424 protein-coding genes, 2 tRNA genes and 5 pseudogenes (2 of these 431 cut by a window edge) are annotated in these 461,373 nt (G+C 36.6%); 278 read left to right on the top strand and 153 right to left on the bottom strand.

Going from position 1 to position 461,373, the window contains the following annotated elements; translation table 11 throughout:
• The 7 genes from AC3FI7_RS08300 to AC3FI7_RS08270 form a co-directional block, all read left to right on the top strand.
• Nucleotides 1-875, top strand: the 3' portion of a protein-coding gene (locus AC3FI7_RS08300) for an aromatic alcohol reductase (RefSeq protein ID WP_491461816.1). Its footprint begins 58 nt before the window's first position; the window shows 875 of its 933 coding nt (coding positions 59-933); its start codon lies off the left edge, out of view; it ends in the stop codon at nucleotides 873-875.
• Nucleotides 876-1,123: 248 nt separating this feature from the next.
• Entirely contained in the window at nucleotides 1,124-2,020 is an 897-nt protein-coding gene (locus tag AC3FI7_RS08295) for a helix-turn-helix domain-containing protein (protein WP_142724371.1), read from the top strand.
• A gap of 103 nt (nucleotides 2,021-2,123) precedes the next feature.
• Nucleotides 2,124-2,927, top strand: a complete 804-nt coding sequence (locus AC3FI7_RS08290) for an enoyl-CoA hydratase/isomerase family protein (RefSeq protein WP_491461815.1) — start codon at nucleotides 2,124-2,126, stop codon at nucleotides 2,925-2,927.
• A 4-nt stretch (nucleotides 2,928-2,931) separates the two neighbouring features.
• The gene (locus AC3FI7_RS08285) at nucleotides 2,932-3,180 is read left to right on the top strand and encodes an NAD(P)H-dependent oxidoreductase (RefSeq protein WP_491461814.1); all 249 of its coding nucleotides are present in this window, start codon (nucleotides 2,932-2,934) and stop codon (nucleotides 3,178-3,180) included.
• On the top strand, nucleotides 3,152-3,499 hold the full coding sequence (locus AC3FI7_RS08280; protein ID WP_491461813.1) for an NAD(P)H-dependent oxidoreductase: 348 nt from the start codon (nucleotides 3,152-3,154) through the stop codon (nucleotides 3,497-3,499). The genes AC3FI7_RS08285 and AC3FI7_RS08280 overlap by 29 nt, the downstream gene beginning before the upstream one ends.
• Nucleotides 3,500-3,740: 241 nt before the next feature.
• The gene (locus AC3FI7_RS08275; RefSeq protein WP_491461812.1) at nucleotides 3,741-4,184 is read left to right on the top strand and encodes a nuclear transport factor 2 family protein; all 444 of its coding nucleotides are present in this window, start codon (nucleotides 3,741-3,743) and stop codon (nucleotides 4,182-4,184) included.
• Between the two features lie 129 nt (nucleotides 4,185-4,313).
• Nucleotides 4,314-5,219: a helix-turn-helix domain-containing protein gene (locus tag AC3FI7_RS08270; protein ID WP_491461811.1), complete on the top strand. Its 906-nt coding sequence runs from the start codon at nucleotides 4,314-4,316 to the stop codon at nucleotides 5,217-5,219.
• Between the two features lie 111 nt (nucleotides 5,220-5,330).
• Here the strand turns inward: AC3FI7_RS08270 and AC3FI7_RS08265 are convergent, their stop codons facing one another.
• Both AC3FI7_RS08265 and AC3FI7_RS08260 read right to left on the bottom strand, forming a co-directional pair.
• Complete coding sequence (locus tag AC3FI7_RS08265) at nucleotides 5,331-6,188, bottom strand: SDR family oxidoreductase (RefSeq protein ID WP_491461810.1); 858 nt, start codon at nucleotides 6,186-6,188, stop codon at nucleotides 5,331-5,333.
• Between the two features lie 115 nt (nucleotides 6,189-6,303).
• Entirely contained in the window at nucleotides 6,304-6,882 is a 579-nt protein-coding gene (locus AC3FI7_RS08260; protein WP_491461809.1) for a Crp/Fnr family transcriptional regulator, read from the bottom strand.
• Nucleotides 6,883-7,037: 155 nt separating this feature from the next.
• Between AC3FI7_RS08260 and AC3FI7_RS08255 the strand changes: the two genes are divergently transcribed.
• The 4 genes from AC3FI7_RS08255 (at nucleotide 7,038) to AC3FI7_RS08240 (ending at nucleotide 11,301) form a co-directional block, all read left to right on the top strand.
• Nucleotides 7,038-7,862: an SDR family NAD(P)-dependent oxidoreductase gene (locus tag AC3FI7_RS08255; RefSeq protein ID WP_343658942.1), complete on the top strand. Its 825-nt coding sequence runs from the start codon at nucleotides 7,038-7,040 to the stop codon at nucleotides 7,860-7,862.
• A gap of 243 nt (nucleotides 7,863-8,105) precedes the next feature.
• Nucleotides 8,106-8,996: a helix-turn-helix domain-containing protein gene (locus AC3FI7_RS08250; protein WP_491461808.1), complete on the top strand. Its 891-nt coding sequence runs from the start codon at nucleotides 8,106-8,108 to the stop codon at nucleotides 8,994-8,996.
• 216 nt (nucleotides 8,997-9,212) lie between these two features.
• The gene (locus AC3FI7_RS08245; RefSeq protein ID WP_343658941.1) at nucleotides 9,213-10,148 is read left to right on the top strand and encodes an NADP-dependent oxidoreductase; all 936 of its coding nucleotides are present in this window, start codon (nucleotides 9,213-9,215) and stop codon (nucleotides 10,146-10,148) included.
• Nucleotides 10,149-10,170: 22 nt separating this feature from the next.
• Nucleotides 10,171-11,301: an L-dopachrome tautomerase-related protein gene (locus AC3FI7_RS08240; RefSeq protein WP_491461807.1), complete on the top strand. Its 1,131-nt coding sequence runs from the start codon at nucleotides 10,171-10,173 to the stop codon at nucleotides 11,299-11,301.
• Between the two features lie 224 nt (nucleotides 11,302-11,525).
• Here AC3FI7_RS08240 and AC3FI7_RS08235 read toward each other — a convergent pair whose 3' ends face one another.
• Nucleotides 11,526-11,843: a nuclear transport factor 2 family protein gene (locus AC3FI7_RS08235; RefSeq protein ID WP_491461806.1), complete on the bottom strand. Its 318-nt coding sequence runs from the start codon at nucleotides 11,841-11,843 to the stop codon at nucleotides 11,526-11,528.
• A 22-nt stretch (nucleotides 11,844-11,865) separates the two neighbouring features.
• Nucleotides 11,866-12,729 (bottom strand): SDR family oxidoreductase, encoded by an 864-nt coding sequence (locus tag AC3FI7_RS08230; protein WP_491461805.1) that lies wholly within the window; start codon nucleotides 12,727-12,729, stop codon nucleotides 11,866-11,868.
• Nucleotides 12,730-12,783: 54 nt separating this feature from the next.
• Between AC3FI7_RS08230 and AC3FI7_RS08225 the strand changes: the two genes are divergently transcribed.
• Nucleotides 12,784-13,149, top strand: a complete 366-nt coding sequence (locus AC3FI7_RS08225) for a winged helix-turn-helix transcriptional regulator (RefSeq protein ID WP_142724382.1) — start codon at nucleotides 12,784-12,786, stop codon at nucleotides 13,147-13,149.
• Between the two features lie 290 nt (nucleotides 13,150-13,439).
• Here AC3FI7_RS08225 and AC3FI7_RS08220 read toward each other — a convergent pair whose 3' ends face one another.
• A complete protein-coding gene (locus AC3FI7_RS08220) occupies nucleotides 13,440-14,951 on the bottom strand; it encodes a serine hydrolase (protein ID WP_142724383.1) in 1,512 nt (503 codons plus the stop codon).
• A 234-nt stretch (nucleotides 14,952-15,185) separates the two neighbouring features.
• On the opposite strand from AC3FI7_RS08220, the gene AC3FI7_RS08215 reads away from it, so the two are divergent.
• The 5 genes from AC3FI7_RS08215 to AC3FI7_RS08195 all read left to right on the top strand — a co-directional run bounded on the left by AC3FI7_RS08215 (nucleotide 15,186) and on the right by AC3FI7_RS08195 (nucleotide 18,490).
• Nucleotides 15,186-15,860 (top strand): hypothetical protein, encoded by a 675-nt coding sequence (locus AC3FI7_RS08215; protein WP_491461804.1) that lies wholly within the window; start codon nucleotides 15,186-15,188, stop codon nucleotides 15,858-15,860.
• 87 nt (nucleotides 15,861-15,947) lie between these two features.
• Complete coding sequence (locus AC3FI7_RS08210; protein ID WP_491461803.1) at nucleotides 15,948-16,583, top strand: hypothetical protein; 636 nt, start codon at nucleotides 15,948-15,950, stop codon at nucleotides 16,581-16,583.
• A gap of 110 nt (nucleotides 16,584-16,693) precedes the next feature.
• Complete coding sequence (locus AC3FI7_RS08205) at nucleotides 16,694-17,365, top strand: hypothetical protein (protein WP_491461802.1); 672 nt, start codon at nucleotides 16,694-16,696, stop codon at nucleotides 17,363-17,365.
• Between the two features lie 122 nt (nucleotides 17,366-17,487).
• Nucleotides 17,488-17,970 carry a hypothetical protein gene (locus tag AC3FI7_RS08200; protein WP_491461801.1) on the top strand — a complete coding sequence of 161 codons (483 nt, stop codon included), beginning with the start codon at nucleotides 17,488-17,490 and terminating at the stop codon, nucleotides 17,968-17,970.
• Nucleotides 17,945-18,490, top strand: a complete 546-nt coding sequence (locus AC3FI7_RS08195; RefSeq protein ID WP_491461800.1) for a helix-turn-helix domain-containing protein — start codon at nucleotides 17,945-17,947, stop codon at nucleotides 18,488-18,490. Before AC3FI7_RS08200 ends, AC3FI7_RS08195 begins: the two co-directional genes overlap by 26 nt.
• 196 nt (nucleotides 18,491-18,686) lie before the next feature.
• Here the strand turns inward: AC3FI7_RS08195 and AC3FI7_RS08190 are convergent, their stop codons facing one another.
• The 5 genes from AC3FI7_RS08190 to AC3FI7_RS08170 form a co-directional block, all read right to left on the bottom strand.
• Complete coding sequence (locus AC3FI7_RS08190) at nucleotides 18,687-18,890, bottom strand: hypothetical protein (protein ID WP_491461799.1); 204 nt, start codon at nucleotides 18,888-18,890, stop codon at nucleotides 18,687-18,689.
• Between the two features lie 151 nt (nucleotides 18,891-19,041).
• A complete protein-coding gene (locus AC3FI7_RS08185; RefSeq protein ID WP_310406084.1) occupies nucleotides 19,042-19,188 on the bottom strand; it encodes a hypothetical protein in 147 nt (48 codons plus the stop codon).
• 202 nt (nucleotides 19,189-19,390) lie between these two features.
• Entirely contained in the window at nucleotides 19,391-20,491 is a 1,101-nt protein-coding gene (locus AC3FI7_RS08180) for a ParA family protein (RefSeq protein WP_491461798.1), read from the bottom strand.
• A gap of 335 nt (nucleotides 20,492-20,826) precedes the next feature.
• A complete protein-coding gene (locus AC3FI7_RS08175) occupies nucleotides 20,827-21,189 on the bottom strand; it encodes a hypothetical protein (protein ID WP_491461797.1) in 363 nt (120 codons plus the stop codon).
• A gap of 156 nt (nucleotides 21,190-21,345) precedes the next feature.
• A complete protein-coding gene (locus AC3FI7_RS08170) occupies nucleotides 21,346-21,579 on the bottom strand; it encodes a helix-turn-helix domain-containing protein (protein ID WP_232719662.1) in 234 nt (77 codons plus the stop codon).
• A gap of 90 nt (nucleotides 21,580-21,669) precedes the next feature.
• Between AC3FI7_RS08170 and AC3FI7_RS08165 the strand changes: the two genes are divergently transcribed.
• The 4 genes from AC3FI7_RS08165 to AC3FI7_RS08150 all read left to right on the top strand — a co-directional run bounded on the left by AC3FI7_RS08165 (nucleotide 21,670) and on the right by AC3FI7_RS08150 (nucleotide 27,441).
• A complete protein-coding gene (locus AC3FI7_RS08165) occupies nucleotides 21,670-22,215 on the top strand; it encodes a hypothetical protein (protein ID WP_491461796.1) in 546 nt (181 codons plus the stop codon).
• A 375-nt stretch (nucleotides 22,216-22,590) separates the two neighbouring features.
• Entirely contained in the window at nucleotides 22,591-25,095 is a 2,505-nt protein-coding gene (locus AC3FI7_RS08160; protein ID WP_491461795.1) for a PIG-L family deacetylase, read from the top strand.
• A gap of 100 nt (nucleotides 25,096-25,195) precedes the next feature.
• A complete protein-coding gene (locus tag AC3FI7_RS08155) occupies nucleotides 25,196-26,887 on the top strand; it encodes a sodium:solute symporter family protein (protein ID WP_491461794.1) in 1,692 nt (563 codons plus the stop codon).
• 35 nt (nucleotides 26,888-26,922) lie between these two features.
• Nucleotides 26,923-27,441 (top strand): DUF2911 domain-containing protein, encoded by a 519-nt coding sequence (locus tag AC3FI7_RS08150; RefSeq protein WP_142724394.1) that lies wholly within the window; start codon nucleotides 26,923-26,925, stop codon nucleotides 27,439-27,441.
• A 52-nt stretch (nucleotides 27,442-27,493) separates the two neighbouring features.
• Here the strand turns inward: AC3FI7_RS08150 and AC3FI7_RS08145 are convergent, their stop codons facing one another.
• From AC3FI7_RS08145 to AC3FI7_RS08130, 4 genes are all read right to left on the bottom strand, one after another.
• Nucleotides 27,494-28,933 (bottom strand): serine hydrolase domain-containing protein, encoded by a 1,440-nt coding sequence (locus AC3FI7_RS08145; RefSeq protein WP_491461793.1) that lies wholly within the window; start codon nucleotides 28,931-28,933, stop codon nucleotides 27,494-27,496.
• Between the two features lie 204 nt (nucleotides 28,934-29,137).
• The gene (locus tag AC3FI7_RS08140; protein WP_142724396.1) at nucleotides 29,138-30,274 is read right to left on the bottom strand and encodes a helix-turn-helix domain-containing protein; all 1,137 of its coding nucleotides are present in this window, start codon (nucleotides 30,272-30,274) and stop codon (nucleotides 29,138-29,140) included.
• Nucleotides 30,275-30,564: 290 nt separating this feature from the next.
• On the bottom strand, nucleotides 30,565-31,185 hold the full coding sequence (locus tag AC3FI7_RS08135) for a response regulator transcription factor (RefSeq protein WP_142724397.1): 621 nt from the start codon (nucleotides 31,183-31,185) through the stop codon (nucleotides 30,565-30,567).
• A gap of 4 nt (nucleotides 31,186-31,189) precedes the next feature.
• Complete coding sequence (locus AC3FI7_RS08130; RefSeq protein WP_491461792.1) at nucleotides 31,190-33,178, bottom strand: sensor histidine kinase; 1,989 nt, start codon at nucleotides 33,176-33,178, stop codon at nucleotides 31,190-31,192.
• Between the two features lie 132 nt (nucleotides 33,179-33,310).
• On the opposite strand from AC3FI7_RS08130, the gene AC3FI7_RS08125 reads away from it, so the two are divergent.
• The 3 genes from AC3FI7_RS08125 to AC3FI7_RS08115 all read left to right on the top strand — a co-directional run bounded on the left by AC3FI7_RS08125 (nucleotide 33,311) and on the right by AC3FI7_RS08115 (nucleotide 37,115).
• The gene (locus tag AC3FI7_RS08125; protein ID WP_491461791.1) at nucleotides 33,311-34,345 is read left to right on the top strand and encodes a LamG-like jellyroll fold domain-containing protein; all 1,035 of its coding nucleotides are present in this window, start codon (nucleotides 33,311-33,313) and stop codon (nucleotides 34,343-34,345) included.
• 467 nt (nucleotides 34,346-34,812) lie between these two features.
• Nucleotides 34,813-36,285 carry a S41 family peptidase gene (locus AC3FI7_RS08120; protein WP_491461790.1) on the top strand — a complete coding sequence of 491 codons (1,473 nt, stop codon included), beginning with the start codon at nucleotides 34,813-34,815 and terminating at the stop codon, nucleotides 36,283-36,285.
• Between the two features lie 164 nt (nucleotides 36,286-36,449).
• Nucleotides 36,450-37,115 (top strand): DUF6624 domain-containing protein, encoded by a 666-nt coding sequence (locus AC3FI7_RS08115; protein WP_343658922.1) that lies wholly within the window; start codon nucleotides 36,450-36,452, stop codon nucleotides 37,113-37,115.
• A gap of 50 nt (nucleotides 37,116-37,165) precedes the next feature.
• Here the strand turns inward: AC3FI7_RS08115 and AC3FI7_RS08110 are convergent, their stop codons facing one another.
• The 3 genes from AC3FI7_RS08110 to dapB form a co-directional block, all read right to left on the bottom strand.
• Nucleotides 37,166-38,362, bottom strand: a complete 1,197-nt coding sequence (locus AC3FI7_RS08110; RefSeq protein ID WP_343658921.1) for a retropepsin-like aspartic protease — start codon at nucleotides 38,360-38,362, stop codon at nucleotides 37,166-37,168.
• Nucleotides 38,363-38,461: 99 nt separating this feature from the next.
• Complete coding sequence (locus tag AC3FI7_RS08105) at nucleotides 38,462-39,004, bottom strand: helix-turn-helix domain-containing protein (protein WP_142724403.1); 543 nt, start codon at nucleotides 39,002-39,004, stop codon at nucleotides 38,462-38,464.
• A gap of 374 nt (nucleotides 39,005-39,378) precedes the next feature.
• A complete protein-coding gene (gene dapB / locus AC3FI7_RS08100; protein WP_291896186.1) occupies nucleotides 39,379-40,182 on the bottom strand; it encodes a 4-hydroxy-tetrahydrodipicolinate reductase in 804 nt (267 codons plus the stop codon).
• A gap of 246 nt (nucleotides 40,183-40,428) precedes the next feature.
• Here dapB and AC3FI7_RS08095 point away from each other — a divergent pair, with 246 nt between their 5' ends.
• Nucleotides 40,429-41,220: an AraC family transcriptional regulator gene (locus AC3FI7_RS08095; protein ID WP_343658920.1), complete on the top strand. Its 792-nt coding sequence runs from the start codon at nucleotides 40,429-40,431 to the stop codon at nucleotides 41,218-41,220.
• A 65-nt stretch (nucleotides 41,221-41,285) separates the two neighbouring features.
• Here AC3FI7_RS08095 and AC3FI7_RS08090 read toward each other — a convergent pair whose 3' ends face one another.
• From AC3FI7_RS08090 to AC3FI7_RS08075, 4 genes are all read right to left on the bottom strand, one after another.
• On the bottom strand, nucleotides 41,286-41,798 hold the full coding sequence (locus AC3FI7_RS08090; RefSeq protein ID WP_343658919.1) for a GNAT family N-acetyltransferase: 513 nt from the start codon (nucleotides 41,796-41,798) through the stop codon (nucleotides 41,286-41,288).
• A gap of 146 nt (nucleotides 41,799-41,944) precedes the next feature.
• The gene (locus tag AC3FI7_RS08085) at nucleotides 41,945-42,748 is read right to left on the bottom strand and encodes a helix-turn-helix domain-containing protein (RefSeq protein WP_142724407.1); all 804 of its coding nucleotides are present in this window, start codon (nucleotides 42,746-42,748) and stop codon (nucleotides 41,945-41,947) included.
• Nucleotides 42,749-42,857: 109 nt separating this feature from the next.
• A complete protein-coding gene (locus tag AC3FI7_RS08080) occupies nucleotides 42,858-43,586 on the bottom strand; it encodes an SDR family NAD(P)-dependent oxidoreductase (protein WP_343658918.1) in 729 nt (242 codons plus the stop codon).
• Nucleotides 43,587-43,640: 54 nt separating this feature from the next.
• Nucleotides 43,641-44,633, bottom strand: coding sequence for an SDR family NAD(P)-dependent oxidoreductase (locus AC3FI7_RS08075; protein WP_142724409.1), 993 nt, complete (start codon nucleotides 44,631-44,633; stop codon nucleotides 43,641-43,643).
• A gap of 198 nt (nucleotides 44,634-44,831) precedes the next feature.
• On the opposite strand from AC3FI7_RS08075, the gene AC3FI7_RS08070 reads away from it, so the two are divergent.
• From AC3FI7_RS08070 to AC3FI7_RS08060, 3 genes are all read left to right on the top strand, one after another.
• Nucleotides 44,832-45,668: an SDR family NAD(P)-dependent oxidoreductase gene (locus AC3FI7_RS08070; RefSeq protein WP_343658917.1), complete on the top strand. Its 837-nt coding sequence runs from the start codon at nucleotides 44,832-44,834 to the stop codon at nucleotides 45,666-45,668.
• Between the two features lie 96 nt (nucleotides 45,669-45,764).
• Complete coding sequence (locus AC3FI7_RS08065; protein ID WP_491461789.1) at nucleotides 45,765-46,715, top strand: helix-turn-helix domain-containing protein; 951 nt, start codon at nucleotides 45,765-45,767, stop codon at nucleotides 46,713-46,715.
• Between the two features lie 363 nt (nucleotides 46,716-47,078).
• The gene (locus AC3FI7_RS08060) at nucleotides 47,079-47,162 is read left to right on the top strand and encodes a hypothetical protein (protein ID WP_491462089.1); all 84 of its coding nucleotides are present in this window, start codon (nucleotides 47,079-47,081) and stop codon (nucleotides 47,160-47,162) included.
• A gap of 644 nt (nucleotides 47,163-47,806) precedes the next feature.
• On the opposite strand, the gene AC3FI7_RS08055 is transcribed toward AC3FI7_RS08060, so the two are convergent.
• The 19 genes from AC3FI7_RS08055 to AC3FI7_RS07965 form a co-directional block, all read right to left on the bottom strand.
• Nucleotides 47,807-48,886 (bottom strand): alpha/beta hydrolase, encoded by a 1,080-nt coding sequence (locus tag AC3FI7_RS08055; RefSeq protein ID WP_142724413.1) that lies wholly within the window; start codon nucleotides 48,884-48,886, stop codon nucleotides 47,807-47,809.
• On the bottom strand, nucleotides 48,883-49,269 hold the full coding sequence (locus AC3FI7_RS08050) for a DUF4890 domain-containing protein (RefSeq protein WP_491461788.1): 387 nt from the start codon (nucleotides 49,267-49,269) through the stop codon (nucleotides 48,883-48,885). The genes AC3FI7_RS08055 and AC3FI7_RS08050 overlap by 4 nt, the downstream gene beginning before the upstream one ends.
• 99 nt (nucleotides 49,270-49,368) lie before the next feature.
• Nucleotides 49,369-50,148 carry a LytR/AlgR family response regulator transcription factor gene (locus tag AC3FI7_RS08045; protein WP_491461787.1) on the bottom strand — a complete coding sequence of 260 codons (780 nt, stop codon included), beginning with the start codon at nucleotides 50,146-50,148 and terminating at the stop codon, nucleotides 49,369-49,371.
• Nucleotides 50,145-51,164, bottom strand: a complete 1,020-nt coding sequence (locus tag AC3FI7_RS08040) for a sensor histidine kinase (protein WP_491461786.1) — start codon at nucleotides 51,162-51,164, stop codon at nucleotides 50,145-50,147. The genes AC3FI7_RS08045 and AC3FI7_RS08040 overlap by 4 nt, the downstream gene beginning before the upstream one ends.
• An 816-nt stretch (nucleotides 51,165-51,980) precedes the next feature.
• A complete protein-coding gene (locus AC3FI7_RS08035) occupies nucleotides 51,981-54,575 on the bottom strand; it encodes a pYEATS domain-containing protein (RefSeq protein ID WP_491461785.1) in 2,595 nt (864 codons plus the stop codon).
• A gap of 6 nt (nucleotides 54,576-54,581) precedes the next feature.
• Complete coding sequence (locus tag AC3FI7_RS08030; protein ID WP_491461784.1) at nucleotides 54,582-56,741, bottom strand: hypothetical protein; 2,160 nt, start codon at nucleotides 56,739-56,741, stop codon at nucleotides 54,582-54,584.
• Nucleotides 56,742-56,745: 4 nt separating this feature from the next.
• Nucleotides 56,746-57,969, bottom strand: coding sequence for a hypothetical protein (locus AC3FI7_RS08025; RefSeq protein WP_491461783.1), 1,224 nt, complete (start codon nucleotides 57,967-57,969; stop codon nucleotides 56,746-56,748).
• Nucleotides 57,970-57,982: 13 nt separating this feature from the next.
• Complete coding sequence (locus AC3FI7_RS08020) at nucleotides 57,983-59,158, bottom strand: AAA family ATPase (RefSeq protein ID WP_491461782.1); 1,176 nt, start codon at nucleotides 59,156-59,158, stop codon at nucleotides 57,983-57,985.
• 5 nt (nucleotides 59,159-59,163) lie between these two features.
• Complete coding sequence (locus tag AC3FI7_RS08015) at nucleotides 59,164-61,050, bottom strand: caspase family protein (RefSeq protein ID WP_491461781.1); 1,887 nt, start codon at nucleotides 61,048-61,050, stop codon at nucleotides 59,164-59,166.
• A gap of 12 nt (nucleotides 61,051-61,062) precedes the next feature.
• Nucleotides 61,063-63,672: a S8 family serine peptidase gene (locus AC3FI7_RS08010; RefSeq protein ID WP_491461780.1), complete on the bottom strand. Its 2,610-nt coding sequence runs from the start codon at nucleotides 63,670-63,672 to the stop codon at nucleotides 61,063-61,065.
• Nucleotides 63,673-63,697: 25 nt separating this feature from the next.
• Nucleotides 63,698-67,189 (bottom strand): caspase family protein, encoded by a 3,492-nt coding sequence (locus AC3FI7_RS08005; protein WP_491461779.1) that lies wholly within the window; start codon nucleotides 67,187-67,189, stop codon nucleotides 63,698-63,700.
• 709 nt (nucleotides 67,190-67,898) lie between these two features.
• Nucleotides 67,899-68,546 carry a MarR family winged helix-turn-helix transcriptional regulator gene (locus AC3FI7_RS08000; protein ID WP_491461778.1) on the bottom strand — a complete coding sequence of 216 codons (648 nt, stop codon included), beginning with the start codon at nucleotides 68,544-68,546 and terminating at the stop codon, nucleotides 67,899-67,901.
• Nucleotides 68,547-68,586: 40 nt separating this feature from the next.
• Nucleotides 68,587-69,285 carry an SDR family NAD(P)-dependent oxidoreductase gene (locus AC3FI7_RS07995; protein WP_491461777.1) on the bottom strand — a complete coding sequence of 233 codons (699 nt, stop codon included), beginning with the start codon at nucleotides 69,283-69,285 and terminating at the stop codon, nucleotides 68,587-68,589.
• A gap of 12 nt (nucleotides 69,286-69,297) precedes the next feature.
• Entirely contained in the window at nucleotides 69,298-69,579 is a 282-nt protein-coding gene (locus AC3FI7_RS07990) for a TIGR03643 family protein (RefSeq protein ID WP_116036135.1), read from the bottom strand.
• Nucleotides 69,579-71,057: a cryptochrome/photolyase family protein gene (locus AC3FI7_RS07985; RefSeq protein WP_491461776.1), complete on the bottom strand. Its 1,479-nt coding sequence runs from the start codon at nucleotides 71,055-71,057 to the stop codon at nucleotides 69,579-69,581. Before AC3FI7_RS07985 ends, AC3FI7_RS07990 begins: the two co-directional genes overlap by 1 nt.
• The gene (locus AC3FI7_RS07980) at nucleotides 71,045-72,346 is read right to left on the bottom strand and encodes a DASH family cryptochrome (protein ID WP_491461775.1); all 1,302 of its coding nucleotides are present in this window, start codon (nucleotides 72,344-72,346) and stop codon (nucleotides 71,045-71,047) included. Before AC3FI7_RS07980 ends, AC3FI7_RS07985 begins: the two co-directional genes overlap by 13 nt.
• A complete protein-coding gene (locus AC3FI7_RS07975; RefSeq protein ID WP_491461774.1) occupies nucleotides 72,310-72,453 on the bottom strand; it encodes a DUF2256 domain-containing protein in 144 nt (47 codons plus the stop codon). The genes AC3FI7_RS07980 and AC3FI7_RS07975 overlap by 37 nt, the downstream gene beginning before the upstream one ends.
• Nucleotides 72,454-73,776 carry an ABC1 kinase family protein gene (locus AC3FI7_RS07970; protein ID WP_491461773.1) on the bottom strand — a complete coding sequence of 441 codons (1,323 nt, stop codon included), beginning with the start codon at nucleotides 73,774-73,776 and terminating at the stop codon, nucleotides 72,454-72,456.
• A 3-nt stretch (nucleotides 73,777-73,779) separates the two neighbouring features.
• On the bottom strand, nucleotides 73,780-74,436 hold the full coding sequence (locus tag AC3FI7_RS07965; RefSeq protein WP_491461772.1) for a TetR/AcrR family transcriptional regulator: 657 nt from the start codon (nucleotides 74,434-74,436) through the stop codon (nucleotides 73,780-73,782).
• A 97-nt stretch (nucleotides 74,437-74,533) separates the two neighbouring features.
• On the opposite strand from AC3FI7_RS07965, the gene ribA reads away from it, so the two are divergent.
• Nucleotides 74,534-75,124, top strand: a complete 591-nt coding sequence (gene ribA, locus AC3FI7_RS07960; RefSeq protein WP_491461771.1) for a GTP cyclohydrolase II — start codon at nucleotides 74,534-74,536, stop codon at nucleotides 75,122-75,124.
• 37 nt (nucleotides 75,125-75,161) lie between these two features.
• Nucleotides 75,162-76,595, top strand: coding sequence for an SDR family oxidoreductase (locus tag AC3FI7_RS07955; RefSeq protein WP_286486895.1), 1,434 nt, complete (start codon nucleotides 75,162-75,164; stop codon nucleotides 76,593-76,595).
• A gap of 469 nt (nucleotides 76,596-77,064) precedes the next feature.
• On the opposite strand, the gene AC3FI7_RS07950 is transcribed toward AC3FI7_RS07955, so the two are convergent.
• Entirely contained in the window at nucleotides 77,065-77,655 is a 591-nt protein-coding gene (locus AC3FI7_RS07950) for a serine hydrolase domain-containing protein (protein WP_491461770.1), read from the bottom strand.
• Between the two features lies 1 nt (nucleotide 77,656).
• Nucleotides 77,657-78,232, bottom strand: coding sequence for a histidine kinase (locus tag AC3FI7_RS07945; RefSeq protein WP_491461769.1), 576 nt, complete (start codon nucleotides 78,230-78,232; stop codon nucleotides 77,657-77,659).
• 1,064 nt (nucleotides 78,233-79,296) lie between these two features.
• Here AC3FI7_RS07945 and AC3FI7_RS07940 point away from each other — a divergent pair.
• The 19 genes from AC3FI7_RS07940 (at nucleotide 79,297) to AC3FI7_RS07850 (ending at nucleotide 102,522) form a co-directional block, all read left to right on the top strand.
• A complete protein-coding gene (locus AC3FI7_RS07940; RefSeq protein WP_142724434.1) occupies nucleotides 79,297-79,830 on the top strand; it encodes a hypothetical protein in 534 nt (177 codons plus the stop codon).
• A 312-nt stretch (nucleotides 79,831-80,142) separates the two neighbouring features.
• Complete coding sequence (locus AC3FI7_RS07935) at nucleotides 80,143-80,616, top strand: hypothetical protein (RefSeq protein ID WP_142724435.1); 474 nt, start codon at nucleotides 80,143-80,145, stop codon at nucleotides 80,614-80,616.
• Between the two features lie 30 nt (nucleotides 80,617-80,646).
• Nucleotides 80,647-80,850, top strand: coding sequence for a hypothetical protein (locus tag AC3FI7_RS07930; RefSeq protein WP_142724436.1), 204 nt, complete (start codon nucleotides 80,647-80,649; stop codon nucleotides 80,848-80,850).
• A 149-nt stretch (nucleotides 80,851-80,999) separates the two neighbouring features.
• Nucleotides 81,000-81,713: a hypothetical protein gene (locus AC3FI7_RS07925; protein ID WP_142724437.1), complete on the top strand. Its 714-nt coding sequence runs from the start codon at nucleotides 81,000-81,002 to the stop codon at nucleotides 81,711-81,713.
• A gap of 54 nt (nucleotides 81,714-81,767) precedes the next feature.
• Nucleotides 81,768-82,790, top strand: coding sequence for a hypothetical protein (locus AC3FI7_RS07920; protein WP_343658890.1), 1,023 nt, complete (start codon nucleotides 81,768-81,770; stop codon nucleotides 82,788-82,790).
• A 3-nt stretch (nucleotides 82,791-82,793) separates the two neighbouring features.
• Complete coding sequence (locus tag AC3FI7_RS07915; RefSeq protein ID WP_142724439.1) at nucleotides 82,794-83,372, top strand: hypothetical protein; 579 nt, start codon at nucleotides 82,794-82,796, stop codon at nucleotides 83,370-83,372.
• 21 nt (nucleotides 83,373-83,393) lie between these two features.
• Nucleotides 83,394-83,681: a hypothetical protein gene (locus AC3FI7_RS07910; RefSeq protein ID WP_142724440.1), complete on the top strand. Its 288-nt coding sequence runs from the start codon at nucleotides 83,394-83,396 to the stop codon at nucleotides 83,679-83,681.
• 371 nt (nucleotides 83,682-84,052) lie between these two features.
• Nucleotides 84,053-84,709, top strand: coding sequence for a hypothetical protein (locus tag AC3FI7_RS07905; RefSeq protein WP_142724441.1), 657 nt, complete (start codon nucleotides 84,053-84,055; stop codon nucleotides 84,707-84,709).
• Between the two features lie 487 nt (nucleotides 84,710-85,196).
• Nucleotides 85,197-85,685 carry a hypothetical protein gene (locus tag AC3FI7_RS07900; protein ID WP_491461768.1) on the top strand — a complete coding sequence of 163 codons (489 nt, stop codon included), beginning with the start codon at nucleotides 85,197-85,199 and terminating at the stop codon, nucleotides 85,683-85,685.
• Nucleotides 85,686-85,988: 303 nt separating this feature from the next.
• On the top strand, nucleotides 85,989-86,684 hold the full coding sequence (locus AC3FI7_RS07895; RefSeq protein WP_142724443.1) for a VIT1/CCC1 transporter family protein: 696 nt from the start codon (nucleotides 85,989-85,991) through the stop codon (nucleotides 86,682-86,684).
• A gap of 125 nt (nucleotides 86,685-86,809) precedes the next feature.
• The gene (locus AC3FI7_RS07890; protein ID WP_123277807.1) at nucleotides 86,810-87,055 is read left to right on the top strand and encodes a hypothetical protein; all 246 of its coding nucleotides are present in this window, start codon (nucleotides 86,810-86,812) and stop codon (nucleotides 87,053-87,055) included.
• Nucleotides 87,056-87,489: 434 nt separating this feature from the next.
• Nucleotides 87,490-90,255, top strand: coding sequence for a substrate-binding domain-containing protein (locus AC3FI7_RS07885; protein ID WP_491461767.1), 2,766 nt, complete (start codon nucleotides 87,490-87,492; stop codon nucleotides 90,253-90,255).
• 528 nt (nucleotides 90,256-90,783) lie between these two features.
• Nucleotides 90,784-92,097, top strand: a complete 1,314-nt coding sequence (locus tag AC3FI7_RS07880) for a sugar porter family MFS transporter (RefSeq protein WP_142724445.1) — start codon at nucleotides 90,784-90,786, stop codon at nucleotides 92,095-92,097.
• A gap of 33 nt (nucleotides 92,098-92,130) precedes the next feature.
• Nucleotides 92,131-93,684 (top strand): glycoside hydrolase family 32 protein, encoded by a 1,554-nt coding sequence (locus AC3FI7_RS07875; protein WP_491461766.1) that lies wholly within the window; start codon nucleotides 92,131-92,133, stop codon nucleotides 93,682-93,684.
• A 56-nt stretch (nucleotides 93,685-93,740) separates the two neighbouring features.
• Nucleotides 93,741-96,842: a SusC/RagA family TonB-linked outer membrane protein gene (locus tag AC3FI7_RS07870; protein ID WP_343658887.1), complete on the top strand. Its 3,102-nt coding sequence runs from the start codon at nucleotides 93,741-93,743 to the stop codon at nucleotides 96,840-96,842.
• A gap of 107 nt (nucleotides 96,843-96,949) precedes the next feature.
• Nucleotides 96,950-98,647: a RagB/SusD family nutrient uptake outer membrane protein gene (locus AC3FI7_RS07865; protein ID WP_142724448.1), complete on the top strand. Its 1,698-nt coding sequence runs from the start codon at nucleotides 96,950-96,952 to the stop codon at nucleotides 98,645-98,647.
• A gap of 12 nt (nucleotides 98,648-98,659) precedes the next feature.
• The gene (locus AC3FI7_RS07860; protein ID WP_343658886.1) at nucleotides 98,660-100,054 is read left to right on the top strand and encodes a DUF4960 domain-containing protein; all 1,395 of its coding nucleotides are present in this window, start codon (nucleotides 98,660-98,662) and stop codon (nucleotides 100,052-100,054) included.
• 11 nt (nucleotides 100,055-100,065) lie between these two features.
• Nucleotides 100,066-101,607, top strand: a complete 1,542-nt coding sequence (locus AC3FI7_RS07855; RefSeq protein ID WP_343658885.1) for a glycoside hydrolase domain-containing protein — start codon at nucleotides 100,066-100,068, stop codon at nucleotides 101,605-101,607.
• Between the two features lie 3 nt (nucleotides 101,608-101,610).
• The gene (locus AC3FI7_RS07850) at nucleotides 101,611-102,522 is read left to right on the top strand and encodes a carbohydrate kinase family protein (RefSeq protein ID WP_142724451.1); all 912 of its coding nucleotides are present in this window, start codon (nucleotides 101,611-101,613) and stop codon (nucleotides 102,520-102,522) included.
• A gap of 505 nt (nucleotides 102,523-103,027) precedes the next feature.
• Here the strand turns inward: AC3FI7_RS07850 and AC3FI7_RS07845 are convergent.
• A complete protein-coding gene (locus tag AC3FI7_RS07845) occupies nucleotides 103,028-103,915 on the bottom strand; it encodes a T9SS type A sorting domain-containing protein (RefSeq protein WP_491461765.1) in 888 nt (295 codons plus the stop codon).
• 577 nt (nucleotides 103,916-104,492) lie between these two features.
• On the opposite strand from AC3FI7_RS07845, the gene AC3FI7_RS07840 reads away from it, so the two are divergent.
• The 3 genes from AC3FI7_RS07840 (at nucleotide 104,493) to AC3FI7_RS07830 (ending at nucleotide 106,278) form a co-directional block, all read left to right on the top strand.
• Nucleotides 104,493-104,807 (top strand): phosphatidylglycerol lysyltransferase domain-containing protein, encoded by a 315-nt coding sequence (locus tag AC3FI7_RS07840; protein ID WP_491461764.1) that lies wholly within the window; start codon nucleotides 104,493-104,495, stop codon nucleotides 104,805-104,807.
• A 479-nt stretch (nucleotides 104,808-105,286) separates the two neighbouring features.
• Nucleotides 105,287-105,625: a phosphatase PAP2 family protein gene (locus tag AC3FI7_RS07835; RefSeq protein WP_142724501.1), complete on the top strand. Its 339-nt coding sequence runs from the start codon at nucleotides 105,287-105,289 to the stop codon at nucleotides 105,623-105,625.
• 128 nt (nucleotides 105,626-105,753) lie between these two features.
• Complete coding sequence (locus tag AC3FI7_RS07830; protein WP_142724454.1) at nucleotides 105,754-106,278, top strand: GNAT family N-acetyltransferase; 525 nt, start codon at nucleotides 105,754-105,756, stop codon at nucleotides 106,276-106,278.
• Here the strand turns inward: AC3FI7_RS07830 and AC3FI7_RS07825 are convergent.
• The gene (locus tag AC3FI7_RS07825; RefSeq protein ID WP_142724455.1) at nucleotides 106,275-107,003 is read right to left on the bottom strand and encodes a LytR/AlgR family response regulator transcription factor; all 729 of its coding nucleotides are present in this window, start codon (nucleotides 107,001-107,003) and stop codon (nucleotides 106,275-106,277) included. The two genes, AC3FI7_RS07830 and AC3FI7_RS07825, sit on opposite strands and share 4 nt — an antisense overlap.
• A complete protein-coding gene (locus AC3FI7_RS07820) occupies nucleotides 107,000-108,106 on the bottom strand; it encodes a sensor histidine kinase (protein ID WP_142724456.1) in 1,107 nt (368 codons plus the stop codon). The genes AC3FI7_RS07825 and AC3FI7_RS07820 overlap by 4 nt, the downstream gene beginning before the upstream one ends.
• A 132-nt stretch (nucleotides 108,107-108,238) precedes the next feature.
• Between AC3FI7_RS07820 and AC3FI7_RS07815 the strand changes: the two genes are divergently transcribed.
• The 8 genes from AC3FI7_RS07815 (at nucleotide 108,239) to AC3FI7_RS07780 (ending at nucleotide 120,675) form a co-directional block, all read left to right on the top strand.
• Nucleotides 108,239-110,677, top strand: coding sequence for a TonB-dependent receptor (locus AC3FI7_RS07815; protein ID WP_142724457.1), 2,439 nt, complete (start codon nucleotides 108,239-108,241; stop codon nucleotides 110,675-110,677).
• Nucleotides 110,678-110,706: 29 nt separating this feature from the next.
• On the top strand, nucleotides 110,707-110,973 hold the full coding sequence (locus tag AC3FI7_RS07810) for a hypothetical protein (protein WP_142724458.1): 267 nt from the start codon (nucleotides 110,707-110,709) through the stop codon (nucleotides 110,971-110,973).
• A 54-nt stretch (nucleotides 110,974-111,027) separates the two neighbouring features.
• Nucleotides 111,028-112,113 carry an efflux RND transporter periplasmic adaptor subunit gene (locus AC3FI7_RS07805; protein WP_343658882.1) on the top strand — a complete coding sequence of 362 codons (1,086 nt, stop codon included), beginning with the start codon at nucleotides 111,028-111,030 and terminating at the stop codon, nucleotides 112,111-112,113.
• Nucleotides 112,114-112,126: 13 nt separating this feature from the next.
• Nucleotides 112,127-115,294, top strand: a complete 3,168-nt coding sequence (locus tag AC3FI7_RS07800; RefSeq protein WP_343658881.1) for an efflux RND transporter permease subunit — start codon at nucleotides 112,127-112,129, stop codon at nucleotides 115,292-115,294.
• 115 nt (nucleotides 115,295-115,409) lie between these two features.
• Nucleotides 115,410-116,849, top strand: coding sequence for an efflux transporter outer membrane subunit (locus AC3FI7_RS07795; protein WP_343659013.1), 1,440 nt, complete (start codon nucleotides 115,410-115,412; stop codon nucleotides 116,847-116,849).
• A 688-nt stretch (nucleotides 116,850-117,537) separates the two neighbouring features.
• Entirely contained in the window at nucleotides 117,538-118,488 is a 951-nt protein-coding gene (locus AC3FI7_RS07790; protein WP_491461763.1) for an ABC transporter ATP-binding protein, read from the top strand.
• On the top strand, nucleotides 118,460-119,320 hold the full coding sequence (locus AC3FI7_RS07785; RefSeq protein ID WP_491461762.1) for an ABC transporter ATP-binding protein: 861 nt from the start codon (nucleotides 118,460-118,462) through the stop codon (nucleotides 119,318-119,320). Before AC3FI7_RS07790 ends, AC3FI7_RS07785 begins: the two co-directional genes overlap by 29 nt.
• Before the next feature lie 383 nt (nucleotides 119,321-119,703).
• The gene (locus tag AC3FI7_RS07780; RefSeq protein WP_343658879.1) at nucleotides 119,704-120,675 is read left to right on the top strand and encodes a S41 family peptidase; all 972 of its coding nucleotides are present in this window, start codon (nucleotides 119,704-119,706) and stop codon (nucleotides 120,673-120,675) included.
• Nucleotides 120,676-121,059: 384 nt separating this feature from the next.
• On the opposite strand, the gene AC3FI7_RS07775 is transcribed toward AC3FI7_RS07780, so the two are convergent.
• From AC3FI7_RS07775 to AC3FI7_RS07765, 3 genes are all read right to left on the bottom strand, one after another.
• The gene (locus AC3FI7_RS07775; RefSeq protein WP_343658878.1) at nucleotides 121,060-122,172 is read right to left on the bottom strand and encodes an alpha/beta hydrolase-fold protein; all 1,113 of its coding nucleotides are present in this window, start codon (nucleotides 122,170-122,172) and stop codon (nucleotides 121,060-121,062) included.
• Nucleotides 122,111-122,737, bottom strand: a complete 627-nt coding sequence (locus tag AC3FI7_RS07770) for a hypothetical protein (RefSeq protein WP_343658877.1) — start codon at nucleotides 122,735-122,737, stop codon at nucleotides 122,111-122,113. Before AC3FI7_RS07770 ends, AC3FI7_RS07775 begins: the two co-directional genes overlap by 62 nt.
• A gap of 73 nt (nucleotides 122,738-122,810) precedes the next feature.
• Nucleotides 122,811-123,620: a helix-turn-helix domain-containing protein gene (locus AC3FI7_RS07765; RefSeq protein WP_142724464.1), complete on the bottom strand. Its 810-nt coding sequence runs from the start codon at nucleotides 123,618-123,620 to the stop codon at nucleotides 122,811-122,813.
• A 368-nt stretch (nucleotides 123,621-123,988) separates the two neighbouring features.
• Between AC3FI7_RS07765 and AC3FI7_RS07760 the strand changes: the two genes are divergently transcribed.
• The gene (locus AC3FI7_RS07760; protein ID WP_142724465.1) at nucleotides 123,989-124,237 is read left to right on the top strand and encodes a hypothetical protein; all 249 of its coding nucleotides are present in this window, start codon (nucleotides 123,989-123,991) and stop codon (nucleotides 124,235-124,237) included.
• 438 nt (nucleotides 124,238-124,675) lie between these two features.
• Here AC3FI7_RS07760 and AC3FI7_RS07755 read toward each other — a convergent pair whose 3' ends face one another.
• A complete protein-coding gene (locus tag AC3FI7_RS07755; RefSeq protein WP_142724466.1) occupies nucleotides 124,676-125,914 on the bottom strand; it encodes a phage integrase SAM-like domain-containing protein in 1,239 nt (412 codons plus the stop codon).
• Between the two features lie 495 nt (nucleotides 125,915-126,409).
• Here AC3FI7_RS07755 and AC3FI7_RS07750 point away from each other — a divergent pair, with 495 nt between their 5' ends.
• From AC3FI7_RS07750 to AC3FI7_RS07730, 5 genes and pseudogenes are all read left to right on the top strand, one after another.
• Nucleotides 126,410-126,844 carry a transposase gene (locus AC3FI7_RS07750; protein ID WP_308463714.1) on the top strand — a complete coding sequence of 145 codons (435 nt, stop codon included), beginning with the start codon at nucleotides 126,410-126,412 and terminating at the stop codon, nucleotides 126,842-126,844.
• 17 nt (nucleotides 126,845-126,861) lie between these two features.
• Nucleotides 126,862-127,179 carry a helix-turn-helix domain-containing protein gene (locus tag AC3FI7_RS07745; protein ID WP_142724467.1) on the top strand — a complete coding sequence of 106 codons (318 nt, stop codon included), beginning with the start codon at nucleotides 126,862-126,864 and terminating at the stop codon, nucleotides 127,177-127,179.
• A gap of 50 nt (nucleotides 127,180-127,229) precedes the next feature.
• Nucleotides 127,230-127,676, top strand: coding sequence for a hypothetical protein (locus tag AC3FI7_RS07740; protein ID WP_142724468.1), 447 nt, complete (start codon nucleotides 127,230-127,232; stop codon nucleotides 127,674-127,676).
• A 181-nt stretch (nucleotides 127,677-127,857) separates the two neighbouring features.
• Entirely contained in the window at nucleotides 127,858-128,460 is a 603-nt protein-coding gene (locus AC3FI7_RS07735) for a Crp/Fnr family transcriptional regulator (RefSeq protein ID WP_343658876.1), read from the top strand.
• Nucleotides 128,435-129,604, top strand: a pseudogene (locus AC3FI7_RS07730) (IS256 family transposase). Before AC3FI7_RS07735 ends, AC3FI7_RS07730 begins: the two are co-directional and overlap by 26 nt.
• Nucleotides 129,605-129,699: 95 nt before the next feature.
• Here AC3FI7_RS07730 and AC3FI7_RS07725 read toward each other — a convergent pair.
• The 4 genes from AC3FI7_RS07725 to AC3FI7_RS07710 form a co-directional block, all read right to left on the bottom strand.
• Nucleotides 129,700-130,269: a hypothetical protein gene (locus AC3FI7_RS07725; RefSeq protein WP_142724475.1), complete on the bottom strand. Its 570-nt coding sequence runs from the start codon at nucleotides 130,267-130,269 to the stop codon at nucleotides 129,700-129,702.
• A gap of 52 nt (nucleotides 130,270-130,321) precedes the next feature.
• A complete protein-coding gene (locus AC3FI7_RS07720) occupies nucleotides 130,322-130,654 on the bottom strand; it encodes a DUF4870 domain-containing protein (protein WP_142724476.1) in 333 nt (110 codons plus the stop codon).
• 114 nt (nucleotides 130,655-130,768) lie between these two features.
• Complete coding sequence (locus AC3FI7_RS07715) at nucleotides 130,769-131,512, bottom strand: LytR/AlgR family response regulator transcription factor (protein WP_142724477.1); 744 nt, start codon at nucleotides 131,510-131,512, stop codon at nucleotides 130,769-130,771.
• 3 nt (nucleotides 131,513-131,515) lie between these two features.
• Nucleotides 131,516-133,519 (bottom strand): sensor histidine kinase, encoded by a 2,004-nt coding sequence (locus tag AC3FI7_RS07710; protein WP_491461761.1) that lies wholly within the window; start codon nucleotides 133,517-133,519, stop codon nucleotides 131,516-131,518.
• A gap of 248 nt (nucleotides 133,520-133,767) precedes the next feature.
• Between AC3FI7_RS07710 and AC3FI7_RS07705 the strand changes: the two genes are divergently transcribed.
• The 5 genes from AC3FI7_RS07705 to AC3FI7_RS07685 all read left to right on the top strand — a co-directional run bounded on the left by AC3FI7_RS07705 (nucleotide 133,768) and on the right by AC3FI7_RS07685 (nucleotide 137,550).
• Complete coding sequence (locus AC3FI7_RS07705) at nucleotides 133,768-134,247, top strand: hypothetical protein (protein WP_142724479.1); 480 nt, start codon at nucleotides 133,768-133,770, stop codon at nucleotides 134,245-134,247.
• Between the two features lie 2 nt (nucleotides 134,248-134,249).
• Nucleotides 134,250-134,708, top strand: a complete 459-nt coding sequence (locus AC3FI7_RS07700; protein ID WP_142724480.1) for a hypothetical protein — start codon at nucleotides 134,250-134,252, stop codon at nucleotides 134,706-134,708.
• On the top strand, nucleotides 134,695-135,204 hold the full coding sequence (locus AC3FI7_RS07695; RefSeq protein WP_142724481.1) for a hypothetical protein: 510 nt from the start codon (nucleotides 134,695-134,697) through the stop codon (nucleotides 135,202-135,204). Before AC3FI7_RS07700 ends, AC3FI7_RS07695 begins: the two co-directional genes overlap by 14 nt.
• Nucleotides 135,205-135,320: 116 nt before the next feature.
• The gene (locus AC3FI7_RS07690; RefSeq protein ID WP_142724482.1) at nucleotides 135,321-137,006 is read left to right on the top strand and encodes a tetratricopeptide repeat protein; all 1,686 of its coding nucleotides are present in this window, start codon (nucleotides 135,321-135,323) and stop codon (nucleotides 137,004-137,006) included.
• 34 nt (nucleotides 137,007-137,040) lie between these two features.
• On the top strand, nucleotides 137,041-137,550 hold the full coding sequence (locus AC3FI7_RS07685; protein ID WP_142724483.1) for a GNAT family N-acetyltransferase: 510 nt from the start codon (nucleotides 137,041-137,043) through the stop codon (nucleotides 137,548-137,550).
• A gap of 195 nt (nucleotides 137,551-137,745) precedes the next feature.
• On the opposite strand, the gene AC3FI7_RS07680 is transcribed toward AC3FI7_RS07685, so the two are convergent.
• The 4 genes from AC3FI7_RS07680 to AC3FI7_RS07665 form a co-directional block, all read right to left on the bottom strand.
• Nucleotides 137,746-138,243: a hypothetical protein gene (locus tag AC3FI7_RS07680; RefSeq protein ID WP_142724484.1), complete on the bottom strand. Its 498-nt coding sequence runs from the start codon at nucleotides 138,241-138,243 to the stop codon at nucleotides 137,746-137,748.
• 671 nt (nucleotides 138,244-138,914) lie between these two features.
• Nucleotides 138,915-139,793 (bottom strand): hypothetical protein, encoded by an 879-nt coding sequence (locus tag AC3FI7_RS07675; protein WP_491461760.1) that lies wholly within the window; start codon nucleotides 139,791-139,793, stop codon nucleotides 138,915-138,917.
• Nucleotides 139,790-141,646 (bottom strand): caspase family protein, encoded by a 1,857-nt coding sequence (locus AC3FI7_RS07670; RefSeq protein WP_491461759.1) that lies wholly within the window; start codon nucleotides 141,644-141,646, stop codon nucleotides 139,790-139,792. The genes AC3FI7_RS07675 and AC3FI7_RS07670 overlap by 4 nt, the downstream gene beginning before the upstream one ends.
• 670 nt (nucleotides 141,647-142,316) lie before the next feature.
• Entirely contained in the window at nucleotides 142,317-144,077 is a 1,761-nt protein-coding gene (locus AC3FI7_RS07665) for a helix-turn-helix domain-containing protein (protein WP_343658873.1), read from the bottom strand.
• Nucleotides 144,078-144,354: 277 nt separating this feature from the next.
• Between AC3FI7_RS07665 and AC3FI7_RS07660 the strand changes: the two genes are divergently transcribed.
• The 6 genes from AC3FI7_RS07660 to AC3FI7_RS07635 all read left to right on the top strand — a co-directional run bounded on the left by AC3FI7_RS07660 (nucleotide 144,355) and on the right by AC3FI7_RS07635 (nucleotide 153,937).
• Complete coding sequence (locus AC3FI7_RS07660; protein WP_142724488.1) at nucleotides 144,355-144,597, top strand: hypothetical protein; 243 nt, start codon at nucleotides 144,355-144,357, stop codon at nucleotides 144,595-144,597.
• 79 nt (nucleotides 144,598-144,676) lie between these two features.
• Entirely contained in the window at nucleotides 144,677-147,049 is a 2,373-nt protein-coding gene (locus AC3FI7_RS07655) for a TonB-dependent receptor domain-containing protein (protein WP_142724489.1), read from the top strand.
• Nucleotides 147,050-147,180: 131 nt separating this feature from the next.
• A complete protein-coding gene (locus AC3FI7_RS07650; RefSeq protein WP_142724490.1) occupies nucleotides 147,181-147,342 on the top strand; it encodes a class I lanthipeptide in 162 nt (53 codons plus the stop codon).
• Nucleotides 147,343-147,435: 93 nt separating this feature from the next.
• Nucleotides 147,436-150,525, top strand: a complete 3,090-nt coding sequence (locus tag AC3FI7_RS07645) for a lantibiotic dehydratase (RefSeq protein WP_142724491.1) — start codon at nucleotides 147,436-147,438, stop codon at nucleotides 150,523-150,525.
• A complete protein-coding gene (locus AC3FI7_RS07640) occupies nucleotides 150,503-151,735 on the top strand; it encodes a lanthionine synthetase LanC family protein (protein WP_172617066.1) in 1,233 nt (410 codons plus the stop codon). Before AC3FI7_RS07645 ends, AC3FI7_RS07640 begins: the two co-directional genes overlap by 23 nt.
• A 3-nt stretch (nucleotides 151,736-151,738) precedes the next feature.
• The gene (locus tag AC3FI7_RS07635) at nucleotides 151,739-153,937 is read left to right on the top strand and encodes a peptidase domain-containing ABC transporter (protein ID WP_142724493.1); all 2,199 of its coding nucleotides are present in this window, start codon (nucleotides 151,739-151,741) and stop codon (nucleotides 153,935-153,937) included.
• Nucleotides 153,938-154,845: 908 nt separating this feature from the next.
• On the opposite strand, the gene AC3FI7_RS07630 is transcribed toward AC3FI7_RS07635, so the two are convergent.
• From AC3FI7_RS07630 to AC3FI7_RS07620, 3 genes are read right to left on the bottom strand one after another with little or no spacing between them, the layout of a single operon-like run.
• Nucleotides 154,846-155,343, bottom strand: coding sequence for a hypothetical protein (locus tag AC3FI7_RS07630; protein ID WP_343658871.1), 498 nt, complete (start codon nucleotides 155,341-155,343; stop codon nucleotides 154,846-154,848).
• 29 nt (nucleotides 155,344-155,372) lie between these two features.
• Nucleotides 155,373-156,671: an amidohydrolase family protein gene (locus tag AC3FI7_RS07625; RefSeq protein WP_343658870.1), complete on the bottom strand. Its 1,299-nt coding sequence runs from the start codon at nucleotides 156,669-156,671 to the stop codon at nucleotides 155,373-155,375.
• An 11-nt stretch (nucleotides 156,672-156,682) separates the two neighbouring features.
• On the bottom strand, nucleotides 156,683-157,516 hold the full coding sequence (locus AC3FI7_RS07620) for a M14 family metallopeptidase (protein ID WP_343658869.1): 834 nt from the start codon (nucleotides 157,514-157,516) through the stop codon (nucleotides 156,683-156,685).
• A 1,010-nt stretch (nucleotides 157,517-158,526) separates the two neighbouring features.
• On the opposite strand from AC3FI7_RS07620, the gene AC3FI7_RS07615 reads away from it, so the two are divergent.
• Entirely contained in the window at nucleotides 158,527-159,147 is a 621-nt protein-coding gene (locus AC3FI7_RS07615; protein WP_491461758.1) for a hypothetical protein, read from the top strand.
• Between the two features lie 188 nt (nucleotides 159,148-159,335).
• Here AC3FI7_RS07615 and AC3FI7_RS07610 read toward each other — a convergent pair whose 3' ends face one another.
• The 3 genes from AC3FI7_RS07610 to AC3FI7_RS07600 are packed head-to-tail and all read right to left on the bottom strand — an operon-like array spanning nucleotide 159,336 to nucleotide 162,479.
• Entirely contained in the window at nucleotides 159,336-159,533 is a 198-nt protein-coding gene (locus AC3FI7_RS07610) for a YgjP-like metallopeptidase domain-containing protein (protein WP_343658867.1), read from the bottom strand.
• Between the two features lie 16 nt (nucleotides 159,534-159,549).
• Nucleotides 159,550-160,059 carry a M48 family metallopeptidase gene (locus AC3FI7_RS07605; RefSeq protein WP_491461757.1) on the bottom strand — a complete coding sequence of 170 codons (510 nt, stop codon included), beginning with the start codon at nucleotides 160,057-160,059 and terminating at the stop codon, nucleotides 159,550-159,552.
• A complete protein-coding gene (locus AC3FI7_RS07600) occupies nucleotides 160,059-162,479 on the bottom strand; it encodes a type I restriction endonuclease subunit R (protein WP_491462088.1) in 2,421 nt (806 codons plus the stop codon). The genes AC3FI7_RS07605 and AC3FI7_RS07600 overlap by 1 nt, the downstream gene beginning before the upstream one ends.
• 133 nt (nucleotides 162,480-162,612) lie before the next feature.
• Here AC3FI7_RS07600 and AC3FI7_RS07595 point away from each other — a divergent pair, with 133 nt between their 5' ends.
• The 3 genes from AC3FI7_RS07595 to AC3FI7_RS07585 all read left to right on the top strand — a co-directional run bounded on the left by AC3FI7_RS07595 (nucleotide 162,613) and on the right by AC3FI7_RS07585 (nucleotide 165,045).
• Nucleotides 162,613-163,041, top strand: coding sequence for a DUF6602 domain-containing protein (locus AC3FI7_RS07595; protein ID WP_343658865.1), 429 nt, complete (start codon nucleotides 162,613-162,615; stop codon nucleotides 163,039-163,041).
• A 425-nt stretch (nucleotides 163,042-163,466) separates the two neighbouring features.
• Entirely contained in the window at nucleotides 163,467-163,832 is a 366-nt protein-coding gene (locus AC3FI7_RS07590) for a lamin tail domain-containing protein (protein ID WP_343658864.1), read from the top strand.
• 610 nt (nucleotides 163,833-164,442) lie between these two features.
• Nucleotides 164,443-165,045 carry a Fic/DOC family protein gene (locus tag AC3FI7_RS07585; protein WP_343658863.1) on the top strand — a complete coding sequence of 201 codons (603 nt, stop codon included), beginning with the start codon at nucleotides 164,443-164,445 and terminating at the stop codon, nucleotides 165,043-165,045.
• 607 nt (nucleotides 165,046-165,652) lie between these two features.
• Here AC3FI7_RS07585 and AC3FI7_RS07580 read toward each other — a convergent pair.
• Complete coding sequence (locus AC3FI7_RS07580) at nucleotides 165,653-166,837, bottom strand: chloride channel protein (RefSeq protein ID WP_308463720.1); 1,185 nt, start codon at nucleotides 166,835-166,837, stop codon at nucleotides 165,653-165,655.
• Between the two features lie 480 nt (nucleotides 166,838-167,317).
• Between AC3FI7_RS07580 and AC3FI7_RS07575 the strand changes: the two genes are divergently transcribed.
• The 5 genes from AC3FI7_RS07575 (at nucleotide 167,318) to AC3FI7_RS07555 (ending at nucleotide 171,403) form a co-directional block, all read left to right on the top strand.
• Nucleotides 167,318-168,193, top strand: a complete 876-nt coding sequence (locus tag AC3FI7_RS07575) for an AraC family transcriptional regulator (RefSeq protein WP_142725952.1) — start codon at nucleotides 167,318-167,320, stop codon at nucleotides 168,191-168,193.
• 112 nt (nucleotides 168,194-168,305) lie between these two features.
• Nucleotides 168,306-168,731, top strand: coding sequence for a YybH family protein (locus AC3FI7_RS07570; RefSeq protein ID WP_056015210.1), 426 nt, complete (start codon nucleotides 168,306-168,308; stop codon nucleotides 168,729-168,731).
• Nucleotides 168,732-168,760: 29 nt separating this feature from the next.
• Nucleotides 168,761-169,513, top strand: coding sequence for an SDR family oxidoreductase (locus AC3FI7_RS07565; protein WP_142725953.1), 753 nt, complete (start codon nucleotides 168,761-168,763; stop codon nucleotides 169,511-169,513).
• 279 nt (nucleotides 169,514-169,792) lie between these two features.
• Nucleotides 169,793-170,140: a Rossmann-fold NAD(P)-binding domain-containing protein gene (locus tag AC3FI7_RS07560; RefSeq protein ID WP_142725954.1), complete on the top strand. Its 348-nt coding sequence runs from the start codon at nucleotides 169,793-169,795 to the stop codon at nucleotides 170,138-170,140.
• Between the two features lie 156 nt (nucleotides 170,141-170,296).
• Nucleotides 170,297-171,403, top strand: coding sequence for a metallophosphoesterase (locus AC3FI7_RS07555; RefSeq protein WP_172617129.1), 1,107 nt, complete (start codon nucleotides 170,297-170,299; stop codon nucleotides 171,401-171,403).
• A 331-nt stretch (nucleotides 171,404-171,734) separates the two neighbouring features.
• Here the strand turns inward: AC3FI7_RS07555 and AC3FI7_RS07550 are convergent, their stop codons facing one another.
• The 10 genes from AC3FI7_RS07550 to AC3FI7_RS07505 all read right to left on the bottom strand — a co-directional run bounded on the left by AC3FI7_RS07550 (nucleotide 171,735) and on the right by AC3FI7_RS07505 (nucleotide 183,122).
• Entirely contained in the window at nucleotides 171,735-172,049 is a 315-nt protein-coding gene (locus AC3FI7_RS07550) for a helix-turn-helix domain-containing protein (RefSeq protein ID WP_142725956.1), read from the bottom strand.
• Nucleotides 172,050-172,122: 73 nt separating this feature from the next.
• Nucleotides 172,123-172,362, bottom strand: coding sequence for a hypothetical protein (locus AC3FI7_RS07545; RefSeq protein ID WP_142725957.1), 240 nt, complete (start codon nucleotides 172,360-172,362; stop codon nucleotides 172,123-172,125).
• Complete coding sequence (locus AC3FI7_RS07540; RefSeq protein ID WP_142725958.1) at nucleotides 172,332-172,766, bottom strand: transposase; 435 nt, start codon at nucleotides 172,764-172,766, stop codon at nucleotides 172,332-172,334. Before AC3FI7_RS07540 ends, AC3FI7_RS07545 begins: the two co-directional genes overlap by 31 nt.
• Nucleotides 172,767-172,778: 12 nt before the next feature.
• A complete protein-coding gene (locus AC3FI7_RS07535; protein ID WP_491461756.1) occupies nucleotides 172,779-174,590 on the bottom strand; it encodes a phage tail-like protein in 1,812 nt (603 codons plus the stop codon).
• A 52-nt stretch (nucleotides 174,591-174,642) separates the two neighbouring features.
• Complete coding sequence (locus AC3FI7_RS07530) at nucleotides 174,643-175,338, bottom strand: hypothetical protein (protein WP_343658859.1); 696 nt, start codon at nucleotides 175,336-175,338, stop codon at nucleotides 174,643-174,645.
• A 169-nt stretch (nucleotides 175,339-175,507) separates the two neighbouring features.
• Nucleotides 175,508-176,821 (bottom strand): phage tail-like protein, encoded by a 1,314-nt coding sequence (locus AC3FI7_RS07525; protein ID WP_491461755.1) that lies wholly within the window; start codon nucleotides 176,819-176,821, stop codon nucleotides 175,508-175,510.
• Nucleotides 176,822-177,199: 378 nt separating this feature from the next.
• A complete protein-coding gene (locus tag AC3FI7_RS07520; RefSeq protein WP_343658857.1) occupies nucleotides 177,200-178,690 on the bottom strand; it encodes a carboxylesterase/lipase family protein in 1,491 nt (496 codons plus the stop codon).
• A gap of 166 nt (nucleotides 178,691-178,856) precedes the next feature.
• Complete coding sequence (locus AC3FI7_RS07515) at nucleotides 178,857-180,320, bottom strand: hypothetical protein (RefSeq protein ID WP_343658856.1); 1,464 nt, start codon at nucleotides 180,318-180,320, stop codon at nucleotides 178,857-178,859.
• A gap of 440 nt (nucleotides 180,321-180,760) precedes the next feature.
• A complete protein-coding gene (locus AC3FI7_RS07510) occupies nucleotides 180,761-181,648 on the bottom strand; it encodes a hypothetical protein (protein ID WP_343658855.1) in 888 nt (295 codons plus the stop codon).
• A 133-nt stretch (nucleotides 181,649-181,781) separates the two neighbouring features.
• Entirely contained in the window at nucleotides 181,782-183,122 is a 1,341-nt protein-coding gene (locus tag AC3FI7_RS07505) for a helix-turn-helix transcriptional regulator (RefSeq protein WP_343658854.1), read from the bottom strand.
• Nucleotides 183,123-183,616: 494 nt separating this feature from the next.
• Between AC3FI7_RS07505 and AC3FI7_RS07500 the strand changes: the two genes are divergently transcribed.
• The gene (locus tag AC3FI7_RS07500) at nucleotides 183,617-184,594 is read left to right on the top strand and encodes an alpha/beta hydrolase family protein (protein ID WP_343658853.1); all 978 of its coding nucleotides are present in this window, start codon (nucleotides 183,617-183,619) and stop codon (nucleotides 184,592-184,594) included.
• Between the two features lie 225 nt (nucleotides 184,595-184,819).
• Complete coding sequence (locus AC3FI7_RS07495; protein WP_193544707.1) at nucleotides 184,820-185,584, top strand: TspO-related membrane protein; 765 nt, start codon at nucleotides 184,820-184,822, stop codon at nucleotides 185,582-185,584.
• A 301-nt stretch (nucleotides 185,585-185,885) separates the two neighbouring features.
• Here the strand turns inward: AC3FI7_RS07495 and AC3FI7_RS07490 are convergent, their stop codons facing one another.
• The 6 genes and pseudogenes from AC3FI7_RS07490 to AC3FI7_RS07465 form a co-directional block, all read right to left on the bottom strand.
• Nucleotides 185,886-186,470: a DoxX family protein gene (locus tag AC3FI7_RS07490; RefSeq protein WP_142725968.1), complete on the bottom strand. Its 585-nt coding sequence runs from the start codon at nucleotides 186,468-186,470 to the stop codon at nucleotides 185,886-185,888.
• Nucleotides 186,471-186,581: 111 nt separating this feature from the next.
• Nucleotides 186,582-187,028, bottom strand: a complete 447-nt coding sequence (locus AC3FI7_RS07485) for a GNAT family N-acetyltransferase (RefSeq protein WP_343658852.1) — start codon at nucleotides 187,026-187,028, stop codon at nucleotides 186,582-186,584.
• Nucleotides 187,029-187,463: 435 nt separating this feature from the next.
• Nucleotides 187,464-187,691, bottom strand: a complete 228-nt coding sequence (locus AC3FI7_RS07480; RefSeq protein WP_491461754.1) for a hypothetical protein — start codon at nucleotides 187,689-187,691, stop codon at nucleotides 187,464-187,466.
• 18 nt (nucleotides 187,692-187,709) lie between these two features.
• Nucleotides 187,710-187,805, bottom strand: a pseudogene (locus AC3FI7_RS07475) (hypothetical protein); the annotation flags it as partial.
• A 33-nt stretch (nucleotides 187,806-187,838) separates the two neighbouring features.
• Nucleotides 187,839-188,459, bottom strand: a complete 621-nt coding sequence (locus AC3FI7_RS07470) for a protein kinase family protein (protein ID WP_491461753.1) — start codon at nucleotides 188,457-188,459, stop codon at nucleotides 187,839-187,841.
• A gap of 68 nt (nucleotides 188,460-188,527) precedes the next feature.
• Nucleotides 188,528-189,538: a S41 family peptidase gene (locus AC3FI7_RS07465; protein ID WP_343658850.1), complete on the bottom strand. Its 1,011-nt coding sequence runs from the start codon at nucleotides 189,536-189,538 to the stop codon at nucleotides 188,528-188,530.
• A 491-nt stretch (nucleotides 189,539-190,029) separates the two neighbouring features.
• On the opposite strand from AC3FI7_RS07465, the gene AC3FI7_RS07460 reads away from it, so the two are divergent.
• From AC3FI7_RS07460 to AC3FI7_RS07445, 4 genes are all read left to right on the top strand, one after another.
• Nucleotides 190,030-190,842, top strand: a complete 813-nt coding sequence (locus AC3FI7_RS07460; protein WP_343658849.1) for a helix-turn-helix domain-containing protein — start codon at nucleotides 190,030-190,032, stop codon at nucleotides 190,840-190,842.
• A gap of 109 nt (nucleotides 190,843-190,951) precedes the next feature.
• On the top strand, nucleotides 190,952-192,118 hold the full coding sequence (locus AC3FI7_RS07455) for a serine hydrolase domain-containing protein (protein WP_491461752.1): 1,167 nt from the start codon (nucleotides 190,952-190,954) through the stop codon (nucleotides 192,116-192,118).
• Nucleotides 192,119-192,516: 398 nt separating this feature from the next.
• Nucleotides 192,517-193,272: a DUF6597 domain-containing transcriptional factor gene (locus AC3FI7_RS07450; protein WP_343658847.1), complete on the top strand. Its 756-nt coding sequence runs from the start codon at nucleotides 192,517-192,519 to the stop codon at nucleotides 193,270-193,272.
• Between the two features lie 46 nt (nucleotides 193,273-193,318).
• On the top strand, nucleotides 193,319-193,705 hold the full coding sequence (locus tag AC3FI7_RS07445) for a VOC family protein (protein ID WP_343658846.1): 387 nt from the start codon (nucleotides 193,319-193,321) through the stop codon (nucleotides 193,703-193,705).
• 251 nt (nucleotides 193,706-193,956) lie between these two features.
• On the opposite strand, the gene AC3FI7_RS07440 is transcribed toward AC3FI7_RS07445, so the two are convergent.
• A complete protein-coding gene (locus AC3FI7_RS07440) occupies nucleotides 193,957-194,877 on the bottom strand; it encodes a helix-turn-helix domain-containing protein (protein WP_286486932.1) in 921 nt (306 codons plus the stop codon).
• Nucleotides 194,878-194,930: 53 nt separating this feature from the next.
• Nucleotides 194,931-195,704: an SDR family NAD(P)-dependent oxidoreductase gene (locus tag AC3FI7_RS07435; protein ID WP_491461751.1), complete on the bottom strand. Its 774-nt coding sequence runs from the start codon at nucleotides 195,702-195,704 to the stop codon at nucleotides 194,931-194,933.
• 203 nt (nucleotides 195,705-195,907) lie between these two features.
• On the opposite strand from AC3FI7_RS07435, the gene AC3FI7_RS07430 reads away from it, so the two are divergent.
• On the top strand, nucleotides 195,908-197,164 hold the full coding sequence (locus AC3FI7_RS07430) for an exodeoxyribonuclease VII large subunit (RefSeq protein WP_491461750.1): 1,257 nt from the start codon (nucleotides 195,908-195,910) through the stop codon (nucleotides 197,162-197,164).
• Nucleotides 197,165-197,178: 14 nt separating this feature from the next.
• Here the strand turns inward: AC3FI7_RS07430 and AC3FI7_RS07425 are convergent, their stop codons facing one another.
• Nucleotides 197,179-197,520, bottom strand: a complete 342-nt coding sequence (locus AC3FI7_RS07425) for a DUF2511 domain-containing protein (RefSeq protein ID WP_491461749.1) — start codon at nucleotides 197,518-197,520, stop codon at nucleotides 197,179-197,181.
• Between the two features lie 241 nt (nucleotides 197,521-197,761).
• Here AC3FI7_RS07425 and AC3FI7_RS07420 point away from each other — a divergent pair, with 241 nt between their 5' ends.
• The 3 genes from AC3FI7_RS07420 to AC3FI7_RS07410 are packed head-to-tail and all read left to right on the top strand — an operon-like array spanning nucleotide 197,762 to nucleotide 200,421.
• Entirely contained in the window at nucleotides 197,762-198,739 is a 978-nt protein-coding gene (locus AC3FI7_RS07420) for an aldo/keto reductase (RefSeq protein WP_491461748.1), read from the top strand.
• An 11-nt stretch (nucleotides 198,740-198,750) separates the two neighbouring features.
• A complete protein-coding gene (locus AC3FI7_RS07415) occupies nucleotides 198,751-199,488 on the top strand; it encodes an SDR family oxidoreductase (RefSeq protein ID WP_491461747.1) in 738 nt (245 codons plus the stop codon).
• A 12-nt stretch (nucleotides 199,489-199,500) separates the two neighbouring features.
• On the top strand, nucleotides 199,501-200,421 hold the full coding sequence (locus AC3FI7_RS07410; RefSeq protein WP_491461746.1) for a helix-turn-helix domain-containing protein: 921 nt from the start codon (nucleotides 199,501-199,503) through the stop codon (nucleotides 200,419-200,421).
• Nucleotides 200,422-200,541: 120 nt separating this feature from the next.
• Here AC3FI7_RS07410 and AC3FI7_RS07405 read toward each other — a convergent pair whose 3' ends face one another.
• From AC3FI7_RS07405 to AC3FI7_RS07395, 3 genes are all read right to left on the bottom strand, one after another.
• Nucleotides 200,542-201,399: a restriction endonuclease gene (locus tag AC3FI7_RS07405; protein WP_491461745.1), complete on the bottom strand. Its 858-nt coding sequence runs from the start codon at nucleotides 201,397-201,399 to the stop codon at nucleotides 200,542-200,544.
• 28 nt (nucleotides 201,400-201,427) lie between these two features.
• Complete coding sequence (locus tag AC3FI7_RS07400) at nucleotides 201,428-201,790, bottom strand: hypothetical protein (protein ID WP_491461744.1); 363 nt, start codon at nucleotides 201,788-201,790, stop codon at nucleotides 201,428-201,430.
• 142 nt (nucleotides 201,791-201,932) lie between these two features.
• Nucleotides 201,933-202,358 carry a hypothetical protein gene (locus AC3FI7_RS07395; RefSeq protein WP_491461743.1) on the bottom strand — a complete coding sequence of 142 codons (426 nt, stop codon included), beginning with the start codon at nucleotides 202,356-202,358 and terminating at the stop codon, nucleotides 201,933-201,935.
• Between the two features lie 231 nt (nucleotides 202,359-202,589).
• On the opposite strand from AC3FI7_RS07395, the gene AC3FI7_RS07390 reads away from it, so the two are divergent.
• Complete coding sequence (locus AC3FI7_RS07390) at nucleotides 202,590-203,396, top strand: hypothetical protein (RefSeq protein ID WP_491461742.1); 807 nt, start codon at nucleotides 202,590-202,592, stop codon at nucleotides 203,394-203,396.
• A 10-nt stretch (nucleotides 203,397-203,406) separates the two neighbouring features.
• Here the strand turns inward: AC3FI7_RS07390 and AC3FI7_RS07385 are convergent, their stop codons facing one another.
• The 4 genes from AC3FI7_RS07385 to AC3FI7_RS07370 all read right to left on the bottom strand — a co-directional run bounded on the left by AC3FI7_RS07385 (nucleotide 203,407) and on the right by AC3FI7_RS07370 (nucleotide 207,727).
• A complete protein-coding gene (locus AC3FI7_RS07385) occupies nucleotides 203,407-205,005 on the bottom strand; it encodes a hypothetical protein (protein WP_491461741.1) in 1,599 nt (532 codons plus the stop codon).
• A 217-nt stretch (nucleotides 205,006-205,222) separates the two neighbouring features.
• Nucleotides 205,223-206,284 (bottom strand): PIN domain-containing protein, encoded by a 1,062-nt coding sequence (locus tag AC3FI7_RS07380; RefSeq protein WP_491461740.1) that lies wholly within the window; start codon nucleotides 206,282-206,284, stop codon nucleotides 205,223-205,225.
• Between the two features lie 104 nt (nucleotides 206,285-206,388).
• Nucleotides 206,389-207,096, bottom strand: coding sequence for a PIN domain-containing protein (locus tag AC3FI7_RS07375; RefSeq protein WP_491461739.1), 708 nt, complete (start codon nucleotides 207,094-207,096; stop codon nucleotides 206,389-206,391).
• Complete coding sequence (locus tag AC3FI7_RS07370; RefSeq protein WP_491461738.1) at nucleotides 207,080-207,727, bottom strand: hypothetical protein; 648 nt, start codon at nucleotides 207,725-207,727, stop codon at nucleotides 207,080-207,082. The genes AC3FI7_RS07375 and AC3FI7_RS07370 overlap by 17 nt, the downstream gene beginning before the upstream one ends.
• Before the next feature lie 834 nt (nucleotides 207,728-208,561).
• Between AC3FI7_RS07370 and AC3FI7_RS07365 the strand changes: the two genes are divergently transcribed.
• From AC3FI7_RS07365 to AC3FI7_RS07310, 12 genes are all read left to right on the top strand, one after another.
• Nucleotides 208,562-208,927 carry a JAB domain-containing protein gene (locus AC3FI7_RS07365; RefSeq protein ID WP_491461737.1) on the top strand — a complete coding sequence of 122 codons (366 nt, stop codon included), beginning with the start codon at nucleotides 208,562-208,564 and terminating at the stop codon, nucleotides 208,925-208,927.
• A gap of 520 nt (nucleotides 208,928-209,447) precedes the next feature.
• Nucleotides 209,448-210,707, top strand: coding sequence for a DUF3945 domain-containing protein (locus tag AC3FI7_RS07360; protein ID WP_491461736.1), 1,260 nt, complete (start codon nucleotides 209,448-209,450; stop codon nucleotides 210,705-210,707).
• 621 nt (nucleotides 210,708-211,328) lie between these two features.
• Entirely contained in the window at nucleotides 211,329-211,754 is a 426-nt protein-coding gene (locus AC3FI7_RS07355) for a hypothetical protein (RefSeq protein WP_491461735.1), read from the top strand.
• Nucleotides 211,751-212,155 carry a hypothetical protein gene (locus AC3FI7_RS07350; protein WP_491461734.1) on the top strand — a complete coding sequence of 135 codons (405 nt, stop codon included), beginning with the start codon at nucleotides 211,751-211,753 and terminating at the stop codon, nucleotides 212,153-212,155. The genes AC3FI7_RS07355 and AC3FI7_RS07350 overlap by 4 nt, the downstream gene beginning before the upstream one ends.
• A 22-nt stretch (nucleotides 212,156-212,177) precedes the next feature.
• Entirely contained in the window at nucleotides 212,178-212,897 is a 720-nt protein-coding gene (locus AC3FI7_RS07345) for a TIR domain-containing protein (protein ID WP_491461733.1), read from the top strand.
• On the top strand, nucleotides 212,894-213,523 hold the full coding sequence (locus AC3FI7_RS07340) for a ribonuclease H1 domain-containing protein (RefSeq protein WP_491461732.1): 630 nt from the start codon (nucleotides 212,894-212,896) through the stop codon (nucleotides 213,521-213,523). Before AC3FI7_RS07345 ends, AC3FI7_RS07340 begins: the two co-directional genes overlap by 4 nt.
• Nucleotides 213,524-213,669: 146 nt before the next feature.
• Nucleotides 213,670-215,649 (top strand): AAA family ATPase, encoded by a 1,980-nt coding sequence (locus AC3FI7_RS07335; protein ID WP_491461731.1) that lies wholly within the window; start codon nucleotides 213,670-213,672, stop codon nucleotides 215,647-215,649.
• Nucleotides 215,646-216,224, top strand: coding sequence for a hypothetical protein (locus AC3FI7_RS07330; RefSeq protein WP_491461730.1), 579 nt, complete (start codon nucleotides 215,646-215,648; stop codon nucleotides 216,222-216,224). Before AC3FI7_RS07335 ends, AC3FI7_RS07330 begins: the two co-directional genes overlap by 4 nt.
• A gap of 3 nt (nucleotides 216,225-216,227) precedes the next feature.
• Nucleotides 216,228-217,307 (top strand): hypothetical protein, encoded by a 1,080-nt coding sequence (locus AC3FI7_RS07325; RefSeq protein ID WP_491461729.1) that lies wholly within the window; start codon nucleotides 216,228-216,230, stop codon nucleotides 217,305-217,307.
• 5 nt (nucleotides 217,308-217,312) lie between these two features.
• Complete coding sequence (locus AC3FI7_RS07320) at nucleotides 217,313-218,581, top strand: DNA methyltransferase (RefSeq protein WP_491461728.1); 1,269 nt, start codon at nucleotides 217,313-217,315, stop codon at nucleotides 218,579-218,581.
• A 111-nt stretch (nucleotides 218,582-218,692) separates the two neighbouring features.
• Nucleotides 218,693-219,220, top strand: coding sequence for a helix-turn-helix domain-containing protein (locus AC3FI7_RS07315; protein WP_491461727.1), 528 nt, complete (start codon nucleotides 218,693-218,695; stop codon nucleotides 219,218-219,220).
• A gap of 113 nt (nucleotides 219,221-219,333) precedes the next feature.
• A complete protein-coding gene (locus tag AC3FI7_RS07310; RefSeq protein WP_491461726.1) occupies nucleotides 219,334-220,050 on the top strand; it encodes an IS3 family transposase in 717 nt (238 codons plus the stop codon).
• 396 nt (nucleotides 220,051-220,446) lie between these two features.
• On the opposite strand, the gene AC3FI7_RS07305 is transcribed toward AC3FI7_RS07310, so the two are convergent.
• From AC3FI7_RS07305 to AC3FI7_RS07290, 4 genes are all read right to left on the bottom strand, one after another.
• A complete protein-coding gene (locus AC3FI7_RS07305) occupies nucleotides 220,447-220,977 on the bottom strand; it encodes a hypothetical protein (protein WP_491461725.1) in 531 nt (176 codons plus the stop codon).
• Nucleotides 220,978-221,191: 214 nt separating this feature from the next.
• Complete coding sequence (locus AC3FI7_RS07300) at nucleotides 221,192-221,557, bottom strand: HIT family protein (RefSeq protein WP_491461724.1); 366 nt, start codon at nucleotides 221,555-221,557, stop codon at nucleotides 221,192-221,194.
• Entirely contained in the window at nucleotides 221,557-222,585 is a 1,029-nt protein-coding gene (locus AC3FI7_RS07295) for an HNH endonuclease family protein (RefSeq protein ID WP_491461723.1), read from the bottom strand. Before AC3FI7_RS07295 ends, AC3FI7_RS07300 begins: the two co-directional genes overlap by 1 nt.
• Nucleotides 222,586-222,637: 52 nt before the next feature.
• The gene (locus tag AC3FI7_RS07290) at nucleotides 222,638-222,934 is read right to left on the bottom strand and encodes a helix-turn-helix transcriptional regulator (protein WP_307305634.1); all 297 of its coding nucleotides are present in this window, start codon (nucleotides 222,932-222,934) and stop codon (nucleotides 222,638-222,640) included.
• A gap of 511 nt (nucleotides 222,935-223,445) precedes the next feature.
• Between AC3FI7_RS07290 and AC3FI7_RS07285 the strand changes: the two genes are divergently transcribed.
• The 4 genes from AC3FI7_RS07285 (at nucleotide 223,446) to AC3FI7_RS07270 (ending at nucleotide 231,055) form a co-directional block, all read left to right on the top strand.
• Nucleotides 223,446-224,021: a hypothetical protein gene (locus AC3FI7_RS07285; RefSeq protein WP_491461722.1), complete on the top strand. Its 576-nt coding sequence runs from the start codon at nucleotides 223,446-223,448 to the stop codon at nucleotides 224,019-224,021.
• 105 nt (nucleotides 224,022-224,126) lie between these two features.
• Complete coding sequence (locus tag AC3FI7_RS07280) at nucleotides 224,127-227,111, top strand: SusC/RagA family TonB-linked outer membrane protein (RefSeq protein ID WP_491461721.1); 2,985 nt, start codon at nucleotides 224,127-224,129, stop codon at nucleotides 227,109-227,111.
• A 42-nt stretch (nucleotides 227,112-227,153) separates the two neighbouring features.
• Complete coding sequence (locus AC3FI7_RS07275) at nucleotides 227,154-228,539, top strand: RagB/SusD family nutrient uptake outer membrane protein (protein WP_491461720.1); 1,386 nt, start codon at nucleotides 227,154-227,156, stop codon at nucleotides 228,537-228,539.
• Nucleotides 228,540-228,550: 11 nt separating this feature from the next.
• Nucleotides 228,551-231,055, top strand: a complete 2,505-nt coding sequence (locus AC3FI7_RS07270) for an alpha/beta hydrolase family protein (protein WP_491461719.1) — start codon at nucleotides 228,551-228,553, stop codon at nucleotides 231,053-231,055.
• A 20-nt stretch (nucleotides 231,056-231,075) separates the two neighbouring features.
• Here the strand turns inward: AC3FI7_RS07270 and AC3FI7_RS07265 are convergent, their stop codons facing one another.
• The 3 genes from AC3FI7_RS07265 to AC3FI7_RS07255 are packed head-to-tail and all read right to left on the bottom strand — an operon-like array spanning nucleotide 231,076 to nucleotide 233,101.
• Nucleotides 231,076-231,354 carry a DUF6520 family protein gene (locus tag AC3FI7_RS07265; RefSeq protein WP_286486981.1) on the bottom strand — a complete coding sequence of 93 codons (279 nt, stop codon included), beginning with the start codon at nucleotides 231,352-231,354 and terminating at the stop codon, nucleotides 231,076-231,078.
• Between the two features lie 35 nt (nucleotides 231,355-231,389).
• Nucleotides 231,390-232,895: a MauE/DoxX family redox-associated membrane protein gene (locus AC3FI7_RS07260; protein WP_343658821.1), complete on the bottom strand. Its 1,506-nt coding sequence runs from the start codon at nucleotides 232,893-232,895 to the stop codon at nucleotides 231,390-231,392.
• Between the two features lie 11 nt (nucleotides 232,896-232,906).
• Nucleotides 232,907-233,101, bottom strand: a complete 195-nt coding sequence (locus AC3FI7_RS07255; RefSeq protein WP_491461718.1) for a hypothetical protein — start codon at nucleotides 233,099-233,101, stop codon at nucleotides 232,907-232,909.
• A 485-nt stretch (nucleotides 233,102-233,586) separates the two neighbouring features.
• On the opposite strand from AC3FI7_RS07255, the gene AC3FI7_RS07250 reads away from it, so the two are divergent.
• From AC3FI7_RS07250 to AC3FI7_RS07220, 7 genes are all read left to right on the top strand, one after another.
• Nucleotides 233,587-235,296 carry a helix-turn-helix domain-containing protein gene (locus AC3FI7_RS07250; RefSeq protein ID WP_491461717.1) on the top strand — a complete coding sequence of 570 codons (1,710 nt, stop codon included), beginning with the start codon at nucleotides 233,587-233,589 and terminating at the stop codon, nucleotides 235,294-235,296.
• 46 nt (nucleotides 235,297-235,342) lie between these two features.
• Nucleotides 235,343-236,188, top strand: a complete 846-nt coding sequence (locus AC3FI7_RS07245; protein ID WP_142726002.1) for an RteC domain-containing protein — start codon at nucleotides 235,343-235,345, stop codon at nucleotides 236,186-236,188.
• Between the two features lie 281 nt (nucleotides 236,189-236,469).
• Entirely contained in the window at nucleotides 236,470-236,727 is a 258-nt protein-coding gene (locus tag AC3FI7_RS07240; RefSeq protein ID WP_142726003.1) for a DUF3853 family protein, read from the top strand.
• A gap of 3 nt (nucleotides 236,728-236,730) precedes the next feature.
• Nucleotides 236,731-237,420, top strand: coding sequence for a hypothetical protein (locus AC3FI7_RS07235; protein WP_491461716.1), 690 nt, complete (start codon nucleotides 236,731-236,733; stop codon nucleotides 237,418-237,420).
• 38 nt (nucleotides 237,421-237,458) lie between these two features.
• Entirely contained in the window at nucleotides 237,459-238,556 is a 1,098-nt protein-coding gene (locus AC3FI7_RS07230; RefSeq protein WP_343658816.1) for a hypothetical protein, read from the top strand.
• Between the two features lie 444 nt (nucleotides 238,557-239,000).
• Nucleotides 239,001-239,852 carry a DUF8464 domain-containing protein gene (locus AC3FI7_RS07225; protein ID WP_343658815.1) on the top strand — a complete coding sequence of 284 codons (852 nt, stop codon included), beginning with the start codon at nucleotides 239,001-239,003 and terminating at the stop codon, nucleotides 239,850-239,852.
• A gap of 87 nt (nucleotides 239,853-239,939) precedes the next feature.
• Nucleotides 239,940-240,086: a hypothetical protein gene (locus tag AC3FI7_RS07220; RefSeq protein WP_172617132.1), complete on the top strand. Its 147-nt coding sequence runs from the start codon at nucleotides 239,940-239,942 to the stop codon at nucleotides 240,084-240,086.
• 61 nt (nucleotides 240,087-240,147) lie between these two features.
• Here the strand turns inward: AC3FI7_RS07220 and AC3FI7_RS07215 are convergent, their stop codons facing one another.
• Nucleotides 240,148-240,324, bottom strand: coding sequence for a histone H1 (locus AC3FI7_RS07215; RefSeq protein ID WP_142726007.1), 177 nt, complete (start codon nucleotides 240,322-240,324; stop codon nucleotides 240,148-240,150).
• 162 nt (nucleotides 240,325-240,486) lie between these two features.
• Here AC3FI7_RS07215 and AC3FI7_RS07210 point away from each other — a divergent pair, with 162 nt between their 5' ends.
• On the top strand, nucleotides 240,487-241,656 hold the full coding sequence (locus AC3FI7_RS07210; RefSeq protein ID WP_343658814.1) for an NUMOD4 domain-containing protein: 1,170 nt from the start codon (nucleotides 240,487-240,489) through the stop codon (nucleotides 241,654-241,656).
• A 592-nt stretch (nucleotides 241,657-242,248) separates the two neighbouring features.
• On the opposite strand, the gene AC3FI7_RS07205 is transcribed toward AC3FI7_RS07210, so the two are convergent.
• Both AC3FI7_RS07205 and AC3FI7_RS07200 read right to left on the bottom strand, forming a co-directional pair.
• Nucleotides 242,249-243,661, bottom strand: coding sequence for a S41 family peptidase (locus tag AC3FI7_RS07205; protein ID WP_172617133.1), 1,413 nt, complete (start codon nucleotides 243,659-243,661; stop codon nucleotides 242,249-242,251).
• A gap of 412 nt (nucleotides 243,662-244,073) precedes the next feature.
• Entirely contained in the window at nucleotides 244,074-244,409 is a 336-nt protein-coding gene (locus AC3FI7_RS07200; RefSeq protein WP_142726010.1) for a hypothetical protein, read from the bottom strand.
• Between the two features lie 413 nt (nucleotides 244,410-244,822).
• Between AC3FI7_RS07200 and AC3FI7_RS07195 the strand changes: the two genes are divergently transcribed.
• Nucleotides 244,823-245,182, top strand: a complete 360-nt coding sequence (locus AC3FI7_RS07195) for a DUF6876 family protein (protein WP_343658812.1) — start codon at nucleotides 244,823-244,825, stop codon at nucleotides 245,180-245,182.
• A gap of 59 nt (nucleotides 245,183-245,241) precedes the next feature.
• The gene (locus AC3FI7_RS07190) at nucleotides 245,242-245,586 is read left to right on the top strand and encodes a hypothetical protein (RefSeq protein WP_343658811.1); all 345 of its coding nucleotides are present in this window, start codon (nucleotides 245,242-245,244) and stop codon (nucleotides 245,584-245,586) included.
• A 459-nt stretch (nucleotides 245,587-246,045) separates the two neighbouring features.
• Here AC3FI7_RS07190 and AC3FI7_RS07185 read toward each other — a convergent pair whose 3' ends face one another.
• The 3 genes from AC3FI7_RS07185 to dinB all read right to left on the bottom strand — a co-directional run bounded on the left by AC3FI7_RS07185 (nucleotide 246,046) and on the right by dinB (nucleotide 251,790).
• A complete protein-coding gene (locus AC3FI7_RS07185) occupies nucleotides 246,046-247,320 on the bottom strand; it encodes a DUF6624 domain-containing protein (protein ID WP_343658810.1) in 1,275 nt (424 codons plus the stop codon).
• A 258-nt stretch (nucleotides 247,321-247,578) separates the two neighbouring features.
• A complete protein-coding gene (locus AC3FI7_RS07180) occupies nucleotides 247,579-250,632 on the bottom strand; it encodes a DNA polymerase III subunit alpha (RefSeq protein ID WP_343658809.1) in 3,054 nt (1,017 codons plus the stop codon).
• Between the two features lie 12 nt (nucleotides 250,633-250,644).
• Nucleotides 250,645-251,790, bottom strand: coding sequence for a DNA polymerase IV (gene dinB, locus AC3FI7_RS07175; protein WP_343659010.1), 1,146 nt, complete (start codon nucleotides 251,788-251,790; stop codon nucleotides 250,645-250,647).
• A gap of 62 nt (nucleotides 251,791-251,852) precedes the next feature.
• Here dinB and AC3FI7_RS07170 point away from each other — a divergent pair, with 62 nt between their 5' ends.
• From AC3FI7_RS07170 to AC3FI7_RS07155, 4 genes are all read left to right on the top strand, one after another.
• Nucleotides 251,853-252,644, top strand: a complete 792-nt coding sequence (locus tag AC3FI7_RS07170; RefSeq protein WP_343658808.1) for an XRE family transcriptional regulator — start codon at nucleotides 251,853-251,855, stop codon at nucleotides 252,642-252,644.
• 23 nt (nucleotides 252,645-252,667) lie between these two features.
• Entirely contained in the window at nucleotides 252,668-253,282 is a 615-nt protein-coding gene (locus tag AC3FI7_RS07165; protein WP_343658807.1) for an alpha-ketoglutarate-dependent dioxygenase AlkB family protein, read from the top strand.
• Nucleotides 253,283-253,703: 421 nt separating this feature from the next.
• A complete protein-coding gene (locus AC3FI7_RS07160) occupies nucleotides 253,704-253,907 on the top strand; it encodes a hypothetical protein (RefSeq protein ID WP_343658806.1) in 204 nt (67 codons plus the stop codon).
• A gap of 124 nt (nucleotides 253,908-254,031) precedes the next feature.
• Nucleotides 254,032-254,739, top strand: a complete 708-nt coding sequence (locus tag AC3FI7_RS07155) for a GLPGLI family protein (RefSeq protein WP_343658805.1) — start codon at nucleotides 254,032-254,034, stop codon at nucleotides 254,737-254,739.
• Between the two features lie 398 nt (nucleotides 254,740-255,137).
• Here AC3FI7_RS07155 and AC3FI7_RS07150 read toward each other — a convergent pair whose 3' ends face one another.
• On the bottom strand, nucleotides 255,138-256,295 hold the full coding sequence (locus tag AC3FI7_RS07150; protein WP_491461715.1) for a serine hydrolase domain-containing protein: 1,158 nt from the start codon (nucleotides 256,293-256,295) through the stop codon (nucleotides 255,138-255,140).
• 876 nt (nucleotides 256,296-257,171) lie between these two features.
• Here AC3FI7_RS07150 and AC3FI7_RS07145 point away from each other — a divergent pair.
• The 28 genes from AC3FI7_RS07145 to AC3FI7_RS07010 all read left to right on the top strand — a co-directional run bounded on the left by AC3FI7_RS07145 (nucleotide 257,172) and on the right by AC3FI7_RS07010 (nucleotide 282,735).
• Nucleotides 257,172-258,263, top strand: a complete 1,092-nt coding sequence (locus AC3FI7_RS07145; RefSeq protein WP_343658803.1) for a phage tail-like protein — start codon at nucleotides 257,172-257,174, stop codon at nucleotides 258,261-258,263.
• A complete protein-coding gene (locus tag AC3FI7_RS07140) occupies nucleotides 258,260-258,625 on the top strand; it encodes a hypothetical protein (protein WP_343658802.1) in 366 nt (121 codons plus the stop codon). Before AC3FI7_RS07145 ends, AC3FI7_RS07140 begins: the two co-directional genes overlap by 4 nt.
• A complete protein-coding gene (locus tag AC3FI7_RS07135) occupies nucleotides 258,622-260,076 on the top strand; it encodes a relaxase/mobilization nuclease domain-containing protein (protein ID WP_491461714.1) in 1,455 nt (484 codons plus the stop codon). Before AC3FI7_RS07140 ends, AC3FI7_RS07135 begins: the two co-directional genes overlap by 4 nt.
• Nucleotides 260,077-260,090: 14 nt before the next feature.
• Complete coding sequence (locus AC3FI7_RS07130) at nucleotides 260,091-260,741, top strand: ParA family protein (protein ID WP_343658800.1); 651 nt, start codon at nucleotides 260,091-260,093, stop codon at nucleotides 260,739-260,741.
• Nucleotides 260,742-260,761: 20 nt separating this feature from the next.
• A complete protein-coding gene (locus AC3FI7_RS07125; protein WP_343658799.1) occupies nucleotides 260,762-261,343 on the top strand; it encodes a hypothetical protein in 582 nt (193 codons plus the stop codon).
• 115 nt (nucleotides 261,344-261,458) lie between these two features.
• A complete protein-coding gene (locus AC3FI7_RS07120; RefSeq protein ID WP_343658798.1) occupies nucleotides 261,459-261,779 on the top strand; it encodes a DUF4134 domain-containing protein in 321 nt (106 codons plus the stop codon).
• Between the two features lies 1 nt (nucleotide 261,780).
• On the top strand, nucleotides 261,781-262,095 hold the full coding sequence (locus tag AC3FI7_RS07115; RefSeq protein ID WP_343658797.1) for a DUF4133 domain-containing protein: 315 nt from the start codon (nucleotides 261,781-261,783) through the stop codon (nucleotides 262,093-262,095).
• Complete coding sequence (locus AC3FI7_RS07110) at nucleotides 262,067-265,144, top strand: TraG family conjugative transposon ATPase (RefSeq protein ID WP_343658796.1); 3,078 nt, start codon at nucleotides 262,067-262,069, stop codon at nucleotides 265,142-265,144. Before AC3FI7_RS07115 ends, AC3FI7_RS07110 begins: the two co-directional genes overlap by 29 nt.
• Complete coding sequence (locus AC3FI7_RS07105; RefSeq protein WP_343658795.1) at nucleotides 265,131-265,784, top strand: hypothetical protein; 654 nt, start codon at nucleotides 265,131-265,133, stop codon at nucleotides 265,782-265,784. The genes AC3FI7_RS07110 and AC3FI7_RS07105 overlap by 14 nt, the downstream gene beginning before the upstream one ends.
• Before the next feature lie 10 nt (nucleotides 265,785-265,794).
• Entirely contained in the window at nucleotides 265,795-266,481 is a 687-nt protein-coding gene (locus AC3FI7_RS07100) for a hypothetical protein (RefSeq protein WP_343658794.1), read from the top strand.
• Nucleotides 266,482-266,483: 2 nt separating this feature from the next.
• A complete protein-coding gene (locus tag AC3FI7_RS07095) occupies nucleotides 266,484-267,149 on the top strand; it encodes a hypothetical protein (RefSeq protein WP_343658793.1) in 666 nt (221 codons plus the stop codon).
• Between the two features lie 5 nt (nucleotides 267,150-267,154).
• Nucleotides 267,155-267,985 (top strand): hypothetical protein, encoded by an 831-nt coding sequence (locus AC3FI7_RS07090; RefSeq protein ID WP_343658792.1) that lies wholly within the window; start codon nucleotides 267,155-267,157, stop codon nucleotides 267,983-267,985.
• A gap of 2 nt (nucleotides 267,986-267,987) precedes the next feature.
• Nucleotides 267,988-269,232 (top strand): TraJ family protein, encoded by a 1,245-nt coding sequence (locus AC3FI7_RS07085; RefSeq protein ID WP_343658791.1) that lies wholly within the window; start codon nucleotides 267,988-267,990, stop codon nucleotides 269,230-269,232.
• 3 nt (nucleotides 269,233-269,235) lie between these two features.
• On the top strand, nucleotides 269,236-269,850 hold the full coding sequence (traK, locus tag AC3FI7_RS07080) for a conjugative transposon protein TraK (protein ID WP_343658790.1): 615 nt from the start codon (nucleotides 269,236-269,238) through the stop codon (nucleotides 269,848-269,850).
• 2 nt (nucleotides 269,851-269,852) lie between these two features.
• On the top strand, nucleotides 269,853-270,206 hold the full coding sequence (locus AC3FI7_RS07075; RefSeq protein ID WP_343658789.1) for a hypothetical protein: 354 nt from the start codon (nucleotides 269,853-269,855) through the stop codon (nucleotides 270,204-270,206).
• A gap of 33 nt (nucleotides 270,207-270,239) precedes the next feature.
• On the top strand, nucleotides 270,240-271,442 hold the full coding sequence (gene traM / locus AC3FI7_RS07070; RefSeq protein ID WP_343658788.1) for a conjugative transposon protein TraM: 1,203 nt from the start codon (nucleotides 270,240-270,242) through the stop codon (nucleotides 271,440-271,442).
• Nucleotides 271,443-271,446: 4 nt separating this feature from the next.
• Nucleotides 271,447-272,313, top strand: a complete 867-nt coding sequence (gene traN, locus AC3FI7_RS07065; protein WP_491462087.1) for a conjugative transposon protein TraN — start codon at nucleotides 271,447-271,449, stop codon at nucleotides 272,311-272,313.
• A gap of 43 nt (nucleotides 272,314-272,356) precedes the next feature.
• Nucleotides 272,357-274,351 (top strand): type IV secretion system DNA-binding domain-containing protein, encoded by a 1,995-nt coding sequence (locus tag AC3FI7_RS07060; RefSeq protein WP_343658786.1) that lies wholly within the window; start codon nucleotides 272,357-272,359, stop codon nucleotides 274,349-274,351.
• Complete coding sequence (locus AC3FI7_RS07055; RefSeq protein WP_343658785.1) at nucleotides 274,348-275,190, top strand: M23 family metallopeptidase; 843 nt, start codon at nucleotides 274,348-274,350, stop codon at nucleotides 275,188-275,190. Before AC3FI7_RS07060 ends, AC3FI7_RS07055 begins: the two co-directional genes overlap by 4 nt.
• Before the next feature lie 11 nt (nucleotides 275,191-275,201).
• Nucleotides 275,202-275,903, top strand: a complete 702-nt coding sequence (locus AC3FI7_RS07050; RefSeq protein ID WP_343658784.1) for a hypothetical protein — start codon at nucleotides 275,202-275,204, stop codon at nucleotides 275,901-275,903.
• A gap of 20 nt (nucleotides 275,904-275,923) precedes the next feature.
• Nucleotides 275,924-276,457 (top strand): tRNA (adenine-N(6)-)-methyltransferase, encoded by a 534-nt coding sequence (locus tag AC3FI7_RS07045; protein ID WP_343658783.1) that lies wholly within the window; start codon nucleotides 275,924-275,926, stop codon nucleotides 276,455-276,457.
• Nucleotides 276,457-276,660 carry a hypothetical protein gene (locus tag AC3FI7_RS07040; RefSeq protein WP_343658782.1) on the top strand — a complete coding sequence of 68 codons (204 nt, stop codon included), beginning with the start codon at nucleotides 276,457-276,459 and terminating at the stop codon, nucleotides 276,658-276,660. The genes AC3FI7_RS07045 and AC3FI7_RS07040 overlap by 1 nt, the downstream gene beginning before the upstream one ends.
• Nucleotides 276,657-277,973, top strand: a complete 1,317-nt coding sequence (locus tag AC3FI7_RS07035) for a hypothetical protein (RefSeq protein WP_343658781.1) — start codon at nucleotides 276,657-276,659, stop codon at nucleotides 277,971-277,973. The genes AC3FI7_RS07040 and AC3FI7_RS07035 overlap by 4 nt, the downstream gene beginning before the upstream one ends.
• Nucleotides 277,974-278,038: 65 nt before the next feature.
• Nucleotides 278,039-278,722 carry a hypothetical protein gene (locus AC3FI7_RS07030; protein ID WP_343658780.1) on the top strand — a complete coding sequence of 228 codons (684 nt, stop codon included), beginning with the start codon at nucleotides 278,039-278,041 and terminating at the stop codon, nucleotides 278,720-278,722.
• A 233-nt stretch (nucleotides 278,723-278,955) separates the two neighbouring features.
• On the top strand, nucleotides 278,956-279,261 hold the full coding sequence (locus AC3FI7_RS07025; RefSeq protein WP_142726042.1) for a helix-turn-helix domain-containing protein: 306 nt from the start codon (nucleotides 278,956-278,958) through the stop codon (nucleotides 279,259-279,261).
• Nucleotides 279,258-280,490 (top strand): type II toxin-antitoxin system HipA family toxin, encoded by a 1,233-nt coding sequence (locus tag AC3FI7_RS07020; protein WP_491461713.1) that lies wholly within the window; start codon nucleotides 279,258-279,260, stop codon nucleotides 280,488-280,490. The genes AC3FI7_RS07025 and AC3FI7_RS07020 overlap by 4 nt, the downstream gene beginning before the upstream one ends.
• Nucleotides 280,491-280,857: 367 nt before the next feature.
• Nucleotides 280,858-281,079: a hypothetical protein gene (locus AC3FI7_RS07015; RefSeq protein WP_074234278.1), complete on the top strand. Its 222-nt coding sequence runs from the start codon at nucleotides 280,858-280,860 to the stop codon at nucleotides 281,077-281,079.
• An 81-nt stretch (nucleotides 281,080-281,160) separates the two neighbouring features.
• On the top strand, nucleotides 281,161-282,735 hold the full coding sequence (locus AC3FI7_RS07010; protein ID WP_343658778.1) for a recombinase family protein: 1,575 nt from the start codon (nucleotides 281,161-281,163) through the stop codon (nucleotides 282,733-282,735).
• On the opposite strand, the gene AC3FI7_RS07005 is transcribed toward AC3FI7_RS07010, so the two are convergent.
• Nucleotides 282,701-282,774 (bottom strand) — tRNA-Arg (locus AC3FI7_RS07005). The two genes, AC3FI7_RS07010 and AC3FI7_RS07005, sit on opposite strands and share 35 nt — an antisense overlap.
• Before the next feature lie 59 nt (nucleotides 282,775-282,833).
• Here AC3FI7_RS07005 and AC3FI7_RS07000 point away from each other — a divergent pair.
• Genes AC3FI7_RS07000 through AC3FI7_RS06990 form a run of 3 tightly spaced genes read left to right on the top strand, consistent with a single transcriptional unit; the run spans nucleotide 282,834 to nucleotide 286,612 of the window.
• Nucleotides 282,834-283,880 (top strand): ABC transporter substrate-binding protein, encoded by a 1,047-nt coding sequence (locus AC3FI7_RS07000; RefSeq protein ID WP_491461712.1) that lies wholly within the window; start codon nucleotides 282,834-282,836, stop codon nucleotides 283,878-283,880.
• 43 nt (nucleotides 283,881-283,923) lie between these two features.
• The gene (gene mtgA / locus AC3FI7_RS06995; protein ID WP_142726046.1) at nucleotides 283,924-284,568 is read left to right on the top strand and encodes a monofunctional biosynthetic peptidoglycan transglycosylase; all 645 of its coding nucleotides are present in this window, start codon (nucleotides 283,924-283,926) and stop codon (nucleotides 284,566-284,568) included.
• Nucleotides 284,569-284,581: 13 nt separating this feature from the next.
• Nucleotides 284,582-286,612 carry a recombinase gene (locus AC3FI7_RS06990; protein ID WP_142726047.1) on the top strand — a complete coding sequence of 677 codons (2,031 nt, stop codon included), beginning with the start codon at nucleotides 284,582-284,584 and terminating at the stop codon, nucleotides 286,610-286,612.
• 88 nt (nucleotides 286,613-286,700) lie between these two features.
• Here AC3FI7_RS06990 and AC3FI7_RS06985 read toward each other — a convergent pair whose 3' ends face one another.
• The 3 genes from AC3FI7_RS06985 to AC3FI7_RS06975 form a co-directional block, all read right to left on the bottom strand.
• On the bottom strand, nucleotides 286,701-286,994 hold the full coding sequence (locus AC3FI7_RS06985) for a DciA family protein (RefSeq protein ID WP_491461711.1): 294 nt from the start codon (nucleotides 286,992-286,994) through the stop codon (nucleotides 286,701-286,703).
• Between the two features lie 234 nt (nucleotides 286,995-287,228).
• Nucleotides 287,229-288,308, bottom strand: a complete 1,080-nt coding sequence (gene recF, locus AC3FI7_RS06980) for a DNA replication/repair protein RecF (RefSeq protein WP_142726049.1) — start codon at nucleotides 288,306-288,308, stop codon at nucleotides 287,229-287,231.
• Nucleotides 288,309-288,311: 3 nt separating this feature from the next.
• Entirely contained in the window at nucleotides 288,312-289,067 is a 756-nt protein-coding gene (locus AC3FI7_RS06975) for a UbiA prenyltransferase family protein (protein WP_343658776.1), read from the bottom strand.
• Nucleotides 289,068-289,085: 18 nt separating this feature from the next.
• Here AC3FI7_RS06975 and AC3FI7_RS06970 point away from each other — a divergent pair, with 18 nt between their 5' ends.
• The 9 genes from AC3FI7_RS06970 (at nucleotide 289,086) to AC3FI7_RS06930 (ending at nucleotide 301,980) form a co-directional block, all read left to right on the top strand.
• The gene (locus AC3FI7_RS06970; RefSeq protein WP_491461710.1) at nucleotides 289,086-295,001 is read left to right on the top strand and encodes an alpha-2-macroglobulin family protein; all 5,916 of its coding nucleotides are present in this window, start codon (nucleotides 289,086-289,088) and stop codon (nucleotides 294,999-295,001) included.
• Nucleotides 295,002-295,151: 150 nt separating this feature from the next.
• Nucleotides 295,152-295,640, top strand: coding sequence for a serine protease inhibitor ecotin (gene eco, locus AC3FI7_RS06965; RefSeq protein WP_142726052.1), 489 nt, complete (start codon nucleotides 295,152-295,154; stop codon nucleotides 295,638-295,640).
• 583 nt (nucleotides 295,641-296,223) lie between these two features.
• A complete protein-coding gene (locus tag AC3FI7_RS06960) occupies nucleotides 296,224-297,642 on the top strand; it encodes a TolC family protein (RefSeq protein WP_491461709.1) in 1,419 nt (472 codons plus the stop codon).
• Between the two features lie 11 nt (nucleotides 297,643-297,653).
• Nucleotides 297,654-298,610: an HlyD family secretion protein gene (locus tag AC3FI7_RS06955; RefSeq protein ID WP_343659009.1), complete on the top strand. Its 957-nt coding sequence runs from the start codon at nucleotides 297,654-297,656 to the stop codon at nucleotides 298,608-298,610.
• Nucleotides 298,611-298,676: 66 nt separating this feature from the next.
• Nucleotides 298,677-299,885 carry an ABC transporter permease gene (locus tag AC3FI7_RS06950; protein WP_491461708.1) on the top strand — a complete coding sequence of 403 codons (1,209 nt, stop codon included), beginning with the start codon at nucleotides 298,677-298,679 and terminating at the stop codon, nucleotides 299,883-299,885.
• A 164-nt stretch (nucleotides 299,886-300,049) separates the two neighbouring features.
• On the top strand, nucleotides 300,050-300,505 hold the full coding sequence (locus AC3FI7_RS06945; RefSeq protein ID WP_142726055.1) for a DUF1569 domain-containing protein: 456 nt from the start codon (nucleotides 300,050-300,052) through the stop codon (nucleotides 300,503-300,505).
• 10 nt (nucleotides 300,506-300,515) lie between these two features.
• A complete protein-coding gene (locus AC3FI7_RS06940; RefSeq protein ID WP_142726056.1) occupies nucleotides 300,516-300,986 on the top strand; it encodes a hypothetical protein in 471 nt (156 codons plus the stop codon).
• A gap of 100 nt (nucleotides 300,987-301,086) precedes the next feature.
• A complete protein-coding gene (locus AC3FI7_RS06935; RefSeq protein ID WP_142726057.1) occupies nucleotides 301,087-301,458 on the top strand; it encodes a VOC family protein in 372 nt (123 codons plus the stop codon).
• 72 nt (nucleotides 301,459-301,530) lie between these two features.
• Nucleotides 301,531-301,980 carry a VOC family protein gene (locus AC3FI7_RS06930; RefSeq protein ID WP_142726058.1) on the top strand — a complete coding sequence of 150 codons (450 nt, stop codon included), beginning with the start codon at nucleotides 301,531-301,533 and terminating at the stop codon, nucleotides 301,978-301,980.
• A gap of 85 nt (nucleotides 301,981-302,065) precedes the next feature.
• Here AC3FI7_RS06930 and AC3FI7_RS06925 read toward each other — a convergent pair whose 3' ends face one another.
• Nucleotides 302,066-302,911: a T9SS type A sorting domain-containing protein gene (locus tag AC3FI7_RS06925; protein WP_343658772.1), complete on the bottom strand. Its 846-nt coding sequence runs from the start codon at nucleotides 302,909-302,911 to the stop codon at nucleotides 302,066-302,068.
• Nucleotides 302,912-303,227: 316 nt separating this feature from the next.
• Between AC3FI7_RS06925 and AC3FI7_RS06920 the strand changes: the two genes are divergently transcribed.
• From AC3FI7_RS06920 to AC3FI7_RS06850, 15 genes are all read left to right on the top strand, one after another.
• Complete coding sequence (locus tag AC3FI7_RS06920; RefSeq protein ID WP_142726060.1) at nucleotides 303,228-303,554, top strand: hypothetical protein; 327 nt, start codon at nucleotides 303,228-303,230, stop codon at nucleotides 303,552-303,554.
• 18 nt (nucleotides 303,555-303,572) lie between these two features.
• Nucleotides 303,573-304,205, top strand: a complete 633-nt coding sequence (locus AC3FI7_RS06915) for a hypothetical protein (RefSeq protein ID WP_142726061.1) — start codon at nucleotides 303,573-303,575, stop codon at nucleotides 304,203-304,205.
• Between the two features lie 21 nt (nucleotides 304,206-304,226).
• Nucleotides 304,227-305,003, top strand: coding sequence for a sensor histidine kinase (locus AC3FI7_RS06910; RefSeq protein WP_142726062.1), 777 nt, complete (start codon nucleotides 304,227-304,229; stop codon nucleotides 305,001-305,003).
• Nucleotides 305,004-305,014: 11 nt separating this feature from the next.
• Nucleotides 305,015-305,704 (top strand): response regulator transcription factor, encoded by a 690-nt coding sequence (locus AC3FI7_RS06905; protein ID WP_142726063.1) that lies wholly within the window; start codon nucleotides 305,015-305,017, stop codon nucleotides 305,702-305,704.
• A gap of 118 nt (nucleotides 305,705-305,822) precedes the next feature.
• Nucleotides 305,823-306,215 (top strand): DUF1398 domain-containing protein, encoded by a 393-nt coding sequence (locus AC3FI7_RS06900; RefSeq protein WP_343658771.1) that lies wholly within the window; start codon nucleotides 305,823-305,825, stop codon nucleotides 306,213-306,215.
• Nucleotides 306,216-306,334: 119 nt separating this feature from the next.
• Nucleotides 306,335-307,012, top strand: coding sequence for a DUF2490 domain-containing protein (locus AC3FI7_RS06895; protein ID WP_142726065.1), 678 nt, complete (start codon nucleotides 306,335-306,337; stop codon nucleotides 307,010-307,012).
• Between the two features lie 79 nt (nucleotides 307,013-307,091).
• Nucleotides 307,092-308,096 (top strand): bestrophin family protein, encoded by a 1,005-nt coding sequence (locus AC3FI7_RS06890; RefSeq protein WP_142726066.1) that lies wholly within the window; start codon nucleotides 307,092-307,094, stop codon nucleotides 308,094-308,096.
• Between the two features lie 133 nt (nucleotides 308,097-308,229).
• Nucleotides 308,230-309,843 (top strand): Na+/H+ antiporter, encoded by a 1,614-nt coding sequence (locus AC3FI7_RS06885; RefSeq protein ID WP_142726067.1) that lies wholly within the window; start codon nucleotides 308,230-308,232, stop codon nucleotides 309,841-309,843.
• A gap of 220 nt (nucleotides 309,844-310,063) precedes the next feature.
• Nucleotides 310,064-310,495 carry an SRPBCC family protein gene (locus AC3FI7_RS06880; RefSeq protein ID WP_491461707.1) on the top strand — a complete coding sequence of 144 codons (432 nt, stop codon included), beginning with the start codon at nucleotides 310,064-310,066 and terminating at the stop codon, nucleotides 310,493-310,495.
• On the top strand, nucleotides 310,492-310,998 hold the full coding sequence (locus AC3FI7_RS06875) for a GNAT family N-acetyltransferase (RefSeq protein ID WP_491461706.1): 507 nt from the start codon (nucleotides 310,492-310,494) through the stop codon (nucleotides 310,996-310,998). Before AC3FI7_RS06880 ends, AC3FI7_RS06875 begins: the two co-directional genes overlap by 4 nt.
• A complete protein-coding gene (locus AC3FI7_RS06870; protein ID WP_343658769.1) occupies nucleotides 310,995-311,378 on the top strand; it encodes a VOC family protein in 384 nt (127 codons plus the stop codon). The genes AC3FI7_RS06875 and AC3FI7_RS06870 overlap by 4 nt, the downstream gene beginning before the upstream one ends.
• A 35-nt stretch (nucleotides 311,379-311,413) precedes the next feature.
• On the top strand, nucleotides 311,414-312,436 hold the full coding sequence (locus AC3FI7_RS06865) for a glutaminyl-peptide cyclotransferase (protein WP_343658768.1): 1,023 nt from the start codon (nucleotides 311,414-311,416) through the stop codon (nucleotides 312,434-312,436).
• A gap of 89 nt (nucleotides 312,437-312,525) precedes the next feature.
• A complete protein-coding gene (locus tag AC3FI7_RS06860; protein WP_491461705.1) occupies nucleotides 312,526-313,485 on the top strand; it encodes a hypothetical protein in 960 nt (319 codons plus the stop codon).
• 28 nt (nucleotides 313,486-313,513) lie between these two features.
• Entirely contained in the window at nucleotides 313,514-314,128 is a 615-nt protein-coding gene (locus AC3FI7_RS06855; protein ID WP_002977952.1) for a deoxynucleoside kinase, read from the top strand.
• Nucleotides 314,129-314,216: 88 nt separating this feature from the next.
• Nucleotides 314,217-314,567 carry an ArsC/Spx/MgsR family protein gene (locus tag AC3FI7_RS06850; protein ID WP_142726074.1) on the top strand — a complete coding sequence of 117 codons (351 nt, stop codon included), beginning with the start codon at nucleotides 314,217-314,219 and terminating at the stop codon, nucleotides 314,565-314,567.
• A gap of 35 nt (nucleotides 314,568-314,602) precedes the next feature.
• Here the strand turns inward: AC3FI7_RS06850 and AC3FI7_RS06845 are convergent, their stop codons facing one another.
• From AC3FI7_RS06845 to AC3FI7_RS06835, 3 genes are all read right to left on the bottom strand, one after another.
• Nucleotides 314,603-315,076: a hypothetical protein gene (locus tag AC3FI7_RS06845; RefSeq protein WP_343658766.1), complete on the bottom strand. Its 474-nt coding sequence runs from the start codon at nucleotides 315,074-315,076 to the stop codon at nucleotides 314,603-314,605.
• Between the two features lie 65 nt (nucleotides 315,077-315,141).
• Nucleotides 315,142-315,447 (bottom strand): DUF493 family protein, encoded by a 306-nt coding sequence (locus AC3FI7_RS06840; RefSeq protein WP_142726332.1) that lies wholly within the window; start codon nucleotides 315,445-315,447, stop codon nucleotides 315,142-315,144.
• A 40-nt stretch (nucleotides 315,448-315,487) separates the two neighbouring features.
• Nucleotides 315,488-316,159, bottom strand: coding sequence for a DUF4197 family protein (locus AC3FI7_RS06835; protein WP_142726331.1), 672 nt, complete (start codon nucleotides 316,157-316,159; stop codon nucleotides 315,488-315,490).
• Nucleotides 316,160-316,519: 360 nt separating this feature from the next.
• On the opposite strand from AC3FI7_RS06835, the gene AC3FI7_RS06830 reads away from it, so the two are divergent.
• The 17 genes and pseudogenes from AC3FI7_RS06830 to AC3FI7_RS06750 all read left to right on the top strand — a co-directional run bounded on the left by AC3FI7_RS06830 (nucleotide 316,520) and on the right by AC3FI7_RS06750 (nucleotide 338,450).
• Nucleotides 316,520-319,336, top strand: a complete 2,817-nt coding sequence (locus AC3FI7_RS06830) for a SusC/RagA family TonB-linked outer membrane protein (protein WP_491461704.1) — start codon at nucleotides 316,520-316,522, stop codon at nucleotides 319,334-319,336.
• Nucleotides 319,337-319,346: 10 nt separating this feature from the next.
• Entirely contained in the window at nucleotides 319,347-320,765 is a 1,419-nt protein-coding gene (locus tag AC3FI7_RS06825) for a RagB/SusD family nutrient uptake outer membrane protein (RefSeq protein ID WP_491461703.1), read from the top strand.
• Nucleotides 320,766-320,840: 75 nt separating this feature from the next.
• Nucleotides 320,841-322,232 carry a glucoamylase family protein gene (locus AC3FI7_RS06820; protein ID WP_491461702.1) on the top strand — a complete coding sequence of 464 codons (1,392 nt, stop codon included), beginning with the start codon at nucleotides 320,841-320,843 and terminating at the stop codon, nucleotides 322,230-322,232.
• Nucleotides 322,233-322,330: 98 nt separating this feature from the next.
• Nucleotides 322,331-323,038 carry a carboxylesterase family protein gene (locus AC3FI7_RS06815; protein WP_142726327.1) on the top strand — a complete coding sequence of 236 codons (708 nt, stop codon included), beginning with the start codon at nucleotides 322,331-322,333 and terminating at the stop codon, nucleotides 323,036-323,038.
• Nucleotides 323,039-323,116: 78 nt separating this feature from the next.
• Entirely contained in the window at nucleotides 323,117-325,444 is a 2,328-nt protein-coding gene (gene bglX, locus AC3FI7_RS06810; protein ID WP_491461701.1) for a beta-glucosidase BglX, read from the top strand.
• Nucleotides 325,445-325,532: 88 nt separating this feature from the next.
• On the top strand, nucleotides 325,533-325,931 hold the full coding sequence (locus tag AC3FI7_RS06805; RefSeq protein WP_343658760.1) for a hypothetical protein: 399 nt from the start codon (nucleotides 325,533-325,535) through the stop codon (nucleotides 325,929-325,931).
• A gap of 120 nt (nucleotides 325,932-326,051) precedes the next feature.
• Nucleotides 326,052-326,462: a hypothetical protein gene (locus tag AC3FI7_RS06800; protein WP_491461700.1), complete on the top strand. Its 411-nt coding sequence runs from the start codon at nucleotides 326,052-326,054 to the stop codon at nucleotides 326,460-326,462.
• 97 nt (nucleotides 326,463-326,559) lie between these two features.
• Nucleotides 326,560-327,030, top strand: a pseudogene (locus AC3FI7_RS06795) (RHS repeat-associated core domain-containing protein); the annotation flags it as partial.
• A 634-nt stretch (nucleotides 327,031-327,664) separates the two neighbouring features.
• On the top strand, nucleotides 327,665-328,156 hold the full coding sequence (locus tag AC3FI7_RS06790) for a DUF7336 domain-containing protein (protein ID WP_491461699.1): 492 nt from the start codon (nucleotides 327,665-327,667) through the stop codon (nucleotides 328,154-328,156).
• Nucleotides 328,157-328,394: 238 nt separating this feature from the next.
• Nucleotides 328,395-328,538 (top strand): bacteriocin-like protein, encoded by a 144-nt coding sequence (locus AC3FI7_RS06785; protein ID WP_172617142.1) that lies wholly within the window; start codon nucleotides 328,395-328,397, stop codon nucleotides 328,536-328,538.
• Nucleotides 328,539-329,456: 918 nt separating this feature from the next.
• Entirely contained in the window at nucleotides 329,457-330,884 is a 1,428-nt protein-coding gene (gene purB, locus AC3FI7_RS06780; protein ID WP_062671834.1) for an adenylosuccinate lyase, read from the top strand.
• A 47-nt stretch (nucleotides 330,885-330,931) separates the two neighbouring features.
• Nucleotides 330,932-331,906: a WG repeat-containing protein gene (locus AC3FI7_RS06775; protein WP_491461698.1), complete on the top strand. Its 975-nt coding sequence runs from the start codon at nucleotides 330,932-330,934 to the stop codon at nucleotides 331,904-331,906.
• A 183-nt stretch (nucleotides 331,907-332,089) separates the two neighbouring features.
• Nucleotides 332,090-335,785, top strand: coding sequence for a phosphoribosylformylglycinamidine synthase (locus tag AC3FI7_RS06770; RefSeq protein WP_491461697.1), 3,696 nt, complete (start codon nucleotides 332,090-332,092; stop codon nucleotides 335,783-335,785).
• The gene (locus AC3FI7_RS06765) at nucleotides 335,766-336,179 is read left to right on the top strand and encodes a barstar family protein (protein ID WP_491461696.1); all 414 of its coding nucleotides are present in this window, start codon (nucleotides 335,766-335,768) and stop codon (nucleotides 336,177-336,179) included. Before AC3FI7_RS06770 ends, AC3FI7_RS06765 begins: the two co-directional genes overlap by 20 nt.
• 440 nt (nucleotides 336,180-336,619) lie before the next feature.
• Nucleotides 336,620-337,249, top strand: a complete 630-nt coding sequence (locus AC3FI7_RS06760) for an SGNH/GDSL hydrolase family protein (RefSeq protein ID WP_142726318.1) — start codon at nucleotides 336,620-336,622, stop codon at nucleotides 337,247-337,249.
• On the top strand, nucleotides 337,249-337,581 hold the full coding sequence (locus tag AC3FI7_RS06755) for a gamma-glutamylcyclotransferase family protein (protein WP_142726317.1): 333 nt from the start codon (nucleotides 337,249-337,251) through the stop codon (nucleotides 337,579-337,581). The genes AC3FI7_RS06760 and AC3FI7_RS06755 overlap by 1 nt, the downstream gene beginning before the upstream one ends.
• A 410-nt stretch (nucleotides 337,582-337,991) precedes the next feature.
• Nucleotides 337,992-338,450, top strand: coding sequence for a GyrI-like domain-containing protein (locus AC3FI7_RS06750; protein ID WP_343658752.1), 459 nt, complete (start codon nucleotides 337,992-337,994; stop codon nucleotides 338,448-338,450).
• A gap of 153 nt (nucleotides 338,451-338,603) precedes the next feature.
• Here the strand turns inward: AC3FI7_RS06750 and AC3FI7_RS06745 are convergent, their stop codons facing one another.
• Nucleotides 338,604-338,960, bottom strand: coding sequence for a diacylglycerol kinase family protein (locus tag AC3FI7_RS06745; protein WP_142726316.1), 357 nt, complete (start codon nucleotides 338,958-338,960; stop codon nucleotides 338,604-338,606).
• A 183-nt stretch (nucleotides 338,961-339,143) separates the two neighbouring features.
• Between AC3FI7_RS06745 and dnaN the strand changes: the two genes are divergently transcribed.
• The 4 genes from dnaN (at nucleotide 339,144) to AC3FI7_RS06725 (ending at nucleotide 344,902) form a co-directional block, all read left to right on the top strand.
• Nucleotides 339,144-340,274: a DNA polymerase III subunit beta gene (dnaN, locus tag AC3FI7_RS06740; RefSeq protein WP_034699704.1), complete on the top strand. Its 1,131-nt coding sequence runs from the start codon at nucleotides 339,144-339,146 to the stop codon at nucleotides 340,272-340,274.
• A 187-nt stretch (nucleotides 340,275-340,461) separates the two neighbouring features.
• On the top strand, nucleotides 340,462-341,292 hold the full coding sequence (locus tag AC3FI7_RS06735; protein ID WP_343658750.1) for a M23 family metallopeptidase: 831 nt from the start codon (nucleotides 340,462-340,464) through the stop codon (nucleotides 341,290-341,292).
• Nucleotides 341,293-341,572: 280 nt separating this feature from the next.
• Nucleotides 341,573-343,975, top strand: coding sequence for a phenylalanine--tRNA ligase subunit beta (gene pheT / locus AC3FI7_RS06730; RefSeq protein ID WP_142726314.1), 2,403 nt, complete (start codon nucleotides 341,573-341,575; stop codon nucleotides 343,973-343,975).
• A gap of 516 nt (nucleotides 343,976-344,491) precedes the next feature.
• A complete protein-coding gene (locus AC3FI7_RS06725) occupies nucleotides 344,492-344,902 on the top strand; it encodes an META domain-containing protein (RefSeq protein WP_142726313.1) in 411 nt (136 codons plus the stop codon).
• 48 nt (nucleotides 344,903-344,950) lie between these two features.
• Here the strand turns inward: AC3FI7_RS06725 and AC3FI7_RS06720 are convergent, their stop codons facing one another.
• The 6 genes from AC3FI7_RS06720 to AC3FI7_RS06695 form a co-directional block, all read right to left on the bottom strand.
• Nucleotides 344,951-345,190, bottom strand: coding sequence for a DUF8828 family protein (locus AC3FI7_RS06720; protein WP_002977986.1), 240 nt, complete (start codon nucleotides 345,188-345,190; stop codon nucleotides 344,951-344,953).
• Nucleotides 345,191-345,241: 51 nt separating this feature from the next.
• Nucleotides 345,242-346,132, bottom strand: coding sequence for a 3-hydroxybutyryl-CoA dehydrogenase (locus AC3FI7_RS06715; RefSeq protein WP_291898652.1), 891 nt, complete (start codon nucleotides 346,130-346,132; stop codon nucleotides 345,242-345,244).
• 10 nt (nucleotides 346,133-346,142) lie between these two features.
• Nucleotides 346,143-346,553: a hypothetical protein gene (locus AC3FI7_RS06710; protein ID WP_491461695.1), complete on the bottom strand. Its 411-nt coding sequence runs from the start codon at nucleotides 346,551-346,553 to the stop codon at nucleotides 346,143-346,145.
• A gap of 31 nt (nucleotides 346,554-346,584) precedes the next feature.
• Nucleotides 346,585-347,463 (bottom strand): CGA/CIA family class A beta-lactamase, encoded by an 879-nt coding sequence (bla-A, locus tag AC3FI7_RS06705; RefSeq protein ID WP_491461694.1) that lies wholly within the window; start codon nucleotides 347,461-347,463, stop codon nucleotides 346,585-346,587.
• Nucleotides 347,464-347,528: 65 nt separating this feature from the next.
• Nucleotides 347,529-349,259, bottom strand: a complete 1,731-nt coding sequence (locus AC3FI7_RS06700) for a cellulase family glycosylhydrolase (protein ID WP_491461693.1) — start codon at nucleotides 349,257-349,259, stop codon at nucleotides 347,529-347,531.
• 438 nt (nucleotides 349,260-349,697) lie between these two features.
• Nucleotides 349,698-350,660, bottom strand: a complete 963-nt coding sequence (locus AC3FI7_RS06695) for a Gfo/Idh/MocA family protein (protein WP_142726308.1) — start codon at nucleotides 350,658-350,660, stop codon at nucleotides 349,698-349,700.
• A gap of 134 nt (nucleotides 350,661-350,794) precedes the next feature.
• Here AC3FI7_RS06695 and AC3FI7_RS06690 point away from each other — a divergent pair, with 134 nt between their 5' ends.
• The 5 genes from AC3FI7_RS06690 (at nucleotide 350,795) to AC3FI7_RS06670 (ending at nucleotide 354,068) form a co-directional block, all read left to right on the top strand.
• Entirely contained in the window at nucleotides 350,795-351,442 is a 648-nt protein-coding gene (locus tag AC3FI7_RS06690; RefSeq protein ID WP_142726307.1) for a hypothetical protein, read from the top strand.
• A gap of 101 nt (nucleotides 351,443-351,543) precedes the next feature.
• Complete coding sequence (locus AC3FI7_RS06685) at nucleotides 351,544-352,194, top strand: protein-L-isoaspartate(D-aspartate) O-methyltransferase (protein ID WP_142726306.1); 651 nt, start codon at nucleotides 351,544-351,546, stop codon at nucleotides 352,192-352,194.
• A gap of 206 nt (nucleotides 352,195-352,400) precedes the next feature.
• Entirely contained in the window at nucleotides 352,401-352,664 is a 264-nt protein-coding gene (locus AC3FI7_RS06680; protein ID WP_142726305.1) for a prevent-host-death protein, read from the top strand.
• A gap of 74 nt (nucleotides 352,665-352,738) precedes the next feature.
• Nucleotides 352,739-353,725: a 2-hydroxyacid dehydrogenase gene (locus AC3FI7_RS06675; RefSeq protein WP_343658745.1), complete on the top strand. Its 987-nt coding sequence runs from the start codon at nucleotides 352,739-352,741 to the stop codon at nucleotides 353,723-353,725.
• 49 nt (nucleotides 353,726-353,774) lie between these two features.
• Complete coding sequence (locus AC3FI7_RS06670) at nucleotides 353,775-354,068, top strand: hypothetical protein (protein ID WP_343658744.1); 294 nt, start codon at nucleotides 353,775-353,777, stop codon at nucleotides 354,066-354,068.
• Nucleotides 354,069-354,182: 114 nt separating this feature from the next.
• Here the strand turns inward: AC3FI7_RS06670 and AC3FI7_RS06665 are convergent, their stop codons facing one another.
• Together AC3FI7_RS06665 and AC3FI7_RS06660 are read right to left on the bottom strand one after the other, a co-directional pair.
• Nucleotides 354,183-354,431 (bottom strand): endonuclease domain-containing protein, encoded by a 249-nt coding sequence (locus AC3FI7_RS06665; protein ID WP_491462086.1) that lies wholly within the window; start codon nucleotides 354,429-354,431, stop codon nucleotides 354,183-354,185.
• Nucleotides 354,432-354,482: 51 nt separating this feature from the next.
• Nucleotides 354,483-354,620, bottom strand: a complete 138-nt coding sequence (locus AC3FI7_RS06660) for a hypothetical protein (protein WP_491461692.1) — start codon at nucleotides 354,618-354,620, stop codon at nucleotides 354,483-354,485.
• Nucleotides 354,621-354,885: 265 nt separating this feature from the next.
• On the opposite strand from AC3FI7_RS06660, the gene hutU reads away from it, so the two are divergent.
• The 8 genes from hutU to AC3FI7_RS06620 all read left to right on the top strand — a co-directional run bounded on the left by hutU (nucleotide 354,886) and on the right by AC3FI7_RS06620 (nucleotide 361,937).
• The gene (gene hutU / locus AC3FI7_RS06655) at nucleotides 354,886-356,871 is read left to right on the top strand and encodes a urocanate hydratase (RefSeq protein WP_142726301.1); all 1,986 of its coding nucleotides are present in this window, start codon (nucleotides 354,886-354,888) and stop codon (nucleotides 356,869-356,871) included.
• A gap of 16 nt (nucleotides 356,872-356,887) precedes the next feature.
• Nucleotides 356,888-357,430, top strand: a complete 543-nt coding sequence (locus tag AC3FI7_RS06650) for a Crp/Fnr family transcriptional regulator (RefSeq protein WP_343658742.1) — start codon at nucleotides 356,888-356,890, stop codon at nucleotides 357,428-357,430.
• A 248-nt stretch (nucleotides 357,431-357,678) separates the two neighbouring features.
• A complete protein-coding gene (locus tag AC3FI7_RS06645) occupies nucleotides 357,679-358,446 on the top strand; it encodes an MBL fold metallo-hydrolase (RefSeq protein WP_491461691.1) in 768 nt (255 codons plus the stop codon).
• 226 nt (nucleotides 358,447-358,672) lie between these two features.
• Nucleotides 358,673-359,584: a tetratricopeptide repeat protein gene (locus AC3FI7_RS06640; protein ID WP_491461690.1), complete on the top strand. Its 912-nt coding sequence runs from the start codon at nucleotides 358,673-358,675 to the stop codon at nucleotides 359,582-359,584.
• Nucleotides 359,585-359,596: 12 nt separating this feature from the next.
• On the top strand, nucleotides 359,597-360,067 hold the full coding sequence (locus AC3FI7_RS06635) for a DUF3997 domain-containing protein (RefSeq protein WP_491461689.1): 471 nt from the start codon (nucleotides 359,597-359,599) through the stop codon (nucleotides 360,065-360,067).
• 61 nt (nucleotides 360,068-360,128) lie between these two features.
• A complete protein-coding gene (locus AC3FI7_RS06630; protein ID WP_343658738.1) occupies nucleotides 360,129-360,833 on the top strand; it encodes a TonB-dependent receptor plug domain-containing protein in 705 nt (234 codons plus the stop codon).
• 76 nt (nucleotides 360,834-360,909) lie between these two features.
• Complete coding sequence (locus AC3FI7_RS06625) at nucleotides 360,910-361,476, top strand: hypothetical protein (RefSeq protein WP_343658737.1); 567 nt, start codon at nucleotides 360,910-360,912, stop codon at nucleotides 361,474-361,476.
• Between the two features lie 41 nt (nucleotides 361,477-361,517).
• Nucleotides 361,518-361,937, top strand: coding sequence for a hypothetical protein (locus AC3FI7_RS06620; protein WP_343658736.1), 420 nt, complete (start codon nucleotides 361,518-361,520; stop codon nucleotides 361,935-361,937).
• A gap of 231 nt (nucleotides 361,938-362,168) precedes the next feature.
• Here AC3FI7_RS06620 and tpx (AC3FI7_RS06615) read toward each other — a convergent pair whose 3' ends face one another.
• A complete protein-coding gene (tpx, locus tag AC3FI7_RS06615) occupies nucleotides 362,169-362,738 on the bottom strand; it encodes a thiol peroxidase (RefSeq protein ID WP_343658735.1) in 570 nt (189 codons plus the stop codon).
• Nucleotides 362,739-362,912: 174 nt separating this feature from the next.
• Here tpx (AC3FI7_RS06615) and AC3FI7_RS06610 point away from each other — a divergent pair, with 174 nt between their 5' ends.
• From AC3FI7_RS06610 to AC3FI7_RS06585, 6 genes are all read left to right on the top strand, one after another.
• The gene (locus tag AC3FI7_RS06610; RefSeq protein ID WP_343658734.1) at nucleotides 362,913-364,541 is read left to right on the top strand and encodes an NADP-dependent glyceraldehyde-3-phosphate dehydrogenase; all 1,629 of its coding nucleotides are present in this window, start codon (nucleotides 362,913-362,915) and stop codon (nucleotides 364,539-364,541) included.
• 154 nt (nucleotides 364,542-364,695) lie between these two features.
• Nucleotides 364,696-365,205 carry an RNA polymerase sigma factor gene (locus AC3FI7_RS06605; RefSeq protein WP_291896400.1) on the top strand — a complete coding sequence of 170 codons (510 nt, stop codon included), beginning with the start codon at nucleotides 364,696-364,698 and terminating at the stop codon, nucleotides 365,203-365,205.
• An 11-nt stretch (nucleotides 365,206-365,216) separates the two neighbouring features.
• A complete protein-coding gene (locus AC3FI7_RS06600; protein ID WP_491461688.1) occupies nucleotides 365,217-366,032 on the top strand; it encodes a hypothetical protein in 816 nt (271 codons plus the stop codon).
• Nucleotides 366,033-366,090: 58 nt separating this feature from the next.
• Nucleotides 366,091-366,450, top strand: coding sequence for a DUF7716 domain-containing protein (locus tag AC3FI7_RS06595; protein WP_343658732.1), 360 nt, complete (start codon nucleotides 366,091-366,093; stop codon nucleotides 366,448-366,450).
• A 130-nt stretch (nucleotides 366,451-366,580) separates the two neighbouring features.
• The gene (locus AC3FI7_RS06590) at nucleotides 366,581-367,090 is read left to right on the top strand and encodes an RNA polymerase sigma factor (protein WP_142726294.1); all 510 of its coding nucleotides are present in this window, start codon (nucleotides 366,581-366,583) and stop codon (nucleotides 367,088-367,090) included.
• A gap of 13 nt (nucleotides 367,091-367,103) precedes the next feature.
• Complete coding sequence (locus AC3FI7_RS06585) at nucleotides 367,104-367,694, top strand: hypothetical protein (RefSeq protein ID WP_491461687.1); 591 nt, start codon at nucleotides 367,104-367,106, stop codon at nucleotides 367,692-367,694.
• A 38-nt stretch (nucleotides 367,695-367,732) separates the two neighbouring features.
• On the opposite strand, the gene AC3FI7_RS06580 is transcribed toward AC3FI7_RS06585, so the two are convergent.
• Complete coding sequence (locus tag AC3FI7_RS06580; protein WP_491461686.1) at nucleotides 367,733-369,271, bottom strand: S41 family peptidase; 1,539 nt, start codon at nucleotides 369,269-369,271, stop codon at nucleotides 367,733-367,735.
• A gap of 173 nt (nucleotides 369,272-369,444) precedes the next feature.
• Between AC3FI7_RS06580 and AC3FI7_RS06575 the strand changes: the two genes are divergently transcribed.
• Complete coding sequence (locus AC3FI7_RS06575; RefSeq protein WP_343658730.1) at nucleotides 369,445-370,542, top strand: MBL fold metallo-hydrolase; 1,098 nt, start codon at nucleotides 369,445-369,447, stop codon at nucleotides 370,540-370,542.
• On the opposite strand, the gene AC3FI7_RS06570 is transcribed toward AC3FI7_RS06575, so the two are convergent.
• A complete protein-coding gene (locus tag AC3FI7_RS06570; RefSeq protein WP_089692521.1) occupies nucleotides 370,543-370,830 on the bottom strand; it encodes a GNAT family N-acetyltransferase in 288 nt (95 codons plus the stop codon).
• A 485-nt stretch (nucleotides 370,831-371,315) separates the two neighbouring features.
• Here AC3FI7_RS06570 and AC3FI7_RS06565 point away from each other — a divergent pair, with 485 nt between their 5' ends.
• The 4 genes from AC3FI7_RS06565 (at nucleotide 371,316) to AC3FI7_RS06550 (ending at nucleotide 374,952) form a co-directional block, all read left to right on the top strand.
• Nucleotides 371,316-371,774 carry a hypothetical protein gene (locus AC3FI7_RS06565; protein WP_142726290.1) on the top strand — a complete coding sequence of 153 codons (459 nt, stop codon included), beginning with the start codon at nucleotides 371,316-371,318 and terminating at the stop codon, nucleotides 371,772-371,774.
• 106 nt (nucleotides 371,775-371,880) lie between these two features.
• The gene (locus AC3FI7_RS06560) at nucleotides 371,881-372,786 is read left to right on the top strand and encodes a helix-turn-helix domain-containing protein (protein ID WP_142726289.1); all 906 of its coding nucleotides are present in this window, start codon (nucleotides 371,881-371,883) and stop codon (nucleotides 372,784-372,786) included.
• Nucleotides 372,787-372,872: 86 nt separating this feature from the next.
• Complete coding sequence (locus tag AC3FI7_RS06555) at nucleotides 372,873-373,874, top strand: aldo/keto reductase (protein ID WP_142726288.1); 1,002 nt, start codon at nucleotides 372,873-372,875, stop codon at nucleotides 373,872-373,874.
• Between the two features lie 85 nt (nucleotides 373,875-373,959).
• Entirely contained in the window at nucleotides 373,960-374,952 is a 993-nt protein-coding gene (locus AC3FI7_RS06550) for an MBL fold metallo-hydrolase (protein WP_491461685.1), read from the top strand.
• Between the two features lie 340 nt (nucleotides 374,953-375,292).
• On the opposite strand, the gene AC3FI7_RS06545 is transcribed toward AC3FI7_RS06550, so the two are convergent.
• From AC3FI7_RS06545 to AC3FI7_RS06515, 7 genes are all read right to left on the bottom strand, one after another.
• Nucleotides 375,293-375,685 carry a DoxX family protein gene (locus AC3FI7_RS06545; protein WP_343658728.1) on the bottom strand — a complete coding sequence of 131 codons (393 nt, stop codon included), beginning with the start codon at nucleotides 375,683-375,685 and terminating at the stop codon, nucleotides 375,293-375,295.
• A 32-nt stretch (nucleotides 375,686-375,717) separates the two neighbouring features.
• Nucleotides 375,718-376,494 (bottom strand): DUF1223 domain-containing protein, encoded by a 777-nt coding sequence (locus AC3FI7_RS06540; RefSeq protein ID WP_343658727.1) that lies wholly within the window; start codon nucleotides 376,492-376,494, stop codon nucleotides 375,718-375,720.
• Between the two features lie 326 nt (nucleotides 376,495-376,820).
• On the bottom strand, nucleotides 376,821-377,582 hold the full coding sequence (locus AC3FI7_RS06535) for a LytR/AlgR family response regulator transcription factor (protein WP_142726284.1): 762 nt from the start codon (nucleotides 377,580-377,582) through the stop codon (nucleotides 376,821-376,823).
• Complete coding sequence (locus tag AC3FI7_RS06530; RefSeq protein ID WP_491461684.1) at nucleotides 377,563-378,576, bottom strand: sensor histidine kinase; 1,014 nt, start codon at nucleotides 378,574-378,576, stop codon at nucleotides 377,563-377,565. The genes AC3FI7_RS06535 and AC3FI7_RS06530 overlap by 20 nt, the downstream gene beginning before the upstream one ends.
• 78 nt (nucleotides 378,577-378,654) lie before the next feature.
• The gene (locus tag AC3FI7_RS06525) at nucleotides 378,655-379,098 is read right to left on the bottom strand and encodes a hypothetical protein (protein ID WP_491461683.1); all 444 of its coding nucleotides are present in this window, start codon (nucleotides 379,096-379,098) and stop codon (nucleotides 378,655-378,657) included.
• On the bottom strand, nucleotides 379,095-380,078 hold the full coding sequence (locus AC3FI7_RS06520; protein ID WP_491461682.1) for a heme-binding domain-containing protein: 984 nt from the start codon (nucleotides 380,076-380,078) through the stop codon (nucleotides 379,095-379,097). Before AC3FI7_RS06520 ends, AC3FI7_RS06525 begins: the two co-directional genes overlap by 4 nt.
• 172 nt (nucleotides 380,079-380,250) lie before the next feature.
• Nucleotides 380,251-380,997 (bottom strand): SDR family oxidoreductase, encoded by a 747-nt coding sequence (locus AC3FI7_RS06515; protein WP_491461681.1) that lies wholly within the window; start codon nucleotides 380,995-380,997, stop codon nucleotides 380,251-380,253.
• Between the two features lie 101 nt (nucleotides 380,998-381,098).
• Between AC3FI7_RS06515 and AC3FI7_RS06510 the strand changes: the two genes are divergently transcribed.
• Nucleotides 381,099-381,434 (top strand): winged helix-turn-helix transcriptional regulator, encoded by a 336-nt coding sequence (locus AC3FI7_RS06510; protein ID WP_142726279.1) that lies wholly within the window; start codon nucleotides 381,099-381,101, stop codon nucleotides 381,432-381,434.
• Between the two features lie 227 nt (nucleotides 381,435-381,661).
• Here AC3FI7_RS06510 and AC3FI7_RS06505 read toward each other — a convergent pair whose 3' ends face one another.
• The 3 genes from AC3FI7_RS06505 to AC3FI7_RS06495 form a co-directional block, all read right to left on the bottom strand.
• On the bottom strand, nucleotides 381,662-383,881 hold the full coding sequence (locus AC3FI7_RS06505) for an NADP-dependent isocitrate dehydrogenase (RefSeq protein ID WP_491461680.1): 2,220 nt from the start codon (nucleotides 383,879-383,881) through the stop codon (nucleotides 381,662-381,664).
• 104 nt (nucleotides 383,882-383,985) lie between these two features.
• Nucleotides 383,986-385,104: a DUF8740 domain-containing protein gene (locus tag AC3FI7_RS06500; RefSeq protein WP_491461679.1), complete on the bottom strand. Its 1,119-nt coding sequence runs from the start codon at nucleotides 385,102-385,104 to the stop codon at nucleotides 383,986-383,988.
• Between the two features lie 13 nt (nucleotides 385,105-385,117).
• Nucleotides 385,118-385,570 (bottom strand): T9SS type A sorting domain-containing protein, encoded by a 453-nt coding sequence (locus tag AC3FI7_RS06495; protein ID WP_343658719.1) that lies wholly within the window; start codon nucleotides 385,568-385,570, stop codon nucleotides 385,118-385,120.
• A 162-nt stretch (nucleotides 385,571-385,732) separates the two neighbouring features.
• On the opposite strand from AC3FI7_RS06495, the gene tpx (AC3FI7_RS06490) reads away from it, so the two are divergent.
• The 31 genes and pseudogenes from tpx (AC3FI7_RS06490) to AC3FI7_RS06340 all read left to right on the top strand — a co-directional run.
• Entirely contained in the window at nucleotides 385,733-386,233 is a 501-nt protein-coding gene (gene tpx, locus AC3FI7_RS06490; RefSeq protein ID WP_142726277.1) for a thiol peroxidase, read from the top strand.
• Between the two features lie 81 nt (nucleotides 386,234-386,314).
• Nucleotides 386,315-386,890: a Crp/Fnr family transcriptional regulator gene (locus tag AC3FI7_RS06485; protein ID WP_291896445.1), complete on the top strand. Its 576-nt coding sequence runs from the start codon at nucleotides 386,315-386,317 to the stop codon at nucleotides 386,888-386,890.
• Nucleotides 386,891-386,957: 67 nt separating this feature from the next.
• Nucleotides 386,958-387,647 (top strand): alpha/beta hydrolase, encoded by a 690-nt coding sequence (locus AC3FI7_RS06480; protein ID WP_142726275.1) that lies wholly within the window; start codon nucleotides 386,958-386,960, stop codon nucleotides 387,645-387,647.
• A gap of 84 nt (nucleotides 387,648-387,731) precedes the next feature.
• Nucleotides 387,732-388,079, top strand: a complete 348-nt coding sequence (locus AC3FI7_RS06475) for a VOC family protein (RefSeq protein ID WP_343658718.1) — start codon at nucleotides 387,732-387,734, stop codon at nucleotides 388,077-388,079.
• A gap of 9 nt (nucleotides 388,080-388,088) precedes the next feature.
• Nucleotides 388,089-388,493, top strand: a complete 405-nt coding sequence (locus tag AC3FI7_RS06470; protein WP_491461678.1) for a glyoxalase superfamily protein — start codon at nucleotides 388,089-388,091, stop codon at nucleotides 388,491-388,493.
• A gap of 77 nt (nucleotides 388,494-388,570) precedes the next feature.
• Entirely contained in the window at nucleotides 388,571-389,782 is a 1,212-nt protein-coding gene (locus tag AC3FI7_RS06465; protein ID WP_491461677.1) for a DUF763 domain-containing protein, read from the top strand.
• Between the two features lie 274 nt (nucleotides 389,783-390,056).
• A complete protein-coding gene (locus AC3FI7_RS06460) occupies nucleotides 390,057-390,647 on the top strand; it encodes a Crp/Fnr family transcriptional regulator (protein WP_142726271.1) in 591 nt (196 codons plus the stop codon).
• Nucleotides 390,648-390,724: 77 nt separating this feature from the next.
• Nucleotides 390,725-391,132, top strand: a complete 408-nt coding sequence (locus AC3FI7_RS06455; protein WP_491461676.1) for a VOC family protein — start codon at nucleotides 390,725-390,727, stop codon at nucleotides 391,130-391,132.
• 96 nt (nucleotides 391,133-391,228) lie between these two features.
• On the top strand, nucleotides 391,229-391,639 hold the full coding sequence (locus tag AC3FI7_RS06450) for a VOC family protein (protein WP_142726269.1): 411 nt from the start codon (nucleotides 391,229-391,231) through the stop codon (nucleotides 391,637-391,639).
• A 32-nt stretch (nucleotides 391,640-391,671) separates the two neighbouring features.
• Complete coding sequence (locus AC3FI7_RS06445) at nucleotides 391,672-392,133, top strand: hypothetical protein (RefSeq protein ID WP_491461675.1); 462 nt, start codon at nucleotides 391,672-391,674, stop codon at nucleotides 392,131-392,133.
• A 174-nt stretch (nucleotides 392,134-392,307) separates the two neighbouring features.
• On the top strand, nucleotides 392,308-392,832 hold the full coding sequence (locus AC3FI7_RS06440; RefSeq protein WP_343658715.1) for a DinB family protein: 525 nt from the start codon (nucleotides 392,308-392,310) through the stop codon (nucleotides 392,830-392,832).
• 2 nt (nucleotides 392,833-392,834) lie between these two features.
• Complete coding sequence (locus tag AC3FI7_RS06435; RefSeq protein WP_491461674.1) at nucleotides 392,835-393,611, top strand: alpha/beta fold hydrolase; 777 nt, start codon at nucleotides 392,835-392,837, stop codon at nucleotides 393,609-393,611.
• A gap of 117 nt (nucleotides 393,612-393,728) precedes the next feature.
• Nucleotides 393,729-394,160 (top strand): VOC family protein, encoded by a 432-nt coding sequence (locus AC3FI7_RS06430; protein WP_291896465.1) that lies wholly within the window; start codon nucleotides 393,729-393,731, stop codon nucleotides 394,158-394,160.
• A gap of 77 nt (nucleotides 394,161-394,237) precedes the next feature.
• Nucleotides 394,238-394,651, top strand: a complete 414-nt coding sequence (locus AC3FI7_RS06425) for an SRPBCC family protein (protein ID WP_491461673.1) — start codon at nucleotides 394,238-394,240, stop codon at nucleotides 394,649-394,651.
• A 35-nt stretch (nucleotides 394,652-394,686) separates the two neighbouring features.
• Entirely contained in the window at nucleotides 394,687-394,926 is a 240-nt protein-coding gene (locus AC3FI7_RS06420; protein WP_491461672.1) for a DNA-directed RNA polymerase subunit alpha C-terminal domain-containing protein, read from the top strand.
• Nucleotides 394,927-395,223: 297 nt separating this feature from the next.
• Nucleotides 395,224-396,090 (top strand): VOC family protein, encoded by an 867-nt coding sequence (locus AC3FI7_RS06415; protein WP_142726263.1) that lies wholly within the window; start codon nucleotides 395,224-395,226, stop codon nucleotides 396,088-396,090.
• A gap of 47 nt (nucleotides 396,091-396,137) precedes the next feature.
• A complete protein-coding gene (locus AC3FI7_RS06410; RefSeq protein ID WP_491461671.1) occupies nucleotides 396,138-396,971 on the top strand; it encodes an SDR family oxidoreductase in 834 nt (277 codons plus the stop codon).
• 176 nt (nucleotides 396,972-397,147) lie between these two features.
• Complete coding sequence (locus AC3FI7_RS06405; RefSeq protein ID WP_343658710.1) at nucleotides 397,148-397,576, top strand: SRPBCC domain-containing protein; 429 nt, start codon at nucleotides 397,148-397,150, stop codon at nucleotides 397,574-397,576.
• Nucleotides 397,577-397,612: 36 nt separating this feature from the next.
• A complete protein-coding gene (locus AC3FI7_RS06400; RefSeq protein WP_343658709.1) occupies nucleotides 397,613-398,071 on the top strand; it encodes an SRPBCC family protein in 459 nt (152 codons plus the stop codon).
• A gap of 86 nt (nucleotides 398,072-398,157) precedes the next feature.
• Nucleotides 398,158-398,616, top strand: a complete 459-nt coding sequence (locus tag AC3FI7_RS06395; protein ID WP_343658708.1) for a DoxX family protein — start codon at nucleotides 398,158-398,160, stop codon at nucleotides 398,614-398,616.
• Between the two features lie 170 nt (nucleotides 398,617-398,786).
• Complete coding sequence (locus AC3FI7_RS06390) at nucleotides 398,787-400,793, top strand: S9 family peptidase (protein WP_491461670.1); 2,007 nt, start codon at nucleotides 398,787-398,789, stop codon at nucleotides 400,791-400,793.
• A gap of 491 nt (nucleotides 400,794-401,284) precedes the next feature.
• Entirely contained in the window at nucleotides 401,285-401,839 is a 555-nt protein-coding gene (locus tag AC3FI7_RS06385; RefSeq protein WP_232529173.1) for an RNA polymerase sigma factor, read from the top strand.
• Between the two features lie 11 nt (nucleotides 401,840-401,850).
• Entirely contained in the window at nucleotides 401,851-402,183 is a 333-nt protein-coding gene (locus AC3FI7_RS06380; RefSeq protein ID WP_002978047.1) for a hypothetical protein, read from the top strand.
• Nucleotides 402,184-402,274: 91 nt separating this feature from the next.
• Nucleotides 402,275-402,532, top strand: a complete 258-nt coding sequence (locus AC3FI7_RS06375) for a hypothetical protein (protein ID WP_278352223.1) — start codon at nucleotides 402,275-402,277, stop codon at nucleotides 402,530-402,532.
• A gap of 143 nt (nucleotides 402,533-402,675) precedes the next feature.
• Nucleotides 402,676-403,317 carry an alpha/beta hydrolase gene (locus AC3FI7_RS06370; protein ID WP_343658704.1) on the top strand — a complete coding sequence of 214 codons (642 nt, stop codon included), beginning with the start codon at nucleotides 402,676-402,678 and terminating at the stop codon, nucleotides 403,315-403,317.
• Nucleotides 403,318-403,694: 377 nt separating this feature from the next.
• Nucleotides 403,695-404,342: a J domain-containing protein gene (locus AC3FI7_RS06365; protein ID WP_343658703.1), complete on the top strand. Its 648-nt coding sequence runs from the start codon at nucleotides 403,695-403,697 to the stop codon at nucleotides 404,340-404,342.
• Between the two features lie 626 nt (nucleotides 404,343-404,968).
• On the top strand, nucleotides 404,969-407,827 hold the full coding sequence (gcvP, locus tag AC3FI7_RS06360; protein WP_142726253.1) for an aminomethyl-transferring glycine dehydrogenase: 2,859 nt from the start codon (nucleotides 404,969-404,971) through the stop codon (nucleotides 407,825-407,827).
• A 79-nt stretch (nucleotides 407,828-407,906) separates the two neighbouring features.
• A pseudogene (locus tag AC3FI7_RS06355) lies at nucleotides 407,907-408,023 on the top strand (hypothetical protein); the annotation flags it as partial.
• A gap of 63 nt (nucleotides 408,024-408,086) precedes the next feature.
• Nucleotides 408,087-408,434: a helix-turn-helix domain-containing protein gene (locus tag AC3FI7_RS06350; protein WP_142726515.1), complete on the top strand. Its 348-nt coding sequence runs from the start codon at nucleotides 408,087-408,089 to the stop codon at nucleotides 408,432-408,434.
• A 41-nt stretch (nucleotides 408,435-408,475) separates the two neighbouring features.
• A complete protein-coding gene (locus AC3FI7_RS06345) occupies nucleotides 408,476-408,763 on the top strand; it encodes an IS3 family transposase (RefSeq protein ID WP_491461669.1) in 288 nt (95 codons plus the stop codon).
• Nucleotides 408,693-409,265: pseudogene (locus tag AC3FI7_RS06340) on the top strand (IS3 family transposase); the annotation flags it as partial. The gene AC3FI7_RS06345 and the pseudogene AC3FI7_RS06340, both read left to right, overlap by 71 nt.
• A 92-nt stretch (nucleotides 409,266-409,357) precedes the next feature.
• On the opposite strand, the gene AC3FI7_RS06335 reads toward AC3FI7_RS06340, so the two are convergent.
• The 3 genes from AC3FI7_RS06335 to AC3FI7_RS06325 all read right to left on the bottom strand — a co-directional run bounded on the left by AC3FI7_RS06335 (nucleotide 409,358) and on the right by AC3FI7_RS06325 (nucleotide 412,258).
• Entirely contained in the window at nucleotides 409,358-410,224 is an 867-nt protein-coding gene (locus tag AC3FI7_RS06335; RefSeq protein ID WP_491461668.1) for a hypothetical protein, read from the bottom strand.
• Between the two features lie 571 nt (nucleotides 410,225-410,795).
• A complete protein-coding gene (locus AC3FI7_RS06330; RefSeq protein WP_142722696.1) occupies nucleotides 410,796-411,542 on the bottom strand; it encodes a YggS family pyridoxal phosphate-dependent enzyme in 747 nt (248 codons plus the stop codon).
• On the bottom strand, nucleotides 411,539-412,258 hold the full coding sequence (locus AC3FI7_RS06325; protein ID WP_142722697.1) for an AAA family ATPase: 720 nt from the start codon (nucleotides 412,256-412,258) through the stop codon (nucleotides 411,539-411,541). Before AC3FI7_RS06325 ends, AC3FI7_RS06330 begins: the two co-directional genes overlap by 4 nt.
• Before the next feature lie 1,171 nt (nucleotides 412,259-413,429).
• Here AC3FI7_RS06325 and AC3FI7_RS06320 point away from each other — a divergent pair.
• Entirely contained in the window at nucleotides 413,430-413,765 is a 336-nt protein-coding gene (locus tag AC3FI7_RS06320) for a DMT family transporter (RefSeq protein WP_142722698.1), read from the top strand.
• On the opposite strand, the gene AC3FI7_RS06315 is transcribed toward AC3FI7_RS06320, so the two are convergent.
• The 3 genes from AC3FI7_RS06315 to AC3FI7_RS06305 form a co-directional block, all read right to left on the bottom strand.
• On the bottom strand, nucleotides 413,762-414,418 hold the full coding sequence (locus AC3FI7_RS06315; RefSeq protein ID WP_491461667.1) for a glycosyltransferase family 32 protein: 657 nt from the start codon (nucleotides 414,416-414,418) through the stop codon (nucleotides 413,762-413,764). The genes AC3FI7_RS06320 and AC3FI7_RS06315 overlap by 4 nt on opposite strands.
• Nucleotides 414,419-414,688: 270 nt before the next feature.
• Nucleotides 414,689-415,663 carry a hypothetical protein gene (locus AC3FI7_RS06310; RefSeq protein WP_491461666.1) on the bottom strand — a complete coding sequence of 325 codons (975 nt, stop codon included), beginning with the start codon at nucleotides 415,661-415,663 and terminating at the stop codon, nucleotides 414,689-414,691.
• Between the two features lie 6 nt (nucleotides 415,664-415,669).
• Nucleotides 415,670-416,098 carry a hypothetical protein gene (locus tag AC3FI7_RS06305; RefSeq protein WP_491461665.1) on the bottom strand — a complete coding sequence of 143 codons (429 nt, stop codon included), beginning with the start codon at nucleotides 416,096-416,098 and terminating at the stop codon, nucleotides 415,670-415,672.
• 192 nt (nucleotides 416,099-416,290) lie between these two features.
• Between AC3FI7_RS06305 and AC3FI7_RS06300 the strand changes: the two genes are divergently transcribed.
• Nucleotides 416,291-417,367, top strand: a complete 1,077-nt coding sequence (locus AC3FI7_RS06300; protein WP_343658699.1) for a sensor histidine kinase — start codon at nucleotides 416,291-416,293, stop codon at nucleotides 417,365-417,367.
• Nucleotides 417,367-418,089, top strand: a complete 723-nt coding sequence (locus AC3FI7_RS06295) for a LytR/AlgR family response regulator transcription factor (protein ID WP_142722703.1) — start codon at nucleotides 417,367-417,369, stop codon at nucleotides 418,087-418,089. Before AC3FI7_RS06300 ends, AC3FI7_RS06295 begins: the two co-directional genes overlap by 1 nt.
• A gap of 164 nt (nucleotides 418,090-418,253) precedes the next feature.
• Here AC3FI7_RS06295 and AC3FI7_RS06290 read toward each other — a convergent pair whose 3' ends face one another.
• On the bottom strand, nucleotides 418,254-418,988 hold the full coding sequence (locus tag AC3FI7_RS06290; RefSeq protein WP_491461664.1) for a DNA-formamidopyrimidine glycosylase family protein: 735 nt from the start codon (nucleotides 418,986-418,988) through the stop codon (nucleotides 418,254-418,256).
• Nucleotides 418,989-419,073: 85 nt separating this feature from the next.
• Complete coding sequence (locus AC3FI7_RS06285) at nucleotides 419,074-419,703, bottom strand: class I SAM-dependent methyltransferase (RefSeq protein WP_291896509.1); 630 nt, start codon at nucleotides 419,701-419,703, stop codon at nucleotides 419,074-419,076.
• A 202-nt stretch (nucleotides 419,704-419,905) separates the two neighbouring features.
• Here AC3FI7_RS06285 and AC3FI7_RS06280 point away from each other — a divergent pair, with 202 nt between their 5' ends.
• Complete coding sequence (locus AC3FI7_RS06280) at nucleotides 419,906-421,261, top strand: deoxyguanosinetriphosphate triphosphohydrolase (RefSeq protein WP_142723063.1); 1,356 nt, start codon at nucleotides 419,906-419,908, stop codon at nucleotides 421,259-421,261.
• Nucleotides 421,262-421,272: 11 nt separating this feature from the next.
• On the opposite strand, the gene AC3FI7_RS06275 is transcribed toward AC3FI7_RS06280, so the two are convergent.
• The 6 genes from AC3FI7_RS06275 to AC3FI7_RS06250 all read right to left on the bottom strand — a co-directional run bounded on the left by AC3FI7_RS06275 (nucleotide 421,273) and on the right by AC3FI7_RS06250 (nucleotide 425,023).
• A complete protein-coding gene (locus AC3FI7_RS06275) occupies nucleotides 421,273-422,361 on the bottom strand; it encodes an NAD(P)H-dependent flavin oxidoreductase (RefSeq protein WP_491461663.1) in 1,089 nt (362 codons plus the stop codon).
• 12 nt (nucleotides 422,362-422,373) lie between these two features.
• Nucleotides 422,374-422,826: a nuclear transport factor 2 family protein gene (locus tag AC3FI7_RS06270; RefSeq protein WP_491461662.1), complete on the bottom strand. Its 453-nt coding sequence runs from the start codon at nucleotides 422,824-422,826 to the stop codon at nucleotides 422,374-422,376.
• Nucleotides 422,823-423,557: an SDR family NAD(P)-dependent oxidoreductase gene (locus tag AC3FI7_RS06265; protein ID WP_343658694.1), complete on the bottom strand. Its 735-nt coding sequence runs from the start codon at nucleotides 423,555-423,557 to the stop codon at nucleotides 422,823-422,825. Before AC3FI7_RS06265 ends, AC3FI7_RS06270 begins: the two co-directional genes overlap by 4 nt.
• A gap of 7 nt (nucleotides 423,558-423,564) precedes the next feature.
• The gene (locus AC3FI7_RS06260) at nucleotides 423,565-423,783 is read right to left on the bottom strand and encodes a tautomerase family protein (RefSeq protein WP_047377560.1); all 219 of its coding nucleotides are present in this window, start codon (nucleotides 423,781-423,783) and stop codon (nucleotides 423,565-423,567) included.
• A 26-nt stretch (nucleotides 423,784-423,809) separates the two neighbouring features.
• The gene (locus AC3FI7_RS06255) at nucleotides 423,810-424,343 is read right to left on the bottom strand and encodes a YceI family protein (protein WP_343658693.1); all 534 of its coding nucleotides are present in this window, start codon (nucleotides 424,341-424,343) and stop codon (nucleotides 423,810-423,812) included.
• Nucleotides 424,344-424,450: 107 nt separating this feature from the next.
• Nucleotides 424,451-425,023 (bottom strand): Crp/Fnr family transcriptional regulator, encoded by a 573-nt coding sequence (locus tag AC3FI7_RS06250; protein WP_343658692.1) that lies wholly within the window; start codon nucleotides 425,021-425,023, stop codon nucleotides 424,451-424,453.
• 194 nt (nucleotides 425,024-425,217) lie between these two features.
• On the opposite strand from AC3FI7_RS06250, the gene AC3FI7_RS06245 reads away from it, so the two are divergent.
• Nucleotides 425,218-426,156 (top strand): SPFH domain-containing protein, encoded by a 939-nt coding sequence (locus AC3FI7_RS06245; protein WP_142722710.1) that lies wholly within the window; start codon nucleotides 425,218-425,220, stop codon nucleotides 426,154-426,156.
• A 121-nt stretch (nucleotides 426,157-426,277) separates the two neighbouring features.
• Here the strand turns inward: AC3FI7_RS06245 and AC3FI7_RS06240 are convergent, their stop codons facing one another.
• Nucleotides 426,278-426,892, bottom strand: a complete 615-nt coding sequence (locus AC3FI7_RS06240; protein ID WP_228451169.1) for a DUF4377 domain-containing protein — start codon at nucleotides 426,890-426,892, stop codon at nucleotides 426,278-426,280.
• A gap of 147 nt (nucleotides 426,893-427,039) precedes the next feature.
• On the opposite strand from AC3FI7_RS06240, the gene AC3FI7_RS06235 reads away from it, so the two are divergent.
• The 3 genes from AC3FI7_RS06235 to AC3FI7_RS06225 all read left to right on the top strand — a co-directional run bounded on the left by AC3FI7_RS06235 (nucleotide 427,040) and on the right by AC3FI7_RS06225 (nucleotide 430,127).
• Nucleotides 427,040-429,061 carry a hypothetical protein gene (locus AC3FI7_RS06235; RefSeq protein WP_142722711.1) on the top strand — a complete coding sequence of 674 codons (2,022 nt, stop codon included), beginning with the start codon at nucleotides 427,040-427,042 and terminating at the stop codon, nucleotides 429,059-429,061.
• A gap of 136 nt (nucleotides 429,062-429,197) precedes the next feature.
• Entirely contained in the window at nucleotides 429,198-429,656 is a 459-nt protein-coding gene (locus tag AC3FI7_RS06230) for a lipocalin-like domain-containing protein (RefSeq protein ID WP_142722712.1), read from the top strand.
• Between the two features lie 21 nt (nucleotides 429,657-429,677).
• Complete coding sequence (locus tag AC3FI7_RS06225; protein ID WP_491461661.1) at nucleotides 429,678-430,127, top strand: hypothetical protein; 450 nt, start codon at nucleotides 429,678-429,680, stop codon at nucleotides 430,125-430,127.
• Between the two features lie 222 nt (nucleotides 430,128-430,349).
• Here AC3FI7_RS06225 and AC3FI7_RS06220 read toward each other — a convergent pair whose 3' ends face one another.
• The 4 genes from AC3FI7_RS06220 to AC3FI7_RS06205 all read right to left on the bottom strand — a co-directional run bounded on the left by AC3FI7_RS06220 (nucleotide 430,350) and on the right by AC3FI7_RS06205 (nucleotide 437,315).
• On the bottom strand, nucleotides 430,350-430,691 hold the full coding sequence (locus tag AC3FI7_RS06220; protein ID WP_142722714.1) for an Mpo1-like protein: 342 nt from the start codon (nucleotides 430,689-430,691) through the stop codon (nucleotides 430,350-430,352).
• A gap of 150 nt (nucleotides 430,692-430,841) precedes the next feature.
• A complete protein-coding gene (locus tag AC3FI7_RS06215; RefSeq protein WP_142722715.1) occupies nucleotides 430,842-432,524 on the bottom strand; it encodes an APC family permease in 1,683 nt (560 codons plus the stop codon).
• Between the two features lie 105 nt (nucleotides 432,525-432,629).
• Nucleotides 432,630-434,894, bottom strand: coding sequence for a CocE/NonD family hydrolase (locus AC3FI7_RS06210; protein ID WP_142722716.1), 2,265 nt, complete (start codon nucleotides 434,892-434,894; stop codon nucleotides 432,630-432,632).
• A gap of 183 nt (nucleotides 434,895-435,077) precedes the next feature.
• The gene (locus tag AC3FI7_RS06205) at nucleotides 435,078-437,315 is read right to left on the bottom strand and encodes a CocE/NonD family hydrolase (protein ID WP_491461660.1); all 2,238 of its coding nucleotides are present in this window, start codon (nucleotides 437,313-437,315) and stop codon (nucleotides 435,078-435,080) included.
• A 257-nt stretch (nucleotides 437,316-437,572) separates the two neighbouring features.
• Here AC3FI7_RS06205 and AC3FI7_RS06200 point away from each other — a divergent pair, with 257 nt between their 5' ends.
• The 11 genes from AC3FI7_RS06200 to AC3FI7_RS06150 form a co-directional block, all read left to right on the top strand.
• Nucleotides 437,573-440,536 (top strand): tetratricopeptide repeat protein, encoded by a 2,964-nt coding sequence (locus AC3FI7_RS06200; RefSeq protein ID WP_491461659.1) that lies wholly within the window; start codon nucleotides 437,573-437,575, stop codon nucleotides 440,534-440,536.
• A 3-nt stretch (nucleotides 440,537-440,539) separates the two neighbouring features.
• The gene (locus AC3FI7_RS06195; RefSeq protein ID WP_142722719.1) at nucleotides 440,540-441,031 is read left to right on the top strand and encodes a hypothetical protein; all 492 of its coding nucleotides are present in this window, start codon (nucleotides 440,540-440,542) and stop codon (nucleotides 441,029-441,031) included.
• Nucleotides 441,032-441,066: 35 nt separating this feature from the next.
• Nucleotides 441,067-442,830 (top strand): TonB-dependent receptor, encoded by a 1,764-nt coding sequence (locus AC3FI7_RS06190; RefSeq protein ID WP_142722720.1) that lies wholly within the window; start codon nucleotides 441,067-441,069, stop codon nucleotides 442,828-442,830.
• A gap of 58 nt (nucleotides 442,831-442,888) precedes the next feature.
• Nucleotides 442,889-442,960 (top strand) — tRNA-Arg (locus tag AC3FI7_RS06185).
• Between the two features lie 163 nt (nucleotides 442,961-443,123).
• Nucleotides 443,124-443,900, top strand: coding sequence for a CPBP family intramembrane glutamic endopeptidase (locus AC3FI7_RS06180; RefSeq protein ID WP_491461658.1), 777 nt, complete (start codon nucleotides 443,124-443,126; stop codon nucleotides 443,898-443,900).
• Between the two features lie 239 nt (nucleotides 443,901-444,139).
• Nucleotides 444,140-445,021, top strand: coding sequence for an alpha/beta hydrolase family protein (locus tag AC3FI7_RS06175; RefSeq protein ID WP_172616991.1), 882 nt, complete (start codon nucleotides 444,140-444,142; stop codon nucleotides 445,019-445,021).
• A gap of 665 nt (nucleotides 445,022-445,686) precedes the next feature.
• The gene (locus tag AC3FI7_RS06170) at nucleotides 445,687-448,203 is read left to right on the top strand and encodes an RCC1 domain-containing protein (RefSeq protein ID WP_491461657.1); all 2,517 of its coding nucleotides are present in this window, start codon (nucleotides 445,687-445,689) and stop codon (nucleotides 448,201-448,203) included.
• Between the two features lie 267 nt (nucleotides 448,204-448,470).
• Entirely contained in the window at nucleotides 448,471-448,707 is a 237-nt protein-coding gene (locus AC3FI7_RS06165; RefSeq protein ID WP_491461656.1) for a hypothetical protein, read from the top strand.
• A gap of 398 nt (nucleotides 448,708-449,105) precedes the next feature.
• Nucleotides 449,106-455,960 (top strand): V-type ATP synthase subunit I domain-containing protein, encoded by a 6,855-nt coding sequence (locus AC3FI7_RS06160; protein ID WP_491461655.1) that lies wholly within the window; start codon nucleotides 449,106-449,108, stop codon nucleotides 455,958-455,960.
• Between the two features lie 5 nt (nucleotides 455,961-455,965).
• A complete protein-coding gene (locus AC3FI7_RS06155; RefSeq protein ID WP_491461654.1) occupies nucleotides 455,966-460,825 on the top strand; it encodes a hypothetical protein in 4,860 nt (1,619 codons plus the stop codon).
• A 4-nt stretch (nucleotides 460,826-460,829) separates the two neighbouring features.
• A protein-coding gene (locus tag AC3FI7_RS06150; RefSeq protein WP_491461653.1) for a hypothetical protein crosses the window boundary here: on the top strand, nucleotides 460,830-461,373 show its 5' portion. It continues 35 nt past the right edge of the window; 544 of the gene's 579 nt are visible here — the first part of the coding sequence; its start codon is at nucleotides 460,830-460,832; the stop codon falls past the right edge of the window.

Below are 461,373 nucleotides of genomic sequence, written 5' to 3'. Positions count from 1 at the left end.
GTCAATTAGCCAAAAAAGCTAAAAAGTATAGCAATACAAAAGTTACAGTGCTGCTGAGAGAAGCAACGATTAATACTGAAGATATCAATAAGAAAAAGAATATTACAGAACTTAAAGAATTGGGGGTAGAATTACTTCCCGGGGATCTGTCTGCTCCGTCTTCTGAACTGGTGTCAATTTTTAAAAATTATGACGCTATTGTTTCCTGTACAGGATATGGAAATGGTGCGGGAGGTTTTCAGCTAAAGCTGGCCAGTGCTGTGCTGGATGCTGGGGTCAAAAGATATTTTCCATGGCAGTTTGGAGTTGATTTTGAAGTAATAGGACGAGGCAGTGCACAGGATCTTTTTGATGAACAGCTTGATGTCCGGGAGCTTCTCAGATCACAAAATGCCACAAAATGGGTTATTATTTCCACAGGGATGTTTACCAGCTATCTTTTTGAACCTTTCTTTGGTGTTTTGGATTTAGAAAAAAAATCAATCAATGCTATTGGCGGATGGGACACTGCAGTTACAGTAACCACACCGGAGGATATTGGTAAGCTGACAGCTGAGATATTTTTTGCAGAACCTTTAATAGAGGATAAAGTCGTATATATCGGTGGAGACACAATTACTTATGGACAATTAGCTGATATCGCAGAGTCATTGTCAGGACAAAAATATAATCGTACGCTTTCTGATATGACAGAGATACAGAATGATCTTAAAAATGATCCTTCCAATTTTGTTAAAAAGTACCGTTCAATATTCGGAGCAGGAAAAGGTGTTTCCTGGCCATTAGAGACAACCTATAATTTTAAAAATGGTATTGAGACCATTTCTGCTGAGCAGTGGGCAAAAGACAATATTGACTGGGAGTCTTTTAATTAATAGCAATCCATTTTTTAAGATCGAATTGTAGAATAAATAGCTTTTAATAAATTAGATTTTATAGTATAAAAAAGAGACCGTTATTGGATAGCTGTCTCTTTAAGTTACCAGAGCATATATTTAAACACTTTTGTAGATATTTGATAGTTTGAGCCAGATTAAAACCGGATTCTAAAACTCATCCTTCACAGATTATATCTTTAAAACTTTATATTCAGATTATAAAACAATTTTGCAACTTTGCTTATATGAAAACCTTTAGCGATTTAGTGAACTATAATAAATATCTGAATCTGTCCGCACCACTGCATCCGTTGATGGACAGCAGAGTTTGTAAGCAGGCCATTCCAAATTTTCCGCAGACAAGCGGCGAGATTCAGGTTAACCTGTTTAAAATTTCACTGAAGAAAAATTTCACCGGAGATATTCTTTACGGCAAGAATAAATATTATACAGAGAATGGGTTGATGCTTTTCAGTGAGCCGGGACAGGTTGTTTCCTGGGATAGTCTGACTTTCTGGGACGGTTATGCATTTGTATTTCATCCTGATCTGATCAGGCAGAATCCGATAGCAGGTAAAATCAATCAGTATAAATATTTCAGTTATGAGATCAATGATGCGTTATTGATGACGGCGCAGGAAGAGGAGACGATTACCTGGCTTTTTACAAAAATTCATATGGAGTTGGTTGAAAATAAAGCCGGAGCAAACATCAATATTATTCTTTCTCTGTTAAATACTGTTCTTTCCTACGCAGATGTTTTTTATGAAAGACAATTTAAAGATAAAGCCACAAAAGCCATTTCAGTTGCTTCAAAATTAAAAAGCTTACTGCAGAAACATTATAAAGATCTTTCAAAACCCGTTTCAAATTTTCCCACAGTTTCCTCTGTTGCTGAAGAGCTCAATATGTCTTCCAATTATCTTACAGATCTTATCCGTGCAGAAACCGGAAAAAGTACGATCAGTTTCATTCAGGATTTTTTGATTGAACAGGCCGAAATTTTATTGCTGCAAACAGACATGAATATCAGTGATGTGGCTTATCAGCTGGGTTTTACCAACGTTCCTTATTTTTCAAGATTTTTTAAAAAAGCTAAAGGCATTTCTCCAACAGAAATAAGAAATCAGAGAAAAGTATAAGATATTCCCTGATTTGTGTTAAAAATCCCGGGTCTGTCCAATTAATTTTGAACAGACAGATAAGCTATGTCTTAAAAATTTAATATCATTTAAAATTATTACTATGATTTTTACAACACAAAAAATAAGTGAAAGCTACTGGAAAGTGGTCATCAATCATCCTCCCGTAAATGTTTTTGATCCTGAGTTTTCTGTTCAGCTGAGAACGACAATGGAAGAGCTGGAAGCCAATGAAAATCTGAAGGTTGTGGTTTTTGAAAGTGGCAACCCGGATTTCTACGTTGCCCATGCAGAATTGGTTAATATATTTGAATTTCCGAAAGGCACCGGAGAAACAGGACTTTCAATTTCATGGCCGGATGTTGCCAAACGTCTGGAACAGGCTCCTTTTGTAAGTATTGCATCTGTCAGAGGAAGAGCAAGAGGATTGGGAAGCGAGTTTATCCAGGCTTTTGATATGCGTTTTGCCAGTAAGGAAAAAGCTGTTTTTGCACAGCCTGAAATTGGAATTGGTTCTTTTCCTGGCGGTGGCGGACTGGAACGCCTGCATTTGTTGACCGGAAAAGCAAGAGCTCTGGAAATTATTTTGAGCGGTGATGATTATGATGCTGAAACGGCAGCGAGCTATGGCTGGATCAACAGAGCTTTTCCTGATAATGAGCTTGACGCTTTTGTAGAAAATCTTGCCAACAGAATTGCTTCATTTGACAAAAAAATCATTACAGCTATAAAATCTATTATGAATGAAAGAGCTATTATTCCTAAAAATGAGCATATTATGGAAACCCAGACCCGATTTTTTGCATCATTGACAGAACCGGAAGCAAGAACGAGAATCAAAAAGCTGCTGGATCAGGGGTTGCAGAAATATGGCGATGTAGAACTTAACCTGGGCAAATATTTATAGCTGAATGAAAGCATTAATAATCAACGGGCATATCAAATGGCCGCAAATTGCAGAAGGAAATCTGAACAAAACAATTTTTGAAAAAAGTAAAGAGGTGTTCAGCGAAAAAGAATATGAAATTCTGGAAACCGTTATTGATAATGGCTATGAAATTTCTCAGGAAATCGAAAAGTGGGTGAATGCCGATGTCATCCTGTTTCATTTTCCGATCAACTGGTTTTGGAATGCCTGCAAAGACAAAAGACTATATTGATAAGGTTTTGATGAGCGGTTATGGCAAAATCTATATGGGAGATGGCAGAAATAATGGCGGAAACTATGGAACCGGCGGGCTGCTGAAATCTAAAGGGATTATTGTCAATACCTGGAATGCACCACAGGAAACATTTGGAAATTCCGGGCAACTGTTAGAAAATTTTTCCATGGAAGAATTTACGAAACCATTTACAGCGACACTTCAGTTTGTGGGGGTTCAGCCGTTACCGACATTTGCCTTCTATGATGTTTTCAAAAATCCAGAGATTGAACAGGAATTAGTTTCTTTTGAAGAACACCTCAGACAGCATATATGAAATGAATTGTATTGCTGAAAAAACAGATGAAAAATACCTGGTTTGTTAATGAAAGCAGATTTTTTAATAAATTAAATCCCCTAATCGACAGATTAAAAATCAAAAAAATAAATAATGATTGATTTGTTAAAATAATGCTTTGATTTTTTAAAACTGCGGACTGCAACTGCAGACTAATTTTGTCATAGAAAATTGACCTGAAAGTCAGGATCAATTGATGTAATAACAAAATTAAACCACAATGAAAAGTAAAGAACAAATCAAGGCCACAGCACAAAATGCATTTAAAAATCACCTGGAATTTTTATCTACAGGTCAAATTGAGAAATGGGTAAACCTATTTGAAAAAGATGGTGAGCTGGAGTTTCCGTATGGCCCGAAAGATTTTCCTCAAAAAGTAAAAGGGAGAAAAGAATTATTTGAATATATGAAAAACTTCCCTAAACACTTTAAAGTAGAGTTTCAAAATCTTCACTTCCATGCGACGGAAGATCCTACGCTTGTGATCGCAGAATTTACGAGCAAAGGGCATGCAATCTCCACAGGCAAACCTTATCATCAAAAATATATTTCAGTAGTGACCACCGACACGGAAGGGAATATTTTGAAATATGTGGATTTCTGGAATCCTATGGTGGCCCTGGAAGCCATCAATGCTCCTTTAAGTGAATTCGTCCAAAATTAAACCCGCAATTATAAAATAGTCCGGATAAGTCCTATTCGGACTATTTATTTTTCTTAAAATACCTGTATGCAAAAAATCATTAGTTTTGTTAGTGCAAACCTTATACTGAAGCGGTTGATGCTTTTAAAAATGACAAAGCCGGAGACATTAGAAGAATATTATGCAAAATATAAATTCATTAAAACCCCTGACTTAAGTAAGGAAGAGGGACATTTCAATGTTTTCAGAATTGAGGAACTTTCTCCAGAATATGCCAATACAATAACATACGGACGCAAAGATTATTTTAAGATTTGTGTCGTTACCGGAAAGAGTAAAATTCATTATGCTGATAAAAGTTTTGAGATTCTCGAAAACGGGCTTTTGTTTGCAAATCCTCTAATCCCATATAACTGGGAGCCATTAGAAACAAAACAATCGGGGTTCAGCTGTATTTTTACGGAATCTTATTTTAATGAATTTGGATCTTTAAAAAAATATCCGGTCTTTCAGGCAGGCGGTTATCCCGTTTTTGAATTGAATGAAATAGAAAAAGATACTCTGATAAAAATTTTCACTGATATTATGAGTGAAAAAAAATCAAATTTTGAGTTTAAGGATGATGTTATCCGAAACCACATCTTACAGTTGATACATTTTGCTTTGAAAATACGGCCTTCCTCTCAGCTTATTATAGAAAAGAATACTGCTGCAAACAGAATTACAGCATTATTCATGGAACTTCTGGAAAATCAGTTTCCAATTCGTAATACACTCAATGGGTTACATTTACGTACAGCGTCAGAATTTGCCATGCAGATGGCTTTACATGTTAATCATCTCAACAAATCGGTGAAGGAAGTTACACAAAAAACAACATCTGACATCATATCAGAACGTATACTTCGGGAGGCTAAGATAATGCTCAAGCACAGTTCATGGGCGATCTCTGATATTGCATACAGTTTGGGTTTTGAAGGACCCTCTCACTTCAGTACCTTTTTTAAAAAAAGGCTGCAGATTTCACCAAGCCAATTCAGGGGAACAAAAGAATAAGACAAAGCATTTTTATAACGCAGTATTCAAAAGGCATACTAGAAAATCATCAAAATAAAAAGGTCGGAACAAAAACATTCCAACCTTTCTGCTCTATCATTAATGTGTTAATTATTCATTGTATTTTGCAAGCCATTTTGCTTTCAATGCCGCTCTTGCATTGATGAATTCGAGATCTGTTCCCTGTGCTACAGCATCAAGTGGAAAACGTAAAGGACGGGAGCCTTCTTTCATTCTAATCAATTCCAATATTCCGTCTGCTATGGTTTGCGGATTCATGTTAAACACTTTCATTTTGCCAAATAATGCAGCCCCAATCGCATTAAATTGCTCAGTGGCTACCGGATCATAAAGCGCTGAAATTTCCGGTTGATCTGCATTGACACCAGCTTTTTCACCCGAATTCATTTCTGTTGGATAAACTCCCGGCTGTATGGAAACATTGTCGATATTAAATTGTTTTAACTCATCCTGCAGTCCTTCAGTAATACTTTCCACCCCAAATTTAGATGCAAAATAGGGAATCATAAAAGGAGAGGTATGAGCACTTGCTCCGGAAGTAATATTGATAATTAATCCACTCTTATTTTTTCTCATAGAAGGTAATACTGCCTGGTAAGTCCTGATAACGCCATAGAAATTGACTTCAAACATCTGGCGGATTCTGTTCAGGCTATATGCTTCCAGCAATCCGAAACCTGAAACGGCAGCATTGTTGACCAGCACATCGATTTTACCATATTTTTGAAGTACTTTTCCGAAAGCATCAGCTACGGAATGATCGTCAGTTACATCCATTTCAACGACCTCAATATTGGGGAGGGCTCCGAGTTCTTTGGCTGCAGCTTCATTTTTTCCTGAAGTGCCCCGCATTCCGGCAATCACTGTATAGCCTTCATTCGCAAGTGTTGTTGCTGTCAATTTTCCAAAACCTGTACTTGTTCCTGTAATAAAAACGGTCTTATTCATTTTGTCTTATTTTTAACTGTTGTTTTAACAAGACAAAGATGCTGCTGTAAAGAGGCTTTTTCCATTGATAAAAGCTTGAAAAAAAAGCAAACAAATGTCAATGAAATGGAATATTCTATTTCTTAATCCTATTTCTACGCAGTCTGGTAAGGGTTTCCGGTGTGATTCCAATGAAAGAAGCAATCATATGCTGTGGAATACGGTTGACAATATGAGGATACTTTTCGAGAAAATTCTGATATTTTTCTTCTGCTGTAAAGCTGATATTTGCTAAAATCCTGTTCTGGGAAACAATAAAGCTTTTCTGAATAATCTGATTCATCAGCTGATTGAGCTGAGGAATGTCTGCACAGATTTTTTCAAAATCTGACTTTTCTATTATAATCAATTCTGTAGGTTCAATTGCATCGATATTAAGACGGGAAGGTGTCCCATTAATCAGGCTTTCGCGGTCACCAGTCCAATAATTTTCGGGGGCAAAGCTTATGATATGTTCCGTTCCGTTTTCAGCGATGGAAAAAGTTTTTACCAGGCCTCTGCAGATAAAAGCATTATAATGCCAGACCTCACCTTCCTGTAAAAGAAATTGTTTTTTGCGAAGTTTTTTAGATGTGCAGACAGATTCTATCAATTGTATTTCCTGTTCAGAAAGTGCTATTTTATCGGTAAGGTACTTTAGGAAAATATCGAACATTTACTCTTGATTATAGAACAAATTTAATTATTATAATCAAAACAATATGTTTTTTATTTTAAAACGTATTTCTGTACTATTTTTCAGCTGAAACGGACTATTTATTCCCCATGCCTGATGATAACTTTGCTTCATTAAATAACAAAAAAAATTAAATGAGTAAAATAGTTTTTATTACAGGAGCATCAAAAGGATTCGGAAAATTATGGGCTGAAGCACTTTTGAAAAGAGGAGATAAGGTAGCGGCTACAGCCAGAAATATTTCGGCTTTGCAGGATTTGAAAGACCAGTATGGAGACCACATCCTTCCTTTAAAACTGGATGTCAACAACCGTTCAGAAGTCTTTGAGGTAACAGATCAGGTTGAAAAACATTTTGGAAGAATTGATGTTTTGATTAATAACGCAGGTTTTGGCTTATTCGGAACAGCAGAGGAAACAACAGAACAGCAGGCGAGGGAACAGATGGAAACTAACTTCTTTGGTTCGTTGTGGGTTGTACAGGCGGTTTTGCCAGTCATGAGAAAACAGAAAAGCGGGCATATTATTCAGATTTCAAGCTTTTTGGGATTGACGACTTTACCCCTTTTAGGATTATACAATGCCTCAAAATTTGCAGTTGAAGGGTTGATTGAAACCATCGGTTCTGAAACAGCTCATTTGGGAATCAAAACCACTTTAATTGAACCTAACGGGTTTGCAACAGACTGGGCAGGTGCTTCAGCAGTCCAGACCTCTTCGGATATTGCTGATTACAATCCGGTACGTGAAGCTTTTGCTGAAAGCGGAGATAATCCTGAAATCTGGGGAAAACCGGAAGCTACAGTCGAGCCTGTCTTAGATCTTATTGACAATCAGAATCCTCCGGAAAGATTATTGTTCGGTAAGATTGCTTACCATGCCATCCATGAAGTGTATAAGAAAAGACTGGAAGATATTGAGAAGTGGAAAGAGGTGAGTATTGCCGCACACGGGTATTAATTAAAAACGGTATAAACCACTGTAAAAGCAGCAATCCTCTGAGGGCCATGATATCAGGTTGGAACAGAAAGCAGGTTTCCGTTAATGAAAAATGAACCTGCCATACAGCCTGTCATTTTAAATGATGTGGTACATGGCCCTTATTATCAGTCAGACTCTTACTGCAGGATATATCAGTTTTTTTTTGACATAAAATAATCCTGCTTCCGGCAAATTATTTTTAACTTAGATAAAATTAAACCAATGCAACATTATAAAACCCTTACGGAACTACATTTAGGCAATCACTGGGAGGCTCCGGAACATCCGCTTTTCAGTATGATTGGCTGTCTGTCTGAATGTAAATTAGGGAACAGGGAGTTTACAGCAGACTGTTATGTGATTGCTTTCAAAAAAATAAAGTCAGGTATTTTCATGTACGGAAGAACACCATATGATCATGATAACGGTTGTCTTTTTTTTGCCAGGCCGAGACAGATTATCGAGATGAAAAATCTTGAATTTGAAGAGAAAGGATATATGCTCATGATTCATGAAGATTATCTGAACGGGCATGAGCTTTTCAAGGAAATAGAAAAATATAGTTTTTTTGACTATGAAGTGACGGAAGCTCTCCATCTTTCTCCAAAAGAAGAACAGATTATTTTAGAGCTCTATTCGAAAATTCAGGGAGAATATTTTAATAATCCTGACGAATACAGCCGTGATATTATTTTGAGCCATATCTCTTCTATCCTGAAATATGCGCAGCGGTATTACAAGAGGCAGTTTACAGACAGAACGCAGGTGAGCGGAAAGACTGCTTCCAAATTTAATGATGCCTTGAGAAAATATATACAGAATGGTCTGCTTGAAACAAACGGACTGCCTAATGTAGCATTTCTAGCGGAAAAGCTTTTTGTTTCGCCAAGATATCTGAGTGATTTATTAAAGCAGGAAACCGGAAAGACAGCAATGGAACTTATCCATATTTTTATGATTTCTGAAGCGAAAAACCTGTTGAGGCTGGGAGAAAAAGGAGTTGCAGAAATTGCCTACGAACTGGGTTTTGAAAATGCTTCTTATTTCACAAGATTATTCAAGAAGCAAACGGGAATGAAACCTTTGGAATTCAGAAAGTCCCAGATCAATTAAAACCCTTTTGGGCTGAGGCTGTTTTACTTTTGAAACAGTCTTTTTCATTTCTGTAAATCTGTGTTGTTATTAGCGGGAAATGTACTATTTATTAAGATAGAATGGGGGTACTTTTGACTTGTTAAAATCATTAAAATCAAATCTGGGAAAATCAATGCAAAAGCTCAGAGAAATTATATTCAACACATTAAATAACATCCAACCAACAACAATATTATGAAAGCAATTGTATTAAAAGAAGCAGGAGGCGTAGAAAATCTGGAATATGCAGAATTGGCAAAGCCGGCGATTGGCGAAGGCGAGGTGCTGATACAAGTAAAAGCCATCAGCATCAATCCGGTTGATGTAAAAAGCCGTGCAGGAAAAGGAATGTACGGAAGAATCAAAACAGAGAACCCATTGATCCTGGGTTGGGATATTTCCGGAATTGTAGAAGAAACCCAAAGCCCGGATTTCAAAGTGGGAGATGAGGTCTTTGGGATGGTCAATTTCCCGGGACACGGAAAAGCCTATGCAGAATATGTTGCTGCTCCGGCTGCTCAATTGGCGTTAAAACCTGAGAATATTTCGTTTGAAGAGGCTGCTGCTGCAACGTTGGTAGCTCTTACCGCTTATCAGGCTTTGGTTCATCATGCCCATATTCAGCGGGGTCAAAATGTTTTGGTTCATGCAGCTTCCGGAGGTGTGGGACATATTGCAGTGCAGCTTGCCAAACATTTGGGCGCAAACGTTACGGGAACTTCTTCTGCGAAAAATAAAGATTTCGTGCTGGGCTTAGGGGCAGATTCACATATCGATTACCATGGTTTCGATTGGAAATCAGCAGGAAGAACCTTTGATTTTGTATTGGATACGATTGGCGGGAACAATATCGATCATTCTTTGGAAGTGATCAAAGAAGGCGGTTCGATGATCAGTATCCCCACCGGATTGAATGAAGAGGTCACTTCTAAAGCAGAATCCAAAGGAGTAAAGGGGTATTTTATTCTCGTACAATCCAGCGGAGAAGATATGAAGCAGATTGCTTCTTTATTGGAAAGTGGTGCCATTAAAGCGCATGTTTCCAAAATATTTCCTTTCGATAAAATGAGAGAGGCACATCTGGAACAGGAAACCGGAAGAACAGTAGGGAAAATCGTAATTAGTCTGTAATCAACATGATAAAAAAATAAAAATGAATTTTAAAAATATAACATTCTGGGCAGCTGCATTGATTTCCTTGGTAGCCTGTAATAAATCTCCCAACAGGGCAGATGCAAAAAATGACATTGAAACTTCAGCAGAGAAAAATGCACCTTTAGAAGAGGTTTTCTCAGACAGCACTTACCAGTTGACCGGTGTTGCTGTTGCAAAAGACAATAGGGTTTTTGTGAATTATCCGTATTGGCTGGACACTCATTCTTACTCAGTTGTTGAGGTGAAAAACGGTAAGCCTGTTCCTTATCCTGACGAAGAATGGAACAGTTTCCAAAAGGGTGAGGACGGACAAAATAAATTCGTAACCGTACAATCGGTAGTGGCTGATGACAAAGGTTTTCTTTGGGTGGTAGATGCAGCCGGAATTGGCCTTGGAAAGGTTTATCAGAACAGCAGTAAAGTGGTGAAAATCAATTTGGAAACGAATAAAATTGAAAGAATCTACAGATTTCCGGGCAGTGTAGTAGGGGAAGATGTTTATATTAATGATATCCGTATCGATAATCAAAATGGTTTTGCTTATTTAACCAATTCAAATACCGGAGGAATTGTTGTTTTAAATATCAAAAACGGGGAATCAAGATTGGTTTTAGCCAATTCTCCTTCTGTGCAATCAGATCCGAATTATCATTTTACTCCGTTGGGAACGGAACTCAGGAAAGACGACGGTTCTTTGTTGAAAGTGAATTCAGATGGAATTGCCCTGACTCCTGACAATCAGTATTTATATTACAAACCGCTTACTGATAACCGTCTGTACAGAATTAAAACTGAGCTGTTGAGGAATTTTGGAACAACTGAAGAAGTACTTAACAAAAGTGTGGAAGATTTAGGGAAATTCATCACAACGGACGGAATGATTTTCGACAAAAAAGGAAACCTTTATTTGGGAGATCTGGAGAAGAATTCAATTGTGAAAATAACACCGGATCTGAAAATGCATACGATTGTAAAAGATGACGAAAAGCTGATATGGCCTGACAGCTATAGTATTTCTGACGATGGATATTTATATATTTCCAATTCACAGATTCAGCTAATGCCCTGGTTTCATAAAGGAAAAGAAGAATTTAAAAAGCCTTTTAAGGTTTTTAGAATCAAAATTTAAAACCATACGGGAAGGAGGAAAAACCGGATAGAGGTATTTATACTCATTAGTATTAAAAAATGGCATCGCTTAAGACAAGTGATGCCATTTTTTGTGACCAGTATGAACGTATTTTCAAATACTTTTATTCATGATTGGGTTCGGGTGAGCCAATTAAGAAAGAATGGCAATCTGCTTGCCTCTGCATGCTGTTAAAGTATTCAATTTATATGATGATTACACGGTTAATCTGTTACTTTCAGAGATTGAATATATCCTTCAGACAACTGAAAATGATATTTCAAAACAATAGGGGTGCCCGGAAATGTCCCTGCAACTTCTGCAGATAGGATGTTTTCATTTTCGTTGTAATCTATTGGCTTCATAGTGGCTCTGTACTCTTTGTTGGCTTTATCAATCCATTTTTCAATTTCCGGTTTTCCGTGGTGGGTTTGGCCTTCATCAAATACCTCTGCATTTTCAGCAAAACAGTTGGCATAGGCTGCACTGTTGAATTCGTTTTGGGCTTTCACTAATTCTGAGATGATGTTGGGTAAATTCATTCTGTTTTAATTTTTAAGATGATTAAATGGTAGGCACTGTCCCGCCATCGATTATAAATTCAGTTCCTGTTAAATAATGAGCTCTCGGTGAAACAAGAAAACCTACTAATTCAGCTACTTCTTCCGGTTCGGCAGGTCTGCCGTAAGGTATTCCGCCCAATGCATTCAGAACACTTTGCTGGGCTTCCTCAACAGAGGTTTTCGAATTCCGGGCCATTGTTTCCAGCCATACTTTGACATTTTCTGTCCTGATCCATCCCGGCGAAACAGTCAGAACACGAACACCTTTTGGTGCCACTTCATTTGATAAACTTTTACTGTAATTGATCAATCCTGCTTTTGCCGCAGCATACGGCAAAGTAGATTCGTACAGAGGCAGTTTACCCTGGATTGAAGCAATATGAATAATGACTCCGCTTTTGCGCTCTGTCATTTGGGGTAAAAATCCTCTGTCCAGTCGGACGGGAGCCAGCAGATTAGCCTGTAGGGTTGACTCCCAGTCTTCATCAGTTAATACGCTAAAACCACCGGCAGGTGTAGATGAAGAACCCAGGTTGTTCACAAGAATGTCCAGCCTCCCATAAGTTGACAGCACTTCGCTGATGACTTTTTGAGTTCCTTCTGCTGTACTCAAATCGGAAGGAATGAAATACAGGTTGCTGTTTTCTTGTTCAGGTGAATTTCTTGCAGTGATAATAACCGTTGCGCCAGCTTGTAACAATCTTTCTGCTATAGCTCTGCCGGTTCCTTTTGTACCTCCTGTTACCAGGGCAATTTTACCCTGAAGTTCATTGTTGTAATTGAATAGATTTTCCATTGTAGAATTCTTTGGTACAAATTTCGGAAGTATCACTTTTTCAGGCAATAACGGAAAATGGAATCGCATAGGGATAATTTTTTCCCCTCTTGTGCAATTGGGTACATTGGGCTAAATTTGTGTATGCATGAGAGAAAAATACCTTTGAATTTAAACTGTGGCCTTGACCTTATTGGCGAAGTCCTTTACGGCAAATGGAAAATCCGTCTGCTGTGGTTTATCAATGAAGGTCATCTGCGTCCCAGCGAATTACAGCGTAAAATTCCGGATGCTTCAAGGCGTGTCTTAAATATCCAGTTGAAAGAACTTGAAGAGCACGAACTTGTTACAAAGAAAATCTATGCTGAGGTTCCGCCCAAAGTTGAATATTACCTTACAGATTTTGGTAAAACCTTAATTCCTGTCATTTCTGCATTAGGATCCTGGGGTGACAGAAATGAAGACAGGCTGAGAAGAGTAATTGTAAAGAGAATGGGAAAGAATGACTGAGAAAGCTCTAAAACTGTATTCAATTCTAAATTGATACCTATCTGATTCGGTATTCAAAAAGAATAAAAAAGCGCCACTTAAGTGACGCCATTTGATTTTTTAACTAGGATATTGGCCTCAAACATTTTTACAGAGCAATCAGAATCAGGTAAGCTTCACCGCAATTTTATTGGAACCCTTCACTGCCAAATTCCTTTGCTTCCATGCATTTTCTTTGCGTTTAATGATTCTGTAGTATGGATTGCAGCAAAAAGTTTAAACAGCACCAGGATTAATAATAAAAATCTGGTTTAATTTTTAGCAGACAGCATTTGATTGATTTTCAAAATCATTTCTTTTGCGTTATTATTGGAGGGATCAAGTTTCAGCGATTTCTCATAATCGCTTTTTGACAGGCTGTACTCTTTTTTATTAAAATAAGCCTCACCGCGACTGTCGTAAACATTTCCTGAATTTGGAAACTCATCAACATTTAAGTTGAAAATTTTAATTGCCGAGTCTGTTTTATGATCTCTCAGAAGCTCATAGCCAAGGTCATTCAGCTCGTTTTCATTAGAGAAATTGTAATCATCAGGCTTAGTCTTTTTAAGATTTTTATATAAAGCAATTCCTTTGTCAATATTTTTTAAGCATTCTTTTCTGATTGTCAGTCTGATAGATTCTTTTTGAGGCTCTATCGGATAATCCTTCCAATGGTTCAAACTGGCAATGCTTAAAAGAATTTCATCGATTAATTTAAAATTATTACCGTTAGTCATCACAGCCAGGCCGTTTCCGTCTTCAACACTTCCGATATAGTAGCAGACAAAGCCTTCATTTCCACCGCTGTGGCCGAAGTATTTTGTGCCTTTGAAATCATTCAGAAATACACCGTAATTATTCTCAACTCTCTTTACAGACATTTCTTTGGACAGGATTTTATTTGATTTTCCTGCTAGTGACAGTTGGGTTTCAATGATGTATTTGGCCAGGTCATTGGGATTGGTCCATAAACCGGCGGCTGCTTTTTCAGGATAGATATGATATTTACCTTCTACTTCTTTTCCGTCATTATAGGCGGTTGCCAGTAATTCTTTTTTATCCTGAGATGGAGGCTGGCTGTAGGAACTTTCGTTCATTCCTAAGGGTACTAATACATTTTTCCCCATAAAATCTTCGTACTTTTCCCCTGTGGTATTTTCAAGGATCAGCTGGGTGATTGTGGTTCCGCCACCTGAATACTGGAATTTAAGATCAGGTTCAAACACAGAGCGAACCGCAGGAGAATTGGCAGGCTTCTGCCCATTGAGAATCTGTATGACCGTTGGCAGATCTTTCCCTTTCTGATAACCTCCGAAACCATGAACAGACAGTCCCGCTTTATGGCTTAAAAGATTCGCAATGGAGATTTTTTTCCCTTTAGAAACAGAATCGTATGGAAATTTCCAGGTTTTCAGATAATTATTTATATCATGATCCAAATCTAATTTTCCCTGTTCAACCAGTTTCAGAATGCCGAGACTGTTGATAGATTTGCTGACAGATGCCGCCTGGAAGAGCGTTTGAGTCGTGGCAGGCCTGTTTTCACCAACATCCGCAAAACCGTATGCTTTCGACCATTCTACTTTATAATCTTTAATGACTGCGATACTTACTGCATTCATATTGTAGAAAGCCATTCTTTCCTTTAAAGTCCATTTTTTATTTTTCGATGTATCCCAGCTAAGAAGATTGTTTTCAAATGATTTTATTTTATCCTTAACACTTTGTGCAAAAATATTGAGGGATAAAGACAGCAATAGTAATAGATTAAGTTTTTTCATACTAATGATAGTTTGGTTATTGTATATGTAAAGATAAGACCATCTAACATTGTTTTTTATTACCTCAAAGAATAAATATTTATTCGTTACTGTCTTTTTCCTATTGGACTGGAGAAGGCTCAATGGTTTGTTAATTGTTTGATTAAAAATAAATTATATATAAGACCAATATAATTTTATATATTAGAGGTGACTTCATTTCGGGATCGCAATAAACTTTAGCCAACATTAAGCATGGAAAAAATCATCCTTATTTTAATCTGTTTACTTTTTCTGACAAGCTGTAAAAAGGAAAAGGCCATAGAGTTACAGGACTTCAATTTTAATAATAAGGCGTCTGCCTATTTTTCAGATAAGGATAAGTACAAAACGTATGACAACTATTACCAGATAAAATCTGAGGTGATAGGTGTTGATACTATTTCTGACGGAGCGTTTATAGGAAGTGAAAAGCCCGTACGGATTGAATACAGGCAGGAAATTTTTTCTTATGAAGATGTGCTGGCAAGGTTTGACGATTTTGATTTTAATGCCGTCAATTTTGCCACCACTCCTGATGGTAAGATGATGGTTTTTAATGCGGTTGCGGGAAAGATCTCTTTAGAAGAAACTAAAAAGTTTGTAGAGTTATTGGATGAGAAATATGGAAAGTCAAAAGTGAGCAGAGAAACCTTTATTAAGTCATATGATATCTATACCTGGCGTTTAGGAGACCGGATCATTAAATATTGTATAGTGGGTGACGATGGCAGCCATACAATGAAGATTGAAGCTGGGCAGACCCATGCGAGTCGGAATGGCGGGGAAAAGAAATCTCAGATAAAAGCTTTCCTTTATATTATAAAAAATGAGTACGCCAGCCAGGTCATAGGTAAGATGCACTCCGGTGACCTGTTATATTGCAATTGATCCTGGATAAGTTGAGTGAGGGCAGAAAATGTTAGTACTCAATAACCGTCTATCAGCTATAATATCATTAATGAAAAAACTAAAATAATGAGTGAAACTGTGAAAAGCATATATTTTATATTCATTTTACTTTCGGTCCCCCTGAACTTACTGGCCCAAAACAGTAATCCTAAAGAGCATTATACGTACCAGGTCAGAGAAGAACATGGAGATTTAAATAATGACGGCAAAATGGATAGAATAACGGTGAAAATGGATACAGTGGACAAAACAAGACCGTTAAGATTAGATATTTTTCTGTCCCAGCCGAATGGGAAATTAGCTCTGGCTGTATCTTCAACCAAGATCATAGAACCCCAATATCCGGTTGAAAACCAGGGGAAATTTAATGGATATCAAATTCCGGATTTCTCTATTGAAAAGGGGATCTTAAAAATGAGGAGTGAAATTGAAGGCGGGAATATTACCTACGACTTCAAATATAATAACGGCAATTTTGAATTAATCTATGTCGATAAACTCACTAATAATGCAACAAAAGGCTATATTGATGAAAAAACAGTATTTACAGAAACCAAATTTGATCTGGTTACCGGGATCAGAACTGAAACGGATGAAATATCCGGCTCAGCCAAAGCACTGAGCGTAAGAAAAAAAAGAGTTTTAATAAGGCCCCTGCCCAAAATACAGGATTTTAAATTTTCTGATAAAAAATTATATTAAGAAGAACTATATTAGTATATCAATACATGTTTTACTCATGATTAGAAAAATGGCTTGTGTTTGTATTTTTTACTCCAAAGCATGCCTATCCATATAATATAAAAAAGCCAATGCCGACACACCTAATGCCTCCGGACGGAGGCCTGTTATATAAAGAAACAGATATGACTCAGCTGTTCCCTGAGCCTTTAAATGCAATCACTGCCGCATTTTTTTTAGCCATAGCCATTTTCTGGACCCTTAAGATGAAGGGGCATTTTAAAGAATATCCTTTTTTAACCTACTGCCTGGTTTTATTGTATATTGGTGCCATAGGGGGAACTGTTTACCATTCTTTCAGACAGTGGCCGGTATTTATCATGATGGATTGGCTGCCCATTATGGTGTTATGTCTGTCTGCCGGATTTTATTTTATAACTCAGAGTACCCGATGGTATTATGCTGCTGTAATGGTTCTGGGATATGCCGTTCTGATGTTTGCTTTGAGAAACTGGATCCTGGCAGATAACCCTTCTCTTTTTATCAACGTCAATTATGCCATCATGGCGTCATTTGTAGTTTTCTCGGTACTCAGGTATCTGATGTATACCCAATGGAAAGCCGGACAATGGGTAGGCTTTGCTGTACTGTCATTTGTTTTTGCACTGACCTTCCGTATCGCTGATAAATGGGAATGGTTCAGTTTCGGAACCCATTTTTTATGGCATACGTTTGGGGCGGTAGCGACGTTTTGTATGTTTAATTATATTTATCTTACGCAGAATGTAATTAGAAAAACATAGATGGTTATTTCTCTTCGCAAAGTTTCACGGCTTTGAGTTGTTAATTAAGCTATCTGAAAAAGAAGTAATTAGAAATAAAGTTTACATTATGTGTAAACTTTTTTTTGTATATTTGTTAAGCAATGTACGTATTAAATAAAATCACGGGTAAGAAAGAAGCAGCAACAATAACTAAAATTGATGCTGCTGAAATTTCGAAAATTAATAAAACCAGGCGATTTGATTTTAATTGGAACAAAGAAAAAGACTTTCATGTCTATAAATTGACAGCAGAAGAGAAAGAAGAACCCATAGGATTGTTATCAATAGAAGAGCGGCCACAGGATTATGCTTTGGAAATCAGACTTCTGGCGGCTTCCAAAGAAAATGTTGGTCAATCGCAGGACTATAGCCGGATTGCAGGCTGTCTTATTGCATTTGCATGCAGAGAAGCATTTAAAAAAGGATTTGGAGGGTATGTATGCTTAAAGCCAAAAACAAAGCTTGCTAAACATTATATGCAGCAGTATGGATTACAGTCAACCAAAATATATTTGATCACTGAAGGTGAAAATTCATTACAATTAATTCAGGAATATTATGAAGACAAACAGGAAGGAAATTAAGGAAACAGATTTTTCAAAATTTACAGGTGAAGAGCTTGCGGATGCTTTTGTCTTTCCTGCAGATCAAATTTTGGATGAGAAAGAGAAAAAAGAGGAGAAGGACTTCTGGGCAGCTCGTCGGAAACAATTTGACAATCGCACTCATCGTCAAAAAATGTATTCAAAATTGTTGCAGCTAAAGTTTCAATTGGAAGACTATATAGATAGCAGTCAATATCTGGAAGCTTTTAGTTTTGGATTTTTTTTAAATGAGTACGTTAGAAGACAAAACAAAAAAGATAAGGACTTTGCTGTTGAGGTGGATGTGAAGCCAGCTGTACTTAGCCAATATATTAATAATCATCGAAAGCCGACAGATGAGTTTATCATCAGGCTTGAATTACATTCCAACGGGCTGATTCCCGCAATACATTGGTTTAAGCTTATCCAAAAAAATAAAGAGCATGAAATCATTACCAATCAGAAATTAAGAGACGAAGAAAGTAAGCATGTTAAAAATAGACTTGGATTTGCTTATTAGCTTTTATTTACTTTAAAGTGAATAGCCTGGAAACTTCAGTCAAGACTTACCTAAAAATCCCAACGAAAGCTGGGATTTTTTTGTTTTGATTTCTGAAACGGAAAGTCTCTTGATTTTAAGCTGATGAAATAAGGTTATTTCTTTGAACTTGCTCCGAAGTCAGGAGACTTCGGAGAGCGGGTTTCTGCGGAGCAAGTTATTCTCTTTTGTTGTTTTTTCTAAACCAATACTTTATTTTTTTTAAAAATATCAGATGAATATTTTCTAACCTGTATTTATGTTCATCTAATTCCTTTGATAGTTCAAATAATTTTTCAATATACTCATTTTTGCTAATGATCTTTTCCTCATAAAGTTTTTTATGTTCTAGCTTAGCTTTTTCAATTTCTTTAAGCGTCATAAATGTGTACGGTGATTTTTGACTTTTTGTTGCTTGATTTCAATAATTTTATGATAGCTATCATAAGGTTATTACTAAAGTTACTATTCTTCGTAATCAAAAAATCTCAGCAGTGCTGAGACTTTTAAAGACATTTGTAACAATCCAAAGATTATTTCGAATCTCCAGGTTTGTGTTTGTGAGGCTTTAGATCCGGATGTTTTGGTTTTGTTTCCGGTGTTACCCTTCTTCTTTTGTCTGGTGTTCCATCAGACTTGTCAGGTTTTGGGCCTGGTTTAATTGCTTTAATTGTTTCCATTTTTTAATTTATTTAACGTCTTAAATTTAAAGTAAGTTAAATCTTTTGCATTACGGAAAACCGTATTATTTAAAACTTGATGGTTTTGCTGTGCAAATTTTTCTGATTTTGAGCTAGTAAATAATATCATTTCCTAACATTTGTCTTCAAAGTCAAAAGACTTTGGAGAGCAGTAAACTGTCATAAAAGACAGTTTTGTTTATTATATCATTTTGATTACAGCTTCAGCAAGATTAGTATAAACCATATTTGCTTCCTCTATATTATTCTTAATTCCATATTCTTTTCCATTTTTTTTCCATTTCCATCTAGCCCCTGTCCAATTTCCATCCATTTTAGTTAACTCAAAAATAGGCTTGGCGGTTGCTTGTGAAACAGGTATTAATCCACTGAAATTTTGAATTCCTGATAAATGGTATGCATCACCATAAGTTACTGATTCTTGAAATAGAGATTCATCAACAATCATATCTTTTTCCCGTAATTCTGGAACAAGCTTCGTATTTAAAATGTGATTTATTCTGTCAAGCCAATCTTGATAAACTTTAGACATTTGTTTTGGTGCAGTTACATCTTCTGTATCTGAAGCATTCCTACCAACAGTATAAATTCTATAATTTTGTGTAATAAAACCTAACATTTTAGGGTTTTCAACAGGTAAATCGTCTTCGTTTTTACCTTTGAATTTTTCAATATCGTTCGCCCATTTCGGGAGAACATTACTTAGAGAGTCAATTGCTTGGTAACAATAAAAATCAGGAGAAACAGGAATAATAAAGTAGTCTGAACTCATGAAAATGCAATGGTTTGTTGATGAGACACTTGGACTCATATCTACAATTACAATGTCAATATCATTTTCTTCTGCAATTTTTCTAACAAAACTATTAAAAGCACCTACAAATTTTCGTAAAATTGGAATTGTACCACTACTAGTTAATGCAGTTGCAATCTGTATATCTAATTCTGAAAATCTAATATTACCTGCTAAAATAAACAAATTTTGATTGCTTGTTGGTGTTATTGCATGCGGGTTCTCTTTTGCTTCGATATTTACATCTGAAAACTCAAAAATAGGAGCAAGACTATTAAAAATATCTGTATTGTTTTTATCTTCATAAAATTTTAATAAGGAATTATAATCATCTAATCCTAAAGTTAATCCTGTAAGATTACATTGTGGATCTGCATCGATCATTAAAACTTTCTTTCCTTGTGATGCTAGTTTCCAACCTAAATGAAAAACGGTAGTAGTTTTACTTACTCCACCTTTGTGATTAAATAGAGAAATAATTTTTGCCATATATAATTTTTAGTTTAAATATTTTTGTATATTCTAAATTCAGGTTATATTAATTAAAATGCTATTAACAAAAAGGTATTTGCTGTCAAGATTTATTTCTATGCAAGAGTATTATTCTTTACTTTTTAGCTGCTGCCCGATATACAAACACTTTTTTAATCTAAATTATGGGTTTCCATAAATAACAAAAATAAAAAGTATCTGAAAGTCATGAATCAGTATTTTTACGGAATTTTTAAAAATATTAAAAGAAAAACACATTCAAAATTTCGTCACAAAAAAGTCCCAACTTTCATCAGGGATTTTCAATTTTATTTTGTTGAACATAATTCACATTATCTTCTTCTCGAGGCACTTCTGGTATGTGGTCTTACATAAGTTCCATCTTTTCTTGTGTAGCCTTTTACATGCACTGTTCCTCCACTACTTGTACCGGGAGTGTAATTGTAGGAAGGAGTGGATGTATTGTAGCTTCCAGCTGATTTATAATTGCTATAAGAAGTATAACTTGGATTATAAGCCAAACCGTAATAATTTCCCCATTTTATTTTTTTGTAATTCTTTTTATTTGCTTTACTTGATATATAGACTTGAGTGTCTTTGGGTATTGCGGTTATAAGATTTTCATTACTGCTGGTTGCATATACATTGGTATCTTCAGTTAGTAATACCGTATAGTAATTTGTACAAGAGACCATTGATAATAGAATTATCAAGAAGAAAGCAATTTTTTTCATGGATTTATTATTTAGTGATTAAAATTTTTTGCTGTTTTATAGATACAAACTTATCCTATTATTTCTGTTAAATATTACGGTTTTCCATAAAACAAAAAATCCCAACTTTCGTCAGGATTATTCATTTATAAGTTTAAAGAAATCAGATAAACTAATTTTTCTTGCTTCACATATTTTAAAAAGTGTTTCAACAGGTATTCTGTAATTTTCTTCACTTTTAATTTTTCTAACGGTGCTTTCTTCTACACCATGATTTTTGGCAAAAGAGTTTTGTGACTTGCCTTCTTGAAGCCAAGGTATTAACCATTTCTTTGTAATGTATGAACAAATTTTTTCGTTTATATCTGTCATAGAACAAATGAAATAATTAAATAATAAAAAATTACGGTCGATCGACCGTAATTAAATTTCTTTTCTTACATTTATAAAAAAATACAAACAATGAAAAAAAGCAAAACAAACTTTGATCCCCGGTTTCGGGCAGGTAAGAAGTGCTCCGGCTTGCAGCTGATAGAAACTTTCTTTCAGTTCAATGAGCTGGATGTTTCCAAAGAAAGGCTCAGCAACATTATGAATTATGCAGTAAAGAGAAATAGCTGGATCCATGAAGACCCTGCGGTAATCTTTCATTTTCATCAGTCCATGAGGTCGTTGATCCGGGCAGGGTATCTTATGATGCTGAAGGACAGAAAATGGACGGTCGATACACAATCGGAAAAGATTTCCCCTTGGGTTCTTGGTCTGCTTTCGGAGAAAGAATACCGGAATCCTCTGCTGGTTTTCAAAAAAGCATTCAGTGCCTACACCCTCAAAGAATTTGATTATTTTATGTCCGGAATCGTCTATTTCTCAATGGGCGTCTATGAAAATCTGCCGGAAAGAAATATCGTAATGCCTTACATCCACACGGTGAAAATGCTGGATGCGGCACACCTTATTCTTCAGAGAAAGAAGGAAAAAAAGAGGGCTGACACTATTTCAGAATAGGAGACAAGTGCAAAATATAGGAAATAACATATTATTTGTAGTATTTAAACCATTAAGAGAAATGAAGAGGATAAGATAAGTTAAGATTCATCTTTCATGAATGAAGAAGACCGCTTTATGAATAGCTTTAGCTATATTCTTAACGGTTCTTAACAGCTTAAAAAATCTTAATGGTTCAATATATCAATCACCTTTGAAACTGTTGACTTGATTTTAAGAGAGCAAAAGAAAAGAATCAACTTCGTTGATCTGCTGAAGTGTTGAATTGTGATTTAATGAAAAATTTAAACTATTTTTTGTGAAATTCATAGTCTGATTCTTTTAATTTTGAAAGAAAGATGATTTACTTATATTTGTTCCGCAAAGTAAAATTAAATGTTTAAAAAAGTAAGCACTGTATTTATCCTTGGATTTTATACGGTTTTTTGTTCTGCCCAGCAGGTCCGGCCTTTAAAATCATCTGAAATTTACCGCGACCTCAAAACCCTTAAACATCTTCCTAAAGTCCTATACCTTGCGGCACATCCTGATGATGAAAATACAGGATTGCTCTCCTGGTTAATCAACGATCAAAATGTAGAAACGGGCTATCTGTCTTTAACCAGAGGAGATGGCGGACAGAATTTATTGGGTACAGAGCAAGGCGCTGCATTGGGTTTAATCAGAACGCATGAGCTTTTAGAGGCAAGAAAATTAGACGGTGCCCAACAGTTCTTTACCCGTGCAATTGATTTCGGATTTTCCAAAAATACAACAGATACTTTTAAACAATGGAATGCAGACAGCATCACAGCGGATGTAGTCTGGGTGATCCGTCAATTCCGTCCGGATGTTATCATCTGTCGTTTTCCTCCTACTGCGGCGGCAGGCCACGGGCAGCATGCGGCTTCAGCGGTGGTGGCAGAAAAAGCTTTTAAGCTGGCAGGCGATAAAAACGCTTTCCCGGATCAGTTGAAATATGTGAATGTATGGCAGCCAAAACGTGTATTGTGGAATACCTTCCGTTTTGGCGGAGTCAATACAACCGCTGAAAATCAACTGAAAGTTACCGTTGGGCAATATGATGCGCAACTGGGAATGGGCTATGGTGAACTGGCGGGATTAAGCAGAAGCTTACATAAAAGCCAGGGTGCAGGAACACAGTCTGTAGCCGGCATCAGAACTGAATATTTTTCACACGTGATTGGCGAACCTGCAAAAAATACCCTTTTTGACGGAGTCACTAAAACCTGGACTTCACAGGGAAACGCTGATATTGACCAGGCATTGGATCAAATCATTTCGGCTTTCAGTTTTAATGAACCAGCCCAGAGCTTACCTGCGTTGCTTGCTTTGCGGAAAAAGGTCATGGCGCTCAATGATTCAGATCTGAAAAAAGATAAAATGAAATCTCTTGATCGTATTATTTTAAGCTGTGCCGGTTTTATGGGTGAGGTGGTTACCCCTCAGGCTGAAGCGGTTGCCGGAGATCATTATAATTTCAGGTTAAACCTGATTTCAAGAGCTGCAGATCCTGTTGTTTTAGAAAATGTACAATGGTTAAGCCAGTCGGAAAGCTTCAACAGAAAACTGTCAAAAGATTCTTTAATTACCATTCAGCATGACATTCAGATTCCTGCAGATGCAGCACTCACAGAACCTTACTGGCTGGCAAAACCTCCAGTGAACGCAGCCACTTTCTCTGTTCCGGATGATACTTTAGTGGGTTTGCCTGAGGCAGAATCGCCACTGAATGTGTTGCTTGGTTTAAAAATAGGTTCGGAAAAATTTCACGTTAAGCTTCCTTTATCTTTCAAAAAATTAGATCCGGTGCGTGGTGATGTAGTTGAAGCCCTGCGTATTGTTCCTGCATTGGAGCTGAAATTTATACAGCCGCTGTATGTGGTTAAAGAAAATGAAGATTTACATTTGAGCTTAAATCTTAAGATTAACTCCGGCAGACAGTTCAATAAAGGTGTTCTGAACCTGATGTATAACGGAGAACGGTTAGGTGGTGCTGATATAAGTTCACTTAATGGAAACGATACTACAATCGATTATGTTATTCCAAAAACAAAGCTTGCCACAATCAATTCATCCCGGATATTATTGGATGCCAATTTTGTGGCAGATGGAGTCACTTATCATAAAAAACAAATATTAATTCAGTACCCGCATTTACCTTCTTTACAGTATTTTGCGCCTGCTACGGTTACCGTAATGAAAGGTGATATTCAGGCGAAGGTCAGAAAAGTGGGCTATATAGAAGGAGCGGGCGATTTTATTCCTGATTTCCTGCGTATTGCGGGTATCCAGGTAGATGTTCTGAAAGACGAAGATTTTTATGGCAACTTAAATGAATCTGGCGGAAACGGCAATCAAAACAAGCTGTCGCAATATGATGCCATCGTACTGGGTGTGCGTGCCAATAATACGGAGAAAAAGCTGGGCCGCTGGATGCCTTTTTTATGGTCTTATGTTAAAACCGGAGGTAATCTGGTGATGCAGTATAACACCAGCCAGGATACAACCGTTGACCAATTGGGAATATACAATTTCAGTATTGCCAATAAGCGGGTTACCGAAGAAAATGCTGAGGTTACGTTTTTGAATCCCAATCATAAATTACTGAACTTTCCTAACAAAATTACTGCGGATGATTTTAAAGGCTGGGTACAGGAGCGTGGTGCCTATTTCCCGGCTCAATGGGACGCAGCGTATGAACCGCTTTTTGAAATGCATGATACCGGTGAAGAGCCGCTGCAAGGATCCACTTTATATGCCCGATATGGGAAAGGTAATTTTATTTATACACCGTTGGCTTTTTTCAGACAGCTGCCTGCCGGAAATGTTGGGGCGGCACGTTTATTTTTTAACTTTTTATCTGCACAGAAAAACTGATGAACAAGAAACTTAAAAACTGGAATACCTGGTACCTGCTATTGGCTGTTGCATTAGTCGTTCAGATCGCATTTTATTATTGGTTTACTAAATTCTGGGCATGAGTAGTATAGATTGGACCGTTCTTATTGTTACACTTGTTGCAGTGGTGGTTTACGGTGTATTCATCGGCCGTGGCCAGAAGAGCAACGAATCCTACCTGAAAGCAGATAATAAAATGCCCTGGTACATTGTGCTTATCGGGATTATGGCTACCCAGGCCAGTGCCATTACATTTCTTTCAGCACCAGGCCAGGCTTATACAGACGGCATGCGTTTCGTTCAGTATTACTTTGGTCTGCCCTTGGCGATGATTGTGATCTGTATTACTTTCATCCCGATTTTTCAGCGCTTAAATGTTTACACTGCCTATGAATATTTGGAGAACCGTTTTGATAAAAAAACGAGGGTACTCACTTCACTGCTTTTTCTTTTTTCCAGAGGTTTATCAACGGGAATCAGCATTTATGCCCCGAGCATCATCTTATCAAGCGTTTTAAACTGGAATATTTATTTGACCAATGTTTTAACAGGCGGCATTCTGTTGATCTACACCTATATTGGCGGAGCAAAAGCGATCGCTCATACCCAAAAATTACAGTTTCTCATTATCCTCGGAACAATGGCTTTTGCAGGGTATCTTCTGATTCAGGACATGCCGGATGGAATTGGCTTTAATGATGCGCTGTATCTGGCGGGAAAATCCGGAAAGCTCAATGTCATTACCACAGAATTCGACTGGAAAGATAAATACAATATCTGGAGCGGGCTGATTGGTGGTTTTTTTCTGGCACTTTCTTACTTCGGTACGGACCAGAGCCAGGTTGGAAGATATATTACAGCGAAAGACAATACCAATGCAAAAATGGGATTGCTGCTGAACGGACTGGTTAAGATTCCGATGCAGTTTGCGATTCTCCTGATCGGTGCTTTGCTTTTCGCTTTCTTTTCTCTGAAACCGGCTCCGATTTATTTTAATGAACGCTCTTATCAGCATTTAAAGGAAACAAAACCTGAACAGGCCGCGGTTTTTGAAAAAGAACATCAGGATTTACAGATACAATTCAATGCAGAATCGAAAGAAATTCTAAAACTGAAAGAAACCCATTCTCCCCAACTCAAAAAAACTATTGAGGAATTTAAAAACACGCAGGCTCAGGTAAAAGCCCTTCACGGAAGGGTAGAGGAAGCGATCAATCAATCAAACGATAATGCAGAGAAAACGGATACCAATTACATTTTCCTGTATTTTGTAAAAAATACCCTGCCTGCAGGGATGATCGGTTTACTGTTCGCTGTCATTTTCCTGGCCAGCTGGGGTTCCATTTCAGCAGCGCTGAATTCCCTTGCCGCCTGCTCGTTAAAAGATGTTCATTTACTCTTCAGAAAAGATATTCCTGATGAGAAAACCGAATTGAAGTATAGCCGCCTGCATACGTTAGCCTGGGGTATTTTCTCAATCGGTGTTGCTATGTTTGCCACGCAGATGGGTTCCCTCATTGAAGCGGTAAATGTATTGGGTTCTCTTTTCTACGGTCCGATATTGGGAATTTTTCTGGTCGCATTTTATTATAAAAAAATCGATGGTGCAAATGTATTTATAGCTGCCATTTTATCGGAAATTACGGTTATTGCGGTTTATCAGTTCGATATCGTTTCTTTCCTTTGGCTTAATGTAATCGGGGCAGCAGCAGTCATTATATTTTCTGCGATCGGTTTACTGTTTTATAAGCAGAAAACAGTAAATTCGTAAACGGACAATCACAAAAACAAACAAATAAAAATAGTATGAAAACAATGATTAAATCTGCTACCATGGTTTTGGCTGCAATGACGATTTCAGTAAACGCCTTTGCACAGGACACTAAAAAACCTGCCAGCCCTCCGGCTACGGCGACCGGAAAAATTAAAGATGCCACCATTACAATAGCCTATAGCAGCCCATCTGTTAAAGGACGTAAAATCTGGGGTGGTTTAGAATCTTATGATAAAGTCTGGCGTGCAGGTGCCAATGAAGCAACTACTTTCGAAACGGATAAAAATATTACCGTTCAGGGTAAACCGCTTCCTGCAGGTAAATACAGTTTTTTCCTGATCCCTAAAGAAAATGGAACCTGGACTGCCATTTTTAACAAAGAGCCCAAACAATGGGGTGCTTATAAATACGAACAGGCTAAAGATGCTTTACGTGTGGATGTAAAAACAAAAGCGTTACCGGCAACACAGGAAAATTTAGTGTATAAAATAAACAGTAATGGGTTTACAATGGATTGGGATAAAATCTCGGTTCCTGTAGAGATCAAATAAACTGAAATCCCGGTAATCCGGGATTTTTTGTTTAAAATCTGATTTGAAAATTTTACTTCCTTATTTCTTTCCCGATTTTATCTATCATTTTTTCAGCATTCCCGTTAGTGCCGCCAAGATGGATTGCTTTTTTATAACTATCCAGCGCTAATTCATATTGTTTACCTGTAAAGTAAGCTTCTCCTAAACTGTCAAAAATATTTGCGTCTTTAGGAAATTCATTTGCCGCCAATTTAAATAGGGTTATAGATTCATTGATTTTTCCGAGTTTTAATAATTCATATCCCAATTTATTAAGCTCACCCGGATTCTCGAAACTATATTCATTTTTAGAATTTTCTTTGAGTGAATAATAAGTCCCTATAGCTTTATTTACGTCATTGAGAGCTTCTTTTCTTATCGCCTGATAAATGGATTTTTTAGGAATTTCATACTGTTTTCCCAACATTAAACTGTGAATAATATGTCCTAAATCCCAGACTTTATTTAGATTATTAGACAATAGAATGATCGTCATATTATTTTTAAAATCGTTTAAAAAGATAGATTCAAATTTATACGAAACGCCATTGTGTCTTTGCAGTCCTTCTTTTTCAAAGTACCTGCCAAGAGATCCTCCTTCGTCTTTTGCATATGGATTATTCAACAGGGTCTGAAAGGATTTTTTGGATATTAACCGATTGGAATTCATCGCTTCGATCCATTTATACAGATCATTGATATCCACCCAAAGCCAACCGCTTATAAATTGCATTTCAGGGCATTTAACATTGTCAAAATCATAACAGGATGTTCGGTTTTTATATCCCGATTTTGGATCAAACACTGAATTGGTCATCTTCAACGGCTCAATTATATTTTTAGAAACAAACTCCTCAAATGACATTCCGGTAACCTTTTCAATGATTCTTCTTTGCAAAAAGACGTTACTGTTATCATACTTGTAACTGGTTCCTGGTTCAAAAAGTAGACTGTCATTGCTTCTCAGGATATTCCATGCTTCTTCATCATTCTTAGGTGCCATTGGGTCAATTTGAGGAATACCGCTTGCATAATTAATAAGATGTCTTACCGTAACTTTTTCAGACCACTTAGGCAACCCTAAATTAAATTTTGATACTTTGTCATCAAGATCAAGAAGACCCCGTTCGACTAAAATCATTATGGCAACCGCATTAAATTCCTTTGCAATAGAACCCGTGTTAAATATTGATTTGTCGTTTAAAGCAGTCTGTTTTGTTTCATCACTAAAACCAAATGATTTTTGATAGATGATCTTATGATGTTGAGAAATAAGGATATTCCCATTGAATAAACTTCTCTCGTAGGACTTTACCATTACCGAATCGATTTGGCTTATTAATTTTTTATTTGTTTTATCAACTTTGAAATCTGTCTTTGTTTGCTTAGTGAATTGGGCGTTTTTTGTTTTTTTCTGAGAAAAGACCTGTGTTGAAAAAATGCAAAAAAAGATTACAATTATATTTTTCATGAGAAATTTTTGAATTTTATTTAGACGTTCTTTTGATAGAATTGAGTCTTATCATAGTCTTAGTCTGCGTTCCGGAGTTACAGAAAACGTATTGACAACGATTCAATTTATTTTTAATTATTTTGCTGCAAAAATGCATCAGAACGGTTTAATATACGACCGATTAAAAAAAGTCGAACTCATTTTTTAAAAGTAATTCGATTTTTATAAAGCTTGTTTTCTAAAATCAGTTGGTGTTTTTCCAGTATATTTTTTGAAAGAGGTATTAAACGAAGATTTTGAATTAAAACCCACTTGATATAAAATTTCCAAAACAGTCAGTTCTTTTTGAGAAGGATCTTTAAGGATCTGCATTGCTTTTTCAATTCTATATTCATTGACAAAGTCGAAAAAATGTTTATCCATATACAGGTTGATCAGAGTAGATAAATCCTTGACAGGCATTTTTACCTGCTCTGACAAATCCTGAATCGTTAATGAAGAATCCAAAAATGGTTCCTTTTCCGCCATAAAATCTTTTAAGAGTTCGATTTGCGCATTTTTTTCGTCAATTATTAATGGGCTGGTTTTTTGTTTTGGAACGACCTCTGTAATTGGTTTTAGCCCGGAATTTACTCCTCGGAAAAATTCGGGATTGTTTAACGCAACAAAGAGATACCAACAGGTACAGAATAGAAATGCAAATCCATCAAGCGTTACGATCCAGGCTCGAAGCTCTCCCGGACCATAGATGAAAGTAACCAGCCATCTTATAAGAACTATAAAATGTATAACATAATACAGAAGTGTTATTTTGTACAGTGCGTTAAGTACAGAAACATTAGGATTTGTATAATTCTCGAGATAGACTGTTTTGGATTTTCTGATCACCAGAAATGACGCAATAAAATATACCTGAAAAAGAAATTCGAAAAGAAAGTAGAAAAATTGTGTTACAGGCATTTTATAGATTCCTTTTATAAAATGTATTTTAGAGGCTGTGTCTACAAAATAAATCCCTCCCATTAAATACAAATTGTAAGCAACAAACGGAATCACGTGCAATAGATGTTTCGGTTTTAGTCTAAAATTGGCATAACAAACGGACAGCACATAGAGATAAAACGATGCCGGAACCAAATAGACAATGCTCCAGCGAAACGCCTCAAGGTTGATATGATTTACTGGAAAATCTCTTGTCAGAAATTTGATTGCATCTACGGCATTGGTAAAAAGAAAAAATGCAAGCAGCCAATTTGAAAGTCTGTACTTCGTTTTTACAGTAATCAAAAACAGGGCAAACAAAAATACCAGGAAAATACCAATAGCGGAAACGAGATGCAGAAAGTAGAACTTGTCCATTGTTTTTTAATAGAAATACAAATTTAATTCTTGTCAAATTAAAATATCTGATGTTTTACCGTAATTTTTTCAATCATGGCATTTTGTTCTTAAATCAAAATAATTCTTATAAGTTATTATAAATGAATTTTTTATAGAAAATAATGAAGCAGTAGTCTCAGTTGGCGCCTTTTAACAATTTGTGCCGGAGAGGAGCGTATCTTCCAACACTTTATGTAATCAGAGAAACTGGATGTTCATCAGAATCTGCTCTATTTTGACCGTGCTTATAATAGGGCGAAAGGTATCTTTCATTTTTTGTAATTCTGTATTGCCCAAATCAGCAATGCATTTTTTTCTTTTGGGATACCCAATTTTTCTATAATTCTGGTACGGTGTCCTTCTACTGTTTTTTCGGACAGGAAAAGAAGCTCTGCAATTTGCTTGCTGGTTTTCTGAGCAGCTATTAATTCTATTATTTTTCTTTCAGAAAATGTTAATAGATTTAGTTTGCCTATGTCATCCGTTTGTTCTATTGTGTAATTTTGAAGTAAGGCTCCGGAATAATATTTCTTTCCCAAAGCAATTTCTTTCATACATTTTTCTAAATCAGGAGCCGCTTTTTCTTTTAGAATATAGCCATCTACTTCAAATTCTTTTGCTTTGTTCAGAACTCCAATTTCATTGTGCATCGTAAGGATGATAACTTTAGTATGCCATTTATTTTCCATTACTTTTTTGGCCACTTCCAATCCGTCCAAACCTGGCATATTTAAATCTAAAACAGCTACATCCGGCAAATAAACCTGAATGTAATTAAGGGCTGCAGTTCCGTTAGAGCAGGCACTAACTACGTTATAGCCCAAATTGGTAAGGTAGGAAACCGTTCCATTCAGGGTTAAAGGATGATCGTCTGCAACTAGAATTTTCATAGTATTATTTTTTTATTTGCACCTCTATTTTTGTGCCTTTATCAGTTGACGTGATATAAGCTTGTCCACCAATCGCTTTGCTCCTCTCTATAATATTGTGTAAACCAAAAGCATCCTTTTTTTCCATAGTTTCCTTTACATTAAACCCTTTTCCATTATCAAAAATTTCTAAGATAACGGTGTCTTTATTTTCCGTTAAAACTACTTTTGCTGCGATAGCATCTGCGTATTTTATAATATTTGAAACAGCTTCCTGCACAATTCTATAGATCTGTAATTCTTTTTCAGTTGTGAGGCTGTCCTGATAATCAATTTCGGATGAAATCATAAAACGATGTGTATTCTGGATGCGTTCCATGAATTGTTCTAAGCTGGCTTTGAGTCCTATTTTCTCAAAAAGGACGGGATGTAAATTTCTGCTGATGGCTCTGATATCATTAATAATGCTATCCACTTTTTCGTTTAACTGAAGCTGGCTTGCCTCAAAAGAATGCTTAAGGGACAAGAGTTCATGGCTCACACTATCATGGAGATCAGATGCAATTCTTTTGCGTTCTTCCTCGGTTTTATCCAGAAGGTTTTTGGTAAATTGCAGTGACCGTTCTTTTTCTAAAGACAATTTCTTTTGCTTTTGTTTTAAATAATAAATAACAATAACTAATAATAAGGCAATAAAAACGAGTATTAAAGCCACAATAACAGCATTTTTATTGGTAATGGTTTCCTGTTGGAGGTTAATTTCCTGCTCTTTTTCTTTAGTTTCATATTTTGCTGCGAGTTCTAAATTGATCAGTTTACTTTTTGCGCTTGATAAGCTGTCCTTTGTGCGGTAAACTTCATTATTATAAAAAACAACTTTGTCCAGATCTCTGCTTTGAATTGCTTTTTCTAATAAAACATTGTAAAACAGGTTGGCTCTTTCGTAGTTTTTATGTTCCAGCAAATTGGGCAGTGAATTTTCTATATATTCTGTGTTACATGTTTTTACATCTCTAGTGATTTGATATAAAGCTAATGTCGCCTGGTAATCCTTTTGCCAATTTTGAGAGGTGTTTTTTTCTGCAACAGGCTTTATTCTGTCTAAAACTATTTTGGCATCGTTTAATTTATTTTCTTCAATTAAAGCTTCTATTTCGTAATCAGAAATACAGAGCAGAAGTACATCATTATCATATTGGCTGGCTATATACTCTTTGTAAGTTTCGTGAATGTATTTATTTTTAGACTGTTGCTTATTAAAAAAACCATAAACAGAACATTTGTTATATTTTCCCATAAAATAATCATAGGTGTTTTTGATTTCTTTAGATCCCTTTATCACTTCATCTGCACTTGCGAGTGCCTTTTGAAAAGAACCGTTTGCTTTGTAAATATTGACATAATTCGACTCTACGGAAACTATGCTTTCCTTATCTCTAATTCTTATGGAGTAGTTTCTTGATTTTTCATTCGCTTCTATGCTGTTTTTTAAATCCCCTAAAACAAAATAAGTATATGATAAATCATAATAAGCACGGGCTATTTTGTAACAACTTCTGTAGTCATCCGGCTCTAAAGCTGTAATTTTTAAAAAGTAATCCTTAGCCTTGTTCAGATGGTCTCTGTCAAATTCTAAATTGCCATAATAACTATCAATGTAAATTGTTTTTAGTGGCGGTAAATCCTTCCTATATCTTTCATCAAATTCTTTTACAGCTTTGGTAAGACGAGGGTCAAAATCATAAAAATAAACAAATTTTGTAGTCACTAAATCCAGAATTCCGGAAGCATCTGAATAATTGCCTTTAGCAATTTTACTTTGATAGTAATTCAGAAAAGTTTTCAGGTAATATTCTTTATCAGCATGATAGTTTTCATTTTTTCTTAACCAAACTTTTGTAGGCTCTTCTTTTGCCGGAGTTACTTTTTCAAAATAAAAATTTTCTTTTTTTTCCCTACATGATAGTGTAAAAAAAGTAATGAATAAGAATATTATTTTCTTAATCGTAGCCATACATGTATTTTTCTGCAAATGTATCAATTTCTAATATTGAAAATTATGCAATCCTTAATTCAAGGGTTTACCCCTGTATGAATCTCCGGAAGAATACGACAATTTTGTGATTTAATTAATAAAATTATTATTATGAAACGTAAATTACTTTTAATGCCATTCAAGCTGAGTTTTCAAAAAATTGGGGTTGCCTGTTTTCTTTTAATGTTCCAAATCGGGTTCTCCCAGCAAGGAGCGGCGCTGGATTTTGATGGTACAAATGATTATGTAAGCTGTGGAAACATATTGCCTTTATCTTACACCAAAGAAGCGTGGATTTATGTGAAAAGTTTAAACAGCCAAAATAATATCATCTCTGGTGGTGACTCAGACGGGCTGCATGCTTTCTGGATACCCAATAGTTCCGGTAAACTTTCTGCAGGGCATAACGGAGATTGGTTCGCTCTTGAGGATACCGTTCCATTGTCTGTTAATACCTGGCATCACGTTGCAGTAACTTATGATGCTGCAACTACCACATTGAAATTATACAAAGATGGAGCATTAATAGATACCAGTAACGATGTTGGTCCGGTAGATGGAGGAAACATGGTTAGGTTAGGTGCTTTTAATAATGCCGCAAATAGTTTTACAGGAACTATGGATGAAGTGAGAATCTGGAATAGGGCTTTGTCTCCCAGTGAAATAACAAGCACCATGAACTGTGAGCTGCCAGGTCCGGTAGCAGGATTAGTTGCATATTATAAATTTAATCAGGGCATCGCTAATGCGAATAATGCTTCCGTAACAACTTTGCAGGATAGCAGCGGAAATAATTACAATGGAACTCTTAATGGTTTTTCTTTAAACGGAAATTCCTCTAACTGGGTTGATAATAGTGTTATAAATACCGGAACTGTTTGTACTACTTATTTAAATGTATCTTCAGTAGAAAAAACAACAAATTTTAAATTCTTTCCTAACCCTGCTACAAACAAGTTATTCCTAACATCCCAACAACCCATTTTAGATGTTGAAGTAATTGACTTTCTAGGACAAACTGTTATAAGGCAAAAAGTAAGCAGTGTTGAAGCTGAAATTAATTTGTCATCCCTTACTCCAGCCTCTTATCTGATTAGGGTAAAAACTGAGAAAGGGCTGGAAACAATAAAAGTCATTAAAAAGTAAAGACAGCAGAAATTCACTTTTTTGAAGGAATTTAAAATAGAAAGATCCCTTACGTCATTCTATTTCCTGGCAATCCGGTCTTATATTGTTGTGGGTATAGCTTTCCCTGGGTTATACTCACATCTTTCTTATTTAATATTTAAGCCTCAACTGATTGGTCTTACTTCATTTCGTTGAAACCAATATCCGGTGAAAACAAAAGGATCAGAGCAACCTCCTGATTCTTAATCCGAAAGAACGTTATCGCAATCTCATCAGCCAGCTTCCCGAAATTTTTCAGCGCACGCCACTTAAAAAAGTTTTAAGGGAAAGTAAAACTTACCCATCGTCAAGTTGATTTAGCTTTCTTATAATTAATTTTGGATGATCTGATTCAAAAATAAAGTTGTTGAAAAGATACCTGATTAATCCAATCAACATCAATTCAAAAAATAAGAAGTTAATACAATTAAATTACGAAATCAACAATGATAAGTCTATCGAAGCAAGGAAGTTATTTTATCAAACCGGCATTAATAATTATACTATCGATAAGTTCAACACTAAATTTCTTTGGGCAGACAAAGGATCTTAAATCTGCTCAGAAATATCCTGCAGATAGTTTACGTTTATGGACCTCAGGATTAATGGATGAAATTAGCAAAAAGCACCCTGGATTCTACAGATATACAGACAGGGAAAAATTTGGATTTTTGATTGATTCCACTAAGCAGAGCATTCAGGATTCCTTAACCCAGCTACAATATTACAGGAAGCTGAAACCATTATTTGCTAAAATCGGATGCCTACATACCGGAATTGAGCTTCCGGAAGAATATAAAGCTTATCTTAATACTTCTAATACTTTGTTACCGTTAGAACTTTTCGTGGATGTCAAAAATCAGAAAGTATTGGTTTCAAAAAATTACTCGGAAAATAAAGGGGTTATGCAGGGGGCAGAGTTGGTTTCAATTAATGGAACTCCTGTTCCGGTAGTATTAAAAAAACTGCTTAGTGCGGTTCCTTCAGACGGATATAACCAAACGGAAAAAATACTTTTGCTGAATTACAGATTTCCATTTTGGTATCAGGAAATAATAGATGCTCCTAAAGTTTTTAAAGTTGTTGTGAGATCAGAAGGTACTGATCAGACCTTTGAGCTAAGCGGTGTTTCCAAAGATGTGTTTCCTCCTTTGGAGCAGCTTGAAAAGAACTATCATGGGGCACTTGAGTTCGAAATAAAAAATAAGATGGCTATTTTAAAAGTTCATTCCTTTGCTGATACCGCAATAAAGCAAAGCGGGCAGAATTTTAAGAAATTTATCAGGGAAGTATTTGAGACATTACAACAACAGAATATCAGGGATCTTATCATTGATGTACGAAACAATACAGGAGGAACGGATGATAATGCAGCTTTACTGGCGTCTTTCTTTTTTGACAAGACCTTCAGGTATTGGGATAAGATTGAAGTTACAGAAGGTGTAGCTAAAGAGATCAAAGGCGTCAACAAGATCTTCTACAAAAAACCAGAAGAAAATAACGGGTTGTATCTCTGGAAAAAATCATGGATCACCAAAGAATTCGATTACTACGAGCCGCAGAAACCTGCCAAAATGAATTTTAAGGGAAACAGCTATCTGTTAACCAATGGTCTGTGTCTTTCATCCTGTGCTGATTTTACAGCCGTGATGTCATATAACAAAAAAGCTGTAGTGATCGGGCAGGAGACGGGTGGCGGTTATCAAGGCAATACAAGCGGAATGCTGAGCAGAGCTAAAATTCCAACAGGATTGGTTATCACTATACCTCTGCAGAAATACACCAATGCGGTTGATCTGAATAAAAACTTCGGCCGCGGTACAATACCGGATCATGAAATAGCAGCTACATTCGAAAATTGGATCAATAAGCAGGATGTTGAACTGGATGATACAATTCAATTGATAAATAAAAAGTGACAGCGTTTGGATGTAGCAAAACCTATGCGATCAAACCGATCATATAAAAATCAGGAATGTGAAAACTGGAATTAATTTGAGCGTTATGGCGGAACTTATTGCTAATGTGTAGAAATTATAAAAATGTACCCAACTACCGGAGAACTCTAAAAAATAAATGATATATGAAAAAATATTTGATAATCATATTTTTAAGCTTTATAGCATTAGGCTGCAGATCCAGCCAAATTTCTGATGCTGACAAAAAAACTATTCTGGATGAATTGAATTACATCTATACCATTGACCAAAAATATGCAGGCCTTCCTTTTCCGGAATTGAAAGAAAAATATGGAGAGAAAAAAGTCTGGGATGTATTCCTGAAAATGAGAGACAGTGTTGGACTTGAAAACCAAAACAGAATAAAAAGACTCTATGAAAAATATGGCTATCTGGGGTATGATAAAATCGGTGAAAAAGAAACCCAGTTTTGGATTTCAATCCAGCATGCGGATAATGATGTTCCGTTTCAGCAAGAAATGCTGAAAGTGCTGAAAAAAGAAATTAGGAAAAAGAATGCCGACAGAAGTCATTATGCCATGCTGGAGGACAGAATAGCAGTTAATCAAAAGAAAAAGCAACGGTTTGGCTCACAGGTAACCTATAACAAAATTGGGCAGGCTATTCCCAAATACGGACTTGTAGACAGTGCCCGGGTCGACAAATGGAGAGCCCGCTATCATTTACCTTCTTTCAAAAAATATTATAATGATATGACTGTTATGCATTTCGAAATGAATAAGGACCGACTTAGCAAAGCAGGTATACATGAACCTGTATTATATAAATAAAGCGGGTTTTCAAATCGACAAATGTTTATGGTGATCATGATACCTGGTTTCTATTTATTTGACATTTGTTTCAGATAGCTGTCATAGTTGAAATAAGGTTCATGGGTAAGGGAATTTGGTTTCAGATACAGTGTTCCTTTTTTGTTGTCTAAGATCACATTAAAGTGCTTTAAAATCTGATTACCAAATAAACTTGCTTTGGCATTTGGTACAGCAGGATTGGAAGCATTGGTTACAATGTCTTTAAATTGTACCCCGGCAATAAAAGCATCCAGCCGAATTATTTTCCGTCCGTTGACTACCGTGAGCGGATTCAATTCTTCCCAATTGTTTTTTGACCCCGTAAAATCATTTCCAATCAACATAGAACCGTCTCTTCCGGTATCAAAAAGGAACCATGAGCTGTACTTTTTGTTGTTGTGTACAATTTCAGCATTGAACATCGGTCGGTTTTGAACATAATACACAGGCATTTTTTTATAATCTCCGGCTTTATTGGGCAGGTTTTCATAAATAGTGAGTTCCTTCTTATCATAATCAATCCCGATTATCTTATCCCGGAAAAATCCATTTCCGATAATGAGGTCTTCAGAATCATCCATATTTCCAACCTCAGTCAGTTCAATATTATTCCACTGCAAACCGGATATCGTCACTTGATTATTCAGACTTGTTCTCTCTTTGTTTAGCCCATGTGTATTGCTTACCATTTTGTGTGAAGAGAATTCTAAACCTATTTTTTCTGAAGATTTTCTGTTGACAACGCTGGTTCCTGCGCCCATATCAAGCTGTAAAAGCACATCTTTATGGTTGACTTGTCCATTTAAGTAAATCCTGGAATTGAGTAATGTGAAAGGTACACGAATTGGATAGCTGTTTTTTGTTTCAAGATGAGCAGCATCAGGAGGAAGAACAGATGCAATCTGGATATGACAACTGTCTTTACTGTTAAGTAAAACCACAAAATCATATTTTTTTTGAGGTTGGGTATTGATGATCAATTCGTCCTGATCAGTTGTGAACTTTATAACACTTTTTTGGGAAGGAATATTGACGTAATAAATATCAGGATTAACTCCAGCCTCCAAATGCCAATCCATTTTAACGTTATCTCCATCACTGATTAAGGCTTTTTCTGAAGCAGATTTGATCGTTCTGATTTTTTGCTGTGCATAACTGATTTGCATTCCTACAATAAACATCACTAAAATTTTAAAGAACCGGTATTTAATATCTGATCTTTTCATGACATACATTTTTGAGCAAAGAAATGCAGTAAATCTCTAGAATAAGAAAATAATACATGTCAATGTCACGTCAATACCCCGCCAGTTACCTGCCTTAGATTATAAGATGTTGATATTCGGTGAAATACGGTTAGAGTCTCCTTTTGCTAAAATGATCGCATTTCGGATGATTATAACCCCATTTATACCGATCCAAAGAATAGGAATGAGCATTTTTGCATTACTTTTCACCCCGAACCAATCGTTCAGAATTAAAATAAAAATGAACAGTATGATACCGATCAATATCCAAATGATCTGTATCGAGAGGAGTTGTTTATTGACCTGATTCAGTTGTTTTTTCCAAAGAATAAGAACAATCGGAACAAGGATATTTAACGGCGGAAAACAAATAAAAGGTAATACAGAAAGATTCACGATTTTATTCCACTGCATATTTTGTTTTTCATCTTTAGGAATTTCGTTCTTTTCAAAGTAAGCTTCGTCCACCTGCAAAGCTTTGGCAAGAGCCTTTAGCGTAAAGGCTCTTGGTACCTGCCCGGATTCTATCCGCTGAATGGTTCTCACAGAAATACCTGAAATTTTTGCCAGTTCCTCCTGTGTAAGACAAAGTTTTTCCCGCTGTTCTGTTAATTTTGACATGTTTTACCCTTTAGTTATGCTAAGGTAATTATTTTAAACTCGATGATTTTGAAAAAAAAGAAAATACTTGAGCATTATAAGATTTATCCAGACCAATGGTAAATTCTAACGGGTGAAATTTTCTTTTTGTATATCCACAGACATTTTCTTTATAAATCTCTGCCGTACGAATACTTTCGTGTGGCATTTATTATCCGACAGGATAAAAAATCCAATATTTAGAAACTGTTCATACCCTTCGATTAAAAGGAAAAAAGACGCCGACTAAAGAGAGTTGGCGCCTTTTGGCTATTTGTGATCTCAACGAATGTATATTAGGAAATAGGTCCAAGTGAAATTTTATTCCCCGGGAAATTTTCTTTTTGTTTTTCCTGTTAAAATTCCATTATTGAGTCTAATCCTCTTCGTAAACCTTTGAAAGTATCAATGTTTTTGATGGCAAGTAATACTCCTTTTACATAAGGCTCCGCACTTTCTCCGGAATCATGTCTCAGTATTAATTTTTCTCCCTTGAGTCCAAAGATGGTTTCGACAGCGAGAGTGTGGCCAGGCAGACGAACAGCATGAACCTGTATGCCGTTTATTGTTGCGCCTCTTGTTTCTTTATTTCCTATGGTATCATCTATTGCTACGGATAGTTTAGGCTTTTGAACTTTAGAAAGACGATAAGCCAGTTCTGCCACTGTTCCGCTTGGGGCATCAATTTTTTTAGCATCCGCATAGTCAATGATCTCATAGTGGGGGATATATTTTGCTGCCATTTCAGCAAACTTTTGCAATAAAACAACAGTTAATGCAAAGTTCCCTGCAGCAAGAACAGAAGTATCATTTTCATTGGCAATACGTTCGATTTCTTCATAATCTTTATCAGTTAATCCTGAAGTTCCAATGATGACTTTTTTGCCTTTTTGTAAAGCAGTGTGGATATTATGCTTTGCTATCTCCGGCTTGGTAAAATCTACAAGAATATCAAATTCTACATTTTCTATTGCATCTTCTATAGATTTAAACAATGGAATATTATTGTCCGATTTTAATGACAGAATCTCTGACAGATTTTTCCCATCTTGAGATAAAGAAAGTCCGCCAGTTAATATTATTTCGTTATTATTTAAAATTGATCTGCTAATTTCAGAACCCGCCCATCCGGTGGCTCCTGCAACAAAAACTTTTTTCATAATGTTATTTTTTTATGTTATTCTATCTCAAAGATAGCTTGAATTTCGACAGTTGAGTTGCCTGGTATTGAATATGCACCCAGGCTGCTCTGTATGTTTTTTTTACTGAACAGAATAATAAGTGTTTAATAATGATATTGTTAGGGTTGTGTAAAAATAAACATGTTTTCATTTTAATTATGATAATACAAATGTACAATCGATGTTTTTATTAAATTTGCCAAAATTATTATATAAAACGCCAGGATGAAATGTGGATTATTAGAAAAAAGACAAGGGGAATTTGATGATGAAATTGGAATTGCTGCTTATGTCTGGTATGAGAAAGACTGGACACATGATGACTATGATCATGTTCACCAAAGATATCAGCTGACTTATGTGGAAGAGGGATATCAGTATTTTCACATTGAGAATAAAATTTATCTTGTTCCACAAAATCATCTAATTTGGATTCCTTCAGGTAAAAGACATCTTACTCAGTCGGAAGCTGGCACAGTTAACCTTATGGTTATCTTATTCAAAGAAGTTTTTGACAATGACTTTTATAATGAAGTACATGTCTTTTCTGCACCGTCTGTTTTGAAAGAAATGCTTCAATATGCTTCAAAATGGAATAAACTATTGGATGAAAATGAAGAGCAGAGATATTTCTTAAAAGCTTTATTGAGTAGTCTTCCTCATTTCTGTACAGAGAAAAAAGGTTTACAAATCCCGATTCCAGTTGATTCAAGGCTCCTCCCTGTATGTAATTATATTAATAAGAATTATATGGAACAGCTAAGCATAGATACCTTAGCTGATATATCCTTAATGTCTATAAGAAGCCTTCAGCGTATATTCAAACGGGAAACAGGCATTACTGTCCAAAAATATATACAGCTGATCCGTATTTTAAAAAGTATTGAGCTAATCAATACAGGACAATATACTTTAAGTCAGATAGCTTTAATGATTGGTTATAAAAGTCTATCAGCCTTTACCACTTCCTACTTTGGGATTATGAAAGAAAAAGCAAGAATCAGTGGTAAATTTTAAAATTCTGATCTTAATACTAATTGTAAAAAATATAGACTTTTGTAGTTAATAAATTCTTTAAAATTTCATAGATCCAGTACATAATATAATACATCCTCCGTTGTACCATCAAGCCAGCTCATGCTCTCCTCATGTGTCAAAATAAAGCCCATGCGCTGGTTTGCTGCTTTTGAAGCAAGATTGCTTTTACGGTGGCTAACAGACAATCTTCTTAATCCTAACTGGCAGGCACTCTGCATTCTTATCTGGTACAGGAGTGAAGAAAGTCCCTGGCCTCTAAATTCTTTCTTAATATATGATTGTCCCAAATATGCTTCTTCAGGGTTCAATAGAAGCATACTTGTCATGCCTATCGGCTGATTATTTTTAAATAGGCCGTAAACCAGTCTGGGATTTTTAATTCGTTGTTCCCATTCAATATCTGTGAGCTCAGCTTCGGGCGGATTGCTGACTCTGAACATTGCAGGTTCAGTCTTAATAGCCTCTAATCGCATAGCTTTATATAGCTGTGCTTCATTTTCTTTAAGCTGCCGGATTTTAAAATCACCTTTTTCCAGTTGAAGCTGCTTATCTTCCATATCTATATTTAAAAGTAAAAACAATTTGTAAAATTATTTAAAAAATATTTGTTTTCATTGGCTGAATATTGCAAATCATTAACCTGGCAACAATGTAAAATGTAGCTATAGAAATTGACTGACAGAAGATTTTTAACTATAAAAATTTAAGAAACTAAAGAGCTCGGGGCAATACCGAATTGCTTTTTGAAAGCAAATGAAAAATGGGAGAGGTTTTCAAATCCTACCTCATAGCAAACTTCCAATGGCCTTTTTTTCTTTTCAGTGATCTGGTAATAAGCAAGCTCCAAACGTTTATGTGTTAACCACCGTTGTGGCGTCATGGTGAAAGCCTTTTTGAAATCCCGCTTAAATGTTGTAAGGCTTCTGCCCGTGAGGTAACCAAACTTTTCCAGCGGAAGATTGAACATAAAATTCTTTTCCATATAGTCTACAAGATTGATTTTTCCGGGCTCTTCAAAATTGGCAAGCACATGATCGATTTCTTGGTTCAGGGTTCTGAGAATACTGATGGCTTCGGTAATTTTAATGGAAGCAATATCCACAGGGATGTCCTTCATGTCAAAATAGGGAATAAGCGATGCCAGGCAACTTTCCAGCAGAGGGTGATTATTGAAACAAAAAATCTTCGGTGAATTTTTGGGTTGAGGATTTATGTTCTTGTCTGCATAAAAATTCTTTAATGTTTCTAATGATAAATGCATGACCACTGTTTTGTGGGGTTCACCGTCTTTAGGATAATTGATAATAGTAGCTAACTGATTTCTGGGAATTAGAAAAATATCCCCTTTTCCAAATATATAGGAAGCATCAGCCTGTACAATCTTGGTTTCTCCTGAAAGAAACCAGACCAGCATATGCTCATCAAACATAATGTCCGATTTGAAAAACTTGTCTTCGTAGCTTGAAAGTTTTATATCTTCGGTAATGTATCGGGCTTGGTATTCCATGATTTTTGTTTTTTTAAGAAGGAAATCAATAAGGTAAAGATAAGAAATAACATTATTTACTTTGTTTAAAAGTTCATGGTAAGAGAAGCAAAATGGCTATCTTGCCTCTCTAAATAGATTGTCCGCCATCCACCAGAAAGTTGGCTCCGGTCAGAAAACCTGCATTTTCACTTGTTAAATAATGGATCATATCAGCGACTTCTTCTACTTTTCCCATTCTTCCCATTGGAATGCTTTGTATCAGATGACTTTCCAATTCTTCATTCAAACCGATTTTATCCATGATTTCTGTCGCTATGGGGCCTGGACTTACAGCATTAATGCGTATTTTTCTCGAAGCCAGTTCAAGGGCCGCTATTTTTACAACTGCATTGATCGCAGCTTTACTGGCTGCATATATAGAAGCGCTTTGTGGCGAAATGGTTGCAGAAGTAGAAGAAAGCATAATGACAGAAGCGCCATCATTAAGTAACGGAATAAAGCGACTCAATGTAAAAAAAGCTCCTTTGAAATTCACATTCATGATTTCGTCAAATAAACTTTCTGTTGTCTGCTCAATGGTGGAAAATTTTGTAATACCAGCGTTGATAAGCAAGATATCAACTTTTCCAAATTGTTGCTTTATTTGACTGACTAGATTTTCTATATCATTTAATTTCGACTGGTCAGCAGTCATTGGTGTTGCATTCAATTCATCAGCAGCTTTCTCAATAGCTTCTTTCCGTCTTCCGGTGATGATAATGTGGGCGCCGTTTTCTTTTAGCTTTTTGGCTGTGGCATAGCCAATACCGCTGTTACCACCGGTAATAACGGCTATTTTACCATTTAGATTTTTCATTTTTTTGTTTTTTAGGACTGAGTTACATAAAAACATTCAGAGAATTATCAGTATTTATGGATTGAAGCGGATGCCTGTCATCTCTTCAGTCAGTTTCCATAGTTTCTTGGCATTGTTTTCATCCAGTGAATAAGGATTTACTCCTTTCTGCTCGGTAATATCTGATGAGAGTACTGCGATGTCCCCATCCTCACAATAGACTCCACCAATATGCTCAAGTAAAGGGCTGGCAGCACACCAAACTGTTGTAGCAGCTCCTTGTGGGATGGTTTTTAAGGATGCCGCTACTTCAGGTAATATATTGCCATCTGCATCCACGAAACCCATTTTTTGAAATAGTTCCAGTGGAGCTTCCCTGCCTAATTCTGTTCCGCCAATAGAACCGGGGTGAACCGCATAGCTTCTGATATGGGAAGATTGTCCCCGTACATCCAGTTCCATCGAAAAAAGATTGACGGCTGTCTTGGATTGTCCATACCCCTGTAAAGTTTCATATTCTCTATGCAGGAAATTAGGGTCATCAAAATTAAAAGACGCAAAATGATGACCGTGGGAAGAAACATTGATAACCCGTGCTCCATTGGCTTTTTTAAGTGCTGGCCATAATCCGGAGGTAAGCTGAAATGCAGCTAAATAATTGGTCGCCAGCTGGGATTCTATACCCCGTACATCTCTGCGAAGCGGTACCCACATAATGCCTGCATTGTTGATCAATAAATGCAAAGGTCTTCCTGACGAGATAAAGTTTTCTGCGAAGGCATCAATAGAGGTGGGTGACATTAAATCCATTGTGGCAATTTCCACATTGGCAATTCCTTCCAGATTTTTCTTTGCCTTTTCAATATCGCGTGCGGGTACGATTACTGTAGCTCCGGCTGAGGCGAGAACTTTTGTGGTTTCCAGCCCGATTCCTGTATTACCGCCTGTGACAATAGCCACTTTCCCGGTGAGATTGATGTTTTGAATGACATCATTGGCTGTTGAAAATGCATTGAAGCCTGAACCGATTGGCTGTTGTTGAGCTCCCTGATAATTATTCTTTTCCATTTTGAATACGTTTAATTGTTATTACTGAGACAAAATTAGAGAAGCTTAACCTGTTCTGTTTTGTTCAAAAGGCCTAATTAACTTTGTTCAAAAGGGCAGGTGATTTTTTCTTTGTTTTGGTTAGGATAATCCTCATTCTGGCAACGTAAGTGTATCTGATTAGGAGCAACTTTGCATTCATAGTAATACAATTAAAAAATGGAAAATAGACAGAAAGAAAAAGTTTGGTTCATTACGGGATCTTCAAGAGGATTTGGAAAAATATGGACAGAAGCCGCTTTGAAACGCGGAGACAAGGTGGCTGCTACAGCACGTAATATCAATAGCATTGCAGCCTTAAAAGAAACGTATGGCGATCAGGTCCTGATTCTTGAAGTCGATGTAACCAATGCCTCACAGGTGCAAAACGCTATTAGCAAGGCTAACGAATATTTTGGAAGATTAGATATTGTATTTAATAATGCCGGATATTCTTTGGTGGGAACCGTAGAAGAGAGCAGCACCGATGAGGTAAAAGCCATGTACGAGACCAATATTATAGGGCCTATCCATGTGATTCAGGCAGCATTACCTATACTTCGGGCCCAAGGTTACGGCCATGTTTTGGGGACATCCAGCGCTGTTGGCATTTACAGTAATCCTCTAATCGGATATTATTGTTCTTCAAAATTTGCGTTTGAAGCCATTTATGATAGTTTATCTAAAGAAGTTGCAGGATTTGGCATCAAAGTAACGCTGATTGAACCGGGGGCTTATAATACTGAATTTGGCAGTGCCGAATCGTTAAAAATAGCCAGCAAAAGGCTAGCGGATTATGATGATTTGAAAAGCAGCCTGATGGAAAATTTACAAAAACTGGAACGAGGAAATCCTATTGCTACTCCCGAGGCCATATTTGCTGTAGTTGATGCAGAAAATCCGCCGTTGAGATTACTTCTGGGTAAAAACGATTGGCCACATATCCAACAAATCTATGCTGAACGCCTTCAGGAATGGGAAATCTGGAAAACTGTTTCAGAAGCAGCCCAAGGTTAATCCATCTATGATGTTTTTTGATATGCTTTTATTCGCTTTTCTTTTTAGTGAGGAAAAGCGAATATTGCTTAACTTGTAATCTAGAATTTTTATCACATGGCTTCAAAAAAATCGAATCATCCCGTAAAAAGATTCAATACGCTGGCTGACGTAATGGAGGCCTCTGGTTTTCCACCCCCAAAGCACCCTTTAATTGTTTTGTTAAACGGTGTAGACAAACCACTGAAAGGTCGTGCCCCTAATAAATCACACGTACTGAATTATTATAAAATAGCCTTTAAACCGGATGCCGGAGGAGAGTTAATGTATGGGCAGACTAAATTTGATTTTAAAGAGGGAGGTTTGTTTTTTGTAGCTCCACAGCAAATTCTTTCTTCAATAGAAGAGAACGATAAAGAGAAAACTGCGGAACAGAAAATACTTAGTCCGCAGATCACACTACTTGTAGATCCTGATTTTTTACTACAATACCCATTGGCACAAAAGATCCATCAGTATCATTTTTTCTCTTATGCTACCAATGAAGCGCTGCACCTTTCGGCTAAAGAAAAAGAAACCATTCTTTCGTTATTCAGAGATATAGAAGAAGAGCTTGAAAATCGTATAGACGACATGAGCCATAATGTGATCATATCTCAAATCGAACTATTGCTGAACTATGCACAACGTTTTTATAACAGGCAGTTTCTTACCAGAAAACAAAACTATCCCAGTCTTACCGATCGTATCGATCAATTATTGGAGGACTATTTTAATAGCGATAAGGTGCTGAATTCCGGAGTTCCAACTGTTAATTATTTAGCTGATCAGCTACATATGTCAGCAAGCTATTTAAGCGATCTGTTAAGAAATCTTACAGGGCAAAACACTCAACAGATTATTCATGATAAAATGATTTACCTTGCTAAAAATAAGTTATCTACTACAGCTCTCAGTATTTCCGAAATTGCGTTTGAATTAGGTTTTGAACAGCCCCAATCCTTCAGCAGATTATTTAAATTAAAAACAAATCAAAGTCCACAGCAATATAGAGGTCAATTCAATTAATTGTTACAGTTACTTAAACGCTAACAGTCTAACAGCTATTGTCTTACGTGTATATGGTTGTTGCATTATATTTATCTAACTTTAATGCTTACGCTCAATTTAGGATAGGAAGGTGTTAAAGTCATTATTATAAAGCTGTATATTTGATTTAAACCGATAAAGAGTTTAAGATCCTAGCAATGCACAGCGGTCTACTTAAATTCAATGGATAATAAGCATAATTTGTTAAAAGTGCATATAGAGAACATCGTAGCAATTACAGAAGAGGAATTTGCATTTATAGGAGAGCTTTATTTGTAAAGAATATAAAAGTTCAATTGTATTTTTAAGGAAGGTGAAAACGTAAAATATATATACTTTGTATTGTCCGGTCTTCTGAAGCTCTATTATACAGATGATAATAGTAAGGAACATATTGTTTCATCAAATAGTCGTCTCCTTAAATGACCTAAAGAGTGCATCTTCAAACACTTTTATAGATGATTTAGTTCGATTGCGCAAAATTAAACAGGAATTATACAGCTCATTTTTATCGGTATTTTTTTAATTAAAATTCTTACAATTTAATTTTTGAGCTTTCTAAACTTAAATCTAAAATTGGAAGAGGTATCTGCATATCATTGATAAAATTTACTATTCAATAAAAGGGTTAAAAAGCTAGGTTTTGTAATTCCAGATTATCTTGCTATAAAGTCTTTTAATATTTTGAATGAATATGTATGGCATTATCATTTTTTTCCTTCACGGCAGTCATAAACGGTAGCATTAGAGGGCTGTCCATCATTGGTTATAACCAAACTGAGCTCCTGTCTGAGAATAGATACAATGCCTGAGGAGGCATCATCAGCATCTCCTGTTGTCAACCCGGGACCTAAAAGGCCAAAGAATTTTTGATCTTTTTTGTTGGGTTTTCAACCTGATTTTTGACAGATATTGTTAATTGTTTTTGAACACAATATACTATTAATTGATTATTTTGTACCTCCTGAAATAAGTAGTTTTTGATAATTAAAAAAGACCTTCCACATAGCGGGAAAGCCTTTTAATTATTATTTTAAATGTGTTTTTTTCAAAGAAAGCTGTTTTTCATACTAGTTACAGTAAGAAATTCTAGGGTTCGTACTGCTTCCACATGGAAACTGATATTTGATTTGCAGATATTTAGGAGTAGGATTATCTGTAACTTCCAGCGGAGCCATCGACTGTCCGCTATAGGAAGGCATGGTAACTTGTGCAGCAGAACCATTACCTAAAGCCACATTTTTGGCACTCGTATTACCGTTGAAGCTGTAATCCATCATGGCATCTAAAAGACGATATACACCATAATAATCCAATGCATCAAATACTTTTCGGGAGCTTGGCATTGCGTGATCTGTTACATAATTGTATCCGTTAACAGTAGATGATTTAATATAAATGAAATCTTTTTCAGCATTAGAAATATTAATGTTTTTAAAGATATCAATTGCCATTCTGTGATCGTTGACATCATCTTCGTCATAGACCTGGGTGATCATTTTGGTGTTAGAAGGAAAACTCTGCAATTGCTGTTGGGTAGTCAATGTACTGTTCCAGTTAAAAGAATACCACGGAGCCATGGTGAAAAGAAAGCGTCCGTTTTGTCCCCAACCTTTTTCCGTAAATGCTTTATAGGCAAGATCAATACTTGCTCCACCCCCGAAAGAATGCCCCATAAATCCTACTTTCTGAGTATCAATAATATTGGGATAATCTGTTGCAGCTTTTATGAAGCCTTCCCATAGGGTTTGGTAACGGTGATCAACACTGATATCAACAGTACGGTAAGGTACAAATACCACAACATAACCCTTTTTTGCGATAAAGTTATAGAGTTCTATATTATAATCCTTGTCTTCACCACCAAACGGATGTGAAAAGAATATCGTAGGTCTGGGAGACGTAATTCCTTTAGGATAGAAAATAGAAACCTGTGTTCCTGCATATTGTGGATTATTAAAATCAATTTCAGCCACTTCATAATTGCCATCTGCACCATATCCTGATATCGGTTTCTGAATAGGTCCCTGAAAACTGCTGCCAAGCTTTGGCTGAATAGGAGCCGCTTCGTCAGTGTCATTAGTGTTCTGAGAACATGCTGAGGTGGTAATAAACAAAATCATTACCCATGGATAAAATAGTTTTTTCATTTTCTTTTTTCTTTTAAAGTTTGAATCATCTGATCTTTAATTTCCTGATACTTCTGATATTGTGCTGCATCCAGAATTTGGCTCAGTGCATTAGATTTTTCTTTCTGTAGAGCTTTCAGTTTTTTGAATTTAGAGAGTTTATTTTCGCTACTCTGAATAATAGGTTCATTCTTTTGGGCATACTGAAGGTTAAGCGCAGAAACTTTCTGGATTTGTGACGTATTCAAAGACAGTTTAGTTGTTATCCATTCCGTCTGCATCTTGGCACGCTGTTCCGGAGTAGTGTCCTTTAATTTTTTTGCCTGTGCCGATACATTTGTAAATGTCATCCATAGAAATGCCATTACAACAAGCGGCCATTGTTTTTTTTGTTTTAAACGCATCTTGGAGAATTTTAATTTTTAATGAAACAAATGTAGCAATACCCGATATTTACTTTAATATAAAAAAAGGTGAACCTGCTAAATCCAGGGGTGAAATTATCACTGATCCAGCCACTTTCTAAAATCCATGGCTTTTGCTTTGCTTACGATTATCTGTTCCTGAGGTAACGGATGTACTTTCACAAGCAGTCTTCCGTTAAAAAAATATTCTACTGCGTCTACAGCAGTTTTATTGATAATGAATTGGCGGTTTGCCCTGAAAAAAAGGGAAGGATTAAGCTCACGTTCCAGTTGTTCCAGTGTAAATTCCACAACATATTGCCTGCCATCAGCAAGATATGCATACACTATTTCGTTAGCTGTGTAAAACCAATTGATTTTAGCTGCTTCCACGGGAATAAGTCTTCCGCAATAATGGATCAGGAATGATTTTTTATATTGTTTTGTGGCATACTGAAGCTCGTGCAGCAAAGACTTTGTTTTAGACAGTTCGTTGTTTACATCGGAAGCAATAAGAGTATTATATTTAAGTAAAGTCCGCAGTATTTCTTCCCTGTCAAAAGGTTTTAAAACATAATCAACACCATTGTTCCGAAAAGCCTCGATAGCATAATCATTATAGGCGGTTACAAAAATAACAGGTTTTAATATTTTCGTTTTGCTGAAGATTTCAAATGATAATCCATCTGAAAGGCGTATATCTGAAAATATCACATCATAAATATTATCGTTTGTTTCGAACCAGTCTATTGCTTCAGCGACGCTTTGTAATGTTATAATAATCTCAATCCCAGGATCGATTTCCTGTAGGATATATTCCAGATTTCTTGCAGTAGCAGCTTCATCTTCAATAATTACGATATGTAAATTCTGTGTCATAATAAAGGAAGTTTTACTGTGAAATATTGCTCCGTTTGAAGGATTTCTATTTCCTTATGAAACTGTAATTTATATCTTTCATTAAGATTGACAAGACCAAGTCCGGTTCCTTCTGTTTCACTAATAGTAGGTTGAAGATTATTTCGGATGATAAGCCATTTATCTTCGTCATAAATTTCTACGATTAAAGGAGATGAAACTGTAGCTTTGTTATGTTTAACAGCATTTTCCACCAGAGGTTGCAGTGATAAATGAAGTAGTTCTTTACTCAAAATGTTTTTGCTGAGATTGATTTGAATCTGACAGGTGTTTTCCAACCGCATTTTTATGAGTTGGATATAAGAATTCAAGTAATCAAGCTCTTTCTCAAGAGTTACCAAATCATTTCCTGAACGGAGCAGAGTATATCTGAATATTTTGGAAAGATGTTGAATATAGTTTTGGGCTAAAGGCGGATTTTCTCTTACAATGGCAGAAAGACTGCTCAGCGTATTGAACAGAAAATGTGGGTTTAATTGTTCCTGAAGCAGCTGCAGTTGTGCTGTAAGATAAGCAGAATTGAGCTGCTCGTTAATAAGATCTTTATTTCTGCTTTCGCGCATCAGAAGAATAAGACGGATCATTACGGCAGTCATGATACTGCTGAGCAAAAACCGGGCAAAATATCCCCTTATTCTGCCTCCAGGAAACTGGAGAACTCCAAACCACACAGAATGGATCAGGCTTCCCAATATAATAGCTGTTACAACCACTGCAATATTGAATATGTAAATTTTCCAATATTCTTTGTTTTCTCTAAACCCACTAAAAAATTTACCATCAGAAAGATTAAGATAAAATAAGACGAGACAGAACATCAAATTGTAGATAAACTGAAAACCATACTCCCAAATATTGAACTGCCAGTAACGGGCAATAATCCCATCACTATTAAGTGCCATCAGTTTTGCTGAATTGACGACCAGTGTAATCAGCAAGGCACTATACAGGTATATTTTTCTCTCGCTCTTAATCATTTTTACAAAGAAAGTAAAATATTGAAAGTAATAATGCAATAAACAGGTGAAACTGTAAAATCGGGTGGCGAAAGAATACATTCTGAAGACCATATCGTAAAAATTCGTGGGTAATCCAGTTAAAACAATTACAACAGGAACTTTTTGTTCTGAGATATCAGCTTCAATGGCTTTTGAAATTTTTACGGAGCAGGAATCAGAATCAGTCCGAAGAACGGTTTATTTGTGGGCTAAAGGCTGAATATGCTGGAAATCAGATACGGACATTACACGAAATCCGTGGGAATGAAGCCTGCTATTATTTCACTGAATTTGAGATTTAAATAGAATCATTTTTCTTAACAGAACTTTCAAGATTAAAACTCTATTAAGAACTGTTATTAAAAAAATGGCGTCAACTGTCTTTAGTTGGCGCCTTTTGGCTTTTTGGTGACCAAGACGATCGTATCTTCAAACACTTTTATAGATGATTTAGTTCGTTTAAACCAAATTAAGCAAGAATTACAAGTTTCATTTTTATTAAAAAAATATTAAAAATATTGTTGCAATTTATTTTAAATTCCTTTATTTTTTGAGAAACTGTAAATAAAAGAGAAGACTTAATTGTATGAATAAACAAATCTCACAAAACGATTAAAATAAAATTTTTGAATTAAAAGGACTAAAATATATTTTTGTTTTTTTATTACTTATAAGCATATCAATTCATTATAATTTAATCAGCTAGTGAGACACTTCTAAAAAATAGTAATGATAAACAGTTATATTTTATGATTTGCATAATTTTCTTTGTTCATCTCATACCTTCAAGTCTTTCTAAAGTTTATAATAAAAAGATTCAGGAAAACCTTGTTGTCTATTGAGATCTAGCTCTAGTTTTGTTCCATCTTCAATATAAATCCCTACCGTAAATGCTTCATAGCTTTTAAAGCTGCATCGGGAAGTTCCGTTTAATGTTTTTGCAAACATGGTTTGCTTTTCTTCAAAACTGTCATGCAGGAGGAAAGCGACTTCTTTTTCAGAGTTTTCCTGAGTGTTTTGTACGGTTAATATAATTCTATGAGAATCGTTCTCTGTTTTTACTTCCGCCGAAAGCTGCCAGTTATTACTGGCTGAACTTCCTCCCCATCTGTCTTTTTGAAGGTCATCCGGGTATTTTATTTCACTATGCAGGAGATTTTTTACTATTTTTTTAAAGGTTTTTGTGGGCTGATAGGCATAAAACTTTCTGGGCAGTCCGGGGATTTCGCTTAAATCCAGTTCCAGTTCAGTGCCGTCATATAAAATGGCAGCGGCTGTAAAATCTTCGTAAGCTGTAATGTTTACTGTTGCTTTACCGTCTTTAAATTTGAGAAAGCGTAAAGAATCAGCAAAAGTGTCATGCAACAGAATCGCTACTCTGTTGTTGTCCGGAATTTTTTTCGTAGTATGGGTAACCTGTAAAATCACTTCATATAGGCCAATAAGAGATAATGTTTTCTCTTTTACCTCTGCTGAAAGAACGAAACCGTTATTCATAGGCTGCCCGCCCCAGCGTTTTTTTTGAAGATCATTGGGAACAAGTATTTCACGGCTTTTTATGGTCTGAAGCACAGTTTCTTTAAATGTTCTGTAATCGTACAGAATTCTGATTGGGATCTTTTTTACGGTCCAGTCTGTTCTTGGTAGTGAGAAGGTCTGCTTGGATGTTCTTTCATCAAAACTCAGGGATCTTGATGTTTCTGTTCTGAATCTGAGCTGTTCCTGTTCTAATGGATTGAGCGCAATAGGTTCTTTGGAAATAAAAACAAGAAGGAAATCCTGTAATTCATTGATCTTATTATTAGTATATTCTTCCTGAATGAATGTCCAGACAATGCCGGGTCCGGGAATATTTACGGCTACTTTTCCAGAGGCCGTAAGCAAGCCGTTATTGCCCGCGTTGAAGTTTTGAATACCATAAGATCCGCTCATGTATAGAAAGCTTACATAATATTGTTTATCAAGATCATTATTTTTCATTTCCAGATGACATCTGAAAGTCGGGACTTTTTCATTTCTGTATTTTAACACTATATTTTTCGGGTCAATATGGATTTGTCCGAATATTTCATCTATATTTTCCTGAGTAATATCTTGTCCCTCAATGCTTTCAAATACAATCTCATAATCGTCCGATGGTATTTTATTCTGAGGATTATCCAGGTCAATCACCGCGTTCCATTGAGCAATATATTCTATTTCCTTGATAAATTCATAAATATCCGGCTGATGAAAGAACATGGAATACTCCTGTTCTTCGGCTTCGTTGGTTCGCCGTGTCAAAAAGTATCTATTCTCCCTGTTTTTAATCAAAAATGCAGCATCCTTGGGATCTTCAACTAAATCAATGAAGTATAAACCAAAATTTTGGGTTGTTCTTATAAAACTATCTTTCATTTCACCTTTGAGATCTTCACCAAAACCTATTTTTATTTTAGAAAGGGCCATCTGTAAAAACTCTGCATTGAAAATGTTTTCTTTATCTTCTTCATAGAATCCATCAACAACACTGTAGGTATCTCTCACTTCATTTAACCTGTAAATTCTCTCATCTTCCAGCTTGATTAAAGTATTCATAAACTCTAATGACGGCGTGATCCCATCCTGAAGTCCAGCTCCTATAACCCAGGATCCGATGTTGTCATTATAATAAACCTGCTCTGCTTTTTTGTAGGGAACAAGTCCTGAAAACAACCATGTTTTAATGGCCTCTTTCTGATGGCCATACATTTCAGGAAAAAACTTTCTGTTATCATGATAATACCTGAGGTGTAGTCTTGTAATGAGATCTGAATACCTGATATTGCCTCCAGTCTGCTTAATGGTTTCCAAAAGCAGGTTGAAAAAGTAGTTGTGAGAACCGTTATTACTGTAGCTCTGCAAAACAACCAGCTTTTGAGCATATGAAAACTGAAGAGGCTGAATATCATTTTCTACAGGCTGAATCCTGTGAACATCAATAATAATAAAGAAGTGTCCTTCTGAGGTGGTAATATACTTCTCAAAGACCTGTTGGTATTCCTTCTGTACATTTCCCAGATAAGGAATTGTATTTCCTTTTTTATCCTGCCTGGCTTCACCGCTGAAAAAAATAACACAGCAGTCTTCCGAATTCAGATGGGGGAGTTCTTCAGGTGTCGTTGTATCATTTAGCGAATGTGAAATAACCGTGAAACCGGAAAGGTGATTTTTAAGAGGTCCGGTCATCATATTTTGAAATGCTGAGATATTTCCGGGCGCCAGATTACTGAGGGGGCTGTACCCGTATATACAGTGAAGCTTAGGTTTAATATCTTCACGCTGCTGGTACCAGCTTTCCGGTATGTCATTATGATCATCGCTCCATGATGCCCTGAACATCATGAAATCTGAATATATGTTCTGTTCCATAAAAAATTACTGTTTTATTAAGTTTTTTATTTGGAAGAAATATTTATCCTGGGTTATGCTCTTCATCATATCAATTCCGAAATCAGCACCTACGTTATCCATGACCATTGCATTGCTGCCTATTGCTGCTTTTACGCCTATTTGTGTCAATTGCCGGGCAAGATTTTTACTGTTGCAGGTATTTAATATGACCATTTCCAGCCGGTTCTGAAACTCCAGCCAGTGCTGCCATACCATAAGATCTATTACTTTTCCGTTGATATTGGGAGCTCCCCGCGTATCAAATCCTGAATAGTAAACCCATTGTACGCGGTTTCTGTTATCCGGATGCAGTATGAAGGCTTCAATTTCTTTTAACTCTCTGTTTTTGAAAAAACGGACTTCATTGTACAAGCCAATTTCACTGTTAAGCAAATAACTTCTGATAGACCTAGCTTCCCTGTCTAGATTGGTTAACATCTTTTCCGGATCTGAAAAAATAAATATAAACAGAGGTTTCTGATGTTGGATATTCTTTTTATGTAAGTCTTGTAAAACCGGCAGAACTTCGTAGACATTTGGATTTATTTTGAATTCTGCGGCTATTTTCTTTAGTGCATAATCCGTTTCCCGATCCTGCCATTGGGATTCCCTCATGTTAGTTTTACCGGAAAGCCTCAACAGATGCTGTGCCTTCACCACTTCATCGGATGCTTTTCCTAAAGGGGAAAAATAGGTTTCCCGGTTACTCATCATGATAATTTGCTTGTTTTGAATCCAGTTGGGAAGGTTGCTGTTTTCGTTGGTGAAAACTGTTTTTACAAACACACTTCTGATGGATTCCTTGTGATTGTCGTTGATCAGCTTTTTGATAAGCTCTGCACAATTTGTAGTATTCGGTTCGGAAACAGTCAGATTATCCTGCTCAAAAGCAAACAGAGCGTATCCTGTTTTGGTAGTATCTGTCCAAAACGGAGTGGCTGTAAGAGCTCCGTCCAGTATTAATGTAAATGACAGAGGGTTCATTTCAGACGCAATGACACTGATATTAGAGTCACTTATCCATGTTTCTTTATAGATTTGGAAATAGCAGTGGTTCTCATTCATTCGGGTATTTTTTGCATGAATATATAGTAACAAATGATCTTTTTCTGTGATCTTATATTTCGCATTTAAAGAGTTTTCCTCTTTTGATGAAATGGGTTTTGTTACCTCAATGATATATTGACTCCATTCTTCTGATGCTTCTAATATCTTTCTTATTTGGGTAATATCAGTATCACTATCTGCTATTATTAGGGCGATTTTTCTTGATGGAAGTGCACTTTCAAATTTTGAAACCAGAGTTGTCTGTTTTTTTTCAACAGTGATGGCTATAGAATTTTCTTTTCTTTCTGCACTTTTTGAAAGCAGAGAATCAGGAATATTGTTATTGGCGATAATATTTCCCAGTGTATGTACATTCTGCAATAGTGAATGCTTCCATAAGCTGAGTTCTTCATTTTTAAACAGAGAACCGAATATGGCTTTATTTTTATCATGATGATTTACATAATCTTCTTTTTGTTTGGCCTGCTCAATGGCTTCCAGCAGGTTTACAATTTCGTTATTTTTTTCATTCTCATTTTTATCTTTATTCTCGTGTAATTCCTTAAGCTGTTTCAGATAGCTATTAACCACACTTTTAGGGTCGTAATACATTTGAGCCTCCGATTTCTGTATTTCCAGATACCTGCTGCCTTCTCTGGTAATAATATCATTGGGATTATTATGATATTGCTCTACAAATCTGGCGATATCAGCTATGCTGAAGGGTTTTCGTAAAGTCCATAGTTTATCATCACTGTTCATCCATTTTAAAAAACGGAGTCTTGTATCAGAATCCATCTGGTATACTTCGTAGCTTATCTGGGTGCAGAAAGGGGCGAGTAAAATATCAGAGATCGCCATTCTGTGGATAAATTTTTTCTCTTCATTCCAGGTATATTCTCCAAAGTTCTGCCACAGCTTGGAAAGCAGGTCCGGGGTAAGGTAAGCGGGAACCGAGGCATAGGCAGCCAGCATCATATGGCCAAAAAAATAGTCACTGTAGTACTCTTCTGTAAATTTGGAGTAAAACCATTCCAGCTGAATACGTTCAATAGTACTCAGATCATCTATCGGGAAATTGTCAGGTAAAACTGCCATTTTATTAGGTTTTGTTTTGGTACTTTAATAAGGTCCTTGTGATCGTCTGAAACGGATTCATTCCTGCATCAAATATTGAAGCCATTTTAAGCACTTCTTTTTTCAGGTTTTGTGCTGTTTCTTCGTGCCATCTGTTTTCCGGGACAGGGTTGAGCCAGAGTATATGGGCACAGTTTTCATTCAGCTGTTTAAGGAAGGGCTGTAGCTGCTGCCATCTTATTTTGTGCCTTTCGGGAGCTCCGTATCCTCTTGCAAAACCAACATCGCTGATGACCACTGCAATACTGAAGTTGTAATTGGTCTTTGAAAGCGCCTGTGCGATTTTAACCGGTGATGTCAGTTGAAATTCTTTAAATACATAATCTGTAGGTGCGTTCTGGAAGTAATAAACCGGTGCGTTTTTATGACCTCCGGAAGTTCGGGCACTTTTTACCAGTCTGCGGCTAAGCTCATGAAACGGCATCATAGAGCCGTTACAATCTACAAAGAAAATAATGGCATCTTCGCGGTTGCGTAATCCGTGCAGGTATTCCGGCTCGGTGAAGATGTTTTCTCTCGCGATTTTTTTAACGGTAGAGTAGATGTCTATTTCATTGGTCAGTTTTCCTTTTTCGTGTCTTCTCAGGTACTGCCACCCTTTGATCATCTCACGCCGGTTGATGGGTAAATATTCATCCTGAAAATTATACAGAGGGATACCGGTGGTATCCTGCGGGGATTCTTCATCTTTAATCAGACTGTCAAAGCTGATGCTTGGGGTAAAGTAATAGTTTTCTTTTTCTTCAATGATCTTTTCTTCATTTTTACTTTCCTGTTGTACAGCGGGGTCTTTCTTTTCTTCTTTTTTTATGTCTTCGGATTCGTTAGATGGAGGGCTGTCTTCAGAGGAGGGCTGTTGCAGCTCTGCTGGTAAATTACTCTTTTCTTCAGGCTTTTTTTCAGTTTCCTGTTCTATTGTTTTGAAAAACGTTTCCCATTTGCTCTTTTCCTCGAGCCAGGCCGTTCTGAAGAGCTGAGTAAATCGGTCTTCGTCTTTTATATCCTGTAAATACAATATTTTACAGGCTGAGAGTAAAGAATCACCCTCATTATCATAACAGATATGTGGATCTAGCAGAAGCTCTAAAAAGTGCTTATATTTATCAATCCAGCGTTCGTAGCTTAACTGCTGTTCAATCTGATGGAAAAACTGCCAGAAAGGTAACTGTCCATCTAGAAATACGTTCATAATTCAGTTGGTTTTAAGGTTTCTGACTGTTTTTATCTTTCTGATTTTGTACGGCTGCATAGGATTTGAGGATCGTCTGAAAATAAAAAGGAAGAGCTCCTAATGATTTACCTTTATCGATATCAATTATAGCTTCTGTATTTTTTTCATCATTTCCGGGTTCGAAAAAATGTTTCAGATAGTCGTGAATATGTTCGGCAGGGGCGCCTTTTCCATTCCGTCTGTCATAATCAAAGGCGGTAAGCCAGTCTAATAGTTCGCTGGTGCTTACGCGTTTGTTGTCCGCAGGATCATCTTCTCTTTCTTTTTTCAGTATTTTGAATTTTTCAATGGTAAGTTCAACAAAACTTTTATCTGATCTTTGTGATCTTACCAGGTCCGGTAAATGAGCTTCTATGATTCTTTTCATCTGTTCATCATCTGGAAATTTAATGTATAAAAACAGACAGCGTCTCAAAAAAGCTTCCGGTAATTCACGTTCATCATTACTTGTGATAAATATAACGGGAGGATATTCTGCTTCTATAATTTCTCCTGTTTCAGATTCGGGAATCTGGAACCGCCGTTCGTCCAGTTCCATTAAAAGGTCGTTAGGAAAATCGATGTCTGCTTTATCTATTTCGTCAATCAGAAGGATGCTTGGATTTTCTTCAGTAGAGGTAAGAAATGCCATTCCCATAGGCCCGAATTTTCGATAATCTACGGCTTTTTTATCCTTTAATTCGCTGAACTGCTGGGATAATTGAGCATCGCGGAGCCTTTCAATATGATCAAAGCTGTAGATTCCATCAATGGCTTTTGAGGTAGATTTGATGATCCATTCAAAATAATGCTGTTTATAATCATCCCCATACCATTCATAGGCGACTGCTCTGGATAATTGGGTTTTACCGCTGCCAGGCTCTCCTTTTATCAGTATAGGACGTTTGAGGATCTGGGCAAGCCTTACAATTTCTTTGATTTCTGCTGAAGGAATATAAGGAGCAATAGGTCTTCCTTCCATTGTATTTTTATTTTTTTTAAATTTCAGGGATATCAGCTTTCCTTCATTGTATACTTCTTCAAATTTACCATCAGGAAAATGAGGAGTGATTATTGAAGGCTGCAATTTATTATCAATCAGCTGTTCAAAACGGCTGATGCTTCCTTTTACTTTAGGATTCGGGTGTGGATATGGTTTGATTTTCATTTTGTTTAGAGTTTGTTAAAGAATAGTGTAGAATAGATTTCGTTATATTTTTTTTGGTTGTTTTTATAAATCTTAGAAACAAGCCTGTCAATAAACTTGATGATGTCCAGTTTATCATTTGAGCCGCAGATATCATCATAATTGGCATTGAAGTAGTGGGAAAGTAGTTCACTTTTCAACCGTTCATTTGTAGCTTTATACCAGGCTCTAACACCTGGTTTGTCTATTTTGCCTACATGGTCGAATTTAATAAAGCTGGTTTCTTTTTCAGATAAATAATAAAGATGCTTCATATGATCTTTGTCAAAATAATGTTCATCTCCTTCAGATATGGAACTGTCATAATTTGAAATAATATTAAAAAATAGAGGAGTAGATTGATTATCTTCTCTTTGGATCTCAATCTGTTTTATAAGTTCCTGTAAAAAAGAAGAAATAATATGAAATTGATCCGATTTACAATTAGTAACGATAAAAGCAATGATTAAAGGGTTATATGATTGTGATGAATTTTCAAAATCTGCTAATTTGATTCTGGCACATATATTTCTGGTTATATTATCATACCAGGACTCTGCTGTTTGATCCGATGAAGATGTCCAAGCCATATATTTATCAATAGTGAAAATTAAATCTGCATCATTTCTGACGTTCTGCATATCAATTTTAAAACTTATGGTGTGACATTTTTTTAGATTAGAATCAAAATCAGGACTTGTTATTGTATAAAACTGTTTTGAAAAAACATACCAGCGGATGGACTCTGTTTTTAAACATTTTGATACAGAACTTATAAAAAAATATTTCTGATTGCAATTGTCAATATTTAAAGCATCAAAATATTCTCTTTCACTTTTAAAGTTTAGATTATTGACAATACTTTCGGCGAGTACGGCCGTTGGAATCTGCTCCTGCTCGGCAAGAGAAAAACAAAACTTAGGAATAGAATTTTCCTTGGTTGCGGCTAAGCCATGAATTACTTCACGTGTATAATCTTTACCGATAATTTTATTGAAATCAGATTTGATTCTTGTTTCGATTAAACTTGCAGGGAAAAATGTGTCAGCTGTATTGTATTTCAGAAATTTGCATAATGCTAGAGAGAATGGGCTTCCCAGTTCTCCGTTTGCAGCATTTACTGCTTGGTCCAGAGTAACTTGATCATAGGAACATGGAACGATGATTTCCCTTGCTGCTACCTCTTCGCTTTCTCTAATATCTACATTACCAATCATAGCTTTTCCTGCATAACACGCATCCACAATGGCTAGCACACTTCTGAAATTATGGCGGATTGTAGTAATTCCACCTGCTGTAACTTCAAAATCGAGCAATTGATTTAAGAGTATGGTAGAATCTATGATACCGTTTTCATAATCATAAGGGATTAGTCTCATATTGGCCCCTCCCATCCCATGACCGGAAAAATAGATTAACAGTTGGTCCTTGACTGTCATTTTTTGTATTATATCACTGATGTTTTGATTTATATTCCGTTTTGTTGCTTTTTTATTTGGAAGACTTATAATATTTTCTTTCTCATATCCGTATCTTTCCTGTAATATTTTTTCAAGGTTCTCAGCGTCCCGGACAGGATTGTTCAATGGTTTGCATCCTGTTGTATTTTCATCATAATCATCTATTGCGATCAGCAAAAGATAATTCACCCCATTGAATTTATTTCTCGGGGTATCGGTTTTCTGCGTATTAAAAGGAGGTCCTGCTGCCTTAGTTTCATGTGTGGAACTGTCTTGTGACGGCGTATCGTCACATGTTAAAGCATCACTTTTCTGCTGAGAAATGGTATCATCGGTCAGTTCTTCAGATTTAGAGAGGGTATCAAAGGTCTTTTCTGTTTCCTCTGTTACATTACGTCTGTTGTTTCCAGGCATGACTATCGTTTTTTATTGAACAAATGCCTCTTTCAGATAAGGCGATGCAAAAGGAGATTCCAGTACTTTTTTCTGAAAATCATCATTGTTGATAAGTTTTTCAGCTTCGGAGGTACTGCTCATATCTAAATGAGAAAAATCTTCAAAAAAAGCAGGATCGGTCTGCATCAGGTGCATCAGTTCCAGTGCGAGTTGCTCCTCTTCAGGTTTTAGGGTATTGGTATCGCGGAATAGTTTTCTGTTTTTAAAGAAAGATCCCAGGATCTGGGTAATACCGCCGAAAGAAGATTCTGCTTCCGGAGATTTACTGAGCAGGCTTTCGTCCGGCACTCCTATACTGAGTGCATCCATTGCTCTTAAGATCCCGTTACCATAATATTTCTGCCAGTCTTTAAAGGCGCTTGCTTTTGCTGCGGATGTGTAAAGTGCATACCTCACTGCCTCAATTTTTTTCCATTGCTGTCCCGGTTGATAATAACCTTTTGCCTCCAGTTCATCCCGATGGTAAGCAATCCATAAAGCTGCTGCTGCCGCGATCTGAGGTGTTGCACTTGAGGTTCCGCCGCCGCTTCTTACAAATTTATCTCCATGCTCTGCCCATGGGGTATTGGGGGTATATGCAGCGAGGGCTCTTGTCATTGACGAAGGAGGTCCCCAGCTTCCCTGCATATATTTTGTAAAATCACCTTTTGCTGTATTCAGAAAATCCTTGTCATAAGGTTGCTGGTTATACATTGCTCCTGTGGCGGCAATAACCCTGTGAAAAGCGGCGGGGTACAGAACGCATTTAGGAAGTAAGGTTTTGAAAAATCCTGTGTACCAGCAGTTACTTGCCGCAGAAACAATAACAAGTCCTGCCTCATAAGCTTTGTTCACGGCTTTTGCCATACGCGGGCTTGGTTTTCCGGCCATACTCATGGTTACCACTTCACATCCCTGTTCCAGAGCATAATCTATGGCATCACAGAAATTTTCAGTATTTAAAATAACCACAGAGTCACTGATACGCATCGGAATAACGTCAGCCATGGGAACTCCGCCTATATATCCTTCAAACTCATTGAACGTAGAAGAGAGCGGAACATTGTTTCCTGCCAATAAACAGAGGGTACCCAAACCATGACCGTCATTACCTGAGTCTATTTTATCATGAGCCTGATTTTCTGTTTCACCTTTACCGGTAACAAAATTTTTCTCTTTGTCTGTCCGAAGCTTTTCAGGAAGCCCTATGTGACCGGGTAAATACCCTGTATCAAGGTGCCCGACTGTAACGTAAGAACCTGTTTTTGCCATTACTTTTTGTGCAGCAGCAGAGAGCTGGGAATGCTGGTCATCCAAATGCCAGCCTATTTTTACCTTAGGATTGTCAAGTGCAGGCGGCCATTCAGGAATGTATTCATCATTACCGTTGCTGGCCCGGGTTATTTTTTGATCATCAGCAGGACTAAAGCTTAAAATAGGTTCCACCGTTGCAGTGTATCCTGACTGTTTCAAACGGAGTTTAAGGGCATGCGCTGCCGTCCAGCCTTGTTCATAATGAATATGTAAAGCTTCCAAGGTAAACCGTGTTCCTTTTTGTTTGATGATTTTGATCTGATCTCCTTCCTCAATCTGTGGGACCTCTCCCTGGAATTCAACCAGTAATAAAGCATTTTTATCAACGTTACCTGTTGTGATATCATTGTTTGCAACGATATCTTTTACTGAAGTTTGAGTAGGATTGAGGTATCCTGATAGGGTATCCGCGTTTTCAATATTGATTGTAAAGGGAAAACCTTTATCAAAACTTTCAATGACGGAACCATATTCAAAACAATTCGGATGTGGGAACGTATAGTATTTTTTTATTTTTGCTATGATTTCTCTGGCGTTACCGGAAAATCCATCTTGTAAAAAAAGTTTATTCAGCGTACCGGTAAACAGCCCGTATTTTTCTCCATCATAGGTTGACTGGTCGTCCTGGCATGCTGCGAGCAGCTTTACTGAAGCTTTTACCTCACTTCGTTTGGATTTGTATTTAAACCTTTCCTGAATGGGAACGTAGATGCTCGCATAATCCCGGGTCAGAATATCTTTTTCCACTTCTGCCGGAAGTTTCCTGTTGGCAAATCCTCTGGAGGTTTGCGACTGTTCTATTCCGTCAATTAAAACTTCGGTAAGGTTAATTTTGCCCGGAGTTTCCATCGTTTCTATATCTTTTGTGACGGTACCGCTGTGGCAGCTGTCTGAAACGATTAGAATACGGGTTCCTTCTTTGAATGCTTTAAATGCTTCATACAGTTCATCATCTATTAACTGCCTGTCGTATAAACACCAGGTCTGATCCATTGGTTCCGTATCCAGTTCCGAAGGTTTTTCGTTAGGAAGCGTACCTCCGTGGCCGCTATAGGTGATCAGGATAATATCACCCGGCTGCATGGTCTGTGCCCGCTGCTCAATTTCAGATAAAATTTTTCCTGACTGGGCTTCCTGATCTGTTAATAGCAGAGTTTCATAATCAAGTCCTTTTGCATATTCCTGCCACCATTCAGCATCGTTTACGGCCGCTTTAAGGGAAGGTAAGTTATTGTAAACATCAGGATTTGTGGTATTGATACCAATGTGTATACTGTAGCCTTTCATGATGTAGAGTTTTTAAGGTTAGTTTTTAGTTTTTACAGATGAGGTCTATAATAGCATCTCTTGTCTGCTTTTCGCTGAAATAAGAGATATGGTCTCCCGGGAAAATGACCATGTTATTATTAAATTCTTTGATCTTTTTCATACTTTCCAGTGTGACCGCCATATCATTGGGATGGCCATTAAATAATACTTTTGTAAGGCCCGGGTATAGCGCTCCTGTTTTTAATAGTTGGGGAAGTTTTTTTAAAAAAGGATCATCGGTAGCATAATCATTATCCACAAGCTCAGTATTGCTGCCCACTATATAAAAAGGAAGATTTGAGGGAAATGTTTTATTGCTGAGGTCATTCAGAAATTGACTTGCTATGGTCATGTCTTTAAGCGTATTGCCAGGATTATAAAAGTTTTTAATTAAAAAGCTCAGTCCGGTAATAGCCCATTTTACAGGTCCGGTTACATTAAGTGCATGAGTCAGTAGTAATTGCAGACTCTGTACAATCTGTCCCGATGCCTTTCCCCATTCCGAGCCGCCGTTTGGGGTGCCGGCCATAATAAATTTTGAGACCATATCTGCTCCTCCGTTTTCACAGATAAACTGGCGGGTAACCAATCCTCCCATGCTGTGGGCAACAACGGTGAGCTTAGGCATTGACTGATCGGGAAGACCAATTGTATTCAACTGAATGGCCAGTTTTTTTGCAATTTCGGGAATCGTATTTTCAAGGTTCTCATAATCGAAGCTCAGCATCATTTTCAGGTCGTTTCCTACTCTTGCATCAGCTTTTAATGATTCAATCATGGATCTGGTATCTCCGAATATACCATGAATAATAAGCGGTAAAGTAACTTCTGGGGATAATGGTCGTAGTTTTTCTTTTATAATATTTGCATTGGAGGTAGAATTCCATTCATTTTCAAAATAATGTAATGTGAGGGTTTCTGTAGATATCCGGAATAGTTTTTTGAAATACAATTTTATAGAACTGAAAATACTTCTGCTGGTAATGGCTTTACTTACCAACGAGCCTGAAGTTGCTTTTGGCAGCTGTTCAATAATGATTTCCTCTTCATTGTTCATATAACCCACGGGGTAGAATAATCCGTTTTCTTCATCAAAGCCGTAAGGAATAATAGTGGAATCATATTCATCTATTGATCTTGATTGTACGGAAGGGGTTAATTTTATTTTCAAAGGATTTCCTTCCTCAAGCTGAGGAAAGGTATCTTTACCGGAAGCACTGATTTCAAGGGCTACAATAGAGTTGTTATCAGACCCCAGGCCGGATTCAAAAGGGGTACTGTCGGTAAGAGCTTCTCCCCAGATTGAAGATCCATAAAGGTCTTTAATGCTGCGGGATGTCTGAATATCGGATCCGGATACTGCCGTCACAAATCCTTCAAAATTACCGGGAGCTGATATTTCAAAAGCATCAAAAACGGCAGGCGTTCCTGCTTTCAATAGTTTACTTTTATTAGGACCAATGATTCTTATTGGGAAATTAAATACCGCCCAATCAGCTTCCGGGGGCTTTTGAGCGAAGGGTGATCCTGCTCCTTTAAAGAGTTCTGTTCCGGTTGTGGCACTTTTATAGTTAAGATTTTGCAACTGAAGGCTGGGCTGGTCAAAATGATCCAGATTAATATCAGGATGGGAGGATACCACAATTTTCAGATAGTCTGTAATTTCATTAATGCCGTAGGAAGCATAATCAGGGTCAATAAACAAACCGGTTAGGTCATACTCATTACCATGATCATACTGTACCAGTCGGATGACTCCGTCTTTTGTCAGATGATTAATAGCCTGTCTTGTTTTTTTAGTATCAATACCGAAAAGGCTGTCTAAATAGATACTGTGAATATAGCACTCCTTGAGAGCCGATTTGGGATGAATACGGATACTGAAACGAAATGCCGGGGCATGATTATTTCTGTATGAGAATTCAATTGGATTTTCAGGAGGAACATCAGAAGCTGTACCTGTTATGTTTTTTGCATTTTGCCGGGTAATGTTTTGTCCTTCAATTTTTTCTACGGTAAATATGAAATCGCTTGCTTTGAAGCGGGTTGCTCTGTTTTCAAGCTTTTTCACAAAATACCATTTGGCAACCGAATCGGTATTATTCCAGAGAATATCTGCTGAAGATTCTGCTTTGAATATCGGGATGTCTTGCTGTATTTCAGACAGATAATAATAAAAAATCCCGCCTTTTTCATATATGTTTACAAGATAATCGATGTCCTCTGATGAGTCAGTTATCAGTTCAACATATAATAGGTTCTGGCTGGCTGCATTTTTCAGGGAATCCAGTATTGGAGTATTATTTCGTACCTTTTGTGAAACTCCGATGCGTTTTTTCTTTAAAGCCAGACTGATAATCTGTGCTTTGTAAAGTTGGGTTGGATCCAGTTGACCAAGGTTACTTCCCTGAAGAAGGCTTGTTTTCATGTCGGCTTGGCTGACTTCCGCTTCCACATCAGTTCCTTCTATTTTTATAATGGTTTTCTGATTGTTATTAGGCCCAGTAATCCCGTTTAGAAGCCCGGCCATAAGTTCCCATTGTTTTTTCCCATGATCGAAATGTACTTCAAAACTGAGACGGTAAGGAATTATACCGCCTCCAAGAAACGGTTGGTTCAGATCTTCGGGGTTTGTAGCATCGGCAACGGGGTTCTGGGCTGCGTTGACAACAGATACTGCGGCTGCTACACTTTTCATCAGGTTAGAATAACTTAATGTGGTTCCTTCATTTTGCAGCATCTCTACCAGTTTTCTGGAAAATAATCCACCCTGCGGATTATCTCTTGACTGTTCATGATCCCGGCAGGCAGATAATTGTACATATCGGGTCGGTTTATAGCTAACCTTGCTGTTTTTTAAACTGAAAAAATCTGTATTGTAGCCTATACAATCCTCAAATTTTAATATATAAGTAGATTGAGAAGCCTGTCTGTTCTGAACCCTCATCACATCGAATGCTGCTTCAATCGCTCGTGTATTATCAGCACTGTGGCAGCAATCCATGATGACAAGACAATGTACCTCCGGTTTATCTTTCAGTGCATTAGACAGTAAATAAGCCAGCTCTATATCTAAAATATCGCGTGCGCCGGAAGTACGGCTGTCCACACAAACAAGAGTTTCGTTCTGAGGATTTCCTTTATAATCTTTAAACTCGGGAGGGGAGGCTATCGTAGAGCCATGCCCGCTGAAATAAAAAAGGCAGATATCTTTTTCGCCAGCTTGGGCGAGATGGTTAAAACCAATGCCTGTAATATTTTCAAAGTTTGGTTCACTATATTGAATATCGTGTTCATGCTCCGCAATAGAATGATCATTTTCGTTCGGGGCGAGTAAATACAACGGCATATAATTCAGATCATCATGCTGAGAGGCACATATTTTACGCAGGGTATCATCAATATTTAAAATATCCTGTATACATCCGTTCAGTTTATTAACCGCCCTGTAATTATTAATACCAATAAGTGTGGCATAGAGATTTCGTTTTGACATACTGCTATAAATGTTTGGAGATGATGCCAATCAAAAAATTGAACAACAAATCAGTTTAACTATAAAATTTAACAGTGATTTTTATTGATCAGATTACTGACAATAATAAAAGTAGAATGACTTATAGGAATGAAGAGTAGATGGGGTATTATTCTGTCCTAAAATGAGTTTCCTGTATTTGTATACCCTAATTACTCCAAATTGAAATAATTGTACAGTTATATTGTAAGAATTCTGATAAGGTAAATTCATATATGATTGTTTCAGTCATGATATGAATAATTTTCAAGGACTATTGATGCTCTCAGGGAGTCATCCCGGGTGATCTAAAGTGTAATGTCAAACATATACACTTGCAGTAACTGCGAATAAATAGTTTTTCATGTTTTTTTTAGTTTTGATAAATATATGAAAACATTATGGGATATACAATGGGTTAAGTGGGGTTATAAATGAGAAATATTGTAGATTCAATATTGATGCGTAGTTGTATTTTTTGTTATAAGTGTATATTTTTACACATATTAGTCTGATTATTCAGAATAAAGATATGTGAAAATAAAATTAAAAAAATGGCGCCAACTGTCTTTAGTTGGCGCCATTTGGCTGTTTGTGAACTTGACAGGACTCTATACAAACCATTTGTTGGAAGATATAGATAATACTTTGAAGGTATTAAGTGATATCTAAGTATATTATTAACTAAAATTCATCCGAAAATTTTAACAATCATATTAATATCAGCGCTTTTATAGTCAGCATAGATATGCGAATGAAATTCATTTAGTTTTTTCAAAATCCTCAGAAGTTCATTCTTTTCATCTTTTTCAAGCTTTCCGGATAAAATTTTTGAAGTTAAATTCACATCTGATACCGAGGCGTGGAAAATTTCTTCGCCTTTTTTAGTCAAATTAAGTCGTTTGCTGCGCTTATCGTCTTTATCATTTTTCTCCTCAAAAAATCCTGCTTCCAAAAGTCTTTTGATGATTTGAGTTCCGGTCTGCTTCTCGTGACCGTTTTTTTCGATCAACTGAATTTTCGTTAAAAAAGGTTCGTCTTTCAATCGGTACAGATAAGTAAATTCTTCATTCGCTAACTCAGGAAAATCTCCCAAACCTTTTCTTATCAGTAATTTAGAATATCGTCCTAATAAGAGAACCTGTTTGCAAATTTCATTTTCGATAAATGAAACCTGATGTTTTTCATTCTTAAAAAGTTTGGTCGGACTCTCGTCGTAATATTTTTTATCATTCATCCAAATGCGGAAATCATCAACGGTAGAGTTGGGTTTGCAAGCATCAGAATTTTCAAATTCTTTGACTTGATGAAGTAATTCTATGATAAAATCAGTTTGCATCGCTGTAATTTATGGTAAAGATATTAGTTTTTGGGAATGGTTACAATTTGATGTTACTCATTCCGCCGTCAATCCCGATGATCTGTCCTGTGATCCACGATGAATTTTCATCTAATAAAAACTCTACCATTTTTGCGATTTCGTCGGCAGTCCCCACTCTTTGCAACGGATGTCTCTTTCCGGATGCTTCCCGTTTTTCAGGTGTTGAAAGAAGTGTTGAAGCGAGATTGGTATCCGTTAAAGAAGGTGCAATTGCATTCACTCTTACTTTCTGAGCAGACAATTCTGCGGCCAGACTTTTCGTTAAGCCTTCAACAGCACTTTTACTTGCAGAAATCGAGGCGTGAAAAGGCATTCCCAGCTTTGCAGCCACTGAACTGAACAATACAACAGAAGCACTTTCCGACTTCTTCAAATTAGGCAACAGTTTCTGAATCGCTTTCACTGCACCCAAAACATTGACTTCGAAATCGTTCTCAAAATCTTCAATCGAAAGACGGTTAAATGGTTTTAAATTAATGCTTCCCGGCGCATAGACCAATCCGTCAATAACTTCAGGGAATATAATTTCATTCAGATTCCCCGAAAGGATATCCATTGGATGAAATTGAATATTTAAATTTTTAATTTCAGTACTTTCTGTTCTTGAAATGCCGATTACATTGTGATTTTCCGACAGTATTTTTGCAGCAGCAAATCCAATTCCCTGTCCGCAACCGATAATGACTATGTTTTTCATTTTTGTAATATTTTACCGTTTTGAAATCTTATTATGACTGATTGCCTTTTGTCTCGTACATTTAAACCTGCTAATCTCAGGATTTCTCTTCATCAAATGTTTCTGGCTAGTTCCCGAATTTACTCTCTTTCTCCAGAGCCGAAAACTTGATGGTTTCAGTTCTGTCCTCATCATTTCAATCACTTGAGATTCAGAAATACCAAACTGAAATTCTATCGCTTCAAACGGCGTTCGGTCTTCCCAAGCCATTTCAATGATACGGTCTGTCTGTATTAAATTAAATTCTTTCACCATTATTTTAAATTTTTAATCGTACGTTTCGCAATTTTAAAATATTCGGATTTTTTCTGATCCGTCATTTTGTCTAAAGTTCGCAACATCATTCCCAATCTCGGATTTGTTTTGAAAAATTCCTGTTTGTCATTCACAAAATTCCAAAAGAGGGCATCCCATTTTTCCGTCCAGTCGCCATCGGTGTAATCGCTCATTTTTTTAATGTAATTGCTTCCGCTGATGTACGGTTTTGTACTCATTTTTCCCCCGTCAGAAAAACTGCTCATTCCATAAACGTTCGGAACCATTACCCAATCGTAAGAATCGATGAACATTTCCATAAACCATTGATAAACGTCGTTGGGATTAAGATTCAACAAGCTCATAAAGTTGGCGAAAATCATTAAACGTTCGATGTGATGCGCATAACCGGTCTCCAAAACCTTTTTAATTGTGCTGTCAATCGGTTTAATTTCCGTCTTTCCAGTATAAAAAGATTCGGGGAGTGGATTATGATGTTTCCAATAATTTTTATTCCGCTGAAAAGTTCCCTGATAGAGATAAATTCCCCTCACGAATTCTCTCCAGCCCAAAATCTGCCGCACAAAACCTTCAAGAGAATTGACGGGAGTTTTATATTCTCCTGCATAATCAATCGCTTCTTTTAAAACGTTTTCGGCAGTCAAAAGTCCAATGTTTAACAGTGGAGAAAGCACGCTGTGATGCAGAAAATGTTCACGCTCCACGATGCTGTCTTCGTAGATTCCAAAATCAGCAAACCGCAGTTCCAGAAACTGATTCATCCAGCTTTCTGCTTCGTTAAAAGTGACCGGATAAAGCTGATATGAAGTTAAATTACCATAATTTTCACTGAAGTTTTTCTCTGTATACATTTTCGCTTCCTCATAATATTTGCTGTTTTCCGGAAAGTGAACGGACGGCGCTTTTTTGTTTTTAGGATATTTTTTACGGTTTTCCGTATCGAAAGTCCATTTTCCACCGATTGGTTTTCCGGCTTTCATTAGAAGATTTCGGGAAATTCTCTGTTGCTTGTAAAAATCGGTTTGATGATAAGATTTTTTATCTTCAAAATAGTCCTTCAAATCTTCCCGGTTGTTGATAAACAAAGGACTTTCAATAATCTCTAATTCCAATTTAGTTTCCTTAATTCTCTTTTCAAGCCAATTGTCACAAACATCTGTGATGAGAATTTTCTCAAATTTTTCTTTTTCTAAATGTTTAATTAAATTTCGAACATCGGAAAGTAGGGAAATACTTTCAATATATTCCACCTTGAATTTTTCTTTGGTCAAAAATTCCTCATAAAACTTCATAGTCGCCCTATGAAAGACAATTTTCTGTTTGTGAAATTTGTATTGTTTAAAAAACAGAAACTCTTCCACCAAAAAAACAGGTTGATTTTTATCCAGATAATCCGTGTCTTTAAAAAGCTGATGCGGAAATATCAATTGCGCCGTTGAAGATGCTACTTTAGCCATAAATTTCTGAATTTTCGATCCGAATCATATTGTTTAGCCTGTTTTTCAGCATTGAGAGTTCTGCTTCTCGGGTCATTTCCAACACCGGCGAGATACATCCAGTTTCCATAATTGCTGTGAGCATCGTAATCGATAAGTATTTCCTCAAAATAAGCTGCACCCATTCTCCAATCCTGCTTCAGGATTTTGCAGAAATAGGAAGCTACATTTTGTCGTCCGCGGTTGCTCATCCAGCCAGTGTTTTTAATTTCCAACATATTGGCGTTGATAAAATCAGAATCCGTCTCACCATTGATCCATTGGTTAATTAAATTTTGATCATATTTCCATTCGTATTTTTGTTCTGAAATTCCATTTTGCTGAAAAATTTTATTCCGAAACTTCATTGAAGTAAATTTGAAAAAGTCTCTCCAAAGCATTTCAAAAACAAGCCAATATGTCGATTCATTGCTTTCAAATTCGGCCTCATATTTCTTGATTTCATGGAAAATAGATACTGCGGACAGACTTCCGTTGGCAAGCCACGCAGAAAATTTACTGCTGTAATCTGCATCAATTAAACCATTTCTTGTCTCTTTATAATAAATTATATTTTTAGTTTCAAAAAAGTAATGATTCAACCGTTCCAATCCTTCGGTTTCTCCACCTGAAAATGGAAAAGCAGAAGATTGATATATCTCAAATTCCTCAAAAACTAAAGTCTGTAATGAAATATCGTCGCTGCTTATTTTTAAATCTAAAATGGATTTATTGTAAACCAGATGTTCAGAATCAAACTCATTTCTGATTTTAAAATCTTTCTCTATTTTTTGTCTGAATGTAGTAAACAGTAGAGGAATTTTATCTAATCGTTCTTTAACGAAATCTGGTTCAAGCAAAAGTTGAGAATAAGATTTTACCCATTGTACATCAGGAAAAATGGTTTTGATTTGATTTTCCAATTCAATTTCTTCCTTTGTCCATTCTCTCTGACAAAATATTTTTTCAACTTTAAAATCTTCAGAAATCTGTTTAAAAATGTCTTGAACTTGACCAATTTTTTTTAGAAACGTAATCTTTTTTTGCTTTAAATTATTTTCCAAATCCGAAACCGTTTCCAATAAAAATTTAGCTCTGAACTTTCCAATTTTCTTAAAACCAAATTGTGTAGAACGGAAAAAAGTTTCGTCAAAAATATATACCGCAAGAAAAGGCAAATGCTCTTGCATTATTTTATAAAGCGATTCGTTGTCTCTGATTCTTAAATCGTTCCCTAACCAGAGAATGTTGATTTTTTGTTTTTCCGGCATTTTTCGCTGCAATATTTTACTTCGTCCCAGTTTTTCCTCCACTTTTTTCTCCAATTGAAAGGCAGTCCGCAGACCTCACAAATCTTTGAAGGTAAGTAGGCCGGCATTTATTGGATAAAATTTTTATATTGACTGATCACAATATTTTTCGCTTTCAAATCGTGCATCATATTGTACAAACCAAAAAATGTACGGTTCAGATAAATGAAATGTTTCGAACCTCTGTTGGTATTCATTCCTTTCATATCGCTGATTTTGGCATATTTCTGACCCAGATCAGCAATTTCCTGAAAGAACGATTCATCAGAGAAATCAAAAATTTCGGTGTTGAAAGGTCTTGTAAACAGTTCCAATAATTCGTAGAATAATTTGATGAAGAATGCCTGTTCTATTGCAGAATCATTAGCACTCAAAATCTCGAGCTCGTATAATTTTTCTTTGTAAAATTCAGGATTATTCAGATTCTCAAGTTTAGCCAACTCAAAATAAGGTACGTAAAAATCATTCGGAATTTCTTTGATACATCCGAAATCAATCACGATTAGTTTTTTATCTTCTGAAACCAGGAAATTGCCTGGATGTGGATCTGCGTGAACCCGTTTCAGGACGTGCATTTGGTACATATAGAAATCCCAGAGTGTCTGTCCGATTTTGTTCAAATCTTCCTGAGAATTGTCCAATTTTGTGAATTCCGAGAAATGCTTTCCGTTCATCCAATCCATCGTGATGATTCTTTCACACGAAAATTCAGGGTAATATTTTGGGAAATCGATATTCGGAAGATGAGCACATTTTTCAGAAATTTCTTTGCTTCTTTTCAGTTCCAAATCGTAATCCGTCTCTTCAAACAGTTTATTTTCCACTTCCTGAAAATAAGATTCTGAACCTTCTTTTTTGATGTTAAACATTTTCATCGCAATAGGTTTTACAATTTTTAAATCGCTTGAAATGCTTTCTCTAACGCCGGGATATTGAATTTTCACGGCAAAGTTTTGACCGTCTTTTTTCGCTTTATGAACCTGTCCGATACTTGCCGCGTTGACGGATTCATTCGTAAATTCATCAAATAAATCTTCCGGATTTTTCCCAAAATATTTTCTGAAAGTCTTTTTTACCAAAGCGCCGGAAAGCGGCGGAACCGAAAATTGCGACAAAGAAAATTTCTCAACATAAGCCTGCGGAAGAATGTTTTTCTCCATACTTAACATCTGGGCAACTTTCAGGGCTGAACCTTTCAGTTCTTTCAGAGAATCATAAATGTCGGTGGCGTTGTCTTCATTCAAAGTCTTTCTTGCTTCGTCCTCATCTTTATCCTTCGTGATTTTATTTCCGTAGTATTTGATATAATTAACACCGATTTTTGCTCCCGCTTTCAGCAAACTGCTGGTTCTTTCTAACTTTCCGGTTGGTATTTTACTGAGTGTTTTCATCTACTATTTTTTAAATTTTTCTTTAAATAAGAACTTTCCGAGATCAACTACTTTTCGTAAAGGTTCATTATCCATCAGTTCAAATCCTGTATCAATTGTTTTTTCAATGAAAATATCTGTCTTTTCAAATGAGGGAGATGTGTCTTTTTTCCAAAATTCGATGGCGGAGACTAAATGCAGATACAAAGCTTCTTCACGAGCTTTTTGATGGAAATTTTTCACATCATCTTTTGCTTTTTGAATCATTTCCCAATCATTAAAACCGAGAGTTCTGATGAATTGCCGATGCGTTTCCTTAAGCTGATTTGACATTTTTGCCGAATGTAATTTGTTATTTCCTAAAATCATTAAAACTAAAGAACGGTTCATCGTCATATTTTCAAAAAAGATGAAATAAACATTCAACAGTTTTTCTTTGGAAGTAATTTCATCAGAACTGTTAACTTCCGAAGCCAGCTCTACAGACTTATCGAAGAGATTGGCCAACATTGATTTTTCTATCTGTTCAAAGCTTGAAAAGTAATCGTAGAAGTCTTTTTCTTCGAACTCATTGTCTTTTGCGAAGCAGTAAATGCTTTTTGGTCTTTCGCCGTGATTCAAGATATAATCGCCGTACAATTCAAATATTTTGTATTCTGTAATTATATTTTCTTGTTCCATTATTGATATTATTTATCAACAAATTTAGTAATTAATTTTACTAATTAAATAAATAAAGTATAAATTTGTACTATGATAACGATCTAAAATATAACTAATGCTTACAATACAGGCTCAATCTAATGTACCAACCGATTTTGGAATGTTTACCGTCTATGCATTTTCAGAAAATGAAAATGACTGGAGCCCACATTGGGTTTGGGTTGCTGAAAAAACAGATTTTAACGAAATTGTTAACGTACGTTTCCATTCAGAGTGCATTACCGGAGAAGTTTTTCATTCGAGGAAATGTGAATGCGGGCAACAACTGGATGCCGCAATGAAATTTATGTCGGAAAACGGAGGGATGATTATTTATCTCAGACAGGAAGGCAGAAATATAGGAATCATCAATAAATTAAAAGTTTATGCTCTTCAGGAAGAAGGTTTTGATACGGTAGAAGCTAATTTGAGATTAGGCTTACCGGCGGACGGTAGAAATTTTGATGTCGCAATCGAGATGTTGAAAATTCTTAAAGTTACTGAAGTAAATTTGTTGACCAATAATCCAGAAAAACTGAAAGTTTTCTACAACAGCGGAATTTTGCTTAATAAAAGAATTCCTTTGGAAATTGAATCAAATCCTGTCAATTCGTCTTATCTTACGACAAAGAAAGATTATTTCGGGCATTTTTTAGAAAAGATTTAAAATTCAAAAAGATCTTTAACTGATTCAAATTAATCTCATGAAAAAAATTTTATTAACAGGAGCAACAGGTTATATCGGGAAAAGGATGGTCAGTGTGATTACAGAGCAAGGTTACAAAGTGCTCTGCTGCTGCCGTGACGTTAGCCGATTTTCTAAACCTGCAGGAATCAAAGATGATTTGATAGAAGTTATAGAAGTTGATTTCTTGAAAGAGGAATCTTTAAAGAATATTCCGGCGGATATTTCAGGGGCGTATTATCTAATGCATTCTATGAGTGCGAATGGTGATTACGAAGAATCAGAGAAAATCTGTGCTCAGAATTTTGTTTCAGCAATTGAAAAGACGGATTGCAAACACATTATCTATCTATCAGGATTAGTCAATCAGAAAGAATTGTCAAAGCATTTGAATTCAAGATTTAATGTTGAAAAGATCTTAATTGAATCTAAAATTCCAACAACGGTTTTACGAGCTGGGATTATCATCGGTTCCGGAAGTGCATCATTTGAAATCATTAGAGATTTGGTTGAAAAACTACCGATAATGATTACGCCAAAATGGCTCAATACCAAATGTCAACCCATAGGAATTGCGAATGTTTTAGATTTTTTAATTTTTACTTTGTTCAAAAAAGAAACATACCGTAAAAGTTTTGATATTGGCTGTGATGATGTCTTGACTTACAAAGAAATATTGCTGGGTTTCGCGAAAATCCGAGGTTTGAAACGAACCATTATTACAATACCGGTAATGACCCCAAAATTATCTTCCTACTGGTTATATTTCATTACTTCAACCACTTACAGCTTGGCAAGTTCACTTGTTGGAAGTATGAAAATTGAGGTAGTCTGCAACAAAGAAAGTTTATCAGAGATTAAAAAAATAACCGGAATACAGCCATTTTCTTACACACAGGCTTTGGAGAGAACGATGGCAAAGATTCAGGCCAACGAAATTCGTTCCAGCTGGAAAGACAGTTTTATAAGCAGCAGAAATGATTCTTCCCTGAAGGAATTTATTGAAGTTCCACATTTTGGCTGTTTTAAAGACGTTCGAAGTGAAAAATATGACGACCGTGAAAAATGTCTCGACCGTGTTTTTGGTTTGGGCGGCAAAAACGGATGGTACGGACAAAATCTTTGGAAAATACGAGGTTATATGGATGTCTTGGTTGGTGGTCCTGGATTGAGAAGAGGAAGAACGCATCCGCTGCAACTTCACGAAGGTGACGCTTTGGATTTTTGGCGTGTGCTTTATGCCAATAGGGAAGAAGGTAAATTGATTCTTATTGCTGAAATGAAACTGCCCGGAGAAGCTTGGCTGATGTTCAAGCTATATAAGGGCAAACTCTGGCAGAAGGCAGTTTTTCGACCAAAAGGATTGTGGGGAAGGTTGTATTGGTTTTCTGTATTGCCTTTTCATGGATTGATCTTTGAAGGGATGGTGAGAAAATTGGCTGCGGATCATTAAATGAGTTTGGTTCATAAAAAAACCTTTTGAACATAGGAAAAGTAGATTTCAGCAAAATCCTTTATGATAGTGTTATTGAAGGTAAATAATATTAGAAAGAGACCTTTAAAAATATCATCTATATGGTACATTTAATTGTATAGTTCGTTTTTTTGATTTATACATCTAAATATATTACTGCCATTTCTTATTTCCTTAAAATGGATTTACTAAAACAATAAAAATTCTGATTTGGCTTATTTTGGAATCAAAAGCAAACAAAATGGCTCAATTTGGATTAAATTGAAGCCATTTTGGGTGTTTGTGAACTTGACAGGACTCTATTCAAACCATTTATTAGCAGATATTGACAATATTTTGAAGGTTTTAAATGATATTTAAATTTATGTATCCTAAATAAAACTGTTATTATGAGCGAATTATTTTTATTTTACATTAAGATCATTATACAAGTTATCAACCACTTTTTCTAAAATTTCTCCTGTTTCATTTCATTAAAGCTGGTGTTTGTTAATATAGATATCCCAATATTTTGTTTAGGATAGATTACAAACCAATTCTGCATTCCGTAAATACCGCCGTGATGTCTGTAAATTAATAGATTATCATTTTCTATGATGTACCAATGATATCCTTCCCAAAAATCAGAACCCTCTTTGTGTAATTTTCTATGAGATTGGTTTACAACAGGATTTGATTGATCAAGCTGCAATTTCATATATTTCACTAAATCTGGAGCCGTAGAGTGTAATCCCGAAATTCCACCCCATAAAGTTCTGTTGTAGTTGGGCATTAATTCATTTTTATCGTTATAACCTTTTACTAATCTTTTTCTGTCATTTTCATTGAGTGTAAATTTGGTTTGGTTCATTTTATTGGGCTTTAAAATAAATTCAATAACCAATTGCTCAAAAGATTTTTGATACACTTTTTCAAGAATATATGCGGTTAACTCTGGAGCTGTGTTGGAATAAGAATAGACTTCTCCGGGCTTCGTTTCAATTTTGATGAGTGTCAATCCTCCAAAAAAAGCCTTTTTATTTTCACTTTTTAGAGGCATATTAGGAAAACCACTTGTATGTTTGATAAGATGTTTGATTGTATCTGAAGATTTTGGAAAGATGAAGAATATAATTCTGGGCAAGACCAGGATTTTCCCTGACTATAGCAGAAAGACTACTCAGTGTATTAAATAGAAAATGAGGGTTAAGCTGTTCCTGGAGCAATTGCAGCTGTGCTTTTAGATAAGCGGAATTGAGCTGCTCGTTGATAAGGTCCTTATTTCTGCTTTCACGCATCAGAAGAATAAGTCGGATAACGACAGCAATCATGATACTGCTGAGCAAAAACCGGGCAAAATATCCTCTGATTCTTCCTCCCGTAAGTTGGGGAGTTCCAAAGAACCAAGAATGAACCATGCTTCCCAGTATAACAGCTGCCACAACTATTAAGACATTAAATGTGTAGAGTTTCCAGTATCGTTTATTCTCTCTAAGCACACTCAGAAACTTACCCCGGGTCAGATTAAGATACAGTAACAAAAGGCAGAATGCCATATTATACAAAAACTGGTAACCATATTCCCCAATATTGAACTGCCAGTAACGGGCGATAATCCCATCACTGTTAAGGGCCATCAAATTTGCAGAATTGACCATTAGTGTGATCAAAAAGGCACTGTAAAAATATATTTTTTGCTCATTCTTATTCATTGATACAAAGAAAGCAAAATATTAAAACCAATGATATAATAAATAGGTGAAGCGGTAAAAAGTTGGTGGTGAAATAATTAAGCTTTAAAAACACATTATAGAAATTTGTAGGTAAAAAATAATTCTAGATATTAATGGAGATTTATAATCATTAGGTCAATCGTCATAAAGAAGATCCCAATTAAAAAGGATTATTTCCGGAAAAGGATAGCATTTACTACGAAAATCTGGTTGTAATATCTATTTTCTCCGGTAGTCCAGAATTTTATAAGAAGCGTAAGAGATCGATTACAACATTCAGAACAGTCTGGCAATAGTGACAAGCGATAAATTTGTAGTAATTATGATGAAAAGTTGAAAGTTTTCCAGCATTGTATGATCAATTGCAGAAATATGAAAATCAATTGAGCAATTCTGAAATTATTCTTAGTTACTATGTAGTTTTGGATCTGCGGGAGGAAAGAATGAATATGAAACGCTGATACTGCATTGTTTATAATTTACATTTGGAATAAAAGAGTCCGTCACACAATTGTGAAATGTAATTTTTTTTGATTTTTCTCCACTCTTGGCTTAGAGAATGGATTTTCTTTTATCTATTACTTGTTATTATTGAATTTTTCCATCCGCGAAAGCTTTACCGGATTTGACAAATGAAAAACATACAAAATTTTGAAGAGTATATAGTTGATTTTTTTATTATATTTACAAAAAACGCAAAAAATTGAAACTAATTTCTTTTGTTCTAAAAATTTTCCCTGGATTTTTACTGATTGCAGTACTGCAATTACTAGATGGTTTTGATTTAATAGTATTCATATTTTCTTGTTGTGCTATATCAGGGCTTATCATCAATTTAAGATATCAGGAAAAGTCAAAAATGCAAGAAATAGGATGGGGCCTGTTATTTGGTTCTTTAACTTCTATCATCCTGACCATATCTTTTGTCATATAGCTATCATATAATTTCCGAAATAATATTGAAAAATATGCTAGAAAGTCTATTATTCATACTACTTCTTTTAGTCAGTGGATTATTTATAGTAATTGCATTAATTATAATGTTGATAGCAGTTATTAGAAAATCTTCTGCATTAAAAAAAACGGCTCTTAAAATTACCATTATTCCTATTTTGTGTTGGGGATTAATTGCTGTTTGGTATTTTAAAACATTGCCATCAATCAATGAAAGTGAAATGGAAAATTTTGCGGGTATTTATACTTTAAATTCTTCTGGCAATGAATCATTTAAACCAAGTAAAAGTAAAATAAATGGATATAAATTAATCTTATTTGATGATGGAACCTATTTATTTGATGGTCATGAAAAAATAGGATTAAAAAAGCAGGGAACTTGGAAAACTGGAGGTATTGACGGGCTGTTTGAATTCTATGACGAAAACGGCAATCTATCTCAATGGGCAAGTCCTTATGATAATGATAATAATTATAGTCTATATTTTGAGAATCCAAATAAGCAAAATGCTGAAACTATACGATTTGTAAAAACTAAATCTGAATAATATATTCTAATTTAATATTAAATTAGAGATTCCTTTAATAATTCCATGAAACAACTAAAACTAATAACCCGAATTCTACTAATACTATTTGTTATATTATCTTCACTATCATTCTTAGCCATGATTAGCGTGTGCATTGCGATGATGGTTCCTTATTGGGGGAGAACAATGGGCAATGAGGCTTCCGGTTTTTTTAATGTAGCGCTCATGTTTACATTCTTCATTGGAATAGTCACCTTTATATTGTGGAGCATTTTCCTCAAGCAAAGAAAACAAAAAAACGATACTAAATAATCCAATAAATGCCTTAAAATGAAGATTGTTACTTGTTTGATATTTTTGATAATCAGTATTTTATTTTTTCCTGAAAAGAGACTTAATAAAGATATTTCCGGAATATGGAAGCTTAATCTCTATACAATGGATTCAGATACTATTTATTATGAAAATGCTGAAAAATATACCCTTAATTATTTTGAGAAAACATTAGGCAATCTTAAAGATTCCGAGGCAAAGAAAAGAATAGGTGAAAAATTGTATAATCAGTTTAAAACCGCTGAGCTCAATATTAATGAAAACACCATTACAGTCTATAAATTTGATGGAGATCAAACAAAAATTAACTTAAAATATAAACTTGTAGAAGGAAACATAATTCTTGATGAAAAAGCTAATCAGAAATATAAATACACTGTTGATTACAATCAAGAAACAGATATTCTGACTATAAAACAAGGGGATTCTAAAATGAATGTGGTGAGTAGGTATTCGAGATTAAGAAACTAATCAAAATATAACGGGACAGATCAAAATATTATGAAATATTCAGAAAAAAGAATTGAAAATTTGACCATTATCGAAAAAGCCGGAGAAGTTGTAGTAAATTATAAGAAAACAGCAAAAGACTGGTTTGATGCTTTTGCTACAATCTCTATTGGTTTATTTCTTTCCATAGCTACTTTTTCCAAATTTTTTCTAAAAGACTGGAGACTGAATTATACAATCAGGCAAAACTCTTAACAGTAGAATTAGATAAATATTTAAAATTAAAACACGAATGGAGAGGATATAAGGAATAATAATGTGTTAAAACGGATATTAATTTAAAAAATTCGAATATTTTCAGAAAAAAATATAGAATATTCATAACCAATTGGACTGACAAAAAAATGATTATATTTTCGTATCATCTTGTGAAGCTACCATTAATCACTGCTATCAGAATTATGTTGTTCCCCATTAAATCAAAACAAATAAAGGGATTGATTTATGCGGAAACCATGTCTGCGATGATACTAGGTTCACCTATTTTCTCTAAGTCCAGATTTTTTAACAGAGAAATTGTATTTTTTGCTCAGTGGGAAAATGAAAATGACCTAAATGTTTTTTTACAATCCACCTCAAGGGGAAGGCAAATAGCAAAAGGATGGCACGTAAGGTTAGAATTCTTAAGACAATGGGGAAGAATCTCAGGATTTCAAATTCCGAAAAAAGAGATGGAAATAGAAAACGAAAATACTCCTGTAGTAGCGGTTACTATCGCTCGAATGAAGTATATGCAAATACCAAGATTTCTTCGTTGGGGTAGGCCTGTTGAAAAACAAGTTCGAGATGATAATAGGACGACTCTGTCTTTGGCTTCTATTCGATATCCCAACATTATTTCTACTTTTTCCATTTGGAAAACACAAAAAGCAATGACAGATATGGTACATGGTCATAGTAAAATGCCACAGCCCAAAAGACATATCAATGCGGTGAAAGAACGGGATAGAAAAGATTTTCATTTTGAATTCACAACATTGCGGTTTAGACCATTAGCGGAATATGGTGAATGGAAAAATAAGTCAAATTATATCCTGAATAAAGCTGAATCGTTATAAGCTTATTATATACAAAACAAAATTATCAAATATTGTGTATTTAATCAAATAATAATGAATAGATTAAATTTTAAATCAAAACTACTGACATTAATTCTATTATTTTTAATTTTTAACAGTAGTTACAGCCAGAATTTGTTAGATGAGGTTAAAAGCAATTCAAAATTAGTCATTAGACTAAAGGATTGTTATAGAGCCTTTCATATAAACAATATCATTGCTGAGCAAAAAGAAATGATAAACCTTACGATCGATGATAGTTCGGATGAAGAACTGAAAATATTGCTTGGTGATTATATTAAAGTCTGTGACAGTTTAAAAAAGATTCACTTTAAAAATGATACTCTTAACACTTATATTTCCGATTTTTTAGTGTTGACCAAACAGAGTTACAGCATTTCCAGGAATAAAGGCTTTAATTCACCTGATTTTAAAAAGGATTTTGAAAAGTATAAAGCATTCAGTGACAAATATATGAATTATTTTTACTCAACTTTTGCAACTCACAATTTTATTAGTATAAACGAGGAAATGTATTGGAAAACGATTGATAAGAACAATTATATTAAATCGGCCGATTATGAAAAATACAAAAAATTAAAAACAACAAATTTGAAAGATGCTCTGGTTCTGCTTGAGAAAATTTCAAAACATACAACAGACTTTCAGGAATATTATGTTTATAAAATTGAACTCGCAGATCAGTATGTAAGGAACGCTGAAAGGCTTGATGAAAATTCAATTAACAAAGCAATTGAGATTTACAAATCAATTATAGACCAAAAAAAGTATAGCATTTATCTTTTTGAAGCTTGGTTAAAATGGAGAATTGTTAGCCAACAGTTTGTTCATGGAATTTCAAAAACATCTGATATTCCGAATCATACATATGATAAAGTGAGAGAGCAGGCTGCGTTAACTGTTCTTGATTACATCAATACACACAGCAACGATGAAATGGCAATCAATGAGTTTCTTTTATTGTCAACACATGATGTTGTAAAACGCTTTGGTGATTACCCTTACGGAAATCAAAACACTGTAGAATATCATGAAACATTTGATGAAGAAAAATAAGCTATGATATTTATTAAAATTACCCTTGAAATATTTATGAAATTCTCATTCAAATTACTGTCTATTCTGATTCTACTTTTATTATTTTCTTCTGCCATTCATGCTCAGGAATTGCCATTTTATGATTTTGACCAGGTTGATTATTTTTCAATAGATATTAGTACTCAAGATATTTCCGACATAGAATATCAGAGAAAGAAAAACTCATTCGACTATAAAAAAATAAGTAAAAAAGATTCCTTGTTTTTGTCACTATTAAGAAATAACTATCCTGAAACAATACAAGAGGATTTTCCTGAAAAACTTATAAAATACGGTTTTAAGAAAACTGATATTGATAAAAAACGATACCCAGAAATAAATACTATTTTCAGCGAAAAGCCATGTAATGACGATTTAGGAAGTTTTTGCATTCCTACATTTAGAGATATCTTTATTTTCAGAAAAAAAGATCAGATTGTAGGAATTGCTAAGATCTGTTATAGCTGTCATCTTGCGACAATAATAGGCACTGAAAGAAATATCCGAAATTTCGGAAGTTGTGGTGATTTCCGTAAACTGCAGGAACTCATGAATAAGTAAATCCGGTTGAAATCTTTTGAAATGGAAAATGACTTCAAAAATGACACTCAATCTTTAATCAATGGCTTAAGACAAGCTGAAAGGATGTTGTCAGAATTTTCAGGCGGATACTCAGGTCAATATTTTTCTGCTGAAGAATTTCACAAAGATTTAAAAGATCATATTTTTGAATTGGAAAATGGAAACAAAGCCGTTCTGGAAGATTTATTTATATGGTTTGCTCCAACCTGTCAATGGGATGAATTCGTAGGGGATACAATATTGGGAGAAAGAATTTTTCAGCAGATTACTACCTTAAAAAATAATTAACCTCTTCTTATATGCAATAACATGAAAGTTATAAAGATGAATTTAAAAAAACTTAACAGGATCGTTCTGTGGATACTGATTGGACTTTGTGTTTTGACAATGCTTGGGCTCTTGAACTTTGGTCATGGGCTAGGAAACATTATTTATTTCCCGCCGATTATTTTAGCAACTGTTGGACATGTCTTAATTACAAGGTGGCTCAAGAAGAAAAATAACAATAAATATTGGCTTCCACTTATTGTGATAAGCTCCATTATTTGTTTGAGTATTATTTATTATGCGACATGGGGACGAGGCGGAGAGTTTTCCTGGGATGGAAGAGTGTTTTTTATAAAATAAAAACTCCTTTATGAAACTTCAAAACAGAAAAAATGAAAAATACTTTAATTATAATTTTGACATTAACATTGTTGAATAACTGCAATAAAATACAAAAACAAACTCAAGGCGAACATGAAAGAACTGAACTTGTTCCCGAGCCGGACAAAGCAGAAAGGTTAAAATTTGAAGCGATTGAAAAACTTAAAAAATCAAATTGTATTTTTGATGAGCCTGATGTATCACTTTCCGGAATAATTTTAAGAAATTCAGAAAGTGCCACAAAAATTATTGGTTCGGAAAATGATATGGATACATTAGACCATTATCGTTTTTATTCAAAACTTAAAGGCGAAATTCTAACATTAACACAACATCCCGGAGATAGTAAAAACCAGATTTCAATAATTAAAGTTCAGAAATCGGATAAACCCAATGGTGAATTTAAAGAATTAAACTTTGATACATTTGCAACAGGAAAAGGAATAAAATTAGGCCTGACAAAAAAGCAAATTATTGAAAAATTGGGGGATTGTTATGCACCAATTGACAGTACAAAAAATTACATAGAACTTTATTATGTCATTGAACAACCGCAAGACAGTAAATCAAAAATTTTGGAAAAGAACAATATGCCCAAATATTTTGCAAGTTATAAATTATGGAATGACAGATTAGAAAAATTTGAGTTTGGATTTGAATATCCCTGAAAGCAAATATTTACAAAGACAACAAAAAACATTGAACATTCATTATATGGTATTACAGCAAACGAAATTAGTACTAAATAATAGAGCAATTCTTGAAAGGGTAAACAATAAATTTATATGCAAATAAGTATGACGGAGGAACAATTAAAACTGCAAATTAAGAGAATGGAAATGATGTGTAAGTCTTTCCAATCAAATTCAGAAAAGTATCCGGAATTTCTACCGGAATTTGAAGCTTCTAAATCAATAAATAATATTCTGAAGCAATCAATTAATTTAACGAGTGAAAATTATAATGACATATTGAAAGTCCTGAAAAATCTTGACTTAATAAAACATTATGAGGGTTCGGGTTGGTATGACTATAAACTTCATTTAAATTCTTTGTTGAAACATAAATGGTTTAATGGTGTTAATTAGAAAGATGGAATGATATTTCAGTCCTTTTGGAATACCTAATCCATTATCTGCAACTAAACAAGACAGTATGCTGGAACAAATTGGAATTGACAGACAAATAAAGAAAGACATCATTAAAGGCATTCTATCCGAGACTTTTAAAGGATGCAAAATTCATTATTTTGATCAGGGAAACACTTGGGAAATTGAGGATGCAAAACAACTTGATGATCATTCAATTTGTTTCAGTCTTATTAAAAATGAAAGTGAATTTCCCATTATGATTGAAATAGCAGGAACTCCGGATAAGAATGCGCTAGAACGGGGACAGTATCTGGCAAAAATTATTTCAGATAAGCTGAATTGCAAGACCATTACAGATTATAAGGAACCGCATGAATCATTGTACTGTCCTTCAGATTCGGTAATTTTTGATAAAGGACACTCATACTTCGCAGATGACAGTAACACTATTTGGGCTGATGGAGAAGGCGATGAAGTAAAAATTGTAAAAGAAATTTTTCTGGTAAATTATAAATTTGATGATAAAGCTAATTTAATCAATGGCAATAGTTAACAACTTTCTTTAGTTGAACCATTTGTCTATTTGTCAAGTAACGAGGATGTCTTCAAACACTATTGTAGATTACTTATTTGTTTGAGCCAAGTGAAATAGAAACTACAGACTTTTTTTCTGCTAAGAAACTTTTTAATTGGCTTTGTTTATCTAGAAACTGATTGTTTTTCAGTATTATACTTTCTTCTATAATAGAATCAAATCAGATAATCTTTCCCTTAATTTGAGATTTAAATAAAATCAGTTTAAATTTGACTTGCTAAAGATCTTTGGTAAGTCATTTTTTAACAAAAAAATAAGCTTATGCATCATCAATTGGAAAAACATTATGTCAATAGAGTCGGTTGGCTTCGTGCAGCGGTTTTAGGTGCAAATGACGGATTATTGTCTACTACAAGTATTGTAATTGGTGTTGCTGCAGCTAATCCCGATAGAAATACCATTATTCTTGCTGCATTAGCAGGAATGATTGCAGGAGCGATGTCTATGGCTGCAGGAGAATATGTTTCAGTTAGCTCACAAGAGGATACAGAAAAAGCTGATCTTTTAAGAGAAAAACGGGAACTTGAAGAAATGCCGGAAGTGGAGTTAGGAGAATTAGCTAAAATCTATCAAAGGCGAGGTGTAAGCAAAGAAACTGCTTTACAGGTCGCCATTGAATTAAGTAATCACGATGCTTTGGCTGCTCATGTTCACGATGAATTGGGAATCAATGAAATTACTCAGGCAAAACCTTTGCAGGCTGCATTTGCATCTTTGGGTTCATTTGCTTTAGGAGCATTATTACCTTTTGGTGTTTCTCTTTTTGCTCCGATTAAGGAAATGGTATACTTCCAATACGGATTTTCAATTATTTTCCTAATGATCTTAGGGGCAATTTCAGCTAAAACAGGAGGTTCAAAAATAGGAATTGCTGTGCTAAGAATATGCTTATGGGGAACTGTTGCTATGGGAGTAACAGCATTAATAGGACATTTCTTTGGTATGACTATAACTTAGCGCAAGAATAATATATAAGAACTTACGATATTGCATTTTATGGATCGATTTTATTTTAAAATTGATAACTTAGTGAAAAATATATACAAATTTTTAATAATATTTTTATAATAAAACTTTAGACCATGAGAGTAGATCAAACTTTACCATGTCCGTCATGTGGAAGACCTATTACCTATAATCTGCAAGCATTAATTGCTGGAGCTAGTTTTGAATGTCTAAACTGTGGGGCAAAGATTAAAATTTACGCATCGAGTGTAAACGATGTAAAAAAGCATTATGAAAAATTCATAAATCTGAAAGATAAATCTAAAGCTCAAAAAGTTGATACATTCGCAATCAATGAATTTATTGAGATTATCGATAAATAATAATATTTATTGTTTTTTATATTATTATTTTACTTAATCAATACTGTACTTTAAATAAAAGTACTTGAAAAATACTACGATATAACATTCCGTCTTTTAATCTGATGTTTATAAAATTTCAATAAATGTTATCCAAACAGAACCTCTATATAATTTTCGTAGTAAGTCAAAATTTCTTATTTCATCAAAAGCATCTTCAAACGCATTTCTTCCGATGGTGAGAAGTTGATGCTCTTTCTCCGGTCTTCAAATAAAGTTAAATGCCTGAAAATAATTATTATTTCCTAACAGAAATCTTGATTCAATGAGCAGTTCTTGTCTCTGTTTTCTGGTAAAGCGGAACACCCTGATAAAATAACCTAATATTCAATTAGCATAAAATACTCTCACCAAAAATTGTAGGTGTAAAACATCTTTATTAATATTGTGTTCATATGTCCACGAAAAAAGTTTTTAGAACGCTTGGTTTTCCCAAAGTTGGTACCGTTTTATTTTTGTTGCTGATGATTTTGCATGGTTGCAAGGATGCTTCAGCAAAATCGGATAAAATCAATATAGGCTTTTCGCAAGGTTTGGGAAATCATCCCTGGAGACAGGCTATGAATCATTCCATGGAGATTCAGGCGTCTTTGCATTCTGAGGTACAGCTAAGCATTAGTAAAGCAGAAGGGTCGGTTCAGAAACAGATCGGGGATATTCAGAAGATGATAGATAATGAAGCGGATATCATCATTATTTCACCCATTGATCCCGATTCGCTGGTTCCGGTCGTGGAAAAAGCCTTTGCAAAAAAAATTCCTGTGATTTTGGTGGATAGAAAAATCAATTCGGATAAATATGCAACTTACATCGGTGCTGATAATGTGGAAATTGGCAAAGAAGCAGCGCAGTATATTATCTCGGATTCTAAAAATTTAAAAAAAGTCATTGAAATAAAAGGCTATGACAATTCTTCGCCCACTACGGAAAGAAGTCTGGGTTTGCAGCATACTATTAAAAATAATTCCAATACAGAACTGATAAAAACCTTCAAAGGTCTTCCGGCTGAAGCATTCAGAAAAACTCTGGATTCATTGGGAAATCAGGCTCTTTATGTTTTTGCTTTCAATGACCAACTAGCAACGCAAGCCTGGCAAATAGCGAGAAACGCCGGTGTGGAAAATCAAATCAAATTTATCGGTGTGGATGGTCTGAATACCAAAGACGGTGGAATCCAGATGGTTTTGGACGGTAAATTGAATGCCACTTTACTTTATCCTACCGGCGGAACGGAAGCCATTGAAACTGCTATTAAAATCTACAACGGGCAAATTCCACCGAAACGAATTAAGCTCAGTACAACCATTATCGACAGGCTGAATGCTGAAATTATGCGCAACCAGTTCGATAAGATCATCGAACAGCAGGGCGTTATCGAAAATCAGGTGAATGCCGTGAAAAAGCAGACCGAACTCTATTCTTCCCAAAGAGAATTGTTCCGCTGGTCAGTTGTTCTTTTGATTCTGATGTTTTGCCTGATTGCCTATGCTATTTATCTGATTTATACCATTAAAATTAAAAATAAACAGCTTACCCTCACCAACGAACGTGTGACGATTCAGCGGAATCAGATTGAAACCATTGCCAATGAACTCAAGGAAAGTAATGAAGCAAGAGTAAACTTTTTCACGGGTTTATCCCATGAATTCAAAACGCCGATAACGCTTATTTTGAGTTCTTTGGAATCATTGAAAGATACTTTTAAAAGCAAAGGGACAAAGCCGTCTTATGAGCTGGAACTGATTAATAAAAATTCAAACCGTTTGCTTAGGTTGGTGGATAATCTTTTGGATTTCAGAAAAATAGAAAATAAAACCTTCAATCTAAGGGTTTCCAAAACCAATATCTACGATTTCACTTATGGCATTTTCAGGGATTTTGAAAATGAGGCCAAAAAAAGGATTATTAAGTTTGAAATCCATTCCGCAAACAAAAATCTGGAACTGTATATTGACAGAAACCTGATGGATAAAGTATATTTTAACCTTTTGTCAAATGCTTTTAAGTTCACGCCGGACAATGGAAAAATTGAAATTACAATTCAGGAAAAAGGAAATCAGGCGGTTATCAGCTTCAAAGACAACGGTATAGGAATCCCGGAAAAAGAGATCCGCAACGTTTTCGAACCCTATTTTAAAGGTTCCAACAACCGGAAAAACAGTTCAGGAATTGGGCTTCATCTCAGCCGTCAGTTTGTGGAGCTTCATCTCGGGAAAATTGAGGTGAGTTCTTTTCAGGGAACGGAATTTATCATCAGTCTTTACAAAGGAAACAAGCATTTCAATGAAGATCAGATGATAAAAGAACCGAGTGTTATGGATGCGGAAACGCTGGCAAAAGATGGTGTTTTCGGCGTGGTGGAAGAAGGAAGTTTTATGCAAAATCAGGAAAATCCAGGTGATCGGTATTCTTTGCTTTTGGTGGAGGATAATTCGGATTTGTCGTTTTTCCTCAGCAATAAGCTTCAGACGGAATTTGATGTGATGGTTTCCGATGGTACGGATGCGATTGATAAGGCGCTAAGCGAGATTCCCGACATCATTGTCTGCGATGTGAATCTTCCTGGAAAAAACGGCTTTGAAATCTGCGAAATCCTGAAAAATGATCTCAGAACATCTCATATTCCGGTTATTCTTCTTACGGCTTTGGACAATAAGGAATCTTATCTTCAGGGACTGAAATCCGGGGTTGATCTTTATCTTACGAAGCCATTCAGCTATCCGATCCTGACACAGTCGCTGCGTTCATTACTTTACAACCGCGAAAAACTCCGTTATTATTACACCAACAACATTGGCAGAATCGTTGACAGTAAATCCTTCGGAAGTATGGAGCAGACGTTCGTGAACAAATTGAATCAGATCATCAAAACCAATATTGATAATCCCGATTTTTCAGTGGAAAATCTTGCAGATTTACTAAATATCTCAAGAATCCAGCTTTACAGGAAAATCAAGGCAATGTTTGATGTGAATGTAAGCGACTACATCAACAATATCCGCCTTGAACAGGCAAAATCGATGCTGCAAAATCCAGGACTGACGATTTCCGAAATTGCTTATAAAACCGGCTTTTCTTCCCCGAATTATTTCTCCACGGTCTTCAAAAATAAGTTTGGGGTTTCTCCGAATGTATTTAGGAAGAGCGTTGGTGAGGAGTAATTAATCCTTGTATATCTTTTCTTTTCTTTCCCGAATAGAGTAGCAATATCCGTGCGAACGAGATATCGTTGTCAGCACTAATAGATCTCGTTGTTCGGTTGCACAATGATGCATTGCTTGCTCGAAGTATTCATCTTATAAAAACTAAAGCCGTAGTTTCCAAAAAACCGACTTCAAATTTCGGTCAATCTTCCCACACTAAAATTCGTTCATACTTCTAAAAGTCCTAATAATCCACGTAACATTTTTATAGAATGGTGTTACATTTTTGAAACATTATTATCATATTTTGAAATTACATCAATTTTAAAATTTTGATTTTCAGTTAATTAAATTTAGTTAACAAATAATTAACCTTGACGAAATATTTTGTTACATAATTAGACCTTCGCATTCCTGTCCCGGGATATATTAGCCACAAACAAAGTAATATTTTTCAACAGATGAAATCGCTATGATTTGTAAACGCAACTATCAATAAGAGTAAGCGATTTCATTTGATCAATAAAAAATAATAAATATCTATATATGAATAAAATTTTGATGTGGTCTGTCACTGCGGCTTTGGCAGGATTTCTTTTCGGGTTCGATGTGGTGGTGATTTCCGGAGCCGATAAAAAACTGCAGGCGCTTTGGCAGAGTTCAGACGCATTCCACGGTGCGGTAGTAATGGGAATGGCATTGTGGGGAACCGTTATCGGAGCCATCTTTGGCGGAATCCCAACCAACAAATTCGGACGGAAAAAAACACTTTTAGCAATCGGCATCTTATACGCACTTTCAGCAATCGGAACAGCGCTTTCCAATGATCCTTATATTTTCGCATTTTTCAGATTTATGGGAGGTTTGGGCGTTGGAGCATCTACCATTGCAGCGCCGGCTTATATTTCCGAAATCGCTCCTGCAAAAGATCGCGGAAGATTGGTTTCATTGTATCAGTTCAATATTGTTTTGGGGATTTTGGTAGCCTTTTTATCCAATTATCTACTCAGTGGAATCGGAGATAACGACTGGAGATGGATGCTTGGTGTTCAGGCAATTCCGGCAAGTATCTACACCTTATGTGTGCTTATAATTCCGGAAAGCCCAAGATGGCTCGTTTCCAAAGGCAGAATAAACGAAGCTAAAAATGTAGTTAAAATCGTAAATCCGGATCAGGATTCTGACCTACTCATTTCTCAGATGGAAGACGATCATGCCGAAGCGCCAAAGGAAAATATTTTTATGAAAAAATATCGTTTTCCGTTGATGCTCGCTTTCCTTGTCGCATTTTTCAATCAGATGTCGGGCATCAATGCATTTTTATATTATGCACCGAGAATTTTTGGTGAGGCTGGATTGGGCGAGAAAACAGCACTTCTCAGCAGTATCGGAATTGGAGTTGTTAATATGGTTTTCACGTTGGTTGGTGTTAATCTTATTGACAAAGTCGGTAGAAGAACCCTGATGTATATTGGTTCTATCGGTTATATCATTTCGTTAGGATTGGTTTCTATGGCATTTTATTTCCATTGGTCGGGTTTGGCGATTCCTGTATTTTTATTCCTGTTTATCGCTTCTCACGCCATCGGACAGGGAACGGTGATCTGGGTTTTTATTTCCGAGATTTTTCCGAACCATCTCCGCGCATCAGGACAGGCATTCGGAAGCTCTACGCATTGGGTTTTGGCAGCGATCATTCCGTCACTTATCCCGACATTATTTTCTACGATTGGCGCCGGAACGGTATTTCTGGTATTTACGATCGCAATGGTATTCCAGCTGTTATTTGTGATTTTTATGATGCCGGAAACAAAAGGCGTATCACTGGAAAAATTAAGCAAAACACTTACAAAAGAATAAACCCTTCAAAAATCTTCGAGAAAAAATAATTCAATGAAAAAAATAATATCAAGTTTAATTGTCGCTTCTGTCTTTTTTTCGAATCTCAACGCTCAGTCGGGTTCGGAGAAGGAAGAGCAGCTTTACCGCCCCAATTTCCATTTCAGCCCCAAAAAAGGATGGATGAATGATCCGAACGGGCTTTATTACAAAGACGGTGTTTATCACCTGTTCTTCCAGCATTATCCCGATGGAAACAAATGGGGACCGATGCATTGGGGACACGCCACAAGCAAAGACCTTGTCAAGTGGGAAGAGCAGCCGATTGCTCTTTATCCGGATGATTTGGGATACATTTTCTCAGGAAGTGCGGTGGTCGATAAAAATAATACTTCGGGTTTCGGGGATTCCAAAAATAATCCTGTCGTTGCAGTGTATACTTATCACAATCCCAACCGTGAAAAAGACGGTAAGATAGATGTGGAATCTCAGGGAATCGCTTACTCTTTGGATAATAGTAAAACTTGGACAAAATATAGCGCAAATCCTGTTCTTAAAAACCCGGGAATCCGTGATTTTCGTGATCCAAAGGTATTTTGGGACAGCAAAAGACAGCAATGGATTATGGTTTTGGCGGCTCAGGACAGAACGCACTTTTACGCATCAAAAAACCTGAAAGAATGGGCGTTCCAATCCGAATTTGGAAAAGATCTGGGCGGTCACGGCGGCGTTTGGGAATGCCCAGATCTATTTCCGTTAAAAGTAGAAGGCACCAATGAAGAAAAGTGGGTTCTGATCGTCAATATCAATCCAGGCGGACCGAATAATGGTTCTGCAGGGCAATATTTTGTCGGTGACTTTGACGGGAAAACTTTTAAGATTGATGAATATTTCACAAAACAGCTTCAGAAAGAAAAAGCAGCCTGGCTGGATTGGGGAAAAGACAATTATGCCAGCGTTTCATTTGATAATGTTCCGCAGGGAAAACGGGTGATTATCGGTTGGATGAGCAACTGGGAATATGCGCAGGAAGTTCCTACGGAAGCGTGGAGAAGCAGTACGACAATGGCAAGGGAAGTTTCACTCAAAAAAACAAAAGACGGCTATCTCCTTAAAAATATTCCGGTTGCCGGACTGAAAAATTATCAAGGGAAATCTATCCGGAAAAAAATCAATCTGAAGGCTGAAAATAAATTAATAAGTCCGTCAGAAATTGACCTGACTAAAGCAGTTCTCGATTTAAATTTAAAGAAAATGACTACCGGAACTTATAGCTTTTCTCTGAAAAATTCTTTGGGTGAAGAAGTCATTTTTGGAATTGATAATAAAAGAAAAGAATTGTTTGTAGATCGTTCCAAATCAGGGAAAACAGGTTTTGGAAACCATTACGCCACGCCGGTTACCAAAGCGCCTTTGAATCAGATCTATTCCGAAGCAAAAATGAAACTGGTCATCGACAAGACTTCGATTGAAATCTTCTTCAACGATGGCGAAAAAGTAATGACCGAAATCTTCTTCCCGAACGAACATTTCTCCGAACTGACTATCTCAACAGACACGAAAGAAAGCTCATTAAATATTAATGCACATCAGCTTAATATTAAATAAGAGATAACAGTGCAGAACATTCCGTAGACAATCAATTAAAATTAAAACTATATGATATGAAGAAATATAAAATTGCAGTCGCCTTTTGCCTTCTTCCGTTTTCCTACATTTTTGCGCAGGAAATTGTGAAAGGAAAGGTGCTGTCTTCCAATCAGAAACCGCTTAGTGGTGTAACCGTGACTGTTTCCGAAACGGGTACTACTACAACGACTGATAGCAGCGGGACATTTCAGATCAATGATTTGAAGAAAGGAAACACGCTGGTTTTTACCTATCCCGATTATACTACGAAAGAAGTGGTGGTGGATGAAAAAACTGTCCTCAACATCATTCTGGCAGCCGATAAGGTAAAGAATATCGACGAAGTTGTGGTGACCGGATATACCAAGCAGAAAAAAGCCGACATCACCGGAGCAGTTTCCATTGTTGATATGAAGGATCTTAACAAACAGGCGGAACCGAATCCCATCAAATCACTACAGGGAAGAGTAGCTGGGGTAAATATCTCCGCCGATGGTTCGCCTTCAGGAGGAAGTACCAAAGTCCTGATTCGTGGTGTCGGGACACTGAACAATACCGACCCGCTTTATGTCATAGACGGTGTACCAACAAAAGCAGGAATGCACGAACTGAATCCCGGCGACATCGAAACGATGCAGGTACTGAAAGATGCTTCTTCCGCAAGCATCTACGGTTCCAGAGCGGCCAACGGTGTGATCATCATTACCACCAAAAAAGGAAAAAAAGGCAAGATGAGAATCGACCTGAATTATTATACTGCTTTTTCTCAATACGCGAAAAAAACGCCTGTTCTCAACGCAAAACAATTCGGACAGGTGCTCTGGCAGGCTAATATCAATGACGGTCTGAATCCGAACAATAATAACCTGAGCTACAGCTTCGACTGGGGCGTTCAGAACGGTGTTCCGACCTTGTACAACAGCTACGTTCCGGAATATCTGGATGCGGCAAAAACCATCAAATCTGCCAATACCAATTGGTATGATGAGGTTTCCCAGACCGGTGTTGCCAATTCTTTGGATGTTTCGGCTTCAAGTGCTTCGGACAAAGGTTCTGCCTTCTTCTCAATGGGTTATTATGACAATGACGGTATCGTAAAGCTGACCAATTTCAAAAGACTATCTGCCCGTGTGAACACTTCCTATAATTTTTTCGATGGTAAATTAAAAATCGGGGAAAATTTTACGTACAATAAAACCAACGAATTGATGGATCCGGGTGTTCTTGATCCGGCTTTGAGAGCGTTGCCCATTATTCCTGTTCATACTGTGGACGGAATCGGGTGGGGTGGTCCGGTTGGCGGGATGAATGACCGTCAGAATCCTGTCCGTCTTTTGGAATACAACAAAGACAACGGCTACCGTTACCAGCGTTTTTTCGGAAATGTCTATGCCGAATTACAGCCTGTGAAAAATTTGACATTGAAGTCAAGTTTCGGTGTTGATTTTTCGAATTATTATAAAAGAATGTTACAGAGAAGTTATGTTTCCGGTTATCTTCAAAACAAAACCAATGCGGTAAATATCGACCAGTCCGATACTGAAAAATGGACATGGACCAACACGGCTCAATACACCGCCAAAGCAGGAAATCACCACTTCGATTTGCTAGGTGGTATGGAAATGTATAAAGAAACATTCAACAACACCTGGCTCAGAAAAGAAGGATTTCTGATAGAGACGCCGGATTATATGTATCCTGAGGCTGGAACCGGTGATGCTTTCAATGGCGGAAGTTCTACCTATTACAGCTTACTGTCATACTTCGGAAAATTCTCTTACGATTATGACAATCGTTATCTCTTCTCTGCAACGGTGCGCTATGACGGCTCGTCAAGATTCGGGAAGAACAACCGTTTTGGAACATTCCCGGCATTTTCGGCTGGATGGAGAATCAACAAGGAAGATTTTGCGGAGAAATGGATTCCGTTTTTCTCAGATTTGAGGCTGAGAGCAGGTTGGGGACAGACCGGAAACCAGGAAATCAGCAACTCGGCAGTATATTCTCTTTACATTGCTAATTATGCAGGCGGAAATCCGACCTGGGCAACTTCCTACGGAACGGCTTATGATATTTCTGGAGTGGGAAGCGGTTTATTGCCTTCAGGATTCATTGCAACACAAACTAAAAATGATGATCTGAAATGGGAAACTACCACGCAAACCAACCTAGGTCTGGATTTCGGATTTTTTAATCAGAAACTGACGGGAAGCGTGGATATTTATAAAAAAGCAACCAAAGATATTCTCGTTTTACCTCCCTATCTGGGCGTAATTGGCGAAGGTGGAAACCGCTGGATCAACGGCGCATCTATGGAAAATAAAGGGATTGAAGTCGCTTTGGGTTATCAGGATAAGACTTCCGGCGGATTCGGATACGAGATTTCAGGAAATTTCTCAATGAACCGGAACAAAATCACGGAATTACCACAATCCGTTATCAACAATTATGGCGGAAACGGAACCACGGATAATATTCTCGGAAGACCGATCAATTCAATGTATGGATATGTTGCCGACGGACTTTTCAGAACGCAGGCTGAAGTAGATAATTCCGCTACTCAACCGGGCAAAGGATTGGGAAGGATTCGTTATGCCGATTTAAATAATGATGGAATTATTGATGACAAAGACAGAACATGGATCGGAAATCCGAATCCGGGATTTATGTATGGCGTTAATCTTAACTTTTCATATAAAAACTTCGATTTGTCGACATTCTGGCAAGGCATCGGCGATGTGGATGTCATTAATTCTAAAAAATACCAGACCGATTTCTGGAGTGTGGATGATGTTGGTTCCAATAAAGGAACGAGGTTGCTCAATGCATGGTCGCCACAGAATCCGAATTCTGATATTCCTGCATTGACAACGGTGGACAGCAATGCAGAGTCTAGATTTTCATCTTATTATGTAGAGAACGGAAGTTATCTGAAACTAAGGGTTTTACAGTTAGGGTATAGTATTCCTAAAAATGTGTTGGAGCAGTACAAGCTTACCAATTTCAGGATTTACATCAGCGCACAGAATCTTCTGACCATCAAATCCAAAAGCTTCACGGGTATTGATCCGGAAACGCCGGCTTTCGGTTATCCGCTTCCGCTGACGTTCAATTTTGGAGTTAATTTATCACTATAATATTTGAATAAATTCTCGCAGATTATCCAGATGAAACTGATTAAAAAAATCTGCTCGATTTGCGAAATCAGCGAGAGACAAAAAAAATCAAAAATAATATTAAAACAATGAAAAAATATATACTATTAACAGTTGCCTGCGCATTTCTGTTGGGAACAACTTCCTGCAACGATTTTTTGGACAATGAGCCAAGAGGCGTTCTTTCCGAAGCCGATGTTGTAACGCCGGAAAATGTGGACGGTTTTGTGATCGCAGCTTATGCAGCACTTGGAAACGACCATTACGACACGCCTTTCAGCCTTTGGCCGTACGGAAATGTGCGTTCTGACGATGCTTACAAAGGCGGAAGCGGAACCAATGATATCCAAGCATTTCACTTTTTTGAAATTTCCAACAATATCCGTTCGGACTTTGGTGAATTGGACCGTCTCTGGTATCTGCATTATGTGGGAATCGGAAGATGCAACAAAGCAATTGCAGCGCTTAACCAGCTTTCTGAAGCGCAATATCCGAACAAGAAGAAACGTATTGCCGAGATGAAATTCGTGAGAGGACATTTTTATTTTATGCTGAAAATCCTCTTCAAATATGTGCCTTACGTGGATGAAAATACACCAATTGACGATTATCCGAAAATCTCCAACCGTGCGAAAACCGACCAGCAATTGTGGGATGCCATTGCTTCCAATTTTGAAGATGCTGCCGCCGATTTGCCGTCAACGCAATCCGAAGTCGGAAGACCAAAGAAAAGTGCGGCTTATGCATATTTGGCAAAAGTGCGATTGTACCAGGCCTATGAGCAGGACGACAATTATACAGTAACTCAGATCAATCCGGCAACACTTCAGAAATCCATTGATGCGGCTAATCAGGTGATCGGAAATTATACTCTTGAATCAGATTTCGGGTACAATTTTCTCCCGGGAACGCACGAAAATGGTCCGGAATCGGTTTTCTCAATTCAATATTCTGACAATGACGGAACGCTTTTCGGAAGACTGAATTATGGGGATGTGCTTTCTCTGCCGCAAGGTTTGGGATGCTGCGATTTCCACAAACCAAGCCAGAATCTGGTGAACGCTTTCAAGACAACGCCTCAAGGTCTGCCAATGTTCGATACGTATAATGACACGGATTTGAATTACAATCAGCTCAATAATTACAAAGTAGATCCAAGACTTTACCACACGGTTGCTTTGCCGGGATTGCCTTGGAAATACGAGGAAAACAAAATCTATCAGGAAAGCTGGAACAGGAGCCCGGGAACTTATGGTTATTATGCTTCATTAAAAGAAAATGTACCGGTTGGCTGTGGCTGTACCGTAAATGTTGACCCTTTTTATGGCAACTCTAAAAATAGAATCATCATCCGCTATTCCGATGTGTTGCTAATGAAAGCTGAGGCGTTGACAGAGCTTGGACAGATCAACGAAGCGTTGCCATTGATTAATCAGGTGAGACAACGTGCAGCAAACAGCACCGTTTTGACCGGAAGTTACACTTCAAACAATCTGATCAGCAAATATGAACCGGGTGTGAACTGTACTTGGAATCAGGATTTTGCAAGAAAAGCCTTGAGATGGGAGCGTAGAATGGAATTTGCAATGGAAGGCAGCCGTTTCTTCGACCTTGTGAGATGGGGAACTGCAGCAGGTACGATGAATACCTATTATTCCGGAGAAAAAACGAAAAGATCTTACTATTCCCAGGCAGGATTTGACCATGGAATTGAAGAATACTGCCCGATTCCATTGGCTCAGATCAATTTCAGCCAGGGATTGTACAAGCAAAATAACGGTTATTAAAACTAAAGATTTATGAAAACAATATTTAATAAACTTCCAATATTTTTTCTATGGCTGGTTTCTGCTATGTTAGTCTGGTCCTGTGACAACAATATAGAAGACGGATTGGTAACAGATGTTTCGGTGAATGTTTCTTCCTTTAAAGTAAACGGCGTTTCTGGAGACATTGACAATAAAAATGATAAAATCACGGTAACGTTACCTTACGGAACGAGTGTAAAAACCTTATTGCCAATAATAGAAATTCCGCAAGGTGCAGTGATTTCCCCGGCTTCGGGAACTGTAATTGATTTTTCGCAGCCTGTCAAATTCAGAGTAAAGAATGGTAATATTTATAAAGATTATCAGGTGACGGTTCAGGCTCAGGTTCCGATTATCAGTTTTAAAATTAACGGATTATCGGCAACTATCAACCATTCCAGCAAGACGATTTCACTCACAATGCCGGAAGGAACGAATCTTACTGCCTTGCAGCCTGTAATAGAAATGGCAAGCGGAGTAAGCATCAATCCTGCATCAGGAACTACGATTAATTTCGGCAGCCCTGTACAATTTACTGTTTCCAATGCGAATCTGACTGAAATCTACACGGCAAAAGTAACCACTCCGGTTTCTGGGCCAACAGTCGCATTCCTCGGAACGGCAGCAACCAGAACAGGCCTTACCAATCCTGATGAAATTGCAGCTTCTGACTGGCTTTTCGGAAAATTTTCCGGAGCAGTTTATGTTTCAATGGCAGATGTGGCGAGTGGTACAACGAATCTGACGGGCATCAATGTGATTTGGTGGCATTTTGACTCGGCTACCGCTTTACCGGGTGATGCATTGAATGCAAATGTAACTTCCAAAATCAAAACCTATCTGAATGCGGGCGGAAATATCCTGTTAACGGGATTTGCTGCTCAATATGTGGATGCTTTGGGGATTGTGCCTTCGGGAAAAGGTCCGAATAATGTTTTCGGGGATTTCTTACCGAACGGGTTTGTAGATGCGAACAACGATTGGGGAATTTCCTTCAAAGGTAACGAAGCGCACCCTGTTTTTGATGGACTCCTGACCTACGAATCCGGGAAAGCCAATTTCCTTCAGAAAGGAACATTCAGATTGAATCACACCGCGTGGTGGTTCTTGCCGGATTGGGGCGGCTATGTGAACGGTGCCGGATGGAGAACGCAGACAGGAGGAAATAACCTGGCCAGTGAAGCCTGGGACAATACTTTGGACGGACGTGTTGCCGTGGCCGAATTTCCAGGTGGAACTGCCAATAAAAAGTGTATCACTATTTCAATGGGTGCTTACGACTGGTACAACGAAACCTCGAACGGAACACCAAGCCAGCCGAACGGATTTTTGGATAACATCAAAAAAATCACGGAGAACAGCCTTAATTATCTTGTAACGCATTAATATCAGAATCAATGACAATCAGAAAAATATATTTAGCCGCTGTGATGGCTTTAGCAACTTATTCCTGCCAGAATCAGGATTCGGTGGCTGATGTGAATCCGGATGATATTTTCAGACAGACGAACATCTTTCCGCAACCGCCCAATCAATGGATGGGAAACACTAATCCCTATTACACAGCAGGTTATGTTGGTGATGTAATGCCATATTACGAAAACGGGAAATTCTACCTTTTCTTTCTTCATGATGCTAAAACCAAACCTGCAGGCGAAGGATTTCACGATATTCACAGCTTTGAGACGACCAATTTTAAGGATTTTACTTATCAAGGGAGACAAATTCCCTACGGAACAGCTTCCGAACCGGACTTTGGTGTAGGAACGGGAAGTCTGGTGAAAGTCGGGAGTATGTATTATTACTATTACACAGGGCACAATGCAATTGCTTCGTTTTTAGCGGGTAATCCGAGGGAAAGTGTGCTTTTGGCAACAAGTACCGATATGAAAAACTGGACGAAAGTGAAGAATTTTAAAATCACTGCTCCGGCTGGTTATTATGATTATGAATTCCGCGATCCGCATGTTTTCTTCAATGCTGAGGATGGAAAATACTGGATGCTGGTTTCTGCACAGACTTCGGCTAAAAAAGCGGTTGTTCTTAAATTTACAACAACTAATCCTGCCAGCGGAAACTGGACGGTGGAAAACCCGATTTACACGACAACTTCTTCAGAAAATTACATTATGCTGGAATGTCCCGACCTTTTCAAAATGGGCAATTACTGGTATCTTCTTTTCTCCGAAAATTGGAGTAACAATACCGGAACACATTACAGAATCGGAACTTCGCCAAACGGACCGTGGACTACACCTGTGAATGACCGGTTGGACGGCTCTTATCTCTACGCTGCAAAAAGTGTTTCGGACAATGCCAACCGTTATCTGGTAGGTTGGACTGCAAGAAAAGTTCCTGAAAGCAACACTGGTGGAAAAGACTGGGCGGGAAATCTTGTAGCACATCAATTAGTTCAGAGTCAGGATGGAAAGTTGGCGGTAAAACCTATTTCTACCTTGCAATCTGTATTTGGACAAAGTGCTTCACTTTCTGTAGATAAAACTATAGGAAATGCTTCTCAAAATGGTAACGGTTTTAATTTGTCTGCCAATTCGCAAGTGATGTTTGGGAAACTTCAGAAAGCAAATCAAATAAGCTTTACGTTGAACGCTTATGCTAACGGAAAATCAGGATTGATTCTGGCGCAGGATAATGACGGAAAAAATGGTTTTAAAATTGCATTCGAACCTTCCTCCAACAGAATAGCAAGTTATGTAATGAACGGCGGAAGTGAGGATTTTGCCAATGCTTATCCTTTGTCCGGAATCTCGGGAACCAACTATAATGTAACGGTTTTCATCAGCAATGATGTTTGTGTGGTCTATGTGAATGACAAGTTGGCGTTCAGCAATCGAGTGTACGATGTTGTTAACAAAAAATGGAGTATTTTTGGTTCTTCGGACAGTTCATTCAGTAATATTAATGTCAAAAATCCTTAATTAATGTTTCTTAATAAAAAAATAAATGCAGTCAGTTTCGGAGAGGTGCTCTTCGATGTGTTTGGAGAAGAAAAGAAAATTGGTGGTGCTCCGCTCAATCTGGCACTCAGAACGGCGTCTTTCGGATTTCCAGTGGCGATGATAAGTGCTGTTGGAAATGATGAGGATGGAAAGGTGATTTGTGACTATGTCAGTGAAAATCAACTTGATACCAGTGGAATCATGACAACCCAGGATTATGATACGGGTATTGTCCAGGTAACATTGAACGAGCGTGGTTCTGCAACTTATGAAATCAAATTTCCGTCTGCCTGGGATTTTATTGAAACCAATAATGATACTTTGAATATCGTTAAAAATGCCGATGTCTTTTTTTACGGAAGCCTTGTCTGCAGGAATGATGCTTCAAGAAACACGCTTTTCAGGCTATTGGATTCCAACCCTGGAATGTTCAAGGTTTTTGATGTTAATCTGAGAAAACCTTTCTACCACATTGGGCTTCTGGAAGAATTGATGAATAAAGCCGATTTCATTAAATTTAATGATGAAGAAATCCTGGAAATTGCCGCTGAGTTAGGTTTTAAATCGGATGATCTTGAAGAAAATATCCGTTTCATTTCTGAAAAAACAAATACAGGTTCTGTCTGTGTCACTTTGGGAAAGCACGGCTCATTACTATTATGGGAAGATAAAATCTATCAACACGGCGGTTATCCGGTAAAAGTAGGTGACACCGTTGGTGCAGGTGATTCGTTTCTGGCGAGTTTGATCGCCCAATTGTTATCGAATAGAAAACCGGATAAGGCTATGGATTTTGCCAGCGCTGTGGGTGCTATTGTAGCAAGTAAAGCAGGTGCAAATCCCATAATTACTTCGTCTGATATTGATATGTTTACAGGAAAGACCTTTTCGTGATCTTAATTTTGGTCCATTGACGATTCAATATGATGTACGTTGACTGCAATATTAGCTTTGAACAATAAAATAAAATTTCACATGATGTACAGCCTATCATTTGACATCGAATTATGAAGTGATCCTGTAATAATTCAGATCAAGTTTTATTACTCTAAAAAAGATTAATCTGACACCAAAAAATAAAAAAAATGGCTCAATTTGGATTAAATTGGAGCCATTTGGCTGTTTGTGAACTTGACAGTACTCTATACAAACCATTTATTAGTAGATATAGATAATATTTTGAAGGTGTTGAATGGTATTTAAGTTATAAAATTAAATCAGAAAATTGTCTACCTATATATGATAATTTTCTCATAAACAAAAACATCATAATATCTTCTTCTCATAAAAATCCTATTGAAATTAAATTGGTGCATTAAAGTATATTGTTAACTTAATTTATTGAAAAAGCGCACCAAAGTGCGCTTTTTCATCAATATCAGTTTTTACCGTGATATATTTATTTTTTTATTAACTGTAGCGATCCTGCGTTTCCGTTGCTGGAACGCCAGTTAAGATAGTAATTTCCTGAAACTGCATTTTGAATATCTATTGGTAGTTTATTTAGTCCGGAAGCAATATCTGTCTTATATCCATATACTGTCTTGCCAGCTATATCAGTAACCATGACAGTGATCGTCTCGTTTCCTGAAGCAGTATATTCAAGCTCCGAAAATCCGCTGCTTGGGTTAGGATAGAGTTTAGCCTTGTTCTGCTCAGTCGCATTTTTACTAAAAGTTGAAATCATAGGAGAACATGGGTTAGTATCGCATAACGCACATATGTATTTTGTACAGTGCAGATAATAGAGGGTTGCAGCTTTACGGGTAAGTGTTACCCCATACCCAAAGCTATTAACATGGTTTGTGGTGTTAGGACCTCCATAATGAAATAAACCTGCATCAAGTTCCGGTGACCAACATCCGGGAATAATTGTAGTAGAACCTTCAATGGCCGTTGGAATCGGATAATATCTGCTGGTTAATCCAGGGTTAGAGAAGTAGACCTTAAAAGTACGTAAAACAGGTGGTTGTCCAATGGTCGTAAAGACATCCGGAAGTAAAAAATTTTGAGCAGTCATCTGGCCTTGGATAAAGCTTTTGCTTTCTACTATGGTACCTGTTTTAAACTCCAATGATACTGTAGAAGGAACATATCCAGGATCGTTGGCTGAAAATGACTGATCCCGTCTTTCTATTTTTACTATTGTACCTGAAGGATTTACAGGGACAAGCTGAGCATTTAAAGCATTGCTGCAGAATACAGCCCATAAAATAAAAAGACTTGTTTTTCCTACTCTTAAAAATGATTCTGATGATCTAAAGATTTTTGTTAAAATTTTTTTCATAAGCTAATATTTTTCAGATGGCGTTCTTTTACTATTACGGGACGCCGTTACCGATAAGCAGGTACAAGTTGTCTCTTTTTTAAGGAAAAAAAAAAAACAAATGAGCAAGTGAGCAGAAAAAAAGCTTATGTGAGTATTCCGATAGTCTGAAAGAGCAAAAAAGCTGTAAATAAAAGCGTCAGCATTTTCAGGAGTAACGTGAATAATTATCCCATTTTTAAAAAAAAGAGAGAATTCCCGCATGAACTTATGAAATTGGAAATTGCCCGAATTCCAAATTTTGTTTTACAGTTATTATATCGATGATTTTACCTGAGAATATTTTGACAAGAATACTGGTACGTTTGTCATTTAATTTTCTTACTCCAATTGGTTTGTCATTGATTTGTACATGAAAATAAGCGAGCGCGTTTTTTCTCAGGGGATGTTTGATGAGTCAAAAGTAAGAAATAGAGGCTGTCTCAAAAGTCCCCCCTCTCTCGGAATCCTGTCTGACAACTTTTGTCATTTAAGGAATTCTCACAGCGTTGGTTTACCTTTTGAGACAGCCTCATTGGAAGACCAAAATGGTAAAATCTTGTCGTTTTTAAACATCATCCCCAATTATGCCCCTAAAGAAGCGACCTATGACCTGATCCGGAAAATCCATACGGCCCCGGCCGGGAATATGTATGTGCTGTTGCTCTGCTTTATAGAATACTGCTGGGAAGAGGGGTATGAGATGTTAAATATGGGACTGGCGCCGCTTTCAGGTTTTGACAGTAAAAAAGGCGTTATCGGAACAACCATACATTTTCTTTATAGTAAAAATAAATACTTCAGAAATACGCGTGGATTAAGGGAGTTTAAAGATAAATATGATCAGCTGTGGATGCAAAAATATATGGTATAAAGCCATGATATCGATCTTTTGGCGGCACCACTGGTTATCAATAAAGTGATGTGTGTTAAAAAGTAAACAATGCGAACTCGTGTTTATATTCTAGTAATTACTGATCTTCTTTTTTATGAATAATTTAACTGAGTGAAATTTTAAAAATGTAAAATTGTCGTTCTTTTATGCACTCTTACTGTTATTGGTGATACTAATGATGTTTCTGTCTGTCAATAATGCCTGGACGGCCGACAACTATATTGCCGTTCAAAAAGAGGTATTTTTGAAACTTAATTTGGTGTTCTCGAACTACCCCAAATGGATGGAAAATCTCACGTACTTTGGAGATGCGCTTCTTATTCTTTCTGTTCTTTCGTCTCTGCTCATTCTTACGCCAAGGATCTTTGGTGCGCTATTGTTGGGATCATTGAGTTCAGGTTTACTTTGCTTTGTATTAAAATGGCTTTTTAGTGTTCCGAGGCCTGCGGCAATATTAGATACGGATCACTTTTCCCTCGGGCCATGCAATTACCGTATTTACCACACTAATAATTGTTTTAATAGTATTTATGCCGAAAAGCAAATTGAAGAAATTGGTATGGATATTGGTTTTTATCATAATCTCCACGGACATTTCTGTAACGCGGGTTGGGGCACATTACATATTGGATGTTACGATAGGAGGGATTATCGGCTACGTTTCCGCTGTATCAGGTATCATCTTCAACCAAAAATACAATTTATGGAGATCGATATCGCAAAAACATTATGATGTATTTTTGATTGTTCTGTTGTTGGTTTGCTCTGGCATTCTACTTCAGAAAATAATTGAGTAGCAGTAGCCCGTTTTTTATTTATCGTTTATAAACCTATGCATTTCCCTTTATCTGGTGATTTGTAAGTTTAGTGAAAAGCAAAGAAACGCAGTTTTAGTAAAATAGAAAAACAATTAAATAGTAGTTTTATGGCATTATACCTTACTGAAAGACTGGTCATTCGCCGATTCAGCGAGCGCGACGCGGCAGCATTCCTGGATTATATGAGCGATCCTCGCGTAAATTGTTTTTTGGAAGAAAAGCTCTCTGGTATGCAGGAGGCCATAGCTGATGTCAGAAAGAAAAGCAAAGATAGATCCCAGTTCGCAGTCTGCAGGAAAGAAGATGATATGTTGATCGGACATCTTTTTGCGATGAAAGAGGGGGATACCTACAATGTTGGCTGGCATTTCAATACCAAGATTGAAGGTAGGGGATATGCAACAGAGGCGACAAAGGGCTTATTTAACTATCTCTTTCATCGTAAAAATGCAAGAAGAATATACTGCTATGTCGAGGACTACAACACTCGTTCACAGCAATTGTGTAAACGCTTGGGCATGCGTGAGGAAGGATTATTTCTTGAGTATATCTCTTTTACACATAATGATGACGGATCACCACGATATGAAAATACCCTGCAGTTTGCCCTATTAAAAAAAGAATGGGTCTAACTTTTCATACGTTCGATCACATTCTTTTTATAGAACTTTCCTATCGGAAGAATCGTTCCGTTTTTTAAAAAGAGTTCGCCACCGGCAATTTTGGAAATCTCATTCAGTGCGACCAAATAAGATTTATGGATTCTGACAAAAAGTTCGGGATCCAGTTTGTTTTCAACTTCCTGTGTTGTGATCTGGCTCATATACATTTTCCCAGCCGTGAAAAATTTCACATAGTTGCCATAGCTCTGCGTATAGAATATCGTACTAAAATCCAGTTTTACGATTTCATTGTCAACTTTTAAAACAAGGTGATCCGGCTTTGGTACTAGCTGGTGGGCATCGGGATTATTCTGTTCTAAATTTCTCTTAGGAGTCCCCAGGCGGTTAATTACTTTATCAATGGCCGAAAGAAAGGTTTTAAAATCAAATGGTTTGACCAAGTAATCCACCACATCATATTTATAGGATTCCAGCGCATACTCTTTATAGGCTGTTGTGAGGATAACAAAAGGTTTATTGGACATCGCTTCCAGCATTTCCATTCCGGTTAAACCGGGCATATTGATATCAAGGAACATAATATCTACCTGATTGTTATACAGATATTCCATCGCCTCTACAGCGGTGTAAAAAGATCCGTTTAGCTGAAGTTGCTTCAACTGGCTGATAAAGTGTTCCAGTACGCGGTGGGCACCTTCTTCATCGTCTATAATAATACAATTTAATTGATTCATATAAGCTGTTTTTGAAGTGGGATTAAAAGTGTTGTTTCATAGCTTGTTTCAGACTGCTTTTCATTAAGGCTGAACTTCCCATTGTAAATAAACGATAATCGCTGTTTTAGATTGTTGAGACCTACCTGTGTAGAGGTTTTTTTAAGTTTTTCATCTGCAAGCGAATTTTCAATGGTCATCAGTAACTCATCCTGTTTTAGTTCAATGTGAATATGAACAAACCAATCGGATAGGTTCTGGCTGTGTTTAAAGCTATTTTCGACCAGAATAATAAGAAGCAGGGGCGATATCAGCCAATTATTCATTTCCTCCGGTGAGTGATTGCATATAAACTGTATGTCACATCTTTTACCGATCCTTTCCCTTTCTAAGTCAATATAATTCCGGATAAAATTGACCTCATCAGCCATGGAAACTTTAGGTACGTTGCCATTTTCTATCTGATAGCGCATCAGCTCTGATAGTTTGACAATAAGTCCCGGAGTACGGTCCGGTTCGGTTAAGCTCACTCCATACAGATTATTGAGCATATTAAAGAAAAAGTGTGGATTAAGCTGGGCATGGAGAAATTTTAGATTCATTTCATTGAGCAGGATCTGGTCCATACTTCTTCGCTGCACTTCCAAAGCATAACTCTGCATCAGCGACAGGGCCATAATGGTTGCTGTACTGATGATACAAATCACGAAATGATAGAGAAAACTGAGTGCCAGCTCATCTGGTTCAAAAAAATCAGGCTGTATCCAATAGATGTTCGCTATAAAGAGAACAGATGCCCCTGCCAGGATAACAGCCAACGAATAAAAAATATAGCTGAGATATTTTTTGAGCAGATAAAACCTGAAGATAAAAAATCGATGGATCTGAGCCTGTACATACAGGATGACAAAAAAGACAAGGCCTTTTAAGAAATTTTCCAGCGAATTGATAAACAACCACTCATGGAGCATTGTAAGAACATACATCGCGCAGAAGATGATAATCTCCTGTCTCCACCTTTTTTGTATGCTGATTGTCGTAGTATTCATAATATAAGTGCCGTTTTCAGTTGACGGGTCATCATTGCCGATCGCAAAGATCCCTGTATCACTTTCATCTTTCAAAATTCTAAAAATAAAGGTAATTCGGAAAATTAAAATGACCAACGGTTTTTGACATTTAATATGGCCTGTTCGTCCGTTTTATTTCTGATGGTGCTATAGATCATCTTGTTTTGCAGTACTAAATTTTTGCAAATGAAAGAATTATTAAAAAACGTATGCAGGCAAATACTGTTGTTTACCCTGATGTTAAGTACAACATGGGTCATGGCTCAGACAGCAGGAAATGAAATTGAGGTTAAAGGAACCGTCGTTAATGCATCCCAAAATGCACTTTTGGCCGGAAGCACAGTTGTAGTCAAAGATGCCGCCGGTCGGACACTAGGTTCGACGAACACGCAAAAAGATGGAACATTTAGCTTAAAAGTAAAACCCTCGACGGCCATCACTGTTGTTGTCAATTATATCGGTTTTAATGACTATAATTCCGGTGTTATAACTCTGAAACAGGAAGACCTTGATCTTGGAAGAATATATCTGGATACCAAAAGTACAATGCTCGAAGGGGTCACTATTGTAGCAAGCCGTAAAAAACCTTTGGTTCAAAGTACCAAAGACAAGCTCATCTACAATGCAGCTTCGGATATCAGTAACAAATCAGGAAACGCAGCAGATGTACTGCGTAAAGCTCCCATGCTAACTGTAGGGGCCAACGGCGATCTAAAGCTGCGTGGAAATTCTAATATTAAAGTGCTGATCAATGGAATTTCTTCGCGTATCATGGCAAAAAACCTGAAAGAAGCCTTAAAGATGATTCCGGCAAATTCCATAGTTTCCGTGGAAGTGATTACCAATCCATCCTCCAAATATGAGGCGGAGGGTGCTGCAGGAGTCGTGAACATCATTACAAAAAAGAAATTAAAAGGAACTAGCGGAACGCTGGATATGACCGGCGGAAATCTGGAGCATACCGGAAATTTATCGCTAAATATGAGTTCAGGAAAGTTCAATATCTCTGCTATGGGCAACTACAGTGAAGAACGTGAAAGAACAACTTCTTCACTTAACAGAATTAACCTTAATAACGGAAAGCAGACCGGATCGCTGTTTCAAGAATCTGATATGCTGCAAACCACAAAAGGTGGTTCTGCAAGCCTGTCTGCTCAATATAAAATAGATTCCCTACAGACCCTTGAGGCAAGTTATTCTTACTGGAACGGTTCATGGCCGCAAAAGGGTGGATTGTTTAACCGATATAAGAATGCTGATCAGTATCAGGAATACAGACAAAAAACTGAGCAAAGCGGTAAATTCAATTTCTCTGAATGGGTATTGAATTATCAGAAAAAATTTCACCGTGAAGGACAGGAGTTGCAGATTATCGGGCTGGCTTCCACGGCATCTGATGTGTCCAATTATTTGACTGAGCAGTACAAACCGGATGGTCAGCTCGCTTTTACAGAGCGGGGCCCCAATAACAGTAAGGAAAAGGAGTGGAGTCTTCAGGCTGATTATTCACATCCTTTTGGACAGGAGGGAAAAACCTCACTGGAAACGGGGGTGAAATATCTGGGAAATAATTCCAAAAGCGTGTATGAAGTTCTTAACAGTGCACTGCCGGTAGATCCTAGCCGTTCGGGAAGTATGCAGTACAGGCAGCAGATTTTTTCAGCATACGCTACCTTAAATTTTGATCTTGGAAATGACTGGACATTACGTCCCGGGATTCGCTTTGAAAATACTGACATCAATGCGACCTTTCAGAATAATTCCCCTTACAAAAGAAAGTTTTCTAATTGGGTACCCAATTTATTGGTTGTAAAGAAATTAGGTGAGCGCCATGAGGTGAAATTAGATTATAACGAAAGAATCCGCCGCCCATGGATCATGGACCTGAATCCGTACGCCAATGCTGCAGATCCACTAAATATTACGCAGGGTAATCCGTATCTGAATCCTGAGCTTACCAAAAAGCTGGAACTCTCTCATACCTATACCGGAAGCAAAAATACACTATTAACGAGCAGCATTTATTATAGCTCGAACAAGAATGCGGTTGAACAGATTGCCAGGGTGAATGAAAAGGGAATCTCCTATACCATGCCGGATAATATCGGTGAAAGCACGCGAATGGGCGTGAACGTTAATGCAGTGTTTAATCCTGTTAAAATCTGGACGGTCAATGCTGGTGCTGAGGTATTCCATTTAAAATTCCGAAGTAATTCATTAGGACTGAAAAACGATGGAACGTTCTTTAATTCAAGCGTCAGCAATACCATCAATCTGATGAAGGGGCTTCAGTTCAGTGCTTCAGGAGATTACGGCAATGGTTTTATCACTTTGCAGGGTAAAACTACAGCAAATTACTCTTACCGTTTTGCGGTAAAGAAGGATTTTATGAATAATAAGGCAAGCCTTACGCTGGCGGTCATCAATCCATTCCAGAACAATTTTAAGGAGACTGTTTATGCTTTTGCTCCTACTTTTCAAAGTACGCAGATCAACAGATTTTATAACAGGGCAGCAACGTTAACGTTCAGCTGGCAGTTCGGCGGATTACGTGCTTCAAAGGAAAAAGAAAGTCATTTTTCTGATCACTCGGATGACAAGTCACCAAGAAGGAGAAGAAAGTAAAATAATCAATAGCAAATTTTAAAATGAAAATGGCAAGGATAAATAATATTGCCCATCAAGAGAAGTATTCCAGTGCTTCTCTTGATCAGGCAATCCGGGTGAGCGTTCTGCATTTTTACGCAGATCAACAACATAAAGTGGTAAGAGATGGCCTGAAATTAGATTTTTTGAACTACAGTAAATTATCAGAGACGGCAAACGAGCTTGTAGTAGATAGTGACTTTGCCTGCAAGGAAATGATGAGCATGTCCTCCATGTCACTGGCTTTCGGTGCATGCTGCGCAGATAATAAATAAAAACCATCCTTCCGGATTTAGCAACAACCATAAAAAAGAAATACTGAATTTATTATGAACAAAAGAGGCTTTGGAATTATTCCTATTGCTTTCCTCTGCTTAGTGACGGGCTGCGATCGCGCTAAAGAGAGAAAAGATTTTGTACAGACTTACCCTGTCACCCAACCTATAAGTATTGATACAGTGATTAGTAAGGAGTTTGTTGCGCAGATAACTTCCCTGAAGAAAATAGAGATCCGGGCGCAGGAGAAAGGCTTTTTGGAAAAAATCTATATTGACGAAGGTCAGTATGTTCGTGCCGGTCAGCCTTTATTTCGGATTATGCCACAGGTGTATCAGGCTGAGCTGGCCAAAGCCAACGCTGAATTCCAGCAGGCTTTGATAGAGCTTGAAAATGTCAGTACACTGGTACAAAACAATGTGGTGGCAAAGAACCAGCAATCCATGGCCCAGGCCAAAGTAAATGCAGCAAAGGCTGAAAAAAAGCTCGCCGAGATTCATCTGTCATTTACGGATATCAAAGCACCTTTTTCGGGTTTTATTAACAGACTTCCGCTGAAATTGGGAAGTCTGATCAACGAAGGAGATTTATTGACCACACTTTCGGACAATAGCAGGATCTACGGTTACTTTAATGTTTCGGAGCAGGAGTATCTGCATTATCAGAACCATTCTGAAGATCGGGCAAGTAATAAAGTATCGCTTATTATGGCTAATGGTGATAAGTTCCCTAATCAGGGAAAAATCGAGACCATTGACGGCGAGTTTGACGCAGAAACAGGAAATATCGCATTCCGCGCTAATTTTGTTAATTCAGGTAATCTGCTGCGTCACGGGTCAACAGGAAAAATAGAAATGATGGTCCCGTTAAAGAAAGCTATCATAATCCCACAAAAAGCCACCTTTGAAATTCAGGATCAGAAATATGTTTTTGTCATAGACCGCACAGGACATGTCAAATCAAAAAGCATTCATGTCGCCCATGAATTACAGGACCTTTACGTTGTAGGGTCGGGCTTGTCAACTAGCGATGTGATCTTATTAGAAGGGGTACAGAAGGTAAAGGACAACCAGAGAATAAGTGCCAAAATGATGGATCCTAAAAAAGCGATTGCTTCATTACAGCTAAAGGCAGAATAATATACCGATCATTATGTTTTCTAAAATGTTTATACGCAGACCCGTTCTGTCTATTGTAATATCACTCATCATCGTCAGTTTGGGGATTTTGTCTCTATTTGCTTTACCTGTAACGCAATTTCCTTCCATTTCACCGCCTAAGGTAAATATCAGGGCTGTATATCCCGGGGCAAATAATGAGCTTTTGGTCAAGTCTGTTATTATTCCTCTTGAGCACGCATTGAATGGAGTGCCGGGGATGAAGTACATGTCCTCTAATGCTGGTAATGACGGCGAGGCAGCCATACAGGTTGTATTTGATCTGGGAACAGATCCGAACGTTTCAGCAGTAAAAGTACAGAACCGGGTTTCATCTGTGGTCAATAAGCTGCCACCAGCCGTAGTTAAAGAAGGGGTTAAAATTACCGGGGAAGAGCCCAATATGCTGATGTATATCAATCTTTATAGTGATGATCCTTCGTCAGACCAAAAGTTCCTCTATAATTATGCTGATATCAACCTGATGCCGGAGCTCCGAAGAATAAAAGGGGTAGGGGTTGCCGAGATATTGGGAACACGGGAATATGCCATGAGGATCTGGCTAAAACCGGATCGCCTGAATTCCTATACTATTTCAGCAAACGAGGTTATGAAGGCAATTGGTGAGCAGAGTATCGAAGCCTCCCCTGGAAAAACGGGGCTCAGTTCAGGTAAGCGTTCACAGTCTCTTGAGTATATCCTTAAATATCCCGGGCGATACAATAGTGAGAAAGAATATGAGAATATCATTCTTAAAGCGAAATCCAATGGCGAGTTTGTAAGGTTGCGGGATGTTGCCGATATCGAGTTCGGAAGCTCAATGTATGATATTTACTCCACTTTAAATGGTAAGAAATCAACTGCTATTACTGTAAAACAATCCTATGGAAGTAATGCAGGTGATGTTATCAGTAATATCAAAAAGGTAATGTCTGAACTTGAAAAAAAGAATTTTCCTAAAGGAATGCATTATGAGATCAGTTACGATGTATCCCGTTTTCTTGATGCTTCCATGGAAAAGGTTATCCATACTTTACTTGAAGCCTTTGTTCTGGTGGCGGTTGTTGTATTTTTATTTTTGGGAGATTGGCGGTCAACACTTATCCCCGCATTAGCAGTACCCGTTTCGCTGGTTGGAACATTTGCCATAATGTCGGTGTTTGGAATTACCTTAAATATGATTTCATTATTTGCGATGGTTATGGCTATCGGGGTGGTGGTGGATGATGCGATTGTGGTGATCGAAGCAGTACATGCCAAAATGGAAGAGAAGAATTATTCTGCGCTCCAGGCTACTGAAGAGGCAATGCAGGAAATCAGTGGGGCAATAATTGCCATAACGCTGGTCATGGCAGCCGTTTTTATACCAGTTGCTTTTATGACAGGTCCGGTAGGTATTTTTTATCGTCAGTTTTCCATAACAATGGCTTCTTCTATTATCCTTTCAGGTATTGTTGCATTGACACTGACTCCTGCTTTATGCGCATTGATCTTAAAAAACAACCATGGGAAAAGTAAAAATACATTTTTGACAAAATTCCTTGGTAGATTTAATTCTTTGTTTCAGACAGGAACAGAGCGCTATGCTAAAGTTCTTACCCGCATAGTCCGGAAAAGTATATTTACAATTCCTTTGTTGGTACTCTTTGCGCTGGGAACATTCTTTATGAATGGAAAAGTTGCAAGTGGATTTATTCCTGATGAAGACCAGGGGATGATTTATGCTATTATCCGTACTCCGCCGGGATCTACCCTGGAACGTACTAATAGTATTGCATTGGAACTGCAGAAGATGGCACAGGGAATCGAAGGTGTTTCCTCTGTTTCTTCGCTGGCTGGTTACGAAATGCTGAGCGAAGGGACAGGCTCTAACTCCGGGACCTGCTTGATCAACCTGAAGGCCTGGGATGATCGGAAATCATCTGCGCGGGACATCATTGAAAAACTGGCAGAAAAAGCAAAGGATATAGCGGGCGCTAACATAGAATTTTTTCAGCCTCCCTCGATTCCGGGGTATGGTGCTGCCGGTGGTTTTGAATTAAGACTTCTGGATAAATCCGGCCGCAGCGATTATGCCGAAATGGAAAAAGTGAGCAATGATTTTGTACAGGAACTCAATAAAAGACCTGAGTTAGGTTCAGCGTTTACCTTTTATTCGGCTAGCTTTCCCCAATTTGTGTTACGTATCGACAATGAACTGGCGGAACAGAAAGGAGTGACCATAGATAATGCAATGAGCAACCTTTCCACCTTAATCGGTTCAAGTTATGAAACGGGTTTCATTCGTTTTGACCGTCCTTACCATGTTATTGTTCAGGCAGGACCACAATATCGGGCCTTACCTGGAGACCTTCTTAAACTATATGTTAAAAACAGTAGTGGCCAGATGGTACCTTATTCAGGTTTTATGAGCTTAGAGAAGGTTTATGGACTTTCAGAAATTACCAGACATAACATGTATAATTCCTCTCAGGTAAGCGGTACTCCCGCTACGGGATATAGCAGTGAACAGGCTATAAGAGCGATTAAAGAAGTAGCGGAAAAATCACTGCCTGCAGGCTATGATATTGACTGGGCAGGTATCTCAAAAGATGAAGTCAGCCGGGGGAATGAGGCGATATTCATATTTCTGATCTGTCTGGTATTTGTGTACTTTATCCTTTCTGCTCAGTATGAGAGTTTTGTTCTACCTCTTTGCGTTATTCTGTCTTTGGTTTTCGGGATTTTTGGAGCGTATCTATCCCTACATCTGCTGGGATTGGAAAATAATATATATGCCCAGGTTGCAATGGTCATGCTGATCGGACTTTTGGGAAAAAATGCGGTTCTTATTGTGGAATTTGCCGTACAGCGTAAAGCAGAGGGGATTTCTGTATCACAGGCAGCTATTGAAGGAGCATCGATAAGATTTCGTCCCATTATTATGACCTCACTGGCTTTTATTGCAGGTCTTATCCCCTTGGTTATTGCAGTCGGGCCCGGTGCGGTAGGAAACCGAACTATCGGTACAGCTGCCGCAGGAGGAATGATTATGGGAACTATTTTCGGGTTACTCATCGTTCCCGGCCTTTATTACATTTTTGCCACTATTGCCGAAAAAGTTAAACTGGCAAAATATGAGAATGAAATTCCACTGACAGAACCGGATGATCTCAGCACTTAGATACTGGAGCTGGAAAATAGCAATTAAATACATATTAAAAAAACATTACCAACTTATGATCGATTTTAATGGAAGATATCTGACGGATCTTAGTACCAGTCGGATCAAGCCACAAATGGCGATTCATCGGAAGACCTGGCTTGTTTTGCTAGCGGGCTTGTTTTTGGCAACAGGATGCAAGGCACCGCAGGGGGCTATCATAAAACAAGAAATGAAAGAAGATCTTCCGGAGCAATTTCCGGATCAGGAAGCACAAACCCTTAATTCAGGAAATGTAAAATGGAGGGAATTTATTACTGATCCGGTACTGGTGAACCTCATTGACATGGCATTAAAAAATAATAGAGATTTAATGCAGGTCTTTCAGGAGATAGAAATTGCCAAAAGCAATGTTCTTTTCAAAAAAGGCGCAATGAGTCCTACCGTTTCAATGTCCATGGGAACAGGTGTGAAAAAGAGTGCAAGGTATACGAGCGAAGGAGCCGGTAATGCCACTACAGATATTGAGCCCGGGAGAAAGATGCCGGATCCTCTTCCCAATTTCGGAATGGGTCTTAACACAAGTTGGGAGGTGGATATCTGGAAAAAGTTAAGGGATGGTAAGGATGCAGCTGTATCACATTATCTTGCTACCATAGAAGGCAAAAATTTTGTGCTTTCCAATTTGATCGAGCAGATTTCAACTCAGTATTACGATTTATTGGCGTTGGACAACCGGCTGGATATTGTGAAGCAGTATATTCAGATCCAGGAAAAGGCTCTGTCTGTAGCAAAAATTCAAAAGCAGGCTGCAGTAAGTACTGAGCTTGCTGTTAAAAGATTTGAGGCAGAACTTATTAAATCTAAAGCTACACTTACTACTTTACAGCAAGAAATGACAGAAAAGGAAAATGGATTAAATGCTCTATTGGGAAGGTTTCCACAGCCTATTCCAAGAGATAAATCCAGTCTGTTATCAACAGTTCCCCAAAAAATTGGAGTTGGTATTCCTTCTGAGCTGTTAAGTAACCGGCCCGATATTAAAAGAGCCGAACTGGAACTGCGATCCTCACAATTAAACGTTTCTGTGGCTAGAAAAGAATTCTACCCATCCTTTACAATTTCGGCAACATTGGGACTGGCCGCTTTTAAGCCTTCCTATCTGATTAAAATGCCAGAGTCCATAGCATATGGGATTATAGGTGACCTTGCCGGCCCACTGATCAATAAAAGCGCTATCAAAGCTAACTTTTCTACAGCAAATGCCAGGCAGTTACAGGCTTTATATGAATATGACAAAACTATTCTGAATGCTTACATTGAAGTTGCGAATTTAATGTCAAAGGTTAAAAATATAGATCTTTATTATCAGATGAAACGTAATGAGACTGAGGTTTTAAATCAATCAATAGATATAGCCGGTTTGCTATTTAAGAATTCCAGAGCAGATTATCTTGAAATATTACTGAATCAACGTGATGTTTTAAGTGCCAGGCAGGAACTTATTGAGGCAAAAAAAGAACAATTAATAGCTGTTGTTCATATTTACAAGAGTTTGGGAGGCGGCTGGCAGTAGTATGTTCTACTTATTGTAATGTATTACTCTGGATATAAAGATTCTATATATTAGTTGATTTGGTGTTTTTTTCCGTTTCATTTTTAATGATCGGCTATTTTTTGTAAGTTTTATACAAGTCGCTGACGAAAGTCCTTGATCATGGATTGTTGCACTTTTGTCACTTTATTTTTCCAGCCAGCTACTTTGTCCTTTTCTTTGAACCGCTATTGTTCATATTTACTTGGAATTTTAGGGATAGGATGACCGTAGCAGGCTCTGCTTATTGTAGGTAATATTGGATACGAAGTTTATTCATATCAATTTAATTTTGGACTGATGGCCGTTTCATTTTTAATGATCGGCCATTTTTTGTAAGTGGTATCAGAAAGAGGAGGACGAAAGCTTTTTATCATGGATTTTTACACTTTCGTCATTTTTTTTTTTTATCGTTTTTTCTTTTGTATTATTTTGCACTGAAATTGATATTTATAGAATAGCGAAGGTTCTTTGTATCAATTATTTTTTACAGGTGGTCGCTTCAGTTCTCAACGTAAAGCGGCCATTATTTTTTCTATTCTGAAAAAGGACCAACAGCTTTTGTCACGGATTATTGAGTCTTCGTCATCTTATTTTTCTAAGTGAATAGCTTTTCACTTTTTTTGTACCGAAATTAAAAGCATAATGTCAATTAATTAAAAAAGAAGTGATGGAATTCTCTACGCACAAACACGAAACAGAAACAAACAAAAACACTAAGCACGTTTCACTATATCGTGTTTACGGATTTTTTAAACCCTACAAATGGCAGTTAATTGGCTCCATTGTGCTTATTTTTATAGGAGCAGGAGCGGGAATGGCAATGCCGTTTTTATTACGGAACATTATCGATGATGCACTTCCTCATGCTAATATGCAGTTATTGGTCACATTAGTCATTGCCATGGTTTTGGCAACACTGGTGTCTGCCGTAATCAACATGATTCAGACGATAATTTCAACTAAAATCGGACAATCCGTACTTCACGATTTGCGAATAAAGCTGTATTCGCACTTGCATTCGCTATCACTGCATTTTTTTACCAATACGCGTGGTGGGGAAATTCAGTCCCGCATTACGCAGGATATCGGATCACTGCAGGAATTGGTTTCCAATACTGCGCAGGAAGCAGCTAAAAATCTAAGTATTGTGATCATGACTGTCATTGCCATGTTTCTCCTGGATTGGAAACTTTCATTGTTTTCACTAACTGTTGTTCCATTGACACTACTATTAAGTAATTGGGTGGGGGAATTACGGGAAAAAGTTGCAGAGAAACAAAGACAAAAGCTGGCCGATCTATCTTCAGAGATAAATGAAACCCTGTCTGTACCCGGCATCATCCTTTCCCGTACAATGGGGAAGACAGGATTTCTGATCGGTAAATTTTCAAAAACCTCAAAAGATGTTGCAGATTTGGAAGTTCGATCACGTACTTCTAATGAATGGCAATGGCAGATTATTTATTTGCTTTTGACTATTCTTCCGGCGCTGACTTTACTTCTTGGTGGACTTAGGATGCAGGGCGACAATCACGTTTCTATCGGTACGCTCATGGCATTATGCACTGCAGGAACAATTGACATTCCCCTTGCAGGAGTTACTAAGGACAAGTATTGAAGTGCGTAAGACGCGTGTATTGTTTTCCCGTATATTCGAGTATCTCGATATGCCTTCTCAGGTTAAGAGGATAGCAGGAGCCGTTGTTTTAAATAAAAAAAACGTAAAAGGAAATGTAAAACTTGAAAATGTTAGTTTTTCATATGAGGATGGAGCTGAGCTGCTTTCTGATGTAACCATTGATATTAAAGGCGGAAGTCACGTTGCTATTGTCGGGGCGACAGGTTCCGGGAAAACAACTGTGGGATATCTCATAGCGGGGCTTTATGAAGTAAATAGAGGAGCTATTTATATAGATGGGGTTGACATTCGGAAATTAAGTGCTCGCTCACGGACCGATATTTTGGGTGTAGTATCACAGGACCCTTACCTGCTTAATGGAACAATTAAAGAAAACCTGCTGTTTGCCAATCCTTATGCTACTGATCAGGAGTTGGTTGCAGCTGCAAAAATTACAAATCTGCATGACTTTATATTGAACCTTCCCTTACAGTATGATACTCCTATCGGTGAGCATGGTTACCGTTTTTCAGGTGGCGAAAAACAAAGACTTTCGCTAGCAAGGACGATCTTAAGAAAGCCAGCAATTATCATAATGGATGAAGCTACAAGTGCATTGGATACTATTACAGAACGTAACCTGTCAGGCGGTTTAAACGCATCTTTGCATAATGTTACTACCATAACAATTGCACACCGTTTATCCACGGTGCGAAATGCAGATCAAATTGTGGTGATGAATCGGGGTAGGATCGTAGAGCAAGGTACACATGAGGAGTTAGTCGTAAAAAATAGCTATTATGCTAGGCTTTTAGAATCTGACAGAAGCTGATTACAATAATTGATGTTGAAGAAACTGTATAATATAAAAGAATAACATAAATGTTTATATAGATGGTTTAATTAGCTGGTTGGAGCCCTGACATTCTATATCAGGGCTCATTTTTTCGGGCGATAGGTAATGCTTTTTAATAATGCCGATATAAATATAACTAATGTTTGAAAAATATTAAGATACCTTATGAGAGTAAGAAAACTTGTAAGAAGACACAGCATTCTTTTATCAGCTGATCCTTAAGTAGAGTTTCAAATTTCAATATTCTTTTAATTCAAATGCTGTTTTTAGAATTTTTCGTTATTTAACTTTTTGGTCTTGGAGAATACTTGAAAAAGGCAATCAAATTATTGTATCTTTCAGAATATAAAATCTACAAAATGAAATTCATACTAATTGGTGTATTTTTATTTTTATCAAATAGGGTATTGTCTCAAACAACGCCCAAGTTATATATTGAAAAAGCCATTTCTATAATGGAAATGAATTCTGTAAATAAAAATAAAATCGATTGGAAGAAAATCAAGGAGAATGCTTTAGAAGAAGGCAAAGATAAAAATTCGATTCGTGAAACATATCCTATTATAAGAAACATATTGGGTAAACTAGGAGACCAGCATTCGAAATTTTTTGAGCCTGAGGTTGTTGAAGCGTATTTAAAGCGTTATAAGGAGGTCGGGATTGCCTTCCCTTATCCAAAAGACAGCCTCATCGGTGCAGATATAGCTTATGTTACAGTTCCCGCCATTGCCATTCTGAATAATGAAGATTGGAATGAATATGTAGAAAGTTTTTATGCCAAGATCAAAAAGCTGGACCACAAAAATCCAAAGTGCTGGGTAATTGATTTAAGGGAGAATGACGGCGGAATGTTTGCCCCTATGTTTAAAGCGGTCTATCCATTTTTAGGTAGAAAGAATGTTGTAGGCTCTATGGACAACACTGGGGAAATCAAATATTTTAATTATAAAGATTCAAATATTTATTTTGGAAGTTATATAATTGGCGCAATAGCAACGCCGGATATAGAATTAAAAAATAAAAATATACCCATATTTGTTTTAACTAGTAAAAAGACTGCAAGTTCGGGAGAGTTTCTGGCTGCAAGCTTTAAAGGGCAGAAGAATGTGAAAATCATTGGAACCAATACGCAAGGTTTAACATCTGACAATTCTGAATTTAAACTTGAAGATGGTGCATTTCTTGTTTTAACTACAGGGATTTTAATAGATAGGAATAAAAGAGAATACAGACGGGTGGGTGAAGGAATTTCGCCAGATTATCCACTTGAGGAATTTGATTTTCAGAATTATATAGATGAAGTCAAAAGAATATTAATTGCAGTCAATTAAACTATAGAATCTTAAAATTTGTGGTGATGAACCGAGGTAAGATCGTAGAGCAAAGTACACATGAGGAGCTAGTCGTAAAAAATAGCTATTATGCTAGGCTTTTAGAATCAGATAGAAGCTGATTACAATAATTGATGTTGAAGAAACTGTATAATATAAAAGAATAACATAAATGTTTATATAGGTGTTTTGTTTTGGTTCTTCTTTTCTTCATGTTGAACTCAAATAGTTGTTCTTTTAGGTTTTCGGTCGTGCCATTTAGCAAGAGCGAATCTAAACGTCCCACTCATTTATAATAATACACACGGCATAGGTAAATAGTCCAATTAACTATGTTATCTGTAATTCTTAAGTTTTGTTTGTCTCTTGTCGCACAAATCAAGATTATATTACTATTTTAATTTGATTTATCCAAACTTGCTCTCTGTCTCTGTGCTCCTTAAAAATTTGTAACATCAATTTCTTATCATATTCTATTTTCTGGTTGAAATATAGTGTCCCATTGACATACACTCTTACTCTTTTATGTAGGTTAACCATTTCTGGTGAGATATAGATATAAAACGATTTTAGACATGAAGTTCTCACAGAGAAAGTATTATTGATATATGAGGCCTCTATTTTTCCAGATTTCCTTTTTAAATTAAAGGCTTCTTTTTTAACCTTCTCTACTGTTAAGCTATCATCTTTATTATATTTTAGCCATTCTGTTATTTTAAAATTCAATTCTTTGTGCCAAGTCGCTTTTGATTTAAGGGTATCAAGTTTTGCATTAGATAACCAGTCTATAGAACCATATTTCTCATCATCAAATTCCCAGGAAATATCTTTAGGAAAAGGATTTCTTGTTCGGTCTTTTATGCTTTTAAAAAGTATTTGATAAGCAGGTTCAGATTCGTCAAATTTAGGAAACCAATGAGGAAAACCAGTATACCGATATTCTTTATAATCTGCATTTATTCCTTTCATAAGTTTTGTAAGATCGTCATTGGCATTGGGAGGGTAATAATAATCGTGATCAGTAGAAAAATTAATGAATAAACGGTTTTTAATATTCTCCACGAAGGTTCCGCCAGTGAAAACTTTAGGATATGTATTAAAACCATAGAAACCTGCAAACTGGGTAGATTTTTTCATTAAGTAAGAAAATGAACCGGTAGCTCCATTAGAGTGTCCGGAAATAAAGACTTTATTGTCGTCAACATTAATTGTTTTTTTAATCTGTTTCAGCATATCAGGTATCATGAAAAAACCATCATCAGGATTCATCCAGTTATATTTTTTACTTCCTTTTGGAAAAACCGATATCACATTATTTAAATCCGCATATTTGGTGTAAAATCTGTTCCACCCACCTAAATTTTCCTGTACCGTCTGATAATCTGACAGGACATTTACACTGACCGCACCGTGTAAAAAGAAAAGTAGAGGATATTTATTCTGAGGATTGTAATTGTAGGGTAAATGGATAAGATAAGAAGTTTGTGCAGAAATCATTTACTTTAAAGGTGATGGAATAATTCTGTTGATTTTTCGGTAAATATGGATTGTAATTTTTTATCTTTTCATACAATATTCTGCCATCCATAGCTTCATCCAAAGAATATATCTTTGCCTTGAAAAACTCATCTTCAATTTTATGTAACTCCTTATAAAATTTTTCTTTATTCTTTATGGCGTTTTGTTTTAATACAGTCCACCTTGGGTCAGCTAGTAAATTTTTATATTCACTTTCTGCTGATTCTCCAATAATATAGCTCCAGCCCGGAATACCATCTTCATCAGTCGTCATCTTGGCCAATGGGATAAGGTATTTGAAGGCTTTATTATAATCTTTCAACTCTGCCGCAATAACTGAAGATTTGTAAAGCCCAGTTCCATCAATACTGTCAGGATACATTCTAAAAGCTGTTTCATACATTTCCAATGCTTTTTCGTAACCTGCTTCGTCCTTAGATTTCCACATAGTCTCCAATGCTTTTTGTGTTAATGTTGAATAGTTATCCTGTCCATTTGCAAAAAAAGCGATTAAAATAAGGGTCAACGTTAAATAAAATTTCATACCTAAAATTTGATAGAACAAAAATAGCAGTAATAGGTTTTGAAAACTTGTAAAAATGGAACATTACACTTATTCAGTGCAAATGCCAGAATATATCCTGATTTCCCAAAACAGTTCCTTTGTTGAAGAAACTTTTCGGTGAGTCAGCTGTAAAATTTTTGTAGGTCTTATTTAGATGGGATTGGTCATTGTAGTTAAATTCATATGCAAGTTCAGTAAAGTTTCTTTTAGGATTTTCAAACAGTTTATCGTTGATAGTCTTTCTAAACAAAACGATTTCGTGAAATTTCTTAACAGAAACCCCTAAATATGATTGGAAGTTTCTATTGAGATGCTGTCTACTAATTCCAATTGTACTGGAAAGATCTGCAACAGAAAAATTCTCGCAATTATTAAATATATATAAGATTGAACGTTCTAAGATCGAATTTTCAACATAATTAAACCTTCTTAGCAATAACCTGTCGAGCGAAAGGGCTAAAGTACTAGTATCTGTGGTACAGAATATTTTCTGTATCTCAGAGTGTTCAAAAAAATCATAATTTGTAATATAATTTGCAAAATTAAGGTCTTTGTAGAACTGCTGAATTCCCCAAGGCTTAAACACAATAACAACTCTATGTACTTCTCCTCTTTGTGTTACATTAAGAACTTTCTGCCTAATTGGCGTGAATATTTGTAAAGTACTATTGGCGTTGCTGAAAATAATTTCTCCATTTTCTGACCAGATGTGAGATCTATAAAATGATATTGTATTATTGAAATGTGGAAAGCATTGAAATTCGTTGATACTATTATCAGGTTTAATATCCAAATAATAATAATCCACATATTTTTTGATCAATAGCTGTTGCGGTTTAAAAGTTTCAAAGATATCCTTCATTCTAATAATGACGTAAATATATTGAAAAATAGACAATAATAAACTTTAGGGAAGCAAAATCACGATTAATATTCTAAAGAACAATTATTTACCAAAGAAAATTTACGCATCTGTATTTAAATTTAACAAAACTATGTTTTAAGAATTTTTGAGGAACTAATACAAGTTTTTGGAATTATGGATGGTTATATATTACTTTTGGTAAAGTATGGGATAATATCTGATGACTTTTTGTAATTTATACTAAAGTGCTATGATCTAACTGTCAATAGTTAAGCACAATCGCACTTGCGAACTATTTATTTAATTCAAGCGTCATCTTACAACAAACTGCCATCAGCCGCAGTTCAATTATAGAGTTGTTTTAGATGTCGGTAGCAATAATATTTACAAACATGGAGGATAATTTTCAGTACAGAATATCAAAAGCGCAAAAAGAAGATATAGCTCAAAATTTAATAGATTTTTTAGAGAAGGAGATAGAATTAAAAAATGAATCTAAAACATTTATTTCAAATTGGCTTTATACCGGCCATGATGAAAAGAGAAAAGCATTTTATGATGTTTGGGAAATCGTGCTAAAGAATTACCTTCCCACTTCAAGGCCGCCTGATTAAAATCTGCTTCTATACCTTCCGAGAATTTATGCCTTCGGCAAAAAATCATGTAACATAATTCTTCAAACGCGTTCGTATGATTATCATTTCTAACTCTAAAGGAATTCCAGTCTATCTTATTCATCAATGTATTTTATAGGGATCAGTAAACAATATTCATCGGCTATTTGTTATTATTTGCAAATTAATTCTTTTTGACGACAATCCTTACTATTATAATATGTCCAGAAATAAGAATTTTCGTAATTTACCTAGGCGAATCAATGAACTAAGTCTAGACACATTTTTTGCGAGTTTAAATATGCTTTTGCAGGTAGGGATTCAGAAGATAGAGCTGGGCTTTAGAGTTCTTGCAGGGTGCAAGTCATTGAAAATTTCATCTCGTGCAGAAACGAATGATTAAAACAGAAAAGCTTTTACATGCCAAGCCGATAAAAGTTATACCTGAAGAAATCTTTCTTCATACATCCTATCAAAATAATTACTCAATTTTACCAATCTTTCCTTATCAAACGTATTGATATACTTTAAGAACATAACTTCAGTGCTATGGCCAGTTGCTTCCATTAGTAATGGAGTAGGGATTTTTCCATAGAAGTTGGAGGCAAAACTGCGCCTTCCGATATGACTGGTTATGACCTGCCATTTCGCTATTTTCAGAAGCTTTGTCCTATGACCGATGCGTTTTCGTGCATTGATGAATTGATTAAGACCGGATAACCTGGCTATTTCTTTAATACTTTCGTTATATTTCTGTACGGATATAGAAGTGGGGAATTTATTTTCGTTCCCATTAATTATATTTTGTACAATAGGATGTAAGGGTATTGTTATTTCTTTTTGTGTTTTTTGCTGCACGAAATTCAGACATTTTTTTTTATTTATTTCTGTGAGTTTTTCAGATGAAAAATTCATGAAGTCGGATACTCTTTGTCCGGTGTAACAACTTATTAACAACCAGTTTTTTGCATCTTGAAGATGCTCGGGGACGTGTGTGTATTTTATTTTTAATATTTCGGGTTCACTTAGGGTGATAATTTCTTTGCACTGTCTTTCTCTTCGTATTTCAAGTTCTCTGACCCTTGTATGAATACCCATCCTTTCTGCAAAATTTAGAATCGTCTTTACAAAATGAATTGTTCGATAGACTGTATTTTCACTGTACTCTTCTTGCTTTCCAAAAATCAGAAAATCTTTAATAAATGTTGGGTTTACCTGATCTATAAATTGTCTTTCCGCCTTAAATCCCTCAAATTTTTGAACCAAATTAAAGAAGACCTTGTACCTTTTATAGGTGGAATTACAAATTAGCTCTTTTCTGCTTTGTAGGTAAACATCCATATAATGGAGCAGGGTCGTTTCCGGATAATGCGAATTTTTGCGGAGACAAATATTTTTTATCGTACTCGAAAACAGCCTTGGACTGACTACTTTATTTTTGTTTTTCCAATTTTGATAGCATTCAGTAAGTTCTACTTTTAATCGATTGATTTTATCGTTTAGATTTTTATATTTTTTTAGATATATATTTTTGGGACGCTCTTTCTTTTTGTCCCATTCCGATTCTGCTATTCTTAAGGGAGTGTAAGCAATAAAGGACTTATTGGATTCATCGGTAAATTTAAGGTTGATATTTCGTGTGGTTCCAGCATTTGAAAGAAAAAATTGGAATGTCATTATTGATAAACTAATAGATTAATTATCAACGAAGTTAAATAAAAAAAAGTAGTCCTATCTAGACTACTTTTATTGGTCAAAGATAACTAAATATCTTTTAACATAAAAATATTAATCCACTGTTAGTGAAAATGATGTAAAATAAATTTTCTATAATTTTTTATATTACTGTCTGATAAGGGCTCAATAATAATGCTGTTATGGTTGTTAATTTTATAATCATAGACATTGAATCAATGCATTAAAATTAAAAGTAGTCTAGATAGGACTATACTTGATTTTATATCCCCATAATTGTTTAAAAACTTAAGGTACATTAACTAAAAATCAGAATCATGAAAACAGCCAACAAACTTCATTTCCGATAAAAGCAGTTCATTATAAAATCCGACGTAACCAAAACTTTTCAGCCCATTACAATTTTATAAAACTGAGCATATGGGTCTGTAAACCAACTATAAATGTTTAGTAGAAATTAAAATAACAAAATATTAGATGAAGATAGATTTTAAAGATATTCATATAGGGAATCTAATAAAAATTCTCGTTTCAGAAGCCGGTCTAAGCACAGATAGAATATGTACATACATGAATCTCTCAGAAGAAGAGATAAAAAATACCTACCAGACAGATACTTTAGAGACCAAACTCTTATTAAAATGGTGTAAACTATTAGAATACGATTTATTTCGCTTTTATTCCCAACATCTGCTGCTTTATTCTTCTCCGAAAGGAGCTGATTACAATAAGCCGACTGAATCTGTATTACCGCAGTTTCGTAAAAACCTTTATACAAAAGAGGTTATCTTTTATATACTGGAAACAATTGAAAATAATGAGAAAACAAAAAATGAGGTAATTAAAGACTATGGGATTCCAAAATCAACACTCAATAGATGGATTATTAAATATGGAAATAAAGCGTTCTAATAACTTGAAAATATAAAATGATGCCTGATTACAAAAAGATTTATAGTGATATTCTGAATACCAGGTTTGCAGAGAAAAAGAAAGATTGCGCGGGAATTTTAGGTAAAGAAGTGTTATCCCATTTGGATATTATTGAACTCAATACCATAATTTTTGGAGCTGAAGACGCTAAGAGCTGGGAGTTTGACAGAAAACATCGCTCTTATAATCAATATACCATACAGAAGATTCTTGAATATCAACATAAAAATCAACTTAGTAATAGCCAGCTTGCCCGGCACTATAAATTAAGCAGAAATTCTGTTGCTCGGTGGAAGAAAATATTTAACCTCTAGTTCATTAAAAGAAAATCAATAATTATTGTATTAAGCTAAAAGAGTAAATTATGATCGTTACCAATAGAGATAAAGTGATAACACAGATGAAAATTTTTCAAGGTCTTCTTATTCTTAGTTGCAATTTGGCGGTGGCCGCTTACATACTTACATCAAATATATATGAATACTTAAGATGGCCAGGGATTACGTTTTTTATAGTTATTGGTTTGGTATGTATTGTTAAGATAACAAGATTAAAAGTATTCCACTTTGAGAATAGTGGTGTTATTTTTACTATTAAATATTATCATCCTTCAAAAAAAGGCTTAATCTTTCCGGCAGTAGAATATCCTGTCGATAAAATGAGAACTTTAAAAATTGAGAGATCTTTATTTTCTGATTTTATTATAATGGATGTTTACTTAAAGGAAAAAGAGAAGTTATTCCGTATTAAAATGCGTGTCAATGGTATCAGTGATAGTAATTATCGAAAGATTGCCAATTCATTTTCGTAACAGGCCAAATTTTGTTTTGGTTGTAAGCGATGGTTTTATAAATGTTACACATTAGAAGTTTAGTGTCTGCACCATATGAAATATTAATATGATGTATTTTCAACTTTAGATAAGGTGGAAATTGTATTCGCATGAACTGTTTTTATTCTAAAATATTTCTTTAATCGTTAAATATATTAGCATGATTACCGAAGAGCATATATTACTTCATCATGGAGCATATTATAAGAAATATCCAGCCAAAGAGATTATTTTTCAAAGTGGTGACGTTCCGCGTTTTTTTATTCAGATCCGTAGTGGAACGGTGGAGTTAAACAATTATCATGATGATGGACGTGAGTTTACTCTAAATATTCTTTCTATGGGCGATAGTATCGGTGGATCACTATTGTTTAGCACCCAAAACTATCCGATGAATGCCATAGCAAAAACGGATTGTATCGTACTGAAATTATCCAAAAGCAAATTTTTGGAAATGGTGAAAAATAATTCGGAAATTGCCTTAAAACTTTTAGAGGACTTTTCCCATAGCCTTTATCATAAATATACAATGCTGTTTAATAATTCTTCTATAGATCCACTAGCAAAAATAACATCCTTGCTCGATTATTATAAACGATGTGCTAATGAAGAAAAACGTTATTGTTACCATCTGCCTCTGACCAGACAGCAAATCGCGAATCTTACGGGGCTACGCGTGGAGACAGTTATCAGAACCATAAAAAGAATGGAAGAACTGGATCTTGTTCATTTAAAGCATCGACAAGAGTTTATCTCCCAATGATGGCGTTCTAGCGCCCTTAATGAAGCACTTACTGGAGTCGATGATGGATAGCGAGCTGGAAAGTCACCTTCAGGAAGATAAAGCTTCCGGGAACTCCAATCGTCGGAATGGCAAGACCAAAAAAACTGTTCGAGGTCTTAATACCGGTACATTTGAACTTGAATCTGGACGGGATAGATCTGGTACATTTTAGCCCAAGGTAGTTCCCAAACGTCAGCTTATTATAACAGAACAGCTGGAAGGTCATGTGCTGAGCATGTATGCCAAAGGTATGAGCACACGTGCAATAAGTGATTTTATCCGTGGGATGTATGCTATGGAGATTTCTGCAACTGAAATATCCCGTATTACAGAAAGCGTCATGCCTGCTGTTAACGAGTGGCGAAGTCGTCCGCTAGAAGCCGTCTATCCCTTTGTTTTCCTAGACTGCATGCATTATAAAGTCCGTCAGAACGGTACGGTTGAGTCCCGGGCCATTTATAATATCCTGGGCATAGGAATGGATGGTCGCAAAGACTTGATAGGGCTTTACAGTTCGGAAAACGAAGGAGCTAAATTCTGGTTATCCGTACTCACCGATCTAAAGCAACGCGGTGTAGAGGACATCCTGATAGCCTGTATTGATGGACTGAAGGGTTTTCCTGAAGCTATAGAAGCTATTTTTCCAAAAACAAAAGTTCAGTTATGCATTGTCCATCAGATTAGATCAAGCATGCACTACGTTACAGAAAAGGACAAAAAGGCTGTTATTGAAGATTTAAAGCCTATTTATAAAGCTGTAAACGAAGAAATGGGATATGAAAAACTACTGGTCTTTGAAGAGAAATGGGGCAAGAAATACCCCATAGCCGCTAAGTCATGGCTCGATAACTGGATAAACCTCTCTACTTTTTTTGAGTATGATGAGCAGGTGCGTAAGACTATCTATACCACTAATCCTATTGAAGGAATGCACCGTCAGATCCGAAAAGTAACGAAGTCTAAAGGTGCATTCAGTTCTGAGCAGGCTCTTATGAAGCTGCTGTTTCTGATAATAAAGGATATCTCTAAAAAGTGGACAATGCCAGTGCATAACTGGGGCTTGACCATATCCCAACTTTACATTAAATTTGGGGATAGGCTCAAACTTGATAAAGGCTTTTAGATTTTGGTTAATTATCCAATGACACAGTTCAGTTTACACTCCCTATTTTATATCCGACGACACGTTGTTTTCAATTCTGATAGACCGAGCCTATGCTAATAGTTATAATACTTTTTCAACCAGTTTTGAAATTTGTCTTCATAGATTTTCTGTGCTTTTTTGACGATCTCATCCGGATCTTCTGTAATTTCAATACCATAGTTTTCCAAAACCCAACTTCTGTACTCTTCTATTTTTTCGCTGGGCTCATAATCATCTTCATCTTTATAAAAATAGATTTCATCCCAACCAATAGAGGGTTCAACATCAAAGGTTAAAATTTCCAGCAACTCCTTTATGTTTTTAGCCACAATATGAATTCCCCCCTCACTTCCAAATGCTAAAATAGGGGCCTCAGCTAAATTTTCATTTTTGTCTACTACCCAAAATGCATAAGTTGAGCCGGTTCCATCTGCCATTGCAAATTCTATAACTGAGGTTGTAAATTCTTCATCGTCTGAATAACCTTTTATTCCACTTTTATCTGAATAATCTCTCCCGATATAAAATTGGTCTGAAAAATTTTCATCATCTCCAATTGAGTTCTGAAAATTAACAAGATTTATTAATTCTTCAGGAATTTCAAAATTTTTGAAGTTTACTTTAAATTCACTTAGATCGACCATTCTTACTGATTTTTATTTTTATGTCCCGTGTTTAATATCGGTTATCCCCAAATTATTCGTCTATGAATTTGAACTGATTTTCGAAAAACTTACCGATAAGGGGAAGAGGCTTCTTAGCTTCACTGGCGGCATTAATGACCCCGATGACAAAAAGAATGAAGAGTACGATTCCAATGTAATTGATAAAATAAAGCATAGGTGCCAGAAAAAGAATAATCCATAAACCTAAATTAAATAGCACGGATATGATAAAAAGGCCGAGACCCTGTTTCAGATGGTAAGTCACAAGGTCGCTCTTGGGGGTGATATCATGCCTTTTAATGTAGGCCACTAACCATCCAATAATTGTAATGTAGGATAAAATCGCTGCTGTTTTGCTTTTCATAATCAACTATTTTTCACAAAAATATCACAAGTTCAATTTCTATTGACAGCAGATTGTTTTTCAGTATTTACGGCTTTGCATTTATCTTGTTTGGATTTTTATCCGGGTTATATACTACTGATCTTCGTTTTTCATGATTTTAAAGAAGCGTTCCCTGTTAGCACGGGATATGGGTATGATATCATTGTTCAGCATGTTTATAAACCCGTCCTTTGAGAAGTTGGCTACAAAATCTACATTTATTAAATGGGACTGATGTACCCGTATAAAATTGGGGGAAATAAGTATATCTTCATAATACTTCAATGGTTTGGAAACAATAATCTGCTGCCCGCTTTTTAGAATAAATGTTGTGTAGGAACCTGAGGTTTCGCACCGGACAATGTTTTCGAGTTTTACAACATGCATAGCTTCTATGGTAGGCAGCACTATTCGGTCATGTTTTTTTGCAGTATCAGAGGAAGGGTCAATAACAGTTTGAAAATCCATGTACTGAGATTTTTTGAGTGCCATACGCTCAAGGGTTTCGCTCAGCTCATCATAGTCTATCGGTTTCAGGAGATAGTCGATAGCATTGAATTTGAATGCCCTTATCGCATGTTCCTCATAAGCGGTAGTAAAAACAAGATGGAAGTTCTTATGGTCAATCTGTTCAAGAACATCAAAACCGGTCCCGTTTTTCAGCATGATATCCATAAAAACCAGGTCTGGCTTTAAACGGTCAATAATTTTGACGGCTTCCGGGAGCCCTTCGGCATAACCGATAATCTGGATGCTATCTGGCGCTGCCATTTCAAGAAGGATAGAAAGGGCCTCTCTCAGATGATATTCATCTTCTATAATAACTGCTTTGTACATTTTTTATAATATTGGAATATTGATAGTTATTGTGCATCCCTTATCGGAACTCTGTTTTGAAAAATGAGGAATAAGCCTGTCTGATCCGTTCTTTTCATACAAGGCCAGTCTTTCATCTATTATTTTAATAGCCAGCGGATCATGATTGTGTTTGTTTTTGTCTTTTTGGGATGCTTCCATGCCAATTCCATTGTCCTTGATAACGCAGATCAATACCTGTTCTGCTGTTTTTTTTGCAAATGTTATTATCAGGTTTCCTTTTCGCTGTGTCAAAGGCTTCAGCCCGTGTTCGATCGCATTTTCCACCAAAGGTTGTAGGAGCAGGGGCGGTATTTTTTCGTACATATTTAGCTCATCTGCAAATTCGAACCTATAATCAAATGAATGGTTAAGTCTCAGCTGCTGCAGTTCAACGTAATTTTTCAAGTTTTCTGTTTCTTCTTCCAGGGTTACCGATTCTTTCCTGGAATGATACAAGGTCTCCCGGGTTAGTTTTGCAAACTTATTAAGATAGGTGAGCGCTTTTGTTCGGTTATCTTTCAGGATAATGCTCTGAATATTTGCAAGGCAATTAAAAATAAAATGGGGGTCCATCTGAGACTGAAGAAAGCGCCGTTCCAGCGAAAGCTTTGCCAGCAGGTTTTCAAGACTGTCCTTTTCCAGCAGGTTGAGTTTGAGCTGGTCATTTATTTGCTGCTGCTTCAGGTTATCAGCCTGTTTCTGGTAAAATCGCTTTCTATAGTAGAAGGAAATAAAGATAAAAATAACAATAACAAGCAAGATCAGGGAAATTACATATCCAAGATCCTTATTTTTTTCCTGAAGCAGTTTCTCATTCTCTAAGTGTTTTATTTTGCGGATTTTTTCAGCAGATTCAAATTTTATTTCCGCAAGCTGCAGATTCCTTTGCATTGTTTCATCGTAGGTGAGGCGATTATATTTGCTAAAAGACTGGTCATATAGATAATACGAAGAATAATCATTTTGCCTTGCGGCGACTTCCTTGAGACTTGAATAAAACTGGGCTAATATTTCATGGTCTTTATATGGTAGTCCTAGCTGATAAGCAACTCCGTCCAGAAACAATTGCTTTGCTTTGCTGTACTCGCCCTGATATAACAGATACTTTCCACGCAATCCGAGACTATTTCTGTATGTAGCCTTCACACCATATTTTTTGCTTATGGCGATGGCCGTATCCAATTGTCGTATAAATAGCTTTTCATCCATCAGTTTTGGCCGCCTTATTAACAATGCTGCAAGGTTAAGATGAGAAATGGCAATGTTACTCTTACTGGGAATTCTGGTATCGTTCTGTGAGGAAAAGTCTGCGGTCTGTTTTAAAAATTTCACCGAATTTTTCCATAAGGAAATGTTATTTTGGTCTTTATCTGTCAAACCTGTCAGATAAGACCCCATTGCCAGGCGGGCATGCAGAATGCTTTCGGGATCTGAAGACTGTTTGGCATATTTCATGGCTTCGCGCACATATTTTTCGACCCGGTCATCCGAACTTAAAGAAAAGCTATAAGAGATATCGGCGCATATCTGAGCGCAGAGGGCATAATTTTTATACCTTTCAAAAAGTGTGTTGGCTTTAAGCTGGTAATTCAGTGCGGCTGTATTGTCATCGAAATAGGACTTAAGATTTCCCATGACCATATAAGCGTAGGCCTTTGCGCGCTGATCACTGGTCTGTGCGGATATTTTGTAGGCTTGCTCTGCATAGTTATTGAATTCCTTCGGGTTATTCAGTCTTCGATAAGTTAGCGCTAAAAAGGTAAGACAGATCACTTCATCCCTTTTCGAATTTGATTTCCTGGCCAATAATAGCGCACTATTGAGCATTTGTTTCGCTTTGGCACTATCCATAAATCTGCAGGAATATCCCTGGAATGCCAATGACTCTATTTTGGAGTCCTGCGCTTTCAGCGAACTGGTGAATGTCGTAAATGATATCAATATTGCAAGGAAAAAAAAGAGACTGTTTAAATACTTGTGATCCATAAAATTCTGCAATATTTTTTGCAAATATAGCTATTATATCAGTGTTTCAATTTTTCGAATAGGGATCCAAACTGATATTTTTTGTATTGAATATGGTCGTTGACAGGTGTATTGATACCGATGCAAAAATATATCCGCCAAATAAAAAGTAGAAGCGTCCAGATACAAATTGCCTCTTGTTGTCAATAGCTTTAAAATAGTAATATTGATCTACTAAATTTACCAAAACACATCATTCTATGTATTTTATGGAAATATTTAAACCGCTGAAATCTGTCCTGTTTTTATTTTTAATGATTTCTGCGGCCTGTAATGCCCAGACCGGGGAGAAAACCAAAAATAAGATCGAATTCTTAGTGAAAGGTAAAGACGGTATACCCATCCATGCAGCGCGGGGGGTATCGTTGACATTCAGTAACCCGAACAAAGGTGCGTCTTTTAGTTTTGCGTCCCCCGGTGAAAATAAAAAAAAAGAGAAGAAATATTTCCTGACCATTGATTTCGAAAAGATGAGTCCTGAAATCCTTAAATTGATGAAGGATTACGACAGTGATTTTTCTGGTGAACTGCGGGTCATCGGTAACGCTGACAATCTTCTTTCACAGCACATCGAATTTTCCGGTGCATCTCTGGATAACGTTGCCTACCAGTGTACACTGGACGAGACAAGCATGTTCCTATACCTTTGGTGCAGCAAAATCAGTGTAAATGGCGTAGAACTTAATTAACTATGGAAAATACGTTTAAAAATTTTAAGAAAGTAGGAAACCGTTATATACTCAAGCGGCAGTATGGATTCGGTATATTGATCGTGACTGGTCTTGCGGTTATGGCCTGGGTCGGATATAATTCAGATAACAAGGCTATGATGTGGATTTTTGGGATCTTCGCGGCAATATGTTTTTTATCCATTTATACAGAGCGCATGGTGATTGATTTGGATGCAAAAACTTTGTTTATCAAAAGGGGATTAAAAGCAGAGATCAGTATTCCATTTTCTGATATTGGCCATTACCAGATGAGCAGGTTGATTTACATCTTTATACCGGTCAATACTTCACTTAATGTGTGTTATTTTACCGCAGGTGAGGAGAAGTTCGCTATTGTCGCACAGGGCCTGTCAAAGCGGGCTATGCAGGATATTTTAAATGATATTGAAGCAATAACACTTCCTTATGCCGGAAAATAGCAAGTATAAAATTGTTGACAGCGGCAGGATTTTTAGTTTTAAGCCCAATCGCTACAGCCTTAAACTTTCAGTCTGGACACTTGGTGTTATTTTGTCACTGATCCTGTTATCCACTATCTTTTATCATCATCTCACCAGAGGACTGGTCATTCTGCTTGCTGTTCTTGGCCCATATCTTATTCTGCACAGCCTTTATGATATTTTTATACGGGCCGAAATCTGTTACCTGTTTGACCGGATGGATCGGACAGTATTTAGGAAAAAGCCTTTTTTTCCTAAGAAAAACCTTATGCCCTTTGAAGAAATGGTCATTTTTACAAGCACCAGTGGCGGCTATTGGCATTATGCCCTTGGGGCAAAAAATAGTCATTTGGTAAAAAGCTACCGGATCAGTGAGGATTTTAGGAATGGCAGAGTGAAATCCTTGAAGGAATCAGCATATGAGGTTGATATCTTAACAAAGCTCTATGAAATGACGCAATTGCCTGTACGTTAAGGATATTTTAACTGCAGAGAATACAAGCAAAGATATAATTGTATTGGTTTAACTGCTCAGTTGATCATTTTCAGCGGTCGGTTTTTCCGGATTTAAAACTAATTACACAAAAGCAAATGAAAGATACACTTCATCAGAACGCATTAAAAGCACTTGCCGAAGGCAGTTATGGCTTGGCAGCAAAATTTTGGCTTGACGGATATTCCCTTCCTCGCGGTTTTGAGGAACTCCATAAAATATATTGCCGTATCGATAGCCTGAATGAGGGTAGCATTGATCCTGATCTATGTGCAATATTGGGTCTTATAGCACTTGACAATAACGAAGTATTTGAATCCGACAGGGAGAAAGCCTTAGAAAAATGCCTTGACTGGGCTACTAGCGGTCTGCAAGTTGATCCTGACCATTACCACTGTCACCGCAATGCCGGTTCTGCGCTTTACTGGCTTGAGGACTGGGATGGAGCTCTGAGTTATTACGAAAGGTCCTGTCAATTACGATCCTCTCCAGTATTAGAGATACGAATCTTTAGGATGCTCAATAGACACAGCAACAGTCCGGACTTTTCGCAGCTTCAACCCTCAGTACATTCGCAATCTGCTATGGAGCTATACAATGCCGGGGTTGAAATCGATTATATTCTAACTCAATATGCCGATATGCCCGAAGCTGAAAGCCAGCGTCTTACTGAACTGAAAATACATCTCTACAACCAATCCTACGAGCTTTATAGAGCCGCAGTTTTGACCGACCAGAATGATAGTCTTAATTACGACCCGCATACATTCGCCATGTGTTGTAACAATCTTGCGCGGGAACTGAATTTTAAACAGGCATATCAGGAAGCAATCACTATTGTCAACGAGGGTATAGCACAACGTAAATTTATGGTGATTCTTCTCAACAGGATGTATATTTATATGAGCGCCGGCATGCATGAGAACGCCATTGCCGACGGTAAGGAGCTTTTGAGAGAATATTCTGAAGAAATGGACTTTGTGACCCTGATCAGCACTATTGACGGGGTATGCTTGAGCCACGCAGATATCGATCAATATTCGGGAATGCTGTATTGGGCCGACCAAGGACTTGAACTCTATCAATCGGTAGATCCGGGAGACTCGGTTCTTCAAGAAGAAGAAGTTGTACGCTGCGTGACCAATTTCTACATATCTAAATCCAAGGCAATGTCGATGCTCGGCCTAGAAGTCAATAATTCCGAGGATGCTGAGCAGGCTGACTCCTTACTTGAAAATATGCCCGACAATCCGAGTCTGATGATCAGCAGAGGAGAAACTTTTGCAAGGGAAAAACAATGGGAAAAGGCCCTTGAATGTTACGATCAGGTAGTACATTTCGGGCTGGAAAAAGGAATGGCGAGAACTGTTCAGGTGGCACTGTACAACCGTGGATATGTTTTGGAAGCGCAAATGAAAGATAGCGAAGCAGCACTTGAAAGTTTTGAGCAGAGCATTGGGCATGGAAACAAAGATTTTTGGTGTTATTACTGGGCTGTACACAGTGCGTACCACCTGACAGAAAATGAAAAAGCTGTATATTATGGCACAATAGCAATCTCCCTGTTGGCTGAACAGAAAGAAGTAAAGGATGATATTGCGGCAGAATTATATGAACATATCGGTACTTCGCTGATTGATATGGGTCAGTATACCGAGGCGGTGAAAAATCTTGAAATTTCACTTAAACTTTTCTATAATCGCATTACAGAGGATAACTTAAAAATTGCAAAGGCGAAAGCGAAGGAACCAACAGGTTTTTTTAGAAAATTTTTCGGTGGTTAGCAAAACTTTAGTCTTTTAAACTTAATATTGGAGTATGAAGGGAACAATCATCAGAAAAATTGAAAAGTTGGACAATGAGGCTCTTTTAAAAATCATCAGAGCTGTTTTTGAAGAGCATGATGCACCAAAAGAGGGAACTGTCTATTCCGATCCGACGACTGCTGACCTATATGCACTTTTCAGCAAAGAAAGCGCAGTGCTTTGGGTAGCTGAGGTAGATGGTGTCGTGGTCGGTTGTTGCGGGATCTATCCTACTGATGGACTGCCTGCTGGCTGTGCAGAGCTGGTTAAGTTCTATCTCGATCCAACGGCCAGGGGGCTAGGGATTGGTAAAGCGTTAATGAAGAAAAGTATCGAAAGCGCAAAGAGTCTTAGATACGATAAGATCTACCTAGAGAGCTTTCCAGAGTTTTCAAAAGCTGTAAAAATGTACCGGAACCTGGGATTTAGATTACTTGAAAACCCATTAGGGAATTCTGGACATCACGCTTGTTCTATATGGATGCTTCGTAGTGAAGAACCTACCAAAATTAAGGCTTTATAAATAGTTCATTGTTAATTTAAACTTTGTAAGACATCTTTTATAATCTTTAAATTGGGGCGTCATCCTAAATCAGTTCTTAGCTTTATTTGAAAAAGGAATTTAGTTATAAGGAATATAACTAAACTCCGTATTATTTACTTACTCACTTAGAGGAATAGTTTTAATATAGATACCAAGTTAAGCTGTCATATTTGTTTATTGAGCAGCGGTTTCTAATTTTCGGGCCACATCCAACATCTTTTTGGCAAATTCCACTAATTTTTCATACAGCCTGATATGCATTTCAAGGTACGTTAGCTGCTTGGTTTGATATTGCTGTCTGTAAAAAAACAAATTTGTTTTATAACGTTCTAGGTTTGTTAATGCGGTATCTTCAAGTTGACCGGAAGCAGTTAACCAATCTTCTTGATCTATTTCTTTAATGGCAATTTCAACGTCATTAGAACCAGGATTTTTCTGCATGTCTAGCCTCCATAATTCCAAATAGCCTGACTTCTCTATTAAGGCAGTAATCGCTTTGTCGTGTTCAGGATCCGAGAGCAAATGTTCTGTCAGTTGATTAAATGTCTGTATATCCTTTCCAGTGATTTCCCTGGCACTGGAAAAGATATGATTGTTTATTGCTACCTGCTGGCTTAGCACCGTATTCTCTTCTCTGGCATATGCAATCTGTTCGTCACTTGCCTCCGTCAAAACATCGTTTATAACGACTATTTTTTTCGAGCTTGTCAGGTCAAATGGAGTACAGTAATTTGGATCGTCAACTATTTGTAGCCCTGCCTCGGCATAAGCCTGAGCTACAAAGCGGGTACAAAATTGCCTGTTGTGATCAAAATCTGCCTCTGTGTGTTCTTGTACAGTTCTCCTCGCTTCGTCTCCGGAATATTCAGTACCAACTTTTGTACGAGCTATATCAACTACCCCCTTTATGAAATGGGGGTCTTCTAGTCTTTTGCACGCAATGCGATTGCTGCTTCAGTACTTTCGAATAACATCCTGCGGGTATTTTCTGCTTGTACCCTAGGACCTTTATTGGAATGTATATGACTGGAGCCTCCCGTATACAACATGGCGTGGTGATAAACAGAACCAGTCTTATCTTTCATGATCGCACTTAGTCGTGGGTCGACATTTAGCAGCAAAATGTCCCCCTCCTGAATTTTCGTTAAATCGAAAATGTATTTTTCATATTTCTTATGTCTATTTAATAGAATTGATTTTTGAATGTTTGTCTTTAGTTATATGGGATAAATTAGTCAACCATAAAATTTCTTTTTTGCTTTAAAATTGAGGTTGTTCCAATTTTTTAAGGCAGGGAAGGGCTCAATTATGTCATAAGTTCTTTCAAAACTGAGGTTACTGCTTTATTTGTTTAGGGCATTATAAATACGTAGCGCTACCTCTTTATCATTTAAATAGCCTTCAATACCATGTTTGTTGCTTGTACCATTTAGAACTTTGTTATAATTCGTAATGATAGGATCAGTGGTAAAATATGGTTTTTCTAGAGGGAACAATGAAACTGCATCTTTTTTATCAAATGCATTGTACCATCCTGATAATGAGCATGGGGGATTAAGCAATGGGCTTTCGAGATTTCTTTTAATGACTTTCATACCCAGTGGCGAGCCCACTGTAATAATCTCTTTAATGTTCTTGATTTTGTACTTGCTGAGGATATTATAAGATATCACTGAGCCAAGGGAATGTCCTATCCACACACATTTTTCTCCTTCTTTTGGAAGTGAGCCTGAGACAAAGTCATCTATGGTTTTTCTAATGACAGGATTTCTGAGATAGTGGAAGACATCATTGGTAATTGCCCAGAGGGTTGCCTGCGCAAAATCTGATTCAGAGTCTATCGCCCTCAGAATTGCCAGGACCCACGGCCAGTTCTGCGCGCCCTTTTCAGTAACGTCCAGCTCGCTCAATTCGGCAATCCTCTGATCGGTGATTCCTGCATTTGTCGCCACAGTACCCAAAAAATCAACACAGAACTGTGAAAATTTAGGATCGATGCCACCGGAACCTTTTTCCACGACTTTTTCCTGAAAGTTATTTCTGTCACTGATGAGGTTCATCAACATTTTACCATAATAAGGGAAAATGATGTCTTCTTCGGAGAGGTCCAATGTCAAATTACTTTTTTTAAGTCCTTCTTTGAGCGCTTCTATCCATTCTTTTTTTAGTTCCTCTTCGTCACGGTCCTGCTGGGAACGCCCATGTAATAATACTAGTTTCATTTTTTTGGTTTTCTATGGTTATCGTTAATTAGTTTAGTAAGTATTTCTGTCCCCTTAGCGGAGAATGTCGTCCATAATCCAGGTTCCAGATACTTTGTGGCCTCTAAAATATCTTCGCTAATAAATTTCTCATATAAGTCTCTATAAGCCCATCCACTTGACATTACCGGACAAAATGAGGCTATCGACGTTTCATCGAGCTTTCCTGCAAGCATTGCCACATCAAAAGGAACCACTGGGTTATCCAGGATCATATAATCATAAACAGACCTGATCTTTTCAAAATTTCCCGTTTCCCTAAACGCATAAGCCGCGTAAAGTCCTAGAGAGGGATCAAGCGCTTTTCCATATCTCAGAAAACTTCCGGCATCATCATATCCCAGTTTGGCGAAATCAATTTTTTTAAATGCGTCTTCATAATTGAAACCATTATTGGCCGCAATGGCAACAAGATTTCGTTTTTGAATGATCATTTCTTTTTTTTCCTGATATTGTAAATAATTGTAAGAGTTTGATTTGACGGGTGTGTAATTGATGGTAAAGAGATAGCCATCCTTAAATATGAGCTGCGCGACAAAGCCTTCAATTACAGCAACTGGGATCGATCGTCCATTTTCTAATAAGAGCAGCCCATAACGGCTATATCTGTAAGGCTGTTCATGATGAAAAGATATTGAATTCGCATTTCTGTATCGCCAGGGCATATTTCCCGCATAGGCAGGAGTGATAAAATCAATCATCGTTTCACCGATCAGTTCTATTCCGGTATAGTGTTCGTAAACAGGATCTCTAAATAGCTTATCGGATGCAAATACATTTTTCTCAGCTACATTTTCCACCTGAGTCGCGAGATTATTCTGATCTGACTTGTTGTTCCATAGATTTATCGAAAGGTCTTTGACATCCTTGAGAACATTTACTTTGAACATTCCTGGATCTGCGGGCTGTACTTCAGGTTTGCTGACTATCCAATTTTTCAGCATTAGGTTTTTCCCCTCCAGATCAGTGAATGTTGCCAGGGGATACTCTGTTTTATGGTTTTGTACCCTGATTTCAGGAGATTGTCCCTGCGTGACACCGAACGCTCTGCTTTCGACATATTCTCTAAGTTTAAGATCAACTTCCGGAGCCGAAATAATCCATTTTTGATTTTCTTCCCTTAAGCTCTTATAATTTATATCAGCCGAAAGCTTTACAGGATCGTAGTACTTTGAAAGGTATCTCTTTATTTCGGTCCCGTCATCGATGTCGTTATTAACGACAGTTTCCGGGACTTCCCCAGATAGATATTCTATCAGAGATTCTGTAAATATTCCATGCGCATCTTTAAGATTGTCACCTGCAATTTCGTAGGCTGGCGCTCCAGGTCTTGTTGCATAGAAAATGTCGATAGTATTGTTTGTGTCGACTTTTTGTTTTGCAAATATGGTCTGACCACTGGTTGGCTGATAGTAATCAGTCGGTAAAGATCTGCAGGCATCTGATATGAACAGTACATATCTTATCTGGCAGTTTCTTGCGTCATCTGCTGATCTTGTCAAGCCGATTATTTCATTGTCGTTTTCACCACCTTCTGAAAGATACCAAAACTCCTGATTGGGTCCCCGGGAGATTCCATGCCCTGAAAAATACACAATGATCTGGTCATATACCATTTCTTCAAGGCATCCCTTTATAAAATCGTAAATTTCCCGAACCCTTACAACGTTGCCTTCCTCGTCAATAAATAGTTTTGTCTGGTACCCATGTGCGGAAGCCCATTTGGAAAATTCAATTGCACCTAAGGTTGCGCCCTTGAGCCGTGCGAAATTATTGACATTATTCACCCCTATGCAGATCGCGATTTTAGACATGGTTAATAGTTTTTGGCTTTAGATATAAATGTAATAAAAAAATGTTATACAGATTAATTTAATCAGTATAATTTTCTAAGCAACTACAAGTTGTAAAGACGTCAAGAAGTAAATCATTATGACTAAAATCCTGTCCTTCGGGGAAGCTTTTGATTTCTACTATTGTTCCTGTCTTAAATTCCAATGATATCCACGATGCGCCATGCAGATCAAATTGCGGTGATGAACCGAGGTAGGATTGTAGAACAACGTATACATGAGGAGTTAGTCGTAAAAATAGCTATTATGCTAAACTTTTAGAATCAGATAGGATCTGATTAAAATAGTTGATGTAGAAGAAACTGTATAGTATTCAAGAAAAACATAAATGCTTATCTAGGTGGTTTGATTAGTTGGTTAGAGTCCTGATATTTCTATATCAGAGCTCATTTTTAGAGTGGTATGTTACGTTTTTTAGTAATGTCACATATAAATTTTAAAAATTATTATGTTAAAAAAATATAAAGATAATAAAGGATATATCTAAAAAGTGCATGTTGCCGGTGCACAACTGTGGCTTGAACATATCCCAACTATACATTAAATTTGGGGATAGACTCAAACTTGATAGAGGCTATTAGATTTAGGTTAATTATCCAATGACACAGTTTGAGTTACACTCCCGGATCGATTATATTTTATTTATTTCCTCTTTTCTTTTTTTAATAAAACTTGTAGGTTTAATACCATTAAGCTCGCTAAATAATGCTGTAAAAGTTTGTCTTGAGCTCATTCCACAGTCATTTGCTAAGCCTTCGATAGTATATTCAAGAAATTTAGGGTTTTGGTATAATTCGTGTGTAATGTATTGGATCCTTAGTGTATTTAAGTAAGTATTAAAGTTATTACCTTTGTATTCGTTGATAACCTGTGATAAATATGCTGTGTTTGTATTAAATCTCTTTGACAAATCAGATAAGGTCAATCCTTTTTTTCTAAACTCTTTTTTATTTTCAAATGCTTCAAGTTTACGCAGAATATCTGCTATAATATCTGCCGCTAATGTATTTTTATTTTCTTTTTTCGATTTTGAAAGTTCCTGGTTTTCATTAAATATGGTTTCAGTTCCTTTCTGCTCTTTGATTAATTTCTGTTCAAGTTCTAGGTATTGTTTTTGAACCGCCCTTTGCTTTTTATTTCTATAGAAGAGTATGGCGCTAAGGACTGCTATAATTGCAACTGATCCAAGTAATAATTTTATAGCATTAGAATTTTTGCTTTCTAACTCTATTTGTTTATCTAATAAAGTTTTTGTTTCATATTCCCTGTTGATTTTAGATGATAAATATTTGAAATCCTTTCCTAAAATATTATCAGCCTTCAATAGTTGTTTAGTAAAATAAAGTTCTTTCTGGGGATTGCCCGATTTATGATAATGATCTATCAGAATTTCATAGTTCTCTCTAACTTCGGGAAGAATAAAATTTCTCTTTTGAAATATTGAGTCAACCTTAGTTAGATAGGAGAGTGCTTTCTTTTCTTCATGAATCTGTAAATATGATTTTCCTATATAAAAATAGCAAACTGAAGCCCAGCTGAAGTCATCGATGTTTGTTAATGATGTTAAAGCATTTGAAAGATTTTTTATCGCTTCGTTGTAATTACCTTTGCGGTATTCTGATATTCCTAAACATTTCAAAAAATATGATTTTTCAAGTACGAAATCATTAGACTTCGGTAAGTTAGCTAAGGCATAGCCTATTATTGAGTCACTCTTTTTATAGTTATGTATATTTCTATAGCATACTGCCTGTTGATGAAGACTGTTAAAATATCCTTTCTGGTTGTTAAAGATAGTGATTGGATGGGCATCACTTCTGGCAATATTTTCAAAATAACTGACACATCTTGTAAATAAATTCAGCGCTTCATCGTAATATCCCAAATAGCTTTTAACAACTCCAAGATGATAAATGATAGTATTCTTTAAATATTCGTCTTTTATATCTGTAGAATATTTGTAAGCTTTAAGATATTCATCCAGAGCTGGCTGATACTTTTTGAAGAAAAAATAATATATGATACCCCGAGTGAGATAAGCATTACTTATTAATTCATTATCGTTGGATTTCAGAGAGTAGAGCACACAACTGTCCGCATAGACTATTTTTTTGTTTCTGTCCTTCGTATAAAAGATCAAGTCTTTGTATGCTTGAAAGATATTATGATAATCATTTTGATTTTTTGCCCTTAATAGATAATTTTTAACATGGGGAATTGCCTTTTCGTCATTTTCTTCAAAATTAGCATAGGTATTTCTGAGGTCCATTAAGCTTCCTTGATTAAAATTACTTTTGGTTTGCGCAAATAAGTAAATTGAACAAACCAGAAAGAAAAATATAATTCCGCATTTTCTTAATTCAACCATAAAAAAGAATAGTGTAAGTTCCAAATTTAGCAATTATTGCTATAATAGCCTCCTTTCATCAGCTAAAAATCAATAAAATTTGATAAACCCAATGAACCTCTCCCTATATGATTTATTTCTTTTGTAAAAGGATTTTAATTGTTTGAAATTCAATGTGTTGCTATTGTTTTGATTTAAAAATTATAACAGAATGATTTATAAATTAATACAATGTTTCGAAAAAGCGGAGGGTTCAAATCTCTAATTTAGCACCAAGCTTATTAAAATGTCCGGCGCCGGATAAATTATTGAAATATTAAATATGAAAAGATTTATCCCATTTTTAGCAGCTATAATTATTATAGCATTATTAAACTCTTGTAGCAAGGATGATGAGATGTTTGTTGAAAATCCACATGCTAACCAAGTACTACGATCAGGTAATATCAATATATATGAGAAACCTGCGTCTACTGTTGTAAAAGGTGATAGTACAAAAAGTCATACGAAGGATGAAGTCAAAAACGATCCTGTAAAAAACAGCAATCATTGGCGAATTAAATAAATAGTAGTTTCAGTTAACAATCTTTGCAAAAAATTTTAACTGAATAAAGCTTTTATAAATAACTAATAACTGAACCTTAATGAACCTTACGAAGACGATAATACTTTTTTCAATGTTCTTTGTGTGTTGTAAAGTGGAGCTCGCATATGCTCAACAATACACAATTACCGGAAAAGTGATTGATGGAAAGAGAAAGCCTGTAGAGTTTGCACATGCCAGCCTCTTAAGGAATGATATATTGTATAAGAAAGCTTCGACAGATAGTCTAGGTACTTTTTCATTGAATGCAGAAAAAGGCAGTTATGTGCTGATTTTAGAACAGTTCGGAAAAGAACATCTTAAACAAAAAATAGAAGTAGTCACTAATGCTGAGTTGGGTGAATTGCAGATTGATGGTTCCATTTTAATAGAAGGGGTATCGGTAATAGCAAGACGAAAAATGATTGAGCAAAAAATTGATAGAACTATTTTTAATGTCGAAAACTCAATAGTTTCACAGGGTATGAGCGGTTTGGATGCATTGAAAAATTCTCCTCTAGTTCGTGTCCAAAATGATAATATATCCATTGTAGGAAAGGGTGGAGTATCAATCATGATCAATGAGCGTATGGTGAACCTTTCGGGAAGTGAGTTAACAAACTATCTTCAATCACTCCGTTCGGAGGATATTTCTAAAATTGAAGTTATAACCACGCCACCTTCCAAATATGAGGCACAAGGTAATAGCGGTATTATTAATATTGTTATGAAAAAAAATCCTAATCTTGGATGGAGCGGAAACATAAACAGCTCGTATCAAAGAAACTCTTACAACGGTTTTAGAACGGGTGCAACGATAAACTACAAATCTCATAAAATAAGCACATCGCTTAAAATCAGACAATACGATCTGTCTTTTAAACCAACAGGAACCAGGGATCTGATAGGATCTGAAAATAGTGTATATACAAACGAAACCAGAAAGGATCAGGCGCGATCGGTTGGAGTCAATTATAATTTTGATTACAAAATCAACGATAGGCAGAACATAGGTTTTATATATGATTTTAATACCTCGAGGTACAGTATGGTTGCTGAGGGTGTCAGCATTTATAAGACACAAAGAGTAATTGACTCCAGTTTAATCACCGTTCAAAAGCAGTTATGGAAAACACCCACACATACCTTGAATGTCTATTATGATATTAAATTGGACACTGTAGGTAAGAAGTTAAGTTTTACTGCCAACTATTTGGGTAATAGACCTGATAAAGCAAACGATTTTAACACAGCTAATATTCTTATGAGCAGTAACGAAACAGTTCGCAACATAAGTTTAATGAATTACAAAATTTATTCTGGCCAGGCTGATTTGCTGCTTCCCTTTAAAACCTTAAATATTGAAGCTGGAGCTAAATACACTTTATTTGAAAATAATTCTGATGTGAAGTATTATACATTACACAATTCGGATTATGTTATCAATTCGAACAACAGTAATGTCTTTAATTATAAAGAGCAAAATTTTGCGACTTACATAAGCGTTCAAAAAGATTTTAACAATAGATGGTCTGCAAAAGCGGGCTTAAGATATGAATATACAGCTTTGGAAGGAAACAGTTCCAATCAGGAAAACGGAAAAATAACTAACAATTATGGTAAGGTATTTCCTACTGCATATCTTAGTTTTAAACCAGATGACAACCATGCTTTTTCACTTAATTATGCTAAACGAATTAGTCGTCCGGACTTTCAGGACTTAAATCCTTTCAGATGGTATACAAATCCATATATGTATTTTGCAGGGACACCTTCACTAAGACCCTCTTATAATGATAATGTTGAGTTATCATATTCTTTTAAGGGTAAGCTGACTGCTGCATTGTATAATGAGTACAGCCGTGATAATACTTCAAGCATCGCTCGATTAGAAAATGGGATCTTCAGTAATATTGTTGAAAACAGTTATGATCAGAATAAAATAGGTGTACGGCTTGGTTATTATGATACATTCTTTGGAATTTGGGAAAGCTCTATCAGTTCCAATGCCAATTACGCGGTAACAACGCCTAACATATCTGAAGTTGAGAGATTAAAACTGTTTTCATTTTCATATTCGATCTATAATACTATCACTTTGAATAAAGAAAAAACTTGGTTTTTAATGTTAAATTTCTGGCATGATCTGCCTTTTACCTATGCAAACGTTAAGATGAAGGATCAATTAGATTTCTCACCAGGAGTTAAGGCATCATTTCTTGGTAAGAGGTTAAATATAAGCGCTGTGTTCAGCGATGTTTTTAGGACGCTGAAAAATCAGGGGTATTCATATAACAATGGTTATAGGTCAGAATTCTACAGCTATAATGATTATAGAAAATTCTCAATTAGTATGGCTTATGCTTTTGGAAACAGAAAAGTTAAAGGAACCATTAAAACTGTTGAATTTGACGAATCTTCAAGAGCAAATTAAATCCGATTTCCAGATATAAATCAAATACATTTTTATCTATGATATATAGATAAAGTAGAAAATATACGCGCGTGTGGGAGTAACTCGAAAATCCCTAAAAGAGTAGAGACTAATTTTTAAATTAAACAATCATGAACAAGAAATTCAGTAAATTACAGTTAAACAAGAAGTCGATTGCGAAATTAAACGATCTTCAATTAAACAAAGTAAAAGGAGGTAAACAAGGCGCTGTGGATCACGAGATCCATTGCCATGTTAAAACAGCAACTGTTGTAACAAAGGTTCAAAACTAATTGATCTTTTGGTCCTCCCTAAATAGTAAGGGAGGACCTTTTTCCATATTTTTTTTGCGGTTAATTGGTAATAACAAAAAAATATTAGTAGATATGGCCGATTTAACAACTACAGATTTTTACCTGATCAGAACCCCCCAATTCTCCTTATCCAAACTTTCAGATCTCAACAGACATATTCAAAACGGGGACATACATTCTACAAAAGAAATGTTTAAGGACGATCGTTTTATTAGCAGTATCTATTTCTCGTCCAGATATTTTTATTCTATAGCATTACAATGGATTAACAATGATGAAATAGGCTTTGATAGTATGGATAGAATATTGATAAGCTTATATAAATATTATTGTAGAATATGTTCAAGATCTACGCCTTATGGGTTATTTGCAGGATATTCAGTTGGAGAGATTGTTGAAGATAACTCGGATTTTGAATTTGCAAAACCTAGGACAACGCCTTTCGTAAGGCCGGATATGCTATTTATAAAACGAGTTAAAGATAAGATTCTTAAGGATAATGAAGATAGAGATATATTGTACTTTCCGAACAATACGTTGTATCGTATAGGTGAGAGCTTAAGATATGTAAATTGGGATGATCAGTATAATTATGAAATTTCAGAAATTGAAATGAATGATTTACTGGACAGGATTTTGTCGTCGGCAAAAAAAGGATCAACACTTAGTGAAATATCAAAGCTTATTGAGGAACAAATGCCTCAAGCAGACGGTACTGAAATAAGAGATTTTATTCGAAGTCTCCTTGAAAATAATTTAATTATTGATAGGCTACCTCCGTATTTGACAAGTATTGAAGAACCCATCAATGAAATGAATACATATTTTGAAAAAGTGGGAATCTTTGATGAAAACCTGAAAAATATAGCTCAAGTTATTAACCTTGGCAATTCTGAGATTGATATTAATAAGATTGAAAGCCTTGCTGCTGACTATAAGATTCCCGAAGACGATAATACTCAACTTTTTCAAGTCGATTTAAAAATCAATTTTTCTAAGAACAAGATTAATAAGAAGATACTCAAGACACTTATAGATAGGACTTCTGAGCTATCTAAATTAACTGGTAATTATAGTGACAACAGACTTTTGTCATTTTGTGAAAGTTTCACTCAAAGATTTGGAGAACGGGAAATACCGCTGTCTACAGCTTTAGATCCAATGTTGGGGATTGGTTATGGCCTGCAAACTAGCGGAAATGTAGAAGATACGCCGCTCGTTAATGATATTCTTTTCAGTTACAAACATACAAATAAGAAAGGAGTTGTTGTTCCTCCGATAATTCAGCTTATAATAGAAAAATATATTGATCATTTTAGTCCACACCATTTTAAGCCTATTTGTATTTCAGAGAAAGATTTGGACCAGGTCACCAATGTGCAGGAAGAACTGATATTTCATGATGATTATTGTTTATTTGGCGAACTAGTTTCAGATTCAATTGAAGATCTGGATAATGGTAATTTTAAATTCGTAAGTAAATCTCCATTGCCTACGGCGGGAATGAGTAATCAACTTTCCAGATTCGCTTATTATGACCAGACCCTTCGCAATCACATGGACCGCCTTATAATAAAGGAGGGTGAAGATTATATTTACGCCGAAATCATACACAGCCCGAATGATAGAACGAGAAATGTGCTATTAAGACCTAATTTTTATAATTATGAAATACCTTATGTCTCGAATTCTCAAACTGATCTAGCTCAAATAAATGTTAACGATATTATGGTCACCGTTCGTGATAACCATATTATTTTAAGGTCAGAATTGCTCAATAAAGAGATTCGACCACGTTTATCCTCTTCGTACAATTATGGAAGCAGCCAGCTATCAGTTATAAGATTTTTAGGCGATCTCCAATATCATAATAAGTATAAAGGATTTAGCTGGGATTGGTCTGTTCTTGATCATAGAAGTTATTTGCCAAGAATTGAATATAAGGAAATCATCTTATCGGAAGCAAGATGGAAATTATCACAGAATGTTGTCTCAAGTCGTCAAGAATTAAGAGGATTATTGGGAACACTTGCAATACCTCAATATTGTATATATAAAGATTATGACAATACACTTTTACTGGACATAGGCAATGAAGTTTGTCTAAATATAATTTTAAGTCTAATAAAAAAAAGAGATATATTTTTGTTCGAATGTTTTCATCATTCAAGTTTCATTCAAAATAAAAAAGAGAAGTTTACTTCAGAGGTTATATTCCCGTTAGTTCCGACACTCAGAAAGTCTTCAGCAAAAGATAATATCATCGATAAAATGTTGGATGGTAAAAGCATCATAAACGATTTTTTTCCAGGAGATGAGTGGACCTATTTTAAATTTTATTGCAGCCATTCTACAGGTGATAAAGTAATTCGTGAAGTAATTATTCCGTTTATCAAGCAAACCAAGCAAAAAGAAACTCAATGGTTCTATTTGAGATATGAGGATCCAGAGCATCATATTCGATTTAGGGTAAAAGAGCATCTGACGAAAAAACTGATTCACTCCATAAAATTGCTGATCGCTCCGCTCATTGAGACTGGCTATGTTTTTTCTTATAGTATTGATACTTATCAACGCGAAGTTGAACGATATGGGAGTAAAAACATCTTATTATCCGAAAGGTTATTTTATTATGACAGCGATGCGATTGCAGAATATATAGAATTGACGAAGGATGGGGATGAAGGTACAAGATGGAAGGCAGGCATTATTTCTATTGATATGTTAATGGATAATTTTGAAGTTGACCTGAAAGACCGAATTGATATTTTTGAGAAATTATATAATATTTTTTTGCCAGAGTACGTAGATCTAAGTCAAAATGGCGCAAGGAAAGCCTTTAAAATTTCAATAGAGAAGGAGTTAAGAATGCATAAAAACTTTCTGGACGATAGTATTAGATTAAAAAAATATGGAACATTTGATGACTTTATTGTTCCATTTAAGAATAGAACCAAGAGAATTAATAGCCTCACCAGTTTAATTAGGGGTAATACATCAGGTAATGAAGAATTCATTAAATTACTTCAAAGCTATATACACATGTCATTGAACCGGTTGTTCTTTACGAAAACAAGGATGCATGAATTGGTTATGTATTATTTCATGTACAATACTTATAAATCAATCTTTTATCGAAATGAAACCAAACAAAGAGTGTAAGGTGATTATTTCTGAAATAATTGCAGAGATAGATCAAAACAGTGTCTTATTTAAAGACCCCTCTATTGAAAATGGGAAAATGGGCTTGGCAATTTTCTATTTTTTTTGTCAGAAGTTTTTTGATGATGACAAGTATCAAAAGAAAGCAGAGGAAATGATAGAAGATTCCATTGGTCTGTTAACAGAGATTTCATTAAGCGAGATTTTTTCTCCAAAGTACAGAGGAGATTCCTTATCAAATATAATTTCGAGTTTTGGCAAGGGGCTTATGTTTGTACAGTATCAACTCAATAAAAGTTATGATTTTACAGAATATTATGACATAATAAATAATATACTTTGTAAATTGACTAAGAGCAGCTTAAAAGATCAAGATTTCGACTTTTTTAGTGGTGCATTAAGTTCCGGGCACTATTTTCTTAACAACTTTTATCATACAAAAAATGAGTTTTCAAGAGAAATGCTTCTAGTAATCGTCAAGTCGCTAAAAAAATATGCGATTTCCCATTCTGATAACCAGGTGTACTGGAAATCACCTTTTTATGGCCATCAGATTTATTTAGGAATTTCTCACGGTTCTGCCATGATTATTAACTTCCTTTGCAAGCTTTTTAAAATCGGTTTGCTTACCAAAGACTCTCATGCAGAATTGGTACTGCTGGAAAAGGCGGTAAATTTTGTCCTTGACCAAAAGCGGAATCTCAGCACAGGTTTCTTTCCCAACTTATATGGGGCTGATGGCGAAATCTCGTCAACACAATTTTCATTGTGTTATGGGGATTTAGGAGTCATTTATGCATTGAATAACGCCAGCAAAATTTTAAAAACCGGAAACCTCAGCGATAATATAAATTACTTGACTTATAAATGTTTACAACGAAAGAATGATATAAAATTTACATTTGATGCTACTATTTTCTATGGTGCTGCAGGTATTTATTGTGTTTGTAAGGATATGTACCTAAAAAGTGGAGATAATATTTATAAAAAAGCCTACCAATACTGGTATGACCAGATTACTACTTATCGCGATCCTGACTATCAGGCCATGGCGGGATTTGCTGAATCTTCTATTTATGATGAGGATAAGAACAATGAATCAGTGAAGTGGTCGTATGGATGGGGGATATCTGGTATCGGAATCTGTCTGATGTCGGGGTTAATGCCTGAATTACCATCAATAAGTGAAACTTTATTAATCGGCATTTAAGAAATGAAATTTATAGCACAACATGATCAGATGGACTGCGGGCCTGCTTGTCTGGCAATGATATCTGCATTTTATGGCAAGGAGTTCGGTTTACAATATCTTCGAGACAGAAGCTTTATAACGAGAGATGGGGTTTCATTATTGGGTATTAAAGAAGCTGCTGAAAAAATCGGGTTTGAATGTTTTGCTTCTAGCCTCGGTATAGAGGATTTAGATGGCAATATGTTGCCCTGTATACTACATTGGGACCAAAATCACTTTGTAGTGCTGCATAAAATCAAACGGAAAAGATCGGGACAACTCAGCTTTAAAGTTGCTGATCCGGGCCACGGTTTGTTATCATTAAACGAAGAAAATTTCAAAAAATCCTGGCTTTCGGATGAATACTGTGGTATAGCTCTCTTTCTGGAGCCTACAGAAAAATTTCATGAGTATAAAGTTCCTGAGGAGCAAAATCTAAGCCTCAAATATCTTCTCCGCTATCTGAGACCGCACAGACGTCAAATGCTGCTCATGTTTTTATTTCTATTTTTAGGAACGGTAACTACTTTATTCTTTCCTATCCTGACTCAGAAACTTATTGACAGGGGAGTAAATGCAAAGGATATGAACTTCATCGTTTACGTTCTATTAGCTCAATTATCATTGTTCATTGGTAATATTATCTTTGGTGTATTTCGCGATTGGGTTATGCTGACTGTGGGTACGAAAATTAACATTCAAATTATATCAGATTTTTTCAGAAAACTGCTAGAATTGCCTGTTAGTTTTTTTGAAACTAAAATAATGGGTGATTTTAATCAACGTATTCAAGACCATGACAGGATTGAGAAATTTCTAACATCGCAAAGTTTGCTTACACTCTTCTCAATAGTTACTTTTTCAGTTTTTTTCGGCATATTATGGTACTACGACTATCGTATTTTAATAGTATATATATTTCTTACTGCGGTAGCGGTCATGTGGTCTTTGTTTTGGCTTAATAAAAGAAAAATACTGGATTACTTTCTTTTTCGACAAAAGAGTGAAAATCAGGAAGCTATTTATGAGATTATAAATGGAGTAACTGAACTAAAACTAAATCAATTTGAAGAAGCAAAACGTAAACAATGGGAATCGATTCAGCTAAAACTGTTTAAGATCAATAGTCGTATCTTAAAGATAGACCAGATACAATACTCTGGCTTTGAGTTTATCAATCAATTAAAGAATATTATAGTAACTTTTTTGGCTGCATCATTTGTAGTTTCCGAACACATGACTTTAGGCGCATTATTAAGTGTGTCTTACATCATCGGTCAGATGAATAGTCCGATTAACCAGTTAATAATCTTTTTTAAATCATTGCAGGATGCAAAGCTGAGTATAGTCAGGCTTAATGAAGTGCAAAACCATCAGGCGGAGGAACAGGAGTACCTAAGGCCCCTGAATGTCAAAGATCGCGACCAAAATGATCTTAGACCAGCTGGAATCAAATTAAATGATGTCTCTTTTCAATATGAAGGCCCCAAATCTCCATTTGTACTTAAAAATGTGAATATTGAAATACCTGAAGGAAAAGTTACTGCCATAGTTGGTGCAAGTGGAAGCGGGAAAAGTACTCTTTTAAAATTGCTGTTAAGATTCTACGACCCTGTTGCTGGAGACATACATTTTAATGAAAATAATATACTTTCGTTATCACCAAAGAGTATAAGGAAAAACTCAGGAGTAGTTATGCAGGATGGTTACATATTTTCGGATACTATTGAAAAAAATATTACCACAGGACATGAACATGTAGATATAGCTCAATTAGAGCATGCGATTCAAGTAGCTAATATCGGAGCTTTTATTGAAGGATTACCATTAGGGATCAACACGAAAATAGGTGCAGCAGGAAATGGTATTTCTGGAGGGCAAAAGCAACGTTTGTTAATCGCAAGAGCTGTGTATAAAGATCCACATTTTATATTTTTTGATGAAGCTACCTCGGCCTTAGATGCAAATAATGAGAAGGTTATTCATGATAATTTGCAGAAATTTTTTAGTGGAAAAACCGTTGTGATTATAGCACATCGTCTTTCCACGGTTAAAAATGCGGATCAGATTGTTGTTTTGAAAAACGGGGAAGTAGTGGAGCAAGGTCATCATGGAGATCTTGTATCTTTTAAGCGTGAGTATTATGGTTTGGTTAAGAATCAACTAGAACTGGGTGACTAACTTTTATACAATGTTGACTTCAAAATAGATCTAAACACCTATTTCAAAATCAATATACCGCTATATAGTTACGCAGGTTTTATAACGTAGAGTTATGTTTATTTTTTCAGTCAAAGAGTTATAATAGGTTTTAAAAAGATAATAGACAATTTAACGCACGAATTTTTTATAAGAAGATTGTTTGACTTGCGATAGATTTCAATATGGTGCTAACAAAGATATGTTGGAGTGCTTAACAGTTGATTACCAGTATTAACAATTAGTTGCTAACCTTTAATTTAGGAACAGGAATAGGGCTAAGGTACAGATTTATTGAAAATCTGGAAGTCAATGTTCGTCGTTATGTGGTAGGATTTAATGAGTATATTAAAATGCTATAAGATGCATGTTAAAGACTATAATGATTCTATGTAGATACGAATGTCTTGAAGCCACCGAATAGCGAATTTATTTCTATATCAAGCAATTTTGTGTTTAGAACGTTTTTTGTGTAACTAAATCTCTATTTAGTGAAGTACGAAAAATGGCAGAGCCAGTGTTATCAATAACTAATTGGTATTCATGTAGCCAGGTCATCAACGAATACATAGGTAAATAACTTTAATAACCTTAAACCCAATTAAATCGCTCATTAGTTGTAGCAAAATAGGAAATTTCTAGATTATACTATTTAGAGTTTAGCTAATGACGGTGGCATGAATTCGAGACAATCGTCAACAAAAGTTACTAATAATTGTTAAAAATAACATTGAAATTTTCCGATGAATAGCAATTAGTTTAAGAGTAGTTACCACCCGATAATCAATTATCATCTTGTGTTGCTAAAAAATTATTTTTCCACAGCTGCTGTAAGATCAGAAATGTCCAAAGTTGTCAATGCTTTGTCAATGCCAAGGTACAATTCGCCATCAGCTACTTTTGTTATGCGCGGTTAAATATCCGTCGGCCTGATTTAACTGGATTTGTCTGATTTCCTGATTTAGCCATCTATAGATTGTCTCATAATCAGTGTCGCTTTTCGCATGGGAGAATTTTAATTTAGCTTCATTAATCAAATATTTACACTCAATTCTGGCTTGCTCTCTTAATTCTTCTTTTTTCTTATATCCTTTTTGACTCGAATAAATCAGTAGAAAAGAAGAGACCAACGGAAGAATAAAAGTCAAAACTTTAAATACAATTGCCAAATCAAAAGCTATTGAAACCATCTCTTTTACTCCAAGTAAAATAGTTGTTAAAAATCCTGTAGCTGTAATCCAAATAAAGAAATGATTATTGACTTTTTCATACTTTTCTGATTCATCTAAATATGAATTGTAGTATTCCTTATCAATATAATCGATAAAAGATTTAGTCGCAGACTGTGGATTTTCCGACGACCAATCATGACTGTTTTTTGATTCCATGGTTATATAGTTTTTTATATCATTTAGGTTTATCCAAACAAATATTTTTTAGGATTATCAATCGTCAAGAGCTCACTTAATTTCAATCCCGAAAAATTATCATCAATAATGGTTAAGAATTCTCTTTGTTCTTTTAACAAATCCCCTTCTTTACTGACCACCCAATAGTCGGTTCCGAAAAGTGTACGTTCTCTAATTATCTGATCTGTACCAAGTACTTCTCTTAAGTTTTTAGAAAGGTTCGTTTCAATCAGGTTATAAGAAAAATCTGCATAAACATTTTCATAATTCTGCATAAAGTCAAAAATAGTTTCCTTTCTAGTCTGTCCATTATAGATAACTTTAGAAGGCTTACTCCATGTTTCATATCCTCCGAAATGTGCAATGTTCAGTTTTAATTTTGGAAATTTTTCCAATACAAAAGACCATCTTTTGGGATCGTTTAATGAATAGCCGACTTCCTTTCTGTTCATTTTTGTGTGTAAAACCTTTTTGTCACCTTCATATATTGTTAAATCATTTACTATATCTGTTGTAATGGATTCCCCTCCACAATGTGAAAGCACAGGAATTTTGTATTTTTCACAAATTTCATAAATAGGCCATAGCCTGTAATCACAAGGGTCATATCCTAATGCAGGATAGATTTTTATCCCGAAGAAAGGACGGTGTTGGGAGAAAGCAAGATTAAACAAGGAATAGAGATTTTCTTTATCAGATTCCAGATCGGCACGTCTGGGGTCACATACAAAAAATGGTAAAACCGGATGTTTTTCTGAAAGTAACTTAAGCTCAGCTACTTGTTCATATAAACTCTTTTTAAGTTTTACACCCCAACCCATTTCCAAATCCATCATCAGAGCTGTAACAATTACTTTTTTATTATCAATTATTTTTGATAAAGAAAAGTTCTCGAGGTAATAGTCATAAACTTCTTCCATTGTTTTAAATCCCAGAAATTTTCTGGCTTTATAAATATCAATAATCCCCTTTGTAGTTTGTGTTTGCATTAAAGCGGGATTTTCTTGGAGTTTTTCTTTAAGCTCATCTTCCCAGTTCTCATCGTTATCCTGAATCTCGCTATATGCCTGTTCAATAGATAGGTCCGAATAGGTTTCTAATCCTGATTTCAATCCTATTAAATCTTTTAGCATCCTGATTATAAAATAAGATTTATTAATACATTTTATATCAAACAAATGAGTGTGAACATCTATGCAAAAATCTCCGTTCAGTATGTTCTTTGCTTTTTCGGATGCTCTTTCTAACGGATTATCAGTCAGATGCCCCAAATTAACTCTCTCTGAAAATTCTTTTTGGTAATTCATGGTATAAGATTTTAAGTTATTCTAGCTGTTTTTAGAAATTTGAATGAAAAACTATCTTTCAGTCCTTCAAAATTTATTTTTTCCATACTTGTTTCATGGGCTTTTTCATAAATGTCACTATTTTCCAATGAATGATCATTAATATATCTGAAGAAGTATTCTGTATACTGTGTTGCAGTGGCTATATCAACTTTTGAATTGACACATACAACATTTTTGCCCGCTTCTGTTATTGATTCTCCCAATGTCAAAGATTCACATGCACTGAGAACCACACACTCAGTATATTCACTCCTTTTATTAAAAAACTTGACAAATTCCGTGTTCAGATACTCCTCACATCTCCCTGCTTTATCCTTGAGATATAATCCATATTTGGTTCCATGACATGAAATATAAATAATTTCTGGTTTTACCAAGTCCCATTTATCTATAAAACTGGAAATGTCTGGAGTTTCTACACGCTCCAGCATCAGGTATTTGCTACTAAGCACTTTCTCTAGATCAGAAAATTCATTTTCAATATCAATTCTTCCTAAGTTGTCGCATTCGGAACCTATATACAGGATATTTCTGGTCAACAATCTTTCCACTTCTTCAAGTGCTTTTTGATTACTGGATACCAAATCCAGAAGATTTTTTAATGTTATACGCTCTTCATCATTAATAAAGGAATTATAAATTAATGGATTATCCAAATCAAGATTATGTTTTATATCTGAAAACCCCCAGCCATTTTCAACTGAGTTTAAAATTTTCGGAATGTTTCTGAGGTCATATTTGTTCCCACTTGCGGCAAGAAGTTTAGAGTTCAGTTTGTTAACTTGTTTTTCTATTTTTATCATAAAAAAAGGATTTGAATTAATTGAAATGATCTAACTATGTCAGCTTAAAGTACTTATATCCCAAATAGGAATTTGGTTGAGTGTCGAAAAGGAAAGGTGTTATTTGCGCCTAAAGTTTATAGCTAAAAAGTATTTTTTTCATGTTATTTAGTTTTATATAAAGATATTAATTTAAGTATACTCCTTGCAATCACTATTTTGTGTAATATAATATTAAAAAGAGATCATCTGCTCTACGCTTTTTTCAATCTTCTCATCATAATGCTGCTTCCACATGTTGCTATAAATTTCGTTATGAAGATTTTTAAAATCTTTAGTTAAAACGAACATTGATCAATCTTTGCTGCTACCCTAAGATTATCTAAGATCATTTTTAGAATAAATAAAGAGATTACAATTCCATGTTCGCATCATAATCCAATTGAAAATATCTCTTCAAGGCTTCTTCTAATGTCAAAAGAATCTTACTTGAATTCAATATTTTAGGAATTGAATTAATATTTTCGGCATTCGTAATACTATTCAATATCAAAGGTTAAATCTTTATTTTATCAGAATATTAATAGCTGCCTTTTATTAATTCAGCAATTTCAATAGCAATTTCCTCTACAGTAAAGTTTGCGGTATTTCTTGCAACTCTATCCGCAATAGATGGAGAATAGTTAACAATTTCCTTCTTTGTTATGTTGTGCCAAATAGGAAGTGTAGCTGTAATTATAGATGGGAGTACTTAACCGCTAAGTGAATGTTGCAAACAGAAATCAGGATAAAAATAGTCTCTGTGAAAGATTGATGGTAAACTTTTTCTTTATAAATAGTGGTTTAAGTTAAAGAAAATTAAGTGATTATGTTATTTATTCTTTGGTTAGTGAAAAAATATTTACTATTTTTAAACATATTTAATCAAAAAAGCTAATATTATGAAAAGTTTATTTAAACTAGTTACAACATTAATGTGCTGTGTCATTATCACATCTTGTGAACAGGAAATTTTGAAAAATTCAGATTCATTGTCAGAACCGTTAACCACCGGAAAGACCGCTGCAAAAACAAATCATATTGATTTAAACGTCGATGAAAGAGGTTATCTGATATTTCAGAATGAAAATGAGGTTGAAACTTACATTGATTACATTACAAGCCACGGACCAGATGAAGTGCTTGATCTATTCAATCAGTATAATTTCCAGCCTTTGAATAGTACAGACTATAATATGAATGACAATCCAGAAAAATTTACTTTTAATCATGCTGGCCTGATTCAGATTGCCAATACTGTTTTTAAAATTTCTGACGATGGATTTTATTTGCTGAGTGCAAAAAAAGATTTTATGACTGATGATGGCATTTACCAGATGATGGCAGCTGGAGAATATCAGCCACAGCTCATGAACAGATTTTCGATTTTTAAAGATCGTGGAAATTTGGATTTCAACATTCTTGATATTGTAGAGGGGGAGCCTTCAGGCATCAATGAAGAGGATCCGCCAATGGTCACAATGGGGAAATTCTGGGGACGTGAAAAACATCCCCAGCCTTGCAATGGTATGGGAAAACGTTGGGTTAATGTAACATACAGAATATTATGGATGAGAGCTTGGGAAACCGGGTACTTTGAAGATTGCAATTAATCCGCAAATCAAAATACACTTAAGTAAAATATAAAAGAGGGTCAAACGATCCTCTTTTATATTTAAGCCTATTAATAAGCTAGTTATTTTGTTAGATAGTAGATTGCCACTAAACAGTAAGGTCTAAATTTACCGTCAGTTTTGCTCTGCCACATTTGGAGTTCCTTTAAGAAGGATTAAGTAGCTAATTAATATGTCCAATTTCCGTGACTTACTGGCAAATTATTTAGCTCCTCTTTTATTTGCTTCCAGCTAGGTAGAAATGTATCCATGTAATATAAAAAACGTTCATTATGATGTCTTTCTAATAGATGTATCATTTCATGAACTATGATGTATTCTAAACAGCTTACAGGTTTTTTAGCAAGTTCAAGATTTACCCACACTTTCTTTTTTTCGATATTACAGGAGCCCCATTTTAGTTTTCATCTGCTTTATTTGCCAACTGTTTACTTCAACGTTTAATATCTTTTCCCATTTGGAGATAATGCCTGGTATTAATTTTTTCAATTCTTTTCTATACCAGTTTGCAATAACGTCATGCTTCTTCTCAACAGTAACATTTGGACTTATATACAAGTCAATGTGTTTTTTGGAGTGAATAAGCACTTTTGGGACACCTTCAAAATCAATAACATTCAGCAAATATCGTTTGCCTTGAAAATAATGGTTTTCTCGTTGCCTGTATTCTCTTGTCGGAATACGTTCCTGGTTTTCAAAGTTTCTTTGATGTCTTTTGATCCAACTTAATTTTGAAATGGCAAATAGCCTTATTGCTTCTTCATCCGTATTTAATGGTGCCGCAATCCGCACTCTTCCTGTCGGTGGATATACTGCCAAATGGATATTTTTAATGTCTTTTTTAATGACATCAATGCAAATTGCTCCTATTTCTAACTGTTGTATCATCATTAATATTCCCATTGGTTTTTAACCAAATCAAAAATCCTATGAATTTCTGTTTCTTCAGTAATATCATATTGTTTTAATACATCAGTTATCGCAATTCGTACCGATTTAGCTTTGATTATATTATCCCTCCATCCGTCTTTTTTAGTGTTGATGATACAATTATCTAAAGCCAGAGCCAGTTCCTCGTTCTTACCAACATTATCATATAGGGCACGTTGTGCCTGTGAAATTATCTCTTTAGGGTATTCTGTATTAGTGCTTGGTTTTCTGACTTTAGAAGAAAGTTGTAAGATCTGTTGTAAGTATTTTTCATATTCCAATGATTGTTCTTTTCTTCTTTTTATGAGCTCATCCAATAATACACTCATTTTGTCATAATACATTGGATTGGTCGGACTTTCTTCAATGATTACTTTTCTTAAGTTGTTTTCGATGGTTTCAGCCATTGTGTCCGGATCATTTTTGATATTGTCAGGTAAATTGTCAATGGCACTTTTACCTTTAGTAACCAAAAGCTCTTCTAAATTTAAATCATCAAAATTGGCTAAAGTCCTGCTTGCTTCGGCATCGATATAACTGTCTATCAAATGACGCATTGCAGGTTCGTATTGTTTTAAGTCGATGTAATCTCCGCTTGCAATCTGAACTTCTTTTCTCAGGTTTTCAAAATGTCTGCAATCCGCTTTTATTTCTGCTGTTTCTTTCTCTGTGTATCCAGCTTCTTTCATTTTATCCGCAATATTAGCGTATGCTCTTAAAAGAGTGATGGTATGCTTGTACAAAGCCGTTCTCTTTGGTTCGGTATCCTTTAACTCATCCGGATTTTCAGTATTTTCTCCGCAGAAGTAGCGAATGTATTCTATAGCTCCTTTTGGCGGTTCTACAGGCTCAATCAATGCCTTTATGGTTTCCAACGCTTCATCTAAACGCTCTTTGCCTTTTTGCAAGCGATTTTTCAATAAACCGTCAATATCTGACTTTTCATAACCACTAAATGCTTCGGAAGTATAATCGTTAAATGCTTTTTCCAGACTTTTGAACAAATCCATATAATCGATTATATATCCATAGTCTTTATCATCACCATCTAAACGGTTTACTCCACATACCGCCTGAAATAATCCGTGATCTCTCAGTTTCTTATCTATGTATAAAAATGTAGCGGGAGGAGCATCGAAACCTGTCAGCAATTTATTGACTACTATAAGTAACTTCATTTGAGCAGGTTCATTTATGAACTTGTTTTTGGCTTCGGTTTCAAACTGATCTACTTTTTTAATGGCATCATCTGGATCTTCGTTGAAATAATTCGCCAGCATTTTTCGATAGATTTCGTATCGTTGTAACTTCTCTGTATATCCTTCTCCGCTGTCTTCTCCTTTAATATCGTTGTGATTGGGCACAAATGATGTAATGATAGCAGAGTTTTTCAATCCTGCCTGTTGGAAAAGCTCATAATAACGACAGGCATTGTATATACTGTCTGAAACCAATATAGCATTTCCTCTACCATTCTGCAATCGTTCTTTACCTTCCATGTCAAGCATAATATCCATCACAATTTTCTCTAAACGAGATTTGCTGCTGTAGATTTTCTTGATGGTTCCCCAGCGTTGTTTTAGTTCAGCCTGTGCAACTTCTGTTAATCCTTTGGTTTTTAGTTCAAACCATTCATCTATTCTATCAGGAGAACCTATTTTTTGATCTATATCCCTGGCTTCGTATCGTAAATCTAGAACTACTTTATCCGATACTGCTTCGTCAAACTTATAGCTATGGATATAACGACCAAAAACTTCCAAGCTGGTTTGCTTATCTGTTTTAAGTAGTGGTGTACCGGTAAAACCAATAAACAAAGCATCTGGTATAAAATACTTCATTGCATCATGAAGCTTGCCGGATTGTGTTCTGTGACATTCATCTACAAATACATAGATATCTCCTTTGGGCTGGTAATCACTCGGAATATTGTTTTTTAAATCTGCTACATAAGCTGCAATATCATTGTCATCGGTTTCTTCTTTTCCTCCGAATTTATGGATAAGGGAGCAGATTAGCCAAGGAGAGGTCTTGTTTAACGTCTGTAATAGGTCTTTACCACTTTTTGTCCTGTATATGTTTTCCTGAACACCATTGTATACCTTTTCTATTTGTTCATCCAATTCCTCACGGTCTGTAATATTAATAACTCGGGCATTAGGATTATATTCTCTTATCCATTTGGTCAGCCATACCATTGTTAAGCTTTTACCGCTACCTTGTGTATGCCAGATAATACCACCTTCTTTTCTTTCGATAAAATCCTGTGCAGATTTGATGCCGAAATACTGGTTTGGACGACAAAGTTTTTTGATGCCACGATCATATATAATGAAGTCATGCATCATTTCTATTAAACGTTCTTTGTTTAGTAGCTGAATAATATTCCTATCCAGCAGATAGGTGTACTTATCTGCTTTTTTTCTAGTTTCTTCAGTTAGATATATAAGATTGAACTGAATAAGGATTTAAAATATTAAATTAAAAATTATTGCCATTTAAACTTTTACCAAGATGCCAGGAAATACAAGACTTTTCCAAGAGTCCATTACCCAAGAGTTGGACATTATAAAAAATAGGGTCAGAAATTTGATTGGAAGTGCCCATTGGGGAGAAGAGGGACGTTTTAAGGAAGCTGTTCTTAAAAACGTAATCAGAAAATTTCTTCCTTCAAACCTATCGGTCGGTACAGGGTTTATTTTGAAAGCTACAGGGCAAAGTGATCATGAAAATATACTTTCCTCACAGCTTGATGTTATAATTTACGATAATACAAAGCCTATTCTGTTTTCAGAAGGGGATTTTATTATAACAACCACCTCCAATGTGAGAGGAATCTTGGAAGTTAAATCCAGGATCACTGCAAGTTCTTTCGAACAGGTTATCAACCAGTTTGACAATTCGATCGCAGATTTTATTGAAGAATTCAATGAAAGGGAGTAAAGGATATTTGCAGGTATTTTTGCCTTTGAATTTTCTGGAAATATAGATTCTCAACGTATTGAAGATTCATTAAGAAAATCTCGGCATATCGTAAATCATATCTTTTTGGGCAGTAATTATTTTATCCGTAAATGGAGGTATGAGGACCGTAATCGCCTAGCGGTGGGAGTTGGCTGTCAGGGTGACTTTTATAATTTCTATGAACTGATAAATCTATCATTTTCATATTTCATAGCCAATATGGTCGATATTACCTGCGGGGGGCTAAACGATAGATACTGGTTTTCATTTCCTATAGAAGGAACAAAGGAAATTCATAGGCTAAAAACTGTTTGCCAATAACATTCATCCATAATTATTTAAATGAATTGGGTTAAACACATTTAACGATCAATTTTTTAATATAACACAATAATCAATAAATTATGAAACTTAAGATCAAAAAAGTAATCGATTTTGGAACTCATGATAGTGAAAGGGTCTGGCTAGAAGTAACAGAAAACTGTAATCTTGATCGCTATGTCATTACTGATACAACCTATGTAGGTGAAAAAATTTCTAATAAAGTAAGACACGTTCACTGGTTTGGACCAAAGCCGGTTAAATCCGGTGATGAAGTCATTTTGTATACCAAAAAAGGAAAGGAATCTACTGAAAGCATAAATGAAGGAAAGAATACTCGATATTTTCTTTTTTGGGGCTTAGATAGCTATGTCTGGAATAATTCCGGTGATGCAGCTATATTGTTTGAAATAAACACTTGGAAAACAACTAAAGTAGTACCTAATTAATATTTCTCATATAAATTATTGAAGTTAGATTTTTTAGCTTAACTGAGAAATTACAAAGACCACAGATCTGTGGTCTTTGTATCTAATCTCTGAGTTAATACTATAAAGATGTCTGCATCAATTTTTCTTATTTACATTCCATCCCATACGCTTGAATCACTGGCTACAAACGCAACTCAATCAGGTCAGTGACCTTATTAAACAATGGTGTCATTATGTAAAGTTTTTATTAGTGTTGAAAAAATAGTAAAGTGTTTAAATTTACGCAATAAATAATTCAAATTTAATTATGTAACAAACAAAAAAATAATGGGAAATCATAATTTTATATTTTCTTCGAACGTCAATAGATCAGAAATATGTTTCAGTTTAAAAAAAGATAAAGTTAAATTAGGACCATCAGATGTGGGTTCTCCAATAGCTGAAAAATAAATTGATATAATTTCGATTTTGCCAGATATTTGGATTGAGGAAGGTAAAGACTATAAATTGAAAATGATTGATGAAAATGAAAAAAGCACTTACCGACCTTTATATTATTAAATTAATTATTTTTCCAGAAAAAGTGGTTTATAATATTCTGTAAATTAGCTATTATAAAACCATGTTTATGAAATATGATATTCCAGGAAGCCAAGCTGAAACATTACCCAATAAGTTGGGGCTAATAAAACCTGAAGAAATAGCCATTTCAGAATTTGAAGGATTTTTGGAAGCCGAAATTTTGCTTACAGAAAGCCTTACAGCTAAAACTAAATTTAATACCAAATATATTTTAAAAATACATAAGTTAGCATTGGCTCACTTATATACTTTTGCAGGAAAATATCGCAATGTAAACCTTTCAAAAGGAGGTTTTATGTTCTCATCCGCATTACATCTTCCGCAATCAATGAAAGAATTTGAAGATGAAATACTCATGCAGCTACCCATCACATACTCAGATAAAGAAATGTTAATAGAAGATGTTGCAACCGTACATGCAGAATTATTATTTATTCATCCCTTTCGTGAGGGGAATGGGAGAACCGCACGCATACTTGCAAACCTCATGGTTAGAAAAGCAGGCTATGAAATGTTAGAATTTGATAAAATAAAAGGAGAGGTATTTGAGCAATATATATTAGCAGTTCAAAAAGCATCACTAAAAAACTACCACCCTATGACGGAAATTATTAGGATGATTTTCTCAGCTTCGCCTCAACTTTTTTGAGCGAATCACTAGCAATATGAGCAGAAATTTTTATTCCTTCAATCTTAAAAGAAGCAACAGCTGATTTCATGATCTGCTGACGTAAATCCTGTGATTTCTTTGTTTTGGTTTTCATTTTCCTGTCTTTTGAATGAAATAATGTAATAACAAATATACGAAATTTTTATTTGACATAAGCCTTATAATAACATCAGCTGGTATTTATGACTTACAAAGGTTGCAATAAAATATCTATCCGTAGGTACTATCTAATTCTCACATTGCATTTAGATAAAAATATCCAGGATTAATATTTATAAAGATCTTCTTACTATTAAATGAGCAGATTATAGGACATTATTATCTAAATTTCTCCAATTCAAATTCAATTTAATTTTGGCAATAATATACTTTAGTGTACCAGATCAATTTTTAATACAAGTTGAATTTTAAAGATTGTTTAAGTAAATATGAGTTAATTGCCATCATAGTTTGTGCACCGGTGTACCAGATCATATTTGTAAAAATGTCAGTTTTATTATTAAAAAAATAATTAGATCAATTATTAAACAACGAAGATTTTATTCTTTTGATTTGGTACATTTAAATATCGTCTTGTATTGTCACCTCAATTTATTAAGTTCGGACTGCTGGAAAATTCTTTGTAAGTATAGACATTATAAGGATAGATTTTCTTTGCCAGTATTTTAGAAATAACACTACTAATGAACAAAGGAAACAGCAATAGATAGCCAGAAGGTACGATACTGGAAATAATAAACATGGCAGTAAGAGGGGCATGAATAGCTGCGGAAAGCATGGCAGCGGCTCCAAATAACGCAAAGTTAATAACCACAAGATGGGTACCTAAATAATGGTTGCAGAATTGGGCAAAAAATACCCCTAAAAACGCACCTGTAACAATACTCGGGGCAAATACACCGCCGTCACCGCCTGCACCGAGAGTGAGGGAAGCCGCCAATGGCTTTATAAAGATGAGCAAAACCAGAGGAATTAAATATGCGAGATTAACAATGTCGTACGAACTACATTCGAGGATTTTACCAAGTCCGTGATAACTATCACCATATAAAGCCGGAAGAAAAAAGATAAATACCCCAACAGTTATGGCACCTAAATTTACGCGTATGAAATTGTTGTTAATCCCACCAAAAAATGTTTTTGCGTAGATGACAATTTTCGTAAAATAAAGGGCAAATATACCTCCGATTAAACTTAGTATCATAGCAAAAGGTATGGATTGCCACCGCCAGTCCTGTACCTTAAATGTAAACAGTGGATTTGAGTCATAAAAATGTACGAATAGATGAGCTACAATCATCGAACTTATTCCACTGATCAGTAAGGTTTTATTGTATTTACGTGCAATAACTTCAAATGCAAATAGAAAACCGCCCAGCGCACTTCCAAAGAGTACGGTTACACCCGCTATAATACCTGCACATATCAGCTCCGTCTTGTAGGCCCATGCACTATGCAAATGTTTGTAGGCCTGATTGCCAACTGTTGCAGTGGCAACTACTGTTGATACTTCGACTCCTGTAGATCCTCCGAAAATCACCGTTAAAAAGCCATTAATGCAATGAGAAGGTATTTTAAAAAAAGGAAGATGATCCTTTCTTGTTTCCAGGGTTGTATATATTTCCTTAATTCCTTTATTTTTTCTGTTCTGAAAGAAATATTTGCGCAGGAAATAGATTGCTGTAATGCCTACACTTGGTAAAAAGATTAACAATTTGTTTTCCGTGGCTATAATTTCTTCAAAGAGGTATTCCTGTACTTGTCCTGTCAAATGTTTTAAAGTATAAGATATAAGACAACAGATAATACTAACGATAATGGATATCCCGATTAATTTAACATAGCTGGATCTTATTATTTTCTTTCTGTACGCTGTATTGCCTTGCATAACTATTTTAGTTTTAAAGAGGATGTAAAGGTAACGGTTATTTTTTGAAATAGTAAAATTTGCTTGTTACTATATACTACCTGTTTTTATTAAAACAATTCAAATGAAGTTTAAATAATTCATTGATTCATAAACTGAAAGTCCAACTGATAAAAGGCAACGATATACTTAATTTTTTTGTTTTACTTATAGATTCTGTCTTTTTGCAACGTTGGAATTTTAGATAACTGTTAAAAATAGATGTTTTTTAATTTTGTGACGGATGAAAAAATTGCAGATTTCGTCAGCTTCTTTAATTTTAGTATTGAATAATATACACTATTAAATAAAGAAAAACTAAATTAGTTGTGCAAAGAAATTGTTATGCCTAAAAACGATTCAATTACATTAAATAGAATGGATTACAGCAGTGGGATTGCTGTTGGTATTTGGAACGGATCTACACCAGGTATTATAAAAGCACTTTCACCCCACAGGCACGACCATTATACTTGCATGCTAATTGAAGCTGATCAGCTTGAAGTTGTATTTGATTTTAAGCATTTAACAATGCCGGTGGGGACACTTTTTATCTCTCCTCCTGGACAAGTTCATCAGATTCTAGAGACTTTTAGCGCAACCGGTTGTTATCTGTCTTTTGAAAGCCGTCATATCGGTAGAACGGCACAAACCAGTTTGGATAATTTGTTAGAGGAAACCTTGATTATCGCTCTCTCTAATAATGAGCGGGATTGGTTTAGAACAATCTTTGATTCAATGATGAAATTACAAGATCTGAACGATATCGCTTACAGGCAAGTTGAAGAACCATTGCTTTCAGCTTTTATTGAACAGGCAGTTTTATGCTACGAACGTCAATTATTCATTAATCCCGAAAGTATCAGTCTACGTTCTATCAGTCTCACAAAGGAATTCAGGAATCTTGTAAAATCACATTTCCGGAGTATTAAGCGTCCATTTGAATATGCAGAAAAGCTTAATATTACTGTTGGACATCTAAGCGATACAGTAAAAAAAGTGACTGGATCATCAGCTTCGGAACTGATTCAAAAGGAAGTGATGAACGAAGCGTTAAGATTGCTATACTATACGGAGGTAAGTATCAAGGAAATTTCCTATCAGCTGGGATATCAAGACACAAAATATTTCATTAGACTGTTCAGTAAAAAAGCAGGTTGTTCGCCAAGTGAATATCGGAAGAAATACGCTAAAAACTCAGACCAAATCTTAGATCATTAAAATTGTTCCTTATTTTGTCCACCTTTTACCTTAATTTGTGAGTGGCGTTGCATATGCCAATTGCTCAATTTTGTAAGACAAAAAAATTACTTCTAAAGAAAATTTAAGTCTTATGATTGGACAGAATTTTGTTGAAAGCTCAGTATTCTCATTGTCAAAAACTCCCGAGGGAATAGTCGACTCTTTTCTTGCTCATATGAATTCTTTCCATTCGGAGACTATGCTTCGTTTCTATGAGGAGGATGCAATCTTTATTAATGATAACGGTGAGCCTCGGAGAGGAAGATTGGAGATTGCGCGAGAATTGGACTGCTTCTTTAAATTCGGATTGCCAATCAAAATTACAACAAGGAATGTTTATGTAGATGGCAATCTAGCATCACTAATCTTGGACTGGAGTATAGCGGGTATTGCGAATAATGGTGAAAAAATATGTATGCGAGGAACATCTAATGATTATGCTAAAAGAGGAGCCGATGGATATTGGAGATATTGGTTTGAAAATCCCTTTGGTGTTCAAGTGCGCAGTTTATTTTAAAAAACTTTACAATATTAAATAAATCAGATATGAAAATTTTAGTAGTAGGAGGTACAGGTCTAACAGGGAGGCTTGTAACTAACAAATTGGAAAAACTTGGTCATAAAGTGGTGATTGGCTCGCCATCACAAGGTGTTGATATCCTTACTGGTGAAGGGCTTCAGGAAGCCTTGACCGGAACTGAAATAGTAATAGATCTATCAAATTCATCTTCTCCCGAAGGAGAAAATGCATTTCGATTTTTTGAAACTGCGGGAAAGAATCTTGTCAAAGCAGAATTGAATGCTAGTGTTAAGCATCATATCGTTCTATCAATTGTAGGAACAGATGATGCATTGGAAATCGGTTATCTTAGAGCAAAAAAACTTCAAGAGGATACTATTAAAAACTCAAGTATACCTTACACTATAATTAGGTCAACACAATTTCACGAACATGTGGAAGCCATCATCCAAGTTCAGGGAGAAGGGGATAAAGTTTTTGTTTCGAACTTAGACTATCAACCAATTGCACTTGATGATGTTGCCGAGTTCATAGTACAATTTTCTTTGGAAGAACCTAAAAATAACACCATTGAAATTGCAGGACCAAGACGTGGCAAAATGGAGGCTTTTGTCTCTGAGTATATTCAAATTACCGGTCAGGATAAAAAAGTGATTATAGACAATGAAAATAAGTATATGCATTTTGTTGTTCCTACTTCACTTTTAGTTCCCACTGGGCAATACAATACAGGCAAAATACTTTTTGAGAACTGGGCACTTGAAACACATAAAATTTAATCTTCTAAATTTATCCTTTCGCTTAAAGCAGTTCTAAAATTTGAGTGCAGTTAAGTACTTCTTTATCACTATTTATGTTCTTTTTTTCAACTTATTAAGAAGATGGAAATTAATAATGAATTGATTTTTAATATGGAAAGGGAAAAAATTATTTATTGTGAAAAGCAGTAAAAACGTTTTAATTGAAGATGATAATTTCTTTTAATTTAATTAATTTTCTTATCAAGAATAATAATTTTTCTGTGTTCTCTTCCCCAATTAATCATTTCATCGATAATTTTGCCGAAAGTTGGGCAGCATTCTGTCGGTGCATCAGTAAGAGCATTGCGTTGCCCTGTATTTTTTGAAACCCTCTTGTATCAGATTGCATCTCTAAGAGAAGAGGGCACATTTTCTTTACCAATGGATGGAAATTATAAATCGCCACAAATCGCCGTAAAAGATATTGCATCCAAAGCAGTGGAATTTTTGACGGATGAGACCTGGATAGGCAATGAAGGATTTCCGGTTCTCGGTCCGGAAGATCTCAGCTATAATGAAATTGCCAGGCAAATGAGCGAATTGGTAGGAAAGTCCATTCGTTTTTTGCAGGTATCAGAGGAAGACTATATAAAGGTCCATAATTAAATATTTGTATTATTTTCGCTGTTTTGAAGCAATTTTAGGTTTTATTTTATATTTGTATATTACCGTGATAAAATCCATGCAATGAGAAAATATGTATTACTATTTGCAAATAGGTTTGCTTCCCTAATAAACAGGTTATCACCAATGAGTAAAAATATGCGGCAATCATTTGCATTGATTCGCAATCAATTAAGATGGAGAAAACACGGACTGAGCATACTTATGCTTCTTTTTAGCGTAATTACTTTTGCCCAGGGGATTTACGATGGACCGTATGTATCGTATGAGGGTGGCAAGATATGGAAAAGGATTGTAGAAAATGGTGCAGCAGATAAATCTGAGCTAAAGGAAGGGATTGTTCATGTAAATTTTGCAGATCCCAAACTGAATTATACAGTTTTGTTAAAAAAATCATTACAGAATGAACCTGCTGTTTACGATCAGCCAAAAAAAATGTTCGTGGTTTCGGATATAGAGGGAGAATTTATGGGATTCCGAAATCTGCTGATTGCCAATAAGGTGATTGATGAGCAATATAATTGGATTTACGGCAAAGGGCATTTAGTAATCTGTGGCGATCTGTTTGACCGTGGTCTTGCAGTAACGGAGACCATTTGGCTTATCTACAGGCTTGAAGAACTGGCCAAAAAAGCAGGAGGCTATGTCCATACTATTTTGGGAAACCATGATATTATGAATCTTTCAGGAGATCTTCGTTATGTACAGCCTAAATATATGGAGAGTGCAAAGCTAATGGGATTAGAGTACATGTCATTATTTAATAAAAGCTCTGAGCTAGGAAGGTGGCTCCGTACAAAGAATACCATCGAAAAAATAGGGGATAATCTTTGTATGCATGCGGGAGTTTCTCCAGTGATCAATGAGTTAGACTATACTATAGAGCAGATCAATGACTTATGCCGTCCGTTTTATGATCAGGTTAAAATGCTTCAAGGCGTAGGTGATAAGAAGATCGATCCCTTTTTTATGGGAACAAGTTCGTTATTCTGGTACAGGGGATATTTTTTTGAGCCCAAAGCGAGCGAGGCGGACGTTTCAAAGACGCTGCAGGTATTTAACGTAAAGCGAATAATAGTAGGACATACAATTGTTAAAGGGAATGTGGCTTTCTATTATGGAGGAAAAGTGTTGGGTATTGATGTTGACCGTCACGGGGACGATCATCAGGCGGCAGTATTTGAAAACGGTGAATGGTTTGCAGTAAATGTCAGGGGCGAAAGACGTACGATCAAGAATCAATAGCGCAATGACTTAGCGTAATTATAAGATTAAATAATTGCCTGCAATACATTTTCTACTTCACCGCAAAGTGAGTATGTGATTATTTTCAAAACATTTAGCGGAGAAGAGCTAAGAACGCTATGGCGGCACGGTAAAGCGAATAATTAAAAAAAAGCGACAAACCAAATTTTTCTTACTTACAAAAAATTTTTAATATCTTAAATGATTGATATTTAGATATTCGGTTTATTTTAAATTGATTTATTTTAATCGATTATTTGCCGATTAAAATGATATTGTGTGGGCCGGATTTCTATTCAATTTATATAAGGAGGCTAAAAGCCTCCCTATATTAAACCAAAAACATTTTCTTCCATTTTGTGACTGTATTTCTGCTAAGTCTGAAATGATGTGCCAGCTGGATATTATTTAGTCCGTGTTTTTTCTGGTAATCCAATATCCGTAAAATATCAGATTTGCTGTAAGAACGATATTTTTGATTAACTTTTTGTTGTGCTTTTTTATTTTGAAATATTTTTTCATTCAGATTGATAATATCTAAAAAAGACAATTTGTTTTTTGAAAGTATGGTTTGGAATTCTCCTATACGTTCAGGAAACTTTTTATTAATAAGATCAGAATAAATAAGTTTATAATTGGGAGTCATTGTTTAGAGATAATTATTTATAAGAATTTTTATCATAGCTATTTTTGTAGGAAAACCATTCTAAGTCTTAGTATTAAAATGTCAAGGCTTTCTTAATCTCGGCAAACGGAGCAAATTCAATATCCTCAGGCATTGCTACTATAATGTCAACTATTGATTGGATAGTCTGGTAATCCTTTGAATTTAATGCAATAAGAGATTGAAGTTCTTGCATTTTCATGTTATGTTCTTTAACCAGATTTAAAGTGTTAGAAATTGAATCAAGAAAATCCTCTATATTTTTTATTTGTAATGATTGTACTTGCTTATCCATTTGTAAAGTGTTGTTTTAGGGATTTTGTAACGTTCTATCACTTGATCTCTGCTCATTTCTCCCTTGTTAATTTGTTCTAAGATAAAATCTATAATTTCCTTAGTGTAAATATTTTTACGAAATTGAGGTAGAGCAGATTTTTTATTCTGTGATGATCTGCTAGGTCTTTCTCTTACCACGGGCGAAAACAAAATCAAATGTTGGGTATAAATTCTGAAAAAATCATAATTTAAAAGTTTACTCCAACGCAGAAGAATATCTGTATTTAAACTTTGTGCCTCGTACATTTTTTCCATATCATTTACAGTGCAATTCAAAAAATTACAGATGCGGGATATTTCTATCCCACGCTCTGCAACTAATTGATTGATAAGTTTTCCAATATGGATATCTTTAAAATCCATTGATCATTATAATTATTTGGTATTAATACCATTAGACTCTGCCTGCTTTATTGCCCAAGCTAGGATATTTGCAAAAACGATTGAGTTTTGAACCTGCATACTTCCTGCTGCACGTCCATTGCCTGCAAATCCGTAAGCTGTCTTTTCAACTGGGAAATAGCCACCTGAACTTGGAGCTACAAATGGCTCAATTGTAGTGCTAGGGTACTGATTGCCGTTGGCATTCTCATTGCTTAAAAAACCACCATCTCCGAACCATACCAGGTTTAAATCGCTGTGCCTAAATGCTGTTATGCCCGAATAGGTTGTAGTGCTATTGATAGGTTGAGCATAGCTCAGCGGGATAATTCCTGAAATACTGGAGGTTATAGCTACAGTTGTTGAAGCATCTTCTCCCCAGTTCTTACCTCTTGCATCACCAAATGGCCCATTAAGAACAGGGTCATTTGCATTTGTAAGCGGGTATACTGCTCCAGCACCACCGCCTACATATCCAACGGTCAAGGCAGGATTCGAAAATACTGCTCTGAGAAAATTGCGGGAAACGTCATCATCAGTTCTGTCTTGAAAGGCAATCACTACACCTTTTTTGTTTAAATAATCTACTAGATATCCTGATTGTGTAGCGTTTAAAGATGCATTATTATATCCTATGATCACAATGTCCGGCTTATTATTAAGAGCCGTCAGTAAAGCAGCGTTACTAGCCGGATTTGTACCCAGCGATATATGCGTGTATCCCTCTGCCTTAACAATGCTGGATGCTGAGGTTCCGAAGTTTGTAGGTGAATCCATCAAACTTCTTGAAGGACCTGTAAACGCGCTGTATCCATAATCAGTTTCATTACCGATGTGCAAAATCTTTTTAGAAGGAATAACAACAATCACAGTAATATTACAACTGGTTGAAACACCTCCTTGACTATCCGAAGTTATTGTTAATGTTTTCGTTGCTGTAGAGTTAGGTGTTCCTGTTCCGCTTAGAGTAATATTCTGATTACCGGTTGCTGTAAAGGTTCCTGAACCACTAAATGAAATTCCATCTACTGTATTGGTCGTAACGGTATAGCTTCCTAATGATGTGACATTTACCGGTAGGGTGATAGTATTACTTCCTGTAAGCGCCGTGCCGACTTTATAAACTCCGTTCACTATTGCAGTGCCACAACTCATCGTATAGGTGCCTGCCGCTGACAAAACAGTTACTGTTCTCACCGGTGTACATGTAACATCTATCCCATTCGCATTAATTGCGAGATTATCCGTTTGTACTGCCAAAGGGGTACCCTGACCGGCAGCCTGTATAGTGTAAGAGCCGGTATTAAAAAAAGTACCTGATGCAAAGAAACTGTATCCATTGGTAGTTGTTGCCAGAAATGTATATTCTCCTGCCTTGGTTACTGTTACGGGAATCGAAAGGTAATTGGATGTCGTAAGCTCTCTTCCCTGAACATAAGTTCCTTTTATCTGTATTGCAGCACAGTCAAAAGTAAATTGTGATTTTCCCAACTTTCCGCAAAGGCTTTTCCATTCATGATCGGCATTATTCCAGTAATTATAGCAGTCTTCTGTCGTGTTGTAAATAAGCAGACTGTTTTGTAACGAGCCCATATTGGGAGTTAGCTGTGTGTCACGCTGTGCTTCGGTATACCGCTGGATTAGAATACCGCTGTATTTATCAGGATTAGCACTCGCCGGATCCATTCGTTCGGAAACATGAAGCCCTGCATAGGCGGTAGGTTTATCTGTGTTAATGCCCACTTGTCCATATGTATTGATGTGAATCAGAAACATCAATATGAACGTTTTATATATATTTTTCATTTGTATCTTTTTATTTATGTAATTGTAATCTAAACTTAATTGTACTTTAAATTCAAAGTATGGTTGTATAAAGAATAAAAGCAGGTGGCGGCCTGACACTGTAGAAACCTGAAATTTCCAAATATGATTTTGGCTCAATAACGTTTTTTAAAAACAGTTTTTTCTTAGAATTGCCTGAAAAATGGAGGGTAATCTTTCTTAATAAACCTGATATTTTTTGATAATTAGTAACATCAAGAATAACTGCCGAAAAAAAACTCTTTGAAACCATCAAAAACATTCTGCACTTAGTGCAATTCTTAAAAGAGATCTTGGAATTGATTTCCTTATTTTTAGCAACAGGAGGGGGGATGCTTTTTTTTAATTTAATAGATTTTAGATGCTTTTTTGGAAATTTATTTTTTAAATAGTTAATGCTTATCTTAGATTTAGTGAACTCCTGAAGTCCTGTAACTGTAGTACCTTCCGCAATATAAATATTGACAGCAGAGCTGGAATCAGCAATATTTTTTTTTGATATAAATATTGTACCTTTTGTAACGTGTAAGCTGCCATTTTCCTTTTGAAAAATCTGGGAATTAGCATAAAATGATGCAAAATAGAATATAAAAAGATATAAATAATGGCTTCTCCCAATTCTAAATATAGTAAATGAAAGAAGTGTTTTTTTATAATCTTTGAAATAGTAATGATAAATCAATTCTTGCTGATTTAAAAAGGGGGCGGTCACAATTAGACTAGCTAACATTAATTGTTAGTACTGTACAATTACTTTTTTTGAAAATTTTCTGTCTTATACCATTGCTTTAGTTTCTGCTTCTGCTGTGTCTTTAACAAGACAAGGAAGGATGAAAGACCATGAAATTAACAGATATTACAATTTTTTCATTCGTATTTTACCTTTAAAATTGATTGCATTAATTGATGTAGCTTGCATTAAAAGATAAAGAAATAGGTATGCAGGTGATATTGGCACTGTTTTGCACACCATTATCAAACGTACGTTTCATGCGAATATCCAACTTATGTGAGCCGGCATTTAAAAATTTAACTGAACTCAAGGAATACTGGGCTTGCAGGCCTCCAGGCCCTGGCTCCTGTGTTGTCTGGTATACGTTGGTCTGGACGTTATCTATATACAATGCCGCAGTGTAGTAGGAATATCCTGATCCCGAAGGTGCTGCTGAATAATCAATTCCTAACATGAAGTTGATAAAAACGGCCTTTCCTCCCAAAGGGATATTGATGTTTTGCACCGTTCCTGGAATTGTAGTCCAGGCAGCACCGTTAACATTAAAATTAGAACCATTGACCCCGGGTCCCCCTGATGTCTGTTCAAAATTACTGATGGTACTTGCAGAAGCATTGGGCATGGTAATGACGTTCCCTGCAGAATCTACTCCGATCGTTTGACCTGAGCTAACAGGTGTTAATGCGTTGAAATTTGAGAATTTCAAACCTGAGATTCCATTATTGCCTGACGCGATCTCTAATTTGGAAGTAGGGGAGATTGTTCCCACACCAACATTACCTTCTGCTGTTATCCGCATTTTTTCAGTTCCAACACCATTGTTTCCCGGGCTTGTCGTAAATATGATAGGTGCAGGGCTTGTAGTTGTGGTTGTACCCAATGATAGTGCCGTAGCGTCATTAGATGCTGTGATACGTCCAGGCTGTTCCGGCATAATCTCAAGCTTCAAAGTGGATGAGACTGAATTTCCATCATTATCCGGTGATGAAAAAGTTCCTGATGCCATTTTACTGCTTGATGTTGCAACACCAGACTGCTGAAATCCACCGGACGCGCTGAAAGCCGTGGATTGGTTTGTTCCCAATAACGTAAGGTCATTTCCGGCCAGATTCAATAGTCGCTCATCAGATAGTGAACCATTTGAGTTATATACATTTGAGTTTGTTCCTTCAGTTTTGATCCATTGATTACCGTTGAAATAATAGTAACCAGCGGATTTCACAAGGACGGTCTGCCCTGTTGTTGCATTGTCAGGGGCGGTCACATATACCAAAGCTCCGGTCTGCGAAGTAGTATATGTTTTTTGTCTCAATTGATTTCCGGTAAGGCGCGGTGCGATAATGCCGTCAAGAGATGTTTGTTCTGCAGGGTTTCCCATGACGTCAAGAGTGGCAGATGGAGCAGAAGTATTGATTCCTACCTGAGAAAAAGCTGCTGTGTTGCTTAGCACTGTAATAATTAAGATTAGATTTCTTTTCATTTTAAGGGGATTTTGCATAAATGAATTTAATTGAGTAAGCTTATTAGTTTGTTTTTTTATAGAAGAAATGGGTTTACTTACCTTTCTATAAATATTGATCTATCAGTTATTGGTAAATAGTACTCCCAGGCAGAGATCATTATCAACTTAATCAGTAATCCCGGAATTGATCGGAGGCTACTATGTGACATTGATAAACAAGGCTTGGAATCCTGCATAAGAACCTCCTATTGTCATTAGCTGTTGACAGGAACTAGAAGGTTCTGTAAGCAAAATGACTTCAAATAAATTGACTGATTTTGATTTTCTGTGTCTCTAGGGATAAAAGGAATCGATCTTTAAGCAGATGGAAGATCGTTGAAAAAAAATTCTAACATATTACTGTTCCTGCCATGCCTTTCTATACCTTGCTTCAATATCGTGCTCGAAACCGATTTCTTTGTCAAATACTATTGCAAATCTACCCGTTGAGTCATATTTTTCCCACTGAAATACTTCACCGGAGTTAGGATTTCCGGTCCGTGCAAAGTTGAGCCAGCAATCCTGAATAATTGTCGAAAGTTTTTCCACTTCGTTCTTATCCGCAGCTTCCAACATTGGCTTGGAATCCGTGGCGTCCAGTGTTCCAAAGACAAAAGGTATTTCCAAAGAATGAAAACTTCCAAGTCCTGCGGCTTTTAAATAGTCACTACTCCATTTAAAGCGATAGAGATAAGTGGGGCATTTCGACTGCATTGCATCTGCAATGGTTGTAACTGAGTGCCAAATGATAGCATCGCCGCCCATTTTAACCGATCTTAACGATGCAGGAATAGTACTATATGCTTCTTTAATAGACGCTGAAGTGTCAGGATATGCATTTTCCAGAAAAAGTTCCATTTGCTTGTCTTGCACAGGCATAACAGGTGCAGGCATACCTGCAAATACAGTACCCTCATCCTGATTTGAACCGATGATTAAAGGAACGTGGCTTCCACTTCCATTTTTAATGGCTGTGTGTGCAGACTCCGGAAGCAGATCGTCACCAATCAATGGCTGAAAGGCAATTGTACCCGGATGTGACAAGGCAATTTCGTCCACAAGTTTTATAGCTGCTTTAACAATATCCTCAGTAGATACATCTAAAAGTTGCTTCGCACTATAGTCCTGAATACCCAAGAGTTCTAAAAATCTTCTTGTTATCAGAGTTGCTTTGGCTTTATCACTATACACAATATGATAACTGCAGGGACTTTCAACAATAGCTTTATGAAATAGTCCTTTAGCTAATGGCGATCCCAAAAGATTAACTACGCTGGCACCTCCCGCAGATTCTCCAAATATGGTAATGTTTTCGGGATCACCCCCAAAGGACGCAATGTTTTCACGTACCCAGTTAAGTGCCATAAGCTGATCTCTGTGACCGACGTTGGTATCAATTAAATCTCCGTCGGGCAGATCTTTTGTATAAAGAAAGCCGAATGGTCCGAGCCTGTAATTGATTGTTACGACTACCACTTCACCATTTTTGGCCAATACAGAGCCATCGTAAGCAGTTATGGATCCCGATCCACTAATGTAGGCACCGCCATGTATCCAAAACAATACCGGTCGTTTGCTGCCGTCTGTACCGGGGGACCATATGTTCAGGTAAAGACAATCTTCACTTATATCGCCAATCGGATTATCGAGTTTTAATTGTGGTGACGAAGGAGCATAATTCGTTGCGTCTTTTGTATCTTGCCAGATATCCATAGGCTCGGGAGACTTAAATCTTAAACTAGCGATCGGCGCTTTTGCATAGGGTACGCCCTTCCATACCCCTAATCCATTCTCTATATACCCTTTAATCTTGCCGTGCGTTGTAGAAACTAATGTGTCTATATTCATAAGTTTGAGCAGGTAATAATTTATACAATCATTTTAATTGCTCAAATTTATAAGATCAAAAAGTCTGATCATAAAATTACATCTATCAACTTCTACTGTATACCTCCGTTTTTATCCATTCATTGATAATCAGTTGGTTAATTTTGGTTAGTTCATGATTTTAGTATCAGATGCTATCAATCCATACATAGAGATTGGTATCTGATGGGAGATTCAATTTTTTTCTGAGTCTGTATTTTCGATTATCAACTGATGAGATCGTATTTTTTCTGTACAGTGCTATTTCTTTGGTCTGAAGGTTCAACTTTAGATAAGCACATAATTCCAGATCTGAAACTGAGAGTTCATTGTTAATGTTAAGTAATTTATTCTGAAAATCAGGGAATACTTGTTTAAATACAACATAAAAAGATCTGTCGCTATCTTTAATCATTTGTAAAAGTTGTTCGATATCCCTCTTTTCAGGCTTTACATCAGTAGTTTCATAAACTTGATTATACGTAATATTATTTTTAACACGTCTTTTGAAAATATAAAAGTAGTAGATTGTAAATCCGGAAAGTACGATCAGTAATAAAATTGCTAAATAAAGAATAGTAACTGACTCAGACTTATTCTGAGTGGGCACATTTATCCCTTGTGCAATAGGCATAGCCTTTCGTTCTGATTCTTCTATCTCATACTTTAATTTTTTACTGGTATCAGAAAAAAGTCTTGCATCAACGATCATTTTCATTTCTGAAGATAAGCTCGCGAGTGCATCAGTAATATAGTATGATTCAGCTGGAATATCATAAATCTCCGCCAGGCAAAGTGATTCATTATAAAAATGCAGTGCTTTTCGATTGCTATCCGTAAGGCCAGAATTATAAGCTAAGATCCCTTTAAATCTGTAAAGACTGATCATAAATCTTTTATCATTTAAATTTGTTAATAAATTTTCTGCTTCCTTAAGATATTTTCCTCCTTCATCATAGTATAACGCTGAAATTAAAACTGATCCTAAAATTTTTGCTCTCGTACCAAGCCACCGTGCTCTTCCAGGATGATCGGGATTTATCATCTTCGCTTCTGCGTATGCCTTCTGAAGATAGTTTATCATAGAATCTTTATACGGTGCTCTTGGCTCACCGATAGGTGGATTTGAGTGTTCAAATATCATCGCCATACCACTGTAATGCTGTAATTTTAATATGTGAAGGCTATCTTTTGTTCTAACGTTTGATGATAGTTCCAGACCAATATTAAAGGCTTTTCGTGCTTTGTTGTGGAATCCCAGATTTAAAAAAGAACGCCCCAAATAGTTATAAAGGACACTTAATCGATAATAGTCTTTCTGATCCTTGGCAAGATTTATCGCCTTTTCGATTCTTCTAAGTACATTATAGTGATCACCAAGTTCAGTGTAAATCTGTATGGTAGTTGTTATGGAACGCAGGGCCTCTTTATCATCATGCTTATCGTCTGCTTCTATGTATAAATCATCGCACATTTTTATCAGGTTCTGCTCATTTGTTTTTAGAAATTTTTGCGCTGAATAAACGACATTGTAGAGGCTGTCGGTATTTTTTTTGTAACCTTGGCCATAAGCAGAATTAAAGAGTGAAAAAAATATTGATAAAAGGATCAATCGCATCTGTTTTAAATAAAATATAGAATTTTCATGCTTAATATAGCGATTCAAATTGATATTATAAAGAAAAATGTATAACAGGTTTAATAATAATTTTGCAGCATTTAGGATAAATGATAGTTATATTTGCTTTAAAGATATACTGTGTGTTTTAAATTGAGAACTCGATTAAAGAGCAACATGGATTGGAAATATAAGTTGAAAAAAATGATATTCAATGAGTTTACACCGTAAAAGACTAGTTTCCACGTCGTAGCCTGATGAAAGGCTCATATGCTGAATAACTTAATTTACTCCTAAGGAAATTACAGAATAGAGATCCTACGGCCCTATAATCCCAACCGCTTTTTTGTTTAGTTGCAATGTGAACGTTTTTTACAGTTCACTAGAAAAAAATGTGTTTTTAGAATCTTTTTGACTTTAACATCAATACTTTGTTATTCAAGCTCCTCAATGAATATTTTAACAACTGATAAGGTAGAAGGTGTTGATTTATCACTACTCAAGATTGTATTTACCCGATATAATTTTTGCGAAGAAATAGCTGAAATAATGTATGAGGTCATATCATCATTGCTGGGGTTTAATCCATCACCGTCGAGATTAAGCCACGTATTGGCGGCAATATTGCCCCTTCCGTATCCACCAGCACCTGTGTTGGCACTTGTTCCGGCGCCGAACAACCAACGGGAAAAAGAATAATTGGTCTGTGTGTTGAATTTCACCTGAAATCGTCCGCTGCTCTGATATGCATTAGAAGAAGTTCCTGCAAAACGAATGCAAAGGACGCCTATGCATGTTTCTGACCCGGTCGGCGTGGACGCATTAATGGGAGATGTAGTTTTTGTCGCATATTTTAGAACCTTTTGATCAGCAGGCAGGCCGCTCAATGCCAGAGACGTTAAAATCCAGGTTTTTCCGGTGGTATTACCTGTGTTTTTTAAAGTGGCTACATATCCTTTAGGAACAGATATATTGGAATATTCCGATCCTGCAACATCTATCTTTTCATTTCCACCAGAATTGATCGTCAGTACTTTATCGGTTGGATTGCGAACGACATATTCTCTGCCTTTAAAAGGATGTGTTGGATTGGCGGAGGGTAGATATAATGTGTAATCGCCGGCGCCTGTATAGTTAACATAGTAGTCTGTATCTGTCAAAGTAGATACGCTTTCTGACGCCGCGGGCAGTGTTCTATAAGGTGTGGCAAAAGAACCATTAATATCCAATGTACTTCCTGGACTAGTTGTATTGATACCCACTTGGGCAAAAGAATTTAACCCCATACTTAAAAACAAAAGCTGAATAATCTGATTTTTCATGTTCTAAATTTTCTGCAAATGTAAATGCCGGTGTGGAACACATGAAATTTTGAATCTGGTATATTCTACTATTTATCTCCGCTTTTATCCGTTCGCTGAAAATCAGGTCATTATACTTGGGTTTTGATTTTTATCATATATTATCAATCCATACGTAGAGGTTGATATCTGATGGGAGGTTTAATTTTTTTCTGAGCCTTGACTTTCGGTTATCTATAGATGAGATTGTATTTTTTCTGTATTGCGCTATTTCTTTGGTCTGAAGATTCAACTTCAGATAAGCACATAGTTCCAGATCTGCAACTGAGAGTTCATTGTTTATACTAAGTAATTTATTCTGAAAATCTGGAAATATCTGTTTGAATACGATGTAGAATGATTTCTCATCTTCTTTTGCCAATTGTAACAGCTGCTTAATATGATCAGTATGAGGCTGCACATCCATAGGTGCGATATCTTCGTCCTCAGTGCCAGCTGACGCGTAGCGGGTTTTCTTCCTAGTGATAAAATAATAGATAATTGCTGCTGAGATCAAACATGTAATCGCTCCAATCAAAATAACAAAATAGTAAGGGCGCTTAGATGGTATTAGTTCAATTTTTGCCGCGAGCGGTACGGATTCGTGGTCAGCTTTATCCATCTCATATTTTATTCTCTTGGTTTCATCAGCAAAAATTCTTGTTTGAACGGGCATTCTCATTTCTGAATACAGGCTGGCAAGCGCATCTTTAATAAAATATGATTCTTGTGGAATATCATATATTTCTGAAAGATGAAAAGATTCATTATAAAGGTCTAATGTTCTTTTAAGGCGGTTATCAACAGGTGAGTTGTAGATTAACAGACCCTTGAATCGGTATAGTCCGATCAAAAACCTTTTATCGTTAAGGCCGGAGAGCAAATTTTCAGCCTCGCTGAGATATTTCTGGCCCTGGCCAAAATCCAGGGTTGCAACCAGAACGGATCCGACAATACGAGCTCTTTCACCTAACCAACGAGGTCTTTCTGTATTTTTTACGCTTATCATCTTTGCTTCGGCATACGCTTTCTTGGCAAAGTATACCATAGAATCTTTGAAAGAAGTATTTTCCCGGTCTCCAATAGTGGGATTGCTATTTTCAAAGAAGGCGGCCATGCCCCCGTAATGCTGAGCCTTTAATATGTGTTCGCTGTCCTTTGAGTCTACTTGAGAGGAAATTTTCAAACCTGCATCGAAAGCATTTCTGGCTTTATTAAAAAAACCGGCCTTCATGAAAGCTCTTCCCAGATAGCAGTAAAGAAGGCTCAACCTGAAATTTTCATCCTGTTCACGGGCAAGTGTCATAGCTTTTTCAATTCTTGTAAGTACATTTGAATTCTCACCACGTTCTGTATAAATCCTTATGGCTGTCGTCAACGCGCTTAGTGCCGTTTTATCGTCACCCTTGTCGATCGATTCTCTGTAAAGATCATTACAAGTCTGTACAAGTTCCATTTCATTTTTTTTTGAAAATGCTTTGCTGGAATATACAGCATTATATAGGCTATCCGTGTTTTTTACATAGCTTTGACCGTACCCAATTAAATGGAAGGATAGAAAAAACAGACATAAAATCAATCTCATGTTTTACAAAAAAAAGTTTAATTTATAAAAATAGGTTTTATCTTAAAGTAAAAAAAGATATTTTTATTGAATCTGCTCCATATAATTAATGAAGTATGGTGTTGAGGCTAAAAGGCGATATCAAAGGATTTACGAAAAGCTGATTACTTTTGTTAGGACGATATACTTGTGTGTTATACTAGGTTTTTAGTAGGCATTATTACACTGTTTTTCTAAACGGGATCAATTTCTATATCACATATTATAATTTTGAACAGAATATTTTTCAGTTATAAATGGTCTTGCCATTTTATTTTAAAGTGAAATAAATTATTGCAATGTTATGAAAATAGTTTTTCAGTTGTCTACTAGATATAAATAATTGCATGACAAGAATCTTTTACTTTGTAATATTTTTAGCGTATTCCCACTTGCCTGCACAGGCCAGTAGTTTCAAGCATATTTCCAAGGAATACACTGATATCTCGAGAGGGAATCGCTTACTCCTTACAGAGATTTGGTATCCACAGGATCTGGCTATTGAAACAGATAAAGAATCTTCTGCCATTTCTAAAATAAATATACAGAAACACCCGCTGGTTTTACTTTCACACGGTACCGGAGGAAGCAGATTCAGTTTAATCTGGTTGGCAAAGAGGCTTGCGCAAGAAGGTTACATAGTGGCAGCGGTTGATCATTTTGGAAATACCACAGACAATAGAATTCCCGAGTATTTTGTGAGGTATTGGGAAAGGCCATTGGATATTTCATTTTTAATAGATCAGCTATTGAATGATTCAAAACTCTCAAACTTAATAAATAATGATAAAGTCGCAGTTGTGGGCTTTTCCCTTGGAGGATACACATCATTAGCGTTGGCAGGAGCTAAATTAGACTGTGCTTTGCTCAAGAAAAAGTCGAAAACTAAGCCTGGAAAACAAGAGCTCACTATTCCGGAAATGGGTGACCTTACGCCACTTGTCGATCAGATAGACTGTAGTCAAATACCGTTGAGTTTGAAGGATAATAGGATAAAGGCTTTTGTAGCACTTGCACCTGCCTTAGGATTAGGCTTTTCAACCAAAGATCAGTTTACGGTAGAAGCACCGGTTCTTATTCTTGGGGCTGAGAATGATATGATTGCCCCGGTAAAACGCAATGCTGCAAAATATCATCGTCTTATTCCTACATCGCAGCTGCAAGTACTTAAAAGGAATCTTGGACATTACATTTTTTTGCCGAAAGTAAAAAAATATGGACCGGATGAGGCCATATTCTTTGAGGATCCACAAGGTATCGAAAGGACAGAGGTTCATCAGGAAGTTGGAACGCTGATATTAGATTTTCTGAAAAATAGTCTGTAGACTTTACAACACATCTCTATGAAAAATTGCAAAGAGAAATTTTGTTAAAAAGGCTTTTTGAGGGATATAAAGTTGGACTAAAAACACTCATTATTCTTCTTGTTGTATTCTTGGTATTTTATCTATATCATTACTCAGAATTTTCCATCTGATGTTTCTTCATTGACGGAATTTAATTATTTTAACTCGTCAATAAAATCTCATTAACCTAATAAAGGATTAATTATGTTAAAAGTTTTCCAAATTTTAAATATAGCTGCATTAGTCGTAACAATTTTTATTAACTATCTTTCCAATACAGGATTGTTCAATAATGAAACAATGGCCAGTATTTCAGCAAAGTATCAAAATCTTTTTACCCCTGCTGGCTATGCATTTTCCATCTGGGGACTTATTTACCTGGCACTTTTCGGTTTTGTAATGTATTATGGTCCTTTTACAAAAAATACTGATGCCAAAGAAAAAATAGTAAAAAATATCGGCTGGTGGTTTATAGTTTCCTGTATGACAAATTGTCTATGGATCGTTACATGGCTTTATAACTATACATTTCTTACCGTTCCGATTATGGTTGTACTCTTTATTTCTCTGATGAAAATTATTTTAAATAATAGAGGGACAATCGAAGCCAGAGGTATGCGGACACTTTTATTTCTTCGCCTGCCCTTTTACATCTACTCCGGCTGGATTTCGGTGGCCTTAATTGCGGATGTTGCAGCCTACCTGAAAAAGATCGAATGGTCAGGATTTGGAATTTCCGAAACTAGCTGGACGGTCATAATGTTTGTCGCGGCTGCGCTTGTTCACCTTTATATGCTCTGGAAACGCAATATGGTTTCTTTTGTACTGGTTGCCGTGTGGGCATTGGTCGCAATTGCAGCAGCCAATAAAAATACTAACGGGACTGTTTATTATTTTGCAATAATGACCGCGGTATTGCTTGCGTTAAATGCGGTTATCAAAATGTTGACTAAAAGGTCTGTTATCTAAATCAAAATTTTAGTATCTAATTAGAAATTCTATTAATGTTATTTCATTTAGATAATTTACATATTTTATCCTGCAAACCTTGGTAATCCTTATAAGAGCGACCTTATTGCTGGGCTTTAAGTTATATCATCAAGATATCCTGATTATACGAATAACATTTTCCGTATGACGTTGTATCAGTCGGGGTCTTGTTATTCCGTTATTTATATACAGGATTGAACATCGCTGGTTTAAATTCATTACATTCCCGGCTTTTACTGTATTTTTTTTGAATAATGTAAAAGTAAAGTTCATGTTAATTCTATTTGCTTTGCTTTGATTTTTTCCAGAAAACTAAATTGGAGTAAAGTGCAGTGCCGACTAAAATAAATAGTGCTACGTAGTAAATGGTTTTAGATATCAAATCGGTCTTCGGACCAACAAAGCAAAGGATGAGTAGGGTGCTTATATAAATGATGCCCGCATTGACCCAAATGCTTGATACCTTTGGAGCATACATTTTTTTTGGTGAATCATACTCCGAATTCAATTCTGCGATTCTATTTTTATCCCAATAAAGCAGAATTATACCCGCAAACATCATCAAACTCGTGATGATCCAGGTACCTGTAAAATGCAGTGAAATTGTAATCATCCAGATATTGGCTGTTACTGCCAGAAAAAGAAATGTTCCAATTAATGCAAATCGCTGTGTCATAAGAAGGATTGCGGTAATGATCTGCATAGCACCTATAAAGTTATAATAGATCCCGGAAAGATAAAGTACTTCAAAAAACTGTCCTATGGAACCGGTTGTAGGTAATTGAGTAAATCTCTCACCAATTATTTTTGTAAACCCGGAAGGGACGAATGCCAATGCAACAAGATATCTGATATGAATAATCATCCATTGAATAAATTTAATTTGTTGTAATTTATAGAACATATTTTAAAAGGTATTAGGTTATGCAAAGTAATCGGGTAAAAAAATATGAGACAAATCTAAATATCTGGGATTTTAAGTTTTTGCCTCTATCTTCATAATGTATTTATCAAGTCCGTCACAAAATCCGTTAGCTACGATATCTACAGTGGTGAAACCATTCTTTTTATAGAATGATGCAGTATGTTGGGAAGTTTCGATTGTAATCATTTTACCAGCATTCAGTTTTTGTAAAAGATCTAAACGGAAACGGGTGAGGAATTTACCAATTCCCTTCCCGTGGGAGTTAGCATCTACCATGCCCCAGCATAGTGCTGCCTCATTACTCCTTTCATCGAAATAAATTCCTCCGCAGCCTACCGGGAAGCCATTAATTTCAACTATATAATAGTGATCTGGAGACTGATCCAAAAATTCTTTAAATTGTTGTAATTCTTCCTTGGCAAAAAACTTTGGGAGGTTGGTTTTGAAGATCTGTATACATCTTTCCTTGTACTTCTGCCTATATTTGATGATTTGCAAGGTGATTTTATTTTAGAGCAAATTTATTTTAATTTAGCAGATACTGTCAATGGTTATATTTAACCAAAAAACATCCTCATTAAATAATTTTAATTGTCGAGAATTATAGCTATATCATATTTATCTTATACACCAGAACTCTCAATCTGCCGTATCCATTTTTGAGATCTGCTTGTTGTTGTGATCAATCTTATTCTTTTTAATTTCCGGACTTTATTAATTTATTTCTCTTTCAAATATTACTGTTTTTTATTACTCAAAATGAAGAGATCATTTGTTTCACTAAAAAAACAGTTATGATACTTCCTTTGCTATGCATTAATGTTTTAAAAAAAATATGCAGATGGTCTCAATGAGTTTTCAGCAAATGAAATGAAAACTGATGAATTGGTTGGTCTTAATCTATTTCAAGAATAAATTTTAGTTTTATATTTATTATGATAATCGTTTATCTCCCTTCTGATAATAATCGTTCCAGTCTTTTATTCTTCCGACAAACATTTTAAGGTAGTTTTCGGTGAAAAAAATATTGGACCAATCAAATCTTTTAGCCTGTACGCCGAGATAGAATATAAAAATAGAGGCTCCGGCATCAGGAATCAATTCAATCTCACGATCCGAAAGAGCTCTTATTTTCCGGTAACCGTTTAAAAAGCTTTGCACCTTTAATTCGTACTCCTGTTTATTAGTCTCGATAAAAAACAGTTGCTTACAGAAGTAACCGACATCCAAGATAAAAGGGCCGTTTCCGCAATTATCAAAGTCAAAAACAGTGATTTCGTTTTCATCGTTAACACTTAAATTGTCGTACTAGATGTCAAGATGGACGATTCCACATTGATTTTCCGATAAATGGCTTCTTTCAAATCTTCTGGCTATTAAAGGACTGATTTCTTTGATGTATTTCATTTCATACAGGTCTTCATCAAAGAACGATTTAATAAGGTCATAAGACTGGTATAAAAGTATCTCAGAGTTATAGCTTACCCTGTCGACCTTTTTACGCACTGTTATGTTGTGGATTTTTGCCATAAGTGAACCAATGGAATAGCAAGTCTGATTAGACATATATCGCATCTTTTGACCTTCAGCGAATGAAAAGAGCACAGCATATCGAATACCCTCCGGAGCATTGATAGCTTGTATCAAATTTTCTTCTTTATCGGGGATTGGATAGGAGACAGAAAGAGAATTTTCCTTAAGAATGTTGAGGAGTTCAAGTTCCTCCTCAATTTCTGGTTTGGTTCTCCATTTATGGCAGTAGACTCGTATCGCGAATTTACCTTTCTCACCTGAGATGAAATAGGTATGATTGACACCTGTCCGGAACAGTTTACAATGATACTCACCGCTTAAAGCATATTTTTCCCTGATAAAATTGCATAGTTCGGTTTCTGAAAGTATACTTGCCGTTATGGGGAAAATTTTCATCTTCTCGATTTTTTATAATTTTAATAACTGTTGTTAAATGTATAATAAGTTGTCGATGGATGACAGTTCTATTTTTTTAACATTCTCAAAGCTTCCAAGATTTTCTTGTCCTTGAGTAGATCTTCAAGATTATCACCTTGTACAACTTCAGTATCAGGATGGACATTGTTGGTGTAGACCTTTGAATTTCTATCCACAACATAGTCGGTAGACAAATTCAACCCGGCATCCTTATTTATTTTGAAACCCTGGACAGCGGTCGTGTAGTCGGCGGTGGGCTCACCCACAACAAAAGTATTCTTTCTTCCAATCAGAGATATAGCCGTCATTTCACCGGCGCTGGCCGTGTAGCAGCTGGTCAAAATAACAATCGGAATATCTTGCTTGATCGGAATTTTTAGTTGCGTTTTTCTAACCAGTTCAATACCGTCGATCAACATTTTACCTTCTCTTATCTCCCATTTTCCTGAAGATTCTCCTTTTGAATTCCTGAAACCGCCGAAAACAATATCATCACTGCCGATAAATTCTTTCAATCCCAGTAGGATAGGGTACATATTGCCACCGCTATTGACTCTGAGGTCAATGATCCAAGCTTTAATTTTAGCTGGATTAACTTTATTGATATGTTCTGTGATATCATTGGCAATACTGTCGACTTTTTTAAAGGCGAAGTCATCGTTGCCTGGTATTCTAATGTAGGCTATTGTTTTACCGATGACCTGGCTCACTACGGACTTCTCAGTTTTTAATTTTTCTTTCAGATAGACATTTGCAGAGCTTTCAGGCTTTTTCCATCCGTAGGTTTTACCCTTATATTTCAGGCCGCCATGATGATCTTTGAGCAGTTTGAAAACCTCAGCATATATCGGAGCGAGTTCAGAAACTGAATTAAGGTCTTTAGCTTTAGTATATAAAATATTTTCAATCATTTTTATGTTGGAAGTATCAACTGCGTTTGATTTGATTAGGGCAACGGTGGTATCCACAAATGATTTGACGCTGTCATTTTTTAAAGCTTGTGAAAACGAAGAAGTAGAGATGAGTAAAAAGATAGCGAAGAGAAAAGATTTGATCATATTCAAAATAGGATATAGTAACATTGCAGCAAGCTACATAAAAAGAATTACTTTAAGCGAAGGCTAAGGCTTGACTTTCACATTGGGCCTGCAATTATTTATATATTCGAAATTGAATGTTATTGCTTTTTTGGGTGATGAACTTCAAGAGATCTACCGTACCAGATGGTTGCTTCTTTGCGATTTTCCTCCACTTCCAGTGTTTAGATAGCTTTCAGAGTCCTTTGAGCTTTTAGGAAACAGCAAAGTGCATCATTGAAAAGCCTAATGTTTCATGCTTCTTATTTTTTTCGATGAAATACCCTGCAATTGATTTCATCTGCAGACAATCGCAAAGTTTTGCTATACTAAAAACATTGAAAAAACTATCTAAAGAGTCGTCTGATTTTTTTGATGATTTGTTAAATCAATCTACAATGGGATGCTTCTGTTCCTTATCTTTGTGTCGTTCGAATGAGTATGTGAAAAGTAACAAATAATTCCATTAAAAAATGCAGTTGAAATTTTACCAGCCTAGAAGTGAATTCCTGAAAAAATACGTTGAGGGCTATTATTTCATTCAGAGAGGTAAGGGTTCTGAGCCTTTGCATTATCTGACTTTTCCTAATAACTATACTATTGTTACGGTAATGCAAAATGTGTCGCTAAGTCAAAGTACCAATAGGATGAAAATCAAGCGATCAGAAAAGGATGAAATTTTTGCTAATATGGTTTACCGTTATACTTCTCCCATTGAAATATCGTACGAAGAACCTGTCAATGAACTTACAATTTACTTCAAGCCTCTAGGAATCAATTTTTTTGTAGAAAATCCTCAACTGTTTTTTGTTCAGGATCATACCCAAGTGATCGAGTTCAATCCTTTTGAAGATTTTAAAGATGAAATGCAAAAAATCCTGAATCTGAACGATCAGGAAATGCAGATAGAACAGCTTGAGAATTACTGGCTTTCAAAATATATTGACAAAGAATATTCATTACTGGAAGAAATTATAAAGGGGATAGAAACTGACGGTAAAATTGATGAGGTCGCAAAAAAGAATAACATTTCCAGGCAATATCTGAATAAATTATTTCAGAAAAATATAGGAAAATCTGCTGCCGAATATCGCAGAATTCATCGTTTCAGGAAATCAATAGCTGAGAAAAATGAAATAAAAAACCTCACGGAGCTTTCGCACGAAAGCTTTTTTTATGACCAGTCCCATTTTATCAGAGATTTTAAGGAATTAACCCATAAAACACCGAAATCTTTTTTCAAAAATGTAGAAATTGACAGAGAAGTTGTCTGGCTGTTTATCTGAATGTTTCCATTTTTACAATTTTGCTTCTGTAAAATATGATTTCTTTGTCGAATTAATTTTGAGATGTTGTCAGTTTATTAGCATATAAATCTCATAAAAAATAATTCTAATGATTACCAGATTTTTGATCGTGATGCTGTCATCATTTTTAAGTATTGTGTATGGGCAAAAAATAGATGAGACTAAACTGCAGATGTTATTAAAAAAAGCTGAAGATAAGCATTCGGAGGCTGTTATAATTTATCAGGATAATCAATTGGTTGCCGAAAAATACTTTGGCGTCGGTAACCCGGATGTGAAGATCGAAGCTATGTCCTGTACCAAGAGTATTGTCGGGCTTTCCGTAGCCTGCCTTATGACCGATGGCTTGATTAAAAGCCTTGATACTCCAATTGCGGATTTTTACCCTGAATGGAAACAGGGTCAGAAAAAGCTGATCACCATTCGGCATCTTGTTAATATGACTTCCGGTATGCAGAATAATCCTAATGCTTCAGTGGAAATCTATCCCAGTGATAATTTTGTTCAATTGGCGCTTGCAGCGGAACTTTCCAAAAAACCGGGAGAAGCTTTTGAATACAATAACAAGTCGCTGAATCTTATGGCAGGTGTCATAATGAAGATCACGGGTAAAAGAATGGATGAGTATATTGGGGAAAGGCTTTTTAAGCCACTGGAAATTACAGATTATTCCTGGACATTAGACAATGCCGGTAATCCGCATGTAATGTCTGGATGCCAGATTAAGCCAAAAGATTTAATCAAGCTTGGTTTATTGTTGCTAAACGAGGGATATTACAAGAATAATAAGGTGATCGCAAAAGAACACATTGCCGAAGTGGTTGCGCCGTCCGCTCAATATAAAGGATATGGAATGCTTTGGTGGCTCGATTATGAGAAAACCGTGTCAACTGTAGACAATGAGATTATCAAAGAACTTAAAAAAGCAAATGTATCTAAAGAATTTATACGTAAAGTCAGCAGAATGAAAGGAATCTACCGGTCAAATGAGGATTTTTCAGCTAAATTACAGACTGTCTTTGGTAACAATCCGTATGAATATATCAATCAACATCTTAAACCTGGTTTGCGTCTTCGAAAAAGAGATTTCAGCGGAAGTGTAACTTACCGGGCGGATGGTTATCTGGGAAACTATATTATTGTCGATCCAAAACATAATGTTGTTGCGATAAGGATGATCAGTCATCAGAGTTTTACGGGTGACAAGGATAGCTTTTCAGATTTTGGCAGGGATTTAGTGAACCTTACATTATAGTAACTTCTAATCAATTGTTACTGAATTACAAGCAACGTTAAACTACAGATTTAATAGTAGGATGGATATGATCTACGGATGTGCAATTTTAAGTTACAAATATAGAAGGAATTCATACAATAAATGGAAAAGGCGGATTCAAATGCCTGGATCTCACAGGCGACATCGGTATCTATGAAAAATAGAGCATCAGGTATATCGGGTAAGGATACCATATGTAGGATGTAGGGAATTTATCGGATAAAGTATAGGCTTTCGTTAGCCAATAAAATATGGTAACACGATTTGCTTTAATGTTTCGTAACGTAAATAAAATGAAATCGTTGATATTGTAATGCTATAAAGTAAATATTTTGCGTTCTTTTGCTGTATGGTATTCAAAATACAATTTTTAATGCATGGACACCACGAGAAATCAATTAGAGTATTTATCGATTAAACCTGACAATTCCCTTTCAGATATAGTAGAAAGTGTCTGGATGGTAAAAAATCATGCTGATGAAAAAAGAGAAGGGATCATCGTTCCTGACGGGAAAATAGATCTATTCCTTTTTTCAGGAGAGGATGAGAATTTTGAGATCTTCATATCCGGGATATGCACCGGGCCTGTCATCAAACCACCTTTCCCCAGATCGACGATGTTTGCCATAAGCTTTCATCCGATAGCCGCTGAATATATCTTTAAAAAATCCATTGCAGATTTAAAAGATACTAAACAAACTCTCCCTTGTGATTATTTGGGATTTTGTAAAAACGATCTGGAAAATTTTGAGCAATTTTATAGAAAAGCCTGTTACATTATTAAGATGCAGGTAGAAAAGAAAATCGATGACCGTAAGAAGAATTTGTTTGAGCTGATTTATTTATCAAAAGGAGAAACAACTGTTGAGGAATTATCAAAAAAAGTTTCTTGGAGCAGTAGGCAGATAAATCGTTATTTTACTACTTGGTTCGGAGTTACATTAAAAGCTTATATTAATATTATCCGTTTTTCAAATTCATTGAAACAGTTGAAAAAAGGCGATTTCTACCCGGAACTTAATTATGGTGACCAATCCCATTTTATCAGGGAAGTAAAGAAATTCTCAGGGGTAAAACCTACGATCTTAAACAAAAACGAAAACGACCGATTTATCCAATTGAGCCTGATGTAAGAAACCTAATTTTGTTTGATCAATAGAACAAATAAAATTAAACCAAATGAGTTTGAATCATATCAATCTGGTGGTAAAGGATGTAGACAAGGCTTTGCATTTATTTACAAACTATTTCGGCTTCAGCACAATCGTTAACCGAAACAGTAAAATGGCAGTCCTGGAAAACAGAGACCAATTTGCCCTTGTGATCTGGGGACAGGTATTGAATAAAAAGGAAGATATACCTGAATATCCCGAGAATTTCCATATCGGATTTTATCAGCAAGATCAGGAAGCTGTCTGGAATATGTACAGAAAGCTTCAGGAGGAAGAAAACTTACGGTTTGAAGCAGAACCTAAACCGATCAGAAATACGTTTGGGTTCTATTTCTATTTTGAAAATCTCATGATGGAGGTCAGTGTGAATCCCTTCAATGAAAACGTTGAGTGATTTGTACAAGCTTATCGATCGAATCAGTTTAGTGCATGGCAATAATATATTATCAACGCAACAAAATTTTATTGTGTAATGGCATACTTTGATGTGTAAAATTATTTTGCCAATGATATACTTTAGTGTGCAGAATTACTTTGCTTTTTATTAAAAATTAAGAATTAAAGATGGTTTAACTTTTATTGCTGTTTCGTAAATCATGATAAAGAGATAAGATATTAACCATATCCAGGTTGTTATAAAGCCCATCAATCAAAAGACGTACGGAATTCCAAAGGCGAGAGCCCGGTTCTCAACCTAAACATCTTGCTGAATGACTGCGGATGCTCAAACCCTAGTTCATAGGCAATTTCAGCCACCGTCAGGTCAGTGTTGGTTAGCCTCTCCTTTGCTTTTTCAATGACCTTGCCCCGAATGTACTGCTGTGCATTCTGTCCGATCAACGAGCGTAATAGGTCACTCAGATAGCCGGGTGAGATCTTCAGCTGATCCGAGAGGAATTGTACTGTTGGGAGTCCCTGATGTATTGATGTCTGAGTATTAAGGTAGTCATCGAGAATAGTTTCCGTTCTCTGGAGAATGTCGTTATTGACTGCTTTCCGGGTGATAAACTGACGCTTGTAGAACCTGTTGACATAGCTTAGCAGCAGCTCTAGCTGCGCAATTACGACTTCCTGACTGAACTCATCCACGCGGCTGTTCAGCTCTTGCTCCATGATCCTGTAAACGGAAAGAATGACCTCTCTTTCACTATCGGAAAGATGGAGTGCCTCATTGGAAGTATAGGAAAAGTAACTGTACTGCTTTATTTTACGGGCGATAGGATGGCTCAGCAAAAAATCGGGGTGGATCAGTAAAATATAACAATAGGTCTCGCTGTTGTAATCTGTACTTCCTACTAACTGATTAGGCGCCATGAACAGCATGCTGCCCTCATCGTAATCATAATAGTTTCTGCCATACTTCAGCCTTCCTCTGTTTCTTGTAATAAAGGTGATCTTATAGAAACTCAGAACATCATAGATCGGTGCCATTGACGTATTAAAAGGGTTGTCCTGGTTGAAATGGACAAGGCTGATCAACGGATGCTGAGGTGCCGGCAGTCCAAAAGCCTGATGGCTTTCCGATATCGATATAAAGCGTACCAGTTTATCTTCTTTAGATTTCATACTATAAATGTATAAAAAACCTATGACCGGCGATCATAGGTTTTATGTTAAAACTACCACGGCAGGATGTTGTCTTTCCCGCTGAAATCAGCAGGACCTGTAAAGCTTCCCGTCGGAAGATCCTCTGCTAAAGCTACCCGGATCGGTTCCTTCGAACCTTCCTCTACAGAATCCGTTCCCTGAAAATTGTTGAGCGCCGTAGCCGTAAATCCCGGGCTTACCAGATGCACCTTGATGCCGGTGTTCTCCAGTTCAATAGCAAGGGAAAGAAAAATTCCGTTAAGTGCCGTTTTCGAAGCGCCATATACCGCATCAAAATTCGAACGGTAAGGGTTTTCAGGGTTGGAATTGATCGTCAGCGACCCTAGAGCACTGGAAACTGTGACGATCCTTGCACTTGGAGCTTTGTGCAGTAGCGGCAAGAAAGACTGGGTCAAAGCTAGGGTTCCAAATACGTTGGTATCCCATACCTTTTTTAATTCGCTGATCGGTGCTATGCTCGCACGCTGTGCACCCATGATCTCTTCCAATGTACGTCCTGGAGTACCGGCATGAGAGACTGCGGCATTGTTGACCAGTAAGGTCAGGTATCCGTGTTCTTTTTCGACGATCTCCACCGCGGCGTGGATAGACTCTGTATCCGTAATATCAAGCTGGATTGCTTTTGTTAATCCGCCCAGCTGTTCCACGGCTGCTTCACCCTTTTGCAGGTCACGTGAACCCACATACACAATATAGCCGTCTTCTACAAGGGCTTTAGCGATCTGGAATCCCACACCGGTGTTCGCACCCGATACCAGTGCCACTTTATTTTCATTGTTTTGCATAATCTTGTTGTTTTAATTTAATGAAGCAAAGATGGATATTAAAGCTAAAATTAATGTAACCCAATCGAGACTACTTGAAGCCCAATCGAGGATAGGGTAATTTAATCTGATAAAAAAGGTGAAACTTCTGTAAAACGATCGTATTTTATTTCGTGACAAATAACAATATCTTTGTTAGGAATTTTTTTGAATGATTTTCATCTATGTCAGAACAAGAAATCACGTATCCGGTTTATTCACCGGCCTCCGTCATTGGAATCTTTAGCAATGCTTTGAAGCTGAATGCTACGGTCAATATCATCTATCTGAAAGGTAGATATTCCTTCGGTGGGGGTAAAGCCTACGGTAATTATTTTTATGACCTCCTATTCTCGGAAGGTGACCACGTTTCAATAGGGGTTCGCATCTCTTCTCTGCTGAGAAGTAAGATGACCAATAATGAAATCTATACGCTCAGAGGGTTTATTGAAAAGAGCATCAAAAATTCATCTATTGAATTACGGTTTGTAGTGGACGAGATCATCCAGCAGGAAGAAAAATCTATATCGGAAGAGGAATTGCAAAGATATGAGCTGATCCAGAAAAAGCTTGAAACAGGATCAAAGGATCTTGAAACCCTTATTAGAGAGAAGATGCTGAAAGATGAAAAGGTAAAGATTGCCAATATTTATGGGAATAATGCTATTGTCCAGAAAGACTTTTCTGAAGGACTGGATGTTTCCGTGCAATATTTTGAGATCGATGACCATAGCTGTAATATTACCTCCTCAACGGCAATCATTTCCAAATTGAATGAAATCTCATCGATGGACTATGATATAGTTGCTTTAGTAAGGGGAGGCGGTGACCGTCAGAGCATGGAGACGTTTAACAATACTCAGCTTTCTGAGCTGTTCATTGGACTTAATTCAGTAACTATTACAGCAATCGGACATACGGTCGATGAAACCTTGCTTGACAAACTTGCGGATAAACGTTTCCATTTACCCCATGATTATGGAGCAGGATTGCATACCATAGCAGAAAAACTGTCTTTGGAAAGATCCAACTCAAGAGCTCTATTAATCGATGAGGTTAAAAAAGATGTTTCAAAACAGTTTTCTGAGCAGGTTAAAACCTTAACTGAACAACTGTCCAAAAGAAACGAAGAATTTCAGAAGCTTCAGGAATCGTCTGTCAAACAGCTTCAGGATACGCAGAAGAACTTCTCCGAGCAGGAGAAGCAACGAAAGGAGGAATTGGAAAGTTACAAAAAGGAGATCTCAGCCTTGCATGAAAAGAATTTGCAGTCTGCCATCAATGAAAAGACAGCCTCAATGAAGGCGCAACTGGAAACACTGAATAAGGATAATAATAGGCTTAATCAGGAATTACAAAATAGCAAAACTGATTATGCAAAGATCATCTTTGCATTTATACTGGCATTGGTCATTGGATTTGTTCTGGCAAAGGTTCTTTAACTTTATCAACTGTTTTATTTGTTCTCGCACAGAGTTAGTCCCTGTGTTATAAAATCTCCATAGGAAATCTTCAGCCCAGCCCAATTTGGATCATCCAACCATATCTCTTCAACTTTTCTGATGGATTTGTTGTCATGTGAGGCGCCTTTTGCCGATCCGTTTAGTGCATAAATCTTGCCATCATTTGTTCTACCATAAATTTCGGTATAACCGGAACAATACACCTCGATCTCATTGACAGAAAATGGCCACTCACCACTGTAGGTTTCTTTGGTGAATTTAAGAGTGTTTTTTTCAGATGGTGAACTACATGATATAATTAAAAATAGTATTGAAAGTAAAGAGAAGTTTTTCATAGTTTTAAATATATCAGTAAAAGTATTAAAACGATTAAGTTGTTTTTTACGGGAATCCATAAAGTGGAAAATATATAAATGATCTGTTGTCAATGGTAATGATGGGATCATACTAAATTAAAGGGTATGGAATACTTCTGAAGATCTGACTACAATACTTACCAATTGAACTACTTTTTTAAGAATAACAAATAAGAATTTTGTACTTGAAATTTATTCAGGTTTAAAAAACAAAATAGTTATGCAAAAAAGGAAATTAGGAAATATCGGACTGGAAGTTTCCGCATTAGGCTTCGGATGCATGGGACTCAACTTTTTAGATGGCAAAGGGCTTGATAAAAAAGATGCTGTAAATCTTCTTCACAGTGCTGTTGACAGAGGTATCACATTTTTTGATACGGCAGAAGCCTATGGACCTTTTACCAACGAAGAGCTTGTTGGCGAAGGATTACAGCCTTACAGAAAAGATGTGGTAATTGCTACGAAATTTGGCTGTAAAGATGCCAGCCCGATAGTAGGTCTGGACAGCAGACCTGAAACCATCAGAGCAGTAACCGAAGCTTCTTTGAAAAGATTGAAAACAGACTACATTGATTTATTGTATCAGCACAGAGTGGATCCCAATGTTCCGATAGAAGATGTAGCAGGGACAGTAAAAGATTTAATACAGGAAGGGAAGGTGAAGTACTTCGGTCTATCTGAAGCAAGTGCCAAAACGATTCGAAAAGCCCATGCAGTTCAGTCTGTATCAGCATTGCAAAGTGAGTACTCTCTGTTTTGGCGTGAACCTGAAGATGAAATTATACCTCTGTTAGAAGAGTTGGGAATTGGTTTTGTTCCGTTCAGTCCTTTGGGCAAAGGCTTTCTCACAGGGGTGATCAATAAAAAATTAGAAGATATCGACCGGAGAAATATTATTCCCCGTTTCAAAGAAGAAAACATCAAGGCTAATCTTGTATTGGTAGAAGCGCTTTCTGGGATTGCCGGACAAAAAGATATTTCAACAGGACAATTAGCGTTGGCTTGGCTCTTGGCACAAAAACCTTGGATAGCGCCGATACCTGGTACTACAAAATTACATCGTCTGGAAGAAAATATTGGGAGTACCGAGATTGTACTAACAGATGATGAACTTGCGCAGATTGATAAAACAGTAAGAGGGATCACCCTTGTAGGTGACCGCTATCCTGAATTTTTAGAAAAACAGATTGACAGATAAAACGAACAAGAATGCAAAATATCAAAGGAAAGGTTATAGCAATTACAGGTGCCAGCAGCGGCATGGGTAAAGCCATTGCTGTGGAATTGGCAAGGGAAGGTGCAAAAGTAGTATTGGGTGCCAGACGTAAAGAACAATTGGAGCGGATTGTTGAAGAGATCAAAAACAAAGATGGCGAAGCCATCTTTGTTCAAATTGATGTGAAGAATAAGGCTGATCTGGTGGGATTGGTCAATGCAGCGGTGCAGCATTACGGAAAATTAGATGTTATGGTAAACAATGCTGGGGTAAGTCAATTAAGCAGGATCGATGAGTTGGATGTTGAAGGCTGGGAAGAAATGATCGACATTAACCTCAAAGGTGTTCTGTATGGAATGGCGGCTGCAATTCCTATCTTCAAAGAACAAGGATCTGGGCATATTGTGAATATTATTTCAACGGCGGGAATAAAGATCGTACCTATGCAGGGCGTCTATGTCGGAACTAAAAATGCGATCCGCACTATTGCAGAGGCATTTCGTCAGGAGTCGGACGGAAACTTACGCATTACGGGGATTTCACCTGGATTTGTGAAAACAGACTTTGCAAGCGGAATCAAGAATGAACAAATGAAAACAGCCATTCAGAATGGAATGGAACAAATGGCTATAGATCCCATAGCCATAGCCAACGCAGTGATATATGCTGTGAGTCAGCCTGAAGATGTTGAAATTGGAGATATTGTGATTCGTCCGTCCAAACAAAATTGATTAAATTAGTACATGAAAATGCAGAAACAATCCAACATCAATCAGATCAAAAGCATATCGCAATTAGTGCGCGTGCTGGGATTTCCTGCGCCAATGCATCCTTTGATCGCCTTGGTGGATTACAATGATGTTTCAATCGAGATGTTTCCAAAAGGGCAAAAGGTAAGCCTCGATTTTTATAAGATTTCCTTTAAACCGACCTTTACAGGACACATCAGATACGGACAGGGATATTATGATTTTGAAGAAGGTGGATTGGCATTTTTAAAACCTAGGCAAATCGTTTTACCACCGGAAGAAATAGAGAGTTATGAAGGCATGGCTCTCTATTTTCATTCGGATTTTATTCGAAATTATCCGTTGGGAAAAACAATAAACCAATATGGATTTTTCTCCTATGATGTTTCGGAAGCCCTGTTTTTATCAGCCAAGGAAAAGGAGATCATCGCCAATCTGTTTGCTTCGATAGCTACTGAACTGAACAATAATATTGACAGCTTTAGCCAGGATGTTTTAGTGGCACAAATAGAACTGTTACTGAATTACAGCAATCGATTTTATAATCGGCAGTTTATTACCAGAAAAGCAGTTAACCATGACATCATCACTTCTTTGGATAGGCTTTTAAATAATTATTTTGATGAAGAGAATAGCCTGAACAACGGTTTACCGTCTGTTAAATATATCAGTTCGGAATTAAAACTTTCGCAACGCTACCTGAGTGATATGTCAAGTTCATTGACGGGACTCAATACACAACAATACATTCAGAATGCGATCATTGAAAAAGCTAAAGAAAAACTATCCACCACAAATCTTTCCGTCTCGGAAATCGCCTATGGGTTGGGTTTTGAACATTCGCAATCGTTCAGTAAGCTTTTCAAGATGAAAACAAATGTTTCACCTTTGGAGTTCAGGCAGTCGTTTAATTGAAAATTAGTAGCGGGCTTCAGCAACAAAGTCTCACAAGAAATTGTGTAGTTTAATCCATTTTGGGTTGATTAGGTTTTTATTATCGAATGTGAAAAAAAATATGGGATTTAAAGAGGATTGTTATAATAGGCGATCATCTTTACTTACAGCGATTATTCCATATTCTGAAATAGTAAACATTTGCCGTTCAAAGATTGATTTCATAATAAGCCATACACGGTCTGTTAATGTAAATGCTTTTTGATGAGTTTCATTTTTTTCAGTAAGTAGTCCTGTAAAAGTAATACTCTTAATTTTTTTAATAGTATCATTAAAGTAGATTGTATGGTCAGAATAATCATATTTTTCAGATATAAGCTTAAATGGCTTTTGACTGTTTAAGTGTCTTTTGAATACCATCACTGCATCAAATAATTTTATTTTGCATCCATTACTGTTTTCAATTATAATCTGATATTGATCTTTTTCAAGTATTGATCTTTTCTCCCCGTTATCAGCTTCCATTTGAATTGAAGTAATTTCAGGTCGTTTAAGATGAGTAGAAATTACAAAATCTATCAATGCTATTTCCATTTCTTTTTCGACATGATGATCCTGCTCGCCAACCTCTCTCAGATGAACGATATTAATATTGTTATGCTCAGCAAATTTTTTTGCATCTCGTGTAAATCCACTTTTTGACACGATTATGCCACGATTTACATCCGTGTCATTAATGATTGAAAGTAGCTTCATTACTATATCTTTATCTACTTTCTTTTTTAAATATTTACATTCAATTGCTGTTTTAAAAGTAGTATTACCATCAGATTCAGATGTTAAAACATCGATCTGATGATATACTCCTGAATCACCTAATATTTTGCATTCTCGACCATATCCCTCTATTTTGACATTATATTCTTTTCCCAGAGTTTCATAAATGTATTTGGTCACATGCTCATATAGCTCCCAGTCCAAGTTGTTTTTCTGCTCCATCAGGATAGTTTCAGGGTTATTCTTATATTTAAACTCTAGCAAATTGACTGTTTAGTTCATCACTTAACTCTTGATTATAATGATATCGTATTTCGTTAATACCTTTAAACGTTTTTAGCTCACAGCCTAATACAACGTAGTTATCTTCCATATTATAACCCCCGCATTCTTCTAAAATTTCCTGCCTATAATAATCTACAGTTAAATTATCTAACCATTCTTCTTCATCTCCTTCAGTTGGAGATTGTGTTTGGAATGTAATTGGGATTTTAGTGCTCTTAGGATTTGTATATGATTTTAAAGAATATTTCTTCACATGATAAAGATGATCAGCATCAATTAAAAACTCTATAACTAAATTTAGGAGTTCGTCTCTCTGTTTTGTGTTCATTTTACTAGCTATTGTTTACTTTATAAATTTAAATAATTTTCCAGAGCAAATCTATTTTTTATATCATCTTTTCTGAAACAAAGAGTCAATACTCTTAATGAAAAGTTCTATCAAATAAAAAGTTGTGGAAAAATGCAAAATATTACCTTGGTAGTCCTTCGTTTAGAGCTTGGATTTTTTCATCAAGTGTTTCAATAAAAATACTAATGTCAATAATTAATTTGTCCACAATCAACTTATCAACTATGACTTCATCTCCATTTTTGTCTTTTCCGTTTCTGAGAACAAGATGATGTCGCATCACTACCGCTTTATACGGTGTTCCAATATCTCCAATATCAATTCCTAAAGTGTCTTTATACATGCCTTTGATTTTTGGTAGATTATGATATATTACATCAATCATCGCTTGTTTACATATTGTTTCAATTTTTTCATGATATATGTAAAGCTCGTTCAGAGGTATAGGTCTTTCCTTAAATTCTTTAAATGTGCTGACAAATTTTTTTGTATGCTCCTCTGAGTTTATAGATGTATTGATAAAAGCATCTGATAAATACGTTTCCATAGAAGCTATGACTCCAACAAATATTTGCCGACTCAGAGTTTCATCTACAGTAGACTTTTTTATTTGTATGTTATTTAATTCTTTGAGATCTTCTAATGTATTTTTAAATGTTTGAAGGAAATATGTATTACTGGAACTTCTTAATTTGTATATTAGTAATTTGGTAATATCCAGTTAAAGTTTTTTTACTATAATCAAAATTAAATTTAAATAAATAATACCTTTTAATAAATGGTAAATTTTCATCCTACTAATAAATACTCGAAATCCTATCCGCCTAATTCAATTCATAATTTTCTGCGTCATCCATCTGGTAAAAATTCAGCAATACAGATTGCACTTTTTAACCATCATCGTTTTGCTTTTTATTATTGGAATCTGTGGAAGAATGAGTTGCTTAAAGATCATAAAAAAGTTAGCATAGATATCGTCTCCTACGATTGGCATCAGGATTTAGTTTACCCTCAAGATGATCATAAAGTCGAACTAGAAAAACTAGACCTAGAAAATACTTTTGAGGTTTCTTTTTTTAGTTCTTATAAGCTCAATTCTTTAAATGATTCTCATATAATGTCTGCAGTATATTTAGATATTATAAATGATGTATGGGTTCTTTGCAGACAGGGAAGGTTTGATCGGGATTGGGAAGATGAATACCTTGAGGATTACCGTGGAAAAAAACACACTATCAGAAAGTTCAGGACTGAGGAGGATTTACAGAAGGCTTTATTTTCAAGTAAAATCCAAAATGTTTTTTTTGATATTGATCTGGATTACTTTACCATCAACAACAACATAGAGCCTAATGATAAATTTAAGTACATGAAAAATAAGGAGATTAAAAATCTTCTGTCTCCTGATAATACCTTGATTAAATGGATTTTTGACAGACTCCAAGGTCTTACAATAGCTCTGGAGCCAGAATATACTGGTGGAATATCCAAGTCAATGAAATTTCTATCTTTGATCGAAAAATTATGGTTTAGTAATTCTGTTGGCAATTTTCATGTTCAATGGAAACATCTAAAAGATCTATAATTTCACAATATTAAGTTTTACATATTATTTGTTTTTTTGGAAACTTCAATAGAATATGATACAATGAAACTTCTTTCCCTTCTCTGAGGTGACAAGTTTTAAATATCCGGCTGTTAGTATACTTAGTTTCAATAGATGTACTCTCTCCAATTTTTGTATAAATGAAGATCATATTTTCGTTAACGAAATTTAAATATGATTTGGTGAAATCTTCAAATTTATTTTCGAGAAGGTTGCAATAAATAACCACATATTTGTTATAAAGTCCTTTTGAATCATAATTTTGTTCCAATTTATTAATATGCGAAGTAATGTTATTGGTATCAATATATTCTAAATTAAAAGCTTCGATGAAATATTCAGTTCCCACTGCGTCAACAATGACACCATCAACATTTCCCTGCTTGATACCGGTTCCCGACTCCCCATATTTTGATTGATCTTTGGAATGATATTGAATAGGAAGTAAGTCTAATATTTGTTTTGTCCGTGTATCTTCGTCCACATTCCAAAAAATTTTATTTTCCTGTAATTTGTATGATGCAGCCATCAAATCATTAATTAAAGGAACTGTATTTCCGTAGGCTATAAAGGGATTTTTATCAATGATAGGTTTTAAGTCTTTTATGAATTCGATTTCGTCTTTTAGCCATTCTTTAAGGATCTTTCGGTACTTTACATCTTCGTTTTTTGAATGGTTTATGTATCCTTTCTTTAATTTTTGCTCTCTTCGTTGACAAATTAATTCAAGCTCAATTTTACTAATATTATTTATGAGTCCTTGCTTAAATAAAGTTTCAGTATTAATTTCTACCAAAATATTATTAGTTATCTCTAATAAATAATTTATTAAAACTTTTTTATTTCGCGGAGTCGCAATGTACATCTCAGTATATTTATTATACCTGACAGATTCAATAAGAGGAGTGAAGCTAGCATATTTTTTTTTGAGATGGGTAAAGTAGCTTAATTCGAACGGAAAAGTTTTGTACCATTGATTATAGATTCCAATTAAAACATTAAAATCTGTATCTTTATTTTTAATATTTAAATTTGGATTGACATATTTATTTAGATGTCGTAATATGTGATTTTTTCTGTCTGAATAGCCTTTTATTCTATTTTCTGTCAATAAATTTTTTAGTTGTGTTATAAAACGTCCTAGATACAATGCTTCTCCAAAACCTTCTGGAAAACTCCCGAAACTATCAATCACATAATCAACATAATCTAAAATTTCCTCTTCCCATTCATCTGTATCTATAAAATTAAGAATATGATCCCAAGAACAAAATAATTTTTCGGCATAAAATAGTGGTACATTTTCAAAATCCTTTTCAATAAACCATTTCTGATTTGAAAGTTTTTTATGAACATCGCAACAGTTAGGAAATTTACTATGGTAAATTGATAAGTCATTTAAAATTTTCGTATAATTTAAAGTGCAGCCCTTACAATCTTGATGCTTATGACCTTTGTACTCAAGCTTGACGATGTCGTATGGCAACGTATATTTACCTCCTTTAAATGAGTAGATTTCGGTCCCACAAAAGTCGAGTTTTTCAAAGCTATTGATAAAAAATGTATGGCTGACGTTTGTATTGTTCATATCCTAAACAAATTTGAATTGTGTTACTATTTCTCACCAAAATTAATAGATAAGATAATTGGATTAAATTGATATGTCAGTAAATGGTAAATAGTTTACAAGTCTATTAGATATTTGAAAATCAAAGTTGATCTTTCCACGAGCAGATCTCAACCACTAGATGTGAGTGGGCAGTCAATTAAAAGCTGGAAATTGTAATACATCTATATTTTAGCTGTCAGCGGTAGTCTTCATAACGTTCCTTGATTTTCAATTTTACATCTTTATTTACTTCGATAATTTCGAATTCCTCATCATAATCATCTTTATCTGTTATGTAGGCCACCACTGCTAATGTAGCATTGTCTTCTTGTTCTATTTCCTCAACCTTTGTCTCAAAATAATAAGTTACTTTATCTTCGCTGTCATAATGAGAGTAATTTTCATCATCGATTACTAATTCAACTTTAAATGTCAATTTTGCTTCAATCTCGATTTCAATTGATTCGCTATCAATCGACACAATCTGGAAAGATTTATTACGGATGATAACTTCTTTTACATCAATGTCGTGTATGTCATACCACACTACTTTATAATATAAACCTTCATCATCTAATTTATTCCTATACCATTCTTCGATAGCAGCATCAATTTTTGTTGAGTTTTGAATGAATAATTGATTTAGGATTGAAATACGATGTTCTTGAGTTAGGTAGTATTGTAATTTGTTATCAAGATAAGCTTCGTAATCTTCAGTTATTTCAAGATGTTCGCTTTTGAAGTTTAAGAAGTCTTTATCAGATGAAAATATTTTACATTTTATTTTATTTTCAACGCACCATTTTTCAATTAAATCCAATGCAAATGCATCTGGAAATTCATTTTTTTTATCACCTATGCTAAATGGGAATTCATTTTTAAAATACTTTTCAAAAACGTTCTTTATATTTAATTCACTATAATCAATTATAAGGACTTTTGATTTTAAAAGAATTGCGTCTAATTCTTCATTGAATTCTCTCTCTATCTCCTTACTTATAATTCTATCGTAGATTTTTTTTCCTGCGGAACTGTTTCTCAAAACGCGAGATTCAAATTGATTTTTGAATTCATTCAAATCTTGGACAGCTTTTCTAGTAAATGTCTTAAATCTACTTTTCACTTCCCCAATTGTTATTTTCGTCATAACAATTTTTATCTTTTCCTCCTCTGAAAGTTTGAGAAGTTCACGAATTCTCTTTCCGTCCAGAAAATTCTCTTTAATAAAAATATTTGTATCAAGAATTATATATTCCATATATGTTTTTAGGTGTATACTAATCTTTCTGGGATTCATTTTTGTGAGCAATTGTATCAGGAATCTTCCATTTTACATTTTCATCTCACCATTTAATAAAGTTGTTAGACGACGTTATTAACTAGTTCGTACAATTCTATAATCTTATGTTTAAAATTTACATTATTTTCCTCAATATCCTCTTTAATTTTTGAAAATCTATCTCCTTTTTTTCCGTAATCGCTTTCATTTGATGATACAAAATACAAATCTAATGAAGATTTTCTGGAGGTATAAATGCATGTTTCCCAAATAACGCTATCCTTAAATTCATTTTTTTGGCTTGGAGCAGTTTTGGTTACAACTCTATCTCTGGCATTTTTTAAAAAGGTGTCATCGTTGATGAACACAGTGTTGTCAAGAATAGTTTTGATTTGAATTTCAACAATATTTAGAAATGCCTCAGAGTTAGTAAAAACTTCCTCAGCTGAATCTATCTGACCTAATTCCTTAAGATATGATTGAATTTTATTATAATTTCTAATAGTATCATCGATAAATTTCTTTGCCTGTAAATAAGGCGGTTTTTGATAATTATCAATTATTTCTTGTCTAACTATTATCGATGAACAAGATATAATTTCTTTATTATTTATTTGTTCTGTCAGTTTTAGCAAAATGGAAAGAAAAGTAGAATTTGTAGATTCGACTATTAAGTTTAGTATATCTAAAATTCCGCAAGCATCCCAAAAAATTACAGCTTTTGAATTTTCTTTAAAATGCAATGAAAGATCATCACATTCTATTATAGTTGGGCTATCTAAACTTATCATATTCTTTCAATAAATCTAAACTGTATTCATAGTCAAGAGCAATTTTTGAAACTAGATCCTCATCATAAATTTTTATATCTTCAATCAGATATTTTTCTAATTGACTTGAATTTAAATTAGATTTATTTTTATGAGCAGTAAATATAAATTCACACCATCTTTGAAAATCAAAAGGATTAGTGTTTAAAGTTGAGGGATTAGCTGAATTAATCCAATTTTTTAATTTCGATATAGTTTCATTGTCGGCTAGATCAGAAATAGTTATCTCATCTTTTGAATAATGAACTTCAAATTCGGGAGTGATGTTCTTTTCTATGACTTCTTTATAGAAAGTATCAACTATAGAATTGTATTGATGAAAGGTTAATTGTCCTGATTTATTGGGTGTTATATTGGAGATGTATAATGAATCTTCTGTTAATACTAGCCATACATATGCAATTGCATTTTCAATTTCATTAGTAAGAAATGTTGCAGTGCATTCCTTAGACGTTGAAATCATTTTGGCATAATCATCAGATTTTTCACTAACATAGGTGAAGTTTCTGTGGCTCTCTATTTTTATTTTATTTAAAAGAGTTTTGAGGCTATTGTTACGTCCCGTTATTTCTAGTTTTTTGAAAATTTTCATATGATTAATAATCGTTTTTATTTAGTATATAGTTTTTTCTAATTGTATACTTCACTGTGTCGCATACTTTATCCAAAATTAATGTTTGAAGATTTAGAGTTTTACAAATTTATAATAATTGTTTAAACCTTATGGTAAAAAATCTTCCGTCTTATTAGTTGATTATCATTTACCATTGCCATTCTCTAAAAATTTCTTTTAATATCTCAAACTATCTATCGTTCTACCTTGATATATGAGCATCAAATTTCAACTACGGTCAATCCATATGAGGTTCTCTCATTTTCTATAGCAAATATATTCCGTTGTCTCTGCTGAAAAAAATCTTTTTGGGTATCCGTAATCGGAGATTCCAAACCCTCCACAAATAGATTTCAAGCTTTCATCAATCTGCTTTTTTATTGTTTTCAAGGAATTGATTGCAGTTTTCCTTGTGCCTGCCTGAATGGTGAATCTGCATAGAAAAGTCAGAAACCTCACAAGATGCAAATGCAGTTCATTGAAATTTTGATCCTTATAATTACCCCTGATATTAGTCCATATATCTGAATGATTATAAAGCATTCTCATTATATATCGTAAAAAGATCATTTGATCAGATGATACCATCTCTAAAACATTTGATAACCATTCGTAAAATGAATGATACGATCAGGTAAAAAAGAAAGGTCAAGATTTCCTTCAAGCTGCAATCTACAGGTTTTTTAACAGCAGGTGCGGGAAAAACAGGTCTCCGCCGCACACGGAGCAATTCAGATGAAATTCAATATTGTGAACGAAATTAAGCTGAGCTATTCAAGAAAGGGAAATTGTGAAAGATCCATATCGTCATCAATGGATGCGGTGGAGGTTTTCAGGGCGCATTTTGATGCGGAGGAAATGGATTATCGGGAATCTTTCTTTGCCTTGTACCTGAACCAGGCGAATAAGGTGCTAGGCATTAAGAAGATCTCCGAATGCGGGATCTCTTCCACACTGGTGGATGTACGGATCGTGATGCAGGCAGCCTTGCTTTGCAATGCCTCGGCAATCATTGTTGCCCATAACCATCCTTCAGGAAATCTGAAACCATCCTCCTGCGATATCAAAATGACTTCCCAGATCAAAGAGGCGGCAAAGATTCTGAGCCTGACTCTGCTGGATCATGTGATCCTGACCTCGGATTTTCATTTTTCCTTTGCGGATGAGGGGATGATTTAGACGGTAAGGGCAGTTCCTGTACTTGGTGTCTTGGCTTTTCATAAAAAGGAGCTGCCGGTGCCGTAATTTCTATGGTGTAATCGCTTATTAATGAGGTTGCGGAATTACGGCAAACTGTGAACATAATGGTTTGCACGGTTATGAGAGCTGTTAAAAATAAAAGCGGTTGAAAGCTTTAAACTGTTTTTTTACTGAAAAAAGGCGGTAGGATAGTTTAAAGCTAGGAACGGTTTAAACTTTTGAATATTTGGAACGGTTAGGAGAGTGGCGGATAGTATTATGCTGATGGTGTAGCAGTGAATTTATTTGTTGTAGATGGATGGTGTTGAGGCAAATGTTTTCTTGTGGTGTTAACATTTTGCTCTTTACCCCGGGCTTAGAATAAAAGCGGAAGTAAGCTTGCGGAATATGACGACGCAGTACGTAATGTGTAATAGTACGAGAATTGAATCGTCAAGCCGTTGCTTTATCGGTCAAAATAAAATATAAAGAATAATTAAAATATCTAAAAATTAAAATCATGAACAATACAGGAAATCAAAAAGCAATGTCGGACGTCAGTACATTATTAGTACTGCGTCACCGAAATAATGCCGTTGGAATGGTAACGTCCTTAAGTGTAGACGGGGAAGTAATAGATGTAACACCTGAAAATAGGGATGAAGGTGCACTAATGCGAATTGATGCATCGGAACATTCATTTGCGGAATTCTACTCCGATTTTTACCATCGGCTTAAAGATCCGGAAGACTATTCGTTTTTTAAGGTGAAGGAATTTGAAGCTTATGAAACGGCTTTGGGGTTACAGTCTTATTTGGCTGGTTCGTCAGCTGATGAGAAGGAAGACCTGAAGCAGTATGAGGTTTCTATTGAAGCGGTGGAGTCTTTGAGAAATGAGAAGAACAAAATGACGGACGATGGGAGCGAAAGAAGCAGGGCTTCTGAAAAGAGATCAGCATTTGGAGACAGTACTGCTCAGTACCGTTATCAGGTTGAAGATGTGAATTGGAGTTCGATGGCTGAGATCGGTCTTGATAAAGCGAAGTTAATGGAGCTCGGTGCATTGGAACACCTGTTGAGAGGCTTTAAAACACCGATGCTCGTTCCGGTACTTTGTGATGATGAGGAGGATAATTGTGTTGATGCAAGGCTGCAGTTAAGGCTGGATGATAATGGGGAAGTGGTGGTTCACGTGCATCGGGTTCAGAAAAGAGTGGATTTCAGGAAGAAGTTTATGGGTCATAAGTTTTCAAAGGAGGATCGAATGAACCTTTTGAACTCAGGGAATATGGGCAGAGTAGTCGGTCTTTTGAATACGATGACGGGAGAGACTTTTCCCTCGTTGGTAAGCCTTGATAAGCTGACCAATGAATTGTTTTCACTCCGGTTGGATTTTGTGAGAATTCCGGAGGTGATCTGTGGTGTAGATTTAAGTGCAGAGCAGAGGGAGCTTATTCGTTCGGGAAAACCGTTGTTTGTTAAAAATATGGTTTCCAGACAGAACACACTTTTTAATGCGACTGTGCAGTTCAATGCAGAGAGGCAATGTCTGGATTTCTTTTTTAATAGGAAATTGAAAAATAATGGTTTTGAGTGGTGTGTACCTTCAACTTTCAGAGGTGTTACGCTTAGAAGATGGCAAATCGAGAAATTAAAAGCAGGGGAGGCGGCTTACATTCGAGGTCTTATCAGCAAGAAATGGAAGACTTATCAGGGCTATATTCGCTTTAATAAGGAAGTGGGCAAGATTGAGTTTTCGTTTAAGAAAATGGATAAATAAATATTTGAGGGAGGCTTATTTGAGCTTCGTAGAAGAGTGTTTTAGTTGTTTTATTGGTACTTCTAGACCTGTAGAGTGTTTGGCTTTACAGGTTTTTGGGGATTGTTGGATGTGAGATTTCGGGGCAAAAATGCGATTCCTCTCTATGGTCGTAATCGCATTTTTGCGGAAATAGTGCAACCCTATTTATAAAAACATTGAAAGTATGTTTTTATAAATAGGTTGCGAATATCAATAGTAATAATTGAAAAATTTAAATATATTTTTAAATTTGAGAGTTATTGTACATGATAACAATTTTTTGCTATATTTGAAATAAGTTGTAAAATAACTGCTGCATTAAAAACTAAATCATGAACCATTGTCAGAATAGCTCCGTCCGTAAAGCTAAAAAAATCAAGATTTTTTCTTTAGAGAAATTTAAGCATTAGTTTAAAATCCAAAATATTTTAAGCCAATCAAGCTAACAGTTTCAATATACTACTATTTATACTAAATTGTAAATTTGGTATAAATAAACTTTTTAAACATAATTAGTCTTGTATAATAATTAATTTCATTTTGTAAATACAATCCTTTAATAAGTACAAATATTAGAATCAACAGTAAAAAGATAAGATTATGGCAACAGCAGAATTTGTGAGAGGACAAGATAATTATAGAATTTATCGTAATAGTAACGGCGTACTTTTCAAGCTGATACTAGAAACCGAAGACGAATTATTGATTCAAGATATGAATGGAATACAGGTTGGAGAATTTGAATTTCAGGAATTGGATTATGGTAATGGATATAAGATTATGCGAATGTATACCAATGAATATAAAAATACTGGTTTAGGTTCAGCAGCACTTTTATATTTTCTGGATATATATGGTGGACCACTTTATACATCATCAAATGATGGTTTAACACTTGACGATGGTAGTCATCTCACGGAAGATGGACCATCGTTCGTTATGCATATGCAGGCAAAAAAAATCATTTCCGGTAATAGTGACAGATTTGACGATGATGATTCAGAACATGGCTTTTTAGATCTATGAGGATTATAATTTTAGAAGGAAGTGGTAATGTAGGCAAAACTTCGACTTTAAATGTTTTGTACTATGATATCATTGCGGAAGGAGCAGTTATGTCTCCTAGACTGCCAGTAGGAGGCGATGCAAATGACTTCGAAAGTATTGGTGATTTGAATGGAAATAAAATAGCAATATACACAATGGGTGATTTTTCATCAACACTTAGAACGGCAATCTATAAATATAGGGCATTAGGAGTTGATATTTTAATTTGTGCGATAAATACCAATTCCAAAATGGCTTGGGCAAATAGTGCAATTAACCATTTTAATCATGTTAGACATCCGAAAACCATTGCTTCCGTAATAAGTACTCGAAGTGCTGTTAATCGAGCAGATGCAAGCATTTTATTTTCCTTGATTTAAATATAAAACAAAATAATAATACATGAAATTCTACGGTAAAATAGAAGATTTAACTAGTAAACTAAATGATAATGGAATTGAAGGAGATTGGCAAGAGGGAGCTGGTCAAAATAAATTCAGAACAAAAGAAGGAGGAGTTTTAATTTGGTATGACAATGGGACGCTTCTTTGTCAAGGCAAAGAACCTTCTAAGAATAAAATTTTCAATGTTGTTAAAGATGCAGAAAATTGGAATTTTCTTGCAGAAAAAAAGGTGGAAGAAAAACACTCGAATATATTTGTTGTATACGGTCATGATATACAAAGTAGAGAACAACTTGAATTTTTACTATCCAAAATCGGTATAGATGATCCCTTTATTCTTGGAAAGACCAGTGGTAAGGGTCAGACAATTATAGAAGCATTGGAATATCATCTAAGTAGAGATGGGGAGGCGACTGTGGGAATAGTTTTGTTAACACCTGACGATATGGGGTATTCTGTTAAGGATGGTCCGGAAAAAGTTTTGGGGAGGGCTAGACAAAATGTGATTTTAGAAATGGGTATGCTTTTGTCAAAACTGGGGAGAAAGCATACAATAATTCTTGTAAAAGGAAACGTTGAAAGGCCTAGTGATCTAGATGGTATTATATACTTACAATACGAAAACCATATTAAAGAAATTTTTGGTAAACTTTGTGATCGATTAGAAGATATGGGTGTGGAAATAGATCACAAAAAGCTTACTAAAATACTGTCATGAAAAGTAAAAATAAATATTATACTGTCTGGATCGGTAGACGTCCCGGAATTTATTCTTCTTGGGATGAATGTAAATTACAAATATCAGGATTTGAAAATGCAACATATAAATCATTTTCCACATATGATGAAGCGTTAGAAGCTTTCAACTCAAATAGTAAGAATTATATTGGTATTAAGAATGATATAATTTCTATTGCTGATTTACAAGAGAACGAAAAACCACTTAATGATACTATTTGTGTTGATGGTTCTTGTAGTGGAAAAACCGGGGTAATGGAATATCAAGGAGTGTCTTTTCCTGAATTAAAAAAAATTTTTAAAGCAGGTCCTTTTATTAGTGGAACTAATAATATTGCTGAGTTTTTGGCGATCGTGCATGCGTTAACAATATGTAAAAATGATCCTAAGATAAAAGGTATTTATTCAGATAGTAAAACAGCTATTGAATGGATAAGGAATAAAAAGGCAAAAACAAAGATAGAGATAAGTGGCGCAAATTTACACATATTACAAATTATTGAAAGAGCTGAAAAATGGCTGATTAATAATCAAGTGGAAACTCCAATCTTGAAGTGGGAAACTGCTATTTGGGGAGAAAATCCTGCTGATTTTGGAAGAAAGTAATCTTTCTTAATCTTAATAAGTTCGTAAAAAAGCTCCTATTCATGTATCCATATTGGTATGTATAAAATTTTAATTATTATATCTAAATTTTTAAAAAAAAATAGTATTTATTTTAGCTAAATTAGCTAAATTTTTAACCAGGGCTTATGGGTAATAAATATAATTTTATAAAACTTCAAAAAATAACTTTACGACATTTTTCATTATATAAGCGAAGTGGAATCAATTATGAGGTTGTAGAGGATATAAATACAGGTGTATATTGTCTAGCAGGAGCTAATGGGTTAGGAAAAACTACTTTTCTTAACTCTATAAATTATGGATTGACAGGAATTATTGTAGAGCCAAACAAAGAAGTTTTTTCTCCGTCAGAAATTATTACATCCAGTAAAGAGTATACAAAAAGATATTTTGTAGGACGTATTCACGAAAAAGACAAAAATAAAGCTGAAATTGAAATAACATTTAAGGTAAAAAGTAATTACTATCGAATCATTCGAGGCTTTTTCGAAAGAGATTGTTTACGTCTATTGGAAATCTTTACTTATGAAAATGATAAAAAGATTGCAGTGTATATCAGTCAGAATGAAAGTCCTGCAGAGCTTAATTTGGAATATCAAAGAAGATTAGCAGAAGATATCGGTTTTGTAAATTTTGATTATTTTATTTTTTACCAGCTATATGTTTTGACTTTCGACGAAAACAGAAACATGATTTTTTGGGATGAAAGGGCATCCTCGAGCGCATTAGCTGTTGCGTTTAATAGTGATCCAGATGATGCTGAAAAAATTTCTGAACTAAACAGACGTATGGAAAAGCATGAGTCAAATGGAAGAAATGCACGTTGGCAAGCTACTCAGGCAAACGCTAAACTTAAAGAATTGGAGGCGGAAGCGCATAAGCGACAACCTGTTAATTTCGATAATCTACAAAATGAATTAAATCGATTATATAGTGATCTAGAAAAATCTCAGAAAGTTTATAATAATATTAAAATTGAACACGATTCTATGCTTAAAAAGCAAAGTTATCTTAATTCTGAAATCATGGTTTTAAAAAATGAGCATTCACGGCTTTTTTCTAAGTATTCGAAACCTAGATCGAAATTAGTAGATAATATTAATGTTCAATTTACATTAACTAAACATGAATGTATTTTATGTGGCGCGGCAGGATCTAGGGTTGTTGAAAATATTGAAAAAAATATTCATAAAGATAATTGTCCTTTATGTGACACTGTGATCAATGACTCGAATAACGATGAACAAATTGAACTTTTAAAACTTATAGAACAAAATGATATTATTATTTCAGAAAAAAATAAGGAATTAGAAAATTTAATAATTGAAATGCAGGGTAAATCTGAGCAACTCGAAAGAGCGGAATTTGCCTGTAAAAAAGATAAAAGTAACCTATCTGAATTTACAAACGAATACCCAGAAATCTCATCTAAGACAACTGGTAATAAAAATGTTGATTCTTTAATAGAGCAGTATAGAACACAGTTTTTATTGGCAGATCAAGAATCAAAAGATGAATATTCTAAAAGAGATAAGTTAAAACCCTTATACAATAAGTTATTAAACAAAGTTGAAAATGCGTATAAAGATGCAGAGCTAGAATTTGTGCCAATTTTTAAACATCTTGCAAATAGCTTTATAGGATTGGACTTAAATATACAACCAAAAAGAAGTGGGAAAAATATAAAATTAGTTTTAGAATTACAGAATACCGCTCGTACGGAATCTTTTCAATTATCTGAAAGTCAAAGGTTTTTTCTAGATATAGCATTAAGAATGTCATTAGCAATATTTTTGTCTGGTAAAGATGGCGCAACACTACTTGTCGATACACCCGAAGGTTCACTTGACATCGCTTATGAGAGTAGAGTTGGTAATATGTTCGCAGAATTTGCAATGAGATATAATCAAAATTTATTTATGACTGCAAATATAAATGCATCTCAGCTTTTAATTTCCTTAGCTGAAAAGTGTGGAAATGAAAATATGAAATTTCGTAGAATGTTAGATTGGACTGATTTGACTAAAATTCAGAAAGAAGGTGAAAATTTGTTTCAAATGGTTTACGATAGAATTGACAAAGCACTTAAAAATAATAAAAAATGAGTACGCAAGTAAATCCAGAGGCATTCTTCGATAGTTTATCATTAGCTCACAAGTTAGATGGTTTTCTTGATGGATTTAAATTAGAAGAAATACATCTTTTTTCATATTTCTCTTCTATTTTGTTTCTTTATAGGGGTAACCCTGTTAGTGAATGGCAATACAAATTCATTGTTGATAAAAATGGTTATCCTTTTTCAAGTGAGATTAGCGAGGCAACTACACGTCATATCCAAAATGGTTTGTTTGAGTATAAGAATAATTTCTATTCTATTACCGGAAGGGGTACTGATGAATTCACACGATTCAATATTTTGAGCATTTTTAAAAAAAGAGAAGAATACCTGAATGCTGCTTGTACCACAAGCATCTTGGTTCCATATGCTGAAACTGAAAGGGCATTATTAAATGATTTTGAAATTGAGAAAGTAAAGATTCTGAAAAATGAGTCTTGGTTAGATCAAACTAAAATCTATAAGAAATTTCATGAAATCAGTCAATCTATTGGTATTGATAGTTCTGATTTAATTATTCCTGCTGTAACTTGGGTTAATTATTTAAACGAAAAACTAAAATAAACTATGCCCGATCAAGAACAAATTATTCGTAATATTACTGAGCATTATGTGATAAAGGTCATTAAAGCATTTAATGCTATTGATGGTGGAGCTAAGGCGGTTCAAAATATGGCTAAATTTTTAAATGAATTATATCGTTATTTTGAACCTGCCTACTATACTGGCGAACTATACGTTGTTAACACTTTAGACGATAGTTTATTTTTTAATGATGAGTATGTTATTGTATATGATAAGAATATTTTTTTAAGTAGGATTACTGGTAATATGGTAATTCAAACCTTTGAAGATGGAAGAATACTTCTCTGGGAAAATAGACAAATTGTTGATAGTGTTACTGCATCATCAAATTCCTTAATATATTTCTTCAAAAACAATAGGGAAGCTTTTTTTGCAAACGGTGAAGAAATAGATATTACAATAACAAGGAGAGGAAGTCGGTTTGCCACACAATTTGAAGATTTGCTTCACTCCTTAAAGGATTTTGAAATGAATAAGATTATTTATTCTTCTTGTCAATATTTTTCTCAATCTTGGAATGACCCAAATAGATTATTTCTTAAAGGGGGAGGAAGGGGTAATAATATTCCTGAAAAATATATGCAAGAATCTCTCTACGAATATTTAAGTACTTCGCTAGCGAGAGGTATTAGTATTGATTCTGTTCGAGAATATAACATTGTTGCTGATTTTTCTAAGCCAAAGCCAGTTGATGTTAAGATTACATGGAGAGAAGCTAATCGGGTAGCGATAATTGAACTTAAATATTTAGGGGCTGTAGTACCACCTAGCGGTAATATTTATACTTATGATGATAAAAGGGCTAATGAAGGATTATTTCAGGTAAAGGAATATCATGATAAAATATTATCAGATTCTCCAACCACAATTCTAAAATCACATCTTCTTGTTGTAGAAGCTCGGAGAAATAATTTAAACGCAACAGATGGTACAATATCTTATAACGATGGAATGTTTTACAAAGATGTCGAAATCGTTATTGATGATGACAAAAAATACCATGAATCAGTTCCAGGATTTGAGAAGCCAATAAAAATATTTGCAGCGCCAATTACGGTATAAATATTATGATTAACAAAATTAACAAAGACTTTTTTCTGATGGATAGTGGATTTTCTAATTACGAAAATACCACTGATTTACCAAGACATAGATGGTATTATTACAAAGAAGGTTTCTCTCCAAATCTTGTAGAAAAAGCAATCGAAAAATCAGGTATAGAAAAAAAAGATTTGATTGTCGATCCGTTCAATGGTAGCGGAACAACCACATTAACATCATCATTGCTTGGTTACAGAGCAGTTGGAATAGAAGTTAATCCGTTCACCTCATTTTTGTCTAAAGCGAAGACTAAAAATGTTGATTATAAGCAATTAATTCGCAGTGAGGCTAAAATACTTAAATCAGCAGAAGTTGGTAGCTTGTCTTCACTTAGAGAATTTTCAACCTTTTCAAAAAAAAATAACCTTGAAAAATGGCTTTTTAACGATGAAGTTTTAGATACATATGAAGGTGCTTGGATTGAGACTTGTCAAGTTAAAGATTTAAATACCAGAATGATATTAAAGTTAGCACTTATTTCGTCTGCTATGCAAAACTGTAATGCAAAGCGCGACGGTAAATGTTTAAGATATCGACCAAATTGGGAAATTTCAAATTTTGGTAAAGAAAGTTTTTTAGAAAGTTTAGAAAAAAATATATCCATAATAAAAGAAGATATTGAAGTAATGCCACTAGCTACAAAATCAATTATTATTAATGATGATGTTAGAAATTTTTTTGAGAATAATAAATCAAAAGAAAAATTTAAGCTTTGTATAACTTCACCTCCATATTTAAATACTTTTGATTACACAGATATATATAGACCCGAGTTATTTCTCGGAAAATTTATCAATAACAATAAAGAGCTATATAATTTAAGATTAAAGACTGTAAGATCTCATATTCAAGCAAAATGGAATAATCCGAAAATCAGCGATTTTGGAATTGTATACAATCAAGCACTAAAGCACATAATAAACAACAAAGATTCCTTAATGCATCCCAAAATTCCAATTATGATCCAAGCTTATTTTGAAGATATGTTTAACATATTAATTGGGTTGAAGAATAGGGCTGCAAAAGATGCTCAAATATGGCTGGTAGTATCAAATTCAGCTTATGCTAATATGGAGATACCGGTTGATTTAATTATTAGTGATATTGGTGCAAAGGCGGGATGGTATCTAAAAGAAATAGGTGTACTAAGAAATATCAGAAGAAGAAAAACAAAGCATAGTCCAGACATTTTAACATTGCGTGAAAGTGTAATTATTCTTTCTAATTCAAAGTAAGTTCGATTATTGTTTTAAATGATCAATGTCAAAGGATTAGAATAATAAAAAAATCCCAACTAAACATGGACTGCCCCCAAAAAGTTAGACACTTTTTAGGGGCATTTTTTTATGGAAAGGAAAGGAAAATTTAGCGTTGCTTTCAAATTGGAATGTATAGAACTTCATCAGAATTCTTATCATTCGATTGAATCTATAGCAACAGAAAAAGGATTTAACGAGAGTAATCTTCGCAAGTGGATCGGCTTTTATAACAAGTACGGAATATCGGGATTACAACCGAGAAAAAACAAAAGCTATTCCGTAAGGTTTAAGCTTAAAGTGTTGAAAGCCATCAATACGGAGTTCATCTCACAAAGAGAAGCGTGTGTCAGGTTTGATATCCCTGCCCAGTCTACCGTCTTGAATTGGCAGCGTGATTACGAAAAAAGTGGTATTTTAGGTTTGGAAAACAAACCTATAGGAAGACCCAAAAAAATGAGTGATTACAAGCGTAAGAAAAGGAAGTCTGACAAGCCATTGACAAGGGAAGAAGAACTTTTATTGGAGAACGAAAGGCTGCGTGCCGAGAACGATTTTCTAAAAAAGTTAGACGCCTTAACTCTCAAAAAGAACAAGCAGAGGCCATCGAAGGATTAAGGCGAAAATATGATCTGTCACTTCTGTTGGATTGTACAGGTATGGCCAGAAGCAGTTTTTATTACCATCAGAAAGCTCTTGACAAAAAAGATAAATATTGAGAAATAAAAACTTTGATAAAACAAATTTATCATAGGCATAGAGGTCGGTTTGGATACCGTCGTATTACTTTGATTATGAAACAACAAGAAATTGTAATTAATCATAAAACGGTATTAAGACTGATGAAGTCCCTGGGATTGAAAAGTATAGTTAGGGTTAAAAAATACAGATCCTACCGGGGAGAGCAAGGCAGGATAGCACCCAATATTCTGGAGAGAAACTTTAAGGCAGATCAGCCAAACAGAAAATGGGCCACTGATGTGACAGAATTTAACGTTTCGGGCAGTAAATTGTATCTTTCGCCAATAATTGACCTTTACAATGGCGAGATTATCAGTTACGATCTCTCAGAAAGGCCTGCCTTTGCGCAGGTTGTGAATATGCTCAAAAAAGGATTCAGAAAAATTAAAAATACTGAAAACCTCATTATCCACTCTGATCAAGGCTGGCAATATCAGATGAAAGCCTATCAGCACCTGTTAAAAGAAAAAGGCATTATCCAAAGTATGTCCCGCAAAGGAAACTGTCTGGATAATGCAGTAATAGAAAACTTCTTTGGAACTTTAAAATCCGAAATGTTCTATACTAAGAAATTTAAAACCGTTGATGAGCTCAAAAAAGAAATAAAGAAGTATATCAATTATTACAATAACGACAGGATAAGACTTAATCTAAAAGGAAAGAGTCCGGTACAGTACCGAACTCTTTCATATAATAATATTGTTTAATTTTGTCTAAACTTTTGGGTGCAGTCTACTCTCGTCAGGATTTTTTCATATTTAGATGTAATAGCCAGGAATTTATCTGACAGTTAGGGATTAAAAATAATTGTCAGTTATCCACTATTGTCCTTACTTCCAAGAGTAAGGATTTTTTGTTCCTCTGCAAGAGTTTCCAATAATTTCTCTTTTGCAATAGGTTTACTATCCAAAAATGTCTGCATCGGTGTCTTACCGGAACAATAATTTCCTTTTACTCTAAGATTTTATTCTATGTAATAATGATTTGACCAAAATTGAGATTAGCTTTAAGTTATTGAAAATATAAAGCTAAGAGAAAATAATGATGGCTTGTAAGAGACTTGTTTTAAAAATTTCGATTAATAGTTTAATTACAAATTTATTTTATTCCAAGTTAAAGTGAGAGATAATTCTACTTTCAAATTCTTGGTAATAAACAACAAAAGAATAAAAATTATTAAAGTTTTTATTCTTTAAGATATTTATTTCATTGTCTAAAAAAGTGATCATGTCAGAATAGGAAATTGAATTATCTGCATTTTCAGTTATAACTAGATCCATAAATTTTGAATACCCATATGGTTTTAGAACAATCACATACTGAATTTCTCTACATAATCTTTTAAATAGTTCGATTCCACCATTTCCAAAATTTTGATTTTTACTCAAGTTTTTATTTGGATGAGATCTTTGTTTCTCTTGTACAGCTTCTTTTAGACTATTAATTACACTAAATAAAAGTTCGTGCTTTTTTTCGATTTCTTCTTTTGAAATCTCTATTTTTAAGAAGAAACTTTCCAAATCGTGTAATTCAGAATTCATTGTAGTTATTAAATCCTCGCTTAAATTTGCTAGATTACTCAAATTGTTAACCACTCTTAAATATTCATTAAATTTTTTTTCAATTGGATTCATATATTGTAATTATTTAATCTTGTAATAATTGTTAACTTACATTTTGAAATAAATATTACTGTGAAACTATGTGATCTTTGCTAATTTATTTTGATCGTTATTTATAGATGTAAAAACAATTAATTTAGTTATTTGATATGATCTTGTAATCAACAAAAATAATAACCATCAAAAAAATTTTAATCAGTGTTTTCACTGAATTTCTGCTTGAAATTTAGTAACTTCCTTTACTAGGAATAACATGACGAACCCCACCTCTAGGGTTTTCCATATCACCTTTATATCTCGGAATAATATGGCAATGGAAATGAAAAACTGTTTGTCCTGCATCAGCTCCGCAATTCATTCCTATATTGTAAGCGTCAGGTTGATATTTAGCTAATATAATTTCTTTAGCTATTTCAATCATTCTGGGAAGGTCGTTTTTTTCTTCTTCGGTAAGTTCAAAAAAATCTGTTCTAACTTCATTGGAAATTATTAGTAAATGACCAGGTGATACAGGAAAACCGTCTTCTATTATGAAGAAATAATTTCCTTTATATAAAATTTTATTGTTTGGTATTGTAGTAAAATCTTTCATTAGAACAGAGGTTCAAGTTCAGTTAAAGGCTTCCATTTTTGTATAGCTAAATTTACCGATAAATCGTATTGCTTTTGTAAAAAACGTTTTCTTTCTGATGGCGTTTTTCCCGTCTGGTTGATTATCGTTTCTCCTAGCGGATGTTTACTGGCTATGTAGAATTCATTCCTTTTATAAAGCCTTTCGAGATATTTCAATTCGGGAATTTTGGCGCTCTTTGAAAGATTTACAAGCTTATCGGATAAAACCAAATTCCAGATGCCATTTACATTAGCACCTGATTGGCTCATTTTAATTTTATGAATGTGCGGGAAAAAATGATCAATTGCACACAAGTTTTCATCTTCTGAGTTGATTGAAATATCCTGAAAAGAATAGAAGCATTTGCCTTTTTGATATCCATTTAATGAAGCTTTTGCGGAAGAGATATCCTTTCTTCGCATAACATTACTTTCGATAAATAGCGTTTCCAAATCGGTATCAATTTTTACCTCAAGTAAATTGGGGTTTATTTCTAAGTTCCAAGCCGTTTCTACAAGGTTCCAACGTGCTTCGACTTCTTCATTAAAATTAGCGAATTGAAAACTTTCTTTTAGCTTCAGCAGTTCATCTGTTATTACAATGTTTTTATTGGCTCCATTGTAATCCTTTTCATAAAATTTACTTGGTATACTTCCACCGTTTACATTTTGGAAAGCATCTACGACGTTTACAAATCCATATTTTTCAGTGATATTCAGTAGATTATCATAATCCATTTCGCCTTTATTGTATTTTCGGCAGGCATCAAGAAATGTACTCGAATTAGAATTTCCTTGTTTATCACTTTTTTTTAAATGTTCTAAAATGCTGTTGACAAAAGTAGGTGCGAGATCTTTAATAGATATGGTGTTTTTTTCTTGTGATACTATTTCTAATAGACTTTTTCCGAATGCAAATTTATATGTCGCAGAATTTTTACCAAACAGTATAATAGACCTCCATTGTGATTCTAAACTTGGGTCATTTTCTTGGAAACTAAAGGACATTCTTTAAGTAATTTTAAGTTGATACAGAAATAAATCAACTTTCGTTAGTCTGTTAATCAGGAATGTTTATGCCTTTGGCATTTTCAAATTCCTTAAAAAATCTTTCTAGAGAGTATTGTTCGTGTCTTAATATGTTGTAGATAGTTGACATCGGAATATTATAACCTTCAGGTAATTTCAATTTTGAAATTGTAGATGAAGTTATTCCACAGAATTTTGCATATTCATTTTGCGAAATAATTTCTCCTTGTTGGTTACGATATTCACGTAAAAATTTGCTTTCAATAAAATTGCATAAATGCTTATTTACGAGCGCATTTTTTCTATTAAGAGTCTCCTTATCTGGCATTTTATTATAATCTTTATCAAAAGAAAAGATTAAATTGAAAAATACTGTTCGCTATAGCGAATGATTTAAGTATTTTTATTATATTTGTAAAATAAGTTACATAAATGTAATTTTGCGATACTTCAACGAAATATTAGAAGCTATTGCTTAGAATCTCAATTCGAAAACTGGTAATTTTATGACACGAGATGATAAGCAGAAAGCTCACGACCTAGGCGTGGGCTCTCTTATCTGTGTCAAAGGTATACCAGTGCCGCGAATTGGATAATGTAGAGTTCCACGCCGTTTTATTTTCCAATGCAGTCCGCTTTTCTCTACAGTTATTTCTAAGCCGCTTTCTTAAAATATAGTATCAGACTGTACGATACAATGGGGTGTACAACCTATTGCGGCTTTAAAGCTTACACGTGACGTTAATTTTATTCATATTGATGGCCTTTGGGTAGGGAGGTTTTATGTATTGGTAGAACTTCCTGCCTTCGGCTATTAAAAAATTATGTAAACTGAACCATTGAAAAACAACAGAATTGACTTTGAGGCCAGGTTTTGGTCCGGGAGTGATATGTATTCCGGGTTAGGGCTTATTGAAACCTTTTTCCAGTTCAATGAGCTGGCGACCGCTAAGGAACTGCTCAATAATATTATGATCTGTGCGGCAAAAAAGAAATGCGTGATCAAAGAAGATCATTCGGCAGTCTTTCACTTTCATCAGACCCTGCGCTCATTTGTGCGTGCTTGTTATGTGCTGGGTCACAGGGAAAAGAAAACTTATCTAAAGATGTATGCTGAAAATAATGCTCCTCCGATGAAAGGGGCGCTTTCTGATCAGGAGTACCGTAATCCGTTCCTTGTATTCCAAAAGGCTTTTGCAGAATACAGCCTCAAAGATTTCGAATATTATATTTCGGTCTCGGTGTATTTCTCACTGGGCGTTTATGCGCACTCGGCCGAGAGTAAGATTCTAGGTCCCTGTATCCATCTGACCAAAATGCTGGATGCCGCATTCCTGATTCTGGATAGAGGAAGGAAAAAAAGGGATAATTCTTATAAAAAAAATCAGAGAATGAAAAAAAGGATAACCGTATGATGAAAGTATGTAGAATATCATAAAAATCAAATAAAAAGCCCTTTCCGCAAAGTTGACGCCGCGCAGGAAAGAGCAAAGTCTAATAAATTAAACTATAACAAAAGTATGAAAAAAAACTTTTGCAGCCTGGGTCATATCCAAATGGCTCTTGGCTTAACATTGCTCGTCTCAGGCGTGGCAATAGGGCAGATGCGTGTGATCACAGGCACTGTCACGGAACAGAGCAGGCCTGTTTCCGGTGTTTCGGTATTTCAGCAGGGCAGTAGTGCTGTTGCGCTCACTGGCAGTTCCGGAACATATAGCGTGCAGGTGACGGGAGATAACCCTGTCCTGATCTTTCGGCATCCGGATTATCCTGAACGAAAGGTAATGCCTGGGAACAGGGATACTCTGAACGTTTCGCTAGGTAAGGAGAAGGAGATCGAGGAGGTGGTGCTGAATGCAGGGTACTATAAGGTTCGTGATAAAGAGCGGACGGGAAGCATTGTGCGGGTTTCCGCAAAAGAGATCGAAAACCAGCCTGTTGCGAATGTCCTTTCTACGGTGCAGGGAAGGATGAGCGGGGTGTCGATCATGCAGAACTCGGGAACGCCGGGAGGAGGTTTTGATATCCAGATCAGGGGAAAGAACAGTATCCGTAGGGAAGGGAATGAGCCTTTGTACATCATTGACGGTGTGCCGATCCTATCTGAATCGCCGTCTGTGTACAGTGCAACGGTTTTACCTTATGGTTCTGTGAGCCCTCTTAATGCGATCAATCCCAATGATATTGAGAGCTTCGAGGTGCTGAAGGATGCTGATGCTACGGCGATCTACGGGAGCCGTGGCGCGAACGGGGTGATCATTGTGACCACTAAAAGAGGTAGGAAGGGCAGGACGGAACTGAAGCTCAATACCTCTTATGCGCTTAGTAAGGTGGCCAATCGTCTGAAAATGATGAATACTTCTGAGTATCTCGGCATGAGGAGGCAGGCCTTCCAGAATGACGGGATCACTGCAATTCCTGCTAATGCCTATGATCTTAATACGTGGAGCCAGGAGAGGAATACAGACTGGCAGAAAGAATTAATAGGAAATACGGCTGATGCCTCGGTGGTACAGCTTTCCTTGAGCGGCGGTTCTGAAAACACATCTTATCTTATCAGCTATGGTCATCTTGAACAGGGAACGGTATTACCTGCCGGATTTCGGTACAGGACGAATAATCTTACAGGGAATTTCAGCTACAGGAGTCCTGACCGTAAGCTGGAGGTCAATCTAAACAATACGGTCTCATTTCAGGATAATAATGTTGTGAATGATGACCTGACCAAGCGGAGCCTTACCCTGAGTCCCAATGCGCCTGCATTGTATAATACTGATGGGTCTCTGAACTGGGAGAACAATACATTTACCAATCCTGTGGCATCATTCGTAAGCGAATACCTCAATAGCTCAAGCTTTATCAATACAGGAACCCAATTGTCTTATCGGCTGTTCCCGTTCCTGTCTGTGAAGTTTAACGGCGGGCTGACCTTTAATAATTTTGAGGAATATTCTCTCAAGCCTCATACGATGTACAATCCTTCATTCGGTTTGAACAGCTCGACTTCCAATTCCTCGAAAAACAACAGCTCTGCTTTTTCCTATATCCTGGAGCCGCAGATCGTGGGAGAGTATCATGCAGGTCGGCACAGTTTTGAAATGCTGATCGGCGCGACATTGCAGCAGTCGGAGACCAAATCGGGAACCATACAGGGGTACGGCTTTGAGAGCAATGCCCTCATCCGAAATATTGCAGCGGCTAAGACCAAGGTGATCGGTGACCAGGTGAATAACCAGTATAACTATACGGCTGTTTTTGCGAGGCTCAATTATAAATACCTGAAAAGGTACATCGTGAATGTGACCGGAAGGAGGGATGGCTCAAGCCGTTTCGGACCGAACAACCGTTTCGGGAATTTCGGGGCGGTGGGTGCTGCCTGGCTGATGTCTGAAGAGCCGTGGATGAAAAATATCTCATGGCTTAGCCTGGCCAAGATCAGGGGGAGCATCGGGACCTCCGGAAATGACAGGATCGGGGATTACCAGTATCTTGACACCTACACGGTCTCAACCAATATTTACAATAACACTACGGGGCTTAATCCCTCCAGGCTGTATAATCCGGACTTTAGCTGGGAGAAGACCTTGAAGAAGGAGATAGCGGCTGAGTTTTCATTGTTCAGGAACCGATGGAATCTTTCGGCAGCCTATTATGAAAATACGTCATCCAACCAGCTGGTGGGCATTCCTCTGCCTGCAACGACAGGGTTTCCAAGCATACAGTCCAATCTTCCGGCAAAGGTCAGAAATACAGGCTGGGAGTTTGAAACTTCTGTTCAGGTGCTGAGGAACTCGAAGCTGAGATACGACACTTCATTCAATATATCAATCCCCGATAACAGGCTGACGGAGTTCCCGAATCTTGAAGGTTCTACCTATGCGAACCAGTATGTGATCGGCTATCCGACATCACTGGTAAAGGTCTATCAGTACGAGGGCATTAATCCGCAGACGGGGCTTTACCAATTTACGGATTATAACGGTGACGGAAAGATATCTTCTCCTGATGACAATAAGGTGATCGAGAGGGTCGGAATGCGCTTTTTCGGAGGCTGGTCAAATACCTTAAGTTATGGCCCGTGGTCAGCATCATTCCTGTGGTATTTCGTGAAGCAGCGAAACTGGAACTACAATAAGCAGATGGTCATTCCGGGTTCGATGAACAACCAGCCTGTTGAGGTTTTGGATGTTTGGTCTTCTTCCAATCCTTCGGGAACTTATATGTCGTACAGTTCAGGGAACGTGGCGGCAAAAACCTCTGCACATTCATTATTTCAGAATTCTACGGCAGCGATCGGGGATGCTTCATTCATCAGGCTGAAAAATGTACAGCTTAGCTACAGGATCCCTGTGAGGGAGTTCGGGATCAGGGAGGCGATGATCTATGTGCAGGGACAGAACCTGCTGACGATTACCAAATACTTTGGTCTGGACCCTGAATTTGTGCTGAATGGATTTTTACCACCATTGAAAACATATTCTGTAGGCTTTCAGATCACCTTTTGATAGACTCGTCGAAATGGTCAACTATAATTTAAAATTAAAATCATGGCAAAAAATATAAAATACTTTATAACAGGGTGTCTGTTCACGGCTGTTTTACTTTCTGGGGTCTCGTGCGAAAAATTTATTGAAACGGATTTTCCTTCCAACCAGATCCCCACCAAGCTGGTATTTGAGGATGAGCAGACTGCGGATGCTGCTCTGGCAGGTCTCTATGCCGGCCTTTGGACGAACTCGATGTTTTCGGGAGGCATCGATGGGATGGGTGCGCTGCTGGGTACTTACACAGATGATCTTACCTGTGTCTATACCAGTACGTCCAATGGCGTGCTTGACCTCTACAATAATCAGCAGATCCCTACCAATACGGCAATCACGACATTCTGGACGAACGCTTACCAGCAGATCTATGCGGCGAACAGTATTATAGAAGGTGCTGCAAGTTCACAAGCACTTTCTACCTCTGTAAAGGAGAGAATTAAGGGAGAGGCGTTATTTGTGCGGTCTATATTGTATTTGCAGCTCTATCAGATCTTCGGTGAGATTCCTTACACGGATACCACCGACTATATGGTCAACAGTAAACTAAGCAGAATGCCTAAGGATCAGCTGTTGCTAAGGGTAGAGACGGATCTTTCAGAGGCGGTTAATCTTCTTCCCTCAGCCTATAAGAATGCGGAAAGGATCTATCCAAATAAATATGCGGGCTATATGGCACTGGCCAAAATGAAGATGCTGCTGAAAAAGTGGAATGAGGCAGAGGTCTTATGCTCTGAAATTATGCAGAATGCTGCCTACAGTTATCAGAGCGATATCTCAAAAGTATTTCATAAGAGCGGGTCCCACATCATCTGGCAGCTTAAGCCGAAGAATAATAATGATGCTACCAAAGAAGCCTCCTTATACACTTTCACGGGAGCTCCGACATCATTTGTACTTAGACCTGATCTGGTCAGCTTATTTTCGACGGCAGACCTGCGCCGTCAGAACTATATGGCAGCAGTCCCTTTCGGACAGCAGACCAATTATCGTTCTGCAAAATATAAGAATCTCTCAGTCAATAATCCGACTGAATATTCGGTGATCTACCGGCTGGATGAGGTCTGTTTGATGCAGGCAGAAGTTCTTACTGAACTTAATAGGGCTTCGGAAGCCATCCCGCTGATCAACAGATCAAGACAGCGTGCAGGTCTTCCTGCGTTAAGCAGCACATTATCAGCCAGCGACGTCAAGATCCAGATGCGGGAAGAAAAAAGGAGAGAATTCTTTACCGAGCACGGCATCCGGTTTTTTGATCTGAAACGATGGGGACTGCTGGACCAGCTTGCGTTGCTAAAGCCGAATTGGAAAAGCTTTCACGCGCAATGGCCACTTCCGCAAAAAGAATTGCTTCTGAATCCAAAGCTTAATCCTCAGAATACTGGTTACTAAACATTGCTTTTATGAATAGTTTTTTATGTAAGTTGATCTACATCCTTATGATGTTGTTGGGAATGTTCGTAATCAGGTATCAATTGGTAATCTACGCACAGACACCGAGACCGGAGCTTGAAAAATTAGCAAAGGATATAGTGGAACCTTTGGTCATGCAAATATCTCCGGATGGAAAATATGTGCTGATGTTTGAGATCAATGAAGACTCTAAAGTAAGTCTTATCATTTCTGAAACACAGAAACCTTTCAGAAAGATCCGCAAGACGAATGTGTCAAAAAATTTCTTTTTGCGCAATGATATATTGGTTCTTCAGGTAGGGAGTGTCTTTCAGAAGATCGATCTAAAGTCTCAGAAGGAATCTGTAATACAAAACATCAAAAGCATTGATTTTTTAGAGGGTGAAAGACAGCTATTGATTCATTATGACAGCAGTAAAAACAATATGCTGGAGATTTATGATGATCGCTTTATTTTGAGACAGCGAATTGAATCAGTCTTACGATGGCAGAAAACAGGAGGAGATCTCATAATTTTTGAGAATAAGGGCGAAATGAAAAATTTATTGAAGGTCAGTTCAGATGGCCGTTCATATAGAACAATTTGGTCATCCGAAGATGAAGTTTATCAGTTATCAAAATCTGACACCGAAAAAGAGGGTTATGTGGTTTCTGTTTCTGCGGCAAAAGGATTGAAAACTTATTTTGTGGGTTCTGATCTGAGTATCGCGGAACTGGATGATCCCTCGATCAGTAAATATACCCAGATCACCGTTAAGAAGTCGTCTGATTCAAACGCTGTTTTCCTGACGCTCAGCGATAGGCTTCCTATAGATGATAAGACGGTAAGTATCTGGTATGGTAAGGAACAAGATCTTAGCAATTATTTTTATGGAGAACGACCAAGCGTTGATCTATTATGGTATCCTAAGGAGCGGAAGGTTGTCAAATTGGATTCCGGTTACAGTGGGTATACAGGTATCGGCAGGACAAATCTATTTTTAAGAAAAAAGGTGGACAAAGAAAAAATAGATGTTATAGAAGGCGCTGATAAGGTCGATCATTATGAGATGCATTTATGGAATTCGTTATCAGGAGAAGATCAAATACTTGAGAAAGATGGGGATGTGATGTATTTTGATAAAGAAGGGAATTTTATTCTTAGGTATGTCAAGGCTAACTGGAAACTTTTGGACACCAGAACAATGACGGATAAAGTTATAGGCATGCCATCCAAAGCAGTTCCTTACTTTAGTTCGTCAGGAACAATTTTATGGTCTTCAAAAGGTGAATTATGGGAGCTGAATATAAATGACCTTCAAAAGAAAAAAATACTGTGCGTCAATGCGGATAGCATTGAGGTTATCAACGTGGTGAAAAAATCGACCGAAGCAGGTTTTCACAGAAAGTATTACTATTTGGATGATCCTTATCTACTGATTGCTGCACATCACGATAACGATCTCCGATCGACCTACTATATGTTGGATCAGGGCAAGAAGTCTGTCATTATTCAAGAGAGCACAGATCGAATCAAACATCTTCAGTCAAGTAATGACGGTAAAAATTTTATATGGACTGAAGAGAATTACAACAAGCCTCCAGTGGTAATGACGAAAATAGAATCTTCAGCTTCCAGAACAGTTTATCAATATAATGCTCATGATAAAGGAGCTAAAACAATTACTAAAAAACAGTTGTACTATAAAGGTGTCAACAATGAAGATCTTCAGGCAAGTCTGTTTCTACCTGCAAATTTTGATTCGGAAAAAAAATATCCTGTCGTATTATGGATCTACGAAAAGCAGCAGGAGTTTACCGATAAATATTTAGTGCCAACGTTCAAAAACAGACGTGGTTTTAATGCCAGGTTATTGTTGGAATCTGGATATATGGTGCTGATTCCGGATATCAACTATGGTAATAAAGGAGCAGGATTGTCAGCCTTACAGTGTATAAACAATGCTTTGGATGAGCTTGCGAAATTGGAGCAGGTCGATACGAAAAAGATTGCACTAATGGGGCAGTCGTTTGGTGGCTATGAGACCAATTTCATTGCTACACACAGCAATCGTTTTGCGGCATATATTTCGGGGGCATCTCCGTCTGACATTGTTCATATGGCCTATTCATTCAACTACAATTTCAAATCACCAGACTATTATCGTATTGAAGGTGGCCAATTTAGAATGGGTGAAAGTTTTGAGAGTAATAATCAGAAATATTTTGATAACAATCCTTTGTATCACGCATCAAAAGTGACTGCGCCGATGCTTTTATGGACAGGTACCGAGGATAAGAATGTTGATCGGGAGGAGACCAGAACATTTTTCAGTGCACTAAGGAAATACAGGAAAACAGTTATTGCATTGTTTTATGCAGGCGAAGGGCATACCATAACGCAATATCCTGCACAAAAGGACTACACATTAAGAATGCTGGATTGGTTCGAATATTTTTTAAAGAATAAAGGAAATATCCCTTGGATAGATAAACAAATGAAGGATGCTTATTAGCATCCTTCACCTATTAAAAATTATTCGATCTCAAACAGCTGATCTCCGCAAGAAGTACCGTCGATGTTCTTGGATAGATTGTGTGTTCCGGAAGCATCGCTGTAGGTACAGACTTCTCCTTGAATATCGGTACACATTTTTTCCGTCAGAACACATCTTTGTCCCACAGGTGCTGAAGGATCAAAACGATAGCCTTGGAAATCTGTTTTTACTGACTTGAATGCTGTTGTAGCATACGCACTTCCGGCACCCATCAATAGGATGGCTACGGGCAATGCGATTTTTCTGAAATTTTTCATAATGCTTGAAATTTGTTATTGGTGCCTACTCTTGGTCAGGGTTTTCGGCTTTCCCCTTTCATGAAATGCCTGGTAAGGTTCTGCGCAAAACGATACCTGATAATCTCATTTCCGACCAATACAAAAAGATGATCTCCTGAGATCTCTAATTGTATCTTCTTGATTTTTTTAGGTTTTGGAAGATAAAAGCTGCCTATATAATTCTGCTCAGTAATTGAATAAATGTCAATGACTGCGTTGTTTTCCCAGTTCTTGCTGTTTTCGTATCTGCCCGTTAGATTGGATTGGTTAAACAACAAGCCGTATTTGACGGTTGATGTGATATTGACCTTAAGTGGAGGCTTATTCATCTTTCTTCTTCCATCGCTTAGTTCAGCAACATCAATTTGAGGGCGGCTGATGGTATCAATGGTTTTAAAATCACCTTTTATATTAAGGCCCTTATCCAGAACCAAAAACTGATTTTTATAGTAATGAACATAGACCAGACTTTGGTTGTCACGATCAGAATGCATCAGTCCGTCTGTATCAAAAACCCCGTCGTTATATGTCTTTAAAAGATCTGTTTTTAATTGAAGAGGATCTTCTTTTTCAGGATATAAAATCCCTAACGACTGTTTTTTCAAAGGTGCATAGTAGGTGCTGAAAGCAAAAGAGTGCTGATCCCAATTGACGAGTTGACTAAAATAGGCTTGAGATCTGCTGTAAGTACTCACTTTTTCATTTCCCAGCAAACCTTTGTAAATGACAGGAACGGTTCCGTCATACAGATAATAATAGGGTGCATTGATCTGTATCAACGCCCGTTTAAAGCTGAAATCAAAACGATCCGGAACGATTTTCTTTTCATTCATCTCTTTTAGTTCTGCATCTAAAGAAATCAGCGAGAAAGGAGTGGTGTAGTTACCGAGATACACGGAGTCTTTCGTTGAGCCTGCGAAATAAAAAGAATTGACCTGGAGATCATACCTCTTTTCCTCTATTACAGGATGTTCCAGAAATTTTCTGATGAAAGGATTCTCTTTCTTGATCAGATAGTCGGAGCGATGGTATAAAGCAATGATCATTGCGGTACTTGCAAAAGATAGGAGAAGTTGGAGCGAAGCTGTCGTAATTATTTTTTTTCTTCTCTGAACGGCATATGCCAAAATTGCACAAGAAGAAATCAAAACCGTCGCGAAGTTAAAAATGAGATGGGTTCTCCATCCCATTTTTTCCAATATCCCACCGCAGGAGCAAGGTACATTTTCGCTATAGTTTAAAATGACATAAATGTAGATCGTAAATGAGACCATCAGAAAAAAAGAAGAGTACAACCCGATGATCCTTGTTCTTTCAATAATAAGCAGAATACAAACCAGCAGTTCTACAATCAGCACACCGTAAGAAATCAATCCTGCAACTGAACTGAAAATAGGAGACTGTGCGATCTGTACCTGAAAATTCTCAAAATCCATGATCTTGCTGACACTGGCGTAACAGAACAGCAGTATGAAAAAATAGCTCGTGAATTCAACAAATCTTGTTTTTATAGTCTGCATAATACGGATTTTTATCCTTTCCTAACTAAGGTCCATTTTACTTTTCTGCCACAATACAATGGCATTAATTCCCCTTTGGAAACGTAAGCTGTTGTGCTGATACGGTCCTTGATTTCAAACTCACCGCTGACAGTACAAATCCTTCCTGATTGAATGATGATCTCCTTTGTTTTTTGATCTCCATTTTTAGGTGATTCATTCATCATCTCACAGTATCAATATGAACCCGCCAATGTGATTTATCCTTTCGTTTTTTCTTTCGTTCATAGGAAGATGAGCTTTCTTTAATACCAGTTTCTGCAGACCTTGCAACTAAAATGTTATCGACACGCTTCTGAGATGGGATTTCGTAGTCGGTGCTATTGGGGTCTGATCGATCGCATGACTGCAGAATCCCTATTGTACCAAAAATTAATATTGAGATATACTTTTTCATAGAATTAATGATTTTAAAAGTTATCCCGGCCGGTTATTTTATCGAATTCGTACAGCTAAATTACCACTGGCACTCCGATTAAAAAATGAGTGATGGTAATGATTGATTTTTGTTTACGTAATAAAAGATCTTTTATTACCAGTGTTTTATAATACAACTGGCTGAAAAATAAATTGTTATTTGGTAGTTCAGTAAATACTATTATGATAAGCGGGATGATGGGAACATTTTCTTTAAATTTGAGGTAATATCACCATGGAAGTCTTCAATAAATTTCTTTTTTTATTCCTGTTTATCATAATCTGCAGCGTCCAAGGTCAGCAGATTAGACCGTATACTTACGATCATCTTACGGCACTTTTTGACGCTTATCCGGAGAATGATGCAAGGGCGATGGTTTTTGTTAATCTGTATATTAAGAAGGCTAAGGCAGAAAAAAATCTATCGGAGCTGATTGCCGGATACGACGAAGCAGTATACTACGAACATTCCGCAGAACGGAAAATAAAGTATGCTGACAGTGCGGTTGCTGTGGCAATCAATGCGAATGATCCCGATGAGATTTCGATGTCCTACTTGAAAAGAGGAATTGTTTACTATTATAACAAAAGAAACTACAATAATGCGTTGCAGGACTATTTGAGGGCGTTCAGCTACTCGAAAAATACGAAAGATCTTTATCTGTACCACAAAATTTTATATCACCTGGGAATGGTAAAATCTTATTTAGGTTTTTACGAAGAGGCCGCAATACATTTCAAGGAAACTTTATTATACTACGAGCAGGAGCTTTCCTGTGAGACCGACCCAAACCTGAGACTGAATGATCAGCACGGGTATCTGAACAGCCTGTACAGGCTGAGTACTTGTTATAGAAATCTGAAACTGTACAGGCAGGAAGATTCACTGATTGATATCGGCGTTAAAAAAGTTAGGAACTCAGATGAATTTGTACAGGAGTTTGCCTATTTTCAAAAAGCAAAAGGAATCAATAGCATACGTAACGGAAATTTGCCACTTGCTGAAAAGTACCTGAAGAATGCAGGAAGGCTTTTAAGCAAAAAAGAGGATTTTGCTGCAGTGGCAACGGTGTATTTTTATCTGGGTAAGCTTCATATGGCCGACGGGCGTCAAAAGAAAGCTGTCCTTTATTTTCATAAGGTCGATTCGATACTTAATCGATTTAATTTTGTTACCCCTGAAGTGGTCGGTAATTATAAATACCTTATTCAATTTGCAAAAGACAAGGGCGATGATCGCCTTCAGCTTTACTATACCAATAAACTACTGCGAGCAGATTCAATTATTACTTCGGACTTTTCTAAACTATCGGCAAAGCTATACAGAGAATATCAGGTCAACAAATTAAATGAAAGCCGTGATCAGCTGGTAAAGAAGCATAAATATGGAAATATATTTCTTATTTTATTGATAGTTTGTGTCGCCTTATTTTTCTGCTACTCACTTTATCGCTATAGACAAAGAGAAAAGCTTATCACGACCAAGTACAACGATCTATTGGAAAAACTGAAAATGCCGGATGAAGTTAAAGGAGATAATCTGCAGGAAAATTCCAATACAGTCAAAGGGCTATACAGTGAAGAGGCCATTGCAGAGATCAGAAAAAATCTGAAGGTTTTTGAGGAAAAAAAGCAGTTCCTTAATAAGGATCTTAAGCTGCCGGATGTAGCCAGGTTAATTAATACCCACAGATCAGCTCTGTCATTTGTACTCAACGAGCATATGAATACTACCTTCACACAGTATATTAAAATGTTGCGGATCAAATATATTACGAAACAGCTGATGGAAAACAATATCTATTTGCAATACAGTATGGATACACTGGCTGCTGAATGTGGGATGAAGAATAGGATTGTTTTTTCCAATCACTTTTTGGAAATCAACGGCATTCGGCCAACCGATTTCGTAAAGAAGAGGCTTCAGGAACTTGAAAAAAGGTGATTTCTGTTTTTTAGCCCGATTTTTACGCCAACAAAAAATTTGATGTATGAACGGAAAGCTTTTCAGAAAAAAAGTTGATCGGCTGTGGAGTGATCTTATGAGCAGCATTGACCAGATCAATAGGAGTGAGAATGATATAATCCCCCGGGCTGAAGAAATCCTTATGGAAACCGATGTTGCAATAAGGCAGCTTAAAACCATTTTAAAACAGTATCAATTTGCAGATTGGAATGAGGAAATTTACTTCTTTAAAAATACAAAGCCACAATTTGTGGCGTTGTACATTTATTATTCAAAGATCCTTTCGATAGAAGCTTCTAAGCCTTTTGCCGACCCCGCAGCACTCAGATCATATTTTGAGCAGGAAAGAAGCAATCTGTTATACTTTTACAGCGAACAGAAAGATTTTATCAATTACTATCGCAGGAAATCCACCTTTTTGGATAAAAAATACTTTACCCGATTTCGATTCGATTTCAAGCTAAAGCTTAGTCCTGAACTTTATAGCTATGATGAGGAGTTCTCGACTTCTCACGATCATCTGATATCTCAGATTATCGCCAATGATCTGTTGGATCAGTATCTTACCAATAAGATCAACTCCGGTGACTGCACGGATACCGACGTTACTCAGGTCAGACATTTAGAATGGACAGCGCCGAAAGTGGCATTGACAGAACTTCTGTATGCGCTATACCAAAGCAATTGCTTTAATGGTGGCCATGCTGACCTTGCTGAAATTTTCAGATGGGCTGAAAACTCGCTGAAGATTAATTTGGGCAATTATCATAAGACGCTTTCTGAAATACGGCTCAGGAAAGCAGACCGATCAAAATTTATAAGTCTGATCCGACAAAATTTCAACCAGTATTTGGATGATCTGGACGTCTGATCATTGAATTTTTAATAAAAAGTATCCTTTATGGGAATATAATAACTGTTGAACCCTTATTTTGAAATAATTATCTCCCTGCAGTAAAGATTGCTGCCGGGAGATCTTTCTTGCTTATACCATTACCAGGTCCCGAAATTTCTGTTTATCTGTGATTAAGATATTCCATTAAAGAGGTTAAAAAGTTTTCGGTAGTACCGAAGAACTACCGAAAGATATATCCATTGATTTTGAAATTTTGTCTTATTAATTTTTATCAGTAAAACGTAAATCTCAAAACTATGGCATTAAAAGATATCGACCCCAGCACTCCGATATGGAAGCTCACTGTTGCTGAATTTCTGGAATTGTCTAAAAACTTTAGCAACGATAAGAAATATGAGTATGGTCTGAAAGGTCTTGCTAAGATACTGGGCTGCTCGGTGTCAAAGGCATCCGAGGTCAAATCCTCAGGTATACTGGATAAGGCAATTATTCAGAACAGGAATATTATCATTATTGATAAAGAGAAAGCATTGCAGCTTTTCGCAAAAAAATAACGGATGTATTATGTGGAGCTGATTGACAGGTTCTGGAAATTCAATGAAAGGGAAGGGGCTGGTCATACTGTTATTGCCTTCTATCTTTATTTGCTTAAGATGGCGAAAGATCACAATGATTACCAGTTCAGGATCTCAGATGTGGAGCTTGGAAAAAGGCTTTCATTAAGCCGTTCAACTGTAAAAGTAACCAAGGAAAAACTCAGGGATCTGGGAATGATAGAATTCAGGACAAAGAATGGGGCTGCGGGACATTACAGGCTGATTCTGGATTATCCTCTTGAGGGTCGGGAGGTCAGGAATAAACAACGGGATATTTTAGAGGAAACATTGTCTGAAAGTAGTCAGACTTATGAAAAGGGCTCAGGTATAAATAAAGCTGAAATGAACAATATGGCGCAGGACATAGAATTGTCTTCCAGTTCTGTTTCTATAAACAGGAATATTCCTGATCTCAGGGAATTTTTAGATTTTGCAAGGACTTTAGAAGCCTACATTCCTGATTGCGATAAGCTTATTGAGGAAAAGTATGGCAGCTGGCTAAAGAATAATTGGAAAAGCAGTAATGGACGACCAATCACCAATTGGCGTTCCACTCTGAAAAACATCATGCCTTTTCTTTTGCCCGATAATAAGCGTGTTCATTTGTCAGTAAAGGATATTCCTTACATCAGACATCCTGAGCAAAAATAATGAAGGCCTATTGCTTTAATTCCATAAAAATTAAGAGAATGACATTTTATCCAACAGACCGCAGGCTTGTTCGTAAAGTTTTTCAAAGTCAGATTGAAAAGACTCCGGAAAGAATCAGGCTGGGGAATGGCTTTGTTGATGATTTTATCTTTGATGACCATCTAGCAGCCGATATTCCGATCAACGCATTGCGGGTCATATTCAATATCATTGCGATCATCAGCAGTGAGCAGTTCAGACCGGAGGACCGTCCTCAACAGCTTTCTCTTTTTGATGAAGAATTTGAGACGGAGAATAATGTGTTTGCCTCGATGAAGATCAAAAACAGTAAGATCTCTCCAAGCGGTTCAAGCAGACAGGTTATAGATGCCTATGAATATCTTGCCAAGTTTAAGATGGGCTGGTACGTGTCTCTTAATTCAAAAGGGAAGGAGATCAAAACGTTTGGAGGTCTCATTTCAACTCCCAGCTATGATCAAAGAGGTTACACCAGCTTTTTGATAAGCAGTTACTGGCTTAAAAAGCTGATGGTCATTCCGGAGTATAACTATGTGCTTTACCATCTGGTGTACAATATCAGAAATAACAAGCATATAATATTTGCCATATGGCTGGCTAAACTTCCTCAGACCGGAACTTCGCTTAAGCTTTCCACCCTGAATAAAAAATTTGGACTCAGCTACAGAACGGCCAATGATCTTTGCTTTAAATTCCTGAAGCCCGTCAGATCGAATCTTGATCAGTATAACAGTTTATCATTCCATTTCAAGTATAAAGGTGATATGATCTTTATTATTCCTTATCCCACGAAAGAGTTTGTTTCAGAAAAAAAGATGGACGGAAATCCCATGCACACTGATATTACCAGAAGGTTAAGGTATTTCAGGAAAAGATATGGTTTGCAACAGGATGACATGCTTCAGTTTTCATACCAGTACAGAAATATTTTGCAGACCCGCGAGCTCATCGAAAGAGCTTTCTCGGAATTTAGAAGGACTAGCAGATTGAAAGGAAAGAGGTCTGCCCACTTCCAAGGTCGGATATTTTTGATGGAAATCCAAGATAATATTATAAGACTGTATAGGGAAACTAAAATAGGAAAATTGATGCCGAATGGCTATCCGGTAATTCTTTGAATTCGGATTGTTACTCATTCGTAATTCGGAATAGCACTCGTGTGTATTTCGGAGTTGCACTCACTGAAGTTAATCCCTTGTTAAAAGAGTAGGGTTTCGTAGTAAAATATCGGAATTGCACTCGTTCCCTTTGTTTAGAAAAACTGTTCTTATGTTGATAACTTGTCAATATTGTGGATAAGTAGTTGGTTTGAAGAATAAAGGAGAATTTAAAACGGATTTGCACTCATTTGAAAAACGCTTCTTTTTCGGATTTGGACTTATTCTTATTTCGGAATTAGACTGATCTCTATATCGGAATTGCACTCATTCCGGAAATCGTTAGAAAGGTTTGTGCCAGTGCAGTTTATCATATCGCTAAAAGTACAGTTAAAAGGATGAAAAAGTTATTTTTTTACTTAAAAGTAATCCGTTAGAGAAATTTTGCTTTAAAAAAGAAAAAAAATGAATTGCGAAAAAATCAAACAAAATGTCAGCATCCGTTCGGTGCTGGAATCATTGAGCCTTTTTCCTGTCAAAGAAAATCACAGAACTGCTTTTTATTTTGCGCTGGGCAGGGAAGAAAAGATTCCCAGTTTTTGTGTTGATTTTATCAGGAACACGGCTTTTGATTTCGGGACAGGGAAGAGTTACGATGTGATCTCTATTGTGCAGCAAATTAAGAAATGCTCAGTTGCGGAAGCATTGAAATACCTTGCATCATTTAATTTTACGGTTAATATTGAACGGTTTGCTAAAGAGATACAACCTGAAACTTCTTACAGAATATTAAAAATCGAGGAAGTCAGGCACCCTGCATTGATTCAATACCTGGATTCAAGAAAAGTTTCTGAGCAAAAGAAGTGCGTTAGGGAGGTGCATTATGAACTTAATGGAAGGAAATATTTCGGGATCGGATTTAAAAACGATTCCGATGGTTTTGAAATAAGGAACAAGTATGCTAAACTTTGCTTGGGCTCTAAAGTCGTTACTTTGGTTCGGGCCGGATCTGGGCCATTTTCTGAAATTGCTGTTTTTGAAGGGTTCTTCGATTTTCTCACGTTCCGGAACCTGGAAAATAGATTCAATTCAGCGTGTGACTGTCTTATTTTAAATTCTACGGCGATGGTTTTCAAAGCAGAACAGATCTTACAAGAATACCCGAAGATCCTGCTGTTTCTTGACAATGATGCTAACGGTAAATCCGTTGCATCAAAAATCCGAAATGACTATAAGAATGTAGAAGATTGCTCCTTAATCTATCACGATTGTAAAGATCTGAATGAATGGTTCGTTAAAACCAAGACGCCAATATAAGTAATTTCTAATTTCCCTTGCGGTTTTCCGTAACTGTAATTACAATATCCAGTCTACCTTTATCGGGTTAACACTTAATATGATTCTATGGAAACGATTAAAGCGATCAAACCTGGCCCGAAACCTAAAAAGGAAGATGGAACGCCAGACCGAAGACCTAGGGTAACACCACCTAACCAGCCGAAACATCCGGATCTGAAGCCCCACAAGCATAAGCCTGGAGATTCAAAATGATGATAGAAAGGTTATTTATGAGAAATCCCAGCTTGTTGCTGGGATTTTAATTTTTACGATATTATTTCTTGGATTCTTCGACGGAAACTTTTCTGAAGTCCTTGAATAATTTGCTCAATTCTAAAGCAGATTTTCTGGCTCTTGTCCCCGCAGCCTTGTTTCCTTTTTCTGCTTGTTGTTCTGATTCTTTGGAGAATGATTCGAATTCAGCATTGATTTTTTCGATAAGTTCTTTCATAGCTATGCTTGTGTATAAATAATTTAATGGCTGCAAATATAATTGTTTATTGGTTTTCCAACGAATTCTGCAACAACAATTCTTTAAATAGCGGAAATTTCTGAATGTTGTTTATCTTTATATCAGATATTATTAATAAAACACAACGTTGATACCATTGCTTTGAAGTTGCCTGCCGAATTTGAAGACCAGTATGTAAAGGAAGTGATTTACAACCGTTCTTTATCAGCTTTGAATGGTGAAGAATGGAAAGCTGTGGAAGATTTCCCCAATTATGCCATATCGAGCTTTGGCAGATTAAAGAGCTTGGAACGGTGGACGTTCTTACCCAACAAAACAAAAGGTAAAAAAGAGCCGGAGATGATTATGAAGTTGATCGTCGTTAAGCAGTTTAATCAATATCTTCAAAAATACTTTTACCAGTTCCACTGTACCTTATCCTCTGACGGAAAAAAGTATCGCAAATCGATGGCGCGGCTGATTTATTATCATTTCGTAGAAAAATTTGATTACAACGATCACAATATTAAGATCGCATTTAAAGACGGCAACAGCCTGCACCTGCACTACACCAACCTTGAAAAGATATCGCATAGCGAAAGCCGTTACAGAACCTTTCAGAGCAACAGGGCAAGAAACCGAAATGCCATTTATTCACAGCCGGTCTCCCAGTATGACATTAACGGGAATTTTATCGCTGGCTTCGACAGTATGTACAGCGCTGAAAAAGTAGCCGGCGTAGGCTGTGAAAGCATAATGGATGCCGTGCACGGAGTGTTCCTGACAGCCGGTGGTTACCGGTGGTTTCTTAGCAGCCAGTCCATTACCGAAAAAGATTTTGAGGTGATTCCAAAGCCTAAAGGCAAACAGAAGATTTTTAATCAAACGGTATGGAAAAACCTCGGAAGACCTTTAGTTGATAAAAAGAATCCTCCGGCTTGTATGAACCTGTCTTTAGAGGACCTTCCCGGTGAATGCTGGAAGCCGATACCAGGTTCAGGAAACCGATTTGTGATTTCAAATAAAGGACGGGTTAAGCGCTTAAGCGGCTGGATCACTGAAGGCCGAAAAGTCTTACTGAGGGAACACATCCTCTCCCAGTATGTCGATTTTTTCAATGGGAAGCCTTATGCCCTGCGCTGTATCCTGCGGCATCAGAAAAGAAACAGATATTTATCGGTTTCCAAAGCTCTGGTATGCTGTTTCGTCCGGAAATTTGATATGGAGGACAAAACATTTGCGGTGGTCAATAATAATGAACCATTCTGGAAATTTGATCTGTCTAAAATGTATTTGACTCGTGGTGGTTCGGTAATTACAAATGATAAGTAATTGGTCATTTATAACAGATTTCCATTTTAAAGCCATTCCAGAAAACCGTATTTCATACTTTGTTCAATTCTATTTTCGTTGATAAGAACGTTCCGGAACTGATCTCATACCGAGGTTAGGCTGTTTACTGTTGCAAATGTAGGACAGCATCTTTCACTCAAAAAAATCTTTTTGGATTTCTAAAAAAAATCTCTCCGCTTCACTCCGACAATTTTCCCAGACACTCCTGAATTCTACGAACAAAAAGATTTCAAGCCCGATCCGTAAGCAGTTTGCTTTTAAGCTGAAACGAATCGGGTTTTGTGTGCCTGATACTTTCCTATCGTTATCGGCAAAGAAAAAGCCGAAACCTCAGTTATACGAATCAATTCATCTGCAGACGTTCTTTGACATCAAGACAAGTACATTTCATTCTTCGCAGAGAGTGAAGGCGTGGTTTACGACAACTTAGTCAGTATGATCAATAATGAATTCAACGAATATGCAGAAGCGCAGGAACCAATTATCTTTAAAACTTTTGACGGAAACTCTCTCTTAAATGAAAGTCTGGACTTCAACTCCGCTTTTGGCAAGCCCTTGTTGTACGTAATTGTTAATTACTTCTCTCAATTATTTCCAATGCTTTTTCTAGTGCTTTTTCTTTTGAGGTGACAATATCAGGGACCACACCAATAAAATCATTTTTGTTAGCGCCAATATTATAATATAATGTACTTGATATAGTATACTTTAAATCGGAATTGGGTAAATGAGTCGTGACGATATCACCAAAACTTTTAATTAACCCGCCAGTTTCTTCTCCAATTATAATTCCTCTCTTGTAAAATTTAAAACATTGGGCAAAGTCTGCTGCAGAAGAATAAGTTTGTGAATTAATTAAAAGGTAGATATTACCATGATAACGCAACGGGTTGTCACTTATAGTGTTATTATTTAAATACAATGTTTCAATTGTCCCATTTTTTTTGGTTAGCACTTCTATTTGCTCTTTAGTAGGCTCCTTGGAGCCTATATGAGCCCTCAAACGGTCTTTGTATAATTTGCTAAATTTTACATCAACTCTGTCATATTGCTTAAATGGTTTATCTAAAAAATATTGAAGAAATGCATCTCCCACATCCGAATCTCCTCCCGGGTTGTCAATTAAGTTTATAACAAGATTATTTATTTTCTTATCCTTTATAACGCTAAAAGTTGAATCAGCAAATTCTTTAAAACCGTTCCAATCAAATACTTTAAAATTAATTATTGCGATATTGTTTTGAATGGTAAGCGTAAAATTATTGTCAACTTCTTTTTTTTCTTCAGGCAAAGCCTTATTGTAGAGATCTTCATTTGCTAAGAGTTCATTTTGTCTTACTCCGTCAATAACAATCGAATTTACTTTGGAATTGTGCGTGTATTTTATCTTGTATTTTCCGTTTGTTTTATAAAGTTCTTCAATGAAGAAACTAAAATTTTCAGCGCCATACTCTGCCCTAAACACTGGGGTTTCACCTGTATTGAGGTTAATAATGTCATTTACAATTTTTTTTGCAGAATGGCCATTTATACTTATGATTTCACTATTGCCTGGAATTTGCGGCGTATAACTACCCTTGACACTTTCGCAAACAATATATGGCTTGTCAGGAGTTAATTTGAAAACATAAGGTAATTCAAAAGGGTTTTTGCTTTCATACTCTCTTTGTGGGATTGGGAGGTCTGTATGACCGTCTTCTAATTTAGCCAAAAGCGGCTCAATTTTGAGATAAAAGTCGATTAAATCCAACTCATTAGTCAAATTTTTCTTAACTAAACTTACGTCTTTATAGAATTTATCCTTCGGGTATCGATAATAAGGATTAATGTGTGTTTCCTCTAAATAGTGAATTAATGTATCAATGTCTTGCTTCATTTGCAAAGGCGTTAGCTTGTTTATCTGCTGGGAAAAAGCCAGAGAAGATAATAGCAAGAATAATATAAGCAGGCAATTTTTTCCTGATAGTCTAAGTTTGCTGAACATTTTTTTACTTATTATTACACGCATAGGCTGTCAAATTGTTATACTCCGTTGGATAAAGGTGTCTGTTAAGAATTACGTACAACAATCAAATATACGCATTGCATTAATATAAAATATAATCCATTGCATTTATCCCCAAATGTAAGGTTTTGCAATGAAAAATACTGTTTTGCAAAGTTGAGATTGCTTCATCACTTCGTTCCTGGCAATGACAGTGGTTAATTTTTCGCAATCACATTACCCATTCCGCGCCCTCTGCTTCAAATCATCGGCGCCGCCGGTTTTTCTTGGCTGACCGGATTTGCCTGAACCGAAGTTATAGGTGTAGGACAAGGTCACCACGCGGTGTCCCTTCTCACGATGAAGTTTTCTACATAGCCCGAGTAAATGTTTTTCGCTTCCGGATTGCTCTTTAAGAAGATATCATTAAAAGAGAATTTGAGCGTGCTGTTATTCCTGAATTTCTTCTGTGATTTTCATCTTTCGATTCGATCAGGAAGGTAATTTCGATAGTCTTCCCAGCCTTATTGCCTTTTACCGCTGTTATTGTATAGGTGGAATTTTCCTGTTCACTTTCCAGAATGGGTTTATTGAGATCAAGAACTTTTTTCAGGTATTCATTTTCGGAAGTCAGCACTTTGTTAGTGGACTGCAAGGTTTCATTGTCTTTCTTCAGGGCATCGCAATTCGTCTGGCCGTATCCGTATGCCGTCATTACTACAGCGGCTAAAACTAAGAATTGTCTCATACTAATTGTTGTCATTTTTTCTGGTTATCGTAGTCCAAATATAAGGATAAATTGACTTCTATTCAAGGGATTACCGTAAGAAAATGCGGCTTTTATGCTCGCGATCCGACGGGCGTTCGTTTTCAGGTTGCAAAAGTATAAATCCCGTTTCTGCTCAAAAAAATCTTTTTGGGCATCTAAAAAAAATCGCTCAGATTCTCTCCGCTAATTTTTCCAGACACTCCTGAATTCTGCGAACAAAAAGATTTCGTAGCCTTCATTCCCTTGGTTCCATTCCGGTTTTGGCTGAAACGGAATTTCTATCGTCAGAAAGCAATGAAAAACGACATGCCCATCGGACACAAAGCAAAGCGCTCTTTACATTTTTCAATGAACAATCCAAAATCAATATCAACCCTTTAAATTTTTTAACTATGAAAAATCCAGGTATTTCAGCCAATGAATTTTACAACCATTTTAGTGGTACTGAGCAGTATTTCGCCTATTTCTTCGGATTCGTCTTTACGGATGGCGTTAAAATTATCGCAGAAGAAGAACAGTGCTTCTGGCTGATAGACTGCATTGTATCGTATCAGCTTTCTGAAAAGTTCCGTCAGGAAGAATTCCAGGTCTGGAAACTCGAAAGAGTGAAAGAGACCGAATTCAGGCTTACGGCAACTGACGGAAATAACAAGGTACTTGCCACACAGGACATTCCGTTTTCGGATTTCTTCTTCAAGGAATTCACCATCTGGAAAGAAGGCAATGTGCTGCTGCTGCCAAGTGAACATTAATCTTAAAAACCTCACGATGTACAGGCAATCGTATTTTATAACTTATAAAAATAACAACAATGGGAACCTATGCAGTTATCTATTTAGAAAAGACTGAGAAAGCCGCCGAAGTCAATGAGCTGCTGAAAACACGATATAAACTGAAGTACGAAATGTATAACGGCGTTGAGTACGGTATATTTTTCACAGAGGAAATGTTTGAAGAAAATTTACGATTTATGAATGAAGACGAAGAAGGAAAAAAGAACCCTCCGCACTACACACGCCCGATTTCAAGGGAAACCTACCATTCTCTTCTTTTTGGCGCAGGAAACTGCTTTGGTGACATCGGCACTGCCTGCTTTAAATTTCCTGTGTTGACGAAAAGGATATGCAATATATCAGAGCGCTTAAGGCGTTTATAAAAAATCCTGAGTCTAAGACCTATATCAATTTTAAAAAATCAAAACATTTACAAGACTTCCTGCGACTGAAGTGATGATCTTTATTGAAACGCAATCTGAGCCTGCTCAGATTGCGGTTTTGTTTGGGTTTGAAATTCTTTAAAAGGCAAAAATACAATTCCTCCCTTCGGTCAGAAACGCATTTTTGTACGATTAGGAGCAACCCTATTTCTAAAACATTGCTCTGGCTTTCAACTGAAGATATTTTGAAAAAAGGTAGCGGGATAGTTTTTAATGCTTAGATTTCAAGAAGTAAATCTTTGTGTGATGATGTACACACCGGATCAAATTGCAATTGCATCTTTTCGCCTTCACTCTGGTTGGGCAATACAGTTTTGTTACTTAAACCATTCAATAAGTGATTTGTTATATCCTTCGTCCAAAGTAATTCAAAATTATTATTTATTGAATAAGATTTGGTTAATTTAATTTTCCCAACAAATTAATCCACCTTTGTTCTTGACGTAAAGTATTAAAATCAGATTGTTTTTTTAATTGAATTTTAGTTAATTTTCCTCGTAGGTATAACAAGTCCAAGAAATCCAAAGCAATACCTTTGTATTTTTCATCTTTGTCAACTTTTGCTATTTTCGAAAACAAAATTGCAGCTTCAAAATTATCACCATCGCTCATTCCTCCAAGAAAAGTGGAAGCCGTATTATAGTTATCATATGCTATTTGAAACTCCTTTTTGTTGTATGCTTGTTTGGCTTTAGTCATCAATTTTTTAACTTCCGAATCGTAAATAGAATCTTTTTTTCGGGATTCTTCTAAATTAATTGGTTCGTAAGAGAATCCGTAGATTAAAGAATAAATTTCCAATGGATCAAGTCCCAATTTTTCTCTTCTTTTATTGACTAAATTTTCTTTTAACATAGGTCTGAAACCGGATGCTTCTCCGTGGCCAGACCAAATAACCTGTGTTCCATACAATTGTTTATAATTCAAATTGCACTGAACCCTATCATACAAAAAAGCATAATTTTCCATATTAAGTTCTTTTGTGTTGATTAATTTTTCCATTTCCAATAGAACTTCGTTTTGAAATAAGACATCTTGGTCAGCATGCTGAACAATTAGCCAAAGATTATTTTGTCCGTCTTTCCCAATTTCGGACATTTTTGGCCAGCCATATTGTTTAATGATCTTTTTCGCTTTAATCAAATTGAATGAATCTGCTTCATTGATTTGTTGATTAATGATGTTATTAAAATTATCATCATTATTTTGTGATTTTCTGTACCTGAGTTTTTGGTCATTGAGACACATCAGATTAATCTCTTTTCTTAAAGCAGGAAGTTTCAACGTCTTTTCATATTGCTTTTCCTGTGCAATTGCAATCGTTTCTATCTCTTTCCATTTTTCAGGATTATTAGTTCGTAAATAATCAAAATAAGGGTCGAATAACAGCCAATCTGATTCCGTCCAACCTGACAATAAAGAAACTTTCAGATATTGGAAAGCTCTTTCTGAATCTTTGTTCAGAGAAAACACTCCGGCAGCTTTATATGCAGTCAGGGCATCTGGTTGTTGTATTTTGAAAGCGTCTTCATAGAAATAAACTGCTTTTTCAGGATTCTTTTGAAGGTGATACAAACTCGCTTGAGCTATTAATCTCTGATATTTGTTATTGGACTGGGCGTGTGATGAGATGTAAAAAAGAGTAGAGAAAAAAATAAGTCTAATAGAATGCATATTTTCTTTTTTATAAATGACAATTTTACACTATAACCTGAGTTTGATTAATAATTTAGTATAAATTATAGTATAAAAAAATGGAATAGTGTTTTGAAATTCAAATACTTAACAACTATTCCTGTGATTAATTTCTATAAAATTACGCATATTTTTGTATTGTTGGTAAGTTTTGTACTGGATTTCAAAAAATTACAAAACCTCCGCTTTCCCATTTCCTTTTTTCAATAAACCAGCTTCTAAAATTCTCATTTTTATTTAACTCATTTTCCTCCTGGGCAATCCTATCTCGTGCTCTTGGGGATATGGTTTCCTGAAGGTCATACTTATATCTTCCCGGATATTGTTATAAGCTTCATACGCTTTGTCTTTATCCAAAGTGTATCTTGGGTCGGGAATGAAAGGCATTTTTGCCATTTTTAATATGGTAATGGTGGGAAAATGAAAATCTACTTCTACAGTTCCTAACAACAGGTAGCATCCGCCACCCTGAAAAGGATATTGTGAAAGATTATCCGGAAAGTGGGCGGTATCAAAATATTCTCCTTCCGCATCGATCCAGGTTCCGAAAAACATCGTCCCTCTTTTGGTGGGAACGTGCTTGCGGGATATCAGATAGGCCAGCATCTTGACTTGCTTCTTATGGTATTTCGTCAGGTCCTTTGCCATTACACTTCCCCTATATTTGGTTTGTAATAAGTCGAATGGACTTACTGAAACCGGGAATCCCAATATCTCGATTTCATCAAATGCGTCCTCTAAAGGATGCCTTTGTACTTTTGGAAGCGTGTATTCTTTTTGTGGCTCTTCCAGTAATGTCAGATGTTTAAAAGTCGGCCTGTTTCCTGCTAAAAGAAACCGGGCTTCAATTAACAATTCGTGCTTTTGCTTTCCGGTAAACCGGAATGCTCCTATAAATATCACGGTCTGTAAGGTCTCGATACCAATGGGGATTCTTTTGACAAAGTTTTCCAGGGAAGTATAATCGCCATTGTTTTTTCGTTCTTCAGGAATTAAAAGCGCGATTTTGCTTTCGAGCTTTTCGATGTGCATGAGCCCTAAATAAATGTCTTTTTCATAAACCGTAGTCTGGTATTCGCTTAGATTGACACAAGGGTTTAATATAGTCGCACCTGACATTTTCGCTTCGTGGACATATACCTCTGTTCTGTAGAAACCGCCGCCATTATTGATCGCCGAAACCATAAACTCAATAGGATAGTACACCTTCAGATAAAGGCTTTGGTAGCTTTCTACGGCATAAGATGCCGAGTGGGCCTTGCAGAATGAATAGCCTGCAAAGGATTCTATCTGGCGATAGACCTCTCTGGAGAGCTGTTCAGGATGACCCAAAGCCTTGCAGGATTCAAAGAAGTGGTCCTTGACTTTCTGTAGGGCAGAGAGCGAACGTCCTTTGCCGCTCATCGCCCGACGTAATACATCGCCGTCAGCAGGGGACAGGCCTCCGAAATGAAGGGCTATCTTTATAACATCCTCCTGATATACCATAATGCCGTAAGTCTCTCCCAGTTCTTTCTCAAAAACCGGATGGAAATATTCAAATTGATCAGGATTGTTGTGACGGAAAATGTATTCCTTCATCATTCCGCTTTGTGCCACGCCCGGACGTATGATGGATGATGCTGCTACCAATACCTTATAATTGTTACATTTCAATCTTCTGAGTAGTCCTCGCATTGCCGGACTTTCAATATAGAAGCAACCGATCGTTTTTCCCCTGCTCAGAAATTCATTGCATCTCTGTTCATCTTTTGATAAGCTCACATCTCTAATATTAACTTTGACACCTTGTTTTTCTTCGATGAGTTTAACGGTATCGTTGATGGTTCCCAAGCCCCGCTGGGAAAGGATGTCGAATTTCTCCAGACCGATTTCCTCAGCCACGTGCATATCGAACTGGACGATCGGAAATCCTTTCGGCGGCATTTCCAATGCCGAATAATTGGTAATGGGTTCTTCAGAGATTAGAATTCCGCAAGAGTGCATACTCCTCTGGTTTGGAAATTTCTCTAAAAGCTTTCCATATTTGTGAACCATTGCTGACACCGAATTAATATCGTGCTGTTCAATAGATTTAGTAGCCAACTCATCCAGTTCCTCTTTTGGCAAGCCGAATGCTTTTCCCACCTCACGGAAAATCGATTTATACTTAAATTCGACGTTCGTGCCGCAAAATGCCACGTGATCTTTTCCGTATTTATCAAAGACGTATTGTAAAATGGTATCTCTGTTTTGCCAGCTCCAGTCGATATCGAAATCCGGCGGTGTTTTCCGGTTCAGATTCAGAAAGCGTTCAAAGTACAGGTCCAACTCCAGCGGGCAGATGTCTGTAATGCCAAGACAGTAGGCCACAATGCTATTGGCACCGCTTCCGCGACCGACATGCATAAACCCCATCCGGTTGCTGTACTGGATGATGTCCCAAGTTATAAGGAAGTAAGCACCGAAATTCAATTGGTCAATTACATCCAGCTCTTTTTGCATTCTCGTTTCTGCGGTTCCATCATCATCAGAATATCTTTCTTCGAGTCCTTTACGGGCAAGCTCTGTCAATAATTTGAAATCATTTTCCTTACTGTCTGTAAAATGTTTCTTATTCTTTGGGGTCTTATAGTTAAAATTGAAATGGCATTGTTCTAGTAATTGTTTGGTATTTTCAATGATTTGCGGATAATGCTGGTATTGTTTCAATAGCTCATTATTTGAGATCAGCTTCTCGTTTTGCCCGCATATATCATTTTCTTCAAGCTTAGTAACCAGCGTATTGCGGTCAATGGCCCGCAGGATTCTATGCAGTGTGTATTCTCTCTTTGTTGTAAAAGTCACCGGCTGCAAAATGACCATTCTTGGCAGATACTTTCTTAGGTTGGAATTAATCAAAAGATTGATTTCTTCGGGACGGATACCGATGTATTCGTTTCGCTGAAGTTTCTCAGGATAATTACTCAGAGGATATACAACAAAGACCTCCGGCAGATCAGGGTGATGTAATGGCAGATCCTTTCCTTCACAATTATGCTGCGTTAAAAGCCTGTTGATTTCCCCGATACCTGCCTGATTTTTTGCCAGGCAGATGTAATGCTGTTTATTGTCAGTTCTTATATCCACACCCACCACGGGTTTGATGTTGCTTTTTTCACATAACCTGTGAAAGTCATAAATGCCGGAGATACAGTTGATGTCGGTCAGGGCAGCCACACCAATTCCCAGTTCAACACACTGCTGAACCAATTCTTTAACGGAAATGGTACCGTAGCGTAAGCTGTGAAAAGAATGACAATTGATGAACATAACATCTTGAATTTATTGGTTTAAAAATCCGGACGCTCTTCCTACACTGTCTGAACCGAACCTCATTTTAATTTTGTCCAACGTTTGATAAAGACTGATAAGCTCTTCCGTATCTTCAAACAGGTTCATCTGGTGACAGCCGTGAACTAATCCCGTAAATTTTATGCCTATCAACCTGATTCGCATCCTGCGGTTGTAGACCTTCTCAAATAATTCTAATGCATACCTGAGCAGCGTATGGTCGGATGAAGTGTAAGGGATCCTGTATTGCTTGGTCTCCGTATCGAAATTGGAATACCGAATCTTTACAACAACGGTAGAGGTCAGCCACTTCTCCTGACGGAGCTGGAAGCACAGCTGTTCCACCATTCCTGAAAGTATGCTCTTTATGGCGGTGATATCGATGGTATCCTGTGAAAATGTATTTTCCTTTGAGATGGATTTTCTTTCGGAATAGGGAATAACCGGCGTTTCATCAATGCCGTTAGCTTTCTTCCAGAGTTCCTGCCCGTTTTTTCCGATCAGCTGGTGCAAAACTTCAATCGGTGTTTCCGATAGGGTTTCAATTGTTCTGACTCCTAATCTGGATAAGAGTTGAAAAGTGACATTCCCAACCATAGGAATCTTCTTTATTGAGAGGGGATTTAGAAAGGGCTTGATGTTCTGTTCAGGAATTTCAAGTTTTCCGATGGGCTTCGATTCCCCGGTCCCGATTTTGGAAACGGTCTTATTCGTGGACAAGGCAAAACTGATTGGCAGACCGGTATTTTTTCTGACTGCCTCTGCAATTTCAGTGGTCCATTGATAGCAACCGAAAAATTTATCCATCCCGGAAAGATCAAGGTAGAATTCATCAACACTTGCCTTTTCAAGAACAGGAACTTTTTCCTGTATGATTTCAGTGACCGTATGCGACATATTGGAGTACATTTCCATATCGCCCCGAATTACCTTTGCTTCCGGACAAAGCCTTAAAGCCATCTTTATCGGCATGGCACTTCGCACCCCAAAATATCGTGTTTCATAAGAGCAGGATGCTACCACTCCTCTGTCTCCGCCACCAATGATAAGCGGTTTTCCAACAAGGTCGGAGTTTTTCAGTCTCTCACAGGAAACAAAGAATGTGTCAAGATCCATATGGGCAATTGCGCGATTCATGTCGACAAAATTAGATACTATTTGTATCATTTTTATTATATTTGCTGATACAATTTGTACCAATGTCAATTTTTTCAGATAATATCAGGTTTCTAAGGCATAAAAAAAGTTTATCCCAGCAAAGTATTGCAGACAATTTGGGAATAAGCAGGGTCCGTTATGCCAAATATGAAGACGGCCGATCCGAACCTCCCTTCGATGTTCTTCTCACCATCTCCAAATATTTTAATATCAGCATCGATCTGATGCTGTCGTTGGATGTGAGAAAATATCCTTTGGAAGATACCATCAAGTTGCCGGACAATAGGATTGTTCTTCCTATCAGAGTAGACAATAATGGCAATGACCAGATTGAGGTCGTTCCACAGAAAGCTTCTATGGGTTACTTGAAAGGTTATGGTGATCCGGAATACATAGAAGGTCTTGACATTATATCTTTACCGTTTTTAAAAGGCGGTAAGTTCAGGGCATTCCCGGCTGACGGAGATTCAATGCCTCCTTATAAGGACGGAACATATATCGTAGGAAGATATGTGGAAGATCTTTCTGATCTGAAAACGGACAGAACGTATGTTTTCATTACATCCAATGATGGTATCAGTTATAAAAGATTTCAGTTTCATGAAGCAGATGGCATCTGGGTTAAGGCTGATAATAGTTTTTATGAGCCGTATAAAATTCCATTACCGGAAATTAAAGAGATCTGGGAATTTGCCTGTAGTATCAGTACAAAAGAATATGCGCCTGATGAGTTTTCAGAACGAAATATACAAGATTTTATTGCGGAGATTAAGACTGATATAAAGCATATCAAAGAAAGGATGGGAGACAAGGAGCAAATCCATTTTAAGTAATGGCTAAATAAATATAATAAATCATGACTCAGCTAACCTTATTTGATTCCGAAGAATTATATGAATTTCCAAAAGACCTTTTGGAGTTCAGGGAACATTTTTTGAGTAGGGAAGAAGCTGATCTTTTAAAAGATAAGCTGCTTCATTCTACATCCTGGGAACAGCGTACTCAGAAAATGTATGACAAAACGGTGATCACTCCTCGTCTGACAGCCTGGTATGGTGATGACAGGAAATCATATGATTCTGCAGATAACAATCCTTCAAGTTCTAATTCCTTGACTCCTGAGTTGTTTTCTTTGAAAGAAAGGATAGAGAAAGAATTCGGCTATCAATTCAATGGTGTGCTTTTAAATCTTTATCGTGACAATAACGATTCAGTAGCCTGGCATAGGGATAAGGAGAGCCGTTATGGTAAACGACCTGTTATCGCATCGATCAGTCTTGGACAAACCAGAAATTTTGACTTTAGGAAAAAAGACCACCATCAAAGCAAATACAGCCTTCCTCTACCTCACGGATCTTTATTAATTATGAAAGGTGACCTTCAGGAGCATTGGGAACATAGAATTGCTAAATCAACTATTCCAATGAAAGAGAGAATTAATTTGACTTTTCGCTTAACCAATGGATTATGAACAAATTAATTAAATAAAATACTTATATTTATAAAAACTAATAAAAATATAGCGGAATCCGAAAAGCTTGTCAGAGTAGGAACACATCAAATCATATATATTACCATGAAAAATTTAAAAAAACTTTCCAGAATTGAATTAAACAATATTCTCGGTAGCGGAATATTATCATCTTGCAGTGCATCTTGTCCCGGAGGTGGTACAGTATCAATTAGTTGTGATGGCACTTGTATAGCTACTGATGGTTCAGGTGTATCCTGCTCAGGTCCAGGCGGTGGAAGAAAAAACTGTCCACAAGTCATAGGTTCTTAATTCATTGATCAATTTTTTATAGAAACATTTTAACTCACTATAACCTCACTCCGGTGAAGTAAATATTGAGAATCTTTCATTAAAAATTATTAATCTTAAAATTTATACAATGAGAAATCTAAAGAAACTTTCCAGAACTGAATTAAATAATATTCTCGGCAACGGAATATTATCGTCCTGTACTGCATCTTGCCCCGGAGGTGGTTCGGTATCAATAAGCTGCGAAGGCACATGTGTTGCCAACGATGGCTTTGGGGTTTCATGTGGAGCAGGTGGCGGATCTAAAAACTGTCCAAAGGTTATTGGTTCATAGTCATATATTGTTCTATGTATGATTTAATACTACCATTATGATTTTTATCGTTAATAAATTATCCATCCTAATATTAGGATGGATTTTTGAAATTATATAATTAAACTTCCAAAAAATTTTATCAATGAAATTTCTTTTTATTTTAATACCAATATTTATTTTTTCACAATCATACAGAGTTATCTACGATTACAGTTACGTAACAGATACCATAACCAACAATAAATTTTCAACAAGGTACTATTTAGATATTTATCCTAAGAAAGTTAAGTTTTATAATGAAAACTTTTACATATCTGATTCTATACAGAAACAAACAAAAGAGAATACATCAATGACCATGTCGGGTTCACTTATGTGTACAAGAGACACTGGTTCGGATGAGAATACTGTTTACAAGTTTATTGATAGTGATTATTACAAAATAAAATCTTCTGATAAACTGCGTTGGAAAATAGAATCAGAAAGTAAAAAAGTAAATGAATACAACTTACAGCTGGCCACCACTAAATTCGGTGGAAGGATTTGGAAGGCTTGGTTCTGTAAAGAGATTAATCTCGCTGAGGGTCCTTACAAATTTCATGGTTTACCTGGACTAATTTTTGAAGTTGAAGACGACAAAGGATACTTCAAATTTAAACTGGCCGAGATAAAAAAACTTACGTATGAATATGATACCATGAATTTTTTGGAATCAAACTTTGGCAAAAAAGCCCTGTCTGTCACTGTAGACGTATTTAATAAACTTCTTCTTAACGCCTATAATAATCCTTTTTCTGAAATTAGAACAAAAATGATGATGGGAAAAGATTACATTGGCTATATATGGTAGACAAGTAAAAAATGTAAAGGATCTGGATGACATAAAACGATTAAGACAGGAGGAAATTAGAAAGAATTATAATCCTATCGAGTTAAGCAGTAAAGTGTATTACAAATAGTAATATTTTTAACAAAGCTGTATGGCAAATCGGTGCTATTTTACATTATCTCATGTAACAATGGATAATAAATAAAACATTTTGCAGTATCGTAAATTGTATCCTCACTTCGTTACTCACGCAGTTTTGGACAAATCAAAACTTGATTTAAAGAAAAAAGGATCATCATCAAAGTAAATACAGCCTGCCACTTTCTCATTGTTCGTTGCTTATAATGAACGGAGATCCTCAGGAACATTGGAAGCACAGGATTGCTAAATCCAGATTGCAAATGAACCTAGGATACACTTTACCTTCCGGTTGATTCGCGAGTTATAGAGATCATTATCTTATCTGCCAAAGTAATCAGTTCATTTTGGGTGCCTTGATCTGCTTCATTGGATAGCAAAACAATACCGGAATTCAAATCAGGATAAAAGACCATATAGCTGCTGAATCCCAGACTTCCACCTGTATGTGAGATGCTTCTCCTGCCATCTTCTGCCATTTTTACTTTCCAGTTCAGTGCAATGGCACCATCCTCGATCTTTCCAAAGGTAGGCTGATGACTCAGAGATACAACAGGATCTTTTTCATCCAATTGAAAAGCCATATATTTCAGCATATCAGAAGTGGAGGATGCGATGCTGGCTGCTACTCTAAAATCTTCCCAATCGATCACCGGCATTATTCGCCCTTTGCCATCGTAGCTTTTTGCCATTTTTAATGGGACTTCTCCGGATTTCAGCAGATAGGTATTTTTCATATTTAATGGCTTTGCAAAATATTTTTTCAGAAGATTTTCGTAATTGTCATTGTAAACACGCTCCATTATATATCCCAGCAACTGTGCTGCAGTATTACAATGCTTCGATATGCTTCCTGGCAAAACTTTAAGTTTCACTTCGTGAAGATCTCGGTAAAGATCCTGTCTGCTGTAAATGGTGTGTACAGAATCTAAAATATAAGGTATAGCATCCGGATCAGCTTTGCCAAAAATATCTTTATCCGGCATCCAATTGGGTAGTCCCGATGTAAGATTAGCCAAATTCATCAGAGTGATCGGTGTTCCATTATATTCCAAGTTAGGATAATCGTCCTTCAGATATTTTCTTATATCATCATTCAGTTTTACCTTTTTGTCAAGAACAGCCTTTGCGAGTAGCGTAGCACCGACTGTCTTTGTAATGGAGGCTAGTTCATATATGGTATGTTCTGTCGGAAGGTGCTGCTCATCTCGTTCAGTTGAGCCGTAATTATAGATAAATTTCTTTCCATCTTTTATGATACCTACTGAAATGCCGACTCTGGAATTATTTTGCATAAAAGTAGAGACTGAACGCTGTACCAAAGAATCTAAAGGCGTTTTTAAACGATTATCAGTTGGTAATTGAGCAATCGCCTGGTTTGAAAATAATACTGCAGAGATGAGCAATACCAACTTGATGATCTGAAATGACTTTTTCATTTGAAATATTTAGTGGTTAATTATACTAATGACAGTTTTAATAATCAAATTGTTACATGATAATCGCCATCCTTAACGAGAATGGTATCTGTCTGAGTCAAAAGATGAGCAATACGGATCATAAAAAGTTCAACAATGAACATGAGATATGCTTTACTGATAAGAAAAATTCAGAAAAGTTATCAAGATTTCGATTAGAAAAGTATTTAAACGAAATAAGTGCGTTTCGTAATACGGATACATTAGACCTGAAACCTGCGTAAAATATACACGGGTTATTTTAAAACCTGCCCAAAAATGAGTATTTTGATTCAAACCTTTATTCAAATTTTTAAAATTTTCTTACTGCTACAAAAATTACATACTTTTTTTTGACCTGCACTTATTTTACACACTCTTCACAGATATATGCGTAAAATAGATACAGGTTATGTTCCAACCTGCATTAAAAAGATACATATCGACAAGCGGATAAAATGACAGCTTTGCTTTTGCTCAGTCAGAACTTTGAAAATAGGTTTACTGAAAAATAAAACAATGAATGTCAATTAATTACGCTTTTGCTGTAATTTTATTTACCGATTTTTAGAACTCTGAAAAATAATTCCAATTTAAACTGCAAGATGTGTCTTTGTATATACAAGTTTTCAAGTTGTACATCCAAGACGATCTTGCCTTCTTGCAAAAGGGGAAAAGACTTCGGAACTCGTCTTTTGTTGTTCTTAAATCTGGTATAATATTCCAAACTGTTCTTTTTTAATCTTTACAAATTTCAGATTAATCCGGACTGACTTTAAATAGTCCAAGTCCCTTCAAAGCTATTGTTTTGGGAGATTTGATGTTCCAACTTTGCAACAGAAATCTTAATCAAAAAAGATGAAAACACTTGTCTACTTTTTCTTTAGCCTTATGTCGATATCGGTCTCAGGACAGGTCGGCATTAATACTCAGTTTCCGAAAGCAACACTTGAAGTGGTTGGAAAACCAGGTGAAATGAATCATTTTGACGGAATCATTCCGCCACGTATTACCGGCGATGAATTGTCTGCAAAGACATATTCCACCGCACAAAAAGGAGCCATTGTATACGTCATCTCACCTGCAAACAGCCCAACAGGACAGGCAGCTCAACTAACGAAATCGGGATTGTATTATTTTGACGGTCAGCAGTGGAATGCATTGACTAAGAATGACTCTTTGGAAATGGTTGCACTCAGAGGCAATACTTCTACCGTTGAAATTATCGTAAAGGACTTTCTTAAGCTCGATTTTGACCAGAAAGAAAATTATATCCTGGGAAAATCAAGAAGTCCGATTACTGGCGAGTATAATACTGTTGTTGCAACAGATTCCAACATCACTTCCGGCAAAGGAAATTCGGTATTTGCTTATGCCATGTCGCAGGGAAAAGTAACAGGAAAACTGAATTACGCAGCAGGCGTATCGGCTTTGAATGGAATGGCTAATGGAACCATATCTGGTAACAGGAATATCGGAATAGGGGCCGGCGTCATGTCATACATCACGTCAGGTAATGATAATATATCAATTGGATACCTGGCAGGAACAGGAAACCGAACAGGCTCCAATAATATATTCATTGGCGTGGGCGCCGGAAGTCCGGCTGTAGGTGACAGAAGTGTTAATAATAAATTAGCTATACATTCAACCCCCGTTACAACAAGCTCAACCAGCTTTTGGGACGGTATTTCCAATAACTATACGGATTACAAATTTGCTTTGATATCGGGGGATTTTTCCGAAAGGTGGTTAAATATTAATGGTAAATTAAGCGTTACACCTTCCCAGATGCCAAACGCAGACGGCGACGCATCATATACAAAAAAAGTTGTGGCAAAAGCTGATGGTTCATTTGGTTTCGCATCAGAAATAATTCCGGCACCTCCTTCGACAGGAACATATATTTTAAAAAGCGTTGATGGAATTGCCAGTTGGAGTGTGCCATGAATAAAGATGATAGTACAGAATCTGCTGTGGTTGTTTTCAGAATCAAAAAGGAAAGAAAGGAAAATTGGAAGAAATTGTGCAAAGAAAAAGATATTTCTCTGACCAGTCTGATTATCGATTGTGTTGAACGCCGGATAATGGATGATGAAAGAAGAAAAGTTCTTGAGTTCATTGAAAAGCAGGATAATATCTTTGTAAAGATCGAAACCAATGTTAATCAGTTGGCAAGAATGGTTAACGGACAGAAGTTCATCTCGGAAAGTCAATTAGAAGTATTTTCCGCACAGCTCACAGAAATAGCAAAACTGAAAATTAGGCAAAATATGATATTTGAAAACATCTGTCGACTGCTTTCAAAATGATCGTCAAGTTAATGAAACCTGCGGGATCAAACTTTCCCGGAGTTGAGTATAACGATAAGAAGATTGAGAAGGGAAAGGGAGAGCTGATGCTGATGAAGAATTTTCCTTCATTCATTAATGAAAATAGCAATAAGCAGCAAGTCAAGAATTATCTGAAAGCGATATCCAAAAGCAATAAGGTACAAAAGCCACAATTCCACGCAGTGATCTCTACCAAATTCCAGAAGCACAGCAAGGAAGAACTTACAATGATCAGCGCAGACTTTATGGGGCAAATGGGATACGGACAACAGCCCTACATTGTAATTTTTCACAAGGATACTGAGAATAATCATATCCATATAGTTTCCACAAGGGTCAATAAACAAACCGGAAAAAAGATCGATGACAGCTACGAAAAGCTAAAAGCCCAAAAAGCTATGGCCCAGGTGATGGAAAAACGTTACGGAATAAATGAAGAGGAAAAATTAAATCAACTTTTAAATTACAAAATTGGCTCTTTTCAGCAGCTGAAAACTTTGCTCAACAGAAATGGTTACCAATTGACCGAAAACACAAATGATGGAAAATCCATTACCATTTCAAAAAACGGCATTGTCCGACGAAGGCTATCAGCGAATCAGATTGTTTTTAGCAATAAAGACAATGAGAAACGAATTAAGCAGATCAGAGCCATTTTTTCAAAATACAGGCAGCTTTATGCCAACAAAGTTTTCAGAGTGGATGATTACAGAAAAAAGGAAGGTGTCATACCTGAAAACAAACACAAAGACCATTGGAAACCGGAAATTGAATTTGAAAGCGAGCTTCAGAAAAAACTTAGAGATTCTTTTGGTATCGATATCGTGTTTCATCATAAGGATAATCGAATGCCTTTCGGATACACGTTGATCGATCACAAGACCGCAACAGTTCATAAAGGTAGTGAGATCATGAAGATGGGAGAATTGTTTGAATTCACATCAACCAGGATGGATAAAAGGTTTTTTGAGCAGTTGAAAGACTATGGCATTCACAATGCGGAAACCAGGATGGTGATGCTACAATATCTGAAAGAACGATATCCGGAAAATGAGCTGAAGGATTTTATGTTGTTTGAGAATAAAAAGATGAAGAACAGGGAAGTATTCAATGCCATCAGAAATGATGTAAAGGAATATCTCAAAAGTCAAGGTGGAGATAATGTAAGCCTTGTAAAATCCGAGGAAGGAAAATATTACGCGATCCATTCCAGGCTTCACTTCGTTGGAGAGCTGCAACCATTGATCGGAGAAAAGCAATATCAGCAGTTTCTAAATCCGGAAATGAAAAATGAAAAGCTATTGGAAAACAATACCGGAAACGATTTGAAGCAAGCAGTTAACGAAATGCTGTTTAAATGGATGAGGTCTTCCGGTACAGCAAAAGACCCATCTGAGAACGAATTGAAAAAGCGACGAAAAAAAAGATAAAACCGGTAACAAAAATGATTATCACCTTTGGAACACAAAAAGGAGGAACGGGCAAAACCACGCTTGCCATTGCTTTTGCCAATTATATTTCGGGAATATCTGAAAGGAAGGTCAACGTGTTCGATTTTGATTTTCAGAAATCCTTTTATCAAAAATGGATCGAAGATGAAGAATCAGAGCTGCCCAAACTATATGAGGTCAGGATTATTGATGAGGACAATGAACAGCCTTTCTCCGATTTTGAACATCTGATCGAAATGAAAGAAAGTGAAGAGGTCAATGTTTTTGACCTTGCCGGAACGCTGGATGCCAGGTATAGTGATCTGCTGATTTACAGTGATTTTATAGTGATCCCTTTTGAGTATTCTAATGTTTCCGCAAAATCAACGCTGGTTTTTATCAATTTTCTGGGATTGCTGGAAAGCCAGGCAGAGCGAATATTCATTAGGTCTAAATACGATAAGGGGTATAAATATCAAAACCAGGAAGGAATGGATGCTGAGATCAGTAAATACGGAATTCTGCTGAAAAGTCCTGTATTCAAAAGAAACTGTCTTCAGACCATTGATACAAGGAAGCTCACCTACGAGCAGAAATATGCGGTCAAAAATCCTTTCAATGAACTGATCGGTCACATTAATCAAATGCTTGAAATTAATATATAACGATTTTAAAAACACTTATAATGATCAAAATATTTCTAACCATTCTGGCTGTTTATCTGCTGTACTATGCAGGAAATATTGTCTATGACCTTTTTCTGAAAAAGGATGCTGCATTAAAAGAAAATGAAGCGGAAGAATATGCCCTGACTGAATTTACAGAGCAGAACAAAAACGAAATAAAATCAGTCAGTATCGATGATGTTGAACATCTTAATACACCCAATTCATTTAATACGAAGGAGCTCTTTTCTTCAAATGGCGAAGAACCGGATGATCCGCACGATTTAGAAAACTGGCGTAAGAAATTTGAATCCGAGCAGGACATCGATGCGTTTGAAACGGTCCCGGAAATTGGTGGATATTCAACAGCGAACGAAACCTCGAAACACCAGTCTTCTGAGCCGGAAGCTGTTCAAAGCGATGAAATAAAAGAGTCCTTAACTCCAAATTCTGACGACAAAAGTGTTCAATCCGAGCACAAGAAAGAAGATATTGCTTTAAAGCTCAAACAGCAATTCAACCACTTCCTCAGCCTTGCCGAAACCCAGGTCCAGGTCCTTTCAGACCGTGACGGCTTTAAGGTTTACCATTCAATGATCTAAAAGAAAACCTAAACTTTTAAATCTTCAGATGATCCGCTCAGTAGAGCCGGATAGCACACCTTCTATGACTTTTTCTGAACAAAAAAACACAGTTCAAATATAAATCTTACCTATTATGAAACACAAATGTAAACGTTACCCAACGACGAAAAAATTATTTACAGCGGCACTGCTTCTTATGGCGGTCACGCCTATGCTGGCACAGGGTGGTGCTACTGCCATCTCCAATGCAGCCAATGACATTAAAGACTATTGGGACCCGATCAAGCTGATCTTAAAAGCAGTTGGCGGATTGGTCGGTTTTATCGGCGGTCTTCGGGTCTATAACAAATGGACCAACGGCGACCAGGATGTCAATAAAGAAATCCTGGGTTATGGTGGTGCGATGATCTTCCTTATCGTTGTTCCTGAATTTGTAACCTCCTTTTTCGCATAAGATGGGATTCTACCTCTACAAGGGGCTGAAAAAGCCTCTTGTATTCTTCGGGCTAAAAGGAAAGTACATCATTTATGCAGTTGGTGTGATCGGCGCAGGGGTCGTTGCCGCACTGGTCATGTCCAAATTCGGATTGCTCGGTTCACTACTGGGACTGGCCGCTACAGCAGGAGGCGTTTACCTGATTTTCAGAAGACAGGACAAGCATGGACTCTATGACAAGACGAAAAACTTTGATCAGATCTTCATTTTTCCAAAAAGAATGAACAACAATAAAATTTTTAAAAATGGCAACAGCAAAAAAACACACCTTTGATATTCCTTTTATAGGCTACGATTACGGAAAATATTTCAATTGGGATTTTGATGTGCTGTTTGGACAATACGGCAATCCCATCATCGGAATGAGGATCAAAAACATCGTTGAGCAGTATTCTGCTGACCCGGATAACTATCTAAACTTCCATACGGTTCTTAATAAGGTTGTGTCGATCATAGGAGAGGGAAGGATCGTTCAGAAACTGGATATATTCACGAAGAAGAAATACTCCGCTGAGCCATCACCTCAATTCCTGCAGCAAAAGTATTCTGAACATTTTGACGGAAGGCTTTTTAAGACCATTGAAACTGTTTTGCTCTTTACCGATATCGTCGATGATAAGCTGAAAAAGAAAAACAAGCATTACATCTTTTCCGAAAAGGGTTTTAAGGAGCTTCGTGATAAGTCACAGAAGGTGTTTATGTTGTTGAAGCAGAGTGGCTGCGAACCTGAATTTCTGTTTGAGAAAGATTTTGAATATTACATCTCAGGGGTTTTGTCCATGCAGTTTTCAGAAGTGCCGGTATTTGACAATATCAAAAGTACCAGTGAATATCTAAAAATAGGTAATCGGTATGTCAAGAATATGGCCTATGTCGATGTCGAAAATATCGATCTGCCCTCAGAAATAGAGCCCTATTCAATACTTGGCGGAAATGGAGCCGCTTCGGAAACAGCAGTTGATAATTTTACCTTCATCAATGAACTGGAAGACTACGAAACTATTGTTTATAACCAGGTCATTACCATTCCGTTGCAGGCGCAGCAGCAACGGGAACTCGATAAAAAGAAGAAAAAACACGAGGGTGCTGCCAACAATTCACCATCCAATGCCATCATCGCAGATGAGATCCAAACCTTGCTTCATAATATCGCTATTGATGGCCAGCTGGTGGTCAATGCCCATTTTTCGCTGCTGTTTTCAGCAAACACGCTGGAAGAAATGGAAGGGATACAGTCCCAGATTGAGAATAAGCTGTTTACCAAAGGGATCATCGTTTCCAAGAATGCCTACAATCAGCTGGAGCTATTCCGGGCAGCCATTCCTGGCAATGCAACAGAACTCAGGGAGTATGATCTTTTTATGACGACAAGCGAAGCGGCCTTGTGTTTTTTTTTTAAAGAAAGCTATCCCGTGAATGAAGAATCCAATTTCTACCTAAGATTCACGGACCGGCAGGGAGTACCCTTAAAGGTTGACCCTGCTGACCTTCCGATGAAAACCGGACGGATCAACAACCGGAACAAATTTGTACTTGGACCCTCAGGTTCAGGAAAGTCATTCCTGATGAACAACATTATCGAGCAGTATCTGACCTACAATTATGATGTGGTGATAGTGGATACCGGTGATTCCTATTCGGGAACCTGCAAATATAAAGGCGGAAGATACATCCAGTACACCGAAGAAAAACCAATTACGATGAATCCTTTTCTGATGGATAAAAAAGAGTTTAATATCGAGAAAATAGAGTTTCTGACCAATCTGATCTTCCTGATCTGGCAGGGACCGGATGCAACGGTGTCTTCTGCACAAAAATCAATCCTCGATAATGTGCTGATGTCCTATTACCATCAATATTTCAATTCAGGAACCGATTGGTTTGACAATAAAACGTCAGAAGAACTGATCCTTTACCTTGCAAAATATAATATTCATGAAGAAGATATTGTTACTGATAGATCAGCAACCGGAGGCGGTTTCGAAAATAGCTATTACGATATTTTGGGACTTCCCTTCGATGCATCTGCAGATCAGATCAAAGAGACAGGACGAAAACTGTTGAAATCGTACCATCCTGATAAAAATCTGAATAATCCCGATTACGACAGCGAAAGGTTCTATAAAGTGTATGAAGCCTATGAAACCCTGAGCGATGAGCAGCGGAGAAAGATCTATAATGAAACGCAGCTGATTCTTATTAAGTCAAAAGACATCATAGAACGTCCGGGATCCACAGAAGACTGGAATCAAAGTTTCCGAAAGGCCATTATCAAAAAGATCAAGGAACTGGAAGAAAAGTTGGAAGCCAAAGAGCTTTCATTCAACGGATTTTATGATTACTGCGACAAATTCCTGCCGCTTTATCTGAACAACAAAAAGCACAGCATTACGGAAAGAGAGTTCAATCTCCGGACATTTTTATTTGTACTGAGGGATTTTTACAAAGGCGGAAGATATGCAACCACGCTGAATGAATCTGCTGATAATACGCTGTTCGATGAATCCTTCATTGTCTTCGAGATCGACAATGTAAAGGACAATCCGAAACTCTTTCCGATTGTAACGCTGATCATTATGGACACATTCATTCAGAAGATGAGGCTCAGAAAAGACCGACGAAAAGCCCTTATCATTGAAGAAGCCTGGAAAGCGATTGCGAGTAAGCTGATGGGAGGTTACATTTTGTACCTGTATAAAACGGTCCGTAAGTTTTGGGGCGAGGCGGTGGTCGTGACACAGGAACTGGATGACATCATTGGAAATGCTGTGGTGAAGGATTCTATCATCAACAATTCCGACACCTTCATCCTGTTAGACCAGACCAAGTTCAAAGATAATTTTGACCGGATTGCGTCTCTTTTATCACTGAACAAAGTAGAGCAAAACAAGATCTTCACGATCAATAATCTCAACAATAAATCCGGACGAAGCAGATTCAAGGAATTCTATCTGAAGAGAGGTTCCAAGGGTGAAGTCTATGGAAATGAGGTCTCCCTTGAACAATACCTGACCTATACCACTGAAAAGCCTGAGAAATCAGCCGTTGAGTACTATGTTCAAAAGTACGGCAATTATGACGAGGCTTTGATAAAAATCGTATCGGACCTAAAAGCTTTTGGTGATAGTCTTGAAAACCTGGTGTCTTTGGTAAATCTCTGCCGGCATCCTCTGGATCAGAAGGTCGTTTCCTACTACCAAAAGATGAAGAACAATCATCCCGGGAAAAATATCTTCAAGGTTATCGCCCAGGAACTGGAAGAACGAAACATCAATTTCCCTGAATTAATTAATAAAAATGAATATCAGTATGAAAAAGCTTAGCCTGTTATTTTTAGGATTCTGCGGACTGCTATCTGCTCAGAATACCTACATCGACCCGACAGTAACCGCTGCGATGATCCTCTATTCGGAAAATCTGAAAGCTAAACAGAACGAGGTTATTGATGAAACGTCCAAACTGAAGGATGCGCAGACCTGGGTGGGAACCCAGATGGTTGCCGCCAATGATATTCAGAATAAAATACTGAAAGGATTGAAGGAGGTTTCGGGAACCTTACAGAATGGAATCCAGGTACAGGAGATCTATTCCGAACTGAATAAGTGCTACATGTATTCCTCACAGGTGGTGCAGCTGGCATCACAGCATCCGCATTATGCGATTTTCGGTACCAGGGCTTCGCAGAAAATGTATGAGCAAAGCCTGAAGATCGTGACGGATGTTACGGATATCCTGACATCTGGAGAATTAAACCTGGCAACAGCAGGAGATCGTTACAAGATCCTGCATAACATTTCGGGAAATGTGAAAAGCCTCAAGCTCTGGCTTCTGGCCATCAAGCTGAGACTGGAGAAAGCCAACAGGCTGGGATTCTGGAATTCCATCAATCCTTTTGCAGGGTACATTAATACCGATAAGGCCATTGTGAATGACATTATGAACCGCTATAAAAGAAATTTTTAAATCAAAAGTGATGAAAAAGAAACTGATCACTTTTCTCTTCGTTGTGGCAGCCTATTTCCTACTGACTTCATCCGGCGGTAGTTCTACACCGGCCTGGCAACAGGAAAATGTTTCTTTCCCAATGATGGATATTGAGATCAATGCTACCATGAAAGAACACGACCGGCAAAAAGAGATGCGGCAAAAGCAAACGCTCAATGCCTCTGTGGAAACGGCCAATGAGTCCCAATGGAAGAATTTCAAAGACAAGGTGACCAAGATCCAGGACAGGCTGCGTGTTGTCTCATTTGCAATCCAGGCAATACCTGCAGGCATAGCAATGAGCAGGGAAATAACCAAAATAACGGATAATCAAACTGCCATTATCAATGAAATTAATACAGCGCCTTATTCCATCATTACTGTTCTTCCAACACAAGTACAATTTGTGGATGACCTTCAGATGACCTTAAGGTTACTCACCGGAATTCTTCTGTCCTATGGAGCTATCAATCAGATGGAACAATCGGAACGTAAGGTATTACTGAATTACGCATTGGGCGAGGTTAAAGCACTCAGTAGGAATTCAACCTATATGCTCCTGAAAATAAGAGACATCAAAGCCAAGGTTTTACGGAACAAACGAGCTTTCCAGTACTATGTCAACAGGGACCGACGGGTTGTAGAAAACATTATGAACCATATCAAATCCTTTTAGTGATGAAGAAAACAGTTACTATCAGCATTTTCCTGTCCTCATTTGTTGGGATAAACAGCCAGCAGATCGTAATCAACGATAAACTGCTCTCACAGATCACGGTCAACCACGGGGTACGTCTGGCCAGCGAGCAGGCATTCCTGGGTTCTTACAAAAAGCAGAAAGAACTCTACGACGATATCAATAATAAAACAAAGCAGGTGATCGCCATTCAGGAGTATATCTACCAGCAGCTGAAGAATGTCAATTCTGCGCTGACCCAAAGTAAAAAGCTCATCTATCTCTATCAGTATCTGGGAAAGATCGTCAGTAGTTCCAATAAAATGATGGAGCTATCTGCACAGCGTCCCGAATATGCCGCACTGGTTTCAAAATATTATGTGGACATCGGAAAACAGGTCATAAAGCTCCAGCAGGAAGTTACGCAGGATATTCTGAACGAGGATAAGGATTTTCTGATGGATGCGATGGATCGCGAGATGCTGATTGAAAAGGTTTTTACCCGGGTGAGGAACATCCAGGGGAACATCCTCTACATAATTATGAGACTTGAAAATGCGAAGAAAATACCGTATGTGTACCAGGTACCGGTTCTGAGGAATTACGTCAATATTGACAGAGCTATCGTTGGTGATATTATGATTAAGTACAAATACATCTTCAATTAAGAGTTATGGAAATAGTATTGAAAAAAGGGCCATTCTTGGTTTTTCTATGTGTTGCCGTAGCGGCATCAGCACAAATAAGTGTCAAAAGACTGAATGATCCAGCAATTGTTGCCCAACATAAACGTATGACCTTTGAGAGCTGGGGAGACTGGCGGCCATACCCCAAATATTTCCTGGGTATCCAGACCAATTTTGCCTATGCGACGGTCTGGGGAATGTGGGCACCCAAGATCAATAGGGATTATAAGGACGGTGACGATATCCGTCCGTTGAAACCTACCGGAGAACAAAATCTACGATTCGCACAGCTCAAGTTCCAGGAAGAGGAAGCTAAGAAGATCAAGGCTGCATCCGACACGATATACAAAAGAAGCGTTCAGGATCTGGCATATTGGACTTCGGCCACGGTTGATGCGGACCCGCTATGGTTACTGTACTACAAACGAATGCTCAGGCCGATCACGGAATTTCCGGACAACCCGCAGAATTTTATGGAATGGCGACTGAAAGACCAGGAGACCTACGAAACGCTTAATAGTATTGGAACATTAAAACGGCTTCAGGAACAGCTTGATCTTATAAAAGATAAATACACGTTGTCCCGGACAATGGATATGCCGAGAGGGAAACGCTTCATTATGTATCACGAAACGCTGATCCGGTGGCGGATATTTGTGCAGGAACTCAGAAAGTACAATAACAGGACAACGCTGCTTCTGGATTATAAAAACATTCTGAGCAGTCATTTAGTAACTGCATTGCCTACACAATGGACACCTAACTCAGACAAAGGAATTGTTCAAAACGTTATGCAGCAATATAAACACAAATATTAGAGATGAATAAAAAACTAATGCTTTGCCTTTTGGCAATATTACTACCGCTCATCACCTTTGCACAGACCGATGGCGATTACAGCAATCTGCTTCAGTTTCTGAAGGGTGATGGCGCTTTTGAAAAGTGGTTTATGGAGGTCTTTACCAAGCTGGACACCAGTATTCAGGACAGCGCTCAAGGTTCCGCACTAGTAGGAAGAGCGATTGGAGGATTAGGTGCATTGATGTATCTCGGTTATATGGGCTGGCAGATGGCCGCCGGAGACCGGGAATGGGAAATCACCCCGATGCTTAAGCCGATTCTGATTGGCTTTACTTTGGTGTATTGGACGGGGTTTGTCAATCTTATACAGGCACCCTTTGAAGCTATTGCGGAACCCGGCATTGCGATTTTCAGCGATATAGAATCTGAGGTCAATGATCTGCGGGTTCAGCGATTCAAAAAACAACAGCAATTGTTGGATGCCGTCATTAAGCTTAATGCTGAGGAAGATGCGAAGCAGGAAGTGATTAACAATACTTCAAAAGATGCAGATGATTCGTGGTTTGATATCAGCGACGGGATCGATAAGCTGCTGCAGCCCATCAAGGAATGGCAGATCAGGATGCAGTTCCAAATGCAGAAACTCGTTGCTGAAGTGATCGAGTTTGTCTGTCTTTCCATTCTGAGGATCTGTGTTTACCTGATATTTTTTATCCAGAAAATATGGGCATACATTCTAATCATTTTAGGTCCGATCGCTATTGGAATGGCCCTTGTACCGGGATTTGAAAACTCGCTTTACAGCTGGGTATCCAAGTTCATCAATATTAATCTGTACACATTTGTCGCTTATACTGTCATCAACATTGGACAACAGCTTATCGCCTCAGGCTACACGATGGAAATCGAACGGTATGATACCTTACTGACCAACGGAACTGTTACCAACCTTGATGCCTTAATGGTCTATGTTAGTAATTCAGGAATGATCTATAATGGACTTTTTACCTGTGTTGCATATATAGTAACCGGTATTGGTGTTCTGATGACTCCAACAATAGCAGACAGTATTGTTTCAGCAGGCGGGGCCGGTGCTATGACGAAAATGAAACAAGCCGCCGGAAAAGTGGCAAGCAGTGCGAAAACAGCCGTACTGACTGTGAAAACAGGCGGAGCTGCTGCAGCGGCGTCAGCTGCCAAATCAGCCGCAGCAGGTTCCGCTTCAGGTAGGGTTAATAGTGCAATGAATAACAAAAAGAAATAAAATATGCTGATAAAAAATATAGAACAGCGAATTAGAATCAATAAGATCGTTTCTCTATCTGCCATTGGTTTTGCCGTATTCATCGTTATTGCCGGATTTTTCTTTTCCTATCGGATAATCCAGGATTCTCGAAGATCCATTTACATTCTCGATAATGGCGTTCCGGTGTTGGCTAAGCAGACTGATGTCCTTTTGAACCGCCCGGTAGAATACAAAGCCCAGATTGAACTTTTTCACCGCCTTTTTTTCACACTGGCTCCGGACGATGCTTATATCAAGGAGAATATTCAGAAGTCACTCTATATGATTGACGACAGCGGGAAAAAGGAATACACCAATCTCCGGGAAAAAGGATTTTATAACCAGATCGTTGCTTCCAGCTCAATGGTCAGCATCCATGCTGATTCAATCACGCTCAATATGGATCGAAATAAATTTCAATTCTTCGGAAAGCAGATGATCACGAGGAAATCATCGGTCATCACCCGAAAGCTGATTACTGAAGGATTCTTCGAGGACATTATCCGAAGCACCAATAATCCACATGGTGTGCTGTTGAAGAACTGGCGCATCATCGATAACGAGGAACTTTCCAATCAAACCAAAAACTCGTATTAAGAATGAATGCTTTTATAAAACAGAACGGACAGAAATGGCTGGGCCGTCTGGCTAAAAATCCGAAAAGGTTCTTTATCTCTTCGATGATCTTTCTTTCGGTATCATTTATAGGATCGCTGATACAGGGTATTTTCTTTCCTTCCCAAAAGACCTTTACCATTAAACCGCCTGTTCTTTATTCCAATAGTGGGATCAGCCAGAATACGGCTTCTGCTCAGAACACGGAAACGGAAAAGATCGTTAATGAATTGAAGTTGCTGAAAGAAAAAAGAGACCGGAATGCTTTACAAAAAGAAGACAGCCTGAGAATAGAATTTTTGTTTAATCAATACCAGCAATTCAAAAAAAGCCGCTAGTAACGCAGACCACTCACCTAAAATCAAAACGCAATGAAGAAAATAAATTTCAAACAGAAAAAATATGTGTTGCCGCTCCTGGCTCTGCCGTTCATGCTTCTTTTCGGCTATGTCGGTGCGGAGTTCTCGAAAGAGGATAAGCCCAAAGACAAGCCGAAAGAGCTGTCCCTTTCACTAGGCGAAACCAAGGATTCTATTATGAATAAGAACGATGCCTACGACGCATTTTTCAAAAAAGATGACAACCGGACGATGCTGGAAGGACTGGATAAGGAACGGGACAGCCTGTTAAGTTATGACGATCAATTATCACTGGCTCAAAAGAGAAAAATTGATTCCTTAAAAGCGGTTTCCTCAGGACAGAATCAATATCAGGCTAAAGGAAATTCTTCATCCTATTATAATCCAAAGCAGCAAAATGAAGACAAAGACTACAAAAGGTCTTCTGAGATTATCCGGATGCTGAATGAGAAATCATACGGGGATCAGGGAAACAATTTCGCCGGGACACCGAAGGAAAAGACACAAAATGTCCAACCTGACCCGGTCAAATATCTGAAGCAACAGATGCTAGTGATGGATTCCCTGGAAAAGGCAAGAGATCCGGAATACCAAAGCAAACTGGTGGCAGAACAACGGCTCAAAGCAAATAAGGAAAAGATGGACGAGTTTCTGAACTCAACGTTCAATGTCAGCAAATCAGGAATCAACAATGTTTTCAATGCCTTTTATAAAGAACAGGAAAACAGCTTTATCAAAGCGGTCATTGATGAGAATAATAAAGGGTTCCTCGGCAGCAGGATCAGGTTCCGTTTATTAGAAGATATATTCGTCGGAAACAGAAAGATCAGCAAAGGTTCCATTCTCTATGGGCAGATTTCCGGATTCTCTATGCAAAGGGTTGATCTGAAGATCGTCTCGGTATTCACCAAGGGAGAGATCTTTCCTGTTAACCTCTCCATCTATGATGTGGACGGGATGAAAGGGCTATATGTTCCCCAGAGCGTGTTCCGGGATATGATCCGGGAAATGGGAAGCAATTCGGTTCAGGGTACGCAAATGGATATGGGCGGACAGGGCTTCTTCACCAGCATCGGTTCCAAATTGTTCACTTCCACTTCAAAATCTATAGCCAATCTGATAAAAACCAATAAAGCCAAACTGAAGTACAATTCCTATGTATTCCTGATCGACGAAAAACAACTTAAAGAATCACAAAACCAGCAAAATAAATAAAATGATGAGAAATTTATTATACAGTCTGATGCTGTTTACATTAAACTTGTTAACCGCACAAACCGCTACTCCTGAACAAATCATTTCTGATCTGCCGGAACTTGAGATCACGAAAGGAATAAACCTGCATATGATATCACCCGAACCGATTCAGTATGTAGACCTTTCCACCGATAAACTGACCGGGGATCTTCCAGCCAACAATATCGCAAGGATTAAAATTACCGATAACCCAAGCTCTGAGAAAGATAAAAAGAAACAGTCCGCGCCTTTTTTCAGCGGAGATACTGTGGGTATCATCACGGTTGTCGGGCAATCTTTCATCGCACAGTATAAAGCGGTTTATAGAAACGCAGATAATTTCAATACGGTTACCAATATTCACATTCAGCCCGAAGCGATGCAGCCTATCGAGTTCGATAGAATGGTCTTCTCAAACCGTGAGCTTAGGAAATTTGCCTTGGGCATCATTCAAAAGAAGGCCGATAAAAAACCGGTCAGAAATGAAAACAATCTGAATCTCAGTATGCAGCTTAACAATGTATATGTGATGGGTGATTACATCTTTCTGGATATGACCTTTAAAAATACTTCCAACCTGAGCTACGATCTGGAGGCTCTTAAGTTTTCCATAGAGGACAAGAAGATCCATAAGGCGACCAATAATCAGAGTATTGAAATGACACCGGTTTTCCAGTTGAATTCTCAAAAGCACTTCAGGAAAAACCTCAGAAATATATATGTCTTTAAAAAGTTTACCTATCCGAACTCCAAAGTGTTGATGATCCGGATGATTGAGCAACAGCTATCCGGAAGGACCATCGAAATGAAAGTGAACTATTCGGATATCCTTAAAGCAGATACCTTCTAGCGGAAGTTCCGCTTCCATTTTTCTAAACTTTAAATAAAAAGAAATGCAAGAACAACAACATCAGATAAAGATCTATGGATTCCTGCAAAAGGCAGTCTATGGTGTGGTTGCATTGGATTGTGCTGCTCTTTTTTACCTGAATGCTCAAGTTCCGGTAATCTCCAATCTATTAAAGAATTTGTCGAAGATGAGCTTTATTTATCCACCCATTAATGCCAAGTTTGCCACACTCCTTTTGATCGGGTTGGTTGCTATCGGCACGAAGGCTAAGAAAAAGAAAGACCTTAATGTAGCAAAGGAGATCATTGTTCCAATGGTTCTGGGACTGATAATGATGTTCTGTTCCCTATTATGGCAGAAGGAAGCAGGAGACACCAAGCTTCCAAAAGTCTTCCCTGGGATGAACCTGTACCAGGTCATTTATGCGGTTCTCTCTTTTCTGGGTGCTGTAATTCTTCAGATGGGTGCAGACAGCATCTCTAAGCTGATGCAGCAGAAAATGGGGAAAGACCGATGGAACGTGGAGGAAGAATCCTTTGACCAGAACAAAGAGCTTGTCAATACCGACACCAGCATTAATATTCCCTACCTGTTTCGTTATAATGGCAAGATCAACAAAGGATGGATCAACATCAATCCTTTCCGAGGAACAACGGTGATCGGAACGCCTGGAAGCGGAAAATCATTCGGGGTGATCAATCCGGCTATCCGCCAGATGATCGCAAAAGGCTTCTGTTTAGGCATTTATGATTTTAAGTTTCCGGATTTGGCGCAGATCGCCTATTATCATTATCTACTGAAAAAAAGTAAAGCGTCTGAATATAATTACAGCTTCTATGTGATCAACCTCAATGAGGTCGAAAGATCAAAGCGGGTCAATCCTTTTCATAAAAAGTATGTCCAAACACTAGCAGAAGCACAGGAAATGGCGGAATCGATGGTATCCTCACTACAGAAAGGCGGAAGCAGTTCAGGGGGAGGATCGGATGCGTTCTTTACCCAATCCGCAATCAACTTCCTCTCATCCTGTATCTACTTCTTTGCTACCCTGGAAAACGGAAAATACTCAGACCTGCCGCATATCCTTTCCTTTATGAACCGTAGCTACCAGGAGATCTTTGATACGTTGTTTACTAATGAGGAGATAGGCTCCCTTCTATCACCATTCAAAACGGCCTATGACAACAGAGCTTTTGACCAATTGGAAGGGCAGATCGGAACATTAAAGATATTTTTGTCCAGGTTAGCAACCAAAGAAAGTTTCTGGGTGTTTTCCGGCAATGAAGTTGAACTAAAGATTACCGACAGGGAAAATCCGTCCATCCTGATCTTAGCCTCAGATCCGGGAACACAGGATATTAATTCTGCTTTGTATTCGTCCGTGTTAAACCGAACCCTACGACTGATCAATTCCAAGCACAATCTGCCGGGTGGCATTATTGCGGATGAGTTTCCAACTATTTATATCCATAAGATTGACAATGTAATCGCCACAGCAAGGAGCAACAAGGTTGCCGTGTTGCTTGGCCTTCAGGAGATTCCTCAGCTTCGCCAGTTTTATAAAAAGGAGGTGGCAGATACCATCTCTGCCATTGTCGGAAATATTCTTTCCGGATCGGCAAGGGACAAAAATACACTAGAATGGCTGGAAAAACTGTTCGGAAAGATCAAGCAGAAATCCTATTCCCAATCCATATCACAGCAAGGAACGACAACGAGCATCAATGAAAAAATGGATAATATGATCCCGGCTGGAAAAATAGCAGCATTGAGGACAGGTGAAATGGTTGGAATGATTGCACAAGGAGAAGAAAACGACGCAGATGAATATAAAACATCTGCAATTCATGGAAAGATCAATTTGGATATGAAAGTCCTTAAGGAAGAAGAGAAACAATACCCTCAGATGCCGGTCTATTATTCATTTATTGACAAACGGGGAATTAACCGCAAAGAAGAAATACTTATGAGCAATTTCCGGAAGATCAACAAGGAAGTCGAACTCATTGTGAATGAATTTATAAAATCAGCATCATGAATTTACTTAAAACATACTTTCTGATCGGATTGCTCTTTTCTTTTCATTCGTCGCTTTATGGACAATTTAATACGCTTACACCTACAATGCCAAAGAAAACAGAAAACGTTCGAATCTTGGAAAAAACGGAAGAGACCAAGGATCTTAAAAAGAAAACGGATAAAAAATTCTGGAAAGACATTTTTAACGCGACATCCAAAGCTGAGCTGAAAAAAGAATTGGACTCACTGAAAAGATGGATTATGGAGAATTCAGATAAAAAAGACAAAAAATGGGATGTGAAAGAAGTTAAGGATTCACTGATTTTAGACTTACAGAGCCGACGACTTATCCATCAACAAAAGAGAGACTTTGAGAATATGAATGATCAAGTAAAGTTCTCAAAGATCGCAATGCCCTTGAGCAATGCTTTTAAAATATCTTCTTCCTACGGAAAAAGAATACATCCCATTACCGGAACAGTGAGAATGCATAATGGCATTGACCTTAAAGCCTACTTTGAGAATGTGTATGCTGTAATGGACGGGATAGTTACAGCCAGTGGCTGGGATCCCAAAGGTGGCGGAAATTATATTAAAGTAAAACATTTCAACCGTTTTGAAACGGCTTACCTACATCTTTCAGAAAGCTATTACAAAGTGGGAGAGTTGGTAAGAACGGGATACATCATTGCAAAAAGTGGCAATACCGGGAACTCTACCGGACCTCACCTGCACTTTGCGGTGAAGAAGAATGAAAAATTTATCGATCCTATGCATTTTCTTAATGACCTGATCAGAGAGAATCATTTGCTAATAGCATCTTATGGTAACGAACCAACTTCTTATTTCCAAAAATAAAAAATACAATTATGAAACATCAAAATTTACCTACAGAAGATTTGAAAAACTATGGAATTATTAATGATGATCTAACTTTTTCCAAAAAATTAAGTTCTGACGATATTAAGAAATTTCTTCAGGGTTATACAATTGTTGCAGATAATGAGAGAAACAGGGCAACCTTCCAACTTACTGATAATAACACCCAGCTGAAAGTCATATTTCTTGAGAGGGACAAGAACCTTACAGAAATTCTTGAACAAAGCAAAGAAAAATTCCAGTATACGGACATTAAAGATCTTTCAAAATCTCAACAAGATTGGGGTATCGAAAAGAAAGCCTTCATTTTTGATAAGCAAAATGGAAAAGTAGTTGAATTTGACTTTATTAAAAATGCTACTGAGCTTACCGCTATTATAGCCGATCAAAAGAATCTGCAGGAACTAAACCGCTACAAAGCTGAACTACAAAAGCTGAAAAATTATATCTATGACAAAATCGACCAATACCCGGAAATTGCTAAAGAAATCTCAAATGATATCACAATAGTTTCCAGGGAACTCGATGCCGTTGCGAGAATCTCCATCGAAGATGAAAGGTTTCGGAATGGTGATTCTAATATTTTGTTTGATGTGATCGATTCAGATCTATACGACCAGGCTAGCAGAATGAGCGAGGAATATGAAGGACAGGAAGAAGAGTTACAAAAGGCAAAACTTAGAGGAAGATAATTTTTTATATATCAACGATTATGAAAAGTCATGAAATTTTATATTCCGCTGGCAATAATGATGAATGTCACACTCCTAAATACGCAGTAATACCAATCCTTGGATATATACCGGAAAATGCTATTGTCTGGTGCCCCTTTGATACACAAAAAAGCGAATTTGTAGGAGAAATCAGCAAAACAAATAAAGTTGTGTTTTCGCATATCGACGATGGTAAGGATTTTTACAGGTACGAACCTGAAAGCTGGGATATCATCATATCAAATCCTCCTTTTACCAATAAAAGAAAAATTTTTGAAAGATGTCTGAATTTCAATAAGCCTTTTGCATTGTTAATGTCCAATACCTGGTTAAATGATGCCGCACCGAAACAACTTTTTATGCAAAAAGAGTTACAATTACTGATGTTCGATCAAAGAATCAAATTTAAATGTAATGGACTCGTCAATAATAAGATTACTTACAGCAGCAGTTATTATTGCTGGAATTTCCTGCCAAAGCAAATAGTTATGGAAAAAATTAATCGAACGATAAATAACTGTCACAAGAAATAATGAAACGCAATGGAAAGGAATTATCCTGGTTCGAAAGAATGATTAGTCCCAGAACCACAGCCTATAAAGATTTTATAAATGAACTGAAAAGCATATCATCTGAATTATTTTTTCGATATGACGAAAAAGAGAATTTGGTTGCTGCGTCCGGCCTTCCGGAGGGGTGGATCTGGTATGATTATGACGATGGAGCGGTTCTTTGAGAAGCCCGGAGGGTCATTCCTATTACAGCTATGATCTGCAAACCCAGGAATACCGATCACCTTATGGAAACAATGAATGGAAAAATATGGGGGATTTTAAAAGTTTGGACGAATTTAAAAGCGATTCTGAAGAAGCCTTAAAAGAATCAGCGGCACAAAATGATCTTTCTCCAAAACTATCCGAAGAAGAGATAAAGGGGCTACTAGATTACGGAATCTTGAAAAAAGAAAACGAATATAAACTGAATGATTTAATGATTACAGCAAGCCAAAGAAAGGCTTTTGCGGAAGAAATGGAATTTGGAACAACTAACGGCGATTATTCACTGACAGCAAAGCAAATGGACACCATCCCTGATATCCTCGACGGTCATTCTTTAACACCAAGTGATAAATATGCATTGGCGTTTGGTTATTTGGAAAAACGGGAATATGGTGAGTTTTACACCGTCTTAAATAATGGTGAAATATTAAAAACTTATTTGGATGAAAATAATTTGCCCTCATATAAAACACTAACAAACAATGATATAAAGTTTAACAATCAAAATCCACAAATTATGGAAACAGAAAAAGAATTCGACAGGGTACAATACCTGAAAAACCAGATGAAATATCTTGGCTTCGGCGAAAGTGAACAACTTCACAGAGATTTAGAAAAGGGCCTTCAATCAACAGAGCAACATTTTGAAATTCAGACGGGTTCCGATAAAGCTTTACCCGGAAACAAAGCTGATTTTACGCTAAAATTCAACAAAACCGATAGCGGCGGCGTTTTTCTCAATTCATTCAATGCAAAACTGACTAATGAAAAAAATGAGGAACGTTCCCATAATTTTCCTGTCAGCAGGGATAACAGTTTTACCGCAAAAGAGGCCATCAATCTTCTGGAAGGACGCAGTGTAAAGATTGAATTCGATAATCCGAAAAGCGGGCAGCGGGAAAATGCCTTTGCGCAATTTGATTTCAATGAGCCTAAAACAGAAAAAGGAAACTATATGTTTCAAAACTTCTACAAAAATTACGGTGTTGACACGGATAAGATCGTTGAGAAAGCAAATTTGGTCTTCGATAAACCAGAATGGAAGGATAATGCTATAAAATCTTTGGAAAAAGGAAATATCGTTAAAGTAAAATTTAAACAGGACGATTCCATTATCGAAGGAAGAGCAGTTCTGGACCCACAGAACAGAAACCTTAAACTCTATGACAACGAGATGAACAGGCTGAACAGCAATAAACCATTGGAAGGGCTGGAACAGGATAACAAGCACGAAAAAAATAACGTGAAAGAACAGAGTATCAAACGATAAATTTTACCTGACTATTATCCCAAGGCGGTAGGTCTAACGATTTACCGCTTTTCTTAAAAACCAACATGATGAAATTAAAATTCACATTATTATCCTTTGCAATGACTTTCGGTTTAAGTTCCTGCAATAAGGAAATCAAATCCGAAAAAGGGGGGATCGATCTCGTTTCAAATGTATATTTCAACGCTTCTAAAGGATTGGAGCAGATGCAGAGTTTCCATATTTCTAAAATAAGCTATTCCGGAGATGAGTTGATCGAGATCATTCCCGACCGAAGCTTCCCGGAAATGAACAAGCAGCTTTACTATATGACCGATTCTCTTTGCTATCCATTGGGTTTCCAAGGGAAAACCTTCCTGCTTTCTGATATTGTTCTAAAACAAAAGCCACTATTGGTGTGGGCGAAGCGTGAAGGTGCCGTCTTTTCAAAGGAATTGATTCCCAATTACAGGAACAGAAAAAATCTTTCCGACACCGTTCTGTTTGGAAAACAATACAAACGCTTCGAAATCAATTCGCCCTGGAACTATAACCGGTTTTATATCTTCCCCACAGATACTATTCTTCCTTATTCTCTATACAAACACGCTGAAATCGATTATCAAGGCAGACTGGAACGTATCGACTCCTACAATAAGAAAAATGACATTTTCGTTACCCTTCAATTGATTCCCAGAAAAAACTGGGATCAACCGGCCAAGGAATTATTTGAGTTTAATCATTTCGTAAAAAGCAGAAAAAGTGAGTGACCCGTTATACAACGCAGATGACATCTCAATTATAGATGGGAATAAAATGGAATTGATTGTTTTTTCTAAAAAGGAGGATCATGATGGATTCTAAAGAAAATGAAATTAGTATGAAGATCTAAATTAAAAGAAAAAATATAGTATATTTTAGCGATCTATACAGTCTGTATTTAGTATATTTGTAATACAATAATGATAATTATTGCTTATTAATATGATTAAATAATACAGTTATGTTACTTATATCATTATCTAAAGCGCAAAAAATGATTGCTACTCATGTTCGTGACCGTAGGCTTCTGATGGAGCTTACTCAGGAAGGTCTTGCTGAACGTTCAGGTGTAGCACTTTCCACCCTTAGGAAGTTTGAGCAAAAAGGATTGATTTCTCTGGACTCTTTTCTAAAGATCTTGATGGTGGTTGGAGGATTGGAAGAATTGCTAGATGCTCTTAAGCCAGATAAGCCAGCTTTCAATTCAATAGATGATGTTTTAAAACAAGATGATAGTATAATTAAAAAAAGAGGTAGAAGAAAATGATTAAGCCTGTTACAGAAATAAAAGTGGGGTTAGATTTTGGCTTGGCAGTCCAGCCTGTTGGACGTCTTGCAATACGTGATGGTGTCATCTACTTCCAATACGATGACAATTTTTTTGACGCAGGAATCGAAATATCTCCTTTCAGGCTGCCTCTGAAAAGGGGCGTTAGTGAATTGCCTCTGCATCCATTTGACGGATTGGCAGGAGTATTCAGCGACAGCTTGCCGGATGGCTGGGGAAGATTGCTGTTTGACAGAATGATCAGAACCTTTGGATTGATGCCTTCAGATGTTTCGTCACTGGACCGCCTTGCTCACGTAGGTATGCACGGAATGGGAGCATTAGTCTACGAGCCGGATAATAGTCCTGAAGTGCCGCAAGATAAAGTTGACTTGGACGTGCTGGCTGTACAAACTGAAAAAGTCCTGGAAGGAAGTTCGGAAGAGGTAATTACTGAGCTGTTAGCTTTAAATGGTTCATCAGCAGGTGCCAGGCCTAAAGCACTTATTGGCGTAGATAGCGAACGTAAAAATATTTTATACGGAGCCCAAAACTTAGACGAAACTTTTGAACATTGGTTGGTTAAGTTTTCCAATTCACAGGACGGTCCGGATTCCGGAGCTATTGAATATGTCTATGCACTGATGGCTGCAGAAGCGGGTATCGCAATGCCGGATGTGCATTTATTTCCTTCTCAAAATGGTGGGAGCGGTTATTTCGCAGTGAAGAGATTCGACAGGGACGGTAATAGGAGATTACATATGCATACCGTAAGTGGATTGTTGCATAGCAATTTCAGGTTACCTTCGCTTGATTACGAAGATCTACTGAATTTGACTGCAACCCTGACAAAAGATATTCGTGAAGTCGAAAAAATGTATCGACTGGCGGTTTTCAATGTTATGGCTCACAATAGGGATGATCATGCAAAGAACTTCAGTTTTTTAATGGACGAAACAGGCAACTGGAAACTTTCGCCTGCATACGATTTAACATTTTCGACAGGTCCTGGTGGAGAGCAGAGTACAATGGTCCTAGGAGAGGGCAGAAATGTAAGCATAAAACATTTGGCAAAGTTAGGTCAGGAAGCTAAACTCCCACAGAGTCTAATCGATAATGTTATTGAACAGACTAAATATGCATTAAACCAATGGAAAGATTTGTCAAAAGAGTTCGATGTAGACAAGCGTAATGCAGAAGTAATCAATCGTATGATTACAAAGCTCTAGCTATTATCCGGTGAATAAAGATTGATTGGGTATTTTTTGGACTGGAGATTTTTAGCAGAAAGCTTTTCCAAATATCTGCTTTCGTTTTATATAATGTTTTACTGGCTAGACAATTTAAATGATAAGAACTATAAGTTTTGCTCTTGTAGTTTATTCTATTTTAATCCTTTATTACAAATCAAAATTCGTAAGTAACCCATTTAGTGGTTAAATAGACTTTGATCAATTTATGATGCCATATTCTACCATATTTATTGCGATTTTAGCTGATAATATTTGATTATTAAAATAACAGTTATTGTAAAAAATATACTGAGTCAAAATGATCAATTAATCTATAAGTTAATGCGATAAGTATTCAGGGGCGATGCGTAGCAAAAGAAAACAAAAAGATTCTCAACTTAGAGATTTGAAGGAATTCGAGCTCGAACCGCTTATGAAGTTTAACGAAATGTCGGTAAGTGAGGCCGATAAAATATTGAAAAGATCAAACATCAATATGTCTGAAAAAGAAATTTCAGATGTGCTGGCTTTACTCCATACTCTAGTAAAGATGACCCTCAAAGAGCTCATCTCTGCTAAAAATTAATTTCGTATTTTAGTGAATATAATATTGATAATCAAATTGATCTCAATATTAGTCACCTTCTAACATACTAATGAAAACTTTATGCAAATCGCCGATTTATATATCCGAGTTTCAACGGATGAACAAGCTGATAAAGGTTATTCACAGCGCGATCAGGAAGAGCGCCTTCGCAAACATTGCAATAGTCAAAATATTCAAATCGATCGGGTAATTTTTGAGGATCATTCTGCAAAAACTTTCGACAGACCAGAGTGGAAGAAATATATGTTTAGCTTCAGAAGAGGCAAGCCTGCTAAAGAAGTTAGACTTCTTTTGTTTACTAAATGGGATAGGTTTAGCCGTAATACAAGCGAAGCTTACCAGATGATCTCTAAACTTACTAAGTTAAATATTTCTCCTCAGGCTATTGAGCAGCCTTTAGACTTGAGAGTTCCTGAAAATAAACTTTTATTGGCTATATATCTTTCAACTCCTGAAGTAGAAAATGATCGTCGTGCATTGAATGTTATTTATGGTATGCGCAGAGCCATTAAAGAAGGCAGAATGATGGGAACTGCGCCTTACGGATATATCAATAAGTGCACGGAAGATGGCAGAAAATATGTGGCAGTAAAAGAACCTGAGGCCTCTAACATCATCTGGGCCTTTAAGGAAGTAGCGAAGGGACATCTCCCAAGTGCAAAAGTTAGAGAGCTAATGAATAAAAGGGAGGGTAGGAAGCTCACACGTAATTCTTTTCTTGAGGCTCTTCGCAATGTAGTTTATTGTGGTAATATTGTCCTAAAAGCCCATGGTGATGAAGAAGAGAGAATTATTAAAGGCAAACATGAGCCTTTAATCTCAGAAGAACTTTTTATGAAAGTTCAACATATACTCAGAAGGAAAAGCAATAAAGATATTTTTTTACCGGGAGGTAGGGTCATCAATGAAGACAGGTATCCTCTGCGCGGATTACTGCTATGCCCAAAATGTGGAAAAAATTTAACTGCAAGTAGTGCTAAAGGAAGGTCAAAGCATTACTACTATTACCATTGTACCTTAGCGTGTGGCTTCCGTCACAACTCTGAAATAGTTAATGAACTATTTGAGGCAGAACTTTCAAAATTTGAGTTTATTCCAGCATTTGCAAATTTGTTAAAAACTATAATGATGAAAAATTTTTCAAGTGTTACGGACGGTCTTGATGATGAGCGAAAAATACTGACTGAGCAAGTCACCAGAATTGAACAAAAGATAGCAAAAGCAAGAGATTTATATCTGGAAGATAAATTAGATGAAGAGGATTTTAGAGCTGTGAAGACAAAAAATAAGGATGAACTTGACCGACTCTTATTCAAACTCAATTCGATAAAGCAAACCAAGAAGGATAATAACGTAGAACTTATGCTGGATGCGGCTTTGAAGGCTGTTACGAAAATTTCTGAGAGATATAAAAAAGCAGATTCAGTAGACAAAAGAGCTATAATTGGTTTGATATATCCTGAAAAGTTAATCTTTGACGGCGAGAATTTTCAAACCGCAAAAATCAATACTTTTGTACATACTATCTTTCTGATAAAGAAGGAATTAGGAAATAAAAAAAACCGACAAAGAAGTGAAAAATCTTCAAATGTCGGTTTTGTGACCTCGACAGGATTCAAACCTGTAACCTTCTGAGCCGTAATCAGATGCGCTATTCAGTTGCGCCACGAGGCCTTGTGTTTTCTTGTTGTTTAACGGTTGCAAATATACCACTTTTTTCCGTTCTTTGAAACATGAAACAGAAAATTTTACTTTTATTTACGGTATTCTCGCTAATTGCCTGTAAAAGAGAAACAAAAAATTCGTCCTCAGATTGGACAAATATCTCTAGCCGTACCCGGTTTAAAGAACATGAGGGAGTTTTGGAGCTGAAATCAGGAAATTTTAGTTATAACTTTAAAAAAAATCAAACTCCTTTTAAGAAAATTATTCTGCTAAATGCAAGTATGGCAGGGTATATTTCAGAGCTTGGAGCGGAAAATCTGATCATTGGAGTTTCCAGTCTGGAGTATATTTATTCGGATAAAATTCAGAGTCTGATTCAACAAGGGAAGATTCAAAATGTAGGGAGCGAACAGAAATATGATGTGGAAAAGATCATTTCTATGAAACCGGATGCTATTTTTACCAACCATATTGCCAGCTTTGACAATACGTATGAACTTTTAAAAAACAATGGCATCCAGGTGATATTCCTGGATGAATATATGGAGCAGAAGCCTTTGGAGAAAACAGCTTATATTAAACTTTTTGGAGAATTTTTAGGAAAAGAAAAAGAAGCGGAAACCAAATACAAAGAAGTTGAAAAAAATTACAGCAATCTGAAACAGCTTGCGTCAAAAGCAAAAGAAAAGCCTGTTGTCCTGGCCAACGAAATGTATGGCGATGTCTGGTATCTGCCAGGGGGGAATACTTCTGTAGCGCATTATATCTCGGATGCCAATGCCAATTATATCATGAAGGATAATAAAGATGAAAAAGCTTTAACCATGAGTTTTGAAGAAGTATATGCCAAAGCAAATGGAGTACAGTATTGGGTAAATGCCGGCAGCCACCCTTCGAAAAAAGAGATGCTGAGCATGAATCCATTCTATGGAAAGCTGGATGTATTCAATAAAGGGAAGATCTACACCATCGCAGGAAGAGAGAAATTAAAGGCAAATGACTTCTTTGAAAGTGGTGTGGTAAGAGCAGATCTGATTCTGAAAGACTATATCAAGATCTTCCATCCTGAACTTTTACCGGATTATCAGCTTACTTATATGAAAGAATTGCACTAACTCATACTATTTGCTTATTTTTGCCTTTCCTTTTTATCAAGTTATGTGGAAAAAAATTAAACAGCTTATCTTCATCATTCTTGTTTTGAATGTAGTTTTTATCATCTGGGGTAGATTCTTTAATCCACCGATTACCCTTACCCAGATAGGGGGGCTTTTTGAATATGGAAAACTGCATCGGGATTATATTTCCTATGACGAAATGGGGAATAATGTAAAAAAAGCAGTTATTGCATCCGAAGATCAGAAATTTTTTGACCATGACGGTTTTGATTATACAGCGATCGAAAAAGCCATGAAATATAATGAGAAAGGCAAAAAAATAAGAGGAGGAAGCACCATTTCCCAACAGACTGCTAAGAATGTATTTTTATGGCAGGGCAGAAGTTGGGTAAGAAAAGGGCTTGAGGCTATCTATACTTTCATCATCGAAAAAGTATGGACTAAAGACATTATCCTTGAAAGATACCTGAATTCTATAGAAATGGGGCAGGGAGTATTTGGTGTGGAAGCGGCTGCACAATATTATTTTGGGAAATCATCCAAAGATTTAAGTGCTTCAGATGCAGCCTGGATTGCTGCTGTATTGCCTAATCCAAAGAAGTATGATCCTAAAAATCCATCACCTTATTTAAGAAAGAAGCACAATTGGATCATGAGACAGATGAGGAATGTAAGTTTGAAATAGTATCTTTGTACTAATGAAATTCTTTAATTCCAGCACAAATTTTGAGTCAGTTCTTAAAAAATATTTTTCTTTTAAGAACGAAACCCTTTCTTTAGAACCTTTTGCAGAGTTTTTAGAGACGATAAAAGAGGCTGACTTTACAGATGTGCTCAATTTTTTCAGAAGCAATCCTAATTTTGCGGAAAACTTCAAATATTATATTCACAATATTTTCAGAGGACGACCATTCAATCTTTCTCTTACAGAAGCCAATATTCTTTCAGAAAATGCCTTTTTTCCTGAACTGAAAAAAAGAATATTGAATAAGGTTTTACCACCCGTTGAAAACGAAAAAACGGTTTGGTATATGATCGATAATGTCAGCCTGAGACCGAAAAAAGATCTCACATATCTGCACAATCTTCCTGAGAATGAAATTGATGAATTTTTAAAACTATTGGGAGCTTCGGATTTTATTATCCGTCCTAATGTGAAAAAAGAACTTATCTTCTCTATGAATATCCTTTCCTGGAGGGTTACAGGAATGGCCATGGAGGTGGAAGTGGTAAGAATGGCTCCTCAGTACAGAAATCTGGACAACCCGTTTCTTGCCCTTCAGAACGAACTGGAAACCTTAGCAGAAGATCTGGTAAAGGATCCATACCTGCAGCTGCACTCCAAAGACAGCAGATATAAACAGATTAAAATCTACGCAGAACAGTGTCTGGAGTTTGTCAATATTGCATTTAAAAATTCAGCTAAATATGGCATTTCAGGAAAAATTAATCAATCTCTGTTAAAAATACGGCAGCAGACTGAAAGGATTTTTGAGATTGCCCAGTTATTGGTTATTGATACTGATGAAGATGTTCTGATAAAATCTAAACAGCTGGTTTTTAATATCCTGAATTATAAATCTCATAAAAATAATATTTCTGATCTCATCAATGACAGTACGAGGCTGATCTCTCACCTTATTACCAATCATACTGCAGAAACCGGAACCCATTATATTACTTCCACCCGAAAGGAATATATGACCATGTTTTATAAGGCCAGTGGAGGAGGTATTATTGTTGGGGCTCTTTGTGTTCTGAAAATGCTTTACGGATATATTCCGGGAAGTGATTTTTCCCATGCTTTTCTGTACTCAATGAATTATGCAATGGGATTTGTGATGATCTATCTGATGGGTTTTACCCTTGCTACAAAACAGCCTGCAATGACAGCGGCTACCATGACAAAAGTATTGTCTGAAGAAGGAAATGCCCAAAGAAATAATACAGAATTTGCCCATCTGGTATCCAAGCTATTCCGCAGTCAGTTTATTGCCTTTGTAGGAAATGTACTGCTGGCCTTTCCGGTAGCGCTTGCTATCATTTACGGCCTGGATGTATTCTTTTCCCAAAATCTGGCTGTAGAAAGATCCGACAAATTGTTAAAAGACCTTGATCCCTTTCAATCAAAAGCGATTCTGCATGCGAGTATTGCCGGGTTTTACCTTTTTATCTCCGGGATTATTTCCGGAAATATCGGTAACAATTCTGTTTTTTATCAGATCCCTGAAAGAATTGCCAAAAATCTCTCCATCAGAAGCTTTTTCGGAAAAAAGTTTGCAAAAGGCCTGTCAAAGTATTATGCTAAAAACTGGCCGGGAATCATTTCTAATTTCTGGTTTGGGGTATTCCTGGGGGCTACGGCGCCGGTAGGAATGTTTTTCGGACTGGATCTCGATATCAGGCATATTACCTTTGCTGCCGGTAATTTTGCATTAGGATTATATGGAAAAGATTTTTCAGTAGACTCCTACACATTCTGGATATCTTTCTTAACAGTATTTCTGATCGGTTTCTTCAACTTTCTGGTGAGCTTCAGCTTATCCATGTTCCTTGCTTTCCGATCCAGAAAGATGAATTTCGGTCAGGTGAGTGAGATCTATAAAGAAATTTTCAGGTATTTTATGAAACACCCATTGAAATTCTTCCTGCCCCTGCGCTCCGGACTGGACAAAAAAGCAGATGACCTGATGAGCAGTACGATTTCCAATAAATCAGAAGAACATTGATCTTAATAAATAAAAAATGCTGCCTCTCAGGCAGCATTTTTTCTATTGCTATAGCTATTAAAGGCAAATAGGAAGTCATCAAAGAAGTTTATAGAATCTGTAGATCCCTGAATTTCTCAGCTCCGAATTTATCCTGAAACTTTTTGAGATAAAAGCTTTTACGCATTTTAAAATCATGTTTCAGCAACGGGGAATCAATGGTAATAATAATACATCCATTTTCAATATTGACACTTCTGATTTCTTTGAAAAGACTTTCATCAAGATATTCTTCAAGGAAATCTTTAATGTCAAAAGCAATAAGTTTATGTTCAAAACCATAAATTCTGGCAAAAGATTTTACCAGTTCAGAGGATTGATATTCACGTTTTTTCTTCTTCATAGTTGGGTTCGCGTTTCGAGGTGCGTGATTCGTAATTATGGAGTTCTGCGGTTTGGGTTTCGGGTTTTGTTTTTTTTATTCCAAGTTTCTATAGCTCATATTATTTGTGTTTTTAGGATATTAAGTTAAGATAAAAAGTATTTCGATGATAAATAAATTTTTATCGTACAGATAAAGCGCGCAACTTTAACCTCGTATTTTATAAACCTGACATCTCGTACCTCGTATCCCGCATTAAACTTCAAAAATGATACTTTCCTCATTAATTTTCTTCACGACACTTTCAGTACGTTCTCTGTGGGTATCGGTGATGAAAATCTGGCCAAAACTTTCTTTATTCACTAGCTCAATCAATTGGGAAACTCTGATGTCATCAAGCTTATCAAAAATATCATCAAGCAACAGAATAGGGGTCTTTTTCGTAAGCTCTTTGACAAGACTCATCTGAGCCAGTTTTAAAGAGATCAGAAAAGATTTCTGCTGCCCCTGAGATCCGATTTTCTTAATTAAAACATGGTCCATTTCGAAAAGAAGATCATCCTTATGAATTCCTTTCGAAGTATAGGTCAGCATGCGGTCTTTTTCAAGGCTTTCCTTTAAAAGATTTTCAAAGGAATCTGCCAGTAAATGAGATTCATAAATAACAGATACAGTTTCTTTTCCGCCGGAAATAATCTGATAGAAATTCTGAACAATGGGGTTCAGCTGTTCTACGAAATCCTTTCTTTTGTCAAATATTTTTGTCCCGAATCTGATGATCGGATCATCATAGATCTCCAGTGAATCTTTGTCCCAGGTTCTGTTCTTGGCAAAATATTTGAGCAGGGCATTTCGCTGCTGAATTGTCTTCTGATACTGAATGAGGTCAAAAAGATACTCTGAATCCGTCTGAGAGATCATGGCATCCAGAAACTTACGTCTGCTCTCCCCGGAATCCGAAATAAGATTGGAGTCATAAGGAGAAATCATAACGCTCGGAAGATAACCGATATGATCTGCAAGCCTGTCATAGCTTTTATCATTTTTCTTAATTACCTTTTTGGCTTCTTTGGGCTGGGTAATTCTGATGATATCTTCGCTGTCTTCATTCCGGATTTCAGCATCAATGGTGAAAAAGTCCTCTTCATTTTTAATGTTGTTGAGGTCTGTATTGCCCAGAAAGCTTTTTCCCACCGATAAATAATGCAGTGCATCTAAAATATTGGTTTTTCCCACGCCGTTATTACCCACAAAACAGTTGATCTGCGGGGAGAATTCAAATTTTTTCTCAGAATGGTTTTTAAAATTGTAGAGGGAAAGCTTCTTGATAATCATTCGTCAAAAATACTCCATTATTACTAAAAATAAAAAAGGAAGTGCAGAACACGTCTCCACTCCGAATGAAAAATAAGCATCATCTCTTTTATTTTCAGAGAAATAAATAAGAATATAAGTTATAATACTTGTTATAAAAAATGATAGAGCATAGTGCAGTTCAAGATATAAAGTCGAAATGATGCTGCTGATGAAAACAAGAATATAGGCAATGTATTTGGTATTCTGAACCCCTATCAGCATAGGAAAGGTTTTTACGGTATCACTATTCATATCCCGGATGTCAAAAGGAAGGACCAGTGCTGTAATAAAGAAAAAACTGATCATAAAAATAGGAATGCTGAATTCAGGAAGCGTAAGCCAGCAGTTCACCAAAGCCCAAACCAATCCTACATAAAAAACTTTCAGCAAAGGAATTTTTCTGATATAAACATCAAGAAAAAAGCTGTTATAAAGCAATCCGAGTACAACAATAATAAACCATTTCAGAAGTCTTATTTCATTATGATTATGAATGATTAAAAAAGCGCAAACGATTCCGGCTACTGCGTTTACAACCAGTATTTTGAAGAAATGTTTGGTATATTGGTATTTGGTATAAAGATAGCCGCTGAAATAAGTGATGAAAATCAAAAGAACAGTAGGGAAACGGAATGTGTTTTGCTCTTTCATGAAAAATACTGCAAAAAGAGTTCCCATAAGGGAGACATACATTTGGCTGTCAATGACAGTTTTTTTCAGTACTTTTAAGATGTTCATTTATCAAAATTAATATATATGAAAAGATTTTCCAAGATTTTTCTGCTTTTGCTTATAATGCTGAGCATTTCAAGGGTGTCCGCGCAAAAATATTACGATACCCAATGGAAAAAAATTGCTGAAAACAGTACAAAAGGAGCGTATAAATCTAATCTTCCCATTATTTTAGACATACAAAAACAAGCCATGAAAGAAAATAATGCCTTCGAACTGATCCGTTCTCTGAAAGCGGAATTCAGTATTGTAAATCAAACGGTGGACGATGATAAGAACAATACCGCTTCTCAGTTTTTCAAAAAACTGAAAGATACGGAAGGGAAGCTGACCGGTGAAGGCAAGCTGGTATACAAAGTTCTGCTGAACGGATTTTTCATGGATTATTACAACCAGAATCTATGGAAAATAAACGGAAGAACCAACATTAATTCCCAGGATGTTTTGCAGATTGAAACCTGGAGTAAGCTTGATTTCAAAAGCTATCTGACCAAAAGCTTTCAGGAACTTGACCGGGAAAAACCTGATATGAAAAAGATTTTCCTGGAAAAATATAAGGATATATTTTCCGGAACAGGTGATATTGCTTATTTCCCAACGTTGTCTGATTGGTATGCGCTGAAAAAGACAGAATTTTTATCTGATAATAATATTTTCACGAAAAATGAACTGGCTGCCAACCGTATAGATATTAATACCATCTATGATGAACTGATTGCACAAAACACCGGAAACGCAAAGCTGTACTTCATGAAAGAGAAAATTACAGAAAACTGTAACTTCAATTACTGTAAAGATAAACTTGAGCAGCTGCAGAATCTCTTAAAATCTAATACTGAAGGAGATTACAAAGTAATGATCATGGGAGATATTATGGATGAACTGGTCAGTAAAAAGAAGCCTAAAGAGGCTCTTGCAATAGCTGCCCAGGCGAAAAATGAATATCCGAAATCTCCTTTTATTGAAAATATCAAAAGTAAAGAAGCCCAGATTACAAATCCGTACCTGACGATTAAATATGAATCCCAGACCCAGAATAATCTGCCGATTCATTTTGTGGCGCAATATCAGAATGTCTCAGAATTTACCATGAATATTTATGAAGTAAAGGACGATTTTACCTCATTTCTTCAATATGTTCAGAACTCGTATTCCAATACTTTCGGAAAACTGAAAAAGAATCTGGTAAGGAAAGAGATATTCCAGCTTCCTGATCCTAAAGATTATCAGAACCATAAAACTTCACTGGAAGTTAAGCCGCTTCCATCAGGTGTGTATGTCGCAGAATTTACGGTGGCAGGTGCTGATATGAAAGATACAGATTCAAAACAGAATTTTTATTTTCTGGTTTCAGGAAACAGAATTATTTATCAGTCTAAAACAGACAGGAATCCTCTTTCTGATGAGCTGAAGCTGGTAAACAGTGAAAATGGAAGGCCAGTGGTCAATGAAGGACTTAGATTTTATGAATTTGTTTCCAATAAAACTTTAAATAAAATTGAAGGAGCTACCAATGCAAATGGAGGGTTTAAGTTTCCTTCCACGGAAAGTAAAGAATATTACAGAACATTCCTGATTCAACAACCTAAGACCAATGATTTCCAGATCATGCAGGTGTATGGAAACAGAGGGTCTGCTGAAGATTATAATCCTAATAAACAAATTCGCTCAACGGCTCAGATTTTCATTGACAGAGGGATTTATCGTCCAGGCCAAACCGTTTATTTTAAAGTGATCAATACCAGGATTAATAAAGAAGTTGAATCTGTTATTTCAGGATTAAAACAAAAAATAACTTTACTGAATACCAATAATGAGGAAGTTTCTTCTCAGGAATTTACTGCCAATGAGTTTGGCTCCTATCACGGAAGTTTCATTCTTCCAAAAGGAAAACTGAACGGTAATTTTTATCTGAGAATTGAAGGTGAAAGCCAGGGGTACAAGAACTTCAGAGTAGAAGAATACAAGAGACCTAAATTTGAAGTAACCTTTGATCCGGTAAAAGAAGAATACAAATATGGTCAAACTATAGATTTAAAAGGAAAAGCCATAATGTTCTCCGGAGTTCCGCTGAGCAATACGACAGTGAACTACGAAATCAAAAAGCATAGTATCCGATGGAGATATTTCAGCTGGTATCCGCAGGATGATGATAATGAAAACTCAATTCTTGGCGAAGCAAAAACCAATGAAAAAGGAGAGTTTATCATTCATTTAGAACTTAAAAAAGATGAAAAGCTGGAAGGAATACAGATTGATAACTATGCAGTGAATGCATCTGTTACAGATATCAATGGAGAAACACAGACTGCCGATACCCAATTGAAGGTAGCATCAGTTTCTCATTACATTCAGGCAGAAAACATCAGCAATAGTTTTACAGATGAAAATGTGAAACTGAAGGTAGAAACCAAAAATTATAACGATCAGAATCTTAAGAAGCCATATCAGGTTAAGCTATCAAAACTGACCGCTCCTGACAGAATTTTCAGAGATAATTTCAAATCTGATGTTCAGAACCTTCCGAAATATTCAAAAGAAGAGTTCATTAGCAAATTTCCACATGATCTTTTTGATAAAAATGATGAGATCAAAAACTGGAAAACCGAAAAAGTATTGATTGAAAGACAGCAGCAGCCATTCCCTGATAATTCTCAGGCAGTAGCCAGTCTTGATTTAGGAAAACTGGAAGCAGGAGATTATCAACTTGAACTTTTCAATATTGAAGGAAAAGATACCATCAAAACCTCACAGTATTTCAGTGTCTGGGATAAAACTTCTTTAAAACCAAACCAGAAAACATTCCTTACGGTTATCGCTCCGAAAGAAGAATTGTCAAGAGGAGAAAAAGCAAAAGTGTATGTATTCTCGGCAGTTCCTGATGCGCTGGTGAATGTTTTTGTGCAGGATGGATCAGGAAAAACCGTTTCAGAAGTTCATCAGCTGAAAAAAGGGATATTGGAATATACCGCTGAAATTCCAAAAGATAAAAGTGTCTCAGATCTTAACCTTCAGTTTCAGATGGTGGCATTTAATGATGTGAATACAGAATCTGTTTCCTTAAAAATAAAAGACACAGAAAAACCTTTAAAAATTGAAACCGTAACCTTCAGAGATAAACTTGAACCTAACGCTAAGGAAAAATGGACGGTAAAAGTTACCGGAAATGACAAGGAAAAGATCAATGCTGAGGTATTAGCGAATATGTATGATATGTCTCTGGATCAGTTTGCTGCCAACAGCTTTAGCTGGAGAAGATTATATACTCCATTTGTAATCCTTACTTCTTATGGGATCAGCAATTACCTTCAGCAGCAAAATTATCAGAAAAGGCTGAGGTATTTTGAAGACAGATATGTAACTGTTCCTCAGTTTAACTGGTTTGATGGGAATTATTATTCAATTTCAAGGGAAACCATTGTAGGGTTTAGCAATCAGGAAGGAGTAAAAGCTCCCGTTTATGCATTACCGCCATCACCAATTGCTGGGCAAGCAAAAGGTATAAGAAGAAAAGCTATTGCTGAAGATAAAATGGCAGTAGCACAGAATGTGTTACCTGAAGCAATGGAATCTGATGCAGACGGTGTTTTAGATCATGATGATGTAGAGAAAGGCCTTGATAAAGTAGCTGTCCGTCAGAACCTGAACGAAACGGCATTTTTCTATCCGGATCTGAAAACCGATGCCGAAGGAAATGTCAACTTCGAGTTTACTTCTCCGGAAGCATTGACCAAATGGAAGCTGATTTTCCTCGCCCATACTAAAGATGCAAGAGCGGCTACCCTGGAAAAAGAAGTGGTGACTCAGAAAGAATTCTCTGTGACGCCAAATTATCCGAGATTCCTGAGAGAAGGGGATGAATTGAACCTACAGTCAAAACTTTCAAATCTTACCGATAAAAAACTGAACGGTTCTGCTGAACTGCAAATTTTAGATGCCTTTACCAATGAAAATATTTCTTCAAAATTCGGAATGAGTTCAGGTGTACAAAACTTCAGCTTGAATGAAAACGGAAGCAGCGCATTGACATGGAAATTAAAAGTTCCGGACAATGTTTCCTCGGTTATTTTCAAAGTGGTTGCTAAAGCAGGTCAGTATTCTGACGGAGAGCAGCAGGCTATTGCTGTATTACCGAACAGAATGCTGGTGACGGATGCGGTTCCGGTTTTTGTGAAAGAAGGAGAAACCAAAACATTTGTACTGGATAATCATAAAAATAATACATCCACGACAGTGTCTAATGTTTCCAATACGTTGGAGCTGACGACGAATCCGATCTGGGAAATCATGTTTGCCCTTCCAAGCCTGAAAAACGATCAGAACAATTCTGCGGATGTAATATTTAATAAATGGTTTGCAGACGTACTGGCTTCGGAAATATTCAAAGCCAATCCGAAAATGAAAACTGTATTTGAAGAATATCAGAATAAAGGATTATTAAATTCAAATCTTGAAAAAAATCAGGAACTGAAACAGCTGTTGTTGGAAGAAACCCCTTGGGTACTGGAAAGCAAAAATGAAGGAGAACAGATGCAGAAACTGGCATTATTATTTGATGTCAATACCATGAAAAACTCAATTAATCAGGATTGGGAGGATTTCAGAAAACTGCAGAATCCTGACGGTGGATTCTCATGGTATCCAGGTTACCCAAGTTCTTACGGAACGTCGCTGTACATCCTTAAAAACTTAGGAAAAATCAATTCCTGGTTAAAAGATCATGTGAAAGACTATCAAAGCGCTGATCAGCAAAGTATTGTTGCTAAACTGATTCAGTATGTAGATAATGAAGTGAACAAGTATTTTGATGTGAAAAAAGGGAACGTCTGGAACAACTGGGCGATGGACTATCTTGATACCAGAAATTATTGGGAAAAACAATATCCTTTAAAAGGAAAAGGAGCTACTCTGAAAACGCTGGTGAAACAAAAAGCCAAGACCGCTAAGATCACAGATTTTACATTCTTCGTACTTCATCGTGCAGCATTATTAATGAACGATTATGGTCTGAAAGAGGTCTCAGATAAGTTAATGATTTACCTTAAAGAAACTTCTACAGATACCAAAACACAAGGTGTCTATTGGAAACAGAATCTTAATGACTGGGGATGGTTTGGTTCTAAAGTAGTCAACCATGCCGGAGCACTGGAAGCTTTTAATACGTTAAAATCTAACGACCAAAGCTTTATTGAAGATATGAAAATCTGGCTGGTAACCCAGAAGGAAGTCAACTCATGGGGAAGCTCAAGAGGAACAGCAGAAGTGATCTTTACGATCTTGAACTCAGGAAAATCATGGACAGGAGCAGAAAGTGATAAAGCCACTATCGTTTGGGGTGGAAAAGAGCTGACGCCTCAGACACAAGCTACAGGCTATGTGAAGTCAACTTTGAAACCAGAGGCTGTAGATAAGAATTTAGCAACGGTAACGGTTACAAAACCCGGCCCCGGAATTGTTCAGGGAGGATTGTTCTGGCAGTATTATGAAGACCTTGATAAAATCAAATCTTCCGAAAATTATATTTCTGTAACGAAGGAGCTTTATAAAAAAGTGAAAACCGTAAACGGAGAAGAACTTCAGAAGATCTCTGCTGAAACCCTATTGAAAGTAGGAGATAAAGTGACGGTAAGAATGATTCTCAATACAGACAGAGCGATGGAATTTATTCACATCAAAGATATGCGTGCTGCAGGATTTGAACCTGTAGATGTGTTGTCCGGATATCAGTGGAAAAATAACCTTGGATATTATCAGTCGACTAAAGATGCTTCTACCAATTTCTATATTCAATACATGCCGAAAGGAAAATATGTTTTTGAATATGATGTAGTGGCCAACGCATCCGGTAAATTCTCCAACGGAATTACTACCATGCAGAATTACTATGCACCGCAAATGAATGCTCACACAAAAGGGAGCAATGTGATAATTTCAGAGTAACTGATAAACATAAAAACTGCAGTAATTTTACTGCAGTTTTTATTTAAAGATTTTTAACAGAATATAGAATTAAATCGAAAAATCAAACAATTGTTTAATTTTGGAATGGTTTTTGGAATTAAGGTAGTAGCAATTAAAAAAATTATAAAGATGAAATTTTCTAAAACTTTAATTACAGGATTGGTATTAATGGCTGGGGTAAATGCTTTCGCACAAAAGAAAGCAGAAAAGTTTGAAAAACTACAGATTGAAATGTTCCCAAAAGCAAAAGAAGGATATAAGCAGGTATATATTCAGCTTCCTGTGGCAAAAAACGAAAACGATTTAAAAGTTGAAGTTTTTGTAGGAGCTGAAAAAATGCTGGACTGTAACAATTATTTCCTGATGGGAGAAATGAAAACCCAGGATCTTCAGGGATGGGGATACAACTATTATGAAGTAGAATCTAATGGCGAAACAGGGGGAACCCTGATGGCTTGTCTGGATAAAAAGCTGACTAAAAAGTTTGTGACTTTAAAGCCTGAAATTGTAAGATACAACAGTAAACTTCCATTGGTATTCTATGTACCGAAAGATATCGAAGTTCGTTACAGAATTTTACGTCCGGATGCTGCCATGAAAAAAGCAGTTCAAAAATAAATCGGCTTATTATAACTATACAGAAAACTCCTCACAGCGATGTGGGGAGTTTTCGTTTTCTTTGAAGTATGTATTCGTGTAAATTCAACGTTATTTTTGTCATTCGCAGGAATCCAGCTTCCAATATTCAGAGTCAACATAAATAGTAGTGTTTTCTGTTACCAATGATTTTAGCTAAAGCCAATTGAAGTTTTGTATTTTTATTAAACGGGCTAAAGCCCGTTCCTACTGAATATTATTTTTCACAGATTTTATAGATTAAGTAATTTATTATACAAGCCTATCCATCCAGCTTGTCATTCCGAAGGAATCCAAATTCCGAATAATTTTTTCCAGAGAATGTTCTTTTCTTCCTTTGTTTCCTGAAAAAAGTGTCGTAAAAAATAATACTGAAAAAGTAGAGTTAAATATTTTTTCAAAGTTTTTCAGTTTTTAAGTAACATTTAAACGCTTTGGCCAAAACTTTATTTTATAAGGTTTTAAACTTAAACATATTTTAAACTTACTTTAAATTCACCATATTGTAGAATTATCTTTAAGGATTTTACCTTTTTTTGCATTATATTTGTTGTAAACATAAACCATGAAAAACAATTTATTGATTTTTACGTTTAGTTTTTTTGCTTTCCCCGCTTTTGGCTGGGCTCAGTCTGCGCCGGATTTTAAAGAACTTCTGGATAGTGCTATGGTTCGGGACTCGAACCTTAAAATGCAGATTACCCAAAACAAGCTTACCGATCTGGATGAACATAAATTGAAAGACATCTTTCTTCCAACCCTGGAACTTAGTGGCCAGGCCGGTTATCTCAACGGAACAGCAAGACTTACGTCACCGGAATTCAATCTCGCTCCCTTTATCAATATTCCGGAAGGGACTTTCAACAATAACTTTAATGTATCCGGATTTTCAGGTATTGCCAAAGCAGACGCCAAAATGCTTCTGTATTCAGGAGGAAAGGTTAAATACATGAAAAAAGCGGTGGAAGAAAAGAAAAAATCTGAAGATATCCTTCTGGAGAAAACAAAAGATGAAGTGATTGCCACTATTTCTAAGGCATATGACCAGCTGGCTTTGATTCATCAGTCTAAAAAAGTACTGGATGAAAGTAAAAAAAGACTGGATATCAACAGGAAAACAGCTGATAAAGCTCTGGGCTATGGATTGATTACCCCTTATGATCATAAGAAAATTGAACTGGCTCAGGCTACTTTGAATGCTAAAATGGTAGAATATGAAGGCAAGAAAGAATTGCTTCTTACCCAGCTTTACGTTTTAACCGGAATTAACAAGGAAAGGCTCAGAATGATTGATCCTGTTTTGTCTCCTGTAGAATTGCTGGCTGCAGAAAAAGGAATAGAGCAGAGAGCAGAAATCCGTGCTTTGGAACATGGCATCAGTGCTGCAGATTATAAGATAAAAGCCGAAAGAACATGGAAGATTCCTAAAGTCCAGCTGATGGCTTCTGCTTATTATATCGGTTTGTACGGAAACAGAATAAAATCCTCAGAAAATGTGATTCCTGCAGTTCCGTTGCTTGGATATGAAGGAAAAAAACTGGACTGGAGACCCAATAATATCAATGTATTTCCATTGATTACGGCAGGAGTGGGCTTTAAATGGGAGATTTTTGACGGTAAAGAAGGAAAACACGCAGAAGAAACTGCCAAAGTTGGTAAAGAAGTATTGCAGAACCAGAAAGAAGACGCTCTGAAAAAACTGACATTGAATCTGGCCAATAACCAAACCAATTATGATATTGCTTCCGCACAGATTACCCTGAAAGCGAAAGAAAAAGAGCTTGCAAAAAATGCGCTGGTACAGGCAGAAAAAGAATTCAGATACGGAATGAGCAAATCTTCCCAGCTGATTGATGCCGAAAATGACCTTGAAGCTGCTGAACTGGAATATCAGAATGCCGTTTTCAACCAGAGAAGAGCGGGAATAGAACTGATGAGGTCTACCCAAGAGCTGGATATCACCAAATTTTATTTAATCCCTTAAAAATTTAAATGATGCATAAAAATATATCTATACTCTTCGCTGCTCTGTTTTTATTGGGGAGCTGTGACAAAAAGAATGAAAAGATCAAAGAACCGGAAGGGAAAACCAAAAAGGATGTCATCTCCTTTGCACCTAAAGTTACCGGAAGGATTCTTAAAATATATGTTTCCGAAGGTCAGACTGTGAAAAAAGGAGATACCCTGGCTCAGCTTGATGTACCGGAAGTTTCTGCAAAAATTGCACAGGCACAAGGAGCAGTAAGTGCGGCTACGGCTCAGGAGCAAATGGCAAAAAACGGAGCCACAGCAGATCAGCTGAAACAGCTTCAGGCCAAATACAAAGGCCTGAAAGAGCAGTATGAATTTGCACAGAAATCTTATAAAAGAGCCAACAATATGTTCCGTGACAGCCTGATGTCCCCACAGGCTCATGACGAAATCTATGCGAAATTACAGGGAGCAAAAGCTCAGTATGATGCTGTAGTGGCAGAACTGGATGATGTAAAAAGAGGAACCCGTTTTGAAAAAGTGGAAATGGCGGCAGGGCAGGCTTCCCAGGCCAAAGGAGCGTTGCAGGAAGCCAATGTAGCGTACTCAGAAAGATATATCATTGCGACCAATGATATGGAAATAGAAACCATCAGCTTGAATACCGGAGAGCTTGCAACGGCAGGCTTCGCTCTGTTCAATGGATATATTCCGGAAAGTACTTATTTCAGATTTACCATCCCGGAAAGTGCCATTTCAAAATATAAAAAAGGGCAGGAGGTAACGATGCAGGTGGTTTATAACAAAGAAAATCTTACCGGAAATATTGTATATATCAAGCAGCTGACAAAATATGCGGATATTACCACTGCTTATCCCGATTACCAACTGCAGGATGCGATCTATGAGATCAAAGTAAAACCCAGGGACATGAATAAGGCTAAAAATATTTTGGTCAATGCCAATGTAATCCTTCAATAAAATGAAACAGATTGGATAGAGCTTCAGCGAAATTCCATTACGTTTTCAACCTATAAAAATATACAAATGAAAGAATTTTTCCGTCTTTTAAAACGTGAGTTCAAACTTTTTATCAGCAATTCTACCTTAAGAACTGTGTTCTTTTTGGCACCGGTTTTCTATGCAACCTTGCTGGGGTTTGTCTACAAAAGCGGAAAAGTTGAAAATACTCCTGTATTGGTTGTCGACAGAGATAATACCCCTCTGTCCAATCAATTGACAGAAATGCTCGAAGACAATAAAAGCATTAAGGTTTTCAGATACCTGCAGGAGCCTCTCAGTATCAAAGATGAGGTGATCAGGCATGAGGCTGCAGCTGTAGTCATCATTCCTTCCAGGTTTGAAGGAGATATGCTGCAGAAAAAGTATCCTGAACTTAATGTTTACATCAATACCGGAAATGTTTTGACGGCCAATTTTGCATCCAAGGCTCTTCAGCTGACCATAGGAACATTCTCTGCAGGAGCTTCCATCAAAGCGCTTCAGAAAGCAGGAATGCCTGCCGCAAAGGCTGCTACCCAGTATGAACCTTTCAAAGCCAATTATATTACGCTCTTCAATACTACAGGAAACTACCTTATCTTTATGTGGCCGGCGATGCTTGCAGTAGTTTTACAGCAGGTAATTCTGTTGGCTATGGCTGTAAGTTTTGCTGCTGAATTTGAAAGGGGATCGTTTGTAAAAGAATATCTGAAAATGAAAAGATGGGCCTTCCCAACCATGCTGATTAAAGTGATACCAATCTGGATATTTTCTATTCTCATTGTAGGTATTTATTACTTTATGCATATGATCTTCAGGGTTCCGATGCCTGAAGGAATTCTTAATTTCATCCTTTTGACAGCAGTTTTTGTAGGATCAGCTTCATTCCTGGGGGTGTTTATCAGTATTCTGATTCCTGATGCATTGAAGGCGACACAGATTCTTATGGTTATTGCTTCGCCGGCATTTATTATCAGTGGTTTTACATGGCCTTTGAATGCGATGCCTGCCTTTGTCCAGTTTATCGCCAATATTATTCCGTTAACTCCCTTTTTACAGGCTTTTAAAATTCTATTGATTCAGAAAGGATCGGTAGAGCTTACATTCCCGTATCTGAAACATTTAAGTATTCTTTTGGTTGTATATGCCATCATAGGCTGGATTGCTTTAAAAATTAAGCTTTGGTTTATATTCAAAAAAGCAGCACCACAGGAAATTGCTGTAAAGGATATTTCTCAGGAGGATAGCAAGTAGTTTATGGTTGGCTTAGTTGCTGGTTAATTTGTTGCCGGTAGCATCAACCCGTAACCCGAACATTGAATCCCGCACTCTACACACACCAATTTCTCCTTTTTTAAACTGACTATAAAATCAAACAAAAAAACTGATATATTTGTTGGTAGTAAAATAGAAATTATATGGAAAATGTATTTGATGCAAAAGATGCTCAAAACTATATTGACAGAATAAACAAATTGGTGGAAGACACCCATGGTTTGTGGGGCAAAATGACCGTTGATCAGATGCTTGCACACTGTTGTATAGCATATGAAATGGTATATGAGCCGGAAAAACACAGAAAACCAGGAGCTATCGCTAAATTTATATTGAAAACATTTGTGAAACCTAAAGTGGTAGGAGAAAAGGCATATCCGAGAGATTCTCCTACAGCACCGCAGTTTTTGATTACCACAAGAAAAAATTTTCATGAAGAAAAAACAAGACTGATCGGTTTTATTCAGAAGACACAGCAATTGGGAGCTGACGCTTTCGATGGTAAAGAATCTTTCTCTTTTGGGAAATTAAATGCTCAGGAATGGAATAATATGTTTGCGAAACATCTGAACCATCACCTGGCGCAATTTGGCGTATAAACAACACTGTATGAAAAAACTTTTATTACTTTTCATTCTGGCTGCTAATTTTGTATTGGGTCAGATGCCGGATATTTCCAATACATGGCTTAATAATAGTAAACCTTATATAGGTACGATCGGAAACAAAGGACAGGAACTGAAGCTGAAGATCAATATTGCTGAACAGAATAAAAAAAATGATCAGGAATATTTTGTTTCAGGATATTCACTTGTAGATACCAGTTATGCAAAATTTGAAGGTAAAATGACCATTTCAAAATATAAAGATTCCAGGAATCAGGGAACGGTATATGGAGAATATGAGCTTGCAGAAGAGAATAAAGGAAAACATTCCGGGCTTTTCAAAGGGAAATTTACCTATAATTTCAAGTGGAATAAAAAAACAGAGAAAATTGAAGGACAGTATATTGAACTGACAGGAGACTGGAAAAGTTATGACGGAACCCTAGAGTTTAAAACCCATCTGAAAAATCAGTAATTAAAAATTCCATTTCATATCCGTAACCTTCCTGCAGCAGCTAAACTAAACCCGAAATTCCGAACCCGGTCCAATATCAACCTTAAAACCCCAGCAACATATGAAACTAGGAGCTTTTTCAATCAGCTTAAGTGTAAAAGACCTTCAGAAATCTAAAGATTTTTATGAGAAACTCGGATTTACAACTATGGCAGGAACTACAGAACAAAATTACCTGATTATGAAAAACGGTTCTACTTTAATAGGACTTTTCCAAGCCATGTTTGACGGAAATATGCTTACTTTTAACCCCGGATGGGACGAAAATGCCCAAAATCTTGAATCTTTTGATGATGTACGCGAAATCCAGAAAAGGTTGAAAGAAAGTGGTGTAGAAATCGGAAGAGAGGCAGATGAAACAACTTCCGGCCCTGAACATATCTACCTGAAAGATCCGGATGGGAATATGATTTTAATAGATCAGCACAGATAAACATCGAGCTCATCATAAACAGAACTTAAAACAAACTTAACTTATAAAAAACTTAACTTATAAAAAACAATCATGGCAACAGTAAACGTTTATTTAACATTTAACGGGAATTGCAGAGAAGCATTTGATTTCTACAAATCAGTTTTCGGGGGAGAATATCCTTATATCGGAACTTTTGGGGAGATGCCACCTATGGAAGGCAAGGAAACTCCGGAAGAAGATAAAAACAAGATTATGCATGTTTCACTTCCGATCTCTAAAGAAACAATTTTGATGGGAAGTGATACAGGAGGAGAGTGGTCTTCCAACTTTAAGGCAGGAAATAACTTCTCTATTTCTGTGAATGCTGAATCTAAAGAAGAAGCAGACAAATTATTCGGCGGTCTTTCTGATGGAGGACAGGTAACAATGCCAATGGCTGATACATTCTGGGGAGCTTATTTTGGTATGTTTACCGATAAGTTTGGGATCAACTGGATGGTAAACTATGATGATCCTGCTAAAATGCAGCAGCATCCGTAATTCATGTTTGTATGTAAAATATTGAAAAAACCGACAGCGACCTGTCGGTTTTTTTATTTACTGGAAACAGCTTAAAAATAACTTTTTAGTTCTTTTTGACGATCTTATAGCTTACTGTTGCTGTTTTGATGAGATAGATTCCTTCAGGCAGTCCTGTAATGTCAAACGCATTTTTATCGTTTGTTGCTTCTGCAGATTTTACAAGCTTTCCGGACTGGTCATATAAATAGATTGTATCATTTTTTTTCAGATGATCAATATGGAATACACCCGAAGTTGGATTAGGATAAATATTCTCTTTTTCTTTAATGGTGCTTTCTGAAGTTCCCAATGTTGAAATTTTTGTCCACGTAAATGCATCCAGGCACATATAGACATAGGATCCGGTGGATTGCAGCTGGATCTCATCAATGACAGTATTGCTGTTATTCTGATTATTCAGAGTGGCAAGATCAATCAGGGTAAACCCATTACTGATGCCTGTCGTTCCCGTAGTGGCATTAAATGTTGTATTAAAGCCGGATGTTTTGGTGGTGGTAAACTTGGTCACTCCTCCTAATTTTCCTGTGATGATAAGCGTTCCTGATGAAGTAGACTGGTTTAAAGCAGTATTGCTTAAAAATACCCAAAATTTTGAGACTGTCAATGAAGAACTGCTCTTAAGACTGAATGAAGGAGAACTGACATTTGTAGTTCCGGTATTGTCAATGTAGACATTGTCATTGGCTGTTCCGTTCCATCCGGTGTTTGGATAATTGCCCTGAATTCTGAAAGTTCCGGCCTGTGAAACAATATTAAAAGTATATCCATTACTGATAAAACTGGTGCTGCCACCAGATGCATTTTCAAAAGTTACAGTGGTTGTCTGTGCATTAATTAATGCAATCGTGCTTAAGAAAACGAAGATGGCAAAAGAGATAATTTTTTTCATGATATAGATTTTTAGTGGTTGAAGCAAGATGAAAGGCCTCCAGTACTGTTTACATTCTCATTGTATTTTCCTGTAAAGCATACCACAAAGTAACGGTGAAACATAAAACCATTACAGCGTATTAAATGCCAAATTGAAAAATGCGTAGAAATACGCAATTTTGTTGATTGTTATTATTATAATTTTGGAAAATGAATATTATGTTAATGAAAATGAATTTATTTCACAGTATGGTTAGTTTTTTTTCATAACTTGTAGTGTACAGTTACAGTAACTTTATTTTGAACCTATTATATAATTTAAAACGAGAAAAACTATGGAATTACCTAAGCATGCAGTATCATTGGATGATGCTAAAACATGGATCAGCAACTGGCAGAATAGAAATGACATTAACGGAATGTCAATAAGAGCTCATATTATTCCTGTACAAGATGTAAATGATATTTTCAACAAGGATAAAGGCTTTGAACAATATCGCGGATATAACGCCATTACAGATCAGGGAGAGTTTAAATTTCTAATGGTCGGAGTAGATTCTAACGGGAATGATATTGTCAATTATGAGGACGGGTTTTATGTATATGATATGACAACGCCTTGCCCTAGTGTATGTTCCACTGAGAAATGGTGGAATCTGTAACCTGAAAACTAAAGGTCATTGGATCATTGGATTGAAATATTGTCATTAATTGGAAAAGGCATCCTGCTGATTAATCTGGCAGTATACTGTATAGGTTTCTCCAAAACCGGAAAAGCCTATACATTTTTCATCAGCTACCTGGCATGGATATTAATTTGTGAAATCGTATTTTATGTATTGAATTCTCAGAAGATTAATAATCTGTTTTTCTCCCATTATTATCTGATAGGTCAGTTTGTGTTACTGGGATTATTCTTTCATGAAATTTTATCTGAAAAATACCAGAAAAAAACTGCACTTATTCTTTTAATGAGCATTCCTGTTATTCTCTTTATACAGTATATGATATATCCGGAAAAATATTATGTTTTCAATCTGTTTGAAATTTTTGTCACTTCATACTCAATTATCATTCTGGCATTATTTCATTTATATAACATATTGGATACTGAAAAGAAATACAATTATATAAGCCTGGGGCTTCTACTGTATCTCATAAGCAGCACGGTTATATTTTTGTCTGGAAATCTTTATACGGTGATGAACAGGAAGCTGCATAAAGAGATATGGGTTTTCAATGTTGTTATGTTTATTGTGTACCAGATTTTTATTCTGGCAGAATATCTTTCTTCCCGTAGAAAAAATGTGTAATTACTGTTATGATTTTACAAAATGAATGAGAATACAATTATTTCCACTATCGTTTATACCTTCCTGGCCTTCACTTTACTGGCCATTACCCTGATCATATTTTATTATTTTTCCAATAAGAAAATAACGAAAAATCTTATTCAGAAAAAAGAACTGGAGGTCAGATACGAGAAAGACCTTACTCATGCTATTATAAGTGCTCAGGAAAAAGAGAGACTGAGAATTGCTCAGGACCTGCATGATGATATCAGTTCAAAACTAAGCGTGGTAGCTTTGAATATCCATCTTCTGGATTTTGATAACCTGGCCAGAGAAGAATATAATGACCTGAAAAATAAAATAATACATCTGGTTAACAAAACAGCTGAAAGCGCCAGGCAGATCTCTCACGATCTGCTGCCTCCGATTTTAGAAAAATTCGGGCTGCATGCTGCGATAGATGCATTGTGTTCGGAAATTAACCTGTCCAAAAAACTGCAGGTTACTTATTCAAACAGTTTATATTTTGCTAAAGCAGAAGATGAAAAGAATTTACATATCTTTAGAATACTTCAGGAGCTTATTAATAACTCCATAAAACATGGTGAAAGTACGCATATTGATATAGAGTTTCTGGGAAAAAACGGGAAAAATACCTGTATTTATAAAGATGATGGAAAAGGATTTAATCTTGATGAAAATACTTTGAAAGGAGGACTCGGCTTACGAAATATCAGAAGCCGGGTTGAACTGATCAATGGAACACTGAAAATTGAAAGTGAAAACAATAAAGGGACTACTGTAGAATTTACATTTTAAATAGTTATAAGATGGAAAAGAATACCATTCGTGTAATAACTGTAGACGATGAAGCGCTGTTTCGCCAGGGAATTTCATTGCTGATACAGAGAGAGAATGATATTGAACTGGTAAGCGATTTCAGTAATGGAAAAGAGCTGCTTGATGAACTCATCAACTTACAGGAACTGCCGGATATTATCCTGATGGACCTCAATATGCCGGAAATTAACGGAGTAGAAGCTACCAAACAGATCCATATCAGATATCCTCAGATCAAAATTATTGCATTGACCAGCTATAATACAAAAGCATTTATTGTTAATATGATACAGTCGGGAGCCTGTTCCTTTCTTAAAAAAAACTCAAGCCCCACTGAGTTGCTTACCGCAATCCGGGAAGTCTATAGTAAAGGTTTCTTTTATAATAATGAAGTAATGGAAGCATTACATCAAAATCTTACAGAACCTAAAAAGAAGATCTCCAGTATTTTTGATGCCAATCATATTTCCAAAAGAGAAAAAGAAGTGCTGGAATTAATCTGTAAACAATACAACACTGCTGAGATTGCAGATCTGCTTTTTATAAGCTCCAGAACCGTCGAAGGACACCGAAACAGTCTTCTCCTGAAAACCGGAGCCAAAAATACGGCAGGTTTAGTGGTATATGCTATAGAAAGTAAAATTGCAGATATGAACTATTTAAAAGACCGCTTCGAGTAAATTCACAACGTAATTTCCGTTAAAAAACATAACATCCTAAATATTTTCTGATTAAATTAGTTTTTGATTTTTAGTCATTTTAAAATCTTAAATAACAACAATCAGAAAGTACAAAAGGATGAATTTTACTATAGAAAATATTGAAGCAGCTCACCAAAAAGTAAAAACCGGAGCCGATTTTCCTCAATACATCCAGACAATAAAAGCAATGGGTGTCTCTCATTATAAAGTCTATGTCCCGGACGGAAATACCGAATATTTTAGTAATGAAAACCGATCTGTCCAGACTGGAAGTAAATATGATATACTTAAAGTTTCTGATATTGTAAGTCTTGAAAATTTTAAACTGAGACTGAAACTTCATCAACAGGGTGAAACAGATTATATGACTTTCTGTAATGACTGTGCAGGCAACGGAATCAAAGGCTGGACAATGGACCTTACTGCTATGACCTGTACTTATTTTGACCGGAATGAAACCGATATACTGACAGAGCAGATTCCAGGCTAATTTTCGTTAAATTACATATAACAAAGTCATGTAAAGTCAGGCTTATTAAATATTGTTTGTTATTATTGATTTAAATTATTAATTTTGTTAAAAACGATAGATAATAGTAATTGATAAGCATGGGAAAGGTTTTTACGAAGCTGGCATTCACGGTATTAAGTTTGGGGTCTATATTGACATTTGCTCAAAAAAATGATTTGGGAGCATGGTATATGTATTTCGGAAATAATAAAATCAGCAAGAAGCTGAACTGGCACAATGAGATTCAGTACCGTAATTTCGATGCGGTAGGAGATCTGGAGCAGCTGCTGATCCGTACAGGAATTGGGTATGACCTTACAGAAAATAATAACAATGTTTTATTGGGATACGGCTTCATTCTAAGTCAGCCTTACGTAAACGGAGAAAAAAAAGAGAATATTGAACACAGAATTTTCCAGCAGTATATTACCAAACAGAAATTCGGACGTTTCAATCTTCAGCACCGTTACCGTTTGGAAGAGCGTTTTCTGGAGGATGATTTCAGGATGAGGTTCCGTTATATGCTGGGGGTGAATATTGCCATTACTCAAAAAGAGATGCTTCCTAAAACTCTCTATGCATCAGTATATAACGAAATTTTCCTGCATTTCAACAGTCCGGTTTTTGACAGAAACAGAGTTTATGGAGCATTAGGATATGTCATCAACAAAAATATGAGGATTGAAGCCGGCTATATGAACCAGATTCAGGAAAACAGAAACCGCGGACAGATTCAGATTGGTTTTTATAACAATATCCCGTTTACTAAAAACTGATGATTACTGCTGAATGCTCTGACGAAAAAAACATTATCTGAAAAAAGATAGAATTATAAACATTATAAAATAAACACATATGCATTCAGGAAAAAGATTCGGAGCCCGGGAGTTCATTGTCTGGACCAGACGGAGTATTTATGCTCTGATTATATTATCAGCGATTCCTACAGTCCTTTATTTTCTGGGCTGGAAATTTCTCTCCGTTCCATGGCAGCCAATTGCGATCATGGGAACAGCAGTTGCCTTTATTGTTGGATTTAAAAATAATGCCAGCTACAGCAGACTTTGGGAAGCCAGACAGATTTATGGCGCAATTATTAATGACAGCCGTAGTTTTGGTTATATTCTGAGAGATGCTATGTATTCAAAAAATCCGGACAAAGTAAAAGAAATGTTTCTTCGTCATTATGCATGGCTTACAGCATTGAGATTTCAGCTCCGCGAGCCCCGGGCATGGGAAAATATGGGAACTTCCCAATTTGATGAGTATGCTAAAAAATATGATATTCCCGAGAGGATTTTCAGGCTGGATGAAGAATTGAAAAAATATCTTTCCGAGCCTGAGCTTCAGTATATTTTAAGTAAAAAGAACAGAGCTACACAGCTGATGGCCGGGCAGAGCAAGGCTCTGTCAGAAGCATATGAAAAAGCCGAAATCAATGATTTCCAATGGACACAGCTCAATCAGCAGCTGGTAAAGTTTACAGATGATCAGGGAAAAGCTGAAAGAATTAAGAACTTTCCTTATCCCAGGAATTTCTCCTCAATCACAACTTATCTTTTGCTTTTATTCATTGTTTTTGTGCCTTTTGGATTACTGAAAGAGTTTGATAAATTAGGAGAAGGAACTATGGTGGAAGGATGGACATTATGGTTTAATATTCCATTTTCTTTGTTGGTAACATGGTGTTTCCATACCTTAGACAGTGTAGGTGAGGCTTCGGTTAATCCTTTTGAAGGAAGCCCCAATGATGTTCCTATCACCCAGATCAGCCGCACCATTGAAATCGATATGAGAGATATGCTGGATGAATCTGATCTCCCATCAGCGATCACACCCAAAAATAATATTGTGCTTTAATGTTTTTTCGGTTGTAAAGAAAAAGTCTAAACTTTGGATGAAATTAAACCTTATAGGTTTGGGAAATCATAATACACAATATCTGATATCTCAGAATAAAAAATAATACTTAACTTAAAAAAACTAACTCAAAATGATTCACAGCTATGTTATAATATCCATTGCAGTACTGCTTTCTGTGATGATATTGGTAATGATTGGGCAGAAATTAAAAGTCGCTTACCCGATTTTTCTTGTGATTGCAGGATTGCTGATAAGCTTTATACCGGGAATGCCACGTATTGAAATAGAACCTGATCTTGTTTTTCTTATCTTCCTTCCGCCTATTTTGTTTGAAGCCGCCTGGTTTACTTCATGGCAGGACTTTCATAAATGGAGAAAACAGATTTTTTCGATGGCCTTCGGGCTTGTATTTTTAACTTCAATAGTGGTAGCGTACCTTTCATCTTCCATTATTCCCGGGCTTACTGTAGCCATGGGATTTCTGTTGGGCGGAGTAAATTCACCACCGGATGCGGTAGCAGCAACTTCCGTTTTGAAACATATGAAAATCCCCAAAAAAATAACCAATATTCTGGAAGGGGAAAGCCTTATCAATGATGCATCCAGTTTAATTGTATTTAAATTTGCTCTGGCAGCCGTTATTTCAGGACAGTTTATCTGGAGGGATGCTGTTCAGGATTTCTTTACGATGGCGATTGGAGGAATTGCTGTAGGAGTGGCGGTAGGGTTCCTGTTTGGAGCTTTATTAAAGGTTATTCCTACCAATTCCAATATAGATACCATTATCACGCTTATTGTACCTTACATTATGTATGTAGGGGCAGAGCATTTTCATTTTTCAGGCGTATTATCAGTGGTAGCAGGAGGATTATTGATGTCCTATAACTCACACTGCTATTTAAGCCATACTTCAAGGATCCAGTCCGGGAATGTATGGAGTGTATTGATATTCCTTATGAATACCATTATCTTCATTCTCATTGGCCTTGAACTTCCTATTGTAGTGGAAGGAATGAAAGAATACACCATTTCTGAAGGTATCTTCTACAGTATAGTCATTGGCGGAGCGATTATCGGAACAAGAATTCTGTACAGCTATGCATTGATGTATTTCCCAAGAGTCTGCTCCAGGGAATTGAGGTTGAAAGTTCCTAAACCGGACTGGCGGGAACCTTTCATCATCAGTTTTGCTGCAATGAGGGGAGTGGTTTCACTGGCTGCTGCGCTGTCAATTCCTGCTTTTCTGCCAAACGGAGAGGCATTTCCTCATAGAAATATTATTTTATTTGTAACTTTCGTTATTATTTTGATTACTCTGGTAGGACAAGGATTATTGCTAAGTCCGATTTTGAAGTTATTGAATATCCAGGATGCCGGAAGTGAACTGCCGGAAGAAAAGCAGGAAGTAATTTTGATGCGTAAACTGAAAGAAACAGCACTGCATAAACTGGATAATGATTTTTCTGAATTGGCTGTAACCAACAGCCTGGTGCGTCATCAGAAACACAAATTGGAAAACGAGATGATGCTGATGGCAGACAAAGCCCAATGTATGGCTTCTACAGGAGATTATGTGTCAGCAATCAATGAAAATAAAGATGTCTTACGACAGATTATTCAGGCACAGAGAAATGAGCTGCACCGAATGAAAAGAGAAAAGATATTTGATGATCACGTGATGAGAAGCATTGAAATGCAGCTGGATTTTGATGAAGCGAAGATCACTGGTTTTTCACATGGGTAATAAAAAATAAACCATAAAAGTCACAAAAGGATAAAAGTTAAAATGAACTTGCAGCAATAAAAAGTTCACAAAATGAAAACTTTGAAATTTTAAAGACTTAAGTGTACTTCTCCGGAGTAGAAATTTAAGCTTTAAATAGTTTGGAGATATAACTTTTGTGACTTTGATGGTTAAATAGTAAGAACAAAATGTGTACATTTAGACCTATTAAACCCATAATATGAGCACGCCAATCACTGTTCAGTACAAAATAAATGCTTCAGTTGAAAAAGTCTGGAAAGCATTAACCGATAAATATGAAATGAAATCCTGGTATTTTGATATCCAGGATTTTGATTTAAAATCAGGAAAGGTATTTAACTTCTACGAACCCGGAGGAGCCAACCAATATCATCATCAGGGTGAAATTATAGAAGTAATACCCCATCATAAATTAAAACATTCCTGGTCTTATCCTGATTTTTCAGATCAGAAAACAATCGTAACCTGGGAATTGCAATCCGAAGACGGACAAACTTTAGTAAGGCTGACCCATGATAATATTGAAAATTTCAAAGAATTAGGAGAAGGCTTTTCAAGAGAAAATTTTACAAAAGGCTGGAATACCATTTTGGGGCAGAGCTTAAAAGAATATATAGAAAATAAACGATGATTGCATTACAGCCTTTTACAATACAGGATGCTCCACAGCTGATTTCAAAGATACAGGATGAGCGCATGCTTCTTCAGTTTGCAGGTCCCGCATATCGCTATCCGCTCACAGAAGGACAGCTGGAAACCGATTTGTCTGATAAAAACAGAACTTTGTTTAAAATAACAGATCAGACCGGAGAGGCAATCGGGCATGCTCAGATATTTTTGAAAGAGAATACTTTTCTGCTGGGAAGAATTCTGATCTGGGATAAGAACAACAGAGGTAAGGGTTATGGTAAAAAAGTAATGCAGGAACTTCTGGAATATGGTTTCAGTCACTTTGATAGAGAAACTGCAGAGCTGAATGTCTACGACTGGAATACCAGTGCCATCGAATGTTACCGGAAAGTAGGTTTTGCTTTTGATCCTGATGTTAAGAGCGAAGCAAAGATTGATCAGGAAACATGGGTTTCATTGAATATGAAAATCCATAGAAACATTTTTGAATTACAGGAATCATGACACAGTTTACCGCACTTCGTCCTATATTCTGGACGGAAAACCTTGATGAAACCATTGGCTTTTATATGCAAGTTCTGGGATTTACCCTTATGGGTAGAAATGATGACTGGCAGTGGGCTTCCCTTCGAAAAGATGAAATTTATATTATGCTGTCTCAGCCCAATGAGCATGAAAATAATACTTCAATCGGATTTTCCGGTTCATTTTATTTCAATGTAAATAAAGTAGATGACCTTTGGGAGGATCTTAAAACAAAAGCCAAAGTCTGCTATGAAATTGAAACTTTTGAATGGGGAATGAGAGAATTTGCCATCTATGATAACAACGGATACCTGTTACAATTTGGTGAACCCGTAGATAATATTGGCAATACGGAATAAAATTTGCTATTTTTGGAGAAATATTTAGAAATTCAATGAAAAAAAATATAATAGCAGGTTTCGCAGCGATTTTATTACTGGCATCTTGTAATAAGGATAAAGAAATTCTTAATACATTAAGTACTTATAATACATCAATGGAGGCGAAAGGGTATCATTTTGGAGATAAGCTTGAGCTTCCGAAAGAGGTAACAGAAAATGCAGAAAGTGTAACCATCAGCTTTGGAGATAAAGAAACAACGAACTTAACTATTGATCCGAAATTTTTCACTTTAGGTGATAACGCTGTTACATTCAATATCAAAACAAAAGGTGGGGAAGTCCTGAACCAGGATGCTACCATCAATGTATTTGCAAAAAATCCTGAAAAAAGCATTCCTTATCAGATTGTGGCAGAATACCCTCATGATCCTAAAAACTTTGTGCAGGGATTCCAGATCGAGGGAAATACTATTTATGAAAGTGACGGACAGAACGGATCTTCCCAGATTTTAAAATACACGTTAGGAACAACCACACCGCTTGCTTCGACCAAACAGGCTCAGGAAGATTTTTCTGAAGGAAGTACCATCGTAGGAGATAAAGTATATCAGCTGACATGGCAGAGCAAAAAAGGATACGTCTATGATAAAAGTTCTTTAAAACTGCTTTCAGAATTCGCTTATCCCAATGTATTAGGTGAAGGCTGGGGATTGACATATGACGGCAAAAATCTGATTGCTTCCGATGGAAGTAAACTTTTATATTTCCTTGATGTAAATGATCCTTCAAAACTGGTTAAATATATCGCAGTGGCCGGAAGTTCTCAGGCATACGACCAATTGAACGAACTGGAGTATCACAACGGATTTATTTATGCTAATGTTTGGCAGAAGCCTATTATTTTAAAGATCAACCCCGCAAACGGAGAAGTGGTGGGAACCTTTGATTTCACCGAAATTGCAAAACAGAATACCAAAGGAAGTGATGATGTTCTGAACGGAATTGCTTTCAAAGGAGATAATATGCTGGTAACCGGTAAAAACTGGTCAAAGATTTATGAGGTTGCTATTAAATAAAAAAAGTTTAATAACAATTTCTCATTGAATAAAATAAAGTATGTAAATTGGTAGCGTTCCCGAAGGAGCGCTATCTTAGTAGAAAGAATTTGAGATTACTATACCTGATACTGATTTTCCTTTTCTGTACGGCTTCAGCACAGAATGTACTTCCTTTGGATACTTTGAAACTGAAGGAAGCAAAAGATATGCTTGCTGATGACTACGGAAGCCTGTATATTTATAAGAACAAGGATTTTAGTTTTACCAAATATGATTCTTTAGGAAAACAGATCGGGAAAATGATGCTTACTGTTCCTTATAAAGTACAGACGGTACAGAACCCTCTGAATGTGCCATTATTTTCTGAAAATGCCCAGGAAATGAAATTTGTGGACCAGAATATGAATGAAATTCAGAGACTTGATTTTAAGCAGAAATTTGGGTTTATCAGAATGGCTTATGCTGAAGACCTGCAGCAGCTGTGGCTTCTGGATGACAGCACAAAACGTCTGATACAGTACAATTTCAGAAATGACACGACGATCAACTCCTATCCTTTTGATATCAGCTTTGAAGATTTAATGGATATGCTGGTGTATGAAAATAAAGTCTATATTTTAACGAGAAAACATATCAGAATTTACAGTCTGAAATTTGAAAAACTATTTGAAGCTCCCCTGGAAAACGGAAAACGTTTCAGAAGAGAGAATGATATAATCCTGGTTATTGCGGCTAATTCTATTTCACAATACATTCCTGAAAAAGGAATGACAACTGTTTTTGAAGATCCGGATGCACAAATTGTGGATAAAAACATCCTCTCTTATTTTGAAATCAAGGGGAACAAACTCTATCTTTACAGCCTTGAAAAAGTAAAGAAAGCCAAACAGCAGAAACAGCTTGAAGCTCAGCCGGAATCCCTGCAGTCCCCTACACAAAAACCGGTAGAGAAGGCAGAGGAGAAAGCCAGTGAAAATCCAGAAGTGAAACCTTCAGACAATACGCTGCAGAAGTTGATCGAAGATATTTCTGAAATTCAGGCTGAAGGGGTAAAGCTTATCAATTAATCAGTAAATACAAGGAAAAAGAATATTTATGCATATTGCAGTTACAGGAAACATCGGCGCAGGAAAAACCACTTTGACGACGATGCTTTCCAAGCATTACGGATGGGATGCACAATTTGAAGACGTAGATCATAACCCGTATCTGGAAGATTTCTATTCAGATATGAGCAAATGGAGTTTTGCATTGCAGGTGTATTTCCTGGGAAGCAGATTCCGTCAGGTAAAAGAAATCAGAGAAAGTGGTAAAAACATCATTCAGGATCGTACCATTTATGAAGATGCCCATATCTTTGCAGAAAACTTAAATGATATGAATCTCCTTTCAGACAGAGATTTCAATAACTATTCGTCTGTTTTTGACCTGATGAAATCTTTTGTGTCCGCTCCGGATTTATTGATCTATCTCAAATCAGATGTTCCTAATCTGGTCAAAAAAATCTATAAAAGAGGGCGTGAATATGAAGCTTCTATCAGTATCGAATATCTTTCAAAGCTGAACCAGAAATACGAAAAATGGATCTCCAATTATACGGAAGGAAAACTTCTTATCGTTGAGGTAGACGATCTTGATTTTGTTGAAAAACCGGAAGATTTCGGTTTTATCCTGGAAAAAATTGAAGCAGAACTGCACGGATTGTTTTAACATATTTTTATCAGTACGTTAAGAGAGAGTCAGTGTAATTCTTTTTAAATTTGTTTAGACCAAGTTTAATTTTTTGAATCATTATATCATGGTAGTTAAAGTTTTACATAACGGAAACTGTTCAAAATCAAATGCTGTATTGGAGTATCTTGACGAGAACGGGGTGCCTTTTGAGATTATCAATATTATCGAAGATCCGTTAAGTATTATGGAGATCAGAACCGTACTGAAAAAACTGAACCAGAGTGTCTTTCACATTATCCGTAAAACAGATAAACTTTATATTGAAAACTATGCGGATAAAAATTATTCTGAAGACGAATGGATAAAGATTCTTTCTGAAAATCCAGCGCTGATACAAAGGCCGATTCTGGTGAAAGGCTCAGTAGCCATGCTGGGAAGGCCTATTGAAAATGTAAAATTCTTTATTGAAAAATAAAAAAAATCCGTTCTGCTACAGAACGGATTTTTATGTTATCGGATTTTCGTTTTTTCAGATCCGTTTATCGCATTATACAGAGCTTCAAGTTCTTTTGGAGGATGGCCGCTGTCAAAAGTTGAAGAGGTATATTCCTTCCCACTGGAAGTGATAATAATGGAGGATGCCATTGCCCGGTCAGAATGTCTGCCGGTAGTTGGGGATGGAAGATCAGATATTCTGGATAAGTCAATGGTTTCAGCAAGATCGGAGATTGCTTTCCATTCACTGGAAGAAATCTTAGTATTGGCTACCTCTTCATTGGTATTGGTGGTTTTTGAAGAAGGCGTAAAAACAATACTTCTGCTGAACCCCCTTGTTCTTTCTGTTAATTGAATCTGTTCAATTTTTTGCTGTTGGGTTGCTGTTGTAATATTGCTTGTATTATTTTGATTATTGTTTTTATGAATACAGCTGGTAGCAGATGTTGCTAAAATTATATTAAATAGGATCAATTGATGGATGTTCATTGTGTTGGATTTAGGAGATAAAACAATAAAAAAACCGCTTCATTACCATGAAACGGTCTTTCTTTTTACAATAGAATAACGCCTTCTATTTTTGCTACTTCTTTATAAATATTCACAACCTGATTGGCATCTAAAACAAATGCATTGATATTGCAGGCTGTGTATTTTCCATTTTTGCTTTCGCGGTTTCCCAGTGTAAATTTAATACCGTCAAAAACTCTGTAAATTTCAGTAAGTTTTGCCTGGTCTGTAGGAATGATAAATTTAAATAAATAATCTTCCGGAAAATCATGATGATCATCCAGTTTCTCCCTCAAAGACTTGTAAAAATCTTCCGGGCTTGCGTGTTGATTTCCTTGTAATATATCCATCTGCAATTGTTAATATAATATAAATATAACGAAAAATTTCCTATTTTCCAAATGGTCCCAGGAGTGACTTTGAATTCTGATGTTCATAGTCTTCGATGATATTGAATAATCCGTTCACCAGTTGTTCAGAAGCAAGTTTGCTCAATCCTCCTGAGTTGACTGTGTTATTGTTCCCACCTAAAAGACTGCCCAGAAAATTGCTTCCCGATAATGCGGTATTAATGGTTTTTACAATTCCGTATTCATTCAGTTTTTCATCTACTTTAGGAGCAATGGCAGCAACGAGTTGTTGAGATGTTTTTTCTTTCAGAATCTGTGTAGCAGTAGTTCCCTGCATAATTCTCGTCACGTCCTGAGCATTCAGGCTGTTTACTGCGTCCTGTAAAATCGGTCTGGAAGTATTGACAGTATATGCTGCTGCCTGAGCGATATAATCTCTTTCTTTAGCAACCAGTGACGGTGCAATCTTTTCCAGGGTAGAATTGATATCTCTCAATTCTTTTGGAAGGGCCTTATCTACCATATTATTCTCAAGAAAGGCTTCTTTATTTCCATAGATACCCATTCCTTTGTCAATACCATTGAGCAGGATTCTTTTTATAATAGAAAGTCCCATATCGGAAGTGGCCAGTGTTGTGCAAGATTGAACACTGGTAGTAATGACAGCTCCGGTCCCGATGATAAGAGCGGCTGCAATGATATATTTTTTCATTGATTTTTTATTATTTACTTTCAAAATGCTTTGGTCAAAAAGCGCACCAAAGGTAATTACTATTCTTAATTTAACAAAATATTAAATTGAGTACATGTTTTGGTGAATTTTGTGTTAAAGAAAGTTGAATTATCGTTTAAAGATATGATGGATAAAGGATGGTTATTTTAAATATAAAATTATAAAATTTAAACATCCGGCATTTTTTATTTAATAGAATCAGGTTATTTTTAAATGTTTAAGATAATTTAACATTGTTCGATATTTTTTATATTTTTGGCTAATGTCTTTTTTTGAGATTTTAAATAACTCCACTTAGACAGGTACGAAATTGAATTTATTGAATAAAATTGAAACTATATGAAACAAAGTAATTTAAAGTATTCATGTCTCATTGCTGTTTTGTACTTTGGTATGAACGTCAATGCCCAGACTGCCCCAAAAGATACTGCCACCAAAGAGCAGAAGATTGAGGAAGTAGTTTTGATCGGATATGGATCTCAGAAAAAAGAAAACGTTACGGGAAGTATCGGAATGGTTTCTGCCAAAGACCTTGCCGATAAACCGAACGCCAATCCCATAAGCTCAATTCAAGGTAAATTATCTGGTGTACAGGTTTTGAATTCCGGTACTCCGGGAAGTTCTCCAAGAGTAGATATCAGAGGGATAGGTTCCCTTACTGGTAAGACCGTATTCATCGTTGACGGAATGATCACGGATGATATCTCTTTCCTTGGGCCTCAGGATATTGAGTCTATGAGTGTGTTGAAAGATCCTTCCAGTTTGGCAATTTTTGGTGCAAGGGCAGCCAATGGAGCAGTTATTATTAAAACAAAAACAGGGAGAGGAAAACCAATATTCAATTTCAATTCTTATTTAGGAATTAAAAAAGTTACTAATGTTCCTAAAATGACCAACTCTGATCAATATATCGAGCTTTATAATGAAAAGCTGATGAATGATAATGGGAATCTTAATGGTGCTCTTTCCAGAGCTAATTTCCCAGCAGATACAGATTGGTTTAGTGAAATTTTCAGAACAAGTATCATTAACTCTAATGATTTTTCAGCTTCTGGCAGTCTAGGAAAACTTAATTACTATGCAAGCATAGGAAATCTTCAGGATGAAGGTAATCTGGCTGCAGGTCAGGGAATTAATTCTGGCAGTGGTTTTAATAGATTGAATACAAAATTAAACCTCAGTTATAAGATCACTGATAATCTTACGATCGGAAACAATTTTACATTCTCTAAAATGCGCACCGATCAGGCGAAAAATCCTTTACTGAATGCTTATAATGCTCCGCCGATTTTCTCTGTTATGAATCCAGGTACAGGAGATTATCAGTTCTTTAACGGATATTCTATTCCAAATCCACGTGCTATTTTAGATCTATATCGTTCTCAAAACAGGCAGGAGAGGTTATTGAACAATGTCTGGGCTGAATATAAATTCCTACAAGACTTTACTTTAAGAGTAAGTTATACAACGGACAATTATAATACAAATCTTTACGAATATACTCCTACATTTAATTATGTTCCTGTTTCTGATCAGAAGCCTAATAAGTTAATCACAAGAGATTCAAGAAACAGAAATTATATTTGGGATAATACATTAAGCTGGAAAAAGTCACTAGGAGATCATAATCTCGAAATTCTTGCCGGTTTTTCAAGAACAAGAAATTCTTATTCTCAAACGTATTTAGAGGCACTTAACGTTAATTATGACGGAACCAATGCTTCGATGAATATTTTTAACGGGACTAATATTATTATGATTGACAAGGATGTAGAAGGTTATGATGTTGTACCTTATCAGGATAGAATTGAGTCTATGTTTGCCAGAGTGAACTATGATTATAAAGGAAAATACCTGATCAATGGATCGGTTCGTAGAGACGGTACATCAAAATATTCTTCGGGAGACAGACACAGAGTCTTCCCAGCGGTAAGTGCCGGATGGGTAATTTCCAAGGAAAATTTTATGAGCAATCAAAACGTGTTCAGCCTTTTAAAGCTAAGAGCAAGCTGGGGTAAACTGGGTAATCCGGATGTAACAAGAGCTTATACTTTAAGGACGACAATTCTTAAAGAAGGTGCTTATTATGGAAATTCAGGAGCGCCAGCACAGACCATCGACAGAGTGATTGATCCAAATATTGGCTGGGAAACTACAACAGGTAGAGATATTGGTTTAGAAATGGGATTATTCAATAACAAATTGAAAATTGATGCAACCTATTTTGATAAAGATACTAAGGATGTAGTATACGGAGTTACACAAGGGACAGTTTCGGGAGCAAGTAACTGGAAAAACTTTATTACTAATGCCTACTCATTTAATAACAGAGGTTTTGAAGTTGCAGTAAATTATGATACTAAAATTTCTGATAAAGTAAAATTAGGAGTATATGGTAATCTTACTACCCTTAAAAATAAAATTACATCCGTATACCAAGGCTCATATCTTGAAACAGGAGCAAGTTTATTTGGAAACTCTATTGTAAGACTACAAAACGGACAGCCTGTAGGAGCATACTATGGATATGAAGTAACAGGTGTATTCCAAACTGATGCAGAGGCAGCTGCTTCTGGTCAAACCGGAGCAAAAGCGGGATGGCTAAAATTTGCTGATATAGACGGAAACGGAGTAATTGATACCAGAGATAAAACATTCTTAGGGAGCCCGATTCCAAAAGGGACCTACGGCTTCGGAGTTAATTTAAATGTTTATGATTTTGATATTGCTGTAGACTTCCAGGGGGTATTTGGTAATAAAATTTATAACTATAACCGTGAACAGCGTTATGGAAATGAAAACTGGGATCTTGATTTCTACAACAACAGATGGCATGGGGCAGGAACTTCCAATGCATATCCAATGACTACCAACAACCAATCAGTTATTCTTCCAAGTAGTTTCTTTGTGGAAGATGGAAGCTATTTCAGAATCAGAAATATTACGGTAGGATATAATCTGCCTAAAGACTTTGCAAAATCTTTATTGCTTACTAAATTTAGATTGTACTTAAGTGCTCAGAACCCTTGGACAAGCTTTAAATATAATGGATTCTCACCAGAGATTGTAAATACGGACAGAGTGCAGATGGGGGTTGATAATAATATTTATCCTATTTCAGCCATTTATACAATCGGTATGAACTTAACATTTTAATTAGAAAAACATGAAAAAAATATTTTTATCAATCGCTTTATTTTCACTTGTAATAAGTTGTAAAGACGATTATCTTGATATAAAACAGGAAGGAGTGACAGAAGCAGATTCCTTTTTCAAAACTCAGGAAGATGCTATGCAGGCTACTAACGCAATTTATGTGTTTTTAAGAAGCTGGGAAAATTCTGCATTTCCTTATCAGTTTGTATTTGGAGTACCGGCAGATGATGTGGTAAAAGGATCTAATCCTGGAGACGCTTCTTTTATTAATGCTTATGACCAATTTACTTATACCGTGAGTGATGATGGAGTTAGAGGGTATTGGATCGGACAATGGCAGGCGGTGAACAGATGTAACCAGGTGATTACAAATGTTCCGAAAATTGATATGGATGCGGCCTTAAAAACAAGATTGATTGCAGAAGCAAAAATGCTGAGAGCTTATTTTTATTTTAATCTACTGAGAATCTACGGCGGTGTTCCAATCTTTGACGGAATTCCTTCTACTTATACAGTTCCTAGAAATTCTGCTGAAGAAGTCTATAACTTTATTATTTCGGATCTTACCAGTGCAGCACAAATTCTTCCTCAGACCTATGCCGCAGCTGATCTTGGTAGAGTAACAAAAGGAGCTGCTTTAGGATTATTGTCAAAAGTATATCTGTATAAAAAAGATTGGCAGAAAGCCTATGACACTTCTAATCAGGTAATGGCTATGGGGTATGATCTGGATCCTGATTTCAATCACTTATTCAGAATTGCAGGAGAGTTTGGAAAAGAATCTGTATTTGAAGTGAACTGTGAATGTTCTACTCAGTTCGGAGGAAGCCAATATGCAGAAGTACAGGGTGTAAGAAACCAATTTGGTTGGGGATTCTTTACACCTTCTCAGGCATTGGAAAATGCATTCGAGCCGGGAGATATCAGAAAAGAACTTACTATTCTTAGAAACGGAGAAACAACTCCCGAGGGAGATCTTATTGCAATGGGGGATCCAAACTCTGTAACAACTTTTAATCAAAAAGTATATGTTCCTAAAGCTTTGAATAATAGTGCTTGTGCTTACGGATCAAAACAGAATATCAGAATTTTAAGATTTGCAGAAATCCTGTTAATCAATGCAGAGGCGGCTAACGAGTTGGGTAATACCGCTACAGCAATTACTAATCTCAACAAAGTAAGAACTAGAGCTCAGTTGGGAGGTACGACAGCATCAACACAAGCTACTCTAAGAACTGCAATCTGGCATGAGAGACGCGTGGAACTTGCCATGGAAGGTGATCGTTTTGTAGACCTTGTAAGAACGGGACAGGCGGCTACTGTACTTGCTCCTTATGGATTCAAAGCAGGGAAGAATGAATTATTCCCGATTCCATTGGATGCAATGAATGCAAGTTTAGGATTGTTTACACAGAATCCTGGATATTAACAATAAACCATAAACATAGAGGAGAATGAAAGTTCTCCTCTTCTTTTAGTTACAAACCCTATAAAAAGAGATCTCATGAAAAGGAACGTATTATCAATGGCTATTACCTCTTTATTTTTAGTGTATTCCTGTAAAAATGCTCCCGTTGCCAAACCGGAAACCGGAAAAGCGGAAGTGGTAAAAAGCAATATCACAGATGAACAGCTGATGGATAGAGTACAGAAAGATGCTCTGAAATACTTCTGGGATTACGCAGAACCTAATTCAATGTTAGGCAGAGAGCGCTACCATGAAGACAATATCTATCCCGATAATGATAAACACGTCATTACTACAGGAGGCTCAGGATTTGGACTGGCAACTATTCTGGTAGGGGTGGAAAGAGGTTTTGTTCCAAGAAAAGAAGCTGTGAAAAGGCTCACTCATATCATGGATTTTCTGGCTAAAGCTGATCGTCACAAAGGAGCCTGGTCACATTGGATCAACGGGGAAACCGGAAAAACAGTTCCGTTCGGGAAAAAAGATAATGGTGGTGATCTTGTAGAAACAGCATTCCTGACTTCAGGAATACTGATGGTCCGTGAATATTTTAAAAACGGAAATGCAGAAGAAAAGGCCCTTGCAACAAAATGTGATGAGCTGTGGAAAGGAATCCAATGGAACTGGTATACCAAAGGAGGACAGAAAGTTCTTTACTGGCACTGGTCACCGGATTACCAATGGGAAATGAATTTTCCTCTTGAAGGCTATAATGAATGCCTGATCACTTATATTTTAGCAGCATCTTCACCTACCTATTCCATTGATGCTGAAACCTACTATAAAGGCTGGACCAGAAATGGAACCTACCTTACAGACAAAACAAAATACGGGCTACCCCTGTATGTAAAACACAATTATGCTGAAGAATATGGCGGACCGCTGTTCTGGGCACAATATTCATATATCGGGCTGGATCCGACCGGATTATCTGATAAGCTCGTAAAAAACTACTTTGAAGTCAATAAAAATCAAACCCTTATCGACTATAAATACTGTGTTGAAAACCCAAAACAATGGAAAGGATACGGACCTAACTATTGGGGATTGACAGCCGGTTACACAAGAAATGAAGATGGCAGTACAGGATACACTGCTCATATGCCATCGAATGATAACGGCGTGATAACCCCTACAGCTGCTTTGAGCAGTTTCCCATATACCCCAAAAGAATCCATGGCTTTCCTGAGATTCATTTATACTCAAAAACCTGAATTTATAGGATCTGCAGGCCCTTATGATGCTACGTCTATCCATTACAACAACTGGTTCACCCCAAGATATCTGGCGATAGACCAGGGAACCATTGCCCCTATGATTGAAAACTACAGATCAGGATTTCTTTGGAAGCTCTTTATGAATGCCCCAGAAATTCAGCAGGGATTAAAAAAACTAAGCTTCCAGTCAGCCAAATATGGGCTCAAGTAAATTCAATAAAAACGGACCATTATCCTGAGCCTGGTCGAAGGAAGCCCGTTTAAAAATAAAAAGATTCAAATCCATGGCTTTAGCCAAAACCTAATCATATGAAATTAAAACTGAAACATCTCCCGCTTTTACTGCTGCCACTTTCATTACAGATGAATGCGCAGGAGATAAAAGCAGAACTCAATAAAGAAATTAAAAGACAGGAGAAAATGTCCTACATTCTGGATTATCCGCAGAATGTTAAAGGAAATGTACCATTAATGATTTTCCTTCATGGCTCAGGAGAACGTGGAACTAATCTTGATATGGTAAAAGCCCACAGTCCGTTTACCTATAAAAGCCTGATCAAAGAACCTGTGGCCATTTTAGCACCCCAATGCCCCGAAGGAATGTGGTGGGATACCGTTACGGTCTATAATCTGATCAAAGAAATTCAGAAAAAATATAAAATAGATGCTTCCCGTATCTATCTTACAGGACTTTCAATGGGAGGATGGGGAACTTTGAAGTTAGCCATGGAGCATCCGGAAATGTTTGCAGCAGTAGCTTCAGTCTGTGCCCCTACCGATCAGGTTATGACAGCCAATATCAACCGGTTTAAAGATTTGAATATGAAAATCTTTCATGGCGGGATGGATGATATTGTATTACCGGAGAATGCTTTTAAATTTTATCAGAAGCTGCACCCGGTAAATCCATCAGCAGAATTGGTTATCTTTCCGAATGATAATCATAATTCATGGGATTCAACGTATTCAGATCCTGCGCTGTATGAATGGATGCTGTCAAAAAAGAAAGTAAAGTAACCGACACACAATGATTGAAAGATAAACTCATCAAATTAAAGCAAAAAATATAAAACAATAATTTAAGAAGATAGATTTATGAAAAAGTTAATTGTAATTGCCACTTTAGCATTGGCTCCTGTATTTTCCGCACAGGAAATGGTAATGAAGCCCGTTCAGTCTTATCAGACAGCTCAGTATCAGGCTAAAAAGAAAGCTTTTGTAGACAATCTTTTATCTAAAATGACATTGGATGAAAAGATCGGGCAAATGAATTTACCAAGTTCTGGTGACTTTACCACAGGTCTGGCTAAAAGTTCAGATATAGGTAAAAAAGTTGAACAGGGATTAGTAGGTGGACTATTCAATATAAAAGGTGCTGAGAAAATCAAAGCTGTTCAGAAAGTAGCGGTAGAAAACAGCCGTTTGAAAATTCCTTTGATTTTTGGGATGGATGTCATTCACGGTTATGAAACTACTTTCCCTATTCCTTTGGGGTTGGCTGCCTCATGGGATATGAATCTTATTCAGCAGTCTGCAAAAGTTGCAGCCCGAGAAGCTGCTTCTGATGGTATCAACTGGACATTCTCCCCAATGGTGGATATTTCACGTGAGCCAAGATGGGGCAGGGTATCTGAAGGTTCAGGTGAAGATCCGTATCTGGGAAGTGAAATCGCAAAAAACATGGTGTATGGTTATCAGGGGAAAGATCTGGCAAACGGAACCAATATCTTGGCCTGCGTAAAACACTTTGCATTATATGGTGCCGGAGAATCAGGAAGAGATTATAACACAGTTGATATGAGCCATATAAGAATGTTCAACGAATATTTTCCTCCTTACAAAGCAGCTGTTGATGCTGGTGTAGCTTCTGTTATGGCTTCTTTCAATGAAGTGGATGGAGTGCCTGCAACAGGAAACAGATGGCTTCAGACCGAAGTGCTGAGAAATCAATGGAAGTTTAAAGGTTTTGTGGTAACGGATTATACAGGTATCAATGAAATGGTAGACCATGGTATGGGAGATCTTCAGCAGGTTTCTGCGTTAGCATTAAAGGCAGGTGTTGATATGGATATGGTAGGGGAAGGCTTTTTAACAACATTAAAAAAATCTCTTGCAGAAGGAAAAGTGACACAGGCTGAAATTGATATGGCAGCAAGAAGAATTCTTGAAGCAAAATATGACCTTGGTTTGTTTGACAATCCTTATAAACACGGAGATGCAAAATTGGCTGCAAAAGAAGTATACAGTCTGGAAAACAGAAATATTGCCAGAAATGCTGCTGCCCAGTCAATGGTGTTAATGAAAAATGAGAACCAGGTACTCCCTTTGAAAAAATCAGGAACGGTTGCGGTCATCGGACCATTGGTCAATAATTCATTAAACATGGCCGGAACGTGGAGCGTCGCTGCAAAACATGATAAAGCGGTGAATCTGATGCAGGGTCTTCAGGCAAACTATGGAAAAGATGTAAAGTTTCTTTCTGCTAAAGGTGCCAATATTGATTATGATGCTAAATTAGAAGATATTTATGCAGCTCACGGCAAAAAAACAGACAGAGATAACCGTTCTAAAGAAGAATTATTAAAAGAAGCTGTAGAGGTTGCCAACAAAGCCGATGTAATTGTTCTTGCGATCGGAGAATCTGCGGAAATGAGTGGTGAATCTTCTTCAAGAACAGAAATTACCATTCCTCAGTCTCAGGTTGACTTATTAAATGAATTAAAGAAAACAGGAAAGCCAATTGCAATGGTTCTTTTCACAGGCCGTCCGCTGGCTTTAACCAATGTAAAAGATACTCCGGATGCTATTCTGAATGCATGGTTTGCTGGATCTGAAGCCGGAAATGCAATTGCAGATGTTCTGTTTGGAAAAGTAAACCCTTCAGGAAAACTTCCGATGACATTCCCAAGAAGTCTTGGGCAGGTGCCAATTTATTATAATGCTAAAAATACAGGCCGCCCATTAAGTCAGGAACTTACTGATAAATGTGAATACCAGAGATTCCGTTCCAATTATATGGATGAGTGCAATACCCCTTTATATGCTTTCGGATATGGATTGAGCTATACGAAATTCAATTATTCTGACATAGCAGTTTCCAGTACGAATCCAAAAGGAAATCAGACGGTTCAGGCCTCTGTTACAGTAACCAATACCGGAAATTATGACGGGGCTGAAGTCGTTCAGCTGTATATCAGAGATATGGTGGGAAGCGTTACAAGGCCGGTAAAAGAATTAAAAGGCTTCCAGAAAGTATTTTTGAAGAAGGGAGAATCTAAAAAAGTAACTTTCGATATCACTCCTGAAAACCTGAAGTTCTACAATGGAGAATTGAAATATGACTGGGAACCAGGTGAATTTGATATTATGATCGGAACAAGTTCTGATAACGTTCAGCATTCTAAAATTAACTGGACAAAATAGGATAAGTTACTCACAGAAATGTGTATTATGTGTTTTTTGGCATGATTTTTAATAATACCTCGGTAATTACTATTATATGCAAATTGACATGAAAAAAACAATTTTATTGAGTACAGTGTTCATTGGTTCTTTAGCATTCGCGCAAAAAGCTCACACAGTAGGTGGTGACAAGGATGCACATGGTTGTATTGGTTCAGCAGGGTATACTTACTCTCAGATTAAAAAAGACTGTGTAAGAACTTTCGAACAAAAAATTAAGTTAACAGAAGTAGCTCCAAAAGGAAGCTATACTTCAATAGCTGCAGTTATTTTCAGTAAAGACATGAAAAAAGCTGAAGTTTTCGTTAAAGATGCTGATACAGAAAGTATTATCCTTACCAGAGCGGGAGGTAAAGCGAAAGCGTGGAAAAAGGATGGCTATGTATTAGTTCCTTACAAAAAAAACGGATACCAGCTTAAAAAAGATAATATTGTGATCTATCAGTAAGATTGTTTAAAAAAAGAAAAAGCCACTTGTAAAAGTGGTTTTTTTTGTACCTTAGAGAGAAATTAATTAATATCCCATTTTTGGGATATTTTAGCCAATCAGAAAACAAAAAATTTACCTATGAAAAAAATAATTTTACTCAGTGCCATGTCTCTTGGCTCCCTAGCTTTTGCACAGAAAAGTGCTCCAGTATTAGGGGGTGACAGAGATGTTCATGGTTGTATTAGTTCTGCAGGATATACCTACTCGCAGCTTAAAAATAATTGTATAAAAACCTTCAATCAGAAGATTAAACTTAAGGAAGTCAGTACAGATAAAAGTTATACTTCAATGACGGCAATTATTTTTAATAAAAGTATGACAAAAGCAGAGGTTTTTATCCCGGATGGAGCAGCAAAAAGTATTATTCTGGATAAAGCAGGAAAAGAGAAAATCTGGAAAAGCGGTTCCCACATTAAAGACAGCTATGTTCTCACTCCTCATAAAAAAAGCTACCAGATCAAAAAGAATGATGTAGTTATTTATCAATAAGATCAAACTTAACAAAATAGGAAGCCACTCGGAAGAGTGGTTTTTATATGTATAAACTGGTTAATAATTATAATCTCCATCCAATATAATTATCTAAATTTACCAGGCAGACGGAGTGAAAGTAAGAAAGGTTTTCGGAACAGAAACAACCGATTATCTGGACGGTTTCCAGTATACTGATTCTGTATTAAAGTTTTTCCCTACAGCAGAAGGATATTTTAATGTAGAGACCGGAAAGTATGTGTATAATTATACGGACCACCTTGGAAATGTTAGGCTAAGTTATGCTAAGAACGGGGCAGGAACAGAGATCATTGAAGAGAGTAACTATTACCCGTTCGGATTGAAACATGAGGGATATAATGTATTGACAGGAAATCCAAGTTATAAGTACAAGTATAATAGTAAGGAACTCCAAGAGACTGGAATGTATGATTATGGAGCGAGATTTTATATGCCAGATACAGGGCGGTTTGGAACAGTAGATCCTAGAAGTCAATATACTCATGAAGCTTATAGCTATGTTTGGAATAATCCGGTACAATTTAATGATCCTACAGGAATGGAAGGAGAGGAAGGGAAATGTCCTCCGAACTGCCCAAGTGGAGTGTCTGCAATAAACATACTTCCAGGTGGTCAGAAAGAAACGTCAATACAGGAAATTACCCTTACAGGTAAGGCTGTAGATAAGAGCTCTGGTCCAGCAAGTTTAGCAATGACAGCATTCATTGTTTCTCAGGCAGATTCTCCCGTGCCGGGTCCTGGAGATGTTATTGGTGGGTTGATGTTGATAGGAGCAGGAATTTGGTGGACATATGATTACTTTGCCACACCAAGTACAGGCTATACAACTATTGCAGATCCTGGTGCAGGAATGAGGAATCTGAAAGCGGAAGATTCTGCTGAATCCGATAAAGATGTTAACGGACAGGATGTTCCAAAAGAAAAAAAAGTTCCTGTTAGTGGTAAAACTGGAAAAGAAGCAGCCAAGGATGTCCCATCGTGGGTAAAAGAACAAGGAGAAGCTCCTTATGTGGATGAAGATGGTAAAACTTTTGCAGAGAGGGTATTGGATCAACAATATGAAAAAGGAGTTTGGAATAAAGGAAAAGCGAGTAAAGGTCCAGGTTCCGACTTTAACAAAATAAAAAAATGGGGAGATAGAGGCTTTGAAAAACCCAAACCTAAAAAATAAATTTTTGATGAAATATTTCTTATATAGTTTAGAACATGTCTATACAGATGAATCACATACAGATTGTAAACTTTTAGGTTTTTTTGATAATTTAAAAGAATTAGAAAAAACTATAGATGTTGTATCCAAGTTTTCTGGATTTAAAGATTATCCAGATTGTTTTATAATTAATAAAAAAGAATTAGATAAAATACATTGGGAGACAGGATTTAATACAGAAGTAGGTGAGATAGGGAGAGATTATTTACCTGAGATAGATATAATAAGTGAAGAAGCTTGTTTAATACAAAATTTAAAACTTGTTTACAATATTAGCCATGTGTATACTATTAACCCTTTTTTGGATGATGAAAGAATAATAGGTGTTTTTTCAGATTTGAGAAAAGTTGAAAAAGTTATTGAGCAATTAAAAAAGCAATCTGGATTTAAAGAATATCCAGACGATTTTATTGTCGACATGGTAGAATTAAATGATCTTTTATGGACTTCAGGATTTTAAAAATCTATAACAAACCTCCACAAATAAAACGAAACCTCTGCAACAGCGGAGGTTTTTTATTTCTCGTGTTAAGAAAAGATATTGATAATCATCAAAAGTTAATAAACAATTATCTTCGTAAATTATATTAAATGAACAGGTTATGTTTTTATATCCGAAAAATATGTATATTGTATTACCAAATTAAAGCGTAATCCGAAAAGCATATAGAGTAGGAGAAAAATCAAAAAACGTTACTATGAAAAACCTAAGAAAACTTTCAAAAAGAGAATTAAAAACTGTTCAGGGAGGTATCCCGATGTGTCTGGCAGGGTACTTCTGGTGCTCATTTGAAAAGAAGTGTATCCCAGTAGGATCACCTTGCGGACTTATTATCGATTAACTAATTAAAAAATAGTAAAACAGGCTATCTCAGAAATGGGACAGCTTTTTTATGTGCTTTCCCATCAATCGACTTAGGAATCAGGAGCGTTAAGAAAATTTGAATGTAATCCGTTAAAAAATTTCCACTGTCTGAGCATGGGACTTGTTCAGAACCGAAGCAGAACCGAATGATCCATGCGAGTTTGGAAATTTTAGGAGTACATTCCAATTTTTAGCGGATGATTCCCGTCTTGAACTTTTGCATACTTTTGCTTCAAGGCAAAAGTATAATTAGAAAAAAATGTTATTTTGCAGTCTTAATTAAAGAACTTTCGTGCGATCCAGAACAAATTATATTCTTGCTGCTGGTATCATTTTTTTGAATGTTATTATATTACTGGTGAATATATACATAATAAGAAATGGTTATCATCCCTTTGAAGGAGGCTTAAATTTTTCTACCCTATTAATGATGTCAAATGTTTTTATCTTTCCTGCAGCCGCAACATTTTTCAAAAACTTAAGAAGTAAATTTATAATGTTAGCACTGAACATATTAGGAATAGTTGTCGCTGTTTTAGGAACTTTTCTGGTTTTTCTGATGATGACAATTCAATGCTAAAGGTAGGTTATTGCGTTAATATCTGACTTAGGAATCAGTAGCGTTAAGAAAATTTGAATGTAATCCGTTAAAAAATTTCCACTGTCTGAGCATGAGATGTATTTAGAACCGAAGCAGAATCGAACGATCCATGCGAGTTTGGAAATTTTAGGAGTACATTCCAATTTTTAGCGGATGATTCCCGTCTTAAACTTTTGCATACTTTTGCGTCAAGGCAAAAATATAAGTAAAATCATGAATGAAAATCATCAAAGCTGGATTTTCATCTCTCACTGAAAAACCGTATTTTTGTACATCTAAAAAGTAAAAGAACGAATGAATTCCTACAAAAATCCATTGGAAGAGCGCTACTCCAGTGAAGAAATGTTATTTAACTTCTCACACAATAACAAATTCCAGAATTGGAGAAAGCTTTGGATAGCTCTTGCTGAAATCGAAAAAGACCTTGGACTTGAAATTACAGACGAGCAGATCGCTGAGTTAAAAGCTAATGCTGAGAACATCGATTATGAGAAAGCAGCAGAGTATGAGAAAAAATTCCGTCATGATGTAATGGCTCACGTTCACGCTTATGGCGATGTGGCACCTTCAGCAAAAGGAATTATCCACCTGGGAGCTACTTCAGCTTTTGTAGGAGACAATACAGATTTAATTCAGATCCGTGACGGACTTTTAATCTTAAAGAAAAAGTTGGTTAACGTCATGAAGAACTTAGCAGACTTTGCTATTCAGTATAAAGACCTTCCGACTTTAGGATTCACACACTTCCAGCCGGCTCAGCTGACTACAGTTGGAAAAAGAGCTACCCTTTGGTTACAGAGTTTGGTTCTTGATATCGAAGAACTGGATTTCTTCCTTGAAACCCTACGTTTCAGAGGCGTAAAAGGAACTACAGGAACGGCTGCAAGTTTCCTTGAGCTTTTCAACGGTGATTATTCAAAAGTAAAACACTTAGATAAAGAACTTTCAAAAAGATTCGGTTTCGATAAAGTTTTCGGGGTTTCCGGACAGACTTACGATAGAAAAATTGATGCGAAAGTAGTTGCTTTATTAGGAAATATTGCACAATCTGCGCATAAATTTACAAACGATTTACGTTTACTTCAGAACCTTAAGGAAATTGAAGAACCATTCGAGAAAAACCAGATCGGTTCATCGGCGATGGCATACAAACGTAATCCAATGAGAAGCGAAAGAATCGGAGCATTGGCAAAATACGTAATGTCTCTGACAACAAGTTCTGCTATGGTAGCTTCCACACAATGGTTTGAAAGAACATTGGATGACTCTGCCAACAAGAGATTAACCATTCCTCAGGCCTTCTTAGCTGTTGATGCTATTCTCTTAATCTGGAACAATATTCTGAACGGAATTGTTGTTTATCCAAACAGAATCAACAAGCACATTATGGAAGAGCTTCCTTTCATGGCAACAGAATACATCATCATGGAAGAGGTAAAAGCTGGTGGTGACCGTCAGGAAATCCACGAGGTGATCAGAGTTCACTCTATGGAAGCTTCCAAAAAAGTGAAAGAGGAAGGAAAAGAAAACGACCTTATTGAGAGAATCTTAAATGATAACTCTTTAAAACTAGACAAATCAAAACTGAAAGAAGTTTTAGACCCTAAGAACTTTATTGGTTTCGCGCCGATTCAGACGGAGGAATTCGTCAAGAATGAAGTACAGCCGATTATAGACCAAAACAAAGATTTAATAGGATTGGAAGCTGATCTTAAAGTATAAAACAATATGCAGTCTTTTCGGCTGCATATTTTATTTCCCACTCCGTTATGAAGAAACTACTGGTAACTGTTCTATTGATTCCAATCATTTCTTTTTCTCAAAGTAAAGAAGAGGGTTTACATTATTTTAAATCCAAAGATTCTTTAGTGGGAGTAAAAGATAAAGCTGGAAAAATAATTGTTCCTGCACAGTTCGAAGTCTTTTCATTCCTTAAAGATGGAGATCCTGTAGAAGGAGAAACCATTCTTTTTGATGGAAGTAAAGAAGGCGAAAAATCAGAGAAAAATGCATGGGGATATGTGTATGATAGAAATGGGAAATTCCTGTATCAGCCTTTCCTTTTTGACAATGGAGCAGATTATTTCTCTGAAGGACTGAGAAGATTGGTTAAAAATGGTAAAGTAGGATTTGCAGACCGAAACGGAAAGACGGTTATTGAAGCTGAGCATGATTTTGCATTCCCATTCAATTATGGTTATGCCTCATTTTGTGATGGCTGCGACTGGGAAAAAACAAATGACGAGCACAGATCCATTGTAGGAGGTAAATGGGGAGTGATGAATATTAAAGGACAAACTGTTCAGCCATTAGTAAAACCCACAGAACAGGATGTTGAAATAGACGGGAAATACTACCCGAATCCGTTTCAATACAATGAAAAAGAAAAAAATATCCTTCAGTTCTTTGAAAAACAGAAGAAAAAGTTTTCAGATCTTTATTATGTAAATTTTTACGACAAGTTATCTGAAAAGGAAAAGAATCTGTTTTTTGAAATCGTCGAGAGACCAAAAGAAAATTTTCCGTATTATCAGGTGAATACTTATAATGACAGGAAGAAAGATTTGGATATGCTTTACCGCTTCAAGTTCCTGGTTTCAGAAGATGGAAAAACATTTTATGCCATTGAGGATTTTAATGAAAAGAAAGTTCCTTTCGAACACTGGCTTAAGGAAGAAATAAAAAATGCAGAAGACTTTCAGAAAGAACATCAGGATAACCCCAATAAGTTTATCAACAAATAAAATTGGAAATTCCAAGGTTCAAAGTTGAAGAAAATACGACTTATTCCTTTAAATTTGTACAGTATAATGGTTGGAGAGAAAATCTCCTTCAAAAATTTTCAATATCATGGGTTTAAAGAAAAAACTTTAACTCAGAAAAAGTAAAAAGAAAAAATAAATCTAATATTAAAAATCTGACATCTAATGTCTAATAACAAAAGAATTTTCGTAGAAAAAAGAGGAATTTTCGATGTTGAAAGTCCAAAAATTTTTGATGAAGTAAAAGCGGTTGTCCCGGGTGTTCAAAGCGTGAAAGTATACAATGTATATGATATTTTCAATCTGAATGACGGAGAATTTGAAAAAGTAGTAAACAACACTTTCGTAGACCCTGTTACTGATATTTTACACACAGAAAACCCTGCAAAAACTATTCATTTCGGAATGGAATTTTTACCGGGACAGTATGATCAGAGAGCAGATTCTGCACAGCAGTGTATCGCCTTACTGACTGAAAATGAAAAATCAAAAGTAAGAAGTGGAAAACTGATCGAATTTGAAGGAGTTTCTGAAGAAGATTTGGTTAAAATCAAAGACCTTCTGATCAACAAAGTAGAATCTCAGGAAAAAGACCTGTCAATCCTGGACATTCCAGCTGATGAAACACCGTCAAAAGTAATCATCCACGAAAACTTCATCAATTTCAATGATGCGGAACTAGAGGATTTTTATAACAACCATGGTTTTGCTTTAGGATTGGACGACCTGAAATTCATCCAGGAATACTTCAAAACTGAAGAGAGAAATCCTACGGAAACAGAATTAAAAGTATTAGACACCTATTGGAGCGATCACTGTCGTCACACGACTTTTGAAACACAGTTGTCAGACATTCAGTTTGAAGGTCAGTTCAAACATACATTGGAAACTATTTTCAATGATTATATCGAAAAAAGAAAATTCTTAGGCCGCGAATTGAAGCCAATTTCCTTAATGGACCTGGCAACAGTATGCGGTAAATATTTCCATAAAACAGGGAATCTTGAAAACCTTGTTATTTCTGATGAGATCAATGCATGCACCATTCAGATCGAAGCAGAATACGATGGTAAAAAAGAACCCTGGTATTTATTATTCAAAAACGAAACCCATAACCACCCAACAGAAATTGAACCTTTCGGAGGTGCTTCTACTTGTTTGGGAGGTGCTATCAGGGACCCATTATCCGGAAGATCATTTGTATTCCAGGCTATGAGATTAACGGGTGCTGCAGATGTTTTAGAATCCGTTGACAAAACATTACCAGGAAAATTACCTCAGAAAACCATTACGAAGCAGGCTGCCAACGGATATTCATCTTACGGTAACCAGATTGGTCTTGCTACAACGATGGTTTCTGAAATCTATGACGAAGGCTATAAAGCCAAGAGAATGGAAGTTGGTTTTGTTACCGGGGCTGTTCCTGTAGATTGGGTAAGACGTGAGAAACCTGCCAGTGGTGATTCAATCATTATTTTAGGAGGTGCAACAGGCCGTGACGGAGTAGGAGGTGCAAGCGGAAGCTCAAAAGAACAGGACGAAACTTCTATCCACACGATGAGCTCAGAAGTTCAGAAAGGAAATGCTGTAGAAGAGCGTAAAATTCAGAGATTATTCAGAAATCCTGAAGTAACAAAGCTGATTAAAAAATCAAACGACTTCGGAGCAGGAGGAGTTTCTGTAGCGATTGGTGAAATTGCAGACTCTTTAGAAGTAAACCTTGATGTATTACCATTAAAATATGAAGGATTAAACGGAACCGAACTGGCTATCTCTGAATCTCAGGAAAGAATGGCGGTAGTGGTAGATCCTCAGGATAAAGAAAAATTCATCAGATTCTGCGAAGCTGAAAACATTGTTGCGGTAGAAGTAGCAAAAGTGACAGATTCCGGAAGAATGCAGATGTTCTGGAAAGGAGACAAAATTGTAGACCTTTCAAGAGCGTTCTTAGATACCAACGGATGTTCAAAATCTCAGGAAGTGAAAATCACTCACCTGGAAGAGGTAAAAGAAGAAACAAAAGCTTTCACAGCCGAAAACTTCCTGAACATCTTAAAAGATAAAAACGTAGCTTCCCAAAAAGGACTGCTTGAAATGTTCGACTCTTCTATTGGAGCAACGACTGTTGCAATGCCTTTAGGAGGGAAATATCAGCAGACGCTGATGGAAGGAAGTGTACAGACATTACCAATTTTAGGAGCAAAAGATATTAAAACCGTTTCTTTGGCAAGCTGGGGATTCGATGCGGAAATATCAAAACAAAACTCATTGCTGGGAGCATCTTATGCCGTAGTGGAGAGTGTGGCGAAGATTGTGGCGATGGGAGGAGATTACAAAAATATCAGACTGAGCTTCCAGGAATACTTTGAAAAATTAGGTCAAAACCCAGAAAAATGGGGTAAACCTTTAGCTTCACTTTTGGGAGCTTACGATGCACAGATCAATTTAGGTCTTGCAGCGATCGGAGGAAAAGACTCCATGAGTGGAACATATCAGGATCTGAATGTTCCGCCAACCTTGATTTCTTTTGCATGTGCCAACGGAGACAAAGAAAATATCATTTCTCCTGAATTGAAAAAAATAGGAAACAAACTGTATTTCTTTAACCATATTGCTCAGGAAAACGGACTTCCAAACTATAATGCTCTAAAAGAAGTTTTTGAATTGATCTTCGAAAACATCAAGGCAGGAAAAATTGTCTCTGTAAAAACAGTAAAAGAGGGAGGTCTTGCCGTAGCTTTAGCAAAAATGAGCTTCGGAAACAGATTAGGAGCTGAAATTAACGCTGACGAAGCTGTTTTATTAGCTAAAAATATCGGTAGCTTAATTATTGAAGCGAAAGAAGAATTAAGTTCTGTAAAACTTCAGTTGATTGGAAAGGTAGTTGAGGATGAAACTTTGATCATCAACAATTTCAAATTTCAAATTTCAAATCTCGAATCCAGTTTTACTGGTACATTCGAAAACCTTTTCCCAACAGTTGAAAAAGAAAAGATCACGGTGGAAATTGATGAAAAACACAATTCTGTCAACCCAAGAAATATTATCATCAAAAAACACGGAATTGCTCAGCCAAAAGTATTCGCTCCGGTATTCCCGGGAACAAACTGTGAATATGACACACTGAATGCATTCCAGAAAGAAGGTGCTGTAGTAAGCAGTTTACCTCTGATCAATATTAATCACCAGTTATTGGATGAAAGCATTGATGCATGGGTGGAAGAGATCAGAACTTCCCAGATTCTGGCATTCTCCGGAGGCTTCTCTGCAGGTGACGAACCGGATGGTTCTGCAAAATTCATTGTAAACGTTCTGAAAAACGAAAAAATGAAAAATGCAGTTCACGAATTATTAGACAGAGATGGAATGATCATTGGGATCTGTAACGGATTCCAGGCACTTGTGAAGTCAGGATTGTTACCTTACGGAAGAATCAAGGATCTTGATGAAAACTCGCCGACGTTAGCGCACAATGCGATCAGAAGACATATTTCTCAGATGGTTACTGTAAAAGTAGTGAATGACGAAAGTCCTTGGTTAAAAGGAATGAAAGGTCAGACCTTCACTATTCCCATTTCCCATGGAGAAGGTCGTTTCATGGCTTCAGAAGAAGAAATCAAAAAACTGTATGAAAACGGACAGATCGCAACCCAATACATAGATCTTGACGGAAACATCGCTCACGGAATGCCATTCAACCCAAATAACTCATTATTCGGAATTGAAGGAATTACCAGCCCATGTGGAAAGATCTATGGAAGAATGGGGCACCCGGAAAGATTTGCTGAAGGTCTCATGAAAAATATACCAACCGCGAATTATCACAACATATTCAAAAACGGTGTTGAATACTTCAAATAACAATACAAGAAAAATGATCGTCATCCATGGCGGTCATTTTTCGTCTTTAGATGGTTTCTACGAAGAAGCTTCCCATGTTCTGATGAAAGATGTTGATTGGAAAGTGGGAACATTAGATGGCTTTGATGACATTCTCTACGGCGGTTTTGGAGTATTCGAAAATAAAGAGGAAATTGAAATCATCTGGAAGGAATCACAGAAGTCAAAAGAAGACTTAGGCTTTGCTGCTACCCGTGAATTCTACGAAAATAAAATCAGACATGGAAAACCTTTCAACATAGAATTAATTCAGCAGAAATTGAATGAATTAGAGGAAGGAAAAGGACAGATCCTTTTTGAAATTTTAGTGGAAATTATAGAATCACATACGAATATTACACTGACATTAGAATGATGAGTAATGAGTAATGGGTGGAATTTTTTCCAGCTAGCTTCATCAAATCAACTTGTTGATTCTCTCTTTGCTTCCTTGAATCAAGAGAATAGCGATAATATCTTTGCGTCAAAAAGCAGAATACATTTTAAACCATTAAGAATAATAAAGATTGTAAGAAAAGTTAAGGTTCATCGCTGATGAATAAGGCATTCTTCATAATAGCTTTAGCTGTTGCCTTAATAATTCTTTATCCCTTCAAAAATCTTAATGGTTCAAATAAGTTTATTCAACCAGAGTACAAATTGGTCTATAGCTAAGTGAAACGCCCCTGCGAACGAAAACATGGAATTAATATAAAAAACTTTGCGTCTTTTGCGTTAAAAACTATGTCAGTTGAAAGATATTAATAATTTTTCTCACTATTTTTACTTTAACAAAAAAGGAAACAATAAAGTTGAATGAAGAAAATTATTTACGGGCTGTTCTTCGGTGACAGTATTACTTATGGGGAATATGACGGAGTTTTTGGCGGATGGGTAGATATTCTGAAAAGATATGCCCTTCAGAAATTTCATGAAGGAAATGGAGATGAACTGATTCTTTTCAATCTGGGAATCGGTGGAGAAACGACAGAAGGATTACTCAAAAGAATCCCCCACGAACTTAATGCAAGAAATTCTCCAGACGGAAACATCATTTTTTTAAGTTACGGAGCCAATGATCTCGCCCTAAAAGACGGAGTGCAGATGGTAGCTCCTGAAAAATTTAAAAACAATATTTCGGCGGCTATCAATCATGCCAGACAATTTTCCAATGAAATTTATCTTGTAAGCATTCTTCCTTTCTCTCAGAAGGTAGATGGAGTAGTGGTAAGTTCAGGGAAGTTGAGAAACAATGAGGAAGTTGTTGCCTATAATCAGATCCTTAAAGATCTTGCCGAAGAGCATTCGCTGGTCTATATAGATTTTTATTCTGCTTTTCTGGAAGATAAGGAGATTTTATTATCTGCAGACGGGGTACATCCCAACGAAAAAGGCTATGGAATGATGGCCGAAATTGCCATCCCAATCATTGAAAAATATTTATAATGCCTTATTTATTCTCTTATGGAACCCTGCAGAAAGAACAGGTACAGCTTGAAACCTTCGGAAGACTTTTAGAAGGACAAAAAGATATTTTATCAGGATATAAGCTCAATATGCTTGAAATTACAGATCCTGAAGTATTGCGGAAAAGCGGACAGAAATATCATCCGGTACTGCAGTTTTCAGGGAATGAGGATGATCAGATAGAAGGAATGCTGTTTGACGTGAGTGAAGCAGAAATCCTTCAGGCAGATGAATATGAAGTAGACGATTATAAAAGAATTGAAACCATTTTTAAATCCGGAAAGAAAGGATTTATTTATGTCGGAAAATAGTTCCTCATCTTTAAAACATACCCACACTGTCTTGCGGGCAGGGCGAAGCAATCTCAATAAGAATTGGAAATACTGAACTCAAGTAATTTTATCTTTGGTAAGTATCAACAGCTTCTTTGTCATTCCAAACAAAGCAAGGAATCTATAGACTCTCACATATTAATTTACATTCCTAGCGGACTGGACAAAGGTTATGGATAGATTGTTTTTTATGCAAAAATTCCCATTTTAAACACTAATAACACTAATATTATCCAAATATCACGAGTAAATATTCAATAAGAGTGGGCTTTAGCCCACTCATTCTATAAAACCCAAATCCACCGGCTTTAGCCAAAACTTAAAAAAACTCCTGACATACCCTTGTCACACCCCCTCTGTATCTTTGTCATACAATAAAAAATCAAAAAATGAATAAAGTAAAAGTCGATCCTTTTAAGGTGATCGGGATCTCGGTGAGAACAACAAATGAAAGTGGACAGGCAGGAAAAGACATCCCTTTATTATGGGAAAAAATGATCAGTGAAGATATGCCCAATTCAATCCCGAACAGGATAGACAATACCATCTATTCTATCTACACAGATTACGAAAAAGACCATACAAAGCCATACACTACAGTTCTTGGATGTAAAGTAGAAAGCCTTGATTATATACCGGAAGGAATGGTAGGGTATTCCTTTGATGGCGGAGATTATGTGAAATTTACCACAAAAGGAGACCTTTCAAAAGATCTGGTGATCAATGAGTGGCTGAAAATCTGGGAAATGGATATGGGAAGACTCTTTACCGCCGATTTTGAAGTCTATGGAGAAAAAGCACAAAACCCTTCAGATGCCGAAGTGGAGATTTTCATCGCTGTTAAATAAGAAAAAAGCAAAAACTTCTTGCTTTCACAACCTTTGATCTGAAGACGTGAAATTCCCCTCCCTCGGAGGGGTGGCGAAAATTAAAAGAATTTTTGACGGGGTGGTTAAGCATGTAACTTCAGTATTTGTCGGCAATATTTCTTTCAGATTTCTTTACCCAACAATATATTTCCAATACACCAAAATCCCGATAATCACTGCTGCAATGGCTGTCAGCACTACAGCTCCTGCGGCGATATCTTTAATAAACCCGATTCTTTCATCAAAATCAGGCTGAATGATATCACAGATCTTTTCAATAGCAGTGTTGAAAATCTCAGCACTTAAAACCGCAAAAGAAGCAATAATAACCAATACAGCGTCTGTAGTGTTTAATTTGAAATAAAAAATGAAAAACAGGTTTATGAAAAATGCCAGCAGTTCAATCCGGAAATTTCTCTCTGCTTTAATCATCATAAAAACACCCCGGAAAGCATTGAGAAAACTTTTATGGAGCGGAGGCTTTTGCATGATTTTGAACTTTTTTCACAAATATAGGTTTTGTATTTGATAAAAAAATGAATCTCCACATAAATCTAAGTATAATATCAAGGCTCAAAACAAATTAAGGATCTTTGTTAAAAACTCCTCCATATTATTCTTTTCTTTATTGTATCTATTTATTATATTTGTAGAAACTTATTTTATAAATCTATGAAATTTATTATTTCAAGTGGTGAACTGCAGAAGGCTTTGCAAACTGTAAGTGGCGTAATATCAAGCTCTCAATCGAGACCGATTTTAGAAAACTATCTTTTTGAATTAGACGGAAATAATGTTACCATTACAGCATCTGACGGCGAGACAACTCTTGTTACTTCTCTTGAAGTAAAGTCTGATGATACAGGTAAATTTGCTGTTCCTGCTAAAATTTTTCAGGATTTTATCAAGACCTATGGTGAACAGCCTCTGACATTTGTCGTAAAAGACAATGCCGAAGGAACCGGAAGCCAGCTTGAGATTTTAGATGAAAAAGATAATTTCGCAGTAGCATTAGACAATGCTGATGACTATCCTGAGTTACCGGAATTCGACGCTTCACAGAGTGTAACGATGCCGGCAGGAGTGCTGTCTGAAGCATTAACAAACACACTATTTGCTACAAGTAACGACTCTCTTCGTCCGGTAATGACAGGAGTTCTTTTCCAGTTTGGAGAGAACGAAACCAATTTCGTTTCTACAGACTCCCACAGATTGGTGGTTTACAAAAGAGCAGATCTTATGAATGCCGAGCCAATGGAGTTTATCATGCCTAAAAAGCCTCTTAACATTTTCAAAAATATCCTGGCAAGCTCCAATGAAGACGTTACCATCGACTTCAATGAGAATATGGCTAAATTTACTTTTGGTAAACATATCTGGATCTGTAGACTGATTGACGGAAAATACCCGAACTATACAGCAGTAATTCCAAAAGAAAATCCAAATGTATTGACCATCAACAGAAACCTGTTATTGGGAGCAATCAAAAGAGCGTCTATCATGTCTAACAAATCTACCAACCAGGTAAGATTCAAGCTTTCCGGAAATATTCTTCACCTTCATGCAGAAGATACTGAATATGCCAACAAAGCAGATATGCAGATCCCTTGTGACTATAACGGAGAAGATATCAATATCGGATTCAGTTCCAAATTCTTAACTGAAATGCTGACTATCTTAGGATCTGATGATATCACGATGAAAATGTCCCAACCTAACAGACCTGGTATCATTGAACCTCTTGACGGTCTTGAAGAAAATGAAAATATCTTAATGTTATCAATGCCGGTAATCGGATTGTAATATTAGCATAACAAATAATAGAGAGCCGGAATTTTCCGGCTTTTTTTATAATCTAGCTATCCGCTCATCAAATAAGAAGCTTTAATAAAATTTCAAAGTATAAGACTATGTTGAATTTTCAATTTCAAGGTAAAATTATACTAAGAAGAAACATTATTTAAAGCGTGAAAAACACTACTTAATAAACATGAAAAAAATAATAACTTTAGGATTACTTGCTTGTTCGCTATGGGGCTATTCTCAGAAAAATGCAAAAATCTATTACGAACAGAAAAATGATACGATTGCATATTATGCTGATAATACGGAAATTTATCCGATTTCAATCACTTTTTCCGAACAACCGGAATTAGAAAATCTGAAAAGCCCGGAATCATTTAAAATGATCAGAGTGCTTCCACCTAAATCAATGAAGAAAAGGATTGCTTATTTTGTTATCAATGATAAAAAGAAAGGCTGGAAAGTTAAAAAAATGCCATACTATACATTGGCGGGTGATGCAACGATAAAAGAATTTGATACTTCTTACCAGTATGACCTTCCCTTTAAAAGGGGGAAATCTTTTAATGTGTATCAGGGATACAACGGGGTATTTTCTCATCAGAATGAAAATTCTTTAGATTTTGTAATGCCTGAGGGCACAGAAATCACCGCGGCAAGAGAAGGTAAAGTGATTGATATAATTCAGAACAATAATACTGGCTGCCCTACAATAAGTTGTGCTAACTTGGCCAATTATATTTCTATTTTACATTCGGATGGTACAATTGCTCAATATTTTCACTTAAAAGAAAGCGGGGCTAAAGTAAGAGTAGGTGATGAGGTTAAAAAAGGTGAGTTAATTGGTTTGAGTGGAAATACAGGATGGACAAACGGACCTCATTTACATTTTCAGTGTTTTCTTCCTGATCCTTCAAAACCTAAACAGAAGAATACCATCAAAACCCTTTTCAGAACAGGTAATGGAACTAAAAGTGAATATTTAGTGGAGAAAAAAACATATTCAAAAGAATATTAATTATTGCATTGTTGAATTTTTAAGCTGTGAGGAATCCGCTTTAATCCGAAGAAGGCAATAAGACGACCTGATCAGAGATTCTTACCTGAAGCAGTGAGATTAACGAAAATTTATTATCTTAAAATCGCTTCTAAATTTCTCTATTTCTCAAAAAAACACGACATTTGTAGCTCGAAAAATTACACAGGAACAGAGTGTGAAATTTCAAATAAAAGTTTCAAATTGAGCAGATGAAATCTAGAACTCATCTGACGAATTAAATAAGTAGATAGATTAACAAATGAAAATATCAAACAACTGGCTGAAAGACTTTGTAAAAACGGAATTAAAAACTGAAAGAATCGGTGAGTTCCTTACAGATATAGGTCTTGAAGTTGAAGGGATAGATAAATTTGAAAGTGTAAAAGGAAGCCTTGAAGGTATCGTTGTGGGTAAAGTATTAACCTGCGAAAAACACCCGAACGCTGACAAACTGAAAAAGACAACTGTAGACGTAGGAAACGGAAAAGTGCTGAACATCGTTTGTGGAGCTCCTAATGTGGAAGCAGGACAGACGGTTCCTGTAGCCGTTGTCGGAACTAAAATCTATGACAAAACCGGAAACTTTTTTGAAATTAAAGAAGCCAAAATCAGAGGAGAGGTGTCTCAGGGAATGATCTGTGCTGAAGATGAATTAGGTCTTAGTGAGGATCACGGAGGAATCATGGTGCTGGATGAAACAAAATATGAAGTAGGGAAAAACTTTGCGGATTATTTTGAACTGACTAATGATGAGGTTTTTGAAATCGGATTGACCCCAAACAGAACCGATGCAATGTCCCATTATGGTGTTGCCAGAGATCTGCACGCCTATCTTTCCACCAATCAATTGAAATCTCAGTTTAATAAAGTGGCTTCTGAAGCTTTGAATAATGAAGGAACTCATGATTTCACACTGGAAATTGAAGATGCAGAATTGTGTCCAAGATATATAGGTGCTGTTATAGAAGAGGTAAAGGTAGCAGAGTCTCCATCATGGTTAAAAGACAGGTTGAAGGCGATAGGATTAAGCCCGATCAATAACGTTGTAGATATTACCAACTATATTCTTCATGGATACGGACAGCCGCTTCACGCATTTGACGCAGATAAAATTGCCGATAAGAAAGTAAAAGTAGGAGTGGTGAAACCAGGAACAAAATTTACTACCTTAGATGGGGTTGAAAGAACTTTGAACGGTTCTGAAATCATGATCAAAGATGGTAAAGATAAACCGATGTGTATTGCCGGAGTATTCGGTGGTGAAAACTCAGGAGTATCTGATACTACAAAAACAATCTTCCTTGAAAGTGCTTACTTCAACCCGATTGCTGTCAGAAAAGGAGCAAAAGCGCACAGCTTGAACACAGATGCTTCTTTCAGATTTGAAAGAGGAGTAGACCCGAATCTTACAAGAACGGCAATTACTCATGCTATCAAAATGATACAGGAAATTGCTGGAGGAAAGTTGGTAGGAGAGTTACTGGAAGAATATCCTAAAAAAATAGAGGACAACTATGTGATCCTGAGATTCTCTAAAATTGAACAGATTTTAGGAACAAAAATTCACAGAGAAAAAGTAAAAGAAATATTAAAGGCATTGGAAATTCAGGTTCTGAATGAAATTCCAAACGGTTTTGAAATCTCTGTTCCTGCTTACAGAGCAGACGTTACAAGAGAAATCGATGTGATTGAAGAAATTTTAAGAATCTACGGATATAATAAGATTGATGCTCCTCAAAAAATTTCGTTTACACCGGTTAAACTGAGTGCTAACGATCAGGATGAACTGGAAAACAGCTGGGCAAGAGCTTTGCAGAGCCTTGGTTTCAATGAAGTAATGAACAACTCATTAACTTCTGTAAAAGATGAAACTGATGCCGTAAAACTATTGAATCCTTTAAGCGGAGATCTGGCATTCATGAGAAAGTCTTTACTGGAAGGACTTCTTCAGAATACAGTTTATAACATCAACAGAAAGAACCAGGATATCAAGTTCTTCGAACTAGGAAAAATTTATCACAAAAAAGATAAATACGAAGAAAGAAAACAATTGGCAGTATTGGTTTCCGGAAGAGATGTTGCAGAAAACTGGCTTCAGCCTAAATCTGCGGTAAGTTTCTATAATCTTAAAGCGTATGTGAAAGTTTTATTGGAAAGACTTGCGGTAGACTACAAAGAGGTTGCCCTTTCTGATGATAGATTCTCTGATGCATTAGCATACGAGGCAGAAGGTAAAGTTTTAGTAAGAATAGGAAAAGTAGCACCTGCTTTATTGAAAGATTCTGATATTGATCAGGAATGCTTCTACGCAGAAATTGAACTGGAATACGCTCAGGAATTACGCTCCAAAAATGAACTGAAATTTAAAGATATCCCGAAGTTCAACAAGATCAGAAGAGATTTAGCTTTATTGATTGATAAAAATGTTAACTATCAGGATTTATATCAAACCGCTAAAAAGAATAAATCACCTTTCATTAAGAGCATTAATCTGTTCGATGTATATGAAGGTAAAAATCTTCCTGAAGGCAAGAAGTCGTATGCAATGAGCTTCGAGCTTTTAAATGAAGAAAAAACACTGGAAGAAAAAGAAATTACAGAAGTAATGGATTCTTTAATCAAATCTTTCCAGAAAGAATTCAACGCAGAGTTGAGATCTTAATATTTGAATATATATATCAAGATAATAGAAACGGACTTTATTAAGTCCGTTTTTTGTTTTTAATCATTTTAAAATATCAGGATTAATATGTTTTGGCTGAAGCCAATTGAATACTTGCTTTTTAAGTAAACGGGTTAAAGCCCGTTCCTATTGAATTAATCGCATTCTGTGAATGTTTTTCCTGGTCAGCCCTCAATCTTTATCACTCCGTAGGAGTCTCAATCTGTTTTATAAACCAATTATAACATAGATTCCTTGCTTTGTTCGGAATGACAAGGGTAGAGTATTAAAATTGTATCGGAGATAAAATCCTTGCGCTTTAAACTCTATATATATTAACAAATTTGTGCCTTTGTGTTTGCCAACCCTAATCTGGACAATCAAAAATGCATTTGTCATTAAAAATGCAGTCTGAAAAATATTCAAAATATGAAGTGTTAAAGAATAATAAAATTTGTGGCAGCCCGTTTAAATAATATAATTTCCGTAAATTTGGGTTAATTCAAAAAGAAAAAAATGAAAAATCTTTTTTTAAGTATATGCACAGCTGCCGTATTAGCTTCATGCGGATCAATGACAAGCCCTTCTGCTTCTAAAGTAGGAAAAGCCCAGCCTGCTCTTGCCAATACAAAATGGACACTGGCTGAAACGGTAAAAGGTAAAGTTCCGACATTGAATATTGAAGGAGAGAAAATCTCAGGAAATGCAGGATGTAACAATTATTTCGGAACAGCTACAATAGATCCGTCCACAGGTGGTTTTACAGCGGGACAGATGGGATCTACGAAAATGATGTGCAACAACATCGGAGTAGAGCAGAACTTTATGGATATGATGGGAAAAGCAAACAAATATGTAATTTCAGGGAATACTTTAGAATTGTACAAAGACAATCTTCTGTTATTGAAATTCACTAAATCAGAATAAAAAACAAAAGGAACTCAACTGAGTTCCTTTTTTATGTTTAGAGTGTTATTAATCTTCCTCTTCTTCGTCGTACTTAGCCAACTCTTCGTCGCACCATTTGAACGCTGCTTCTACTACTTTAGTAGCCTCGTCTGCCATAGTTTCTTCATCATCACCTTCAAGATCATCTAACCACTCAACTTCTTCTTCCTCAACGTTTAGGATAAATCTTGGATATTCTGTATGAACTACGAATAGATCCTCTGGAAATTCCGAATTATCTGCTAATAAAAACTTTGGTAATTTCATTTTTTTAATGTTTTAACTTTCTCAAAGATAAATAAAATTATTGATTTAAGATTACTTCAGGAACATTTTTGAAACTTTTTCAGCTTTTTTGCTCTCAGAATAATCGTAGAAGCCTTCTCCTGATTTTACCCCAAGTTTCCCCGCTGTCACCATATTTACCAGTAATGGATTCGGTGCATACTTTGGATTTTTGAATCCGTCATACATAACGTTCAGGATCGCAAGGCATACATCAAGACCAATAAAGTCTGCCAGCTGAAGAGGGCCCATCGGATGTGCCATCCCTAATTTCATTACCGTATCAATTTCTTCTACACCAGCCACTCCGTTATAAAGAGTTTCGATAGATTCATTGATCATTGGCATTAAAATTCTGTTGGCCACAAAACCAGGGTAGTCATTCACCTCTACAGGAACTTTTCCTAAAGTCTTACTCATTTCATAGATCGCATCAAAAGTCTCTTTAGAAGTAGAATATCCTTTGATAATTTCTACCAGCTTCATGATAGGAACCGGATTCATAAAGTGCATACCGATTACTTTATCAGCTCTTTTAGTAGCTGCAGCAATTTTTGTGATAGAAATAGAAGAAGTATTGGTGGCAAGAATACAGCCTGCAGGAGCCAGTTCATCCATCTGTCCAAAGATCTTCAGTTTAAGATCCAGATTTTCTGTAGCCGCTTCTACAATGAGATCAGCAGTTCCTACAGCCTCACTCAGGGCTGTAAAGGTTGTAATGTTTCCTAATGTTTCTGCTTTTTGTTCTTCTGTAAGATTTCCTTTTGCAATGATTCTGTCAAGATTGGTAGTAATGGTTTTTAAACCTCTGTCCAGAGCTTCCTGAGATACATCCACAAGATTTACTTTAAAACCACTTTGTGCGAAAGTATGGGCAATACCATTCCCCATGGTTCCCGCTCCGATAACTACAATGTTTTTGATCATTTTTCCTTTATTTTTTATAGATAGTTAAATTTTTTATGCCTTTAAGATCCGATTGTGAAACAACAGTTGCTGAATCAAAGAAAACGGTTCCGGTATTTTGATTTTTCTTATTGTTATTCTGATTGGAAATAGTAGCTGTTAATCCTCTCACCAGACGTTTTTTTTGATTTTTTGTCAGATAATCAGTGCCGATATATAATGTATATTCACCTTCCCTTCCCATGCCTTTTTGAATCAGTATTTCCAGACTTTTGATCTGACTTTTGTTTTTAAATTCTTTCAGAAAACTGATAACAGGTTTATCAGATGGAGGGCCGCAGCACACACTTCCGTAGCTGATCTCCAGATAATTCTGATTCTTTTGTGAATAAAAGAAACTGAATGCCAGCAGAGCAGTTAATACTAATATTTTTTTCATGTTAAATCGCTTTAAAAATAAGCTTTAAATTTTATTTACTAAAATATTCCCAAACCTCCCTGGAAATATCCGAAATCATCCTGCAGTTTACCACATCGGTTTCCGTTGAATTGCTGATGAATACAGCTAATGCATAATGTTTTCCGTTAGGTAAAGTAATGATTCCGATTTCATTTTCTGCGCCTGTTAAACCGGCTTCGTTCTTACCGGAAGCTCCCGTTTTCCTGGCAACAGGAGTATTTTTGGGAAGCTGTTCCACCATTTTATTCAATCCGGTTGAAGTAGACAGCATTACTTTCATCAGATAGTCTGTGGATTTTTTGGATAATAACTTTCCGTCATAAAACTTTTTCAGAACATCAGAAGCGGATTTTGTAGTACTATAATTTTCATACTGAACATTCCAGTCTTTATGCATATCCTCTTCATTGTATTTGATCTGAAAACCTTTTACTCCTTTAGAATCCATAAACTTCTGAACAACCTGGGTTCCTCCCAACAGCTTCAGAAGAATATCACAGCCATTATTATCACTTTTGGCAACGGTATATTCAATCACTTCGCTTAACGGAATTTCAACATTTCCTGCCGGATACTTATCACGAAGCGGCGACCATGTATTTTCCAGTAAATTCGATTGGTTCAGCATAATTTTCTGATCCAGAGAAAGTTTTCCGTGATCTACAGCATTCAGGGCTGCTGCTGCAATGTGAAATTTGAACACACTTTGCATCGGGAGTTTTTTATCTCCGTTTTTATCGTACTTAAAACCATTTTCAAACCCAAGAACAGAAACACCGACCGTAGCTTTTTTGTTCTTAAGGATTGAATTAATTTTTTGTTCCAATAAAGAGGTCTGAGCCAATGAAAATGCTGAAATCAAAAGAAAAAGAAGTGCTGTTTTTTTCATAATACGGAAATTAAAAAGCTCTCTTCTAATCTTCAGAAGAGAGCTGCAATTTAAGACAATTATTACTATTTTAATTCAAAATAATTCATATTGGCGCCATCATTTTCAAAGTAGATTCTGATTTTGTTTTCTCCTTTCTGAAGCGGTATGTTTTTTACAGAAACTGTTTTCCAGTTTTCATTTCCTCCGCTGGATGGTAATGATACATTAGCCAGTACCTTTCCTGAAGAAGTTTCGATTCTGATGTTAGAATCTTTGGCTGCCGCATATCGGATATCCAATATATAATTTTTGCTTGCTTTCGACTGTACCGTATACTGAAGCCATTCTCCTGATTCTGTTTTTCCTACATAATACTGATTGGTGATCTTATCAGTACATTTATAGATGTCCACGCCGTCGTTTCTCATTTGCTGCCCGGAATTCCATTCTGACCTTTTGGCAGGATCACTTACCCAAAGATTGATAAAATCCTTATCCAGATAAGCGGAGCCCATTCTTCCAAGGTCATATTCTGAAGCAAATATTCTTCCCGGAGCCTGATGATCTTTAAATGGCTTTGTTGAAGCATCTGTTATCTGCCTGAACATGGCATCAATAACATCTTTTTTAACTTCCGTATTGCTCAGTTTATAATGATCTGCAATCTGCATTAATGCTTTTTTTGCATATTCTTTTGAGGGTTTTTCTCCACCGTTTTTCCAGTACTCCAAAAGCTTCTCATATTCAGGTGTAATTTTTACATTGGCGATCCCTGCGATATTATCAATCTTTTTCATAGGCCAGAATGCATATCCGATATTATGCTTATCCAGAAGCTGTATCAGTTCAGTAAACCAGACATTGGAATTCTCACCGGTCTCACCCAGCCAGATCGGGATATTATGTTTTTCCCTGAGATCCAGTGCAAATTTCAACGTTTGATCATCATTATAATTCCAGTATTTGTGGAAGCTGAAAGCCATATTGTTATCCCAAAGCGCAGGAAGCCCGTTGTAATTATTTCCCCATCCGTTGCCTTCAATGAAGATCATATGTTTTTTATCAACTGCTCTGATTGCAGCAGTGATATCTTTCTGCAGTTTCCAAAGTGGGGCATTCGACATTTCATCAGTACCATTCGGATTTTTGCCTGTGAAGTTAATATTAGGTTCATTGATCAGGTCATACCCTCCAATCCATGGATTGTCTTTATACCGTTCAGCCAGTTTTTTCCACAGGGCTACTGTTTTTCTCTGATTCTCTTCACTTTCCCAAAGTGAAGGTTTGGATTTATCATTATCGGAGATATTAACGTCATTTCCCTGTCCACCCGGAGCGGCATGAAGATCAAGAATCAGGTATATTTTGTTGTCTGTACACCATTGAAGAAGATCATCTGTCATTTTGAAACCCTCTCCAAGCCATGTATCTTTTCCTTTTACAGGCTCCTTTTCAATCGGAAGAGTGTAAAGATTATAATGCATCGGAAGTCTTATTGAATTGAATCCTGATTTTGCCAGAAGATCAATATCCTGTTTGGTAATGCCATTTTTTAAGTAGGCCTGATAGAATTCATTCATTCCGTCTTCACCAATCAATTCTGCAATTTTCTCCTTAATCTTATACTGAGGACCTGCAAAATCAGCAGTTTTCAGCATATAACCTTCCTGAAGCATCCAACCACCAAGGCCAAGGCCTCTCAGCTGAATATTTTCACCTTTATCATTCACGATTTTTTGTCCTGAAGTCTTTAATAATTGTGATGTCCCAAATTGAGACAATAAAAGTGTGGATAATAAAATAGCTCTTTTCATAGTAGTTTCAATGGTTTAAAATAATAGGGAATAATTAGAAATTATAATGAATACAATATGAATCTGTATTCAGATCATTTATTTTGTCAGATATCCATATATGTAAAACAAAATCTTTCAATATTTTATTGAATTATTCTTCAAATATATTGTTTTTTATTTTGAAATGGATTTTTTATGATAAAGAAGTAGATATTCATGAAAAATTATTATTTCATCATGAAAATTTTAAAAGAAAAAATATCCGTTTATTCAATAAGTAAAAGGCTTCATTATATTGATTTTTAATCGATTCAACCTTTGCCTACTTAATAAAATAATAAATAACTAAACTGAAACCTTTTCGTTTATAAAAATAAAAAATGCGATCTCATAATCTATGTATTCTGATGATAAGATCGCATTGTATCTATTGCTGCTTAAGAAAACAGTATATTTTTAACTGATAAGCTTCATAATTTCCAAAGCCACTTTCAGTGCTTCAGTTCCGTCCTCAAGAGAAACTTCTACATTTTTGTCACCCGTAATAGCATCTGCAAAAGAGTTTAATTCATCCAGAATCGCATTATTAGGCTGGATATTCGGATACTCAAACAGAATCTGATTCTTTTCTCCATCTGCATTTTCAATGATCATATCAAATGGAGTTGGGTTTTCAGGGGCATCTTTCATCCTGATCACTTCAGCCTTTTTCTCAAGAAAATCAACGGAAATATAAGCGTCTTTCTGAAAGAATCTGCTTTTTCTCATCGCTTTCATAGAAATTCTTGAAGTTGTAAGATTGGCCACACATCCGTTTTCAAATTCAATTCTTGCATTGGCAATATCTGGTGTTTTGCTTACCACACAAACACCGCTTGCATGGATGTTTTTAACCTTAGATTTTGCCATGCTCAACAGAATATCCAGATCATGGATCATCAGATCCAGTACCACAGAAACATCCGTCCCTCTTGGATTGAATTCAGCCAGCCTGTGGATTTCAATGAACATCGGATTGCTGATGTATTCCTTAGTTGCTATAAACGCTGGATTGTATCTCTCAACATGTCCTACCTGTGCCTTGATTCCTTTTTCCTGGCACAAACGCAAAATTTCTTCCGCCTGTTCAAGAGTTTGCGTTACCGGTTTTTCAATAAAGAAGTGAAGACCTTTTTCAATAGCTTTTAACGCGTAATCATAATGATAAATCGTTGGGGTAACAATATCCAGCATATCGATATGCTCCAATAAATCATCAAAATTTTCAAAATATTTATATCCGAATTCGGCTTCTAATTTCTTTCCGTTTTCAACATCTTTATCATGGAAACCTACAAATTCATATCGATCTGACTGATTAAGAAGTTTTAAATGTATTTTTCCCAAGTGTCCGGCACCTACCAAACCTGCTTTTAACATAGCTGTATTAAATTTTTGTAAAGATAGTGAATGTACATTTATAAAATACATGACTTTTCACTTGGAGATATTTAAGATTGAACGCATGTATTCATTAAAGAAATTATAGTAAATTCACGGTCAGAAAAATAACGATGAAAAGGATAATTTCGATATTACTCATCTTAGGATTATGTACTGCCGGATGTATAGGAGACAGTCCATATGACCCGCAGGCTAAATGTGGAACTCCGGAAAATTTGATATTTGAAAAAGGAAGTAACCAGCTTTCCTGGAATATGATTAGCCAGGGCGAAGGATATTATGAAATACAGTATGGAGAGCAAGGTTTTACTTTAGGAAATGGAACAACAGTTGTAACCTATAAGAATTCCTATAGTCTTCCATTGTATAAGAATAATAAATATGACCTTTACGTAAGAAAAAACTGCGGAATAGACAATGGCCGGAGTAACTGGGCGGGACCTGTTACCGTTTTGGCCAGTAATACAACAACCTGTATAAAGCCGGGGTATGCAACCTATTCAAAAACAACTTCTTCTGTGAATTCTTCCATTTTTGATGCTACAGTGTCCTGGGAAAATGATGGTATTTCTGCATATGAAACTGTTTTGACAACAAGTTCCACTCATCCTGCAAGTGGAGATTTGGTATTTGCAGGTCAAAAAGCCATTTATATAGGGTTAAGTAAAACAGTGAGTTATAACTTTTTTGTGAGAAAAAGATGTGCTGATAATACCTTCAGCGATTTTTACGGACCATATCCTATAAAATGGAACTAAGAAATAAGAATAAAGCAGTCATTTTTTGATTGCTCTGTTTTTGTGGATAATTCTTTCGTACGATTTCTGAAATCTAATTTCTAATTTCTTATTTTTGTCAAATGCAGGATTCGTTTGTACATAAAGGAAAAAGAAAGATTTTAGTAGACTACCTTCGGAACAGAATTGGAATTTCGGACGAAAATGTACTTTCGGCTATGAGTGAAGTTCCGAGACATCTTTTTATCGAAAGTATCTTTGAAGATTTTGCCTATGAAGACAGGGCATTCCCAATTCTGGCACATCAGACCATTTCCCATCCCTCCACGGTAGCGGAGCAGTCTGAACTGCTGAAGGTAAAGCCGGGTGAAAAAGTGTTGGAAATTGGTACCGGATGTGGCTACCAAACCGCTGTTTTAATGGCTATGAAAGCCCACGTATACACTGTGGAAAGGCAAAAAGATCTGTTTGATTTTTCTAAAAAGAAACTCAGAGAACTTCATCTGTTTCCAAAATTCCAGAGTTTTGGAGATGGCTTTGCCGGGCTTCCTACTTTTGCTCCTTTTGATAAAATCATCGTAACCTGTGGAGCTTCTACTTTACCAACAGAACTTTTAAAACAGCTGAATATTGGGGGCATTATGGTGATTCCTTTAGGACCTACAGATGAACAGGTTTTATACAGATTCACCAAAGTAGGTCCTACCGAATTTGAAAAAGAGGAATTTGGGGCTTATAAATTTGTTCCAATGCTTGGAAGCACCAATCAATAATTTTTATCCATCAGAAACGGAATTGGTAGAAGAACTGGTCTCAAACACCAGTTCTGTTGAATACCAATTTGATCAATAGGAAGGGACTTAGTCCGTTTTTTATCAACGCACATTCTATAGGCTTTAGCCAAAATTTAAAATACTTTAACTCATTTCGGAATGAAAATTGGATTCACATCAGAACCCAATCACTAAAATCTTATATTATGGATACGAACAGATTCAAAGCGTCACATGATTTTAGTAATCTTCAGAAAAATCTGCACAATAACCCTGGATACAGCATAGAAAGCTATTCCCAACAGGTAAAAGATTACATCAATGACATGAAAAGCAGGAATCAGGAAGCTACCAAACACGGATTTATGTCGCAGGCTCAGAAATCTGCAAAAGAAGTTTGGATGGAGATTCAGGAAATTGCTTCTGAAGCCTGGGAGAAGAATAAAAACCATTCTGATGAAAAGAAATAATTTTTAATATTAAAGTTCAGAAACCTTACTTTTTGCAAGTGAGGTTTTTTATTGAAAACCATTAATCCATTACAATGAAAGTATTTATCAATAAAAAAATTCCCGAAGCAGGAATTAAAATGCTGGAAGAAGCTGGCCTTGAAATTATTTTCCCGGAAAAAGACAATCTGTCTTATGAAGAATGGCTGGATTTCTGTAAGAATACTGATGCTATTGTAAGCATCGGTGCAGAGTTTAAATATGATAAAACCTTTTTTGAAGCCTGCCCGGATCTTAAAGCCATTGCTTTATATTCTGTAGGTTTTGACCATGTAGACATTAAAGAAGCCACCCTTAGAAATATTCCGGTGGGAAATACTCCTGATGTATTGAGCCGGGCGACTTCAGATGTTGCTTTCTTACTTATGCAGTCGGTGGCAAGAAGAGCCAGCTACAATTTCCGGAAAGTAAAGGAAGGAAGCTGGGGTGCATTTGACCCCTTACAGGCTTTGGGACAGGAACTTTACGGAAAAACTCTGGGAATTTTTGGACTGGGACGTATCGGATATGAAATGGCAGAAAAGTCAAAGAAAGCTTTTGGAATGAATATTATTTATCACAACCGTCACCATAATGAAGATGCAGAGCAGGAGCTGGGAGCCACTTATGTTTCTTTTGAAGAACTGATCAGAAACTCAGATGTATTGAGTGTTCATGCCAATTTTACTCCGGAGCATCAGGAATTATTCAATGCGTCTCTTTTTGAACAGATGAAGCCTGAGGCTATTTTTATTAATACCGCCAGAGGAGGTTTTCATAATCAGAAAGATTTGTATCAGGCATTAGTTGATAAAAAGATTTGGGGAGCAGGTCTGGATGTTACCAATCCCGAGCCTATGGATGCGGATGATCCTATCCTGGGACTTTCAAGCGTTTGCGTTCTTCCGCATATCGGCTCTGCTACTGTTGAGGCCCGAAATGGGATGGCAAGACTGGCAGCAGAAAATATCATCGCTTTTTCAAAAAATGAAAAAATGCCCAATTGCGTCAATCCTGAAGTTTATTCTAACCATTTATCCTAACTTGGAATTATTTTTGTTCTGATTATATAAACCTTTAAATCGTAATAATATGATACCTGAAGACAATATTAATGAACAGAACAGAAAGCTGGAGCAGATGGATTACAACCCCAATGAAGATATATTCAAAAAAGAAAAGCATATTTCGCTCGACGGAGATGGAAATCCTATCTTAGATGAAGATTTTGACGAAGATAAAGTTGATAAAGGCCTGGATATTCCAGGAACAGAAGATGATGATGAAATGGAAGAAATTGGAGAGGAAGATGAAGAAAACAACTACTGGAGTCTCAGTGATAATGAAGATGACCATGAAGAGGAAAATGATGATGTTTTAACTTAAATTTTTACGATAAACAAACTGACCTTACTGAATTTTAGTAAGGTTTTTTTATGTTGAATAACAACTAATATGGGTAAGGACAATTCCCCTCCCTCGGAGGGGTGGATTCAAAAATTAAAGAATTTTTGAAGACGGGGTGGTTCCATAATGCAGCACAATAAAATCTTCCAATTTTTTCATTACCACGCTCAGATTATTCTTTACATCAAAATCACTTATTCTGAAAACCAAAAGTCCCCAAGATTCAAGATATTCCTCTCTTATGCCGTCATAAACCTGCTTTTCATCATGACTTGATCCATCTATTTCTATAATTAATCCCAATGTTTTTACATAAAAATCAACAATATAATTTCCTACTATTCTTTGTCGGTCAAAATCAATCTTATGAAAATTTTTTGCACGGACTTTCTTTCAGAATATCACTTCACCCAAAACCCGGGCTTTACGTTTTTCTTTTAATAATGCTTTTAAATGGGGATTGTAGGGAAGGTTTTCAACAAAATTCCTGCGGATCGGAACTCCACTGATAACGGTTACGATTTCTTTCATGATTGTGTTTATTTTTAACCACCCCGTCTTCCAAAGTTATCAACTTTGGAATCCACCCCTCCAACGGAGGGGAATAAGGTGCATTTATTCAAATATAGTACTTAAAGTGAAATTTTGGTTATTTCAGGAATGCAAAATAGCAAATTAGCGATTTCGCCATTTTACCATTTTGCCTTTTCACTCTCTCCCCTTGCCTATATTTCCTAATTTGAATATCTTTAAAACTTCAAACATTGTTTAAAAACATAGACCTTTAAATAGCAATATGACATTTCAAGAACAGATACAGCAGGGGATTCCTGATCAGCTGCCACAACCGAAACCATACGAAACCAATATCAACCATGCTCCGAAGCGTAAAGAAATTTTAGGAGAAGAAGAGAAAAAACTGGCATTGAAGAATGCTTTACGTTATTTTGATCCTAAATTTCATACAGAACTCATCCCTGAATTTAAGCAGGAACTGGAAGATTACGGTAGGATTTATATGTACCGTTTCCGTCCGGATTATGAAATGAAGGCAAGGCCAATCACAGATTATCCGGGAAAATCTGAACAGGCGAAAGCGATTATGCTGATGATTCAGAACAACCTGGATTATGCAGTAGCACAACACCCTCACGAATTGATTACTTATGGTGGAAACGGAGCTGTATTCTCCAACTGGGCACAGTATCTGCTGACAATGAAATATCTGTCTGAAATGAGCGATGAGCAGACATTGGTAATGTATTCAGGACATCCGATGGGATTGTTCCCTTCTCATAAAGATGCTCCAAGAGTAGTAGTTACGAACGGAATGATGATTCCGAACTATTCTAAACCGGATGATTGGGAGAAGTTCAATGCATTGGGGGTTACCCAATACGGACAAATGACAGCTGGAAGCTATATGTATATTGGCCCGCAGGGAATTGTTCACGGGACAACCATTACAGCTTTAAATGCTTTCAGAAAAATCAAAAAAGAACCGAAAGGAGGTCTTTTCGTAACCTCAGGATTAGGAGGAATGAGCGGTGCGCAGCCAAAAGCGGGTAATATTGCAGGCTGTGTAACGGTATGTGCCGAAGTGAATCCGAAAATTACCAAGATCCGTCATGATCAGAAGTGGGTGAATGAGATTCATGAGGATCTTGATGCTTTGGTGAAAAGAGTAAGAGAAGCACAGGCTAACAAGGAAACGGTTTCTCTGGCCTACCTTGGAAATATTGTTGATGTTTGGGAGAAATTCGATCAGGAGGATTTGAGAATTGACATCGGATCTGACCAGACTTCACTTCACAATCCCTGGGCTGGCGGTTACTATCCTGTAGGGCAGACTTTTGAAGAATCAAATACTATGATGGCTGAAAACCCTGAATTATTCAAAGAAAAAGTTCAGGAAACATTGAGAAGACATGCTGCAGCGATCAACAAACATACAGCAAAAGGAACCTATTTCTTTGACTACGGAAATGCTTTCTTACTAGAAGCTTCCAGAGCAGGGGCTGATGTGATGGCAGAAAACCCAACATTAGGCAGAGAATTCAGATATCCGAGTTATGTACAGGATATTATGGGACCTATGTGTTTTGATTATGGCTTTGGGCCATTCCGTTGGGTATGTACCAGCGGGAACCCCGAAGATCTGAAAAAGACGGATGACATTGCATGTGCCGTATTGGAAGAAATGATTAAAAACTCTCCTGAAGAAATCCAGCAGCAGATGAAAGACAATATTCAGTGGATCAAAGGAGCGCAGGAAAATAAACTGGTGGTAGGTTCTCAGGCAAGAATTCTTTACGCAGATGCAGAAGGAAGAATGAAAATTGCTGAAGCCTTCAATAAAGCTATTAAAAACGGAGAAATCGGACCTGTAGTATTAGGTAGAGACCACCATGATGTGTCGGGAACAGATTCTCCTTACAGAGAGACTTCCAATATCTATGACGGTTCAAGGTTTACTGCAGATATGGCCATTCACAATGTGATTGGTGACAGTTTCCGTGGAGCTACATGGGTTTCCATTCACAATGGAGGCGGTGTAGGTTGGGGAGAAGTGATCAACGGAGGTTTCGGAATGCTTCTTGACGGAAGCGATGATGCCGACAGAAGACTGAAGTCTATGCTTTTCTGGGACGTAAACAACGGGATCTCAAGAAGAAGCTGGGCAAGAAATGAAGGCGCTATTTTCGCTATTAAAAGAGCTATGGAAGCAGAACCGAATCTGAAGGTAACTCTTCCGAATCTTGTAGACGAAAATTTATTGTAACACATAAAATTCAACATTGGCAATAATCAACAAAAGACTGTTTTCACACCTGAACGTAGAGGATGTTGATCCTGTATGGGAGAAGTTTGCTGAGGTTGAATTTCCAAAAAAAATCATATTTCCGGACCGCAAAGCCTATCTTCTTGAAGATGGGCTTGTCCGGAAATACTACATCAACAGCACATCGGATATTGATACTGAAATCTGTGCAGAATTTTACTTTCCCGGGGATATTTTTACCGTTGAAGAAAAAGCCTCAGATGTCGTTTACGAATCTATCAGTAGCGGACTGGCCTGGGAAATCACTTTGGATGAAGTGAAAAATCTATTTGCTGTAAATCCGCACTGTCGTTTTGTACAGAATTATTACCTCAGCAGAAAACTGAATGCGGCCATGAAAAGGGAAATGCTTTTACTGAAAAATACACCACAGGACCTCTACGAATACCTGCTGAAGAATAAACCTCATTATATTCAGAATATTCCTCTGAAATATCTGGCCTCTTATATTGGCATTACGCCTATCTCTTTAAGCCGAATCAGGAAGCGTATTCATTAGTGTTATTTTTAACGCCACGCTCACAAAGATCTTTCACTTTATTTTTACGTTCGCAAAGTCGCTGTCGCTCAGCAACAGTATATTTTTAGCTGAATGAAATGCCCTTGCGATCGAAAAAATAGCCATCATTATATATTCTTTGCGTACATCGCGTTTTATCTTTCAGGATGTTCATTCATTCATTAATTAATTATCTTTTGTTTATTGTCTTGCCTTCCGTAAGTTTCTTCCTTTGCTGAAAAAAGAATATGGAAATACAAAAATTAAACTGGGCAGGGATCAAACTTACATCGCATCACAAAACCATCTTAATAGATGCTGTAGAAGATTACTCCTATTATAAACCCGTCCTAGGGGATGCCGTGGAAAATCTTATAGCGTTTTCAGATCATGTAGAGACAGATTATATCCTGTTTACCCATATGCATCTTGATCATTTTGATAAAGGAGTGATCCGAAAGTGTTTAAAGAAGGATGGAAAACTGATAGTTTATAAAGGGCTTGAAGCAGTGGTAAGAAAAATTTTAGATGAAGTGGAGATGATTGTTCTTGATCTTGATGAAACCTTCACAGAAAACAATATCACTTTCAAGCCTGTGTTTGCGATGGATGGTTTGGGAGAAATACAGTCTTCCTGGATTGTGGATGATGGAGAAACCAAGATCTTTCATGGCGGAGATACCATCTGGCACAACCAGTTCTGGAAGCTTGGAAAAGAAAACCCCAATATAGATCTTGCTTTCTTACCCGTCAACGGAGTGGTGGTCAACTTTGAGATCATCGGATTGGAATACAGTCCCATTCCTGCATCGCTTAATCTGAAAGAAGCCTTTGCAGCAGCTCATCTTCTGCATGCGAGGAAGCTTATACCCATCCATTATGGAATGTTTGCCCATGAGAAACATTACGTTCCTCAGGTATTTGATGATCAGGATTTGAAAAATGTTTCAAAGGAAGTGGGACAGGAGTATATGGTTTTGAAAGATGGAGAAGTGCTGGTAGAATCACATCAATAGAAACGGGCTTTAGCCCGTTTTCTGGCAGATAGTTTTTGCCTCTTTATTGTCATGCTGGAGGAACCTGGGCTTTTATTTGAAAAATTTAGATTCCACGTTTTATTCTCTTTCGATCTGAATGGCAAACGTTGTGTATTTCCACATGAAATTAAAGGATCTATTTAAAATTAGTAAAGTTTTTTTATTTTTAAAATTCAATAAAAATTAAGAAACTGTTATACACAATATGAGAAAATACCTTTTCAGCTTACTTTTCGGAACTTTATTTTCAATACCTGTTTTAGCATGTCTGAATGGAGAACAAATGGTTTTAGCCAATCAGGAGTTACTATATGTTGATTTTGATGGTGAAGTTCCCTATGGACATCAGATCGGCAGTAAAGAAGAGTTAGAAGAGTTTTTGTTGAAACTTAAAAAAGGATATAATAAGACAAAGGAGATTGATTATCTATCGGACGAAGGATACATTTTAATCCTTTTAGGAAGATATCAGGAAGCCATTGATCTTTACAAGAAGATCGAATCTTTAGAGCCTGGCAGATATTCCACAGCATCCAATATAGGGACAGCTTATGAGTTAACAGGAAATAATAAAGAAGCATTGAAATGGATTGAAACTGCACTAAAAATAGAACCTCATTCTCATTTAAAATCTGAATGGATTCATATTAATATTTTAAAGGCTAAAATCAGAGGTGTAATATCTGTTTCATCCATCGATCTCATTGGAAAAGATTTTGGGAATGAGAAAACTCCTCAATCTACATTAAGTAAAGATGATCTTCAATTGCTTAAAATGCAGATCTATTACCAATTGAATGAGAGAATGACTTTTGTAAAACCAAAGAACACGATCGTAGCACAGCTTTTATTTGATCTTGGAAATATTGCTTTATTGATAAATCAAAAATATGATGCTGAGAAAAGCTATCTACAGGCTATAGAATATGGTTTTGAAAATTCTATTTTAGATGAAAGATTGAAGTTGTCTTCTCAAACGTTGGCAAAAAATGGAAAACAGATCTCACATAATATGAAGGAATCAGTAGAAAACAATCGGATAGGCCTTTCGTTTTTTGCTTTATCATTGATCTTATTTTTTAAGTTCAGAAAGAAAATATTCTCATTGTTTAAATAACATGTCTTATCTATGAATAAATATATAAAGACTCTCTTGGTCTTTTTTGGACTCATTCTGGTAATACCAGTAATCTGGTTTTTTCAAAATCCGGGAAGTTTATTTGCTTTCGGACCGGGAGTACAGGATTTCTCTAAAAATTTAACGGGAGGTTATACACTTTACAGAAATTCAGCTCACGAAATATTTGCAGCCCCTGATGATGGATGGAACAGTGAAGCTTCTATCATCCCCTCGAAGATTATCAATATAAATGTATATAATGAATTTATTGTTGCTGAAAGGCAAGGATTAAAGAGACGAAATCCTAATGATAGTTTAGATACCTATGAGATTCCGGATGAGAGTATAAAAGATTTCTGGATTCTGAATACACACAAAAATTATGTATTGGGTAATCTAAACAGAACTGATTTCAAAAGAAAATTGGATTCTCTTCATATTCCTGCTGGTATTGAGTTAGTTGATATTTATAAATATTAATACCTAAAAATTCATTCCAACCTTTTTTATCATTCCAGCATCTTTATAGTAAAAGCTTACTATGAAAATTACGATACCCAAACCTTGTCATGAAAACTGGAATACGATGTCACCAGATGAAAAAGGAAGATTCTGTGCTGTTTGTTCCAAAACGGTACGAGACTTCAGGAAAGTTCCGGATGATGATATTATTGATGTGTTTTCCAAAGCTTCGGACGAGATCTGTGGAAATTTTAATCCATCACAGCTCAACCGGGAGTTGCATTATTCTTATATCAATACTCTTTTTGTAAAATTTGCGGTGGGAGCCATCCTGACAACGGGAGGAATTGTAAGTGTGAATGCACAGCAAAATAAAATCTGTGATACCCTAAAGACTGAAGAAATACAGCAGGTTGTTTTCAATACTCAGAGAGACAGGGAATTGCTTGGTTCTGTTTCAGTAGTGCCAGCGAGCGCTTTATTAGACAGCAAGGAAAAAGAAAAAAAAGAAATTGTCTCAAAATTATCAGGAGTAATGGGTAAGCCTCTGGGAGATAATAACGGTATACGTATTGGTGGAGCTCCCTCAAGTGGAAAAATATACAAACCTATGTATGTAGTGAATGGAAAAATAAGTGATTATGAAAAAGTAAAAGCGCTGAATCCTAATCTTATCAAAACAATGAATATCCTGAAGGGCGCTTCTGCCTCTGCAAAGTATGGAGAGAAAGCAAAAGATGGAGTAATCGTAATTACTACTAAAAAGAAAAGTAAAAAAGAATAAATAGTAAATACAAGTGATGCTATATATTCAAATGTTCCTATTATTAATCTATCTTAGAGGATAAAAATAAATAACTATGAAACTCACCATATCCAACCCCTGCCATGAAAACTGGGAAGAAATGACAAGAGATCAGAAAGGAAAATTTTGTTCTGTTTGTTCTAAAACAGTAACAGATTTTACAAACTATTCAGATGAAGGGCTTTTAATGAGTTTTAAGTCTGATAAAAAGGTTTGTGGAAGATTTACAGATCATCAGTTAGGTCGAGATTTAAAATTTTCATTAGCCAGTAAATTTGCTTTAGGACTGTTGGCTGCAAGCGGGGTGGTAACCACAGCCAAAGCACAGGAATTAAAAGATGAAGAGGTAAAAAAAGTAGATTTTAAAAAAGGCTTCCAGGGCGTAGAAGTCATCAATAACACTTTAAATAAAACCATGTGGCTGGGGATGCCTACTGATGAGGAGATTGAGTCTACACAACCATTGATCCTGTTAGATAATAAAAAGATATCCGAAGCGAAAATGAAAAAAATAAACGGAGAGAAGGTGAAAAGCGTGAAAGTGTTTTCCGGTGAAGGAGCCACTAAATTGTACGGAGACAAAGGCAAATATGGTGTGATTTTGATTGAAAGTAAAAAATAAAATCGTTGAAAAAATATACTGCGCACTATCAAAAAAAAGACATGGTTTTGATATCGGAGACCCAGCATGAAATCGGAAGGATAACGGAGACCAGGAAATTGTTTCAATATGAGGAATATATCGTTTTAAACTCGAAAAAATACAATATGAAGAATGTGGGATTTCTAAAGAATGATATAGAACTTTTTGATGCAAATACAGTAGTTTACTTTACTGATCTGGCAAAAGAAAGAATTATTAAGTCGGGGCAGGGAGTTCGGATCTATTATTTTACATTAAAAAAGACCCGGCAGCTGATAGAAAAAGGAAAAGTATTGATCGAGATACAGGAAGAAAAAAGATGGTTTAAAGAACCCATTTTCCATGTGGAAGTGGATGATTCTGTTGATGACTTGCTTACATTACTGTTCCTGCACTATTCAACAAAAGAATTTAATTCTATTGGAGGAGATGGAGATTAAAATTTCTTCTCCTTATTAAAAATGAAAGATTATCAATTTTATCAGAGATAAAATCCCTGCGCCTTACAGCAGTCTTTTTAAATATCATTTTGCGCCTTAGCGTTGATCCAACTATGATACAGAAAAAACTCAGCAATTCGCTGAGTTTTATTTTTTAAGCCATTAAGAATATCAATCTTTACATTAATATTCTTAACTCTTTAATTTTTCTTAATGGTTTAATATGATTTATTATTTTACAGCGGCAATCGCCGCTTCATAATTCGGTTCCTGGGAAATATCAGGTACCTGTTCTTCATAAATGATCTTTCCTGAAGGATCTATCACAACAACCGCTCTGCTCAGAAGTCCTTTCATGGCGGAATCTACAAGTTCTACACCATAATTCCATCCGAAATCGGAACGGAAATCGGAAAGCATTACTACATTTTTGATTCCTTCGGCACCACAGAATCTTTTCTGGGCAAAAGGCAGATCTTTTGAAATACAAAGTACTACCGTATTAGGAAGATTTCCTGCCTCTTCATTGAAATGATGTACAGATGCAGAACACACTCCGGTATCTACACTTGGAAAGATATTCAGGATAACATATCTGCCTTTGTAGGAATCCAGGGTCTGATCATTCATATTGACATCTGTTAGGGTAAATTTAGGAGCAGGCTTATTCAGTGCCGGCAATTTGGCATAGGTATGGACCTCCTTTCCTCCCATTAAAACTGTATTGATCGCTTTAGATTTTTGAGCAAAGCCCACTGCAGAACAGAATAAGAGTGTACTGAAAACTAATTTTGAAAACATGAAATTTAATTTTTATGCTAAATTATTCTTTTTTCAGGATCTGAGATTAATTTTAATTCAAATAGATCAAATCTATTGTCAGAATATTTTTTTCAAAACAATTTACCTCTACCTTTATATTATTAATTCTCCGGAAGAAGGAGAATCTTATCATATAAAAAAATAGAAAGATTTATGAGTTCAGAAAATACAGCATCATTTCATCACATTTTTAAAAGTGAAAACGAAATCCCTGAAGAATATAAAGTTCCGGTGATTCACCAAAGAACTTATCTTTTGAATGGCGAACTGGTAGAGTGGAACGGCGATGTCACTGAAATCTATTCACCTGTATGCATTCCTACAGAAAACGGATTAGAAAGGAAGCTTCTGGGAAGCATCCCGAATATTGGCCCGGATGAAGCTATGGAAGTTCTTGAAGCCTGTGTAAAAGCGTATGATAACGGTCTTGGTGAATGGCCCACCATGTCTGTGGAAGGACGAATCAAGTGTATGCAGAAATTCGTGTACCTGATGATTCAGCAAAGAGATCTGATCATTAAGCTGCTGATGTGGGAAATCGGGAAAACACTGGCCGATTCTACGAAAGAATTTGACCGTACCGTAGATTATATCAATCAAACCATTGATGCCCTGAAAGATCTGGATAGAGAATCTTCCCGTTTTCAACAGGCGGAGGGAACCATTGCGCAGATCAGAAGAGCACCGCTTGGAGTCGTTTTAAGTATGGGGCCGTTCAATTATCCTCTGAATGAAATTTTTACCACATTGATTCCTGCCCTGATTATGGGGAATACCATTCTTTTCAAGCTTCCGAAACATGGTGTATTGGCTCACTATCCATTGTTAGAAGCCTTCAAAGAAGCATTTCCGAAGGGAACAGTGAATACTTTATATGGAAAAGGCTCAGAAATCATTACCCCGATCATGGAAAGCGGAAAAGTGAATGTCCTTGCTTTCATCGGCTCTAGTAAAGTAGCGAATGGGCTGAAAAAACTGCATCCTAAGGTAAACCGTTTAAGAGCCATTTTAAGTCTGGATGCGAAGAATGCAGCCATTGTTACCAAAAATGCAAACCTGGATGTAGCGGTAAGCGAATGTATTTTAGGCTCTCTTTCTTTCAACGGACAGCGTTGCACAGCGCTCAAGCTTATATTTGTTCAGAAAGAAGTGGCTCTGGAGTTTACTGAAAAGCTGAGTGCGGCTGTTTCTGCTTTGAAACCGGGGCTTCCATGGGAGAAAGATGTGAAAGTAACACCGCTTCCGGAAGTCAATAAACCTCCTTATTTAAAAGAATGTATTGATGATGCCCTACAGAAAGGAGCTGCAGTTCTGAATAAAGATGGAGGGTATACAGATGAATCTTTTGTTTTCCCTGCGGTAGTATATCCTGTGAACAGTAGTATGAAGCTGTATCATGAAGAACAGTTTGGCCCCGTGATTCCTGTTGTTCCGTTTGAAGATATAGAAGAGCCTATAGAATATCAGGTGAATGCTTCACACGGGATGCAGGTGAGCATTTTCAGTGAAGATCCTCAGGAAGTGGCAAGACTGATCGATCCGTTTGTAAATCTTGTTAGCCGTGTCAATATCAACTGTCAGGCACAAAGAGGTCCGGATGTCTTCCCTTTTACCGGAAGAAAGGACAGTGCGGAGGGAACACTTTCAGTTTTTGATGCCCTGCGTTCATTCTCTATCAGATCTTTGGTAGCTGCAAAACTGACGGAATCCAACAAAGAATTGCTGAATACTATTGTAAGAGAACATGATTCCAACTTTTTAAGTACAGATTATATTTTCTGATCGTACCGATATTGTATTTAACATAAAATAAAAATCCTCAATAAACAAAGTGGTTTATTGAGGATTTTTTTAACTTAATGCCGGAAATTAAAGTTTTGTGTTATAATAAGATGATGTTTTTTAGAAATATCATCTATGGATCAGTGTGTAAATCATGTCTTCACCGGAAAAAGAATTTTTAGAAAAGATTGAAAAACATAAAGGAGTGGTTTTCAAGATCTCTAAAATGTATATGGATAATAAGGACGATCAGAATGACCTCTATCAGGAGATCATCTATCAGGCCTGGAAATCATACGGTGATTTTCAAAACCGAAGTGATTTCTCTACATGGCTGTACAGAACTGCGCTTAATACTGCAATTGTTTTTCTGCGAAGTGAAAAAAAACGTAGTTTTATACAGAATCAGGACATCGATAGGCTGAGTGTCCGGCAGGAACCTTATAATGATACGGATGATGTAAATATGAAGAGAATGTATGAAGCCATCCATCAGTTGAGCCCCATTGATAAAGCCCTTATATTTTTCTTTTTAGAAGGTTTTTCAGGAAAAGATATTGCAGTACAGTTGGGAATTACCGAAGTAAATACCCGGGTAAAGCTGAAGAGGGCAAAAGAAAAACTTAAAGAGATTATTACCAGCCAAAATTCAGGTTCCTATTAAACAATAACACTATGGACTTAGAAAATTTTAAAGAACTTTGGAATAAAGATACAGGACAGGAATCCCCTGAAATTTCCCTGGAAAAGAAGAGGGAAATACATTCTCCGCTGCAGATGCTGAAAGTGAATATGCAGACAGAATTCTGGCTGATGATTGTAACGCTGCCTTTACTTTTAACAGGCTTCCCGTTTGCCTCCGATGATTCTAATATTAAAACCATATCAGCATTTGTCACTATTCTGACGGTTGCTATTATTATCTATTTTTATTCCCGTTTTCTGAAACTGTATAAGCTGCTCAGGAAAAACAGTATCAATACCAATTATGACCTGTTCAACCTTAAAACCCAGCTTCTCATCTCAAAAGAAATTTATATTTCCTATTATATAGCTTATATTCCTCTTGGATTCCTTTTGTCTCTGATCAAAATTAACTTTCACTTTGACAGGGAATATAATCTGGCAATCTTCGGGGTCAGTCTTCTGATTACCCTATTTTTAATCGCTTTTATTATCAAATACTGGATTTATTATATGTACGGAAGATATATTGATGATGTAGTCCGCTTGGTAGATGAACTTAACGGAATTGAAATAAATCTGAAACAGGAAAAGAAAAAGTCATGGTTTGAGCGCTCACAGAAGTTTTTCATAAATAAGATGGGAATTAAAGGAAACATTCTGAATACTGTTATATGGTTTGTATCGATGTATATTTTTATCATTTTATTTTTGACGCTTGTTCTTTTGATCATCATCATAGTAGGGGCAAAGCTTGATTTACTAGATATCGGATCATTGCAGAATGCTTTAAATAAACTGAATTAGAAACTGTTGGTTTATAAATTTTCTATCTTTAGAACGTTGAGCTGTTAAAAAATATAAAATGGATGAAATTAAAAATCAGATGTATCCTATAGAAGAATTTCTGGAACTTGTGAAGCATAAACAAGACAGGAAGGAATTTTATGACCCTGAATACAACTATGCAGTCTATTCTTCAAAAGACAGGTTTGAACCTGAAATGAAGGTTTTTATCGGAGATCCTTTGGATATTGGTGAGAATGATAATGAAATTTTACCTGATTTTGTATATCATAATAAGCTGAATTATATGTGTTCTGATGAGAATATTCAGGATGTGGTGGATCTTACTTTCAGACAGCATGCAGAGGTTACTTCTTCTCAGCTTATCAATGCCCTCAATCATTATCTTGAAAAAGATGACTTTATGGATTTTAAATAAGATTGATATTTCAGTAAAACTTAAAGAAATAATGAGACCTGACCGTATTTTCCGTCAGGTCTTTTTATTCCTTTTAAAAAAACTGTAACATTTTTTTTAAACGAAAACTAACTCTATAGAGTAACAAGCTATGACCTCATTAGAACAAGAGTTTATACGTAAAATTGAACAGCATAAAGGAATCCTGTTTAAGATTTCCAAAATGTACATGACTGAAAAAGATGACCGTGATGATCTTTTTCAGGAGATTACCTATCAGCTCTGGAAAGCATTTCCTGATTTCAGAGGGGAAAGTGAGTTTTCAACATGGCTGTATAGAATTTCTTTAAATACTGCTATTATTTTCCTTAAAACAGAAAAAAGAAGAAGCTTTATAGCCCGTGAAGATTTTTCTAATCAAATCATTGTTCAGGAAGATTATGATTACCGTAAAGAAGAGCGTCTGACAGAAATGTATAAGGCTATTCATCAGCTCAATCCTATTGATAAAGCCTTTATATTCTACTATCTGGAAGATTTTTCAGGAAAGCAGATTGCAGACCAGATGGGAATTTCCGAAGGTAATGCAAGAGTGAAAATGAATAGGGCCAAAAATAAACTTAAAGATATCTTAAGCCAAATAAAAATCAACAAACCTTAAAATTAACAATCCAATGAATATCGATGAATTGAAAAATACCTGGAACGAAGATATTGTGGAGGAAACTCCTGAAATAACTATAGAGCAGAGAAATAAACTGAATCTTCCCCTTGAAAAAATACGCAAAAACATGCGTGTGGAATTCTGGTGGATGATAGGAATCTTCGTTTTTGCTTTTCTGGTATGTTCTGTATGCAGGCCATTTAAACTTCAGCTGTATATAACGGTTTTAATTGCTTCCATGCTTATTGTTACCGTTTTCTTTTTCAGTAAATTCTTTAAATTGTATAATGAAATCAGTAATCCTGCACCGAAAACCTATGACTCCCTGAAAGATCTGGTCATGCAGCTGAATCTTAACAAACAGTATTATCTCTCATACTATATCAGTTTTGCACCGTTTCTGGTCTGTGAGATCCTAATTGTCCTGGAATTCATTCCCTGGCCAAAACCTTTGAGTGAGCTGAAGATTGCGGTTATTTTAATCGCTTCTGTGATTGGTGGATTATTTTTACTGTATTTTGCCGGACAATTCTGGTTTCACCGTTATTATGGAAGATACATGCAGCATATTGAAAATCTGTTGGAGGAATTAAAAAGATAAGACTTCGGCGGGCTGAAAGCCCGCCGAAGTCTTTTTCATTATTGCCCTTTATTTTTCTTTTCCTTTGCAATTTCGTTTTTTATCCAGTCCAGCTGAGGATCCTTTTTATCAATAATATCCTGCATGCTTTCTGTCACGGTCACATCGGGAACGACCCCTTTCCGTGAATCTGAAAAATTGATATTAGGCTGCACCAGAAGCAATCCGATAGGAAATTTTATTTCAGAATTGGGAAGTTTCTGATACGAGTAAAAACCGGCTACTGTTCCGTCATTGGCTCCCCCGGTTTCTTCTCCCACAAGAGTTGCTCTTTTATCATTCTTAAGTTTGGCCGTAATAATAGATGAGGCGGAGAAACTTCCACCGTTGATCAGTACAAAAACTTTTCCGTGAAAGGCTTCTTTTTTAGGTTTTGTAGGCTTGTCAGCTTTCATTTTATAGAAAACTTTCCCGTCTTTTTTATAAGTACTGAAGGCCTGTGCAAGAAAATAACTTGGATAGGCAATACTTTTCAATGCATATTCCAGAGCATTACTTTTTCTGAAATAATTGGTACGCAGGGGAATATCTCTTGCGGTCACCTGCGAAGGTTTGATCAGGGTAAACGGTTCATCTGTAAGATATGAATACAGATTGTTAATTTCATAGAGTGAACCGCCGTAATTATTCCGGACATCAATGATGAGGTAAGGAGACCCTGCATTGCTGATCCTGGCAAAAGTTTTTTTATAAAACTTATCCGAAAAATCTCTGGAGAAGCTTTTTACTTTTATATAAGCAATAGTACTGTCTTTATCAAGAAATTTGAAGCTCCTGTTATAAGAATTGCTGGAAGCTACATAATCGTTCAGTTTCTTTTCCTGGGTCTTTTTCTCCATTGCCTTATCCTTTTCAAGGTCAGATTCGGATTTTGTCTCCCGGGTTATGATATACGTTCTTTTTTTTCCCCGATAGAGGGTTTCAAGAACGGCTTTGCTTCCAAAACCGTTTTCTGCAGTATAAAAATTGAAGAACAGATCCTTTAAAAAGTAGGGATAGAAGGTCGTGTTGTCGCCATCACTGCTGATCAGGCTTCTGTATTTCTTTATATAATCGGATACAGGAACATGATTGATCGATAAAATTTCGGTCCCGGGATGAATATGTTCAATAGAATCCCTGTTCTGAACGATATACATCCGATCGCCCGTGATATAATACTCGAAACGGCTGAACATTCCTTTCTGGTGTTCCAGTCTTTTAATTTCTTTTTTTGTAAATTTTTTTCTTGGAATTCTGAGAGACAGATGACCTTCACGAATGCCTGCAATGACGGGTTGAAGTTTAAAATAAAACTGAAGAGGAGTAAGCGGTTCAGTAATGGTCTGCTTAAGACTGTCAAACTTATGTTCCAATTCCTTCTTGGGAATGTACCAATATAATTGAGGATGCATTTGCTGTAATTTGGAATAGGCAAAATCCACATCTTCTTTAAGTTGCTCCGGTGTAATACATGAAGCCCGCTGTTCGTTATGCTTTCTTATGGAAGCACAGGACGAAAGAATAGCAAGTAGCAATATTACCGAATAATTTTTCAATGTATTTGAGTTTTTTCAATCTGCTAAAATAGAAAGTTTAAAATTAATCAGGATTTAAATGAATAATAAAATTTCCAAAATACATGATAAATTTAGTTAAAAAAATAAGGTAAAACAGGATAAATTTTCATTTAAAATCAAAAGTCAATACATTTGATATTTATTTTTTACAGATGATTTATTGGATTATTACGAGTGTAGTTGTTCTTACTGTTACTTTTTTTATAGTGATCAATATGAGGGCATTTGGCGGAGTGCCAAAAGGGAAGAGGCTGAAGCGTATCAGGCAGTCAAAGCTCTATAAAAATAATCAGTTCCAGAATACCAGCCACACACCTTCCATTACTGAAGGGTACAAAATATCGAAAGTGACCTACGATTTTTTTTTAGGTAAAAAAGATCCGCTGCTGAAACCTCTGAAAGCAATTCCGTCTCTTCATACCGATTTAAAAAGTATAGATAAAAATCAGGACGTATTGATATGGCTTGGGCATTCATCGTATTATTTACAGACTGATGGAGTCTCTTTTTTAATTGATCCTGTTTTAAGTCTGTATGGTTCTCCTTTTAAATATTTTAATAAAGCATTTAAAGGATCAGATATCTTTAAACCTGAAGATATTCCCGACCTGGATTATCTTGTAATAACCCATGACCATTTTGATCATTTGGATTATCCAACTGTAACATCCATTAAAGACAGGACAGGAATGGCTATTATTCCTTTGGGAGTGGGAGCCCATTTGGAAAGATGGGGATATGCTGAAAATAAGCTTATTGAAGAAGAATGGGGAACAGAAGTGAGTCTGAGAAATGATATGAAAATTATTTTTACTCCGGCAAGGCACTTTTCCGGCAGGAGAATAAAGCAGAATGATACGCTTTGGTGCTCCTATGTTCTGGTCACGTCTACAAAGAAAATCTTCCTGGGAGGAGACAGTGGTTACGATAGTCACTTTAAAACAATAGGTGAGCAGTATGGCCCTTTTGATTATGCTATTCTTGAGAACGGGCAATATGGAGAAGCATGGAGGTATATCCATACATTGCCGGAAGATGTTATCCAGGCTGGTATGGACCTCAGGGCAGAACGTATCATTCCTGTTCATGCAGCAAAATTTGCACTGGCACTTCATCCATGGAATGAACCTTTACAAAAAATATCAGCTCTAGGAAAAGAAAACAAACTGAATATCCTCACTCCAATGATCGGCGAAGTAGTAGATCTGAATCATTCAGAACAGCAGTTTACCACCTGGTGGGAAAACTGATCAGGCATGCCAGATTTCTTTATATCTTGCAGGATGATTCTCAAACTGTTGTCTTACAAAATCACATTCCGGGTCTACAAGCAAATCTTTTTCTTCTGCATAGCGTACCAGCTCATCCAGTAATAGTTTGGCGTAGCCTTTCCCCTCACGTTCTTCGTCAAGTTTCGTATAATAGACGATAAGCAGCCTTCCGTCAACCTCTATGGACATATAACCTGCTTTCTTATCATCAATAAGCAGCTGCAATTCATCCTGATATGGAGATACCTGAAACTTTATATTTTCCATAATAACTAAGATTTGGTTGATTAATAATTGAAGAATATTTCTAAAAAAAACATTCTCTTCATTAAAATTACGAAATTAAATGATATCAGATAATAGTTTTTGGGAATCTTAACGAATTTTATAACATAAAAGATAAAAAGATAAAAGATAAAAGATAAAAGATAAAAGATAAAAGATAAAAGATAAAAGATAAAAGATAAAAGATAAAAGATGTTCCTTTTAAATATCTCTATTCAATAGGGGGCCATCTAACCATAAAGTATCCGTCCATTGGCTTCAGCCAAAACTTAAAATATAAATTTTATAGTTGTTTTCCAATAATGAATCAAAAGCAGGTAATGGCTGAAAATTCGAAAAAAAAACAAAGAAATATATCAAAGATAATCAGTTGTTTATAGTTTTTCTTAACAAATATTAGCATTTGTATTGAAGCATTGGCACTTTAATTGACTATCCCAATATGTTTAATTTTAAAGTGGAGTGAAATGAAAAAATTAATATTAACAGCATTATTGGTTGGGACATTTAGTTTAAGTTATGCCCAGTCAGATTATTATAATGACTACAGAAGGAGTATTTCAGATATCAACTGGCAAAGAGTGATTACTGATCTGGTACTGTCAACAACACAGGCCAATCAGATCTATGTCTTAAATGACAGATATCGTGATTATGATTCATGGAACAGAGTCTATGTAGTAGAGCCGGGAAGATGGAGAAATGACCGTTATTCGGAGCTGGAAAGGATTCTGGGTAGAGAAAAATATATCATCTTTAAAAAGAAATACTATAGAGGACAAAACCCTGTCATTATTTACGGAAGAAATAAAAACGATTATAAAAAATACCGTAAGGAACAGGAAAAGTATTACAAAAACCAGGAAAAATACTATAAAAAACAGAACAAACACCGTGGTCATGGCCACGACGATGATTGGGATTAACTATTATCAATTATATTCACTTACATGGCTGGCATCTTTGTCAGCCTTTTTATTTTTTACATTTCAGGTATTATTTTAATTTGTTTGAATTTTATAACTTTGAGGTATGGAATCACACGAATCACTCAAAGATTTTTATGAAAGAAATGCTCCCAACCTGGGGTATCCATGTATTGGAATCAATAAGATGGGGCACTTCAATGTATTTTCACGGGAGCACTGCTCACTGTTGACCCCTTACAGCAGGAGATATTACTATAAGGTTTCACTGATCATAGGGAAGGGAAAGCTCCATTATGCAGATAAATGGATTAAAGTGGACCGCCCCGCGTTATTGTTTTCAAATCCTAACATTCCTTATTCCTGGGAAGCTGAGGATGCCAATCAGAAAGGCTGGTTCTGCCTGTTTACAGATCAGTTTCTGCATAACGGAAGCCGTATGGGAAATCTTCAGGATTCTCCGCTTTTTAAGATTGGAGGAACTCCGGTTTTCTTTGTTGATGAAGAACAGCAGAAGATACTTTCTGATATTTATACAAAAATGATGACTGAAATTCAGTCTGATTATATTCATAAGTATGATATGCTGAGGGCATATCTGCATCTGATGATCCATGAAACCATCAGAATGCAGCCGGCAGAAAGTTTTGAACCTTATCAGAATGCCTCGCAAAGAGTAGCTGCCTTATTTATGGAATTACTGGAAAGACAATTCCCGATTGACAGTCCTGCGGCATGTTTAAAATTAAAAACGCCCAACGACTATGCCCAGAACCTTTCGATTCATGTGAATTCTTTAAACCGTTCCGTAAAGGAGATTACAGGAAAGACAACCAGCCAGCAGATCACCGCAAAGATTATTCAGGAAGCCCATGCTTTGCTGACTCATACAGATTGGAACATTTCTGAAATCGCTTACGGCCTGGGCTTTGAAGAACCTGCTTATTTTACCAACTATTTTAAAAAGCAGACCGGAATTACTCCAAATGCTTTAAGAACAAACCCTGTTTGAATTTTATAATTCTTAGTTTGAATTCTATACAGCAGTTGATCGCTCCATGTTCTAATTTTGTCTTGTAAAATTAAATCATACCTATCATGAAATTTAAAAAATTAGGAAACACAGAAGAACAGTTATCAGCAATCGGGTTAGGATGTATGGGGATGAGTTTTGCATACGGTCATGCAGATGAGCAGGAAAGCATCAATACCTTACACAGAGCATTGGATTTGGGAGTTAACTTTTGGGATACAGCAGATATGTATGCCGCTGGAGAAAATGAAAAACTGATCTCTAAGGTTTTGGTTCCGAACAGGGATAAGATTTTTATTGCTACCAAATTCGGATTCAGGTTTAAAGATGGTACAGCCAGTCACAGCGGAGCTCCGGGAACTTATTTTGATGGCTCTCCGGAATGGATCAGACAGGCTGTGGATTTAAGCCTTCAAAGATTAAAAATTGATACAATTGACCTGTATTATGCTCACAGAATAGATCCAAATGTTCCGGTAGAAGAAACAGTAGGGGCAATGGCTGAACTGGTAAAAGCAGGAAAAGTGAAATACCTGGGATTATCAGAAGCTTCTGCAGAATCTATCAGAAAGGCAAATAAAATTCACCCAATTGCAGCTTTACAGTCAGAATATTCTATTTTAACCAAAGACGTTGAAAAAGAAATTCTGCCGACCATCAGAGAACTGGGAATTTCTTTAGTGCCTTATTCACCGCTGGCAAGAGGGCTTTTTACCAATATCTATGATGCACAGAATCTTGGTGACGACGATTTCAGAAAATCATTACCGCGTTATCAGCAGGAATATCTTGAAAATAACACTAAGCTGGCTAACGAAATCAATGAGTTTGCGGCTTCCAAAGGAGTAAAAGGAACTCAGCTTGCATTAGCCTGGGTGCTGAACCAGGGAGATGATATCATCCCGATTCCGGGAACCAAACGGATCAAATATCTGGAAGAAAATATTGCTGCGGTCAGTATAGAACTTTCCCAATCGGATCTGGATACCATTGATGCCATCCTTAAAAAATATCCTAACGTAGGCGAAAGATATAATGAAGGGTCAATGAAACTGGTGAACAACTAAAAGCCTATTGATATAAAAACTGAGTTTCTTACAATGAAAGGAACTCAGTTTTTTGCTTTTATATTAAAATGAAAAGAACCCAACTATGAACAGAAGAGAATTATTAAAGAACGGATTATTGGCAGGAACATTAAGTATGATTCCTTTTTCAGGTTTGATGGCAGAACAGAAAACAACTCCTGAAAAAACCGGAGATGATCTTTCCGGGTTTAAAAAACTGAAGCTCGGTGAGCTTGAACTATTTGTTCTTACAGACGGATATATCCATGAAGAAAACCTGAATTTATTTGCGCCAAGAGGCACCGTTTCTGAACTGAAATCAATCCTTAAGGATAATTTCAGGCCGGAGAATTATATTGATATGGCAATGAATATTCTATTGGTTAAAACAAAAAATAAGCTCATCTTATTCGATACCGGAATGGGTATTTTTGCGGATGAAAGAACCGGATTTCTGTTAAAAAGTCTTGAAAAAGCTGGTTTTACTCCCAAAGATATTACTGACGTTTTTATTTCCCATGCCCATCCTGATCATATTGGGGGAGTTGTAGACAAAAAGAATCAGCTTATTTTTCCTAACGCAGATATTTTCATCGCTAAAAAAGAACATGACTTCTGGATGCAGGCTTCTATCAAAGACTTCAGCAACAGCGTTGTGAAAGAACATCCTGAATTCATTAATCAGTTTATCCCTGTTGTCCGGAATATCCTGAAAACGATTCAGCCCAAACTGAAGTTTTATGATCTCAATAATCCGTTATATAGTCATTTTAGCTTTCAGCTGGCACCCGGTCATACGCCAGGCCTAACAGTTACAACGATTTCCTCAGGAAATGAAAAGCTGATCTATATTGCAGATCTGATTCATTCTGATGTGGTTCTTTTTCCACATCCTGAATGGGGATATTTCGGAGACACCGATCTGGATATCGCGATTGCATCAAGAAAAAAACTGCTGAAGCAAATGGCAGATACCAAAATCAGAGCGTTTGCTTACCACTTGCCATGGCCGGGGCTGGGCTTCACAAAGGAAAAGACTGCAGGATTTGAATGGTTCCCGGAGAGTTTTATGAGTTAGATAACAGAGGCAGATGATAGGTAACAGGTAGCAGGTGATAGCGGTAGAAATTAAGGATATGGGGTTGTTGTCCCTTAATCAGTGAATAGGTGCCCAGCATTCCCCTCTTTTGGAGGGGTGGCAAAAATTCAAAGAATTTTTGACGGGGTGGTTAATATAAACGGATTGTTAATTATACCCGATAGTTCAATCAATAGCAGCGGACTTTAGTCCGCTTTCAGGAACAGTATTCATCCATCCGGCTTCAGCCAAAACTTATTGAGCAAAATTTTAATGGTATAATACAACAGCATCTCCCGGGTAACGGGAGGTGCTGTTTTGAACATAAGAAAAATTTAAATTATGCTTCTCCAAATACCAGCTCAGGAGAATACAGTTTTCTGAACATCAGATACGTTATTGTAAGTACAGAAAAGGCCACTATTGCATCCACAGTAGATGAAAAACCAAGTACCGCGATTTTTGAAAAGAAAGCAAAGAGGATATCAAAGAACATGCCTGCAAATACCCATTCTTTCAGTCTCAATAATCTGTTGGGAAGCAGAAGAACAAGAACTCCTGAAATTTTAAAAACACCCAGTATATAGATAAAATGAGGAGGGTAGCCTAGCTGTCGTGTGATGTCCCAGACCACTGGATTTTTTGTCAGTTCAAAGAAACCGCTGGTTCCAAACCATAATGACATAAAAAGAGCTCCGGCCCAGTAGATGATTTTTGTTGTTTTTGTTTTCATTGTTGTATATTTTAGTTGTTATTAGGTATAAATTATTTGAAAGCTGTTTTTGCAGATCCTGAGATTTCTCCGGTTTTTACATTCTGAATGAAGGCTATGACTTCCCAGTTTTCAGGTGAGAAACCCTCAGGAAGCCTGAATGTTGTTGTCCCCTCTTGCTGTTTGCCCAATGAAACCTGGTTTTGTTGGTGAACAATCTGCCAGTGATGCAGGTGACGTCCTTCATTTTCTCCTTTACCTACCTGGGTGGAGGAATGTTTTTCAATCAGGTTAACGAGCAGAGTACTCTTAGGATCAGAGGTGGATGTTTTATACTGGATATTAATTTTATCCTGAGAAACGTTTGCAGATAACTCTACATTGTTTTTTTCAGCATTAAAAAGGCCCTCCTGAATGGCGTTTTTAATGCTATTTTCATCAGAACCTACAAACTCTCTTTTTCCGTTCACTACCAGTTGAGGAGTATACACCTGCGAATTCAAAATACGGCTGTACTGCTGCTGTCGCTGCGAATTTTCAACAGTACTGAATCGGTCTTTCCATCCCAGACGGTTCCAGTAATCAACGTGGTAGGAGAGAAGATAAACCGGTTCTCCATGATATTCTTTTTCAATCTTTCCCATCAGCTCATCAGCCGGAGGGCAGCTTGAACATCCTTCTGAAGTAAAGAGCTCCAGAACAGCAAAACCATTGGTTTCAGATGTTGTATGCTGTGTTGTCTTCTGTTCTTTATTTTGATGAATAAATGCTGAAGTGGCAAATAACAGTGCCGTGAAAGCGATTACTGTGATTAAGTTTTTTAGTATCATATCTTTTAATTTGATTCAAAAGTAGATACTCTGTGAGGGCAAAAGAATATAAAAAAGGGTCAACCGGACAAATCAAAAGGTGAATCCGGAAAATGTAAGGGGAAGTATATTCTGGCTGGAAGTGAGAGGCTGGAAGTTTTGCGGTATGAAAAGAAATAGTGTTTTTTTATATAAACAGCAAAGCTTAAGAAACTAAAACAGATCAAATAAAAACAAAAGAAAACCCCAATCATATCAATCAGGGTTATAATGTATTTCAAAAAAGTTCTATATCTTAGAATGACTGCAAGTACTTCCAGCCCCCAGCTTCAGATTTCCTTATTCATTTACCTATCCTCCAGCCATGTAAAGAAACTATGCGTTTTTTCTTTATTGATCAAAAGTTTTTCAGGCGTTTCAATAGTAAGCTTCACCAGTATTTTACGCTGGAAATAATGCTCCATCTCTTTAATAGCTTTAAAATTAACCAGATACTGCCTGTTGACTCTAAAGAACTGTTTGTCTGAAACCTGTTCTGCCACCTGCCCTAAGGGTTGGGTAAGGGGAAACTGTTCTTTGGCAAATGTCACCAGATGTGTGATTTCATTATGGATGTAGAAATAGGCAATATCTTCCGTAGGAATGGTAGTATATTTCTGATTTTTAAAGACCAGGAAGCTGCTTTTACCGGCGGAAGGCTGACTGATTTTTTGGATGAGTGACTCCAGGTCAGGGAGATCGTTTTTCTGAAAGAATTTTTTCAGTTCATCCACTTTTCTCAGAGCTTCAGCAATGTCTTCCTTTGAAAACGGTTTTAAAACATAATCAACCCCCTTACTTTTAAAGGCATCCAGCATATACTGATCAAAGGCAGTACAGAATACCACAGGACAGGTGATTTCCACGGATTTGAAAATCTCAAAGGAAAGCCCGTCAGAAAGATGGATATCCATAAAGATAAGATCAGGTTTGATATCCTTTAAACCTTCAATGCTTGTTTCAATACTGTCGTAAACACCCAGGATCTTTGAGTCCGGCTTTAAGTCTGAAATTAAATTCTGCAGGGATTTTGCAGCCCTGAATTCATCTTCAATAATGATTATATTCATGGATTAATGGTAGTTTTATCTGGAAATTTTTTTCGTCTGAATGAATGATGATATCTTTTTCCAGCAAGTGTTTGTAACGCATTTTAATATTGTCAAGCCCTACTCCCAGAGAATCTTCTGTATTCATTTTCCGCTGTATGGGATTTTCAATCACAATTTGGTTGTCAGCATAATAGATTTTGATGTGCAAAGGCTTACTTTGTGAAACGATATTGTGCTTGATACAGTTCTCCACCAAAAGCTGAAGCGTGAATGGCGGAATAAGGGTTGCATTAATTTCTTTTCCCAGTTCGTTGGTGAACTTAATTCCTTCTCCAAAACGGGCTTTCTGAAGAAAAAGATAAGCATCTACTATTTTCATTTCTTCCTGAACACTGATCAGATCCAGTTTTCTGCTTTCCAGCGTAAATCGGTAAAAATCTGAAAGCTTTACAATAAAATCAACTGTTTCCTCATCATGGGTTTCTGCCATTAATTTTAACGTATTCAAGCTGTTGAAAAGAAAATGCGGGTTGATCTGCTGCTTTAATAGTTCATACTGGGCTCCAAGATTATCACTTTTTACCTTTTCCAATTCAAGCTGTATCTGCTGTCCCGTATAATTGTTCTGAAGCAGCGTAAGAAACATATAGCAAACCAGGTTGATCAGAATTCCTCGTACTTCCACCATCAGCATCACCGGGCCGAAATTAATATGAGAAAGAATCAGCTGCTGAATCCATGCCAGCCCAAACATAATCACCATCCCAAAAGCCAATACGACCATCAATCTGGAATACGAGATATGCTGCCTGCGTTTTCCTGTACGGTTCAGCATATAAATGTTGATGTACCACATGATAATAGAAAAAGCTGCTGTAATTGCTGAGTTTACGGCTGCCTCTTTCCAGTTGAACTCATGAGAGGCCAGCTGAGGTACGGAAGATAAAACTCCAAGGAAAATAGAGCTTATCCAGATTATGGCAGGTGAGATCTTTATTTTTTGCTGTTGCATGAAATCTGCTGATTTGAAAAGGTTAAATTAATGTTTTTATTGGAAATATTATGATAAATAGTGAAGCATAAATTTTTATTAAGGTCTGCTTACAGGACGATAGCTCATGAAATACTGAATTCTTTTTTCTTTATCAGGAGCACTGCTTTCCGACTGGTCATTTTTGATATCATAAGATATTTTTCCAAGATGATCAGCCTGAATAGTCTCTATGCTTACCAATTCTCCGGTGATGGTTCCGCCAATATATTGAGGATTGTCGTGATATTTCCAGGTAACCAGTTTCATGACGGCATCAGCTTCCGGTGTCCGGCTCTCTTTTAACAAAGATTCCAGTGCTTTTTTGTTTCCATATAAGGCTGACATCGTTTCTTTCTTTGGATTTAAAGAATTGGAAATGAATTTGAGTGATCCCGGGTCAAAAACAACTCTCACAAGCCCATTATTTGTATCACTGTTTTCTTTGCTGCAGGCAGTAAGGGAAATAAGGCTTACCAATAAGATGAGTATGGTATTTTTCATTTTTTCTGTAAATTTTGAATTAATCTTTGGGTATTTACTTTCATGGGAACATCAAACAGATATCCTGTTTTTTCTGCAAGCTGCCTGTGGCAGGCAATGCAGGATTCTTTGGCAAAAGATGCTGTCTTTCCGGTTGGATGAAGGTCGTCTCCCGAGAATTTTGCAAATCCCCAGCCTTCCGTATCTTTATATTGCCTGGAATCTTTGACCATAAACTGTGCATTGATAAATTTTCCGGGCCTGATTTCTCCGTCAGGTAATTCCTGCTGTTTCCATACGGACTTTACAACAATACTTCCGTCCGGCCACGGGTGAAAGTTTTCTGTTTCTACAGCTTTTACCGCGATGTCATTTCCATAGATCACACGAATGGAATGATCAAACAGCGTACTCATACTGATTACTTTCCAGTTTTTAAAATCAGGTGTGTATTGAACTCCATTGGGAGAAACAGGAAATTTTGTTGATGCTGTAATAGGTACACTGGATGAGACTTGTAATGCTTCAATCTTTTTCTGAGCAGATGTACTTACTGAAGATAAAGAAAGCGTATATTTCTTAATGGTTTCAATATCTTTTTCTGTAATCTTAGCCGAAGGATGCAGAAGAGTATATTCATGGAGGGGCATTTTACCACTTTGCATCATATTGAGGATAGCATACATTTTTCCCTGATGATCAGCGGGAGAGTACTTTTCCCATTCTGAGAAGTTCAGCACTTCTCTGGCTCTTTTGATGTCTTTATTGACTGTCCAGGAAACAGGAGCAATTTTATCATACCAGCTTAGATTTTGTTGGTTGGAATGGCAGTTGAAACATGAGTTTTCAAGAATGCTGATGACTTCCCTTGGTGCTTCAATTTTTCCTGTAACCGGTTTTCCTTCCAGAGGTTTGCTGAATAACTGTAACCCTCCTAAGATTCCTAACATAACCAGAAATACTACAGCAATGGGACTTCTTTTTTTCTTTACGGTATCCATAATGAGTATTGTTTTTATTTTCTGATTCAAAAGTAGGTGGGTAATACATATTGTGAAACGGAAAACAGACCGGGTTGGACAAATCAAAAGGTGAACCCGGAATTTTTACCCCCGAAAATATACAAGGAAAATCCCGGCAATTGTTTTACCGGGATTTGGTGAAAACCATCATTTATAAAGTAATGCCACCGTCTATCACAATTTCGGTTCCGGTGACATAGCCGGAAGACTTGTTATCTGATAAATAGGTCACAAGTTTCGCGACTTCTTCAGCGGTTCCCATTTTATTGAGAGGAATCTGATCTATGAGATGGGTTTGAATGCTTTTCAAAGTTTCTTCATCCAGCCCGGCCTTACTCATGATTTCGGTTTTTATGGGTCCTGGGCTTATCATGTTCACTCTGATCTTTCTTGGGGCTAACTCTGCTGCTGCTGTTTTTGCAATTGAGTTCAATGCTGCCTTGCTTGCCTGGTAAGCCGAACTGTTGGGTTTATAAGTAGAAGCGACTATGGAAGATAAAAAGATCACTGAAGCTCCGTCATTCAATAAAGGAATGAATTTGCTTAAGGTGAAATAAGCTCCTCTGAAATTAATATTCATGACCTGATCAAAATTTTCGACATCCATGTTTTCAATAGGTGTAAGACTTCCCGTAATGCCTGCATTGATAAACAGGATATCAGCTTTGCCAAATTGCTTTTCCACATCTTTTTTTAACAGGTCAATATCATCAAGATCAGCCTGGTCTGCAATGAATGGAATAGCTCCGAGTTCCTGAGCTGCTTTTTCCACAGCTTCTTTTCGCCTTCCGGTGATGATCACGGTTGCTCCTTCTGAAATAAGTTCTTTGGCTGCAGCGAACCCGATTCCGCTGTTTCCTCCTGTGACGATAGCCAGTTTGTTACTGAATTTTTTCATTGTAAAATTTTTTGACAAAGTTATTTCAAAATGGTATACTTTTGTAATCAGTATCACAGAGTATACCAATATCATTCATGATATCATTTAACTTTGCAACTATGGAAAGAGATCAGAACGAAGAACTTAGAGCCCTGCAGGATACCCTTTATTTTATCGGCGGTAAATGGAGAATTCCTGTAATCAATTCAATTTGTAACGGAAACAGACGCTTCAGGGAAATTGAGCGGAGTATTCCCGGGATTACCACCAGAATGCTTTCAAAAGAACTGAAAGATATGGAACTGAACAAACTGGTAAAACGTACAGTTTACCCTGAAACTCCTGTTTTAATAGAATATGAGCCCACAGAATATTGCAGGACTTTTGGAAAAATCATTATGGAAATGATCAACTGGGGTAGAGAGCATAGGAGAGTGATTGTGGAGGATAGGTGAGAGGTGAGAGGTGGCAGATGCTAGGTTGCAGGGATTAGGGATTAGGGATTAGGGACGCGCGCCGACCTAGATAAGTAAATATGTGTTCAGTATTCCCCTCCTCCGGAGGGGTGGCAAAAAATTCAAAGAATTTTTGACGGGGTGGTTTTACCAGTATACTTTTGACGGGTGGTTCCACAAAAAAAGCCCCTTAAAAAAGGAGCTTCTTGTTTATATCAGAGCGGAAATTAGATTCCGTCAATAATTTCATTTAAAACAGTGCTTGGTCTCATGGCTGCATACGTTTTATACGTATCCGTTTTGTAGTAACCTTCAATGTTTTGAGGTTTACCCTGAGCACCGATTAATTCAGCATTGATGACTTCTTCGTTTTCCTGCATTGCCTGTGCAACAGGAGCAAACTGAGCAGCCAGTTCAGTATCAGCAGTCTGGTTAGCTAACGCTTCAGCCCAATACATTGCCAAATAGAAGTGAGAACCTCTGTTGTCAATCTGACCTACTTTTCTTGCAGGAGACTTATCTGTAGCTAAGAATTTGGCATTTGCCTCATCCAGTGCATCCGCTAAGACCTGAGATTTTGTATTTCCCTGAGTCTGTGCTAAATGTTCTAAAGAAGCCTGAAGTGCCAAAAATTCTCCCAGAGAATCCCATCTTAAATAGCCTTCTTCCAGGAACTGCTCAACATGTTTTGGAGCAGAACCTCCGGCACCTGTTTCAAATAAACCACCACCGTTCATCAATGGAACGATAGAAAGCATTTTTGCAGAAGTACCAAGCTCAAGGATCGGGAAAAGGTCTGTTAAATAATCTCTCAATACGTTTCCGGAAACAGAGATGGTATCTTTACCTTCTCTTGCTCTTTTAAGTGTTTCAGTCATAGCATCTTTTACATCAAGGATTCTGATGTCAAGACCTGTTGTATCGTAATCAGCAAGATATTTTTCTACTTTTTTGATGATCTCTCTGTCGTGAGCTCTTCCTTTGTCTAACCAGAAGATGGCAGGAGTATCAGATAATCTAGATCTGTTAACGGCTAATTTTACCCAGTCCTGGATAGGGGCGTCTTTAGTTTGGCACATTCTGAAGATATCATCTTTTTCTACTTTTTGAGAAAGAAGAACGTTTCCGGTTTCGTCCTGAACCTCTACAGTTCCGTCAGCAGATAATTGGAATGTTTTATCATGAGAACCGTATTCTTCAGCTTTCTGAGCCATTAAGCCTACGTTCGGAACAGATCCCATTGTGGTAGGGTCTAATTTTCCGTGTGCTTTCATATCATCAATTACAGACTGATAGAAACCTGCATAAGAACGGTCTGGAATGATACAAACAGTATCTTCCTCATTTCCGTCTTTGTTCCACATTTTACCTCCGCCTCTTACAAGAGCAGCCATAGATGCATCAACGATGATGTCAGAAGGTACATGGAAATTGGTAATTCCTTTATCAGAGTTTACCATAGCCACTCTTGGTCCTTCAGCCAGCGCTTTTTCAATATCAGCTTTGATATCAGCTTCCTGAGCATTTCCTTTAATTTTTTCGAAAAGATCAGCAAGACCGTTGTTGGGATTGATGTCTAAGGACTTGAAAGTCTCAGCATACTTGGTAAATACTTCTTTGAAGAAAGTTTCAACAATAGCCCCGAAAATGATTGGGTCAGAGATTTTCATCATGGTTGCCTTAAGGTGGGCAGAAAGAAGTACATTTCTTTTCTTAGCTTCTTCGATAGCTTCCTGAACGAATGCTTTTAATGCTTTTAAGTTCATTACAGAAGAATCGATCACTTCACCTGCCTGAAGACCGGCAAAATCTTTTAATACAGATTCAGAACCATCATTTCCTTTGAATACGATTCTGTATTTTGTAGCGTTTTCTAATGTTGTAGAAGTTTCTGTACCGTAGAAATCACCATTGTTCATGTGAGCTACGTCAGTTTTGCTGTCAGATGCCCAGTCGCCCATTCTGTGAGGGTTTGCTTTAGCATAGTTTTTAACAGCTTTTGGAGCACGTCTGTCAGAGTTTCCTTCTCTTAATACAGGGTTTACAGCACTTCCCAATACTTTGGCATATTTAGCCTTGATCGCTTTTTCCTCATCATTTTTAGGTTCTGCAGGATAGTTGGGAACTGCGAAACCTTTTCCCTGCAATTCAGCAATTGCTGCATCCAATTGAGGTACAGAAGCAGAAATGTTAGGTAACTTAATGATATTGGCTTCAGGTTTTGTTGCCAATTCTCCAAGCTCTGCCAAAGCATCACCGATTTTCTGTTCATCTTTTAAAAACTCAGGGAAGTTAGCTAAAATTCTTCCTGCCAAAGAAATATCCGGTACCGCGATTTCGATATCTGCTGATTTTGTAAAAGCTTTTACGATAGGTAAAAACGAGTGAGTAGCCAGCATTGGAGCTTCATCAGTAAGTGTGTAATAGATTTTTGATTTTTCTGACATTATACTGTTATTTTTTATTTGAAATTTTAAGTCCCACAAATTTAGTAAATATCATTGTTTTATTTGAGATATTTCCATAAAAAAGAGGCTTGGCCTCTTTAATTTTATATCTGTGTAATTGTATAGCTTCCGGTTGCATCAACATTTATTTTGAAAGTGATTTTATAATTCTTTGGTGTTGAACTTGCATTAGGGAAATTAATTTCACTTCCTTCAATGTCAAAATTACCATCATTCAGGTTGTCTCCCAGCAATTCACTGTAGTTGGTAGCATTGGCAAGCATTATTTTAAACCGTGTATTGGTTGTCGCTCCATTAACCACAACACTGAATGTACCCGTATTGACATCATAAGTTACATTTCCGGATGAAGCCCAAGTTCCATAAAAGTTTATTTGAGGACTGAAATTGTTGAAAAATGGAGTATAGGCAGTAACACCATTACCGATCATACCCGTAGGAGCCAGTGCGATCTGATAAAATCCACCTGAATTGGTGTTGTAGCTGTTTCCGTTGGGAATAAGAATATTGTTGGGATCCGAGCCATAGGTCTGTGCAGAACCATTTTGGGCAGTAATGAATTTTATCTGAGAATTTGGAGGTAAATATTTATACCCGATTTTTGTATTATTGACAATTCTTAACAGCTCTGCATTGGATGTATTAAAATTGTTATAGGATCCATACATATATAAATTTTGTGGAAGAGATTGCCCGCTATTGGCTGTTGCTGTAGGAAGACTCAACATACCGGAATCATTTATATTTAGAACATAGCTTGTTCCATTCGGAGAAACCAGCGTAATTCCCTGCCCGGAGCCTGTAACAACAGTTTTGGCAACCTGAGCGTAAGGTACACTCATCAACTGATTGACTCCTACATTGGTGTAACCGGAACCTCCTTGAGGATCCATTTCTACCTTTACAAATTTTGTGCCCGTTCCCCAGTTGATGCCTCCAAAGTTTCCTGCTGTAGCCGTTCCCTGCCCTATATTCAGACTTACCAAACCTTTGGCATTGGTTGTTTTAGCATGATTTTCAGTATATAAAACCGTTCCTGTGGCTGAATTGTCCAAAATACTTACCCTCAGAGAGACATTTCCATTAACAATGGGTACTCCGGAAGAATTGAAAGCAATGGTCTGATAGCTGAAAGCCTGCGGAACCTGTGCACTTAGCAGGGTAGTAAGAAATAATCCTATTGCAGCATATATTTTTTTCATGTTTAAATAGTTTTTAAGGTTTTTTGATGATTTTAATAGGTTTCAGGTCTGGATTTTTAAAAGAGATGATGTAAACTCCCTGGTTTAAAGTTCTCAGATCCAGTTTGTCAGATTCTAATCGTGTTATTAAAATAAGCCTTCCATTAAGGTCATAAATTTCTACATCATCAATTTTTGATTTCGAACTTAATTTTACGTAGACAAAATCTGTAGTGGGATTAGGGTAAATTTTCACATGATCTTTTTCTATTTCAGAAACACCGAGAACCTGAAGTACAGACTGATAAAGCATTCCCATGGTTCCTGAGCCTGTCTGGTCCGGGTCGTCGGGAATGACATAAATTTCCCCTACTGAGTGGCTGAAGTTATCCGCAGACACTGCTCCGGAATTGATATTCCCAATGACTGATTGGGCAAAACCGAAAAAAGGTACTGCAAATAAAAACAAAGTAATTTTTCTTCGCATGGTTACTAATTTTTTAGGATTGCGAATATAAACAAATTTTTGTTTGAAAAAATGATGATTGGAAGACAGGGAGGATTTTCACTTTAAGATTAATTTAACCATAATAAGAACGGAAAAATTTTCTTTTTTGATTACATTTGAACAACTAAAAAAATAAGTATTATGTCAACGACAATCACTCTAAAAGGAAACGAAGTACACACAATAGGAACATTACCGGCTGTAGGAACTACTGTAAAAGATTTTGCACTGGTAGATTCAGGCTTAAATGTAAAAACACTTGAAACTTTTGAAGGAAAGAAAAAAGTATTCAATATTTTCCCAAGCATTGATACGCCTACCTGTGCTGCTTCTTCCAGAAAATTCAATGAAGAGGCCTCAAAACTTGACAATACAGTAATTATCAATGTTTCAAAAGATCTTCCATTCGCATTAGGAAGATTCTGTGCAGCAGAAGGATTGAATAATGTAGAAACACTTTCAGATTTCAGAAGCAGCTTTGGTGATGATTATGAAGTAACTATCGCAGACTCTCCTCTAAAAGGATTATTAAGCCGTGCTGTGATTGTTACAGACGAAAATAACAAAGTTGTATATACTGAGCAGGTTCCGGAGATTGCTAACGAACCTAATTATGATGCTGCTCTTGCCGCATTGAAATAATAAAAATAATTTTTGTAAAAAGCCTTGTGAATATTTTTGCAAGGCTTTTTTTGAATGTAAAATCTAATCTAATAACACCAAATGATGCAGGATAACTATAAAAAATATGGAGAACTCTTTCAGGTAGACTCAGATCATTTTGAAGAATTCTATGCTTTGCTTCATGATACAAGACTTTTGAAATCCGATTTTTTTCTGAAACAGGGAGAGAAATGCAGATATCTGGGCTTTATAAAGAAAGGGACTATCAGATGCTTTTATATCAATGACCAGGGTCGGGAAATCAATTTTGGATTCTATTTTGAAAATGAATTTTTTACGGATTATGAAAGCATTCTTTGTGATACCGTATCCAATATGAATATCCAGGCGCTGGAAAACTGTGAAATTTTGCTGCTGAGTAAAGATCATCTTCAGACTCTGTATAAAAAGGAAGCTTACTGGCAGCAATTTGGAAGAATGATGAGTGAAAAAATTTATCTGGATGCCAAAAAAAGAATCGATGATCTGTTGTGTTATTCCCCTGAAAACAGATACCTTAATCTTGTCAAAAAACAGCCTGCACTTTTCCAGAAAATAGCTCAAAAACATATTGCCAGTTATCTTGGGGTAACAGAACAATCTCTCAGTCGTATCAGAAGCCGTATTGTTAATTAACTTAAGTTAACGTCTGCTGATCTTTTAAGGTGTAGCTTTATCATCATAAAATTTTAACACAATCATTATGGAACAAAAAGATTTAACCATTATTTTGGTACACGGAGCATGGGGAGACGGATCACACTGGCAATACATTATTCCTTCTCTTACAAAAGCAGGCTATAAGGTAAGAAGTGTTCAGAATCCACTGACTTCACTTCAGGACGATATTAATAAGACGAAAGATCTTATTGATGCCCAGGATGGGAAAGTACTTTTAGTAGGACATTCTTATGGGGGTGCTGTTATTTCAGGAGCCGGAAATCATGATAAAGTGGCCGGATTGGTTTATATTGCTGCTTTTGCACCTGATGCAGGAGACAGCCTGGGTTCACTTTTAGGAAGACGTGAATCTCCGGGAGGAGCAAGTATTTACCCTGATAACAAAGGTTTTTTATGGATTAAGTATGATGAGTTTAAATCTGCTTTCTGCCAGGATTTAGATGATGAAAAAGCATTGGTAATGTCACTGTCGCAAAAACCTATTCATGGCCAGTGTTTTGGTGATGTAGCAGGTGAACCGGCTTGGAAAACTCGCCCAAGTTGGTATCAGATCTCATTGCAGGACCGAATGATCCCTGCAGAAACAGAAAGAGAAATGGCAGAACGTCTTGAACCCAAGAAAATAATTTCTTTAGATGCAGGACATGCTTCACTGGCATCACATCCTGAAGAAGTTACTCAGCTGATTTTAGAAGCGGCTGCTTCCATTTAATACAAGATATAATACAAAAATTGATAAAGCCCTGTGAATTTTTACGTAATTTCACAAGGCTTTTTTATGGAAAACCAATGTAAAATGGTAAAAAGAATCGTAGTCAATATTAAAACGCAAGATCTTTCCAGGGCGGATCAGTTTTATCATGACATTCTGGAACTGGATGTTTTGATGGATCATGGCTGGATTAGAACCTTGGGTAACGATGAAGAGTCAAAAGTTCAGATCAGCTTTGCAGATCAGGGGGGAAACGATACGGAAGTTCCTGATCTTTCCATTGAAGTGGATAATCTAGATGAAGTATATAGTAAAATGAAAAATGCAGGCTTTGAAATTACTTATGATCTTACTGATGAAGACTGGGGAGTACGTAGGTTCTTTGTTAAAGATCCATTCCATAAACTGATTAATATACTGTCTCACCAATAAAAAATGATAATGAAAGCAAATAGAATTATTCCGATACTAAGAATCTTCGATTATCAGAAAACAAAAGAATTTTATTTAGACTGGTTAGGATTTGAGATCGTTTGGGAACATTATTTTGACGAAAATACCCCCGTTTATATGGAAGTGAAAAGAGAAAACATCATTTTCCATTTGAGCGAGCACCACGGCGACGGTACCCCGGGAACAAGGGTTGCTGTCTGGGGAGAAGGGGTTCCGCAGTATCACAAAGAACTCATTGACAAAAAATACAAATACAATCGTCCGGGACTTGAGAAAACGTTTTATGGAGCTGTATCTTTTACGGTAATTGATCCTTTTGGAAATAAAATTACATTTGAAGATGAATATGATGAAGCAAAACATAAAGACCTTGAATTTTTCTCCATTCATTAATTTCAAAGCAGAATAAATCTTACCGAATGTTGATTACAGTCAATAAAAATCCGGAATATTAAAGCTAATTTTGTAGAATGAAACGTTCAGGAACCGCAGATTTACCCCTTCACTATGGCAAAGTACCGCCATGGCTGTATGAGCGTATGTCTGTGCTGGGGCTTTCCATTATTGAAGTAATTCTCATGGATTATGGTAAAGATGAGGTATTGCGCCGCCTGGCAGATCCGTTCTGGTTTCAGAGCTTCGGTGCAGTGATGGGAATGGACTGGCATTCATCAGGAATTACCACTTCCGTTATGGGAGCATTGAAACGTTCTATTAATCCCAATTCCCAGTCTTTGGGGCTGTATATCTGTGGCGGAAAAGGAAAGTTTTCCAGAGAAACACCATCAGAACTGATTAAAATTGCAGATAAAACCGGACTGAACGGAACAGATCTGGTGAGGGCCAGCAAGCTTTCGGCAAAAGTGGATAATACAGCCATTCATGATGGTTATCAACTGTATCTGCACAATTTCATTCTGTCAGATAATGGAAACTGGAGTGTTATCCAGCAGGGAATGCATGAGTCGGACGGAACAGCAAGGCGATATCACTGGCATTCCGAAAATCTCACCTCATTCGTAGAAAATCCCCATACAGGAATCAACGGAGTTTCAAGAGGCCGAATCCTTAATCTTACTGATGCTGAAGCTTCAGAAAACAGAAAGGGAATTCTTGATATTTCCCATACCGATTCAGCAGAAGTGATGAAAGATTTTGCAAGACTGATTCTTCCTGCCCATCATGATGTCCAGGCTTCTGATGTAGATCTGAAACGCCTTGGAGCACTTCTGTATGTAACCCGTGAGCAGCAGCCTCAGAATTTTGAAGATCTGCTGATGCTGGAAGGAGTAGGCCCCAGAACCATGCAGTCATTGGCTCTGGTAAGTGAAGTCATTCACGGGGCACCGTCAAGATTTGCAGATCCTGCAAGGTTTTCTTTTGCTCATGGAGGTAAAGACGGACATCCTTTCCCTGTTCCCATCAATACTTATGATGAGAGTATCAACATTATCAGAAAAGGAATTGAAAAATCCAGACTGGGCAATGCTGATAAACTTAATTCTTTGAATAAGCTTCATCAGATCGTAACCAAGGCAGAAAAAGATTTCACCCCGGATTTTGATATTCAGCAGGTGATTGAAGAAGAAATACAGAATTCATGGCGCTTTGGCGGGAAAGCGGTATTCGGTGATGCACAGAAACCAAACCCTCCCAAACCCATACAGCTTTCCCTGTTTTAAAAAAATATTTCCTGTAAAAGCTTACAATTACTCTATCGGTAGATAGTCATTCCCATCCTCCGGAGGGGTGGCGAAAATTCAAAGAATTTTTGACAGGGTGGTTAAAATAATTTGTTTTTTAAATGCCTGTTTAAAAAAAATAGGCTTTACAAATGCCTTTTATTTCAGTGTGGTATCTTCTTTTTTGTAAAAGTATTTATTGCTTTGTTTAATATTTTTTCTTTTTAATTCAATTAAAAATTTTATTTTTAAAGACTTAAAAAAATTGACACCAATGACCAATAAAGCCTTAGAAATCTGCTATGATTTTCCATTCTTTCTCCATGAAGAACTTGACGAAATATTTAAGGCTCATGAGAAGACATCCTTCCAGAAAGGAGATTTTATTCTTGAAGAAGGAAAAACAGCTAATGAGTACTATATTCTCGAAAGTGGGCTTGCACGTTCCTATGTGAATGATTTCAACGGAAACGAAGTAACCACCCATTTTTTTACAGAAAATGAGGTCATTATTGAGGTTTTGTCAATGTTTCAGCGGGTTCCCTCTCAGGAAAATATCGTTTGTATTACAGACTGTGAATGCTGGAGGATGGATTATGATACGTTTCAGGAACTTTTCCATAAAATTCCAAACCTTAGAGAATGGGGAAGATCATGGATGTCGCAGGAGCTTTTTGCCTACAAACAAAGATCTGTGGAAATGTTTACCCTTTCGGCAACCAAAAGATACCTTAATCTCCTGGAACAGAAATCCAAAGTCATCCAGTTTGCTCCCTTAAAACAGATTGCTTCCTATCTGGGTGTTACAGATACTTCTTTGAGCCGAATCCGGAAAGAAATTGTTTCCCATCCCAAGAAAATTTAAATCTTGCCCTATGACAAGTTGATTTTCATTGCACCTTGGTAATTTTGGAGTACAGTTTAACACTAAAATTACAGAAAATGAAAGTCAATCAGATTTATGTGAACCTTCCGGTAAAAGATGTACAGAAAACAAAAGAATTCTGGACCAGGGTAGGTTTTTCAATTAATGAACAGTTCTCGGACGAGAAGGCAGCCTGTGTTGCTTTGAATAATACCATCTATGTCATGTTTCTGCAGGAAGATTATTTCATGTCTTTCACTAATAAGCCCGTTGCCAAAGAAAATACCAGCCAGGTTCTTGTGGCGGTAGGGCTAAACAGTCGTGAAGAAGTAGATAAAGTAGTGAATACAGCCGTAGAAAACGGAGCGTGGCAGCATGAGGAACCTCAGGATTACGGATGGATGTATCAGAACTCCTTCTGGGATCCGGACGGGCACGGCTGGAATATTACTTTTGCTGATCTGTCTAAAATGCCGACCGCATAACTCAGTCCGGGTACAAAGTAAATCTTGTCCTATGGCAAGCACTTTCTTAGTATATCCTGATAATTTTTAAGTATAATCACCACTAAAATTTATAAAATGAAAATCAATGAAATTTACGTCAACTTACCGATAAAAGACGTTCAAAAAACCAGAGAGTTCTGGACGAAGCTGGGCTTTTCTATCAATGAGCAATTCTCAGATGATAAGGCAATTTGCGTAATCATGAAAGAAAATCATATCTATGCAATGTTTCTCAGAGAAGAATTCTTCCAGACCTTTACCAACAGGCCTTTTGCAAAAGGAGATACAACACAGGTGCTTCTCGCCATAGGAGTTAATAGCCGTGACGAAGTGGATAACATGGTAAAAACAGCTATAGAAAACGGAGGTTCAAAATACAGCGAGCCTATGGATCACGGATGGATGTACCAAAGCAGTTTTGCAGACCTTAACGGCCATCAGTGGGAAGTAATGCATGCAGATGTTTCTCAATTACCTTCCGAATAATTGCTGTCTTCCAACTATCAAATAACAGCTACATGGAAACACAGGCAAACGATGTCGAACTGATAAAAAACCAGGTAGTCAGTACCTATTATGTAATCAGTTCCAATATTGAAGGCATTACGAATGAAGAATCTATGGTTTTTCCAAACGGTGAAGCCAACTGTATGAACTGGATTCTTGGACATTTGATCTACATCAGAAATCCTTTACTGAATATCTTAGGAGAAGAATCCGTGTGGGACAGCGAAAAATTTTCTTTTTACGACAGAGGCGAAATTGCTTTGGATCACAAAGATAAATTGATCAGTTTCGAAGAATTAAAATCTTATTTAAAACAATCTCAGGACAAACTGGAAGCAAAACTCAACACGCTTGAAGGTTTTAAACCTGAAACGGTTAAAGATATCTCAACCCTTAGTCTCCATGAAATTTACCACAGTGGGCAGTTGGGCTATCTCAGGAGAATTTTAGGGAAACCGGGCGCAATAAAATAACTTGGTTTTTGTTCAGAATAATAAATGAACTGCAGAAGTTTCCAGACTATTTTAGAAAAGTACAGTTTTCATCGAAGATAAAATCCTCGCACCTTAAAAATACACAGTTTGTAAAATCTGTAGCGCCTTTGAGTTTATCCCAAATTCTAACCTCTAACTTCTAATCTAATTAAAATGGACACCCCAAAATCAAAAAAAATAGAACTCGTTATTCCGGCTTACAGAATGCATTCCCAAAGCTTTATGAATGTTTTGGAAGGCATTTCGGAAGAAGATGCTCTGAAAAGAATTGAAAATAAAACCAATCATATTGTATGGATGGCAGGAAACTTTATCAATATGCGCTACGGCCTGGGTGCGGTATTGGGACTTGAGGAACAGGATCCTTATAATGACTTGTTTTTCCAGGGAAAAGCACTCGATGAAAGCTTTAAATATCCGACTTTGGCTGAATTGAAAGAAAACTTTCATGCAATTTCTGCTAAAGTATATCAAAGACTTCATGAAGTAACAGATGTAGAACTGGATGAAATATTTGAAATAGGAATGAATATCCCTTTTATCAAAGAAACAAAACTCAATTTTGTCGGAATGTGTATTGGCCGTGAAGACTATTTATGCGGACAGATAGGTTTGATGCGTAGGATTTTAAATTATCCGGGAATGAAATATGATGTTGACGAAAACCTTGAATATTAGCAATGAATCCAGTAGAAAAAGGCTATAAAAAGGTCAACGGAATTCAGTTATATTATGAGATCTATGGATCAGGAAAACCTCTGGTTCTGATTCATGGAGGCGGATCTTCAATTCTGTATGATTTCAGAGAAGTCATTACAAGACTGGACGGCAAATTCCAGCTCATAGGAATCGATTTACAAAATCATGGAAGAAGCGAACACCGTAATATTCCTGAAACATTTGAGCAGGATGCGGACGATGTTGCAGGAGTTCTGGCAGAACTGAACATAGGAAAAGCCTCATTCTGGGGATTCAGCAACGGTGGAAGTACGGTGATGCAGATTGCCTACCGTCATCCCGGTATTGTTGAAAAATTAGTCGTTGCATCAGCTTTCTATAAAAGAAGCGGAATGATAGACGGCTTTTTTGAAGGAATGCAGGAAGCCACATTCGAATCGATGCCGGAACCTTTCAAAATTAATTTTTTAAGTCTCAATCCGGACTTTTCAAAACTGGAAAACCTTTTTGAGAAAGATTGTACAAGGATGCAGACCTTTCAGGACTGGGATGATGAGGTTTTGTCTTCCATAAAATCACCCACCTTATTCATCAGTGGTGATCAGGATGTGATGAAGCCGGAACACGCTGCTGAAATGTGGCGGTTGGTGAAAGGCTCCAGATTAATGATACTTCCCGCTACACACGGCATTTATATGATGCTGGATTTTGACGGAAGTATTGATACAGGCTTAATAGACTTTACCGTTAGAGAGGTAGAAAAGTTTTTAAACCATTAAGATTTTTGAAAAATAGTATAACTCACCTGAATTTACTATTCATATTAACTTAAATAATTCTTAATGGATCAATCATAGAACCTATATTTTATAATATTAACTTTAAAATTAAAAATCATGGCTAAATTAAATCCGTATCTGAATTTTGACGGAACTGCTGAGGAAGCGTTCAATTTTTACAAATCTGTTTTCGGTGGTGAATTCGTTGGTGGAATTCATAAAATGGGAAATGCTCCCGGTACCGAAAACCTTTCAGAAGAAGAAAAAAACAGAGTGATGCATGTTGCCCTGCCTATCGGGAACGATCTTTTAATGGCATCTGATATTGTTCCTGGATTTGGACAGACTCTTACTGTAGGAAACAACAATTATGTTTCTATTTTCCCCGATTCCAAAAGCGAAGCAGACAGGATTTTTAAAGAACTTTCTGAAGGCGGAAATGTGGAAATGCCTATTGAAGACCAGTTTTGGGGAGACTATTTCGGATGCTTCCAGGATAAATATGGTGTTCATTGGATGGTGAACTATAATGAAGAATACGCAAAATAATCCTATATTTAACTCATTATAAAAAGAGGTGCCCGTTGTATGGGCAGCTCTTTGTTTCAACTAAAAAAATCAGAACTATGGATCCAATTAAAATAGACATCACAATTTTAGCACCGGTTGAAAAGGTCTGGAACTATTTCAATGAACCCAAACATATTACGAGATGGAACTTCGCCCATGAAAGCTGGCATTGTCCCAGTTCTGAAAATAATCTTGAAATAGGAGGTAAATTCAAAAATAGGATGGAAGCGAAAGACAAAAGCTTTGGGTTTGATTTTGAAGGAGTGTATGATGAAATCATACCTCATCAGGTGATCAGATATCATTTGGAGGACGGGAGGAAAGTAGAAGTTATTTTCGATAAAATAGATGAAAATACAACGAAAGTGATTGAAATTTTCGATCCGGAAAAACAAAATTCTGTGGAAATGCAGCGGGATGGCTGGTATGCCATTCTCAACAATTTCCACAAGTATGTGGAGAATCATTAACAATATTTTTTGTAGCCATGATCAATTTAGTTATCATGTCAAAGAGTTTAAATTCTATGTATGCTTTTAATTATGACCCAAAGGAAGGATTTCTTCAGGGGATAATTGCAATACGCGCAAGAAGAGCACTGGAAAAAGAAAAAATAGATTCTTTGGAAAAACTGTCAGATTATTCCGAAAAAGAAATCATGCAGCTTCATGGTTTTGGTAAGAATACAATGATAAAGCTGAAAGATTACATGAAAGAACATCAGATGTGTTTTAAGGAAGTATAAATTATACAGCATAGATTTTTAATGTGTCATTGCATCAGGTAACACAAAATCTTTAGGTGCAAGGACATAGATTTCTTTTGCTTTTTGTTGTCTGACATAATTTTGACTAAAAAATTAATAATAGAGCTCTCTGTCAACATAGAAACTTCACGGGTTTTAAGAACTTTGGATTCCTGTATCACTGTTCACTACTGAACTTTTGGGTTTGTGAGATAAAGAAAACAAAAGAATTTTAACTCCGCTTAAAAATTTTCTGAAATATACAAACAATACAAAAATCAAATTAACATTAAACTTATGAATAACGATATTTTCCCGTGTCTCTGGTATGATGGAGACGCTAAACAATCTGCAGAATTTTACTGTAAAATTTTTGGAGGTGAGATTACAGCTGATACCCCTGTCGTGATGAATATTGATCTGTTCGGACAAAGGCTGATGCTGTTAAATGGCGGCCCGCAATTCAAAAAAAATCCTTCTGTTTCTTTTATGGTAATCTGTGAAACGGAAGATGAGGTTCAAAAATACTGGGACCAATTATTGGATGGAGGGATCGCCTTAATGGAACTGGGATCTTATTCATGGAGCTCAAAATACGGATGGGTTCAGGATAAATATGGAGTGACCTGGCAATTGTTTTTGGGAGAAAAAGCAAATGATCAGAAAATAATTCCTACTTTAATGTTCATCCACCAGAACAATGGAAAAGCAAAAGAAGCCATGGAGCTTTATACCAGGACTTTTCCGAACTCAAGCATAGGAAATGTACTGACGTATGGAGCAGGAAGTGAGGGACATGATATTCCGGAACCGGCAGAAAATGTTCAGCATGCCCATTTTGTAATTGATAATTACAGCTTATTCTGCATGGACAACTCCTATGATCACCCGTTTGATTTTAATGAAGGAATATCATTGGTTGTCATGACAGACGATCAGCAGCAGACCGACAAGTACTGGAATACACTGACTGCAGACGGAGGAAGAGAAAGTATGTGCGGCTGGCTCAAAGATCAATATGGGCTGAGCTGGCAGATTGTTCCTAAAAGACTTATTCAGCTGATGAATGATTCTGATCAGGAAAAAGCTTATAAAGTAGTTCAGGCCATGATGAAAATGCAGAAAATTATCATTCAGGATCTGGAAGAAGCTTATCGTTCTTAATTTATTTCGGCGTATTGTTTGATGGTATTTAGAGAAAAGATTTGCATATGAAAACACAGAACAAATCAGACTCTAAGTCAAAAGTCCCTAAAGAAGGACTGTTTCCGGAGATTATCCGGAATGATTATCAGGGAAGCCGGAAGCTGCAGGGTAAAAAAGCAGTGATTTCCGGGGGAGACAGTGGCATAGGACAGGCTGTAGCCGTTCATTTTGCCAGAGAAGGAGCAGATGTCGCCATTATCTATAAAGAAAGCGATGATGATGCGAGAGAAACCAAGAAGCTGGTGGAAAAAGAAGGGCAGAAGTGTATTCTGATCAAAGGAGATCTTACCAGGAAAACATTCAGAACAAAGTGTGCAGACAAAATTAAAGCAGAGTGGAAGAGCCTTGATATTCTGGTCAACAACGCCGGAATACATACCTCGAAAACAAGTCTGGAAAAGATTTCTGATGAGCAGATTCAGGAAACGTTTGAGACCAATATCATTTCCATGATTTCATTCACCAGAAATTTTCTTCCGCTGATAGGAAAAGGAGGTCGTATCATCTGTACAACTTCTGTCACAGCATACCGCGGAAGCGATCATCTGATAGATTACGCGGCCACAAAAGGAGCTGTTTTGTCTTTTATCCGGTCTCTGGCAGATAACCTCGCAGAAAAAGAAATTCTGGTGAACGGAATTGCACCCGGACCTATCTGGACCCCGCTGGTGAAAGAAGCTTTTGATGATCTCTCCACATTTGGAAAAGATACTCCGCTGAAACGTGCGGGACAGCCTTCTGAAGTAGCACCAGCTTATGTTTTTCTTGCTTCAAAAGATGCAAGTTATATCACCGGGGAAATCATTCATATTAACGGCGGTGATTTTGTCGGAGGATAAATGAGAAGTCTAAGGCTGGAAGTTAGAAGTTAGAAGTTAGAAGTTAGAAGTTAGAAGTTAGAAGTTAGAAGTTAGAAGTTAGAAGTTAGAAGTGATTGATCAATAATTTCACTCACCCTAAAACTCTCTCACTCTCAAACTCTCTCACCCATTACCCACCACTTAATACTTAAAAAATGGAAAAATTATCATACGAAATAGAAATCAATGCCGACCCTGAAAAAGTATGGAGTGTCCTCTGGGGTGATATTACCTACAGGCAATGGACATCGGCTTTTACGGACGGCTCTTTTTATGAAGGAACACTGGAAGAAAATAATATTGTTAAATTTCTTGACCCAAAAAACAACGGAATGTACAGCAGGGTTGAAAAAGTAATTCCTAACGAGGAAATAACATTTCTGCATTTGGGTGAGATTTACGATGGTATTGAGGTGCCTCAGGACTGGGGTGAGGCTACAGAAGCTTACTTCCTGAAGGAAAACGAAGAAGGAACTTTGCTGAGGACTGAGATTCAGACTCCTGCAGAATTTAAAGAATTTTTTGAGGAGAAATTTCCAAAAGCCATGTCACTTGTGAAACACCTTTCGGAAAATCAACTGTAAGAGCCGCGAAATAATACAAACCATAAAAATTAAAATATGGAAACTTTATCATACGAAACAGTCATTGATGCTCCCATGCAGAAAGTCTGGGATATTCTCTGGAGCCCTGAAACTTATAGCGAATGGACCCGTTACTTTGCAGAAGGATCCGTCATGAAATCCGATTGGAAGGTAGGCGGAAAAACCTACTTCGTTAATGCCAGTGGAGAAGGCATGGTTTCTACCATAGACAGTCTTGATGAACCGAGACAGGTAGTATTCAAACATCTGGGAATGATAGATAAGGAAGGTCATGAAGATACAAATAGCAAAGAGGTAATGGAATGGAGCGGCAGTTTTGAGAAATATTTCCTGATCGACTTCGATGGGAAAACAAAACTTCATACAGAGGTTCAGGTTGAAAAAGAATGGCAGGATCATCTCAATACAGGATTTACAAAAGGGCTCATGATTGTGAAAAGCCTTGCAGAAGGAGTTAGCCTTGATTCAGTATAATATAATTCAACGTTTAGAGTTCAAGGTTTCAAGTTTAAAACTGATACCTGAGCCTAATCCCTGTAACCTGCAACCTATTATCAACTATGAAACTACTTGTCATACTTTTTGGAACATGTATTCTGGCTTTGCTGGCAACTTTTCTTTTTCAGGGGAAACCGGATTTTATATTTTCGGGAAACCTGGGAATGGCTGTTTTTATCATCTTTACAGGCTTTTCGCATTTTAAATTCCAAAAAGGAATGGCGATGATGATCCCTGATTTTATTCCAGGAAAACTGTTTTGGGTCTATTTTACAGGGGTACTGGAAATTGCGGCAGGGATTGGACTTATGATTCCGTCCGTCCGTGAAACTACAGCTGTTTTACTGATCATTTTTTATGTATTGGTTTTTATTGCCAACATCAATTCATCCAGGAAAAAGATCAATATTTTTAAAGCAGATTATACAGGTCCCGGGATGAAATACCTTTATTATCAAAGGATTCCCATGCAGGTTATTTTAATTGCCTGGACGTGGTATTTCGGAATTTATTTACACTAAAAAAGACAGTCGGGAAAGGCTGTCTTTTTCATATTCATAATGTTTTTTTAATTAAGTGATAGAAAATTGTAACATTTTATAGGGATAATGTGTCTTATTGTATAAATGCACTTGATTTTATTATTTTAAAAAGGTGCTTTCAATAACTTTTAACCCTTAAAATATAAGTTATGAATCTACTGAATCCCAAAATTTTCGGTACAGCCTATATTGTACTGTCTACTATTATGATCAACGCACAAAGTTCTACTGCCAAACTGCCGGGAGATCCTACTTTGCCATCTTCCAAAGCCAATCTTGAAAAGCTTATTTCTTACGACAAAGGAAACTTTAAATACAAAGTTGAAGACTATTTTGCAAGACCAAAAGCTTCAGCATTTAAAATCTCTCCTGACGGAAAGTACCTTTCCTACAAAGAAAAAGATCAGGATAAAAAAAATCACGTCTATGTTAAAGATCTTGGTACCGGGAAAATTACCAAAGCTATTGTTGAGAAAGATGACCTGATAAGAGGTTACGGATGGCTGAACAAAAAACGTCTTTTCTATACACAGGATAGAGGAGGAAATGAAAATATTCACCTTTACGCTACAGATATAGATGGAGGCAATCAGAAAGATCTGACACCGTTTGATGGCGTAAAAGTACAGTCAATTATTCCGATAAAGGATACGGATTTCGTTGTGGTGACCATGAATAAAAACAACAAACAGATCTTTGAACCATTTAAAATTAATTTTGTTACAGGGGAAATGACCCAGCTGTATGAAAATAAAGATGTCAACAGCCCTATTGATGATTACCTTTTTGATAAAGACGGAAATCTGAGAGGATATAGCGTTCTTGAAAACGGACTGACTACAAAGACCTATTATAAAGACCTGCAGACCGGCAAATTCAATCTGATCAAATCTGCAGACTGGTCTGATACCTTCAGTATTATAGAATTTAATGAAAATTCTAAAAATAAAGACGAAGCATATGTAGTAACCAATCTGGATAGCGATAAAGCGAGGATTGTACTGTATGATCTTAAAAAGAATGCGGTGATTAAAGAAATTTATTCTAATCCTGTATATGATGTAAGCTCCATTAGCACTGCCGGTAAAAACAGAAACTATGAGCTTGACTATATCAGCTATGAAGGAACTAAGGGAGAAACGGTTCCGGTAAGTAAATTTTATAAGGAAATACATGATCAATTAAAATCTCAGTTTGGAGATAAGGAATTTGGAATTGCTTCTTCCGATGATAACAATGATAAACTCCTGGTTGTTGTAGGAAGTGATAAGCTGTATGGAACCTATTATGAATACGACACCAAAACCAAGCAGACCAAGCTTCTTTATAACCTGATGCCTCAGTTGAAGGAAGAGGATATGGCTGAAATGAGACCTATCGAATTTAAAAGCAGAGACGGCTTGACAATCCATGGATATATTACTTTACCTAAAGCCGCATTGGAGGGTAAAAAAGTTCCTCTGATTGTAAATCCTCACGGTGGTCCTCAGGGAATCAGAGACAGCTGGGGATTCAATCCGGAAACACAGTTGTTTGCAAGCAGAGGATATGCAACACTACAGGTCAATTTCAGAATCTCCGGAGGATATGGGAAAACATTTCAGAAAGCCGGGTACAAACAGATCGGAAGAAAAGCAATGGATGATGTGGAAGACGGGGTAAAATATGCCATTGAACAGGGATGGGTAGATAAAGATAAAGTAGCCATTTACGGAGGAAGCCATGGTGGATATGCAACCCTGATGGGACTGATTAAAACTCCGGATTTATATGCATGTGGAGTAGATTATGTAGGAGTATCCAACATCTTTACTTTCTTTGATTCTTTCCCTGAATACTGGAAACCTTATAAAGAAATGGTAAAACAGATCTGGTATGACCTTGACAATCCCGAGGAAGCAAAAATCGCTAAGGAAGTTTCCCCGGTTTACCAGATTGATAAGATCAAAAAGCCTTTATTTGTAGTTCAGGGAGCTAACGATCCAAGAGTTAATATCAATGAATCTGATCAGATTGTAAAAGCGATGCGTGCCAAAGGATTTGAAGTTCCTTATCTGGTAAAATATGATGAAGGACACGGATTTGGAAAAGAGCCTAACAGGATTGAACTTTATAAGTCAATGTTAGGATTTTTTGCTGAAAATTTTAATAAGTAACCTATAATTTTATAATGTTTGAAACGGAAGGCTCAGGTCTTCCGTTTTTTTTATTATTACGTGGTGTTTAGATTCCTACGGAATGACAAGCTGTATGGATAAACTATCATTACAATTGTGTCATTCCGTAGGAATCTCAAATGACGTCAGAAATTGAGAATGGATAAAAGATCTTTATCATTCATCAATTACCAATTATCGCTCATCAGCTTAGCCCCGATAGAAGCGGTTACCCCGGAACATGAATAGGAGAGTCTGTGGGCAGGAGTGTGGGATGGTCTGGCGTGAGGAGTATGAGCGGATAGCGGGAAAAAGCTCCCTTAAATATAAGTAATGAGTAATGAGTAATGGGTAATCCGGGGATAATTGAGAAGATAAAAAACCGATGGATAAAAGAAAAACTGAATTGTAAGAAAAATATTTTAAATTTATTAAAGTAAAACCAAAAGGCTAACCGTCATATCAGTATGGAGGTTGTCGAAAAAATAACAATGCCACAGAAGGAGAAAGAAAGCATCATCTCACAGACCGTTTCCAACTACGGAGGGAAGCTGATGTCCTATATTCGTCCCAAAGTGAAAAACACGGAGGATGCGGAAGATATTCTGCAGGAAGTGTGGTATCAGTTCAGTAGCCTTACGAATCTTTCTGAGATCGTAAACGTTGGGGGCTGGCTGTACAGGGTGACGGCAAATAAAATTACCGACCGTTACCGTAAAAAGAAAACAGAAAATCTTGAAGATTTCGTATATGAAGACGAAGACGGCGAGTTCTCTATCAAAGATATCCTTTTGATGGACGAAAGTGCAGGCCCTGAAGTAAAGATGTTTCAGGATGAGATCTGGAAAAAACTGTTTGAGGCGCTTGATGAACTTCCCGAAAAACAAAGGCTGGTCTACGTAGAAAATGAACTGAACGACAAAACCCTCCAGGAGATCGCTGATGAACAGGGAGAAAACATCAAAACCATCATCAGCAGAAAAAACTATGCTGTGAAGCACCTGAGAAACAGATTGAGAAAGTTATACGAAGATTTAAAAAGTTAGAAAAAGAAATTATGAATCATAAACACAAAAAAGGCTGGATTTTTTTATTGTTATGCCCGCCATTAATTTTAGCTGCCGTTACATGGATTGTAATGATGCTTTGGAACTGTCTTCTTCCTGAGATTTTAGGAGTGAAAACAATTACTTTCTGGCAGGCAATGGGAATACTGATCTTAAGCAAAATTCTTTTCGGAGGTTTTCATTTCGGTAAAGGAATGAGAGATTTTAAGGAAAGAAAAATGAGAGAAAAAATGGCAGGTTTGTCTCCTGAAGAACGTGAGAAGTTCAAGGAAGTCTGGAGAAACAAATGCTCCGGTGGATTCTTCAACAGAAATAACGAATAATTTAAAAATTTGAAAGAAGTAGTAAAGTAAAATTAAAATTCATTCGTCTCTATAAAAAACAAGAAGTAGTAAAATTTAAAATTTTGAAAAAATGAAAAATTCAGCATTAAAAGGAGCTCTTGGAGCACTAGCCGTTGTAGGGGTAGCACTAATTGCTAAAAAAGCCGCACAAAGAAAAAGATTTATCAAAGGTATTTTTGATGAGTACGGAATTAAAGAAAAATCACCTTTCGGCCTGGCAGATAAAATCAGAGAAATGAATGATGAAGACTATCAGGAACTGAAAGGAAAGTTCAAAAAAGAATTCGGTTCAAGATGCTGCAAAAAGGATAATACGTGCGAAGCATAATCCATAAGAACTAAATTGAAATTGTTTAATTCCGGCGCGGGAAGCAAAGCTTCCCGCGCCGGAATTTTTTTATTAAAAACACATGAAATCTTACAAGAAAAAACTTTTAATACTACATTTGTATAACAAATAGAAAGATTATCATGAAGCCTAGGAATATTTATATGGCAGTACTGTCATTTCTCTCGGTCGTTATTTACGGACAGAATTCTCAACAAAAACAATACATTTTCTTTTTACATAATAAATTTCTGGAGGATCATTCTTTTGACGAAAAACATCCCCAATATGGTGTTGCAGAATATGAAACAATACTTAATAAATTAAAGGATAAAAATACGGTTCTTATTTCCGAGAAAAGAAAAGCCAATACGGATCCCACAGTTTATGCTCAGAAAGTGAAAAAACAGATTGACAGTCTCATGAAAAAAGGTATTCCTGCCGGAAGAATAACAGTGGTAGGAACTTCTCAGGGAGGTTATATTGCACAGTATGTGTCTAATTATGAGAAGAACTCACAATTGAAATTTGTTTTTATTGGTGCCAGTTTTAAAGATGATTCTTTGGAAAAAGACAAAAACTTCAGATTGTACGGAAGAATCCTTTCCATTACTGAAAAATCAGATAACGGACATGTTCCGATGTCTAAGGAACAACGTCTTATAAGATCAGGTATTAAAGATTTTAAAGAAATAGAGCTTAATACAGGACTGAATCATGGCTTCCTTTTCAAAGCCCTCAATGACTGGATTGCTCCCACTAAGCAATGGATTTTCCATAAATAGATAGTGGCGGTCTATTACCATTTAGTGGTTATCATTGAAGTTGCTGAGAAATGATCTGTGTAATTTGTAAAATCTGCGGGTAGAAATTAAAGTTGAGATTCCCCGCTATGCTCGGAATGACAAAGGGACTGTTGAACTCATTCAATTCGCAGCATTTGTTGAGAAGTACAATTTTATCGGAGATAAAATCTTCGTGCCTTAAAATATACAGTTTGAAAAAGAACTAGCGTCTTTGCGTTTTCCAACCTTAAAACAATAAACGATATTAAGATTGCTTCATCTCGATTCGCAATGACTTTTAGATTCTTTTTTCTATCAAAATTTTACCATAAACATCAAACGCAAAGAAAAATAAATCCTTATTTTTGTAGTACTCAATGAAAGATTACTACTATTTTCTCGGGATATCACAGGATGCTTCAGAAGAAGACGTCAAAAAAGCCTATCGGAAACTGTCTTTAAAATATCACCCTGATAAAAATGACAATGATGACTTTTTCGCAGATCGATTTCGTGAAATTCAGGAGGCTTATGAAACATTGAGTGATCCGGTCAGAAGACGAACGTATGACCAGAACCTGGAAAGTCATCAGCGAAGTTTCAGGTATAATATTCCTCCTGCAATCAAAACTTTTACAGCCAATAAAATTCATGCAAAAAAAGGAGAGGAAATCATTATCAGCTGGCAGACGAGTAATGCTGATGTGGTAAAGGTGTTGCCTTTTGGGTTAGAAAAACCGTATGGAGAAAGGATTTTTAAGATTACAGAATTTAAGGACGGAAAATTCCAGCTTCTGCTTCATGCAACGAATTCTCTTTTGCACAAAACAGTTGTTCAGGGAATCACCATCACAGAAGTTTTTGAGAATGATGCTGAAAAGTTCAAAAATTCTGTAGAAGAAATGTTTAAACCACAACCCAGAACCCGAATTAACAAGTCAGGTCAGCCTAAAATTATGATGCTCATCTGGGGGATTATTATTTTAGCGATTGCAATCTATATGCTGATCAAAAATTTCAGCTAGTTTATGCCATTTTTTTTCTTCCCGGGCATTTTTTACATCTTTTACCCTTCTTGAATTTTTTACAGCACGATTTCTTTTCACAGAACATCTCTTCATTATTGAATGTGTAAGGAGCCAAAGGCGGAACTTTAAATGGGACTATCATATTCATGCTGCAAATATATTAATTTAGAATAAATATAATTAATAAAATTTCATAAAATTCTTACAACCTGACGAATAGCAGTCAGAGTTTACTTTAAAACAGTTTAAAAGGCTTAAAGTTGAATGATAAATAGATCCTGTTTACTACCAAAATAGATGTTGAATAAATTTATTCTTATAGATTCTTTTTTAATATAAGTTCAATCAATAAGGGTAAATTTTATTGATTAAATACACTTTTTTTAATAATGCATAACATACCTGATTATATGGAAATTGATAATTTACCTTGTGTATTATGTATAGAATAGTGATTATTGTTGATGAGATTAGTGTAAACCTTATCATAATTTGCGAAATGCAAATTGTGAGAAAAGTCACATATATATGTGTGAATTATCACCTCGGTAGTACTCTTGTGAAATCGTCTAAAAAATTGTAATTTTACCCATCTTTTTACAAACAAAATCTAATAAATAAAAATGAATACAGAACAGTTTGTGAGCCGCCACATTTCCCTTAATGAAGCCGATAAACAGGCGATGTTGGAAAAACTTGGCGTTTCAAGTATTGAAGAGTTAATTTCTCAGACTATCCCTTCTTCTATCCGTTTAGAGAAAGATCTTGAGATCTCGGAACCACTTTCTGAATACGAAATGTTGAACCATTCAAAAGATTTGGCATCAAAAAATACAGATTATACAAGTTATATCGGATTTGGATACCACAATACGCTTTTGCCTTCAGCAATCCAGAGAAATATTTTTGAAAACCCTAGCTGGTATACGGCGTATACTCCATATCAGGCAGAAATTGCACAGGGAAGACTTGAAGCTCTTCTTAATTTCCAGACTGTAGTATGCGATCTTACAGGCTTCGCTTTGGCAAACGCATCTTTATTGGATGAATCTACTGCTGCTGCTGAAGCCATGCATATGTTCTTCAATAACAGATCTAAAGACCAGAAAAAAGCAGGTGCCAATAAATTCTTCATTTCTGACCTGGTTCTTCCTCAAACCATTTCTGTATTAAAAACAAAAGCTGAAGGGCTGGAAATTGAAATCGTAGTTGGAGATCATAAAACACATCAGTTTGATGCTTCTTACTATGGTGTTTTATTACAGTATCCTGGTAAAAACGGAATCGTTTTAGATTATACTGAGGATATCGTAGAATATAAAAAACTAGACCTTCAGGTAGCTGTTGCTTGTGATCCTTTGGCTTTGGTTAAGTTAAAATCTCCTGCAGAAATGGGAGCTGACTGTGCTGTAGGGACTACCCAGAGATTCGGTATTCCGTTAGGATATGGAGGACCTCACGCAGCTTTCTTTGCTTGTAGAGAAGATTATAAGAGAGATATCCCGGGAAGAATTATTGGTGTTTCTCAGGATATGTACGGAAGACGTGCATTAAGAATGGCTTTGCAGACAAGAGAGCAGCATATCAAAAGAGAAAAAGCGACTTCAAACATCTGTACAGCTCAGGTTCTTTTGGCGGTAATGGCAGGGATGTATGCTGTTTATCACGGTCCGAAAGGATTAAACTATATCGCAGATCAGATCCACTTCAAAGCAAACGCTTTAAAGGGAGGTCTTAAAGCATTAGGTTATCAGGTGGTAGAAGAGCCGATCTTCGATACCGTGAAAATCACAATGCCTGAAGATGAGAAAGCAAGATTGGTAAGACTGATGCTGGATCACAGACTTAACCTTAACTATTTTACAGAAGGGGTTGTAAGTATTGCGATCAACGAAAGTACAACATTAGAGAAATTAAACTATCTGATGGCTTCTTTCGCTCAGTTTAAAGACAAGCAGACTTTCAAATTAGAAATCAAAGAAGGATACAGTATTCCTGAGGAAAACTTAAGAAAAGATGAAATTCTTACGGAATCAGTCTTCAACAAATACCATACGGAAACAGAACTGATGCGTTACATCAAGCGTCTTGAGAGAAAAGACTTATCATTGACTCATTCAATGATTTCTTTGGGATCTTGTACGATGAAACTCAACGCAGCGACTCAGATGTTACCGCTTTCATGGGAAAACTGGGGGGCAATTCACCCATTTGTACCTGTAAACCAGGCAGAAGGATACCAGGAAATGATCCGTGAACTGGAGAAAGACTTAGCGGAAATTACAGGTTTTGCAGGAACTTCTCTTCAGCCAAACTCAGGAGCTCAGGGAGAATATGCAGGATTAATGGTTATCAGACAATATCATATCTCAAGAGGTGACCACCACAGAAATGTAGTACTGATCCCTCAGTCTGCACACGGAACCAATCCGGCTTCTGCTGCTATGGCAGGAATGAAAATCGTAGTTGTGAAAAACCTTGAAAACGGGGAAATCGACTTCGAAGATCTTAAAGCTAAAACAGAACTTCATTCAGCGAACTTATCTGCTGTAATGATCACTTATCCTTCGACTTACGGATTCTTTGATGCCAACATTAAAGAAATTACCAACCTTATCCATGAGCATGGAGGACAGGTATACATGGATGGTGCGAATATGAACGCTCAGGTAGGATTTACAAGTCCAGGAAACATCGGAGCTGACGTTTGCCACCTTAACCTTCACAAAACTTTCGCAATTCCTCACGGAGGTGGAGGTCCTGGAGTAGGTCCAATCTGTGTTGCTAAACACTTAGTACCTTTCCTTCCTTCCAACGCTAATATCAGAATCGGATCTAAAGAAGCAATCGATGGTATTTCTGCTGCTCCTTACGGCTCAGGATTGATCCTTAACATTTCTTATGCATACATCAAAATGTTAGGAACTGAAGGTCTTAAAAAGGCTACAGGACATGCTATTCTTAATGCCAACTATCTGAAAGAAGTATTAGCAGAGCATTTCCCGATTTTATATTCAAACGAAAACGGAAGAGTAGCTCACGAATGTATCGTAGATTTCCGTCAGTTCAAATCTTTAGGAATTGAAGTGGCTGATGTGGCGAAGAGATTGATGGATTATGGTTTCCATGCACCTACTGTTTCTTTCCCGGTGGCAGGTACACTGATGATTGAGCCTACAGAATCTGAAAGCAAGGCTGAAATCGACCGTTTTGCTGAAGCGTTGATCTCTATTAAAAAAGAAATTGATGAAATTGCCAACGGTGAAGCAGATGCAACAAACAACGTATTGAAAAATGCTCCACACACAGAACAACTGGTGATCTCTGATTCATGGGATAAACCATACAGCAGAGAAAAGGCAGCTTATCCGCTTGAGTGGGTAAGAGACCACAAATTCTTCGCTTCTGTATCAAGAGTAGATGAAGCCTACGGAGACAGAAACTTGGTATGTACTTGTGAGCCGATTGAAGCTTATATGTAATCTCAGTTTTTTAACTATAAAGAATCCCTTTCAGTGGACTGCCCCCAAAAAGTTAGACACTTTTTAGGGGCATTTTTTTATGTATAGAAAAGAAAAATTTAGCGTTGCTTTCAAGTTAGAATGTATTAATCTTCACAAAAATTCTCATTGTTCAATTAAATCTATAGCAACAGAGAAAGGATTTAATGAAAGCAATCTGCGCAAGTGGATTGGTTTTTATAACAAGTACGGAATCTCGGGACTATACCCTCGAAAAAACATGAGTTATTCCGTGAATTTCAAATTTAAAGTTCTAAAAACCATCGAAACAGAACATATCTCACAAAGGGAAGCATGTATCCGATTTAATATTGCAGCTCAGTCTACCGTGTTGAATTGGCAAAGGGATTACGAAAAAAGTGGTATTTTAGGGTTAAAGAACACCCCCAAAGGAAGACCCGTCATTATGAGTGATTACAAACGTAAAAAAAGAAAGTCTGATAAGCCATTGACCAGAGAAGAAGAACTTTTATTGGAAAACGAAAGGCTTCGAGCTGAAATTGATTTTCTAAAAAAGTTAGACGCCTTAACTCTCAAAAAGAACAAGCAGAGGCCATCGAAGGATTAAGGCGAAAATATGATCTGTCACTTCTGTTGGATTGTACAGGTATGGCCAGAAGCAGTTTTTATTACCATCAGAAAGCTCTTGACAAAAAAGATAAATATGGAGAAATAAAAACTTTGATAAAACAAATTTATCATAGGCATAGAGGTCGGTTTGGATACCGTCGTATTACTTTGATTATGAAACAACAAGAAATTGTAATTAATCATAAAACGGTATTAAGACTGATGAAGTCCCTGGGATTGAAAAGTATAGTTAGGGTTAAAAAAATACAGATCCTACCGGGGAGAGCAAGGCAGGATAGCACCCAATATTCTGGAGAGAAACTTTAAGGCAGATCAGCCAAACAGAAAATGGGCCACTGATGTGACAGAATTTAACGTTTCGGGCAGTAAATTGTATCTTTCGCCAATAATTGACCTTTACAATGGCGAGATTATCAGTTACGATCTCTCAGAAAGGCCTGCCTTTGCGCAGGTTGTGAATATGCTCAAAAAAGGATTCAGAAAAATTAAAAATACTGAAAACCTCATTATACACTCTGATCAAGGCTGGCAATATCAGATGAAAGCCTATCAGCACCTGTTAAAAGAAAAAGGCATTATCCAAAGTATGTCCCGCAAAGGAAACTGTCTGGATAATGCAGTAATAGAAAACTTCTTTGGAACTTTAAAATCTGAAATGTTCTATACTAAGAAATTTAAAACCATTGATGAGCTCAAAAAAGAAATAAAGAAGTATATCAATTATTACAATAACGACAGGATAAGACTTAATCTAAAAGGAAAGAGTCCGGTACAGTACCGAACTCTTTCATATAATAATATTGTTTAATTTTGTCTAAACTTTTGGGTGCAGTCTACAGCAATGAGAGGGATTTTTGTTTTTTATAATCATTGCGAGCAACGCGAAGCAATCCCAATTTTCTATTCATATATTTTATATTTTTCCGCATAATCTTCTTTTGCCTTAAAATGCCCTGATTTTTTGTCGTACAGAAAAATATATTCCACAGGGATTTTTTGAAAAGGATGATCAGCAGAATAAGAAACCTGCTTCCCATTTATTGTTGTATAATCATACCATTCACCATCCGGAGTCCGCCCACGGACCAATACTGATTTTCCTTTGAAAGCAATATCGTTGACCCCGTCATTATTATAGTCTTTGATCTTTAACTGTAATTCATACGGTTCATACACTTTGTTGTCTTCATGAGCATCATAGGTTCTTAGATTATAGTCATAATATCCTTCATATATATTTTCCAGAGAATCTGCTGACACTTTATAAAGTTCATGTCCGCCATTCCCATGTCCTGTTACAATAGTTACCAGTAAAAATGGATTTTCTTTTGGCAAAACGGAAATAAATTCATATCGGTCAGCGGCTAATGTTTTGACCAGCTTTCCTTCCTTCGTTAACAGCAGCTGATATTTCCAGGGGTATTGTGAGGTAGAGCCAGCCTTCCAGTCATACTCAATAAAATAATAGTCCTGATCTGAACCATTGATTTTGACCTTCCTGAATACTGTTATTTTTTCACTTTCCTGTTGAGACGGGCTTTCGTGGATATCAAGATCAAAAGCCTGACGGAGATTTTGAATAAACTTCGAAGAGTCTTTGATTGCCGGGTAATCCCCAAGATATTCAAATGGGATAAGGGCTTTAGGCTTTACAGTTTCTTTGTCAGTGTGTTGAATTTGAACTGTCTCTTCTTTTTTAGGCTCCTGCCTTTGAGTGCAGCTAAAAATAAACAAAGATGCAATTACTGATAAGAATGCTTTTTTCATGAAATTATTAGTAGTAAAAGGAATGATGAATATATAGGATTTTAATGTAAACTCAAAGATTAAATATTTTATTTTTTAAGAATGACTTTTTTGAAAAAAAATCACCTCCCAAAATTGAGAGGTGCCTTAGTATTTATCTTCCGGCTGATTATCTTCTTTTGAAGCTATATGCTAATAAAATAGCTAGCCCCATAGTAACGCAGGTAATAATTGAAATAGTTTCAATGGAAATTCCACTTTTCATCTGTGTATTTTCTTTTTCACATGAAAAAAAGAATAATAATGTCATAAAAAGACATACCGATAGTAATTTTTTATTCATAAATGTATTTGTTTGGTTCTTAAATATTTATAGCAAAAAGTATACCGGATTTGTAGACTTTAAAAACGTAGTGTTTCAGGAATTCTTTGATTGCTTTTAGCTATCGGTAAATGGATAGGAGAGTAAGATTATGGAAGGTAATTAATTTTATGAGAAACTTATTTGATTAATCCCCGGCTTTCAAAATAGCAAAACAAATGATCGATGATAAGGCAAAAAGAGGAAGGAGCTTCCTAAAGAAATCTAGTTTTAAGCTTCGTTATTTGTTTTTCCTTCATCCCAATAATAGCTGTCCGGATAGATTCTTGCTCCAAAAACAGCAGTTCCCACCCGTACAATGGTTGCGCCCTCTTCTATGGCTGTTTCCAGGTCTCCGCTCATCCCCATAGAAAGCTCTTTCATTTCTACATTGGGAATATTTTCGCAGATGATATCCTGCTGAATATTTTTGAGGATTTTAAAACATTCCCTTACTTTATCGGTTTCCGCACTGAACAGACCAATCGTCATCAGACCTTTTATTTTCAGTGTAGAAAAACGGGAAATTTTTTTGGTAAGCTCGATCGCTTTGCTGGGATCAACTCCAAATTTGCTCTCTTCATTAGACGTATTCACCTGAATCAAAACATCCATTGTTCTGTTTTCAGCTAAAAGCTTTTGATGAATTTTCTCAGCCAGTTCCAGACGGTCCAGAGATTGAACACAGGTAACATCATATTTCAGAATATCTTTGATTTTATTGCTCTGAAGGTGACCTATAAAATGGTTTTCATGGGGGGTGTTCTTTAGATCCTCATACTTCTCTTTCAGCTCCTGCACTTTATTTTCTGCAATTAAGGTTTGTCCGTTTTCTAAAGCGATTTTGATACGGTCTGCAGAAACCGTTTTGACTGCCAATAATAGTCTGACCTCATCACTGTTTCTTCCGGATTTTTCACAGGCCTTTTTTATCCTTTCATTGATAATAGAGAGGTTGTAGAGGATATTGTTTTTCATGATGATAGGGTTTCTTTCGCTTCCAGTTTTTTAATTAAAACAGCTTTAACAGCTGTTAAAGCATAATCTTTCGCTTCAGCAAAGGAAATAGAATACTTTCTTTCAACAGTTCTCATATCTTCAGGAAACTGTGCTAATAACTGATCGTAGAAGGTATCCAGAATCTCAGCAGAAGGCATTTCGTAGTTGATCTTTAGCTGGAAACGCCTTAAAAGAGCAGTATCAATAATCTCAGGATGATTGGTGGCGCAGATTAAAAGCGCATTCTCAGGGTAATAGTCAATCAACTGAATCAAAGTGTTTACCAATCTTCTCATTTCGCCTACATCTTTGTCATCACTTCCTCTTGCTTTCCCGATCTGGTCCAGTTCGTCCAGAAAAAGCACAGATCTTTCTCTTGCGGCTTTATCAAAAATCATTTTAATATTCTGCGACGTTTCTCCGATGCGCGAAGAAACAATGTTGCTTAGATTTAAAATAATGATATTTTTTCCCAGTGCATTGGCAATGGCTTTTGCGGTCATGGTTTTTCCGCATCCGGAGCTCCCCTCCAATAAAATCTTGTGATTAACCGGAAGACCGTATTCCTGCAGTTCTTTAACATAAGTGTGCTCTTTGATAAGCTGTACAAGCTGCTCTCTGTTTTTTGTATTCAGAAATACTTCTTTAAGGTTTACCTGTTCTTTATCTTGAATAATAAGGTTATACAGATTCATGATGATAAATGAATTATTGAATAGACAAAGATAAAGCTTTATTAAGTGTCAAAAGGAATCCTGAAATATAATAAACAGATGGGCCAGAGAAGAGCAGATATTATATTATAAATATTGTAATATGTATTTCGGATTTCTATGAAGAAATATAAAGGGTGTTTTTTAATATCTGTGAAAATCTGAGAGTCTGTATTTAAAAATTTTCAAAAAAATAAAGCCAGACTTACGGCTGGCTTTATTCATTTGGATATTAAAATTTGTTATGAAACTAAGATCTTTCTGTTTATGTTTTTGGGCCCTTTTACCCTGTGAGTAAAAGAGCAATCTGATCACTCAGACTAAAAACATAAAACAATATAATAAGTATAGATATTCTATAGGCTTGTTTTATTTTAAATTAGTTTCTTTCTCTTCTTACTGTCATAAAATATGAAGTGATTACTACTAAACCTGTTGCGATACCGATATAAGTTATCATTTTGTATTATTTTTAATTATTTGACTTTATTTTATCAATTTTTCAATTGCAATATTACTACTTTCAAATCATGTGCCAAAGTAAAATACCATGATGTTTATCAGTCTATTAGGGTTGTTTTGGTTCATGTTTCGGTTAATTTTTGTTTACAATTAATTAATGTATTATTGAGAATTTATTAATACTTTTATTGTTCTATCTGTAAAAATATACGAAAGTGTTAATCGTTTGCTGACTTCTATATTGGAGTTGATAAAACAAATAATAAATAATGCGAAGCATAATATTGGGTTAAAGTAAATTTTCCGGGATGGATTTTTTCACCTGTAATAGATTTTTATGTTAAGAAAATTTATTTTTAGTAAGATTTTTTTGTGCTGGAATTTTTGTCAGTTGTGACATTTCAAGACATAGGGAGATACTGATTTTATGTCATTGCTGAACAATAATGAGACCCGATGGCACATTTTTCTGGATCAGTCAAGTGTCATAGGAAAATGAAAACAATTAAAAATAAGGCACATAAGTAATTTAAGTGCCTTTAGAAAGTAGTATTGCTTATTGAGGTTTTAAAAAACCATGGTTTTCGCCGAACGCAGAAAAATGCAAACGGTGTTAAAATAAAAACTGTAATACTGTTGTCATTTGGTATTACCCGGATGCTTTCTCTATTTTTGTACAAAGAATGAATGTATGGGACGCAGTTATATTTTTCTTGCTCTGGCAATTGTATTTGAGATTATCGCTACTTCTTTCCTTAAAAAATCTGAGGAGTTTTCTAAATTTTGGCCATCTGTTGTAACGGTCATCGGATATGCCTGTGCTTTTTATTTTCTAAGCCTCACTCTTCGTCAGATACCTGTAGGAATTACCTATGCCATCTGGTCAGGAGTAGGAATTGTCTTTATAACCATGATTGGAGTCATTGCATTCAAACAGATTCCGGACCTTCCAGCTATAATTGGTATTGCCCTGATCGTACTCGGGGTGATTATTATTAATGTATTTTCAAAAATGGGAACTCATTAAAAAATAATCTCCTGGTGCTTTTGCATCTGTTTCCAATGTTTAGATCTTGTTTTGTATAAGAAAAACTTTCCCAGTTTATATTTGAACTTTAAATATCCGCGGAATTCAATTCCGTCAAATAATGTATAGGGAATTGTCGGATTTTCTTCTAATGACTGTCTGATTCCATTACTGAATACAGTAGGTCCTGTCGTAGAATGTATATCATGCGGATAACGGTGACTGTTGATATTATCAATCATCAGTTCCAGTGTTTTCTTTAGGAAAGGATGATTTTTATTGAAAATAAGTGCCCATTGAACATACAGATTTTCATGTCTTTCTACACTGATTACAGCTTCGTCATGATCTTTAATCAATTTTCTGAATGGCTTGATAATACTGCTGTCAACATCCAGATATACCCCACCTTTCTTATATAAAACAGCATATCTGAAAAAATCAGCTTTTGAAGCACCAATCCTCAGTTTGCGATAGGTTTCAATATAGTTGGGGGGAAATTCTTCTTTGAGAAAATTTTCGATATCCTGATCATCATAAAAGTAATATTTATATTCCGGATTCTTTCGTTTCATATTCCAGATATGATAGCGCGTAATCAGAGGAAGTTTTTTAGTTATAAAAGTCTGAAATATCTGTTTGGGTACAGTCATATTCTATTTTTTAGTTATGCTTATATAAATCTTTAAAATCATTTTCATCAGATATGTACATGCGGCAATAAGATTTTTCATAAGGAGAAGAGCAATCCCTGAATTTGAAAAACAGCTTATGTTCAGCTTAGTTTTTGATTATATTTTATAGGAATAGTTAAATAGTAAAGAGTGATAATTTTAATTTTTTTTTAATTTGGGGATTAAAGAACTTTAACAATTTATTCGGATATTGCGAAAATTGAAAGTAAGTATGGAAAAGATCCGTTCTTATTGATTTGTTCTTCGTTTTTCAAAAGGATTATAAGAGATTCCTGCATTGAAATAAACTGAAGGACGATAAGTTCCTTTCCATATATAATCATTAAAAGAATCCTGCTTATTGAAAGCTCTGGAATTAATATTGGTTCTGAGTCCTGTTTTAAATGTTCCTATGAAATTTCCACCCAGATTATGTTCATAGATTACCCCAGAATTGATGACAACCTGTCTGAATTCATAGGTATTGCTGTCACGGTAAATATAGAACGAGGTATTATCCATTTCAGTTCCCAGCGAGATTCTTCCGTTTGAAAAAACGTCTTTTCTCATCAACACTTTTTTGGGAAGCAGAATATCCAGTACCCAGCTGTTACTGAATCTGTTTTCATATGTAAAGACAGGAAGGACAGGGATCTGGGTGCTTGGGTCAATAATACCGGCGACCCCTACACTCATTTTAACTTTTGGGGTTGCTTTTAGGATCAGGGAAGCCGTCAGCATTCCTCTGACGCGTTCAAAATGCCGGTCGCTTCCATCAGTAGAAATATTGGCTGAATATATGGCTGTTTTTTTGAATAACTTTGAAAAATAGGTTAGATTAACAGCTTCCGAATGGTAATGGAAGTTTTCTTCAGATTCAGTTCCGGGAATAACAGGGGCCTCATTCATGATTGAGGTGTAACGGTATTGTAAAGCCGTACTCAAAAGCCAGCTTTTATTCTTGATGAAGTAGATATTGGCATTTGCCTTCATCTGTTGAAAGCTTTTAACTTTATTATCCGGTAAATCCTTTCCCTGAAGCTGAGAACTGAAAGAGGAAGGTGTTACCAGGGTATACTCAAGATTAAAGTTTCGTGCCTGCGGAATTTTATCAGCGAAAAAAGCACGGACCTTCAAAGGAATACTGTCTTTTTTCTGGCTGTATGCTGCACTTTTTAATGACAGCAGAGCCAGCAGAATAAGTGCTCTTCTCAATGTTTTCATGGGGTATTATTTTAAGCGTTGAATGATGGACTGAAAAAAGCTGAACGTAAAGATCCTGTCATAAAAGATATCCAGGCTGTTTTCAATAATGGCATCCGTATATGCGGCCATATCCGTAATATAGGTTTCCTCTACAAAAACGAACCACAGCTCAGAAAGGTCATACCTCCTCCTGAACTCTTCAGAAGCATTACTGTCAGGGACCATAGAATGCTTCAGATCACAAAACAAAATCCCCGTTTTATGCCCATGGTATTCCACAATATTAATAGGGTGGTACAGATAACTGAGAATTTTTATAGCAGGATCAAAACATTCTACAAAATGATGCAGATCAATAAGCTGTATTACTTTTTCTTCCTGTTGAGATTCTGTCATGAAAAAACATTCTGATGATATTTCCTGAGTCAGTTCGTGAAAAGCTTTTAATTCCATATTTGTTCATTTTACAGTACAAAGGAATAGATAAAAGTGTAGCAGGAATCTGTTTTTATACAAAAGGGCCGGTATTTTATACAAAATCTACAGACTTTATAATTGGTATAATAAAATTCAGGTTTTGTATAATAAAATAGTTGTAATTTTCGTTATTAGCTATTTTTGTAAATGATAAAATGAGCCTGCCCTATGAAATACAGCCCGTGGAAATTTGAAGAAACCTTTGTAATGGATTTCCTGGTGGAAGCGAAGTATGGATTCCGGAGGCACCTGCTGTTTCTGATCTTCTTTTTCTTTTTGATGTACAGTGCCAGGTTTTGGCACTGGTATTCGGGAATGTATCAGTATTATGTTTTATTCTTTGTATATGCCGTTCTGATCACTATGGTCTATATTAATATATATGTATTGGTTCCCCGTTTTTTCTTTAAGACAAAATATGTCACATATCTTGTTTTGTTGGTTCTGATGGGGGTAGTAGGACTTAACTTTATAGGATATGGTTTCAGATTGTTCTTTGAGGACTTCAGGGTTAAAAATATTATCAGAGAAAGTGAAAGAGGAGGAGTCTATGAAGGTATTCTGATGTGTATTCCGATAATTCTGACAACCACAACGATAAAACTTCTGCAGAAATGGATCAATGATAGTAAAAGAATCAATGAACTGAGCAACCTTACCCTGAATATGGAATTGAATGAGCTCCGAAATCAGATCAATCCGCATTTCCTTTTTAATATGCTTAATAATGTTAAAGCACTGATCAGGACAGATCCTGAGAAAGCTTCAGTGGTGATTGTAAAGCTTTCCGAGTTTCTCAGATATCAGCTGTATGAAAACAGTGAGGAAAAAACATTGCTGACTTCAGAAATAGATTTTCTGTCCAATTTTTTAAATCTTGAAAAAATAAGGCGTGATCATTTCTCTTTTGATATTCAGATCCATATGGATAGAAGAACCGTTAACAGTATTTTTATTCCGCCGAATCTGTTTACCACTTTTGTAGAAAATGCAGTTAAACACAGTATAGATATCAGTGGGAGAGAGTCTTATGTGAAGACAGAAATCAGTATTGAAAATAAACAGCTTTATTTTTTATGTATAAACTCAAGAAGTGCTGACTATATTATTTCAGACAAAAAAAACAGCGGACTTGGCCTTGCCAATATTACAAGGAGGCTTGAACTTCTTTATGGTGATGCTTTTGAACTGCAGATAGAATCAGGAGATAAAGAATATATTGTAAATTTAAAAATTCCCGTGTGATGAATTGTATTATTGTTGATGATGAACCTCTGGCAAGATCAGAAATGAGATCACTGATTTCCGAGGTTTCGAATATTGATATCCTTGGGGAATTTTCGAACGCTCCATCTGCTCTTGAATATCTTAAGAATAATGATGCAGATCTTATTTTTCTGGATATAGAAATGCCCATGGTAACTGGCCTTGAATTCGCAGAAATGCTTCCAAAAAAATCACTGATTATTTTTACGACCGCTTATGCCCAGTATGCTTTAAAAAGCTATGAGCTGGAAGCAGTAGACTATCTTTTGAAACCTGTTGATCCCCAGAGACTGGAAAAAGCGATTGATAAAGCTGTACTTTACACAGAGCTGCTGTCTAAAGGCACGGTAAAAAATACGGTAGAATCTAATACTGCTGACTTTTTATTCATCAAAGCTGACCGCAGATTCTATAAAATCAATTTTTCGGATATCAAATTTATAGAAGGACTCAAAGATTATGTTGTGATCCATACCCAGCAGCAGAAACTGATTACCGCTATGAACCTGAAAACCATTCATCAGAAAATCTCAGGTGAAACTTTCATCAGGGTCAGCAAATCTTATGTTGTTAACATGAACTATATTGATTCGTTTGACAATCATAATATATACATCGAAGACACAGAGATTCCGCTCGGGGAAGTATACAGATCAGAATTTTTTACAAGATTTGCCGGAGGACTTCTCAACTCAGACTGATAGATGAGTAGTAAGTGTTTGGCAATGAGTGGTTTAATAATTAGGGTTGTGATACAAAAAAAGAACATTCATATTCATCTGTGTAAATCCGTGGGATCTGCCGTTAGAAAATTATTCAATCAGGAATTAGTTTTAGCCTGTTTTAAATACATCAAACCCTGGCCTTAATACAACTTCTGATCTTTTTCACAGAAAAAGCTCCTTCTTTTTCCAACTCCGGTTTGTTTCTTAACCAATTTTTGTCCGCAAATCGGGCACACAGATTTCGTATGAACCAGCCAGTGTTTTTTCAAAACAAACTCCCTTTTCCATTTCAGAAAATCAAAACTGTAATTTCTGGCTTCAGCAATAAGTTCCTTTCTTTTTTTAGCAGGAAGATTACCTAAAAGGCTTTCAGGCTGTACTCCAATTCTGAAGAGAACCTCATTTTTAATAATATTTCCTACACCTGAAAAAATATCCTGGTTCATTAAGGCATCACACACCATCATTTTCGGATTCGATTTTAGTTTTTCTTCAGCTTTTTTGGGATTCCATTGATCACTCATAACGTCAGCTTCCCAGTCAATGGTGGAAAGAAAATCAAGATCTACAGGTTTTACGGAACAGGTATAAAAATAGATACTTCCGGTTGGGAAAAACAGTGCCAGGCGCAGACTTTTATCCGGTTTGGTCTGCTCATCAATACTATAGGAACCAAACATCAGCAGATGAATCCGGATGGCCGATTTTTCAAAAACAAGGTAAGTCTGCTTTCCAAAAGTACGGATTTCAAGAAGGGTTTGCCCGATAAAAGAGTCTTTGTCAAATTGGGCATTCCCTGAAACTTCTGTCACTTGCTGGCCTGCAAATGGCTGCAGGCTTTCTTTCATTAATATGATGGACGGACCTTCAGGCATAAGTTTGTTTTAAAAATACAGATTCAAATAGTATTCCATTATCTGAATCTGTATTCTAAACCATCCTGCTTAAAGATTAATCATATCAGCTTTGTTTTTGCCCCACAAAGCGGATAACAGAACCTGTTCCGTTGTGAAACAGCCCTTCATTCAGTTCGATTTCTGTTTCTGCCAATTCTATAATCTCATAATCCGGGAAATCAGCTTTGATCTCTTCAATAGAAAATAAGGATTCAACATCTTTTGGTCCGCCTACCTTCTCATTCTTTGCAATATATTCCAGATGATTTTTACTGAAAGCTTCGAAAATAATGAATCCGCCTTTGCGAAGGTATTGATTCAGCATCTGATGGATGGAAGATTTAACAGCAGCCGGAAAATGCGCATAGACAAGAGCAATGGCATCAAACTGTTCCGGATGATAATTCAAATCAGAGAGTTCTCCTACCTGATAATCAATGGCGGTACCCAGTTGCTCAGCAAGCTGTAAAGCTTTGTTTCTGCCATTAGCACTGATATCGAAAGCTGAAACCTGCCATCCCTGTGCTGCTGCAAAAACTGCATTTCTTCCTTCGCCTTCCGCAGGGAAAAGTATAGTGCCAGGTTTTAATTTACTAAGTTGCTCCCGCAGATAATTATTAGGTTCTGTTCCATATGCAAACTCTTCGCTGCTGTACCTTTCATCCCATCTGTTGAGCCATGTATTGTTCTTCATGATAAAAGAATTTAAAATTTGAATGAAGAAGAACCAAAAGTGTTCTTCAGTTGTATTAGCTACATCAAATGTAGAATATTTTATCTAGCTTTCTGATCTCTAAAAATGGTTACTGCAATAGATTTTTTGTATGACAGATCTGTTTAATAAAAATCTAAATACTATTCCGTACAATTAAAATTTGAACTAATTTTGAAAAATGATGAATTTAAACCAGATTTTCACCAATCAACGTACAGGAAATAATCCACAGACCAAAGCTTCAAGAACTGATTTTCAAAGGGATTTCGACCGAATTATCTTCTCTTCTGCTTTCAGAAGACTGCAGAATAAAACTCAGGTTTTTCCTCTTCCCGGAAGTGTTTTTGTGCACAACAGACTTACGCATTCGCTAGAGGTATCGTCTGTAGGAAGAAGTTTGGGAAGTATTGTAGGTGAATTTATTGCTGAAGATTTTAAAAATGAGCTGACTGAAGATTCAAAAAACTTTTATCTCCACAATTTAGGAAATGTAATAGCTGCTGCATGTTTATGCCATGATGTGGGAAATCCTGCTTTCGGACATTCCGGAGAAGATGCTATTGCAAGTTATTTTGAAAGAAATGAGAAAGAGCTGAAATCAAAGTTCAATGAAAAGGAATGGGCAGATCTGGTTAATTTTGAAGGAAATGCCAATGCGATCAGAGTGCTGGCTCAGCAGCAGCAGGGGAAAGATGCAGGAGGTATTCAGCTTACTTTTTCAACGCTGGCAAGTATTGCAAAATATCCGTGTGAGGCTATAGCAAAGAAAAAAGGAATCATTCACAGGAAGAAATTCGGATTTTTCCAGAATGAAAAAGATATATTCCTGGAAATAGCCAGAGGTACTCAGCTTATTGCTGAAAGTGAAGAGCCTCATATTTTCAAAAGGCATCCGTTCGTATGGCTGGTAGAAGCTGCAGATGATATCTGCTACAATATTATTGACATGGAAGATGCGCACAGGCTGGGAATTGTTTCAACAGCAGACTGTAAGAATTTATTTTTCGAGCTGGTAAAATCTGAAACAGATGATATTCAGAGAATTGAGACAAAGCTAAGTTCTATCTCCAACGAAAATGAACAGATTTCTTATTTAAGAGCAAAAGTAATCAATGCCTTAATTAATAAGTCGATTGAGATGTATAAGCACAACTTTGAAACGATTCTTGAAGGAAATCTTGGGAATGGTTTACTGGATATCTATAAAAAAGAAAATAAAGCATTACAGGATATTGCGGGTTTTTCTGTGGAAAAAATTTATAATCATAAAGCAGTAGTTGAGATTGAAAATGCAGGATATAATGTAATGTATGAATTGCTGGATCATTTTATTCCTTCCATTCTGAAACCTGATGAGAAAAGAAAGTCTTATGATGAAAAAGCTTTGAAATTAATTCCAAAGCAATTTATTTACAGTGACGGGACCGATTATCAGAAAGTGCTCGGGGTCATTGATTTCGTTTCAGGTATGACAGATAATTATGCTACTGATTTGTATAGAAAGATTAAAGGGATAGACATCGGAATGACCGTGTAGGTTCTATTCACTTATAATAATTCAGAAGCCTCTTCGATTAATGACTTCATTAAAGTGGAGGCTTTTTTGTGCTTTAAAAGCGGGGCAGTCTGACCGGACCAGAAGAACACCAGATCATTCTTTTGCTGCTCCAAAGCAGCTTTTCTCAATGCTCCCATAAACTGAGTCTGTAAAGGAAAGGGCAGAATTTTGTCTGCTGCAGTCAGTATATCTCTTGTAATTTTTGTAGTGATTCCCCGGCCCAATCTTCCTGTGTATGCTCTGGTGAGGGTGGTGGATTTTGCAGCATCGGAAAATAACAATTCCTTATGAATAGGTAGCGCTCCGGATTCTTCAGTGGCAAGAAAAGCCGTTCCAATCTGTACCGCTTCAGCTCCCAGCTGGAAAGCAGCTGCAATTCCACGGCCGTTGGAAATTCCTCCGGCAGCTACCACCGGAATTTTTACCCTATCAGAGATCAGCTGAATCAAAGCAAAAGTTCCCGTTGTAGAAAGTTCAGAGCTGTCCAGAAATGAAGGTCTGTGGCCGCCACTTTCGAATCCGGAGGCGATAATGATATCCACCCCGTTTTTTTCTAAAGCAATAGCTTCATCCAGTGTTGTTGCATTCCCAAGTACTATTGTTCCCTGCCGATGAAGATCTTCAATGTCATTTTCATTCATCAGGCCAAACATAAAGCTGAAAACTTTAGGTTTAATGTCAAAGATAATTTCCAGCTGGTTTTGAAACCTTGACTCAAAAGAGGGTGGAGGTGCCGGAATATCTATATCCAAAAGGTCAAAATAAGGTTTGAAAGTTTCAACTGCCTTCTGATATTGTTCTTTTGTATGTTTTTCGTCAATGATATCATGATCGTTTACCCATAGATTAAGGTTGTAGGGTTTACCCGTTTTCGACTGTATTTTTTGATGAATGTCATAGATTTCCTGAGGTGACATGGTATAAGCTCCAAAGCCTCCCAGTCCTCCAAGATTGCTCACTGTAGCGGTGAGCTCAACAGTAGAAAAGTTTCCGCCAAAAGGTCCCTGGAAAATAGGATATTCAATTCCCAATAATTCTGTAATTCTGTTTTTATTCCACATAATTTTTTCGGATTTCATTAAAAGTTTGAATTAAGGTTGTACGTTGGTCAGCGTTTTGTTGATAATAAGCCATTTTCCGTCTATGTGATTGAAAGTTATGAAATTATAATAATTGAAATCATACATTTTTACATTTAATTTTACTACAGCAATTGAATTGATGACGTCAATTGAAATAATTTCAGCTTTAAAATATTTTCCTGATTTTTCCGGGCTTATCCGTCTTTCCACTCCTTCCATATATTGTTCTGCTGTTTTGAAATAAGGAGCTCCATTGATGTCTCCGAAAAGTATGGCATCTTTATGGAAAGCCGTTTTCAAAAGTTCAGTATTCCCTTCATAAATCCCTTTAAAATAATAATTCTCTATAACATTTCTTATTTCGGTTTCTGATGTCTGTCTGGTTTTCATATTCTTTAGATTTTGTGCATAGCTGCTCAACGGAAAGATGAACAGCCATGCTATAATTAATGATAGTTTCATGACAGATGATGTCCGGCACCCATTCCTCCGTCAACATTGATGATGGCTCCGGAAATTAATTTATTTTTAGCAATAGCATAAATCATCTGAGCGACTTCTTCCGGTTCCCCGATACGGTTGATCAGATGCATGCCTGCATTGTGATCAAGGTCTGCACCATGCATCGGAGTTCTGATCAATCCTGGTGCAACCGTATTGACCCTGATATTGTCTTTTCCAAACTCTGCAGCAAGCTGTAAAGTAAGGGCATGAATAGCTCCTTTGCTTGAAATAGGTGCTGTAGAAGGAGACTGGGCAATGGCGTGATACACTAATGGCGTTCCCACATTAACAATCACTCCGTCTTTTTGCCTGATCATCTGAGGAATGACTGCCTGCGTGGTAAAAAATGTTCCTTTTAAATTAGTGGTTAAAAAACGGTCAAGATAGTCTTCGGTAACATCCAGAAAAGGTTTGTTCTCGTAAATTCCGGCATTGTTGATCAGAACATCAGCAGATCCGAATTTTTCTAAAGCTTTTTGAACCAAGGCTTCCCCTGTAGTTTTGTCTGAAATGTTTCCGGGAACCATTACCAGATTTTCTCCGGCTCCCAGTTCATGATACACTTTTTCTAATTTGGATGCTGTCTGCGAATTGATGATGACGTTATCACCTTGGTTTAAGAAATAGCGGGCAGTTTCCAATCCTATTCCTGAAGAGGCTCCTGTTACGATTACGGTTTGCTTTCTCATTTTCTGTTTATTTTTTTTCTGTTGAAAATCCCTGTTCTTTTAACACTGAAACCTGTTCTCCGGCATACCCCCAGTTATCATCTTCAATCTCGTTGATGACAATATGGGTTAAATGGGGATCTTTATTTAAAACTGAGGTTACAGCTTCACTGATTTTTCTGATTAACTGTTGTTTTGTTTCGCGGTTAAGGTCTTCGCGAAGCACATCTACTTTGATAAATGGCATAATGGTAAATTGTTAAGGTTAATGAATTAATAAGTTTCTGCAACAAGATGAATGTTTAAATCAAAATTGTTGTAGATCAATGTATCACCAAGATTGGTGAAGAAATTGGAGGACCTGAATTTAATATTGAATTTTGTCCTGTCTACTATGATCGTAGTTTTTAGAACAGCCAAATTCTCTGTTATTACAATATGGAGGCTGGTGTCGATAGGGTGTGTAATGCCTTTTACGGTAAGATTTCCTTGTACGTTGTAAAGATTCGTATCACCAGGTTCTGCATGAATAATCTCAAAATAGGCTTCAGGGAATTGTTCAACATTGAAGAAATCATCAGAAGCGAGATGACTGGCAAACTGTGCATTGGTTTCAGCATCCTCAATATCAAGGATTTTGATGGAGCGGGTATCAATGACAAACTTTCCGGACAGAAGCTTTCCTTCTTCTAATGTAAAGTTTCCATTTTTTACATCAATGGTTCCGTTGTGAGCTCCGGTTACTTTTCTTCCGATCCAGTCTATAGTGCTGTTTTCGGTATTGATTTTAAAACTTTTTGTGTCCATTTTTATTGGGTTTAAATATGGATACAAAGTTCAGCCGATCGAAAGAAATACTTACGTGATGTACCTCACAAAATGAAGATGAGAGTATAATGGTTTAAAGATGCAGATTATTGATGGAGCCTGCTTAGAGTTTCCCTTGTCACACCAAGATAGGAGGCGATCAGATGCTTGGGAACGAGATTGTACAGCTGAGGATACATGGTTAAAAGCTCCTGATATCTGAATTTTGCATCATTATTCATAAAAGAAAGCAGGCGTTTCTGCGCAGCTACATATCCTTTATTGGTTCGCCATCTGAAAAAATGTTCAACCTCACGAATTTCATTACATATTTTTTCCCTGTCTTCATTGGAAATGGATAGAATTGCTGCATGTGTAATGCAGTCCACATTAATGGTAGCCCTTGTTTTGCTGTAAAGAGCATCAAAATCTGTTACCCACCAGGTAGGCATGGCAAACTGAAGAATAAACATTTTCATATGGTCATTAAGATAAAAAGCTTTTAAGCAGCCCTCCAGAACAAAATATTCATGGTTTACAAAATCACCTTCTGCAATCAGACTTTGTCCTTTTTTTAATGTTATCAGATTAAAATGTTCAAAAACATAATCAAATTGCTCTTCTGTAAGAGAAGTAAATTTGGAGATATGATCCTTTAATATTTCTTTGGAATTGACCATGATGTATAAGAATATTCAAAAGTAAGTTTTTTCAGGATAATTTTGATTTAAAAATGATGAATAATTCCCGAGGTTGATTTACAATGGATTATGCTTTATGACTTAAATTTATTTTTCCTATATTTAAAGAGTACAGGTAAAAGATTGTTTTTAACAAAACGGGATTTATCACGACACATTAAAAAATTAAAACTATGGGTATATATTTAGCGCCCGTTATTTTCTTCGGGCTTATTATTTTATTCGCTTCGTTTTTTGTGGTAAAACAGGAAACAGCAGCGATTATCGAACGCTTTGGAAAATTCCAGGCTGTAAAACATTCCGGTCTTCATCTTAAACTTCCAGTTATAGATCAGATTGCCAAAAGACTGAATCTGAGAATCCAGCAGCTGGATGTAATGATTGATACCAAAACACTGGATAATGTTTTCATCAAGATGAAAATTTCTGTTCAGTATCAGGTCATCAGAAACCAGGTAGGAGATGCTTATTATCGTCTGGAAAATCCTGAGAACCAGATAACCTCTTTTGTATTCGATGTGGTACGTGCTGAGGTTCCGAAGCTGAAACTCGATGATGTTTTTGTAAGGAAGGATGATATTGCAGTGGCCGTAAAGAGCGAGCTTCAGGAAGCCATGAACAGTTACGGTTATGATATTATCAAGGCTTTGGTTACTGATATTGATCCGGACGAACAGGTAAAGCATGCGATGAACAGGATTAATGCTGCAGAAAGAGAAAAAACCGCTGCAGAATATGAATCTGAAGCCCAGAGAATCCGTATTGTAGCAGTAGCAAAAGCAGAAGCAGAATCTAAAAAGTTACAAGGGCAGGGGATTGCTGACCAACGAAGAGAAATTGCCAAAGGACTTGAAGAATCCGTAAGAATGTTGAATAATGTGGATATTAATTCCCATGAAGCATCAGCACTTATTGTGGTGACACAGCACTATGATACTTTACATTCTGTAGGAGCAAGCAATAGAAGTAATCTTGTACTTCTTCCCAATTCACCTACGGCAGCAAGTGGAATGCTGAATGATCTAGTGGTAGCAATGACTACTGCAAATACAGTAGGAGAAGCTACTAAAGGAAAATATCCTGATCCACCACAAAAAGAGACTGGGTTTTAAAATAAAAAGGAAAATGAAGATATAATGGTTAACTTTTCCGGATTGACCCAAAAATAACTTCTGACTTCTTTCTTCCCGCAAAATAAAAAACCGCTTCTGAAAATTCAGAAGCGGTTTTTTATTATTTCTTCGTTTTGGAAACCTGTTCTACCAATATATATTTGATGGAAGAAGCATCTGCCGGAGGATTTTCGATTTTTTCTGTTTTTACTTTTAAAACATATTCGTAACCCGGCTCATAGGTGAAGCCTTCAATGTGGCTGTAGAAATTCGTCCAGGCTGCAGAAGTGCTTTCTTTTACCTGCATGCATTGCATACGGCCGGCTCCGGCAGAACACTCTACGGTTTGTGGACCTACGATAATGGTTTTTTCATTGGCTGCCATTTCTGCTTTTTTCGTTTTAGAAACCTGCTTTACCAAAGTGTATTTTATGGAAGATCCATCAGCTGGCGGATTGGCAATTTTTTCCGTTTTTACTTTTAAAACATATTCATATCCCGGCTCATAAGTAAATCCTTCGATATTGCTGTAGAAATTGGTCCAGTTTCCGGAAGCGTTTTCTTTTACCTGCAGACATTTCATAGGAGCTACACCTGTACAATCTGCTGTCTGTGGTCCTACGATGAATGTTTTTTCATCACCTGCAGATGCATTGGCTGTTGTTGTACATTGCGTCATTGCGAATAATGCTAATACGGGAGCTGCCCCTTTTAGAATTGTTGCTATACTTTTCATAAACTTGATTTTTCTCCCATACCTCACAATTACCATGCCGAAATCGGTTTTCCTGAATTTGTAGTACTTCTGCTATTGTTTTTTACTTTTTTATTCTTTTAATTTGAATTTCTTAAGACACTAACCAAAATATAATTCTTATAAAATATGGATAATCAAATGCAAGTTGAAAATTACAGGATTCAAAAACCTGAAATATGGGCAGGAAATATCGGAGATGAGGAAATAATAAGCCGAATCAAAGATTCAGAATTTGCCAAAAAACAAATCGATGAGGGCAGGGATTACTGCTACTTTTTAGATAAAAAATATTATACAAGCAATACGGAAAACAGTGAGTATGTCTGCATGGCCTATACGCTGAACGAACCTGGGAACCTCGAAAGAGCCTCTGTTTCCGATGTCATTGTGGAAGAGAATGAGGTATACCAGATTCACAGGATCAGCGTTCTGAGAGACGGTGTCCTGATCGATAAGATTCCGGATACTAAAATAAAAGTCCTTGACAGTGAAAACCAGAGCAGCGGAGGTGTTTTGAGCAGTAATAAAAAGATCAATATTACGATTAAAGATCTCAGACTTTATGATGTACTGATTTTAGAGGACTCAAGGATTAAAGAATTCACAGACCGTGATTTTCTGAGAAAAGAATTCTCCAAATATGTTTGGGTGAGTCCCGATAATTACTGGGCTTATGGCAGTTTTAAATTCACATTTATCAATGAACGTGAACAAACAATTGCTTACAAAAAAACTTTTTTCAGAGATGAACAGGGCAATGTTCTTGAACCCCAGATAAATCATTTAAAAAAAGGAGAGCGATTCGTGATCGAAGAAGAGAATTATATCAATCCTGTAGATTCCGGGCGTGAGATTTTCCCTTATGTAGATTTTGCTACAGAAAGTAACTGGAAAGAGCTGTCCAATTATATTGTGCCTATTTATGAAGAGATTTTTAATAAAGCTTCCTTAAAAGATTTTGCTCCAAACCTGATTGAAAAACTGGATGCCATTGCTGATCAGGATGACAAGCTCCAGTTTGCCATAGAATATGTTCAGAACCATATCTATTATATTTTCAATGCTGATGAAATGAACGGGCATAAACCGCAGGAGCCATCAATCACGTATGAAAACAAGCAGGGCGACTGTAAGGCAAAATCAGTTTTATTAAAAGTGATCCTTGATTATATCGGAGTGGATGCATCCGTCATTCTGGTAAACTTTAATACAGATTATTATATCAAATATTACCTGCCATCCCTGCTAAGCTTCAATCATGTGGTGGTAAAAGTGAACTACAAAGGCCAGGAATATTTTATTGATGCTACCATCCGCGATGAATTCGGGCTGATAGAGAACAGAGGATTCATGTATTTCATGCATTATCTGGAAGTGAAGAAAGATCAGGAGCTGCAGGTAAGGAAACCTTATAAATACCCTTATTTCTGTATTGATGAAAAAGTAGATTTCACTGCAAAAGGCAATACCGGAAAGCTCACTTTGTCAACTACCTATAAAGGAAACAGGGCAAATGCCATGAGAAGGTATTTTAAAAGTACCAATAAAAGGGAAATCATAGACAGCTGGAACAGCTTTCTTTTCTATGCACTTAATTATTCGGGAGACAGGAATGGTACAGATGTGCGAAATGTTTTCAATGACGCTGCCATTGATGTGGTAAGCGATGATAAAAGACTGAATGAAGTCAAAATTCAATATTCCGCTGTTATTGAGAATCCATACTTTGTAGATCCGCAGAAGAACCGTTTCCTGATGTATTTTGACAGAAATGTAGTGAAGGCAAGTGCAAGGGATTTCATGCATAAAGATTTACCATTCTGGCATAATTTCGACAGTGAGAAATATGAGATCAATCTGCATACCGATCATAAAATTGATACTGAAGAAAAATATACCGTCCAGGAAAGTACCATTAGCAATCCGTATTTTGATTATAAAAGCCGTAAAAAAGTGCATAAGAACGGGGCAAGTGTATACATTGAATATAGTCCTCTGATCAATATTGAAATTCCTCAGAATGAATTTGAGCAGTTCAGAACAGATCATCATACCATTGCCGACAGTAATTACGGGCTGGGAATTGATATTATTGAACCGGGGCTCATGAACCAACTTAAATTCAGTTTTAAGAAAAAATTCAAATAGAAACCGAATTTTATATTCACAATTTAAAGATTAGGATTTGAAATTTAAGATTCAGCGGGCGGCGGAGCCGCCCGCTGAATCTTTATTCTGATCATTGTATATTTATTAAATCATATAAAAAAACACAAACTTTTTGATGTACAAACTGTTTTTACTTGGCTCTTTTATAGTTGTTTCTTCTTGGGTCAATGCGCAAAAATTAAATAAAGAAAACGTTATAGGGTTTTGGAAACTGAAGGAAGCTGGATTTTATGAAGGTAAAAAGAAAGTTGTAAAAGAATTCGATAACTGCCGTCTGATGAGAAATTATGCCATCAGAGAAGATGGTTTTGCTATTTATAATTATGCAGAAGGAAGTGTGGGAAACTGCAGCCCATCCGAACCAAGACTTTCTTTCTGGAGACTGGTAGACAACAGAATCCAGTTTTATGTGGATGATCATAATATCCTTGAAGAAGTGGAGGTGACAATCAATAAAGATCATACAATAACCTTTTCAAGTTATATTCCTAAACAGACAAAGGTAGAAGGAGATGCGCTCGCTGAAAAAATAGTGAACACCGTTCACTACGACATACTCGAAAAACAATATTGATAATCATTAAACCTCTGATTTATGAACTATGTAACGGCAATTTATTTCCTGAATCTGGTATTATATGCCATGTATTTCTTTGGAAGAATGGAAAGTGAGGTTGCAGTGGGCGGCCTTGATTATGCAGTTTCCGGAATTTTATCCCTTTTGCTCATCTTTGCAGGATATCTGAACGCAAAAAAAGGAATGATCTACAGAACGGTTTTATGGATGTTTTTTGTAAATGTGTTCTTATTTATCTGTTCCGGGGTGTTTGATCAGTTTGGAAGTAATTTTAATATCCTTTCCACGGGTAACAGTGACAGTTTCCTTTTTTCACTGGCTCTTCTTGTTTATAACGGATATCTTTTTCCTTTGACTGTAGTTCTTGATGGTTCTGGTCTGGCATTGATAGCTCCTGTCATATTATCATTTATTCTGCCATCATTGGGATATATGATAGGGAAGAAGCTTTATCCAAATGCCCACTAAATTATGGTTATTGCGAACCGAAGGTGAAGCAATCTCAACATTATTCATAAGCAGAAAGCTGGAAAAAGAAAAGCTGCTAAGCTTCTTACAAACCATATGTATAAGATACAAGAATTTATCTTCGATTTTCTTGCACCTTAAAATATATCACGTGTAAAAAAATTTTGAGCTTTTGGGTTTCCAACACTTAACATTTTTAGTATGAAAAGTATGGGGAAAATTTTAAGGCTCCTGATTTTGAGTTTCACTACTGGATGTAAAGAATTTCTGCTTACCAATCAGCAATTCAAAAAACAGTCTGAAATCTGAGATCAGAGACCATAAAGGATATTTAAAAGTCGCCGGCTTATTTCTCTCAATCACGGCATGACTGAACCAGGCAAATCCGTAACCTACGATGGGAATGTACCATAGAAATCTTTCTTTTCCTGAACTGATAACATATCCAATAACGAAAAATACGAGAAGCGTTCCGATAAAATGAAAAATGCGGGTTCCTGTTTTACGGTGTTCTGTAAGGTAAAACTGATAAAACTCTCTGTATGTTTTGATTCTTTCAGCCATGGCGGTTAGTTTATGGGTTCTTATGAAGCTAAAGCAATAATTCTGCCGATTTTTATAAGATAGTAAAAAAATCAAAAGGCAAAATCGCAAATCAGTTTATGCAACCTTTTTGCCATTTTGCCTTTTCGGAATTTTATGTATTGCTATTGCTTAGCTATTTCTTAATTCTTTTCCCAGTTTGCTGTTTTTATATCCATAGCAGAAATAAATGACCATTCCGATCAGGAACCACATTCCGAACCAGAACCAGTTCTCGTGGCTCATTCCTGTAAGAAGATACAGACATGAGCTCAGTCCAACCAATGGAATCAATGATAAATTCTTTACAAATGCAACAACGCATAAGATCAGGTTAATGATGATAAAAAAGAAAATAGAAGCTCTGAATTCTCCTTCATTAGGATCTGACCAGTTCATTAGATTGTCAAAAAACTCCGGCTGCCATTTATAAAAAACAATTAATCCGCCAATAAAAACCACAGGAAAAATGATTTTACCGTTCACGTAAGGCAGGTGGAATCTGCCTTTGATCTTTTCCTTAGCAGGAAGAAGAAGTACCCCGGCACATACTAATACAAAGGCAAAAATAGTTCCGATACTTGTAAAGTCAAGGATAAAGGTTTTATCTGTAAAAAGAATAGGAATTCCCACTACAATCCCCGTGACAACAGTTGCATACGATGGTGTTTTATATTTAGGATGTATCTTCTGAAATCTTGCAGGCATCAGTCCGTCACGGCTCATGGCATACCAGATTCTCGGCTGCCCCATCTGAAAAACCAATAATACGGTAGTAATGGCAACGATGGCAACGAAAGAAACAACCAGTTCCATCCAGGCTACGTTAGCATTTGTTTTTTCGAATATGAATGAAAGCGGATCTCCTACACCATCAAATTTCTTATAATCCACCATTCCTGTTAATACCAATGTTAAAGCAATATAAATTACGGTACACAATACAAGAGAGATAATCATTCCTTTCGGTAAGGTCTTCTGCGGATCTTTGGTTTCTTCAGAAAGTACGCTTAAAGCATCAAATCCAATATAGGCAAAAAATACTCCGGAAACAGCACTCATTACTCCGGCAAATCCATTAGGCATGAAGGAAGGTGTTCCTGTTGCTGGGCTTACAGGAGTCCAGTTTTCAGTATTGATGTATGCAAAACCCACCAGAATAACCAGTAGAATGACTCCCAGTTTTAAAATTACCAGAGAGTTGTTAAAGTTTTTACTTTCTTTTACTCCTACATAACAAAGCCATGTAATTAAGCCATTGATGACTAACGCCGGAATATCTACAATGAACTTCAAACTTCCAATTAGGGGAGCTGTTTTCCAGGCATTTAATAATTCTTTGTTTTCTGAACCGTACTGAACAGCTTTTCTCGCTTCAGTATAGCTGCAGGTCAGATAATCAGGGATATGCATTCCGAGGCGTCCTAAAAAACTGGTGAAATAATCTGACCAGGAAAAGGCTACGTAAATATTTCCGAAAGAATATTCCATGATCAGGGCCCAGCCGATGATCCAGGCAATTAATTCTCCAAAACTGGCATAGGCATATGTATAGGCAGATCCCGCCGTAGGAATTCTGCTGGCAAATTCAGCATAGCATAAAGCGGTAAACCCACAGGCAAAACCACAAATCAAATATAGAAGGATAACACCGGGACCTCCTCTGAAAACGGCTTCTCCCAAACTGCTGAAGCTTCCAGCTCCGATAATAGCCGCAATACCAAAAAATACAATGTCCCATACACCTAAGACCCTTAAAAGTCCCGTCGAAGTATCTGTATCTGAATAGATTTTTCTTCTAAAAAGTTGACTCATTCAATAACTATATTTGATTTGAAAAAAAGCAAATGTAATGATTTTTTATTTTGATGTTAACAGTTGTTAAGAACATTTGAATAAAAATAGTTGACCGGAAAATCTTTAATCCTTATAAACAGGTATTTCCACATAACTGTCGTTGTACCATTTTATTTCCAAAGGCTCACCGGCATCTTTTATGGTTTCATCACTTACATTTTTCCCTGTACCATAATTGACCTGCCAGCTCTTATTTTTATTAACCCCTACCAATAAGACCAGTTTGCTTCCCTTTTCTATTTTTTTGCTGATGAAAAATGAGTTTTTGATCGGGATCTGCTCCTTTTTGCCAGGCTTAAGCAGATGACGTTTGGAATTGTTTTTTGCATAGCTGGCTCGGGTAAGATGTGTAGACAGTAAAAATATCTTACCATCCGGCTGTACCTGATATAATAAGGTTTTGGGATCAAAATCCTTCTTGTTGATGGAAACGTTGAATATTCCGGATAAATTTCCGCTTACTGTAATATCCTTCTCCAGAATTTCACTTTCAAAATAAAGAGAATTGGTTACATACACACTATCCTGTTTGCTTACTGTATGATAAAGATATTTCGGATTTCTGTCTTTAAAGTCAATGGTCTGTTTGGTAAATTGTTCAGTTTTGGGTTTCTCAAAAACTGAAGAACCGTTTTTACGATCCTGAAGATAAAATTTAAGAGAAGATGAGTGCATTTTATCAAGAGTAGGAACATGTTTCCATGTGTTACTGTTCATGATCTGAAAATTGACTTTATCTTTCAGAAGTTCCGGTTTTTTGCCATTCTTCAGAATATAATCGAACCATGAAAAAGCAAGGTTATCAATACTTATTCTGGCTACAGGATCTATGAGTAGGTTTCCATAGCCGTAAACATAAACATAATTGTATCCATAGCTTTGAGCTGCTGCATGATCATAAGGTCCTATCACTAAATAGTGGTTAGGGTTTTTGTTGTATTTGTGATGTTCTTTATAATAATATAATGCTCCGATCTGATCCGCATCATAATAGCCAGTAGTTGTTAAAACAGGAATGTTTATTTTGGCAAAATCTTTTTTATAAGGAACCATGTTTTGCCAGTATTTATCATAACCGGGATGATCCAGCCATCTTTGGAATATTTTATTGGGCTTTCCGCTTAAAGAATCCAGGGCTCTGAATGATCTGCCGCTTTTGTACCACGCGGTATTGATAGAATCCCATTTTGTATCATTATTAAAGCTTGCTTCATCAGTCAGCTTATTATTGGTGACATAGTGAATCCACTGGAGCATATAGCCCTTGAAGACATTATTTTGAGAAGGATAATCTATTCCGATTCCTACCGAAACCTGAGGTACAATGGTTTTCAAAGCCGGGTGCAGTTTTTTGGAAGCTGCCCATTGGCTGAATCCTAAATAACTTCCGCCTATCATCCCTACTTTACCATTGCTCCACGGTTGTTTGCTTACCCAGTCTATGACTTCATAAAGATCCTGAGCTTCATCTTCAAACGGATGATTGGGGTCATTGCTGTCTCTTTTTCCACGGGTATTAACCACGGCTCCTACATAATTGTAAACAGCTGCTCTTTTCCCCATTCCTGCATCTACAAATTCTCCGGCATAAATATTATTGGTAAGTATAACGGGAAGAGGAGAGGTGTTTTCTTTTTTTCGTACAATCGTAATGGTGAGTTTTGTACCATTTTTTAAAGTAAGGATTTTGGATTCGATGATGAATTTTTCCTGCTCCTTTACTTTAAACAGCTGCATAATCTGGGGCTTGATGCTTGAGTAGGTCTTATAATTGACATAGTTTTTACATAAAGCCAGAGCGGAAGCATAGTCTATACTATCCTTATCTTTTTGTTTGTCAAGTGCTGCTTTCAGCCTTTTTTTATGATCTCTTACATCTGAATCAATATCCAGAGTAAGCCCTACTTTGGCAGTCAGCGGCTCGGATAAACTTTCATATCTTGTGGTAAAGGCGGCTTGAAGAGCATCAGGAAACGGAATTTTTTTATCCTTTTCCATCAGCTTAGCCATACTGTAGATTTCATGAGCAAGATGTTTGTTCCCTGCCATGTTGTGATCTGCATATTCCTTACGGTAATCAGTTATACTTACAATAGAATTTTTGTAATCTTTTGCAGCGAGCTGTAAACGAAACAGATTATCTAAAAACGTGAGTATATACTTCGGCTTGTTCTTAGGAGACTGATGTTCAGTAATTACTTTTAAAGCGAGTTCGGGAATTTGTTTTTCCAAAATAACAGAATCTGTTGTTGCTGCTTTCGGAAAATAAAACTTCTGGGCCTGCATTAGATTGACAAAAAATAATGCTAAGAGTATCTTAAATTTCATTAATGGTATGTTTTGAGCTGGTGATGAAAAAGTATCACATCAAAAAATGTACTTGATCATCGTATTGCTCAATGGGTTATTTTTTTAGCGGGCTAAATTAAGAATTTTTATTAGTAAAGAATGAAATGATTTCATTGTTGTTTTATTGCATAAAGTCTGCTGAAATGTTTTTAGAAAAGGTTTTTAGTCTTTATAAACAGGGATTTCCACATAGCTGTCATTATACCATTTTATCTCCAGAGGTTCTCCGGAATCCTTTATTGTTTCATCACTCACATCTTTACCGGACCCATAATTGATCTGCCAGTTAGGATTCTTATTAACCCCCACCAATAAAAGCAATTTGCTTCCTTTCTCTATCTTTCTACTCATGACATACGAATTCTTAATCGGAATCTGTTCCATTTTATAAGGTTCAAGAAGCTGTCGGTTTTCATTGTTCTTTGCATAGCTGGCCCTCACGATATGAGTTGATAGTAAATAAGATTTTCCATCCGGAGAAATCTGGTACAGATAGGTATCCGTATCAAAATCTTTTTTATTGATGGAAACATTGAAAACTCCTGAGAGGTTTCCACTCATGATGATATCCTTATCAAGAATTTCACTTTCGAAAGCGATAGAATTGGTCGTTTTTATACTGTCTTTTTTGCTGACTTTATAATAGGTGTCTTTCTGATTTCTGTTCTTAAAATCAACGGTTTGCTTTGTAAAGCTCTGGCTTTCTGGTTTACTGAATACTGAAGAGGTGTTTTTTTTGTCCTGAAGATAAAACTTCAACGCAGCATTGTGCATTTTGTCGAGATCGGCAACATGTTTCCATGTATTTGTATTCATGACCTGAAAATTGATTCTGTCTTTTAGTATTTCAGGCTTTTTGCCTCCCTTAAGAATATAATCAAACCAGGAAAAAGCAAGATCATCAATACTGATTCTGGCTACCGGATCAATAGGATTTCCATTCACATACGTAAACCCGAAATTTTGTGCCCCTCCATGATTATAAGGACCAATTACCAGATAATGATCAGCATTTTTATTGTACAGATGATGTTGCTTAAAATAATACAGCGCGCCAATCTGATCGTCATCATAATATCCTGTAGTGGTCAGGATCGGAATATTGATTTTAGAAAAATCTTCTTTGTAAGGAACCATTTTCTGCCAGTACTCATCATATCCCGGATGATCCAGCCATCGCTGGAATATTTTGCTGGGTTTCCCGCTTATTTTATCTAACGATCTGAATGATTTCCCGCTTTTGTACCATTTACTAAAAATAGAATCCCATTTTACAGCATTGGTAAAATCTGCCTCATCGGTAAATTTATTGTTGGTTACATACTGAATCCACTGCAGCATATAGCTCATGAAGACATTATTCTGGGCAGGATAATCTATTCCGATTCCTACTGCTACCTGAGGAACAATTGTTTTTAAGGCAGGATGAAGTTTTTTTATCGCAGCCCATTGACTAAAGCCTAAATAACTTCCTCCTACCATTCCCACTGTTCCATTGGACCATGGCTGTTTGCTTACCCAGTCTATCACTTCATAAATATCTTCCGATTCATGCTCAAAGGGATTGTTTATATCATTGCTGTTTCTCTTACCCCTGGTATTGACTACGGCTCCCACATAATTATAGGTAGCAGCTCTCTTTCCAAGGAAATTATCAATGGGACCTGCATAGATATTATTGGTTAAAATAACAGGAAGTGGAGAAGTGTTTTCCTTTTTGCGGACAATAGTGATCGTTAAGGTATTCCCATTGATCTTAAGGTCTTTCGTTTCGGTAATGAATTTTTCCTTGTCTTTTGAAGTCAGCAGCTGCATGACCTGAGGTTTGATGCTGGAGTAGGTTTTATAGCTCAGATAACTTTTACATAAAGCCAGAGCTGTTCTGTAATCGATGCTGTCCTTGCCCTTTTGCTTATCCAGCAGGGTCTTCAACAATTTTCTGGATTCTTTCACATCTCCGTTCAGAGCGAGCTCCAGTCTTGGAATCAAATTTTCCGGAAGACTTTCATATTTCTGATTAAATACTTTCTGTAGGGCATTGGGAAAAGAAATGTTGCTTTCTTTTTGTTCCATCTTTGCAAGACTGTACAGTTCAAATCCAATATATCTGTATCCTCCCATATTATGATCGGCAAACAGATTGCGGTTTTCAGAAAGAGAAGCGAGTGAATTCTTATAATCCTGGGCAACCAGCTGTAAACGGAAAAGATTATCCATAAGATCAACGGTATTTTCGGGTCTGTACTTTGCCGATTGAAGTGGGGGAATCACTTGCTGGGCAAGTCCGGGTATCTGCTTTTCCAATATAACAGAGTCAGTTACGGCGGTCTTTGGGAAATAAAATTTTTGTGCCTGCACCAGGTTGACAAAAACTAATGCTAAAAGTATCTTAAATTTCATGTCTTGGTGTATTTATGGTATGTTTTTCGCTGCTGTTGAAAAAGTATCAGCTCAAAATAGGTTTTTGATAACTGTTTACTAAAATTGTTTATATTTTATCAGACGAAAGTAGTAAATTTTATCATTGAACAGTGAGAAAATTTTCATTGTTATTAAATTGTTATTTATAACCATTAAATCTGCTAAAACTTGCTTAAACAATAAGTTTTTAATATTTTCGTTAACTTATTTAGACTAATTTTCTTATATCAAGAAGAATGAAATCAAAAAAAATACTTTTAGCGGCTGCTGTAATATATTTCGGAATCTCCGATGCTCAACAGTCCCAATATTTTACCCAGAAAGAAAATTACAGGTTCAGCCTAGCCGAAAATCTTTATCAGACCAAAATATACAATGCTTCACAATACGAATATGCAAGACAGTATTTCTACAATCAGAATCTGTCCCGTTCGAAGAAAGAAGCTGCGCAGTTTTTTGATAATGTGATCGGTGTGATTCTTCAGAAAAATCATGCTGAAGAAGGGCTAACAGCGTTCATGAAAGAATATCCGAACTCTGCTTATTTTGCTCAGGCCAATCTTCCCCTGGCAGATTACTATCTGGCAAAAAAAGACTTTGACAAAGCGCTGGAGACCCTTAAGAAAGTGAACCAGTACCAGCTTTCCAAAGAGGAAAATACACAGTATATTCTGAAGCTTGGATATGCAAAATTCATGACAGGTGATTCCAAAGGAGCAACGGATGCTCTGGAAGAAGCATATAAAACAGCAGATCAGTCTCAGAAAGGAGATATTGCTTATATGCTGGGACATTTATATTACAGCAACAGGCAAAATGACAAAGCCTTCCAGTATTTTGATTCGATAAAAGATCAGGATAAGTTCTCAAAACTGGTACGTCCTTATTATGTACAGATGTATTACAATGATAAGAACTACGATCAGGCGATTACAGAAGGAAATGCGCTATTGAACGAAAATATTTCAGATTCTTATAAAGCAGAAGTCCACAAGATCATAGGGGAGAGTTATTTCATGAAGAATGATTATAATTCTGCTTATCCCCATTTAAAAAATTATCTGAGTGTGCAGCAGAATCCATCTGAAAATGATTTGTATGAGATGGGATTTGTGGCAGCACAGCTGAAAAAATATGATGAGGCGGTTTCCTATTATAACCAGCTTCTGAACAGTAATTCTGCTTTGGCACAGAATGCTTACTATCAGTTAGGAAATGCTTATCTGGCAGTAGATAAAAAACAGGAAGCACTTTCTGCATTCCGTTCTTCTTACCAGATGGATTATGATGCGAAAGTGAAAAAGCTGGCTCACGAGCAGTATGCTAAACTAAGTTACGATATCGGGAACCCGTTTGAAAGCCCTTCTGCGGTTATTCAGAGTTATATCAACGAAAATCAGAATGGGGCCAATGCCACAGAAATGAGGTCATTATTGGTAAAATCATATCTTTATTCAGGAAACTATAAAGAAACTCTTAACGCTATTGACCGATTGCAGAGTTCGACTCCTGAAATCAACAAAGTAGATCAGGAAGTTTCTTATTTACTGGGGACTGAGGAGTTCAATAAAGGAAATTATGATGAAGCGGAGAAGTATTTCTTAAGAAGTCTCGGTTTCAATATCAATAAAGAATTCAACAGCAGAGCTTTGTACTGGCTGGCACAGGTATATTACCAGAAAGGGAATTATCCATCTGCGATTGTTCGTTATGAAAAGCTTCTCAACGAAAATTTCCCTGAAAAGCAGCAGCTGCCATATGATTTGGGATATGCCTATTTTAAATCCAAAAAATTTGACCAGGCTGCTACTTATTTCAAACAATATCTTACCAATCCGAAACCAGAGTTTAAAAATGATGCAGAACTTCGTCTTGCAGATATTCATTATGCCAATAATGACCTGAACGAAGCGATTGCTATTTATGACAAGAATGAAGATGCTACAGATTATACTTTGTATCAAAAAGCAATGGCTTTAGGATTTAAAGGGGATACTCAGGCCAAGATCAACAATCTTAAAAATCTATTATCGAAATATCCGGATTCCGAATATTATGATGATGCCCAATATGAAATAGGAACGGCTTATGCGGCTCAGGATGACTTTGCCAATTCCAATGATTATTTCGGAAAAGTAATCAAAGGGTCTTCTGACAAAGATCTGATTGCGAACGCTTCTATCTACAGAGCACAAAACTACATCGATCAGAATCAGAATGATAAAGCGCTTTCTGAACTGAAATCTTTGGGTGATCAGTATAAAAATACGGCATATGCCCAGAAGATTGTTCAGGCTGCGAAACCGATCTTTACGAAAAACGGAGATGTTTCCGGATATGAAACATTTGCCCAAAATATTGGGGTGAATGTAGATACCGCTGAAATTGACGAAATCAACTTGTCTACCGGAAAACAATATTTCTCCAAGAAAGATTATAAGAACGCCATTTCTTATTATGAAAAGTATCTGACACAAAATCCGACGGGTGAAGGATTGTACCAGGCGAAGTATGAATTGGGCGAAAGTTATTATCAAACCAATAATTCAACTAAAGCTTTACTTGTGCTTCAGGAAGTGTCTGGAATTCAGAACGATTATCAGGATGATGCGCAAACTCGTTTAGCTCAAATCTTTATTGCACAAGGGAATACAGCAGAAGCGAAAAAGTACCTTGAAGGCATTAAAAACTCTTCCAATATCAGCATTAAAAATTATGCAAATGTTGAATTGATGAAACTGTATGCTGAAGAAAATAACTTCTCTGAAGCGGAAAAACTAGCCAATGCAGTAATCGCCAATTCTAAAAACTCAGCAGCCGTTATTGAAACTGCCAAAGTGATTAAGGCGAGAAGTCTTATGAATTCAGGAAAAGATAAAGATGCACAGTCTGCCTATACTTCTCTTGAAAAATCATCCAACACTTCTGTAGCTGCGGAAGCTTTGTATGCAAAAGCATACTATCAGAACAAAGGGAAAGCGTTCAAGTCTTCTAATGAGACAATCTTTAAGCTTGCCAATAACTATGCATCAGAAGAATTTTGGGGAGCAAAAGCATTGGTACTGATGGCGAAAAACTATATCGGCCTGAAAGATAATTACCAGGCAAGTTATACCTGTGATCAGATCATTGCAAACTATAAGGACTTCCCTGAAATTGTTGCAGAAGCAAAAGAGGTTAAAAAACAGATTAAGAAATAGTTCATGAAGGTTTTTAAAATTGCTGTTTATTCTTTCTTAGTTTCGGCTTCACTATGGAGCTGCATTCCATCGTACAGTGCATATCCAAAAGAGTATAACCGTGCAAAAGCTGACTTTCCTAAACAAAAGGCTTTTGTAGTGAATAAAGACCTTAAGAGAGAGTTTGAGATTTTAAAACATTCTGATATTTATGAAATCGTAGAAGACAGTACCCATGCAGCTAAAATCACACTGCATCCGATGCTGACCCGTACACCTCCTTGTGGAAATCCTATGATAGGAAGTATGCTTACAGTGGGGTTGTTGCCTTCAGGATTTCCATATGATATTTCTTACAGTTATGATGTAGCTGAGAACAGTACAACGAAAAATTATCAATACAAATTACAAGTTTATCAAAGCCTTTGGCTGTTTAATATATTCAGACTGGGGAGAACTTTTTCAAAACAGTCAGGGAAAGCTTTATTAGGCAGTTATATTGCTTCCAATAAATAAAAGCCCGTTATATATTTTTTTCAAATAAAGAAAATATGAACAAGAAAATTCAATTATTATCCATATTATTTTTAGGGGTTTCGTCGGTGGCGTTTTCCCAGATCAAGGAGGAAAAGCTGGTTCTTAACAAAAAGAGAGAACCGGAAGTGAAGAAGATCGAGAAGAAGAAAACTTCTGTGGAGACAATTAAAAATTATCCGCCGGAAGAGAAATCGCAGACTCCTGTGAAGTATACCATCACAGATGTTCCTGCTGTTTCAGATTTTAAAACTTCAACGATTCAGGGAGAGGACGTAGCACCGAAATTTGACGGGACCGCTCAGAATAACTACTTCCAGTTCGGAATGGGGAACTACGGGAAAGTCTTAGTAGATGGAAATGTTTCCAAAACCCTTGAGAATAAGCTAGAAGTAGGAGCAGATGTTCATGTTCTTTCTACGAATGGTCTTAAAAAAGATTACGACTGGAAATCCGGACAGACCTCAGCCAATATCGGAGCTTTCTTAAATTCTTACGGCGAAAAGGGTAAATTCAATCTTAATGCTGAATATGGTCTGGACAGCTATAATTACTACGGAATCTACGCGATGCAGCCAACCGGTGAACTTGATCTGAAACAAAAAGTAAATCAGTTTAAAGTAAACGGGTACTATGATTTTTATTCCAACGAAATCCTAAATGATGTAAGGGTAAAATCATCTTTCCTGAAAGATCATTTTGATGCACAGGAAAACCAGGTTTCCATTCTGGCTAATTTCTCCAAACATGCTGTTGAATTAGGAAAATCAGGGATCAACCTGAATGCTGATCTGGGAGTAGGTGTAGACGCTGTAAAGACAGATTTTGCGATCAGAGATAAAAACTCTGCCAACTTTTTTAATACCAGTCTTACTCCGAAAGTGACTTTCAGAAAAGGGGATTCTTATTTGATGTTAGGATCTTCATTCTCCTTCCTGAATGCTAAGAATTCCAATGATCAGATGGCACAGCAAAAGAACAATAAAACCTATTGGTTCCCGCAGGCTGAGTTCCAGTTTGCAGCGGCTAATGAATTTAAATTCTATGGAGGGGTAGATGGTGGTCTGAAACTGAACACTTATGGAGACATGCTACAAACCAATCCATTCATCCTTTCTGACCAGTTTTTAAAGCCTACAGAGACGAAATATCATTTTTATGTAGGGTTGAGAGGTGATATTGATGAAACGCTGAAATATGACTTCTCTGCCGGCTATGGTAAGATGAGAGATATTATGTTCTTTAAAGCCAATGACCTTTTTGACAACAGCTCTGTTAACCGTTCTGCATATAATTTTGCGAATACATTCTCTGCGGTATATGATGATGGAAATGTAAGTGATATCAAAGGAAGTGTACAGTATTTCCCATTGGCAAATCTTATTTTAGACGGAGAATTGAGATTTACGAAGTACAATTTGAAGACTTTTGATAATATTTATAACGTTCCATTGTTCAATGCGAGCATCGGAGCAAAATATACCATGCTTGACAAGAAGCTACTGTTAGGGTTCAAAGGAATATTTGCAAGTGACAGAACGACAAACTCTTATGCGATTGAAGCAGTGGGAGCTCCCAACGTGATTTTGCAGTCTACGGAGAACACAAATGATAAAGTTGGGGGGTATGCTGATTTAAATCTTTCTGCAGAGTATAAAATTCACAAAAATTTCAGTATTTTCGCACTCGGAAATAATCTTCTTAGCTCAAAATACCAGACGTACAAAGGCTACAAAGTCTTAGGTGCACAGATTCTGGGAGGAGTGAAAATTACTTTCTAAAGGGTGAATGATAGGTAATCAGGTATCTCATTACTTATCATTCATCACTGATGAATAAGGCTGCATAGTTTAATGGATAGAACTTCGGATTTCGGCTCCGACAGTGAGGGTTCGAATCCTTCTGCGGTCACTCGGACGGACGAAACATTTTTTTTATGTTTTGTCCGTCTTTTTTTTTTGAAATTTATTGGAATTATTAACCCAGAGGTAAACACAGTGGTTTTATGTAATTATTTGTACTTCAATATTTTATAGGATTTATGTAATTTTAAAGCAATATAAAATTTCACAAAATGAAGAGTACATTGATCTATTTTAAGGTTATCCTATTTTATCTTTGCAGTATGGCATTGTTTGCTACTTCAAATGCAATTTTCCATAGCAGTAAGTTCCCGGAACTATTTTCACTGATATTTGCCGTATTCTTAACGAGTGGATTAATTTATATATTCATAAGTTGGGACAAAATTTCACTGATGCAAATAGGTCTTGGCTATCAAAAAAACTGGTTTTCACGATTTGCCACAGGGCTCTGTATCGGAGCTGTGATGGTAGGTGTTATGGCTTTGATTATTACATTTTTAACCCCTGTAATTTTTGAAAGATCACCCACGTTTAGGTGGAGTCAATGTGCTTTATATATTCCGCTTTTTCTTTTTGTGGCTCTTAGAGAAGAGCTTGTTTTCAGAACATATATATTATGGAGACTGAAGGATAAAATAGGTCCAATATTAAGTTTGATTTGTGTTACAGTCATATTCATTGCGGAGCATATGATGGCGGGTCTATCTTTAAAAAATTCTTTGATCGGATCAGGATTGGGTGCATTGCTTTTCGGAATTGCTACCTTGAGAACAGGAAATATAGCATTGTCTGCAGGTCTGCATTTTGCATGGAATTCAATGCATTGGATGTTTGGTTTTAAAGATAATACAGGATTATGTATTGAAATAGTACCTAAAGGCAGCGAAAGTTCAGGCGAAATTGTTGCCTATATTGCGTATAGTGCTGTGATGCTTCTGGGGATTATCGCTGTTATCTTATTATTTAGACCTCAGAAAAATGGCTGATACCTCAACAGAGAAAGTAATAAAAGTTTATAATTCTGATTTGCCTTTAACCATAATGGATGTTTTACTAAAAATGATGGTTAAGCAGTGATTTAAGACCAATTTGAGTCATGTAATAGAAACAGGTTTTTAGCTGTTTATAGTATATAACTTATAATTGTATGAAAAGGATTATTCATTTACTATTACTATTTTTTATCTTTTCTAATTTACCCGCGCAAACTAAAAGCGTGAACCAGATGTCCGAAAAATATATTGATACTTCAAGAGGGGACCGTATTCTGCTTACGGAGATCTGGTATCCAAAAGAGGTATCTGGCTTTTCTAAGACGACGGGTATCCAAAAATATCCATTGGTATTATTGTCTCATGGTACCGGAGGAAATAGATTCAGTTTAATCTGGTTAGCAAAAATGTTGGCAAGTGAAGGTTTTATTGTAGCGTCGGTAGATCATTTTGGAAATACAACAGACAATAAGATCCCTGAATATTTTGTCAGATATTGGGAACGTCCACTGGATATTTCATTTGTGATCGATAAGCTCCTGAAAGAACCGGCGTTTTCTTCAATAATAGATCATCGTAAATTGGCTGTAGTAGGCTTCTCTCTTGGAGGGTATACATCGTTGGCTTTAGCCGGGGCTGGATTAGACTGCTCTCTGCTGAAAATAGCATCCAAAAGTAAACAAGGAAAAAAAGAACTTACTGTTCCTGAAATGGGTGATCTCAGAGGACTCATAGATAAGATTGACTGTCAACAGGTGCCCGGTCATCTAAAAGATAAGAGAATCAAGGCGTTTGTTGCGCTTTCACCGGCTATGGGTTTAGGTTTTTCTTCCAGGGAACAGTTTACCGTAAATTCTCCGATCCTTATTATAGGGGCTGAGGCTGATACTATTGCTCCGATAAAAAGCAATGCTTTAAAATATCAACGGTTTATTCCTTCCTCTGAGATTCATATACTTAAAGGGAATATCGGACATTATATTTTTCTACCGAAAATCAAAAAATACGAAGCTGCTGAGGCTGTCTTTTTTGAAGACCCGTCAGGCGTTGACAGAACAATAGTACATCAGGAAGTTGGTGCAATGATAAAAGATTTTCTGAACAGAAGCTTATAAATATTTGACACATTGATGTGGTTGCAGACGAAATTTATTAGACTCTATACTATTTTCCACTAAACTCTTGGAAGCTATTGCTGAATCTACAAAGTGTCTGGATTGTGCCGGATTTATTACAATATCAGGATTCAGGAGCTTAATAACCCTATACAATATCCGGATGTTATTTTGTCTCAAAAGCTATGATGGCAATAACTATCATCAAATTTGTATGCTTAAAGGTTTACATCAATAATTGGGAAGCATAATATCCGTCTGTTTATTTTCCCCAAAATTCTGATACAGATTTTTGCTTTGAAAAAATGTGGTATTTCATAATTTTCAAATTAATTATTTGAAAATCCGTAAGAAAGGTATATTTTTGCACGATGGAGCATGAAATCACACATAATTTTTATGTTGCTTCACTAAAACTAATTTACCATGAAAAAACAACCCTGGATTATTTTATTATTCCATCAAACCTAATTGTTTCCAACAATTAAAACATCCCAAAAAAATCTTCAGAAATACAGACTGTATCTATTGATATAGTATTTATTTCTGAAGCAGAATTTCTTACGGAGTTGACAAACCCTTTAAATATAGCGGAACCGAAAAGCTAAACGAGTAGGAAGAATATTATAAACTTAAACATGAGGAAAATTATTTTATTAAAAACCATGAAAAAACTTTATTTTTTACTATTAATTTTTATTTCATTTTCTGTATTTGCGCAAACGTACAGTTATACAACGTACAATACCTCAAATTCAGCAATAGGAAGCAATTATATTGCTGACATTAAAACAGATGCCAATGGATTATTGTGGCTGGCTACGTACAACGGTGTTTCTACCTCTAACGGGAATACCTTTACCAACTATAATACCACTAATTCTGGTATTGCATCCAATGCAATTTTAAAAATTGAAATCGATGGCCAGAACAGAAAATGGATGGCGTCTCAATTTAATGGGATTATTTTATACAACGGTACAAGTTGGACGAATTATACAACTTCCAATTCGGGACTTCCCAGTAATGAGATCATTGATATAGCGGTTGACGGACAGAATAATCTTTGGGCTGTAACCCCTGCAGGTCTTACAAAATTCAACGGTACTACCTGGACGACTTATAATTCAGTATCAAATTTAAATTCAGTAGCCACTGACAGTAGTAATGGGGTCTGGGTTACAAACGGGGGCGTGTTATACAAATTTAATGGTATTGATTTTAATTTTGTAGCTCAGGGAACTCAAAAGATATTGAGAATTGCAAACAATACCATTTATGTAAAAGGTTCTGATAGTCTGATTACTTTAACAACAAGTGGAACTAACGTTACTTTTATTTATCAAAGTAATTCCTGTCTGGCAGGATACAATCCCAATGCTTTAGATGTTGACAGTAACAGTAAAGTATGGATCGGATTTAATGGTGCAGGATTACAGAATTTCACGAATTGTACCACCTATACTAAAACAAATACAAATTCAGGTTTGCCTGACGACTATTTTAGTGCTGTCAAAACACAGTCTTCAGGAACGATCTGGTTGGGAACATTACAGCTTGGTTTGGTAAAAATGACGCCAAGTACAGCGGTTTGTAATCCTCCAACGCAGATGTACACTTCTAATATCTCTTCTACATCAGCTACGCTTAACTGGCTGCCTTCAACATCGGCACCTAACGGAGGATATTATTATGTGTACAGCACCAGTCCTACAATGACAGGTTCAGCTACTGCCAGTTCTTCTACAACTGCGAATATTGCCAATCTATTGCCCAACACAACTTACTATTGGTGGGTTACTGCTAATTGCGTTACCAGCCAAAGTACATGGGTGCCTGGAGGAGCTTTTACTACGCTTCCTAATCAAACCGGCTGTTGGAAAACTGTAAGCGCAGGTATTTTTCATTCATTGGGAATAAAAACGGATGGAACGCTTTGGGCCTGGGGTAAAAATAACGATAATCAGCTGGGGGATGGAACTAATATTAACAGAAATAACCCGGTTCAGATAGGGACAGCAACTGATTGGAAAAAAGTTTTTGCAAGTGAGAAATACAGTGTTGCTATCAAAACAGACGGAAGCCTTTGGGCCTGGGGAAATAACCTGTTCGGGTATTTAGGAGACGGAACTACCACTAACAGAACGATTCCTACAAAAATAGGGACAGCTACTGACTGGGAAGATATTGCAGTTGGTGAAGGTCATAATTTAGGCCTGAAATCAAACGGAAGCCTTTGGGCCTGGGGAATGAATTTAGACGGAGAACTGGGAGACGGGACCAATACCAATAAACTTATACCTACGCAAATAGGCACAGCGACCAATTGGAAAAGTATTGCAGCGGGTAGTTCCTATTCAATGGCGATAAAGACAGATGGGACATTATGGGCCTGGGGTTATAACGGTCATGGACAGCTGGGTGACGGCACCTTAACTAACCGCCTTTTACCTAAACAGATAGGAACCAGCACCGATTGGGCAGACATAGCCACCGGAAATGCACATACTTTGGGGAGAAAAACAAATGGTCTCCTTTATACATGGGGATATAACGGATCCGGACAGCTAGCTGATGGAACTACCTATAGCAGTTCAACACCTTATTTAGCCGCTGATGGAATTCAAAAAGTTATTGCAGGAAGTTATAATACCATAGCCATAACAACATCTGGAACTGTGATTGCCTGCGGAAATAATAACACCGGGTCGTTTGGAAATAATACTTCTACAAGCGCTTCAAATTGGGTAAGCCTAGGAAACAATACTCATATGATCATTTCTACGGGAGGGTGGCATACTTTATCGGTAAATAGTGATGGTATCTTAAGAGCAACTGGAGCTAATAATTACGGGCAAATTGGTGATGGTAACAATATTGAAAAATATACATTTACCCAGCTTGTTTGTCCGGTAAGCAATTTAGCGGTTGAAGAAACTTCAATAGCAACTGATCATCTAAAAGTTTTCCCAAATCCGGTACAGGATTATCTCAATGTTTCATTTGATAAAAATATCCTGTCAGTAGAGGTTTACAATGCAGCTGGACAACAGGTTCTTGTTAAACCGATCAATAATAATAAAGGAACAGCTGATTTTTCTGCTTTAACATCAGGAGTGTATATGGTAAAAGTAAAAGCTGCCAGTAATATTGTAAAAACGGTAAAAGTAATTAAACGATAAGTGTTTATTGGTAATGTACTCATAAACTGAACGATTACGGTCAAATGAAGCTCCTTTTTAGGAGCTTCTTTCGTATATATTATCCCCAAATTGTTGCTACTTATTGTAAATTTTCAAAATTATTAAAAGTCTCTGCTATAGTATTAAAATAAATCTAATAATGCTTTATCTCTGTTTATTGCTTGTTATTATTTTTATTTTAACTAAAAGAATACATTTTTCTTAGAATAATCAAAAGAAATGATTAATTTTAAGAAAACTTATATCATGAAAACTGGAATCATTGTCAAAGATCCGGGGGATGATGGTATGGAAAATGTGGGTGGCTCCGATGTAAATCATATGGCTTCTGCCTTGGGAGACCTTCAAAGCAGCTTCAATTCTGAAGTCAGTATTTCTTTTGCTGATCTGCATCAACAATTAATATTTCGGTTTTATCCTTTCTGGAAAGCTGAACGATCCTTTTCACATAAAGTCAGGCCCAGTCAACATTCAAAAGACTGAAACTGCAGATTACCATATCTGTACTGGTCAAAAAATCAAAACCGCGACGGTATCTTTAAATCATCTGAAAGACTCGTCTCTTCAGCCTATATCCTCTTTATTGTAAGTAATAGTACCCAAAAGGGTAATTGACATGACAATATATAATTACAAAATTTGTGATAAGGATAAGCTGTGTTGTTTAATCTATACAGATATCATTCAAAAAATAAAAACCATCAAATGCATAATACCATGAAATTTAAATTTATAAAGAAATTCCCCCGGTAATTATTTAAAACAATATTTACAGTGATTGATTTTATAACTGATTTTCCAGAAATCAGTATCAGCGATGGTCTTATAGCTAAAATAACGACCTGTATTTACGCATAGTTTTTCATCTAGAAATTTTAGATATGGATACAAATATTCTCAGTGAATTTAATTTAAAGCCTCTTTTTGTTTTCAAATTAAATACAGAACCTCAATATTTTGGGGCTTTTGCAGGACAGAAAGACAAAGATAAGGAGTTCCCCAAAACCTTGACCTGGGATATTCCAAAAGGAACGGAATGGTCGGAGACTTCACTTTGGATACTCCCGCTTACCCGCTCAAACGGTCTTTACAGTTTGGATTTCAATAGCAAATTTCAATTTAAAGAAAAAAAAACAGTAAAAATTCAGAACTGTGAAATTGGAATTTTTAACCAGTCTTCAGATTTAGAAAATTGGGCTGATTATAAAAATTTGAAACAGACAGAAATTAATTTTGATTTGAATTTTGAGAGCAGACAATTTTCTGTTTCAAAAGAAGCTGTTCCTTTTACGATAACTCAAGATAATCAGGAAATATCTGGTTGGTTTTTTGGAACAAGCACTATTGATATCCGGGAAACACTCTTGAAATTTGAGGGGCTGGAATGTGATATTGTCGATAGTCCGGGCCGTAAAAATGATTTCCATATATGGTGTGGGATGAGGGTAACGTCTGGAAAAATCTTTCTTTCCATTAATAATTCTGACCAGGACGATGAAACACCAGGAAATGATTGCCCTTTGGTTTGGAGCCATAAAGGATTTTTGGATGATACAATTTTTTCCACCTATAAAAATGAAAATGAGCGTAATGGTACTTTTAAACTTGAAAATGGAGAACTTGGTTTAGGATATAAAGGGAAAAACAGATTTTTATCAAAAGCTCTGGCTTATATAGATTATAATGCAATCGTAAAGCCTGATAAGTTCTATTCATGGTTTATACAGGAAAATAAAAATCTTTTCCCGTTTTTTAAAATCGTAAAGAAGGATGAAATTACAAAAACACTCGACCGTTTTATAAAAAGGGGAGGCAATAATTTGTTGTATTTTTTCCAGATTAACCGGTTTTCCGCAGGACAGAATGTAAAGTCAATACTAACCTGGATTGCCGGAGGGCTGGAAGTTTTAGAAGTAAACAAATGTATTGGAAATGTTGCTGCGGCAAGAGTACAGGTAGATAAAGCAGGTGTGGAAAGTATCAGCCCTACATTTAAAAATCTGGAATTTGATAATCTGAAGCAGATCGTATTGGAACATTCGATTACAAATATGCAGGTTTCTTTTGTTGGAGCAGCAATATTTGCTAATCCACCGGTAAGTGTAGCAAAAATTACACAGCTTGAGTTTGATTCAAAAAATAAAAAACTGGAAATCCATTTATCCAATATCAGGAAAAATGATTTTGAAAGGCAGCAACTCTTTTCCGGGAAACCTCAGATAATCATTAATAATCTGACTTTCAGTACAGACAAAATAGGTAGAGAAAGTGATAATGGTACTCTATTCGGATTCAAAATCTTTACAAGCAAAGATGTCCTTTCAGGAATCAAAGGGGGATTGAACGATGGTACATTTGCCTTTGGTTTGGAGGAGCGAGGCAAAATTGAGACGAAATTTTACTTCTCCCTTCAGTTGCAGAAAGCTCAGAAACCTCTATATATCTGGGAGTATTATCAGAAAATTGAAGACGGTGATACTATTGTTCCCTGCTATACAATCGAAGATTTCAAGCTTCCTGTGAATTCTGTAACTCCTTTATCTACAGATATTTCAGGTCAGGAACGGTTTATTGTGGATGACGACAGAATTTCTATTGCCAGTACCGGAGCTCTCCGCCCTGAGCAACCCCTTATTATTCCGATATCTAAAAAGGATAAGCAAAAATATTGGCTTTCTTTCAGTGAAAATATTAACGTAGGTCAGGACTTCTTTTTCGCAACTGAACTACTTAGTAGCCCGGAAGATAAAGGAGACCAGTCGGTATTAGATATTGTGGTAGTTGGCAACGAACCGCAGACAGCTGTAAAAGTACAAACCCCTTTTGGGACCAGTCCAAAGTATGACAACGGAAAATGGGTAATAGCGCGTAAAAACAGTCTTTCAGCAGATAGCAATGTCTGGGAGATCCTCAACGAAAAAGCCAATGATGAAGGAATCACTTTAACATTCCCTCCTCAGGTGATAGGAGAAGCTTTTCGGAAAACTAATAAAGGTGAGCTTTTCCATGAAGAACCTGATGGTGAAAAGTTGGTGGATTTTAAATTCAGTCCACCTGCTGTTATTAATATTGCCAATGAACAGCTCAACCGGCAAATGGTAACCGCCCCCTGGAATCTAAGAAATCTTTTCGGAACCTACGGAGATTCAAATCCGGGATTGAGACTGCTGACAGCCCAGTTTGAACTGCTTTATGGCATGAGTGCTCATTTTGAGAATAGAGATGCTTTCATTGCCGAACTCGAAAATAAGCTGGGGCAAATGGTAAAAGCACCGAGAGGAGCAATCACCTGGGAGCACAATGGCCCACAGTCTGAGGCTTTTAAAGGAGCCTACGCCGTTTTTTTCCAGATTCTTAAACTCTATGTTTCCCGACTGGCTATTTATGAAGTGTCCGCTTCCAAAGACAAGTTTCAGCCTGCTAAATTTAATTCCGGGGTTAATTATTTCTTTAGAATTGATGAAAATAAATGGGTGGAAGAGCACCAGAGAGATAGAAAATTGATGAATGGTAAAGGAGCTAAACTACGCTTTCCCTTTAAGAACACACCAGAGTATCTGAAGGATATTAAAGATAAGTACCATAAAGATGATGCTGTTGAGGAAGGTAAGCCCGTTAATCCCTTATCCGGAGGGTTCCATTGGGGATTCGAGTCCAAAGCGGTGTATTATGAATTAATGACTCAGGGATTGCAGAAAGGTTCATCCTCGGGCGAAATAGAAAATCTTGCCTTTTCTTCTTTGGGAGGCTATGGAAAACAGGTAGCCCGCTTTGCGAATGATAAAACCATCATTAAATCTACCACCAGCATGGGAAGAACCCATTTCTATGCAGTAGAACGTATCGGAAGAATTGGGGTGTTCTGGAACAAAGCCAAACACGTTATTGAGTATGAAAGAACTGTAGTGCCTTCCGAACAGTTTGAAGGTACAGGAAATGAAGGCAGGATTATTGTAAGAAAAGTAAGAGAATTCATTGAAATTTTAGAACCCGAAAGAAAATATCCTGAATTTGGAGGCGAAAGCTATGCGGCGGGTTCAGTAATGGGAACTCATTTCAAATCTATTAAAATACCTGTTAACTCAACCTGGGGAAGGGATCTTACCCATACAATTGGTAATGAAGAAAAACCATTTGGCTGGGAAGTTCCTCTCTGGAATAAAGATGCGAAATCTTCGGTGTATCCTTTTCCACAGATCATGCTGAGTGTAATGGCAGCTAAGGAATCAGGACAGGCAGAGGTTTTGTGCAATATCGAGAACCCTGAAAACATATATTTCTACACTGATGTAAGAGAACATGTGGAGGAAAAAGAAATTACGGCTGAAACCAACGACTGGCCAAGCATTGCCGGGGTAGACTTTACTTTCCAGCCTTTTACCAATATTTATGTACAGGCACCACCCTGTCTGGATTATAACGATCCCAAACTGGTCAATGCCCCTTTACCATCGCCTGTCGAAGTACTTCCGGGTTTTGAAAGATTTACGTTTAAGGTATTACCGTCCGACATGCCTGTTTCTGCGAATGGAGCCTACAATGATAAATCTACGATCTCGGCCAAGCTGCGTACAGTGACCATGCAGAGAAAAACAATCGCGGCAGCAGAAAAAAGTATAGAAGACCGGTATAAGGCTGACAAATTTCTGGAAGAAAGCAATAAAATTCTTGTAAAAAATTTCAATGGGTACAAAGGACTTTTATTGGCTGGAAGACAGCAAGATATCAATAATTTAAAAAATCACTTAAAATCAGGAGTCAAAGAACATATTATATCCTTTTTCCAAAAGAATGAGACCAATATTGATATGGTATCTAAAATTCTGGAACAGGCTAAAGCAGCTCCTGCTTTGAGATATCTGAGCCAGTATACTGCATCAGATGGCAGAAAATATAGTGATTTTTACAGTGATATCAGCACTAAAGATACTGGAACATCGGAGGATATTCTGTGGGAGCTATCCACTATTATGCTTTGGAACCAGCTGGTCAGTATGCTGGAAGCGACAATCAGTACTGTTGATAAACATTATACCCTTATGTTTGATACTCTGAAAACAGAGCTGCATAAGTATATTGACGAGTTTAAAGATGATGATTTAAAGGGAAAAGTAAAAAAAGAAGTTGAAGAGCTTAAAAGCAAAATCATTTCTGCCGAAAAATTCATCGACCTGCATCTTGGGTTTATGGAAAAGTTTTTTACTGACGAAAACAAAGGGGTTAATGATAACTTGAACGCCTTTGAACAGGAACTTGACAAGATCGCTGTCCAAATCAATCAATCTATTATTGAGATCGAAGACGATGTGAAAGATCTGTCAGATACATTGAGTATTCCGGAACTTAAAACCAAGGCTAAAGAAATATCTGCATCGAAGATCAATGAGCTGTTGAAATTAGTTGAAAATCAGATTGATGCTTTAAGTATTCATCAGAAAGTAAAAGAAGAAGCAAAAAGAAAGCTTAAGGGATATACTGATGTCAGTCTGATAAAACTTATTAAGGATAAAGTAGAGGAAATTCCGGACACCTCTCCTGTGGATGAATTGAAAGACAGTATTATTGCTGTCCTGAATGGATTGAAAAGCCATATAAACAATGAAATTGATCAGGTAAAAAAGCTTCCGGAAGAACTGCAGAAAGAATTAGCGGTTATAGAGTCTGAAATAAAAGGGATTAAAGAAGATATAGAGGATAGTATAAAGCAATTAAAAACTGGAATAGATGGCTGGATTGGAGATCAGAGCAAGGGTTTAATTCAAATTTTGGATAGTTTAGAAAATGACAAGGTTAAAATTAAAGAGGCCTGTGATGTTAATTTTTTCAACAAAAAGGATGAGATTATTCAGATCCTTTCCAAAGGCTTGATTGATTTATTAATCAACAAATACAAAGAAACAGATCTTACTTATCCACCCGTTGCTCATGTGTTTAACAAGGTTGATGCATGGATGAAAGACATCATTGCCGATTTTAATGCACTGCTTCATAAAATAAATTCGAATCTCAGCAACGACCTGTCAAATATTCAAAGTGTCGTTGATAAGTACCTTGATCCCGCTCTTGATTTATACAATGAATACAAAGCCATTGAAGATGCTATCGGATCTGGTGACAAAGATAAACTCATCAAAGAAGCCAATAAACTTTCGCAGGCCATCAATCAGGATTTTGGCCATGCAGCTGGGAAAGTAACAGAAGCTTATTATCAGCTTGAAAATGTGCAGAACAGTGTCGGAGATCTCGGCAAGGAACTTCAGAATACCCTTTTCAATTACCGTTCCGTGATGGAGGATATCAAAGCGGTAGACCTTGGAATTAACCGTAAAACGGTAGAGCTGATCTACAATTTTAAAGAATCCTATGCGCCAAAACTTCTGATGACTCCCGTGATGGGAAAACTGGAAAAACTGAATGATAGTTTAAGTGCGGTCGGGGTTAATATTCCTTATGGAGCGTTGGAAGAAAAATTTATCGCGCCTATGAAAGAATGGGGCAGCAGTTTTGCCAAATCGTTTTCAAATCAGTTTCCGATGTCCAATTTACTTAAAGATATCGGTGGTTTTAAATTTGATAACCTGCTGCCCTTCCTGAAAGGTGACGATGCCTTTTTCAAAGCCGTAAAAGTAGAGAGCAAAGTGGATGAAAAAGCAATGAAAGCCTGGGTAAAAGCAGATCTGGATTATACATTTACTGATGATAATACCTTGATGAGCATCGGTCCGCTGAAAGTGCGGATGCTTCGGAATGCCAAAATAGAAGCCCATGCCTATGAATCTATAGATATTGACAGGCATCGGAAGAGTGATAGTTTTGGCACCCTTAAATCTACCTTTGAAATTTCACTTTCAGGAGCGCCATTAATGCTGTTTAAAGAAACTGTAGTAAGCTTTAAAAACGGGAAATATGATTTTGATCTTGATCCAAGCCGTATGGAAATGCCCGGATTATTAAAATTACTGACAGATGCTTCCAAGAATATTCCTGCTTCAGATCCTTCTGCAGCCGGGGAAGAGAAGAAGTCACCTTTCAAAATGCAGATACTGAAATACGCTGTACCGAATACAAAATTAGAAATTCCTATGGGAGTAGAAGCAACATTAGATTTGCCTCCTTTATCAGTAGGAGGTGGTCCTACCGCTATTTCCAATCTTACGTTTGGAGGACATTTTCGACTGAAAGCATTAAATACAGACGTTACACCTGCCAAATTAGATTTTAATATGGGGCTTGGTTTCTACCTGGGTAAAAGAGATCTGCCTTTTAATTTCACGGCTTTTATCCTGGGAGGCGGAGGTTTTATTGATTGCAGCTTCAGCTATCATCCGTCAGTAAGTAAAAAGCCTGTTGTAACTTTTATCATGAGTGTTCACGGTAGCGCCGCATTAACAATTGCTGCAGGATGGATTACCGGAAGTATCATGGTACTGGCAGGAATAGAGGTGGAATATTATTCAGACAAGGGCAGTACAAGAATAGAAATGTTTGTCGCCATCATCGGAGTAGTAGATATTCTGGGTTTAATTTCAGTCTATCTTAGCCTGCGTTTATCCATCAATTACCAGAGCGATGCCGTTGGAACGGTATTATATGGAGTAGGAAGGGTAAAAGTGAAGATCAGGATTTGCCGGTTCGTTACCATCTCAGTCAGTAAAGACTACACAATGGTTCTTAAGGGTAAATCAGAAAGTGTGAAAAATGAAAATTCCCAAAAAATTGCAACCTCTTTAAACTAATCACTATGAGTAATACTATAACACTTCAATTGAGCTATGATTCTTCTTTTATAGATTTTGTGGTACATAAAAATCATTCTGATGATCCGGATAAAATAACGTCTGTTGATGTAAAGCTTTCACTTTTGTCCAGTGGAAATTCATACAGTATTAATCAGGATATTAATGCTGGTAATTTTGTTACTTTAAGAAATTATTTACTTCCATGGAAATGGATAGGAACAGACAACCCACCTACCCATATTAGAATCTATAAAATAACCAATGGTAAAATTCCTAAGCCCTTAGAATGGATTGATGTTAAAATTGAAGACCCACAGGCCGTCGATTCCACAGACTGCAGTATGATCCAAAATTATTTTGAAAAAAGTCTTGTAAGCCAATTACGGACACCGGACCATATCAAGTTGACGATTAATAAAGAAGAGGCGGAAATAATAAATGTTGATGAAAATTATACTGTAAACACAGTAGAAAATAAGTCTCAGGCTATCATTGCCCAAATGGCACAAAAACTGACTCCTTTTAATGAAAAACTTAGCTTTTTATTTTTGATAAGTCGAGAATTGAGTACAGAAAATGAATTAAGGTTTTTTACTCCTTCAGAAGATAAAAAAATAAGTTTTCTTTGTTTTCCCGTGACGCCTGCAAATGATAATTCAATTTGGTATCCAAAACCGGATTTCTTGGGTGAGAACAATGGTAATTATTGGATTGAATACAATATACCAGAGCTTTTAAATAGAAACCATATCTCGTGCTGCGCATTTACCAAAGCTACTGATTATCCTAAGTCCGATTATCCTCCACTGCCACAGCCTACTTTTGATGCAGAGCCTGTAATCCCTGTTAATGATACTGTTATTTTAAGAAGAGATGGTAAGTTCAACGGTAAAGTAAAAATCGAAGTGGAACAGGATAATGACTGGAAAATAGGGTTTACTGATGTTCTTGCAGCTCTTTTGGATATCAGAGACTTTATTTTTTGTGGAACTCCGGAAAATAAAAAGTTTAAGGTTCCTATTGACTTTGTCCGTGAAATTAATGTCGTTAAATCCTATCTTCTCTCACCTTTTATTCATCTTTCAGACTGTTTCCCTGCAATCCAAAAAAAGTATCTGGATTTTGAAATAGCAAATGGAAATGGTAGTCAGGATAAGATAGCAGATACTATCAAACTCGTAAATGAGACGTTTAAAGATTTTTATGAAAAAGAAGACAGTTATATAAAAAAAGAAACCGAGAAAGAAAAACTTTTAAGCTCAATCCTGAATTTGATTCCCTATTCATTAGAAATAAATGAGGGATTTGGCAGCCAGGAAGAAATTGAATCTTATAAACTGTATAATAAACTGGCTGATGAAAAGGTGGTACAGACTTTAATTTCTATACTGCTGCAGTTTGACTATAAAATGGATTTGTTGCCAATAAAAGGAAAAGAAGAATATTATTCGTTGGGTACTGATGGATCAGAAATCTGGATCAATAAAATAAAAGAGGAGGGAAAAGATATACCAGGGCCTATGAAGAAAGTGAAACTTCTCAATATTTACTCTCTCAATATATACCAGGATTTTTTCCGGTTTTTACTTGATAATGCTTCTACAGATGATGATATTCCTTTATTGAAATATCTGATAAATGATTTAAAAGATTTTTCTCCTGATACAATACTACAGCAGATTCCTCTTTTAATAAATGCTGTTTATAATAGTAAAAATGAGTCTCCTTTCTCTCCAATTAAAAATGTAAGGTCATATGATATCAAGTTTAATACAATTGTTGAAGACGTCCTGATCAATTACCTGAAAGATGAAATAACCAGATTGACAGCCGAGCCTAAAACGCCATCAACAGAGCAGCTTCCCATCCGTATCCAAATCGGAAAACCTAATCAGCTTGCTCCTAAAAAAGATGAAGAGTCTGATGATCTGGCCGATGAACTCAGTGGCTATGTTTTGCTAAGTACCCGCAGCCAGGCTGTGAATGACAGCAGTAAATATAAAAGCTGGAAATATCATAACTGGGGCAAAGCAAAACTGAGTACAGGAGATGATAAACTTACAACGCCTTTTCTTGTGCCCAGCTATCTGCCGGAACAGAACGATGTACAGCAGCTATTCCTGGAGATCAGTAATGAAAGTGCTTCACTGGTAGCCAATCTGGAAGGCTTAGGTAAAGATGATTTTATTGCAGAAGGTAGTGAAAAGAATAAAGCGCCTACTATTGATTTTTTCTTGCCTGATAATAATAATAGCAATAATCCTTACGCGTTGCGCTATGGCTATTACTACAATTTTGCTGCATTTGCCGTGATGAATTCCGGGGTTTTGCCGGAACCTTTAAGAGAAGGTGATGTTCTGAATCAATTTAAAAAAGATATTACTGGCGATATCAGTGAGTTTACAAAAACATTCCATTTTTTGCGCACAAAAGCAGTAAGCCCGCCATCTGTTATTATAAAAGATCCTGATGATAAAACAACCCATTATCCTAAGGATTATCCCAAAGAACTGAACCCGCTTTATCACGAACTGTTTGGAGTCAATGAAGATAAAATTACTAAAGATAGTACAGGAGATAAAAAGCGTACAGATCTTAAAGCACCTATTATTTTGGGTGAAAAATTTAACAAAGAATTTTCGATAAAAATAAAAAAACCAAGAACTGATTTTTGGGACTGCTATTCTTTTGACTGGAAGGAATTTAATGGAAATAATATAAATGCCAATAAATACAAAATCAAAGATGAATCTAAAAATATCGAAGAGTTTTTAGATCCCAGTGTTGCTGATAGTATCTGGATGAAGGTTGAGGTATTAAATAGTCTGAATTCATCAGATGCGGCAAATCTTATTCAGCCCCAGACTATTGAATACAATAGCAATCACGAAATACAGCTTAACATCAAATGGGGAGAAAATGATTCTTTTATAAACAATACCCTTACCCTTTCTCAGGGGAAAATTTATAAAATCTCTTTTTTCAATTTAATTGATGAAAAATATTTTGGAAAAGATGGTGAAAATCCTACACGTGAATGCAGGTTTGATTTGAAAAGAAATTTCATACCAGATAGAGAGGAACAGGAAAGAGACGGATTGGTAATGATTGCTGAAAATAAAGGGACCGGTGATGAGCGGAGTATTAATTGTTACAAAGTTTCCGGCGAGCACCTCATTTTTGAAACTGCCTACCAAAATACATACAGTGATGACCCAAACAAAAATCTTTGGAAAGCTCTGGATTTCAATGAGGAGTTAGTTTCGGAAGCTGTGCAAATGTCTGATTCTGTAAAGCTTATACTCAACAGCGGCAGATATAAAAGTTACAGCAGAATAAAGGTGCAGCATCAGAAACTGGACTGGCAGGGAAGACAGCCTAATATTAACTTTGCAGAGCTTGGGACAATTATTAATCCTGATCCTGACAAAAGAATGCCAGATGATACCCTTACTATAACAAAGGCAATGGAATTAGATGCTTGGTGGAATTCAGAGCGGCCGCACGACACCTCCGTAATATCCTATGCTAAAATTCTAGCTTCAAGAGAAGGTAAGGATAATATACTGCATGAATATAAAAATATATTGGATAATCATGCCATGCTTCTGAAATACGCGGTCACGTTGTATAACAGATACGAATCTTTGGGAGGACCTTATGATAAGGACATTATCACAAGTAAAATAAAATTGGACAACGAAGAGAGGGCTGATAAAAAAGGTACTTTCTATCCATGGAAATTCTATCTTAAAAAATCCAGAAGGGAGGAACAGCTTCCTGCTCCGTCCGTCCGTTTCTACATTCCGCTTACAGGCTCTATCAAAGAAGCAAACGAGACCTCATTACTCAATATAGCAGATGTAATGTTGGTCATGGATGATGTCTGGTACAGAGAGGCAGGGCTTGCGCAGAAATTTACACTGGGTATAAAAAACACGGCGTATAAGATAACATCAGAATCAGGAGATCTTCTTGAACTTAAACAGTATCCGGAAGCCGGATTTGATGTAACGTTAAGTGAAGCCGCAACAAAACCTCATAAGGTGAGCCGGAAAGAAGAAGATGCTTCAGCCATTATAACAGATGATATAGAGGATTTTATTTTGGTAGATGATCAATATATAACAGGTCCTTTGGGTTTTACTTTCGATTTTGTGGCCACCAATCCAAAGGTGAATTCCACTTCCTTCGTGATTTCAGGAAATGGCCTGGCTTCCTACATCAGGAATGATTATAAAGATAAAAATGATCCGTTTTATCCGATGTTTAAGCTGGCTGTACGCAGTGAAATATCACCTGCTCTCCATACAATGAATGAAGAACCCGGCCTTAAGCCGGAAGAAAAAGAAAAATGGATCAGGAAAATGACCAGCAAATGGAGTGGTGCCCAATGGGTACAGTTCCTGAAAGCAGTAGACTCTTTTGTTCCGGACCAATGGAGAAGTGATGTCCGGAAAAATGGTTTCGTAAATATTAGCAAACCACCTAGGCTGGAAGATTTTAATTTATTTGGAACTACATTTCTGCAATATCATAACTGGTACATTATCTTGTCTACTATTGAAAGTAATATCGGAGGTTTACCTGTTGAAAGATATTATGATACCTATAGAATTGCTCAGGATAATCCGGTTTCAGTACATGAAAATAAAGAAATGAAACATTTTCCGGAAGGGTATGCCAGAATAATGGTTGTTAGGAAATCAAATGATTTCGAGAATGGGGTAAAAAGAGATAATATCTGGGATGAATTGTTTGGTAAAAAGGAAAATGATGATGAAAAATCAAAAATTAAAAATGATAATATATTGGCTATGCCAATTATTACTGAGAGAATACCTGTGAAATTTAAATCATAAAATTATGAGTGCTAAAGAAGAAATTATTAAAAATCTGACTGTACTGGCTGATAATAGCTGTACCAGTAAACTGAATTTTATCTACTACGATATTATTCACGAGTGCAAAATAGAATTTCCGGCAAGTTCATGGGAAAAAGCCCGGCTGGCAGGATATACTTTTGATCAGGTCCTTGAAAATACAAAGGATGGTACATTCAATTTGTTGCTATGGATCTTAAGGTTTGATTTTAATGAAAATGATCATACTATTTTTATTAAGGAAATTATTTTATCCAGCCTGTGGAGACCTTCTACAGGGGGCACTTCCCCGCATGAAGATGGGAGAGGACTTGATATTATGGCTATACAACCTAATATTGGAAAAGAGATTGTATGCAGTACTGTTACAAAAAGTGAGCCTGGGTATTTTGTAAAGCTGCGCACAAATGCTTTGAGCCAGGGGCTGATCACTCAATTTTTTTCACCCTGGACCATGTATTATTACAATAAGGAAGGTCAACTTATTGAAGAGCCTAATCGAGGGATCACAGATAATGAAAAGATTC

This window comes from Chryseobacterium sp. TQ-BC-N36, assembly GCF_058382295.1.
Note: the sequence above shows the minus strand (reverse complement) of the source record. Positions and strands in the feature narration are given on the sequence as shown.

Coding starts and splice junctions, on each gene's coding strand:
- AC3FI7_RS08295 (WP_142724371.1), top strand. CDS start 1,124: ATGAAAACCTTTAGCGATTTAGTGAACTATAATAAATATCTGAATCTG.
- AC3FI7_RS08290 (WP_491461815.1), top strand. CDS start 2,124: ATGATTTTTACAACACAAAAAATAAGTGAAAGCTACTGGAAAGTGGTC.
- AC3FI7_RS08285 (WP_491461814.1), top strand. CDS start 2,932: ATGAAAGCATTAATAATCAACGGGCATATCAAATGGCCGCAAATTGCA.
- AC3FI7_RS08280 (WP_491461813.1), top strand. CDS start 3,152: ATGCCTGCAAAGACAAAAGACTATATTGATAAGGTTTTGATGAGCGGT.
- AC3FI7_RS08275 (WP_491461812.1), top strand. CDS start 3,741: ATGAAAAGTAAAGAACAAATCAAGGCCACAGCACAAAATGCATTTAAA.
- AC3FI7_RS08270 (WP_491461811.1), top strand. CDS start 4,314: ATGACAAAGCCGGAGACATTAGAAGAATATTATGCAAAATATAAATTC.
- AC3FI7_RS08265 (WP_491461810.1), bottom strand. CDS start 6,188: ATGAATAAGACCGTTTTTATTACAGGAACAAGTACAGGTTTTGGAAAA.
- AC3FI7_RS08260 (WP_491461809.1), bottom strand. CDS start 6,882: ATGTTCGATATTTTCCTAAAGTACCTTACCGATAAAATAGCACTTTCT.
- AC3FI7_RS08255 (WP_343658942.1), top strand. CDS start 7,038: ATGAGTAAAATAGTTTTTATTACAGGAGCATCAAAAGGATTCGGAAAA.
- AC3FI7_RS08250 (WP_491461808.1), top strand. CDS start 8,106: ATGCAACATTATAAAACCCTTACGGAACTACATTTAGGCAATCACTGG.
- AC3FI7_RS08245 (WP_343658941.1), top strand. CDS start 9,213: ATGAAAGCAATTGTATTAAAAGAAGCAGGAGGCGTAGAAAATCTGGAA.
- AC3FI7_RS08240 (WP_491461807.1), top strand. CDS start 10,171: ATGAATTTTAAAAATATAACATTCTGGGCAGCTGCATTGATTTCCTTG.
- AC3FI7_RS08235 (WP_491461806.1), bottom strand. CDS start 11,843: ATGAATTTACCCAACATCATCTCAGAATTAGTGAAAGCCCAAAACGAA.
- AC3FI7_RS08230 (WP_491461805.1), bottom strand. CDS start 12,729: ATGCGATTCCATTTTCCGTTATTGCCTGAAAAAGTGATACTTCCGAAA.
- AC3FI7_RS08225 (WP_142724382.1), top strand. CDS start 12,784: ATGCATGAGAGAAAAATACCTTTGAATTTAAACTGTGGCCTTGACCTT.
- AC3FI7_RS08220 (WP_142724383.1), bottom strand. CDS start 14,951: ATGAAAAAACTTAATCTATTACTATTGCTGTCTTTATCCCTCAATATT.
- AC3FI7_RS08215 (WP_491461804.1), top strand. CDS start 15,186: ATGGAAAAAATCATCCTTATTTTAATCTGTTTACTTTTTCTGACAAGC.
- AC3FI7_RS08210 (WP_491461803.1), top strand. CDS start 15,948: ATGAGTGAAACTGTGAAAAGCATATATTTTATATTCATTTTACTTTCG.
- AC3FI7_RS08205 (WP_491461802.1), top strand. CDS start 16,694: ATGCCGACACACCTAATGCCTCCGGACGGAGGCCTGTTATATAAAGAA.
- AC3FI7_RS08200 (WP_491461801.1), top strand. CDS start 17,488: ATGTACGTATTAAATAAAATCACGGGTAAGAAAGAAGCAGCAACAATA.
- AC3FI7_RS08195 (WP_491461800.1), top strand. CDS start 17,945: ATGAAGACAAACAGGAAGGAAATTAAGGAAACAGATTTTTCAAAATTT.
- AC3FI7_RS08190 (WP_491461799.1), bottom strand. CDS start 18,890: ATGACGCTTAAAGAAATTGAAAAAGCTAAGCTAGAACATAAAAAACTT.
- AC3FI7_RS08185 (WP_310406084.1), bottom strand. CDS start 19,188: ATGGAAACAATTAAAGCAATTAAACCAGGCCCAAAACCTGACAAGTCT.
- AC3FI7_RS08180 (WP_491461798.1), bottom strand. CDS start 20,491: ATGGCAAAAATTATTTCTCTATTTAATCACAAAGGTGGAGTAAGTAAA.
- AC3FI7_RS08175 (WP_491461797.1), bottom strand. CDS start 21,189: ATGGTCTCTTGTACAAATTACTATACGGTATTACTAACTGAAGATACC.
- AC3FI7_RS08170 (WP_232719662.1), bottom strand. CDS start 21,579: ATGACAGATATAAACGAAAAAATTTGTTCATACATTACAAAGAAATGG.
- AC3FI7_RS08165 (WP_491461796.1), top strand. CDS start 21,670: ATGAAAAAAAGCAAAACAAACTTTGATCCCCGGTTTCGGGCAGGTAAG.
- AC3FI7_RS08160 (WP_491461795.1), top strand. CDS start 22,591: ATGTTTAAAAAAGTAAGCACTGTATTTATCCTTGGATTTTATACGGTT.
- AC3FI7_RS08155 (WP_491461794.1), top strand. CDS start 25,196: ATGAGTAGTATAGATTGGACCGTTCTTATTGTTACACTTGTTGCAGTG.
- AC3FI7_RS08150 (WP_142724394.1), top strand. CDS start 26,923: ATGAAAACAATGATTAAATCTGCTACCATGGTTTTGGCTGCAATGACG.
- AC3FI7_RS08145 (WP_491461793.1), bottom strand. CDS start 28,933: ATGAAAAATATAATTGTAATCTTTTTTTGCATTTTTTCAACACAGGTC.
- AC3FI7_RS08140 (WP_142724396.1), bottom strand. CDS start 30,274: ATGGACAAGTTCTACTTTCTGCATCTCGTTTCCGCTATTGGTATTTTC.
- AC3FI7_RS08135 (WP_142724397.1), bottom strand. CDS start 31,185: ATGAAAATTCTAGTTGCAGACGATCATCCTTTAACCCTGAATGGAACG.
- AC3FI7_RS08130 (WP_491461792.1), bottom strand. CDS start 33,178: ATGGCTACGATTAAGAAAATAATATTCTTATTCATTACTTTTTTTACA.
- AC3FI7_RS08125 (WP_491461791.1), top strand. CDS start 33,311: ATGAAACGTAAATTACTTTTAATGCCATTCAAGCTGAGTTTTCAAAAA.
- AC3FI7_RS08120 (WP_491461790.1), top strand. CDS start 34,813: ATGATAAGTCTATCGAAGCAAGGAAGTTATTTTATCAAACCGGCATTA.
- AC3FI7_RS08115 (WP_343658922.1), top strand. CDS start 36,450: ATGAAAAAATATTTGATAATCATATTTTTAAGCTTTATAGCATTAGGC.
- AC3FI7_RS08110 (WP_343658921.1), bottom strand. CDS start 38,362: ATGAAAAGATCAGATATTAAATACCGGTTCTTTAAAATTTTAGTGATG.
- AC3FI7_RS08105 (WP_142724403.1), bottom strand. CDS start 39,004: ATGTCAAAATTAACAGAACAGCGGGAAAAACTTTGTCTTACACAGGAG.
- dapB (WP_291896186.1), bottom strand. CDS start 40,182: ATGAAAAAAGTTTTTGTTGCAGGAGCCACCGGATGGGCGGGTTCTGAA.
- AC3FI7_RS08095 (WP_343658920.1), top strand. CDS start 40,429: ATGAAATGTGGATTATTAGAAAAAAGACAAGGGGAATTTGATGATGAA.
- AC3FI7_RS08090 (WP_343658919.1), bottom strand. CDS start 41,798: ATGGAAGATAAGCAGCTTCAACTGGAAAAAGGTGATTTTAAAATCCGG.
- AC3FI7_RS08085 (WP_142724407.1), bottom strand. CDS start 42,748: ATGGAATACCAAGCCCGATACATTACCGAAGATATAAAACTTTCAAGC.
- AC3FI7_RS08080 (WP_343658918.1), bottom strand. CDS start 43,586: ATGAAAAATCTAAATGGTAAAATAGCCGTTATTACCGGTGGTAACAGC.
- AC3FI7_RS08075 (WP_142724409.1), bottom strand. CDS start 44,633: ATGGAAAAGAATAATTATCAGGGAGCTCAACAACAGCCAATCGGTTCA.
- AC3FI7_RS08070 (WP_343658917.1), top strand. CDS start 44,832: ATGGAAAATAGACAGAAAGAAAAAGTTTGGTTCATTACGGGATCTTCA.
- AC3FI7_RS08065 (WP_491461789.1), top strand. CDS start 45,765: ATGGCTTCAAAAAAATCGAATCATCCCGTAAAAAGATTCAATACGCTG.
- AC3FI7_RS08055 (WP_142724413.1), bottom strand. CDS start 48,886: ATGAAAAAACTATTTTATCCATGGGTAATGATTTTGTTTATTACCACC.
- AC3FI7_RS08050 (WP_491461788.1), bottom strand. CDS start 49,269: ATGCGTTTAAAACAAAAAAAACAATGGCCGCTTGTTGTAATGGCATTT.
- AC3FI7_RS08045 (WP_491461787.1), bottom strand. CDS start 50,148: ATGACACAGAATTTACATATCGTAATTATTGAAGATGAAGCTGCTACT.
- AC3FI7_RS08040 (WP_491461786.1), bottom strand. CDS start 51,164: ATGATTAAGAGCGAGAGAAAAATATACCTGTATAGTGCCTTGCTGATT.
- AC3FI7_RS08035 (WP_491461785.1), bottom strand. CDS start 54,575: ATGGAACAGAACATATATTCAGATTTCATGATGTTCAGGGCATCATGG.
- AC3FI7_RS08030 (WP_491461784.1), bottom strand. CDS start 56,741: ATGGCAGTTTTACCTGACAATTTCCCGATAGATGATCTGAGTACTATT.
- AC3FI7_RS08025 (WP_491461783.1), bottom strand. CDS start 57,969: ATGAACGTATTTCTAGATGGACAGTTACCTTTCTGGCAGTTTTTCCAT.
- AC3FI7_RS08020 (WP_491461782.1), bottom strand. CDS start 59,158: ATGAAAATCAAACCATATCCACACCCGAATCCTAAAGTAAAAGGAAGC.
- AC3FI7_RS08015 (WP_491461781.1), bottom strand. CDS start 61,050: ATGCCTGGAAACAACAGACGTAATGTAACAGAGGAAACAGAAAAGACC.
- AC3FI7_RS08010 (WP_491461780.1), bottom strand. CDS start 63,672: ATGAAAGGCTACAGTATACACATTGGTATCAATACCACAAATCCTGAT.
- AC3FI7_RS08005 (WP_491461779.1), bottom strand. CDS start 67,189: ATGTCAAAACGAAATCTCTATGCCACACTTATTGGTATTAATAATTAC.
- AC3FI7_RS08000 (WP_491461778.1), bottom strand. CDS start 68,546: ATGCAAACTGATTTTATCATAGAATTACTTCATCAAGTCAAAGAATTT.
- AC3FI7_RS07995 (WP_491461777.1), bottom strand. CDS start 69,285: ATGAAAAACATAGTCATTATCGGTTGCGGACAGGGAATTGGATTTGCT.
- AC3FI7_RS07990 (WP_116036135.1), bottom strand. CDS start 69,579: ATGGTGAAAGAATTTAATTTAATACAGACAGACCGTATCATTGAAATG.
- AC3FI7_RS07985 (WP_491461776.1), bottom strand. CDS start 71,057: ATGGCTAAAGTAGCATCTTCAACGGCGCAATTGATATTTCCGCATCAG.
- AC3FI7_RS07980 (WP_491461775.1), bottom strand. CDS start 72,346: ATGCCGGAAAAACAAAAAATCAACATTCTCTGGTTAGGGAACGATTTA.
- AC3FI7_RS07975 (WP_491461774.1), bottom strand. CDS start 72,453: ATGCCGGCCTACTTACCTTCAAAGATTTGTGAGGTCTGCGGACTGCCT.
- AC3FI7_RS07970 (WP_491461773.1), bottom strand. CDS start 73,776: ATGAAAACACTCAGTAAAATACCAACCGGAAAGTTAGAAAGAACCAGC.
- AC3FI7_RS07965 (WP_491461772.1), bottom strand. CDS start 74,436: ATGGAACAAGAAAATATAATTACAGAATACAAAATATTTGAATTGTAC.
- ribA (WP_491461771.1), top strand. CDS start 74,534: ATGCTTACAATACAGGCTCAATCTAATGTACCAACCGATTTTGGAATG.
- AC3FI7_RS07955 (WP_286486895.1), top strand. CDS start 75,162: ATGAAAAAAATTTTATTAACAGGAGCAACAGGTTATATCGGGAAAAGG.
- AC3FI7_RS07950 (WP_491461770.1), bottom strand. CDS start 77,655: ATGCCTCTAAAAAGTGAAAATAAAAAGGCTTTTTTTGGAGGATTGACA.
- AC3FI7_RS07945 (WP_491461769.1), bottom strand. CDS start 78,232: ATGGCCCTTAACAGTGATGGGATTATCGCCCGTTACTGGCAGTTCAAT.
- AC3FI7_RS07940 (WP_142724434.1), top strand. CDS start 79,297: ATGCTAGAAAGTCTATTATTCATACTACTTCTTTTAGTCAGTGGATTA.
- AC3FI7_RS07935 (WP_142724435.1), top strand. CDS start 80,143: ATGAAGATTGTTACTTGTTTGATATTTTTGATAATCAGTATTTTATTT.
- AC3FI7_RS07930 (WP_142724436.1), top strand. CDS start 80,647: ATGAAATATTCAGAAAAAAGAATTGAAAATTTGACCATTATCGAAAAA.
- AC3FI7_RS07925 (WP_142724437.1), top strand. CDS start 81,000: ATGATTATATTTTCGTATCATCTTGTGAAGCTACCATTAATCACTGCT.
- AC3FI7_RS07920 (WP_343658890.1), top strand. CDS start 81,768: ATGAATAGATTAAATTTTAAATCAAAACTACTGACATTAATTCTATTA.
- AC3FI7_RS07915 (WP_142724439.1), top strand. CDS start 82,794: ATGATATTTATTAAAATTACCCTTGAAATATTTATGAAATTCTCATTC.
- AC3FI7_RS07910 (WP_142724440.1), top strand. CDS start 83,394: ATGGAAAATGACTTCAAAAATGACACTCAATCTTTAATCAATGGCTTA.
- AC3FI7_RS07905 (WP_142724441.1), top strand. CDS start 84,053: ATGAAAAATACTTTAATTATAATTTTGACATTAACATTGTTGAATAAC.
- AC3FI7_RS07900 (WP_491461768.1), top strand. CDS start 85,197: ATGCTGGAACAAATTGGAATTGACAGACAAATAAAGAAAGACATCATT.
- AC3FI7_RS07895 (WP_142724443.1), top strand. CDS start 85,989: ATGCATCATCAATTGGAAAAACATTATGTCAATAGAGTCGGTTGGCTT.
- AC3FI7_RS07890 (WP_123277807.1), top strand. CDS start 86,810: ATGAGAGTAGATCAAACTTTACCATGTCCGTCATGTGGAAGACCTATT.
- AC3FI7_RS07885 (WP_491461767.1), top strand. CDS start 87,490: ATGTCCACGAAAAAAGTTTTTAGAACGCTTGGTTTTCCCAAAGTTGGT.
- AC3FI7_RS07880 (WP_142724445.1), top strand. CDS start 90,784: ATGAATAAAATTTTGATGTGGTCTGTCACTGCGGCTTTGGCAGGATTT.
- AC3FI7_RS07875 (WP_491461766.1), top strand. CDS start 92,131: ATGAAAAAAATAATATCAAGTTTAATTGTCGCTTCTGTCTTTTTTTCG.
- AC3FI7_RS07870 (WP_343658887.1), top strand. CDS start 93,741: ATGAAGAAATATAAAATTGCAGTCGCCTTTTGCCTTCTTCCGTTTTCC.
- AC3FI7_RS07865 (WP_142724448.1), top strand. CDS start 96,950: ATGAAAAAATATATACTATTAACAGTTGCCTGCGCATTTCTGTTGGGA.
- AC3FI7_RS07860 (WP_343658886.1), top strand. CDS start 98,660: ATGAAAACAATATTTAATAAACTTCCAATATTTTTTCTATGGCTGGTT.
- AC3FI7_RS07855 (WP_343658885.1), top strand. CDS start 100,066: ATGACAATCAGAAAAATATATTTAGCCGCTGTGATGGCTTTAGCAACT.
- AC3FI7_RS07850 (WP_142724451.1), top strand. CDS start 101,611: ATGTTTCTTAATAAAAAAATAAATGCAGTCAGTTTCGGAGAGGTGCTC.
- AC3FI7_RS07845 (WP_491461765.1), bottom strand. CDS start 103,915: ATGAAAAAAATTTTAACAAAAATCTTTAGATCATCAGAATCATTTTTA.
- AC3FI7_RS07830 (WP_142724454.1), top strand. CDS start 105,754: ATGGCATTATACCTTACTGAAAGACTGGTCATTCGCCGATTCAGCGAG.
- AC3FI7_RS07825 (WP_142724455.1), bottom strand. CDS start 107,003: ATGAATCAATTAAATTGTATTATTATAGACGATGAAGAAGGTGCCCAC.
- AC3FI7_RS07815 (WP_142724457.1), top strand. CDS start 108,239: ATGAAAGAATTATTAAAAAACGTATGCAGGCAAATACTGTTGTTTACC.
- AC3FI7_RS07810 (WP_142724458.1), top strand. CDS start 110,707: ATGGCAAGGATAAATAATATTGCCCATCAAGAGAAGTATTCCAGTGCT.
- AC3FI7_RS07805 (WP_343658882.1), top strand. CDS start 111,028: ATGAACAAAAGAGGCTTTGGAATTATTCCTATTGCTTTCCTCTGCTTA.
- AC3FI7_RS07800 (WP_343658881.1), top strand. CDS start 112,127: ATGTTTTCTAAAATGTTTATACGCAGACCCGTTCTGTCTATTGTAATA.
- AC3FI7_RS07795 (WP_343659013.1), top strand. CDS start 115,410: ATGGCGATTCATCGGAAGACCTGGCTTGTTTTGCTAGCGGGCTTGTTT.
- AC3FI7_RS07790 (WP_491461763.1), top strand. CDS start 117,538: ATGGAATTCTCTACGCACAAACACGAAACAGAAACAAACAAAAACACT.
- AC3FI7_RS07780 (WP_343658879.1), top strand. CDS start 119,704: ATGAAATTCATACTAATTGGTGTATTTTTATTTTTATCAAATAGGGTA.
- AC3FI7_RS07775 (WP_343658878.1), bottom strand. CDS start 122,172: ATGATTTCTGCACAAACTTCTTATCTTATCCATTTACCCTACAATTAC.
- AC3FI7_RS07770 (WP_343658877.1), bottom strand. CDS start 122,737: ATGAAATTTTATTTAACGTTGACCCTTATTTTAATCGCTTTTTTTGCA.
- AC3FI7_RS07765 (WP_142724464.1), bottom strand. CDS start 123,620: ATGAAGGATATCTTTGAAACTTTTAAACCGCAACAGCTATTGATCAAA.
- AC3FI7_RS07760 (WP_142724465.1), top strand. CDS start 123,989: ATGTCGGTAGCAATAATATTTACAAACATGGAGGATAATTTTCAGTAC.
- AC3FI7_RS07755 (WP_142724466.1), bottom strand. CDS start 125,914: ATGACATTCCAATTTTTTCTTTCAAATGCTGGAACCACACGAAATATC.
- AC3FI7_RS07750 (WP_308463714.1), top strand. CDS start 126,410: ATGAAGATAGATTTTAAAGATATTCATATAGGGAATCTAATAAAAATT.
- AC3FI7_RS07745 (WP_142724467.1), top strand. CDS start 126,862: ATGATGCCTGATTACAAAAAGATTTATAGTGATATTCTGAATACCAGG.
- AC3FI7_RS07740 (WP_142724468.1), top strand. CDS start 127,230: ATGATCGTTACCAATAGAGATAAAGTGATAACACAGATGAAAATTTTT.
- AC3FI7_RS07735 (WP_343658876.1), top strand. CDS start 127,858: ATGATTACCGAAGAGCATATATTACTTCATCATGGAGCATATTATAAG.
- AC3FI7_RS07725 (WP_142724475.1), bottom strand. CDS start 130,269: ATGGTCGATCTAAGTGAATTTAAAGTAAACTTCAAAAATTTTGAAATT.
- AC3FI7_RS07720 (WP_142724476.1), bottom strand. CDS start 130,654: ATGAAAAGCAAAACAGCAGCGATTTTATCCTACATTACAATTATTGGA.
- AC3FI7_RS07715 (WP_142724477.1), bottom strand. CDS start 131,512: ATGTACAAAGCAGTTATTATAGAAGATGAATATCATCTGAGAGAGGCC.
- AC3FI7_RS07710 (WP_491461761.1), bottom strand. CDS start 133,519: ATGGATCACAAGTATTTAAACAGTCTCTTTTTTTTCCTTGCAATATTG.
- AC3FI7_RS07705 (WP_142724479.1), top strand. CDS start 133,768: ATGGAAATATTTAAACCGCTGAAATCTGTCCTGTTTTTATTTTTAATG.
- AC3FI7_RS07700 (WP_142724480.1), top strand. CDS start 134,250: ATGGAAAATACGTTTAAAAATTTTAAGAAAGTAGGAAACCGTTATATA.
- AC3FI7_RS07695 (WP_142724481.1), top strand. CDS start 134,695: ATGCCGGAAAATAGCAAGTATAAAATTGTTGACAGCGGCAGGATTTTT.
- AC3FI7_RS07690 (WP_142724482.1), top strand. CDS start 135,321: ATGAAAGATACACTTCATCAGAACGCATTAAAAGCACTTGCCGAAGGC.
- AC3FI7_RS07685 (WP_142724483.1), top strand. CDS start 137,041: ATGAAGGGAACAATCATCAGAAAAATTGAAAAGTTGGACAATGAGGCT.
- AC3FI7_RS07675 (WP_491461760.1), bottom strand. CDS start 139,793: ATGAAACTAGTATTATTACATGGGCGTTCCCAGCAGGACCGTGACGAA.
- AC3FI7_RS07670 (WP_491461759.1), bottom strand. CDS start 141,646: ATGTCTAAAATCGCGATCTGCATAGGGGTGAATAATGTCAATAATTTC.
- AC3FI7_RS07660 (WP_142724488.1), top strand. CDS start 144,355: ATGAAAAGATTTATCCCATTTTTAGCAGCTATAATTATTATAGCATTA.
- AC3FI7_RS07655 (WP_142724489.1), top strand. CDS start 144,677: ATGAACCTTACGAAGACGATAATACTTTTTTCAATGTTCTTTGTGTGT.
- AC3FI7_RS07650 (WP_142724490.1), top strand. CDS start 147,181: ATGAACAAGAAATTCAGTAAATTACAGTTAAACAAGAAGTCGATTGCG.
- AC3FI7_RS07645 (WP_142724491.1), top strand. CDS start 147,436: ATGGCCGATTTAACAACTACAGATTTTTACCTGATCAGAACCCCCCAA.
- AC3FI7_RS07640 (WP_172617066.1), top strand. CDS start 150,503: ATGAAACCAAACAAAGAGTGTAAGGTGATTATTTCTGAAATAATTGCA.
- AC3FI7_RS07635 (WP_142724493.1), top strand. CDS start 151,739: ATGAAATTTATAGCACAACATGATCAGATGGACTGCGGGCCTGCTTGT.
- AC3FI7_RS07630 (WP_343658871.1), bottom strand. CDS start 155,343: ATGGAATCAAAAAACAGTCATGATTGGTCGTCGGAAAATCCACAGTCT.
- AC3FI7_RS07625 (WP_343658870.1), bottom strand. CDS start 156,671: ATGAATTACCAAAAAGAATTTTCAGAGAGAGTTAATTTGGGGCATCTG.
- AC3FI7_RS07620 (WP_343658869.1), bottom strand. CDS start 157,516: ATGATAAAAATAGAAAAACAAGTTAACAAACTGAACTCTAAACTTCTT.
- AC3FI7_RS07605 (WP_491461757.1), bottom strand. CDS start 160,059: ATGATGATACAACAGTTAGAAATAGGAGCAATTTGCATTGATGTCATT.
- AC3FI7_RS07595 (WP_343658865.1), top strand. CDS start 162,613: ATGCCAGGAAATACAAGACTTTTCCAAGAGTCCATTACCCAAGAGTTG.
- AC3FI7_RS07590 (WP_343658864.1), top strand. CDS start 163,467: ATGAAACTTAAGATCAAAAAAGTAATCGATTTTGGAACTCATGATAGT.
- AC3FI7_RS07585 (WP_343658863.1), top strand. CDS start 164,443: ATGAAATATGATATTCCAGGAAGCCAAGCTGAAACATTACCCAATAAG.
- AC3FI7_RS07575 (WP_142725952.1), top strand. CDS start 167,318: ATGCCTAAAAACGATTCAATTACATTAAATAGAATGGATTACAGCAGT.
- AC3FI7_RS07570 (WP_056015210.1), top strand. CDS start 168,306: ATGATTGGACAGAATTTTGTTGAAAGCTCAGTATTCTCATTGTCAAAA.
- AC3FI7_RS07565 (WP_142725953.1), top strand. CDS start 168,761: ATGAAAATTTTAGTAGTAGGAGGTACAGGTCTAACAGGGAGGCTTGTA.
- AC3FI7_RS07555 (WP_172617129.1), top strand. CDS start 170,297: ATGCGGCAATCATTTGCATTGATTCGCAATCAATTAAGATGGAGAAAA.
- AC3FI7_RS07550 (WP_142725956.1), bottom strand. CDS start 172,049: ATGACTCCCAATTATAAACTTATTTATTCTGATCTTATTAATAAAAAG.
- AC3FI7_RS07545 (WP_142725957.1), bottom strand. CDS start 172,362: ATGGATAAGCAAGTACAATCATTACAAATAAAAAATATAGAGGATTTT.
- AC3FI7_RS07540 (WP_142725958.1), bottom strand. CDS start 172,766: ATGGATTTTAAAGATATCCATATTGGAAAACTTATCAATCAATTAGTT.
- AC3FI7_RS07535 (WP_491461756.1), bottom strand. CDS start 174,590: ATGAAAAATATATATAAAACGTTCATATTGATGTTTCTGATTCACATC.
- AC3FI7_RS07530 (WP_343658859.1), bottom strand. CDS start 175,338: ATGTTAGCTAGTCTAATTGTGACCGCCCCCTTTTTAAATCAGCAAGAA.
- AC3FI7_RS07525 (WP_491461755.1), bottom strand. CDS start 176,821: ATGAAAAGAAATCTAATCTTAATTATTACAGTGCTAAGCAACACAGCA.
- AC3FI7_RS07520 (WP_343658857.1), bottom strand. CDS start 178,690: ATGAATATAGACACATTAGTTTCTACAACGCACGGCAAGATTAAAGGG.
- AC3FI7_RS07510 (WP_343658855.1), bottom strand. CDS start 181,648: ATGAAAAATCAGATTATTCAGCTTTTGTTTTTAAGTATGGGGTTAAAT.
- AC3FI7_RS07505 (WP_343658854.1), bottom strand. CDS start 183,122: ATGGAACTTGTACAGACTTGTAATGATCTTTACAGAGAATCGATCGAC.
- AC3FI7_RS07500 (WP_343658853.1), top strand. CDS start 183,617: ATGACAAGAATCTTTTACTTTGTAATATTTTTAGCGTATTCCCACTTG.
- AC3FI7_RS07495 (WP_193544707.1), top strand. CDS start 184,820: ATGTTAAAAGTTTTCCAAATTTTAAATATAGCTGCATTAGTCGTAACA.
- AC3FI7_RS07490 (WP_142725968.1), bottom strand. CDS start 186,470: ATGATTATTCATATCAGATATCTTGTTGCATTGGCATTCGTCCCTTCC.
- AC3FI7_RS07470 (WP_491461753.1), bottom strand. CDS start 188,459: ATGAAAATTTTCCCCATAACGGCAAGTATACTTTCAGAAACCGAACTA.
- AC3FI7_RS07465 (WP_343658850.1), bottom strand. CDS start 189,538: ATGATCAAATCTTTTCTCTTCGCTATCTTTTTACTCATCTCTACTTCT.
- AC3FI7_RS07460 (WP_343658849.1), top strand. CDS start 190,030: ATGCAGTTGAAATTTTACCAGCCTAGAAGTGAATTCCTGAAAAAATAC.
- AC3FI7_RS07455 (WP_491461752.1), top strand. CDS start 190,952: ATGATTACCAGATTTTTGATCGTGATGCTGTCATCATTTTTAAGTATT.
- AC3FI7_RS07450 (WP_343658847.1), top strand. CDS start 192,517: ATGGACACCACGAGAAATCAATTAGAGTATTTATCGATTAAACCTGAC.
- AC3FI7_RS07445 (WP_343658846.1), top strand. CDS start 193,319: ATGAGTTTGAATCATATCAATCTGGTGGTAAAGGATGTAGACAAGGCT.
- AC3FI7_RS07440 (WP_286486932.1), bottom strand. CDS start 194,877: ATGAAATCTAAAGAAGATAAACTGGTACGCTTTATATCGATATCGGAA.
- AC3FI7_RS07435 (WP_491461751.1), bottom strand. CDS start 195,704: ATGCAAAACAATGAAAATAAAGTGGCACTGGTATCGGGTGCGAACACC.
- AC3FI7_RS07430 (WP_491461750.1), top strand. CDS start 195,908: ATGTCAGAACAAGAAATCACGTATCCGGTTTATTCACCGGCCTCCGTC.
- AC3FI7_RS07425 (WP_491461749.1), bottom strand. CDS start 197,520: ATGAAAAACTTCTCTTTACTTTCAATACTATTTTTAATTATATCATGT.
- AC3FI7_RS07420 (WP_491461748.1), top strand. CDS start 197,762: ATGCAAAAAAGGAAATTAGGAAATATCGGACTGGAAGTTTCCGCATTA.
- AC3FI7_RS07415 (WP_491461747.1), top strand. CDS start 198,751: ATGCAAAATATCAAAGGAAAGGTTATAGCAATTACAGGTGCCAGCAGC.
- AC3FI7_RS07410 (WP_491461746.1), top strand. CDS start 199,501: ATGAAAATGCAGAAACAATCCAACATCAATCAGATCAAAAGCATATCG.
- AC3FI7_RS07405 (WP_491461745.1), bottom strand. CDS start 201,399: ATGGAGCAGAAAAACAACTTGGACTGGGAGCTATATGAGCATGTGACC.
- AC3FI7_RS07400 (WP_491461744.1), bottom strand. CDS start 201,790: ATGAACACAAAACAGAGAGACGAACTCCTAAATTTAGTTATAGAGTTT.
- AC3FI7_RS07395 (WP_491461743.1), bottom strand. CDS start 202,358: ATGGAAACGTATTTATCAGATGCTTTTATCAATACATCTATAAACTCA.
- AC3FI7_RS07390 (WP_491461742.1), top strand. CDS start 202,590: ATGGTAAATTTTCATCCTACTAATAAATACTCGAAATCCTATCCGCCT.
- AC3FI7_RS07385 (WP_491461741.1), bottom strand. CDS start 205,005: ATGAACAATACAAACGTCAGCCATACATTTTTTATCAATAGCTTTGAA.
- AC3FI7_RS07380 (WP_491461740.1), bottom strand. CDS start 206,284: ATGGAATATATAATTCTTGATACAAATATTTTTATTAAAGAGAATTTT.
- AC3FI7_RS07375 (WP_491461739.1), bottom strand. CDS start 207,096: ATGATAAGTTTAGATAGCCCAACTATAATAGAATGTGATGATCTTTCA.
- AC3FI7_RS07370 (WP_491461738.1), bottom strand. CDS start 207,727: ATGAAAATTTTCAAAAAACTAGAAATAACGGGACGTAACAATAGCCTC.
- AC3FI7_RS07365 (WP_491461737.1), top strand. CDS start 208,562: ATGGATGCGGTGGAGGTTTTCAGGGCGCATTTTGATGCGGAGGAAATG.
- AC3FI7_RS07360 (WP_491461736.1), top strand. CDS start 209,448: ATGAACAATACAGGAAATCAAAAAGCAATGTCGGACGTCAGTACATTA.
- AC3FI7_RS07355 (WP_491461735.1), top strand. CDS start 211,329: ATGGCAACAGCAGAATTTGTGAGAGGACAAGATAATTATAGAATTTAT.
- AC3FI7_RS07350 (WP_491461734.1), top strand. CDS start 211,751: ATGAGGATTATAATTTTAGAAGGAAGTGGTAATGTAGGCAAAACTTCG.
- AC3FI7_RS07345 (WP_491461733.1), top strand. CDS start 212,178: ATGAAATTCTACGGTAAAATAGAAGATTTAACTAGTAAACTAAATGAT.
- AC3FI7_RS07340 (WP_491461732.1), top strand. CDS start 212,894: ATGAAAAGTAAAAATAAATATTATACTGTCTGGATCGGTAGACGTCCC.
- AC3FI7_RS07335 (WP_491461731.1), top strand. CDS start 213,670: ATGGGTAATAAATATAATTTTATAAAACTTCAAAAAATAACTTTACGA.
- AC3FI7_RS07330 (WP_491461730.1), top strand. CDS start 215,646: ATGAGTACGCAAGTAAATCCAGAGGCATTCTTCGATAGTTTATCATTA.
- AC3FI7_RS07325 (WP_491461729.1), top strand. CDS start 216,228: ATGCCCGATCAAGAACAAATTATTCGTAATATTACTGAGCATTATGTG.
- AC3FI7_RS07320 (WP_491461728.1), top strand. CDS start 217,313: ATGATTAACAAAATTAACAAAGACTTTTTTCTGATGGATAGTGGATTT.
- AC3FI7_RS07315 (WP_491461727.1), top strand. CDS start 218,693: ATGGAAAGGAAAGGAAAATTTAGCGTTGCTTTCAAATTGGAATGTATA.
- AC3FI7_RS07305 (WP_491461725.1), bottom strand. CDS start 220,977: ATGAATCCAATTGAAAAAAAATTTAATGAATATTTAAGAGTGGTTAAC.
- AC3FI7_RS07300 (WP_491461724.1), bottom strand. CDS start 221,557: ATGAAAGATTTTACTACAATACCAAACAATAAAATTTTATATAAAGGA.
- AC3FI7_RS07295 (WP_491461723.1), bottom strand. CDS start 222,585: ATGTCCTTTAGTTTCCAAGAAAATGACCCAAGTTTAGAATCACAATGG.
- AC3FI7_RS07290 (WP_307305634.1), bottom strand. CDS start 222,934: ATGCCAGATAAGGAGACTCTTAATAGAAAAAATGCGCTCGTAAATAAG.
- AC3FI7_RS07280 (WP_491461721.1), top strand. CDS start 224,127: ATGAAAAAAAACTTTTGCAGCCTGGGTCATATCCAAATGGCTCTTGGC.
- AC3FI7_RS07275 (WP_491461720.1), top strand. CDS start 227,154: ATGGCAAAAAATATAAAATACTTTATAACAGGGTGTCTGTTCACGGCT.
- AC3FI7_RS07270 (WP_491461719.1), top strand. CDS start 228,551: ATGAATAGTTTTTTATGTAAGTTGATCTACATCCTTATGATGTTGTTG.
- AC3FI7_RS07265 (WP_286486981.1), bottom strand. CDS start 231,354: ATGAAAAATTTCAGAAAAATCGCATTGCCCGTAGCCATCCTATTGATG.
- AC3FI7_RS07260 (WP_343658821.1), bottom strand. CDS start 232,895: ATGCAGACTATAAAAACAAGATTTGTTGAATTCACGAGCTATTTTTTC.
- AC3FI7_RS07255 (WP_491461718.1), bottom strand. CDS start 233,101: ATGATGAATGAATCACCTAAAAATGGAGATCAAAAAACAAAGGAGATC.
- AC3FI7_RS07250 (WP_491461717.1), top strand. CDS start 233,587: ATGGAAGTCTTCAATAAATTTCTTTTTTTATTCCTGTTTATCATAATC.
- AC3FI7_RS07245 (WP_142726002.1), top strand. CDS start 235,343: ATGAACGGAAAGCTTTTCAGAAAAAAAGTTGATCGGCTGTGGAGTGAT.
- AC3FI7_RS07240 (WP_142726003.1), top strand. CDS start 236,470: ATGGCATTAAAAGATATCGACCCCAGCACTCCGATATGGAAGCTCACT.
- AC3FI7_RS07235 (WP_491461716.1), top strand. CDS start 236,731: ATGTATTATGTGGAGCTGATTGACAGGTTCTGGAAATTCAATGAAAGG.
- AC3FI7_RS07230 (WP_343658816.1), top strand. CDS start 237,459: ATGACATTTTATCCAACAGACCGCAGGCTTGTTCGTAAAGTTTTTCAA.
- AC3FI7_RS07225 (WP_343658815.1), top strand. CDS start 239,001: ATGAATTGCGAAAAAATCAAACAAAATGTCAGCATCCGTTCGGTGCTG.
- AC3FI7_RS07220 (WP_172617132.1), top strand. CDS start 239,940: ATGGAAACGATTAAAGCGATCAAACCTGGCCCGAAACCTAAAAAGGAA.
- AC3FI7_RS07215 (WP_142726007.1), bottom strand. CDS start 240,324: ATGAAAGAACTTATCGAAAAAATCAATGCTGAATTCGAATCATTCTCC.
- AC3FI7_RS07205 (WP_172617133.1), bottom strand. CDS start 243,661: ATGTTCAGCAAACTTAGACTATCAGGAAAAAATTGCCTGCTTATATTA.
- AC3FI7_RS07200 (WP_142726010.1), bottom strand. CDS start 244,409: ATGAGACAATTCTTAGTTTTAGCCGCTGTAGTAATGACGGCATACGGA.
- AC3FI7_RS07195 (WP_343658812.1), top strand. CDS start 244,823: ATGAAAAATCCAGGTATTTCAGCCAATGAATTTTACAACCATTTTAGT.
- AC3FI7_RS07190 (WP_343658811.1), top strand. CDS start 245,242: ATGGGAACCTATGCAGTTATCTATTTAGAAAAGACTGAGAAAGCCGCC.
- AC3FI7_RS07185 (WP_343658810.1), bottom strand. CDS start 247,320: ATGCATTCTATTAGACTTATTTTTTTCTCTACTCTTTTTTACATCTCA.
- AC3FI7_RS07180 (WP_343658809.1), bottom strand. CDS start 250,632: ATGTTCATCAATTGTCATTCTTTTCACAGCTTACGCTACGGTACCATT.
- dinB (WP_343659010.1), bottom strand. CDS start 251,790: ATGAATCGCGCAATTGCCCATATGGATCTTGACACATTCTTTGTTTCC.
- AC3FI7_RS07170 (WP_343658808.1), top strand. CDS start 251,853: ATGTCAATTTTTTCAGATAATATCAGGTTTCTAAGGCATAAAAAAAGT.
- AC3FI7_RS07165 (WP_343658807.1), top strand. CDS start 252,668: ATGACTCAGCTAACCTTATTTGATTCCGAAGAATTATATGAATTTCCA.
- AC3FI7_RS07160 (WP_343658806.1), top strand. CDS start 253,704: ATGAGAAATCTAAAGAAACTTTCCAGAACTGAATTAAATAATATTCTC.
- AC3FI7_RS07155 (WP_343658805.1), top strand. CDS start 254,032: ATGAAATTTCTTTTTATTTTAATACCAATATTTATTTTTTCACAATCA.
- AC3FI7_RS07150 (WP_491461715.1), bottom strand. CDS start 256,295: ATGAAAAAGTCATTTCAGATCATCAAGTTGGTATTGCTCATCTCTGCA.
- AC3FI7_RS07145 (WP_343658803.1), top strand. CDS start 257,172: ATGAAAACACTTGTCTACTTTTTCTTTAGCCTTATGTCGATATCGGTC.
- AC3FI7_RS07140 (WP_343658802.1), top strand. CDS start 258,260: ATGAATAAAGATGATAGTACAGAATCTGCTGTGGTTGTTTTCAGAATC.
- AC3FI7_RS07135 (WP_491461714.1), top strand. CDS start 258,622: ATGATCGTCAAGTTAATGAAACCTGCGGGATCAAACTTTCCCGGAGTT.
- AC3FI7_RS07130 (WP_343658800.1), top strand. CDS start 260,091: ATGATTATCACCTTTGGAACACAAAAAGGAGGAACGGGCAAAACCACG.
- AC3FI7_RS07125 (WP_343658799.1), top strand. CDS start 260,762: ATGATCAAAATATTTCTAACCATTCTGGCTGTTTATCTGCTGTACTAT.
- AC3FI7_RS07120 (WP_343658798.1), top strand. CDS start 261,459: ATGAAACACAAATGTAAACGTTACCCAACGACGAAAAAATTATTTACA.
- AC3FI7_RS07115 (WP_343658797.1), top strand. CDS start 261,781: ATGGGATTCTACCTCTACAAGGGGCTGAAAAAGCCTCTTGTATTCTTC.
- AC3FI7_RS07110 (WP_343658796.1), top strand. CDS start 262,067: ATGGCAACAGCAAAAAAACACACCTTTGATATTCCTTTTATAGGCTAC.
- AC3FI7_RS07105 (WP_343658795.1), top strand. CDS start 265,131: ATGAAAAAGCTTAGCCTGTTATTTTTAGGATTCTGCGGACTGCTATCT.
- AC3FI7_RS07100 (WP_343658794.1), top strand. CDS start 265,795: ATGAAAAAGAAACTGATCACTTTTCTCTTCGTTGTGGCAGCCTATTTC.
- AC3FI7_RS07095 (WP_343658793.1), top strand. CDS start 266,484: ATGAAGAAAACAGTTACTATCAGCATTTTCCTGTCCTCATTTGTTGGG.
- AC3FI7_RS07090 (WP_343658792.1), top strand. CDS start 267,155: ATGGAAATAGTATTGAAAAAAGGGCCATTCTTGGTTTTTCTATGTGTT.
- AC3FI7_RS07085 (WP_343658791.1), top strand. CDS start 267,988: ATGAATAAAAAACTAATGCTTTGCCTTTTGGCAATATTACTACCGCTC.
- traK (WP_343658790.1), top strand. CDS start 269,236: ATGCTGATAAAAAATATAGAACAGCGAATTAGAATCAATAAGATCGTT.
- AC3FI7_RS07075 (WP_343658789.1), top strand. CDS start 269,853: ATGAATGCTTTTATAAAACAGAACGGACAGAAATGGCTGGGCCGTCTG.
- traM (WP_343658788.1), top strand. CDS start 270,240: ATGAAGAAAATAAATTTCAAACAGAAAAAATATGTGTTGCCGCTCCTG.
- traN (WP_491462087.1), top strand. CDS start 271,447: ATGAGAAATTTATTATACAGTCTGATGCTGTTTACATTAAACTTGTTA.
- AC3FI7_RS07060 (WP_343658786.1), top strand. CDS start 272,357: ATGCAAGAACAACAACATCAGATAAAGATCTATGGATTCCTGCAAAAG.
- AC3FI7_RS07055 (WP_343658785.1), top strand. CDS start 274,348: ATGAATTTACTTAAAACATACTTTCTGATCGGATTGCTCTTTTCTTTT.
- AC3FI7_RS07050 (WP_343658784.1), top strand. CDS start 275,202: ATGAAACATCAAAATTTACCTACAGAAGATTTGAAAAACTATGGAATT.
- AC3FI7_RS07045 (WP_343658783.1), top strand. CDS start 275,924: ATGAAAAGTCATGAAATTTTATATTCCGCTGGCAATAATGATGAATGT.
- AC3FI7_RS07040 (WP_343658782.1), top strand. CDS start 276,457: ATGAAACGCAATGGAAAGGAATTATCCTGGTTCGAAAGAATGATTAGT.
- AC3FI7_RS07030 (WP_343658780.1), top strand. CDS start 278,039: ATGATGAAATTAAAATTCACATTATTATCCTTTGCAATGACTTTCGGT.
- AC3FI7_RS07025 (WP_142726042.1), top strand. CDS start 278,956: ATGTTACTTATATCATTATCTAAAGCGCAAAAAATGATTGCTACTCAT.
- AC3FI7_RS07020 (WP_491461713.1), top strand. CDS start 279,258: ATGATTAAGCCTGTTACAGAAATAAAAGTGGGGTTAGATTTTGGCTTG.
- AC3FI7_RS07015 (WP_074234278.1), top strand. CDS start 280,858: ATGCGTAGCAAAAGAAAACAAAAAGATTCTCAACTTAGAGATTTGAAG.
- AC3FI7_RS07010 (WP_343658778.1), top strand. CDS start 281,161: ATGCAAATCGCCGATTTATATATCCGAGTTTCAACGGATGAACAAGCT.
- AC3FI7_RS07000 (WP_491461712.1), top strand. CDS start 282,834: ATGAAACAGAAAATTTTACTTTTATTTACGGTATTCTCGCTAATTGCC.
- mtgA (WP_142726046.1), top strand. CDS start 283,924: ATGTGGAAAAAAATTAAACAGCTTATCTTCATCATTCTTGTTTTGAAT.
- AC3FI7_RS06990 (WP_142726047.1), top strand. CDS start 284,582: ATGAAATTCTTTAATTCCAGCACAAATTTTGAGTCAGTTCTTAAAAAA.
- AC3FI7_RS06985 (WP_491461711.1), bottom strand. CDS start 286,994: ATGAAGAAGAAAAAACGTGAATATCAATCCTCTGAACTGGTAAAATCT.
- recF (WP_142726049.1), bottom strand. CDS start 288,308: ATGATTATCAAGAAGCTTTCCCTCTACAATTTTAAAAACCATTCTGAG.
- AC3FI7_RS06975 (WP_343658776.1), bottom strand. CDS start 289,067: ATGAACATCTTAAAAGTACTGAAAAAAACTGTCATTGACAGCCAAATG.
- AC3FI7_RS06970 (WP_491461710.1), top strand. CDS start 289,086: ATGAAAAGATTTTCCAAGATTTTTCTGCTTTTGCTTATAATGCTGAGC.
- eco (WP_142726052.1), top strand. CDS start 295,152: ATGAAATTTTCTAAAACTTTAATTACAGGATTGGTATTAATGGCTGGG.
- AC3FI7_RS06960 (WP_491461709.1), top strand. CDS start 296,224: ATGAAAAACAATTTATTGATTTTTACGTTTAGTTTTTTTGCTTTCCCC.
- AC3FI7_RS06955 (WP_343659009.1), top strand. CDS start 297,654: ATGCATAAAAATATATCTATACTCTTCGCTGCTCTGTTTTTATTGGGG.
- AC3FI7_RS06950 (WP_491461708.1), top strand. CDS start 298,677: ATGAAAGAATTTTTCCGTCTTTTAAAACGTGAGTTCAAACTTTTTATC.
- AC3FI7_RS06945 (WP_142726055.1), top strand. CDS start 300,050: ATGGAAAATGTATTTGATGCAAAAGATGCTCAAAACTATATTGACAGA.
- AC3FI7_RS06940 (WP_142726056.1), top strand. CDS start 300,516: ATGAAAAAACTTTTATTACTTTTCATTCTGGCTGCTAATTTTGTATTG.
- AC3FI7_RS06935 (WP_142726057.1), top strand. CDS start 301,087: ATGAAACTAGGAGCTTTTTCAATCAGCTTAAGTGTAAAAGACCTTCAG.
- AC3FI7_RS06930 (WP_142726058.1), top strand. CDS start 301,531: ATGGCAACAGTAAACGTTTATTTAACATTTAACGGGAATTGCAGAGAA.
- AC3FI7_RS06925 (WP_343658772.1), bottom strand. CDS start 302,911: ATGAAAAAAATTATCTCTTTTGCCATCTTCGTTTTCTTAAGCACGATT.
- AC3FI7_RS06920 (WP_142726060.1), top strand. CDS start 303,228: ATGGAATTACCTAAGCATGCAGTATCATTGGATGATGCTAAAACATGG.
- AC3FI7_RS06910 (WP_142726062.1), top strand. CDS start 304,227: ATGAATGAGAATACAATTATTTCCACTATCGTTTATACCTTCCTGGCC.
- AC3FI7_RS06905 (WP_142726063.1), top strand. CDS start 305,015: ATGGAAAAGAATACCATTCGTGTAATAACTGTAGACGATGAAGCGCTG.
- AC3FI7_RS06900 (WP_343658771.1), top strand. CDS start 305,823: ATGAATTTTACTATAGAAAATATTGAAGCAGCTCACCAAAAAGTAAAA.
- AC3FI7_RS06895 (WP_142726065.1), top strand. CDS start 306,335: ATGGGAAAGGTTTTTACGAAGCTGGCATTCACGGTATTAAGTTTGGGG.
- AC3FI7_RS06890 (WP_142726066.1), top strand. CDS start 307,092: ATGCATTCAGGAAAAAGATTCGGAGCCCGGGAGTTCATTGTCTGGACC.
- AC3FI7_RS06885 (WP_142726067.1), top strand. CDS start 308,230: ATGATTCACAGCTATGTTATAATATCCATTGCAGTACTGCTTTCTGTG.
- AC3FI7_RS06880 (WP_491461707.1), top strand. CDS start 310,064: ATGAGCACGCCAATCACTGTTCAGTACAAAATAAATGCTTCAGTTGAA.
- AC3FI7_RS06875 (WP_491461706.1), top strand. CDS start 310,492: ATGATTGCATTACAGCCTTTTACAATACAGGATGCTCCACAGCTGATT.
- AC3FI7_RS06870 (WP_343658769.1), top strand. CDS start 310,995: ATGACACAGTTTACCGCACTTCGTCCTATATTCTGGACGGAAAACCTT.
- AC3FI7_RS06865 (WP_343658768.1), top strand. CDS start 311,414: ATGAAAAAAAATATAATAGCAGGTTTCGCAGCGATTTTATTACTGGCA.
- AC3FI7_RS06855 (WP_002977952.1), top strand. CDS start 313,514: ATGCATATTGCAGTTACAGGAAACATCGGCGCAGGAAAAACCACTTTG.
- AC3FI7_RS06850 (WP_142726074.1), top strand. CDS start 314,217: ATGGTAGTTAAAGTTTTACATAACGGAAACTGTTCAAAATCAAATGCT.
- AC3FI7_RS06845 (WP_343658766.1), bottom strand. CDS start 315,076: ATGAACATCCATCAATTGATCCTATTTAATATAATTTTAGCAACATCT.
- AC3FI7_RS06840 (WP_142726332.1), bottom strand. CDS start 315,447: ATGGATATATTACAAGGAAATCAACACGCAAGCCCGGAAGATTTTTAC.
- AC3FI7_RS06835 (WP_142726331.1), bottom strand. CDS start 316,159: ATGAAAAAATATATCATTGCAGCCGCTCTTATCATCGGGACCGGAGCT.
- AC3FI7_RS06830 (WP_491461704.1), top strand. CDS start 316,520: ATGAAACAAAGTAATTTAAAGTATTCATGTCTCATTGCTGTTTTGTAC.
- AC3FI7_RS06825 (WP_491461703.1), top strand. CDS start 319,347: ATGAAAAAAATATTTTTATCAATCGCTTTATTTTCACTTGTAATAAGT.
- AC3FI7_RS06820 (WP_491461702.1), top strand. CDS start 320,841: ATGAAAAGGAACGTATTATCAATGGCTATTACCTCTTTATTTTTAGTG.
- AC3FI7_RS06815 (WP_142726327.1), top strand. CDS start 322,331: ATGAAATTAAAACTGAAACATCTCCCGCTTTTACTGCTGCCACTTTCA.
- bglX (WP_491461701.1), top strand. CDS start 323,117: ATGAAAAAGTTAATTGTAATTGCCACTTTAGCATTGGCTCCTGTATTT.
- AC3FI7_RS06805 (WP_343658760.1), top strand. CDS start 325,533: ATGAAAAAAACAATTTTATTGAGTACAGTGTTCATTGGTTCTTTAGCA.
- AC3FI7_RS06800 (WP_491461700.1), top strand. CDS start 326,052: ATGAAAAAAATAATTTTACTCAGTGCCATGTCTCTTGGCTCCCTAGCT.
- AC3FI7_RS06790 (WP_491461699.1), top strand. CDS start 327,665: ATGAAATATTTCTTATATAGTTTAGAACATGTCTATACAGATGAATCA.
- AC3FI7_RS06785 (WP_172617142.1), top strand. CDS start 328,395: ATGAAAAACCTAAGAAAACTTTCAAAAAGAGAATTAAAAACTGTTCAG.
- purB (WP_062671834.1), top strand. CDS start 329,457: ATGAATTCCTACAAAAATCCATTGGAAGAGCGCTACTCCAGTGAAGAA.
- AC3FI7_RS06775 (WP_491461698.1), top strand. CDS start 330,932: ATGAAGAAACTACTGGTAACTGTTCTATTGATTCCAATCATTTCTTTT.
- AC3FI7_RS06770 (WP_491461697.1), top strand. CDS start 332,090: ATGTCTAATAACAAAAGAATTTTCGTAGAAAAAAGAGGAATTTTCGAT.
- AC3FI7_RS06760 (WP_142726318.1), top strand. CDS start 336,620: ATGAAGAAAATTATTTACGGGCTGTTCTTCGGTGACAGTATTACTTAT.
- AC3FI7_RS06755 (WP_142726317.1), top strand. CDS start 337,249: ATGCCTTATTTATTCTCTTATGGAACCCTGCAGAAAGAACAGGTACAG.
- AC3FI7_RS06750 (WP_343658752.1), top strand. CDS start 337,992: ATGAATAAAGTAAAAGTCGATCCTTTTAAGGTGATCGGGATCTCGGTG.
- AC3FI7_RS06745 (WP_142726316.1), bottom strand. CDS start 338,960: ATGCAAAAGCCTCCGCTCCATAAAAGTTTTCTCAATGCTTTCCGGGGT.
- dnaN (WP_034699704.1), top strand. CDS start 339,144: ATGAAATTTATTATTTCAAGTGGTGAACTGCAGAAGGCTTTGCAAACT.
- AC3FI7_RS06735 (WP_343658750.1), top strand. CDS start 340,462: ATGAAAAAAATAATAACTTTAGGATTACTTGCTTGTTCGCTATGGGGC.
- pheT (WP_142726314.1), top strand. CDS start 341,573: ATGAAAATATCAAACAACTGGCTGAAAGACTTTGTAAAAACGGAATTA.
- AC3FI7_RS06725 (WP_142726313.1), top strand. CDS start 344,492: ATGAAAAATCTTTTTTTAAGTATATGCACAGCTGCCGTATTAGCTTCA.
- AC3FI7_RS06720 (WP_002977986.1), bottom strand. CDS start 345,190: ATGAAATTACCAAAGTTTTTATTAGCAGATAATTCGGAATTTCCAGAG.
- AC3FI7_RS06710 (WP_491461695.1), bottom strand. CDS start 346,553: ATGAAAAAAATATTAGTATTAACTGCTCTGCTGGCATTCAGTTTCTTT.
- bla-A (WP_491461694.1), bottom strand. CDS start 347,463: ATGAAAAAAACAGCACTTCTTTTTCTTTTGATTTCAGCATTTTCATTG.
- AC3FI7_RS06700 (WP_491461693.1), bottom strand. CDS start 349,259: ATGAAAAGAGCTATTTTATTATCCACACTTTTATTGTCTCAATTTGGG.
- AC3FI7_RS06695 (WP_142726308.1), bottom strand. CDS start 350,660: ATGTTAAAAGCAGGTTTGGTAGGTGCCGGACACTTGGGAAAAATACAT.
- AC3FI7_RS06690 (WP_142726307.1), top strand. CDS start 350,795: ATGAAAAGGATAATTTCGATATTACTCATCTTAGGATTATGTACTGCC.
- AC3FI7_RS06685 (WP_142726306.1), top strand. CDS start 351,544: ATGCAGGATTCGTTTGTACATAAAGGAAAAAGAAAGATTTTAGTAGAC.
- AC3FI7_RS06680 (WP_142726305.1), top strand. CDS start 352,401: ATGGATACGAACAGATTCAAAGCGTCACATGATTTTAGTAATCTTCAG.
- AC3FI7_RS06675 (WP_343658745.1), top strand. CDS start 352,739: ATGAAAGTATTTATCAATAAAAAAATTCCCGAAGCAGGAATTAAAATG.
- AC3FI7_RS06670 (WP_343658744.1), top strand. CDS start 353,775: ATGATACCTGAAGACAATATTAATGAACAGAACAGAAAGCTGGAGCAG.
- AC3FI7_RS06660 (WP_491461692.1), bottom strand. CDS start 354,620: ATGAAAGAAATCGTAACCGTTATCAGTGGAGTTCCGATCCGCAGGAAT.
- hutU (WP_142726301.1), top strand. CDS start 354,886: ATGACATTTCAAGAACAGATACAGCAGGGGATTCCTGATCAGCTGCCA.
- AC3FI7_RS06645 (WP_491461691.1), top strand. CDS start 357,679: ATGGAAATACAAAAATTAAACTGGGCAGGGATCAAACTTACATCGCAT.
- AC3FI7_RS06640 (WP_491461690.1), top strand. CDS start 358,673: ATGAGAAAATACCTTTTCAGCTTACTTTTCGGAACTTTATTTTCAATA.
- AC3FI7_RS06635 (WP_491461689.1), top strand. CDS start 359,597: ATGAATAAATATATAAAGACTCTCTTGGTCTTTTTTGGACTCATTCTG.
- AC3FI7_RS06630 (WP_343658738.1), top strand. CDS start 360,129: ATGAAAATTACGATACCCAAACCTTGTCATGAAAACTGGAATACGATG.
- AC3FI7_RS06625 (WP_343658737.1), top strand. CDS start 360,910: ATGAAACTCACCATATCCAACCCCTGCCATGAAAACTGGGAAGAAATG.
- AC3FI7_RS06620 (WP_343658736.1), top strand. CDS start 361,518: ATGGTTTTGATATCGGAGACCCAGCATGAAATCGGAAGGATAACGGAG.
- tpx (WP_343658735.1), bottom strand. CDS start 362,738: ATGTTTTCAAAATTAGTTTTCAGTACACTCTTATTCTGTTCTGCAGTG.
- AC3FI7_RS06610 (WP_343658734.1), top strand. CDS start 362,913: ATGAGTTCAGAAAATACAGCATCATTTCATCACATTTTTAAAAGTGAA.
- AC3FI7_RS06605 (WP_291896400.1), top strand. CDS start 364,696: ATGTCTTCACCGGAAAAAGAATTTTTAGAAAAGATTGAAAAACATAAA.
- AC3FI7_RS06600 (WP_491461688.1), top strand. CDS start 365,217: ATGGACTTAGAAAATTTTAAAGAACTTTGGAATAAAGATACAGGACAG.
- AC3FI7_RS06595 (WP_343658732.1), top strand. CDS start 366,091: ATGGATGAAATTAAAAATCAGATGTATCCTATAGAAGAATTTCTGGAA.
- AC3FI7_RS06590 (WP_142726294.1), top strand. CDS start 366,581: ATGACCTCATTAGAACAAGAGTTTATACGTAAAATTGAACAGCATAAA.
- AC3FI7_RS06585 (WP_491461687.1), top strand. CDS start 367,104: ATGAATATCGATGAATTGAAAAATACCTGGAACGAAGATATTGTGGAG.
- AC3FI7_RS06575 (WP_343658730.1), top strand. CDS start 369,445: ATGATTTATTGGATTATTACGAGTGTAGTTGTTCTTACTGTTACTTTT.
- AC3FI7_RS06570 (WP_089692521.1), bottom strand. CDS start 370,830: ATGGAAAATATAAAGTTTCAGGTATCTCCATATCAGGATGAATTGCAG.
- AC3FI7_RS06565 (WP_142726290.1), top strand. CDS start 371,316: ATGAAAAAATTAATATTAACAGCATTATTGGTTGGGACATTTAGTTTA.
- AC3FI7_RS06560 (WP_142726289.1), top strand. CDS start 371,881: ATGGAATCACACGAATCACTCAAAGATTTTTATGAAAGAAATGCTCCC.
- AC3FI7_RS06555 (WP_142726288.1), top strand. CDS start 372,873: ATGAAATTTAAAAAATTAGGAAACACAGAAGAACAGTTATCAGCAATC.
- AC3FI7_RS06550 (WP_491461685.1), top strand. CDS start 373,960: ATGAACAGAAGAGAATTATTAAAGAACGGATTATTGGCAGGAACATTA.
- AC3FI7_RS06545 (WP_343658728.1), bottom strand. CDS start 375,685: ATGAAAACAAAAACAACAAAAATCATCTACTGGGCCGGAGCTCTTTTT.
- AC3FI7_RS06540 (WP_343658727.1), bottom strand. CDS start 376,494: ATGATACTAAAAAACTTAATCACAGTAATCGCTTTCACGGCACTGTTA.
- AC3FI7_RS06535 (WP_142726284.1), bottom strand. CDS start 377,582: ATGAATATAATCATTATTGAAGATGAATTCAGGGCTGCAAAATCCCTG.
- AC3FI7_RS06530 (WP_491461684.1), bottom strand. CDS start 378,576: ATGCAACAGCAAAAAATAAAGATCTCACCTGCCATAATCTGGATAAGC.
- AC3FI7_RS06525 (WP_491461683.1), bottom strand. CDS start 379,098: ATGAAAAATACCATACTCATCTTATTGGTAAGCCTTATTTCCCTTACT.
- AC3FI7_RS06520 (WP_491461682.1), bottom strand. CDS start 380,078: ATGGATACCGTAAAGAAAAAAAGAAGTCCCATTGCTGTAGTATTTCTG.
- AC3FI7_RS06515 (WP_491461681.1), bottom strand. CDS start 380,997: ATGAAAAAATTCAGTAACAAACTGGCTATCGTCACAGGAGGAAACAGC.
- AC3FI7_RS06510 (WP_142726279.1), top strand. CDS start 381,099: ATGGAAAGAGATCAGAACGAAGAACTTAGAGCCCTGCAGGATACCCTT.
- AC3FI7_RS06505 (WP_491461680.1), bottom strand. CDS start 383,881: ATGTCAGAAAAATCAAAAATCTATTACACACTTACTGATGAAGCTCCA.
- AC3FI7_RS06500 (WP_491461679.1), bottom strand. CDS start 385,104: ATGAAAAAAATATATGCTGCAATAGGATTATTTCTTACTACCCTGCTA.
- AC3FI7_RS06495 (WP_343658719.1), bottom strand. CDS start 385,570: ATGCGAAGAAAAATTACTTTGTTTTTATTTGCAGTACCTTTTTTCGGT.
- tpx (WP_142726277.1), top strand. CDS start 385,733: ATGTCAACGACAATCACTCTAAAAGGAAACGAAGTACACACAATAGGA.
- AC3FI7_RS06485 (WP_291896445.1), top strand. CDS start 386,315: ATGATGCAGGATAACTATAAAAAATATGGAGAACTCTTTCAGGTAGAC.
- AC3FI7_RS06480 (WP_142726275.1), top strand. CDS start 386,958: ATGGAACAAAAAGATTTAACCATTATTTTGGTACACGGAGCATGGGGA.
- AC3FI7_RS06475 (WP_343658718.1), top strand. CDS start 387,732: ATGGTAAAAAGAATCGTAGTCAATATTAAAACGCAAGATCTTTCCAGG.
- AC3FI7_RS06470 (WP_491461678.1), top strand. CDS start 388,089: ATGAAAGCAAATAGAATTATTCCGATACTAAGAATCTTCGATTATCAG.
- AC3FI7_RS06465 (WP_491461677.1), top strand. CDS start 388,571: ATGAAACGTTCAGGAACCGCAGATTTACCCCTTCACTATGGCAAAGTA.
- AC3FI7_RS06460 (WP_142726271.1), top strand. CDS start 390,057: ATGACCAATAAAGCCTTAGAAATCTGCTATGATTTTCCATTCTTTCTC.
- AC3FI7_RS06455 (WP_491461676.1), top strand. CDS start 390,725: ATGAAAGTCAATCAGATTTATGTGAACCTTCCGGTAAAAGATGTACAG.
- AC3FI7_RS06450 (WP_142726269.1), top strand. CDS start 391,229: ATGAAAATCAATGAAATTTACGTCAACTTACCGATAAAAGACGTTCAA.
- AC3FI7_RS06445 (WP_491461675.1), top strand. CDS start 391,672: ATGGAAACACAGGCAAACGATGTCGAACTGATAAAAAACCAGGTAGTC.
- AC3FI7_RS06440 (WP_343658715.1), top strand. CDS start 392,308: ATGGACACCCCAAAATCAAAAAAAATAGAACTCGTTATTCCGGCTTAC.
- AC3FI7_RS06435 (WP_491461674.1), top strand. CDS start 392,835: ATGAATCCAGTAGAAAAAGGCTATAAAAAGGTCAACGGAATTCAGTTA.
- AC3FI7_RS06430 (WP_291896465.1), top strand. CDS start 393,729: ATGGCTAAATTAAATCCGTATCTGAATTTTGACGGAACTGCTGAGGAA.
- AC3FI7_RS06425 (WP_491461673.1), top strand. CDS start 394,238: ATGGATCCAATTAAAATAGACATCACAATTTTAGCACCGGTTGAAAAG.
- AC3FI7_RS06420 (WP_491461672.1), top strand. CDS start 394,687: ATGTCAAAGAGTTTAAATTCTATGTATGCTTTTAATTATGACCCAAAG.
- AC3FI7_RS06415 (WP_142726263.1), top strand. CDS start 395,224: ATGAATAACGATATTTTCCCGTGTCTCTGGTATGATGGAGACGCTAAA.
- AC3FI7_RS06410 (WP_491461671.1), top strand. CDS start 396,138: ATGAAAACACAGAACAAATCAGACTCTAAGTCAAAAGTCCCTAAAGAA.
- AC3FI7_RS06405 (WP_343658710.1), top strand. CDS start 397,148: ATGGAAAAATTATCATACGAAATAGAAATCAATGCCGACCCTGAAAAA.
- AC3FI7_RS06400 (WP_343658709.1), top strand. CDS start 397,613: ATGGAAACTTTATCATACGAAACAGTCATTGATGCTCCCATGCAGAAA.
- AC3FI7_RS06395 (WP_343658708.1), top strand. CDS start 398,158: ATGAAACTACTTGTCATACTTTTTGGAACATGTATTCTGGCTTTGCTG.
- AC3FI7_RS06390 (WP_491461670.1), top strand. CDS start 398,787: ATGAATCTACTGAATCCCAAAATTTTCGGTACAGCCTATATTGTACTG.
- AC3FI7_RS06385 (WP_232529173.1), top strand. CDS start 401,285: ATGCCACAGAAGGAGAAAGAAAGCATCATCTCACAGACCGTTTCCAAC.
- AC3FI7_RS06380 (WP_002978047.1), top strand. CDS start 401,851: ATGAATCATAAACACAAAAAAGGCTGGATTTTTTTATTGTTATGCCCG.
- AC3FI7_RS06375 (WP_278352223.1), top strand. CDS start 402,275: ATGAAAAATTCAGCATTAAAAGGAGCTCTTGGAGCACTAGCCGTTGTA.
- AC3FI7_RS06370 (WP_343658704.1), top strand. CDS start 402,676: ATGAAGCCTAGGAATATTTATATGGCAGTACTGTCATTTCTCTCGGTC.
- AC3FI7_RS06365 (WP_343658703.1), top strand. CDS start 403,695: ATGAAAGATTACTACTATTTTCTCGGGATATCACAGGATGCTTCAGAA.
- gcvP (WP_142726253.1), top strand. CDS start 404,969: ATGAATACAGAACAGTTTGTGAGCCGCCACATTTCCCTTAATGAAGCC.
- AC3FI7_RS06350 (WP_142726515.1), top strand. CDS start 408,087: ATGAGTTATTCCGTGAATTTCAAATTTAAAGTTCTAAAAACCATCGAA.
- AC3FI7_RS06345 (WP_491461669.1), top strand. CDS start 408,476: ATGGCCAGAAGCAGTTTTTATTACCATCAGAAAGCTCTTGACAAAAAA.
- AC3FI7_RS06335 (WP_491461668.1), bottom strand. CDS start 410,224: ATGAAAAAAGCATTCTTATCAGTAATTGCATCTTTGTTTATTTTTAGC.
- AC3FI7_RS06330 (WP_142722696.1), bottom strand. CDS start 411,542: ATGAAAAACAATATCCTCTACAACCTCTCTATTATCAATGAAAGGATA.
- AC3FI7_RS06325 (WP_142722697.1), bottom strand. CDS start 412,258: ATGAATCTGTATAACCTTATTATTCAAGATAAAGAACAGGTAAACCTT.
- AC3FI7_RS06320 (WP_142722698.1), top strand. CDS start 413,430: ATGGGACGCAGTTATATTTTTCTTGCTCTGGCAATTGTATTTGAGATT.
- AC3FI7_RS06315 (WP_491461667.1), bottom strand. CDS start 414,418: ATGACTGTACCCAAACAGATATTTCAGACTTTTATAACTAAAAAACTT.
- AC3FI7_RS06310 (WP_491461666.1), bottom strand. CDS start 415,663: ATGAAAACATTGAGAAGAGCACTTATTCTGCTGGCTCTGCTGTCATTA.
- AC3FI7_RS06305 (WP_491461665.1), bottom strand. CDS start 416,098: ATGGAATTAAAAGCTTTTCACGAACTGACTCAGGAAATATCATCAGAA.
- AC3FI7_RS06300 (WP_343658699.1), top strand. CDS start 416,291: ATGAAATACAGCCCGTGGAAATTTGAAGAAACCTTTGTAATGGATTTC.
- AC3FI7_RS06295 (WP_142722703.1), top strand. CDS start 417,367: ATGAATTGTATTATTGTTGATGATGAACCTCTGGCAAGATCAGAAATG.
- AC3FI7_RS06290 (WP_491461664.1), bottom strand. CDS start 418,988: ATGCCTGAAGGTCCGTCCATCATATTAATGAAAGAAAGCCTGCAGCCA.
- AC3FI7_RS06285 (WP_291896509.1), bottom strand. CDS start 419,703: ATGAAGAACAATACATGGCTCAACAGATGGGATGAAAGGTACAGCAGC.
- AC3FI7_RS06280 (WP_142723063.1), top strand. CDS start 419,906: ATGAATTTAAACCAGATTTTCACCAATCAACGTACAGGAAATAATCCA.
- AC3FI7_RS06275 (WP_491461663.1), bottom strand. CDS start 422,361: ATGAAATCCGAAAAAATTATGTGGAATAAAAACAGAATTACAGAATTA.
- AC3FI7_RS06270 (WP_491461662.1), bottom strand. CDS start 422,826: ATGAAACTATCATTAATTATAGCATGGCTGTTCATCTTTCCGTTGAGC.
- AC3FI7_RS06265 (WP_343658694.1), bottom strand. CDS start 423,557: ATGAGAAAGCAAACCGTAATCGTAACAGGAGCCTCTTCAGGAATAGGA.
- AC3FI7_RS06260 (WP_047377560.1), bottom strand. CDS start 423,783: ATGCCATTTATCAAAGTAGATGTGCTTCGCGAAGACCTTAACCGCGAA.
- AC3FI7_RS06255 (WP_343658693.1), bottom strand. CDS start 424,343: ATGGACACAAAAAGTTTTAAAATCAATACCGAAAACAGCACTATAGAC.
- AC3FI7_RS06250 (WP_343658692.1), bottom strand. CDS start 425,023: ATGGTCAATTCCAAAGAAATATTAAAGGATCATATCTCCAAATTTACT.
- AC3FI7_RS06245 (WP_142722710.1), top strand. CDS start 425,218: ATGGGTATATATTTAGCGCCCGTTATTTTCTTCGGGCTTATTATTTTA.
- AC3FI7_RS06240 (WP_228451169.1), bottom strand. CDS start 426,892: ATGAAAAGTATAGCAACAATTCTAAAAGGGGCAGCTCCCGTATTAGCA.
- AC3FI7_RS06235 (WP_142722711.1), top strand. CDS start 427,040: ATGGATAATCAAATGCAAGTTGAAAATTACAGGATTCAAAAACCTGAA.
- AC3FI7_RS06230 (WP_142722712.1), top strand. CDS start 429,198: ATGTACAAACTGTTTTTACTTGGCTCTTTTATAGTTGTTTCTTCTTGG.
- AC3FI7_RS06225 (WP_491461661.1), top strand. CDS start 429,678: ATGAACTATGTAACGGCAATTTATTTCCTGAATCTGGTATTATATGCC.
- AC3FI7_RS06220 (WP_142722714.1), bottom strand. CDS start 430,691: ATGGCTGAAAGAATCAAAACATACAGAGAGTTTTATCAGTTTTACCTT.
- AC3FI7_RS06215 (WP_142722715.1), bottom strand. CDS start 432,524: ATGAGTCAACTTTTTAGAAGAAAAATCTATTCAGATACAGATACTTCG.
- AC3FI7_RS06210 (WP_142722716.1), bottom strand. CDS start 434,894: ATGAAATTTAAGATACTCTTAGCATTATTTTTTGTCAATCTAATGCAG.
- AC3FI7_RS06205 (WP_491461660.1), bottom strand. CDS start 437,315: ATGAAATTTAAGATACTTTTAGCATTAGTTTTTGTCAACCTGGTGCAG.
- AC3FI7_RS06200 (WP_491461659.1), top strand. CDS start 437,573: ATGAAATCAAAAAAAATACTTTTAGCGGCTGCTGTAATATATTTCGGA.
- AC3FI7_RS06195 (WP_142722719.1), top strand. CDS start 440,540: ATGAAGGTTTTTAAAATTGCTGTTTATTCTTTCTTAGTTTCGGCTTCA.
- AC3FI7_RS06190 (WP_142722720.1), top strand. CDS start 441,067: ATGAACAAGAAAATTCAATTATTATCCATATTATTTTTAGGGGTTTCG.
- AC3FI7_RS06180 (WP_491461658.1), top strand. CDS start 443,124: ATGAAGAGTACATTGATCTATTTTAAGGTTATCCTATTTTATCTTTGC.
- AC3FI7_RS06175 (WP_172616991.1), top strand. CDS start 444,140: ATGTCCGAAAAATATATTGATACTTCAAGAGGGGACCGTATTCTGCTT.
- AC3FI7_RS06170 (WP_491461657.1), top strand. CDS start 445,687: ATGAAAAAACTTTATTTTTTACTATTAATTTTTATTTCATTTTCTGTA.
- AC3FI7_RS06165 (WP_491461656.1), top strand. CDS start 448,471: ATGAAAACTGGAATCATTGTCAAAGATCCGGGGGATGATGGTATGGAA.
- AC3FI7_RS06160 (WP_491461655.1), top strand. CDS start 449,106: ATGGATACAAATATTCTCAGTGAATTTAATTTAAAGCCTCTTTTTGTT.
- AC3FI7_RS06155 (WP_491461654.1), top strand. CDS start 455,966: ATGAGTAATACTATAACACTTCAATTGAGCTATGATTCTTCTTTTATA.